We start from the raw sequence: 461,373 nt of genomic DNA on the forward strand, positions 1-461,373 counted from the left end.
GTTAATGCGTCCATTGAAGTCCCTGACGAACGTCAACGCTAAATTCCAACGCGGTATGGCAGCATGCCAAACGCTGTTTGCGATTTTGGATCTTGAACAGGAAAAAGATACCGGTAAGCTGGAAGTTAAACGTGCTAAGGGTGATGTCGAGTTTCGTGATGTGACCTTCAGCTACAACAATAAAGGCGCCCCTGCGCTGAAAAACGTGAGCTTTAAAATTCCTGCGAATAAAACCGTGGCCTTAGTGGGGCGCTCAGGTTCCGGCAAATCAACGATTGCGAATCTGTTGACGCGTTTTTATGACATCCAAGAGGGCGAGATCCTGCTGGATGGGCATGACCTACGTGAATATACGCTGAGTTCTCTACGTAATCAGGTAGGTTTGGTCTCGCAAAATGTTCATCTCTTCAACGATACTATTGCGAACAACATCGCCTATGCGCGTAATGAAGTTTATACCCGTGAACAAATTGAAGAAGCGGCTCGCATGGCCTATGCGATGGACTTCATTGAGAAAATGGACAACGGTTTAGACACTGTCATTGGCGAAAACGGCGTATTGCTGTCTGGTGGACAGCGTCAGCGTATCGCTATTGCTCGTGCGTTGCTGCGCGATAGTCCGGTTCTTATTTTGGATGAAGCGACATCAGCGCTAGATACCGAGTCTGAACGTGCGATTCAGTCCGCGCTAGATGAATTACAGAAAAACCGTACTTCGTTGGTTATTGCTCACCGTTTATCAACTATCGAAAAAGCCGATGAAATTATCGTGGTTGAGGATGGCTACATTGCCGAGCGTGGCGATCATGCAACGCTATTGGCGAAGAATGGCGCGTATGCTCAGCTGCATAGGTTGCAATTCGGGCAATGATTGAGCGCATCTGGTCTGGGCAATCGCCTTTATACCTGCTCCTGTTACCGCTCTCTTGGCTGTATGGCCTAGTGAGCGGTATTCGCCAATTTTTTTATCGCATGGGTTGGTTAAAAAGCTGGAAAGCACCTTGCCCTGTGATTGTGGTCGGTAACTTAACTGCGGGTGGCAATGGTAAAACACCCGTGGTTATTTGGCTGGTTGAACAATTACAGACTCGTGGTTTTCGCGTGGGCGTCGTGTCGCGTGGCTATGGTGGGCGCTCGGATCATTACCCTCTATTATTGAATAGTGAAACGTCAACGGCGCAAGCGGGAGACGAGCCCGTTCTCATTTATCAACGAACGGGGGCTTCAGTTGCCGTTGCGCCTAAGCGTAGTGATGCCGTAAAAGCCTTGCTTCAGCATTCGGCAGTAGATGTCATCATCACCGATGACGGACTACAGCATTATGCGCTGGCACGTGATGTTGAACTGGTTGTCGTGGATGGCGTTCGTCGATTTGGCAATGGCTGGTGGTTACCTGCTGGCCCAATGCGGGAGCGAGCAGGGCGTTTACGTCGTGTTGATGCCGTTATCACTAACGGTGGAGAGGCCACGACGGGTGAAATACCCATGATGCTAGTTGGACGTATTTTAGTGAATATACATACTGGTGAACGCTGTGCTGCCGATAGTTTAGCTCCGGCTGTTGCAATGGCGGGAATAGGGCATCCTCCCCGCTTTTTTGCCACTCTGAGCCAATTGGGTACGCAAGTCGTCAACGCAGTCGCATTTGCCGATCACCAAGAATATGATCTGAAGACATTAAGTGCGTTGACACCGAAAGGACAGCCGCTGTTAATGACTGAAAAAGACGCGGTAAAATGCCGCAAATTTGCTCAGCCTAATTGGTGGTATCTGCCCGTTAATGCAGAAATCCCAGCTGAACAAGGGAATGAATTGTTAGCAAAAATTACGAATTTGATTAAAACTAATCGTTATTTTTCAAATGCTAATAAATAAATCTGCTGCTTTTATCTTCGGATGCATATAGTTTTACGTTTAAATACTTCCGTAGCGTCATTTTTTTTAAAAGAAAGGCTTGCTCATCAATCACCTTTATGAGTAAATGACTGCGGCCTGTGATATAGACCTATTTATGCACGACATGAGATAAAGCAGTTCCTCCTTAAGACGTTATCTTCCGATTCCGCTTGTTAGACGAACCACCTTCTTAGTGCCATCCATAAGTAATCTTTCTGAGCTCGGCCCCTACGCCTTAGGGCAAATTTTTTAAGTGATATCAGTTATAAAGGTAATACAAATGACTAAGAAGACCGGTCAGGTAAAATGGTTTAACGAAAGCAAAGGCTTCGGTTTCATCGAACAGCACGACGGCGGTAAAGATGTATTCGTACATTTCTCTGCTATCGCTAGCGAAGGTTTCAAAACTCTGGCCGAAGGCCAGCGTGTAGAATACACCATTCAGGACAGCCCGCGCGGGCCGGCTGCTGCGAATGTTGTTGCTCTGTAAGATTACAGAGAACTTGTTTTGATACTGAACTGATCGTTATCGCAGTAAGCTAGCCCCAAGGGTGTTAGCACGCTCTGCGGAGTCAGTAACAAGACCAGAAAGCCCGCCACTGGCGGGCTTTTGTTTTTAATAATCCGCTCGAAGAGGTTCTTAACGATAACTTGAATATGAGCTACACATCCTAATCTGAACTAGAATTTAGAGGGATGTAAATATAAGGTAAAAAAATATGACACTGAAAATGGGTCTCGTAAAATGGTACAGCCAGTCTGAAGGCTTCGGTATTATCTCTCCACTGGATGGTGGAAATGATATCTACGTTAATCGTTCAGGCATTGCTAATTCACGCAAAAAATTACTGACAGAAGGTCAGCGCGTTGAATTCTCAACTTACCTAGGTAGTCGCGGTCTCACCGCAGAAGACGTCATCGCCTACTGATGGCATCGTATCAGCCAGCGTTATTCCCTACGCATCTTCACGCTGGCTGAACTGTTTTCCCTTCCTTGCTGCAACTCGATAAGCTTTGCGTATAATCATCTTTCCGGCTTTCTCATCATGAGGTTCGTCTGGCTACGATGGCTGAAATATCCCTACCTTTAAGTGCGCTTAGAAACCTGCATCTTCATGCTCAAGGTTTAGATAAACCGCGCAGAAGAAAAGCAACGCCTCTTGATGCGATCGCGTGCATACGTCAAATGAGTTTGCTACAAATTGATACGATCAACGTTGTCGCTCGTAGTCCCTATCTGGTGTTGTTTTCGCGTCTGGGTTTGTATTCCGAGCAGTGGCTGAATGAGGCTTTACGCAACGGAGATATCTTTGAATATTGGGCGCATGAGGCATGCTTTATCCCAAAAGAGGATTATCGGCTAGTTCGCCCGCAGATGATGTCACCGGAAAATTTGGGATGGAAATATTCCCCAGAGTGGCATTTGAAGCACCAAGATGACATTAGCGAGCTTCTGGCACAGATCCGCCATAACGGACCTGTTAAAGCCACCGATTTTAGCGCGAAGAATAAAAAAACCAGTGGGTGGTGGGAGTGGAAACCCGAGAAACGGCATCTGGAAACGTTGTTTTCCTGTGGTCAACTGATGGTGAAAGAGCGAATTAATTTCCACCGCGTTTACGACTTGCCTGAACGCGTTATGCCAGAGTGGAATGATGATGTACACGGTATTAGCCCTGCGCTTGCTCAGCAACAAATGATAGCCAATAGCGCACGCAGCTTAGGTGCATTTAAAGCGCAATGGCTAGCCGATTATTATCGACTGAAGAAAATTGATATTAAAGAGACGATAAATAATCTGTTGGACAGCCAAGAGATAATCGCAGTGCGTGAACTGGAAACCCAAGAGCACTACTACATTCATCACAGCCTGGCGCATTTATTAGCAAAAGCACAAAACAACGAAATAAAGGCGACGCATACCACGTTGCTTTCTCCTTTTGATCCTGTTGTTTGGGATCGAAGGCGTGCATCTGAATTATTTGGTTTTGATTACCGCTTAGAATGTTATACCCCTGAAGCTAAAAGAACCTTTGGCTATTTTTCGCTACCGATACTTCAGCGTGGCGCTTTAGTTGGCCGGATCGATGCCAAAATGCATCGTAAAGAAAAGGTGCTGGAGCTTAAATCACTCCATCAAGAAAAAGGGGTACGGTTTACGGAGAAAAAGAGGGCGGAGCTGAAAGCTGCTATTACTCTTTTTGCGACTTGGCAGCAGGCGACCGAAGTTAAAATCCAGCATCAGCCAGATGATTGGCGCCATTATTGGGGGGATGGCTGGTTGTTGGATAGTGTATTAAGGCAGGCCTAAATACCAAAAAGGGCAATGGTTGTTTCCATTGCCCTTTAGCCAATCAGTTACTGTAATTGGCGAACATCGCGATGATTTTATGCAGCAGTTTCATATGTATCTTACTTTCTAGTTTTTGTAGGAAATTGTGATGTGTATCACGTTTGATAATTTACTCCTCTGCAAAACCAACTGCAACATGTTTTGTTTAAGTGTGTTTGATGTTAATAAAAAGAAAAATCGGCACTAGGCCGATTTTTAATGTGGCAAATCAAGACGATCTTTAGCTTTTCAGCGCGGCATGAATCGACTGAATGATTGGTTGATAACCCGTGCAGCGGCAAATGTTGCCTTCAAGCGCATCCATGAGTTGCTCATCGCTGGGACTGGGGGGCTTAGCCAGCAATGCCGATGTGCTAACAAGAACGCCTGGCGTACAGAAGCCACACTGCACGCCGCCATGCTCAATAAATGCATTTTGAAGCTTTTGAGTCATAGGATCGTCACGTAATCCTTCGAGCGTGGTAATGTCAGCACCGTCGCATTGCTCAGCTAAAACTAAACAGGAGCAAACGGCGTTTCCATCCATGATAACGGTACAAGCGCCGCACTCACCAACGGCACATCCTTCCTTTGTTGCCGTTAAGCTCAGTTTATCTCGCACGAAATCGAGCAGGCGCATTTGCCCTGTTACCTGCGCATCAATCAGCTTGCCGTTTACCTTCACTTTGATATTGCTCATCATCAACTCCTTATGCCAGCTCTGATTGATAGAGAGAATCGGTGGCTTCCACCATCATGTCGCGGAACATATTAATAAACACGGGTTGTTTGTAGGCGGCTGACCAGCGCTTGCCGATAGCGGCATAAATCAGCTTTTCTAACAGCTGGCTGGCGAGATCGATTGTTTCCTGTGTGAGTCGGTGGCCTAGTAAACAGCGTTCGATATCGAGAAGCCGCTGTGGTTTGCTAAACAACGCTCCATCGACTAAACGGCAATAGTTCACTATGCCATCTGCGTCACAAGCAATTAGGCAGGTTAGGCTCTGACGAGTGATGTTCAGCGCATTTCTACGCCCCAACTGATGATAGAAAGCGTGTGGCCTTGGGTTTAGCGGTGGTGGCAATATGACCTTAGTCATCAGCTCATTAGGCTTACGCTGTGTTTTATATCCTGACTGTAGGAACTCGCACAGCGGCATGCGTCGTGCGCCATCAAGCGACTGCAGCTCAATTTGGGCATCATAGATAATTGAAGGAGGCAATGAATCACCACAGGGGGCGGCGTTAACCATATTGCCGCCGATAGTGGCGCGGTTACGAATTTGGTTTGAACCAACCGTTTTGCATGCTTGTGCGAGCAGGGGATAGCGTTCTCGAATCAATTCGTGCTCGACGATACGGTTAAATGTCACCGCCGCACCAATGACGACAGCGCCGTTATCTTCGGTAATCTGCGTCAATTCAGGTATGCGCGATATATCAATAAGATTCATGGCCTTGGTCTGTAAACGTCCTTGAACGATAACATCGGTGCCGCCAGCAATAATGCTAACGTCATCTTGAGCAAGCAACGCTAAGGCCTCCGGCAGCGTTTTGGCTCGTGTAACTGTGACATCAGTTAAACGCAAAACCTGTTTTTTGTTATCGGTTTCAACCATTAACTCACTTTGTCGAGCAGGTTTTTTGAGGTTATAACCTAAAATAACCTGCTCAAGGGTCAGCGGCAGTTTGTTGAAGCGAGCGTTCAAGGCAAAGCTAAGGGCGTTGTTAATGGCCGCTGCGGCTAATTCAGTGGCGGGTTCTCCGATGCCTTTAGCGCCGAGAGGGCCTGCTTGATCGGGGTTTTCTACGCCGATAATAGTAATTTCAGGGATATCTTTAATGGTTGGCAGTAGATAGGTATCAAAGTTTTCTGACTTAACCTGTCCGTTTTCAATGTTGAAATCTTCAAGTAACGCATAACCAAACCCTTGCGCTATTCCGCCGCTGACCTGCCCATTGAAACCCACCGGATTAATAATATGACCCACATCGTGTGCAGCCGTGACGTGGAGAAGATCCGTTTTCCCTGTGCTGGTGTTGACGCGCACCTCGGCAATTTGGCAGCCATAAACCCAAGTGAAATAAGGGCTACCGGTTCCTTTTTCCTCGTCCCAGTGAATCGGCGGTGGTACAAACCAACCATATTCGGTCAGACTCACGCTAGCCCATTTGGTTTTGTTCACGGCTGTTTTGAAATCTATCGTTTGTGATGGGTTATTTTTGTTGCTGATAAACCCGTTTGCCCACAGCGTATTATCTAATTCTTTCGTGCCCAGCGCGTCACCTACAACGCCTAAAATGCGTTGCTTAATTTTAACCGCAGCGTCAAGGATCGCGCCGCCGCCGACGAGCGTTCCACGTGTTGCGGCGGTAGAACCGCCGTCACCAATCACGGAGGTGGGTGGTTCGCTAAACATGATTTCAGACAGTGGAATGCCAAAAGCCTCTGCGGCGATGAGCGACATGGTGGTCTGTAGCCCTTGGCCATTCTCAGATACGGAAGTCGCGATGTTTACGCTGCCGTCTTCGTTCACCTGCACCAGTGCGGTTGAAGTATCGACACCTTCGGCACCAATAGAGCATCCTCGGTAGCTGAGGGCCAGTCCAATACCATAGCGATAAACGCCACCTTGTTGATTGAGTTGAGCATAATGCTGGCGCTTGCTATCAAACTCAGCTGAGGTAACCGCTTTACTTAAAACCTCAAGGGCGGATACGGTATGCTTGTCAAAAACTTGTCCAGTAATCGACGCATCACCTTGTTTTAACGCGTTAATTTGGCGGATATCGACGGGGGATATCTTTAAATACTCGGCGATTTCGTCCATTAATGATTCGTTGGCATATACCACCTGTGGTGAGCCAAAACCTCTCATGGCAGAGGTATAGCTGTTGTTGGTGTATACGCCGGTTACATCGATACGAATATTAGGGATGCGATAAGGCCCAGCAGCCTGAACCGAGCTTCTCCAGGTGACGAAAGGTGTTGAAGCTGCATACCCTCCGCTGTCGGCGAGGATATCGACCTTCATGGCTAAGATCTGGCCCGAATCATCCAGCCCGACCTTATATTTCATTTTATAGGGATGGCGCTTGCAGCTTTCTAAAATTGAGTGCTCGCGGGTATAACAAAATTTAACCGGTCTGCCCGTCAGCGTTGTTAGTAGCGCAGAGCGGCAGGCAAGATGATCGATAATATCGTCTTTACCACCAAACGAGCCGCCCATCACCGCGCGCTTAATATTGATATGTCCTTGTGGGCAACCCATAAATCTTGCGACAAAGCTGCGTACACGATGTGGATTTTGGATTGAACCGGAGATAATCAAATGGCGTTCGGTGGGATCGAGCCAAGTGAGCACCACTTCAGGCTCAATGTAAGCATGTTCCTGAAAACCAACTTCATATTCGCGTTCAAGAATATGTGCACTGGCGGAGAATCCTGCATCGATATCGCCTTTAATCGTGTGGTGATGCGCCGCGATGTTATTCCCTCTTTCCGGATGAATAAGCCGCGCATCGGGTTCTAGTGCATGCTCAACGTCGGTAATGGGCGCGTAAGGCGTATAAGAAATATGAATTTTGTCTGCTGCCAGACAGGCGGCTTCGTAGGTTTCTGCGGCGATAACCGCAATTACGTCACCGTGAAAAACGACTTCATCTTTAATAATAGGGAGGTAGTCTTTCACCATGATGCCAACGACGGGTTCGCCGGGGATATCTTGATATGTTGCGATCTTGACGACGCCTGGAATCGCTAATGCTTCACTAAGATCGAGTTTATCAATTTTGCCTGCGGCAATATCGGCATAGCGGCACACGCCATACAACATTCCGGGTAGGGTAATGTCATTGCCGTAGACGGCTGTTCCAGTGACTTTTGCCAGTCCATCAACGCGACGGATTGATGATGAGGTGCTTGGCGCACTCATGGGTATCTCCTTACGTATTACGTAACGCTATTACGAACCAGATTGTTATGGCTGGTCATCAGAGTTAGCAGTGATTAAAAGTAATGAAAAGTGGCGAGTTTGAGGGGGGGAATACTCGACGCTATCCATGGCTGATTGAATTAGATTCAACACTTGTGCCACAACGGAAAAACGGACCATCGGTGCGCCTAATATGTGATTTGTCTCGCATAACAGCGGGATGGTTGCGGTGAGTTGGTATGGTTTTTGAACAGTTTAGATTTCTGTGTTTCTAGAGGGGAAACGGCCCAAACCCAAACAAACGTCATAATGAGATGTTGGGTTATCAATCTGATAGATAGAGCGGCTCATTAAACGGTTTTTGGCCGTATGGTCATACAAGCCGTGATAATTTTGCTGTTGCGGGTTATCCTTACATCATGCTTTTTCGCTGATACAAGAACTCGTTTAGGAACAATCATGGATCATCGTTTACTCGAAATTATTGCTTGCCCTGTCTGCAATGGAAAACTCTACTTCAATAAAGAAAATCAGGAATTAGTGTGCAAAGCGGACCGCCTAGGTTATCCGTTGCGTGACGGTATTCCAGTATTACTCGAGAATGAAGCCCGCCAACTTCCAGTGGATGAGAAATAATCTGATGAGTTTTATTGCTATTATTCCTGCTCGCTACTCTTCAACACGCCTACCGGGCAAGCCTTTAGCCGATATTGGCGGCAAGCCGATGGTTGTGCATGTTATGGAAAGAGCGCTGGAGTCTGGCGCTGCACGCGTCATTGTGGCTACCGATCATGAAGATGTTAAGCAAGCTGTAGAAGCGGCGGGTGGTGAAGTTTGCATGACGCGAGCCGATCATCATTCTGGCACCGAGCGTTTGGCTGAAGTGATTGAAAAATGTGGCTTTGCAGATGATGAGATTATCGTCAACATTCAAGGCGATGAGCCGTTGATCCCGCCAGCCATTATCTGTCAGGTGGCGCAGAATTTGGCCGGTAGCGAAGCGGGTATGGCCACGTTGGCGGTACCGATTACGACTAGCGAAGAGGCGTTTAATCCAAATGCGGTAAAAGTCGTTTGTGATAAAAATGGCTATGCGCTCTACTTCTCACGCGCGACAATTCCTTGGGATCGCGATCGCTTTGCGGTATCACGTGATGAAATTGGCAACGTTTTCCTGCGCCACATTGGTATTTACGCTTATCGTGCTGGTTTTATTCGCCGCTATGTTACTTGGGCACCTAGCGATCTTGAGCAGATTGAAATGCTCGAGCAGCTGCGAGTGCTTTGGTACGGTGAAAAAATTCATGTGGATGTTGCGCAAACCGCGCCAAGCCCTGGTGTTGACACCATTGAAGATTTGGAAACCGTTCGTGCTATTTTTGCGGCGGCTCAATAAGCTGATTTATCACCAATCGTTTATGTTTAAATTAAGAGCGTGCAAGTGCACGCTCTTTTGATCTAGTCGAATACAATACCTTGATAAATCCGCCATGATAACTTTCTATCTGGTGAAAAAAGGTACCGCGCAATGCAGCAAAACCTGTATCACAACATGGATCATTTAAAAGCCGAACTTAGCGTTGTTCTTGGTGAGTCAATTGGCCGCTTAGAACAGATCAGTGAACAGCCGTATGCCAGCCTTTTTGCCCTCTATAATCAGCAGGGCACGCCTTTACCTTTGGTAGCAAAAACTTTTTTATGCCAAGGAATTGCCCAACAGGAAGCTTACAAACTGTCGATGCTTGCACGGCAGGGCGATATCCGCTTACCGACGGTTTATGGCGTTCTCACAACCCATCAGTCCCCATTCAAAGAAGTATTATTAATTGAACGATTGCGCGGTGTTTCTGTTGAAGCGCCGACACGAACGCCGCAGCGCTGGTCGTGCTTAAAAGACCAAATTGCAGAAGGGCTCCTCTCTTGGCATCGCATTGATAGCCACGGTTGTGTGGGTAACGTTGACAGCGTACAGGAAAATCGCTGGCCAGCTTGGTACGCACAGCGCTTGGAGGTCATCTGGGCCACGCTTGGCAATATGCCAACGTCTGATTTAAGCATTGAAGCTCGCCGTATTTTGTTTCGAAGTAAAGAACAATTGCCTGAGCTGTTTGCGGGCTTTGACGATAGCTGCGTGCTGGTTCATGGCAACTTAACGCTAAGAAGCATGTTAAAAGATCCCAAAAGCGATCAGCTACTTGCCATGCTGAATCCAGGAATGATGCTCTGGGCTCCGCGTGAGTATGATCTATTCCGTTTGAGCGAAGATGGTATGGCTACCGAATTGCTTCACTCCTATTTGCAGAAAGCCCCCGTGAGCGAGGATTTTATGGTACGCCGCTGGCTATATGTTCTGTGGGAGTCAATTGGGCGCTATTTACATACTGGCGTGGTAGATCGTCCGGTTGTTGAACGCGCAGCTCAGCAACTGCTCCCTTGGTTGGGTTAACTGTGAGCTGTATTTGAGCATGAAAACCAGCAAGCCATATTAGGTTGCTGGTTAATTATCAATCACTATGAGAGGTGATAATCTGATAATGATACAAACTGCTACCACTTTGATATTTTGGTGTTCCAATAAACGCCCTGTTTCATTCCTCGATGATGCTTTCGCCCGCTAATTTCGCTGAAATATAACGTCTTATTAAGTATCAAATGTGATACCGCCCGCAATTATTTCGTTTATCTCCCTATTTAGCCTCCAATAAATAAAAGTTCGCATGCTCTGTGCATAGTTGGCATGTGCGCAAATAACTGATGTGTTCTATCAACTCTAAAACTATTTGCGCTGACGAAAACGCTGTACATCCGTAAATAGGGGAGCAAGTGCTCTCGAATCGTAGCTGGTTAACCTACCATTTAGCCGAGCCGTAAGGAGTGATGTGTCCATGAGCGTCATAAATCCGCATCTAAAAATAGAACACAGTAAAAGTATACCGTTAGACGATGCCGTCGAGCGCAGGCTACCGATTGCACAGCTGTTCACGCTAGGTTTACAGCATGTTCTCGTGATGTACGCTGGTGCCGTTGCCGTGCCTTTGGTTATCGGCGGTAGCTTAGGTTTACCCAAAGACCAAATCGCTTTTTTAATTAGCTCAGATCTTTTCTGTTGTGGCGTAGTGACGCTGTTGCAGTGTTTGGGGATTGGTCGTTTCGCCGGTATCCGTCTTCCCGTTATTATGTCTGTCACATTTGCTGCGGTAACGCCAATGCTGGCGATTGGTGCTGATCCTAATATCGGGCTGACGGGGATATTCGGTGCCACAATAGCGTCTGGTATTATTGCAACATTACTCGTTCCCATCATCGGGCGGCTTATGCCGCTGTTTCCTACGGTAGTCACCGGCGTGGTGATTACCTCTATCGGCATTAGCATTATGCAGGTGGGTATTGACTGGGCCGCGGGGGGAAAAGGGAATCCTGATTACGGTAGTCCAATATATATTGGGACCTCGCTCTTAGTGTTGGTTTTTATTCTGCTAGTGACTCGTTTTGCCAAAGGTTTCCTATGTAATATTTCCGTACTGCTCGGCATTCTTTTTGGTTTTGCCATTGCTTTCTCTATGGGGAAAGTGAATTTTTCTGGATTAGATAACGCCGCTTGGTTTGCTCCTATAAAGCCGTTTGCATTTGGCATGCCTACGTTTGAACCCGTCAGTATTCTTACGCTCACTATTATCATGCTGATCACCTTTATTGAGTCGATGGGGATGTTTCTCGCCCTTGGCGATATTGTAGGAAGGCCAACTAAGCAAGCGGATATAATTCGTGGTTTACGGGTTGATGGAATTGGTACCGTTATTGGTGGGTTGTTTAATAGTTTTCCACATACTTCTTTTTCACAAAACGTGGGTTTGGTCAGCGTAACCGGTATTTCCAGCCGTTGGGTTTGTGTTATGTCGGGCGGGATTTTAATTCTGTTTGGTTTGATCCCTAAAATGGCACTTATCGTTGCTTCTATTCCACAGTTTGTGTTGGGAGGTGCCGGTATTGTGATGTTTGGAATGGTTCTAGCAACGGGGATCCGTATCCTTTCACGCGCTAACTACAGCACTAATCGCTACAACCTTTACATCGTCGCCATCAGTATTGGTATTGGCATGATACCCACGGTGTCACATGATTTTTTTAGCCAGTTGCCAGCAGCAATTCAGCCGTTGCTTCATAGCGGTATTTTATTAGCTACCGTGTGTGCGGTAAGTCTTAATCTCTATTTCAATGGTTATCATCCCGATAAAGAGTTAGAAAACGATAACGGTGAAAATGAAATTGTAGAGGAAGTCGCCAAATAAACAGCTGAATCAATAAATTTAACGGGGATGTAGATCGTGGAGAGGGGCCATTTTCTACATGCCATCAAATGAAATATCTAAATAATACTCGCAGATAGAGGGAGTTATTGTGAAAGCGATTAATCACATAGAAAATTATTTACAGGAGAGTCAAACCTCCCCTCAAAAAAAAACAGATGTCGATCCTGTGGATGAAATATTGCCGCTTGGACAAATGTTAGTTTACGGTTTTCAGCACGTATTGGTGATGTATGCCGGTGCCATTGCCGTTCCTTTAATTATTGGTAAAGCCGTTGGGTTTACGCCTGAGCAAATTATATTTTTAATCAGTACCGATCTCTTTATCTGTGGCTGCGGTACGATCCTATAATCAATAGGTTTATTTAATATCATTGGTAGCAAACTCCCGATAGTGCAGGGATGCACTTTTGCTGCGCTTATTCCAATGACGCTTATTGGCCAGCAGTATGGGATCGGTGGTATTTCCGGCGCAGTTATTGCCGCCGGGATATTTACTCTATTGTGTGCTCCCTTCGTGTGTAAGCTTGTTCGCTTTTTCCCTAAAGCCGTTATGGGCACAATAGTGACGCTTATTGGCCTGTCCATTCTACCGGTGGCAGGAGGATGGATCGGTGGTGGCGATTTGGACGCCGTGAGTTTTGGCAGCTACGGCTCGCTGTTGATGGCCTTATTTACGCTGGGCATCGTGATGCTAATTTACACCTTCGGTAAGGGGATGCTGAAGAATGTGGCCGTGTTGGTGGGAATCATCATTGGTACGTTGGGATATTACTTCATGGGAAAACTCGATCTTTCCCAAGTGGCATCGACCAGTTGGATGACCTTTCCTTATCCGATGCGTTTTGCAGTTCCTGAGTTTCATCTTTTCCCTGCGGTGTTGATGTGTATGGTGATGGTGGTTGTGATGGTAGAAACCATGTCATCGATGATGGCGATGGGGGAAATCGTTGACCGTCCCGCCGACCAAAAAACATTGAAGCGCGGTCTTTATGCCTGCGGTTCAGCAACCCTGTTTGGCGGTTTTTTTAATATGTTCCCCTATGCGGCCTTTGCCCAAAACGTTGGGCTCGTCAGCATGACCGGTGTCCGTAGCCGTTTCATTGTTGGTGTGGCTGGCTGCATTCTTATCACCCTTGGTCTGTTCCCTAAACTCGCGGCTTTTGTTGTCGCTGTGCCGAAACCAGTGCTTGGCGGTGCGGGGATCGTCATGTTTGGCATGGTTGCTGTTTCAGGGATTCGAACGCTAGGACAGGTTGATTATCGCAATAACAATAATGGGATGGTTGTCGCGTTAACGCTCGGTCTTGGCATGTTGCCGGTGATGGTGCCGCAGTTATTTCAACAAATGCCACAGGCCGCAGAGATGTTCTTACACAGCGGGATTACCATTGGTACCGTTGTGGCAATAGGCGCTAATTTGATCCTGAATGGCCGCGATAGACAAGCAAAAATCCCTGGGTGCAAAGAGTGCGAGCTGCAAGAGGTCAATGAAAACAGTACGGCGGCTCGAGAGGTCTTTAGCACGACGCGCGAATATATCGCTATGCGGAGGAAGAGACAAAATGCACAAAAGAACGCTGCTCTTTAAGAACGCGGAATTACTCGTCACGATGGATGACGAACGACGAGAAATTAGAGGTGGCTGCCTGCTGGTGGAGGGAAATCGTATCGTTGCCGTTGGTGGTGACGAGCTTTGTGCTGCACCAGCAGATGAAGAAATAGACCTGCGTGGGCATATCGTTATTCCAGGACTGATCAACACACATCATCATATGTTTCAGTCTTTAACGCGCGTGATACCCGATGCGCAGGACGGTGAGCTTTTTGATTGGCTCAATAATCTCTATCCCATTTGGGCTGGACTTACCCCAGAGATGATCCGAGTTTCGACTCAAACTGCGATGGCAGAACTGATGCTTTCGGGATGTACCACTTCCAGTGATCATCTCTACGTTTATCCAAACGGTTGTCGTTTAGACGACAGTATTGATGGCGCTCGCGAAATAGGTATGCGTTTCCATGCTTGCCGAGGAAGTATGAGCGTAGGGCGCAGCAAGGGGGGGTTACCCCCCGATGAGTTGGTCGAAAATGAGCAGGCTATTTTAGAAGATTCATTGCGCTTAATTCATAGCTATCACGATGCTCAGCGCTATAGCATGCTGCGTATTGCGTTGGCGCCTTGCTCGCCTTTTTCCGTTAGCCGCGAATTGATGGTGAAAACCGCGCAGATGGCGCGTGAATATGGTGTGTCACTTCATACCCATCTAGCAGAAAATGACAGCGATGTGAGTTACAGCCAGACGCATTTTGGCATGACGCCAGCGCAGTACGCCGAAGATTTAGGATGGGTCGGAACCGATGTTTGGCATGCACACTGCGTCAAACTGGATCGCTCAGGAATTTCGTTGTTTGCTAGAACCGGCACCGGTGTGGCGCATTGCCCATGTTCAAATATGAGGTTGGCGTCAGGTATAGCGCCGATCCGCACAATGCTTGATGAAGGTGTCTCTGTTGGCCTTGGCGTAGATGGTTCAGCATCTAACGATGCAGGAAACATGATTGCAGAAACGCGGCAGGCGCTGCTATTGCAGCGGGTTGGCTTCGGCCCTGATGCGATGACTGCAAGACAGGCTTTAGAGATGGCGACGCGCGGTGGAGCGAAAGTACTCAACCGCGACGATATTGGCTATTTAGCCACGGGTATGGCGGCCGATTTTGTTGCGTTTGATCTCAATACTTTGAATCTTGCGGGGGCTAAACACGATCCGCTGGCGGCGTTAGTTTTCTGTACACCAGGGAACGTGGCTTTCAGCGTGATTAATGGGCAAGTTGTCATCCGTGAAGGGGCATTGCAGACCATTGACCTACCTTCGGTCGTGCAACATCACAATCGTTTAGCATGCTTATTAGTGAATAGGCATCGGCTGTAATTGATATCACCTTCAGCGGCGTCTTTGTCTAAGCCAAGCATGGCAAAGACAATAGACGCCAACGGGGATAAGTAAAAGAGCAACTGCCGCTGTGATCAGCGCCATCACGGTGTTTAGCCCTGTCGTCCATCCGAGGACAAATCCCACAGCGCTGATAGCATTAAGCGGATTGAAGCTGACCGGCATATTTTCAGCTTTAGAAAGCAAGTCGAGTAAAACCACCTGCATTTCAAATACGATAATCGCCGTAAAAAGGCTGATCAGTCGGAGTCTCATTTTTCACCTTTTGTCGTGATGATTGCCTGCCACCAACTCCCCAACGTCTCATACCAGGCCCGTTCGCTATGGCCAAGATAAAGCGATGAAGGTAACCAGCGTTCCCAAGGATTTAACGGTGACGAAATAGCTAATTGATTGGCTGGAACCGGGATCGGATTAAGCCCCTCGGCCTTAAAGAAGCGTAGTGCACGAGCCAAATGGTTTGCCGATGTGACCAGCAATATTTTCTGCTTGTCGGTAATCTTTGCCACCTCTTTAGCCTCTTGCTGCGTATCGCGCGGTTTATCAAGCACAATAATTTTATCAGCAGGAACGCCTAAACTTTCGGCTACGTTGGCGGCAACGCGCGCGCTGCTCACCGGATTGCCAATGGCCGCAGCACCGGTGAAAATAATTTTGGCATTGGGATTCATTTCAAGCTGGCGGATCCCTTCGGTGACGCGCGGCAAACTGTTGCTGATCAGGTTCGAACTGGGTGCCCAATCAGAGTTAAAAGTATAACCCCCGCCGAGTACCACGATGTAATCTGCGTTGCTAGTTTGGTTTAATGTAGGATAACCGTTTTCAAGCGGAGCCAATAATCTATCGGCGACGGGTTGCAGACTTAGCAGCAAGATCCCAAGCCAACCGAGTGAAATACAGATTTTTCCTAGTCGAGACCAGCGCGTCCAGCAGATAAAAATCAGGCCTACCGCGACGATCAGCAGCAACAGTGGCAGGGGCAAAAGTAGCCCGCCGATAAACTTTTTTAGCGTAAACAGCATGAATCAGGTGCCTTTCTGAATGAAAAAACGACATCTAGATAGAATATGTGGCCGATAAGATTCATTCTAAGCCAGCCTGTGTCAAAATAGCAGGTTTAAAGCGTCCCTCACGGGGAGATTTTTCTGGTGGTGCGCTGTGCAAATATTCAGGAGCCGACATATTCATGAGTCGAGGTACGCAAGATCGTAATTTTGACAATATCGCTGAAAAATTTGCGCGCAACATTTACGGTACGACCAAAGGAAAAATCCGTCAGGCAGTGTTATGGCAGGATCTGGAACAGTTGCTCAAGCAGCTCCCGCAAAGATCCTTACACATTCTTGATGCAGGTGGTGGGCTTGGGCAGGTATCCTGTGAGCTTGCCGCACGCGGTCATCAGATCACGCTGTGTGACATCTCGGGTGAGATGCTAAAGCGGGCGCAGGCCTATGCTGAAGAAAAAGGTGTGATCCAACACATGCGTTTTGTGCAAAGTCCTGCGCAAGAGATGCATCAGCATTTAGAACAGCCGGTTGATCTGATATTGTTCCATGCGGTTTTGGAATGGGTCGCTGAACCTCAAGAAACGCTAGCATCTCTGATGAAGTGTTTAACGCCAGGCGGCGCTTTGTCGTTAATGTTCTATAACTACAATGGTCTATTAATGCGAAACGTGATCATTGGCAATACGGCATACGTCAATCAAGGGATGCAAAAACGCAAGACACGTACGTTGTCACCCGACCACCCGTTGGATCCACAAAAGGTGTACGGCTGGCTTGAAGACATTGGGCTGACAATTTCCGGTAAAACGGGCGTGCGGGTATTCCATGATTACCTACGAGACAAGACGCAACAAATTGAGGCTTTTGATGATCTATTAGCGCTGGAGCAGCGTTATTGTCGTCAGGAGCCTTTTGTGAGTTTGGGGCGCTACATCCATGTGATGGCGCACAAACCCGACACGAAGGACCAACTATGAGTGATTTCTCCCAGACTGTACCGGAGCTGGTTGCCTGGGCGCGGAAAAATGACTTTTCAATTTCACTTCCAACCGAACGTTTGGCGTTCATTTTGGCTATTGCCACTTTGAACAGCGAACGATTAGACGGTGAGATGAGTGAAGGTGAACTGATCGATGCATTCCGACACGTCAGCAAAGCTTTTGAACAAACACATGAAACGGTAGCCATCCGTGCCAACAATGCGATTAACGATCTCGTTAAGCAGCGCCTGCTCAACCGCTTTACCAGCGAGTTAGCCGACGGAAACGCGATCTATCGTTTAACGCCGTTAGGCATTGGTATTACGGATTACTATATTCGTCAGCGGGAGTTCTCAACGCTGCGCCTGTCTATGCAGCTGTCAATCGTGGCGCAAGAGTTACGCAGCGCAGCCGAAGCGGCAGAAGAGGGCGGTGATGAGTATCATTGGCATCGTAATGTGTTTGCCCCGCTGAAATACTCTGTTGCTGAGATCTTCGACAGTATTGACTTAACCCAGCGCATTATGGATGAGCAGCAGCAGGGCGTTAAAGCAGATATCGCGGCGCTGCTGAATAAAGATTGGCGTGCTGCCATCTCAAGCTGTGAAGTCTTGCTCTCGGAAACCTCGGGCACCTTGCGTGAATTGCAAGATACGCTGGAAGCGGCGGGTGATAAGCTGCAGGCAAACCTGCTGCGTATCCAAGATGCCAACCTGAATAATCCTGATTTGGCGTTTGTTGATAAACTGGTGTTTGATCTGCAAAACAAGCTAGACCGCATCATCAGTTGGGGCCAGTTGACCATCGATCTGTGGATTGGCTATGACAGACACGTGCATAAATTTATCCGCACCGCGATTGATATGGATAAAAACCGTGTCTTTGCCCAGCGCTTACGCCAGTCAGTTCAGAACTACTTTGATAACCCGTGGGCTCTGACCATCGCCAATGCCGATCGTCTGTTCGACATGCGTGATGAAGAGCTGGCCTTGCTGAACGAAGAGGTCACCGGCGAACTACCTCCGGATATGGAGTACGAAGAGTTCTCTGAGATCCGTGAACAGCTGGCAGCAATGATTGAACAAGAGCTGAAGATTTATCAAAAAGAACAGCGTCCATTGGATTTAGGCGCGGTTTTGCGCGAATACCTAACCCAGTATCCGCGCCAACGTCATTTCGATTTGGCAAGAATTTTGGTCGACCAAGCGGTTCGCTTAGGTGTGGCTGAAGCTGATTTCACCGGATTACCTGCTCAATGGCAGGCAATCAATGATTACGGAGCCAAGGTACAGGCCCATGTCATCGACAAATACTGAAAATATGATGCCAGCTAAACTGGCGCTAGCGGTGTTTAACCCGCTATTCCCTGCACTGGATAGCCAACTGCGATCCGGCCGTCACATCGGCATTGATGAGCTAGATAACCATGCTTTCCTGATGGATTTTCAGGACGAGCTTGAATTATTTTATAGCCGTTACAACGTTGAGTTAATCCGCGCCCCTGAAGGTTTCTTCTACCTCAGGCCGCGTTCGACCACGTTGATCCCGCGTTCGGTGCTGTCTGAACTGGATATGATGGTCGGAAAAATCCTGTGTTATCTCTACCTTAGCCCTGAGCGTTTGGCGCATGAAGGCATTTTCAGCCAGCAGGAACTCTATGACGAGTTACTGTCTTTGGCCGATGAAAACAAGCTGCTGAAATACGTTAACCAGCGTTCAACGGGCTCGGATCTCGACCGCCAAAAACTGCAAGAGAAAGTGCGTACCTCATTAAATCGTCTACGCCGTTTAGGCATGGTCTATTTCATGGGGAATGACAGCACGAAATTCCGCATCACCGAAGCAGTGTTCCGCTTTGGTGCAGATGTGCGTAGCGGTGATGATCCACGTGAATCCCAGTTGAGAATGATCCGTGACGGTGAAGCCATGCCGTTAGAAAACACGTTATCACTGAATGATGAAAACGAAGAAAACGAATCCAGTGCAGACGGTAGCGCGGACAACGCGGAGGATGAACAGGAATGATTGAACGCGGAAAGTTTCGCTCGCTGACATTGGTTAACTGGAACGGTTTCTTTGCCCGAACTTTTGATCTGGATGAATTGGTGACAACGCTGTCCGGCGGTAACGGTGCAGGTAAATCCACCACCATGGCGGCGTTTGTCACGGCGCTGATCCCAGACTTAACGCTGCTGCATTTTCGTAATACCACGGAAGCCGGTGCGACTTCAGGGTCACGCGACAAAGGCTTGCACGGAAAGTTACGCGCTGGTGTCTGTTATGCCACCCTCGATGTGGTTAACTCACGCCATCAGCGTGTGTTAGTCGGTGTCCGCCTACAGCAGGTTGCTGGGCGCGATCGAAAAGTGGATATCAAGCCGTTCACCATTCAAGGCTTGCCAACCTCATTCCAGCCAACGGAAATCCTAACGCAAACCGTGGGTGAGCGTCAGGCTCGTGTGCTGCCGTTAAACGAACTGAAAGAGCGCGTAGAAGCTATTGAAGGCGTGCAGTTCAAACAGTTTAACTCGATTACCGACTATCACTCCTTGATGTTTGATTTAGGTGTGATCCCGCGCCGTTTACGCTCGGCATCAGATCGCAGCAAGTTTTATCGCCTGATTGAAGCGTCGCTTTACGGCGGTATTTCCAGCGCGATTACCCGCTCCCTGCGTGACTATTTGCTGCCAGAAAATAGCGGCGTACGTAAAGCTTTCCAAGATATGGAAGCGGCTTTACGTGAAAACCGCATGACGCTGGAAGCGATTCGCGTTACGCAGTCTGACCGTGATTTGTTCAAACATCTGATCACCGAAGCAACGTCTTATGTTTCTGCTGACTATATGCGCCATGCCAATGAACGACGCATACACCTCGATCAGGCACTGTTACTGCGCCGTGAATTGCTGGGTGGCCGTAAACAGCTGTTGGCGGAACAGTATCGTCATGTGGAAATGTCGCGTGAGTTAGCCGAGCAAAGCGGGTCTGAATCCGATCTCGAGACCGATTATCAGGCGGCAAGCGATCATTTAAATCTGGTGCAAACCGCAATGCGCCAGCAGGAAAAGATCGAGCGCTATCAGAGCGATCTGGAAGAGCTGACCTACCGCTTAGAAGAACAGAATGAAGTGGTGGCTGAGGCGAGCGATCTGCATGCAGATTATGAAGCCCGTTCAGAAGCCGCGGAAGCTGAAGTTGACGAACTAAAAAGCCAGTTGGCTGATTATCAGCAAGCCTTGGACGTTCAGCAAACCCGCGCAATTCAATACCAGCAGGCGCTACAGGCGCTAGAACGTGCGCGTCAAGTGTGTCAGTTGCCCGACCTCAATGCGGATAACAGCGAAGAGTGGCTAGAAACGTTCAGCGCGCGCGAGCAGGAAGCGACTGAAATCCTGATGCAGCTTGAGCAGAAAATGAATGTGGCCAGCGCCGCGCATTCACAGTTTGAAAATGCTTATCAGCTGGTGGTTAAGCTGGTGGGCGAAGTTAGCCGGAGTGAAGCATGGCAGGCGGGGCGTGATTTATTACGTGACTGGTCTTCACTTCAGCATCAGTCGGAGCGCGTGCAGCCGTTACGCATGCGTTTGGCCGAATTGGAGCAGCGTTTGCGTTCGCAACAAGATGCCGAGCGTCTGTTGCAAGACTTCTGCAAACGCACTGGCCAGCAGTATCAGCCAGAAGAACTGGATGATGCGCAGCGTGAGATGGAAGAGCGCATTGAAACGCTGACGATTGATGTGGCTGAAGCCAGCGAGCGCCGTATGGTGCTGCGCCAAGAGCTTGAGCAAATCACGGCGAAAGCGAAAGATTTGACGACGAAGGCTCCTGTGTGGCTTGCCGCGCAGGAAGCGCTGAGTCAACTGAGTGAACAATGCGGCGAAGAGCTGTCAGACAGTCGTCAAGTCACTGAGCAGATGCAGCAATTGCTGGAGCGTGAACGTGAATCGACCGTTGAACGCGACGAAGTTGCTCATCAAAAACGTGAAATCGAAAGCCAAATCGAGCGTTTAAGCCAGCCAAGCGGTGCCGAAGATGGGCGCCTAATCGCTTTGGCCGAACGTTTTGGCGGCGTGTTGCTGTCTGAAATCTACGATGACGTCACCATCGACGATGCGCCGTATTTCTCGGCGTTATATGGCCCAGCACGACACGCGATTGTTGTTCCCGATCTTTCCTTGGTGCGCGAGCATCTGGCGGGATTAGAAGACTGTCCAGAAGATCTCTATCTGATCGAAGGGGATCCGCAGTCGTTTGATGACAGCGTATTTGCCGCCGACGAACTGGAACGCGCCGTGGTGGTGAAAACTGCCGATCGTCAATGGCGCTACTCTCGTTTCCCTGAGGTGCCGCTGTTTGGTCGTGCCGCGCGTGAAAGCCGCTTAGAAACGCTGTATGCACAGCGCGATGAGCTGGCTGAGCGTTATGCGAACCTGTCATTTGATGTGCAGAAGACTCAGCGCTTACATCAAGCGTTCAGCCGCTTCATTGGCAATCACTTAGCGGTGGCGTTTGAGCAGGACCCAGAAGCTGAATTACGTCAAATCAACAGCCGTCGTACTGAGATTGAACGAGAGTTCAATAATCAGGACAACGTGACGCAACAGCAGCGCCAGCAGCTGTCGCAGGCTAAAGAGAGCGTCGCGCTGTTGCATAAGCTCACGCCGCATATCGGTTTACTGGCTGATGAAACCCTTCAAGATCGTGTCGAAGAGATCCGTGAAGAGCTCGAAGAGGCGCAGGAAGCTGCGCGCTATCTGCAACAGCACGGCACCAATCTGGCTAAGTTGGAACCGATGCTTTCTGTATTGCAAAGCGATCCAGAACAGCATGAGCAGCTACGTCAGGATTATCAGCAGGCTCAGCAGAATCAGCGTACGGCCAAGCAACAGGCGTTCGCGCTAACGGAAGTGGTGCAGCGTCGTGCGCACTTCAGCTATAGCGATTCTGCCGGAATGCTAACTGAAAACTCTGACCTCAACGACAAACTGCGTCAGCGTTTAGAGCATGCTGAAGCCGATCGCAGCCGGACGCGTGAACAGCTTCGCCAGCAACAGGCACAGCTAGCCCAGTATCATCAGGTTTTAGCTTCGCTGAAAAGCTCGTTTGAAGCTAAACGTGACATGCTCAAAGAGCTGTCGCAAGAGCTGCAAGATATCGGTGTTCAGGCCGATCCTAATGCGGAAGAGCGTGCACGTATCCGTCGCGACGAGTTGCATACCGCACTGAGCAACAACCGTGCGCGTCGCAATCAGCTCGAAAAACAGATCATGTTCTGTGAATCTGAAATGGATAATCTGCAAAAACGCCTACGTAAGGTTGAGCGCGATTACCACCAGATTCGCGAACAAGTCACCACCGCGAAAGCGGGCTGGTGTGCGGTGATGCGTTTGGTGAAAGACAACGGCGTTGAACGTCGCTTGCATCGTCGTGAGCTTGCCTATATGGATGCGGACGAATTGCGCTCTATGTCGGATAAGGCATTAGGCGCGTTACGACTGGCCGTGGCGGACAACGAACATCTGCGCGATGTGCTGCGTTTGTCAGAAGATCCTAAACGCCCAGAACGTAAAATCCAGTTCTACATTGCCGTTTACCAGCATCTGCGTGAGCGTATTCGTCAGGATATTATCCGCAGCGACGATCCTGTCGATGCCATCGAACAGATGGAGATTGAGCTGGCTCGTTTGACCGAAGAACTGACATCGCGCGAACAAAAACTGGCAATCAGTTCGAAGAGCGTGGCGAACATTATTCGCAAAACCATTCAGCGCGAACAAAATCGTATTCGTATGCTCAACCAAGGCCTACAGACGGTGGCCTTCGGGCAGGTGAATAGCGTGCGTTTGAATGTTAACGTGCGTGAAGCGCATTCAACGTTGTTGACGGTATTGTCAGAGCAGCAGGAGCAGCATCAGGATCTGTTTAACAGCAACCGACTGACGTTCTCTGAGGCGCTAGCAAAACTGTATCAGCGTCTTAATCCACAGATCGATATGGGACAGCGTACGCCGCAAACCATCGGTGAAGAATTGCTGGATTATCGTAATTACCTTGAAATGGAAGTAGAGGTTAACCGTGGTTCAGATGGTTGGCTGCGTGCTGAAAGTGGGGCGCTGTCAACGGGCGAAGCTATCGGTACCGGTATGTCCATTCTGGTCATGGTGGTTCAGAGTTGGGAAGAAGAGTCTCGCCGCCTGCGTGGTAAAGATATTTCGCCTTGCCGACTGCTATTCCTTGATGAAGCTGCGCGTCTGGATGCGAAATCTATCGCGACGTTGTTCGAGCTGTGTGAACGTCTGGAAATGCAGCTAATTATTGCGGCACCAGAAAACATCAGCCCAGAAAAAGGCACTACCTATAAACTGGTGCGTAAAGTGTTCAATAACACTGAACATGTGCATGTTGTGGGGTTGAGGGGCTTTGCTCCTGAGAAAAGTCCTATAGAATCAGTGGCTCAAGAAGAATCTGAGACATAATTTCTTGTAAATTCCGCATACTGAAATCATTATTAACGCAAACGGCCTTCAAATAAGGCCGTTTTTTTTGGCAGAATATAGCCAGTGACGTATCATCATATAATTAACGTGCAATGTCTGGGTTGTTGACGCACCAACCGACAGTGAAACGGCAAAATGTCATTTCTATTTGTATAATTAAGCTAAGGCTCCGAAATTCGGTGTCTATGAGCTAACTAGGGAGCAAGGGATGGTGCTGAATAACAGATTCCGTCTAAGCCATATGGTTGTCGGTGGTTCAATAGCAATGAGTGCATTGGCGCTGAGCGTAATGCCAGCCTATGCAGACGTAGCTAAACAACCCGTGGTTTCAGTGGCGACCATGAGTGTACCTCAATCGCGTTCGGCGCTGTTGTCGCAGCTTCCACGGGGCGTTTCACTGCGTTATTTGAACCAACTTTCTTCGCTCTACGCTGCGAATCACATGCAGCCAATGTGGCAGGATCGTACGGCGGTTCAACAATTTCAACAGCAGCTGGCTGAAGTTGCACTCTCTGGCGTTCAGCCTCAGTTCACCCAATGGGTTCAGGCGCTAACTAATCCCGATGTCAGTGGCATGGCGCGTGATGCCGTCTTATCTGATGCGATGCTGGGCTACCTGCAATTTGTCTCCGGCGTGACCGCAACCAAAGGTAGTTGGCTATACAGCTCGGTGCCTTATGCAATGGCAGAGCCGCCGACAACGCTGGTAAACAACTGGCAGTTGTCGATCCGTGATGGTCGTTTGAATACCTTCGTTAAATCGCTAGAGCCTGCACATCCTCAGTACGCCGCGATGCATAAAGCGTTAAAAAATCTGTTAGCGGATGCGCGCCCTTGGCCTGTGGTGAGTGACGGGCCGAGTTTGAAACCGGGCGACCTGAGCGCGGATATGCCTGCGCTGCGTGAAGTGTTACAGCGTACTGGAATGTTGGAAGGCGATGCTAGCGTGAAGCCAACGCCGGTGCCTGACGCACAGCCGCTGCAATCTCCTGCGAGTCAGGATCCTAATGCGGTGATCAGCCCATCAACCACCGCAGTGACTGATTTGACTAAGCAACAACCATCACCAGAGGCTGAGCCAGCCAAAGCAGCATCCGTTTCGGTGATCGATAACCGCTATACGCCTGAGCTCGTAGAAGCCGTGAAGCGCTTCCAGCAGTGGCAGGGGTTAGCCAGCGACGGGGTGATTGGCAAGCGTACGCGTGAGTGGCTGAACGTATCACCGCAAACGCGTGCTACTTTGCTGGCGTTGAATATACAACGTTTGCGTATTTTGCCGGGGGAAGTGAATACCGGCATCATGGTCAATATTCCTAACTACTCGTTGATTTATTACCAGAACGGCGCAGAAGTACTTTCATCGCGAGTCATTGTAGGGCGCCCAACGCGTAAAACGCCGCTGATGAATAGCGAACTGAATAACGTGGTGGTTAATCCTCCGTGGAACGTGCCAACAACGCTCATTCGTGAAGATATCATCCCTAAAGCTATGCACGATCCCGGCTATTTCGATCGTCACGGTTATCGCCTTTTTTCTGGATGGAGTAGCGATGCAGAAGTGGTTAATCCTTATATGATTGACTGGGCGTCGGTGTCGCCGCGTAATTTCCCGTATCGAATTCAGCAAGCGCCAGGGGCGAATAATTCGCTAGGTCGCTATAAATTTAATATGCCAAGCCAAGATGCTATTTATCTGCATGACACGCCAAACCACGGATTATTTGAAAAAGATATTCGCGCGCTGAGTTCAGGTTGTGTCCGCGTTAATAAAGCTTCGACGCTGGCAAACATGCTTCTTCAAGATGCGGGTTGGAATGACGCGCGAGTTTCGTCTGCTCTGAAAGAGGGGAATACGAAATATGTGCCGATACGTCACCGCATTCCTGTTCGCCTCTATTATCTGACAGCATGGGTTTCGGAAGATGGTAAGCCGCAGTTCCGCACAGATATTTACAATTATGATGACACTGTACGTTCAGGGGCAAAAATCGCCGCGCAAGCCGAGCGGCTTTTTCAACTCTAGCAAGCAGTTAGCAAAACCATAGTTTTTGTAATGTTGTAAATGATAGCCATAAAAATCTGTGATAACCCGCCAACCTTGGCGGGTAGCGGGTTGACTCGATCTTCCATGGCGGTTATGGTGCCTGACGGTGCGCTTTGGTGCGTGATTTTCAGACATTTTGCCGAGTACAACTTATCTCATGGATCCAATTAATATTCATCGTCGCAAGTGGTTGGCTTTAGGTGGCGCTGCTATGGGAATGGCAATGCTACCAGGGCAAGCGTTAGCAACGCTTTCTACACCACGTCCTCGTATTTTATTACTCAATAATTTAAATACCGGTGAACAACTTAAGGCTGAGTTCTTCGACGGTAAAAACTATATTCAGGAAGAATTAGTTCGCCTGAATCATTTGTTCCGCGACTATCGTGCGAATAAAGTAAAAAGTATTGACCCTCGCTTATTCGATCAAATTTTTCGTTTGCAGGCGATGATTGGCACGCGTAAACCGATTCAGCTTATTTCCGGCTATCGTTCTCCACGTACCAATAATGAATTACGCGAGCGTGGCAGCGGCGTGGCGAAACACAGTTACCATACGCTTGGTCAGGCGATGGATTTCCATATTGAAGGTGTTCAGCTAGCCAATATTCGTAAAGCCGCATTGAAAATGCGAGCGGGTGGCGTTGGATATTATCCGCGCAGTAATTTCGTACATATTGATACCGGCCCCGTTAGAAATTGGTAATGGCGCTTTAAGACGGTATTATTAGGTAGTCAAAGAGATCCTAAACGTCGGCCTTTGCCGGCGTTTTTTATATTGGGGCAAACATGAAATATAAAATCATTCCCGTTACTGCATTCCAGCAGAATTGCACTGTTTTATGGTGCGAGCAGACGCTTCAGGCCGCGATCGTCGATCCGGGCGGTGAGGCAGCAAAAATTCAGCGGGAAGTTGAAGCGCTGGGTTTAACGGTGACTCAAATTCTGCTGACCCACGGGCATTTAGACCACGTGGGAGCTGCTGGCAATTTGGCGAAAAGCCTAAATGTGCCAATCTATGGCCCGCAGGAAGAAGACCAGTTTTGGCTGGAGGGGCTGCCTGCTCAGAGCAAAATGTTTGGCCTCAGTGATTGTGAACCCTTGGTGCCTACCCGTTGGTTAAATGACGGTGATACCTTGCAGGTGGGTAATGAGACGTTGCAGGTTTTCCATTGCCCTGGTCATACGCCGGGTCATGTGATTTTCTTTAATGAGAAATCACGCTTGGCGCAGGTTGGCGATGTGTTATTCAGCGGTGGTGTCGGGCGTAGTGATTTTCCCCGTGGCGACCATCAGGCATTGATTAACTCAATTAAAACTAAGCTGTGGCCACTGGGCAATGATGTTGCGTTTATTCCAGGTCACGGACCCATGTCGACTTTTGGCCAAGAGCGCCAGACTAATCCGTTTGTTCGCGATGAGCCTGCGGTTTGGTAGCGTCGTTGTAAATGTTATTTGCAGCATAAAAAAGGAGCCTTTCGGCTCCTTTTGTCGTTTCAATATGCGTGTTTATTTCAATACGGCGACAATGGCTTCACACAGCGGTGCCATATTGTCAGGCGTCATTCCTGCTACGTTGACGCGGCCAGAGTTTACGGCATAAACGCCAAATTCATCACGCAGGCGGATCACCTGATCTTTGGTGAGTCCACTGAATGAGAACATGCCGTTCTGCTTAATGATGAAGCTGAAGTCTTGCTCAGCGCCTTTTTCCTGCAGGGTGTTAACGAACAACTGACGCATACGTTGAATGCGTTGACGCATGTCAGTGAGTTCTTGTTCCCAAATAGTACGCAGGGCTTCATTACCCAGAATAGTAGCTACCACAGAACCACCGTGCGCTGGTGGGTTTGAGTAGTTAGCGCGGATGGTCGCTTTAATCTGGCTGAATGCTTTATCGGCGGTTTCACTGTCAGCGGCAACTAATGTGCAAGCACCAACACGCTCGTTGTAGAGGCCGAAGTTTTTAGAATATGAGCTCGCAACCAGCAATTCGTCATGCTTGGCTGCGAAAATGCGCAGACCCTGAGCATCTTCTTCTAAACCGTTGGCGAAACCTTGGTAGGCGAAGTCAAACAGCGGTAACCAACCTTTGGCAACAGACATTTCTGCCAGCGCTTCCCATTGTTCTGGCGTTGGGTCAATACCGGTTGGGTTATGGCAGCAACCGTGGAATAGAACCACATCACCGGCTTCTGCTTGCTCTAAGCTGTTCTGGAGGGCTGCAAAGTCTAACTGATGATTTGCGGCATCGTAGTAATCATATTCGCGTACTTCAAGCCCTGCGGCGTTAAATACGCTTTTATGGTTAGGCCAGCTGGGGTTGCTCACCCATACGCGCTTAGCTGAAGTTTTATTGGCAATAAAATCGGCTGCCACACGCAGAGCACCAGTCCCACCTGGGGTTTGAGCCGCATGAGCACGTTTGTCCTGAATGATTGGGCTTTCTTTACCAAACAGTAATTCCAGCGTGCAGGTAGCGAAAGCAGGAATACCATCGATGCTCAGATAGTTTTTCGTGGTTTCGTTTTCCAGCAGATACTGCTCAGCTTTTTTAACGCTGGTCAGAACCGGTGTTTTACCTGTTTCATCTTTATAGACGCCAATACCTAAATTGATTTTGTTAGTACGGGCATCGGCACGGAATAAATCGGCAAGACCTAAAATCGGATCCGCTGGTGCGGCTGGGATATTTTCAAACATGTAAGAGCTTCCATGTGTGGGATTGAGCCAGAGAACCCTCAGGTTACCGCTACGCCGCGAGCTTGCCAACCGTTTGCCACAAAAAGAATACAAAGTTGTTACCTGAATGCTTCAATGCCGATAAAAGCACCAAAAATAAGAAGAAAACCCGAAAATCAGGCAGAAAATAGGGGGGTAGAATACGGTCAAAAAACGGGGAAGGGTAAATTATCAGTGATGGATAGAGTCAAATCCTAGACAACAAAAAGCAGAGCCGAAGCTCTGCCTTTGATTCTCTTCTGCTACAACCGCGAGGTTGCCATCAGATTAGAACTGGTATACCAGACCAACTGCTACGATATCGTCAGTTGCGATGGCGTTAGCTTTGGTGAATTCGTTGTCATCCAGCAGGTTGATTTTGTAATCAACGTAGGTAGACATGTTTTTGTTGAAGTAGTAAGTCGCGCCGACATCAACGTATTTAACCAGATCCTGGTCGCCACCGTTGAAGGTTGCGCCATTTGCAGCGTATTGACCCAGATCTTTACCTTTTGACTGCAGGTAAGCAACGGATGGACGCAGACCGAAGTCGAACTGGTACTGTGCAACAACTTCGAAGTTCTGAGTTTTGTTAGCAACACCGGTAGAACCGAATGGAGTCATGTTGCGAGTTTCTGCATACATAGCTGCCAGGTATACGTTGTTAGCGTCGTATTTCAGACCAGCGGTCCATGCATCAGCTTTGTCACCACCAGCGACGTTGCTGCCAGCCTGACGGCCCAGAGCGGTTTGCTGATTAGTACGGTCAGATGAAGAGTACGCTGCACCAGCGCTGATGCCCATACCGAAATCGTAAGAGGTAGACAGACCGTAGCCGTCACCGTTCTGCTGCTGGTAGCCACGGCCGTTGTTGCTTTCGGTCGCGCTGCCGTTTTTGCCCTGGTACTGAGCGGCGATGTTCAGGCCGTCAACCAGACCGAAGAAGTTGTTGTTACGATAAGTCGCAACGCCGTTGGTACGGCCAGTCATGAAGTTGTCGGTGTTGGTGTAAGAGTCACCACCGAATTCTGGCAGCATATCGGTCCATGCTTCAACGTCGTAGATTACGCCGTAGTTACGACCGTAGTCGATAGAACCTGCATCACCGAATTTCAGGCCCGCAAAGCCCAGACGGGTTGCGTTTTTAGAAGAGCCGTTGCTTTCGGTGTTGTTTACTTTGATGTTGTATTCCCACTGACCGTAACCAGCCAGTTGGTCAGAGATCTGAGTTTCGCCTTTGAAGCCGAAACGAGCGTAAGACTGGTCGCCGTCTGAACCTTTGTCGTCAGAGAAGTAGTGCAGACCGTCAACTTTACCGTACAGATCCAGCTTGTTACCGTCTTTGTTATAGACTTCAGCTGCGTTTGCTGCACCGGCTGCTAACAGCGCTGGGATCACTACTGCAAGAATATTGCGTTTCATCATTGTTACCCTCTAAAGGAGTTATTTTTTTTTTGACACCTGCCACTGCCTAATTTAATTCTGCGCGGAACTATTTCATCACTTACGGAACTAAAAGAGAAAGTATGGTGTCTTCCTGTGTCTGCATCGCAGTGTTCCATTCACTAGAGCGATAATCTACATCGAAAATGATACAAAACTATAATTCGAGTAACAAAACGCAAGAATGTGTTTCAGAATGTAAAAGTTTGGGAACTTTGTGACAGGGGTCTAAGTTTAAAAAAGAGAGGGGCCAGCATTGCTGGCCCCTTTTTTGTGATCAAAACGTTGAAATGTTGTTTTATTACTTAATTAGAAGGTTGCGTTTCTTGGGGTGCGTGGGAACGGGATCACGTCACGAACGTTTTGAACGCCGGTCACATAGGCGATTAAACGTTCAAATCCAAGGCCAAAACCAGAGTGAGGCACGGTGCCATAACGACGAAGATCGCGATACCACCAATAATCTTCTTTATTTAGGCCCATTTCTTCTAAACGTGCATCCAGAACGTCTAAACGCTCTTCACGCTGAGAACCACCGATGATCTCACCAATGCCTGGTGCCAACACATCCATTGCAGCAACGGTTTTGCCATCTTCGTTCATACGCATATAGAACGCTTTGATGTCTTTTGGATAGTTTTTCACCACCACCGGCGCTTTAAAGTGCTGTTCAGCCAAATAACGCTCATGCTCCGAAGACAGGTCAACACCCCAGTAGACTGGGTTTTCGAAGGTTTTGCCACATTTAAGCAGAATATCAACTGCGTCGGTGTAATCCACCTGAGCAAAGTCGGAGGTGACAAAACGCTTCAGGCGATCGATGGCGTCTTTGTCTACGCGCTGAGCGAAGAATTCCATGTCATCGGCACGCTCATCAAGTACGGCTTGGAAGACGTATTTCAACATTCCTTCGGCAACGCCTGCGATATCGTCGAGATCCGCAAAGGCAACTTCAGGCTCAACCATCCAGAATTCAGCCAAATGGCGGCTGGTGTTGGAGTTTTCTGCACGGAACGTTGGACCAAAGGTATACACCTTAGACAGCGCACAGGCGTAGGTCTCGCCGTTTAGCTGGCCGGATACGGTCAGAAACGCTTCACGACCAAAGAAGTCTTCACCGAAATCGACTTTGCCTTCGTCAGTACGCGGCAGGTTTTCCATATCCAACGTGGAAACGCGGAACATTTCGCCAGCGCCTTCGGTATCAGACGCGGTAATCAGTGGGGTAGAAACCCAGAAATAACCGTTTTCGTGGAAGTAACGGTGAATAGCCTGCGCCAGCGTATGACGAACGCGAGCAACCGCACCAATAAGGTTGGTGCGTGGGCGTAAGTGAGCAACTTCGCGCAGATATTCGATGCTGTGGCGCTTTGCCGCCATTGGATATGTGTCTGGATCTTCAACCCAACCCACCACTTTCACTTCCGTGGCTTGAATCTCGAAACTCTGGCCTTCACCCGGTGATGCAACCACTTTACCGGTGACTTCCAGTGAACAACCCGTTGTCAGGCGTAAAACATCACTTTCATAATTCGGCAGAGAATTATTAACGACGGCCTGTAACGGATTAAAGCAGGAGCCGTCATAAACGGCGAGGAAGGAGATACCAGCTTTAGAATCTCTCCGGGTACGTACCCAACCGCGCACGGTGACTTCAGTGTCTACCGCGGCACGACCTTGCAGTACGTCGACTACAGGCACTACGCTCATAGATTTCTCTCTTTTATTGATCTTGGATGATAAATAACCTACAGCCCAGATAATACGGGCATGTTGCTATGTTACTTGTCATGCAAACAGACACAAGAAGAAATCGCAGCCAAATCGCAAGAACTTGATGAGATATTGGGGGATTGAATGAAAAAAAGAAGAATAATCGATTTTATCAGTCAAAATTGGCGTTTTTTAGGCAAAAAAAAGAGGGCGTTGCATACGCCCTCATAATATTGATTACGTTAACGAGTAAGCTAAGTAATTAACTGGCTTTTTTTACCAGCGGTAAATCAAAGGCTTTGCGCAACGCTTTAACGAAAGCTTTGTCGTGGCAAATAGTTTTGCCTGGACTATCAGACAGCTTGGCGACGGGCTTGCCGTTGCACTCTACTAACTTAATCACAATATTTAGCGGTTTAACCTCGGGAATATCACAGGTTAAACGTGTGCCGATACCGAAACCAAGATTGATGCGGTTATGAAAATGACGATAGAGCTCCAAGGCTTTTTCAAGATCGAGATTATCGGAGAACACCAACGTTTTTGTCATCGGATCAATACCCAGCTTCTGGTAATGCGCGATGGCTTTCTCGCCCCATTCAACCGGTTCACCGGAGTCATGACGCAACCCTTGGTAGCGATTCGCAAACTGTGGGCCAAAATCGCGTAGGAAAGCATCCATCGTGATGCAGTCGGTGAGAGCAATACCGAGTTGATCTGGATATTCATCTAACCACGCTTGCAGGGCTGCTCGCTGGCTGTTCGCTAATACCGGGCAAATCTGCTGGTGGGCTTGGAACCATTCATGAGCCTGAGTTCCCATCGGTGCAAGATTCAGCAACTGGGCAAACTTATAGTTGCTGGTTCCAACTAAATGTGGGAAATCCGTTTTCAACGTTTCAATAATGGCTCGTTGGACGTCGTGTGAGAAACGGCGGCGTGTGCCGAAATCCATCAGCTTAAAGCCAGAAAGATCGATATCTGCGCTCAGCTGTTTAAAGGAATCGAGTTTTTTACGCAGCTGTGCCACGGCCATTTCTGCCGTTGCCAGAGGTGAACGATCGCGATGTACCACTTCACTGATAACAGCGAGCAGCGGCACTTCCCACATGATCACTTCACGCCAAGGGCCAGTGATGCGGATATTGAGATGGCCGCCTTCGTCACGGATATCGACCTGTTGCGGGTTAAAGCGAAAATCGCGCAACCAGTCCAGATAATCTTTTTTGAAGAAAGGTAAGGTGCTGAGATAGTTATATTCTTCATCTGTCAGCGCAAGATTGCCCATTAGAGCAACCTGCTGAATAATTTCGTTGGCATAACTGCCCAGTAACTCGTCGCCACGGCAACGGAATTCAGCCGCTACGGAGAGATTGCGGTAACGATGATACACGGCCTGCTGCATATGCAACTTATAGGCGTCAGTATCCAATAATGAAGTTAATATCGGGGAAGCATGTTGAGTCATGGCGCGTTACTGCATCCTCGTCAGGGATATTCCACGTTCGGGATAGTCGGCAAAGTCGGAGGAGTATACCTAGTTTATCCCGAGATTGAAGCCTCATAACACCATATGGCATGTGATAGGTCGAGGATTAAACGTGCCATTTGCAGTAGCACCGATTAAGTTGCTGTGCAATTGTACAATATTCATACCTTGATCTTAGTCGCGTTTCCTGAACAAATATCACCCATTTTTATCGTTAGCATCAAAGCTAATGAATCCATTTGGTGAATAAAAACTCACTTGGTTTTTTCCACGTTTCTTAGAGTAATAGAGTGCTTCATCGGCTTGCTTTATAGAGTGGTTAATATTTTGATAGTCATCAAGACGGGCTAATCCACAGCTAATAGTAAAGCCAACGCTAGGCTTATTTGGGATGGCAATACTCAGCATTTCGGTACGATGACGCACGACATCAATAATTCTCATCGATTGCTGCATATTTTCATATTTAATTAAGATAGCGAATTCTTCTCCGCCGTAGCGGCAATAAACCGTACTTTTTGGCAGCGATTGTTCCAGCATTTGGCTAAAGGCGATAAGTGCCAAATCGCCAACGTCATGACCATAACGATCATTCAATCTTTTAAAATTATCGATATCAATAAGACAGAACGCGAGAGGATAGTCATCTTCGGTGATCTGACTGCACTGATTGAAGAATTTGCGGCGATTATAAATATTGGTCAACGGATCGGTTGAAGAGGCTTCGAGTAGCTCATTGATAAGTTCCTGCTTTTCAGTTTCTAGCAGGCGCTTTTCTATTTGATTCTGACGTAGCTGATTGATCGCGTCGGATATTGCCGATAGCTCTCCAGTCATGATCGAATTATCTGGAGATATGTCGAGATCGCCCTGAGATAACTTCATGATGTTTTTATTGGTGAGCGTCAGCCACAGGCTTATTTTGGATGAAAAAACCAAAATCGGCATAACGATGAATAGAGCAAGTAGCCAGCATAATGAAATCATGCCGTAAAGTTGTACTCGGCTAACGCTTATTTTCTTTTCTAATTCATGTAACTCAAGGTCATAGCTGTTATTCACAAAGATAGCAGAGGCTTTATCAATACCGATGATATAGCGATAGAAACCATCGAACGCATTAGATGAACGGCTTTGCATTACGCTAGTGAGATCTGCGGTGAGATGCTGCATGCTCTCTTTGCTGAGTTTGCTTAATAACTCATCAATATTTGCTGAGGGCTGCGCTTCATCCGGCGCCGTAGCAATAATAAAATCGACCCGCGAGCGCAGTGAGTCCAGTACACCAATCAATTCTATCGAGCGTAGATAAGACTGATTACGTTTCACTTCATCCGTTTTGATATCGACTAACTGGTCGATAAGCTCGGTTGCGGTGAGTGTTAATCGATTATTCAAGCGAACGCTTTCAATAAATTTATACGAATGCGTATCAGATAGAGTGGTGTTATAGACGTACAAAAAATAAAGCTTATTGAGCTCGGTTATATAATAGGAGCTCTTCAAATCAAGCTGTGCCTGCATCAAATGACCGGCAGCGGATAATTCCTGATTATCATTGGCGGTCAGCCGATAGACGAAGAATTTTGCTCGATTAAACATCTCATGGGTTTGTTTTTCTAATTCTGTTGCGGATTTGTCTGAAGGAGGTAAAACCAGCGCATCGGCATGCAATCTGACCTGTTTTTCTGCATCAAGGATTTCACTTTGTGTAATTGCATCGCTCATGAAGCTGATGCGCTTTAATCGATGAACTAAAAGTGCAGATTGAAAAACTTCAGTTAGGTCGCGTAGCCGTTTAACTTTATAGAGGTTTTGCTGGTTTTGTGCGAAATCGACATGTGCTTTATGCAATGAGCTATAGATAAAAATACCAAAAAAGAACACCAACGCCGTGGTGAAAATGTAGATAAGGTTTTTTAGCTTCATGCACGCTGTTTTCTGTTTTAGAACTTCGAGGAGCTCATTGAATGTCTCACTGGCCGCTAAGGCGGGCGTAATGAACAAGAAACTTTAAACGGTAACTCTGATCATTATGTCAGAATATCGCTACTCAGAGTAAGTATTTAGGACTGAGAATAATCTTGCTCCATTATACCCAATGTTTAGCTAGCCTTTATTGCTTACGGTCTAAAAGTGGCACGACGCTTGGTTTCTCGTGGGGCGCTTCTGATAACACTTGCGTGAATAACAGGCAAACGCACCGGAGTTTCTAGGCAGAGCTTCGATTTTTTGATCGGTGTGATACAGTTTAGTTAATGGTTGGTTAGGGTGCTGATTTTTAGTCAGTGGCTACCCAGCAATGACGCGGTCTACCGCGATACCGTCATCTGAAATTATTTGGGTATATCATCGGCGAAGCCTACAAGGGTATTTATGACACAACAACCACAAGCCAAGTATCGTCACGACTATCAAGCGCCAGATTATACGATCACCGATCTGGCTCTGGATTTTGATTTGGACGCAGAGGTAACCACGGTTACCGCAGTCAGCCAAGTTAAACGTCAGGGTGCCGCCCAGGCGCCTCTTATTCTCAACGGTGAAGATCTCACCCTAAAAAGTGTCAGCGTGAATGATGCTCCTTGGGAGCATTACCGCGAATCAGAGAATCAGCTCATTCTTGAAAATCTGCCAGAAACATTCACGTTGACGATTGTGAATGAAATTCATCCGGCCAAAAACAGCGCATTGGAAGGTCTTTATCTTTCTGGCGATGCGCTGTGCACCCAGTGCGAAGCCGAAGGTTTCCGCCATATCACCTATTATCTGGATCGCCCAGATGTTCTGGCTCGCTTCCGCACGCGTATCGTGGCGGATAAAGCACGCTATCCGTTCCTGCTGTCTAACGGTAATCGCATCGCGCAAGGTGAGTTGCAGGATGGGCGCCACTGGGTGCAATGGGAAGACCCATTCCCAAAACCAAGCTACTTGTTTGCTCTGGTTGCCGGTGATTTTGACGTTCTGCGCGACAGCTTTACTACACAAAGCGGCCGTGACGTTGCATTAGAGCTCTACGTTGACCGTGGTAATTTAGATCGTGCTGGCTGGGCGATGACATCGCTAAAAAATGCAATGAAGTGGGACGAAACCCGCTTTGGCCTTGAGTACGATCTCGACATCTATATGGTTGTTGCCGTCGACTTCTTTAATATGGGCGCGATGGAAAACAAAGGCCTGAACATTTTCAACTCCAAGTATGTTCTGGCTAAAGCGGAAACCGCGACTGACAAAGATTATCTGGGCATTGAAGCGGTTATTGGACATGAATATTTCCATAACTGGACCGGTAACCGCGTCACCTGTCGTGATTGGTTCCAACTAAGTTTGAAAGAAGGTTTAACCGTTTTCCGCGATCAAGAATTCAGCTCGGATTTAGGTTCACGTGCGGTAAACCGCATTGATAACGTTCGCGTAATGCGCGGTGCGCAGTTTGCAGAAGATGCCAGCCCAATGGCGCATCCGATTCGTCCTGATAAAGTCATCGAGATGAATAACTTCTATACGTTAACCGTATATGAAAAAGGCTCTGAAGTTATTCGTATGATGCATACGCTGTTAGGTGAAGAAAACTTCCAGAAAGGCATGAAGCTCTATTTTGAACGTCATGATGGAAGTGCGGCGACCTGTGATGATTTTGTGCAGGCGATGGAAGATGCTTCCGGCGTTGATCTGACATTGTTCCGCCGTTGGTACAGCCAAGCGGGCACACCAGAGCTTAGCGTGCGCGATGAGTATGATGCCGAGCATCAACAATATCGTCTCTACGTCACGCAGCAAACCCCACCGACTTCCGAACAAGCCGATAAGCTACCGTTGCATATTCCGCTGGATATCGAGCTTTACGATCCGCAGGGTAATGTGATCCCGTTGATGATTGACGGTGAGTCGGTGAGTAACGTGCTTAATGTGACGGAGTCAGAGCAAAGCTTTGCCTTTGATAACGTTCCGCATAAGCCTATTCCTTCTTTATTACGTGAGTTCTCGGCGCCGGTAAAATTAGAGTATCCGTATAGCGATCAGCAGCTAAGTTTCTTGATGCAGCATGCGCGCAATGACTTCTCGCGTTGGGATGCGGCTCAAATGCTGTTGGCAAAATATGTGCGCCTCAACGTTGCGAAATTCCAGCAGAATCAGCCTTTGTCGCTGCCAATGCATGTTGTTGATGCGTTCCGCGCGGTGCTATTGGATGAAACTTTGGATCCTGCACTGGCGGCACAAATTCTGACGCTACCATCTGAAAATGAAATGGCCGAGCTGTTTCGCATCATCGATCCTGAAGCGATCGGAGCGGTGCATGCGGCAATCACACGTCTACTGGCTAAAGAAATGGCGGACGAATGGCTGGCGGTTTACAACAATAACCGCACGCCTGAATATCGCATTGACCATGCTGATATTGCCAAACGTTCGCTGCGTAACGTCTGCCTGCGCTATTTAGCCTTTGGCGAAGATGTGGTGTTGGCCGACGAATTAGTGGTACGTCAGTATGAAAATGCGAACAACATGACCGATTCGTTAGCTGCACTGTCGGCTGCCGTTGGCGCAGAGCTGCCGTGCCGCGACCGCCTGATGGCTGAATTTGACGAACGCTGGCATCAAGATGGTTTGGTGATGGACAAGTGGTTTATGCTGCAAGCGACCAGTCCGTCAGCGTTAGTTTTGGACAATGTGAAAGCGCTGCTTAAACACCGTTCATTTACGCTGAGCAACCCAAACCGCATTCGCTCGCTGGTGGGAGCATTTGCACAGGCTAATCCGTCAGCCTTCCACGCGGCAGACGGTTCGGGCTATGCGTTCTTAACCGAGATCTTAAAAGATCTGAATACCCGCAACCCACAGGTTGCGGCACGCATGATCGAACCACTGATCCGTTTGAAACGCTATGACGAAGGCCGTCAGGCTCTGATGCGTAAATCGTTGGAAGAGCTGAAAGGATTGGAAAATCTGTCTGGCGATTTATTTGAGAAAATCACCAAAGCGCTCAATGCATAACGATTGATTTAAAGCACTAAACTGGAGCCCCGCAGCATGTATCGCGGGGCTTTTTTTATTCATGGCTGGTCACGTGTTCTTTTGCCGTTAGAGATAGTCCTCTACGCTGTATGGCGGCATAAAATGTGGTCAGTGACTCTTCTAGGCGTTCTGCCAGACCCGCATCGAGCGTAGCTTCCCGCGAGGCGTAATCAATTTGTATGTCGGTTGCAAAAACACCGTGTAGTACTTCTTGAGCTTTTAACGCGCTCAGTACGGGCTTGAGTGCATAGTCCAAGGCTAAAAAGTGATTGGACGATCCTGCGGTCGCAAGCGGAAGCACCACTTTGTGCTCAAGCGCACGTTCGGGAAGCAGATCTAGAATACTTTTCAATGCGCCAGAATAAGCCGCCTTATAAACCGGCGTGGCGACCAGCAGGCCGTCTGCTCGGCTCAACGCATAGTTCAACGCCAGTATTTGTGGGCTATTAAAATTGGCAAATAAGAGATCTTCGGCCACGAAATCTTGCAGGCTAAAATGCACGATTTCTACGTTATAACGAGCAAGCCAGCGGTGAGCAACTGCGAGTAGGGCGGAAGAGCGTGATGGCTGTTTTGGGCTGCCAGCCAGAGAAACAATAACCATAGAAGGCTCCAGATAAGCGTAAATGGAATGTTAAATTTAAATTCCATTTCACCCTAGCAGGCAAAATAAGTTATTAAAAATTTCTTTTTATTCTTTTAAGTTCAAAAATTTTATATAGGAAATCGGATATCTTGCCGCTATCACAAAACGTAAACGTCACTAAATGCCTATAAATGAGTGGGTAAGGGTAATCGTTTGCGCTGAATGCGTTCTTTTTGTCTTTAATCAATTCCAATCTGTTGAAAGATACCGGATAATACCGCCCCGACTTGCCACCGGATATAACAATTAATAAAAACAATAAGTTGTGATTTCGTGGTGTGCTATTGGGGTGCTGATGTCTCCAAAAAGCACCCCTGAATATCCAATAATAGCCGCCTTATCCCCTCACTTTACTTGGCACTTTTTCAATTCTTGGCGTGCTATATCTCGCCGATGGTCGATGAATTCAGCCAAATCCTGTAAGTGAATCATTCGAGGGGATTTATTTGAATCAGCCAAACGGAAGGTTGGTATTGGTAAGGAACCTTCGTTTGCTCTGACCGCGGCTGTTTCTGGTTTCATCCCAAGGTATTTATCAGCTATGATGGAAAGCGGGATTGAGGCTGTTTCATATTCCGCCATTAGTAAAAAGATTGTATTCACGTTTTATTCTCCACATGGCTAGCTTTTACATCCACGATCACTCCAGCTAATTCTAGGCTTCTATACACATCACGCTCATAGCGCCTATGCTGGAAAACCCCATCAAACCAATAGTTACTGTCGTTAACACTTGGAATGCACAGCGGGCTATTTCCGCCATCAATCACTGTAATGCTTCGTGATGTTCTATCGCGAATTGCTATAGCACCTTTCTTCTTTAATGCCTTGAGATGCAAGGTGGCGGAGTTTGGGGATTTGAACCCCATAGCCTCCGAAATCTCGCTAACCGTTGGTGATATACCATTTCGCTGAATGTAACTTGTTATAACGTTTAGCACGGCACGTTGTTGCTTGGTGAGTTCCTGCATTAACTCCTCCTATATGCCTATGCAACCTTAACTACGGCGGTAAAATAGTTTTTAGCGATCGCCATCTGCTCGGCATCATTCATCGCGTCATGAAGCGCGTTGTGCTTAATCATCTGGAAGTATGGCTGGTGGTCAGGAACATAACCTTTTTTGCCACCAGTGAGCGCATCGATGTACGTCCGAACGTCGCGCTTGCCGTTGTACTTCCACGGGCATTCCATGTGGCACGCGCGGTATGCGCTTTCTAGAATCGAGCCATCAAAGTCGGTACCGCGAAAGTAAATCGTGGCGCCAGTATGTTGAGCAATCCAACTATTCAGATTAAGCAGCTGGTCAGCTAACGATTCACGATCGCCGGATAATGCTTCCTGCGCATCCTGCTTCTGATTTCTCCACCAATGCTGTGTATCTTTTGAGACAGAGCGCCCAAGCATCAGCTGGTCGTTAGCATCAAGCAGGCAGTAGAACGCATTAGCTGAATAGTCAGAAAGCTCAGGCTCACGGCTTACAGCCAGAATAGATTCGCGAGTACCTTCCAGATTGGCAACATCAAAAGCAAAAGCGCCGATAGATAGGATGAGAGCAGAAGGGCGCACATCCATAGTTTCGGTATCGATCACGATAGTGTTAATCATATTATTCACCCTCACAATTTATGCAGCTCGTATCGTCACCCGCATCGCATTGGTCACATTTCTCCATCCCGCAATGTGGGCAGTCTTTTGTATAGGTTGGCGCTTCGTTGCCACAGCTCGAACATTCTTCTATTTCTGGTGCTTGAAGGGTTGGGTTATCCATTGTTTTGCTCCTGTGCTGGGGCTACGGAAATCAGATAATCGCCAAAATCAGTGATATAGCTAATTCGACCTGAACGCTGTAGCGCTCCGATTTGTTCAAGCCGCTGCACCTGTTCTTTTTCCAGATCGTGACCGCCTGATTCTGGATCGTCACAGCACTCAACAAAGCGGTGTAACGCTGCAATGTCTGCGTCAGTAACAAACGAACGCCACTGTTCCGCTATTACAGGTTGTGCGGGTGCTTCATCGCTAAGCAATGGAGGTAAGTCAGGAACAGTCACGCCAAACAATGCAGCTAGGGCGCAATAATTTTGTTCGGAGTGATAGCGGCCTTTACAACGAACAAGCTTCTCAGCTGCTTTCCTGAGCGCCAATAACTCCTCTGCCACGCTGACAGGCAACATCACGCAGCCGTTCCCGACTTCGATACAGTTTTTGATTCTTTTTTCTAAACGTTCAGTTGTTAATTCAGACATTGTTCAGATCTCCCACAACCTCAATCAGAATGTCATTTGCTAAATCGAGGCTGATCACATCATTTTCTGTATATGGAGATAGCGGCTCTTTAGCTGGCTGAAAGTGCAATACTGTATGGTTCCCGTAATAGTTGATGTACCGCAGCCGATAGCACTTACCAAAAACACAAACAACATCATTAGGCTTTGCTTCAATAGCGAGCTTTTTAACTTTGTTGTTGGTCAGCTGGTGGACCTCACGCAATACATCAAACTGTGTAATGGCTTCACGTAATATTGCCGCTGCTTCTGGATATTGATCATTAATAAGCTTCACGCCTGCATGCGCTTGCTTAATTAACGTCTTTGGGGGTAATTCATTTAATCTCATGGTCATTTCTCCACACATTAAAATAACGTTTTTGTTTGGTTCGGCTTTTTCGTTTTCTTTACTGATGCAGGTTTGTCCTCAGCCAACCCATAACGATTAGCCCATACTCTTGCATGCTTTAAACAGTCATCGAACATCTGGCCTTTACGTGATGCTTGGGACATGCGGCGGTATAGATCTACGCCTTGGTTTGCCCCCCCCCACAGCGAGAGATTCGGAGAACCCCTCCTGCAGTAGTGTTTTCTTTATGTTGTCCTGAATGAATTTTTCCAACTAATGAGGATCACCTCTTAAAGCGCTGGAATAACCAGCGCAAATATCAGAGTTATTTTTCTGCCTTGTATTCAAGAACTGAAACCAGACCTAAAACCACTGTCCGCATAAAGAAAAGTTTGACGCCAGCCTCTTGGCGCCAGCGGTACGGAAGATCGTCTTCATTTTGGTAGTTAATATCTGAGAGAAGGTTGATCGCTTTAAAATGAAACTTTTCAGTTAACTGGAAGCTAATCCCATCCATATCGAGGCGAACTTTCTCAACAATAAAACCGGCATCTAACTTATCGATAATTTCTTGCTGCATATCGTCGATTTCAGATCCGGAATATTTAATGATTTCTTTTTGATCACCCAAGCGACCAAGCTGGATAAAATCAGAGAAGCGAAATCCTTCGAATGGCTCAAGGCCAGATGTTAGATAGGTTCTGAGTCGGGTTGTGAGGCCATGTTTGACGTCACTAACATTGATGGTCTCGGTCTTAACTGAACCGCATGCTTTAACCAGTAGACTAACAACGATGTCAGATAGTGGCTTACTACCGGTGGCAACAATTAAAAGCTTGTTGGCCTCATCGTAATAAGCAAAGAGATAGGTAGTTTTAACAAATGCAGTTTTGCATAATTCCACAATCACGTTGTTCTTGATAATGGCCTTGTCTTTTCGTTTTAACTTGCATTCAGAGTTCAACTCGATCGCTGCAACGCGAGTCTCAACTTCTTTGTTTACTACTGAGGATGGAATGATTTTCTCGTCACGACGAACGGTGATTGTGTACCCGCCAGTAATTGGGGTAACGAGTTCGCCAGTGATGGTATTTACAGCGAAGCCTGAACGAGCGAATTCTGTTTCCGATATATCAGAGAACATGCACTCCTTCATGTGGCCTTCCAGTAGGTCAGCATTTGGTAGTGTTGCTTTGAATACGATGGCGTTTTTAATCTGAGCCAGTTTCATACGATTATTTCTCCACACGTTTTTTAGATATGAGTTTCCCCGGTGCGAATTAATGAAAATTCACACAAACAGATAGGATCTCTAATAATTCTCCACACAAATGAGCTGTGGTAGCCGGACTTGAACCAGCGCGTACCCGCTACGCTATGAACGCTTGCGACGCTCTACCAACTGAGCTACACCACAACGTAAAGAGCACTAAATGATGCTTCTAACAGCTATCGGTTTGGGAATGACACCTATTGGCTCTGAATCCTTAATCACAGATAGTGCTCTTTACGTTGTATGCTCGTCTTGCGTCATGCTGTGTTGATAAAACTAATTTAAGACAACTTAAATTTAACGTCAAGCTTAATGTGAAGATAACTTAATTTATTTGTTTGCCGTGTCCTAAATTGTCCATAGTGGTAGAGTCAGCAAAACAGGAGGATATATGAACAAGAACGCGATCGGCTACAACGACCTATGCGAAGCTGTGGGTAAGGCAACGCTGAATTTGGTGTCTTACAAGCAAGAGGTGACTAAGGAGTACATCATTTCGATGTTGGAATCTTTCGCTCAGATTGAGTATGACGAGAAGAGAAGGGCGACGTACATAATGGCAGCGGAGGTGATGAAGGAGTGAGGGCAATAAAAACCCCGCTCGGCGGCGGGGTTAGAAAATGTACTTTGCAAATCCTAAGATGGCCATTGCTATGCCAAGAGTCCAAATTATTTGCTTATTTGTGGCTGATGCTATCGCTGCTATCATTTCACTTGAACTGGGTTTTTTTGATATATTTGAATCGATATCAACTACTTTCTGCAGAATAACAGCAACATCTCTACTCAGATTTGAGGTTTCAGTCTGCATTTTTTTCAGGTCAGACTTAATATCAGCAACATCCGTTTTGATGTGAGAAACTTCAGCCTCGAGAACTGCTAGACGTTTTTCCAATCCTCCCCCCCCATTATTGGTAGTTTTCCCTCCACTAGAAGTATAAGAATCTTCTATAACTTGGAAAACATCAAAAGATGTAAGTTCAGGATGGGATATTATCACTGGTCCACTACTGGTCATATACCCAAAAAAAGGTTTTCCAACACTATTATCAGCCGGATAGGCCATAATTAGTTACCTTCAAACTGTTTTTTTAGGGATAAATAGAAAGCCTCAGCCTGTTTATATGTCATTGTTATTGATGCTACTTTCTTCTTTTCATAGTCCTGCTTGCTGATTTCTCCACGAATGTCTACATAGGGGACTGGTTCATTTACTATGAACATAAAATTGGCCATTCTATCGGTATCATTTATGCGGAAAATGGTACAACCTGCAACTTCAGCGTAGGCATTAATATAGTCTTTAGTTGGTTGTATTTCTTTGAAGTTATTTTTGTCTGCTATATTCATATAGTTACCATTTTTCCTTATAGTTTTTTCAGCAAGGTTTAATTTCCAACCACCTAGAACGTATCCTCAGCCCATTGGGCTAAACCAGTATCACGGAAGGTTGGCTATCTTAGCGTCAACGACAACTCCAACAATTCTGCAGTTACCATTAATCGGTATCATGCTGTACTGCGGATTAAGTGGTTTCAGATATCTATGTCCAGCATCAACGACGTACTTTTTAAACGTCGCTTCATTCTCACTCTCAAGTTTGGCAACTACTAACTTTCCGCTTACAGCTTCCACTTCTGGATCGACTAGTATCACTGTTCCTTCTGGTATACTCAGCCCAGAAGGCGCAGTCATAGAATCGCCTTTAACTTCAAGCCAAAACGACCCTTCTGAACAATCAACGGTTGTTTCATACCAGCGATCTATTCCACTTCGGTGATACGGCTCAATGGCTTCACACCACATCCCCGCACTTACCCAACTAATAAGCGGATAGTCTCCCTTTGGCCTATTTGGTCCCAAATACTCGATGTTGTCATTTGTATTAGTGTCGCCTCGAATAATGAATTGGGGCGAGCACTTCAAAGCCGTTGCCAGTGAAAGAAGGTTATCACCAGTAGGCTCCGTCTCATCTCTCTCCCATTGTGAAATGGCGACGTTAGACACTCCGACAGAAGACGAGAGTTTCATTTGAGATAACTTCAGCTCTTTCCGGCGCGCACGAATGCGATCGCCAATAGTTTCATTTTTCATAGTTAAGACATCTTAAATGTTATTGACTTAAGATTCCTTTAGATTAATATTTAAGAGTTCTTTAATTTCGAGGCAGGTCTATGTACAAACAAACCGTTATTGACTACTTCGGAACCCAGCGAGCTGTAGCAAAAGCCCTAGGTATTAGCGATGCGGCAGTATCTCAGTGGAAAGATATTATCCCTGAAAAAGACGCCTATCGATTGGAAATCGTTACTGCTGGTGCCCTGAAGTATGACGATGCTGCTTACCGTGAAGCAACTCGAGCAACAACACCGTTCTTTAACAGTTCTATCAGTACCAGAAGTCTTACTGTGGGACGGCTACGTCTAGAAAATGAAACCCACGGCGGAGTTTCTAAGACTGAGCTACGTCCAGATATTTGCCCTAAATCTAAAGGGTATTGAGAGCGATTAAAACCACAAAAGAGAGACCAGCACTGTGGACAACAAGAATTTTCCAGCCCCGGCAGATATGACAGCAGCAATGCACAAGCTGATCACATCGACACCGGGTGGGTATGAAGCGATGGCGCAACAGCTATCACACGATGGGACCCATAACGCGCTAAGTAATCGCGTTCGCCAGATTGGTGGGCAAATGGTGCCGTTCGGCATGGTCATTCAAATGGAGGCTTTTTCCGGTCGCACGGATATTACCGAAGCTATGTGTAAGCGTGCTGGTGGTGTGTTCGTGAAACTGCCTGATGTGGATCAGGTCGGGAATGAAGAGTTGCTGCACAAGTTTAACGACCTGCTGGCGGCTCTGGGTGATTTTAGCCGAGCTCATAACGAGTTCACCCATGATGGCGTGCTTGACCGAGAAGAAAGCAAACGCCTACGTGCTAAAGGTTATCGAGCACAGTCTTTGATAGCCGAGATTTGGGTGATTTCAGAAATGCTGTGGGGAGAGGGTGACGCCAAGAGTATGCAGCTCTTGGCGTCGGGTGCGACTAAATCAGTGTGTGGAGAAATAACCGCGTGAGCAATTTAACAATAAATTCTCATCTTCCGCAACTGCGCTGTAAGCCGGTAAGAAATGCTTTGCCGCCAGCTCCGTTACGGTATGAACGAAGAATAGCAAAACGATGGGTGCCGTGTAACCACAGCAGAGCCACGGCAATTGTGGGTGTAATAAAAAGACGCTGGGGGCTCTATGACAAATCTTAATGTAACTGGCATGGCGCCATATCAAAACCATCAGGTTATGAACTCAGCGCAGCCAATGATGAGCAGCCGTGAAATCGCAGAGTTAGTTAAAAGCAAACACGGTGATGTTAAACGTTCAGCCGAACGCCTAGTGGGTGCGGGTATTTTAACCGCGCCGTTGGCGCAGTTCGATTTTGAGCATAACGGGAATACGTACCAGGAGTATCGGTTTAACAAGCGAGACTCGTTGATATTGGTTGCCCGTTTGTCTCCGTTGTTCACTGCGGCTGTCGTTGACCGTTGGCAAGAGCTGGAAAATAGCACTCCAGCACTTCCTCAATCATTACCAGAAGCATTGCGCCTTGCTGCTGATATGGCAGAACAGAAAGCCGCGCTCGAGTACAAGGTTCAGCAGGATGCGCCAAAGGTGGCGTTTGTCGATCATTTCGTTGATGCCGCTGGTGCTAAGAGCCTACGTGAAAGCGCCAAGATTCTACGCATGGCTGAAAAGTCGATGATAGAGGCGCTATTGCGTGACAAGGTTCTGTTTCGTCAGTCTCGCAACTTATTGCCATCCTCAATCCACCAGCGAAACGGCTTATTCTGCGTGAAAACCGGCACATCTGAATTTGGTCATGCTTTCACTCAAACCCGCGTAACGCCGCTGGGCCTGCAATGGCTTGCTGATCGTTACGCCTCTGAGCTGATGGTGGACTGATATGAGCCGTATATTTGATGTTGTTCAGTCTCTATCTGGTCAGAAAAACTCCATCGTAATACCTCGGCCTTACGTCAGGTTTTTTGCTGGCGATCAGCAGGCACTCGTCCTAGGCGCTTTGTTGAACCAGATCGTATTTTGGTCTGGCGTCGATTCTTCATGCGAAGGTGGATGGTTCTATAAGAGCCACAAAGAGATGGGGGAAGACTTAGAAACCCTGAGTGAGGATCAGGTAGGTCGCTTGGTTAAGAAGCTTTGCACCAAATATCTACCCGGAATTATTGAGACTAAAAACCAAAAGGTTAATGGCACTCCTACAGCCCATTATCGTATTGATGGAGATGCCCTAATCGCTAAGATTTTCCCGCCAGAGCTGGATTCCGCGAAAGTGCGGAATGGAAAACGCGAAAGTGCGGAATCAAATCCGCGGAATCGCGGAATGGAAACTGCGGAAGTGCAGAATGGAAACCGCGAAAGTGCGGAATCTTTTCTTTATACAGATCAAGACATACAGATCATAAAACCCTCTTCTTGTCCGGACGCTACGCTACCGGACGAAAGCCTCGGTGAGAATTTATCGGAGGCTGATTTCATCTCACGCCATCCCCAAGCGGTTGTTTGCAGTGCGAGAAAACGTCAGTGGGGTGGTAAGGACGATCTCATTTGCGCCGAATTCATCTGGTCGAAAATTATAGCGATGTACGAACAGGCTGCGGAAACCTGCGACGAGGTTGCCAAGCCGAAAGAACCAAACTGGGCAGCGTGGGCGAACGAGATACGCCTGATGGTGGCTCAGGATGGTCGGACGTACAAACAAATCTGTTCGCTGTTCAAACGCGCAAACCAAGATGGTTTCTGGGGTAAGAACATACTCAGTCCATCGAAATTACGTGAAAAATGGGATGAGTTATCACTGAAACTCAGCGCACCTATTGGGACACAATCTAGACCATCAAGCTACGTCAATATGGACTTTTCTAAGCAGGATTATTCATCGATCCCCAAAGGCTTTAGAGGGGGCGCTGCATCATGAGACACCCAAGTTACCGCGAGATACATGGCGTCGATGTTTTATCGCTGATCGCGACTATTCAGCAGGTTCGCCGCTGGTGGCACTTACGCAAATGGCGCTCGCATTGGGGTAACGATCAATACCTGCGCAAGGTTGCCGAAAAGCGCCAATGGATTGAAGTGCTGCGTGTTTTCAATTTCGAACGTAATTACAAGTTTATCAAGCTGATGGTTAAGGCTGATCAGCAGAGGGGGATTCTGTGAGCAAATCAGTGGTAGCACCAACGCCAGAACTATTACGCCAGCAGGCCTCGGAAATGCTCAAGCGTGCAGAGCAGCTCGAAAAGAACGGCGCAACCCGTGATGCAATCAAAAAGGCACTGGTACCGGCTTTACGCGATGTGATGCAGGCCAAGCATAGCGTTCAAAAATCAATGGATTCCTTGCTCGATGCAGTGGCCGACATGGAACAGAAGATCGGCAAGCTGGAAACCGTGGTCATGGAGGTGCTGTCGTGACATATCAACTTCTGGTTGGTCGCTGTGAAGATGCTTTGAAATCTTTACCTGATAATTCTGTTGATTCGATAGTTACCGATCCTCCGTATGGTTTAAGTTTCATGGGCCACAAGTGGGACTATCAAGTACCAACGGTAGAGCAGTGGATCGAATGCCTGCGTGTACTCAAACCGGGGGGACACCTTCTTGCTTTTGGTGGAGCGCGTACATATCACCGGCTAGTTGTGAATATTGAAGATGCTGGCTTTGAGATTCGCGACCAGATTATGTGGGTATATGGCAGTGGGTTCCCTAAATCAAAAAACCTTACCGGGGAGAACGAAGGCAAGGGAACAGCTTTGAAGCCAGCGCACGAGCCGATTGTAATGGCCCGTAAATCATTATCTGGCACCGTGCAGGCTACAGTGGAATCTTTTGGTACTGGTGCGCTGAATATTGACCTTTGCCGAGTTCCCACCGATGAGAACTTATCTGGCGGTGTTGGTGGACTCCTTTCCCATATGCGTGATGGAAAACATCCTGATGCAAATGATTGGCAATCTGATGAGGTAGGCCGTTGGCCTGCAAATCTCATTCATGATGGTAGTGCTGATGTTGTGTCTACCTTTCCAGACGCGAAAGGTCAGCAAGGGAGAGCTAAGAACGATGGTTTGGATAGTGGCAATAAGGTATTTAGCCCACTTAAAAATGTGACATCCAACCCTGAGCCACGCGTTGAAGTTGATACATCTGCAGCACGTTTCTTCTATTGCGCAAAAGTCAGCAAATCAGAGCGGGATGAGGGTATGGAACGATTTATTCCCGTATCAGCATCAGAAATGACTGGTGGGCGTAAAGAGGGTAGCGCTGGTTTGAACGATCCGCGTGCAGGAGCTGGCCGTACTAGTGGTGCTCGAAATAATCATTCAACGGTTAAGCCTGTAGCACTCATGCGGTATTTGTGCCGATTGGTGACACCAGCAGGCGGGAAGATACTCGATCCCTTTATGGGAAGCGGTAGCACTGGTAAAGCGGCGATCCTTGAGGGCTTTGGTTTTGTTGGTGTAGAGCTAGACCCTGATCACTTAACTACGGCAGCGGCTCGCATAGCTCATTCATACAAAGAAGTTACTCTGGAATTAGGCAAGGGCGAGATTGCGCCCTTGAAGGAAAAACAATCAGTAACAGCAAAAATAGGCAATGTTAAGGCTGGTTTGCTATGACCATGCGCATGATCCTCACAGCATTCCCGCAAACTGACGCTGGCATAGTTTTGCTTAAGCCGGGCCAGTTGACGCACAAGTTCCGCAAAGACCAGCGCATCATGATCACTGATGTGCCTAAAGAGTTTGATAAGTTGCCAGCGGGCGAAGTCCCTGCCGAAAATCAGATATTAGCCGCAGATCCGCGCCTATCTGCTTTTTGGGCTAATGATCGCGTTTATCGAGCAGTTGGTGGACTGGATAGTTTGCTCACATGGCTGGATAGGAAGGATGAATGCCAGTGGCATGCGGATTGGCACCATAAAGAGCTAGTCACAACACCCTATGAGGGCGGCGCGGTTCGGTTGTGCTGGAGTTGTGACAATCGTACACGCACGCACTTCACAGAAGCCATGATGTCGATTGCTATGCAGAACAGGATTGAGTGCTTACTTGAAGCCATTCGTATCAAACTGGATCTGAGTGAAGGGCGAGAGATTTCATTTGCTGAGGTGTGCTGGTGGGCGACGCTAAACGGTGTAGCAGACCTTCTTCCTGCGTACGCTATTACTGGGATGGAACTCTCCACCATCGGAGGCACAACGAAAGAGGCGGATATTAACCCGTGGGAGCCAGATCCATTCTCTATTGTTGCCGAGCTTGTGGAGCAGGTAAAACCCGTTATCAAGCTTTCGGGTGATGAAGCGCCACCAGCGAGCTTTATGTTGAAACCTAAGTTACAGCGGTGGGAGTGTGAGAAATACACGCGGTGGGTAAAAACGCAAAAGTGCTGCGGTTGCAGTAAACCAGCTGACGATCCGCATCATGTGATTAATCACGGCTTGGGCGGGATGGGAACTAAAGCCCACGACTTGTTTGTGTTGCCGTTATGCAGACGGTGCCATGACAAGTTGCACAAGGACGTTGCGGCGTGGGAGCAGGAACACGGGGATCAGCGATTCCTATTGATTGAATTTTTAAATTACGCGCTGGGTGTTGGCGCAATTTTCAAAGCGTAACGTGTGGGGAGCGCTGAGTAATGAGAACTTGTAACTTAGAATATGTTCGTGAGCGCTTAAATCTGGCGCTGGCGGATTATGGAAGCAGAACAAAAGGGCAGCTTGATGCGTTTCAGGGGGCTGCGTTAATCAATACAACACGATACAAGCGTAGGCCAGCGGTCGAGGTTGGTGGTCAGTATCGGCAATCTGACCCTGTAGCATGTTCAGAGACACGCGGTGGCAAGAGGCCAAAGCCACCGATCGAGGAAATAACATTCTGCCTCAGCTCTTGGCGCCGAGCTGTATTTGAGTTGGAAGGCCACCAGCGTGCATGGGTTTATTACTGTTATGCGCATAATCTTGAATACGATTATCAAGTTCAGATCACCACCCATGTTTGGGAGGAGTATAAAAAAACCTTAGCAGGTAAACGGATCACTAAAAAAGTGACGGCACGTATAGCGAGGCTTGTATGGCTGGCAGTACAGCAACATGCACATAGCTGTGGTGGAGTTCTAGGCAAGAATTATTCCGCGACTGAGTTGGCTAAGCTAATGGGCATTGAGTTGAATAATTGGTCAACTAATTATGCTATCCACTGGCGAGGCATATTGATGGTTTGCCATAGCCTTGATAATACTTCTCTACATGACACGATCGAGACAAGATCAGCTAACAAGCCTAACTTTAATGACGTGATGCTTGCAAAAATGAATAAATTGAGCGATATTTAACGTTAATTTGGTATGTTACCAGAATTACATATAAACCCGCCTAGTGCGGGTTTATATGTGTCTTTTTCAAGAATGAGTTGCTGTTGGCATTTATAGAGCTAACAAAGTTGTATTATAAAAAATTAATGCTAATTCTGACTGATGGTGGTGGGAAAAATGAAGTTATTTGTTTCTTGCTTGGGAGCAGGTGCACTATGTGCTCTATTGCTTTTGTCAGGATGCGCCAACAAGGTTAACTCGCAAGTTACCACTCCTACTAAAGGCCCGGAGCTTAATAAAGCTATTAGAGATTATGCTAGTGATATTCAATCTGCAATTGAATGGCATTTTGAAACACAACCTAGCTTCAAAGGGAAAATATGCGATTTACGCATCAAGCTTGCGCATGATGGTCGTTTGCTTGGAGTTATCGCGGAAGGTGGTGATCCTGAGTTATGTGCCAAAGCTATTGAGGCGGTGAAGCTAGCAAAATTCCCTAAGCCACCGAGTAATGAGGTCTATCAGGTTTTCAAAAATACGCCAATTAATATAAGACCTGATTGAATCAGACGATAAATAACCTAAACGATTCAATCACAGTCTACCTTCGGGTGGCCTCTTTCATATGCAATACCAAGCCTCGCCATTGTGCGGGGCTTTGTCATTCCGGAGGGTGAGAAAATAAAGCACTAACGCGGTTAACCCGCGCTCTCTATATGCCGCAGTCATGGTGTGGCCCCGAGTCGCCAATGAGTGAGCCAGAAGCAGGTCGAACTGCACTCACGCTGGAAGGGTTAATTAGCAAGAAGTATTAACGTTAACTAATGTCTGAAAAATCTGAAAAATCTGAAAAATCTGAAAAATCTGAAAAATCTGAAATAGCGGCCCCATATTGTATAGGTTGCAATTATAAGATACGGTTTTAAATGTCGTGGCGGCGGGTTGTTTTGTGAGAGAAGTGATCTTAGTTAGTCGCCACGGCATTCAGTACATCACTCAGCGAAGAAGGGATAACCCGGAGCGTTTGATGTACTGCACAATCGCATGAGCCATCTCTTTGTAGCATCGAATACAGGTGCGTGTCTTTCAACTTAGAGGGATGGCTCAGTCGATTGTGGTGTTTGCACTACTGTGAAGGTAATGGCTGGCGGGATTAGTTCACGAGCTCCTAGAAAAACCACCCGGCATCAGGTTGACCAGCACCTAAGTGATGCCACCGGGATAAGTACCGGACATCACAATTCTTTATAGCTTGCTACTGTTGAAGAGCTGACACGCTAGACGTTCGGAGATAAGCGCCGAAGCATCAAGCCATAAATCATATATAGAGGCTACCTTCGGGTGGCCTTTTTCTTATCTAGCGCTCAGCCAACAACCATCCACACACTAAACACTTTCTATCTGAGAGTGGTTACGGCTGGGCGCTATTCCACTAATTAACCCTACCGCGCTGGTGGATGGGGGGAGAACATGAAAATGCACAAAAGCCCCGAGCTCTGGGCCATGTTAATGACATGGATTGCAGAGCACCGCAGCGAGGGAAGTTACGCATTCATTGCGGGTCTAATGGCTATTCTGCGGGGGATATATAACGGAGAGTCTCCGATGTGGCGACGGATTCTGGATGCCGCTATGTGCGCACTGGTGGCATTCTTTATTAAAGATCTACTCATGTTGATGAGTTTTGATCAGAAGTGGGCATATATCGGCAGTGTCTTTATTGGCTTCTTGGGTATTGATTACTTCAGCTCGGTTCTACGTCGTGTTGTCGGCAGTAAGACTGGTGTCCCTCCTCAACAGTAAGGCAATTCAATGGATCTCGAACAGTTTCAACAGGCGGCTGATATTAGCGCCGGATTAGCTGCGCGCTGGTTTCCGCCCATCGATGCAGCAATGAAAGAATTTGGTATTACGGCGGCAACCGATCAGGCGATGTTTATTGCTCAGGTAGGGCATGAGTCTGGCGGTTTCCGGCAGGTTGTTGAATCACTGAATTACACATCGGGTGCTTTGGTTGCTGTATTTGGTAAGCGTATTACTCAGCAACAGGCCAATGCTCTCGGACGAACGACAGCGCAATCTGCTCGACAAGATGCGATCGCCAATTTGGTCTACTCGAATCGCTTAGGTAATAAAGCTTCCGGCGATGGTTGGAAGTATCGAGGCCGCGGCCTTATCCAGATTACCGGACTTGATAACTATCGCGCATGCGGCGCCGCGTTAAAGCTCGATTTAGTGACCAAGCCTGAACTTCTGGAGCTAGACCTTCAAGCAGCGCGTTCAGCTGCATGGTTCTACACATCAAAAGGCTGTATGGCCTACGGTGCTGATGTTTACCGAGTGACGCAGATTATCAATGGCGGGTTGAACGGTATTGATGATCGAAAGGTACGTTACAACAAGGCACGGGCGGCGATGTTGGTATGAATATCAATTTCAGTTGGCGAATGATGGCAATAGGTCTGTTGCTGGTGGCGTTGGTCGCCGCCGGGAGAATAGCTAACCATTACCGCGATAAATACCACCAGGCAGATAAAGATCGCACCGCGGCCGAGCTGTTAGTCGCTGAGCGGCAATCCGCAATTACTAGAATGCAGACCCGCCAGCGCGATATTGCTGAACTGGATGCTATGTACACGAAGGAGTTAGCAGATGCAAAAGCTAAAAATGATGCTCTGCAGCGCAAGCTTGATAATGGTGGCAGGGTGCTCGTCAAAGGGAAGTGTCCAGTGTCAGCCGCAACTAAAACCACCAGCGCCTCCAGCGTGGGCGATGATGTCACCCTCGAACTCACTTCAACTTCTGGACGAAACGTTCTCGGTATACGATCAGGAATCATTAGCGACCAAACCTCATTAAGAGCCTTGCAGAATTACATTCGAGACCAATGCTTGAGATAGGCGGGTAAATATTTTGATGTTTCGAGCAAAGGCTGAATGAGCTCCATACTTTCCAAAATATTATCAATTAATTCTATGTGTTCTCTTCCGTAGTTAAAGCAAAGAATTAACAGTTTTATTACTTGCATAAATATTTTAAGAAAATGAAGGGTGTTCAGGATTTGTTCAAAAGCTGATTTGTTTTGTGATGACATTAATTACCTCCGACTTTTTGTAATGTTCTATAGTCAGTGGTAATTAATAAGCATCTGTTTTTAATGGTTTTATTCTGTTTGTTGAGTTACTGGCCTCGGCACTTGCTGGGGCTTTTTGCATCTACATTTCATCGCGCACCGCAGCGCAAATAACCACATCGAACCCAACCTTTTGAAATGAGCCTTTGAGGGAGTCAGTTAGTGCTGGCGAGCCTCGATGGACTGATTTCCTATGCGGCAAAGGTTCATCTCAAAGTAAGGCAAACGCTATGAACAATTTACAGGTCATCCCTGATTTTGAATTTCGTCAGCTAGTATCGGCGGCTGAAGGTGAGCCAGTGACTGACACATTCCAGATCGCAAAGGCATTTGGAAAAAGACACCAGCACGTTATTCGCGCGCTGGAAAACCTTCACTGCTCGGCTGATTTCACGAGGGCCCACTTTTGGGTTGTCGAGAAAATCAATGAGTTAGGGATATTTGATAAGAAGCAAAAGTATTACCGCATGGACTTCAGTGGCTTCGTTATGTTGGTCATGGGGTTTAATGGAGCAAAGGCTGATTCGGTTAAAGAGGCATATATCAATGCCTTCAACTGGATGACTAATGAACTGAGAAAATACAGCGAAAGCTATGAGGCAGAACGCAACGCCGTAATGCTCGAATACATGAAAGAGAAAGATGTAGCCAGCATGTCTGGGCGATTACTGAACCGTTGGGGGCGAGTAAAAAAGCCATCATTGCTGGCAAAGATTGAGCGTATTAACCAAATGGGGCAAATAAATATTCCCGGTCTGCACCATAAGCAATAGCAATGCTATAGAGACTGACAGCGCTTATGGCGCAGGACAAGTTTGTGAGCACATCTATTTCAAAATGATTAATCAGTAAAATATAACTGCTGGTATTCGATGTGCATCTACGAAAATGCTAAATTATCCCCAATGTTTATTTTAGAGGGGCTGACATGGAAAGAGGAGTGGTTTTTAGTGCTTGTGAACTACTTAAAACCGAAGATGGAACTGGTTTTAGTACAGGCCAATGGATAAGCCAATTAGAGCTAAATTATCTTTCTCTTTATTGGGATAAACTAGTTTCCCCAACTAATAATTTTTTCCATGCTGGTCTTAAAGACGAAGATGAACTGATTAGATGCGGTTTGTTAACTCGTCCTTTATATCAACTGCAAGGTACAATCCATAGTGGTGAAATGGCTGATATATATGCGGAAACTCATGCTAAGACTATTGACATACTCCGCAACACAGAAGGCTCGACTGACTGGAGAATGCATTTTTTAAATGAGCAAGTAAATCTAAAGCCTGAGTTTGCCAAATCAACTGAGGTTGTACGTTTTGAGTTAGCTAACTTATTGCCAGTACCAGCAGAGAATGTCCATCTTCACGAAATTCTTGAGTTTAAAGAGAGAAGAAAGCCAGAGTTAATCGCACTCCATGAATATCTCGATGAACTTTACAATGAAGTTATGAGGTCAGGAGACGTCAACCTTCAGAGAGCAAAAGCGCTTTCAAATCTAAAGCAAGCGATATTTGATATTGAGCGCTTAAACAAAGAAGGGTGGAGAAGTCCAATTAAATTCAGTATCTCTACTTCTTTCGAGTTTAATTTGGCTCAGGTTTTAGGTGTAGCTTCTACAGGCCTCCCCCATCCTTACGACGTTATGGGGGGGTTAGTTAGTGTGGCGTATATCTTAGGTGGATGTATAAAAATTAAACCGCAGTTTCAAAGCGTGCTAGCTAAGGGAAATGACAAGCTAGCATACATTTGCAAAGGAAAAATTGAAGGCCTATTTGAGTAACATTAATTGACTACATTGCTAACTAAGCCACTAGTATCTGCTGGTGGCTTTTTTATTGGAGCTTATATGCCAGCACTAATCCCACGTGCATGCCGTAAGCATGGCTGTCGTAATACCACCACTGACCGCAGCGGCTATTGCGAGGAACACCGTAATACAGGATGGGAGAACCATCAGCAGGGCAAGAGTCGCCACGAACGTGGCTACGGTAGCAAGTGGACCCTCATTCGTAAGCGCATTCTTAATCGTGATAAGCACCTTTGCCAAGCCTGCTTACGTGAAGGGCGAGCCATTCCCGCGACCACGGTTGACCATATCAAACCTAAAAGCCATGGCGGTACCGACGATGATGCCAACCTTGAGGGATTGTGTTGGCCTTGCCATCGAACCAAGACAGCAACGGAGCGAATGAAATGACGCAAGACGAGCAAACAGTATTGATGGCTAAAGGGCTGATAGCTTCATTACCCGAAGATAAGCAGCAGGCTGCCCAACAATGCATTGAAACGATTAGAAGTCTTCTAGAGGCACATCCAGATGGCGAGGCACTCCTTGCGTTGACGTTGGTCGCTGCTGAGATTCAATGCGCCTCATGAATGATAATGATTGTCGTTTGATTGTATTTATCATTGCATATTGAATGATTTCACATTAAACGATATTTGTTCTCATTTCAGTAGGGGAGGGGGGGATCAAATCTCTACCCCTCTCAGCCTAAAGGACCGCCGCTTTACCTCTTTCCGGATCGCCGCAGGTTAGAAAACTTTTTTTGGGGTCCCCCAACCGATGATTAATAGGAGTTTTCGATTATGTCAGGACCACCGAAAACCCCGACCCATCTACGTTTGGTGAAGGGTAACCCATCAAAACGCGCTATAAACAAAAACGAACCCAAACCCCCCTCAGGGGTACCCCCAATTCCGAAGCATTTTGATAAGCGTGGGAAGTATTGGTTTAAGCGGATGGGGGAGGAGTTGGACGCCGTTGGCGTGATGTCCACCTTAGATGCTAAAGCCCTAGAGTTGCTCGTTGAAGCGTATACCGAATATCGCCACCACTGCGAAGTGCTAGATGAGGAGGGATATACCTATCAAACGGGCTCAGCTACGGGGGAAAAGATCGTGAAAGCCCATCCAGCTGCAGCGATGAAAGCAGACGCATGGAAACGTATCCGCGCAATGCTATCTGAGTTTGGTATGACGCCTGCGAGTCGATCTAAAGTCGAAATAAAAGCACCAGCAGGCGAAGACCCGTTCGCCGAATTCTTAAAAGCGAGAGACTAAATGGCAAAGGTGGCTGATGGTATTCGCTACGCTGAAAAAGTCGTGGCGGGGGAAATCATTGCTTGTGATCTGGTTAAGCTAGCTTGCCAGCGTTTTCTAGATGACCTCAAAAAAGGTGAGAAGCGCGGTGTATTCTTTAGTGAGCCTCGCGCTCAACATATTCTTAATTTTTATAAATTCGTCCCCCACGTGAAGGGTAACCTAGCCGGAAAACCTATCGAACTGATGGATTGGCATGTTTTCATTCTCATCAATATTTTTGGGTTTGTGATCCCGCTAGTGGATGAAAATACCGGAGAGGTGGTGCTACGCAATGATGGCAGTGGCCGTCCTGTGATGGTGCGACGTTTCCGAACGGCCTATAACGAGGTGGCGCGTAAAAACGCTAAATCAACACTCTCCTCGGGAGTCGGTCTTTATATGACAGGCGCGGATGGGGAAGGAGGGGCTGAGGTTTACTCTGCTGCCACGACTCGCGATCAGGCGCGTATCGTTTTTGACGATGCAAAAAGCATGGTCAAGCAAGCAAAACCCACGCTGGGGCGTTTATTTGAATTTAATAAGCTGGCTATCTTTCAGGAGCAAACCTCATCGCGTTTTCTCCCCCTATCCAGTGAGGCAAATAACCTTGATGGGCTGAACATCCATTGCGCGGTGGTGGATGAGCTGCATGCACATAAAACCCGTGATGTATGGGACGTTTTGGAGACGGCGACCGGCGCACGTTTGCAGTCTTTACTCTTTGCCATAACGACGGCGGGTTTCAATAAAGAAGGGATCTGCTACGAGCAGCGCGACTATGCCATCAAGGTGCTGCGTGGGCAGGTGGATGACGATACCTTTTTTGCCATTATTTTTACGCTGGATGCGGATGATGATCCCTTTGATGAGACGGTATGGCAAAAGGCCAATCCCGGCTTGGGCATTTGTAAGCGTTGGGATGATTTGCGTCGTCTTGCTAAAAAAGCCAAAGAACAGGTATCAGCGCGTATTAACTTCTACACCAAGCATTTAAATATCTGGGTGACCGCTGAGTCTGCGTGGATGGACATGCTGAAATGGGATAAATGTGAATATCTTGCCCCTCAGCATGAATTAAAAACCTATCCGATGTGGGTGGGCGTTGACCTCTCCAACAAAATTGATATTTGCGCGGCAGTCAAAGTGTGGCAGGCCAACAATGGTCATGTGCATGCTGATTTCAAATTCTGGTTACCTGAAGGCCGCTTAGAGCGATGTTCGCGTCAACAGGCTGAGCTTTATCGTAAATGGGCTGATATGGATAAACTCATTTTGACAGACGGTGATGTTATCGATCATGGGCAAATTAAAGAAGAGCTGCAAATGTGGGTAACGGGCGAGAGCCTAAAAGAGATTGGTTTTGATCCATGGAGCGCGACGCAGTTTAGTCTGGCATTAGCGGAAGAAGGGTTACCGCTGGTGGAGGTGCCGCAGACGGTGCGCAATTTTTCTGAGGCGATGAAGGAGCTCGAAGCCTTAGTTTATGGGGGGCGTTTCCATCACAGCAGCCATCCCGTAATGAACTGGATGATGTCGAACGTCACCGTAAAACCGGATAAAAATGACAATATCTTCCCCAATAAATCGACGCCGGAGGCCAAAATTGATGGTCCCGCCGCGCTGTTTACTGCCATGAGTCGATTACTGGTCAACGGTGGTGAAGTGGGTGATAGCCTTTCCACACACATCGAGACCTACGGCCTTCGTTCCCTCTAACGGTTTAACCATTATGTCTTTACCACATTTTTTTACCGCCTTGTCGATCTTGGTGGGGCTCGCTGGCGCGCTTTTTTTGACGTATGGCGTGTGGCGAATATATCCACCTGCAGGATTTATTGTGGCTGGCCTATTGTGTTTAGTCTGGTCTTTCTTGGTGTCTCGGATGTTGGGTACCCAGACGGGGAACCCCGATAAGGAGGGGTGATGTTCTTTCCGGGTATGTTCCACAAGTCGGGTGATAAGGCGATGACGCCACAGGCGCTCAGTGAGCTTGTTGGTATTTCCTATAACACCTACGCAGGGAAAAGAGTGAGCCCCAAATTGGCCATGCAGCTTACCGCGGTATTTGGGTGCGTTCGCGTGTTAGCCGAATCGGTGGGCATGTTGCCTTGCTCTCTGTATGAACAATTAGATCGTGGAAGCAAAAAGGCTATTAAAGAACGGCTTTATAAGCTGCTTTCGGTCAAACCTAACGGCTATATGACCCCGCAAGAGTTTTGGGAATTGCTCATCGCCTGTTTATGTCTTCGCGGTAACTTCTTTGCCTACAAAGTCATGGCGCTAGGGGAGGTTGTCGAGTTACTCCCGCTCGATCCCGGTAGCGTAGTCGCCAAACTAAACAGCCAGTGGGAGCCGGTCTATCAGGTGACGTTTCCCGATGGTTCAAGCGATACCTTGAGCCAGAAAGAGATCTGGCATGTGCGTATCTTCACGCTCGATGGCCTCAATGGGTTAAGCCCGATTGCCTATGCTCGTCAGGCGATCGGGTTGGGAATGGCAACGGAAGAGCATGGTTCACGCCTTTTCAGTAATGGAGCGGTCACCAGTGGGGTACTGGAAACCGATCAGACGCTATCGGATGAGGCTTTTAATCGCTTAAAAACCGATTTTGAAGACAGGCATCAAGGGCTGTCGAACGCTCACAAGCCGATGATTTTGGAAATGGGACTGAAATGGAACCAAATCAGTCTCTCGGCTGAAGATGCTCAGTTTTTAGAAACCCGTAAATTTCAGCTCGAGGAGATTTGCCGCATTTTCCGCGTGCCGATGCATTTAGTGCAAAACACCGATCGAGCGACATTCAACAATATTGAGAACCTTGGGATCGGCTTTATCAATTACTCGCTTGTTCCCTACCTCACACGTATTGAACAGCGAATTAACCTTGGATTAGTGAAGGCCAGTAAACAAGGGCAGCTATACGCCAAATTTAACGTTGGGGCGTTGTTACGCGGTGACATGAAATCTCGTTTTGAAGCCTATGCCACCGCTATCAACTGGGGAATGTACTCCCCTAATGATTGCCTTGAATTAGAAGATCGTAATCCGCGCCCGGGCGGTGATGTGTACCTCACCCCGATGAATATGACCACGAAGCCGACCGATAGCGCAAAACCTAAACCACAGGAAGAACCCAATGACGATGATCAAACAACGTCTTGATGTGCCACTGAAACTCAAGTCAGTCAACGACAGCGGTGAGTTTGAGGGCTACGGCTCGGTGTTCGGCGTCAAAGATTGTTTCGATGACATCGTGGTACCGGGCGCCTTTACTAAATCGCTCAGCCTTTGGCGCGAAAAAGGCAGCTTGCCGGCAATGCTCTGGCAGCACGATATGCAAGAGCCCATCGGGATTTATACCGAGATGAAAGAGGATGAGGTGGGGCTCTTTGTTCGGGGGCGATTGCTCATCGATGATGACCCTCTCGCCAAGCGCGCACATGCCCACATGAAGGCCGGTTCTTTAACCGGCCTTTCTATTGGCTACGCGCTGAAAGATTACGAATACGACCGAACCAAAGAAGCTTTCTTGCTTAAAGAGATCGACCTTTGGGAGGTCAGTCCGGTGACGTTCCCTGCCAATGATGAGGCGCGTGTGAGCGATGTGAAATCCGCATTTGCGCGTGGGGAAACGCCATCACCCAAGAGTATTGAGCGAGTCCTGCGAGACGTAGGACTTTCCAAAAGCCAAGCCAAGGCATTCATGGCGGATGGCTACAGCGCACTTTCACAGCGAGACGCTGGCGACCTGAGCGCGGCATTAAATGCACTGAAATCTATCAATTTTAATCAGGAGTAACACCATGGCTGTAGATATTAAAGACATTGAACAGGTCGCGAACGAGCTGAAAGGTAACTTTGACGAATTCCGCCAGAAAAATGATAAGCGTCTTGACGCTATCGAACAGGAAAAGGGCAAGCTGTCAGAAACTGTGGAGACGCTTAACGGCAAACTGACGGCGCTCGATGCGTTGAAATCGGCGCTTGAGGATGAGCTGGCGGCGGTAAAACGTCCCGGTGGTGGCAGCGGCTCGAAAGCCGCGACTGAACATAAAACAGCGTTTGGCCAGTTTCTGCGTAAGGGCAAAGAAGATGGGCTCGCCGATCTGGAACGTAAAGCGATGCAGACCACCACCGATCCTGATGGGGGCTATGCGGTACCGGAAGAACTGGATCGCAATATCATCAGCGCGCTGAAAGATGAAGTGGTGATGCGTGCCGAATGTAACGTGATCACCATGGGGACCCCAAACTATAAAAAGTTGGTGAATCAAGGTGGGACAAATAGCGGCTGGGTAGGGGAAACCGATGCGCGCCCTGAAACTAACACCTCGAAGTTGGCAATTATTGAGCCTGTTTGGGGTGAGATTTACGCCAACCCGATGGCTACGCAAACCATGCTCGATGATGCGTACTTTGACGTGGAGAATTTTATTACCACGGAGCTCACGCAGGAGTTTGCTGAGCAAGAAGAGATTGCTTTCACCAACGGCGACGGTAGTAAAAAACCCAAGGGCTTACTGACCTACGGCAGTACGGAGGAAGCGGATAAGGATCGTGCTTGGGGCAAGCTGCAGCATTTGTTGGCGGCTAAACCGACGGCCATCACCGCAGATGAAATTATCAAGCTGGTGTATACGCTGCGTAAGCCGTACCGCAACGGCGCACGCTTTATGATGAATAACAGCACGTTGTTTACTGTGCGTACCCTGAAAGATTCACAGGGTAACTACCTGTGGCAGCCGGGCTTGCAGTTGGGCCAGCCGTCTTCGTTGCTGAGTTATGGCATTGCGGAGAACGAGCAGTTTCCTGATATCGGTGGGGATGCCACACCGATTGGCTTTGGTAACTTTAAGCGCTGTTTCACCATTCTGGATCGCATTGGTGTTCGTATGTTGCGTGATCCGTACACCAAAAAGCCGTTTGTCGGTTTTTACACCACAAAACGTGTGGGCTCGATGATGGTGGACAGCCATGCGGTGAAACTCCTCAAACTGGCGGCAGCACCTGCCTCTAAATAATCCCGTGGCGGCGTTATGCCGCCTTTCTTGAGGTGCTTATGACGCCAGAATTAGAGGAACTACGCCAACAGTGCCGTATTGATGATAAGAGCGAAGACGCACTGTTAACGCTCTATGCACAGGCGGCGAAGGCTGCTGCTGAAACCTTCTTAAACCGCACGCTGGTGGAGAAAGCGCAGGATGTTTCGGGCGATGCGCTGCTATTGACGACCGATATCAAGCTGGCATTGATGATGATGGTGGGACATTGGTATGCCAACCGTGAAGCGGTCAGCCCAGAGCAATTAATGCCGGTGCCGTTCTCCTATCGTGCGCTGCTCGAGCCTTACCGGTTTAAACCATTATGAAGCCACTCTCGGCTGGCGAGCTGAATAAACGCATTACATTGAGACGGATTGAGCAACGGCGCGGCCCGCTCGGGGAGCCGCTGCCGGATGAGCCGGTAGAAGTAGCAAAGACATGGGCAAAGGTTGAGCCGATTTCTGATCGCAAGATCCGCACCTCCGAACAGCAGCAGGTTGTCCAGACCTACCAATTTACGCTGCGACCGCGCGAGGATGTTGCGCAGGACTGGCAGGTTGTTTTTGGGCAACAGTTCTTCACGGTGCGCTCAACCGATCGTACCCATGCCGATCGGCTCATCATTACGGCGGAGGCGGATATTCGTCATGATAGAACAGGCCATTAAAACCGAACTGGAAGCGCTCACCGGTCTGCCGGTTTATCCCTTATTACTACCCGCAGATGTGGTGGAGGGGATCACCTACCAATGCGTTTCCGATCCACCACTTGAAACAGGGCTTGTGCGGACTTCGGTTGTGCGTGCGCGTTTTCAGATACGCATCATTATTCTTAATGATTACACGCGGTTGAAAACGTTAGATCGGCAGATTTGGGGCAAGTGGCAGACGATACGCCACGGCTTTATTGCCGATTTTCCCGTTCAGTATGTTGAGCGCGGAAACCTACGAGAAACACCGAACCCACAAACCAGTAACCAGCAACTCTATGATCTCTTACGGGAGTATTTCATTACGTATGTTGAGGTTTCCCCATGATCACTATCGAGGTGAAAGGACTGCAGGAGCTTGAGCGGCAATTATTGGCCATGGGGGATAAGGCCGTAAAAGTGATGCGTAACGCGGGGCGCGAAGCATTGGCTCCGGTGCTGGAAGATATGAAAGCGCACGCTGGATTCGACGACGCCAGCGCCGGTGAGCACATGCGCGATACCATCAAAATCCGCAGTACCAGCCGTATGAATGATGATAAGTACCTTACGGTGATTACGCTGAGAGTAGGCCCCAGCAAAAAGCACCACATGAAAGCGCTGGCGCAAGAGTTCGGCACCATCAAACAGGTGGCAGCGCCGTTTATCCGTCCTGCCATGGATTACAACAAATCCCGCATTCTTCGCGTTCTCGCCGTCGAGTTACGCGCCGGTATTGAACAAAACCAATAGCACTCGCTATACCAACTAAATGAAGAGAGAAAACGATGGCTGATGATAAAAAAACTTCGCCAGAATACGCCATGCTGCCTGCGGGGACCGTGGTGAAATGGGGCGCGGTAGGCGCTGAGGTTGCCGCGTTAAAACCGCTGATTAACTGTAAGGCGTTGGGGGCAACGGGTCAGACGGGTAGTTTTGTGGATTGCACCACGCTGATTGATACCAGCAAACAGTTTATTTCTGATTTACCGGAGGGGCCTGAGAAATCGCTGGGCTTTGTTGACGATCCTGATAACGAGGATTTTGCTGATTTCTTAAATGCCGCTGAAGCACGCCAAACGGTGCAGTTCTATATTGAGCTACCGAACCGCCGAACGGCCACAATGCTGCTGGCGTTATCTGGTTGGCAGATGAATGAAATCACCGCTCCGGCAAGTGAGGTTATCCAGATCACCGTACAGGGGAAACAAAACAACCTGAAGTGGGGTGTTGTCCCAAAGCCGTGATCAACGTATCGGTTCAACCTACTGGCGCAACACTGGCGGTAGGCGATGCGTTGGATTTATCAGTTACCGCCTCGGCAAGCAACGGGGCGCCGCTGTCTTATCAGTGGTTTAAAGACGGCAAAGCGATACCAGCCGCAAATACGAATACGCTGACTAAAGCGTCCGTCACGGCGAATGATGCGGGAACCTATCACGTTGTGATTTCCTCTGCGGCATTAGCGCCGGTCACCAGCTCGGACGCGGTTATCGCGATTTCTTAATCTCTTATGCGGCCTTCGGGCCGTTTTTTATATCAAGGACATGCTATGAAAAACCTGAAAACGGCGTTGCTCACCCCTTCAGCCAATATTCTTGCCTGCCAGCTGTTTGGCGCAAACGTCTCTATTCGCCAACTGACATTGGGCGAGCTTTATGACTACGAGGCAAAGCTCAAGACACTACAAGATAAAGAGGATGCGCACGCAACCAGCCTGCTCGGTGCTGAGTTAGTGTTAAGCGCCATTGTTGATGAGACGGGGGTAGCTATTCCCGCTGAACAGTTGCCGACCGCCGATGAGCTACTGCGTGCTCACGCAAATACCGCGCTGCTCGATGCCAGCCTATTAGTCCAGCGCCACAGTTATGGCACGCTGGAGGAAGCGCAAAAAAACTAACCGACTCCCCTCTGCTTCGGCTGATATTCACATTAGCCGATCGTTGGGGGGAGCCAGACCCGAGAAAAATTGCCGCGTTGCCTGCCAGCATTTTGCAACATTGGCGTGCGTTCTTTGCACTTGACGACCCTGCCCCGCCAGAAAACCCACACACCGATACCGATCCCCCTTTACCTGCGTTACTGAAAAGTGACGTTGAGGCGCAGTGTGCGGATGTCATGAGGAAATTAAATCTATGAGTGATGTTGCCAGTTTAGCGGTCGCGCTCCACCTCAACTCGGCAGGATTTAAGTCGCAGATTGTGGACGCATACCGCAGCGCAGAAACCGCGTCGAAAAGTTTCACCGCCAAGGCGCAGCAAGAGTCGGCTAAAACCAGCGTAGTATTGGCACAAACCGGCGCGCAGGCGCGTAATACCGGCGTTCAAATTCGCTCATTATCTGATGCGCTGAGTCAATCAGGCGGCGGATTTGAGCAGATCCGTACTATCGTGAGCAGTTTTGCATCGGGGAGCAACGTTGCTGCAGGTACGCTCGCCAATGCCTTGATCCCGAGCATTGAGCGAACGCTCACCGGGTTCGATAAGCTGTCTGTTAGCTGGGATTCTCAGCGTGAACTGGCGCGGGTCTCCGCGCAGGCCAGCGCCGAGGCTGCCAGCAAGCAGATTGAAAACGCACAAGCGGCGCGAACGCAAGCGCAAGCGCAGATGGCCACGGCGAAACGGAGTCGCGAAAGTGCGCAGGCATCCCGCGAGCAGGCGCAGGAGTTAGCGCGGTTTTATGCCGCTCAGACACAGGTTAACCAGCAATACGGCCTTGCGGTTAGCTATCAGGATGAGTACGTCAAAATCAATCGGCAGGTCAGAGAGGCGGATCTTGCCGAGGCGAAGGCCAAACAACAAATGGCTACGGCGTCGAAGGCGGTCTTGGCAGCCGATGTCAGTGAGGCCGCGGGGAAAACGCAACTTCTGAGTTCGCTCAATCAGATAAGTGTGGCTAACCAGAAAGTCTCGTTTTCTGCGCGCGCGGCGGCGGTCAGTACCGGATTAATGCGTAGCGCAATGAGCTTGCTCGGTGGCCCTGTTGGGCTGGGGATTATGGTCGCAGTGTCGGCGGCCACCGCTCTGTATACCGCGTATCAACGCACTGAAGCTGAGACGCAGTCATTTAATAATGCCTTATTGAAGAGTGGTAACACGGCAGGATTGACCATTAACCAACTACGCCTGTTAACCGATCGTTTAGGGGGAACGCAAGGCGCAGTTAAAGCGGTATCGGCGGCAGTGAGTGCGGGATTTGCGGGGGACATGCTCGATCAGGTTGCGACGCTGGGAACGCGCTTAGAGGAAATGGGCGCCAGTTCAGACGAATTAGTGAATCGGCTGACAAGCCTGCGTAATGACCCTCTTAAAGCCATGTCAGACTTGACCGATCAGGGTGTTATTTTCAATAGCACCTTAATTGAGCAAATCGCTACGTTAAGCCGCCAAGGTAAAGAAACCGAAGCTAGCGGACTCTTACAAAAAGCGGTTCTTGAAGACGCTAACCAAAAGGTCAAAGCGCAAGAAAATGATGTAGGCGCGCTCGAGGGCGCATGGAAGTCCCTGAAAACCAGCGTATCAGGTGCATTTAGCATCATCAGTCAGGCTCGATTAGCGACCGCTCAGGCACAAGCCGCTGCTGCCGGTGTAAAAATAGATGTGTCGGATAAACCTGCTCAGGAAGCAAAAAAACAGGCAGAAGAGCGGCAAGCACAGGCACAGAAAGCGCAGGCTGATGCACGAGCACAACTCAAAACTGAGAATGAAATTTCAGCTGCAATCAAGGCGGGCGCTAATCCCCGTAAAGAACAGGCACGACTTACCACAGAAGTCACCGCTCGTTATAAAGCGGGGAAATTGACGGCTGATGAATATCAGCAAGCGTTACGTGGGATTAACAAACAGTATGGTGTGAAACCCAAAGCGTTTAGTGAAAACGAGGGAGCAAAACGCCTCCAACAACTCCAAGAACAAGCTGCTGTATTACGCAGCCAGCAGTCAGAAGCCGACAAGCTCACGGATTCTGAGCGCAAGCTGGTGGCCTTTAAGCAAGAGATTGCAAGCTATCAAGGCAAGCAATTGACTGCTGGCCAGAAAAGTGTGCTAGCGATGAAAGATCAACTCAGCGCACAACTGCAAGAAAACGTCTCGCTGGAAAAAGCCAACCAGCAGCGCCAACTTGCCGTGAAGTTGCAGGAACAAACTCGGGACGCCGTTAAGCAAACGGCTTCGCTCCAGCTTGAGCAATCCAACAAATTGGCAGAAATGAGTTTATCTCAGCCTGCCTATGAACAGATGCTCGAGGAGCAAAAGATCCGTGAGGATTTTACCCAGCGCCGCGTGCAGCTAGAGCAGGAAGTGACAGATAAAAACTCAGCCCTTTACACCCAGCAGACAGCATTTTTAGCCAGTGAGCAGCAAAAGCAGCTCGAGATTGTCCGTAGCAGTGCAGATGAACGCGCTAAAGCGGAGGGCAGCTATTCGTTGGGATTCCGCAAAGGGGTATCCGATTGGGTAACGACCTCCAAAAATGCGTATGCGCAGATGCGTGATTTGGCTGTCAGTAGTTTTGATGCCATGGCTGATGGTGTCGCGACCTTTGCCACGACGGGGAAGTTTAATTTCAGCAGCTTCGCCACGTCGGTTATCGCTGACCTCATCAAAATTCAGACCCGCATGGCGGCATCCAGCCTGCTTTCATCCCTGTTTGGTATTGGTATGAGTGCCGCAGGTGCAGCAGCCGGTGGCGCGGCGAGCGGCTCCGGTGGTGCCACGGGCGATATGGGAATGGGGACTGGCTGGCAAAACTATGTTCCCAATGCTAGGGGGGGCGTATATGCGTCGCCGTCACTGAGTGCCTTTAGTGGGCAAATTGTCGATCGTCCGACTACGTTTGCTTTTGCAAAAGGGGCGGGGCTGATGGGGGAGGCGGGGCCGGAAGCCATTATGCCGCTCAAGCGTGGCGCTGATGGTTCGCTCGGTGTTCGCATGGTTGGGGCAAATCAGCAGGCAGTGAGTGCCGCGCCGCAGGTCACTATCCACATCGATAGCTCAGGGAATACGGCGACCCAAGCCTCTGTGGGCTATGAGCAGTTTGGTGCCGATATTGGTCGTTATGTCGATCAGCGATACCGCACGTTGCGCGATCGGGACCTGCGGCCGGGTGGAACCATTCAACGAGCGATAAAGGGGCGCTGATGGCTATCGAAACATTTCAGTGGAGCCCACGCACCAACGCGGCAGCGGATGCAACTTTCCGAATACGTAAAGCGCAGTTCGGGGACGGGTACGCACAGGTGGCGGGGGATGGGATTAATTTTCGCGCCCAGAATTGGGATCTTAATTTTGTGGGAAGTGAGGCTTATATCACGGCGATCGCGGCGTTCCTCGATCGGCATGCCGGTAGAACCTCTTTCCAATGGAAGCCGCCGTTATCTCCCTTGGGGCTTTACCGCTGTGAGCAGTACAAGCCGAACGCGCTCGGCGGCGGCAACTACTCGCTTTCCGCCACTTTCATACAGGCATTTCATCCATGATTAACGCAGATATTCAGAAATTAGAGCCGGGCGATAAAGTCCGGCTGTTTGAGGTTGATGGTTCGGCCTTTGGTGCCGATGTGTTGCGGTTTCACAGTTGTACGCTTCCCTACACAGAAAAAGAGCTCATCGCAGCCGGTGGTGATGAAAACAAGCTGCCCGCGAAATCTATCTGGTGGCAGGGGAATGAGTATGGCCCATGGGCGGTGCAGGTTGAGGGGCTGGAAATGTCCACGGATGGACAGGCCGCGCAGCCGACGCTGAGCGTGTCCAATATTGATGGGCTTATCACGGCGTTATGTCTGCGCTTTGATGATATGGCACAGGCTAAAGTGACGATCCATGACACGATGGTTCACTACCTCGATGCTGAGAATTTCCCCGAAGGCAATCCTACCGCCGATCCCGAGCAGGAAAAAAAGCAGGTTTACTATATTGACCGTAAGTCGCTCGAAAACGATGAAACCGTTGAGTTTGAGCTGGCGAGCCCTGCTGATTTACGTGGCCTGCAAATACCGACGCGCCAGATCCATTCGTTGTGTACATGGTGCTCACGCGGTTGGTACCGAACGGGTAAAGGGTGTGATTACGCGGGGACGCGCTACTTTGATGAGAATGGGCAGCCGGTTGATGATCCGAGTCAGGATAAGTGCGGTGGGTTACTCAGCGATTGTCAAAAGCGCTTTGGTGAAAACAACCCGGTGCCGTTTGGCGGTTTTCCGGGTGCAGCACTGATAAGGCAATAGTATGAGAGAGAAAACGATACAGGCTATTGTGGCCCATGCCGCAGAGGTTTATCCGGCTGAATGCTGCGGCGTGGTGGCGCAAAAATCACGTGTGGAACGCTACTTCCCCTGCCGTAATATCGCGGAAAATCCCACGGAACAGTTTCATTTATCTCCGGAGGATTATATTGCAGCAGAAGAATGGGGAACCGTAACGGGGATTGTTCACAGTCATCCTGATGCCACCACGCAGCCGAGTGAGCTGGATAAGGCGCAGTGTGATGCGATGGCAATACCGTGGCATATCGTGAGTTATCCGGAGGGCGACTTGCGCACCGTGATACCGCGTGGGGAATTGCCGCTGGTGGGGCGCGCTTTTGTGCTGGGGCATACCGATTGCTGGGGGCTGGTTATGAGTTACTTCCGGCAAACGCATGGCATTGTGCTTAATGATTACCGCGTTGATTATCCGTGGTGGGAGTCAGGCCGTGAAAATCTCTATCTGGATAATTGGTACGAATGCGGTTTTCGTGAGTTTAGCGGCCAACCCCAATCTGGCGATATGGTGATAATGCAAGTCTCCGCGCCGGTCGCGAATCATGCCGGTATTCTGCTAGATGATGGGATGCTATTGCATCATATGTACAACATGTTGAGTCAGCGTGTTCCCTACGGGGGATACTGGAAAGATCGAACTGTGAAGATAGTCAGGCTTTCCGAGCTTTAAAGTCGTAAAGCATAAGAGTTGGGGTATCGAACGTACAGATAGTACCCATTGTGAATGGATAACAAAATGGTAATATTATTAAGAAAATATAATTATTTTGGATAGGGATATGATGAAATCAATAGTTGCCGGTGTGATATCAGTTGCTCTCTTAACTGGATGTGGACCAAAAGACCTGTCTCCAGAGCAAATCAAGCAAGTAGAGGCTCTTAAAGTTGAGATGTCAAAGACAGATGTTGAAATATCCTCAGCCATAGATCTCGACGAACAATATTCTGGTGGTTTAATAAAATCTCTAGTTAGAGCTAGGCTAGAGGTGCTGAAAACAAATAAAGCTTTGCTAGAACAAAGAGTCAACGCTATAGAGTCTGGTGCAAAAATAAAGATTGATGTCAGTGGGTTTAAGCCTGATATGGAATTAGCCTCTTCGTTGGAAAAGGAAATTAATACGTTAAAAGGTCAAATTCTCGAGGCGAAAAGTGATGCGGAAAAATATGCAGGCGGGCTTGTTCTTTCTATGAAACTAGCTGCGATTGCAACTCAAGAACAGACATTGGCAGTGCTTGAACAGCGTTATCTTTTTGCTAAATATGGGTTACCAGAAGTAGGAATATCTCCAGTCGTCAATCGGACCCCACCGACTGATGAAATTAAACCGACTCATCAAGAGGAAAAGAAATCCATACTTCCAGCCCTAAGCGGCCCATTTGGTTTACAAGAGGGGTTAACAAAAAAGAACATTGAAGACATGATAGGTCGCTCTATTGAGCCTGTTGAAGGAAATATTAATCTCTATATAACTAGCTCACTTCCTAAAGAAAATAGCGACTTTACATCCTATGGATTACTCATATCGCCTACGGCAGGACTTTGTCAAATTAGAGCCATAGGAAAAAATATAGATACCGACAGTTATGGTCTTAAACTTCAATCAACATTTGACGATTTAAAAAAATCTCTCGATTCTTTATATGGTAATGGTGAAGAAACAGATATTTTGTTATCTGGATCAATTTGGAAAAACCCAAATGATTGGATGATGGGACTCATCAAACAGGAAAGGTTCTTATCTGCAAAGTGGAACAGCGATCATGATGCCATGAAGAAAAATAGCCTTAGCACTATATGGCTAGAGGCAAGAGCCCAGACTGAATCTTCAGGTTATATTCTTCTTCAATATGTGTTTAATAATGATAATACCTGCCAATCTGAAATAGATGGAGAAAGAAAAAATTCTCTTTAATTGATAATAATTACTTTCTTATCACATAGCATAATATAAAGGCCAGCTACTTAGCTGGCTTTTATATTGGAGGGTTCAATGTTTGTTGATGTTAAAATACGTAAATTAATATTCCATGGATGTTTAATTAATGAATTTGGGCGTGACTTTAAATATCGAGCACATAGTGCTACAAAGATGATCAGCGCAGCAAAAAATCTGTTACCCAATTTTGAGCATTATATGCTGGCAGCGCATAAGCGTGGGTTAACCTTTGCGGTGTTTGTTGGAAAAAGAAATATCAAAGAGGATGAACTAGAACTAACTAAAGGTACAGATGACATACATCTTGTGCCTGTAATTATAGGGAGTAAGCGCGCAGGACTCTTTCAAACAATTCTTGGTGTAGCGCTAATAGGTGCTGCAACATTTTTTAGTGGCGGAACACTGGCTGGCGCTTTTGCAAGCACGGGGGTGTGGGGCGGTGCTTTGGCTCTAACAGGCGCATCTATGGCGCTCGGCGGTGTAGTCCAAATGCTATCCCCCCAACAAGCTGGTATTCGAATGCGGCAAGATCCGGACAACAAACCCAGCTATGCATTTGGGGGGCCTGTTAACAGTACCGCTCAGGGCAATCCGGTTGCCATCGGTTATGGTGAACGGGAGATCGGCGGTGCAGTTATTTCCGCTGGGATATATACCGAAGACCAGCAATAAACAGATTAACTAAAGGCCGACTTGGCGGCCTATGGAGGCAATATGAATTTATTTGATATCATCGAACAGCTTCCTCTACGGGAAGGTGGGGCTACTCCCTTCAGTAAGAGCCTTGTTCAGCCTTTTGATGGCTTTGAAAATGCTTTCAAACGTGGTATTGAGCGCACTCCAGGTCTCAGAATCTCCATTCCCATATGTATTGAAAACCAGTCTAATTCGGTAACCCTCTCTCTGGTCAGCCGGGAGACTAATGAAATCTGTAGGCGCAATCTGAATATCAATGAAGCTATTGAGGAAGTCGGGCCTTTCTACTTGCAAATAAAACGATGACATTCTCATGATCCAAGTTATCACATCTTTATTGCAGTTGAGTGGATGGTCGCGCAGAAAAAATTCAACTCGACCATCAATTTTATGGGTGTATTTAAATAGTGAGTCAACATTGTTTATAACGCCCTCCCTCATTGCACAGTCATTTGTTTCGAAGGCCGATGCTGAACCATTTATCCATTTGATAAATTCATAAAATGTTTGTACGGCCTTTTGACTTTCATGAGGTTTAAAGTCTTCTAGAACCTCAGTTATCAGTTCAGGATTCTTGATAAAATTTGAATAAAACCCTGCTCTTTCTTCATAAGATGTTTTCTTCCACGGATGAGAGCGCCTGTCATTTTCAGATTCTCTCAATGGGTCAAAGTTTATAAGCATCACAATTCCCTTTCAGAAGTCAATAACTCTCCCCGGTTTGCTTATCTGAACATGCCAATACTCGACCGGGCTGAGCAACCACCTTACCCAAGACAGAGTGTTAATTGAATCCTGATATCTAAACAGTAGCCGTGCCTAGCGGTTTTTTATGGGTGAAATATGATAAACGAGATTAAAGGCCATAAAGGTGGCGGTGGTAGTGGGCATACGCCTGTTGAATCACCCGATAGCATCCAGTCGATGGCCATTGCCAAAATATTGCTCGCGCTGGGTGAGGGAGAATGGGCTGGTGGCCTTGATGGTACCAATATTTTCCTAGATGGAACGCCGCTCACTAATGAGGACGGTAGCTCGAATTTCGAGGGGGTAAGCTGGGAGTTTCGCCCCGGCACCCAATCGCAGGAATATATCAAAGGTGTCCCTGCTGTTGAGAATGAAATCACCATCGGTACCGAACTTAAAAGTTCAGCTCCGTGGGTGCGTGCGGTTAACAATACCCAGCTATCGGCAGTGCGTTTGCGGTTCGGCTGGCCTGCATTACAGCAGCAAAAAGATAATGGTGATGTGAACGGCTATAAAATTGAATACGCTATCGATGTAGCCACGGACGGTGGCGCATATCGTGAGGTGCTTAAATCTGCCGTTGATGGCAAAACGACAACGCTTTATGAGCGCAGCCACCGTATTGACTTACCCACAGCGACAACCGGCTGGCAGTTGCGTGTTCGCCGTCTCACCGCCAACGCTAATAGCGGTCGTATTGCCGACACGATGAATGTTGAGGCTTACACTGAAGTTATCGATGCCAAATTACGCTATCCAAACACAGCGCTGCTCTATGTGGAATTTAACGCCAAGCAGTTTCAAAACATCCCTAAAGTGACATGCCGACCAAAGATGATGATCGTCAGAGTGCCGGATAATTATGATCCGGTCACGCGGCAATATTCTGGTGTCTGGACGGGCGGGTTCAAGTGGGCATGGACTGATAACCCTGCATGGGTGTTCTATGACATCCTGATCTCTGATCGTTACGGTTTAGGCCAACGTATTGACTCCACGCAGGTGGATGAATCGGAGCTTTATCGTATCGCGCAGTATTGTGATCAACTGGTGCCCGATGGTCGTGGCGGTGGAGGAATGGAGCCGCGCTTTAAGTGTGATGTGTACATTCAGTCGCGTGAAGATGCGTGGACCGTTCTGACGGACTTTGCCGCGATATTCCGCGGTATGACCTGTTACGGGCAAAATCAGATTGTGACACTGGCAGATATGCCGCGAGACTTGGATTACACCTACACGCGAGCCAATGTTATCAATGGGAAGTTTGCCTACTCAGCATCGAGCGAACGCACACGGTACACCACCGCCATGGTGGGATGGTCAGACCCAGCCAATCATTATGCCGATGCTGTCGAGTCGGTGTTCGAAAATGCATTAGTACGCCGCTACGGGGTGAACCAGACGGAGATCACTGCCATCGGTTGTACGCGTCAAAGCGAAGCTAATCGCCGTGGCCGCTGGGCATTATTGAGTAATAGCCAAGATCGAACGGTTGAGTTTTCCGTAGGACTCGATGGTTTAATCCCGTTTCCGGGGCATATTATTGGCGTTGCCGATCAGATGCTCTCAGGGCGCGTTATGGGAGGCCGCATTAGCAGCGTTGAAGGACGAAATGTTCGCCTCGACCGCGAGCCAGATATTAAGAGCGGCGACCGTCTGATCGTTAATTTACCTTCTGGTATCAGTCAGGCCAGAACGGTGCAGTCGTTAAATGGTCGCCTTGTTACGGTGACAACGAGCTATAGTGAAACTCCGCAGGCCGAATCAGTATGGGCAGTTGATGCTGATGAACTCGCTGTGCAGCTCTACCGCGTTGTGAGTGTGGCAGACAACAACAACAACACCTACACCATCGTTGGGGCTTACCATGACCCGGACAAGTATTCGCGGATTGATACCGGCGCACGTATAGACGATCGCCCCATTTCTGTTATTCCACCGGGTGTTCAGGTTGCGCCAGAAAATGTTCTTATTACCAGCTACTCAAGCATCAATCAGGGAATAGCCGTTACCACGATGCGCGCAACGTGGAACGCGGTGAAGAATGCGATCGCTTATGAGGCTGAGTGGCGAAAAGATAACGGTAACTGGGTATCAGTCCCGCGCACGTCGGCACTGGGTTTCGAGGTTCCCGGTATTTACGCAGGTCGTTATTTTGTGCGCGTTCGTGCTATCAACGCCAGTGATATTTCATCGCTATGGGCTAGCTCGTTAGAAACTGAACTTAAGGGTAAAGAAGGGAAGCCACCGCAGCCGGTTGGTTTCAAAACTGATCCGCTAGTTTTTGGCATACAGCTTTCGTGGAATTTTCCTGAAGGAGCGGAAGATACGCTTAAAACTGAGATTCAGTACAACGATAAAAACGCTGAAGACGGAGCCATGCTTCTATCTGATATTCCGTATCCTCAGCGCAGCTATCAGCAGATGGGCCTGAAAGCAGGACAGTCTTTCTTCTATCGCGCTCGATTGGTTGATAAGACGGGGAATCAGGGGGACTGGATTGATTGGGTTCTTGGTGAGTCAAGCACCGATGTTGAATGGATCGCAGATGAAGTTAAAAAAGGCATTGAGGAGTCCGATGTATTCAAAGAGATCGACAAAAACCTAGTCGATTCGAATGCTCAGCTTCAATCCGCAGCCGATGCTGCAATACAGAATGCGCTGGCAAATGATGCCGATGTGCGCCGCTGGATGGTGCAGAACGGCGACCGTAAAGCGGAAATAATCGAAACCCAGCAACTTGTCGCGGATGAAACAGAGGCAAGAGCAACGGCAGTTACTCAGTTAAAAACGCAGACGGATAAAACCAGCTCAGATTTAACAGAGTTCCGCGAAACCGTAGCAAAAGATAATGAAGCTACAGCGCAAAAGATTACCCAACTTAATTCTAAAACTGATACCACTAATAGCAATATCACTGCCTTAGAAAAAACCGTTGCGGATAGTGATAAAGTCTTATCGGAAAAAATAACCGGCTTAACATCGACGGTCGGAGAAAACACGGCTGCTATTCAAGTTCGCGGCCAAACTATCTTTAAAAAAGATGGAACGGGTAGTTCCGTTTACAGCATGGGTGCCGGTATCACGTATAAAGGGAAGTATTATGCAGCCGGTTTGTCTGTCGGGGCTGAGGTTAACGCCGCTGGAGCAGTGAGCACACGTATTTTAGCCAGTGCTGATCAATTCGCTGTGTTAAATCCGGCTACTAACGGCTATACGTTGCCGTTTTTTGTTCAAGGTTCGCAAACCTTCATTGTTTCCGCGCTCATCCAAGATGCATCTATTACTAACGCCAAAATCGGTAGCTATATTCAGTCAAACAATTATGTTGCGGGCAAGGCTGGCTGGCGCATCGATAAGAATGGCGTGTTAGAAATGAACTCGGCGTTACCGGGCGGTGGTCGCTCCGTGTTTGATTCTAATGGTATTGGTGTATATGACCCAAATGGCGTTAGACGTTTTGCAGCGGGGTATAAACCTTAATGGGAAGTTATGGTGTTTTTGTTTACAACGAAAAAGGGATTGAAACGAGCGCCATCGATGGGCGCTCTTTTTTTCTCGATAGCATTATGATCACTAGTGCAAATAGAAATGGGAGCAAAAGCTATCCAAGCGTAGATTTGAATGTATATAGCTTAACTTATGCCGTGTCAGGCTCCGGTGGTGCGATAGGCGCATATATTCATCCCAAAATAAGCGGAAATACAATTTCATGGACAAGCATTGCTTCCGATGCTTCTTCATCGGGGTATATCTTTATTTGCTTGGTGGAGAAATAGTTTATGCCATTTTACGTTGAACTGAAAAATGATAAGGGCAGGACAATATACGATACAACTCTGCGCAATTTTTCGCTGATTTCTCGCCAACGTGTCATTGTGCCTCCGGCAGGGCAAAGCCCGTTAATCATTAACATTCCAAATCCCCAAACTACGATCCCTTTTGTTCGAATCGAGGGCGGATATGAAGCGAATGTGGCTTTGCTAGCCTCTGTTTCTGGCTCTCAGGTAGGGCTCATACTTGCGCCGCCGCCGTCAGGTGCTGCTGTCAGTAAACCCGCGATTGTATACCTGATGGGGGTTGGGACTACCGGCATTGCGCCAGAGTATGGGGCAGTCATTAGAAATGAGGCTGGCGCCGTTGAGTGGTCATCGCTGGATAACCCTCTATTTATTCGAACCGTCGCCATTACAGATGCCCATGCAACGCCAAATACTAGTATTGTGGCAGGCCGTTCGATAGCCGTTTGCCCATCAATCACCGGAACGATAAAGCGTAACGGTGGTAATGCGTTTAGCGTGATTACCGGTTTTTCTGATGGCTTGCGTGCGCAGGCTTTTGGAAACTTCGGTGGCTCCGGTGCGTGGTCTTGGGATACATCGCTTACACCCCGGCTCGATTATCAGGTTTATATCGAAACAGCTTACATGGATTAAATCTTAATAACCCGCCTAGTGCGGGTTTTTTATTGGAGCAAATATTATGTCTTTATACGCGACAGGCACGATCACGGGCGCATTGAATGCAACCACTATTACCGGCACCGGCACAAAATGGAGCGATGCGAAGATCGGCATTACGAATGGCTCCGTGCTGTTTGTATCGTCTAATGCAGGGGTTGATGGCGTCTATCAGGTTAAGCGTGTCATTAGCGATACGTCGATAGAGCTGGTCCAGCCAATCTATAAAGCGTTTACTAATTCCAAGTATTCGATCCTGGTGGCAGAGTCGGCAAGTACAGCGGCATGGTCTAATCAACTCGCGGCGACGCTTGGATACTATCAAGCGCAAATGGACGGCTGGCAGCAAATTATGACCGGAACGGGCGATATTGCACTTACTGCGCCGGATGGCACTAAAGTAACGATCAAAAGTTTTACTAAGCTATCAAATGATTTAGATAAAAAAGCCAATGCAGGTGATAACAGCGATATTACAAGCATCTCCGGGCTAAAAACTGCACTCAGCATTGAGCAGGGAGGGACTGGCGAGAAAACTCCAGGTATGAAGTTGTTAGGTGGCCTAGGGCTGAAAAGTAATTCAAGGTTTCTAACGACGACTGGTTCATATATCCCCGGCGAGTTCGTTCCTCAAGCGGTTTATGACAGTCGCTCTATCGTCGGGTACGCAAATATACATAACTGGCCGTTGGGCATCAGCGCAGGTGTTCAGAGTGGGGCGAACGGCACCGATCAGTCGGGAGTCATTTCTCTATTAACAGTGAGAGGGTGGCCTGATGACTCGGGTATATCCGCATCATGTCAGTGGTTCATGGGAGCTACAAAAGCAGGTTATAGATATCCAGGATACAATTCGGTTGATGCGGCATGGTACTTGAGAACTGAGTATTTATGGTGCACTAGGACAACAACAGTTGATTCAAATGGGTTCATTAAAAAAGCATCGCCTGTTATTAAAATCTTCAGTGATGGGAAGTTTGAAACAAATAATGAATCAGAAGGTGCGCAGGTGACCCGCGAGGGTGTTGGTGTTTATCGCATAAGCAATATTCTCGGCCCGCACTCAGATAAAGCATGGGGCGGTATCGATGGTGGTTTTGAAATCCCAAAAGACCGCAATGGCCAGCGCTTAATTTGGTTGGATTATGAGGTTGAAGCCGACGGTTCTATTATTGTTAAAACCTATCACCGTACATACCCGGATGCGCCTGAATTTGCCAGAAACATCAAGGATGGATATGAGGAAAGCGATCCTATTGATATACCGTCTGACCAATTCCTTTCCGTTCGCGTAGAAATGCCACAGGATTCGATCTGGAATCAAGCTCAAAAAGCAGCGCAAGAAGAAATGGCACGAGAAGAAATTGCAGAAGAGTAATTAGGTTTGCGCCGGTCCGTATGCAAGACTCCGGCGCAGTGACAATACCAGTGGATCGCTAATGCGTTTAAGTGATTCAAATGGATATTGTCAGGCGCGGATTGTACGGATTAAACCTGAGATAGCAATGAGAATCAATCGGATATTTTATTGAGTGTAGATACGGGATTTTCCCGTATCTACCTTAGAAAAGCAGCCTTAAATATCGGTAAGTTCAACTTCTTCCTCGGCGGTACTTTCTACAATCTCCTCACCAATATCACTAGTGACAGGGAGTGGTTTCGCAAGAACCAGATCTCTGATTTTTTGCTCGATCTCTTGCGCTACCTCAGAATTCTCCGCTAAATACTTCATCGCATTAGCTCTACCTTGCCCAATCTTCCCGCCGTTATACTCATACCACGCACCAGCTTTACCAATAAGTTTAAGCTTTACGCCAAGCTCAACGAGCTCGCCTTCATGTGATATTCCTTGCCCATAAAGGATCTGGAATTCAGCTTGACGGAAGGGCGGCGAAACTTTGTTTTTGACCACTTTAACGCGGGTTTCATTGCCAAGAACTTCATCACCATCTTTAATCGCACCAATACGTCGAATATCAAGACGAACGGAAGAATAGAATTTTAGCGCATTGCCACCAGTCGTCGTTTCTGGACTTCCGAACATTACACCAATTTTCATACGAATTTGGTTAATGAAGACTACCAAGCAATTGGCATTTTTGATGTTACCCGTCATTTTACGAAGAGCTTGAGACATAAGGCGAGCCTGTAGGCCAACATGAGAGTCCCCCATCTCGCCTTCGATCTCTGCTTTAGGTGTCAATGCAGCAACTGAATCGACAATAATCACGTTCACAGCACCAGAGCGGACTAAGGCATCACAGATTTCCAATGCTTGTTCGCCGGTATCTGGCTGAGAAATGAGCAGCTCATTTGTGTTTACGCCAAGTTTTTGTGCATAAATTGGATCGAGGGCATGTTCAGCATCGATAAATGCGCACATCTTCCCTGCTTTTTGCGCCGCAGCGATAACAGACAGAGTAAGCGTGGTTTTTCCTGATGACTCAGGTCCAAAGATTTCAACAACACGGCCCATAGGCAAGCCACCAATACCAAGAGCGGCGTCTAGAGTGATTGAGCCAGTAGAGATAGCTTCGATATCAAGAGTTTTATTATCACCCAGACGCATTATCGAACCTTTGCCAAATGCTTTTTCAATTTGACCAATTGCAGCGGCTAGAGCTTTAGCTTTGTCATCTTTGTTTGTGATCTGGGCTACGTCACTAGTGGATTTTTTCTTTACATCTGCCATGTTATCGCCTCTCGCTAAGCACTGTTGATTTACACAGTATATGTGTATTCATACAGTATTGTCGAGAGGGATTATTTTTTATTAAAGCTGTTTTCTTTGCAGAGCATCAAATTTTTCATGGAGTGATTTAGGGTATAGCTCAGTATATACCTGCCACAAAACGTTTAGAGTTCGATGCCCAGTCACTTGTGCTACTTCCTCGATGCTAAATCCCGCTTCAAATAGGCGGCTTGCACCTTCTCTACGTAAGTCGTGATAGCGCAGATCTTCAATGCCCAACTCGTTTCGAACGTCCCTATAGACCAGCGTAATCCCCTTGGGAGGATAAGGGAAAATTCTGTCATCACTTTTTGGTTGCCGCTGAACAATTTCCCATGCTTCACCAAGTAAAGGTACCATCATGTGGTTACCTTCTTTTTTACGTGGATCTTTACGGTCACGAACCAGTACCGCCTTCTGTTCTTCGCTAATATCATCCCAGCGAATTGCACAAACTTCCCCAACGCGCATACATGACAGAATTGAAAACATAAAGATATCGTCGTACGGAATACCCTTATAGGATCTTTTGGCGCGGTCGCGCATTCCATCGTAGAGCCTATCGAACTCTTCAGCTGACGGCCTACGACTACGACGTTTAGATTGTCCAGTTACTCCCATGCTCGAAAGAGCTGATCTAGCAACGCTCAAACTATCTAGGTTCACGTCGATATCAAAGAGAGGTTTTGCAGCAGATAAAACAGAGCCCATATAGGCTAGGTCATGAGAAACAGTGGCAGGTGATGCGCCAGAAGCTGATCTGAAGCGGCAGTGCTCAATAAATGTATTTGAAACGATGGAGGATAGAGGTACGTTGGAGATCGCAAACTTTTGCAGTCTAGTGAGAACATCCAATTTATCTCGCCCGACTTTTTGCTTTATGTTGGGGTGCTCTAAGTAATCACGGATTAAATCACCAATTGTTTTAGAGGACCGGGCATCAGGTATGCCATTGGTTTCAATTTCCTGAACCATGCGAGCGCCCCAGCTTTTTGCCTGAGCTTGACGCGCAAACGTTTTACTTTCTCGGAAAAGATATTTACCATTTTGCCGAACACCAACAGTACAGCGATAACGTGGTGTTCCATCGGCTCGCTCTCTTTTCTCAATACTAAAGTACGCCATTTGAAAACCTTGGGGTGCAGTGTGGGGTGCTGAGAGTAAAAAAATATACTAAAACGTCGAAAAATGTACAGAAATAATGAAATTGAAATGATGGATAAACCTGCTAACACGCTGAATTAATACGATAATATGATTTATTGTGAAGAATACAGCTCAGACTTGCCACCGGGACTCAGGAGATACCATGCTTTACCCCTTCGTTAGAAAGGCACTTTTCCAGCTCGATCCAGAGCGCGCGCACGAATTCACATTTAAGCAGCTTCGCCGTATTACGGGCACTCCGCTGGAGTTTCTGGTTCGTCAGTCAGTGGCTTCTAAGCCGGTAACATGCATGGGATTATCTTTCAAAAATCCGCTTGGCCTTGCCGCAGGTTTAGACAAAGATGGCGAATGTATTGATGCGCTAGGCGCAATGGGATTTGGTTTCATCGAAGTTGGCACCGTAACGCCTCGCGCTCAATCGGGTAATGACAAGCCTCGTTTATTCCGTCTTGTTGAAGCTGAAGGCCTAATTAACCGCATGGGATTTAATAACCATGGGGTCGATAATCTGGTCGAGAACGTCAAAAAATCTCATTTTGGCGGCGTGTTAGGGATCAATATTGGCAAGAATAAAGATACGCCGGTTGAGCAGGGTAAAGACGATTATTTAATCTGCATGGAAAAGGTTTACTCCTATGCGGGTTACATTGCGATAAATATCTCCTCACCAAATACGCCGGGTTTAAGAACCTTGCAATATGGTGAAGCATTAGACGATCTATTAACCGCGATAAAAGCAAAACAGATCGAGCTACAACAAAAACACCATAAATATGTTCCTATTGCGGTGAAGATCGCGCCGGATCTTTCTCATGAGGAATTGATTCAGGTCGCCGATAGTTTAGTTCGCCATAATATAGATGGGGTTATTGCAACGAATACCACATTAGATCGCAAATTAGTTAACGGATTTAATTACTGCGATCAGATGGGCGGGCTTAGCGGGCGTCCTTTACAGCTGCACAGCACAGAGATTGTTCGTCAGCTCTCTAAAGAGTTGCAGGGGCGCTTACCGATTATTGGTGTTGGCGGGATCGACTCCGTTATTGCAGCCAGAGAAAAAATAGATGCCGGTGCTTCATTGGTTCAAATCTATTCAGGTTTTATCTTTAAAGGACCTGGTCTGATTAAAGATATCGTTAACTACATCTAATTATTTACCTGCCTATTTGCCCCGGGGGTTTATTTCTTCTTCGGGGTAGTCTATATTTCAACCGTTCTGCCAATTAATTGTCCAAATGAATCACGCTAATTTAATCAACGCATGATTTGGTCGTATTAATGACACGGGCAACAGTCGAATCACGATCCTGATGGTCGATGCAGAAGAGGGATGTTATGAATATAAAACCGGGCGATAACTGGCGCTGGTATTTTGATGAGGAACACGATCGTTTGATGTTGGATTTAGCCAACGGAATGATTTTTCGATCCCGCTTTGCGGCTAAAATGCTAACGCCAGATGCTTTCGAAGACTGCTCATTTTGCGTTGATGATGCAGCGCTCTATTACCAGTTTGAAGAACGAAGCCGTCAGACGGGATTAAAAAAAGAACAACGTGCAGAATTAATACTAAATGCACTAGTTGCGCAGCGTTTTTTGAAACCGCTGATGCCAAAAAGTTGGCATTTTGCCCCACAGTCTTGTTCAGTAAGCCCGGCAATAGGCGAAGTGGTTGCCGTGCAGGTTTCCAATACTGCTGAGCAGGCGCGTTTGCTGGTGGTTGAGTCTGGAGATAGTGCCAGTTTATGTCTTTTAGCCCAGCCTTATTTGCAACTGGCGGGTAAAGCGATGCAGCTTGGCGACGCGATTAAGGTTATGCACGACAGATTAATTGCCGTACAGCCATCCGCTGATGCTGAAGATATTTTAGCCTACGCTGTTTAATATATGCGGGCAGTAAATATCCCGCATATTTCTACTATTAGAACGATAGCTATTATAGCGTGATGACGACTAGGCTAATTTGATATCGCTTTTAGGAATGCAGCTACAGCTAAGAATGAGACCATTCTCGCCTACGGCGCTTTTCTTCAACGGCGTAACTTCCCCTTCGTTTAGCGTTAATTTGCAAGAACCGCATAATCCAGCCCGACAAGAATAGGGAATTCGGATGCCTTGAGCTTCCAGCTGTTCTAACAGTATCTGCTGGTTATTGCCGGTAAATACCTGTCCTTGATATTCAATTTTGACGCTTTTTTTCCCTGAATCGGGTAGTGATAGAGATTCGTTTGTTTCTCCAGCCGAATATAGGCGAGGGGGGCGAATGCTGAGTATTTCAACGCTATCCCCTTGGCGAATAACCCCACCGTTGCGCGCGATCATATTCATACCGAAATCCACATCGCCATTGTCTGCGGTGCGGAATGACTGCAAGGTTTTTAACGGTTCACCTGCGGGGTGTTTACGCCCACGGTCGGTGCTCACGGTGGTCAGAATACAGCGGCTGCATGGTTTGACTAAATCAAAAATAATTTCGCCAATGCGGATAACCTGCCAGCTATCTTCGTCAAAAGCCTGAGCGCCGCTAACAACAATATTCGGTCTAAACTGTTCAATGCGAATGGCACTTGGGCTGCGCTGCTGTAAATTCTGAAACGAAGCTTCATTAATTAATAAAAAAGGGTAGCCGTCGGCAAACGTCAGCGGAATTTCTGGATGACGTTTTACGCGCCGAGTGAGTTCATCGCCTAGCCAACGAAGCTGTACGTCACGCTTAAAATAACGGCTAAGCCATACGTTTATCTGAGCAGGCGCAACCAGCGCGGTAAAATGATTCCCCCAAACCTCTGTGGGTTGCTGCTCATTAATAAAGTCGTGCCATAACACCATAATACTTTCACCGTCGGGCGCGGTGAGAGCAATACCGTTCGGTAATAAAGACGGTGTGAATGTCACCATTTGTGGATTTTGGCGAGCGGTAATAAAGGTGCCGTCAGTTTCAGTTATCATTAACGCACGATCGAATGCTAAACCACTTGGCAAAACCTGAGCCTGTGAAAGCTGTAAGCCACGCATGGATTTTATCGGATGAACATACAGCTTTGATAACGTGATCATTTCAGCATTTCCTCGTTCCGTCGTTTTAAAAGAATTTCAGCCGATCACTTTATGATACCTATGTCATATTGAACAGATAGCGCGACGTTTTCTTTTATGGGTACAGAGCTATCAGTCGGTGTAGAAGCGGAGGGGGAAGAGATGCAGTGCCGATCAAGAGATCTGCGACCGGCACTTAACGGTGAGTATTCACGCGCAAGATAGGATTAGTTCATCCCTAAGCGAACAAGCTCGGTTGGAACGTAACGATCGCTTAGATTATCGATATCTACGCATTTTGAACGACGGATTTGCGCTGAGGGTAGGTTGTCACCGTGAATCGCCGTAATTACACCAATCTCACCGGTACCACTCACCATTACGCGGCTGCCAACTTTAATAGCGTTGCGGTTACGATCGTATGTCATCACGCTTTCTTGGCTCATCTTCAGCTCCTCCTTCATCGTATATCTTCGGTAGGTCATGAATTCGGTGCGAGATTTTAAAATCGTTGTTTTGCAAAAAAAATGATTTTGATCAAATTTTTTATCACATCTATATCTATGAAATTGTTAACTATAATTTTTATCACGTAGCTATTGTGAGCATTTTTGTTAGCAAGTGAAAGTTTGAAAATTACACATTAGTCATTGCGTAAAAACAGGCTAAAAAGCGGGGCTGGCAAAAAGTTAAAATGAAGGATGGTGGTTTTTCATAGAAAAGTATCAAATGTAGGGTCCTACAGGTTAAAATAGCTAATTAACTTACTGATATTCATTTGTCAGAACCTAGCAAACGGTGTGACTTGCTGTGTAGTTATAATGCATGGAGTTGCATACTCATTTGATTATTAAGCTTTTTCTGGCTTTTAGTCTCCGTAAATTCTCTTTAGTGATAGTGAAAACATGAAATCTCTGTTTGCCAGCACCGCGCGCGGTCTAGAAGAACTGTTAAAAAATGAACTCGAAGCCCTCGGTGCGCACTCCTGTCAAATTGTTCAAGGCGGTGTGCATTTCCAAGGGGATGATCGTTTGCTCTATCAGAGCCTGCTCTGGAGCCGTTTAGCTTCGCGCATTTTGATGCCGCTGAATGAGTTTAAAGTCTATAGCGATCTGGATCTGTACTTAGGTGTACAGGCAATCGACTGGACTTCTATTTTTGGCGTCGATAAGACCTTTGCCGTGCATTTCACCGGCACCAACGAAGAAATTCGCAATAGCCAATATGGCGCGTTGAAAGTCAAAGATGCGATTGTGGATAGCTTCACGCGCAAAATTGATGCGCGTCCAACCGTCGCTAAACAAACGCCAGATATTCGTATTAACGTTTTCCTACAGCGCGAAACGGCCAGCGTGGCGTTGGATCTCAGCGGAGAAGGCCTGCATCAGCGCGGCTACCGCGACCTCACTGGCGCTGCACCGCTTAAAGAAACGTTGGCTTCTGCCATTGTGCTGCGTTCTGGTTGGAAAGTCGGCACGCCGATGGTCGACCCAATGTGCGGTTCCGGTACTTTGTTGATTGAAGCCGCGATGATGGCTTCCGATCACGCGCCGGGTCTGACCCGTCAGCACTGGGGCTTCACTGCGTGGAATGGTCATAATCCTGAATTGTGGCGTGAGCTGATGGCGGAAGCACAGGTGCGTGCGCGCCGTGGCCTGCAAGAACAGGAAGGTCAGTCACGTTTCTTCGGTTCAGATAACGATCGCCGCGTGATTGAAATGGCGCGTGCTAACGCCCGTCGTGCTGGCGTTTCCGAACTGATTACGTTCAACGTGGCTGACGTCAGCAACCTGAAAAACCCGCTGCCAGAAGGCCCAACAGGAACCGTTCTGAGCAACCCGCCATACGGTGAACGCCTAGAAAGCGAACCTGCCCTGATTGCGCTGCACAATGCGTTAGGCCGTATTATGAAAGGCGCATTTGGCGGTTGGCAGCTCTCTTTATTCAGTGCATCTCCTGAACTGCTGAGCTGTTTACAGCTGCGTGCTGAGCGTCAATTTAAGGCGAAAAACGGCCCGCTGGACTGTGTGCAGAAAAACTATCAGCTTGCAGAGAACCCGCTGGGTGCGCCAGCCGGCCAAATTGCTGAAGATTATGCGAACCGTCTGCGTAAAAATCTGAAGAAACTTGATAAGTGGGCGAAGCAAGAAGGCATTGAATGCTACCGTGTTTATGATGCCGATCTGCCAGAATACAACGTTGCCGTCGATCGCTATGCCGACAAAGTAGTGGTGCAGGAATATGCGCCGCCGAAAACCGTTGATGCGCAAAAAGCACGTCAGCGTCTGTTTGACGTGATTAACGCGACACAGTCGGTGATGAACCTGCCGTCTAACAGCTTGATCTTGAAAACCCGTGAACGCCAGAAAGGCAAAAGTCAGTATGAAAAACTGGCACAAAAAGAAGAGTTCATGCCGGTTAAAGAGTACAACGCTGAGCTGTGGGTTAACTTGACTGACTATTTAGACACGGGTCTGTTCCTTGACCATCGCATTGCCCGCCGCATGTTGGGCGAAATGTGTAACGGTAAGGACTTCCTGAACCTATTTGCTTATACCGGAACGGCTAGCGTTCATGCAGGGTTAGGCGGCGCGCGTTCAACCACCACGGTGGATATGTCACGCACCTATCTCGAGTGGGCAGAGAAAAACCTGCGTGCCAACGGGCTAACAGGACGTCAGCACCGTTTGGTTCAGGCTGACTGTTTGTCTTATTTGCATAACAGCGATGAACAATACGATGTGATCTTTATTGATCCACCGACGTTCTCGAATTCAAAACGTATGGAAGCCACGTTTGATGTGCAGCGCGATCATATTGATATTATGCGCAACCTTAAGCGTATGCTGCGTCGCCGTGGCACCATTATGTTCTCCAACAACAAGCGTGGATTTAAAATGGATCTTGAAGCGCTCGGTGCATTAGGTCTGGAAGCGAAAGAAATTACCGCTCAGACGTTGTCTCAGGACTTTGCCCGCAACCGTCAGATCCATAACTGCTGGCTGATCCGTCATGCTGGCGAGGAAAAGTAAGATATGTCGTTAATTAGTCTTTCCGGTGCATGGATTTCATTTAGTGATGCACCGTTGCTCGATAACACCGAATTACACATCGAGCCAAATGAACGTGTTTGCCTGGTAGGCCGTAATGGCGCAGGCAAATCAACCTTGCTGAAAGTACTGGGCAAAGAGTTACCGCTGGATGATGGACGTATCATCTATGAGCAAGATTTAGTGGTCTCTCGTTTACAGCAAGATCCGCCGCGTAATATCGGTGGGACGGTTTTTGATTTTGTCTCAGAAGGCGTTGCCGAGCAGGCTCAGCACCTTAAGGCTTATCATGATTTGCTGAAAAAGGTCGAATCCGATCCTAGCGAACAGAACCTGAACAAGCTTTCTGCGCTACAGGAAATCTTGGATCATCAAGGCTTATGGCGTATTGATAGCCGCATCAGCGACGTGCTGACCAAGCTGGGCTTGAACGCTGATACCGACCTGTCTGCGCTGTCGGGTGGCTGGCTGCGTAAAGCTGCTTTGGCTCGTGCGCTGGTATGCGAGCCTGATGTGCTGTTGCTGGATGAACCGACGAACCACTTGGATATCGAAACCATCACGTGGCTGGAAGATTTCCTGAAGGAATTCACCGGCAGCATCGTATTTATTTCCCATGACCGTTCATTTATTCGCAGCATGGCGACCCGTATCGTCGATCTGGATCGCGGAAAGCTGGTCTCTTGGCCAGGCAACTATGACGCTTATTTAATTGCGAAAGAAGAAGCGCTGCGCGTTGAAGAAATGCAAAACGCAGAGTTTGATCGCAAATTAGCGCAGGAAGAAGTCTGGATCCGTCAAGGGATCAAAGCACGTCGTACCCGCAACGAAGGCCGTGTTCGCGCGTTAAAAGCGATGCGTAACGAACATGCTGAGCGCCGTAGTGTGCAAGGTAATGCCAAGATGCAGGTTGAAGAATCGTTGCGCTCCGGCAAAATTGTCTTTGAGATGGAGAATGTTAATTACAGCGTGGCCGGCAAAACGCTGGTTCGTGATTTCAGCGTTCAGGTCAACCGTGGCGATAAGATCGCGCTGGTTGGGCCAAACGGCTGTGGTAAAACTACGCTGCTGAAACTGATGCTGGGTCAATTGCCGCCAGATAGCGGAAAAGTGCGCTGCGGGACGAAGCTGGAAATTGCTTATTTTGATCAGCATCGTGCAGAGTTAGATCCGGATAAAACCGTGATGGATAACCTGGCTGAAGGTAAGCAAGAAGTTATGGTTAATGGTCGCCCACGCCATGTTTTAGGGTATTTGCAGGACTTCCTGTTCCACCCTAAACGTGCAATGACGCCGGTACGCGCCTTGTCAGGCGGTGAGCGAAACCGTCTGTTGCTGGCGAAGCTGTTCCTGAAACCAAGTAATTTATTGATTCTCGATGAACCAACCAACGATTTGGATATCGAAACATTGGAATTGTTGGAAGAGCTGGTTGATGGTTATCAAGGCACGGTTATGCTGGTTAGCCACGATCGTCAATTCGTAGATAACTCTGTGACTGATTGTTGGATCTTTGAGGGCAACGGCGTTATCAACAGCTACGTGGGTGGTTATTACGACGCGCACAAGCAAAAAGCCGATATGCGTTCTTTTAGCCAACAGTCTGCGTCTAAACCTCAGACGAGTGCGAGCGCACCTAAAACTGAAGCGAAAAAGCGCAGCAATAAGATGAGCTATAATTTGCTACGTGAATTAGAGCAGCTTCCCGCACGCCTTGAAGAGCTGGAAACTGAGCTGACGGCTATGCAGGAAAAAGTGGCTAAACCTGATTTCTTCAATCAATCCCATGAAGAAACTCAGAACATTCTGCAAAAGATGGCGGAAGTCGAGCAGCAGCTTGAAACGGCGTTTGAGCGTTGGGAAGAGCTAGAAGCAATGAAGAATGCTTAATCGATCTGCCTAAGACGGAATAAAGCCTGACTAACGCAGAGTGATGTGTTGTGTCAGGCTTTTTTATGCATTTTATGTAGCAACCAAATAGTGGGAAAAAATCATGTGTTCTGAACATCATCTGGATTCAGAAAACAAAATATTATGCCCGCAATGTGACATGCTGGTGGAGCTGCCAGTATTGCCAGAGGGCTCTAAAAGTAGCTGTCCTCGTTGTCATACCACCTTGATGGTGAAGTGGCGAGAGCCGCGTCGTCAGCCCGTGCTGTACGCCATTTGTGCACTGTTTATGCTGGTGCTGGCTAACTTATTTCCCTTTGTTAACATGTCCGTTGCCGGGATCCGTAATGCCATCACTCTGATTCAGATCCCGCAGGTGCTGGTTTCAGAAGACTATGCCAGTATGGCATCGTTGTTTATGATTTTTGTACAGCTGATACCTGCGTTTTGTATGGTTTCGATTATTCTGCTTAATTTGCGAATACCGATGCCGACAGAACTCAAGGTTATGATGGCAAAGATCCTCTTTAAATGCCGCTCGTGGTGCATGGTTGAAATCTTCTTAGCGGGGGTTCTGGTTAGCTTTGTGAAGCTGATGGCCTATGGTGATGTCGGTGTGGGTACCAGTTTCCTGCCTTATTGTCTATTTTGCGTTCTGCAGGTGCGCGTATTCCAAGTGATCGATAAACGACTTCTGTGGAGTGATATTGCGCCCGCACCGCAGCATCCGGAAAATTTACGTGTTGGCCTAACCGGGCTTCAGCAAGGGTTACGCTCTTGTTCTTGTTGTTCGGCTATTTTACCCGCCGATCAGTTGTCGTGCCCTCGCTGCCATAGCAAAGGTCACGTACGTCGCCGTAATAGCTTGCAATGGACGATGTCCTTACTCATCACGGCAATTATGCTGTATATCCCCGCAAACGTTCTGCCGATTATGGTGACGCAGGCGCTGGGTACCAAACTGACTTCAACGATTATGGCTGGGGTTATTTTGCTATGGGGCGAAGGCTCTTATCCGGTCGCCATGGTTATTTTTATCGCCAGTATTATGGTTCCCACGCTGAAAATATTAGCGATAGGGTGGCTATGCTGGGATGCCAAATATGCCACTCGCGGTGACAGCGAGCGTATGCATTTTGTTTATGAAATTGTGGAATTTGTGGGGCGCTGGTCAATGATTGACGTATTTGTTATCGCGGTGCTTTCTGCGTTGGTAAATATGGGCCAATTGATGAGTATTTACCCTGATATTGGAGCGTTACTTTTTGCGATGGTGGTCATTATTACCATGATCTCAGCGATGACATTTGATCCTAGATTGCTCTGGGATCGGGAACGTGGCTTAACGTACAAGGAGCCTCAAAGTGAATGAGCAAGAAACTGGCGTAGCTAAGGTTGAAAAAATCAAACGCTGGTCCCCTGTCTGGATTGTCCCTATCGTCACGGCACTGATCGGCGCATGGGTGATTTTTTATCATTTTAGCCACCAAGGACCGGAAGTGACGTTGATTACCTCTAGTGCAGAAGGCCTAGAAGGTGGAAAAACGGCGATCAAAAGTCGTAGCGTTGACGTGGGTATGGTTGAAACCGTCACGCTAAATGAGGATTTGACGCAGGTTATCGTAAAAGCACGCTTGAACTCAGGAATGGAAAAGCTCCTGCGTAAAGACAGCGTGTTCTGGGTAGTAAAACCACAAATAGGCCGAGAAGGTATTTCAGGGCTCGGAACGTTGCTTTCTGGGGCTTACATTGAGCTGCAACCGGGTTCAAATAAAGAGACTCGAGATGAGTACAATTTGCTTGATCAGCCGCCGTTAGCCCCACCGGATGCGAAAGGCATCCGCGTAACGTTAAACAGCGAGCAGGCTGGACAGCTTAGCCCAGGCGATCCGGTCTTATTCCGTGGCCTACGCGTGGGCTCTGTTGAGACCAGCCAGTTTGATCCAAAAAACCGCCAGATTCACTATCAGATCTTTATCTCTGCGCCGTATGACACCTTGGTGACGGACAATGTTCGCTTCTGGATCGACAGCGGCGTTGCATTCGATATGTCGGCTCAGGGAATGCGTGTGGAGATGGGCTCATTAACTACGCTGTTTAGCGGTGGTGTGAGCTTTGATGTACCACAAGGCTGGTCAGTCGGTAAGCCTGCGGCAAATCAGTCTCAGTTTGCATTGTTTGATAACCAGCGAAGTATTCAGGAATCACTATATACAGAACATAAAAGTGTGCTGATGTTCTTTAGTGACTCTATTCGTGGTTTGCAGGCCGGTGCTCCGGTTGAATTCCGCGGCATTCGCTTAGGTACTGTGGCTGAAGCGCCTTACTTTGTCACTGGTCTAAGCCAGAAGTTGGACTCTGATTATCAGATTCCGGTCTTGGTTAATATCGAGCCGGGACGTATTCAGCAAAAACTGGGTGATAACTTTAACGTCGAGCAACATCTATTCTCCGGCGTCGGTGAAGGTTTACGCGCATCACTGAAATCTGCCAACTTGCTAACTGGCTCGCTGTATATTGATTTGGACTTCTATCCACAGGCTAAGCCGTGGAAAGGGCCGCGTAAAATTGATGGTTGGCCGGTCGTTCCTACGGTGAGCGGTGGCTTAGCGCAGCTGCAACAGAAACTGACCGCGACACTCGATAAAATCAACTCGTTGCCTATCGAGCCAATGATTAATGAAGCGACTAATACCTTGAAAGCCAGCCAGAAAACGATGGCAGAAACGCAGAAAACGTTGGATGCGTTGAATAAATTGGTTTCAAGTAAAGAGGCGCAAGCATTACCAGGCGATATGCAGAAAACGCTGACTGAGTTGAATCGCAGTGTGAAAGGCTTCCAGCCAGGCTCTCCAGCCTATAACAATATGGTTGGTGACATGCAGCGCTTGGATCAGGTGTTACGTGAGCTACAGCCAGTATTACGTACGCTTAATGAGAAGAGCAATTCACTGGTATTTGAAGCGCCAGCTGGCAAAGATCCGCAGCCTAAGAGGACAAAATAATGAAAATCTGGATGCTGGGAGCGGCTGCTTTGCTGCTGAGTGCATGTAGTGGCCAACCACAGAAAAGTTACTATCAACTGCCGGTTCCCGTGGCGAGCACCGCGGTGGTGCAAGGGCCTGTCAATAGCGATACGCATCAGCTATGGCTTGAGCGTGTGAGCGTGGCAGATTTTCTGAGCGCCCTCGGCGTGGTTTATCAAACTAATGATGTGCAGTTTGTCACCGCTGGGAACAATCTTTGGGCAAGCCCGTTGGAGCAACAGCTTCAGCAAACGATGGTCGCGAATCTGAGTGTGGCAATGCCAGGCTGGATTGTTTCATCTCAGCCGCTAGGCAACGCTCAGGATACGCTGAATATCAGCGTGACAGGCTTCCATGGCCGCTATGATGGCAAGGCAGTTATCAGCGGTGAATGGATATTAACGCGTAATGGTCAACTGACTAAGCGAGCGTTCAACTTAGTGCTTCCTGTGCAGCAGGATGGCTATGATGCGCTGGTTAAGACGCTCGCGGAAGGCTGGCAACAGGAAGCGCAGCAGATCGCGCGTCAGGTTCAGTAATACGCTAGACTAACATTGTCTAAATAAACCCCGACCAGAGTAAGAATCGCTGGCCGGGGTTTTCTTTATGTAGAACAGATGATTGTCAGATATCGCATTAAATACTGTTAAATGACGACGTCTTGTTGCTCACATTTGTGACACTGGTATGAATTTTGCGCATTGACCCTCAGGCTAAAAGCGGCTATTGATTATGTGTGATGGTGAAAAAGTCATCACTGTTTTCTTTCCAGCAGAACTGAAAATGAGGGAAACGAGGCATGAAGAGACAAAAACGCGACCGCCTAGAACGGGCTCAATCACGTGGGTATCAGGCTGGTATTATCGGGCGCTCAAAGGAGTTTTGCCCATATCAATCGGTAGATGCAAGGTCACATTGGTTGGGAGGCTGGCGGCAGGCCATGGAAGACAGGTCGGTAATGGCCTGATGGTCATCGCTTTCAATTCGGATTAGCAATAAAAACCTCTGCGAGCGCAGGGGTTTTTATTCAGCAAATTAACTGACTTATGAATATATACGAAATTTATTTAAATTTTATATGTATAAATAAATTCCTTATATTTTTAATCCTAAGTTAAATTAGGCTTTATTTTTTATAACCTATCAGATAATGTATTATTGAATGAATTATTATAGGATTGTGAATTCATTCCATGGACGAATAATTTGGTTTTGTCATATTTTAAATTGTTATTAATTTAATGAATGGTATGACGCCAAAAATGGAGCTTGCTATTTGGAGTTATTGGGATGTTTGAACATCAGGATAGTTTAAAATCATTAAGGAAATTTGACCTAAATTTATTAACGGTTTTCGAGGCTGTTTATTTTTATAAAAGCGTGAGTAAAGCGGCTGATATTTTAGGTATGACATCTCCAGCGGTAAGTCAGAGCATTCAAAGACTCAGACAGTATTTCCCAGATCCTCTGTTTATAAGAGATGGAAAGGGGATATCAGCAACGGTTTTTGCTGATAGCATGCATGAAAACATAAAGGGAAGCTTAAACGGCATTATTGATATTTTTGCTGATAAGGGAGATAGTATCCGAAATCTGGTGATTTGGAGTGACCCTCATCTGGCTCAATTATTGATACCAGATGTCTGTAGTCACCTTATGTCATCAGCGAAGATTAAGTGCCGAATTGCTCATAATTTGTTACCTGAAGATCCTATCGAAGTAGAGCATGCGCTGCTATACCATAAAGCAGACATTATTTTTGATATTGTTCCAATCTATAACTCGGCTATTGAATCCGAGCTGATTTATAGTGAGGAAATTGTAATGGTTTGTGGTAAAAATCACCCGAGAATGAGTGGTGAAGTGGCAACTGACTGCATAAGGGATGAGCGTTACACAACAATTACTAAAAATAGAAAAAAAATTAATGAGTTTAGAACAAAAATAGATACGCTTTTAGGGAGTAAAAGAACGGTGTCTTTTGCATCACCATCTTTAATTACAGCTCTAGCCGTGATTGAAAAAACGAATGACGTCGGATTTTTCCCTGAGTCAATGTATGAGAAATTTAAAGATATATATAATCTTAAGCGTCTAGATTGCGAGGTTGATCTAGGGACTTATGAAATCTATATGTCTTATAGTAAAAAGGCACAGCAAGATAAGGCGTTATTAGATCTCATTAATAAAGTTAAAGAAGTTCTGATTACGAATAATACCGTCGTTCATCGTTAGATAACGGAATGTCGGTTGTTTAGAAAAGAAAAAGCGCAGCAAGAAGAAGCTGCGCTTTTTTATTCGTAAATGGCAATAGCCACAGACCCTAATGCATTAGAATGCGCTGGTATCTTTGAATAAGCCCACTTTCAGATCAGATGCGTTATAAATCACCTGACCATCAACTAATACTTCACCATCAGCCATACCCATGATTAAACGACGGTTGATGACGCGTTTAAAATGAATACGGTAGGTGACTTTTTTTGCAGTAGGTAGAACTTGTCCGGTGAATTTCACTTCACCAACGCCCAGTGCGCGCCCTTTGCCTTCGCCGCCTAACCAGCCAAGGTAGAAGCCGACCAGCTGCCACATAGCATCTAAGCCTAAACATCCTGGCATCACGGGATCGCCAACGAAATGGCAACCAAAGAACCATAGGTCAGGATTGATATCCAGCTCAGCTTCTACATAGCCTTTGTTGTAGTTACCGCCGTCTTCGGTCATTTTCACGACACGATCCATCATTAGCATGTTGCCTGACGGCAGTGGTGGTCCACCAGCACCGAACAGTTCACCGCGTCCAGACGCTTCAAGGTCTTCTTTAGTATAAGATTCGCGTTTATCTACCATAATTCTTGTAAGCCTTATTTTAATGAAGGGTGCATGTTAGCTAACACGTGTACGCTGAACAAGTCCGATCAGCCATGGTTGAACCAGTTTAGCCAGCGTAATGGCCAAGGCAACTGACGTTTATCCATTGGACTGATAGCCGCAATTCGATCTTGAATTGCTCCGATAAGGCTAGGCCCAGTCTCACTACGGTATACTACGCCGGTCAGAATTGGCAGTGCATCTTCCGCATTTTCCACGGCCCAAAGGTGGAACGTTCCAGCTTTAACCGCGTCGATAACTTCTGTACTTAGGCATAAATGACGAGCGTTGGTTGCCGGGATAATCACGCCCTGAGAGCCCGTTAAGCCACGACGCTGGCAGGCTTCAAAGAAGCCTTCAATCTTCTCGTTAACGCCGCCAATAGGCTGTACATGTCCAAATTGGTCTACAGAGCCGGTGACTGCGATCTGTTGATTGATTGGTGCAAGAGAAAGCGCGCTGACCAGTGCACATAGCTCAGCCAGTGAAGCGCTGTCGCCATCAACTTCACCATAAGATTGCTCAAAAACAATTGAGGCAGAGAAGGGAAGTTGCTGTTCTAAATCTAATTCAGAGATCAGGAAGGCTTGCATAATCATCATGCCCTTGGCATGCAGATTACCGCCCAATTCCGCTTTGCGTTCGACGTCAGTAAATTCGCCGTCGCCCAGATGTACAGCGCAGGTAATACGTGACGGCTCGCCAAACATCAGCGGGTGTCCAGGATACTCTAATACCGACAGGCCGTTGATTTGACCAATGACCTCACCTTCGGTTTCTATCAGAATTTGGCCTAGCTCAATTTCATCATGCATACGTTCGGCAAGATAGCCCTCACGCCAGCGGCGAGAGGCGAGCGTTTCATTGAGAGCTTGGGCATCAATAACCTCATTGCTATGCAGCGCTGCTTCACGCAGCGTGCGTGCGATGAGCGTTGGGCTTAGTGGCAACGTACCTTGGTCGCCAATAGCTCTGATGGCCGTATGGACGAGGATTGGCCATGCATCCTCTGCAATCGGTGGAAGCTGGTATTCATTAGCAATGGTTGTCACCAGTGAGCACCAACGCTGCATGTCCTCGGTATCGACCAATGACATGTCAGCTTCAAACTCACCATAAATTGAGTTGAAGCATAAATCAGGTTCCATATCCTGAAAATCAGCTAATCCTTCACGATCGCTAACCAGAATGACCTTTAAATCGATCGGCATATCCGGAATGTGAACCGGCAGCGGTTTATTATCATCCGGTGAGAACCATTTGAATTTTCTGCCAAGCACAATTTGTTTCAATCGCAGCCAAAGAAGCGGCTGTGCAAGCATCGTACGCAACGACAGGATTAACACACCGCCGTTTGCTTTGTGGACCATGCCGGGTTCAAGGGTGATTTTTCCATTGGACTGACGAACAGTGCCAAACAATTGCTCACCTTCATACCAGTCGGCAAAAAGTGACGTTGTGGTTGCTGCAAAATTCGCCTGAGGATTATCAGCCGGCATGATGCTGACGTGCATACCATCGATGTGATATTGGCTGCCTCGCAAGGTGAGCTCCGGTAATAACTCTCCGGTCGCACGATGCAGGATTGCCAAATACTCATAGGTCTCCTCTGCCTTCAAGATCATAAAAGGTGAAGGTGATTGCGGATGACAGAAATGGGCCAAGCTGTTTTCCAAGCGAGGCTGATATTCTGAGAACGTCAGCGCAGGCTGTTGTGCCGCCGCAGAGAAAACAGACTGATAAGGTGTCGTATCGGGCAGTAGCGATTGCCAGTCGAGTCGATAATTGCTCAAAGTCGTCAATTTTATTGTCAGTAGGAAAACCGCAATTATACAAGATTCCACCGCCCTGCACAGGAAACAACGGCAGAAGAGTCAAAAGGAAGTGATTTCGATACCGAGCTGGATAAAAAACAATCAATAATAAAACATGAAATATCTGCAAAACTGAAAAAAGTTGTTATTCTTATGGGAAGTTACCGTGTCACTGGCAGATATCTCAATGAAATACCAACAGCTTGAAAATCTGGAAAGTGGGTGGAAGTGGAAATACTTGGTGAAGAAACACCGAGAAGGCGAAGCGATCACCCGTTATCTAGAAACGAGTATGGCCCAGCAGGCTGTTGATCAGCTGCTAAAGCTTGAGAGTGAGCCTGTTAATGTTCACGAGTGGATCAGGGAGCACATGAATCCCGATCTGCAAAACAAGATGAAACAAACCATTCGTGCACGGCGAAAGCGGCATTTCAACGCTGAGCACATGCATACGCGTAAGAAATCGATCGATTTAGAGTATTTGGTTTGGCAACGTTTGGCCGGGCTTGCTCATCGGCGCGGGAATACGCTATCTGAAACTATCGTGCAGCTGATTGAAGATGCTGAACGCAAAGAACAGTATGCAAACCAGATGTCTTCATTGAAGAAAGATTTACAGTCATTTTTAGGGAAGCCCTCGGAATAACAGCGTGGTTACCCCAAGCACTGCCTTCAATGAACGCTAAGTACAATGACCGCTAAGTACAATGTATAAAAAAAGCCTCGCAATGCGAGGCTTTTTGATTAAAGGACCAACGAGTTAACTTAAGCCTGTGGCTGAGTAACTACGTCTTTGATGCCTTTAACTTCGATTTCTACGCGACGGTCTGGAGCCAGGCAGTCGATCAGAGCTGCGCGAGCTTTAACGTTGTCACAGGTAGAACCAGTAACTGGGTCAGCTTTGCCCATGCCACGTGCAGAGATTTTGTCTGCAGGGATACCTTTAGATACCAGGTAATCTACAACGCTCTGTGCGCGCTGTTCAGACAGTTTCTGGTTGTATTGTTCAGAACCGATACGGTCGGTGTAACCCAGAACAACAACAGAACCGTCTTTAGGATCCAAGTTGCTCAGCTGAGAATACATCTGATCCAGAGCCTGCTGGCCTTGTGGTTTCAGAGTTGCTTTGTTGAAGTTGAACAGAACGTCAGACTTCAAAGTGAAACGCTTGGTTTCAACAACTGGAGCTGGAGCTGGTGCTGGAGCAACAACTGGAGCAGCTTCATCCTGACCGAAACGGTAGGTAACACCTACGCTCAGCAGGGTGTTGTCTGGACGTGCAGCAGTTTCGTTAGCATCGCCAATGTTGCTTACGAACTGATAGTCAAGACGGGTAGCCCAGTCTTTGTTCAGTGCGTATTCAACACCGATTGCAGCCAGTGGAGAAACACCGGTGTCGTGGCTGTCGATGTAACGGCCGCGAGTTTCAGAGTTTGCAGAACCGTCAGCGCGCCATACCATACCACCCAGACGAGTATAGATGTCCAGATCGTCAGCAATTGGGTAGCTCAGTTTAGCAGCCAGCTGAACGCCTTGAGATTTGAAAGCACCGTTGTTGTTGCCACGGTATTCCATACGACCTAACCAGTCGTAGCCCATTTCAAAGCCCAGGTATGGGTTTGCTTGGTAACCGAAGAACGCACCGCCGCCTAACTGGTCAGGACGAACGTTGGTGCTACCGAAATGGTTGATGCTGTTGTCGTAGTAGTGGGACCAGCCCAGTTTACCACCAACATACCAAGTATCATCTTTAGGTGCTGCTTGCGCTACGGTAGCGAAACCAGCGAGTGCCACTGCTAATGCGATAGCTGTCTTTTTCATTTTGCGCCTCGTTATCATCCAAATAGGCCAAAGAGCTAGATTGCTACAATTAGCCCTTGGTTAAAATCCTTTGCTAGGTTTTCGCTCGATTAAATACTGTGCCAATTTTCTCGGCGTTATAGAGCAACCTTCGCGATAACAAGTCTACAACGAGATTAGAAACTTACAAGTACGATGTGATATAGCTCAACAAAAAAACCATTAATGTGTACACTTCGTTTAACGTTTTGTTCAAAAAATAAACGTCGTTTTTTTCACAAAAAAGAGCAGTAATGCAGGCGCAATGCGGGTTTCTGCTATAAAATTAAATAATTAGCAGTGAAAAAATAGTGCTAATAAGATTTCTCTTAAATTTACTTAATGAAACAATTTGGACTGAATTTTTAGCAAATTTCGTTGTCCTTGGTCTGGTTCCGAGTTCAGATCGGGTTGCATAACCAGTCCAAAACACTCTCCCTCCTGCGCCGCTTTTCTTAATCTTGCGCGTTCATTTTGAGTTAACGGCGGCAGCCAGCCCAATACAACACTATAGTTACCGCTACGTAGTGCGCACTCCATCGCATAAATAGAATCTACAGGCTCAATCTGATTGAGCTGCATAACCTTACTTGCGGGCAAACCTGAATCAGCCAGCCATTGTTTACTCAGTCTATGTTGCGGATTCAACCAGAGTAACCAGCGAGACTGCTTACCGAGCTGACGCAGTAACGGAAGCAAAAGGAGAGACAACATAGGCTGATGTTCGCTATAGACCAATTCACTGATGACGCCAGCATAGGCATTCCCTTGCTCTTCAGTTTCATGATGCGCTGACGGGCTTAAAAATGATGAGCGTTCGGTGTAGTGATGCAGTGACTGTGTGCGCATGATATGTTCTCGCTGTGTGTACTGTATGAATGTACAGTACATGGGTGATCGGCAGAGATCAACCTATTTTTTACAATGCTCTTCGCAAATCTGCGATGAAAACGAGCTAAAGCTAACTTTCAGTTTGGATGCTTTTCGGTAATTCGTTATGTTCTTAATTCACTGTTATTACTCAATAAAGTAACTATTAGTATTGTGAATGCATATCAAGGGAGTTACATATGAAAGGATTGTTAACTGAAAGAGCTGCCGTTGCGTGTGACGTTTTTTCTTCGCTCGGTGCGGTGACTTTGCGCTCGCAGTTTGGAGGTTTTGGTGTATGGCTAGACAAAACCATGTTTGGCGTTGTCTCCGATGGGGAGCTATACCTACGAGCGCATGATGAGCTGAAATCTCGTTTTCTGACTTATGGTATGAAAGCGTTCATTTATACTAAACGAGGAATACCGGTACGTTTAAGTTATTACCGCGTTGAGCATAGCATGTGGGATGCCCCTGCCTTTTTGCAGCACCTCGCGAATGCCTCGCTGGAACAGGCAGTGATGCTTAAAAGATCATTGCGGGCGGCAGAAAGTACAGGCCTGAGATCGCTGCCCAATATCAACAATATGATGGAGCGACTCTTGGGGAAAATAGGTATTACGAGTCCCGAGCAGCTGATTAGCATAGGGGAAACAGAAGCATTTGTCCGACTTAAAAAAATGAATGCCAATCTGCACAACCGCTTGCTTTTCGATTTAGCGGGGGCAGTCAGGAAATGCCATGAAGCGGCGCTCTCATATCAGGTTCGGGCCACACTGGATGAATGGTTGAAACAAAATACCTATCGGTGGCAGAAAAAATAGTGTGGTTTACACGCTAACGGGGAGCCAAAATAAGGCTCCCATCAGCGTAGTGCTACTTAGTACTAAATTGAGAGGTTAGGGCAAGTTTAGGCTGGAATAAGCTCACGCTTGAGCTGCATCAGTTCCGGCAGCACGCCCATCATTAGACTTATCTGCTGCACAACTAACTGTTCGGCATTATCAGACGGAGATGCGTACGCTTCCAGACGCTGCTTAAGACCCTGTATAGCCACTTCGGTACGTTCAGCAATGCTATCGTCATAGTTCAGAGCATCGTCCATATAACACGCGGCATCATCCAGCATGCTCAGCACTTCGCCGTTATCCAATTTTTCCCGATGCGCACCTAATGCTGAGATATAGCTAAGCAGCGTATGGTTTAGACACAGCAGACGGAAAGCAGACTCTTGCGTCTGAGCATCATTTTTTGGTTCTGCTGACATGTTTGAAATCACAGATGCCAGCTCCGCATCGCAGTTATGAGCGTCACGTCGCGCGATTCGATAATCCAAACCGTTGGATTTGCCCTGATGGTATTGCACCAGAATGGCGTCGAGATAGCGACAATCGGCGTTAAGCGTCTTTTGTACCACCGCAGGCAATGCGCGAAATTTCCAGTCAGGCCAGATAAACGTGACCGCTGCCCATGCAATAGCGCATCCCACCAGCGTGTCGAAAACTCTTGGCCCCGCGACTTCAAAGCCTTCGCCTAAAAGGTTAAAGCACAATAATACCAACAGCGTGATGAACATGGTGGCATGCGCGTATTGCACGTTACGAAATGCAAAGAACAGCACCCCGCTTATCACGATCAGCAACATTTGGCCGTCGAGTGATGGCACAAAATAGAGGATCGGTAATCCCAACAACACCCCAGCCAGTGTACCAATAATACGCAGCGCCAATCTTCGCTTGGTGGCGTTGTAGTTAGGCTGACAAACGAACAAGCTCGTAAGCAGGATCCAATAGCCGTGATTTAAACCGGTAAATTGAATAAATGCGTAGCCCACGCCTAAGACTATCGACATGCGGACTGCGTGGCGGAAGAGGGCGGATTGCGGAGTGAGATGCCGGCTGATCCGAAGTTTCATGTCATTCCAACCGCTGATGCGATCGTCAGACAGGGTATTTTCCTCTTCACGTTCGGCAGCCAGAGACTGTTCAGATTCAATATTAGCTAGCTGAGCATCTATCGCTTTGAGATTCAGCAGCAGATTAAACAGAGACTTCACTAAAATATGCTGATGGCCGTGCTGCGTAGCAATGCGTTGCAGCGTTGCTTCTAAATGGGTAAAGACTCGTTCAAAGCGTAAATCATGCTGGTATTTCTGCTGAAGCAGGATGGATTGCGATAACTGCGAACAGGCGCGCGCTTGTAGCATCAAGAGGCGCTGGAAGCGGAATAAAACGTCACTATAGCGAAACATCTCGCTCAGTTGCTGGTATTGAAAATGCGAAGAGCTGGCACGTTCGTGAATATCTTGTGCGACAAAATAATAATGCAGGGTACGGCGTGTACCGCGCTGGCCTCGGTCGCCTTTTAAACGCGTGAGCAAAGACGCTTTCGTCTGATTCAGCGTGGTAACCAAATTACTGTTAGCCATCGCCACGTCAATCAGCGGTTGATTAAAATTCCCTTCCTGATCGGGATCGAACAAATTGGATTTTGCATCGAGATAAACGGCTAACTGACCATAGCTACGCGCTAAAGCTTCTTGCAACGGTCGAATAGGGAAAATCAAATGACCCAGCAGCGTCAAGACGTTGTACCACACCGCACCAACCACCAAGAGCAACGGCTGTTGATACCAAATGTGATACATCGAGGTACCTAGCATGGTGTAAATAGCGATCAATAGTGCGCCGAATGCGATAGTTGCATAGCGTTGCCCTAACGCACCCAGCAAAATAAACCCGATGGTGGACGCCATCAAACCGATGGCAAAGAACCACGGATAAGGGAATAGAATTTCAATCGAAGCGGATGCAATGAAAAAGCAGGTTAGGGTAATGGCTAAATTACGCAGTCGCCCAACCAGACGGTCATCAAGATCGGCTAGGGCTGCAGCTACCACGCCGAGGGTTAGCGGAATCGTTAACCGCGGCTCACCGATGAACCACGGCAGGCCAGCCGCTCCCGCGAGCGCAATAAAAATACGAAAGTTATAAAGCAGGGCGCTGCTGTACGCATAGCGCCTTAAACCTGGTGCAAAAGAGAGCACGTTGTGACCCTTTATTTAAAACGACGACTCGCATTGGCGATACGCATCTGCTGCGCAACTTCAACGGGTACGACACGGCGACCCACTGGCCATAATGCAATAGCAGCAATTTTAAAGTTGGCAATGCCAACTGGAATGCCAATGATAGTGACGCACTGCACGATCCCCGCGGCAATATGTGATAAGCACAGCCACCAGCCGAAGAGAATAAACCAGACAATATTCAGCAAGGTTCCACCGGTAGAAAGCAGCGCGTTTTTACGGTCTGGATATAAGTCATCCACATGAACAGCTTCATTACCAAACGGCAGCAGAGAAAGCTTGGTTATTTCCCAGCATGAGCGCGTTAATGGCAGCGTGAATATTAAAATAACGCTGACTGCGGTCGCTAATAGCCATCCCAAAGTCGTGAAAAAACCACCCAGAACAAAATTAAGAATATTAAGTACAGTTCTCATAGATCTTTACCTAAATAACAACATTAACAATATGCATTTTACCGCGCAGTTTACCCTGTTTTGACTTTCTCTGATATTCATCTGCTATATCCACAGCGTAAAAGAGGGAAAATTCATAAAGATAAGCGCCATAACGCAGGTTCTAGGTATGTTGCAGGAACACAGGTAAACTATAGTGATACTGAAGAACGAAAATACAGTGGCGAAACAATGGAACTGAGAGCAACCAAAATGGGCCAACATCTGGCTCAGCATCCTTATAACCGTGTCAGACTGTTGAATGCGGGCGTTGAGGTGAGCGGCGATCGCCATGAGTACCTTATTCCGTTTAACCAATTGGTCGCCATTCATTGCAAACGAGGCATTGTGTGGGGCGAATTAGAGTTTGAACTCCCTGAAGCCAAAGTGGTGCGTTTGCACGGCACCGACTGGCAAGAGACGCAGCGCTTTTATCACCACCTACAGCAAAGCTGGCAGGCGTGGAGCGATGAAATGGCGCAAATCAGCGCCGACGTACTTTCTGCACAGGTCACCGAATTAGAACAGCTTAATCAGCAAGATCGTTGGCTCAAGCGCAGCGAACTCACAGATATTTGCACCATGATTAAAGGCTGTTTCGCAGCCATTCCTTTGCCGCAGCAGCGCCTTGAAGAGTTTGATAGCTGTCGAGAACGCTATCGCTATTGTCTTAAGTGGCTGAACTACGGTCTAAAAATGGTTGATGAACGCAATCAGCAATGGACCACGCGCATGCTGTCAGAGCACGCCGAGTTCTTCGAACAGGTAGAAAGCCAGCCGTTAAATTCTTCTCAAGCACAGGCCGTGGTGAACGGTGAAAACGGCGTTCTGGTGCTGGCCGGTGCCGGTAGCGGTAAAACATCCGTGCTGGTGGCGCGCGCAGGTTGGCTATTGCTGCGTAAAGAAGCCACGCCAGAGCAGATCCTGCTGCTTGCATTTGGGCGTAAGGCCGCAGAGGAGATGAACGATCGTATTAAAGAGCGTTTGCATACGGCAGATATTCAGGCCAAAACCTTCCATGCTTTAGCGCTGCAAATTATCAATCACACCGGCAAGAAAACGATCAATATCAGTAAGCTCGAAGGTGATGCTCAGGCTCGGCAAAAGCTGTTGGTGAAAACCTGGCAGCAAGAGTGTGCAGCGAAAAAAGCGCAGGCGAAGGGCTGGCGCCAATGGTTAACCGAAGATCTGGATTGGCAGGTTGATGAGGAAAACTACTGGCAAGACAAAAAGCTCGCGATGCGCTTAGCCCCCAAACTGGAACGTTGGGTAGGGCTAATGCGTGAGCATGGCGGTTCGCAGGCCCAGATGATTGAAGATGCGCCGGAAGAGATTCGTGATTTATTTCAAAAGCGCATTCGCCTGATGGCTCCGTTGCTCAAAGCTTGGAAAACGGCACTAAAAGATGAAGGCGCAGTAGATTTCCCTGGGCTGATACAGCAGGCGATCGCCGTATTGGATAAAGGGCGGTTTATTAGTCCGTGGAAGCACATTCTGGTCGATGAGTTTCAGGATATCTCACCGCAGCGAGCAAGGCTGCTTGAAGCGCTACGTAAGCAAAACTCACGCACGAACCTGTTTGCTGTCGGAGATGATTGGCAGGCGATCTATCGTTTCAGCGGCGCAGAACTGACGCTCACCACCGCGTTTACTCAGCATTTTGGTGACAGCGATCGGCGCGAGCTTGATACCACGTATCGCTTTAACCGCCGTATCGGCGAAATAGCCAACGGCTTTATCCAGCAAAATCCTCATCAACTACGCAAATCGTTAAATAGTTTGTCTGAAGGGCCGAAGAAAGCGGTGACGATTCTGCCGCAGGAGCGTCTGGAAGATTTGCTAAACAAGCTCAGCGGCTACGTAAAACCTGAAGAGCGCATCCTGATTCTGGCGCGTTACCGCTACCTTAAACCGGATGTTTTAGATAAAGCCGCCACGCGTTGGCCTAAACTCAACATTGAATTCACGACTATTCACGCCAGCAAAGGACAGCAGGCTGACTATGTGATTATTTTAGGCTTACAAGAGGGGAAAGATGGCTTCCCTGCGACAACGGGCGAATCCGTCATTGAACAGGTTCTGTTGCCACAGAGCGAAGACTTCCCAGACGCTGAGGAACGCAGGCTGCTTTATGTCGCGCTAACGCGAGCACGCCATCAAGTGTGGCTGATGCAGGATGTCGATAAGCCGTCGGTGTTTGTTGACCAGCTCAAACGGCTGGGCGCAGCGGTACAGCGCAAACCATAAAAAATGGGGACTTAAGTCCCCATTTTTGTCTCTTTTTTCCAGATTTACTTCAAACGCTCGGCTAAGTAGCGCTGATAATCGGGGATCGCGATCTCGACTTCGTCTTTAAACATCGGAGAGCTAATCAGGAAATCGGCCGTAGAACGGTTATTCGCGACGGGAATATTCCAAACCGTCGCCAAGCGCAGCAATGCTTTGACGTCGGGATCGTGTGGAACCGCATTAAGAGGATCCCAGAAGAATATCAGCATGTCGATTTTCCCTTCCGATATCAGAGAACCCACCTGCTGATCGCCACCCATTGGGCCACTCAGCATGCTGTTGACGGGAATGCCGGTCGCGCGTTGGATAAGATTACCCGTGGTGCCGGTAGCAGATAGCTGATGTTGTGCCAGCTGGTCGCGGTTTGCTTGCACCCAGCTCAGCAGCGCTTGTTTGCAGTGGTCGTGGGCAACAAGCGCGATATGTTTTTTCTTAGCAATAGTGCGGGTGGTGAGTTCCATGTCTAGACCTTTAGCCAATCATATGAATTCACACACAATACAATAAGCTCGCTCACCATAATCAGACTAGACGCAAAAAATGAAGCTGCCTGATGATTAATTCATCATTTTTGTGTTTTTTTAACCAGCGCAGGCAGAGCGGCTGAGGCATCGGAGAGGTTATAGCGCTGCATAGCCTGTTCATAGTTTGCTAATAGCGGCTGGCTGATGTGCAAAACATCGGATTTATATTCCACCGGATTACCACGGTTATTCAATAAATCGAAGCTGAGGCTTTTCTCAAACGCGCGAACGTCATGTTCGTTAAGCAGCTTGGGAATTTTAATGCTGATTGAGGTGTAGTCACGAACGTCAAATACCACCACTAAAGGTACCGAGGTGAACATCCGTTGGTGCTGTCCCGCTGGGGGAACCATTTTCTCCACGCGGAACAATATTTGATGAACACCGCCGTTCAGTTCCAGACTATCGGCGCTTTTAAATAGGGCACTCGGCAGCGGCTGACCATCAACGGCCAGAAGTTCGACTTCTGAGCTAAACTTTAAGGTAGTAGCAAAAACGGACTGGCTGAGCAAAAATAGCAACGCACCTGTCTGTAAAACGCGATATCTCATGAAACCCTCAACTATAGACTGTGCGAAGGACATTGTTCAGTAGCCAGCATGGTGTGTCAAAGTATTTTGTTATTCATACTTACTTACATGTTAGCCGATGAATATCAAATATACCCACAACCACGACTCACTTAGGCTAAGCAAAGTGATAAGAATGACTCGTTTCGCCCACTCTTTGTATTTGCCACTTATGGAGCCAGCATGACCGAACAACAGATTAAATCTATTCTGCAACAGGTAAAGCACATCGCGTTAGTCGGTGCGAGCGATAAGCCACATCGCGCAAGTTATGAAGTCATGGCGTATCTGTTAGAACAAGGCTATCAGGTTACGCCCGTCAGTCCCAAATTGGCAGGGCAAAACCTGCTAGGCCAAAAAGTGTATGCCACCTTAGCTGAAATACCACACCCAATTGATATGGTTGACGTATTTCGGAATTCAGACGCAGCCTATGGCGTGGCGGAGGAGGCGATTGCTATAAACGCTAAAGTGCTGTGGCTACAGCTTGGGGTTATCAACGAACAGGCTGAACAGCTGGCGACAGAGGCCGGATTACAGGTTGTGATGGATCGCTGCCCTAAAATTGATATTCCGCGCTTAGGGTTAGAAAAGGCGTAAGGCAAAAACAAAAAAGCCCAGAACACTGGGCTTTTTAAAGAAAAGAATTCAGAACGTTAGTTTCTCAGCCGTGGTGCCTGCAACTGGTGGCGGATTGATTCGGCCAAATCATCCATAGAAGGCTGTTCAGGATGGGCATCGCTGTTTTCACCATCAAGCTGCGCTTCAGCCAAATAGGTATGCACCGCTTCACCATCATCATTCTCCATCACAACGTGATACCACGGCATATGACGCAAATGTTCATTTGCGGCTAGCTCGTCGGCGTCGGGTGCGACTTCGAGTGAATATTCAGGGTCAATATCTACCACCACGCCCAATGAGCCTAACAGTTTGTGGCGTACCTGCTGTCCGATGCCAAATTTGCTGGTAATCATAATGACCTCCTGAGAAACCGTTGCTCTTTCCCCTGTCATTGCGGGTCGCACCAACAGGGTTTACCTATAAATATGTGGGCGGAGACGAACGTTTCAACCTTATCCATGGTATTTGCCGCTGCCTGAAACCGTTCATGGCAGCGACAATCGCTTTTGATTAACCGACTACACGACAAGCAAAGCCTTTCAGATACAGACCTTCAGGGTAAGACGCGATAACCGGATGGTCGGCCGCCTGACGATACTGCTCTATAAATTGTACATCACGTCCAGCATCTATGGCGGCGTCGGCTAAAATTTTCTGGAACAATTCGATTGGCATGAGCCCTGAACACGAGAAGCTCAGCAAGATGCCGCCGCTGTTCAGCAAGTTCATTGCCAACATATTGATATCTTTATAGCCACGGCACGCGCCCGCCAGCTGACTTTTGTTTTCTACAAACTTCGGCGGGTCCATGATGATAAGGTCAAATTTGCGGCCTTCATCGCGGTATTTGCGCAGCAGTTGGAAAACGTCGTCGCGGACGAATTCAGCTTTGCTCAAATCTAGCTGGTTGAGCTCGACGTTTTGGCGTGCCACATCTAATGCCGCCTGAGAGGTGTCTACGCTGATCACGTGCTCACAGCCGCCCATCAGTGCGGATACTGCAAACGCACCGGTGTAAGAGAAACAGTTCAGCACTTTGGCTTTGGCTGAGAAACGGCGCGCGGCGAGTCGGCTGTCGCGCTGATCGAGATAAAAGCCGGTTTTATGGCCTTCTTTGATATCAACCAAAATCTGCATGCCGTGCTCACGGATAGGCAGTAAGGCTGGTGGTTCATCGCCCAGCACTAAACCTTGCGCCAGCGGTAAACCTTCTTTTTTACGCACCGCAACGTCTGAACGATCGTAAATAGAGCACTCTGGGTAGCAATGCTGCAGCGCGGCTAACAGATTAGCACGCTGGTATTCAGCGCCTGCCGAAAGTAATTGCAGGACGATGAAGTTTTGGAATCGGTCAATGGTAATGCCCGGCATACCATCAGACTCACCGGCGATCAGGCGATAACCCGTTAAATCATCACGCTCGGCCAGCCAGGTACGCCAGTGCTGAGCGGTTTGCAGACGATTGATGAAAAAGTCACGATCCACGGCTTCCTGCTGATCAAAGGTCCAAACACGCGCACGGATTTGAGACTGAGGCGAAAAAGCGGCGCGGGCCAGCCATTTTCCCTGAAAATCGCAAACGTCGATGGTTTCACCTGAAGCAGCATTACCCTCAACGCGGGTCACTGCACCGGAGAATACCCATGGATGGCGGCGGAGTAAGGACTTTTCGCGTCCTTTGGCAAGAAATAAACGTGCGGTCATGTTAGTTTTCTATGATCTATGATGAATCAGACAAATAAGGTGCGACATTGTCCGGTTATGGGACAAGAAAAGCAAATACCCAAATCATTCGGAGCTTAGGGAGGCAATATGTCAAAAGTCAGTATGGCGGCGTATGTTGCAGGCAGCGTGCAGGGCGTGGGTTTCCGCTATAACACGCAGCGTCAGGCGCGCTCGCTCAATCTCACTGGTTATGCCTACAACATGGATGATGGTCGAGTAGAGGTGGTGGCAGAAGGCGATGCTGACGCGGTAGAGCAACTGATTGAGTGGATAAAGCAGGGCGGTCCACGCGGTGCCCGAGTCGATCAGGTACTCACAGAACCGCGTTCGCTACAGAATTTCAGCCAGTTTAAAATCAAATACTGATTAAATGCATTTCACCGGTTTTGGCAAACCCGCAAGCTTAGTGGCTTGTTTGGCGGGGCCTTTAGGAAATAGGCGATATAAATAGCGGCTATTTCCTTTCTCCTCGCCATATTTCTGTGTCATGGCTTTTACCAGCATGCGAATGGCCGGAGACGTATTGAACTCCATATAGAACTCACGCACAAAACGCACCACTTCCCAGTGGGCTTCGCTTAACTCAATACCTTCTTCCGTCGCCAGCAAAGGCACCAGCTCTTCGCTCCAATCGCTACTGTTCAGTAAGTAACCCTGCGCATCCGTCTCAATCTGGCGGCCAGCAAATTCTAACATTGGGAATGTATCTCTTATCGACAAATCAGCGGCTATTGTAACTCAAGGAGCGGCAGCGCGGCAAAATGAGCAACAAGGGAGGGGGAAGTACCGTTTAAACGTACCGTCCAGAAACAAGAAAGCCCCGCTTTTGGCGGGGCACATTTTATTGGGTAAAACCGTGCTACATATTCAGCTGGGCTGAATTAGTTACTGCGTGCGAAACCCAAAATGCTCAACAGGCTGATGAACAGGTTATACAGGGACACATACAGGCCAACGGTGGCGCGGATGTAGTTGGTTTCGCCGCCATGAATAATGTTGCTGGTTTCCCACAGGATGGCACCCGTAGAGAACAGAATAAACAGCGCACTAATCGCCAGCGACAGCGCAGGGATCTGTAAGAACAGGTTGGCAATCACGGCAACCAGCAAAATAACAAAGCCTGCCATCATCATTCCGGACAGGAATGACATATCTTTGCGCGTAGTCAGCACGTAGGCCGAGCAGCAGAAGAACACCGCCGCCGTACCGCCCAGCGCCAGCATAATCAGATCGCCCGCACCGCTTGCGATAAAGGAACTTAAAATCGGGCCAAGGGTATACCCCATGAATCCGGTCAGCGCGAACACCGCCAAAATACCGGCAGGGCGATCGGCCAAACGGTAGGTTAAGAACATCAGGCCATAGAAACCAACCAGCATCAACAGCAGACCCGGAGCAGGCAACATCAGCACCGTGCTAGCCGTGGCGGTTAATGCGGAGAACGCCAGCGTCAGTGCCAGCAGAAAATAAGTATTGCGCAACACTTTATGCGTGCTCAGCAGAGAGTCGCGCGAAGATGAGCTGGAAACAACAATACGGTCCATAGAATTTTTCTCTTGTGTAATGAATCGATCGGAAAATTATTGATCTAGAGCAAAATAATAGAGAGGAGAGCGCATACACGAAAGGCGTTTTACCCTTCTTTACTTTGATTACCGAGGGAAACTATCTAAAAGAAAGGCGAGATAACGTTGATGTTTTCATCAGTGCGCTGAAAAATAAAACAAACAAACCAATAATTGGTGATTTTATCAGCATTCGAACATTCTCGTGCTTTACAAGAAATTCCTGTGCCGTTATAGTTCGTCCCGTTGCGGAGGAGTGGCTGAGTGGTTTAAGGCAGCGGTCTTGAAAACCGTCGAGTGTAACAGCTCCTAGAGTTCGAATCTCTACTCCTCCGCCAAAATTCGAAGGCCACGCTTTTAAGCGTGGCCTTTTTGCATTCGCAGTTTTGGCAAACCGCCGAGTATGCCGCTGCCGCCAGTTTTTCCTTCTGCCCACTGTCAAATCAGGACGTTTGTAGGCTATGCATGCCGAGCTCTTCTGAAAATAGCAGATTGAGAACTACACTCCATTGCTATGTGCTCTTTTAATTTGGTTATTTAATTTAGATTGTATTTAAAACCAATACGGATCTGGTATTCATTTTTTGTGTCGTTACCATCCTGATATTGATCTAAATAACCGAGTTCGAAGAAAGGATAAAATCGCGGAGTGGCATGGAAATTAAATATGAAATTATGTTGTAGTGTGTGGCTTTTACCGTTTGCATAATTAAATTTATCGCTGTGCACCTTACTATAATAGGTAGGGTTATATTGAACGTAAAAATCAGGCGTGAAATATTTAGTGATATATAAATCTACGCGATGATCTGATGAGTCATCTTGGTCGCCATTCAGCGTCTGGGAATCATGATTTTGATGATTATAACGGTAACGCAGAACGGTCGTGAATGTCGAGTCGAAGTGATAACCAACTCCTATATAAGGGTCGATACGTGAGCCTGCCGATTCCCAGTGAAATACGGTGCCGGGTTCAAGATAAAACTGACTGCGACCCAGTGGAAAGGGTTTATTCAGTTCAACTTCTTGATAGCTGTCTTTCCATTGATCCATGTGTTTTCCTAGGTCAGCGTCTGTTTCAAAACTCCAGTACATATTCTTCAGTATGCTGTCCGATTCCTGAACTACCCCGGTGAGCATCAACCGCTGAAGAAAACCTTTGCTAGCGGTACGATATTGTGTACGAGGTGCAAAATAGACCGTTGTGAAGGGCGTATATTTTGCTGGTTGGGTTAGGGTTGCCGCTGTTGTATCGGCATAATTATATGTTGATACGCAACATAGTGAAGCCGATAGAATAATCACATTATTACTGAGTTTCATTTTTTGTTCCTTCCATAAGACACAAAGAAATTCACTCCCTGTCGAAATGGCAGGGAGATATAAACGTTACTTTTTTATATTGAGATTAAATTACCAGTATGATTTCCATTTTTTAATAATACGGGTGATGCTCTCCATAAAGAAATAATCCCCCCAAGAACAACATTCATCCACGCCAATATTTCCGTTAAAGTGATAAACAGAATGTTTTAGTAATCCGGAACCGGAAATATGTTCTTGGTTAAAATAGCCATCAATCATATTTCCAACCATACGCAAGGCTATGGTTTCGTAGCTTTCACGTTCCGGATGAGAAAGCGGCAGATGTGTCACCATTTCCAGTAGCCCACAGGCGGTGATAGCAGTGGAAGAGCTATCCCGACAGTTTGTGGGATCGGTCAGTGCCAAATCCCAGTAACACACCAAGTCATCTGGCAGGCGGTTAATAAAATAATTGGCCAGTTTCTGGCTGAGTATCAGTAACGCTTCATTGTCGGTATAGCGATAATTAAGCAGAAAACCATATATCCCCCACGCCTGACCACGTGCCCAGCATGAATCATCGGCATAGCCTTGATGCGTATTACCGTAGCGGGGTTCTCCGGTCTGCACATCCATATAGTATGTATGCCAAGTCGAACTGTCTGGGCGCACAATATAGCGACTGGCCTGCGTAATATGGCTGGTGGCGGCCTGCGCGTAACGTGCGTCTCCGGTGATCTTACTCGCCTGGTACAATAGCGGCAGATTCATATTGCAGTCGATAATCATCCGGCCTTGTTGTTCCGGATTATTCAGTTCGCCCCACGCCTGAATAATTCCGCAGCGGGGGTGATAACGCTCCATCAGTGCATCGGCTGCCAGCAGGGCGATATAACGAGCCCGCGCATTATTAGTGAGTGTACTGGCACTCAGGCACGACAGACTATACAGAAAACCGAGATCATGATGGTTTGTGTGGTCTCGATGAATGATGCGCTCGCCAAAAGACTGAACGTGTTTTTCGGCCAAAGCTCGGTATTTTTCATCACCGCTCCATTCCCACGCCAGCCAGAGTTGTCCGCTCCAGAAACTGGTGGTCCATTCGACATTATCGATAATCGGGTAGCGACCATTTCGACAGGCGGCATCTGGGAATCGCAACTGCCAACAGTCCATATTACGGTCAATAGCCTGTAAAATATCTGGCATGACCTGCTTAATTTTCCCCAGAATGGAATCACGTTCTCCAGGTACCAGCTTTACGGGGGAAATAGCTTCTTTATGAATTTTCTGCAACATAGTGTTCTCGTGTCTTAATTTAATGCCTGAGCCGTGCGGGAGGCGGATGCGACTTTCTTATGGCTGTAGCAGTCAGAAAGCGTGAAGATTGATACAATCGTAAACAGCAAAGCGACAGTGCCCATGATGAGATAGGTATGTTCAAAACCGATGGCCTCGTAGGCATAACCCGCAGGTGGGGCAACCACGATGGAACCAACATAAATCATGGCCTGATAGCCAAGCAGATACATGGTTGCGTTAATGCGTTTGTCGAAATGCTCGGCGATATACTTGAACACTGAGACCAGAATTAGAGCAATCTCAATGCCGTAGAGGGGCTTTACCAGACAGATAATGACCGGGTCGGTTGTCAGACCTGAGATGATAAGACGTAGGCTGATAATCAGACCTGTGAGTAACATCCCTTGTTTGGCTCCGATGCGGTTTATTAGCGCAGGAACCAGCATCATGCCGAAGAACTCTGCGCTCGACTGCGCAGTGCTCATGTAGCCAAACATGGCGTGACCTTGTTCTTTTGTAGCGAAGAACGTCACGAAATAGCGCGAGAATTGCTGTTCAGCAATAAACATCATCCAGGCGACGCCTGCTATATAAAGCGCGAACATCCAGAACTTTCTGTTACCGAGCAAATGGAATACATCTGCAATAACAATTTTCTGTTTTGACAGAACGTTATTTTCTTCCAACCCGAAGTGATCAACTTTCAACGACAGCAAGACTAGCAGCATACAGAGGGCAGTGACGCTACTTATGGCGAAGTTAATGACTGGGGAAATGTTATAAACATAACCGGAAAACGACGCGGCAACAGCCCATCCCAGCGCTGCCCACATCCTGATGCGGCCAAATTCCATGTTATACAGGCGACTGAACCGATCCACGTATGATTCTTCTGCTGCAACCCCGGCATACCAGCCAAGACTAAAAAATAATGCACCAACCATCATGCCTGTTAAAAAATGGCTTTGTAGTAAGGGTAAATAACACCAGAGGTAAAATGGAGCCATCAAGGCGGATATAAGACAGACAAAATAGAGCAAGTGCTTTTTCATCCCGGTTTTATCCATTATGTAGCCATAGACCGGTTTAATCAGAACGGCAAACACGCCGTTAACGGCAAATACGGTACCGATATCAATAGCACTCAGGCCTGCTTTATCACCGAGCCAGATAGCATACATACCGAAACCGGCTGACCAAGTGAAAGTAAATAAAAAAACAAACAGGCTGAGTTTTATATACGCTGAGCGCGTTGATTGTTGGGATTCAGACATAATGTTCTCCACGAAATTCATGGTAATGAATTGTTATGTAAGGGAAATGATTCTGCCGCAAAGAGACAGTGACTGTTGTTGATGATCGAAAGCAATACCTTCCGGCACGGCAATCTGAGCCTCTAGGCAAGCGGATACTGCGCAGGCAAGCCAGTGGGTTCCTGCGGGCAATTCGCCATAAAGGCAGGGGATCAAGGCGGGAGGAGCAAATAAAATATTGCTGTTGGGCGGTGTAGCCACAGTCTGTGAAGTGCGGTGGCGAAGCAAATCACCCATGTAACTGCAGCCAGAATCTGTATGAAGGATGAGTGAATGTTTCTGAGTATCTGAATGCTTGAGATGGTGCTGGTTTACTGAAAATCCACCTTCCGCCGTAGCCAGAAACCGAGGAGTGGAAACTCGATGAATACGGATATGCCCCCACTGGAACGGCAGCAGCCAAGTAACGACTTCTACATCCGACCAGGGAAACCATTCACAGCGCTGCCACTCGTTGCTCATTACCACGTTTCGACTTTCGCGTCGGCCATGAAAATACCCATCTCCGGTACTGAGCATCAGCATTGAGTCGCAGGCGACATGATTCAGGCCATAGCCTCCCCGTTCAAGGGTGAAACCGAAATGGCTGGAATAGGCAAATTTGCTGTATTTAGGTCCGAAATTAACAAAGTCATTTCTGTCGAATTGGCCTGACATCAACATCCAAGCATGCTTCTGGTCTGAGTCATGAATGACGAACTGACCCGCTTCAGGAATGGCATGTACGGGCTCAAGTGGCGGTAGCGGTTCACACTCAGCCTGCCAGAAGGATGATTTTTCATCCAGAGCCAGTATTAACAGCGTTTTCAGCGCCCAATATGGCGAGCCTGGGCTGTTATAATCCTCAGCCATAATCAGGTTTGGATAGCTATAACCCACAGAGAAAAGACCGCTCTGGTCGATAAATGGCTGCTGTGTCCACCAGTCGAGATGGCGAAGCACCAGTCCTTTGACAATACCGGGTGTGAGCACATCCAGCTCGGTATAAGCTACGGCACTCCAGAATGCCCCCTGAATAAAGCGGTAAGTCAGGCTGCGTCCAAATGGGATGGCATCTCCGTCAGCGCTGAACCAGTAAATGTAATCCTGAGCAAAACGTCTGGCACGCTGCCGGTAGCGCATGCATCGCATTGGATCCACATCTTGCATCACATGGCTGTACAGCAGGCCGTAGAAATGGAAGGCACTGGAGATGTAATAGTCGCGCGGTTTATCTTCCCCGTCGGAGTACCACCCATTTCCCAAATAAAAAGGTTCAATGGCATCCAGATGATGTTCAATGACTTTCATATCGTAATCCTGACCCACACATTTGAGCCCAGTCTGAATAAGCACTGGGAAAAAATGCCAGTTATTGTCAGGAATACGGATCTCTGCGCTCTGGCGTAACCACGTGGCCAAATAGCCTTGTTCCGCTGGGGTTAAAGATGACCATAGAGGAGACTCAGGTAGTATCAGACCTAGTCCATAAACGGCCATTTCCACACAGCGCTGATCGTTGTCGGTGAGTGTTCCCCAGTATTCTGTATGCTCAGGATTGGTTCCGTTACGGATCCCTGTCAGAAATTGCTGCCACAGCGGCGTTTCAACGCCGCCGCTGACCAGCGGAAATAGGCCCCACAATAAACGAGAAAACCCTTCTATTTCTGCAATATCTTCTGGGTACTGAGCCGCTGTTTCCCCCATTTTGATGCGAGTGCATCCTAGAGAAAATTGTCGTGAGGCATCTGAGATCCAGCGCAACGCCGACTGACAATAATTCTGCTTGCTGTGCAACATTTTCACGCTCCATTTTTTGGACTGGAATGGCGCACAGTAAAAAACTAAAACAGGGTTTTAATTGTGATTGCTGTCTGGTTTTTAAACAGATAAGAGGAAAAAAATTAAGTTTTTCTGGTAAAAGGTCATTAAATTTCATGATATTGACAGAAATATAATTTTATTAACGTAAGGTCGAATATGGCAAAGGACAGATTGGAAGGGGAGGGATATGCGGATTATTTGGAGCGTATTGCTCTGAATGAAAATGCCATCTATTTTCACCGAATGCAGGAAGATGTACCGGCAAACTATTATCACTGGCATCAGTGCGTGGAAATTCTGAGTGTTTCCAAAGGGGTAGGGATTGTACTGGTGGATCACCGGCAATATACCATTCGGCCTGGACGGCTATTTATTTTTCCACCGGGAAAATTGCACAAGGTGTTTGTGGAGCAAAGCGTTCGTAATTGTTATCACCGTACAACTCTTCATTTTAATGCACTGACGGCAGTACATTATCTGCGTGATTTCCCGCGACAACAGGCGCTACTGCGTCAATTGTGTGAGCGGGGAGAACATGCACGAGTGTTTGATATCAGCGATATACAGGATTTTATGGAGCTGTTGCTGGTACGTTTTGAAAAACAGATGGCAGGCGGTTTGTTTTCGGTCAGCGACAGCGTATTTCTAATTATGCAACTCCTAAGTCTGCTGCCGCAGGCCGAAACCGAATCTGGGCAAAAAACATTTTCCACGCAGCTGATTCGTTGGATTGATGAACACTACGATGAAAGCTGTTCACTTGATGAACTGGCTACAGTTGCGGGGTGCTCGCCGGGCCATACCTGTCGCCGTTTTCATGACGAAACGGGAGGGACGCTTCAGGAATATTTGGCCATGCGGCGTTTGCGTCAGGCCTGCGAGCTTCTAATCCATACGAAACTTAGTGTTCGGGAAATCGCTGAAAAGGTAGGATTCTCAGGGTATGCTTGGTTTATCACTCGTTTTCGTAAGCATATCGGAAAGTCTCCATTGCAATATAGAAAGGCTTACCGGCAATAGCTTTATATTACAGCCATACTGTTGAAAACCTCATCGTATGTAGCCCATGAGGAACTGAGTGACTCAAGCCATCAGTTGTGTTTTGCAATCCGATTCGAAGGCCACGCTTTTAAGCGTGGCCTTTTTGCTTTTCAAAATTGCGTCCGATCAACTTAAGGTAAATCCCCCGACCTTTACCGTCGCATGACAACGCAAAGAGTGCGAAAGCGTGACTTTATTCACGCTTTTGAGCACGTAATGTGAGAGCGGTAATGCCATTACCGTTGCAGTAAAGGTTAGAGCAATATGCGAGTGGATCTGGAAGCGAAAAGCATCAAGTGGGCCGAAAGGCAGATTGTGATGGAGACGGGGGGATGTACACGCTCCGTTGCCAAAGCGGCGCTGGAAAGCTGCAACCACCACTGCAAAACCGCCGTGCTGACGGTGATGACCGGTCTGGATGCCTAGCATGCGCGTGAATTACTGGAGCAGAATAATGGATTTATTCGCATGGCGTTGCAGGAAGCACCATAATATTCATTCAATAAACATTAGAGTTCACTTATATATTATAAATCAACTGATTATACGGTGGTTTTTTTATTTTTAACTTCCAATCTGTATTATTTTATTTTCGATGTATTTTAACAATTAAGCGCAATTAACTATTTTATTAATTTATTTGCATTCACCAATATCTGATATTCTTTCGAAAATTTTTAGTTTTAGGCTCTGCATATTCCATTATAAGAGTATGTTGTTTTTATGCTATTAAGTTTAAGGATGAACGATATGGAATTTAAAAAGACACTACTGGCTACATTAATATTTGCCGCACTTATGGAACCAGCGTCAGCGGCATTAATACGTGATGATATAGATGTTCAGGTTTATCGTGACTTTGGTGAAAATAGAGGGGTTTTCAAACCGGGCGCAATTAATATCCCCGTTTATAAAAGTGATGGTACTTTGAGCGGAACGATAAATGTGATGCCCGACTTTTCCTCCAGCATTGACGGAGGATATGCAACATTAGTGGATGCTCAGGCTACCGCGACGGCAACGCATGTTAGCTACAACAGCACTGCGTCTTTTGGAAAGCGTTATCAGCAATTAGACGCCACGTTGTTTAGCGGAGCGGAAAATGCCAGCAGCTATACCCTGATGAATGAAGTCACCCAGCGTGCCTATGAAGTCGCCGACCCTGGTGGCGCATCTAACGGGGGAGACTATAAGATCACGCGTGAACGAACTATTGTAACAGATGCCGCGCCTGCAGAACTCTTTACCGATACCAGTCAGTTTAAGACAGGGCTTGTTGTTGCTCGCACAGGGGGGGGGACTTTTTCTATTGCGACGGCTCCTGGAAAGACTAAGAACATATGTACTCCATGGGGCTGGAGTTATGCTGGTATGTGCCCGGCCGCGGGGGGAATGAACGTTCTCACCAAGGCATATCTTTACCAAACGGTACCTGGAGGGGAATATTCATTAGCTTTTATTCTCGCTCAAGATCCAAAAACGGCTATTGATGTAGGTTCATTATCTGGCGATAGCGGCAGTGGTGTGTGGGGATGGGATACCGTTTCCGGGAGTTGGAAATTTATAGGCGTTGATTCAGCAGGGAGTTCGGCAGGATATAATAAAAAAACGCTCGTTGCATCGGCTCCTGAATGGACACAAGATGTCCTTAATAGTTTCAATGATCCGGCAATAAACACCCTCAACGCCTCAGATATTATCTATATCGGCGCTCAGGACAAACTCTCCGGGGAAGGGACTTTCACTCTTAACGGTGACAGCATCCTTTATCACGGTATCCGTACCGACATTGCCGTCGGCGCGCGGACGAATAACGATTTTATGAGTAATAAGAATCTGATCTTTGGCGGGGCGGGCGGTATCCTTCAGTTGACGGCGCCGAATCTCGACATGGGGGCAGGTTCCATCACCTTTAATTCCAATTATATTCTCTCTGATGGCGGCGACAGCAGCCGGCGCATGAACACCGCTGGCTACATTATTAACCAGGGTGCGACGGTGCTCAGCAACCTGACCGGTAGTGCGGGAGATATCTGGCGTAAAATTGGTCTCGGCACGCTGGTGATCGGCGGCAGCGGGGTCAACCATTCTGACCTGTATGTCGGTGATGGGCTGACTATCCTGCAACGTGAAGGCGGTCACGCGGCCGATGCAATACATATCAGCAGCGGCAGGGCGACCGTACGTTTAGGCGGTGCCAATCAGCTTGACGGTACTCAGGTAGGCTTCGGTACCCGGGGTGGGATTTTGGATCTCTACGGTCAGTCACTGAGCTGGAACGATATTATCCACATGGATAACGGTGCGACCATTGCGGCAACAAAAGCCAATGCGATATCGACTTTCACCTTTACCGGCAGCGGCCCAAAAACCTATCTGGGTAATTTCTTTGACGGCGGGGAACTTGATAAAGGTCTGCTGCATCTTGTTTATGCACCAGGGACATCTGGCTCCTCCTGGACGCTGAAAGGCAATATTAATACCCGTGGTGGAATGGATATCCTTGACGGAAGTTTGGCTATTCAGGGTGCGTTCATGTTGCATGCTGGCGGCTATATCGATCCCACTCAATATGAAACCGCTTCCTTTGACCTCGGCGACAGTCTGGTCAATTTAACGGATAGCCAGTTTACCGTGGGCCGAGATGCCATGGCGCGGGGCCACTTCGTGCTGGACAATAGCTCATCCCTGGTGATGACATCCGGTGGGGAATTGAGCAGCAGCGAACAGGGCGTAACGGAAGGGGCCTATCTCGACGGTAGCGTGAATCTTTCAGGGAGTGATTCAGTTATCAAGGTGACTCCGGAAGAGGCATTCCGTGTACAAATTAATGCGGCGCTCAGTGGAGCGGGTTATATCCTTAAGGAAGGTCTGGGGACGCTGTATCTGACCGGCGTCAATACTCTGACCGGCAACAATATGATCTCCGCCGGGCGGGTGATTGCTGGCTCACTGGCCAGCATCGGGACGCAATCGGGGGGCTGGACGATTGATGAGGCGGGCGTGCTGGATGTGGGGAATAACGCTGCAAGCCTGACCAGTTTGCTGGATAAAATTTCGGGCACCTCCCGTGGTGTATTAGCCATGACCGGAGCCATTGCCTCCCCCGATCAAATGTCGCTGCTGAGAGATGATCTGTACATGGGCAGCAGCGGCACGCTGGATCTGGGGGTGACCGGACAAAACCTGACGTACGGTGCCCAGGATCTTTACCTGGGCGGTGGTGGCGGTGAAGTTAACATTAACGGCTACCTCCCGGCGGGCGGTTCTTCACTGTATCTGGGTAATGGAAAGAGTGATGGGACCGTTCATATTACCAGTATGAATGAAAACTGGGTCGGGAATGTCGATCTCCGATCGGGTATTCGCCTGATCACTGACTACCAAAACTCGCTGGGGAATGGTCGTCTCAACGTGAATTATGGTGCTACGGCCGGATTTAACGTCGCAAAAAATATTACCGAACAATCGGCGGGCATGCTGAATATCAAATCGTCAGACAGTTTCGGCTATGATTTGAGCACCTTCCAGCAGCTGGCGATTGGGACTCTTACCGGTGAGACGTTGACGTTGGATAAGATGCTAAAACCGACGCAGACGGGCTACTACTTCTCGGGCGGGGGCGATCTGCTGGTCAACAGCGCGCTGCTGAGTGGTAACTCTCTTACGGTGGATGCACAAGACAACGACGGCGGAACCGTCACGTTAAACACTGCGAACGATTTGCACAGCAAGGTAACAGTACGCGGTTATAACCGTGACAACTCGGTTTCACGCAAAAGTGATATGACGCTGAAATTCGGGGTGGATAATGCCATCGATGAAAACTCACACGTGGTGCTGGAAGACGGCGGTGTTATCGACCTGAATGGCCACAGCGCGGTGCTGAATATGGATTCAGGCACACTGAATTCAAAAATCACCTCTTCCGACACGACGCACGCGTCGACGCTGAACCTGCAAGAAGATGCGGATTTAGCGTTAAACAGCCTCATTTCCGGGGCGGATATGCATCTGGTGAAATCAGGCGCTGGCTCCCTCACGCTAGGTGGCGCGAACACTTTTACCGGGGATGTCCTGCTCTCGGAGGGCGAAACCCTCGCCGGGAGCAATCAGGCGTTTGGTGTAGCGGCAAATATCGTGACGGTCGCCAAAAACGCCATGCTCGATCTGAATGGTTACAGTGTCTCGAATATGATTAATCTCTCTTCCGACTCTCTGATCAACAGTGGAAAAGGGGCAATAACCCTCGGTGGGATCAGCCTGAGTGCCGACAGCACGGCCACCTTTAGCGGCAGATCTGACGCGACAACGATAAACCGGTATCAGCTCAACGGGCACCAGTTGACCGTAAATAATGTAAATACCAGTTTTGCGACCAATTCCCTTGATGATGGTGACATTATCTTCAATAACAGTACCCTTAGCTGGGGCGGAAGCAATAACAGCCTGTTAAATGGCAGCGGTTCATTGACGTTGGGGAATAACACGTCACTTGAATTGCGTGATGTAAAGCAAGATGCTGCACCGGATAAAACGATTGTTCTTAACGGTGGCACCATTAACTCAGGCTCAAATGGTGGCAATGGCGGCGGGAGTGGCGCCACCTTGCGTAGCGATCTCCGGGTCGATTCCGGCGGCGGTACATTGTTTGGCAACAACTGGTATTGGGACATCAATTTAGGTGTTTACGGTGCAATATCGGGCAGCGGAAAGCTGAATATTTCGGGTAAGGAGGGCGTATCCTTTTTTGGCGATACCTCTGCCTTTACCGGCGATCTGGTGATGAAAACCAACGGCCTTCTCTATCTTTCGCCGCTTAATGACACGGTGCTTGCAGCAAACATTACGCAAGACGGGAATGGCAAAGTGTATAAAACCGGTGACAAAAACCTGACGCTCACCGGTGACAATCATCTCTACACCAACGAATTTGCTGTACAGGGCGGTACGCTGACGCTGGGGAGCACCACGGCGGCGACAGGCGGGGATATCCGCATGACCGCCGGTACGCTCAAACTCGACAGTGACAATAATATCAGCCTGAGCAACCTGGCGGCGGGCAGCACCGTCGATCTGCACGGTCACAGCGGTACGCTGAATATCAAAGCCAACGCGGCGGGATCCACGATCACGTCATCTGACGCAGACAACGAGTCGGCGTTGAATTTGCTCGTTGATACTGCGATGTCGCTCAACAGCACCATCACCGGCCAGAACATCCATCTCAACAAACAGGGAACGGGCACTCTGACGCTGGCGGCGGCTAATACCTTCAGCGGTGATACGCTGCTGTCTGGGGGGAACACCCTTCTCGGCAATAGTCAGGCGCTGGGTAATACCACGAATGACGTGACGCTGGCGAACACCGCGACGCTCGATCAGAACGGTTTTGATCTGGCGTATGACGTGATCTTTGATGGCGGGACGCTGACGACCGGCAGCCAAAACGCGGATCAGCGGATCGACGGCGGGCTGGATGTTAAATCGCAGGGGACATTGCTGGGTCAAACGTCCGGCATGAACGTCTACGGGGCCGTGTCCGGCAGCGGCACGCTGAATATTGCGGGTATCAATGGCGCTTCGTTCTTCGGTGATACCTCCGACTTTGACGGTTTGCTGTCGGTGAAAGACGGCAGTCAACTGGTGTTTGATTCAGCCCAGGACACGACGTTAGCCGCTAATCTGGCGAGCGAAGGCAACAGTAAAGTTATCAAGCAGGGTGACAGTGCGCTTACCCTGAGCGGTAACAACCATCTCTGGAGCAGCCTGCTGGAGCTGGATCAGGGCGATCTGATTATCAGTAAGGCACAAGCCACTCCGGCGGGGGAAATTGCTCTCAACGGCGGGCGGCTTGTGTTTGACGTCGAGGAGGATATGACGCCGGACACGCTGTTTAGCGGAACGGCGGGGCAGATGGTGAAAAGCGGCAACGGCAAACTGACCCTCAACGAAGACAACACCTTCAACCAGCAAACGCTGGTGGATGAGGGGATCCTGGAAATCGGCGATGCGTCGCATGAGTCGGCTTCGCTGGCGGGCGACGTGCAGGTGAATTCGGGCGGCATGCTTCAGGGCTATGGTTCCCTGGGCGGTGATCTGGTTAACAACGGCACAGTTCGCCCGGCCGGAGCGGGCAGAAGTTTACGAGTATCGGGCAATTACACCCAGTCAGCCGATGGGCTGATGCTGGTTGATATTGACCCGCAGGAAGGGGCCTCGTTGCTGGATATCAGTGGTCACGCCATGCTCGCGGGCGGAATGAAGACAATTTATGCGCCGGGAACCTACACGCCACAGTCCTATGCTGTCCTGAATGCGCAGGGGGGCATCGAGGGGCAATTCGCCTCGTTAAGCGGTAATATTGAGGGGCTAGACCAGCAACTGAGCTACAGTGAAAACAAAGTGACGCTCAATACTGCTGCTGTGAAGGTAGACCCGGTAGATCCTGTAGACCCGGTAAATCCGGTAGACCCAGTAAATCCGGTAGACCCGGTAAATCCGGTAGACCCAGTAAATCCGGTAGACCCAGTAAATCCGGTAGACCCAGTAAATCCGGTAGACCCGATAAATCCGGTAGACCCGGTAAATCCGGTAGACCCGGTAAATCCGGTAGACCCAGTAAATCCGGTAGACCCGGTAAATCCGGTAAATCCGGTAGATCCAGTAAATCCGGTAAATCCGGTAGACCCAGTAAATCCGGTAGACCCGGTAAATCCGGTAGACCCGGTAAATCCGGTAGACCCAGTAAATCCGGTAGACCCAGTAAATCCGGTAAATCCGGTAGACCCGGTAAATCCGGTAGACCCGGTAAATCCAGTAAATCCGGTAGATCCAGTAAATCCGGTAGACCCGGTAAATCCAGTAAATCCGGTAGATCCAGTAAATCCGGTAGACCCGGTAAATCCGGTAGATCCGGTAAATCCGGTAGACCCAGTAAATCCGGTCGATCCGGTTAACCCGCCGCCAGCCCCGACGTTCAAGGTGACCCCAAGCAACCTGCGAGCCTATGACATGCAACTGCTGTCCCTCGGGATGCAAAAACCGACGCAGTGGAGTATGGACCAGGTTGACTGGTCGAAGACAGCGAATGGCAAATCCGTTTGTGACCTGTCTGAATCCTGCTATCACGACGATGCCATGTGGGTCATGCCGCACATGAGCAATGGCAGTATCAGCAGTGGAAATGGCAATGCCAAAGTTGACGGCATGTCGATTGGCGGGTACACGGAAATGGGCAACACGCGCATGGGTATTGCTGTTGATTATTCCGACTTTGACCTGACGGACGATGGCTCGTCATCCAGTGCAAATCGCTATGCGGTAAACCTTTTTGCTTCGCAAAAAATGAACAGCGCCGTGCTGACCGGCTCCCTGGGCTATACCCACTCGACAACGAATGTCACTCGTCAGGTTGAAAGCGATGGTATTCAATTGGGTGATGGGAAAAGTAACATTACCGGCAATGCCATATCCGGTGGGTTAAGCGCTAACTGGGCAGTGCAGATGGGTGAAACCACCCTGGTGCCGCAAATCGGCGTGGACACTCTGAACGTCTTCTACTCGGGCTTCAATGAACATCTGTCGACAGACAATGAAATGTTTGGCTCCGTTATCAATAAAATGAAAGTGCACGGCGACTCCGACAGGTACGACAGCGTACAGCCAAACGTTGGGGTGAAAATTGCCCACGGTTTGACCTTCGGCAACACTGAAGTGACTCCGGCGCTGAGAGTGACTTACCGCCACGAGCTGATGAATAACAACAACGGCACAGTGGCGAGTAATGACGGAACGCTGTTCTCGGTGAAGAGTGACACCCTCGGACGTGACATCGTTGAGTATGAGGCGGGTGTGGATGTGAAATTCACCCCGCGTCTGAGCGCATCCATCAGTTATACGGGTAGCAATCAGCAAGGGTATCAGTCTCAGGAGGGGATGATCCGCGTTAAATATAATTTCTGATAGTCTGACATAACGTGCAGGGCTGCCATGCGAATGGCGGCCCTTTTTGCTTTGGTGTTTTGCCAACCCCAAATGCGCTATCTCACGAGGGAAAGCCCCTTAGCGAAACACATTCGCCTGTGTGGCATGGGCGATGTACTCAATGGCTTCCTGCGCACGCACGCTGTTTCCTTCTTTATCCAGCGGCGGTGAATAGACCGCAACCGCATATTTCCCCGGCACAACGGCAAAAATTCCGCCGCCTACGCCACTTTTAGCAGGGATCCCCACGTTATACAGCCATTGGCCTGAACCGTCGTATAGCCCCGCAATTGCCATTTCAGCCAGAATCTTTGGCACGTTCTCTTCAGCGATCAGACGTTTACCGCTATAAGGTGATTGACCATGATTGGCAAGCGTCGCGCCCATCTTCGCTAAGTCGAGGGTGGAGGCGTCCACCGAGCACTGGCGGGTATAAAGATCCACGGCTTCGCGCGGATTGCTATACAGCCGACCGTACGACTGCATCAGCAAGGCGAGCGCCTGATTATGCTGATTGGTTTCTGATTCAGACTGATAAACCTCTTGGTTAACGTGCAGTTGGTTATCAGCAAAGGCATTCAGATTACCGATAATCTGTTGCCATTTAGCATCAGGGTTCTTGGCGTTAAGCAAACTCACCGAGCTGATAGCACCCGCATTCACCAGCGGATTCTGAGGACGCTCTGGGCGCAGCTCAACGGCTAAGCCTGAATTAAAGGGAAGCCCAGTGGCATTCGCACCCAGCTTATTCAGCGTCTGTTTTTGCCCTTGTTGCTCCATCACCAGCGCCAGAGTAAATACTTTGGTGAGAGATTCGAGTGGAAAAAGTGCGTCTTTATTGCCTGCGGAAAATATCTGCCCATCAACGGTGGCGATAACGATAGCGTAATTATCAGGGCTATATTTCGCTAAGGCGGGAATGTAATCCGCCACATCGCCACGTTTATCATTTTTAAATTGCGTGTAGGCATCCTGCACTAGGGTTGAATAGTCCGTGTTCGGGGCAGTTTTTGCATAGGTATTTCCCATCAAACACACGATGATAAAAAAAGCGGAGATAACTTTCGTTTTCATAACGGTTTCCTAGCGTGAGGCGGTAAGGCAGGAAAAGGGAAACATGCACAGCGGCATGCCTCCCGAGGGATAAAAAATGATGACAAACGAAATATTATTTGGCTTCTGCTTCAATGATGAATTGCTCTGAAGGTTCGTTATCATCCACCATGCTATCTAGGCACCTCGCTGTTCCTCGGCAGCCTTCACCGTAATGCTCACCTTCCCAACGGCCAACCAGCGCAGCACCAACGGCGTTACTCATCACGTTAGTGGCTGAGCGACCCATATCAAGGAAAGGATCGACGCCCATCAGCAGAATCAAGCCTGCTTCAGGAATATTAAACTGGCTTAGCGTGGCGGCAATAACCACCAACGAGGCTCTTGGAACACCCGCCATGCCTTTGGATGTCAGCATTAAAATCAGCAGCATGGTAATTTGTTCACCCATCCCAAGATGAATATTGCAGGCTTGGGCAATAAAGATAACGGCAAACGAGCAGTAGGCCATCGAGCCAACTAGGTTAAATGAATACCCAATAGGCAAGACGAAGCTGGCAATTTTGTTGCTGACGCCAAATTTTTCTAGCGCTTCTAACGTACCTGGGAAGGCCGCTTCTGAACTTGATGTCGTGAATGCGAGTAGGGCTGGTTCAGAAATACCTTTAATCAGTCGCAGGGTACAGCGACCAATCAGCAACACTGAACAACCAATCAGAATCACCCACAGGCCTGCCAGCGTGAAGTAAAACTCGCCCATGAAGATCCCAGCGCTCACCAACACGCCAAGACCACGCTCAGAGATCATCGCGGAAATGGCGGCGAATACGGTTAGAGGTGCGAAAAGCATCACGTAGCCAGTAAGTTTCAGCATCAGATGAGCTAACGAATCCAACACGGAGACGATCGGCTTCGCTTTATCGCCAATGGCGGAAAGGCTGATCCCCATAAAGATAGAGAACACCACGATCTGCAGAATTTCATTGCGCGCCATGGCGTCAACGATACTGGTTGGGATTGCGTGAGCAATGAACACTTTCGCCGAGAACGGTACTGGCTCAATGCCATCAACGGCACCCGCGCCCGCTGCGACAAAGTTGATACCATCGCCAGGTCTCAACAGATTCACCACGACCAGACCCAGTAAAATGGAAATGAATGCAGCGCAGATAAACAAAAACAGGGTCTTAGAAAAAACACGTCCTAAGGTTTTGGCATCGCCCATTTTCGCGATCCCGACCACCAGCGTTGAAATGATTAACGGTGCAATAATCATTTTGATTAAACGCAGGAAAATATCAGTGAAAATAGAGATCTCGGAGGCGTAAGACTTGGCGAATTCTTGGCTACAGAATTCGTTTATTAAAAAACCAGCAATAACACCTATTATCAGACCCAATATGATCATTGTGGTTAGGTTTTTCGATTTCATAATGATTCCATTTATAAGTAGGGTAGTATCATTTCTCTAACGTTATTTAATAACGGAGCTGATGTTGTGCTTCATTGAATGAAATTTTTACCCACGGCATATTTGTGTATTAAATATTTCCTCTTTATTGCCAAGTCATGGTGCAAAGTTGTGTCGTAAAGTTATGGTGCTAAAAATGCCGTAAAGAAAAACAGTAGTTTCAGGTTAGAACGGTGCAAAGCGCAGCGAACGACGGAGCGCTTCGCACCGTGTGTTTCATTTTGATATTTAAAAGCTAAACAGCGAATTCGAGTTTTAACAGCGGTGCGTGCTGCTGAGCACCATACACATCGGTATCGCCAACGGAGCCAGACACTATGCCGCGAGGCATCACCACCTTAACGGCGTTCGCAGGGTCGAACCACACAATGCGGTGAACTGATTTTGGATCTATTTTATAAATCTGAGCAATCAGCTCTTTTTTAAATTGCCCTGATTCTTTGATGCGGGAATATATTTTTTTATCCTTAAATAAAATATCCAGCACTAATTCATAAGGACCCGCATTTTTAGACCTGACCACATGAGCCAAGTCTAGGATTGATTTTTTCATGCGATCGCTCCTTCAGGCGTCACGTTTTCTAAACGGAACTTAAATTTAATCTCAGGGGTATATTCCATTAAATGATAAATGGAAAATTCATACACTACGCCGCCTTTAATATCCGACGGAGAGAATGGGAATGCTAAATTACCCGCTGTCGCAATCCGGCCGGTATAGCCATAATGCAACAGGGTAGAGCGGGCAAGAGAACAAATACTATCGGCCATCGCCTGAGTCGGCGCGACGACGTCGAGTAAAATCCCCAATTCATAAGAGGTGGTATTTGGCTCGGGCTCCATCTTACCCATAACGCCATTTTTGCCATAAAGCTGGAAATTCAGCTTCACGGCATCAGGCGCGATACTGAGGTTCTTCTCTACGCTCTGACGCACTTCCACCAAGATATCGTCAATGTTGGCAATCATGATCGGATCGCGGGTTCCCGCAATACTGAGCGTGCGATAGCCCACTGGGCGAGCGCCTTCCAGTTTCACGGTGTAAGGCGTTTCTTCGTGCACCGAACCGGTTACGCGGACTTGGCCATTTCCGGCATCCTTAAACTGACAGGCCTTCAGGTTCAATACCCCACCAGGCCCCGGCAAGAAATAAGGGTCAGATTTCTCATAGAGCGTATGCGCTGCCGCAGACGTCTCAGTAAACTGACGCTTTTTATTGAACGCTTTCAGGGTGAAACCGCTTTCGTCCAGAATGCCCATCGCGCAATCCGAGCCTGATCCCGGCGTGGCCGCAATCGCCGCACACTCCAGTATTTTGCCGCAGTGCAGTGCCAAACCTTCGTCGAATCCCTGCATGATAGGCAGCGCTGCAAAGCAGGCGGGATCGTAGGCTCGGCCACCTAACACCACCTGAGCACCTGCCGCCAGCGCTTCTTGGAACGGCTCGATACCCATTTGCGCCACAATATAGGTGGTTGCATCGATGGCTTCGTGGGTCAGTTCAGGAACAAAATCCAGCGCGGTAATTTTTCCCGCATCCAGCGCGGCGTGAACGACCGCTTTATCCACGTCGGCAGGGATCACCGCCATGGTAAACTCAAGCGCTTCTTCTTTGGCAATCTCAAGAATGATTTGGCGACACCACTCCAGATGAGGTTCAGCACCGGAACCCCCAGCGGTGCCAATCACCACCGGAATATTGTGCTGAACACCGGCGGTGATCATATAACGCAAATCACGCTTGACCCCTGCGCGGTCGGTGAAGGCTTTGCCTGCGCCGAGATAATGTGGACCCGGATCGGAAGAACCCGCGTCAACGGCGATCAAATCGGGAGATTCCTCCATCGCCAACATAAAGCTTTCTTCTGGGAACCCGTATCCCAGAATGGCGGTTGGCGACAAGATCTTAAACGTTTTAGACATGTTAGTTCGCCTTTGCATTCAACTGAGCGAGAGTACGAGACATCTCGTTAAATACGATATTCATCCCTTCATCAAAGCCCATACCCGGCTTGATCAGCATACGCATTGGGCGTGAAGCGATGGCAACGTGCACGCAGGTGCGGGCGCTAACGTCGGTTTCGTTACAGGTACCGCCCTGATACGCTTCCATACCTTTTTTATTACAGTAAAGAACGGCGTCAACGATGTTATGGATACTGCCCAGATCCGGAGTTTTAATCTGAACCATATGGCAGCTGCCTGCATCGGTAAAATCGATGATGTCTTGATAGGTATTGCACCATTCGTCAGCGACGATTTTGACCTTCGAACCCAGTTTTTTGAGGTGGTGGGTGATCTCGGTTAACAGACGGATCTGATCGGGTTTATTGCCCGCGTCAACCGGACCTTCAATGTACAGCTCCAGATCGCCCGCTTGCTCTTGCAGGCTGGCGATATACTCCGCGCAGCGGATCGGATCTTTATCGAAAATCAGACCGATGGTGCCGTAAACGTCAATATGCAGATTCGGTTTATAGTTAGGATCGACGCGCAGATCGGCAATGCGTTTTGCCAGCCAACTCACATACTCACGCAGTTTCTCACCGTTGCGGCCCAGCTTTTCATCGACGTTGTTAATCAAGCCGTGCGGCAGCACGTCAACGCCTTTCACTATCATTTTGTCGACGGCGATATAGCGATCGTCGCCGCTTTGACCAAACAGAGGAATAGATTCAGCGATAACTGGCAGGTGCCATTCGTCACAGACCACTTCGGCTTTTAAACGGCCGGTAGCTAACGCGGTTGCGTCCAGCAACGCCTGTGACAGACCATAGCGGATCGCCGTATGCAGCTGTTTGCCTTCAATGGTCACTTCGTCGAAGAAACGGGCGTTAAGCAAAAACTCATCCACGCTGCGGCCTTCAAGCAACGGCTTAATGTGTTTTTCCAAGAAAGGAACAAAATTTGCCGCCACAAACAGCGGATCGCGACCGCCTGCGCCAGAGTATTGAACCGCCGCACAGTCACCCACGGCCACTGCGCCGTTTTCTAAAATTAATTGGATAGAAACGCATTCACCGGCCTGACGGATCGAGGTAAACCCTGGTGTGACCGGCTTCCCTTTATAGATAAACCCATCTAACTGAGCGCCATTTTTAATCGCTTGCTGATCGTCAAAATAGAAGGATGAATTGCCAGCGGTGAAGAGTGCGTGTTTGATTTTCATTATGGTCTTCCTATTAATTTGCTATGGGATACAGCGTTAATATCATCAATGATCATTTGGAAAGAGGGCTCACGGCCTTCTTCCTTGGCGCGTTCGGCAACAAAATCGTGGTGCAGCGTCAGGACATCTTTAGGCAGCGGCACAGAGCCTGGATCGAATACGCGGATCGCGCCGTTGTTGTCGCGGATCGGCAGCATTTTTCCTGAGTTACAGGTCGCTGGCGCAAACGGTACATCCAGCACACCGGCTTCAAAAGCGCGTACCGTGCCGATTGCGATGTCGCCGTTACCCAATTCCAGCACTTTGTTCATTACGGCACGCACTTCACGCTTGATAAGCTCCACTTCGCGATCGACTTCTAGGCACGGTGGGAATTTCTGATCGCGAACCATATTCAGCATCTGATTAGAGGCGCGCAGCCCTTGACCGTTGGCCTCCGCGGTTGGAATGCCATAGGCCTCATGCGGGCTCTTAGTAATCACCTTGGTTGCGCCAGCCATTCCGGCAACCGCTGCACCCCAAGAGATAACGGCGAATGCGCGGGACTCATCTTCAGGGAAACCGCCCATCCACTGATGGAAAACGGTGCTCAGTTCATAGTTCTCATAGCCATTGGCACGGAAATATTCATGAGACAGATCGCGCAGCGACTTAATGGCGGCAATGTCTTGCACGATGTTGCCGACCTGACCGTACCCGACCGTAATAGAGCGAACGCCTTGCTCCAGCGCGAGCAGCCCTTCAATGATGGCCACCGCATGGGAAACAAACGGCGGGATCAGCGTGCCGGTTAATGGGCCGAACGGTTCGCGGTTGATTCGAATGCCGTGCTCTTCATACACGCCGATCAAACGGTCGCAGTATTGCCAATCACGGATGGATTTTTCGAGCGTCACGCGTTTCGCATAGGGAATGTTGTAGGAGATACCGCCACCTTCGTAGCTGGTAAACCCGCTGGCCATCGCGATCTCGGCTAACAGACGAGCGTCGGGCGTGCCGTGACGGATCTGAAGTGGCTTGTCTAGCGACTCTGTAATGCCACGGCAGGCTTTTACGCCGTGGTTGACGACCGGCAGGCCGTTAAGCTTCGAGGTTCCTGCTTCAATGGATTTCTGAATGCCGATGGCGGCTTCTTCATAACGATTCAGACGGGTATAGGCATCAATGGTGGTTGGCAGCAGATCGCAATCTTTTTGCAGCGTTTTAAGCAGCGCAATATGCTCTTCAATTAACGCCACCCCCGCACGTGGCTGGCTGAGCGTGATTCCTTGGTTGTCGGCTTCAAACAGTGCCTTGGCGAAGTTTTTTGATTCAGGGATCGTTTGCTGATATTTGACGCAGTCCTCAAATTTTTCAACATCCTTGCCGGTATGCCAAGTTTGTAAAACACTGGCACGCTCGGTCATAAAATCGTCTAACGTAATTTTTTTGTTTCGAAGTTCCATCATGACTCCAATTTTTACTTGTTCAAAATTTGAACGCTAGTCTGGGCGGCAGCTTTAGGAAAGCGACGAGCGACATTGGCGAGTAGCGGAAGTAAACCCTGTGTATCTCGGTAATATTCAAACTGACTTGGCAGCAGCACTTGTTTGCCGTCATCGTCCAGATCGCGATATTTCAACCAGTGGTGAATATCGAAATCATGAGCGCGTGAGAGCCAGCCGCCGGTGCCGATCACTTTTTTAATCGGATTGAGATCTCGGCCCACTTGGAGGTCGACATTTCCGGCGCAGGTACAAACCTGTACTTTTTTGCCTGCGTGGCGTTCAGCGGCGTAACCCACACAGATCCCCGCCAGCAGTTGATCAAAGACGCGCTCTTCATCGGTGCGCGGCAGATAGCCGGGATGCGCCACCAGATGCTTTAGGTAGTGATGAAAGGCCGCAATTTTGCTTTCTTGATGAGAAAAATAATGCGTAATCAGCGGCGCTCCGGTTTCACCCGCCGTGATGGCCGATACTCGCATCCCCAGATCGCCCTCTACCGTGCGTTTAACGATAGGTTCAGGCAGCCCATGCATCACGGTGTCCGGTGCCAGACTGTTCTGGTTGGCTGAATAAATATCAGTCGTGGCGCCGCCCATATCGATCAGCATGAAGGTTTCCCATCCCACGACATGGCGACGGATCTGCTCCACGAGTTCGAAAACGGAGTAGGGGGTAGGCAGCGGCTCTTCGCCAGTCTGCTCCACAATGACGTCTAAGCCTTTTCCCTTAACGATTTTATGCAGGAAAATATCGCAAATAGCGCTGCGCGCACCCAATGGACTTGGGTTATCCAGACTCGGCAAAACGTTATCGACGATGGTTAAATCTTTATCGCCGAGCAGATCCTGAACCTCATCTTGCAGGTCGCGATTACCCGCATAAATAATGGCGCAGTCGAGATTAGATTTGGCCAACAGCTTGGCGTTGGCTAAACCATGTGCACAGTCACCGCCGTCGGTGCCTCCGGTAAACAGCAAAATATCGGGTGGTGTAGCTTCTAAAGCACGCAGATCTGCTTTGTTCAGGTTATAAGCAAAATGCTGCGAAACCTTTGCTCCGGCAGAATGCGCCGTGACCTTCGCCGATTCTAACGTGATGCTGGGCACCAGACCGATGGCGGCAACGGCCAGCCCGCCTTTTGCCGACGAGGAGTAATCAAGCTTGATTTTTCCCGATGCCAAAAGAGGACGTGCATCGTCAACGTTGAGGATTCTATTCAGAACGGTAAAAAATCCTTCAGCCAGATGGTGCGGTGTCGTTGGGGATAATGCGCAGTTTTTGACTTCAATATGGTCATTATCTCCCACCTCGAACACTGCTCCTTTTGTCCATGTGGAGCCGATATCGATAGAGACGTTGATCATTGCACGCCCTCTGCCACGCGTTCGTTTTGCATAACGGGTTCAATGTCTTTTCTCATCAGCGAGCAAACCAGCTCCAGATCCGTATCCGGTGCAAAGACGCGATTAAACCCCATGCCTTTAAATTTGGTCTCGATGTCACAAAAGTCATGTTTACCGATAACCAGATTACCGCCCACGTAGAGCAAGATATCGCCGATACCGCGCTCGATGCAGTTTTCCCGCATGCCAATACAGTCCACTTCACCGTGCCCATAAATAGAGGAAACGACGATAGCCTGTGCGCCGGTTTCAATAGCCGCGTCAATATACTCATCCTGGCTAACCATCACGCCGAGATTAATAACGTTAAAATCGTGCATGGTGAATACGCGATCTAATACTTTGTTACCAACAGCATGGCAATCAGCACCGATGACGCCAATAACAATTGTTGGATTTTGCATGTTAATAAGCCCTCTATTTAGATAACGGTCCATATTTAGCTTGATGACTGGAAAGTTAATTTCATGATCAAAATCATGGTTAAAACTGGCCAGAAGTTATTTTTGTGACATGCTGCATATAAAGTGTTGGCAATAGCGCGACGATAAAAATTCAAAAAACATCGCTGAATATTTGTTCATATCAATGTGCTTTTTACACTAATCAAACACAATTGATATCTCGTCAGGAGTTCTTGAAAAATAGATGTTTTATTATTTACAAATGATTGTTAATTTAAAAATCGTTAAAAAACATATTGTTGAACGTAGTTTTATTTTGGTAAAAATAAAAGCTTTCTACAAGTTGAATAAATTAATCTCTAATTTGTGATCTACTTAGTGTTTATTGATTTGTGACCTTGGTCATATTTATTCGTTATTTTTATTTTTTAAAAAAAAGAAGCAATGCTGCCAACATAAAAATAAAACTCACGCTGGCGATTAAATGCAATTATTGTGTGCCATATAGAACGAAATATAACGAAAATTTAAATACCCTCTAAACAGGGTGTTTTATCTTAAAAGTATATGAGATACGTTAATTAACTATTTAGAACTCGTCACTAATGCACGCCACCGACAACGGTTTTAACAACATGAATTCTCGGATAGCTGTGAGTTATTTTTCGCTCCTGCAAGGCGCTGACTATTTTGTCGATATCATGTTTACGTCGATCGCAGAGTAAGCCAACGACGCTTCCGCTGTGGGCCACATTCAAACCATAAATCCCCCAATGTTCGACCAGATCGCGCAGCTGGTTAAATTCGGGTTTAGGCAACAAAGCCTCACTGGCAATCGCGCTAAGCGTAGTTGCTTCTCCCAGTCGATAATAACAGCGGCGATGGTTTGCAAGGTGAAATTGAATTAGGGCATTTTCTAAATTCTGGGCCTGATTAAGTAGCAGCGACTGGCGATCTCTACGGTGAAACTCTTCGGTGATGATGCGCTGCGGACTTTCTAACAGCACAATATCCAGCGTAGGCAGCCACGGAAAATGCTGCTGGGTTTGCGCCGTCTGATGGTCAAAAAGCGTAAGGTTTTTAAAGATGGTGCTGTCCGTGGGTTCGATGGCGACGCAAAGTATGGCCAGCTGTTCGGCGCTTAGCGAACGGTTAAGCAATCGCGCGGTAGCCACTGCCGTGGCGGCAATATCGGCGGTACTACTGGCTAAGCCTTTGGCGACCGGAATAGTTGAATCAAACTCAATGCGCATACTTTCTGCAAGCCTTGGGGATTCACCAAAATAGGACAACACCTGCTGAAGCATTTGCCGCATTCGTGGACGCTCTTGTGGGCTCGGTTCCCCTTCATTGACGTAAACGGTGCTATACCAGTTGATAGGGCAGGAGATGAGCTTTTCCCCTCCATTCATCCATCCTTGTAGCAGTTCACCACAAGAAGCTGGACAGGATGCTTCAGCCATAAATCACACCTTGATTGTTAACCGTCTGCCCACTGGGCTAAACAGATTTTTTGCTAGTTTCGCTGCTTTTCATCGGCTATATCGCCTGCAGCAACACTTCTTGGCTGATATCAATCTGGCTGGAAGCAAATGACAGTATTTCGCTGAGATTAACTACATGGCCAATAACCAGAAGCGCAGGCGCATGCAGATTTTTACGCTGAATTTCATCCTTGAGCGTGGTTAAGGTGCCTTTTGCCATCTGCTGTTTTTGCTGGCTGGCATACATAACGGCCGCCGCAGGCGTATCGGGTGATTTACCGGCCTCGATCAACAGTTGGCAAATTTCCTCTTGTCGGGTCATACCCATGAGGACAATCAGCGTGCCTTCCAGCTGTGCCAGCACCTGCCAATTTTGCGGTTCGTTGCCTTGGCACATATGTCCTGTCACTACGTGAAAACTGGAGGCGTAATCACGATGGGTGACAGGAATGCCTGCACAGGCCAGCCCACCAATAGCGGAACTAATCCCCGGAATAATCTCGAAAGGAATACCGCACAGCGCCAGACTTTCTGCTTCCTCGCCGCCGCGCCCAAATACATAGGGGTCACCCCCTTTTAGGCGAACGACGTTTTTTCCCATTAAGGCATGATCAATGAGGATTTGGTTGATGTTCTCTTGAGGAACTGGGTGATTATTCGGTTTTTTACCAACGTTAATAATTTGGCAATTCGGTGAGGCTTGCGCAATCAGATCAAGATTAACCAAACGATCGTGGACAATAACTTGAGCCTCACGAATAGCGATTAAACCTTTAACCGTAATGAGTGATGCATCTCCTGGCCCGGCTCCAACTAGTAAAACTTTTCCTTTCCTCATTAGACAAACCTTTATGGCTGAAAATTATGGCTGAAAAAAGTGAGCGCTATTTATGTAAGTGTAAAATAAATTTTATTATATAAATTCTCATTGGGGTTTCTGATGCGGTGCTATTATTAATGACTCGAAAAAATATATGTTTGACGCCGCTCCCAATATTTAATCATTTTACGGAATGATCTCTTTATATTATTTGACGTTCTTATGTTTTGTTTATATGTCGTTGAAGTTTGTGGTTTTTTTTATTTATGGTTTATTTAATTTTTAGCTTTTTATGTGCAAAGTAAACGCTTTACATATTTACTTTTGAGATCTGCAATGTCCTTGGCTATGTTTTTGTTTTATAAATTTGATTTTTTGTGTTGAATAATGAACTTTATTTATTAATAAGAAGCAGGTCACAAAAAAAACGAATTGCTATGTTTACCGATATGAAAGTGTGTATTTTAATTATCGAGCTTGCTAGTTGCGAAAATGTAAATAAATTCTGTCACTCAATAACTGCTTTTCAATAAATAGCGCTGTAATTTTTACGAGCGTGTGTAATTTATTTTTAAATTTATAGATTTTTTCATCTTTATTTGTATAGAAAATGCAACAAATGCTCTTCCGTAAAATAATAGTAAAGTCAGTCGATATTAACCGACGGACATAGAATTTATAAATTTAGCACGCATAAACCTCACGAGGTAAGTCATGCAAAAACGATCAGGAAATGATCGCGGCACTGCGGCACTGGGAGGAAAAGAGAAATGAGCCTTTCGCTGATGGTTCAAGGCACCGCCTCCGACGTAGGAAAAAGTGTTTTAGTCGCCGGATTTTGCCGTATTTTTATGCAGGATGGTTATCGCTGTAAGCCTTTCAAATCACAGAATATGGCGTTGAACTCAGGGATCACCGCGCAGGGCGATGAAATGGGGCGAGCACAGATTTTTCAGGCGCAGGCGGCGGGAGTTGCTCCCGATGTGCGTATGAATCCGGTGCTGCTTAAGCCAACGAGCGATCGCAAAGCGCAGGTTATTGTGATGGGAAAAGTGGCCTGCCATATGGATGCCGTGGAATATCACCATTATAAACCCCAGCTACAGCAGCAGATTAAAACCGTCTATCAACAGCTGGCGAGCGAATCGGACATCATGGTGCTGGAAGGTGCAGGCAGCCCGGCAGAAATTAATCTGCGCGATCGAGATATCGTGAATATGGGCATGGCCGAGGCCGCTGGTGCACCGGTATTGCTGGTGGCTGATATCGACCGCGGCGGGGTATTTGCTTCTATCTATGGCACCTTAGCGTTGCTCAAACCTGAGGAAAGGGCGCGTGTCATTGGCGTCATCATCAATAAATTTCGCGGTAATATCGCGCTGTTGCGCCCTGGACTCAAGCAAATTGAAACGCTGACTCAGGTTCCCGTTCTCGGCGTTTTGCCTTGGCTATCGCTGGATCTGGAGGATGAAGACGGCGTTGCGCTGCAGGTCGGAAAATACTCCTCCGCCAAAGAAGCCGATCTGGACGTGGTGGTGATTCAGTTTCCGCATATCGCCAACTTCACCGATTTTAATCCGCTCTCGGTGCAGCCGGATGTACGTCTGCGCTACGCCGTCGATCCACAGGAAATCATGGGCGCGGATCTGATTATTTTGCCGGGCAGTAAAAATACGCTCGGCGATCTGAGCTGGTTAAGATCGCGCAGGCTGGATCGCGCGATTAAAAAAGCCCACGGTTCAGGTACCGCAGTCATGGGGATCTGCGGTGGTTATCAAATGCTGGGTAATCAGATCTTCGATGAAGTGGAATCAGGCCTAAGCCATATGTGCGGATTAGGCTTGCTGGATGTGGATACCTGTTTTGAACCGAGTAAAAAAACCGCGCAGGTGGCGGGCGTTTCAAGCTCACACCTCAACGGCCTGCTGGCTCAGTGCTGCGATCAACCTCTGACGGGTTATGAGATCCATATGGGAGTTTCAACGCTGGGTGAAAATGCCCGCCCGTTTGCCCATATGCAGGTTAAGAATGGTCAGGCGGAAACGTGGCTCGACGGGGCGCTAAACCATGATGGCAGCGTAGCGGGCAGCTATTTGCATGGCCTATTTGATCAAAATCAGTTCACCCGATCATTGCTCAATCAGCTGCGGCAGAAAAAAGGCCTAGCACCGCTAGACGGTGAAAACTTCGATTACACGCGCCACAAAGAGACGCAGTTTGACGCGCTGGCATCCAACATGCGCGTGCATTTGGATATCGATCGTATCTACGCTTTGATGCGCCAGCATCAGGAACCACAACATTGAGGCGGGCTCGCGGGAGCAATATCCAATGACGCTGACGATGTTCTGGGCCACGGTGCAATTTATTACCCGCTTGCCGGTGCCAAGCCGCTGGGCCGAGGGGGCCGATTTTCAGCAATACGGGCGCGGCGTTCCTGCATTTCCCATCGTGGGGCTGATGGTGGGGATGCTGGCCGCTGGGGTTTCGCTGGCTATTAGCCAGTCAGGCGGGGGCATTTTTATTGGCGCGTTGGGCTACGTATTTGCGCTGACGTTGCTGACCGGCGGTTTTCATTTGGATGGATTAGCCGATACCTGCGATGGCATTTTCTCTGCCCGCCAGCGCGAGCGAATGCTGGAAATTATGCGGGACAGCCGCCTTGGCACCTACGGTGGTTTAGCGCTGATTTTCTGTGTGATAACCAAAACGCTGGCGGTGGTATCGCTTTCCCAGCTATCCCCGTGGGTATTATTCGGCTTTTTGAGCTGTGCCTGCGTGGCGGGGAGAACCGCGATGGTGCTGGTGATGTATGGGCAGCGCTATGCCCGCCAAGGCGACGGAATGGGCAACATCTATATCGGCAAAATATCACGTTTGCAGGCAGCAACCACGTTAGTCATCGGCTGTTTGCTGGTGGGAATACTGGGCGGTCGTCAGGCGCTGGCGGCGTTGGCTATCACATTCGTCGCTATTTACGCGCTGGCGGGTTACTTCCGGCATCACCTCGGCGGGCAAACCGGAGACACGCTGGGCGCGGCAGAAGAGATGGGCGAGCTGATTTTCCTTTTATCGCTACTTTGGGTATAGCACCACCTTAATGAGAAAAAGCATGAACACATTAGACTCTATTATTCAAAGGATCCGCCCCTTAGATCGGGAAAAAATGGCGCAGGCTGCGAGATATGTGGATGCGTTAGCCAAACCACCGGGAAGCCTCGGGCGCTTGGAACAGCTTGCGATTCAGCTGTCTGGCATGTCGGGGATTGCGGATTTAGCCAATCTGAACAAAGAAATTATCGTGATGTGTGCCGATCACGGCGTGTTTGATGAAGGGGTTGCCGTCACGCCTAAAAACGTCACGGCGATCCAGGCTCGAAACATGCAAAAAGGGCTCACCGGAGTATGCGCGCTGGCCAAAAACAGTAATACGCGCGTGCTGCCCGTTGATATTGGAATTGATGCAAACCCTATCGCCGACCTACGTTCGCTGAAGCTGGCGCGCGGCTGTGGAAACATCGCTCGTGGGCCAGCGATGAGCTATCAGCAGGCACAACAACTGTTGATTTCCAGCGCCAATCTAGTGCAAGAGCGCGTGGAGCAGGGGATTTCCATTTTTGGCGTTGGCGAGTTGGGTATTGCGAATACTACGCCAGCGTCGGCCATGATCAGCGTGCTGACCGACACCGATCCTCATGACGTCGTCGGTATCGGCGCGAACCTTCCTTTGGCGCGAGTGGCACATAAAGAAAGCGTTGTGCGGCGTGCCATCGAGGTTAATCAACCGAATGCAAATGATGCCGTTGACGTGCTGGCCAAAGTCGGTGGTTTTGATCTTGTTGGTATGACCGGCGCGATCCTCGGTGCCGCAGCCGTCGGAGTGCCAGTCGTGCTGGATGGCTTTCTCTCCTATGCGTCGGCGCTTGCCGCGTACCGTCTGGCGCCACAGGTGCGAGATTACTGCATTCCCTCTCATTTTTCGGCTGAAAAAGGGGCGGGGGTAGCGCTTTCGCATCTCGACCTTGTTCCGTATTTATATCTGGATCTGCGTTTGGGTGAAGGCAGCGGCGCCGCGATGGCGATGTCGGTGATTAGCGCGGCCTGCGCCATGTATTGCGATATGGGGCAGCAAACGAGCAGTGGTTTTAGTTTACCGCCGTCGCCGTTACGTAACTGATTTTTTAATTATGAATTAATGGGTGTATCAACATGCGCTGTAAAATTCCTAAGACCGATCTATTAGTGACGTTTGAAGCCGTGGCTCAATATGAAAGCTACACGCGTGCGGCGGAGAAATTAGCGTTAACGCAGAGTGCGGTATTTCGTCAAATAACCGCATTAGAAGAATTTCTCAACGTGTCTTTATTCCATCACGTGCGCAAGCGAATTTTTCTTAACGACGCCGGTCGTTATTATCTCGATCTCGTCAGAGATACGCTAGAGCAGATGGAGCGCGATACGCAAAGTATTATGTCCTATCAATCTACGCAACAGATTTTGGAATTAGCGGTCACGCCAACGTTTAGCACACATTGGCTTATTCCTAACCTGAGTGACTTTCATGAAAATAATCCTGAGATAGTGCTTAATTTAATTGCGCTAACCACACCCGCTGATTTTTTAAATCTGCGCTATGACGCCGTGATTATGCGCGAAGACTTCTGTAGCCCTTGGGCTGAGAATGAACATTTATTTGAAGAAGAGTTAGTTCCGGTGTGTAGCCGAATGCTGTGGCGCGACGATAAAGAGGTGATGCGCGCGGACCAGTTACTGGATGAATTCACGTTGTTACATCAGACTACACGGCTAGATTCATGGCACGATTGGTTTGCGTTATCCGGCGTGAGCAGCCCGCAGGTGCGCATGGGGCCACGCTTTGATCTGCTCTCTATGCTGATTTCCGCCGTGCGTTCCAATTTGGGCGTTGCGCTGCTGCCGCGCTTTGCAATTCATAAAGATCTTGAAAATGGCGATATGGTGATCCCGTGTGATTTACCTATGAGCACCGGTAACCACTTTATTTTAACCTATAAAGAAGGAAAGCGAGGGTTGCGTAGTTTGCAGAAGTTTAGCCATTGGGTGCATGAAAAATCGAATGACGAGGAATTAAAAAGAACAGGTATTCACAGTTAAGCATCATATGTTGAAAATTGAACAATTGATTTTTAAGTTAATAAAATAATAATTGGAATTGTTTTTATATTTTCAATTTTTAAATAATCTATCTTTTTGTTACGCCTCATGGCTAGCAAGATCCTCTTGCTACTATTTTTTCAATTTATTGAGTAAAAATAATGCATAAAAATGATTTTTTTTACCAAGAGATATTTCCTCTATCTGAAGATAAAACCGAGTATTACCTCCTTACCGATAAATACGTTTCTACTTTTACTATTGCTGGCAAGGAAGTGCTTAAAATAGAGCCTGAGGCGTTAACGCTGGTTTCCCAACAGGCGTTTCATGATGCGTCATTTTTCTTGCGTCCTGCGCATCAGCAGCAGGTAGCAGCCATTTTGCACGATCCACAGGCCAGTGAAAACGACAAATATGTGGCTTTACAGCTCCTGCGCAATTCTGAAATCTCAGCGAAGGGCATCTTGCCCAACTGCCAAGACACGGGCACATCAACGATTGTGGCCAAGAAGGGCCAGTATGTTTGGACCGATACTGACGACGTAGAAGCGCTATCACGCGGCATTTTTAATACCTTCCGCCAAGACAATTTGCGCTATTCACAAAATGCGGCGTTAGATATGTACAACGAAGTGAATACTGCGACCAACCTGCCCGGACAAATTGATATTTTTGCTACCACCGGCGCGCAGTATTCATTTTTGTTCGTGAATAAAGGCGGCGGCTCAGCCAACAAAGCCGCGCTGTATCAGGAAACCAAAGCGATTCTTGAGCCGGAAAAACTTAAAGCGTTTCTGATCGACAAAATGAAAAGTTTAGGCACGGCAGCCTGCCCGCCGTATCACATTGCCTTCGTGGTTGGAGGCTTATCGGCGGAACAAACCTTAAAAACCGCTAAGTTGGCCTCAACCAAATATTTCGATGCGCTGCCGGTGAGCGGCAATGAGTACGGTCAGGCATTTCGCGATACGCATTTAGAACAGAGCCTACTCGAGGCTTCACGTGAGTTTGGCTTAGGAGCGCAGTTTGGCGGCAAATATTTTGCGCACGATGTGCGGGTTATTCGCCTGCCGCGCCACGGTGGATCGTGTCCGATTGGCATGGCTATTTCGTGCTCGTCAGATCGCAATATCAAAGCCAAAATCAACAAGCAGGGGATCTGGCTGGAGAAATTAGAACGCCATCCTGAACGCTACATTCCACAGGCGATGCGCCAGCATCAAGAAGGGCAGGTCGTCGATATTGATCTTAACCGCCCGATGGTGGAGATCTTGCAAGAACTTTCGCGCTATCCGGTTTCGACGCGCGTGTCGCTCAACGGGCCGTTGATTGTGGCGCGTGACATTGTCCATGCCAAGCTTAAAGAACGCCTAGAGCAGGGCGAGTCGTTGCCACAATATATGAAAGATCATCCCGTGTATTATGCGGGACCCGCCAAAAAACCAGACGAATATGTTTCAGGCTCGATGGGGCCGACCACCGGTGGGCGCATGGATAGCTACGTTGAGCTGTTTCAATCCCACGGCGGAAGTTTAGTGATGCTCGCCAAAGGCAACCGTAGCCAGCAGGTAACTGACGCTTGCGCACAGCATGGGGGCTTTTATCTGGGCAGTATCGGCGGTTCGGCGGCCATACTGGCGCAGGAATATATTGAAAGCCTCGAGTGTCTTGAATATCCCGAACTGGGCATGGAAGCAGTATGGAAAATGAATGTCAAAAACTTCCCTGCGTTTATTTTAGTCGATGATAAAGGCCATTCATTTTTCGACCAAATTCAGATGAAGGCATGCGCAGGCTGTCAAAAATAGCCATAGGAGCATTGTCATGAGTGAAGAACGCTATCAACAGCGCCAACAGCAGCTCAAAGAGCGCGTAGAACAACGCGTTGCGGCAGCCACGAAACGCTGCGGGATCGTGATTGTATTTACCGGCAATGGCAAAGGTAAAACCTCTGCGGCTTTTGGTACGGCGGCACGGGCAATCGGTCACGGTATGAAGGTCGGCGTGGTGCAATTCATCAAAGGGGAGTGGGAGAGCGGCGAGCGCAATCTCCTCGAACGCGCTGGGGCTGAATTTCATATTATGGCCACCGGTTTTACCTGGGATACTCAAGATAAGCTGTCGGATACGCGGGCTGCGGTGACGGCGTGGGAACAGGGCAAGCGTATGCTGGCAGACCCTTCCTATGGGCTAGTTATCTTAGATGAACTGACCTATATGCTGACCTATGGCTATTTGGCGCTCGATGAGGTATTAACCGCGCTCGAAAATCGACCTGCTCAGCAAAATGTGGTGATCACGGGAAGAGCCTGTCACCGAGATATTATCGCGTTGGCAGATACGGTGAGTGAACTACGGCCGGTTAAACACGCCTTTGATAACGGCATTCAGGCACAGGCAGGCATTGATTGGTAATACGCATCGAAACGTAATAAAGCTTGCTTGCTACGTAACAAAGGCCATGCCGTGCTGTGTGGCCTTTTTCTCGCCAAAAAACAAATGATGAAATTTTCCCCGTTTTGCCTAAACAGTGACTATAGTCAATGTATGACACGGCAATAAAGCAAGTCATTGGTTTCCTATCACACTTTAAGACGGCTTGGCTTAGGCTTTGTTTATAGTTTTGTCCATCTCTAAGAACTTTCTAAATAGTATTAAATTTCGTTTTTTCTGGATGAAAAAAATAAATCCCTAACGGTTAGTGTTGTTAATGTTAAGCGATATATGCATGCAATTTATAAGGTTATTGATTTTCTAATTAAAAATCAATGATATGAGTTTTTATGATTGAAAGTAAAGATAGATTATGACGATCAATTGAGCGTTTTTGATTGGCTGTGATTGGTGTTGACGATCAATAGATCAGATTTGATCGAAATTGATTATCGAAATACCCATTGATAGAATGAGTGAATATTCTATCTTGTAAATGCGGTGTTGAGTGAATGCTTCGCTGAAGCACCCTGCTTGGGGGACATCATGGATGACATATTCTTATTCAGTCGCTCGCACATCATGCAGTTGGCTATTGCGAGCATCACAGGATGCCGTTCAGCAACACCTCGAACCAGCCCAAACTTCAAGTTTCAAAACCCCATACAAACTGCCGTAGCGGTGCTGATCATTCGGCCTAAGCTACTGGTGGTTGATACGGTGCTAACGTGCGCCGCTGATATCCAGTATTTATTGCAACGTCTGGCCGAAGAGAGCTATCGCAGCCGTATCGTTCTGATCGTTGACAATAAAAACACTCAAATGGCACGCCGCTACCCGCTAGATTTCCCTGAACTCAACATCGCGTGCATCGGTGACCTGCAAGCGCTCTCTGACACTATTCAGAGCACCTCGCAAGGGTATTTGGTGAATACGCTGTCCTCGCAAATTTATCTTGGCCTGCAAAAGCATATCTCCAATAAATTTGCGGCGTTATTGATGGACTGGGATGCTGCGTGCTCGCAGGCGAAGCGCAAGGGTAACGACTACAAAAATATTTTAAACAGACGCTCTTATCTCAAGAAGAAACTGGGACTCAAGAACAAAACTGAGATTGATCTTCTAATTGGTATGCTAAAACAGCCAAATCGTACCAACGACGCCACTTCTCCCCTGCGTCAGAGCGTTTAGACAGTCGCCACCGCGCCCCCGTATAACGCACCCGTACAAATTACAACCACCTGAGATATCAGCCTCGCCTACCGCGGGGCTATTTTTATGCCTCAACGCTTATTTTGCCTGTTTTTTGATCTGTATTTTATCCCGCGACTTGATGCATTTTATTTACTTTAAAGCTAAATGTGCCAAACCCAATGATAAAACCACCGCATGGACCTGAATATAGTGAAAGGTTATATAAATGACTTATCGGAAATTCATGTAATTAATATATACGTCAGCCATAAGTTGAGAATCATCGCGTGAGAAAAACATCTTGGATTATCTGTGATGAACGCAAGAAAACTCCTATTTTTAAACGTATCGTAAATGGATGATGATTATTTATTTGAATTCAACTCGTGGCGATAAATCATCCGGTTTATATGGACATATTGGTTATCTTTATCGGGTTAATGCAAGGTTATTAACGTCTTTTGTGCTATTGAGTTGATGCGATTCATTGAGTTTTTATATTTTAATAGCAAAGTTCCTAGTGTTGTCCGATAGTCATTTATTTGCTCATTCCATAGAGGAAATATCTTATTTTTGAATTCTAATAAATGACTAGGATTAAGCCCGCACTGAGGTGCCTTAAACCCTTGCGGTACAAGGGGTATTGGTTTTTATCGTAAGAAATATCTTACATTTCAATTAGATGATCTATGTCACAAAACGATCTTTTCGTTACATCCTGTAACAGTTAAACGTTTCTTAATAGAAGTAAAAACTTCTTAAACTCAGTCACGAGTATTTTGCTTACTCACCTTTCCTTATTAATTAAATATGTACTAGAAATGCTAAATATCGCCAATCGATGAACGTTTTGACTACGCCGTTTATTCGCAATTAATCCACCTGTTCACGGTGACTTAATTTAAGGCAGGGAATGTTTGTCACGACTGGCAGTTATCCTTAATTTTCAGTTGTAAGGGACAGTAAATGGCTTCATCAAGTTTCCAAAATGAAGTACCCAAGGCTCGCGTCAATATCAAATTGGATTTACATACCGGTGGAGCACAGAAGAAAGTTGAACTGCCGCTGAAATTACTGGTAATGGGCGACTACAGCAACGGTAAAGAACAACGTCCACTTTCCGAACGCAGCAAAATCGATATTAATAAAAATAACTTCAATAGCGTATTGGGTGAATTCCAGCCAAGTATAAAAATGGCAGTGCCAGATACCTTGGCCGGTGATGGTACGGATACTGCGGTATCTCTGACTTTCAACGATATGAAAGATTTCGAACCTGAACAGGTAGCTCGCCAGATCCCTCAGCTACGTGCTCTGCTCGCCATGCGTAACCTACTACGCGATCTCAAATCAAACCTGCTCGACAACGCAACGTTCCGCCGTGAACTCGAAAATATTCTCAAAGACGACGCTTTGAGCGATGAACTGCGCGCGGAATTGGCGGCATTAGCGCCACAAGACTGTTAATCACCGGGTTGGATAAGAGAAGGAAATGCTGATGTCTGTACAGGAAAAAAATGCGCAGGGTAATGCTACCGCTGTGCTTGAAAATGAAGCGCCTATCATGCAGGGCGTTTATGCATCGCTGTTTGAAAAAATTAATCTCAGCCCAGTTTCATCGCTGACCGGCATTGAAATCTTCCAAAATAACGAAGGACTGGCAGAAACCTCCGCCGACGAGCGTGTTACCGCCGCCGTGAGCGTGTTTTTGGATCTGCTGAAGCAGTCGGCGCAAAAAGTCGAAAAACTGGATAAAACCTTGCTAGATGGCCACATTGCCGCATTGGATGCTCAGATTAGCAGCCAGTTAGATGCCGTGATGCACCATCCTGATTTCCAGCGCGTGGAATCCACGTGGCGCGGCGTTAAGTCACTGATTGACCAAACTGATTTCCGCCAAAACGTCCGCATTGAGCTGCTGGACGTGAGCAAAGATCATCTGGCTCAGGATTTTGAAGACGCGCCAGAAATTGCCCAAAGCGGCCTGTATTCCCATACCTACATTCAAGAATACGACACCCCAGGCGGTGAGCCTATTGCAGCCACTATTTCCAACTATGAGTTTGGCCGTGGCCCGCAGGATATCGCTTTGCTGCGCAATATCTCCAAAGTGGCTGCTGCCGCGCATATGCCGTTCATTGGTTCTGTTGGGCCAGCGTTCTTTGGCAAAGACACTATGGAAGAAGTGGCTGCTATCAAAGATATCGGCAACTACTTTGACCGTGCAGAGTACCTGAAGTGGAAATCTTTCCGTGAGAGCGACGATGCACGCTACATCGGTTTAACCATGCCGCGCGTATTAGGCCGCTTGCCATATGGTCCAGACACCATCCCAGTGCGTAGTTTTAACTACGTGGAAGAGGTGAAGGGGCCAGATCACGAGAAATACCTGTGGACCAACGCCTCGTTTGCGTTCGCCGCCAACATGGTGAAAAGCTTCATCAACAACGGTTGGTGTGTGCAAATTCGTGGCCCACAGGCTGGTGGTGCCGTTACCGATCTGCCGATCCATCTCTACGATTTGGGCACCGGTAACCAGGTGAAAATCCCGTCTGAAGTGATGATCCCTGAAACCCGCGAGTTTGAATTCGCTAACTTGGGCTTCATCCCGCTGTCGTACTACAAAAACCGCGACTACGCGTGCTTCTTCTCGGCGAACTCCACCCAGAAACCGGCGCTGTATGAAACCCACGACGCCACGGCGAACAGCCGCATCAACGCCCGTCTGCCGTACATCTTCTTGTTATCGCGTATTGCGCATTATCTGAAACTGATCCAGCGCGAAAATATCGGCACCACCAAAGACCGCCGTTTGCTGGAGCTGGAGCTAAATAACTGGATCCGTGGGCTGGTCACAGAAATGACCGATCCGGCTGATGACTTACAGGCGTCACATCCGCTGCGCGATGCCAAAGTGACCGTTGAAGACATCGAAGATAACCCTGGTTTCTTCCGCGTGAAGCTGTTTGCGGTTCCGCATTTCCAAGTTGAAGGAATGGATGTGAACCTGTCTCTGGTTTCGCAGATGCCGAAAGCCAAAGCCTAATCGGAACCGAGCGCAAAGATGAAAATTGACCGTCCGTTATGGGCTGCTGGGACATTGTTGTCTCCGCAGCAGTTCCAACAGCAGGCGCGCTGGGAGGCATACACCAATGAGTGTATTGCTCATCTGGCGCTGGTTCACCCTTGGGGGATCTTAGCTGCTGAGTTTGACAAGGACGCATTACGGCTGGGCAAACTGAAAGCGGATCGCATTAGCGTCCGCTTTCAGGACGGTACGTTGCTCGACAGTGAGCGGGCAGATCTGTTGCCACCTGCGCTGGATTTAGCGCAGGTGTTACCTGCCGATGCACAAAGCGCCACGCTGTTGCTGGCGCTGCCGTTGGAACATGCCAATGGCGGTAACTGCCTACCGATGGATGCCAAAGCCGATCGTCCCATTCGCTATCGTCAGGATTGGGCATCAGTGCAGGACATTTTTGGTAACGATACCGAGTCCATGGCGGTGGCGCGTTATGCGCTTACGCTGCGTCTAGACGGTGATGAAAACGGTGATTACCTAACGTGTCCCGCCGTGCGCTTAGTGCGCGACGTGCAGGGTGTTTGGGGCGTCGATCCGCAGTTCGTTCCGCCGTTGCTTCAGTTCGGTGCGCACGCCGCGCTGGTCAGCTATTTGGATCGTTTATTGACCCAGTTGCATGCCAAACGCACGCGCCTGATGGGGATGCGTCGTGAAAGCAACCAGCGGATGGCCGATTTTGCCGTTGCCGATGTGTCGCTGTTTTGGCTGCTGAATGCGCTGAACAGCTATCAACCGGTGCTGAATGATTTCCTCACCCATCCCGCGTTGCATCCCGAGCTGGTTTATCGCGAATTGGTGAAGCTGGCCGGTGCGTTGCTCACTTTTTCGTTAGAGCACGATATGGATGCCATTCCAGCTTATGACCACGCGCGTTTAAGCTCGGTATTTCCGCCGTTGTTCAGCCTGATTAGCACATTGTTAGAAGCCAGTTTGCCGTCACGCGTGATCGCCCTCGAACTGGAAAAGGTTCGTCCAAACCAGTGGCAGGCCGCATTAAACGACGCTCGCCTGCGCGAAGAGGCGGATTTCTATCTTTCGGTTCGCTCTGCGTTACCGGCTCATCTGCTGCAAACCCAGTTCCCACTGTTGTGCAAAGTGGGCGCGCCGGATGACGTCAATAATTTGATCAACGTTGCCCTCAACGGTGTTCCGCTGATTCCACTCAGCCATGTCCCTGCCGCCATTCCGCTACGTCTGGAAAATCAGTATTTCGCTTTGGATCTCAAACATCCAACGGCGACGGCGATGTTGGCCTCTGGCGTGTGTGCGTTTTACGTTCCGGGAACCTTATCGGATGTGCAACTTGAACTGTATGCGGTGCTGAGAGCATGAGTAAAAAGAGTGTGATTGATATCGACGATCTGCTGCAAGACACGTGGCTGCTGGTGGTCCAACTGCGTCAAGGGGTTCCGGTCGAGCATGGCCAAACCCTTTGGCAGCACTGCACGAAAAATATCGAACGTACTGAACAGACTTTGAAAGAAGCGGGCATGCATCAGAGTGCTATCGATCATATTCGTTACGCCCAGTGTGCTTTGCTGGATGAAACGGTGTTAGGGCGTCCCCAAGACGATGGCTACTCTGCCTGGCACGCGATGCCGTTGCAGGCCCACTTCTTTCAAACCTTACAGGCCGGTGAGCTGCTTTATCAACGCATGCGCGAAGTGCTGCGTGAGCCCGCGCCAAACATGGCCGTGCTGACCTGTTTTCACCGTGTGCTGATGCTGGGATTTCGCGGCGTCTATGGCGAAAACGATACGCCGGAGCGCCAACAGCTGGTGGCTGAACTTAGCCAGCGCGTAGCGCCGTTGGACGTTGATCAAAGCGCACCGCTGCTGGTGAACGCCGCGGCTTCGCGGCGTTATCGCTGGCTGCATTCGCGTTGGGTTCATGTTGTTGCTGCGGTAGTGATTCTGGCCGGTGTTTGGTGGGGCTTTCACAGCTATCTCACGACGCTGGTTACCACGCTGCTACCCGCCAAGCCATAAAGGGACGATGACATGAGTACCACCTACAAGCGCGCCCTATGGGCATGGGGCGGATTGCTCACGCTGTTACTGTGTCTGGTTTGGTTGCCGCTGACGCTGTTGGGGCAAATTATCGCCATCGTGGTGGTCTTGCTGGTGGTGGTTATCGGTTGGCGGCGCGCAGGGCGTGTGAATGCCCATGTGATGGAGGCCACCGCTGATTTACCGCCTGAGCATTTCCGTCATCCGGTGGTGGTGGTGTGCGGCGACGGCGTTGATGCGCTGTTTGGCCTCGCCAACGTAAGAGAAACGCCGCAGGGCTGTTATCTGCGCTTACCGCCAGAGCTTCGCTTGGTGGATTTTGTTGATTCTATGCTGGCGCAGCGCGCCGGTTGGAGTGAGCAAATCAGCATCTTGCGGGTGATTAACCCACAGCAGCAAAGCGATGCCGCCGTGCTCGCGGGGCAAATGCGTGAGTTCTGTTATCAGGTATCACGCGTCAGCAAGCTGTGTGGCCGAGACACGCCGGTGCTGTTCACCAGCTATTTGGCGATCGCCAACACGCATCAGCCCGATGAACTGTGGTTTGAGTGGCTGGCAGGGCAGGCGGAAAGCAGCATTGGCATTGGCCGTTCGGCCCCGCGCGCGCTGGCTGACTGGCTTGCGGCGAATCGTAGCGATGAAGGTGACGCGCTGCGCGCTGAACGCTTCCAGTGTGCGGTCACGGTCAAAAGCTGGCGTGAATGGATGGCTGAATTTGTGTTGCCGCACTGTCAGCGTCAGGAACATTCGGCTCCGGCCTGTCGACCGGTGGCGATTGCGCTATCGCCGGTCGCGGCGCTGCCAGCATCGGCGGGTAATCACTCGCTGTGGCAGCAGTGGTTGGCAAGTAAAACCACGCTCGGCGATGGCGCGAAGGGCGAAATGACCCACGCTGAATCGAGCGCTGTGCTGGCTTTCCCCGATCGCTTACTCCGCCTGTTGCCTCAGCAGTCGGGGTTTACTCCGCTGCGCCGGACGCAGGCATGGGGCATTGGGCTATTTACGCTGGCAGCGATTGCGGCCTTAGGCAGCTCCGCGTGGCATAACCGCCAGCTTTTGCGGCAGGTAAGTGACGATATCCAGCGCTACAACGCGATTCGCATGACCGACTACGTAGCGAAAAAACACGCGGTTGACGTGCTGAACCAAGACGAAGTGCTGTTGGATAACAACTATCGGCAGGGCGTCCCGCTGCGCATGGGATTAGGGTTGTATCCGGGTGAGCGCTTGCGCCAGCCGTTATTGGCGACGATTGCGACCTATCTGCCACCGCCGCCGGAAAAGGTACAGGAAAAAGCCAAGGTGGTGATCCCCAAAGCGGTGCGCTTAGACAGCCTGTCGCTGTTTGATACCAACAGCGCGAAGCTAAAAGCGGGTTCCACCAAGGTGTTGGTCAGTGCGCTAGTCGACATCAAAGCGCAGCCGGGCTGGCTGATTGTAATCGCCGGACATACCGATTCCACCGGCAATCCGCAGCGCAATGTCACGCTCTCCCAAGCACGCGCCGAAGCGGTACGCGATTGGATGCGCAGCATGGGGGATATTCCGATGACCTGTTTCGCGGTGCAGGGCTATGGCGCAAGCCAGCCCATCGCCAGCAATGAAACCGACGTTGGCCGAGCGGCCAATCGACGGGTAGATATTCGTCTGGTGCCAGAGGCGGGAGCCTGCAAGCTGCCCGCCAAGGCATCAGATTTTTAACCAGCCGCCAGTGTGGCGGCTTACAACAGCGTACTTATCAGTACCCCAAGTGCCGATAAGTACCTCCCCAGTAACAAGGAGTTTTACATGGCAATTCCAGCATATCTGTGGCTGAAAGACGACGGCGGCGCAGACATTAAAGGTTCAGTAGACGTACAAAAACGTGAAGGCAGCATCGAAATGGTCGCGCTGGAACACTCTCTGTACATCCCTACCGACAACAACACCGGCAAACTGACCGGTACTCGTATCCATACTCCTCTGGTATTCACCAAAGAAGTGGACGCATCTAGCCCTTATCTCTACAAAGCCGTGACTTCTGGCCAGACCCTGAAGTCTGCCGAAATCAAATGGTACAAGATCGATGACGCGGGTCAAGAAGTGGAATACTTCAACACCAAGCTCGAAAACGTCAAAGTCGTGAAAGTCGCGCCAAAAATGTGGGATATCAAAGACCCATCGAAAGAAAAACACAACCATCTGGAAGAGATTGAGTTCCGTTACGAGAAGATCACTTGGACCTTCAAAGACGGCAACATCATTCATTCTGACTCTTGGAATGAGCGCGCTTCAGCGTAATACCTCAGGCAGGCGAGAAATCGTCTGCCTTTTCGTTTTTCTGCTCAGCGCCAAAACAGCTTCGTTCGGACGCTGAGCACAACAACGAACGGATTTAAAACAATTTAATTTGATGACCTTATGGGCCTTGGCTTCCAAGTATGGAAAACGGCTATGGGCGGTAGCGTGCCTAATAAGGCAATGGGCATAAACGGGAGAGAGAATGTAATGGGAAATAATTCAGCAAGCTTACTGCGTCGGTTAAATCCATATTGTGCTCAGGCGCTTGCCGCCGCCGCCACCTTATGCCAAACCCGCGCCCATGCGGAAATCACGGTAGAACACTGGCTGCTCAAGCTGTTAGAGCAGGGAGAAGGTGACATTACGGTGATCGCTCGCCGCTACGAATGGGACATGGACGGCCTATGGCAGGGGTTGCTGAATCATTTAGAAAGTCTTCCGCATACCATTCAGGGAAAACCTCAGCTCTCCGACAAGCTCCAACAGCTGATCAAAAATGCGTGGCTAGATGCATCGTTGCAGGAAAACACCGACGCCGTGCGTTCCTCTCATCTGCTCGCCGCGCTGATTAATAAGCCTAATTTACTGGCGACGGACGCCGTTTGGCCGCTGCTGAGTATCAGCACCACGCAGCTTTCCCGTTTGCTACCGCTGTTAGATGCCCAGTCGGAAGAACGCCCTGAGCTGCAAACTGGGTTGCAACACCCGCAACATCATTCTGAACATTATCCTGAACGGCAGCCGACGCCGAATGCCGAATCGGCCTCGGGTCAACCCAACGCCAGCGGCGTTTCGCCGATGCAGGAAGCGCATTTGGCGGTGCTCAATAAGTTCACCCTCGACGTCACCGAAAAAGCGCGTTCGGGCGGTATCGACCCGGTATTTGGGCGCGATATGGAAATTCGCCAGATGGTCGATATTCTTTCCCGCCGCCGCAAAAATAACCCGATTCTGGTGGGCGAACCCGGCGTGGGTAAAACCGCGCTGGTGGAAGGCTTAGCGCTACGTATTGCCGAAGGCAATGTGCCAGACAGTTTAAAAACCGTAAGCGTACGCACGTTGGATCTCGGTCTGCTACAAGCGGGCGCAGGCGTGAAAGGTGAATTCGAACAACGGCTGAAAAACGTCATTGAAGCGGTACAGCAAGCGCCCGAACCGGTGCTGTTGTTCATTGACGAAGCGCACACCATTATCGGCGCGGGCAATCAGGCCGGTGGCGCAGATGCCGCTAACCTGCTGAAACCGGCGCTGGCTCGCGGTGAACTGCGCACCATTGCGGCCACCACGTGGTCTGAATACAAACAGTATTTCGAACGCGACGCCGCGCTAGAACGCCGTTTCCAGATGGTCAAAGTGGACGAGCCCGACGATGAGATGGCGTGCCTGATGCTGCGTGGTTTGAAAGAGCGGTACGCCACCCATCACGGCGTGCATATTCAAGACGCGGCGGTGAAAGCGGCGGTCACGCTGTCGCGCCGTTATATCACCGGACGACAACTGCCGGACAAAGGCGTCGACTTACTGGATACCGCCAGCGCCCGCGTGCGTATGAGCTTGGATACCGTGCCTGAACAGCTCACCCAGATTAACGCCCAATTAGCGTCGCTGGAGATGGAAAAACTGGCTATCGAGCAAGACTTAGTGCTCAGCAGCGGCGCCGACAGTGAACGACTTGGCACGATTGAAAAACTGAGCGACGAATTGCTCAGCCAACAGGCACAGCTCGACGCCCAATATCAGCAAGAGCGCGAGCTTACCCAAACGCTGTTGGAGGTGCGTCAAGACCTCAGCCGCCAGTCCGAACGCGCCGCTATTCAACAGCAGCTGAGCGAGATTCAGGGCAATCAGCCGCTGCTTTCTCTCGACGTTGACGTGCGCACCGTGGCGAACGTGATCGCCGACTGGACGGGCGTGCCGTTGGGTAGCTTGTTGAAAGATGAACAAACCAGCCTGTTACAGCTGGAAGATCAGCTGGGCGAACGCGTCATTGGCCAACCGGCCGCACTAGGCGCGCTGGCGCAGCGGTTACGCGCCGCAAAAACCGGTTTAACCTCGGAGAACGGCCCGCTCGGCGTATTCCTGCTGGTTGGCCCGAGCGGCGTGGGTAAAACCGAGAGCGCATTGGCGCTGGCCGATGACCTGTTCGGCGGCGAAAAATCGCTGATCACGATTAATATGTCCGAGTATCAAGAGGCGCACACCGTTTCCCAGCTTAAGGGCTCACCTCCGGGCTACGTGGGTTATGGTCAGGGCGGGATTTTGACCGAAGCGGTGCGCAAGCGACCATACAGCGTGGTGCTGCTCGACGAGGTTGAGAAGGCGCATCGCGACGTTTTAAACCTGTTCTATCAGGTATTCGACCGTGGCTTTATGCGCGACGGCGAAGGGCGCGAGATCGACTTCCGCAACACCGTGATTTTAATGACCGCCAACTTGGGCAGCGATGAGCTGATGGCGCTGTTAGAACAACAGCCAGAGGCATCAGACGGCATGCTGCAAGAGCTGCTGCGCCCGATCCTGCGCGATCATTTCCAACCGGCCTTACTGGCCCGTTTCCAGACTTTGATTTATCGCCCGCTAGACGCCGTGGCGCTCCGCCGCATTGTGGCCATCAAATTAGGACAGGTGGCAAAACGTCTTCAGCGTCATTACGGACTGACTTGCCACATCGAAGAAAGCCTGATGGACACGCTGGTCGAGGCCTGCCTGCTGCCGGATACCGGCGCGCGCAACATCGACAGCCTGCTTAACCAGCAGATCTTACCGGTGCTTTCTCAGCAGCTATTACAGCGTTTAGCGCAGCAGCGAAAACCGAACAGCCTGACATTGGGTTACAACGACGAAGACGGCATTACGCTGGATTTTGGTGACGAAGAGAGCGGTGACGAAAAAAACGCTGAATCAGACGGCGAGATAACCGCCGAAGCGAGGGTGACATGTTAAATACTGCGGCTCAACTGATGTTCGACCACAGCCACCATGTGCTGAAGGTCTGGGACAACACGGCTCCGCTGGACGTGTTGGCGTTCACTGGCGAAGAGCATCTTAGCCAGCCTTATCACTACACCATTGAATTCACCAGCTCGGCCAAAGACATCCAGCCCGCGCAGATGCTGATGCAGGACGCCACGTTCACCCTGAACGCCACACCGAATGCGCTGGCCTCTTTAGGTGCCGCGTTGTCGATGACGCCGCCGGTTATGCAGGCGCTGCGCACGGTGCACGGGGTGATCCAGCGCTTCAAGCGCCTGTCTACTTCACGCGATGAAAGCCGCTATGAAGTCACCTTGGTTCCGCGCTTGGCGCTGCTGGCGAAAAGCCATCAGCACGCGATTTACCAAAACCTCTCGGTGCCGGAGATCGTGGAAAAGATCCTGCGCGATCGCCACGGTTTCAAAGGGCAAGATTTTCTGTTCACGCTGGCGCACACCTATCCAAAACGTGAACTGGTGATGCAGTACGGCGAAAACGATCTGCAATTTATCAGCCGCCTGCTGGCAGAAATTGGTATCTGGTTCCGCTTTACCGCTGACCCTAAACTCAATATCGACGTCGTGGAATTCTATGACGATCAACAGCATTACCAATTTGGCACCAGCCTGCCGCTGCGTAATCCGTCGGGCATGAATGACGTCGGCGTTGAATCGGTGTGGGGCTTAACCAGCGCTCATCAGGTGGTCGAAAACCGCGTCACCACCCGAGACTACAACTATCGCCAAGCCCAATCGTGGATGGACGGCGACGTTGACGTCACCCGTGGTGACAAAACCACCTACGGTGAAGCCTATCACTACGCGGATAATTATCTGGCGGCGGGCGACAAAAACAGCCCACAGTCTGAGTCAGAGAGCGGTGCGTTCTATGCGCGCCTGCGTCATGAACGCTATCTGAATCAACAAACCCTGCTGCACGGTTTCACCACCTCGGCGGCGTTGTCGCCGGGGCAAGAACTCAAAGTGGATGGCGATGCGCCCGAGGCGTTCCGCCAAGGTGCGGTGATCGTGGCTATCAGCAGCAAAGCGCGCCGCGACCAAAGCTACGAAGTTGAATTCACCGCCATCCCGTATTCTGAAAACGTCTGTTTCCGCCCAGAACCTAGCGCCAAGCCGGTGATGGCGGGCACCATTCCGGCTCGCGTCACCAGCACCGTGGTGAATGACACCTACAGCCACATCGATAAAGATGGCCGCTACCGCGTGTCGTTTGATTTTGACCGCGACGAATGGCAGGCCGGATGCGAAAGTCTATGGGTACGCCAAGCGCGCCCGTATGCCGGTGACACCTATGGCCTTCACGCACCGCTGCTGGCGGGCACCGAAGTGGCGATTGCGTTCGAAGAGGGCAACCCCGACCGACCGTACATCGCCTACGCGCTGCACGACTCCAAACACGGCGACCACGTCACGCTGCAAAACTACAAACGCAACGTGCTACGCACCCCCGCCAACAACAAACTGCGCCTCGACGACGAACGTGGCAAAGAGCACATCAAACTCAGCACCGAATACGGCGGCAAAACCCAGCTCAACCTCGGCCATTTGGTCGACAGCCAAAAACAGCAACGCGGCGAAGGCTTCGAACTACGCACCGACGACTGGGGCGCGATAAGGGCGGGCAAGGGGATTCATCTCACGACCGACCCCCAGCCTCAGGCGCAGAAAAAGCAGCTCGATCTGGATGCCACCATTAAGCAGCTAAAGCAGGCGCTGGACGTCGCTGAAACCCTCAAGCGCACCGCCGAGTTTTCTCAGGCCTCGCCTATCGATAATTTGGCACAGCAACAGCTAGCTCAGGCGATCTCGGGCGAAACCAAAGCAGGTATTTCAATGTATGGCGATGAGGGTATCGCTATCGTTACGCCGCGTTCGGCTCAGGTTTCGGCGGCAGACAACGTGGTTGTCACTGCGCAGGAAAACGTGGGTATTAGCGCTATTCAGTCCCTATCGATGAGCGTGGGCAAAATGATCTCGCTGTTCGCGCATAAGTTAGGCATCAAGATTATTGCAGCCGAAGGGAAGGTTCAGGTGCAGGCGCAGAACGGTGAGATGGAGATGACATCGACCAACAATTTACAGATCACCAGCACGCAGGGAAAAGTGGTGATTAACGCACAGCAGGAGCTGCTACTGACCTGCGGCGGTGCCGGTATTCGCATCAAAGATGGCGTAATAGAAGAGATTGCGCCGAATAAGATCTTACAAAAGTCACCGATTCTCTCTTACATGGGCGGCGATAGTGTGAAAGCGACGATGCCAAGTTTCCCGAAAGGCGAGTTTGTACGTCAGGTGCGGTTGCACGTGGCGGGAAATCCGCAGCAGGCGCTAGGCAACAGAAAATTCCGTTTAACTTTTCCCGATGGGTCGATGCAGGAAGGGATAACCGATGCCAATGGCCAATCTGAATTATTGCAGATGAGCGCGTTGGATAACGTTCAGATCGCCGTATTACCGGAGCAGCATAATGACTAAACCAGCAAACAATACCCATCATAATGAATCGAGTCAGGTAAAGTTTAGCGGCGTGCCAACCGACAGCGGTGAAATGGTGAATGTGCAATGTGCCGTACAACCGCCCATGCCGTGTATGACGATTGTGATCCATGGCGTTAATGACAATGGATTAGCCTACCGAAATATTGATAACGGTATCTGCAAAGGGCTGAATACTCGCTTAGGCCGCACCGATTTAACCCCGCACCAGTGGGGCGTAGAAGCGTCTGATACCGATGATAAAATCAATCTGGCAGCAGAAAGCTGCGCAATTCAATCCCCAGGGCGTTCGCCCATTATTCCTTTTTATTGGGGCTATCGGCCGGTTGATTACGATAAATATCACGCCGATCAAGTGGAATATAAGCAAGCGCTTCACGAAAAGGGCGATCAGGCTGATTTGCCCTATGATGCCTATGTGCGCCCCGATGCCGCCAATCAGCCAGATAAAAGCATCGGCGAGCGAGATAACTACGATAACCCGCTGAAGAAAAGTAAAATCAAAGGCGGCGGCCCATTCCCTAACGCCACGAACAATATTCCAGATATGTATGGGCCAGGGAGCAAAAGCCTAGGTAACTGGGTAGGGATGATGCAAACCCAATTCGGGGATGATTACAGCAGCTTTATCCATGAAAACCCGCACCGAATTTACTACGTACATGCGGCGCAGCGGTTGGCTGACTTGATTCTTCAGATTAGACGCCATGATCTATATAAGGACGACACGATTAATATTATTGCCCACAGTCAGGGCACCATCATTACTATGCTGGCGCAGTTTATGGTAGCTGAACAGGGAAAAAAACCTGCAGATTGCATAATTTTAAATAACTCGCCCTACGGCGTGGAAGACACCTTCGTTGAACGCTTGCAAAGAGAAAGAGGCTGGGGCAGCGTTCAGGGAATACAAAGTAAACAGGGCCGCGAGCAAACGCTGATTAACTTTGTTCAATTAATGGAAGAGGAAAAAGGGCGCGTATACAGTGAACAAGAGCTGATCGAAAAAGGCGTATTAGTACTTAAAGAGGGGAAAAGCCCTTGGCAAAGCTATAGCTATCCACAAGATAACTTCGGGCATGTTTACAACTATTTCTGCCCTTATGACAACGTGGTGTCATTGAGCAACGTACAGGGCTTTGGTTGGCAGGGGATAGACGATACGCTGCTGGGCAGACTCGGTGACAACTTCTTCCAACGGGTGTTTTCTAAAGACTATGTGGCGGGCGATGAGCCGAAAAGCTTTGATCTGAAGTCTGATATAACCATCCGTAATACAAACACAATTTCGCCGACCGGTTTCAGCGTACCTCCCTCCATGGGGCACACGGCGTCGATACCTATTGTGAATGTTAACTTTGGTCATCGCGTTCGCACTGTTAATGCGCCCAAAGTTCCCGAGCCTGTACGCTTTGAGTTGGAAGACCTTATTCCCATGGGGAAAGAGGGCGAGCGGATGTCCATCCAAGAGTATATGAAAAATGGCCCTTACGTGCAGGGGCTCTACCCTTGTCCGCCGACCTTGATTAACGCCAGCAATCTTTCACGAAATTTGACACCGGATGAACTACAGCAGCTTTCCGCACAGCATCCAGAGGTGGAATTTGCTTCTGCCCGTTATCTAATCGACATGTATAGCGGAAGGAAAACCGTTCTAGCATTGCGATATAACACCGAGGCTGAAGCGCGCGCGGCGCTGGATACAAAGCCAAAAAATAAGCAACAAGAGTATCTGACCGAAAGCAAGCAGCACTCGGCGATTATGAATAACCCACAGGTGCCGGAAAAAATTATGGCCTATGACTTAGCGGTTGGAATGTGCGCCTGTTTTGCGGATAAAGATTTTTGGCATAAATTGCTTTATCGAGCTGATTGGAAAAATCGTCAGAGTGAAAATCTTGATGCGGTTAATTATTATCAGACGGGGTTTTTGCCTGAACTTATAAAGCCAGCGATGAATAAACCATATAAATTTATGCCTAAGGGAGTCGTTAACGATTATCTGGCGGTGGTGTATCAGCCGGGATACCATTCCCAATACACAACCAAAAATCAAGGTTTGCAGTGGCCAATGCCAGATCCCGATCTCTCAAAACCCAAAGTATAAGGAACACTAGGCTATGGAAAGTATTTTGGCTTCATTGTATTTATGGCTGGTTCCGCTGTGGAGCGCGTTGGTACTGTTTATTATCGGCGGCATGATGCTGTGGAAAGGAAACAGATGGCGTTACTGGGGGGCTCTTTCGCTGTTATTAGGCGCGATAGCGTTAATACCGTTGCCGATATTTACCGCACAAAAAACGGTGCCGACGGGGGAAAAACCGCAGCAGGTGATTTACCGTTTCGACGATCACCGTTATCTGGTGTTAATCGGTTATAACTGTGAGGGAGCACTGTGGTTTGTTGATAATAAAAAAAATATTAAAACGGAGATAATTGACAGTTTCTTCCGGCTTTCTTCTTTCAAATATATACACCCATCAACACAGTATATTGCTGTTCCATTTAGAGATCTTTCCGCTATTTTGGTTTCTAAGGACGGTGGGCGCTCTTTTATCCTAAATCAAATGGCCCACTTTACTCCAGGGGGGGGGGTAAATCACAGCGATAGACCTGTACGTGAAGACGTCGTATCATTTACAGTTGTCGACGATCGTGGCTATTTTTTAACGAAGCAAGGTTATATATACCTCAGTTCGGCTCCATTTGGGGAATATTGGGGACGTAATTACACGTCAATACAGGCATTGGATGGCTGGTCAACCGAAGGCCACGAAGATAATTATCGTAATTTCCCACGCAGCATTCCAGAGGTGAAAAACTATACCGGCTGGGATCATATGAAGTGCAATTGGAATGAAGCCCCACCGATTAAACCAAACCCAATGTATCAATTTCAGCAGGCGGTGCTGAAATGGGAAAGTTACACCTTGGGCGCACCGATCTATTTTGGTTTGAAAGCCTTTATGCGTGAGCAAGGTTAATGATGCAGAGCGAAATCGCGGCATTTTATCTATGGCTGGTCCCGCTGTGGAGCGCATTAATACTGTTTATTGTTGGCGGCGTGATGCTGTGGAAAGGAAAACGTTGGCGTAACTGGGGGGCCCTTCCGCTGTTATTAGGCGCGGTAGCGTTAATACCGCTGCCGATATTTACCGCACAAAAATCGGTGCCGACGGGGGAAAACCGCAGCAGGTGATTTACCGTTTCGATGATCACCGTTATCTGGTGTTAATCGGTTATAACTGTGAGGGCGCACTGTGGTTTGTTGATAATAAAAAAAATATTAAAACGGAGATAATTGACAGCTTCTTCCGGCTTTCTTCTTTCAAATATATACACCCTTCAACACAGTATATTGCTGTTCCATTTAGAGATCTTTCCGCTATTTTGGTTTCTAAGGACGGTGGGCGCTCTTTTATCCTTAATCAAATGGCTCATTTTAGCCCGGGGGGGGGGGCTATAAAGTACAGCGGTAGACCAAAGAAAGAAGACTTCGTGTCATTTACAGTAGTGGACGATCGTGGCTACTTTATGACTAAACAAGGGGATTTATATTTAAGCTCAGCGCCGTTTGGTGAACGCTGGGGCTTAGACTATACCTCCTTAAATTCCTTGATCTATCGCTGGAAGATTTTTGCCGATTGGGATAATTTCCAGAACCCACCTCATCAGGTGCCAGAGGTGAAAAACTACACCGGCTGGGATCATATGAAGTGCAATTGGGATGAAGCCCCACCGATTAAACCAAACCCAATGTATCAATTTCAGCAGGCGGTGCTGAAATGGGAAAATTATACCTTGGGCGCACCAATCTATTTTGGTTTGAAAGCCTTTATGCGTGAGCAAGGTTAATGATGCAGAGCGAAATCGCGGCATTTTATCTATGGCTGGTTCCGCTGTGGAGCGCGTTGGTACTGTTTATTATCGGCGGCGTGATGCTGTGGAAAGGAAAACGTTGGCGTTACTGGGGGGCTCTTCCGCTGTTATTAGGCGCGATAGCGTTAATACCGCTGCCGATCTTTACCGCACAAAAAACGGTGCCGACGGGGGAAAAACCGCAGCAGGTGATTTATCGTTTCGACGACCACCGTTATCTGGTGTTAATCGGTTATAACTGTGAGGGAGCTCTGTGGTTTGTTGATAATAAAAAAAATATTAAAACGGAGATAATTGACAGCTTCTTCCGGCTTTCCTCTTTCAAATATATACACCCTTCAACACAGTATATTGCTGTGCCATTTAGAGATCTTTCCGCTATTTTGGTTTCTAAGGACGGTGGGCGCTCATTTATCCTTAATCAAATGGCTCGCTTTAGCCCTGGAGGGGGGGCAATAAAATACAGCGATAAACCAAAGAAAGAAGACTTCGTGTCATTTACGGTAGTGGACGATCGAGGCTACTTTATGACTAAACAAGGGGATTTATATTTAAGCTCAGCGCCTTTTGGTGAACGCTGGGGCTTAGACTATACCTCCTTAAATTCCTTGATCTATCGCTGGAAGATTTTTGCCGATTGGGATAATTTCCAGAACCCGCCTCATCAGGTGCCAGAGGTGAAAAACTACACCGGCTGGGATCATATGAAGTGCAATTGGAATGAAGCCCCACCGATTAAACCGAACCCAATGTATCAATTTCAGCAGGCGGTGCTGAAATGGGAAAGCTATACCTTGGGCGCACCGATCTATTTTGGTTTGAAAGCTTAATTCAAAGATTAAATTTTATTATTATAAAAATAATAACTGTATGTTTTCTCTTGTCGGGAATGCCGCAGATAGCGTTTAAATCCCTTAATAAATAGTTGTTGGCTATTTACTGTCTTAATCCAGTTTTCATTATTTAGAGTGTATTTTTCGTGACTTATTCTGCTGCTCTATCATTTACAAGGAGTGACTATGAAAGGTGTCATTAGATTAGGCGATAAGCATAGCCATGGTGGCTCAGTAATTACTGCATCAGGTGCCGATTTTGAGGGTAAACCGGTAATGCTGGCTGGGGATATGGTTAGCTGTTCTAAGCATGGCAATGTTTCTGTGCCGGCAGGTGTGGCGTCATGGACAATGATGGGCAAAGAGGTTGTTGTCGACGGATGCAAAGCCTCTTGTGGATGTGTTTTATATACATCTCTTTCCAATGCAGGAGTTGCATAAGTGAACTGGGTATTTCCAAAATATATCCAAGAAGAAAAACCGCGTAATTACTCTTGGTGGGTCTATGTTCTCATGGTATGTCTACCGCTTCTTGTAGGAATAATCACGGCGGTATTATATAAAGTTAATGTGCCAGAAATAACGACCGCGCAATTCTTGATTATAGCGCTAGCACTTCCGCTATTAATATCGCTGGCGATGATCTGTTTCTGCATGAATATGATGCATTTTAAGCATGCCGAATATCTTATGAGAGATAATTTTTTTCGTCAGAAAGAGTATCAATGGAAATGCTCAACGCGAGAATCAAGAGGGATTGTCGTTTATGCCATGTTATCACCCGCGACTGACTTGATGAGCGGAATTTTATCCAATGCGATATTGGAACCCATAAATGAAGATCACTGCTTCTCGTTAGATATTCAACCTTTTGACCCCTATCAGAGTTCGTACTTTGTTATGGTTTGCAAAGAACTCTTGAACAAAATCAATGATGACATTAAAACATCGCCACCAAATAAAATTATCATTAATGCTCAAGGTGTCGATGAGAATAAAATAAATCAATTTAAATTGCTCTGGAACGCTTTAGGCTTTGATGAAACTCCGCTATCTCATCTTGAAATTTTGTCTGAGCCAATAACCCGAGAGACGGTGTTTAGCAAAACGTCCTCGGCTCATGAGCGTACACTTTTCATTATTATGAATGTTACACAAAGCGATAGCGCGAATAATTTCAACAAAGAAAATGAATTTGCATTAGCCGTGATGTTTGATAATAGCCTCTCTAGCCGGCTACGTTTGTCAGTGCCGTTTTCTACGCCGATAGCAACGTTGCGAGAGAATATTGAGTATTATATTCGAAGCGGTGTATTCAATAAAAATAACGTCGATACGATCTGGATACAGAACCTTGAACAAGCGCTAAAAACGGAGTTGTTATCGATTTTATCCATCGAAGAATCAACAAAAGTTAACGATATTTCTTTGTATACGGGTAAACCTAATGAGCTCATTCCATGGCTAGGTTTTATTATGGGCTGCGAGGCTTTGCGGAGTGGAAGGAAAGGACAGCTTTTGATTAGCAACGGTCACGGCATTTTAGACTTTTCAATAATTAATAATCAGCGTGAGAAAATGGAAGGATATAAAGAGAGAGTATTCACGCCGCTATCTTGGTTTAACTTTATTGGGCTAGGCGCCGTATTTTCCGCAGCTATCCTCGCGTGTAGCGATAAAATCGATGTGCTAGGCAATCCTATCCTTATCACATTGATGACAATCTGTTTAATATTGGGGCTTTTTGCTCTGCCAACAAGAAGTTATCTCTATAGAAAAATACTGCAACAGCGGTGGTTAAGGGAAAAGAAAGTCCATGAAAAACGCTAACATGATGAAGTATTTCGTTGTGCTTTCATTAGCCGTAGCCGCACTCCTGTTTATTTGGTTTTACCAAGGTGAACTTGGATTCATATCCAGCGTGGAACAAAAATGGTATTGCACCTTCGGGATCATTATCGTTGCCTCGCTCGGCCTAATTTTAATGAGGAACAGTGAAGGGATAGCGGAACTATTTCAAACATCTCAACGAACTCCGACGGATGACGATGCACCTGATGATGTATTGGCCAGCGGCCTGTTATCCCATTTAAAGACCCGCCACGGCCTCCTATGGCGCAATAAAATTCGCATCCTGCTAGTTGTTGGGGAAAACGCGGCGGCGGAAGCTATTGCGCCGGGGTTAACTACCCAGCAATGGCTGGAGGGGCAGGGCACATTATTGCTGTGGGGCGGTGGTGTACAGGCGGAGCCGGATGAGGCGTGGCTGTTGGGGCTGCGTAAGCTGCGCCGTCGCCGTCCGTTGGATGGTGTGGTGTGGGTGATGAATGAGCAGCAGAGCGCGCAGGCCGGCGTTATCGATCAGGGCTGTCGTCAGTTGCAAAAACGTGGGCAGATTTTAAAGCAGCAGGCACCGGTTTATCTGTGGCAGGTGTGTGACAGCGCGTGGCAGCAGGATGATCGTATTACCCAGCCGGTGGGCTGTTTGTTCCCCGAGAAAAACTCGCCGGAGAAATTGGCCGCCAGTTTGCAGAAGCTGATCGCGCCGCTGCGTCAGCGCGGTATGACGCAGGTGTTGTTGAAAAACAGCCATGACTTTTTATTACGTCTGGCAAATCGCTTAGAGCGTAAGGGCATCGCTCATTGGCAGCAGGCGTTAACGCCGATGCTGCGCGAATATGCGTCGGCGCTGTCGCTGCGTGGGCTGATGTTTAGTTTGCCGCTGGCGGCGAAATCTGGCGTTGCTCAGCATGGCTGGCTGCCGGATGCGGCGTGGCAGGGCGTGTTGAACGATCGCGCAGTGCGCGGTCGTCGGGTCGGATTCTCTTGGGAGCAGAGCGCTTATTATGCCGTGATGGCGCTGGCGCTGCTGTGGTTCGCGGGCAGTATCCTGTCGTTCTTCACCAATCGTTCACAGATTGCCACGGTGCGCGATCAGGTTGATTTGCTGAATAAATCCAATGCTAAACCGATGGAACAGCTGGTTGCGCTACAGCTGTTTGGTAATACGCTCGGTCAGCTACAGTATCGGGCTGCGCATACGGTGCCGTGGTATCAACAGTTTGGCTTAAGCCAAAATGACGCGCTAGAAAGCGCGCTGTGGCCGCATTACGACGCGGCGAGCCTGCGCTTGATCCGCGGGCAGGCCGCCGACGAGCTGCATCGTAACCTCAGTGAAATGGCCGCGCTGCCGCCCGATAGTCCTAAGCGCGCCAAGCTGGCACGTGCCGGATACGACAGCCTGAAAGCCTATTTGATGATGGCGAATCCAGACAAAGCCGACGCCGAATTTCTTACCCGAGTGCTGAGCGCCAATGAGCCAACGCGCACCGGCGTTGCCCCCGGTCTGTGGCAGGGAATGGCGCCAAGCCTGTGGACGTTCTATGCCGAAAATCTGCCCGCTCATCCTGAGTGGCGCATTAAGCCTGATACCGCACTGGTGGCGCAGGTTCGGCAGGTGTTGCTCAATCAGATTGGGCAGCGTAACGCCGAAGCCACGCTGTATCAGAATATGTTGCAGTCCGTCGCGCAAAACTACGCGGATATGGGGCTGGCGCAGATGGTGGGTGATACCGATGCGCAGTCGCTGTTTACCACTGAACAGGTGGTACCGGGGATGTTTACGCGTCAGGCGTGGGACGGTCAGGTGCAGAAAGCCATCGATGATGCGGTGTCGTCGCGTCGTGAAGAGATCGACTGGGTGCTGAGTGATAACAAACATCCCGCCTCGGCGGATGTCTCTCCTGACGCGCTCAAAGCGCGCCTCACCGAGCGTTACTTCACCGATTTTAGCGGTGCGTGGTTAGATTTCTTAAACAGCCTGCACTGGAAGAAAGCACAGAATTTATCTGATGTGACCGACCAACTTACCCTGATGAGCGATGTGCGCCAGTCGCCTCTGATCGCTTTGTTAAATACGTTGGCCTATCAGGGACAAACCGGACAGCGCGGCGAAGCGCTATCGGATTCGTTGATGAAATCGGCGCAAAACCTGCTGCATAAAGAGAAAACGCCGGTAATCGATCAGCGCGTCAGCGGGCCAACGGGGCCGCTGGATAGCACCTTCGGGCCGTTGCTCTCGCTGATGGGCAAGGGCACTACCACGAACGGCGTGATGAATGCCGATAGTTCGCTGAGCCTACAAACCTTTTTAACTCGTGTTACGCGGGTGCGGTTGAAGCTGCAACAGGTGGCGAACGCGTCCGATCCGCAACAGATGACGCAGCAAATGGCACAGACGGTGTTTCAAGGTAAAACGGTCGATCTGACGGAAACGCAGGATTACGGCAGCCTGATGGCGGCCAGTCTGGGCGAAGAGTGGAGCGGCTTTGGCCGTGAAATGTTTGTACAGCCGCTGACTCAGGCGTGGCAAACGGTGCTGCAACCTTCTGCCGCCAGCTTAAATACCCAGTGGCAAACCTCGATTGTGGCGAACTGGAACAGCGCTTTTGCTGGGCGCTATCCGTTTGCTAGCAGTGGCAACGACGCTTCGCTGCCGATGCTCGGTCAGTTTATTCGCGCTAATTCAGGGCGAATTGAACAGTTCCTTACGCGCCAGCTAGCGGGCGTACTGCACAAAGAGGGCAATACGTGGGTGCCGGATCAAATCAACAGTCAGGGGCTTCAGTTTAATCCTGAGTTCTTGCGGGCCATCAATCAGCTAAGCCAGCTGGCAGACGTGCTGTTCACCGACGGTAGCCAAGGCGTGCACTTTGAGCTGCGCGCTCAGCCTGCGCGCAACGTGGTAGAAACCAATCTGGCGATCGACGGCCAACGCCTGCGCTATTTCAACCAGATGGAAAGCTGGCAGAGCTTTAACTGGCCGGGTGCTACCTACCAGCCGGGCGTGATGCTGACGTGGACCAGCGTTAACGGCGGCGCTCGCCTGTTCGGCGACTATCAGGGCACTTGGGGGCTAATCCATTGGCTAGAAAAAGCCAAAGTCACCAAGCTGGACGAAAGCAGCTACCGCTTAGCGCTGGATACACCGGACGGCCTCACGCTGTCGTGGATCCTGCGCACCCAACTGGGCAGCGGCCCGCTAGCGCTGCTGAAACTGCGCGGGTTTAGCCTGCCGAGCAAAATTTTTGTGGTGAACGCGGGCGCGTCAGACGCGATGGTCAGTAATAACAGCGCGTTGGGGGATGAATAATGCTACAGGGATTAATCGCAGCCAGCATGAACGGGCGCGATGCTTTGGCATTGGCGGGCGAGCAGGTGGCGCTGTGGGACAAATGGCTGTTACCGATTAGCGCTGATGCGCAAGCGGGGGAAGATCCGGGCTACGACGATGATTTCCAGCGCATGCGTGAAGAGGTTAACCGCCTGTCGGGCGCTGATACCGATCTTATCTGTCAGTTAGCCGAAAAGCTGCTGACCACCGCGTGCAAAGACGTGCGCGTGGCAACCTATTACCTTTGGGCGCGCCTGCATCGCGATGGAGAAACCGGGCTTGCCGATGGCTTAACGCTGCTGGCGGGTGTGGTGTCTCGCTTTAGCGATACGGTGTTGCCGCTGCGTGCGCATAGCCGTAAGGTGGCGATGGAATGGCTGACCAGCAGCAAAGTGCTGGATAGCCTGTCGCGTTATCCCGAAGTGGTGAAAGCCGACGTGGAGCGCACGGTGGCCGCGTTGGCGCTGTTGGACAGCGCAATGCAGGTGTGGCCAGAGGAGGAGCGTCCTTCGCTCGGCGGACTTTATTCGGCGCTGGATGCACGTTTAGCGCAGGCGGGCGGTCTAGATGCGGTGGTGCCGCAGAACAGCGCGCCAGCGGGGCAAAAGGAAGAAGCCGGTTCAACAATGGGCTTACCCACGCTCAAGCAGATCCAATCAGGACGTGATTTGCTCGATCAGGCTCGGGAGCTGGCGCGTTACCTGCGCGATCAGCCGCAGGGCTGGCTGTCGAGCAGTCGGCTGATGAAAAGCCTGCGTTGGGATACGGTGCATCAGTTGCCGCCGCAGGATGCCTCGGGCAATACGCGCTTAACGCCGCCGCGGGCCGACAATCGCGCCCAGCTTAAACGCCTGTATATGCAACAAAGTTGGAATGAGTTGCTGGAACAGGTTGAGCGTATGTATGCCGAAGGCGTGAATCATTTTTGGCTCGATTTGCAGTGGTATGCCTGCCAAAGCCTGAGCAAACAAGGCCATCCTTATGACGCGTGGGCCGATATCGTAAAGCGCGATTTGGGCATGTTTTTAGAACGTTTGCCGGGGCTGGAAGAGATGACCTACAACGACGGCACGCCGTTTGCCGACGAGGTGACGCGCGACTGGATTGCTCAGCATGTGAGCGGCAATCAAGAGCAGTGGGCTGCGCCACCGGCGTCGACTCAGCCGCAGGGCGATGACGACGTGTTAGCGCTGGAAGGTGAAGCGCTGGCGCAGGCCGATAGCGATGGCGTTGAAGCCGCGCTGACGTGGCTAAGCACCCGCTCGGGCATTCATACCCCGCGCAATCGCTGGTTGTTGCGGTTGCTGATGGCGCGCATTGCCGAGCAGTACGGCAAAAATGAGATGGCGCTGCATCTGTTAACCGAACTGGATATCAATCCGTCCCAGCTGACGCTGGCGGAGTGGGAGCCTGCGCTAAGTTTCGAAGTAAAAGCTCGCCTGCTGAAACTGCTGCGCTTGAAATCGCAGCGTAACGATAGCGATAAAGCGGCGCTGGCGCGGCGTATGGAAACCTTGTTAGCCGGACTGGTGAACATCGATCCGGTGAGAGCCGCCGTGCTGTGTGGCTGATGCTGCCGCAGATTATTGCCTGATTTTAGTTTTACCTCCCCCGATTTTTTAACCTTTCTCATGAGAACACAATTCGCATGGATGACTTAACTCTGCGCTATTTTGAAGCAGAAATGCGCTATCTGCGTGAAGCAGGTAAAGAATTTGCCGAAGCGCATCCTGACCGCGCGGCCATGCTTAATCTGGATAAGGTGGGCGCACGCGATCCCTACGTGGAACGTCTGTTTGAAGGTTTTGCCTTCTTAATGGGGCGACTGCGTGAAAAGCTGGATGACGATCTGCCTGAGCTCACCGAAGGATTAGTGAGTCTGCTGTGGCCGCATTATTTGCGCACCATCCCGTCGCTTTCCATCGTGGAGCTTTCGCCGGACTGGTCGCAGATGAAACACAGCGAGCGCGTGGCTGGTGGTTTTGAAGTGATGTCTCAGCCGGTGGGACAGCAGAAAACTCGCTGTCGCTATAGCACCACGCAGGATCTCGATCTGCTGCCGTTGAATTTGTCTAAGGTGGGGTTGAGCACTGAGCCGGACGGTCGTTCAGTGATCCGTTTTCGCTTTGAATGCAGCGAGCTGGCCGACTGGGCGCAAATCGACCTTAGCCGCCTGCCGCTGTATTTGAACGCGGATAGTCCGGTGGCGAGCGCCCTGCATCAGGCGTTAACGCTGCAAACGCAGGCCATGTATCTGCGCTTACCAAAACGGCCTGACCGCCAGCGCATAGACGGTTATTTTTCGCCGTTGGGATTTGGCGAGCAGGACGGTCTGTGGCCGAAAGGGGAAAGCGCTTTTAGCGGCTATCAGCTGCTGTTGGAGTTTTTCACCTTCCGGCAGAAATTCATGTTTGTCGGTTTGAACGGGCTGGAGCAGCTTGAACTGCCCGCCGCACTGCCGTGGTTTGAAATTGAGGTGGTGCTGAGCGAGCTGTGGCCATACGACATGCCGTTTGACGCTGAAAATCTGCGTTTGCACTGTGTTCCCGTGATTAATCTTTTCCCGCTAGAGGCCGATCCGTTGCGCCTGTCGCCGTTGGAAACCGACTATCTACTGCGCCCGATGCGCTTGCAGGATGGGCATACCGAGATCTATTCGGTCGACAGCGTGGTCTCTTCGAAACATACCGGACACCAAACCTACGTGCCTTTCAGTAGCTTCCGGCACAAAGGCGGCATGATGCGTTACGACGCGCCGGAACGCTATTTCCATACGCGGGTGAAACGCGGTGCTTCTGGGCTGCACGATACGTGGCTGATCCTCGGCGGCGAAGCGTTCGACAGCGATAAGCTGTTGGCCGAAGAAAACTTGTCGCTGAGCCTGACCGGTACTAACGGCCAACTGCCGCGTAAGGCGCTGCAAAGCACGCTGTTGGATACCGTGGTGCAGTCGACACAAACCAAACTGTCGGTGCGAAATCTGTGCGCGCCAACCATGCCGTGCTATCCACCGACGCGCGACCGTTTTCACTGGCGAGTATTAAGCCACCTTGGTTCGAATTTCCTGCCGATGATGGATAACGCCGAAGTGTTGCGCGGTACGCTTTCGCTGTATGACTGGACGGGCGACGAGCTTAACCGCCGTCGCTTAGCGGCGATTGTTGATGTGAAACATCATCTTATCCAGCGCTTTGAGAAGGGCTTTTTGCTGCGCGGCGTGGACATTGAAGTCACGCTGGATAGCAACGGTTTTTCCGGCGAGGGGGATATCAGCCTGTTTGGTGAAATGCTTAGCCGCTTCTTTGCGCTGTATGCCGATATTCATCTGTTTAACCAGCTTACGTTGATACTGCAACCTTCAGGGAAATGTCTGCAATGGAAAGAGAATCACAGTCAGCGCATTCCGGGCTAATAGCGGCGCTGCAAGGGCGCATGTCGGAGGTTAATGTCTATCGCTTTTGCCAGTTGCTGGAGAGGGTGGCACCAGAAAGACCGGCGTTGGGAAGCACCGCCAGCCCGCATGACGATCCGGTGCGTTTTCGTCCTCACCCCGGCATGGGATTTCCTGTTAGTGAGCTGAAATCGCTGGAAAGTGATGAGTTTCACCCAGAGCGCCCACCGACGGTACGCACCACGTTTCTAGGGTTATACGGCGTTGATTCACCGCTGCCAACCTCATACCTCGACGATATTGCACAAAGGCGGGAAGGGCATGAGGCGCTGGAAGCGTTTCTGGATATTTTTAACCACCGTATCTTTACCCAGTTTTATCGTATTTGGCGTAAGTATTCCTATCCGGCCACCTTTCAAACCGGCGGAACGGATGAAACCTCGCAGTGCTTATTGGGGCTGATTGGTTTAGGGATCCCCGGCACCTCTTCGCATATTGCCACGCCGGTATCACGTTTTTTGGCGTTGCTGAGCGTGATGCGTTTACCCACGCGCACCGCCGAAGGGGTGATGGCGTTAGTGAGGTTGTTGGCACCGAACACCACGGCGGTGGTCACGCCGCACGATCGTCAGCAAATTGTGCTCAAACAGCCTGCCGGACTGGGGCAAACACAGCGGGTTAATTTGTCGCAACGTGCCGTATTGGGTGCGACGGGAACGGATGTGAATACCCAACTGTTGCTCACGCTGCACACCACCGATTTGACCGAGGCAAAAGGCTGGCTACCAGGTGGTCAACTGCATACCGATCTGATGGTTTTACTGCGCGTTTATCTGGGATGGCGCTGTAATGCGCGGCTAAAACTGGTGCTACCGACCGCCATGTTGCCGCCGCCGGTATTAGGTAAAACACCGGTTCAGCTCGGTTTAACCGGCTTGCTCGGCCTGCATGCCGCAGCTCCTGCGGCCTTAGCGTTACCCAAAGAGATCACGGTTAACTTGGGGCATTATCAAGGATTACAGCCGAATACGGCGAACAGAGAGGTTAAGCATGTCAATTTTCGCTTCTAAGCCCCGTACATTGCAGGCGACAGCGGTAGCGTTGTCCGCGCTGTTGCTGGCGGGCTGTGGCCTGACGCAAAGCGTGGCAGACGGCACGGCGTCGGTGACTAAATCGATATTTTATAAGCAGATCAAAACGCTGCATCTGGATTTTAGCGCCCGCGAGGCGCTTAACACCGACGCCAACGACATGAGCGCGCTGTCGGTGCCTACGCTGGTGCGGGTTTATCAACTGCGAGATAGCAAAGCGTTCGAACAGCTGGATTATCAGAGCCTGTTGGTGGACGGCGATGCAAGCCTGAAAGCGGATTTGCTCAGCGAGCGTGAAGTGGTGGTGAAACCCGGCACCGGTGCGTCGCTGAATATGCCGATGGAAAAAGAAGCCAAGTTTGTGGCGGTCGTTGGGCTTTTCCGTATGCCTGATATGCAGAAAAATAGCTGGCGGTTGGTCATCGACCGCGAAGATTTGCTGCCTGACGACCCTCGGATTATTGAACTGAGAAATAACGCGCTTAGCCTTAAACCGGTGAAGGACTAGACCATGACGTCTCAAAACCCTTCATTGTATGAAATGCTGACGCTGAACTTTGGCGGTGAGCTGGATTTGCAGCGGGTGAGCGAGCGCGAACAGGTGATTTTATCGGTGCTCGATAATATGCAACGCATCCTGAATAGCCGCGCGGGCACCTTGGCGCATCTGCCCGACTATGGTCTGCCAGATATGAGCCAAATCCTGCAAGGCATGCCGGGATCGGCGCATGGGCTGCTGTCGCTGTTGTCGGCGACGTTATTGAAGTATGAACCACGCCTTGAAAGCCTGTCGATTACGTTGCTCCCCCAAACGCGCAGCGGCCATCTGGAGTACACCCTTGAGGCTCAGCTCAAAGAACTGGGGCTAGTGCGCTTCGGCACGGAGTTTGCGCCTGAGGGAAAAGTGTTGGTACGCCATCTTAAACAGCAACAGTTTGTTTCCGCTTAGTTTTTCTTTCTTTTTACGGAGCTTCACCTACGCATGGCTTCTTTCTCCGAACAACATTTACGTACCGGCGGCGATCCGCGCACGCTGAGCGAATTTACCGCCCTGCGCGATGAGCTGAGTAAACTCACGCACCCCGCGCGTCCTGACGTCGATTGGCAAAAAGTGGAACAGCTGTGTTTGGGGCTCTTTCGCCAAAACGGGGTTGAGCTGCAAACTACCGCGTATTACACGCTGGCACGCGCGCATCGTGCCGGATTGGCGGGCATTGAAGAGGGGCTGGTGCTCGTCGATGGTTTGCTGACGCATCAGTGGCCGGTATTTTGGCCTGCGCAAACGCACGCGCGTATGGAAATTCTTGGCTGGCTTGCCACTCGCCTACAGCAGTTGCTGCGCGGCTATGTGTTTAAATACGGTGACTTGCCGATTATTTATCGCACCGAAACGCTGCTGGAGCATTTGGGCGAAGTGCTGGCGCGTCTGGAGCTCAAGCATCTGAGCCAGCTCGATGGTTTGTATCATCTAATGCATAACACCGCGCTTCGGCTGGAAAGTTTGGATGGCGATAATGCGATCCAGGGCGGTAGCACGCTGGCGGCTCGCCCGTCGATGTCGATAGCCGAGCCTGAAATGCAGGATGATTCACCGCTGGTGTATGTGGTTCAAGCCGAAGCAAAGCCGGTGATCATGCGGGTGGAAAACACCGCTACCGGCATTCAGAAAAGCCATTGGGCTGGTTTTGCAGCGGGATTAATTTGCATGGCGTTGGTGGGCAGCGCAGGGCTGTGGGGTTGGAATACGTGGCATCAGGAGCCTGTTCGCAATGTTCTGTTAGCCACGGTAGAACCGTTGCCGCAGCCGTTGTCGTCGGAGCAGATGAATACGCTGCGAACCGAGAAAGCGGACAAGCTGCCTTCGTTAGCTAATGAGATGGTGGCGGCTACGCAAAAGCAGTTGGAGACTATCAATGGATTACCCGCACTTTGGTCGCTGAACTACGCCTCTCAGCTGGTTAAGCAGGCGCAAACGCTGTGGCCGCAGACGCCAGCGGTCGATCAGCTGGCCGCCGGTTGGTTGCTCAATTTGAATGCGCAGGCAGCGGCCAGCGATACGTTGGGCGATTGGCATATGGCGCAAAGCCGTCTGCAACTGCTCGCCAATAAGCTCAATGGATTGGACGAGCAGCGCGGGAAATATATGACGGTTTCAGAGCTGAAATCGTCTATTTTTGCCATTCAACAGCCGCTGGTGAAATCACCGCCGCTGGAGGAACTGCTGCGACAACTGTCGGAACAGCAGAACGCCGGAAAAGTATCTCCGGCGCTGGTTCGGCAGATCGACAGCCGTTTTAAGCAGCTACAAAGTCGTTATATGCTGCTGATGATGGAATCGAGGTCGTTATAAGTTTAACTGGCTACGTCTTCAGATGTAGCCAGTGGTTTTACTCTTCTGCGAGCGCCGCTGGCGCTCTTTCAATTACCATCGTTTGGCTTTGACTCAGACTGATGCCCGCCGCTCTTAGCCTTTTCAAAATCTCATACAATAAATCACTCTTCGTACCGCTTACCACGCGAGGACTCGCCACATAGCCCGTGACGCTGAGCACAATACCGTTTGGCCCTAACTCCTTGAAACTCACCGACGGTGCAGGAGCGGGCTGTATGGCGACATGCTGGTGATAGGCGTCGAGCAGTAGAGCGCGTGTTTGCTCAGGATCGATATCCAATGGGAAGGTGAGCGCAATCGTCACCACGCCCTGCGCATTGCCCATGGTGGCATTGCGGACGTTTTGCGAAATGAGCTGGGAATTGGGCACAATCACGGTGGAACGATCGCTGAGCTGGATTTCAGTCGCACGGACGTTGATGCGGCGAATATCGCCCTCAACGCCGCTGATGCTGATTAAATCGCCAACTTTGACCGGACGCTCGGTCAGCAAAATCAAACCGGAGATAAAGTTTTTCACAATCTCTTGCAGACCAAAACCGATCCCAACCGAGAGGGCGCTGACGATCCATGCCAGCTTGTTCCACTCAATGCCTAGGGTGGAGAGCGTGAGTAAGATAATCAACACGTAGCCGACGTTGGTGAACAACGTGACCAACGAGGCACGCATGCCGCGATCCATCATGGTTTTTGGCAGGAAGTCGTTATCCAGCCAACGGCGAGCGGTACGCAGAATGTACCAGCCAATAACCAAACACAGCACGGCATTCAGGGCGTGCGCAGGAATAATGGTGAAGCCGCCTAACCCTTTACCGCGCCAGATTTCGATCACTTTTTGTAGCAGGGCGAGCGGGGTGGTTGAGCCATAGGTTCCGCTCAGCAGCGCGATAACCGCAAACAGCACCAACACAGTTTTGCCCACCGCGGCAAATAGCGTCGCGGCCAAAGAGAGATGCCGGTCGCTGAGGCTGAGCGTGCTTTTGAGTATTTTTCCTGAGTGATTGCTGGGCGTAAATACGCTTTCGCAGAGGTCGGTCATCAGGTGTATCAGTAGATATAAACAGGCTAAAACCAGCCATACCCAGATCAGCTCATAGGTGAGGAAACGCGCCAGCAGAATGTAGCCTGTGAGCAGAGAGATAATAATGGCAAACGAGGTGGCACTGATCGCCAGATGGATAAATCCAGCCAGCGCCGAGCGCGCGCTAACCTGATCGTTATTGGTGTTTCGCCCATGGCGCAGTCGGGTGACGCGCACCGCCATGAAAATCGCAATAAGCGCTACCAGCAGTGACAATAATCCGCTGCAAAAAACCGTGGCGGCGATGCTGGCACCGACCAGATTATTGAGCTGCTCAAGAATGCTGAAAATGAAAACGGCGGTGGCAATCAGCGTTGGGAAAGGCGCTAAGGCTTTGGCGGCGTTATCGGAGATGTTTGGCAGTCGCCAAGAAGGATGGCGATTGGAAAGTAATGCATTGCCCAGTCCGGCAATCAGGCTGGAGAACACGGTGAGCCGCCCCAGCGTTTGCGCAAATTCGACCAACATCGGCGAGGTGTCGGGCAGGCGAATGAAGAGATAGCACAGAAAATGGGCGCTAGTGCCGAGCATGACGGCGGTGAGCACGGTGGTGGTGAAGGCGAGAACGCTGCGGCGTAGGCGTCCTTCGGGTAGCCAACGTTGCATCATGGCGCTGACGGGTTTATCTAGCACGATATGGCTGAAGACACCAAAGGCTAGCGCGAGCAAGAGATAAAACACCGATCCGGCTTTCCAACCGGGTTGCCAGGCGTTGTCCCACGCGTCGCTGAGTTGTTGATTAAAATCGTTGAATTTATCCAGATCGTGATTCTGGGAATAGAGTACTGGCGACCAAAAACTTTGTCCCAGAATGGTGCCTGAGTTAAGGGCAATTTGAGATTTTAACGCTGAGCGGCGCAGGTTATTAATTTGGGTCGAGAGATTCGCCGCGTTGGTTTTTACCGCATTAATTTGCTCAATTTGTTTATCTAGCTGGGTTTTGGTGCGGTTCAGCGTAATTCTTTGCTGGGTAACTTCCGGAGTTTCATCGGCGGCTTTGGGGCCGAGTACGTCGAGCTGCGCCTGTATCTGCGCGATTTCTGGCGTGAGCGCGGCGGCCTTGGCATCGGCCTCCTCAGCCAGCTGTAGCGTCTCGCTGTTGAGCTGGCCGAGTAATTTTTCATGCTGGGCGTTGGCGACCTGCTGCTTGATGGTGTCGAGTTTTTTCTGCAACACGCCGCTATCGACTTGCGTACTCGCTGTGACCTGCTGCGTGCTGTTGCTTGCGGCATGGCTCATGAGCGGCGTTGCTAGCAACATAACTAACAGCGCGTAGGTTTTTAGCATTTTCAGCATGTAAAAGAGATCTCGGTTGAGCATTAATCGGCTAAATATTCGTTAATTATAGAAAAAAAGGTAGGCGTTTTGTGAATCATTTTGTGAACTTGGTTACATGCAGGAGAGGTGCGAGGAGAAATATGGGCAGCCAAGAGAAACCATGCCGCCCATATTGACTTATGACTTGCTCGATGTTCCGCTCGCTCGGTATCCACCGCCGAGTGATTTGGTAAGGTTGATATCGGCATCGATCCAACGGCCGTGCAGCTCGATCAGCTTGGATTGTTCCGCTAACAAAGGAAGCTTAGCTTTTGCCACGTTAACGCCGCTGATTAAACCTGCTTGGAAGCGCATTTGGGTGAGCGACCAGATTTTTTGATCGCCGTCCACCACTTCGGTTTGATGCGCGCTTTGATCCGAAATCGTCTGGATCTGGGTAATGCCTTTCGTGACTTCTGTGACGGCATTGACTACCGCTTTGTTGTAGCTGGCGATATTCAAGTTGCTGTTGCTTTGTACAATGCTGAGATTGGCGTTAAGGCGTCCACCATCAAAAATAGGTAGCGTTAAGCCCAATATGCCGCCCATTTGCTGCGCGGAGCCACGGAACAGATCGCTAAGGTGCAGCGCATCGTTCTGCAAGAATCCCATTAGGTTGATTTCCGGATAGAACGCGGCTTTGGCGGCATCAACTTGGCTCAATGACGCGTCGATATACCAGTGTGCGGCTTGCAAATCGGGGCGGCGGGCCAGCAATTCATAGCTGAGATTTTGCGGTAGGGTGCTAATGACGTCGGGTAACGGTACCGTTTTGAGCGCAGGTAACGGCGTTTTCAGCCCGATAAGCGCCTGTAAGTTCGCCCGTAACAAGAGCAGATTGCCACGCGATGCGTCGATTTGCTCATCGATTTTGGTGAATTGCGTTTCCGTTTCAGTTTGTTCGAGCGAAGAGATAATGCCTTCGTTGTAAAGTTTGCGATCCGTGTCGGCAATGATCGCCTCTTGAGCTTTGACCTCAATCAGGATGTCCTGCAATGCCTTAACGGTTTGAATATCCCAATAGATTTGGGTTACGGCGGAGGAAACCAGCAGTTCACTTTCAGCCAGTTCCGCCTGTCGTGCTTTGTAAACGCCGAGCGCTGATTCTACCTGCGCGCGGTTTTTTCCCCATAAATCCAGATCGTAGCTGGCCTGCAAACCGAAAGTGCCGTTGGTATACCATGGCCCCGTCGTTCCTGCGGCGGGATCGTCAAGCGCAAACGGCCCCATCACACCTTCAGCCGACATTTTTTGGCGCTCCACGTCGGCACCGAAATTCACGATAGGTAAATCATCGGCGCGCGCCCGATCGGTTTGCGCTTTAGCAATTTCAACGCGTTGGCGAACCACGGCAAGGCTAGGCGAATCGGCAAGTGCTTGCTCAACCAGTTGGTTGAGCTGAGGGTTGTGATAATTTTGCCACCAGTGGTTTCCCGGCCATGCGCGGAGTGCGCCTGCGGGGGCATCGTTGATGTGTATTTGGCTAAGATCGGTTTGCGGTAGCGGTGTTTTGTCTGAATGGATCATCGCACAGCCGCCGATCGCGAAAGATAACGCGATAAGTAAACTGGAGCGTAATAGTTTTTTGTTAGGAATAATAGAATGATTTTTTTTATTTGTTTTATTCATGTGTTTACTTGAATTGATAATAATGGATGATGATTTCATTACCCATATTGAAATGGAGTCATTAGTCAGTGAACACTAAAGGCTTTTCTTATTTTTGTTTTATGCAGTTGTGCGGATATTGGTTATTTTCTCTAAAAACTAAATGTAGTTTTTATAATTAATTTGAATTAATAATTCATATGATTTTTTTCATATTCATTATGAATGGCTGTTTCTTTTATTTAATGAGTTAACTCCATTGTTAATACATTTATAACGTTGGTAGAACATCACGCCATCAGGCATTTAAAATGCGTTTTCTTTGAATATTTTTGGTTGTGTGCTGATTTTTCATCCATGCTTAGAGTTCGGCCTTTTTTAGGGATGACTCACGATGACAAAAACCACACTGTTTCAGTTCTTTCACTGGTATTACCCCGACGGCGGGAAATTGTGGCCAGAAGTGGCTGATAAGGCGGAGTATCTCTCGACGCTGGGAATAAGCCACGTTTGGCTTCCTCCCGCGTACAAAGGAGCCAGCGGCGGCTACTCTGTGGGGTATGACTCTTACGATCTCTTCGATCTCGGGGAGTTCGACCAGAAAGGGAGCGTGCCAACCAAATACGGTGATAGAGCGGGATTAGAACATGCGGCGCAGTGTTTGCAATCGCATGGGCTACAGGTGCTGTTTGACGCGGTGCTAAACCACAAATTGGGTGCGGATGAGAAAGAGCGTGTGCATGTGCGCCGCGTTGAAGAGCACGACCGCAATGATATCGACGATAGCGCTTTTGAAGCATTAGCTTACACCCGCTTCGTGTTTCCGGGACGGCAGGGGAAATACTCTGAGTTTGTTTGGGATTATCGCTGCTTTAGCGGCGTTGATTACATTGAAGAACCGAATGAAAACGGCATTTTTAAAATCATGAATGATTTCGGCGAAGATGGCTGGAACGACGATGTTGATAAAGAAAATGGTAATTATGATTATCTGATGGGCGCCGATATTGAATTTCGTAATGAGGCGGTTAATGAGGAATTAAAATTCTGGGGGCGTTGGTTATTGGATTCCGTGCCCTGCGATGGATTTCGCTTGGATGCGGTGAAGCATATTCCCGCATGGTTTTATTCCCAATGGCTAGATCATCTGCGTGAGCATTCTGGCCGTGAGTTGTTTACCGTGGCGGAATATTGGTCGCCGGAGGTTTCAGCGTTACAGAACTATCTGCATGAAACAGAAAACAAACTGATGCTGTTTGATTCCGTGCTGCATACCAAATTTCATCATGCGTCTAAATCGGGCAGTGATTACGATCTTTCGACGCTGTTTGCTGACACGTTGGTAGCAAGTGCCCCTGAGAATACGGTCACGCTGGTGGCGAACCATGATACTCAGCCGTTGCAGTCGCTGGAAGCGCCGGTGGAACCGTGGTTTAAACCATTGGCTTACGCGTTAATCCTGCTGCGCGAACAGGGCGTGCCCTGCGTTTTCTATCCCGATCTGTTTGGTGCGACCTATACCGATAAAGGTGATGACGGCCAAGACTATGAAATCATCATGCCCGTTATTCCTGAGCTTGAAAAATTGATTGAGGCTCGTCAGCGTTTTGCCAACGGTGCACAGCATGATTATTTTGATGCACCACAGTGTGTGGCCTTTGTGCGTGATGGTACCGAGGAAGCATCGGGCTGCGTGGTGATCATGACCAACGGTGATGTGGCGTCTAAGCACGTACAGCTGGCAGAAGGTTTGGCTGGGCGGCGGTTCTATGATTTCCTCGGTAATCATAGCGATGTAGTGACCACTGGCGATGATGCCAGCGCTGAGTTCCCCGTGTCGGCGGGGAGCGTCAGCGTTTGGGTTCTAGAACAGTAAACGAAAGCCTTAAAAAGCGACGTCGACGACCAGCGTATCGTTGTAAACGCCTGCGGGTGGCGTGTTCTGGGTGGGAAATATTTTAGCCGTATAGCTATAGGTTTTCGTCATGGTGTCAGGGCTGGTGGTGGTGGCAGCAGTGCTGCTCCAGCGCTGGCTGCCGACCGATCCCCAGCGGTTATTGCTGGTTGACTGATAGATATCGTAGCTGAGTAGATTTGCTGCGCCATTAAGCATGTTGCGTACGCCACCGCTGGCATTTTGCCCATCACTGATCCCCACGGTATAGGTTGCGCTCTTGGTGCAAACCAAGGTGATAGTCCCAGATTGAGTGCTAAAGCTACCTGCCACTGGCGCACTGCCGAAGTTGATATCGGGCGCGGTAATGGTGGCGCAGTCGTTTGTCACATTTAGGGTTACTGGAATGACTAAGGTGTCGCTACCGGTGTCGTTATTCAGGCAAAGTACCAACGCTCCGGCGGTACAAATATCCCAAGTGACGGTGAGCGTGATACTCGTTGCATAGGAACCCGCGGCCACGGATTGGGCAACAGTGCTCAGTGTGAAGGGTAATGAGTACTGTTTATTAGTTAATAACCCCAAGAACGTTGAGCTAGGAATAGATTGCGTACCGTTGACGCTAATCTCGGTGGCTGATGTGCAAATTGGGGTAATACACATCAATCTGAGTGGGATTGTATCCGTCGTGCTGCTGGTTAGGATCGCGCGGGAGCCGCTGGTTGTCGTAGCACTGGTATAAGCGACGACGATGGAGCCTGGGGCCGCAATGGCGAGCACGATAGGGCAGCTTATTTGATATTGAATGTTTGAGACTGGGGTGTGGAGCTCACGACGACAGAGCTGACAGTGCCATAGTTGACGATGATGGGTTTCGTCAGCGTGCAGTCGTGGGTGGTCGCGGCGCTGGCTGAAAATGAGAGAAATCCCCCTCCGAGCAGAATAATAATGACGGCAATAATAGCTCTCATCTTAGTTGTTCTCCGCAGTAGCACTCAGTTGGCAGATAAAGGGACCATAGGTGCTTAACTTTTGTGAATGATTTTCAGGCAGGCTGAAATTGACGATGCAGTTTTGCCCATTGGGCGTGCGTACGTGCAGCGTGTTTTGATGTTCTAAATTTTCCAAATAGGCCAATCCGTCCCAGCCGACGTAGGCATCCGCTTTTCCCTGCTGCGATACGGTGCTCGACAGAGGGATAGCGGCTCCGGTTTGATCGTGCAAGATCACGCTGGCAGCACGGCGTTCGCGCACTGGGAAATGCACCACATAACCACTGTTGCGGCGCACAGAAATACGTTGTTCCGTGGTATCGGCGTAAATATCAGCAGGCAAACTTAGGGTATCAATGCTGAATTTAGACGGATAAAACGAGGAGACACCCGGCACCAGCATGTATCCTTGACGGTTTGTGGTGCCTTTGGGTTGGTTTTCAAAATTAACCCCAATATTGGGGTAGCCATCGGTACTGACGATCACAAAGGAATCGTTGATCTGATTAGCCGTCAGCAGCGTGTTGTCCATATAAACCAACGCTCCCATCATTTCTCCCCACTGGGTATAACGGTCAGATGGGCCGTAAACGCCGCCTTGTAGCTGAATATGCTCATTACGCCAGCCGAGCGTGGCCTGCTGATAGTTACTTTGTTGTGACTGATTGGCGTAGGCCAGATTCCACTTAAACCCGCCGTCGCTTGGCATTGCGTGGTCATAGTTGACGGTTTGTTGATTCTCGCCTGTAGCACTGCGCTGGGTTGTCACACTGACGTTATCGAACGCGTTGAACGGAATTTGAATCGATAGCGCTAATGCCCAATCTTGCTGCGAAGGATCGCGGCTGGCTGACACGTAAACGGTGCTGTTGCCCCACAGGCTTTTATTCCACGACAGGTTGAGCAGTCGGGTACGATCACCCGCGAAGCTTTGGATATCGAAATAGGCCAGACCAAAGCTGCCGAGTTGGTCTAGCGAAACTGCCGCCGAGTATTGGTCGCTACTTTTGCTTAGTGAATAAGAGGACTGGTTGGAATTGCTCTGTGGTACGTCGTACAGCGCGAGGTTACCAAAATTTTTATCGCGGCGGCTGTGCTGGGTGCCAACGTTGAAACGCGAATTGCTGTATTGATATCCCCAGTCATATTGATTTCCGCCTTTGCCATACAGGGTGCTGGTGGTTACCGAGGTATTGAGTACGCCAAAATAACCCAGTTTAATCACAGTACCGAGCCCGCCGAGTGCTAACTCTGGTGCGCCTTCGGCGTGAGATTCCAGCGTGAGGTAATCGTTGATTCCGTAACGATAGGAACCGCTGGCGGCAGCGCTTCCATAGGAGAAATCTTTTTCGCCGTAATCACGGCGTATTGCGCCAAGCGATAGTGTTGCGTCTGAAAGTCCGGGCTTCAGTAAGGTACTGGCGACATAAAAAGGCTGGGTGGTGGAGACGCGACGTCCCAGCGCATCGGTGGTGACTAAAACTGCCTCTCCCGCGCCGTTGACATACGGCAGGTTGGTGAGGGTGAACGGACCCGGCTCAAGGTTCGTGCTGGCCGATTGGTAGCCGTTAATAAAGAGGTCGGCGGTGGTCGGCACTGCCGTTTGTCCATTAAAGGCGGGAAGCGGATAGGTAATGATGTCGGGGCGTACGGAGAAATCGCGACCGACTGTAACGCCGCCTAAACGCACACTGTCACTCCAACTAAGTGCACCGGTGATTAAATCTCCCACTTGCCAACTGAAAGCGTGCGCTTCGTTCACGCCGCTTAGCGTAGTGTCGTAACGCCGAAACCCATCGTTGTTGTCGCCGCTGTTACCGCCAAAGCTTTTGCGCAATATGCCGGTGCTAGAGAGCGTTGCCTCAGGAGTGAAAATACGAAATTCGTTCCACGCTGACGAAAGGGTGGATTCGCCCTGAGTATGGCTGGTGTATACGTCATAGTTAAATAGCGCACCGCGACCGGCAACGGCTTGGGTTTGTTGGTTTGGGGTACCGGTGAATATCGATTGATTAGGCAGCCAGCTCGTCGGAATGTCGAGCAGTAGGCGCTGGCCTTCGCTGTCATAGTGCGTTTCGATTTCTGTATCAGCGGTTAAATCTGTTTCTGGCGAGGAAAACTTATCCGCAGGCAAACCAAGACCAATGAGCTCCGACGATTGGATGTAAAAATGACCGTTGCGTTGGATGACTGGAATGAGTTTGCCAGTATCGAAACGGTTAATGACCAAGGCTAAACGAAAATGTTGATCCTGATTGACAATATTTGCGGTGGGAGGCGGTGGCAGCTCACTGTTGCCCGGTTCGCCAAGTGCGATACCGGGCAAACTTAATGTGACCATAAGCTGCACAGCGTGGCTGCGCCAAATCCTGATGGCTTTCACGGCGGTATCTTAACGGGCTGGGGCGACTATTGCGCTGGGCCTGACTGCCAGATCTTGCTGTCGCTATTCACTTCAGCTTTTAGCGTTTCGCCATGAGTCACACCTGTTGGTAATGCCCAAGTCCGATAGGATCCGGCGAGAACGTAACCTAATAGCCCATCGGCTATCGTTCTGCCGTTAATCGATACTTTGCTCAGGCGTGCATGAACGTTACCACGGTTGGTGACCTCAATGGCTGGATGGCCATTATTAGTGGTCATTTTCCAACTAAGTTGGCTTTGGCTAAGATGCACCGGTTCTGCCGCATTGCGCTGGAAATTAACGCCGTCGCCATAAACAAATAAAGGCAGCGAATAGCGCATTAAAAGTGACACGCCGGCCTGAGACCCCGCGGAATGTTCTGCTGCTGGAACTTCATCTATCAAAATACGGAACGCTTGTTCTTGCCCAGCAGGCGTAGGGGATTGGCGGATTAGCCTGATTAATTGTTTTTTTCCTGCCCCGATATTCACAATGGGAGGGCTTGCAACAACGTCTTGTTGGCTCCGATAATTTTCTTCTCCAGCAACCTGTTTCCAGCCAAGAACTCTAATTTGCATCGTTGCGGCTGTAGAGCCTTTATTTTCTAGCCATAGCTCAGTGGCATTATCGTTGGCACCTAAGGCGGGATCGATCGGCCAGATCAGCATATTTGTGGCAGCGTTGGCATTTATTGTCGCGACGGCGCCTAATAACGTGCTACCTAGAATAATGCAAAGATGACGTGTGGAGCGATGCAGGTTGCTCATTATTATCTCCTTGATTTACCAAGTGAGCGTCACCGTTAATGTATCGGTGTAGCTCCCTGAAGGGCTAAAGCCGTTAAGTTGTAATACGCCGTAAATCGGCAAAATAATGTTGTTATTAGAGCTGGAAATATTGAGCGGAACGTTTTGGTTCACGATGATTTCATTGGTATGCGCCGCATCGGTATAAATACGATAGGGTAGTTGCAGGCTATTTCCGCTTTGCATCACATTGCGCACCGTTGTGAAATTAGAGCCCCCATTAATCGCCATATTTAGCGTTACGCCGGGAGTGCATGCCAGCGTTAGCGAGGTATTTTGGACAAAAGTACCGTTAACACCGCCGGTACCCGTGCCGGGATAGGTACCGAAACTCAGGGTTCCAAACAGGCTTCCTGTGCCTAGAACAGCGCATCCTGCCACGATGGTTGCCTGCGCTTTGAACTGCGCGGTGATGATGGCGTTGGCGCTCCCCACAATGAGCCCCCACAGCAAAACCACCGCTAAAAGCGACTGAAGCGCTACCTTTAATGCGCACCACTCCCGCGTTTTCACGGTAAATTAATAAGTAATGGTAATGTTTAAAGTGTCGGCATAAGCACCTGCTAATACGTTAGTACTGTTCGCCACCCCAACGATTTTCCCCCAAAGTGCATAGCTGTTAGTGTTTCCACTCGTGCTTACTGCGGTTAATACTGCGCCGTTGGCTAACGCCGTGGTCATGGCTGATGTGCCATAAACGCTATAGGCGATACCTTGGGTGGTGGCGGTTGGGCTGATCAAATATCGCCCAGGAGTGCCTACGGTGCCATAGACCGTGGTAGGGGCTGCGTTAAGGCTGCTGGTGAGTGCGACGGTATAGCTGGCACCTGCCGTGCATTGCACGTTGAATGTATTGCCGCCGGTGCCTCCACCGGTAAATGTGGCAGACAACGTGTCAAAGGTAGCGACAGATGTTCCAAAGTTCAAAGAGCCGAAGTTAACACCTGTTTGAGCAGGTGAGCCGTTCACTAAACAACCGTTGGTAAGTGTTAACGTTACGGCAACGGTACCTGTTGTGGTAACTGCCATAGCCGGTGCTGAAAATAAGCCAGCGCTAGCTGCGATTGCGAAAATAAACCGTAGCTTCATCGTCCATCCCTCATGGTAAGTAGACAGCTAAACAGCAATTAATTTTCGACTGGTGAAATGCGCAAAGAAAGCAAAAACTTCAATAATTCTTATATTTCAGGCTTATATTACAAATGTAGCCTAAGTGATAAAAAATCACCACTACTATGTGACAAAACATAATTTGCTGTTATTCAGGGATAAATTGGCGGAAATGAGAAGTATTCTTATTTTATGCTGGTGAGTATCAAAAGCGGAAAAATAAGGAGTAAAGATTCGTTAACGAAAAAGGGAATAAAACTAGCCAGCGAGGATTTTTGTATTATCAATAAAAATTGATAATTTGCAGAAATATTTTCTGGGGAGTAGCATTGTTATACACATTAGTGGTCATGCCTGATGGGCAAACAGATTATGCAATCCTTTCATGCTTTTCTTAAAAACAAATCTCAATTTATGGCAGCGTTTTGGTCGATAATGATTATTATCTGCGAAACCTCCATTGCGCTATACATCATTCGAAATATTTGATTACCGCACAACCGCCATACGGCGCATGATGACAGTTGAGTTAAAACGATCTATAGATTAGTTTAAATTCACTGTCGTTGTTTTCTGCGCGGGGGAGGTTAGCGTGTTAACTCGAAAACTATTAGAGTCGCAAGACTATGCCAAAACCTACTCGGCCTTAGAAAACCTGTTCTGGACACCAGCACAGCTGGATGCGTCTTTGAATCAGGTGCTTGAGACCTGCCCTGAAGGGCAGGGGATTTGGGTTTTTGGCTATGGTTCACTGATTTGGAATCCGTTGCTTGAATTTACCGAAGTGCAGCCCGCATTCTTAAAAGGCTGGCAACGTGATTTCAATATTCGTCTACTCGCCGGGCGTGGTTCTGAATGTACTGCGGGACGTATGCTGGGGTTAAAGCCGGGAGGTGAGACGCGGGGGCTAGCATTTCGCTTATCGGATGAAAATGCGCGTAGCGAACTGCAGTTGCTTTGGACTCGTGAGATGCTCGCGGGAGTTTATACACCGCAGTGGTGTTCGCTGGCTCTTGAGGATGGCCGAGAGATTAAAGGCATTACCTTTATCACCGACCCTGAGCATCCGCTCTATGAGTCTTGTTCGGCGCTAAATACTGTGGCGACTCTGATCTCTCAGGCGACTGGTGTATTAGGCACCAACGCAGAGTATTTATTCTCTTTAGACTCTGCGCTAGAACAGCATCGTATGCCCGATCACAACATCACACAGCTGGCGCGCTGCGTGCGTCAAATTCAGCAAACAAAGTCACAGTGATCATCGATGTTTATTTTTTAATCGTTTCGTAAACTTAGGCGGACAGGAGATGCCCGCCTAGGGATTGTGTGATAATTGACGCATGCGTCACAGAAGAGAATAATCATTCCCGTTGGGTCGTTAGCTCAGTTGGTAGAGCAGTTGACTCTTAATCAATTGGTCGGCGGTTCGAACCCGCCACGACCCACCAACAAAACCTTTCAATATTAACAATCTAAATCATTTTCTTCGATAACCCTTATTAATTTTAATTCAGTGATGGCGACAAAGTGGCGACAGCGGTTTTGTGCCAGCGCTAACCCTATATTATCTGTATGACCAGATCGCAATCTACCAGCCTAGTTTCTTCGGGCAACAGTGCTACTATGCCTGAAGGCAGTGTGAGCTAGAGGGATTGTTATGATGATATTCAATGTATTTGGTCGTCTTATCGGTGTTAAAAGAAGTCAGACGGGATATTTGCTTTTTAATGTTTCAGGCGCGGAATATAAGTGTTCGCGAATATATGATGTGATTATTCCTGATTTCATTGCCGAAGATGAAATACCTCAATGGCTTGATGATATATATCATGAGGCAGCAACGATGGAACATCCTGATGTTTATCGGGTTGAATAGCAAAAATCCGCAATGAGCGGACTTTTGTTAGGTCTTATCTAGCTGTAGACCCTTTCTCCACTATCACATTATAGTGGCGACGATGAGCCAAAGCATGGCTGTTATATCTTTTGCGCAATATCCCAGATAAAGCCAAAGGGATCTTTCACGCGTGCTTTTAAATCACCCCAGAACATTTCAGTTGGCTTACTCAGCACACTGGCGCCAGCTTGTTTCATAGCTTCTACCAACGCCACTGTGTCATCAACGTACATATAGAAAATGAACGGTGTTGGGAAACCTGATGTTTGTGGGCTGCTTAAGTCAGAGTCCCAGCCTTCCTTATTTATCGTAAAGTTGGTTCCACGATAGCGAATGCGTGCGAATAACATTTCTCCATTATCGTCTTCCAGTTCTGCAATAGCCACCATCCCCATCGAATTGGTGTAGAAATCAACTGCAGAACTAACATTGGGAACGTTAAGCGCAGTGGTTAACCAAGTTAGCCCCATGCCTTCCCATGGATGGGTGCGATCTTCAACATTATTGAACCAGGTGAGTTTATCCATTTTTGTTTCCTTCAAAAATTAGTTGTTTAAATATTTATATGTATGAGTTCATATGTAGAAAAGTTATTTTCTGCAGTCGCTGCATTTTATCGGGAATTAAAAACAAATACTGTATATAAAAACATGTTAACGGTTAATTTATGTTGCTAGGTTTGTCTGATTTTTTTTAAAAGTTGTTATATGAATGCTTGTTAGAAAATAGAGATAAAATTTATATCAATTATTCAGATAATTAAGCTCAATAACTAAGTATAAGAATGCATCAATAGAAATCATCATCCTTTGTTCATAGAGTGTTTAGCCAAGTGTCTATATAGTGCGTTGGCGTTCAAATAAAGAGCTAACGCCGCAAAGTGCGAGTGCCGGAGATAAGCGCCGGAATTGAACGTAATTTATTGATGTTATGATCATGAGTGCAAGCAGTGAATCCATTAGCGCACTAATTACTAAGTGCGATAGCAATAATTGCTAATTATAACTCACGGTATTATGACATAGTGATTTTGCCCCGTTAAAGAGCTAACACCGCCGAGAGCGAGTGCCGGAGATAAGCGCCGGGATGGGGCATAAGTTCACAAAAGAGGCCACCGCAAGGTGGCCTTGTTATTTGTATCTTCTTCTATGTATTGTCATCACATCTCACAAATCTAAAATCGCCCTTTGCCGAAAGGCTCTTCTAGCTGAGATATCTTTTCATTGCTTCTGCTCGCGTACTGCATAACTGGTGGTGAACACGATAAGTGCGCCTGCAATTGGCGATAATAAGGTGGCTATTCCTGCAGTTAGTTCAGCCCCATCGGAGATATAAAATGCAGCAAAGTAAAGAGCAGCGGCAAGGATCACCATGCCTAAGCAACTGAATATCGCGTATATCCCGCCTCTGCGGGAATATGCAAATAAACTAACGGTAAGAATGGCGAGTGACAGAATGACAAATCCGTAGAGAGGCTCCATCGTCAAGCTCCTTTAGCTAAGTTTAATTAACATAATGGCTCCTAACTCGCATCAAAACATTAACCTTAGTCATAAGATACTTGATTTTATTGACGATAAAAAAACTAGCGAAGGTGATTATCCAACGCCATGAAATTTGTTCCACAACGTTACTAAGGCCCAAGCAGAGGCAACCCAGCAGAATACGGCGATTATGAGAGAGAATGAGAGGCGCAGATGTGCTATCAGAAAATAGAGTGACAGAAGGTAGATAAAGTAGGGAATGATGGCCCATATCCCAAAGATGATGGTTGAACGAAGTGCTTCAATAGAACGCTCTGTACCAACAATGTAGTGGGCGATCAGCGCAAAGGTAGGAAAAAGAGGGATCAAGCCAGCAATATAATAGTTTTTACTTCTAGCCAAAATAGCAATCAGCAAAACAACGAATGCACCTAGTAACGCTTTGAACAACAATCCCATTGTTAGTCACGCTCATACTTATATATTTAAGCAGTATCATTGCATAATAAAGCAAGGCGGAGAACTATTCAGGGACAAAACAGTACAAGATTTGGCTTACAGCAGGGTGCAAGCCAAATCTAAGCAGATTATTGACGGTAAGCGTGTTTAATCTGGCAAATAGCGTGCTTGAAAGACTCTGACTGAGAGGCATCTTCGAGCTGAGCCGCAAATTTTTCCATGTTAATAATCACTTTACCCGCATCGGCTTGGCCCATGGCTTTTAACATGAAGGTCAGAGTGGCTTTTAAGCACGCGACTTCATTGGCCAGAGTTTCGATAGTGGATTCGGTTGAGAAATCTACGTTGCTCATATTGTACCTTTAATGGAATGTTTTGCCCTTGATGAAGTTAAATGGATCAATGCATGGGAAGAGCTGCTCATCAAGGACGGATTTTTTTAAGCTGCAGAGTATACCACAGGTTAAAAACTTTGAGGATGCATGAGAGCGATCGCTTTTATCAAAGCGGGGTTTTAACTTTTACTCGCAGGGGAGAGTTAAATAGTTTCAAACGGTTAATGTTTGTTCGGCGTGGGTGAAATATATTCAAATTGTTATTGTTCTTAATAGTTTTCATTATTAAAACGATATTTTCTGTTAGGTCAAAGAGTATGTTTTAGCAAAAAAACTATTAACTTCACGACTTGTTTACGTTTAATTATACAAAGATGTTGTTAATGTTGAGTTATTATTAACTTATTGATTTTAATGGATATCAAAGAGCCGTGTTTTTGTATCTATTCACTGACTAAGCCGCTTTTTGTGCATGACTAGGGTTGAGAAATAGAACCTTGTATCTTTAGGAAGATAAAATCAGTATTAAGTGATTAAACTATTCATTCTTGCTTAAAAAAACAGTATTATCGAAGCTTACTGGCAATAAAAACATGTCATTAATTCCTTCTTTGGGGAGACTTTTCTTTGATCAGCGTTCTTCTTGTTGATGACCACGAACTGGTGCGCGCAGGGATTCGACGCATTCTTGAAGATATCAAAGGGATCAAAGTTGTTGGTGAAGCACAATGTGGCGAAGATGCTGTCAAATGGTGCCGCAGTAACAGCGCAGATATCGTATTAATGGACATGAATATGCCAGGCATTGGCGGACTTGAGGCAACGCGTAAAATATTGCGTTATAACCCTGACGTCAAAGTTATTATGCTGACTATTCATACGGAAAATCCGTTGCCGGCGAAGGTTATGCAGGCTGGCGCATTTGGATACTTAAGCAAAGGTGCCGCGCCGCAAGAGGTGGTGAACGCCATACGAGCCGTTCATTCTGGACAACGTTATATTGCGTCTGATATCGCACAGCAGATGGCGTTGAGCCAATTGACGCCGCAGACAGATTCGCCGTTTGGGTGCTTATCTGAACGCGAACTCCAAATTATGCTGATGCTCACTAAAGGCAGCAAAGTGACGGAGATTTCTGAACAGCTCAATTTGAGCCCGAAAACGGTAAATAGCTACCGCTATCGTATGTTTAGCAAACTCAATATTAACGGTGATGTCGAGTTGACTCATTTAGCAATTCGCCATGGATTGTGCAATGCAGAGAACCTGTTAAACAGTGACTGAACGTTTTGATTCTGTAGAGTTTCTAAAAACGGTGACCAACCAGCCCGGCGTCTATCGTATGTATGACGCCACTGAGACGGTTATCTATGTCGGTAAGGCCAAAGATCTCAAAAAACGTCTATCGAGCTATTTTCGCCAAAACGTGGGAAGTCGCAAGACGGAAACGTTAGTTAAAAATATCGCCCAGATAGATGTTACCGTGACCCATACGGAAACAGAGGCTTTGCTGCTTGAACACAATTATATAAAGCTCTATCAGCCGCGCTATAACGTATTGTTGCGCGATGATAAATCCTATCCCCTTATTTTCCTCAGCGCTGACAATCATCCTCGGTTATCCATTCACCGTGGAGCAAAGCATGCGAAAGGGGAGTATTTCGGCCCGTTCCCGAACTCCTATGCTGTGCGTGAAACTCTCGCACTTTTGCAGAAGCTTTTTCCTATTCGACAGTGCGAAAATAGCGTTTATCGCAACCGTTCACGTCCTTGCCTGCAATACCAAATTGGTCGTTGCCTTGGCCCATGCGTTAAAGGTTTGGTGAGCGATGAGGAATATGAGCAGCAGGTAAATTACGTTCGCTTATTTTTGTCTGGCAAAGATAGCCAAGTGCTCGATTCACTCGTCGTTCGAATGGAAGAGGCGAGTAAAGCGCTTAAGTTTGAAGAAGCAGCGCGGATCCGGGATCAAATTCAAGCCGTAAGACGCGTTACTGAGAAACAGTTTGTTTCTGGCAACAGTGATGATCTTGATGTTATTGGCGTTGCGTTTGACTCAGGTATGGCATGTGTACACGTACTCTTTATCCGACAGGGTAAAATATTAGGCAGCCGTAGTTATTTCCCTAAAGTGCCTAGTGGGACTGAACTGAGCGAAGTCGTGCAAACCTTCGTGGGGCAGTTTTATTTGCAAGGTAGCCAAATACGTACGCTACCGGGTGAGATTTTGCTTGATTTCACGCTGCCTGAAAAAGATATTTTGTCTGACTCTATTTCAGAACTCGCTGGTCGTAAGGTGAATATTCAAACACGACCACGAGGCGATCGCGCTCGCTACCTAAAATTAGCGAAAACAAATGCGCAGACGGCATTGATCACTAAACTTTCTCAACAGTCGACTATTCATCAGCGGCTAACGGAGCTCGAGAAAGTGCTGCATCTGTCTGACATTCGCCGTATGGAGTGTTTTGATATCAGCCATACCATGGGTGAAGAAACCGTTGCATCATGTGTGGTTTTCGATCAGCACGGGCCGGTGCGTTCTGAGTATCGACGCTACAATATTACCGGTATTACGCCGGGTGATGACTATGCGGCGATGAATCAGGTGTTGCGCAGACGCTATGGCAAGGCACTTGAAGAAGATAAAATTCCAGACGTTATCTTTATCGACGGCGGTAAAGGTCAGTTAGGGCAGGCGAAAAATGTTTTTGCCGAACTTGATGTGCCTTGGGATAAAAATCGTCCTTTATTGCTGGGTATCGCGAAGGGCAGCGATCGTAAAGCAGGTCTCGAAACGCTGTTTTTACAACCGGAGGGCGAGGGTTTCTCATTGCCGCCCGATTCTCCGGCACTGCACCTGATACAGCATATTCGTGATGATTCTCACAATCATGCGATTACAGGCCATCGTAAGAAACGTGCAAAAGTGCGCAATACCAGCTCTCTCGAAACTATAGAAGGTGTTGGGCCAAAACGTCGTCAAACGCTTTTGAAGTACATGGGTGGTCTACAGCCTTTGATGAATGCAAGCGTGGAAGAAATTGCAAAAGTGCCAGGTATTTCACAGGCTTTGGCAGAAAAGATCCACAATGCATTGAAACACTAGGGGCATTGTAGCAACATACAAATAATATCCACATATGGAAGATAGTTACCTCACGCTATGCGATTAAATATACCGACCTTACTCACTCTGTTTCGCGTTGTCCTGATCCCATTTTTTGTTGTGGCGTTTTACCTTCCGTTTACCTGGGCTTCATTTGCCTGCGCATTGATTTTTGTGTTTGCTGCGGTAACGGATTGGTTTGACGGTTTCCTCGCCCGCCGGTGGAAGCAGACAACGCGCTTTGGTGCATTCCTTGATCCGGTTGCTGATAAAGTGATGGTGGCAACGGCGTTGGTGCTGGTATGCGAGCATTATCACGTCTGGTGGATCACTTTGCCTGCCGCAACGATGATCGCGCGCGAAATCATTATTTCGGCGCTACGTGAGTGGATGGCTGAAATTGGCAAACGCAGCAGCGTTGCAGTTTCTTGGATCGGCAAGGTAAAAACCTCTGCACAAATGCTGGCCTTAGTGGGGCTGTTATGGCGTCCTGATACCTATGTGATCATTGCGGGTGTCATCGCGTTGTACATTGCGGCAGTACTGACATTCTGGTCAATGTTCCAATATTTGAACGCTGCACGGAATGATTTGCTCGAACCGTGATCGAAATGCGTTAAAAATCAGCAAACAGTCGTTGTGAGATAAAAATGATGTTGACGCGGTTCGTGAGATAAGTAGAATGCATCGCATCAGACGGCAACGACGAAAAGCCAGAAGATACAAGCAGCTAAGTTAGTGAGGTTTACTAGCTAAAATGCTAAGCGGGAATAGCTCAGTTGGTAGAGCACGACCTTGCCAAGGTCGGGGTCGCGAGTTCGAGTCTCGTTTCCCGCTCCAAATTTAAAAGCTGGCACGAAAGTGCGGGTTTAGTTAGAAAGCTAAAGATTTTGGCGCGTTAGCAAAGCGGTTATGTAGCGGATTGCAAATCCGTCTAGTCCGGTTCGACTCCGGAACGCGCCTCCAAATTTCCTTAGCCCGGGTGGTGGAATCGGTAGACACAAGGGATTTAAAATCCCTCGGCTGTAAGGCTGTACGAGTTCAAGTCTCGTCCCGGGTACCAAGGAAATTTACTAGAATAATCAAAGCAATAAAGCAGTGTCGTGGCCGCCGAGAGGCGGTTTTTTTGTGTTTAAAATCCGCCTTTCACCATTGTTTCGCCATTGGCTTTCGCCATTAACTGCCGTTACTTCTGCCCACCAACGACCGGAACGACTGCTATTTTTCTGTCATAGCGTGCAGTTTGCGTCGCATTTTTATGACCTGAAATCGCCTGCTTATCACTTAACGTTCCCTCCAGATCTGAAATCCCTTTTGTCTTCAAATCATGGAAGGTGAAGTTAAAGTCTAATTCTGAATATTTCACTGCCGCTGCTTTCTTTGCCTTCATCCAATGTGCATTGAAGCTATCCCGGGTATAACGTGAACCAGATTGCTGGTGGAGCACAAAAATACTCACCATGCCTGAGGATAGAGGCAATTTGCCTGCTAGATCGATTGCAGCTCTTAAGCGGTCGGTCCATGCCTTGATTTGTGATACGGCTGTCTTGCTCTGCTGGATTAGAATTCCTCGGTCTATGAGTTGGCCTTTCTTCATTTCTAATATGTCACCTTGCCGTGCACAGCATAGATAAGCTAACTCCATCGCAACCTTGACAATATCTGGAGCCACGCAATAAAGCGCTGCATACTCTTCATCAGTTATGTATCTAGTTCGCGCCTGCTCTTTAAAACGTTCATGGCGTTAGCCAAGCAGCATAGTTGCTCAGATGGCCATGTTGGGAAGCTGCTACAAAAAGATGAAGGTATTGGTGAAGATTTGCTGATGGCATTGGATGTTCGCAAGAAATGGACCGTTAGGTGCGAAATGATAGAGAACCAAAAAGGTTTTTTAATAGCTTTACGTACGTAAAAACGCTGATATTCTGATAAGAGTGGTCAGTTCGTAACACAGCTTACAAAATCAAACTTCGCTTAGGCGGGTTTTTTGATTAATGGAACTTCGGAACGGTTTATTATAGCCAATATCAGAATGAATTTGACAGGGTGTCTGCCAAAGTTCGTAACTAAATTTCTAATGGTTTGAATATATCCTCGATTAAATAATTCCTATTGATGATTCACTATAAAGAATTAAGAGTCTTATTATGGTGGGCCATCGCTTTCAACATAGATAGTTTAAGGCCACCACAAGTGATTTCAAGTTAATCGTGTATTTAAACGGTTTGTGCATATACGCCGTAATGCTCTATTAGCTAGTGGAATTCTATTTTCTAGAATTTTAGTAGCGGAACGACAGCACTTCTTGTGATTCAAAAGGCATAAACCAAAGACAGTAAAGGTAAGCAACGTAAAGCAAATAAGTAATAAAACAGTGATTTTAACTATAAAAAACTTCATTTTAGGTTGAATTATCCTGATATGTTATATTGTATCATATCAATGATATGAGAATAATCCCATCATGTATAGCTTTTACTGCTCTACTTTTTATAATTGTTACAAATCTAGTGTTACAGCAGCATTTTGTAACAAGAATAAAATGATCTCACTATGCATTGTTTAGGAGTTAGTATTTTTTCCATTAGAATCACATAAGTAACGATAAGTTATAGTTCTTGTTTGAAAGTGTTTAGTTTTTAAGTTGTATAATGGGATTCTAAAATTTTCCAGAATACGTTATAGATGAGAAAGATTATCCCAATTATTTTGATGCTAGTAATTTTTTTCTCTGGCATCAGCATGTGGTTTGTTATGCTTGCTCAAATGCCTAATTCACCTATCCAAATTTATTACAATAGCTCGAAGAGTAAGTTACTAAAAAGAGACTATGTTGGCTTACATCAAATAAGAAGAATAATAAGACATGTACAAGAAATAACTTAGATGTGATATTCTTGTGAATAATGTATCTAAATTTCCTAACGTTTTTTCATAATAATATATGTTTATTATCGTTATTCATTTCTGAGTATGAGCTTCCTTATGGAAGCTCTGGTCATGTATTGCTTTCAAATCTCAATCTAAAATTTGATTATCATCACGTGGTATGACAGTCAAACCAATTGTTGGAAGTGATCGCCCAGTTAAATGGGGTTCAATAACGATATTCCAAATTCCTTCATAGGGTACTTCGATTATTGCAGGAAAGTAGGAAAAAAAACCGCCATGGTAATTTGGCCAACTATCCTGGCTAAAGCGATCGTAGTACTTATCATTGATTAGCAGAACCTTAGCTGGTTCTGAACAGACAACTTTCACGTAGCTATTCGAGGTTAGATATAGTTGTTTATGCTTCATCCAATGGGACTCCATGTCCAAAAAAAATCCACTGCTCCGATTTGATGCAGTGGAAGACCTATCAATTAAAGTCTCAAGTTAAGGGAAACTAAGCGACACAAGGTCATATACCTATAAATAGGTATTTCCGTTTGTGCAACACTTAAAATATCAAATTTATTGGACTATTAATCTGCGTCATTAATGGATGTTGAATATTTGTAAAGTATTGTATTTAATTACAATATACTTTCTAAATATCATTGCTACTGCTTAGTTCATTGTCTTTATGCTGAATGTTCAAAGCTGCTTGCACTAACAAAAGAGTTGAGGTTTTTTCATAGATTAGTATTATTTAACAATTAAGTTGTAGTGGCTTTCTGAGTTGGTTTCTTCGTTGCTTGCTCTATCATCAGATTTCAGCATATTACTCAGCGATGAAGGGATAAGCTAGAGCGGGTTGTATGCTGTCCAATCGCATGATCATCTCCATGTAGCATCGGTAACAGGTGGGTATCTTTCAACAACTGGAGATAGCTAAGCTGAATGGGGCTCTCGGGTTAACCGTAATATCTAGGTGGTAGATTTAGCCACCCAGTAGCATTGTAAGCGAAATACATAATAGAAGATTTTTCTTAAAATTAACCTTACTTAACTAAAGTATATGCTTTGTTAATCTTTTCGATGTTAAATAATCATTACAAGGATTAACAGAGGATTTAGTATGTCAATTAAACTTCTTGAGACAACACCAAAACAAAATCGTCATTATTTTATAGCCTTAGCCATAGGGGTTATAACGGGGATCATTTCGGCATTTGTTAAGTCTGGAACGGAGGATATTCTTCCTCCTCGAACCCCCGATCGTATTGCTCCTCCTGTACAGATGCTGACTGATATGGGCATTGATTGGCACTCACTTGTTTATAGTTATTCTGATCAACTGGTGTATTGGGGTGGGAATTTTGTACATATTGTTTTTTCTATTGCCGCGACTGTTTTTTATTGCGTAGTTGCCGAAATATTTCCTAGAATTACGATGCTTCAGGGTATTGTTTTTGGTATTCTTTTTGCTGTTATCTGTCACGGGATTATGCTTCCAATACTTGGGCTATCACCAGCGGTTATTCATCTGCCTGCAGACGAAATCATATCAGAGGTCCTAGGAACCTGCTTATGGATATGGTCTGTTGAATTACTACGCATTGCGCTTAGAGAAAAAATGGTAAAAATCTAAGCCTAAGATTTAAACTTAGATAAGTAGTTTAGCTGGCCACAATCCTATGTGGCCTTTTTCGTATATAGCGGCCACTAAATAGACATCCATATAATGAGGTTTTCTATTTGAGGTAAGTTACAGATGCACACTCTTGATTATCTTTTCAATAGGCGCTGGAGTCGTTTTTGCTTCCACTGAATGATCCAATTTCGCAGTAAAAAAACGCGAATCCCCTTAACCACAATGAATGCCAACCATATGCCTACAGGCCATATAAACCAGAATGTGTTATGTGGAGTGACGAGATTTATAACGACTAACACACCGCAGACGATCAGCGCAGAAACAAGTGAACGGAAAAATTTTTGCTCTTCCTCAACTCGCTCTCTAGCAGCATTGATTTTATCATCTGCAGCTTGGCTCGTTTCAGTCAACGGCTGAGATTCGTTTGCTAGCTCAGAAATATTAATTTCAAAAGCTGCCGCGAGGGCACTGAGTGTCTCTAAGCTTGCATTATCTCCATTTTCTAATCTCTGAATGGTTCTAACGCTTAATGCGCAGATTTCCGCTAACTGTTCTTGAGACCATCCGCGAGCAAGACGGAACCTTTTAATGCTGTTAGTCATTTTAGCCACCATGATTGTTTTAAACACATATCTAGTTTGACCAATCTTGTTCTTTTTAACACGACTTTGGCCTGACACTCACCTGACAATAACCCGACAGCGCAGATTTAACGATTGGCTTTGTTGTTTGATCCTACCCACGTAATGTGGACACAGCTCTAAGCGAGGTTCTGGTTTTCAAATTGTTCCGGGCTGGGACCGCCACACGCGCTATGGCTGTAAGCACACTCGATATAACTAAACACCGTCGTCCGCATTATTTCCCAGCTGGCAAAGCGTTCTCCGTGGATACATTCCACTTTCAGCGAATGAAAGAAGCTTTCCACATAGGCATTATCATTACAGCAACCTTTCGCGCTCATACTTTCCCGCAGATTGTGCCGTTTCAGCAGAGCCTAGTAATCCATTGTCCGCCACGGTCCGTGTGAACAATGACATTTTCCAGTCGTTTTCGCCTGCCTGCTTCGCCAGTTGCCGTTTGAGGCGGGCAATCTCAACAGACATATCCTGCTCACGTTCGGAAGAGGAATGTGCATTTTTCAGCTTGCTGCGCCAGGTATAAAGCTGTGATTCATAAAGACAGAGTTCACGGGCAATACGTTCCGCGAGTTTCATGGCTTACTGGCGGAATTCAGGTGTGTGTTGCTTACGGGGCTTTTTGCTGGTTGATACTGGTTTTGTCATGAGTAACCTCTTACTTGAGAGTTTACTCACTTAGTCGCGTGTCCACTATTCGCGGGTAGGATCAATTTTAGGCACCTGTCGGTATATGTATAAGCCGTGTTAATGATGATACGTTCGTCGCCAGAGAAATGGCGGTTATACAGCGATGATAAAACTCACCGAGCGGAAGTAACACGATGCAGAAATAGTTGGAAGGGGCACAGCAGTAGATTAAGGTGCTGTGCCACTAATGTTAGCTCTTGCCGTTTCTTACTGAGCCTTTTTATTCGGCATCATCCTCAAGAGCGTGTTGTCTTTTTGTATGTAGTGGTGAAATAACGCCGCAGCGGCATGAAATGCTATTAAGAAATAGCCAGCATTGGCGAGTATTTCATGGATATCTTTTATTGTTGTTTTTACTCCGCCATCAGCTGTCACAAAAGGCGAAATGGTAAAACCTAGCAAGCTCCATGATTTGCCACCATAGGCCATTAAAGCAATGCCGAGCATGGGTAAAGCAAGGAAGATTGCATAGAGCGCAATATGCATGAGCTTAGCTGTGTACATTTGCCAACGTGGTGGTTGTGGAACAATATTCGGATCTTTGTATTTATGCTTCAGCCCCAAACGAAAGAACATAAGTAGCCATACGAACACACCTGCGTTGTAATGAGTTGCTCTCATAGCAAGATAGGCATTTGAATCCTTGGGGAACCAGCCACGCAGCTCCATAGCGGCATAAGTAACAGCAATTAAGACTAGTGTGAGCCAGTGGAGTCGTATTTGTAGCTTAGAGAATTTTGTCATTGTCATACCCTTTGAAGCTAAGAGTATAAAGTTTACAAGTTAAAACTTAACAATTCCTTAATAAGGTTGTGGTTATAGTTATGAGGTGTTGGCAGACGACTATCCAAATCACTTAGATCTACTGGGATTGATGAGGTACTACAGTAAATTAGCTTCCTCACAATTAGAAATACCCGCAAATGACACTCGAGACATCGTCAAACACGTATTGTCATGTTTAGATAAGATTTGGCAGACGGCTAATCGGTATCAAAAGGCGGGATCATGCTTGGGGAATTTTGCGATAAGGGCGTGTCACAGCTTAATCTGTATGATGTGTTGGGGCCAAAGCCAAAGAGTGAGGCGCTGATGAAGGTTCTCGATGAGATAAACAATAAGGGTAGGGGCAAGATTTTGTTTACAGGGCAAGGGATCATGAAGGACTGGCAAATGAAGCGAAACATGCTTTCGCCAGCGTACACCGCGCGGTTTTCAGAGTTGCCAATAGCGTTTGCTAATTAAGTGCCTAGTCCTGTATCAGAATACAGAAAGGTATCAGTCTGCTAAAAGCGAGAAGCGGACATTACTAACAGCATTCTGTATGAATAACGGGGAGCAGATCATTCCTGTCCTCACGACGACGCCTATCTATCATGCAGTCGTTCTTTGGATCAAGACTCGTTCTGAAATGGTGTTTTTATGTATGTGCTGAATTCTGGGGCATAGAGTAAAACTTTCAAATTGCCAGAAACAGAAATGAGCGATTAAGTTGTCAAGTAATACCGGATATTTCAGCGATTCATCAGGAAATCATCGACCAGACTGCTGTACATTCTCATCGGACGATTTAACTATTCCTCAGGATCGCAGTTACTGCAATGACCTTCCATCCGGAATGCACCACATTTACAAGGCTCCATAGGAACAAAACCATCCATCTTGCTGTATTCACATTTATACCAGAGACAGACACCGGCCCTTTGTTCCGGTAAATAAATTACGGATGGGGCACTACATTCCGGACATTCCTGAAAATCCCAAGTTTGCAGATTATTCAGGCTGAAACCACAACAGATACAGTGAGTCCGTGTCGGAAAGCTTTCACCTTGGTAAAGGATAAAATGTGAAAAACTCTCACAAACGGGACAAAGTGCAAGGGTGTATTCCTGGTTAACAGTTATATCAAGGAATTGTTGCTCAAGAGCGATGATGTCTTGACGTAAATCAGAGTTCCATGAATTTTCGGTCTCATCTGACTGAATTATGACGAATGCGGGACGAAAAATTTGTTGGTACAGTTCACTCAGTTGCATTGCCAGTTCTTGCGGACGAACCTCAAGGGCAAAATGCTGAAGGTTATTACGCAACTGACCCACCGTTTTCATCATTTGTAACGCAGATTCAGAAAATTCGGCTGGGTAATATGTCTTTAACCGCTTACAAAGCTGGCTGACGTTGACAGATTTACACTGGTGTAATTCTGACTCAGTTGGATGCGCCGGATCCACACATTTTTCCTGAAGCGATGCTGGATTAAAAATCGCTCCAGACCCATTGCGCGAAACTACGGCCTTCAACAATAGCTCAGCGGCCTGAAAAAGGTTAAGCAGGCACTGTTTGTAGTCACGTCGATCATGACCTTCTAGCGCTTTGTTAAAGTAGTCCAGCCCGGTTTCCACCGAATCCAACGCATTTTCTAGTAAGTTAAAACGGACCATATCAAAGCCCCCCGAATAGGCATCGTCGTTATGCCAGCGCTTCCGCCAGTTACACAGATAGTGATTGTGCCCATGAATATTGGGAGCCTATTTTAGCATGTTTAACTTTAGTAGTACTGACACAACATTCATGGAGCGTACTGATTGACTTTTGAGGGCGTGTATTTACAAGCTCACTCCAATGCTGTATAGTTCATAAAGAGTGAATTTAGCTAGTGCATCCATAGGTTCAATTCCTATGCCTACAATTCTCATCACAGCTCTCCCAATAGTCGCATTTACCCGTTACCTCAACGTGTTACTTAACGATTACGTCAGTAAGGAGAAGCCTATGAGTAAATTATTCCGCCATGTAGTACTATATGTATCTTGTTTCATTGAAACTTTTTGGGCTGGGGTGATAAGTGTAGCAGCGGGTCTGATGACAGGCGGTGTCCAAATTATTTTGGCACTAGCTAAATCTTCTCAATTTTTGTTTTTTTATTCAAAGCACTTACACCCATAAATATTATTTAAATCAATAAACTAAGTCACTCCACGCATATTTTCCTTATCATGGTCTTTCGTGTTTTTTGTACTCAACATGATCGTTTCCCCTTTCTTTAATACACAGTGTGATTAGCTACGTCTTCTGCTGGAACGAAGTGGATGGGTTAATTGAGCTTAATGTCAGCTATACGCGATGAGCGGAAATTGACATATCTGTTAAAGTGAATGGTTCATTTTGCAGGGATACTTACACTGTTATCCCCCTGTCAAAATGACATAGCTAAGAATAAGAGTTCTTCTTCAAGAACAACAAAAAGAGATCATTCCGGCATGCCGGAAACGCAGCGTGAAATGATGACGGATAAGACGCTGGCGAATACCATGGCAGCGGCAAAGGCCATAGCCGCCAATCAGAAAGGTAGAAAAGCCGCGAGGAAGGAAAGCCACCAGCAAAATGAAGCCATCGAGCGCCTGGCGCGTAAATACGCGTACCTTAAACGGCGCAGAGATGCAGATTTACCCGCAACTAGCGACTTCAGCAATGAACTGCATACAGGCCGAGTAAGTGATGCGCTGGATGCCGTATTGAAAAGACAGCCAGAAAAGCGGTATTGGGTTCCAGAGGGTTTTAGAGGTTAAAGCGGTCACAAATCTAGCTAATTTGTAACCATCTTTGAACGCTTATGATATTGTTAAATAAAACCAAAACTACTACGGCATGATTTACCGATGAAACAAGAACTTGAAACCATACTGCCTGAGTTTGGTGAGGCAATTCGCCCTCACGTTTATAGTTACGTAACAGCAAGCAAAAATGCCAATGCCAAGCACGTCCTGTTTATGGCTGGTTCGCCTGCTGCGGGTAAAACCGAGCTCTTAAATCGTCTATTAGAACAACATGGCATCACAAACATTGTTCGAATTGATGCTGATGATTTTCGCTGGTGGTTCCCCTACTACAATGAAGAGAACTCTGTGGACTATCAGAAGCCTGCTTCCAGAATGGTCGATTTCATCTACAAAAAAGCGCTGTCTGAAGGCTATCCCATTGTTATGGACTCTACTTTCTCCAGTATTGGTATTGCGGAGAGGAACTTTGATCTGGCCCTGAAGGCTGGTTATCAGTTGGCACTGAATTATGTCTATTTTGATCCGGCTTACGCGTGGGTTTTTGCCCAAGCCCGCTCGCGTAAGGTTCCGTTAGAGGTCCTTAAAGCGAACTTTTTCAAGAGCAGAGAGACCATTGAACATATGCTCGCGAAATATGCAGGCCAATTTACACTCAATGTTTATCATCGGCGGGAAGATCCTGAAAATGATGGGCAGTTCGTGGTCGACTATACTCCTAACGTGACCCTTGCAACCTGGGCTACCTCCCATAGCTGCCCATATTCAGACGTTAGCGATCTAGCGCATTTAGGTGTATAATAAGTGTCCGATTTAAGGAGTGCATATGTCTGTTAAAACTGAAGCCATTAAACCAGCTGCTGAAATTTCGTTGTTCGATGCATTCGGACCTAACGTGAGCGAGCAGGTACAAGCTACCAACCGGAAGGCCGCTGAGCTTTCTATGGCTGATATGGCTCAGGTAATGGACGTGACATTATCGTCTAGGAAGAAACTGGAAGTAACAGCTGAGAGCGAAGATATTCTCGATTTGCCTCAATGGCTAGAAGTCAATGCACAGAAATCTGGAGTTTCTTTTGGCATGAAAGCATACACTTCTGTTGAAGTTTACAAGATGCATGTTCCAGACTTTCGCCAGATCCTTCCTGTAGGTGCAAATATGTTGCATACCTATTCACCAATCGGCAGAATGGGCCTGCAAGGAATTCATGATTTAATTGGTGCTGTTTCATCTAAACTTCATCACTTGCAAGGTGTCGGAGTTGATGAGAGCACGTTTAAAATACTTGTCCGCTATGAAGATGCGAAAACGGGTGCTCCCCGCAATGATATAGTTGAAGCTGAGTCGACCATTAGCCCAAGTCCTTTAACTGGGATCAAGGTCCGTGTGAAAAAACTTCGCAGAAAAGATCATGAAATGGCGATGCATGCACTAATTGCCAAAAAATAGTAAGACCTTAACAAAACCTCGCTCGATTGCGGGGTTTTTGCTTTCTAGCGTTCTAAAAGTCAATCACTCCACCTCACCGGCGCGGATCATCTCTAAAACCGATTTAGTTTTCGGCATAGTGCCCTTCGTCGTCTCTTTCTGCGTACATGAAACAACATCTGCGGCCCGTAGCGGATCACCATCAGTGACTGGTTAAAGTCTTCTTTTCGTTTATCTTAGCAAGCTGGTGCTGCGTGTAGGTCCCGCCCATTTCGGCATACTGTCGAAAATCGATGAGATGGCCGGTCGTAGTTGGGGTCAGTTTGGATATCGAAAATTATTGTACGTTAAAGTTATTTTTGTACGTCTGAGCTATGGTAAAGCTTGACCACTTTGACAGGCAGCTATGAGCGAGAAGCGGACATTTAGTTGACTGACTTAATCAGGATAAACAATCGTTATCTTAGGCACTTTCATCAAACCTGAAATCATGACTATCTCCTGATCAGGGAAATCGACAGCAGTCCGCTCAGCCACTCAAGTGGCTATTTTTTGCGTGATGCATTCAGAAAAACTCGGTCAGTAATCTCTAGGTGAGTAAAATCAAATTCTTTTAACTCAGGTAACGTGGCTATGTCAGATTTTTCTTTCTTGTAGGTTCGAACCATCAAATTTAAAGGAAGAGGCTTTAGCGGGATTTCTTCGTAATAACGGGAAGGAATGATCCCTAACTCGTTGTTTTTACGATAGTGATTAGTGTCTTAATATTACGAAATTCAAAGCTATCTATATGATAAAAATATGAAAAAGGTATGATTTAAAATCCGCCTTGTCTAACATCACTCCTAATATATTTTTATTGTGCTGCCGCACAATGATAAAAATGACACTAGATCTTTGATACCACCAAATAACACCATCAGCTTTCATGACATGTATCAATCCACAATATTACCGGTGCGTTACGCTAGCGGCTGCAAGCAATATTGTTCATGTGATTCATTGAGTTGGAGGTAGCGTGTTTATTGTTTCTTTATCGTACGTAAAACCCCTTGTCGACGTGGAAGCGTGTCTGAACGAACATCGACAGTTTTTAGATGCCTGTTATTCGAAAGGGTATTTTATTGCATCAGGGCCGAAAGAGCCAAGAACGGGCGGAGTGATTCTGGCAAAGGGAATGACTCGAACTGAGTTAGAAACTCTGATCGAGGAGGATCCTTTTCATCGCGCAGGGGTTGCGCAGTATGAGATAACCGAGTTTATACCAGTCAAATACGCGCAGGGATTTGAGCGTTATATCTGATCATCAAGAGAGCTTTCCTACAATGAAGGCTCAATTTATTTGATCTGGCGTTATTTGATATAGGAATCCAGTACTTTTAACACAACGTCAAGATCTTCTTCGCGCTGTCCCTCGTTGTCCTGATGCACAATATGTTCAGTCAAGTGGCCTTTAATCACCTCGCGCATCAATCCATTCACCGCACCTCGAATAGCAGCAATCTGCTGTAATACGGCTGAGCATTCATGGGGTTCGTCGAGCATTTTATTGAGCGCTGCAACTTGCCCTTGAAGCTTGCTGGTTCTAGCTTTCAGCTTTTTTTTATCTCTAATCGTATGTGACACAGCAGCACCTTCATAACGTTCTGAAGTGCTCAATATAGCACTTCATTTATACTGGGGGGTAGTATTTGATACTGGGGGGGAGTATGCTTTTTTGCACCCGTAATAGTAAGAATTATTATCATGAACGATTTTACGTCACTGTTTCAGCAAGGTAATGCGTGGTTTTTTATCCCTAGCGCGATCCTTTTGGGGGCGTTACACGGATTAGAGCCTGGCCACTCAAAAACGATGATGGCTGCATTTATTATTGCCATTAAAGGTACGGTTCGGCAGGCTGTTATGCTCGGGCTCGCGGCAACGCTCTCTCATACCACTATTGTTTGGTTGATCGCATTTGGTGGGATGTATGTGAGCCAGAAGTTTACCGCGCAGTCTGTTGAACCTTGGCTTCAGTTGATATCAGCCATTATCATTCTATCCACCGCCGTTTGGATGTTTTGGCGAACGTGGAAAGGTGAAAAAAATTGGTTGGCAAATACAGAGTCTGGCGATCATCATGACCACGACCACGACCACGACCACGACCACGACCACGACCACGACCACGACCACGACCATCAATTTGATGGTTTGCTGCAAGGAAGCAAAGAGTACCAAGATGCTCACGCCTTGGCCCATGCCAATGATATCAAAAAGCGGTTTGCAAATAGCTCGGTGACTAATGGGCAAATTCTGCTATTTGGTCTGACGGGCGGGCTAATTCCATGTCCTGCGGCTATTACCGTACTTCTTATCTGTATCCAACTGAAAGCACTGACGCTGGGCGCCACGATGGTCGTCTGTTTCAGTATTGGCCTTGCACTGACATTAGTTGCCGTTGGTGTCGGCGCTGCAGTGGGCGTGAAACAAGTACAAAAGCGGTGGCATGGATTTAACTCGCTCGCACAAAAGGCGCCTTATTTATCGAGTGCTCTTATTGGCTTAGTTGGCGTGTATATGGCGATACATGGTTGGGTGGGGATCTTAAAATAACCCCCAGATATGCCACGCTGAAGATTGCCTCAAGTCTATTATTCTGATTAAGCCCTGATGAAAGTTAGGGCTATTTGCTGTAGGAAATATGCTCGTTGATATATCTCTGTCGTTCTCTGTTACAGGGGATAAGTTATTGTGCTGTATTAAAAAACCAATAACTGTGGAAAATTCCTAAATTTACTTTATTGATATTTTATAGTAGTTTGCAGCTAGATATATAGCGGGTAATCGAAACACTGCTATGTGTAGCTCACATCTTTTCCTCCAAATTATTCATCCCTGTTTCAGCGGCTGCGAGTAGACACGTTGTGCAACCAGCAAAGGGTTGGTGGTAATCAGGGGGAGCGCTGCATTGTGCCCGCCATCTGGCGGTTTTTTTATACCTAAGATTTGCCGAATCTAAAAATTTTATCTGTTGAGTGAGCAAAACGCATAAGAACCGCCTATAGATCAACGATACGCCCACGTCACCTGCTCAGTTACGGCTCTGCACCACTTTGAAATCACTTTGGGGTTTTTAATGGATTGGATGGTTGATGCATTTACCACATATCTTTATGGCATAAAGATTATTGCGATAACCTTAGCAATACTGATGCTTATCAGCGGTGTTGATGATCTTTTTATCGACGTTGTTTACTGGTCCAGACGTATTTGGCGAAGCTTAACGACCTACAAAAAGCATAAGCATCTCAGCCACAAAGAACTCTATAAGCCTGACGAAAAACCGCTGGCGATCATGGTCCCCGCGTGGAACGAGACCGGCGTAATAGGCAATATGGCAGAGCTAGCCGCTACAACGCTGGATTATGAGAACTACCATATTTTTGTCGGCACCTATCCAAATGACCCTGACACCCAGCGCGATGTCGACGAAGTTTGCGCCCGTTTTCCCAATATTCATAAAGTTGTCTGTGCAAGGCCAGGCCCAACCAGCAAAGCCGACTGCCTGAACAACGTACTCGATGCAATCCTTCAGTTTGAGCAGAGTGCCAATTTTAAGTTTTCAGGATTTATTCTGCATGATGCTGAAGATGTTATTTCGCCGATGGAGCTAAGGTTGTTCAACTATCTGGTTGAACGCAAAGATTTGATTCAAATCCCTGTTTACCCCTTCGAACGCCCTTGGACCAGTTTTACTAGCCTGACCTATCTGGATGAATTTGCCGAACAGCACGGCAAAGATGTGCCTGTGCGTGAAGTTATCGCCGGGCAGGTGCCGAGCGCTGGCGTTGGAACCTGTTTTAGCCGTCGTGCGGTAATGGCGTTGTTAGCCGATGGTGATGGTATTGCTTTTGATGTGCAGAGTTTGACCGAGGACTATGACATCGGCTTTCGTTTAAAAGAGAAGGGGATGAAGGAGATTTTTGTTCGCTTCCCTGTTTTACCTGACGGGGTTAAGCCGCATTCGACGCCTTTCGGCCAGCGCGCCAGATCGGCAAATGTTATCTGCGTGCGTGAATATTTCCCCGACACATACTCAACGGCAGTCAGGCAAAAATCACGTTGGATTATCGGTATCGTTTTTCAAGGGTTCAAAACGCATCATTGGAGCAGCAGCCCGATGATGAATTACTTCCTGTGGCGCGATAGAAAAGGGGCAATTAATAACTTCCTCAGCTTCTTCGCCATGTTGGTGATGATTCAGCTGACCCTGCTGGCGCTTTATCAACGATTTTGGCCTGATGCGTGGCATTTTTTGTCGATTTTCACCGGCGATGTATGGCTGTACACCCTGCTGTGGATCAACTTTGGCCTGATGGTAAACCGCATGTTCCAACGCGTTGTTTTTGTGACGGTTTATTATGGGCTGCGTCAAGGCTTGATGTCGATTCTGCGGCTGTTCTGGGGCAACTTGATCAACTTCATGGCGAACTGGCGTGCATTAAGACAGGTCATTCAGCATGGCGATCCGCGCCGAGTGGCTTGGGATAAAACAACCCATGACTTCCCCAGCGTGGGGCAAAACCGTGCGTTGCGTCTGTTAGGTTCGATTCTAATTGAGCAGGGTGCTGTTACGCAGGAACAGCTTGAAGACGCGTTGGTCAACCGTATTCCCGGTTTAAAACTGGGTAATACGTTGGTACATCGCGGCATCATCACGCCAATGCAGTTGGCTCAAGCTTTAGCTGTCCAAAATGATGTTACGGCGGAGTCTATCGATGAGCGCAAAATTGATCCGGCCTTGATCGCAAAAGTGCCAGCCTCTGTGGCTTTGCACTATGCGGCGCTACCGATACGCGAAGAAAACGGGAAAATGATCTTCGCCAGCGAAAGTGCCATAGATCCTGTCTCGCTGGCGGCGCTGGCGCGCAAAGTCGGCAAGCGGGTCAGCTACGTTATTGCACCAAGTGGGCAGGTGGTGGTGGGGCTGCGCCATTGGTATGCCCGTCTGCGAGGCAAAGACTATTACGCCATGCTTGAAAGAGCGGTGGCTGAGAAGTGGCTAACTCAGGAACAGAGCGAGTCAATTTGGGCGAGCTTTGTTTCGCGCCAATTGTTGTTTGCGGAAATCTTGGCATCGCTAGGGAGCATTGATGGCGCTTCGCTTAAGGCACTGTTGCTTCGACACGAACGCAGCGTTTTGCCGCTTGGCGAGTTTTTAGTGACCGAAAATGTGGTGAGTCAAGAAACACTAAATCGCGCGCTCGAAATACAAAAAGAATTGCAGCCAACGCTGGCCTCGTTGCTGGCGCAGGCCGGATTAAGTCAGGAACAAATTCAGATGTTGGAGGCCGCATGATTAAGCGTTGTCACCTCAGCGTACTCATCGCCTCAGTTTTGATGAGTACGGTTGCTTTTGCGGCGGCAGAACCAGGGAGTTCAGAGGATCTTGGTATCAGCGATCGCCAATACTTTATGGTTTATCCGCATCTGGAGAAAGCGATGCGGGCGCTCAAAGAAGGGCGTGAAAGTGTGGCTATCAGCGAATTCGAACGGGCCCAGAAACAAGCGCCGGAAAGTGCGCGCTTAGCCCTTTATCTCTCTGAAGCTTACCGCCACTTTGGGCATGACGATCAGGCGAAAGCAGTATTAGACCGGCAGTTGAAAAGAACTCCAAGCAGTGCACCGGGGTATATCGAGTTAAAAGCGGCACTCGCGGCAGTTCCGGGAAAAACTTGGACAATCAATACGCTGGCTGATTTAAAACGTTATCAAGCTGATTGCGACAGCGCTCCCACTATCTACTGCCGCAGCGATGTTGGGCAGCACGCACTGCGTCTGGGTCAGCTTGATATCGCTAAAGCGCAGCTTAACGATGCTAAATTCAACGCCACGCCAGAAGGGCATACGCTGGCGGATGCCATTATGCAAAGGGCGATCTTCCTGAAAAAATGGGATGACGTGGACGACAGCTTCGAACGACTACGAACGCAAGGTAAGCTGACATACGAACAGTCAAATCAGTGGTTTGGCATTTTGCTGGCGCAGCATAGTGACGATAAATTAGTTGCATTGCAGGGGATCAATGTGATGAACGCTCCCTTGCAGCAGCTACATTATGCACAGTCACTGGCGTTGCGTAATGAAAATGCTCGCCTTAGTACCTATCTGCAAACGCGCACACCGCGTTTTGTACAGCAGGATCAAGAACGCGGCTGGCTCTATTTACTGGCGAAATACAGTCAGAATCCAAGTGAAGCATTAGCTAACTATCCCATTGATTTTGCTGAAAACAAAGCGTATATCGCACAAACGCTGATTCCCGACCGTATTGCTCAGCACGATCTTGCCGGAGCAAAACGTCTATTGGCTGGATATTCCCGCGATCAGCTGTTAGAACAGCGGTTGCAACTGAGCGAAGCGGAAAATGATACCGCGCAAATAGTGCAGCTTGCGCGACAGATGTATCAGCGATCGCCGCAGGATCTCACATTACTCGACCGACTTAGCTATCAACTGGTTAAGACCGGACAGAAGGCAGAAGCTAGCCGCTTGTTACTGGCGCGCTATCCATATCAAAACGCGGGCGCAACGGGACAAAACCTGACTAGCCGCTTGATGGTTCTGTTGAAAGAGGATCCTCGCTTGCTGACGGCAAAAGACATTGAACGATTGTCAGTTCCGTTGCCAACGCCACAGCAGCGTATGCAGCAAGCATCGGTATTCAACACTGAGGAACAGTGCCCGATTGTGCGTCGTTTGTTGGGGGATATGTCACCAGACTATGGCGCTACGGCATGGTATCAGTTAGCGAACTGCTATCGCACTGATTCGCCTGGACTTGCGCTGTTCGCGTATCAACAAGCCGATCGGCGTCAATCGAATACTTTCAGCAAGCGCTCGCTCGCCTACCAAGCCTATGCGGTTCAAGATTTCCAAGCCGCAACGCGCGCTTGGTCTGCGGTTCCGGTCGCTGATATGAGCGCTGAGGACACGATGGCGGCGGCAAATAGTGCGCTGGCAGCCCACGATATTCGTGCGTTAACGGGGTGGCTTAGCGAAGCGAAGAAGCATCAGCAAGATAAAACGGCGGAATATTGGTGGCTGCACTCTCATAGCCAAAATGATCCATCCGGCGCTCTGGCAGACTTGAATCGTTCCATTGAAATTAAACCGATGGCATCAGCGTTGGCCGACCGTGCGGCGCTGTATCGTCAGCAAAATCAGCTTAATCTGGCGTTGGCTGATTTGCATCAGGCTATCGCCATAGAGCCTGATAATACGGCTAACCATGCAGCGCTGGGTTATGCGTTATGGGATGCGGATCACATAGCGCTATCCCGCGATGAGCTGAAACTGGCTGAACAACATACGCCAGACGATCCCGCGTTGATTCAGCAACTGGCCTATGTGAATCAACGTTTGGATGACATCCCGCAGGCGCAAAGTTATACCGAACGCGTGGTGGACGATATCGACCGAGGCTATGCACCGCAGGGCCTAAGTGAGCAAGATGCTGAACGCCGGTTTAATTTCCGCCGCATGCATGAAGATACTGGTCGTCGCTGGACATTTAGCGTTGATACGTCGATGGGACTTTCTGGCAAAAATAGCATTCCAAACAGCAGCGTATTAGGCAGCTCGACCCAGCCGTATGCGGCGCGTAGAAGTTACGGGCAGATGGAGGCGGAATACCGCGTCGGGCGCAACCAAATTGTGGATGGTGATTTGCTGTCTGTTTACAGTCGCGTATTTGCCGGTAGCGGAAATGAGGGTAATTTCTTACCCACCAAGGCACCGATGATGGGGCTTGGGGTTAGATGGAAGCCGCTGCGCGAGCAGGTATTTTATTTAGCCGCGGAACAGCAAATTCCGCTGGATAGGCATGAAAGCGAAGCAGACATGCTGCTGCGTGCCAGCGCATCCTTCCTCAACGGGGGCAAGTACAGTGATGAATGGCACCCTAACGGCAACGGCTGGATAGCACAAAATCTCTATCTGGACGCAGCTCACTACGTGAAACAAGACAGTCAAAGCTACACCGCTGATTACCGGCTGAGCTGGCACCAAAAAATCCCTAATATCCCCAGTGCGCAAACGTTGGAGCCTTACGGGCATCTGCAATATAACGCCACTCAGAATGGTGCGTACTCTGATGCTAAGCTCGGCGGTATCGGCGTGCGTTGGAATATGTGGTCAGGCGAAAATCATTATGATGCCTACCCGCACAAAATCAGCGTTGGCATTGAATTCCAACATTTATTTAGTGGGAAGAACCAATTCGTGGAATCTAAAAATGGTGCCTTTGTGACCTTTGGAGGGCGCTGGTAATGACAATAATTTCTCGCTGGTGCGTCTTGTTACTCTTGATGATGGCACCTTGGGCTCACGCGATGAACGCCATGATTTACCAACCGCAGCTTAGAGATATGAGCGTAGACAAAGCCCAGTGGCAAACGCTGATGGATAAGTTACACGACGCGGGTTTTGATACGCTAGTGCTGCAGTGGAGTGAATATGGTAGCGCCTTTAGCCAAGGGGCAGAGCAGCAGTGGCTGATGGATCGCGCACGCATTGCACACGATCGTGGATTGCAAATCGTGGTGGGCCTGTATGCCGATCCTGAGTTTTTCACCCGTCAGAACCAACCCACGAAGGCATTAGGCAACTATCTAAACCGCCAGCGTACACAGGACGTTGCCGTTGCTCAGCGCTGGGTAGACAAGTTTGGTAGCCAAAACATTGCAGGATGGTATCTAACTCCTGAGCTAGACGATTTACGCTGGCGTGATGAAACAAGCCGCCAGATTGCCGTGAAATGGCTGACTGAAACAAAGCAGTCGTTGCTTGCTGTCTCTAATAAACCGGTCAGTATCAGTAGTTTCTTTGCCGGTAATATGACGCCAGACACCTATCGCGATACGGTGGCTGATTTTGCAGCGGCTGGGGTGAAAATCTGGGTTCAGGATGGGGCGGGAGTCGATAAGCTCAGCTTACGCGAACGTTCACTGTATCTCAATGCGACGGTGGGGTGTGATGAAACATCGCCAGCGGCGGGGGAAGTTTTTGAAATCTTCCGCCAAATTAAAGGTGATAAAGCCTTTCGTGCACAGCCCGCATCGACGCAAGAAATTAGCTCGGTGTTGCATCAAACTTCAGCTTGTGGGAAAGATAAGCTAATATTCTCGCTGCGCTATTTACCGGCGGCTGAGGGTATTTTGGCTTATTGAGTCAGTAGTTAGCGATGATGTGTTGGCACTTTGCAGATGATTTGCAGGGTGCCAGCATTTTGAAAAGAGTCAGGTGCTTTTTATATTGTGTCAGCGATAGCTGACCCCGCAGCAGTAAACCCCTTTCAACCTATTTTTCATTCTCTTTCACGAACGCGAAAATATTCACATCAGATTAGATGCCAAAATAATGATGTAGAGCGCCAGCATCACAAGAGTGGTTCCCGCAACAAGATAGCTATCTTGGCGTTGGCTGTTGGATTTTTTTGGGTTAGGCATATCGGGCCTCAAAAGATGAATGAGTCAGCTAAGTCTAGGTCAAACTGCTGTGGCAGGCAGATTGCTGGTATGACAGACGATAAGGCTATGAACCTTAGCATAAGTTTATTTTTCAACGCAATGTTGATTTTTCAACTTCTCGTTGATAATTTGAATCAGACACATCATCGGGCAACGATGTGATAAATTATGTATATCTCAGGCTGATATTTCGGCTTGTATCATTTCTGATTACTTTAGATGAGTGCGCACGCCGCGTGGTCGGTAAGGTTTTGCTCAGAGAACACCCAGACACGAAGCGGCTTATAACCTATGAATGTTAGACAAACTATTACACTTGGATTTATGACTTTTGCGCTCTTTGTTGGCGCGGGCAACATCATCTTTCCTCCCTTTATTGGCCTGCGAGCCGGTGAAAATTTTTGGTATGCCACCGGTGGATTTTTAATTACCGGCGTGGGTTTACCGGTGTTGGCATTAATTGCGATGGCACGTAACAACGGCTCATTGGTGGAATTGACTAGGCCTGCGGGCAAGCTGTTTGGCCTGCTTCTTTCACTGATCTGTTATATGGCGCTTGGCCCGCTGTTTGGCGCGCCGCGTACCGCCACAGTTTCTTACGAAATCGGCATTAATCCGCTGTTTTCAGGCCATGTGCCGCTCAGCGCATTTAGCCTATTGTTCTTTATTGCCGTGGTTCTTTGCTCGCTGAACCCGTTAAAGCTGATTGATATCGTGGGCAAGTTCCTCTCACCAATCAAAGTAGCTTCGCTCGGCGCTTTGGGGTTATATGCGTTCTGGCGCCCAGCAGGAAATGAGCTTTTCACGTTTCCTGAATATGTTGAAAACCCGCTCTCTAGCGGCATGATTAACGGCTATCTCACCATGGATACGCTGGCTGCACTGGTGTTTAGTATTATTATCGTGAATGCCATTAAGTCACATGGCGTTGATTCATCGCAGCGGATCACACGTTACATGGTGATCACGGGGTTGATTGCCGCGGTAGGGCTGACCTATGTTTACATCAGCCTGTTTTATTTAGGCGCCTACAGTTTGCCGCTGGCGCGTTCAGCCACTAACGGCGCTGATGTGTTACATGCTTTCATCGTGAATGGGTTTGGCTATCAAGGCAGCGTATTTTTGGCCTTTATCATTACCGTTGCCTGCTTGGTGACGGCGATTGGTTTAACCAGCGCCTGTGCTTCCTATTTCAGCCAGATAACGGGTAAATCCTACAAGATGTTTGTGGTGATTTTGGCTGCGGTTTCCATGCTGTTGTCTAATCTTGGGTTGACCGAAATTATTCACTTTTCGCTGCCAGCGTTAACATCGGTTTATCCGCCATTCATTGTGCTGGTGATCTATGGCGCACTGGCTAAACCGGGAGAGCATTCTGTCGCCCTGTGCATGCCTGCAACGCTGGTCGCGTTCATTATCGGGATTTTACAAAGCGTGGTTCCCGCCGAAGATCTGCCGTGGGTAGCCGGAAACCTACCGTTCTATAAAGAAGGCATGGCGTGGATTATTCCAACTATCATAGTCTTTATGCTAAGCGCGGTATGTTTGAAATATAAGAAGCCGGTACCGGTAGAGAATTAAGCAACAGCAACGATGACGGCAACATGATGTTGTGTTGCCGTTGTGCGGAGTCGTCAGTATTCAACGTATTTTTTTGAATGCGTGACGAATTTGCAGCATGTTGATTAGCACCAGTACCGCGGTAAAGACAAAGACCCAGCGGAAGCCCAGTACCGCTGAAACGCTGGAGCCAAGCATTGGGCCGATCACGTTGCCTAAGTACATGAACGATTGGTTATAGCCGAAAATTCGCCCCGTCACGCGATCGCTGGAGTACTTCAGCAATAAGGTTTGCACCGCTGGCATTAAGGCTCCATCGGCAAAGCCCAGCATAAAGCGCAGCATCCCAAGCTGTAGCGGCGATCTTACCCAAGCCATCATGGCGAAGAGCACCACCGTGAATCCCAGCGCAAAAATCAAAATACGACCGGTACCGATTCTGTCGCCCAACCCGCCTAATCGTGGTGCCGATATCAGCGCAGCAATGCCTGGCACGGCGGCGATCATCCCACTGACAAAGGCGATATTATTGGTATCCGCGGCGAGTTGGCGGATAAATAACGTTAGGATGGGACTGATCGAGGCGTTCGCTAATTGGATCATCAGCGTGGTAACAAACAGGGCGATGATAAGCGTTGGATAGGGCAGAGAGCGAAAAACCTCTTTCCCGCTGAGCTGATCTTCTTTACGCACCACCACACGGTGTTCTTTGATTAAGAACAGCGTAACGAAAAAGCTGACGAACATCATGGTCGCCGTGGAGAAGAATACCGTGCGTAGCCCCAGATGGTCGGCCATCAGACCACCTAATAGCGGGCCGGCAATCACCCCGCATATTTGCCCCGTCGATAGAGTACCTAACGCCCAACCGCTTTTTTCCCGAGGCACCTGAGAGGCGACCAGCGCCATGGCATTAGGAATATAGCCAGAAGTTAGCCCCATCAGCGCACGCAGTGCAAACAGCTGCCATACGTTGGTCGCTAAGCCTTGTAATGCAATCACCACGCCCATCCCCAATGAAGCACGCAGCAACATGAGTTTGCGCCCCTTGCGGTCGGCTAAACTTCCCCATAGCGGCGCAACGAGTGCTGAAACCATAAAGGTGGCGCTAAAGACCAAACCTGACCACAGGCTGAGTGATTCGTGATTGTGAACCCCAAGCTGTTCAACGTACAGCGGTAGGAATGGCAAGATTTGGCTCATCGCTAAGCCAGTAAAAAAGCAGCCAAACCACACCGAAATGAGGTTTATTTTCCAAGATTCCATGACGTCTCAATATGCGGGGAGAGGGCTAAACGAAAAGATTTGCGCTGTAATAATATCACTTGTAACGGCTTGCCGGTTACACAAAAAAAGTAAAAAGAAATGACGTTTTATTTTCAATTCATTGAATCAACGCGTTTTTATCACATTTACTAACACTTTCTCGCCGTGGATGAGGTTTTATTTACACCTTGAGTATCGCCTTGTGCCTAAACTAGAGCCGTACGTAGAATCAAATTTAGCGTGATAATTTATTCAAATGATAACGGGAGTTTGTATGCTGACATTGAATGCCGCTGAAACCGCGCTGGTGCTTATCGATCTGCAAGAGGGCATTTTACCTTTTGCTGGCGGCCCCCATTCAGCCAGCGACGTAGTGGCACGCTCGGCGCGTCTGGCGGAACGTTTTCGTGAACTGAATGCGCCGGTGATTTTGGTGCGTGTGGGTTGGAATGAGTCATTTGACGAAGCGCTTAAGCAGCCAGTTGATGCTCCGTCGCCAGCCCATGCGCTGCCAGAGAATTGGTGGAATTTCCCTGAAGCGCTGAATGCGCAGCCGGAAGACATTGAAGTGATCAAGCATCAATGGGGCGCATTTTACGGTACCGATCTGGATCTCCAGCTTCGCCGCCGGGGTATTCGTAATATTGTCTTGGCAGGGATTTCCACAAATATTGGCGTAGAATCTACCGCTAGAAGTGCGTGGGAGCATGGTTATGCTTTGGTTATAGCCGAAGATGCCTGTAGCGCTTTTGATGATATTCAGCACCAACACAGCTTTAAGTACATATTCCCGCGGATTTCGCGAGTATCTGATAGCGAAAAAATCATTGCAGCGATGAAGTCTTAATTCTATAACGGCTGCTATCGATAGGCCATTTTCACAGGCGAAATGCCTGTGGAAATATAAGCAGGGAATAGGGTGTGAAAGAGACAAAATTTACCGGTTTTACCCAGCAGGGATTAAACTTTTTACAACAGGTGCGTATTGAGAATAGCAAGGACTGGTTTGAAGAACACCGCCCGATCTACGATCAACATATTCTGACCCCGTTTCGCGCTTTAGTTGATGAACTTGCGAAACCCATGCTAAAGATCGATCCGCTGTTTGAAACGCGTCCGGCGATTGGCAAAACGCTATCTCGCATCCATCGCGATACCCGCTTTTCACATGACAAATCTCGCTACCGCAGCCGTATGTGGCTGACGTTTAAGCGCCATTCTAAAGAATGGACCGATGCACCGGTATTTTTCTTTGAAATAAGCCCCGATATGCTACGTTACGGTTTGGGCTATTACTCGGCGTCGAGGGGAACGATGGATCGTTTTCGTCATTTGGCACTGCGCCAACCTGAGGAATTTGCCGCAGCACGAGCCTGCTGTAAGGCGCCCTTTGAGCTGGTGGGTGATAGCTATAAGCGGCCTTTAATAAAAGACCAAGATCCTGAAATTGCTGATTGGTACAACCGTAAAACGTTTGCGGTGATGGCAACAGATTATCAAGTCGAGCAGCTATTCACCCCAGAACTGGCCACCATGCTGGTAAAAAAACTGACTAAGCTGGCGCCACTATATCATTTTTTGATGAAGGTCGAAGCACTAAAACAGGTACCACTCGAGGATCTCTAAGCGCAGGTTAAAGCTGTTCGCTCATTTGTGGCGTGAACTCGCCTTCGCTGATGGTTTTTGACTGATTGCGCCCCTGCTTTTTGGCCAGATAAAGCATTTTATCAGCAAGATTTATGGTGCCGCTGATGTCGAGGTTGGTTTGGCTGGGATCAACCAAGACTGCGCCAATGCTCATGCTGACGTAGTGATCCCCCTCAGGGTTTCCAACATGGGGGATCTTTAATTCCGCAATGGCTAAACGAATCCGTTCGCAAACCTGCGCTAATTGCTGTTTGTCCGTTGACGGAATAAACATAGCAAACTCTTCGCCACCCATGCGTGCCACCAGATTCCCATCACGATTGCCTGAAAGATCCAGTGCATGCCCAATTTTGGCCAAGCAACGATCGCCGGCTAAATGTCCGTAGTGATCGTTATATTTTTTGAATTTATCGACATCCAGCATGATTAGCCCAATATGCTGTCCGGAGGCTTTATTTTCTTCCCAAAGCGCGGGTGTGTTTTGTGCGAAATAACGGCGGTTATGTAACCCCGTAAGATCGTCGGTGATGGACTGACGATAATGACGGCGATTATTCTCATCAATGAGCTTGTAGTCGTCCATCATGCGCAGCAACACAATCATTAACATAGCCAGCTTTAATAGCATAATCATGATCTTCCACGTATACCAACCGACGGTATAGCGGGCCTGCCACGATAGGCTGAAGGCGTCATCCAGAACCAACAGGAACAATGTGAAAAGAAAACATTGTTCAATTAGCCCTTTGTTTTTTAATTTAAACCATAAAAAGGTCAGGCAGAGAAAATTCACCAAACCAGAGATATAAACTAACCCTGATCTAATCGTGAGTTCACAGTGATAGTGATTGCACGTCTCGGTGAGCAATGGAATAAACCGAGAGATTAATGGCCCAATAAACGAGGCGAGTAGACAGCCTAATAATACAAAGGCAACGGTGCGTCTAAGACTGAGTGATTGAGGCAATGAGATAAGAATCGCTGCGCAAATTGGAGCGCTAATTTCTAACAAAAACCATAACCAAATCGAGTTGCTGTCATAATTAAACGTAGCGCCCACGGCTAATGCCGTCGGATAATCCGCAATAATAAAGGCTGCTAATATTGCGGAAGCTAAATATGCGCCACCAATTGCGTAGGTTTGTCGGTTATTGAAAGCACGCGAGTGACTAAAGGCAATGGTGGTAATAATAATATCGCACAGCACACACACGGCCAAAAATACCGGCATAAAGTAAAAATTCACAGGCGCACTTTCACTGCGATAACTGCCCGCGAAAATAAACACCGCCAGAGTGAATAAAATGAGAAGCGGTGTATGAAGTCGCTTAGGGGCTAACTTCAAAAACATATTATTACTCCAATAACGCAATGTGTTTACAATATATCAATGCTTAATGACTTTATTTTAACATTATAGTTTTAAGTGAGCGTCTTGCTTCCTGTTTTGCATCCGCCCAATTTAGGTGGCGTTACCTTAAAGAAATAATTCATATAAAACAGAATGTTATTTTTTTTGGTAGGCAATATTTGCTGAGCGAAGTACGACACACCCTGCACTAGTTTAACTTATCTGAAGTGGTGTAAGAAATAATTCTCAATAGGAATTTTCTGGGTTAAATTTGGGGCGCTGTAAAAGTAGCGCTACATTTCGTGTTGTCTGAGTGACAGTAATATTGTTATGCAACTGAAATAATATAACTATTCGCTCTGGAAAATGGGGTGGGAATATCTCTATATAATGAGGAAATAGTGGGGGCGGTAAATAACTATAATAGGTAAGCGTTAGCGGAAAATAAGATGATATAAAAAAGCCCCACAGCACAGTTTGCAATGTAGGGCTGATTAAATCCGGATTGGCGAATTATTTATGCATGGTCGCCGGTGTCGCTTTAGGCGTAAAAGGATCGTTTCCCAAAGAGCTGTAAGGCACCTGCTTTAATGCAAAATTCATTACCGTTGGAGAAGGGCGCTTTTGGTTGGAAATAAACTGATATTTAGCCGCAATTTCTTGGCTTTTAATTCCGGTCCATTCAGAGAACAGCACTAAAAAGTCTTCTGCTGAGCGGCGTGCTTTTATCGCCCGACGACGCGTGTCATCAGAAGATAGCATCATTAACGGTACCTGATAGTTTTGTTGGTATTTATCATCGTGAGATAGGAACTCATTACTGGTGCCTTTCTCATGGAATGCTAAGCCATGATCGGAGAAATAAATCATCGAGAAGTTTTGTCCGCTACTTTTCAACTGGTTATACAGCTGGCTGAGAAAACTATCCGTTTGTGTAATGCTGTAGAGATAGCATGAGGTCTCTTTTGAATGAACAAAGGTCTCATAGCGGTCACCGGTACGATCGCAAGCCTTAGGATGTGAACCGATCAGGTGATATACCACCAGTTTTGGTCCTTCTGTGTCTGCCTGCAAAGCATCATCGGTAAAGCGCAGTAGATCGAAATCAGACGTGGCTTTACCGTCTTCAAAATCACCTTTCTTCAAGAAGCGTACATCGTCTGCGCGCTTGGCAACGCTAGCCACCACGGTGTCATAGCGCCCAATTTGCCCCTGATTAGAAAACCAATAGGTATGAAAGCCCGCAGATTTGGCCAACGTAATAATACTGTTTTGGTACTCAGGTTTTCCGTCACGAACTAGATTCAGCGTTTGGCCGAGTGATTTCTGCGTAGAAGGTGCCGCAGAAAGATAATCGTTGAAGAATACGCCCGGAACTTGGCTCTCGAACGGCGTATTGGCCCATTTACCGCCAAAACTGCCGTGGGCATCACGGCGGGCGCTTTCGCCAATGACGAGCACATAGACTTGGCGATTGGCTTTAACGCTGTCTACATGCCAAGTGGCTGGCACAGAAGATAGCTCTTTCATGCGGGCCATCTCGGCTTCAACTTCTTTCTTCCCGTGCGATACGTCTTCGACAAAACGCACCACCGGATAGCCGGTATCGCTTAATTTGAATTCGCCACCGGCTCGCAGGTTTGTCACTGGCGCTAACAGTAAAGCACCTACGAAAGCAAATAAGAACAAAGATTTAGCCATTGTCCAACGGCGTATTTGCACTGTCTTTCTGCGCAAAATAAAGATGCCGAGGATCAGGATAAAGACGGCGATCAAATAGTCCCAATAGGGAAAAATCTGCATCATCTCACCGGCTTCTTCTGGGTTAGTTGAGTAAAGCGAGAGGATCGAGTTGAAGTTTGGCGGGCCGAAAACGCGGCCAAACGGATAGTAAAATGCTGCGGTTAAGGTGCAGACAAACAGCACTGCTTTTTGCAGACGTGGTAAGTAGCTGCCGAGCAGTAAGAAGAAACAGCCGAGACCAACGGCGTAAATAGCGCTAAATTCGTAGCCTAAGCCCAGATTAATCAGCGCGGCGAGAACAAAATAGAGCAGGGTATAAGGGCTCAGTAGTTCACGAGCCTTATTTTTTGGCTCAAAAGGATTTGATGTAAAGTTCATTTTTATTATCTGAAAGGGTGCAGGGCACCAAAGTTAACCGCGGGATACATCTCCACTCGCATGTTGACGGTCACTGTCATCATTGTCTCTGGTGTGTCATGGGGGAGTTTCCATTTTACTTTTTGCGCTATGCCTAACGTCGAGACACAAAGCTGCAAGAAGATATGCCGAGCGAGCTCGAATAGCAACAGAAACTGCGGGTTCTTTGTGTGATTTAGGAGGCAAATTTTATAGTACAGCGAATTGCAGAAATTTTGTCGGGGTTTGCAGTGAAAAGTTTGAGTGCTCAGAGGGTTAACAGAACAAAAAACCACCCTCACCGGATGACACCAACGTGGTTGATATCATCCGGTATGAGTCGGGCTAAGCGCCTTTGTGAACGATGTTGGTGCTTTGTATATTATGTGTCAGCGTTTGGTTGTTTAAATTGATAGCCTGCTGTTCAGTTAAGGCATCGGGAGGAATATTCATGTGGCGCAATACGTCGCCCATAATTTGACCGAACACCGGACCCGCTACTGAACCGCCGAAGTGTTTGCCTGCATTAGGGTGGTTGACCATCACCACCAATGCAACGCGAGGATCGCTGGCGGGAGCGACGCCAGCCGTATAGTTGACGTAGCCGCCGTCGTATTTACCCGTATCGCCCATTTTCTCGGCGGTACCGGTTTTTATCGCAAGACGATAGCCCGGAACGGCGGCAGTTACGCCGCTACCGCCGGGTAGAGCATCACTTTCCATCATATGAACGACGGTGCGCACTGTTTTTTCATCCATGACCCGTGTCCCTAATACCGGCGGGGTGACTTTAGTAATAGATACCGGACGGAAAACGCCGAAAGAACCGATGGTGGCATATTCACGCGCCATCTGCAGCGGTGTGACGCGCAGGCCATAGCCAAAGGAGAAGGTTGCGCGTTCAATATCAGACCAGCGTTCGCGGTGTAACGGGAAATAGCCGCTGCTTTCGCCGCCGATGCCCAGACCGGTGGATACCCCTAAGCCGAAGCTATGATAGAGATTCACTAGTACGTCAGACGGCATCGCCAGCGCAATATGTGACACGCCGATGTCGCTCGATTTTTGCAAGATGCCGGTAATGGTTAAGCGTGACCAGTGACCCACGTCTTTAATCAAGTGCCCATTAACGGGATAAGGCGTTGTGTCGATAACCGAATCAGGACGGATCAAATGACGTTCTAAGCCCGCCATGACCACCAGAGGTTTTACCGTTGAACCTGGTTCAAAACTGTCAGAGATCGCCACGTTGCGCATATCTTTCTGCGGTACGCCCTGATAGTTATTCGGGTTGTAGGATGGATAGCTCGCCATGCCCAAAATTTCACCGGTGTTCACGTCCACCAGTACCGCTGCACCAGAATCGGCTTTATTGAGCAGCACGCCTTCGCGCAGATGGGAATAAAGCGCGTACTGCAAATAGCGGTCGATACTCAAGCTGAGCGTTGGAGCCTGCTGCGCAGGATCGTCCTCCATCAGGCTCACCACGTTGCCGTAGCGATCTTTACGGTACACGCGGTGCCCCGGTTTGCCTTGTAGCAGGTTATTGAATCCGCTTTCGATGCCATCCAGCCCCTGTTGATCCATTCCGACGATACCAATCAGGTTAGAGGCGGCGTCGCTCATCGGGTAATAACGGCTAGAATCTGCTGGGGTCGTAATGCCGTAGATGTGCAGTTTATTCACATATTCAGCAATATTTGATTCAACCTGACGGCCAAGATAGAGGAAATGCTTGTGGGCGTTTTCTAATATCTTCGCTTTAATGTCACTTTCTGGCATAGAAAGGGCTGTGCTGAGATAAGGCCATTGTGCACTGGTGAGGTTGGGATCGCGTTCAAGCACGTGAATAGGATCGGCAATAATATCATTTGATGCCACGCTAACGGCCAGCGGTTGGCCTTCACGGTCGGTTATCGTGCCACGCAGTGGCTGAGTAATAAGCGAGCGCAGCGAACGCTGGTCGGCTTCTTTTTCCAGTAGGGGATGGTTCATCAACTGCAGATAGCCCACTCTGCCAAGTAGAAGAACAAGAAAAACGACGATACCAAAACAGATGAGAACAAATCGTCCTTGAAAATAATTGCCACGTGAATTCGATGGGCTTTTTTTGCGCATAGTTCTGCCAGTAGAAAACAAAATATTAAAAGCGAGAAGCTGGAATGCGCTAACTATAAAAGAGACTGGATGGAAAGGCAGGAAAATGAAACATTTATTCGCACTTCAATTATCATTGAAATAAATGTAACAATTGAAAATATGATGCTTAAAAATACTCCATCTCTTATCGCATAGGCGCTCTAGGCCTGAACATGACGGTTTTCTGCGATACCACCAGACAATGAAAATGAGGATTAGTGAGAATTCTCTGGTGCATTGTACTGATAATGAACCATAGATACAGATTATTCTTTAATAGATGGATTATATTAAACAAATATTGATCTCTCTCAGAGGCAATCCTATTATCCGTCTCACTAAGAGAATGAGGTTAAATATGAACCAAAAATTAAAACAACTGAGCCGTGCGGCCCTGATTTTAGCCGGTGTTATGGGTATGAACGCAGCTCATGCAGATCTCATGGGCTCACTGAAAAGCGCAAGCGAACAGCTTTCGTCTAGCAGTGCGAATACTTCTACTGGCGCAAACAGCACATCGTTGCTGGGCGGCGCGTTGGGTTCATTGATGGGCGGGAACTCGCAGGCATTACAATCTACCAGCAGTGCAAACATTGGTGGCGTGCTGAGCTACTGCGTGCAGAACAACGTGCTGGCAGCGGGTAATCAAAAGATTGAATCTGTTAAAGATTCTCTGCTGAACAAATTGGGTACGCAAACTGAAAGCCAATCTTACCAGAATGGTTTGAACGGAATTTTGGATCTGCAGGGTAAAGATGATGTTGATCTGAACAACTTAGGTTCTCTGACGACCGACATGAAGGCGAAAATTAAAACCAAAGTGTGCGGCATGGTATTGGATCAGGCGAAAAAATTCGTTTAATCAGCGAAGACGACCGCCGTTGTTGAGGGAGTTGGCATACGTAGCCACTCCCTTTTTTATTTAAGCTGTTTACGGCAAAAATCACCAATCTCGGCAATCGCCAATCGAGACTCTTTCATGCGCGGCACCAGATATTGCCAAACATGCCACATCCCCTGCCAACGAGATAAATGCACGTCAGCACCGGCGCTTGCGGCTTTTTGGGCAAAACGTTCGGCATCGCTATACAGAATCTCTTCACTTCCCACCTGAATCAATAACGGCGGAAACGCAGCTAAATCACCGAATAGTGGAGACACGCCCGGATCGGTCAACGCAGCTGTACCACTGTACGCGTTTACACAGCGCTCAGCTTGATGGAGATGGTGTGCAAAAAAAGGATCGCGTGTGAGGCGTGTTTTTACTGACTCACCGCTCATCGAAAGATCGACCCAAGGGCTTAAAACGGCAACGCCTGCGGGAAGAGGAAGCGCTGAATCTGATTTTATCCGCAGAGTTAGTGCCAAGGCCAATCCGCCACCGGCGGAATCGCCCATCACAAAAATGCGTTTAGGATTATTTTTTGGTTGGGTCAACAACCAACGATAAACGGTTTCTGCATCATTGAGCGCGGCGGGATAAGGCGATTCGGGCGCTAAGCGATAATCGGCCAACAATAAAGGCATTTTGGCGGCATCTGCAATAAATGACGCCATCGATCTGTGGCTGGAACATGACCCCATGTGATAGGCGCCACCGTGCAAATAGAGAATCGCGGCATCCGAGTGAGCATTGGATGGAGTGAGCCATTCAGCATAAATGCCAGATGGCTCAACGCTTTCAAGGTGCGTCCCTGGAGCGAGAGGGAGTCGTTCTCCCAATTCATCCATTTGTTTGCGCATAGTAGCCACATCGTCTAGATCGGCCTGAGCAAAATGGCGCTTGATAGCATATTTAAACAGATGACTTTTAAAACTACGCATGTGAATTCCTTTTCTGTCTTGAGCATTTGGTGCTCGCCGAGAGTAAACGGCTCAAGACCTATCATGACGCCAAAGCAAAAAACAATCAGGCACGGATATCTTGATATTCTGGCGTGGTGTCAAACTCATGCTTGGCGAACGGGCACAGTGGAATAATTTTGCGATTTTCTTTACGCATTTTCTCAACCACTTTGGCGACTAATTGCTTACCAACGCCTTGGCCTTTCAAACTCTCATCTACGTCGGTGTGGTCGATAATGGCCAGATGTTCGCCTGTCGGCACAAAAACAACCTCAGCAATCAAGTTGCCTTGAGCATCATTCACATAAAAATTGTTGTTACCTTCAAGAATTTCCACCGTAAGCTCCCTATTTTTGACGATATTTCAGTGCGCCGCTGGGGCAGGTATTGATAACGCTCATCACGGTTTTGGCATCGACGTTATCAGGCATAATCCAAGGCTGACGGTTCAGTTTAAATAGGTTGCTATTTCCTCTGACGCAGTTGCCGGAATGTTGGCAAATGCTGAGATTAAAATAGACGTCAATTTCTGTGCCGTGATACAGGCGGTAACCCGCATCTTGTAAATCTTGATCCATGGGTGTTCTCCTACGACATTGCAGTGAGCAGACTGAGTCGATCTGCTTCTTTATAGTGTATAACCCGATCAAGATTAGCCAAAAATGACCCTCACGGCATTAATGTCTTTGCCTTGCTGGTGGATAAGTATCCAAACGAGGCAGAAATTAGGAATCGCCCTTAAAGCGGCACGATTAAAACATCCGTATGCGTTTTGTCGATAATGTGGGTTGCCGAGTTTAAAATGCGCTTTAGGAACCCTTCACAGTGATTACCACAAATCACTAAATCCACTGGGCTCTCGTTACAAGCATAAATCACGCCATCAGCCAACTCGCCGTTACAAATGATTGTGCGGCTAATCGGATAGTCTGCCTGTGAACGTAGCTGCTCTAAAAACAGATTGGCCTCTTCATGAATAAGCTCACGTAAGGAGCCCAGCATCGACCCCGCAAAACTGGAGCAAAGGTCGGCCTCATTGCACAAGGTTAGTAGTGTAATTTCACCCTGATAGGGGCGAACGATTGCGATGGCTTTTTCAACGAGTTTGATGCTGTCCGGTGCTTGAGCAACGGCAACGAGTACTCTCCTGTAGCTCATATCTGCCTCCATTCCCTATGACAATATAACCATGATAAAGAATAGACCACAGTCAAGCTGTGGGGAAAATCACAACCAGTTTTACCTCATCGGAAAATAGCACTTATGTCTAATCCAGCGACTGCGGATCATCGTGGGCGAGGAGGGCATAAAAAGGCGGATATAGGGAATGTATTGATGCGTGAGTTATGCATTACCACTAACTCTTTATGGTTATTCATGTTGGAGGGTATTGCCATAAAGAGTTAGGGATAACGTATTTGAAAACAAAAATAGATTATGCAATTACATATAAATATTGAGTCTATAGGTATTAATGAGGCGAAAATAGGCCGAATAAAACATAAATCGAAAGGTATTAAGTTGGTTTTAGTCTGCAATGAAACCGATTACACCGTGACGTATTTCACATTATTCACTGTTATTCTACATAGGGAAAAAGATAGCTTAAAATTATAAAATGATGTTTCGTTTTAATGCTGTAAATGGCAGTGAAAATCCATACTAGCAGCAACATAATTTACATGGGTTATTTATAGAAAACATACTTTCAACATGGATGTAGGGCTAAATATCTACAAAAGCTATATAAGTAGCGTTTTAAGCTTTTAATTTAAGATTTAATGATTTTTAACTCGAAATACCTGCTTTTTTTATGTGTTTTTTGTATGTGATGTGTTTGAGATTCAATCGCTTAGCGCCTCGATGAAGAGGTCGCAATCTTTGACGCATTAATGAACTATTAAATCATTCGTAATATTTATTTACTGATTTTATGTGATCTGTGTCACGTTTTTCTCAAATTAACCTGAGGCGCTCGTTGTATATATCTCTTAAACGGGGGTAGAGTTGCCACGAATCAGGAATATTCTTATTTGCTTGTAAAATTCCTAGATATTGTAAGTCTGAAAAATTGTACATCTAAGATACAACCTCCAAAGATATTACGGTTGAATTCCCCGCTTTTTAAGGGGGTGACCTCTGATAGGGTCAGGCTTTCATTTGAGTAGATAGTTATCAGGCGCCATTACTTTTTCGCTCCTCTAGAGCGTTACAGGTTAATGGTGCGTTTCATTATGTTGGCAAACAAATTTTACAGGGGGGAGTAATGAGTACCTCTGAAATACTCAAGCATATTTATGACATCAATTTGTCATATTTGTTATTAGCACAGCGTCTAATTCACGAAGAGAAGGCTTCAGCGATGTTCAGGCTGGGGATCAACAATGAAATGGCAGATTCATTGGCTCTCTTAACCCTGCCACAGATGGTTAAATTAGCTGAAACTAACCAGTTGGTTTGCCAGTTCCGTTTCAGCGACCATGAAACGATTCAAAAATTGACGCAAGAGTCTCGTGTTGACGATCTCCAGCAGATACATACTGGAATTATGCTTTCCAGCCATTTGCTGAAGCAGCTCTCGCCAACAGATGCCTGCCCCCCTCACAAAAGAGTCTGATAATGAGTGAAAAAAGCATTATTCAGGAAGCACGCGACATTCAGCTAGCGATGGAGCTTATCTCTCTGGGGGCCCGCCTTCAGATGTTAGAAAGTGAAACGCAATTGAGCCGCGGTCGCCTTATTCGGCTCTACAAAGAGCTGCGAGGCAGTCCTCCGCCGAAAGGCATGTTACCGTTTTCAACTGATTGGTTTATGACGTGGGAACAGAACATTCATTCTTCGATGTTCTATAACGTCTATGCCTTCATGATTAACAGTAAATTATGTCGTGGCGTGGAGGCAGTGATACGTGCCTACAAACTCTATCTTGAACAATGCCCTGTCATGCCGGGTGAACAGCCTGTTTTGGCGTTGACACGCGCTTGGACATTGGTTCGCTTTGTGGATAGCGGGATGCTGGAGTCTTCTCCATGCTCTTGCTGCGGTGGCTCATTTATTGCGCATGCGCATCAACCGCTCAGCACGTTTGTTTGCAGTTTGTGCCAACCACCGTCACGTGCGATAAAAAAACGTAAACTTTCTGACAATCTTGCCGATATGTTCCCACAATTGCTCAATGAGCAAGAGAAACGCGTGGTGTAACTTGATTGAGGCAATCAGTCTTATAGGTCGACGATCGGTGGGGTAGCAAGAAGGCTATTGTTTAGCTAAACCACCGGTTAACTTCCTTTCGAGCCGTCATCTGACGGCTTCTGAATTCTTCTTCTCCGTCCTTCTGGACAGCGCGTTACACCCAATTTCCATTCTAAGCATTAAGGAATTCGCGTGCTTATTCTATTGGGTTATGCCGTTGTAACTATCGCCGTGCTTGGCGGTTACATGATCGTTGGGGGGCATCTTGGTGCTCTGTATCAGCCCGCTGAGCTGCTCATCATTGCCGGTGCTGGTATTGGCGCATTTATCGTTGGCAACAACGGCAAAGCCATCAAAGCGACGTTGCGCACGCTGCCCAAGCTGGGGCGCGGTGCTAAATATAACAAAGCACTGTACATGGATGTCATGGGTTTGATGTACCTCTTACTGGCGAAAGCGCGCCAGCAAGGCATGCTCACACTCGAACGCGATATTGAAAACCCACAAGAAAGTGAACTTTTCTCTAATTATCCCCGAATTCTTGCCGATAAGATCCTCATCGAGTTCATCACGGACTACATGAGATTGATGGTAAGCGGCAACATGAATGCTTTTGAAATTGAAGCGCTGATGGACGAAGAGATTGAAACCTTCGAAAGCGAGGCTGAAGGTCCGGCAGACAGCTTGGCGATGGTCGGGGATTCGCTGCCGGCCTTTGGCATCGTGGCTGCGGTCATGGGCGTTGTTCATGCCTTAGCCTCAGCCGATCGTCCTGCCGCAGAGCTGGGCGCGCTGATTGCTCATGCGATGGTCGGTACGTTCTTGGGGATTCTGCTGGCGTATGGATTCGTTTCTCCGCTGGCGTCTTTGATGCGCCAAAATTGTGCCGAAACCGTCAAGATGATGCAGTGCGTGAAAACCACGTTGCTGTCGAGCCTGCATGGCTACGCGCCACAAATTGCGGTCGAATTCGGACGTAAAACGCTGTACTCCACCGAGCGCCCTTCGTTTATCGAACTTGAAGAGCATGTGCGTCAGGTGAAAGCGCCTGCGGTACAACAGTCGGCGGTGGAAGAGGAAGTATGAAAAATGGCAACCGCCCGATAATTCTGGTTAAAAAACGGAAGTCCTCCCATAAGGGGGGGCATCATGGCGGCTCATGGAAAATTGCCTATGCCGATTTTATGACGGCAATGATGGCGTTCTTTTTGGTGATGTGGCTGCTGGCCATCGCCAGCCCGCAAGAACTGACCAAGATTGCTGAGTACTTTCGAACGCCGTTAGCCGTTGCGTTAACTCACGGCGACCGTTCAAGCGCCAGCACCAGCCCAATTCCTGGCGGTGGTGACGACATGATGCAAAAAGAGGGCGAGGTTGCGAAATCCATGCCGGACCCAGCCACCAAAGCAGACAGCGAACGGCTTAAAAAACTGCGCAAACAGATCGATCAGCTCATCCTGACCGATCCAAGACTAAAAGCATTACAGCCGCATTTGCTGATTAACATGATGGACGAAGGTTTACGTATTCAGATTATTGATAGCCAGAATCGCCCGATGTTTGAAAACGGCAGTGCCAAAGTTGAGCCCTATATGCGCGATATTTTGCATGCCATTGCGCCGATTCTGAATGATGTGCCGAACAAAATTAGCTTGTCGGGACACACGGATGACTTGCCTTACGCCAGCGGCGAACGAGGCTACAGCAACTGGGAGCTATCTGCCGATCGCGCCAACGCATCGCGCCGCGAGCTGATCGCCGGTGGACTTGCCGAAGGAAAAATTCTGCGCGTGGTCGGCATGGCCGACACCATGAGTTTGAAATCCCAATCGAGTGACGCTGCGATAAACCGTCGTATCAGTATTTTAGTGTTAAACAAAAGCGCCCAGCACAACATTGAACATGAGAATTCAGAAAGTCAGGAGATGGATTTTTCTAATCCTGCGGCAATGAAGCAGTGGAGCGTAGGAGGCGCGGTAAACCTTGCGCCACAGGCGTCGCCGGTGCAAGCCAGTCCATTAGCACCGATGAATGACCACATTATTACAACAACACCGACCGAAAAGAGGTGACCTGTGAGCATGGATATTACTGCGTTTTATCAAACATTTTTTGATGAAGCCGACGAACTGCTGGCAGATATGGAACAGCACCTGTTGGAGCTGGATCCTGAAGAGCCAGATATTGAACAACTTAATGCGATTTTCCGTGCCGCGCACTCCATCAAAGGGGGCGCGGGGACGTTTGGTTTCAACATATTGCAAGAAACCACCCATTTGCTGGAAAACTTACTCGATGGTGCACGTCGTCATGAAATGCGACTGAGCACTGATATCATCAACCTGTTTCTGGAAACCAAAGATATTATGCAGGACCAGCTCGATGCCTATAAATCCACTCAGGATCCCGATCACGCTAGTTTTGAGTATATCTGTCAGGCATTAAGGCAACTGGCGTTAGAAGCTCAAGAAACCAATGAGCCCGAGGCCGCCGACGCCCAACATCTCAAAGTGGTCGCGCAAGAGAGTGCAACTATCGCAGGCAACAATAACGAAACCGGCGAAATGGCGGTGCCAGAAGGGTGTATTTCTCTTTCCCTATGCGGGCTGAATTCGCAAGAAGTACCGCTGATGCTGGAAGAACTGGGCAATTTAGGCACTATCCGCCAACACGCTGAAACCGAGCACGGATTAGACGCTATTCTGGAAACCACAGCCAGCGAAGACGATATTGCCGCCGTTCTCTGCTTTGTGTTGGAACCTGAGCAAATTTCGTTTAATCACGGTGCGACAGCGCCGGCTGAAAATACAGCTGTTCCCGCTCAGCCTGTATCACCAGCCGCAGCACCAGAATTAAAACTGGTTCCTGAGCAGGCCGCCCCGCGGCAGACCGAAGCACCAAAACGCCCAGCCAAAGCGGCTGAAAGTACCAGTATTCGCGTTGCCGTGGAGAAAGTCGATCAGCTGATTAACATGGTTGGCGAGCTGGTAATTACCCAGTCTATGCTCGCGCAGCGTTCAGACATGCTCGATCCGGTAGAGCACGGCGATTTGCTCAACAGCCTTGGTCAGCTAGAGCGCAATGCGCGCGACCTGCAAGAGTCGGTGATGTCGATTCGTATGATGCCGATGGAGTACGTATTCAGCCGCTTCCCACGGCAGGTACGCGATCTAGCCAGCAAGCTAAACAAGCAGGTAGAAATTACCTTGCTCGGAAGCTCAACCGAATTAGATAAGAGCCTGATTGAACGCATTATCGATCCGTTAACGCACTTGGTACGCAACAGTCTCGATCACGGCATTGAAACACCAGAAGTTCGTGTCGCTGCGGGAAAAAGCGCGGTAGGAAATCTGACGCTTTCTGCGGAACATCAGGGCGGCAATATCTACATCGAAGTCCGTGATGACGGTGCAGGGCTCAACCGTGAGCGTATTTTGGCGAAGGCGCGTTCTCAGGGAATGGCGGTAAGCGACAGCATGACCGACGACGAAGTTGGATTGCTGATTTTCGCGCCGGGCTTCTCCACCGCAGAACAGGTCACCGATGTGTCTGGACGCGGCGTGGGTATGGACGTTGTGAAGCGAAATATTCAGGAGATGGGCGGCCACGTAGAAATTCAATCGCAGGGTGGGAAGGGCACCACGATCCGCATCGTGTTGCCGTTAACGCTGGCAATTCTCGACGGCATGTCCGTTAAAGTGAATAACGAAGTCTTCATTCTGCCATTAAATGCGGTGATGGAATCCCTTCAGCCTCGTGAAGAAGATCTCTATCCGTTAGCGGGCGGAGAGCGCGTGCTGCAAGTGCGCGGCGAATACTTACCGCTGGTTGAACTGTACAGCGTGTTTGAAGTGCAAGGGGCTAAAACCGATGCCATGCAGGGCATTGTGGTCATTTTGCAAAGTGCGGGACGTCGCTATGCGTTGCTGGTTGATCAGCTCGTTGGGCAGCACCAAGTGGTAGTGAAAAATCTGGAAACCAACTATCGAAAAGTACCAGGGATTTCTGCCGCCACGATCCTCGGCGATGGCAGCGTCGCGTTGATTGTGGACGTCGCCGCGTTGCAGAACATCAACCGTGAAAAACGCGTCGCGGTATCTGCGGCATAGCGTGAACGTTTTATTTTAGCCAGCAGGTGACTGCTGGCTCTTATACCCAAGTAATTTGTGCATAAAGGTGAACTAACATGACAGGACTGGCTTCTGTAACCAAACTGGCGGGAGAAACTGTAGGGCAGGAGTTTCTGGTTTTCACTCTCGGCGATGAAGAGTACGGCATCGATATTTTAAAAGTACAAGAGATCCGTGGCTATGATCAGGTCACGCGTATTGCTAATACGCCTGCGTTTATCAAAGGTGTCACCAATCTACGCGGCGTCATTGTGCCGATCATCGATCTGCGTGTGAAGTTCTTACAAGAAAACGTGACCTACAACGATAATACCGTAGTGATCGTGCTCAACTTTAGCCAGCGCGTGGTTGGGATCGTGGTGGATGGTGTATCTGACGTGCTGTCGTTAACCACCGATCAGATCCGTCCTGCCCCTGAATTTGCCGTCACGTTATCCACCGAATACCTTACTGGTTTAGGTTCACTGGGCGAGCGTATGCTGATTTTGGTTGATATTGAAAAGCTGTTAAGCAGCGAAGAAATGGCGCTGGTGGAAAGTGTTACGGTGTAACTTTGATATTGCCCCATTGAAATGACCCCACCCCAACCCTCCCCTTCGCAGGGGAGGGAGCCGAACTTAGCTCTATTTTATCATCAGCGCTCGGTGTGCCCCTCCCCCTGAGAAGGGGGAGGCTGGGAGGGGGTAGCAAAAACGCCGCAACAAAAACTCCGAATAAAAAATACTTTCCCCATAAAGTTTTTCTCAGCTACGCCGATATCCCTTCTATCCGACGTACCGAGAATGAGAAACCATGTTAAACCGTATAAAAGTTGTCACCAGTTTGCTGTTGGTGCTGGGGTTGTTTGGTATTTTGCAAATGACATCCGGAGGATTGTTCTTTAACGCCCTGAAAAACGACAAGGAAAATTTCACTGTTTTACAAACCATCCGACAGCAGCAGTCTACGCTGAACGGAAGTTGGGTAGCCTTGCTGCAAACACGAAACACGCTAAACCGTGCTGGCATTCGCTACATGATGGATGTTAACAAAACGGGCAGCGGTGCGACGGTCGATGATTTACTGCAAATTGCCAAAAGTACGCTACAACAGGCGGAAGGGCGCTGGGCCGAATATGAAGCGCTGCCTATCGATCCACGTCAAAGCCAAGATGCGACAGCCGAATTAAAACGTCACTACGATATCCTGCACGGTGCGCTGTCTGAGCTTATTCAGCTGTTGTCTACTGGCAAAATCAATGAGTTCTTTGACCAGCCGACTCAGGGTTATCAAGATGGCTTTGAGAAAAGCTACGTCACCTATTTGACTCAAAACGATCGTCTGTATCAGGAAGCCGTTGATGATAACAACAGCTCTTACAGCATGGCGATGTGGATCTTAGTCGGTGTTCTGGCCTTGGTCGCCGCCGCGATTATTCTGGTTTGGTTTGGTATCCGCAGAACGCTGATCGTGCCGTTGAATCGCTTAATTGGCAGTATCAAGCATATCGCCAACGGCGATCTGGCGCGCAGCATTGATGTTAACGGCACCAATGAAATGGGGCAGCTAGCCGCAAGCCTTAAACATATGCAGGGTGAGTTGGTGCGTACCGTGGGTAACGTGCGCCAAGGTGCTAACGCCATTTATAGCGGGGCGAGTGAAATCTCAGCCGGCAATAACGATCTCTCTTCACGTACCGAACAGCAGGCCGCATCGTTGGAAGAAACCGCTGCCAGCATGGAACAGCTAACGGCAACGGTAAAACAAAACGCCGAAAATGCGCGTCAGGCTAGCCATCTTGCATTGAGTGCCTCTGAAACCGCACAGCGCGGCGGTAAAGTCGTGGCTAACGTGGTGCAAACCATGCACGAAATTGCGGGCAGTTCGCAAAAAATTGCTGACATCACCAGCGTGATCGACGGTATCGCTTTCCAAACCAATATTCTGGCGCTGAATGCGGCCGTTGAAGCTGCGCGTGCCGGTGAACAAGGACGTGGTTTTGCAGTTGTAGCCGGAGAGGTACGAAACCTAGCCCAGCGCAGTGCTCAGGCTGCTAAAGAGATCAAAGGTCTGATTGAAGATTCCGTTAATCGCGTGGATATCGGTTCAACCTTAGTGGAAAGCGCGGGTGAAACCATGGGCGATATCGTCAGTGCGGTGACGCGCGTCACCGACATTATGGGGGAAATTGCCTCTGCGTCGGATGAGCAAAGCCGTGGGATCGATCAGGTCGGTCAGGCGGTGTCTGAAATGGACCGTGTTACCCAGCAAAACGCCGCGTTGGTTGAAGAATCGGCCTCTGCTGCGGCTGCCTTGGAAGAGCAGGCTAGCATGTTAACGCAGGCTGTATCTGTATTCCGTATCCAACAAGACTTCAAAGAAGACATTGGCGAAAGTCGTAGCGTCAAACCGGTTATTTCCACGCCTGCACCGCGTATCGCGGCTGCGGAGACTGGGGACAATTGGGAAACGTTTTAAGTTTTCGCTATGACGATCTAAACAGCAACACGGTGGCGAAGATCACCCTCTGTGTGGCAGCCAAAACTGCCTCACAGAAAAGCTGAAATGTATTTATGTGCTTTATGTTTAAGCGAGCTGCACCTTGAAATTATGAGTATGTCTTCCGCGCATTGGCGTTGTCGCTGGCAACACGGCGCCAATGGCGTTGGAAATCATTAAACGTGACAGTGCCGGGAACCCTACAAACGAACCGGCCCAAAAGGAAAGCATCGTGTTTAACCGAATCCGAGTATCAACCAGTCTATTCCTGCTGCTGATGGTGTTTTGTCTGCTGCAATTAGGATCTACCGGCTTGTCATTTATGTCGATTCGTTCCGATAACAACAACTTTTCTAACGTTCAGATCGTTAACGATCAGCGAGAAGCGCTGAATCAGTCATGGGTTGCTTTGCTACAGGCACGTAACACGCTTAACCGTGCTGGCACTAGGGCTGCGTTGAAAGTCCCACAGGAAAAAGTCAACGAGCTGATGGCGGGCACGCGATCATCGCTGCAAAAAGCGGATCTCTATTTTAATCAGTTCTTAGCCATACCGCGCGTAACCAAAGAAGGTATTGAGCTGACCGAAACCACCAAAGTGAGCTACGAGAATCTCCGTACCACGCTACGCGAGCTCATTGCGTTATTAGAGAAAGGCGATCTGCAAGGCTTCATGGATCAGCCTACGCAGAAAGTCCAAGACCTGTTTGAAGTTCAGACACAGGCCTACACCCAGCACGTAGATGATGTGCTGGCAAAATCGGCAACGGAAAATAAAAACTCCTACACCCTCTCAATGCTGATGGTGGTGGGGGCCGTAGCAATGCTGATTATCGTGATTTTATGCTCGCTGTATTGGCTGCGCAAAATGCTGATTGGTCCGCTGAATACCATGCGGGCGCATTTTGATCGTATTGCCGAAGGCGATCTTTCAGCCGAAATTCACGTTTTTGGCCGTAATGAACTGAGCCAGCTGTTTGGCAGCCTGCAAAAAATGCAGCAGTCGCTGGCCAAGACGGTACTAACCGTCCGCCAAGGTTCCGACGCGATTTATAACGGTCTGCAAGAGATTGCATCGGGTAACAACGATCTCTCTTCGCGTACCGAACAGCAGGCCGCTTCGCTGGAAGAAACCGCGGCCAGCATGGAACAGTTGACCGCAACGGTAAAACAGAACGCCGATAACGCACGTCAGGCAGCACGCTTGGCTAAAGAAGCCTCGGGAACGGCAACGTCCGGCGGCGAAATTGTGGGTAACGTCGTTCGCACCATGCACGAGATTGCTACCAGCTCACAGAAAATTGGCGATATCACCAGCGTGATCGACGGCATTGCTTTCCAAACCAACATTCTGGCACTGAATGCGGCGGTTGAGGCGGCACGTGCTGGTGAACAAGGTCGTGGTTTTGCCGTGGTCGCCGGAGAGGTTCGTAATTTGGCGCAACGCAGCGCGCAGGCAGCAAAAGAAATTAAAGGGCTGATTGACGATTCAGTCAGCCGTGTGAAGCAGGGATCGGCGCTGGTTGAAAACGCCGGTAACACCATGGATGAAGTGGTGCGTTCGGTGGCTCGCGTCACCGACATTATGGGGGAAATCTCCTCTGCTTCCGATGAACAGAGCCGAGGCATAGAACAAGTTGCCCTGGCGGTAACGCAAATGGATCAGGTGACGCAGCAGAACGCGGCACTGGTCGAAGAGGCTGCATCAGCGACGCAGGCGGTTGAAGAACAAGCAAATGCTCTAACCCGCTCTGTTGCCGCGTTCCATCTGGTATCAGCACCTGCTGCTCGAGTTGTCGATGATCCTATTGCCAACTCAGAGCAGTCGCTGCCCAAGGACAAAGATGTATGGCAACCGATTTAGCACCGGCTAAACGGTAGTTAATCGCGGGGGGAGGCTCTCTGCCCGCGTATTGCAAATTGGGTGAGTGATGGCGAATTTATTTACACAGTCAGGAAACGATGATGCTCAGGTACCTGCATTGATGATGCAGAGAGTGCCTCTGGCAGACGCCCATTTTCGTCGCATCAGCCAACTTATTTACCAACACGCAGGGATCGTGTTGGCCGATCATAAGCGGGAGATGGTTTATAACCGACTAGTGCGGCGTTTACGTGCACTGAATCTGAATGATTTTGGCGCGTATTTGGCGTTATTAGAAAGCAGCCAGAGCCACGGAGAGTGGCAAACGTTTATTAATTCATTAACCACGAATTTAACCGCTTTTTTTCGCGAAGCGCACCACTTCCCGATTTTAGCGGAGCATGCGCGTAAGCGGCCACACAACTACTGTGTGTGGAGTACGGCGGCATCTTCGGGAGAAGAGCCTTATTCGATCGCGATGACCCTTGCGGAAGCGTTAGGCACTACGCCAGTGGGGCCGCAGGTCTGGGCGAGCGATATCGATACACAGGTGTTAGAGAAAGCGGTGCGCGGCGTTTATCGACAAGAAGAAACCAAGCATCTTACGCCTTCGCAGCTGCAACGCTTTTTTCTGCGCGGCACAGGGCCTCAGGAAGGCTTTGTCCGTGTCAGGCCAGAGCTTGCCCAGCGGGTACAGTTTCAAATGCTGAATCTGCTGGCTCCTCAGTGGGATCTGCCGGGGCCGTTTGACGCCATATTTTGTCGCAACGTAATGATTTATTTCGATAAAGAAACTCAGGCGCGCATTCTCAATCGCTTTATCAAACTATTGAAACCCGGCGGGTTGTTGTTTGCGGGGCATTCGGAAAACTTTAGCCATATCAGCCAAGAGTTTTATTTGCGCGGACAAACCGTGTATGGGCTGTCCAAGGAGAGTCGATGAGTAAAATTCGGGTGTTGTGCGTTGATGATTCAGCGCTAATGCGTCAATTGATGACCGAGATTATTAATAGCCATCCTGATATGGAAATGGTCGCGGTGGCGCAAGATCCGCTGGTGGCACGCGATCTGATCAAAAAATTTAATCCGCAGGTGCTTACGCTAGACGTTGAAATGCCGCGCATGGACGGCATCGATTTTCTTGAAAAGCTGATGCGTTTACGTCCGATGCCGGTGGTGATGGTGTCGTCGTTAACGGGTAAAGGCTCAGAAATTACGCTTAGGGCGCTGGAGCTTGGCGCGGTGGATTTCGTCACCAAACCTCAGCTTGGGATCCGCGAAGGCATGCTGGCCTACAGCGAAATGATTGCCGATAAAGTGCGTGCGGCGGCGAAAGCGCGTCTGCCTGCGCGCGGCACGATGCCGGTAAAACCGGTGACGCTCAGCCATACTCCGTTGCTCAGCAGTGAAAAACTGATTGCGATTGGTGCATCAACGGGCGGAACCGAGGCGATTCGCCATGTGCTACAGCCGCTGCCGTCGTCAAGCCCCGCGCTGCTGATTACCCAGCATATGCCGCCGGGGTTTACGCGTTCGTTTGCCGAGCGCCTGAACAAACTGTGCCAGATCACCGTCAAGGAAGCCGAAGAGGGCGAACGCGTATTGCCAGGGCATGCCTACATTGCGCCGGGGGATATGCATCTGGAGCTGGCGCGCAGCGGCGCCAACTATATTGTGCGCCTGCATCAGGGGCCTGCGGTTAACCGTCATCGGCCTTCGGTTGATGTGCTGTTTGACTCGGTGGCGCGCTATGCAGGACGCAACGCGGTGGGCGTGATTTTAACCGGTATGGGTAACGATGGGGCTGCGGGAATGCTCAAAATGCATCAGGCAGGAGCCTATACCATCGCACAAAATGAAGCCAGTTGTGTGGTGTTTGGCATGCCGCGAGAGGCCATTTTAACGGGCGGCGTCGATGAAGTGGTCGATCTGCAACAAGTCAGTCAGCGAATGCTGACGCAAATTAGCGCCGGACAGGCGCTGCGTATTTAACGTTCCCTGCTGAGGGGGACTTTTGAGGAGTCAGTATGGCGGATAAGAATCTGCGTTTTTTGGTTGTCGATGATTTTGCCACAATGCGCCGCATCGTAAGAAACCTGCTTAAAGAGCTGGGTTTTAACAATGTAGAAGAAGCGGAAGATGGCGCCGATGCGTTAACCAAGCTGCGCACAGGGGCGTTTGATTTTGTGGTTTCCGATTGGAACATGCCCAACATGGATGGTCTGCAACTGTTGCAGGCGATTCGCGCCGACGGCAGTCTGGGAACATTACCGGTATTGATGGTGACCGCGGAAGCGAAAAAAGAAAACATTATTGCAGCAGCGCAGGCAGGTGCCAGCGGCTACGTCGTTAAACCGTTTACGGCAGCAACGCTAGAAGAAAAGCTGAATAAGATTTTTGAAAAGTTGGGGATCTAAGGAGTCACAATGAACGAACATCCTATGCCTGCAACTGATGCGGCGACGGCCAACGATATAATTGCTCGAATTGGGCAATTAACTCGCATGTTACGCGACAGCCTAAAAGAACTTGGGCTGGATCAGGCTATTGCACAGGCGGCAGAAGCGATTCCAGATGCCCGCGATCGTTTAGATTATGTGGTGCAGATGACGGCTCAGGCCGCAGAGCGTGCTTTAAACTGCGTTGAAGCGGCTCAGCCACGTCAAACGACGTTAGAAAAAGGGGCGACAGATTTAAAAGTGCGTTGGGATGAGTGGTTTGAAAATCCTATCGAGTTTTCTGATGCGCGCGTTTTGGTTTCTGACACCCGCAGCTATTTGGCTGCGGTGCCAGAACACACGGCGTTCACGCATGCTCAGTTGCTTGAAATTATGATGGCACAGGATTTCCAAGACCTTACTGGTCAGGTTATCAAGCGCATGATGGGCGTGGTGCAAGAAATCGAAAAAGAACTGTTGGCGGTGTTGGTCGAAAACATTCCAGATGTGACGGCAAAACCAAAACGTGACAACGATGGTCTGCTTAATGGCCCGCAGATGAACCAAAATGGCCCAGGTATAGTGGCGAATCAGGAGCAGGTGGATGATTTGCTGGGAAGTTTAGGCTTCTAATCACCTAAGGCTGGCATAGCACTGATGTGTTTGCGACGTTCTGAAGGTATCTAATCAAGGCGGGAAAATGTGTCCCGCCTTGATGCTTTTTACTCTGCGGGAATGCCCAGAATCGCGATAATCTCGCCGCGATTGCTGACCAAATCGGCCAGCGTGAAGTCTTCCATCGCCGTTAAAAATGCTTCCATGCCGACTTTTAGCGCGGCCTGTAGCTTGCAGATTTTTATCAGTTTGCAGCCGGGTGAATTGCAGTCAATGCCGCTGAGATTGCTCTCTAACGCACGGATCACCTGACCGATATTGATCTCTGCTGCTGGCTTGCCCAGTTCTATGCCGCCGCCTTTGCCGCGTACCGCATGGATGTAGCCTAACCCCACTAATTGCGCCACCACTTTGACCATATGATTACGTGAGATATCGTAATGGGTGGCAATTTCGCCCACGCTAGTGCGCTGACCGTAGGGCATTGAGGCCAGATACATCAGAGCGCGTAAGCCAAAATCGGTATAGGTGGTTAATTTCATGAAGCCGCGTAAAAGAAAGAATATTAGCCATGTTTATAACATAATTATGGCGCTTTTGGCTGGCTGTCAGAGAATTAATAGTAAAGTTAAATCTTTATTAACAATAAGTGGTGAAAATATTAACATTGTCATTATACTGTCATTATTAAGCAGTATATTTTCATGAGGCGACGGAAGTATTCACATCAACGCAGGTTATTGAACCAGCAGGTTTGTGAGGAGCGCGGATGAAACAGTCCTTACCTGGGCTAGCACGATGTCAAATCAGTATCATTCAACGGGTTGTCTCTGACAGCCAAAAAGTCGACGCAGCAAAATGGGCGTCACGGCTTTCTTCCCCGAAAAATTTATCCATTCCTCTATCTTCATTTTATCGGTTACGACTGCGCGCCGCAGGGATTGGCTTCGCGCGTGGGTTCGTATTCAGCACGTCTCTATCCTATGAGGAGGTTCTCAGATAAGCGAGTGACAGTTCGTTCATGAAACGTGGAATGACGATTGAAACCAACTGTAAGGTGCCAAAATGGGAAAACAGAAAGCTGTTATCAGAGCGCGTCGTGAGGCTAAACGTGTAGTCAAACGTGATGGTCGTAGTCAACGTCAGCGCGAGGAAGATCAGGCTGCCTCTCTAGTTCAGATGGGCGGTATTGAAACCATTGGCATGGCGCGGGAAAAACGTGATAACGCGCCAGTCACGGCCAGAACGGAAGCACAGGTCGCTTATCTGTCTGCAATTGAATCCAAACAGTTAATCTTCGCAACAGGCGAAGCAGGCTGCGGGAAAACCTTCATCAGCGCAGCGAAAGCGGCCGAAGCGCTGATCCATAAAGAAGTCGACCGTATTATCGTTACGCGCCCCGTATTACAGGCCGATGAAGATCTCGGTTTCTTACCTGGGGATGTGTCCGAGAAATTTGCACCGTATTTCCGCCCGGTCTATGACGTTCTGGTTCGACGTTTAGGGGCTTCATTCCTGCAATATTGCTTACGTCCTGAAATCGGCAAGGTGGAAATTGCACCTTTCGCTTATATGCGTGGCCGCACCTTTGAAAACGCCTTTGTGATCCTCGATGAGGCGCAAAACGTCACGGCTAGCCAAATGAAAATGTTCCTCACCCGTCTGGGGGAAAACGTCACCGTGGTGGTTAACGGCGACATTACCCAATGTGATTTGCCTCGCGGAGTGAAATCCGGCCTCGAAGATGCGCTGCAACGCTTCACCGAGGATGGGATGGTCAGTATTATCCGCTTCGACAGCCAAGACTGCGTTCGCTCGGCGCTTTGCCAGCGCACCTTAAACGCATACCAATAAGCTTTTCCCATCCAATTTTGCTCTCAGGGCCACCTTCGGGTGGCCTTGCTTATTTAATCGCCTAGACATAACACTTCTATGACGTATTTATGACAATCCAGCGTGGAGACTTTATGCTGTTGGTATCTCGATTAATTTAGTGAGAAGTTGGTATGACGACCCCGGTTTTTCTGGCAGTGCTGTGTGCCGCATTGCTGCATGCAAGCTGGAATACCCTTGTTAAAATCGGTGAGGAACGCTTTGTTGGCGTGGCGCTGATTGCGATTTTCTCCGGGGCGGTTTCGCTGTGCGGCTTAGCGTGGGTCGGCTTACCAAACCTCTCATCGTTGCCGTGGCTGTTACTCTCTCTGGTGCTGCACACTGGCTATTGTCTGTTTCTCAGTCGCGCCTATGGACAAGGGGATCTCGGCCAAATTTACCCGCTAGCGCGCGGCAGTGCGCCGCTGTTGGCGATGATGCTCAGCGCGCTTTTTTTGCGTGAATATCCACCTCTGCTAGGCGTTATCGGTGCGCTGGTATTGGTTTCAGGCGTGCTGCTAATGGCGCTACGCGGTGGTGGGCGCAGAAAATTGAATGGTAAAGCCGTGCGCTATGCCTTAATCACCGCCATGTTTACCGCAGGCTATACGCTGTCAGATGGCGCCGGAGCCCGCGCCGCCGAAGCACCGCTCACCTACACGCTGTGGCTGTTTACGCTCAACGGGATCATTATGCTGCCGCTGTTATGGCTGCATCAGCGAGGGAAAACCTGGGGGCAGATTAAGCGCAACTGGCGGGTGGGTTTAGCGGGGGGAACGATGTCGCTGCTGGCCTACGGTATTGTGATTTGGGCGTTGACTCAGGCACCGATTGGCGTTGTTGCCGCGCTGCGTGAAAGTAGCGTGCTATTCGCCATGATATTTTCGGTGTGGTTGTTGAAAGAGCCGATGGGGAAAGCAAGGATTGCCGCCAGTTTGGTGATTGTGACGGGGGTTATGCTGTCGAGGTTGGGATAAGCGTGCAGGGTGAAATTGGCTAGTCATAAAAAAACGGCGCGAGAATGGCGCCGTTTTTTCAGTTTGAATCGGTTACAAGAATATCGTCATCAGGTACGCGGCAAACAGAGCCAAGTGAGCGGCACCGTTCAGAACGTTAGTACGCCCTGTACTAAATGAAACCTGACACAGCATCAATGCGGCAACCATCACCACTACCTGTGGTGCATCCAGCGCAAAGATCAGCGGCTGGCCGGTCAAGGTAGCAATAATCGTGACCGCAGGCACCGTCAGTGAGATGGTGGCTAGCACGGAACCGAAGAACAGGTTCATGGCGCGCTGCACCTGATTGGCCAATACGGCTTTCAATGCCCCCAATCCTTCTGGCGACAAAATCAGCAGAGCAACCAAGAAACCGGTGAACTGCTGCGGCGCATTCAGCGTGCTGAGCAGGCTTTCAAGCGGATTCGCATTGAATTTGGTGACCGCAATAACGGAAATCAAATGCACCACTAACCAACCGGCGTGCCATGCGCTGCTATGAGCCGAAGGTTTACCGTGATGCGGATCGTTCGGATCATCGCCGTCATCTTCATGCTCGTAAACAAACAGACTTTGGTGCGTTTTGGTTTGGATCAGCAAGAACACGCCGTACATCGCGGCGGAAATGGCTGCCACCATAAGCGCTTGACCCGTGGTGAAGTTGCCACCAGGGAAGGTCATTGGTAACACTAAAACGATGATCGCCAGCGGGATCAGCGTGATTAAATACTGTTTGATACCGGCCAGATTGACAAACTGGGTGGCAAATTTACGTCCACCGAGCAGCAATGAAAAACCAACCAAACCACCGGTGACGATCATCACGATGGAGTAAAGCGTATCGCGCATCAGCGCCGGAGCAGCATCACCGGTGGCCATCAACGCAGAAATCAGACTCACTTCCAGAATAACCACGGACAGGCTCAGAATTAATGAGCCGTACGGTTCACCTAAACGGTGTGCCAGCACGTCAGCATGACGCACTACGCTAAACGCACTGCTCAATATAGCGATCAGTGCGAGGATATTAATGCCAGCGACGGCGGGTAAACTCTGAGTATTGCCCCACAGAGTCAGGACAACTAAGGCGATAACAGGTAGAGCTAACGAGTACTCGCTATGCCGTGTTTTCACGCGGCATGCTTCAGTTTCTGACTTCATTATGATTATTCTCCGTGTAACGATGCGCAGGCGGTCAATCGCAAAATCCAATCAATAGTTCGATAAAACTATATATAGCCTATCAAAAAAATGTGTTTTATCGATTAGTTTTTACCTAGCTTTACTTATTTTATGAATTTTTATCACGGTCTGCTCAATTAAATCATGCTAGTTCGCGATACGTTTAACCTCACGAGAAATGCTGAGAATACATTCATTAGTTTTCTGAAACCAAAGGGAATGACTTTTTTGCGGTATCATTAGAGGGATATACGTGAGAGGAACCTAAATATGACGGATGCAGGCCAGTGGATTTCAGATTACGGCTATGTTGCGGTGGTGCTTGGCAGCATTATTGAGGGTGAAACAATTGCTTTTCTGGCAGGCGCAGCGGCTCACAAACATCTACTGTCCTATCCTTTAGTTTTGTTGATGACTTTCTTGGGGGCAACGGCGGGGGATTTTACGCTGTATCTGGTGGGGCGACGGTTTGGTCGTCAGATCTTGGCGCGTTTTAAGCGACAGCAGAAAAAGATCCAACGTTTCCAACAGCGAGTGCGAGAGCACGAGACGCTGTTAATCCTAGGGATGCGTTTTGCCTACGGTTTCCGCACCATTGGCCCGATTATCATCGGATCTTCGGGCGTTAAGCTACGCAAGTTTGTGCTGCTGAATATTATTGGTGCGGCGATTTGGGCATTTATTATTGTCACGCTCGGCTATGCCGCCAGCGAGGTGCTGTTCCGTCTGTTTGCCCATGAGCATCAACGACGTATCGCTTTTGTGGTGCTGATGGTCGCGTTGCTGGTGGGATTAATCGGTGTGAAGTGGTATCGCTCAAAACAGTCTGACAAGGATGCGTAAAATACAAAGGGCATCGCGCCCTTTGTATCCGGTTTCATGGCGCTTATTTAAAGCCCGCGGCGGCATCTAAAGATTAGCCATAAAAAATAGGGGCCACCCAGCAGGCTGGTGAGTAATCCCACCGGCATTTCTGCGGGCTGAACCACGGTTCGAGCCAAGGTGTCTGCCAGCAACAACAAACAGGCACCGCATAGCGCAGAGCAGGGGATTAACCAGCGATGGTCTGAGCCGATTGTCATGCGTACCAGATGCGGCACCACTAATCCGACAAATCCAATCACACCGCTGATGGCGACAGATGCGCCCACCAATAATGAACTCAGCACCAACAGCATTTGGCGTTTACGTTTTACATTGACGCCAAGATAGTGTGCCTCTTCATCACCCAGCTGTAGCAGGTTTAACGTTCCCGCATTACGCCAGGTGAAAAATATCGCCGGAAGTGCCAACGAAGCGGATACCAGAAGCGTGGGCCATTGTGCCTGTCCCAAGCTGCCCATCATCCACAGCGTTAACTGGCGTAGCTGCTGATCGTCACCGACATAGCTTAGTATCCCAATCGCAGCGCCGCACAGCGCGTTAATCGCGATACCGGCCAGTAGCAGATGCAGCATGCCACCGTGGCTGGAGCGACCGCTGAGGAAAAAGATGAATGTGCAGATAAGCAGGCTGCCCAGCACGGCAAACAGCATGTGTTCGTACATTAAAAACAGCGCAGGCAGGGAGACAGGAAAAACGATAGCCATACCGACCATCAATGCCGAGCCGCTGCTCACGCCTAACAAACCCGGATCGGCCATCGGGTTACGAAATAAACCCTGCATGATCACGCCTGATGTTGCCAGCGCGGCACCCACCAACACGGCCAGCAAAACGCGTGGCATACGCACGTTGAGCCAAATATCGAGATAATAGTCCTGTAGCTCACGGTTCCACAGCACTGAAAACGGCATGCTGATCGCGCCGAGATTTGCGGCACACAGCACCAAGGCCAGCAGGATAAAAGTCAGTCCCCAGAACATCTGGGGAGATGAGAGTGAGCTATTCATCACTCAGGATCTCCATCGCATCGATAAGTCACTGCGCCAATGCGACGCAGTGATATTGAGCTATTCCGTTATGATTGACGGCAACCATGTTTAAATTGCGTCTGCTTTAAGGCGTAACGCTAAGGCGCGGAAAGCTTCGACCTGTGACGTGAGCAGTTTTCGGTGTTCGTCGCGGCCCAAGAAAATTTTAAACATGGCACTGCCTTGCTGGTTCAAGAACAGAATAGAGGCGGTGTCCATACCCATAAACTGACGTTCGATCAGCGCAATGTGGTGGCAGTTTTCGGCTTTAATATGTCCGGTAAGGCCCTTTTTTCCGCGCAGATTAAAGTAACCATGGCGGTGAAAACCGGTAGGTAATTCTCCGGTGAACTCCAAAATAACATCGGCGGTATGTGCCAACGTGGTTACGCTGCCCCATTCCACCACGCTATCCCACACCGCATCGAACTTATCGCCAGATACTAAGGTGTGCTCCGGCAAATGCTGGATCACCTCAAGCAGCGTGGTATTGAATTTTTCAGCGATGGCCTCCAGCGTGCCATCAGGACGGGTTTGCATGAAAGCATGCAGTTCAGAATGCGTCATTGTTGTTACTCCTTGTTATAAGTGCTTGTCGTATCAATGAAAAAACTAAGCAGGATTGGGATAAAGCTGCTGCTGGAGGAATTCAACCGCATCAACGATGCGTGGCCCCATTCCCAAAATAAGCGACTGATCGATTTCAACGATGCGCTGATTTTTCCATGCGGCGGTGCGGGTGACACCGGCGACGTTGCCCAGCTGCTTTTTACCGTCGGCGGAAGCCAAGCTTTGCGTGGTGACCACGATCACGTCGGGATTCGCCGCGATAATCGCTTCGCCGCTGTAGGTTTTATATTCCGCGTGGCTCGCGATATTTTGCCCACCGGCCAACGACAAAATAGTGCCCGCCACGCTTTCGGTTCCGGCAATTTGCGGCACGCCGCCGCCCGGTGATAGCAAGAACATCACGCGCACGGGCTTAGCGATTTGCTGGTTTTTTTGGGCGGCAGCGGCGAGCCGTTGCTGGAGGCTAGCGACTAACTCATCGCCCTGTGCTGTTTTATTCACGCTGGTCGCCAAGGTATGAATATTTCTGTACATCCGTTCCACGGTGGCAGGCGTGCGCGGCAGCGTCAGCACCTTCACTTTTTGTTGCGCTAATTGGTTAAGCACCAGCTTGGGTTCGGCGTCTTGCCACGTAATAAAGGTGGTCGGCGCCAGCGACAAAATACCTTCGGCGCTCAGCTGTTTCCAATAACCAATGTGCGGAAGCGCTTTAGTTTCAGGCGGATAGGACGTGGTTTCATCTACGCCAACCAGCGTGTCACCCGCGCCAAGCGCATAGAGAAGTTCTACCAACGAGCCGCCAGCGACCACTAAGCGCTCTTGAGCCATCGCGCCGCTGGTGAGCAGCAGCGCCAGTGCGGCGATAATCAATTTTTTCATCATCAGAATTTCCAAGCAAAACCAACGGCCGCATTAATGCCCGCCGCAGGAATAGATTCATGCGCGGTTTGATAGCGTTTGTTGGTGAGGTTATTGAGCTCAACGTTGACCTGATACTGATCGTCGGCACCAAATTCACTGTTAAACGCCAGGTTTAGCGTTGCCCAACCGGCGTGGTTTTCCGTTTCGCTACCGGTGCTGTCCGTGGCTTTGGAGGCTGCGCGAATATAAAGATCGGAGGTCAGGTTCATCGCATTAAACAACATCGTGTTTTTCACCCCAAAACGTCCAGTGACGCTGGGATCGCCGGTATCCCATGTTTTCATGGTTGGGCTGATGAACTGACGGCGCATAATGTTGCCGCTGACATACGGTGAAATCATCCAGCCGTTATATTCGGCGGAGAGTTCCATCCCGTAGGTTTTGGCGCGGTCGACGTTATCGTAGTAGTAATAATCGGTACGTGATGAGTTGCTGTTGCCGTTACAGATTTTCTGCCCTGAGCAGGCAATAGAGGCGATATAGTCTTTGGCTTCGGAGTAGTAAATCGCGCCGTCGATGTACCACATGTTGCCGTTATAGCGCGCCCCAAACTCGAAGTTATTGGAGTGCTCGGCATCCAGATCCGGATTGCCATAGGTTACGCCGCCACCTGCGGATGTTTGCATAAACTGCTGAGTCAGGGTTGGGAATACATAACCCTGAGCGAATGCCAAACGAAGTTCGGTATTGGCGATACCGGAATAACGTAGGCTGGTGGCGGTCACAAACGCGCTATCGCTGACGGACTGTGAACCGAGCGTGGTGGTGGTCGTGCCTTGAGAAGAGTGAGAAACCGTTTCGTCACCGTTCAATAGCTGAGATTTCAACCAATATTGGCGTGCGCCGAGCGTCCATTTCCAGTTATCGGCAAACTGCCACTCATTTTGCCCAAAGGCTGACCAGTTAGTTTGCTCCGAGCGGTTGTGCGCCAGCGTATCTTTGGTGTAATTCACGGCGGCAGGGAAGCCGTGTGAGCTACTGGACTGCGTACTGCCGTTGGAGGTTTGTTTGACACGGTCTTCTTGATATTGAGCGCCGATCACCAGATTGTTGTTAGCGGGCAGCTCGAAGTTAGATTGCAGGGTGAGCCCGCGCGTATTTTGTGTGTCTTCAGACTGCGTTTGGTTAGCCACGCGCAGATCGCCGATCATCGGGCTACCGGTAGGCGTGACAACCGTAACCTTATTCTCGAATTTACGCTCAAGCTTTTGGCTGTAAGCGTCGAGGTGAATATTCTTTAAATATTCTCCGTCTACCGCGTAGTCATAAAACAACCCAATCTTTTCGCGTTCCAGCTTTGGTATTTTAACGCTGAATTCCTGATAAGCCGGATCGTCATAATAGGTCTGGGTAGAGAGCTTGTAGCGGTCTAGCGAAAGGCCAAACTTATGCTTATCCAGCGTGTAGCCGAGCCATAAGCCTTGGCTATTATTGTTGAAGCCAGTATGCGGCAAACGGCCATCTGGCGTGTCTCTATCACCGTGATCGGCATAGCTGCCGTTCAGCCGATAATCTAAATTACCGATGCTGCCCCATGCGCTGGCAGACTCACGCCAGCCGTTGGTGGCGGTATCATAAACCGCTTTGACCGAACCGCTGACCGGCTTATCGCCGCCTTTGCGGGTGATGAAGTTGATCACGCCCCCAATAGCCTGAGAACCATAAAGCACCGAGTAGGGGCCTTTGACCACTTCAATGCGCTCGAGCGAAGATTCATCAATTAAAATACCGGGGCCAAAATCCTGCCCTGCGCGTTGGTAGGTGACTTCCTGACCATCGATCAGCAACAGCACGCGTGAAGATCCTTCACCGCGAATGCGTACCTGTTTACGGCCAGCTAAACCGTTATCGGTGATTTCAACGCCGGGAATATCTTGTAATTCATCGGCGAGCGATAAACGGGTGGAGCGCTCAAGCTGCTCGCTGTCGATAACTTGAATTGTTGCAGGGCTGTCCCACAGGGTTGTTTCGCTACGGCTGGTGGTGGTGACATAAATAGGATCTTCGTCAACGCTGCTGCCGGACTGCTGGGGCGCCGATGCCGCGCTAACCTGTTGTGAAACAAACAGAGATAAAGCTGAAAGTAAAAAGCACGTATTCCTTGTACTGAACATAGTCTTTAACCTTAAAGCGAACAATAATGATTATCATTTGGCTTTATAGTTAAACTTGCATCTGACGTCTACAAATAAAGGTGTAAATCAAATGCATAATTGATTTAGGTCAAAAAAGAGAGGGGGGATATTTTCGTGGCGAGAGTTTTTAGTTCTGAAACTTGGTATTTAAAACGAGTAAAAATACAGTAAGTACTTTCAATATAGATTTAATACGAGGTTTATGTTTTCCAAGCCTATCAGTATGAAAGTGATTAGGACAACAATAGCGCGGGTCGAGCACCCACGCGCTTCATCGTTTAAGGTTTTTTAGGACGATACTTTTCCGGCAGTTCAGGTACAGGGCGTTTGTCGTCAATCAGATGACGCACGGTAAGAATAGGGTGCCGCCACAGCATTCTCGGACCGGACCAACGCATAATCTGCTTCATTTCTTCACGCTTGGCGGGTTGATAGCAGTGTACAGGACATTGCTTACAGGCCGGTTTTTCAGTGCCAAACACACAGCGGTCGAGGCGTTTGACCGCATAGGCATATAAGTTGGCGTAGTGCTCGTCGTCATGCTGAGCATCGGGACAGCGGCGCTGATAAAGCGAGATCATTTTTCTGATCGTCAGCTTTTCTCTTTGAATTCGGCTATCTGCCATCGCTAAATCTCCCTGCATCATCGCAACATAATATTCATCTATAATACATGTATTGATAAGCCTGATTCTATACCTCTTAACGCTGATGACTAAATGATGGGAGCGGCGAAATAGAGCGCACCTGAAACGATACCGATAAATAGGCACGCCCACACGGCGGCTGAAAATGCGGTGACGCAGTAAACTCGCGTGCGGCTAAATGTCATCATTCCCGCGGCCATAGGCACCATATAGCGCAATACGGCCACAAAACGCGACGTGAACAAAACCAGTAGACCGCCTTTATGCTGTAGCTTTTCGCTGATGTGCTGCAATTTACTGTTATGACGAGAGAAAAAGCGTGGGAAAAGCATTTTCTGGTTAATCAGTTGACCAAAATGAAACGTCAGCACCGAGCCTAAGGTCGCTCCCAGCGTGATCGCGAGCCAAACCAGCGTGATGGAAAGCGACGGCTGGCTGATGGCGATCACCGCCAGCAACATCAATGATGCCGGCGGCAGGATTGAGGAGATCATCACGGTTGATTTACCGAGTGCGATAGCAAATAACAGGGCAAAAATCTGCACTGGATGATCGGCAATCTGTGACAAAAAGGTCTCTAACCACGCCATGATAATCTCCAAAGCAGCGGCATTATTGAGTGCGCTTTAGCGTAACGGCGCTCAATAACAGCAAAAGGGAGGCGGAAATCAAAACGGAAACAAACGCCTGATCAAACGCCATGTGGGCAAGGTGAGTCAGGGTCTGCGCCTGCTCAATATCCATGTTTCCCGCCAGCTTCAACGTTTCGTCGATACTGTCGTAGGCTTCGATATTCTCCTCAAACTCAGCGGGCAGTATCAGGCTGTTGCTATAGATGGCCGTCATCATTCCACCCAATAGGGTAATGCCAAGTACGCTGCCTAATTCATACGCCATGTCTTCAATTGAGGCGGCCATCCCCGATTTTTCATTCGGCGCGTTGAACATAATAGCGGTTGAAGAAGCGGTAAATGCACCGCCGATACCGTAGCCAATCGCAATCAAATAGCCGAAGATCTCGATAATGCTTTCCTGATATCGCAGGGCTAAACCAATGATGCCGAGTCCGGTTATTAGCAGACTTCCCAGTACGATCTTCTGCTCGCCATATTTTGGCAGCAAAAGGCCAGAAAAAGGCCCCGCCAGCGCTGAGGCGAGTGGGATCGGCAGGATGTATAACGCCGCCTGTAACGGTGACAATCCAACCACCAACTGGAGGCGTTGACTGAGTACCAATTCAACGCCGACCATCGCCAGCATGGCGACCAACGCAATACAAACACCGCTGAAAAACATTCGATTGCTAAATAGCGAAAAATCAATCATGGGCGACTCAGACCTGCGTTGGCGTTTATAAAATAGAACTAAAAATACGATGCCAATCAGGGCGGATAGCAGCATTATCGACCATGACGCATCCGGTTTACTGAGTTCTTTAAGCGCGTAGATCGATGCAACCAGTCCTACCATGATCTGAATGGAGCCGAGATAGTCGCAAGGACGATTACTGGTACTGCCGCATTTGGGAATTCGCCGAATCGCCAGTGGAAATACCAGCAAAACCACCGGTACGTTAATCAGGAAAACGGAACCCCACCAGAAATATTCCAGCAAGGCACCGCCAATGACAGGGCCGATAGCCGCGCCGCCGGAGGCGACAGCAGACCAAATACCAATGGCCAACACGCGCTCTTTAGGATCGGTAAACGTATGGCGAATAATCGAAAGCGTAGGCGGCATCATCATGGCTGCGCCCACGGCCAAAAATACGCGTGAGGCGATGAGCAGCGGAGCACTCGGTGAGAATGCGGCGCACAGCGAGGCGGCGGCAAAAACTGGAAGACCATAGATAAATAATTTTTTGTGGCCGATGCGATCGCTTAGCATGCCCGTGGCAGGCAATAGCCCAGCCACAACTAACGGATAGGCATTAATAATCCACAGTTTTTCTGAAGCATTTGCGTTCAGTGACAGCGTTAGTTTAGGTAGCGCGGTGTACAGTACCGTCATATCAACAACGATTAAAAACAACGCACTGGATACGAGTGTGAGTGTTAGCCAGCGATAGTGTACGTTCATCATCTTGTCTCTAAAATTTGTGGCGCCGCAGGTGGCGACAATCATTCTGTTAACAAAGTTTATGAATGATAATGTATAGTTTCAATCCATACGTACGTATTTAAAACGAGGGTGCTTAAATGGGACGTCAACGCAGTATCGATAGAGAAAAAGTGCTGGATGCAGCGGAAGAGATCATTGCGAACCATGGCGCTGCGGCATTGACTATCGACTCTGTGGCGCGTGCGATGGGGATCTCAAAAGGCGGCGTACAATACTGTTTTGGCAACAAAGACGCGCTGATTGATGCCATGTTCGAACGCTGGGGAAATGCCTACGATCGGGTGTTTGATCTCGTGGCTACGCAGGATGACTCACCGACTCATCGCGTTGCGGCACATGTGGTTGCCACGCATAAATACGATCAGGCTTCCAGCGCTAAAGCCGCGGGGTTACTGGTCAATCTGCTACAGACCAAAGAGCATCTGGAAAATACGCGCAGCTGGTACCGTGAACGCATTGCAAATTTAGACCTCGATTCAGAGCAAGGAAAACAGGCCAGAATCGCGTTTTTAGCGACCGAGGGCGCATTTATGCTGCGTTATTTTGGTTTAATGGATATAGATCAAACCGAGTGGGAGTCTATATTTCAAGACATTGAAACGATTATTTTACCCACAGATAAAAATACAGATAAAGAGACCAATAAATAACATGATGCGGACGTTATTAGATGGTGATAGATGCTCAAGAAATGATAGGTGAATAACTAAAAAGAAGTAATCACTAGCGAAGGTTTGTTTAAGTTAAATAGATTTCGTTTAACTTGAATGCATTTTTCTAAATATTCAATAAACCAAAATCGGATTATGAAAACGGGTTTATTTTTGCAGTGTAGGATTTCCGTGTTTTATGACGATCTCGTTATGGCGAGGCTCCTATACAAACATAAGTTACCGCCCTGATGGTATCGAGAGAGACCACACAGGGAAATACAGGCATCCATCGAATCAAGGTGTTGCCAAGGTAACTTTCAGTAAAATCAAGATATTGCTGAATACGTTGTATAGTGCTAAACCCAAGACGTAGGGATCTATTTTCCTATCTTAGTCTTGTTCGCCCCTATGAGGTTTTAATTCTATAGGGAATCAAACTATGTCTTACCACGTAAAAAATGCGATCCATAATCATAATGATGAGTTTGAAGATGATGCTATTGCTCAATATATGAGTACCGACTTCATCATGCTATCTCATATTCTTAGCGTACAAGAAGCACGTAAGGTCTTCCTCTCTCAACTTAAAAGCAACGATATACCGGCACAAGTTTTCGTGGTTGCCGGTGAGCAATTATGCGGGGTATTACCCGTTAAGAAATTGCTTCAGGAAACAAATGATACCCAAGATATTCGAAATTTAATGGAACATCACTTTTTCCATGTAAGCCCCGCAGATGAAAGAACCGAAGTTATTTCCCGTATTTCCAAGGAGGATGTCGATATTGTTCCCGTCGTTGCGGGCGGTAAATTAGTAGGATGCCTTACCGAAAGAGAAATTGCGCATTTATTAGAAGATGAAGTGACTGAGGATGCGCAGCGTCAGGGTGCCAGTTTGCCATTGGAAAAACCGTATCTAGAAACCAGCCCAATAACACTGTGGAAGAAGCGTTCAGTGTGGTTGTTACTGCTGTTTGTCGCTGAAGCTTACACCAGCAGCGTGATCCAACATTTTGAAGAGGCGCTGGAATCTGCCATTGCGCTGGCTTTCTTTATTCCGTTGCTTATTGGCACGGGGGGAAACAGTGGTACACAGATAACTTCAACCTTGGTGCGTTCGATGGCGCTAGGTGAGGTACGGTTACGCGATCTGGGCAAAATTATCCGTAAAGAGATGACGACGTCGTTGATGATCGCGGCGACCTTAGGGCTTGCGGGGTGTGTTCGCGCATGGATGATGGGGATCGGCCCCGAAATTACGCTGATTGTTAGTTTAACGCTGGTCTGTATTACGCTGTGGAGCGCCGTAGTTTCCTCCGTTATCCCGATGGTATTGAAGCGCGTGGGCATTGACCCAGCGGTAGTATCTGCACCGTTTATTGCCACGTTTATCGATGGAACCGGCTTGATTATTTATTTCAAAATTGCGCAGTACACCTTGGGAATCAATTAAAGGCGAACCCGCTGTAGATTAAACGAAGTTCGAAAGAGAGTGACGGTTACAAATATCCCTTCCCGTAGGGGAAGGGATATTCATTAGGTTATGCAGGCGAGATTAGGAACAGAATGAACCGAATCTACCGACCGGGCACGGTAGCATATTGATATGAACCGAGTCGGGATGCAGGTTATACATGCCGCCCCAAAAAGGATCGATCAGCCAGCCTGCACCTAATGTGGTTAAGTTACCGAATATATACCAGGCATTAGGGCGCGTTTTGAGCGGCATGATAACAGGCTGGAAGTCAGCTCTGGAAAAAGTGATCTGATAGTTCAGCCATCCCAAATAAGTGCCATCAGATTTCGGCAGCGTAACCGTTGAGGGCGTGGTTCCGGTGGCGGCAATTCGTCCGTAATTATCAGAAATAACGAACAGAGCCTGAGACGGTGAGCTGTCTACATAAACAGTTTGAGCTTCATCAGCAACGATGGCGGCACATCCCGTCAGTGATAATACGGAGCCTAAGGCGAGAGCGGATAATTTTTTCATGTCAGGGCTTATTATCAAGTGGGTACTGAACTAAGAGCGACACATTACGTGGCAAACTTTAAATGTTCAGGCCTCAGGTTTTACCCGACATAATCAAATGGCGTGAATGATTGGAATATTGAATGAAGGCAGGCAGCTCAATGGCCGCCTGCCATTAATCCCTTATCGACCGACGCGCGCCATCAATGAAGCAGGGTAGCGATCGCCCACGATTTTCACGGTTTCGAGAGCGTTGGCGATTTTACGCAAATCTTCAGCGTTCAGCACCAGATCGGCTGCGCCCAAGTTTTCTGTTAAACGATGAAGTTTGGTGGTGCCAGGAATTGGCACAATCCACGGTTTCTGCGCTAACAGCCACGCCAGTGCGATTTGTGCTGGTGTGACATTTTTCTCTGCGGCTAACGCAGCAAGCAGAGACACGAGTTTTTCGTTGGCTTCTATGGCTTCGGTGGCAAAACGCGGCACTTTACTTCTAAAATCGTCAGCTCCAAAGGTGGTTTGTGCGTTTATTGCGCCAGTCAAGAAACCTTTGCCCAGAGGGCTAAAGGGAACAAAACCAATGCCCAATTCCTCTAACAACGGCATGATTTCTTGCTCAGGCTCACGCCACCACATGGAGTATTCACTTTGTAGCGCCGTAACGGGCTGAACGGCGTGTGCGCGGCGAATAGTTTGAACCCCGGCTTCAGATAATCCAAAGTGCTTAACTTTACCTTCTGCAATCAAATCCTTCACGGTTCCAGCCACATCTTCAATAGGCACTTCGGGATCAACGCGATGCTGATATAGCAGATCGATGACGTCTGTTTTCAACCGGCTCAGAGAGCCTTCAACGGCGGCACGAATATGCTCAGGACGACTGTTTAAAATTTGCTGCTTATTATCATCACCGAAGGTAAAACCAAATTTCGTGGCAATAACCACGCGGTCACGGAAAGGCGCAAGTGCTTCGCCAAGCAGCGATTCATTTAAATAAGGGCCGTAGACTTCAGCGGTGTCAAAAAAGGTCACACCTTGTTCAACGGCGGTGCGGATCAGTTCTATCGCTTGTTTGGTGTCGGTGGCAGGGCCATAACCGAAGCTCAGCCCCATGCAGCCCAGACCCAGTGCTGACACTTCTAGCCCAGACTTACCGAGAATACGTTTTTGCATTTTAATAGCCTTATTATTGAGGTCATTATTTTATTGAGGTAATTGTTGCTGACAAATGAGCGGGATTACACGTCAAGTTTGCGCTGGGTGAGCCACTCCACCATCGCCGGATCGCGATGAGAAAAAAAGGCGCTGGTCGCGGTGTCTAACGCGGCGATCTGCGTCATGTCCGCATCAGAAAGTGCAAAATCGAGAATATTGATATTTTCTTCCATTCGCGCTTTGCGAACGGATTTCGCCAACGACACAATGCCTCGCTGATATAGCCAACGCAGTACCACCTGTCCGACGGTTTTGCCATACTGGTTGGCGATAGCCGTCAGCGCCGGATGTTGAAACAGACCATTTTTGCCCTCGGCAAAAGGTGCCCAAGCCTCTGGCTGAATATGGCGGCTGTTCATCCATGGCACGGCGTGAAGCTGTTGGTTAAAGGGATTGACCTCTACCTGATTTACCGCTGGCACAACACGGTTAAACGCCATCAGATCGGCAAGTCTATCAGGGTGAAAATTACTTACGCCAATGGCACGAATTTTCCCCGCCAGCTGCAACTCCTCCATCGCCCGCCACGCACCGTGCACGTCGCCATATGGCTGATGAATTAAATAAAGGTCAACATAATCAAGTTGCAGGCGATTGAGCGAACGCTCGAACTGCGCTTTTGCACCTTCATAATTCGTGTCTTGTAGCCAAAGTTTGGTGGTCACGAAAAGCTCATCGCGAGCAATCCCGCTTTGTCGCAGGGCATTCCCCACCTGAGTTTCGTTTTGATAAGAGGCCGCGGTATCGATGAGACGATAGCCCGTTTCGATAGCGTCAATCACCGCACGTTCGCATTCGGCTGCGTCCGTCATCTGAAAGACGCCAAAGCCGAGTAAAGGCATTTCGATACCGTTGTTGAGTGTGACCGTTTGCATGATGCAGTCCTCCGTTTGTTGCGATGGAGGAAGCATAACGCAAACAGGTTTATTCGATTAGATACCTAAATCCGCTAACCTTTATGAGTTTAATTCATTAATTGAAGGTGATGTGATTGATGTAATACGGATCAGGATAACAGCCTGTTGTTAGGGGGCTTTATTCATAATATCTGCAAGCAAGGGAGTGAAATAGGAAACCCATTTGCTTTATCTCCTCAAAGATATATATCCAGAGCAGCGATGCTCAATAAGAGAAAACTGTACGTACAGCTCGGTGGTTGATTTATACCCTTATTAAGATTGCTACATTTATCAATGAGCCTTTATTTCGTGAGTTTAAAAACGTGTAGAAACCCTATGGGTAAATAGAAATGTGAATGCAATTTTAAATTAAGGTAAAAATGGAGTAGCATGTGTTCACTGAATATATCTTAGAAATGTAAAATTATTATTATGCCTGCACTAAATAAGACTATTGTTTCTCTAACCGCGGTCGCGCTGTTTGTCAGCACGGCTACCTGGGCGAAAGATGATGCGACGCAAAAGACCGATTTTCTCCTGATCGGCGGCGGCATCATGAGTGCTTCACTGGGCACTTGGCTGCAAGAGCTACAGCCTGAATGGAAACAGGTGATGGTTGAGAAACTCGACGGCGTTGCGCTTGAATCTTCTAACGGCTGGAATAATGCCGGAACGGGTCACTCAGCTAATATGGAGCTGAACTACACGCCGGAGCGCGCAGATGGCACCATTGATGTCAGCAAGGCGTTGGATATAAACGAACAGTTTATGATTTCTCGCCAATTCTGGTCGGCTCAGGTTAAGCGCGGTATTTTGAAAGATCCTCACGCTTTTATTAATTCTACGCCGCATATGAGTTTCGTTTGGGGTGATAAAAACGTTAATTATCTGCAAAAGCGTTACGATGCCTTACAGCAAACCACGCTATTCCAAGGCATGAAATTCTCGACCGATCACGCACAGATCCAGCAATGGGCACCGCTAGTGATGAACGGCCGCGATGCCAACCAAAAAGTGGCTGCGACTTGGACTCCGGTGGGAACCGATGTTAACTACGGTGAAATCACTCGCCAACTGATCGGCAGCCTAAAGAAAAACAGTAACTTCTCTCTGCAAACCTCGGCAGAAGTGACCGAATTCAAGCGCAATGAGGACAATTCATGGCATGTCACGATCAAGGATATCAACAACGGCAGTGAACATGCGATTGACGCTAAATATGTATTTATCGGTGCGGGCGGTGGTGCACTAAAACTGCTGCAAAAGACGAGGATTTCTGAAGCGGAAAACTATGCCGGTTTCCCTGTCGGGGGCTCTTTCTTGATGACGGAAAATCCTGAGATTACCAAGCAGCATTTAGAAAAAGTGTATGGTCAGGCATCAGTCGGCGCACCGCCGATGTCAGTACCGCATTTAGATGCTCGCTTTATTGATGGTAAACGCGTGGTGTTGTTTGGGCCATTTGCGACGTTCTCGACTAAATTCCTGAAAAATGGCTCTATCTTTGACCTGCTGAGCACCACCACAACCAGCAACTTTATTCCAATGACGGATGTCGGCTTGGATAATTTTGATCTGGTGAAATACCTCATTAGTCAGGTCATGCTGAGTGATGATGATCGCTTTGCTTCGCTGAAAGAGTACTACCCACTGGCGCAAAAAGCCGATTGGAAACTCATTCAAGCAGGTCAGCGTGTACAGATCATCAAAAAAGATCCTGAGAAAGGCGGCGTACTGAAACTGGGTACAGAAGTGGTCGTCGATAAACAAAGAACGATCTCTGCGTTATTGGGCGCTTCACCTGGTGCCTCGACTGCCGCACCAATCACGTTGAATGTGATTAAGCAAATGTTCCCAGAACAGTTCAATTCCCCAGAGTGGCAGAGCAAAATTCGCGATATCGTACCTAGCTATGGTCAGAAGTTAAACGGTAACGCGGCGCTAACGCAGAAAACATGGGATGACACCGCGGCAGCGTTGCAATTAACGAAACCACCGGTGATTCAAATGAACGATCATGGCCACATGGCGATAGAGGCGGAAGAAAAACGCCAAGATTCGCCACAGCACGATATGGCGCTGTAAATCGAGATGCCCCCGGTGCTAGCCGGGGGCGTTTATCTGCAAAAAATCTTACTCTATTCCTTTCCAAACCTCATCGAATTCAAATACGTTTTTGTGTGGGGTTTCCCCTCACTATCCGCCTCGGTACATTCCTGAACTCGTCATAAAGTGGTCTTACAAACAAGACCATGACCGAAACTAAGGGAACACCATGACGAAAATTAAAACCGGTATTTGCCTGCTGGCACTATGTTTGGGAGCTGCGCTACAGGTGAATGCTGCGCCAGCGGCTAACGACTGCCATAGCTTGAAACTCGCGGTCTGCCCTGCACCGACAGACACACAGCTCCCCGATGTTAAAAACATGCTGACGTGGGATCAACAACAGCGGGTCGTCGGATTTCGTAACGACTACCGCTCCTATGAAGGTGACGTTTTCAAAGCCGGAAAAGCGATGCCCATACCGCGTGCGGCTCAGGATTTATCCGGTGTCACTTATCAATATCACGGCGTGAACATTGCGCTGAAAGATTACCTCAAGCGCAACAGCGTTACGGGCATGATGGTGATTAAAGATGGCAAAATAGTGTGGGATTATTACGGTCAGGGGAATACGCCGACCACGCTGTGGACATCGCGCTCGGTGGGGAAATCCGTGGTATCAACGCTGGTGGGAGTAGCGCTGAAAGAAGGAAAAATCACCTCGTTAGACGATGAGGTGGTTAAATACAATCCTGATGTACGCGGTACGGCGTGGGAACATGTTACGATCCGCCAGCTGTTACAGCACACTTCGGGCGTTACCTGGGGCGAGGATTACACCAATCCTAAATCTGACTTTGCGCAACTCACCCAGTGTGAAGCCAACAGTGACACTTACCATTGCGTCAATAAATTGGTGAAAGATCCACAGCGGAAAGCTTACGCCAAACCGGGACAGGCATGGTCATACTCGTCTGGTGGGGCATGGCTGCTGGGCGATACGCTAGAAAAGGCGACCGGAAAATCGCTGGCACAGAATCTTCAGGAAAAAATATGGCAACCCAACGGCATGATTAATGACGGTGTTTGGCATAGTTATCAAGTGGGCAAGCATGATGTTGGCGCACATGGATTCAACGCCACGCTGGAAGATTGGGGTAAATTTGGCCTGTTTATCATGAACGACGGCGTTCTGCCTGACGGAACTAAAATGTTACCCGATCATTGGGTTGCGGATGCACGAGCATGGAACCGAGCAGAGAAATCGGTGACCGCAGCTCATCCTGATGGCAGCTACGGTTACGAGTGGTGGAATAATAGCGTACCAGCGAATGCCGTTAACGTGGGGCCGAAACATGGGTTGGAAAGCCAAGATACCCTGTGGGCCTTGGGCATTTTTGGTCAGATGATCGTTGTGAATCAAAAAGAGAAGCTGGTTATCGTGCAGTGGTCTACATGGCCACAGGCGGAACCGTCCTTCAGTGCACAGCCACTTGAGGCTTCGCTGATGTTTAATGCTATCGCGAATCATTTAGCCAAATAGTCAAACACATGTTTAGATGTTTAAACCACGCCTCGGCGTGGTTTTTTTATACTTATAACCCTTTGTATTTGAGCCGTGGGAGTGGGCTAGAGACGCGGAGTAAGGGCTTCAGAACGTCGCTAAACCTCGCAGGCAGATATCAATAACTCTCAGTAAATAATTATAAATCTCGCAAAGTTCAGTATTTTCTTATTAATAAGTTTTTTCTAAGCGTATAGGTTATGCCTGATGGTAAAACAATCCCTCTGAAATTAATAACTCTATTTAAATTCCTAAGAAATATTATTATTTATAATGGTTATATTTTTTATCAACATGAGGTTATTTATGGTTATTTTAAAACAGTACTAATGATTAATCTTTCTTTTGTATTTCTCGCGATCTGACATCCTTTAAAAAAAGGCGTAACGGTATAATATCCGCTATATTATTCTTAATTTTTATGAATGAGATCAAATGAGGTATATAGGGTTTATTCGATTATTTCTCTCTTGTATAATTCAATCTTAAATAGGCTATTCGATAAGATAGATGAGGATAATGAGATTCTATTTTTAACTGCGAAGGCTAATAATAGTGAAGATTGAAGTCACACTGGAGCTTACGGCTAATGAATGATGTAAGTAAGGATGACACGATATTCATCCTTGGGGATGGCATTCGGTTTGAGCCTGAAAAGCGCTGTCTGATTAACGACTTTGGAACAGTGATTAACCTGCCAGAAAATAGCTATCGATTCTTACTTCTTTTATTAGAAGGGGAGACCGATAAACAAAATATTATCAATCAGGTATGGCATGAGCAGCGCGGTTCAGTGAGTGACAGTAGCTACTATGGCCAAATCTATATGTTGAGAAAGTCATTTGATCAGATTGGACTTTCAAGCGCATTTATAAAAACGATACCCAGAAAAGGGGTCAAGTATATGGGGAATGTGCTGCGTGAGAAAAAATATCTACCCGATAGTGGCCAAGAGGATAAAGTGCCAGCACTCTCTTTGGCGACAACGGTTGGAATGAGTGAAGCGCTAGCATCTCCCTTAGAGACCATGGGATATGCTCACCACAAGGAGCCATCGAATAACGGAAAAGAGTGGTATCACTCACGTCGCTGGAATGTATTTATCTCGATATTATCGTTGCTAGCGGTGTGCTGGATATCAACACTTGTTGTGGTAGTCATTCTATTTTTTGCTAAATAATTCTCAGCGTTGTTTATCAATCATAAATTATAAAAACAAATATGACCTCAATAAGGACTCCTGAGGCGCAATAGCTTCTAATGGCTCCGTCGTTACCTATGGGGCATCGGCAACAACAAGATGGTTATTAACACGCCACCGAAATGGCGGATTTAAATTTACAAGGAATATAGATGAACACTTTTTTAACTAAATGTTATGTGGCTGCTCATGTTCGTTTTCATGAGTTTGGTAAAGATCAACGCGGTGTGACTGCGATTGAATATGCATTAATCGGTGTCGCTATGGCGACTCTGTTAGCATTTATTCTTGGTGATCAGAACTCCGGCTTCTTGGGCGCATTGAAAGAAACGTTTGATAAAATTGCTGAAGCAATCAAAAGCGTTACTATCAGCAAGACTACGCCGTAACGGAATACACTACCGTAACGCGATAACAATAAGTTAGAACGTATTTATTGTAAGGCTCTCTGTTTAGCAGCAAGAACATCATGGATGATTTTCTTGCTGCATTTTGTTGTGCATTTTTCTAATAACCGAAGTGGAATAGGTGTGGAAATAGACATGGTGTGGTTAATCAAAGCTAATTTTATTGTCACCTGCATGATTTTGATTTTTATTATGTGGCAGGACATTTTTTTTAGAAGGATCACACACACGAGTCTTGTATTACTCGCCATATCGCTATTGTCATTGATTCTTTTACAATCACATCTGCCAAATATTTTGTTTGGTCTTATCGCCTTAGTGGGAGGATTTACCCTTTTTGTTGCCCGCCTATGGGGTGGCGGTGATGCCAAGCTAGTAACCGTATTAGCGCTCTCTTTTCAAAGCAACGCATTTTATGATTTCTTGTTTTTAACTGCGTTTATTGGCGGCATTGTCGCTATCGGCGGTCTTATTTTTTTTCGTAATAATTTACTAAGTCACGGCGTGCCATACGGTGTCGCTATCTCTTTGGCATTTATCCTTATTTACCCCGTGGCGTCTTTTTATTATTAATCCTGCTTAGGACATCTTAATGAACCATCGCATGCTTTTTTTTCTTTCAATAATCGTTATTGCAGTCGGCATCGCCGGCATTTTTGTGCAAAAGAAAACGCCAGAGGTTACTGAGGTAAAGCCTGTGCCTCAAGCAAGCCATACCATCATGGTTGCGGAAGCGATAAGGGAACTAAAACCTTATGACATCTTAAATCGTGATGATTACAAAATAACGTCGATTGAGATCTCCAAAGAAAGCAAAGATCGCCGTGATATTTCCTCATTAGATAACGGAGATCTTCAGGGATACTTAATTAGGCATAATATTTCAAAAGGCAGCATTATTTTACCTGAAATGGTGGAATCACCAACGAGTCCAACCTTCTCAGCTCATTCACTGAGAAGCAATGAGACGCCATACAGCTATAAAATTAAACCGGAGGATGAATATCTACTTTCCTCTCTTTCCATTGGGGATGAAGTTTCACTCTACATCCGATTAGTTGAGGTGGATAAAAGTAAAAAAAATAATGTCGGTCTGGTAACGGAAGGCAGTAATAGCCCTGACAAAAATATGAAGCGCTATGCGATTAGTCGCGTAATGGGGCCTATCTCTATCGTAGATATTAAAAAGGCGCCTAAAGCAGTGACTAAGAGTTATAGCGGTGATGATTCGGTGGGAACGGTGGTATTGAGATTAGACGCGCAGCAGTTGGCCGAACTCAAAGTCGTAGAAAAAGCTGGTGAAATCTTATTATTCCCGTTCGATCAGTATGAGGACGAGAACAACCAAAAAATAAGAATGGATGAAGTATTGCCCCAATTTAATTCCGTTAAAGAGTTGAGAGGTGGAGAGTGAGTTTTTGTTTAGCGAAGCAGCAAGGTCAGCGTCAAAAAATAGGGCGAGTCCGAGCCAATATCGGTGCGTTATGGCTACTGGGTATGACGGGATTATTTCTCTCTTATTATGTGCATGCTCAAGAAGTCTACATGGAAGCCGGAGAGTCACAGGTTATTCAGGTTGATGGAAATATTGACACTATTTTTATCTCTGCTCCCAAAGTAGCCGACTATGAAATTATTGGCGAGCGTGGCGTCATGGTTTATGCCAAAAGCGACGGCCAAACCGATCTCATTGCTTTTGACAAAAATGGTGACCAGCTCATTAAAACTACGTTGGTGGTTGATCCCGTTTTAAGCGCGGTGCAAAAAAAGGTGGGGCAGTTGGTGCCGGATAGCCAAATTTCGATTCAGAAAGTGGGTAAAACCTACATTCTTAGCGGAACCGTGCCCACAGAAGAAGACCGCGACCGTGTTTATCAAATTGTGGGTGAAGGCGTGGGCGCTAAACGCACGGCGAATAAAAAAGATGTGCCAAGCATGAGCGGTGGCAGCGGTGGCGGAGGTGAAAGCAACAATGCCTGGCTTGATGAGGTGGTGTATCAGGAAGTGATCAACAAGTTGAAGCTGCCGATCACAAATCAGGTCAACGTAAAGCTTTCGGTCGTTGAGGTGACCAAGACATTCAGCGACAACGTGGGCATTGATTGGGGAACCATCAGCGGCACCGGCGGCAATATTACGCCCGGCACGTTTCGCTTTGTGAAATTCAACGCCGACACGCTGAGCTCTCTGGTGCATGCCATCAGCAACGACTCGGTGGCTCGCGTGCTGGCTGAGCCGAATCTTTCCGTATTGTCGGGTGAGTCCGCTGAGTTTCTGGTCGGAGGCGAAGTACCGGTGGTCACCAGCTCTGCCAATGGTTCCAATGTCCAATACAAGGATTTTGGTATCAAGCTGAACGTGGGCGCTAAAGTCAGCAGCAGCAAGCGCATCCGTGTAACGCTGGGGGAAGAGGTTAGCAACGTGGATAGCACCTACAGCACCAACGCCGGTGACTCGTTTCCTGCATTCCAAACGCGTCGTGCAAAAACCACCGTTGAGCTTGCCGACGGAGAAAGTTTCCTACTCGGCGGCCTTATTAGCAACAACGAGCGCGAAGATTTATCTCGCTTACCATTTATTGGGGATGTGCCGATTCTCGGGGCGCTGTTTAGAAATGCCAAAACCGAGCGTACGCGCGGCGAGCTGGTGGTGGTAGCCACTGTTAATCTCGTTAAACCCGTCACCATGCGCGATATCGTTTTGCCTGATTTTCAACGTACCTCAACGCTGGCTCGTTTTATGAATTTCGAGGGGATTAGCAATCTACGCGATCGAAAACTGGCTGAAGGATTTGTGGAGCAGGGAGGATTTATTAAATGAGGATCTCACATCTATTTCATGGCGTGCTTTTATTCATGACGCTGGCATCGTTTTCCGGTTGGGCTAGCCAATTAGAAAAGCACGGCTCACCACAAATAACCGAACAGATCATCGCACTGACTGCAAGCGATCAAATTTCTAAAGAAATTGCGATTGGGAAAATTTTTAATCAGGCCAGCGGTGGGTTTAACGGCTATATCCGCCTTGAATGGTTTGATGATGATTTTTCGGCTACGGCTAAGCAGGTGAGGCAAGACCTGATTGCCAAAGGCATCACGCCTGAGAGGATCACTTTATCCTATCAGGGCGGCGGCTATCGCACTCAAGAAACCTCGGGGATTCAGGTGCATATTCAAAAAATCATTCTGCGTTTACCCGAGTGTCGGTATATGACACAGAATTATAAGTTTGATCTTTATGACGATACGGGATGTGCCATTAACAACAATCTCGCTTCCTCATTGGTTAGCCCATACAAATATTATTTCTGAGGAAGAGCAAAAATGCTGTTATTCCCACAAAAGGACGATGCTAAATCAGCGCAAAATGAGAAGGCATTTTATGTTTTATCCTCGCGCAAGGTCATTAATGAAGAACTAAGCCAATTACTACGATTAGCCGGTTTTAATCAGGTCACCAGCGTCCTGCAAGATTTAGATTCGAGCCATAATCTTGCTATTTCTGAAAAAGACTATGGCATCGTTATTGATATAGGCCGCCAAGAATATATCGATAATATTGTGCCCGCTATTTTAGCCATGGTGCCACGAGGCGTATGGTGCTGCGTAGTCGGTGACAGCGATTCAATCATGCTGGCACAAGCCTTCTTGCGTGATGGCATCCAATATTTCAATTTGAACTCTCAGCGTGAGCTTTTTGTTCAGTCGGCTATTTCGAGCACCAATCTGAAATCAACGCGCTGGGCGGTAAGCATTAGTATATTGGGCTGTAAAGGTGGGGTTGGAAATAGCTCTATTGCCTACCAGACCATCAGCAATATTGTGCAGGCCAAAGAAATGCCGTCGCTCTTTGTTCAGGGCGCGACCGGTTCGCGCGACCTTGATTTGCTTACCGGCAAAAAAATGGTGCAAGAAATTGTGGCTGGACAAAAGAATCTTGATCTTATGAGCAGCAGTAGCTCGCTCTATCCCGATCTCTCGTTAGATGGCTTCCAAAAATATAACTTTGTGCTGTTTGAAGAGGCTATTAATACCGCCAACAAAGAGACGCTACGCCAGTTGGTTGAAAGCTCATCCTGTTTGGTTTTAGTTATGGATCGCTCAATGGCGTCAGTGCGGGTTGCGCGCGGCATGATTGAAGTGGTTGAGTCGCTTAATCGCTCTCAGCTCGCACCGCGTAGGCTATTTATATGCCTCAACGACAGCCGCCCATTCAGTATGAATATGCTGAGTATTGAAGATCTGCAATCGCTATTAGGGCGACCGTTGGATGTGGTATTTCCCTATAACAAACAAAAAGACGGTATCACGCGTTTCGTTGGGCTAAATCGAAAAATTGCGCCTATCGACCAGCTCACTCGCTTAATTCTCGGCGGGGCACCTATCCATAAGGGATCGCTCATCAATCGCTTGATGAAGAATGGGCGTTTGAAAAAAAATCAGGTGGCGTAAATGGATATCAGCGTTGAAATTCAAGAAGCACTACGCGATGGCGTATTACAAAATATCGAAATTAACACGATTGAAGCATTAGTTGACGACCGTATTCAGCTATTAGCTGAAATGAATCGTGTATTAGAACGCGTGGCTGAACAGCAAAATATCTATTTAAATTCCCAAAACCAAAATAGTTTTGCTGAAATGATGGCGGATGAAATCTTAGGGTACGGCCCATTAAGACCTTTGCTTGAAGATGAAACCGTCAGTGATATTTTGGTTAATGGGCCGGAGAATATTTATATTGAGCGAGCCGGTAAGTTGGAGCTCACAAAATGCCGTTTTATTAATAATAATCAATTAACAGATATCGCCAAGCGTCTGGTGCAAAAAGTGGGCCGCCGTCTTGATGAAGGACGGCCGCTGGTGGATGCCAGGTTACATGACGGTAGCCGTTTAAACGTCGCGATCCCGCCCATTGCGTTAGATGGAACTTCTATCTCCATCCGTAAGTTTGGTAAAAGCAATATTGAACTGTCAGACCTTATCCGCATGAATGCGATGAGCGGACAGATGGCTAATTTCCTGATCATTGCGGCGCGGTGTCGGGTCAATATTATCATTTCTGGCGGGACGGGCTCGGGGAAAACTACGCTGCTCAATGCACTGTCAAAGTATATCGATCCCAGCGAACGCATTATTACTATGGAAGATGCGGCAGAGCTACGCATGATGCAACCGCATGTTTTAAGAATGGAAACGCGCTTGGCGGGTGTGGAAAACACCGGCCAAATTACCATGCGAGCATTACTGATTAACTCACTCCGAATGCGTCCTGACCGCATTATTGTTGGGGAGTGCCGTGGCGAAGAATCGTTTGAAATGCTTCAGGCCATGAATACCGGGCATGATGGGTCTATGTCAACGCTACATGCGAATAATCCTCGAGACGCAATTTCGCGTTTGGAAAATATGGTGATGATGGCAGGAATGAATATTCCTATGGAGTCAATTCGTCGAAATATTGTCTCGGCCATTAACATCGTTATTCAAGTATCGAGATTAAATGATGGTAGCCGAAAAGTAATGAACATTAGTGAGGTTATGGGGATTGAAGGCGATCGCGTAATTCTGCAGGATATTTTTACTTTTCAAAGCCAATCTGACCGTGATGAAAATGGAAAAATTAAAGGCGAGTTTATCAATCATGGCCTGTTAATGCGTTCAACGGTGATGCGCAATGCGGTGATGTTCAACGTGAGTGATGACCTAAAGCATATATTTGGTATGGAGTGAGAAATGTCGTTTCTGATTCTATTTATAGGTTTGGCAGTCTTTAGCCTTAATTTTTATAACTGGCGAAAGCTGACCAAGATAGCTTCTAAAAGTACGTTTAATCCCAGACAGTCTCTGGTCTTTGGCTATATCAAAAATACGTGGCAAGAGTGGAAACTCTATGCGCTGGGAGATTACAGCCTGAAAGGCATGAAGGGCGGCATCATTGCTGTTTCGCTGCTGTTGGTATTGCTGTTTTTGAATGCTAATTGGCTACAGTTTGACGTGGCCTTTTTTCTACCCGTGGCGTTAATCGTGATGTTTATTGCACAGCTGCGAATTGGACGCAGCCTGCATCGACGCTATTTCGAAGATCGTTTTCCTGAAGTGCTATCGGTGGTGAATGCGGCGGTATCAGCGGGAAATAGTATTCATCAGGCGCTGCACCGTTGTGGTGAAGGCATTGATGGCGACTTAGGCGCAACGTTTCATCGTATCGATCGGCGTTTAAATCTTGGAGAAGAACCCGAGCGTGTTTTTAATGATGCGTGGCAAAACTATCGCTATCGGGAGTTTTATTTCTTCGTGGTGGTGATGCTGGTAAGCCTGCAACACGGTGGGCAACTACGCACCTTAATTGGCCGATTATCTCGGATCGTGAATAACAGTAAAAATATGGCGCGGCGTAAATCAGCCATGACCTCAGAGGCCAGAACGTCGGCCAAAATAGTGGCATCTATTCCGTTGCTATTTTTCTGTGGCATGAAGTATTTCAGCCCGCAAAACTTTGATTTCGTGGTTCACGATCCCGTTGGTCGCCTGATCCTTTATTACGTCATTGCCAGTGAAGCCATTGGCATGATCATTATCTGGATCTTATTAAGAAGGGCGCTCTGATGACGATGCTTTATTTAACGATGTTACTTCTCGGTATTTTGCTGGTGCTGATGGCTATACGCCAGCAGCAGCACTGGAAGAAACAGCGAGACATCATTGAGCCAAAAAAAGAGGGCAAACAGCAGAATCAGTTTTCCACTATCGACTATCGTGCATTGATTATTAGTAACAGCCCTTGGCTGACATTTCTCAATGAATTAGAGAAAAGCCTTCCCCTCAAAGCGCGTATTTGTGGCGCAATTGGCGGCGTATTGCTGGTTCTTACGGTTATCGGTGTGCTTTCTATCAGCATGAAAGCCTTAGCCATGATTATGTTGTTCGTATTCATGATTGTTTTAGTGCTACCGGCCATGATGCTGAATCCGGCGATTAATACGCGTATCAAGCTAATGATGGATGCGCTGCCCTATTTTGTTGATTTGATCGCCGTTTGTGTTCAAGCAGGGATGACGGTGGAGAGTTCGGTGAAATTTATTGCCGAACGCTCGGATGATTTGGACAAAAATTTGGCTGATTTAATGTCGCATCTCGTCAGGCGAGCCGAGGTGAGCGGTTTAGAGGAGGGACTCATGGATCTTTACCGCTCAATGGACATGACTGAGATGCGTATGTTTTGTGCCACGTTGCAACAAAGTGTCCATTACGGAACCTCGTTGTATGAAAACCTGATGGAACTCTCTAAAGACATTCGTGATATGCAGCTGCTGAGCTCGGAAGAAAAAATAGGCAAGCTGTCAGCCAAGATGAGCGTACCTCTTATTCTTTTTATTATGTTCCCGATTACTATTTTAATTGCCGCACCAGGTATTCTAAGGATTATGCAAAATGCACATTTCTAAAAAAATCACGATGGGACTTCTGTGTGTCGCCTTATTAAGTGGATGTGTGCAACGAGCACCGACTTCTACCCGTGATATGAATTATCAAGAGGATATTTTACTTAAGGCAAAAAACTATAACGGCCTGATTAATCTTTATCGCAGTTCGCTGAAGAAAAAAGAAGATCCTGCCGCACGTCTAAAACTCGCCCGTTATTACTACCAGTCTGGCGATTACAAATCGTCGATCTATTTTATGCAGCCGCTATTTAAAACGCCGGACTTAAATGTTTATACCTTACAGGCTCAGAATATGATCGCCTTAGGCGATTACCCTCAGGCTATTCGCGTGACCGAAAAGATGTTACAGCGTGAGCCGCAGAGTGCAGAAGCTTATAACCTCAAAGGAATCGCACTGGCACAGTCAGGAAAGCTAACGGAAGGCCTCGCCGCTATTGAGAAATCACGTAGCTTATTCATTGCGGATGATGTTGCTATCAACAATATGGCGATGGTGGCCATATTAGACCGCCGTTATCAGGATGCGGTGAGTTTGCTGCTGCCACAGTATTTACGCGGACGTAAGCAGTCTCAACTTCTGCATAATCTGGTTTTATCTTTGGTTAAGGTCGGCGATCGTCGTTATGCCAGAGATATTATTCAAAATGAGAGCTTATCAGAAAAAGGCGATGAATTAATTGATGCGTTGGCCATGATTAATCCCGCAGAAAAAGGATTAGGATAATGAAACGATGTAGACATTTTGTCAGAGATAATAAAGGCGTTGCCTCCATTGAGTTTTCTTTAACGGTCATATTGTTTATTGCCTTAGTGCTGTTTGTCGCCGAGATTGCGAGAATGGCCTATATCTCTTCCGTCATTGATTTGGCGGTTTCCGAAGCTGCGAAAGAATCTAAGAATGCATCAGCCTCCGATAACGGCGGCTATGACAGCCGCTTTCAGGCGCGGATCACACAACAAGGTGGCGCGATATGGGGATTTCTGACACGCCCCGATGCTGTGACCATGGATATTACCTATGCTGACTCTATTACCGATATGATTAATACCGGTGGGAGTACAGGAAATTCTCGTTACAAGCCATTAGCACGTTATCACTTGGAATATAAATATACGCCAATGTTTTTCCCATTCCCCGGATTTTGGGTCAATAACTTATTAAATAGGGAGGTGATCTTTGTTCAAGAATATGAACGTTCCAAATTTATGGACTGATAAACGCGCTGCGGTTTCCGTCGAATTTGTTCTGATTTCCATTGCGCTGATCTTTTTTATTTTCTTTCTCACCGATCTGGTTGTCCGTCAGGCAACGGTCGGAAAATTAGACCGCGTATCGTATTCGGTTGCCGGTATTTTACGTGAAAGGATCCAACTGTTTGACGCGAGAGAAACGCTGAATCAGCAGGATGTGGATTCAGCCGCTGATTTGGCCAAGAAAATACTCACGGATATGAATAGCACCATCGATCTTTCTCAAATGAGTTTGCACGTTGAGGAGATGCATTTTGAAGATCCAATTCGTCTGGGTGATGATAGAAAGCAGATCAAACTGTATAAATCGTGGGACAGCGGCAGTGCTGGGCAATGTTTGCCACCGCAGCCGCTCAACCAACTTCAGCAGCTCACACCGCGCGGCAGTTATGGACGCTGGGTACCGCTGTATCAGGTGACCGTATGTTTGCCGACCTTCAGCTGGTTCACGCGGTTAACGTCGACGGAAGAAACACCGATGATGTCTTCATTCGCCATCGTGATGCTGCGATAAATGAAGCGATACGGACTTTTATTTAGCTTGCTGCTGCTATTTCTTCCTGTTCACGCGGCAAAAAATCAGGCAGTTATTTTTATTGATTCATCCAAGGTAAATCAGCAGGCGTTAATTGGTGAAATAAACCAAATGCTTTTTTACAGCCCAACGCTGAGAGCCAAAATTAGTATTAATGTTTTTGATATAAACCCTGATGGGCCCGAGTTTATCGGTGAGATTAAATATATCCATGACCGAACTGGACGTGCTGTCGCGCAATATCGTCCGGGGCCGCTGCCTTTTTTAATTTGCCAAACGGGAAAGAAAGCCAGCAGTCGTGGAACCTTGAATACTAAGGAGCAACTATGTTTGTGTACCAACCATTGTTAGCCAGTATCCGACGTTTTAAACAGGATCGCAGTGGGGCATTTGCGATTAGTTTTGTCATGATGTCTGGCTTTTTACTTAGCATGGCGGCTTTTGGGCTGGAAGGATCGCGCTATATTACCGAACGTGCGCGTCTTTCCGACGCGATGGAGCAAGCTGCTCTGGCATTAACCGCAGAGGATAACGGCGACGGCGCGCAGCGAAATTATGATCTGTCGAGTGACTATTTTCGCGCCTATATGCGTCATGACGTTGACGTGTTTAAACCCAAGGTCATTGTGAAAAGTGGTATTTCACCCAATAACCAAAATCTGTCCTACGTAGAATATCGCGTCAGCGGGCAGACGTTGCAGGACTCTTGGTTTTCCTCTGGTTTTTTTCCTAGCTTTGACGATCAGGTCGTGATCGGCGACAACGGCGCTGCGCGTAAATTTCGTTCAAACATGGACGTGATTTTTGTCACTGACTTTTCAGGTTCAATGAATGAGGGATTTGGCGGCAGCACAAAGCTGACTGAGCTCAAACGAATTGTACTGAAACTCTCCGATGAACTCTTTTCCTACAATATTGACAATAAAGTGGGATTTGTTCCTTTTGGTTGGGGCGGCAAAGAGGGCGCAAACTGTGATTTTCCTTTTGTCAGTAATGGCCCAGTGCCATCAGATGTCCTTTCCGGGGGTAATTACAAAGCGTTAGAACGCTATGTGAATATTGCGGGCAGCGTCGCAGCCATTCCGAACCCAGTGCATGATATTCAAATCCCGCTTTCGGCCGTGAATGCCAGTACCTGTCTTCAGCAGAGCTCTTCGTGGAAAGTACCGCTGACCAGTAATCCAAGTGAAATAAACCAGATTAATAATATGACGGCCTTAGGTGGTACCTTGGTCAGCTCTGGTGTTCTGCTCGGGGTGCCTTATTTAGCCTCAGGGACAGCCTCAAGAAAAGTTATGGTGATTGTTTCTGATGGGACGGATGACCCCGGAGATATCTCTATTACACCAAACCTTATTCAAGCAGGTATGTGCGATAAAATCCGCCAGGTACTCAGTACGGATGAATCAGTGGGAAAAATTTCATTTATTGGGATTGCTTATTCTCCTACCGTAGATTGGAAAAGCTGCGTAGGTGATAAAAACTTCTATCTGCCTCAAACGATTAGCGAGCTGGAAGATGACCTGCGGCGCGCCGTATTTGAAGAGGTGGGGCATAATATTCTTAAAGATAATTAAATTTCATCTTAATTCATAGGTCTTACTTTTATCGCTTTAATTACTGCTAAAGCTTTGTGAGGAAAAGTGAGGTTTTTTTCAAGAATTAAACTGAGCTATTTCGTAAGCTTGCTTTCGTAATATAACGACGCCGATATGCGAAAAAAGTAAACGTGCAATAGGGACTATTGCATCGCAACGTTTAACTATTTATTTAACGATGCGTACTGCTTTTTTGTCAGCATTGTCGTCTGCCTATTACGCAATGAAACAGAATAGAACGGATAAATATTATTGCTGGAGAACTATTTATTTTCCTGCGTGATATTTCTCTATCTGTAAAAGATGCATTTTATATAACAAGGACTTAATTTTTAAATGAAAACCAAAACTATGTTGTCTGTATTGGCCGGTCTAGTGATGTCTGCTTCTGCAATGGCTTCTACGCCTGCCAGCTATGATACCAAGTTCAACGTTAGCGCCAACGTTCCTGATAGTGCAACTATCACCGATCCAGGTGGTCGTCCTATTACCGATATGGACGTAGAGCTGACGCCAGCGGCATCAGGCTACATGGAAGCACAAACCACAGCGTTGAAACTCTGGAACAACGACGTGACCAAGCTTGAAGTTGCTCTGACCATGGATGACAGCCAATCTGTTACCGGCGACGCGTTCACCCTGTATAGCACTCAGGGCGGCACGCTCAACGATATGACTTATAAAATCAGCAGCATCACTTCTGCCGGGAGCCAGGAGTTCGCTGCATCAGGTGATTCTAAAGACTTTACTCTGAATGCAAACGGTACTCATGGCGAACTGCCAGTGATGTTTAAATTTGTCTCAGATAAAACCTATGATTCATTGGGCCAAGGTCATTATACCGGCGTTGTCTACGCTAACGTAAATGCCAAGCCTTAATCCTCTTCATTAAATCAGGCCAGGGTCAGCATTATGCTGGCCCTGTTTAAAATATGATTAAAAATAACTGTGCCGCCGGAATTATTGCCGTGCTTTTGTTATGGAGTCAGGCAGCGTTTTCTGTACCCAATTCGCAGGTCGATTTGGATGTCTCTGCTGAGTCTATAGCAAGAATCGCCTTGTATTATGAAGATAAGCCACTGAGTGGTAAAGAGTTTGATTTCCCATTACCGATCAACGGTATTTCTCAAAAGTTTGAAAAAACGTCGAGTTTTTTTCACCTAGTGGGAAATGTGAAAAATGCTGAGATTGTATTTTTAGAGAAACAGTTTGTTCTTCCTCAGGTGTTTGGGGGCAATACGCATATTAATCTTGATGGCAGCTTTATTCATCAAGGAATAGAAACCGACGCCACTAAAAATCTACGCGTGCCTGTTTTAAAAGATATTAGTCAGGCCACTACGGCAAACGGCGTCAAAGTCAAATTTATTTCTGAATTGTTAGCCGGGAATTATACCAAGGGTAAATACGCAAATACCTTTACTTTAATTGTAATGCCTATTTTATAGATAGAGACAGAGAATAATGAATAATAAAATAACTGCCAGCATTGTTATTCTTGGTGTCGGTTTTGGCTGCGCATTAACTCCGCTGATGGCGTCTTCTATTCCGCTTCCCGCTGGCTTTGAAGACATTTTTAATGCCAAACAAAGCGGCGTACTTGATATTATTTATGCAGATTCATCCATTGGTTCTATTGGCGTGGAGTTCGACCAAAACGATGTTTTGTTGATGTCACCTCAGGTGATTGTTGATCAAATAACCGCCGTGGATATGCCCGCGCTCAGCGTGTCCGCCGCTGAGCTGCTCAAAAAACTTTCTGTTCCGTTACGCCGAGTGAATAAGCAAGGTTTTTCACAGGATGAAATTGTCGCAACGGTTAATGAATCGGATGCGTCAGTGCATCTGATATTTCCCGCCTCGTTGTTTAAAGCGGGCGATAAGGCCTATGACAAAACCTATATTCCACACCGCAGTCTTGCCGGCTTTGTTCATAGTCATAATCTGAACTATCTCTCTGATACCTATGGCGATAGTTTAAGTTTATCTTCCAACGATACCTTAAACCTTACCGGTAATAGCTATGTGAAAGGCGCCTGGAGTTATTCCAAAGAAATTGATTTTAATTTGGATGAATTAGCGCTGTATCTTGAGCATGAAAATACCCGTTTTAAAGCTGGGCGTCAGCGGTTAAGCGATAATTTGGTGTCCAGTACGCCTTCGGTCACCTACAGTTTTTTTAATCCCGTTAGCTTCGACGGTATTTCGCTGGGGTATATGACGGATAACTATTTAAACCCTGGTGACGGTGCGGCCTCGCCGGTGACCGTCTATTTGCCGCAGGCCGGTACGGTTGAGGTCTATCGCAACGGGCGTTTAATCGACCTACAGCAGTTTCCCGCCGGTTTGCAGCATTTAAAGACAGAAGGATGGCCATCCGGCGGTTATGACGTTTTGCTGGTTTCTAAGCTAGTGAACGGCAGCCGTGAAGAGAAAATACAGCCTTTTCTCAAACGTAATGGCTCGTTTCGGTCCGGCGATTTGGAGTATGTGGTTCAGCTCGGGCGCTATGACGATCATCAGGGGCAATTTTCGTCGAATCGCTACTCTTGCCGACATTGTGACAAAGACGACAACGATCCCAATCAAAACGGTAGTCCGAGCCACTTTGCCGGAGTATCTCTGGGATATACCACCAATTCTGTGATGTCTTTAGGCAGTGGATTCCTCCTTGATAACGAGGATGGTTATGCCAATGCTAGCCTAGATTTGCCGGTTAATAGCTGGTTTGCCGAACGTCTTTATGCCGATGGCGTTATGGGCGTGGATGGCAGCACGGGCTATCAGGTTGGGCTAATGAAAAACCTGTATGCCTTAAGCATGAACTTGAGCTATCGCGATAACCGATTTAAAGGTGATGAGCAGGATTATCACCGCTATGGTTTGGTTCCTGCTTACGATTTTGAATATCTCCAGTTTGGTGCGAATACCTTTCTACCTTGGAATATTGGTCTAGGTGTTAACTTCGGCTTGAATACGCTGTATCAAGACTACGGACGGCAAAATAAAACCGAATTTGAAAGCTGGGATGTGAATTTAAATCGCGACTTTACGCTGTCGGATTACCTTAATTTACGCGTCGATCTGGGCTATCACCGGGGTATTAATGAGCTGGTTAACCGTTACTCTCATAACAGCACCACGGAAGATAAAGTTTTTGCTCAGTTTACTCTCGGCATGCGTGAGCGCAGCTATAACCATTACCAGTCGCTTTATTTGCGCTCACGAATGAGCGATGAGGGCAGCAAACAAAATATCTACAGCGCCGATTATTCACTTAATTTAGACAACCCAGATTTCGATCGTGGGGGGAAATATACGGTCAACGCCAGCGTCAATCATGGGCCAAACAGCGAGAATAATAGCGGTGCAGGTATCGTTATGGATAACGATTATGGCTATACCTCGGTTGGCGTATCTAAATCATTTGGTAATAACAGCTATAGCCAACAATATCTTTCTCAACGCAGCGGGTTCGCTATTGGTGAGGGTGAGTTCGGATATGGCAAGGTCGACAATACCGCCGCGCTGATTGTAGATGCTAGCTCATTGCCTGAAGATCAATATTTTGAAGTGCGTAACCGGAGTAATGAGCCAGTTGTGGTTGAGGGCGGTAAAAAAACCACGCTCACGATTCAGCCATACCAAAAAATATCGCCAAAGGCTGAACAGGTTTATACCACCGACACTAACGCATTCTATAACCTTTCGACTCAATCATCTTCAACCTGGGCCATGCCGGGGCAGGTCTATCACGTCAAAGTGAACGCCACGAAAAATCAGACGGTCACCGGACGCTTATATCTCGACGGTGTGCCGTTAGCCAATGCTCGCGTGGTAGGTGGCAATGCCATGACCGATGCTGAAGGCTTATTTGTGGGTGACTTCACGTTAGATACCGACAGCCAGCTAGATAAGTTGAAGGTGAGTAAAGAGGGGCAAAATTATATGTGCCCGCTAAATAGTTCAAACGTCAAAATGACTCAAGGCATTATGCAAATACGTGAGGTTAATTGTGAAACTGAGTAAATTGGCAATTCTGCCAGTGGGTATGGCTATGCTAATGACTGCGGGACTGTCGCAGGCCATTGAAGTTTTTCCTATCGTGAAAGAAATTAAACAAGAAACGCCGCGTGATAATTTTATTACCGTTAAATCAATGTATCGCGCGGTGGATAGCGTAGACGTTAATAAGTCAGAAAATAAGAGCTACGAATTTGTTACGCTGGAGCTATTCCATATTACTAATCCAGGCGACACCAAGGAAAATAAGGTGAAAGAACTCGGTGCTCAGGATCCGACGTTAGTTTTTTCACCCACCAAACTGATTATTCCCTTTGGCGAAGAACGCAAAGTGAGAATTATGCCGCTGAAGCCGGTTGAACGTGAAACCGTATATCGTCTGCGTATTCGGCCAAGTTATCCAGAGCAAGAAATGGATAAAGGCAAGGTGCGCTTCGCCATCGGCTATGACGTTTTGCTGCGTTATTTACCCGAAGGTAAGCGAAATCAGGGGCTGGCAGTGACCTGTAGCAGTAATCAGTGGACGTTGACGGCAACCGGTAACGTGCGTAGCGAAATGCGTGATTTAGTAATCGATGGGCGTAAGGACAAAACCATATTCAATGTGTACCCAGAGCATTCGCGTACGTTGGCGGTGCACAACAACTTGGCATTTAACATGGATGGCAAACTTTATACTTATGAAAAGTGCCAGCTTAAGGAGTAATTCATGAAATCTCCGGTGTTATTTGCTGCGTTGCTGCTACAGGTAAGCAGCGTGATGGCGGGTGCTTGGGTGATTCAGCCCCAGCCGAATGGCGCTATTCGTATGCTCCATGAGGGGATCAGCGATGCGAGCGGAGCAGATACGCTCACGATGCGTCAGCCTGCGAATAAATCGCTGACTTTACTGGTTTCTCCCGCAGGCGGCGGACGCTGCGAGGGAGGCGATCTAGTGCTCGGTTCGCTCCGTTTCCCATTGCAGCTTTTTATGCAGGAACGTGCCGTCGTATGTGGCGATCTGGTGCAGTTTTCAGCTCAGCCGAATGAAACGCGGGTAGGGGTGCGGGCAGTAAATCGCAGCGTTAAAGGGGAGCGCTCATTCAGCGAGTTTGGTGCGTTTCCACGCGTTCAGGTAGGTAACGTTAGCTTTAACGTTGAGGGCGATAGCAGTGGTGAAAATTACCCTATCTATCTGGATCTCACCGCATTACAAACCGACGCGGTCACGATTCAGGCCTCTTTTGATAAGCCAGCACTATCGATGGGGTTAGTGGGCGAACTCAACGACGCGACGGCTAATGCACGCTTAAAGATAGCGAAAACGTTGCAGTCGGGCGATGAAGCATTGCCTTATCTTCTGACGTTCGAGTCTACCCAGCAGCATGATAATCACTACCAGCTGCGAGCGTCGAAAGGAGCCCTGTCGATCCCGTATCGAATAAGTATTGACGGCAAAGAGATAGCGCCTGGTTTTCAATATCGAGGAACGATCCCAAGCGGCACAGCAACGGTGGATTGGGTGGATATCCAATTTGCCCTGAGCGGTAAATCGACCCGTGGATTGGCCGCGGGAACACGGCTGATCGACACATTGACGGCTGTTATTACGCCAAATAGTTAAAGGAAAAGCGACATGAAATATTATTTAGCGCTCAGCCTCGCGGCAATGTCATTGATGACGGTAAGTAGCTCACAGGCTGCGATCTCGGTGAGAACCAGCATCGATGTACAGGCTGAAATTAGCACCAGCGTGCGGGTTTATGTGGCCGGAAACGATGTCACCAATGGTTCGATTAGTCTGAAGCTCAACGATAAAAATGGCTATATGTACGGTGTTACGCCCGCCTTTAATTTTGTGGGAAATGCCAGCGCGGTCTCTCTTTCATTGAATACGCCTGCGGGGAATCTGCTGATGGGGGATAACGGCGATACCATGCAGATAAATCCTGCGTGGATCCGCGTGAATGGCGGGGAGGTTTCAGCGTCATATCCGCTGAATAATCAGGTTGTTTATCCTACGGTTCAGGATATTCCCGATCCTTCTCAGGGTGTAAAAGTGCAGTTTACCTCGGCTAAACGCAGTGAAACTTATCCACTCGGCACCTACAGCGGAACGTACGAAGTTATTGTGACGCCATCCGTGTAATCCTATTAGGGCATTTAAGCGTGATTAAATGCCCCTAATACCGGTAGTTAGATATTTATTATTGAATAGTAAAAGCGATAATACTCATTCGATCAAGGAGTTGATTGGAGGTGGATATTGCTTTTATTTTATCGGGGCTTAATGAGTGATAAACATCTTTTTTGATGATAAGAATGAATATTATAAATTTGGGCTGTTAGGGCTATTGCATGAGATTATAGAGCTCCATACCGATCAAAAAACACATCTCTTGGGATTACGGCAAAACTTATCGCGGGCGGATATTATTATTCGCGCTTATCCCGCAGGAGCAGAAACTTTATGTCACCCAGAGCTGATAGAACGTAAACCAGGGAGCTTATTGGTCGGAATTTATGAAGGGGATATACAGACGTTAAACTCATCATTAATGCCGTACTGCTTTGATAATGCAATTTTTATTCATCGAACAGAGCCGATAAAACGCTTGGTGAACCGAATTCTGTTTGCATGGATGCGTGCAAAAGTGAAAATTGATGGAAAAGCGGGCTGTCGGAAAGGGTGCCGTGACTGCAAATCGGTGGAGCTTTCGCTGCAAGAAATAAAGATCATTAGCTATATCTCTCATGGCTTCACTATTGCACGTATTGCGAATATTTTAGGGCTCAGCGTTAAAACTGTAAGTGCGCATAAACGCCGTGTAATGCGGAAGTTTAATATTAAAAACAACGTAGAATTAATTACGCTATGCAAAGTGACGCTGCAAATAACCAATCAGTCTAAAGTGTGTTTTATTCCTTAGTGCTCAGATAATGATATTAGGTCCCTTCCCCTAATTGGGGGAAGGGTTCCAGTTGATTATAATTATTGACACTCCACCAGTTCGTTTTGTTTCGCCAGACGCGTGAAGGTATCTAGCGGACAATATCCTTCCGCGGTTTGATCGTCACATCCCGGTATTTTTAGCGCAACGCTGCCCGCGGGCTTATCCAGAGTGAGTGGGGTTTGATTACGCAACTGTGCCAGCGTTTGATACATCATCTGCACGCTCACGTATTTTTTCCCTGCATTATCTGACCAACGTTCAAAAACTAAGGCACCGCCTGGAGGGGTGTTATCCGGCTGGCCGGGTAGCGTCCACGACATACCGAGCATGCCTGCGATATTGGCGATATTGGTATCATGCCCCGCAAGAAACAGGATCTTATTATCCGCTGATAACTCGGGCAAATCGCGCGCGCTAGTCTGTGAGTTGATTGCGCTGACGATGGTTTGCAATAGCGGTGTGCCGTTATGTTTGGCGACGTAAGACGTGCGCGACATCAAATCAAATTGCGCATTGTGTAGCGACAGCAAGGTGATCCAGTCTTGCTCCGAATGGATTTTTCCCCAAGCGGCATTTGGCATGCCCTGCGCATGTTCAAGCAGGAAAATTTCGGCCAGCGTTGATGACAAACCTACGGCCCCATCAAGTGCCACTTTATTGCCATCGTCTTTGATGGAGAGTTTGCTTGGCATAGCTTGTGCGAAATCGCAGGTTTGGTCTGCGCTATGTTGCTGGCAGTACGTTGACTTTGGAAAGTTCAGCACGCTGCTCATCAGCGCCAGTGCAGGGCGGTAGTGCTGGTTTAGCTGAGCGATGGGCATACCGGCCTGTTGCTCGACGGCCTGCTGTACCTGCGTTTTCTCCATGGTACAGACACCGGCTTTCACCGGATGAAATAGCGGATCGGCCTGCTTAAGGTCTTGCTGATGATGAATACTCAGATGGCACTCAGGTGCGAGCCCCGCCAAAAACGCCTCGCCTGTTTTCCGAGTGCGCTGATCGACGTCTGCCCAAACATAGACATCATTCGCCGTTGGGCAACGATCTTTAGACAAGATCCCCAACTGCTGAAACTTCTGCCGATAGAATCCACCCATCAGGCTCACCAAGTGCTCGCCCCTCGGTGTGATATACCCCAGATTGACCGGCCACTCAGGCCATGCATTAGGCGTAACGTCACGCATGGTTTGCGTCATTTTGGTCGGTGCTCGAACGCCATGGCGGCTAAGAATAACGACCTTTTCAAGCTGATATCCGGAAGGTTCGGTTTCGCTGGCGTAGCTTGCCGTGGTTAGCATGCTGGCAGCGATGAAAGCCAGAGGCATACGCTTTAGCAACCGAGTCGGACTGTGTGCAAACAGAGAAATTGTCATTTATCGCCTCTTGATTTTCGAATTGTCATATCCGTGATTGCGGCGTGAAAACACGTATGTAGGAAGCCGATTCTGAGCATAGGCCGCATGCGAATCACTATACGCCAGAAGCGAAAGCGGGCGGAGTGTCTGCGCCAATTTTACGCGTGACGGTGAGGGAATATTTAACTCTGCATCAAAATCCTCTGGCTAAAAACTCTCCGGCTGTGACCCACTTCAACCTTTCTGTTTGTGTGCCGATTTTTGTTATTCCCTTTTCTTTATTGCTGCGAGGATGACCTCAGATGAGTGGGCGCTGCCGTTAGGTTAGTCACCATAAGATGATTTCAATCACTTTATAGGGCTGAACGTAACCGTTGTAGCAGCGGGGATTGAGCTGAAAAACAGGGGACACAATGGAAAAGGAACGGATTATTCAAGAGTTTGTTCCCGGTAAGCAGGTGACTCTGGCTCATATCATCGCGCATCCCGGTGAGGATTTAGCCAAAAAGATAGGCGTTCCCGGTGCAGAAGCCATCGGCATTATGACGTTAACGCCGGGGGAAACCGCGATGATTGCCGGTGATTTGGCAACCAAAGCGGCGAACGTGCAAATCGGGTTTCTCGACCGCTTTACCGGTGCGTTAGTGGTTTATGGTTCGGTCGGTGCGGTGGAAGAGTCACTACAACAAACGGTCACGGGGCTGGGCAATTTGCTCAACTATGCCGTGTGTTCGTTAACGCGGAGCTAACGATGACGCGCGCTATTTTTGTGGGCGCGGTCGGCGCCGGGAAAACAACCTTATTTAATGCGCTACAGGGTGATTACTCGCTGGCCAGAAAAACGCAGGCCATTGAGTTTAATAACGAGGGCGATATTGATACCCCCGGAGAATATTTTAGTCACCCACGTCTCTATCACGCGTTAATCAATACGTTAGTTGAGTGCGAATTGCTGATTTATGTTCACGCGGCCAACGATCCTGAATGTCGTATTCCAACAGGATTACTGGATATTTATCCGCGCTTACAGCGCATTGCCGTGATCAGCAAAGCCGATTTGCCCGACGCAGATGTGGCAGGCGTAAAACAGATGCTGGCAGAGGCCGGATTCAAGCCTCCGATGTTCGTGGTGAACAGCCACTCGAGCGACAGCCTAGACGAATTTAAGGCATTTTTGACCGCCCAATACGGTCAGGACAAAAGGGTTAAGTGATGAAAAAACTGATCACGGCGAATGACATTCGCACCGCGCAGGTTCAAGGCCAAAAGAGCATCAACATCGTTTTAGCCGACTACATCGTGACGCCAGAGGCGCGCGTGGTTGCCGAGCAGCTTGGGGTTGAAATCATCGAGCAATTAACGGCGGCACCGTCAACGCCCACATCTGCTGCAAACACGGTCACGGATGTTCAAACTGCTGTGCCGCAAGAGGGCAGCTCGGTCGCAGAGCGCCAGCGTATTCGTGAACACATCTTAGCCCAGTTGCCAGAGGGCAGCGTGACAGAAACACTGCTCGCGCAGCTTATCGAAAAGGTACAGCAAGAACAGCGCGCGCAGAAGCAGCCAGCGGCTGCATCAAATAGCAGCGCCCAGCCGAGCTTTCGCTCAGTGACGGGTAAAGGTGGGGTCAAGGTCGTGGATGGATCTTCCGTAACCTTTGGCCGCTTTGACGGGGCGAAAGAGCATCAGGTCGGGCTGACGGATCTGATCACCGCGCAGGACGGCAGCAGTATGGCCGCGGGATTCATGCAGTGGGAAAACGGTTTTTTCCCTTGGACGCTGAACTACGACGAAGTTGACATGATTTTGGAAGGTGAACTGCATATCCGTCACCAAGGTGAAACGCTGGTAGGCAAAGCGGGCGACGTGATGTTTATCCCGCGCGGTTCGAGCATCGAATTTGGTACCACCAGCTATGTGCGTTTTCTTTACGTGGCTTGGCCCGCTAATTGGCAGGAATGCTAAGAGCCTACTGGGATAGGCCCTAAGCAGGGGGACGATTATGACAACTTTTATCACTGAAGACTGGTTACGAGCCAATCATACCCTGAGCGAAGGGAGCGAAATTCGTTTGCCATCAGATAGTCGCATGACGCCATCGGCGCGTGAGCTGATAGAAGGGCGTCGTCTGTTGGTGAAATTTCAGGACGAGCAAGGGCGCTTATTTGTTGCTGCGTCGCTGGATGAAGATAAAGCGCTGCCCGACTTACAGCCGGTGCATGGGCTGACCAGCCAAGATCGCGCGGCGGCGGCAAGCTGTGAACTTTGCCATCAGGCCGTTGTGGATAAGCCCGATACGCTGACTCACCTTAATGCACAGGTCATGGTCGCTAAAAACGATCCACGTTTGGCGTTTCGTGCTCGCTTGGATGCCAGCATCGCTACCGCCGTCTGGCTGCAAAGTGAACTGAGCGCGATGGCGTCGGCAGCCCACTGGCTGGCTGATATTCGCTCGCTGCTGGGCAACATTATGCGGGCTGATGCCTTGGATATTCCGTTGGCGGTTCAGGAGATTGCCGGGCTGACGGCAGATGAGCTGCATCGCTTATCACACCAGCCGCTGAAATTCCTCGGGCACGATCATATTGTTCCCGACGTAAATCAAGGACGCGACGTTGCGCTGCTGAATTTGCTGCGCGCCTCGGTGCGAGAAACGGAGATCACGGCGGCCAAGGTGTTTATCGGTGCTGATTATCATGTGCAGAAAGCTGATTTGCTACAGGCGCTTAATCGCTTATCCAGCGCCGTATATGTGCTGATGATCCTGTGCGTGCGGCAAAATAGGCACCAAGGCGAATGGCCGAGTGCAGAACAGCTTAAACAATCGATCGCACGCGGAGGCACTCATGCTCATTGATCGCTGCCGCCGCCTAGCGCAGAACCATCCGCGGCGGGTGGTGTTCCCCGATGCCTTGGATAAGCGGGTGCTTGAGGCCGCGCACTATCTATTACATCACGGTTTAGCTCAGCCCATTTTGCTTGCCAACCCTTTTGCCCTGCGCCATTTCGCGCTGAGTCACCGTTTTACGTTGGACGGCATAACGGTGATTGATCCGCACAATGCCGATGATTGGCACAGCGAGTTTTGCCAGCGTCTAACGCAGCGTTTGGGTGAGAAAACGCCCGCTGACTGCGCAGAGAAAATGCGTCAGCCGCTGTGGTTTGCCGCGGCGATGGTGACCGGGGGCAAAGCTGATTTATGCATTGCCGGAAATCTCTCATCAACGGCGGCGGTATTGCGTGCAGGACTGCGGGTTATAGGACTTCAAGCGGGAACACAAACGCTGTCCTCGCTCTTTTTAATGCTGCCGCCTCAGGGCGATCACACGCTGGGATTTGCCGATTGCAGCGTGGTTCCTCAGCCCACGTCGGCGCAGTTGGCGGATATTGCCATCAGCAGCGCGGACACCTATCACGCCATTACGGGCGAAGAACCTCGCGTGGCGATGCTGTCATTTTCCACCCGCGGCAGCGCCAAACATCCGGCGGTGGCTTCAGTACAACAGGCGACGGAGTTGGTTCGTCAGCGCGTACCGGCCTTAACGGTGGACGGCGAAATTCAGTTTGATGCGGCGTTTGTGCCCGATGTTGCACGGCAAAAAGCGCCAGATAGCGTATTAGAAGGGCATGCCAATGTGATGGTATTCCCTTCGCTTGAGGCAGGAAATATCGGCTACAAAATTGCTCAGCGTCTGGGCGGGTATCGTGCTTTAGGACCGTTGATCCAAGGACTTAATGCACCTATGCATGATTTGTCTCGCGGATGTAGCGCGCGTGAAATTATTGAACTGGTGCTGGTGGCGCAAACGCAGTGCACGCCGCCAATTGCGCCAGTCACAGCGAATAAATCGGTAACGCAGCGCCAGCCAGAAATGGCGGCATCTGCAAATGAATTGATGTAGCCCACGCTGCTGCATCAAGTGAAAACGTGGTTATAAAACCGGTCCCAACGGGATCTCATTGAGAGGTATATATCATGGAAGCATTAGGATTGATTGAAACCAAGGGTCTGGTCGCACTGATCGAAGCATCGGATGCCATGGTCAAGGCTGCTCGCGTTAAATTGGTAGGCGTGAAGCAAATTGGCGGCGGTTTGGTGACCGCGATGGTGCGTGGCGATGTGGCAGCGTGTAAAGCGGCCACCGATGCGGGCGCTGCCGCGGCGCAGCGTATCGGCGAGCTGGTTTCTGTGCACGTTATTCCACGCCCGCATGGCGATCTGGAAGAAATTTTCCCTATCAAAATGTCTGGCGATAACCCGCTGGATTAATCGATGTTCGCGTGACGTCGTTATCTGACGTCACGCTATTTTAGCAACACATCATTTTTTGCTGCCTGCGGGCGGTGCGGGACGCTTTTACCCTGCGTTTACCCAAAACGTTTTTAACAGAGCTAAGGAGTTAAACGTGAAATTGGCCGTCGTGATAGGACAGATCGTATGTACCGTGCGGCATCCCGGGCTTGAGCACGACAAGCTGTTGCTGGTTGAGACCATCAACCGACAGGGGGAACCAAGCGGGGAGTGTAGCGTCGCCACCGACAGTATTGGTGCAGGCAACGGCGAATGGGTGCTGGTGGTGGGGGGAAGTTCCGCCCGCCGCGCACAGCACAGCGAGGCGTCACCGGTCGATCTCAGCGTCATTGGCATTGTAGATGAAGCCGTGATGGAGAGTCAGGTGATTTTCCATAAGTAATTTCCCAGCGTGGGTAATGCCGCTCGTTTAAGAGATCGAGATACACGGGTCTAGCACACCGCGGGGCGCTCCGGCAGCTAAAGCTGCTACGACCCCATCGGTGTACTCCCCCTAAAATCGAGCTTAGGTGGCAAGTATTCCTTACCGAGGGTGGCTTAAGTTCAGGCCGTCATAAAACGGGGCGAACAGTGAACATGGATCAGAAAGAAATCGAACAAGTGGTGAAGGCGGTACTCGCTGGAATAGCGTCATCTCCGGCGGTAACGGCTTCGGCACCTAAAACACCCGATACGCACGTGTACGGCGCAGGCATTTTCGCCTCGCTGGACGACGCGGTTTCAGCCGCCAAAACGGCCGTTGCGGGCCTCAAAACCGTAAGCATGCGCAAGATCGCGGTGGACGCTATTCGCCACGCGGCGGAAAAACATGCTCAGGTATTGGCCGAAATGGCCGTAACCGAAACGGGCATGGGACGCGTTGAAGATAAATTTGCTAAAAACGTGGCTCAGGCTCGCGGTACGCCGGGCGTGGAGTGCTTAGCGCCGCAGGTGCTGACCGGTGATAACGGTTTAACGCTGATTGAAAATGCGCCGTGGGGCGTGGTGGCATCCGTCACACCGTCTACCAATCCGGCAGCAACGGTGATCAATAACGCCATCAGCATGATCTCTGCGGGCAACAGCGTGGTTTTCGCACCGCATCCGGCGGCAAAAAAAGTCTCACAGAAAACTATCTCGCTATTAAATGAAGCGGTGGTGGCCGCAGGCGGTCCAGCCAACCTGATGGTGACCGTTGCCAATCCAGACATTGACACCGCGCAGCGCCTGTTTAAATACCCTGGCATCGGTTTGCTGGTGGTGACCGGCGGCGAAGCCGTGGTGGAGTCGGCGCGCAAGCATACCAACAAACGTTTGATCGCCGCAGGCGCGGGTAATCCACCGGTCGTCGTAGATGAAACGGCCGATATTCCTCGTGCGGCACGCGCTATCGTGCACGGTGCTTCTTTTGATAACAACATCATCTGCGCCGATGAAAAAGTGCTGATCGTCGTTGACAGTGTGGCTGACCAGCTTTTGGCTGAAATGAAGCTTCAACATGCGGTGTTACTCAGCTCAGCGCAGGTGGAACAGCTAATGCCTCTGCTGCTGAAAAATATCGATGAGCATGGTAAAGGAACGGTTTGTCGTGACTGGGTTGGCCGCGACGCTGCCAAAATTGCGGCCGCAATTGGGCTGGAAGTGGATGCCAAAACGCGTCTGCTGCTTGCCGAAACCTCGTCTTCGCATCCTTTTGCGGTAACAGAAATGATGATGCCAGTACTGCCTGTGATCCGCGTGGGCAACGTCGAACAGGCGATTGCGCTGGCGGTGAAATTGGAAGGTGGCTGCCACCACACGGCAGCGATGCATTCTCGTCACATTGAAAATCTCAACCAGATGGCCAATGCCATTGATACCAGCATTTTTGTCAAAAACGGGCCTTGTATTGCGGGGCTGGGTCTTGGCGGTGAAGGCTGGACGTCGATGACGATTACTACGCCAACCGGTGAAGGTGTGACTTCCGCCAGAACCTTTGTCCGTCTGCGCCGCTGCGTGCTGGTGGATACATTCCGCATCGTATAACGGAGGCGTCAATGACTCGAACCGCACAGGAATGGCTTCACCCGCGTTTGTTACGTGCCGCCGAACTGCAGCAAGGATCTGCCGCGCCCATTGAAACCGGCCAGCCACTTTGGTTAGGGATTGATTTGGGTACCTGCGACGTGGTGTCGATGGTGGTTGATGCGGACGCGGTTCCCGTCGCGGTGTGTCTGGACTGGGCGGATGTGGTGAGAGATGGCGTGGTATGGGACTTCTTTGGCGCCGTCAATATCGTGCGTCAGCACTTGAACACCTTAGAGGCGCAGTTTGGTCGGCGTTTTGAATGCGCGGCAACCTCATTTCCACCGGGTACCGATCCGCGTATTTCTATCAATGTGCTGGAAGCTGCGGGGCTCACCGTCACCAACGTGATGGATGAACCTACCGCCGTGGCGGACATGATGGGTTTAACCCGTGCGGCAGTGGTGGATATCGGTGGCGGAACCACCGGTATTGCCGTGGTGGCGCAGGGCAAGGTGGTTTACTCCGGTGATGAGGCTACCGGCGGCCATCACATTTCTCTCACGCTAGCGGGAAACCAACGCATTTCGTTAGAAGAGGCTGAGCAAATAAAACGCCAGCGCGGCGCGGAGATTTGGCCTGCGGTGCGTCCGGTTTACGAAAAAATGGCGGATATCGTCGAGCAACATCTGCAAGGGCACCGCGTGGATGAGCTCTGGCTCGCGGGTGGTTCTTGTATGCAGCCAGGGGTTAAGGCGCTATTTGAACAGCGCTTTCCGCAACACCAAATCCATCTGCCACCGCAGTCGATCTTTATGACGCCGCTGGCGATTGCCGCCTGCGGGATCAGCGAAGGGGAAGGGTGCCATGCATAACGCATCATTACAGGAAATGTCACCGGGCGATTTAGTTCAGTCCGCGCTTTATCAGGCCTTGGACATGATGAATGCGCGTCAGGTGCGTGAGTTTGCGGTACCGCCTTCCACTCTAATGGGACCGGGGGCGGTCAGCCGTTGCGGTCAATCTCTGGTGGATCGCGGCATTGAACGCGTTTTTCTGATGGTCGACGGCGGTTTGCATCAGGCTGGCATGACGCAGGTTTTGCTGCGCAGCCTCGAGCAAAGCGGCGTGGCCTATGAGATTTGGGCGTGTCCTCCGGGCGAACCTATCGATACCGATGTTAACGCTGCGGTGACGCAACTGCTACAGGTGCAGTGCGACGGCGTGATTGCGCTGGGCGGCGGCTCGGTGCTGGATGCGGCGAAGGCCACTGCGTTACAGGCGGCTAATCCAACGCTGAATTTTGCCGAGCTTACCCCGTCTTTACGTCTTAAGCGTCGTCTGCCGCTGATCGCCATTCCAACCACCGCCGGAACGGGCTCAGAGGCGACCAACGTTTCAGTCATTATCGCCATGCCTCAGCACCGTAAGCAGGTTTTGGTTCACTCGCTGCTCATTCCTGATATGGCCATTATTGATGCCTGTTTAACGCTGGGCGTGCCGTCGCACGTGACGGCCGCAACCGGTATTGATGCGCTGACTCACGCCATTGAGGCTTATGTTGCCACCAACGTGACGGGGCTGACCCGGGCGCTGGCACATCGCGCAATTACGCTGATTGGTCAGGCATTACCGCAGGCGGTTGGGCAGGGGCAAGATTTGGCGGCGCGCGAGTCGCTGATGATGGCGTCTTACATGGCGGGAATGGCGTTTTCGAATGCGGGTTTGGGTCTGTGTCATGCCTGTGCGCATCAGATTGGCGCGGCGTATGGCATTGCGCACGGCGCGGCGAACGCCATCATGCTGCCGCAGGTGATGGATTTTAATCGCTTGGTGTGCAAAAGAACGTTTGCCGAAATTGGTCATGCCCTAACGCGGGAAACCTGCGACGCGGCAGGCACTATTCGTGCAATTGCGCAGTTGATTGAAGATGTGGGATTGGGCGGCAATCTGGCGAGCTATGGCGGGCAGGAATCTGACTACGCCGAATTCGCCCGTGCAGCATTACAAGACGTGTGCATTCAAAGTAATCCACGCACCGTCACTGAGGCTCAAATTGTGGCGCTGTATCGGGGCTCGTGAGCTGACTTAAACAGGCTTTGAAGGAGAACAGGCTATGGGCATTAACGAAATTATCATGTACATCATGATGATCTTCATGCTGATTGCGGCAGTGGATCGCATATTTACCCAGTTTGGCGGCTCGGAGCAGATTTTAGGCAAAATTGGCCTTGGCTCGGTGGGAAAGAGTATTTCTGGCTCGGGCGGCCAATTCGAAGAAGGCTTTATGGCGATGGGCGCCTTGGGCTTGGCGATGGTGGGGATGACCGCGCTGGCACCGGTGCTGGCGTATTTGCTCGGGCCTATCATTATTCCTCTGTATGAAATGTTGGGGGCGAACCCTTCCATGTTTGCAGGCACTTTGCTGGCCTGTGATATGGGCGGCTTCTTCCTCGCCAAAGAGCTGGCGGGCGGAGACATTGCCGCATGGCTTTACTCCGGCTTGATTCTCGGTTCCATGATGGGGCCAACCATCGTGTTCTCTATCCCCGTGGCGTTGGGGATTATTGAAAAATCCGATCGTCGTTATTTGGCGCTAGGCGTGTTGGCGGGCATTGTCACCATCCCGATTGGCTGTATCGCGGGCGGCTTGGTGGCGATGTATTCCGGCGTGGAAGTGAACGGTCAGCCGGTGGTCTTCACGCTGAGCCTGATCCTGATGAACATGATCCCCGTACTTATCGTGGCGGCGCTGGTCGCGTTGGGATTGAAACTGATCCCCGAAAAAATGATCAACGGTTTCCAGATTTTCGCCAAAATCTTGGTGGCGATTATCACCGTGGGTTTGGCCGCCGCGGTAGCTAAGTTTGCCGTGGGCTGGACGATCATTCCTGGCCTAGACCCTATCTTTATGACCGAAGGCGATAAGCCCGGTCAGGTGATGCGCGCGATTGAAGTGATCGGCTCTATCTCCTGTGTGCTGCTCGGTGCCTATCCAATGGTATTGCTGTTAACCCGTTGGTTTGAAAAACCGTTAATGCGCGTTGGGGGCGTTTTGCGGATTAACAATATGGCCGCCGGTGGCATGGTTGCCACGCTGGCTAACAACATCCCGATGTTTGGCATGATGAAACAAATGGATGCGCGCGGCAAAGTGATCAACTGTGCGTTTGCGGTATCCGCCGCCTTTGCGCTGGGCGACCACCTCGGTTTTGCCGCAGCGAATATGCCTAGCATGATTTTCCCGATGATCGTCGGCAAGTTAGTCGGTGGGGTGACGGCTATCGGCGTTGCCATGATGCTGGTGCCGAAAGGGGAAGATGTCGCCGTTAACGCTGAGCAACCTGTGTCTGAGGAGGCCTAGCGTGAAAACTCTCGAACTGCTTAGCGTTGGTATTGATATTGGCACCACCACAACTCAGGTGATCTTCTCGCGCCTGTCGTTGGTGAACCGTGCGTCCATTTCTCAGGTGCCTCGCTATGAGTTCGTGAAGCGCGAGATTATCTGGCAAAGCCCGGTGTTGTTTACCCCGGTCGATTTTGCCGGTTTTCTGCGGGAAGAAGAGTTGCTGGCTCTGGTGCTCGCCCAGTATCAGGCCGCAGGCATTGCGCCCGAAACCATAGACTCCGGTGCCATTATTATCACCGGTGAAACGGCCAAAACCCGTAATGCACGCCCGGCGATTGTATCGCTTTCTCAGCGGCTGGGTGATTTTGTGGTGGCCACCGCGGGGCCGCATTTAGAGTCGATTATTGCCGGTTTTGGCTCGGGGGCGCAGGCCTTATCAGAGCAAAAAATGGCGCGGGTTTTAAACATTGATATCGGCGGTGGCACGGCAAACTACGCGCTGTTTGAAGCGGGGCGGGTAGTCAGCTCCGCCTGCTTAAACGTGGGGGGGCGGTTGATTGAAACCAGCACCGACGGTCGCGTACTGCGTGCCCATCCGGCGGGGCAATGGATCGCGGACTCTCTGTTTGGCGAAGGGGTTAACGTAACGAGCCTGACGCGAGCACAGCTTGAACAGGTTGCCGCCCGCATGGCGCAACTGTTGTTAGAAGTTTTCAATGGCGCACCTTCTCAGTTAGCGCAACGCTTACTGATGACCGATGCGCTCCCCGCCTGTGATTCGCTGTATGCCTTAACGCTTTCGGGCGGGGTGGGCGAGTGTTTTCGCACGGACGACAACAGCAATCCATTCCGGTTTGGCGATATCGGCCCGCTGCTGGCGCAGGCTATTCATCTCGATGCGGGATTTGCCGCGCTGCCGGTGCAGGTACCGAATCAAACCGTGCGTGCCACCGTCATTGGCGCTGGCGCACACACGCTTTCTCTTTCTGGCAGCACCATCTGGCTGGATGGCCTGTCTCTACCCATTCGCAATATTCCGGTTGTTCATCCTGACGCCAGTCATGCGACCTCGCTGGTAGAGGCGTGGTTGCAGGCGCTCACTCAAATGGATTTGCAGCCACAGCACGATCTCTATGCATTGGCGTTGCCTACCGAGCTGCCTGTGAACTACGCCTCGGTACAGCACTGTATCGACGCCTTGCAGGAATTCAGTACCCGCTTTTCGAATCCGCACCCGCTGTTGGTCGTTGCCTGTCAAGATTTTGGCAAGGCTTTGGGCATGCTGCTGCGGCCGATGATGGCACAACGTCAGCTGGCGGTGATCGATGAAGTGATCACACGAACCGGCGATTACATCGATATCGGCACACCGCTTTTTGGCGGCGCAGTGGTGCCGGTCACCGTCAAGTCACTGGCTTTTCCTTCTTAAGGGAATTTGTTTATGAAACTAAAAACACAGCTATTCGGTAAGTCGTATCAGTTCAAGGATGTGAAGCAGGTCTTGGCAAAAGCCAATGAACTGCGTTCGGGGGATGTGTTAGCTGGCGTGGTGGCGGAGAGTTCGCAAGAGCGCGTCGCGGCCAAGCAGGTGCTGTCAGAGATGACGATTGCGGATATCCGCATGAATCCGGTGATCCCGTATGAAGAAGACTGCGTTACGCGCATTATTCAAGATGACATCAATGAAACCGCTTATGCCCGAGTGAAAAACTGGAGCATCAGCGAGCTGCGCGAATACATTTTGGATGATGAAACCAGCGTGGATGATATCGCGTTTCTACGCAAAGGGATCAGCTCCGAAGTGGTGGCTGCGGTGGCTAAAATTTGCTCCAACGCTGATTTAATCTACGGTGCCAAAAAGATGCCGGTGATTAAGAAAGCCAATACCACCATCGGTATTCCCGGTACTTTTAGCGCGCGTTTGCAACCGAACGATACGCGCGACGATGTGCAGAGCATTGTGGCGCAGATTTATGAAGGGCTCTCATTTGGGCTGGGCGATGCGGTGATCGGGGTGAACCCCGTGACCGACGACGTCGATAACCTGAGCCGCGTGCTAGACACCATTTACGGCGTCATCGATAAGTTTTCTATTCCAACCCAAGGCTGCGTGCTGGCGCATGTAACGACGCAAATCGAAGCGATTAAGCGCGGTGCGCCGGGCGGTCTGATTTTCCAAAGTATCTGCGGCAGTGAAAAAGGGCTGAAAGAGTTTGGCGTTGAGCTGGCGATGCTCGATGAAGCGCGCGCAGTCGGCGCGGAATATAACCGGATTGCCGGTAGCAACTGTCTCTATTTCGAAACTGGGCAAGGCTCAGCGCTGTCGGCTGGCGCTAACTTTGGTGCCGATCAGGTCACCATGGAAGCGCGTAACTACGGTTTAGCGCATCACTACGATCCGTTCATTGTGAATACCGTAGTGGGCTTTATCGGGCCTGAGTATTTGTACAACGATCGCCAGATTATTCGTGCCGGTTTGGAAGACCACTTCATGGGCAAACTGAGCGGAATTTCTATGGGCTGCGACTGCTGCTACACCAACCATGCAGATGCCGATCAGAACCTGAACGAAAACCTGATGATCCTGCTGGCGACCGCCGGATGTAACTACATCATGGGGATGCCGTTGGGTGACGACATCATGCTCAACTACCAGACTACGGCATTCCACGACACGGCGACGGTGCGTCAGCTGTTGAACCTGCGTCCATCGCCGGAGTTTGAGCGTTGGCTCGAAACCATGGGGCTGATGGCGAATGGCCGTTTGACCGCCCGCGCCGGTGATCCGTCGCTCTTTTTCTGATTTCTGAGGTAAATCATCATGGATCAAAAACAAATAGAAGAGATTGTGCGCAGCGTGATGCCGCGTATGGCGCAGCCAGAAGCCAGCGCGCAATCGGCCGCCAGTGAGGTGATATCGGGCGCGGAGAGCGGCGAATGTTGTTCGGTCGATCTCGGTTCTGACGAGGCCAAACAGTGGATCGGCGTTAAAAACCCGCATCGCTTAGACGTGCTGCAAGAACTGCGGGCGAGCACCGCGGCGCGTGTGTGTACCGGTCGTGCGGGCCCTCGACCACGTACTCAGGCGCTGCTGCGTTTTCTGGCTGACCATTCACGCTCCAAAGATACGGTACTCAAAGAGGTGCCGCCGGAGTGGGTACAAAAGCATGGTTTGTTGGAAGTGCAGTCGGAGATCAGCGACAAAAATCTGTATCTCACCCGTCCCGATATGGGGCGACGCCTTAGCGCGAATGCCATTGAAACATTGAAAACCCAGTGCAAAGCCAATCCAGATGTTCAGGTAGTGATTTCTGACGGTTTATCGACCGATGCGATTACCGCTAACTATGACGAGATCCTTCCTCCGCTGCTGAAAGGATTAGAGCTGGCAGGGATGAACGTGGGTACGCCGTTCTTTGTGCGCTACGGGCGAGTGAAAATAGAAGATCAGATTGGCGAGTTACTGGGCGCAAAAGTGGTGATTTTGCTGGTGGGGGAACGTCCTGGCTTGGGGCAGTCAGAAAGCCTGTCCTGCTATGCGGTCTATTCACCACGCATGGCTACCACGGTAGAAGCCGATCGTACCTGCATTTCAAATATCCATCGTGGCGGCACACCTCCGGTTGAAGCTGCAGCGGTGATTGTGGATTTGGCCAAACGGATGCTGGAGCAGAAAGCCTCTGGTATTTCGATGACGCGTTAAGGAGTAAGCACATGCCAGCATTAGATTTGATTAAACCGAGCGTCAAAGCAATGAGGGTGATTGCCGCGCTGCAGGAAGATTTCCGCCGTGAGCTGAAGCTGCCGTCGCATATCCGCAGCCTTGGCCTGATGACCGTGGACTCTGACGATGTGGCCTATATTGCCGCCGATGAAGCCACCAAACAGGCTCAGGTTGAAGTTGTTTATGGCCGTTCTTTGTACGCGGGTGCCGCGCACTCGCCGTCACCGTCTTCGGGTGAGGTGATTATTATGCTCGGCGGGCCAAACCCTGCCGAGGTGCGCGCTGGTTTAGATGCGATGTTTGCGATGATCGAACAAGGACCGGCGTTTCAGTGGGCCAGCGATGCCGAAGATACGGCGTTTCTGGCGCACGTGGTTTCGCGCACCGGTTCTTATCTGTCGGGTTCTTCCGGCATTCGGTTGGGCGATCCGTTGGCGTATTTGGTTGCACCGCCGCTAGAAGCCACCTTTGGCATTGATGCGGCGCTGAAAGCCGCCGATGTGCAACTGGTGACCTATGTTGCACCGCCGTCAGAAACCAACTATTCCGCCGCGTTTTTAAGCGGCAGTCAGGCGGCGTGTAAAGCGGCGTGTAATGCGTTTAGCGAAGCGGTATTGGAAATAGCACGCTGTCCTATTCAGCGCGCTTAACGGAGGATGGCCATGATCAACGCGCTAGGGTTACTGGAAGTTTCAGGTTTGGTGGCGGGCATTGACGCCGCTGACGCCATGCTGAAAGCGGCTCAGGTTCGGGTTCTCAATCATGAAGTGGTTGATCCGGGGCTGGTGACGCTGGTTATTGAAGGCGATCTGGCGGCTTGCCGTGCGGCATTGGATGCTGGCGCGGCGGCAGCCAGCCGAACCGGCATGGTGATTAGTCGCAAAGAGATTGGCCGTCCCGACCCTGATACTGAATGGTTAATTTTAGGGCTAAGAGGCTTAGCGCCAACATCATCCCCTGCGCCTGAAGCTGCACCAGCAGCGAAAATAGCGCCGCCAGTGCTGACTGAAACCGAGTCTTCTGACGATGAGAGTGTGTCTATAGAAGCCTGGCTTGCGGAGATCGCCAGCCATGCCCAAGGTATGACCGCGGGTGAAATGGCCGCTCGTTTTCAACTGAGCTTGAAGCAGACAAGACATACGCTAGAAGCGCTACTGCGGGAAGGCAAATTGCGTAAGCGAGGGAGTCGCTATCGTATAAAAGTGGCGAAGGAGGAGGGGCATGAATAACCCGAGCCAAATGCGCATGACGTTAATGCCCGAGGAGATCCGTGCTCGGGTGGCAGCGGCGGGTGTGGTGGGATCGGGCGGAGCTGGCTTTCCGACTCACGTTAAACTTCAGGCGCAGGCGGAGATTTATTTAGTTAACGCCGCGGAATGTGAGCCGCTGTTACAGGTCGATCAGCAACTGGTTGCTCAGTCGGCGGCACGTTTGCTGCGTGGTCTGCAATATGCCATGTGTGCCACGGGGGCCTCCGAGGGCATCGTGGCGATTAAACGTAAATATCACGCCGCCATCGAGGCGTTAACGCCGTTGCTGCCAACCGGAATCCGTTTGCATATCTTGCCGGATGTCTATCCAGCAGGTGATGAAGTGATCACTATTTGGCTGGCAACCGGACGACGCGTTCCGCCTGCGTCGCTGCCGCTGTCGGTTGGCGTGGTGGTCAACAATGTGCAAACGCTGCTGAACGTTGCCGCGGCGGTGGAAACACAAACGGCGGTGACTCAACGTACCTTAACCATCAACGGCGCGGTGGCCGAACCGATAACGCTCACGCTGCCGTTGGGAACGTCACTTCGCGAAGCGCTGGCGTTGGCCGGTGGTGTAACCGTTGCCAATCCTGCCTTTATCAACGGCGGCCCGATGATGGGGCGCTTGTTGGCATCGCTGGATGAGCCAATTACGAAAACCACCGGTGGATTGCTGGTTCTCCCGAACGATCATCTGTTGATAGAACGCCGAATGCGCAGTGAGCGGACGGTGCTCAATCAAGCGAAAACGGTATGTGAACAGTGTGGAATGTGCACCGAACTGTGTCCTCGCCATCTAATTGGTCATGAACTGCCGCCGCATTTGATTGTGCGTTCGGTGAGCTATGGGCATATCGCTTCGCTGTCGTCTGTAACGGCGGCGTTAACCTGCTCGGAGTGCGGCGTTTGTGAGGCGTGGTCATGTCCGGTAGAGATCTCCCCGATGCGAATTAATCAATTACTTAAGGCTGAGCTGCGTGCCAACGGCGTTCGCTATCAAGGTGAATTAGGCCCGGTTTCGCCGATGGCAGAATATCGGCTGTTGCCAGTGAAACGGCTGGTGGCGCGTTTGGGGCTGACGCCATTTATGCATAAAGCGCCGATGCAAGAGATAGCGTGGCAGCCTGAACGGGTTGAACTGATGCTTAATCAGCATATTGGCGCGCCAGCCTCACCTTGTGTCGAGCTGGGTCAGCGCGTTGCGCAAGGTGAGTGCATTGCGCAGATGCAGAATGGGGCATTGGGTGCAGCGCTGCACGCCAGTATTGCCGGCGTGGTTAGCCAAGTGGGTTCACGCAGTATCACGTTGGTGAGGGAGTAGCGAGAGATGGTATCGCAGAGCAGGACTATCACAGGGGTTAAAACCTATAACGCTATCGGGATGGTTGAGTTGTCGAGCATTGCTAAGGGGATGCAGGTGACGGACTTCATGCTGAAAAGTGCCAACGTCGGTTTGTTAATGGCCAAGACCGTTTGCCCCGGAAAATATGTGGTGATGGTGGGAGGGGATGTTGCTGCCGTGACGCAGGCGATAAATACCGGTGAACAGCAGGGCGGTACGTTGCTGGTGGACAGTTTTTTGCTGGCGAATGTACACCCTGACGTCTTGCCCGCGATCAGCGGCGTGACTGACATGCCCGACAAACAGGCGGTGGGCGTGGTGGAAACCTTCAGCGTGGCGGCCTGTATTGAAGCGGCTGATTGTGCAGTTAAAACCGCAAACATCACACTAATTCGTCTGCATATGGCGTACGGTATTGGCGGGAAATGTTATGTGGTGATGAGTGGCGATGTGGCTGACGTTACCACGGCCACGCAGTCGGCAAGTGAATCAGCAGGAGAAAAAGGCGCGCTGGTATACAGCATGGTGGTGCCTAACCCACATCCAGAATTCTGGCAGCAACTGATGAGTTAACGCGTGGTTGCCGTCGAGGAGCGCATATGAAAAAGAAGCCAGATCTTAATTTGCACCATCTTTTTTCTGGGGACATTGACCCTGTTAATTGTAAACCGCTGGTTGAGCGTGAAAATGTTCATCAGCGCGAGTCGCAAGATGTGTATGAACACGCCTGTACCATCACGGCATGGCAGCAACTTTATGATCAGCTCCGCCCCGGCAAGTTTAAAGGCGAGCTCACCGAAATCCTGTTCGATGGCGTGCAGATTTTCCGTGAGTACACCAATCTGACGCTGCGTCAATCTTGCATGGTATGGCCGAATGCGTTCTGGTTTGGCATCCCTGATGTGCGCGGTGAGCACGGTTTTATCGGCTCACAGCCGTTGGATTCACAAGAAATTGCGGTTCGCCCAGGCGGCAGAGAGTTTGAACTCAGCACGCCGGATGATTACACCATTCTCGGCGTGGTGGTTTCTTATGATGTGTTGTTTAGCCACGCGTCGTCGCTCATCGATCCAGATCGTCTATTGCAACTGCTCAACAACAACCCTGCGCTTGAAGTGAATGCGTATCAAAAAGAAGCGCTGTGGTATTTCATCCATCAGGCGCTCTCGCACGGCAGCGTTGACCCGCAATCGATGCAACGGGCAAACGTGCGCAAAGTGCTATGCCATAACCTGCTCACGGCGATGACTCATTTACTCGAAGACGCACAGCCTGTCTCAACCCGCCAAGTGTATAGCCGTATTAACTATCAGCACTTAGTGTCACAGGCGCGGGAATATTTACTGAGTCAAACGTCTGAACCCGTGACGGTGCTCGATTTATGCCGCGAACTACACGTTAGCCGCCGAACGCTACAAAACGCATTTCATCTGGTGCTGGGCATCGGGCCGAATGCGTGGCTAAAAGCACTGCGCCTGAATGCGGTACGCCGCGAACTGGTCAGCCCCTATTCCGAATGTCATACCGTGAAGGATGCTGCCATGCAGTGGGGGTTCTGGCATTTAAGCCAGTTTGCCACCGACTATCAACGCCTGTTTAACGAAAAACCTTCAGTTTCATTGGCGGCGCGTGGGGCGAGGTTTATATAGACGTTACAAATACAGAGAGGTGCGATTGTATTGACCTCTCTGTATTAAACCCTACCAACAATTCTCGCTATAACCTCAAAATAAATTGCCCATGTGATAGGCAAAAACCCAACTATCATTGGAGAAGAAGGCCAACTCAAAAACGAAAAATGTGAATGTGCAGCCCAACCTGCACCAGAAATTAAGGTAGCTACGGCTACTTTCTACTATTTGAACGCTCACGCCATTTAATTGATAAACGTTGGTACCAAGGTTCTGGAACTGGGTGAACAATACTACGTAGAGCACGGGCATAATCCATAACCAATCCCGGAGTCCAAGCCATTGAGAGCGCCCGTTTCCGCACCTGAGCCGCTATCCATAGCTCTGGCATAAATAGCGTTCGTAGGGTAGAGCCCCAATTTTTGCTTTGCTCAGAAAGTACACCTTCTAGCGACGCTTCTAATGCGTATGCAACGCTGCTTGAACAGTTGCGGTAAGTCAGGTTATAGGTCGTCGTCATCCGATAACCTTTCCAATAACGCAATAATGCCATCCCGTTGTATTGATTGAAATAAATCTTGCGATCTGACTCACACCAGTTTGCCGCTTCAGTGGCATAATCAGGCTGGAAAACACCCGGTACATTATTATCTTGAGTTGCTTTTAGAATATTCAGAAACTCAGAGGGCGATCGGTCAATATCTGATTCGGGATAGAGGCTGATATAGATATCCGGTGATAGTTCCAGCGCAGCATGACCGGTTGAAATCACGCCGTCAGTATCAACCGCAGCGATGTAGCGGTTAATCACTGGGCGGGGTATCGGCGATGTATTTGCTGTCCCGACAGGTGTCCAAATATGAACGGTAAGCGGTCCGATGAAATCAGCATTTGAACTGTCGCTAGTAAGAGAGACAGGGTGTTTCGTCAGGTCATTCTGAATATTGGAAGGTGCTAGCAGATCAAAAATTGAAACCCCTTCGCTTATTTGTCTCGCCCTGAGCGCCAAGCGCGCTGTATTGATACCGCTAATCAGCATGAGTGTGCCAAGAAAGATGGGAACGGTGGCCTTATAGTGCGTCGGATAAGGGCTAAACATGAAAAATGCAAATATTATCTGTGCGATACCACCGAGCATCGCATTTTTCCAGTGAGGGTATCTCACTACCCACGCTGAAGAAATAATAAACAGCCCTATCACGAAGAACGCAAAACCAAAAACGATAGCCAATAAAAGATTGCTGTAGGCTCTATTAAACAGAATGAGAATAGATACTGAACAAAAAATAGCTCCTTTGAAATAAAGGACAGCCTTTTGTGCTCCAACACCACTGGACGCAATACTTAAAGTGACTAAACTTTCGACAAACAATAATGTGCCGAATACGCGTAATGGAAAATAGGTTACGCCGTCTAGGCCATCGATGAAAATACTAACGCCAAGCACCCCCCACAAAATACCGACCAACATGAGGTATTTTGCTTTCGTCTGGACGAATTCGACGCCGAATAATAAAAGAACAATTTGGATCACAAGCTTTAGTCTCCGATATCTAGTAATCGTGGTCGCATTTAGAGGGCAAGGTGATAGCGGCTAGCCTGCCAGTTACCTACGATAATATCTTCACCGTCCAACACCATGTGCACACTGCCTTTATCGACTAAGGTGATCCATTGGTCGTTGAATGTTTGGATACGGAAAATCATGGAGCTATGTTTATCCTGCGAGCAAGCAAGCCAGTGGGAACGAAGCTTTTGTTTGTCACGTGGATGAACACGTTGTAATACTTCTTCCAGATTGTCTAACGCTCCATCTGTCATGTTGCCAAGCAGTATTGAGAGATCGTTTTCCCAAATAAATGAACCTGACGATGTATTAAGTCGATAGAACACACCATTACCGACAATACGTCCGGTTTCAGGATCATGGTTTCTGGTCGAGCGCCTCAAGACTCTAATGAACACAACCAATAACGTGGTGGCGGACAAATAGGTCAGGGCTAAAAATAATGATTCGGTATAGGTTAGGCTTTTCAGAAAGAAGGGGCCTTGGTGCTGGTCGGTAAAATAGATAACGATAGCGCCTAGCGTTAGCAGGGCAACAGAACCGCCAAGGTTTCCCCAGAAAACAGAAATTATCATTACTATCGCGATAGGCAGGCAAGCCAGACCAAAGTAGAGCGCAGTGGCATGCTTGGCGACCCAAGGTAATTCATGACCAAAGACAACCCCCGCCGTTGCACAAAGCAGTAGCCATAGTGCGAAGCCGATTGATTTTGATACACAGCTGCTTGCTGAAGAAGACTCATTCTTATTAATGAATCCCATGACTATCGGCGTTGCGAAGAATATTCCTGTGATGTCGGCGATAAATCCTTGTGAGAAGAGTTCAAGGAATGGCTGGTCGTGTACTAGAGCAAATCCGCCAACGACCACCAACGAATCCACTGCGCTGATAACAAGTGTCGCCACGATCCAAACAAGGATGATATGAAGATCGTCATTTAGGCGTGCAAAGCGACGCACAACCCAAGCGATGATGACGGTCGACGGAATCGACAAAAATGAATACAGCATCGAAACAGCAAATGTGACTGGGCTTCTCCAATCCTCATCTAACAAAACGTTAGCCAGTGTAAAAATGACGATTAGGCTTGGGTAATCTCTCCAGCGGGCACTTAGAAAAGCAGCAACTGCAACCCCTGCCGGAAACCAAATAATAGCAATTGATGAGTCTGGGTCATCGAATTTCAGCGACGTTAATCCGGCTAAATAGAAAATTAGCCCCCACATGAGGAGGATAGATAACTGCTGAAGCCACGTAGGAAAATACGCTTTCATTGCGGCTGAATTCCTCCTAGTTAGAGTATGTACTAAGCTATTTAAATATAGCGCTAACACGGCTGATACAATGGCCCCAATGCTAACAATCATTGACTGGAAAACAAAGCAACATGAGTCTTAGAGTCTATGAATTATGGGGCAGCTCTATGGTGGGGGCTGTTGCGCTGTGGTTGACACATAGATTCTTCAGACTTGTATAATGACCAGCACATTACAGTATGAAGAGAATCCTATGCCAAACACTTATATTATCCTTGCGATTTCCATTTGCGCTGAAACTCTGGCAACCACGATGATGAAAGCGTCTGAGGGCTTTAGCCGCTTGCTACCAAGCGCAATTGTGATCATCGGCTATGCAATTTCATTTTATGGTCTGTCTCAGGTTGTAAAAACGATGAATATCGGTATCGCTTATGCCATATGGGCTGGCATGGGAATCTTTTTAGTATCGATTATGTCGTTCTTCATTTATAAACAAAAACTCGATCTGCCGGCGATTGCTGGAATGGTGCTTATAGCGCTTGGGATTATGGTTATCCAATTGTTTTCAAAATCAGTAACGCACTAATCCTTACAATATATTGAGGGCACTAGCAGGCCCTACTTATTGTTTTTTCATGTTTATTTTAAATTGAATGATTCAGAACGACTGTTCTGAAAGCTGCTCAGAAGTTGACTCAAAAGATAGGAGGCAAACTATTTTTTCATCATATTACACTACAAATAACTACGTGTAGCATATCGTTAAGCTACTCGCCACAAACGTATATTCGGAAGGGGAGAAAGCTTAGTAAGGTCTGTAACAGCAGGGTGAATATATTGTCAGCATTCTGATAAAATCGATGCTGGCATAAGTGTGCAATTCAAATCCCATATAAATTCATATGATAATTAAAACGGTAGGCTAAACTTAAAATTAAAGGAAAAATTCCATCCTTTTTTTGCACTGTTTTTTTGAATCTTACACATTAGCAGTGAAATATTTTAGGCTTTACTGCATACCTAAGTGTATTTATACACAAAATTTTGAATAGTATACGAATCAGAATATTCGCAGCCTAAGAATATTTTCTCTTCATTTCTTATATCGTCTTCGTCAACTAAGTCATTATCATCAGCATTTGACATCTCCACAAATTGATTAGCTGTTAATTTTATTTTATGACTTAGTAGGAACAATCCGTCATAAGGCCATGTTTTTGTGGATGAAATGTCGATTTCGCTATGTGCTGGCGATACCAGTAATATAGATATAAATAACAAGAAAAATAGGTTAGTTGGCAATTTGATGATTTCCATATTTGATGTGAATTATATTTTATAAGTTAAAGACTAAAACCTAAATATTGATTAAATAGAAATTTAAAACTTACTTTATTGGTAGAGGGCCATTCGTGATTGTTTTATTATTAATTAATAAACTGTGTTATTAAATTATTGGAAATATTAACATCGTTTATAAAGTATTTAATGTTAGTCATCTTAAAATTCACCGACTTATTTATTTATAAATATTAACTAAATTTTATCCTAGAGAGGAAGCATCGTGACAGCAAAGATTAAACCATATAATGGAGCAGCTGCCGGTTGGGGGGCTGTCAGAGCGGTGGTGAGCTCAATTCGACATGAGATGGATGTTCAACATGGTCTAATTGCACTTTTTCACATGAATAAAGTCGACGGATTCGACTGTCCAGGATGTGCGTGGCCGGATCCAAAACATACATCATCTTTCGATGTGTGTGAAAATGGTGCTAAAGCTGTTTCCTGGGAGGCGACAGAAAAACGAGCGGATGCTGAATTTTTCAAAACCAATACCGTAAGTGAATTGCTGGGATGGGAACCTCGTGCACTCGAACAGACTGGCAGGCTTACAACGCCTCTTAAATATGAACCCTCTACTGATAAGTATTTACCCATCGAATGGGAAGTAGCTTTTGCTGAAATCGGTCAAAAACTTAAGTCTTTCAATGACCCTGATGTTGTAGAGTTTTATACCTCAGGGAGGACCTCCAATGAAGCCGCATTCCTGTATCAGCTCTTTGCAAGAATGTATGGCACAAATAATTTCCCAGACTGCTCAAACATGTGTCATGAGCCAACCAGTGTTGGACTCATGGAGAGTATTGGAGTAGGTAAGGGAACGGTAAAATTAGAGGACTTTGACCACTGCGACCTAGTTATTTGTATTGGCCATAATCCTGGAACAAACCATCCAAGAATGCTGACTTCTTTACGAGAAGTAGCGCTGAGAGGGGCGAAAATTATTGCAATAAATCCAATGCAAGAAGTCGGACTTACGAGCTTTATTGCCCCACAAAACCCTTATGAGATGCTAACCGACAAAGGTACCCATTTAGCTAGTGAGTATTACCATGTTCGCGTCGGAGGAGATATTGCTTTGATGAAGGGCGTAATGAGATGTCTAATCGAATTACATGAAAAGTCCTTATCTCAAGGTAAAGAAGGGATCTTAGACATTGAATTTGTCCAAAATCACACGAATGGATACAGGGAACTTCGTACAGATGTGCTTAATACAGCGTGGGAACATATCATTGAGAGCAGTGGCATCAGTCAAGAAGATATACACCACCTAGCCGCAAGCTATGCATCTGCAAAAAAAACCATAATTTGCTATGGCATGGGGATAACACAGCACGAACATGGAACCCAAAATGTGCAGCAATTAGTCAACTTACTTCTCTTAAAGGGAAATATAGGGAGAGAAGGGGCTGGTATCTGTCCTCTACGTGGTCATTCCAATGTTCAAGGTGATAGAACAGTAGGGATTACGGAAAAACCGAATAGCGAGTTACTCCATAATCTGAATAAACGATTCGGGTTCATACCGCCAAAAAAATTTGGGCATTCTGCCGTTGAAAGTATGAAAGCTATCTGCAGTGGAAAATCAAAGGCATTAATCTGTCTTGGTGGGAATTTTGCAGCAGCGATGCCAGACAGTACAACTACATATCCGATGTTTAAAGAATTAGAGCTAACGGTACACTTAGCAACGAAGCTAAATACCTCACATTTATTAGTCTCTAAAAACAGCTATGTCTTCCCTGTCTTAGGTAGAACAGAAAAAGATGTGCAAAATGGCAATTATCAGTTTGTTAGCGTTGAGGACTCAATGTCAGTAGTTCACTCCTCCTGTGGAGTCCTAACACCTGCGAGTGAAAATCTGAAATCAGAGTGTGAAATTATTGCGGGGTTAGCTAAAGCAACTTTAGGGCAGGAAAAGGTTAACTGGGATGAATTGAAGAGTAACTACGATTTAATTCGAGATCACATAGAAAAAGTGTTTCCCGATTTTAGTCATTATAATGAACGAGTGAGAAAACCAGGAGGCTTTACATTAACAAATTCTGCTTCTGAAAGGCGATGGCTCACAGCGTCAGGACGAGCTAATTTCGTGACTTTTACGAGTCTATTAGAAGATCCAAAAATCCCGAATAAAATAGAGATCACATTGGCAACCGTGCGCAGTCACGATCAATACAATACAACAATCTATGGGATGGATGATCGTTATCGTGGGGTATATGGACAAAGAGACGTATTGTTTATAAGCAAAGAAACAGCTCGCAGCATTTCTGTTAATGACGGTGAACGAGTGAACATAATTGCGCTGAATCCTGATGGGACTCGTAGTGATAGAAGGATGAATCAACTTAAAGTTGTCATTTATCAAATGGCAGATAAAACGGCGGTTACATATTTTCCAGAGTCTAATCACATGATTACCTTGGATCAGCATGATAAAAAAAGCGGCATCCCAGCCTATAAAAACATTCCAATAGAAATAGAGATTTGCAACTAGCCATCATGTTTAGTTTATATTTATACATTTATCAAGATTTAAGTGTAGGATATTTATCTTGAGTTGGATGTGATTTAAATTCAACGTTGCTTAAACGAAATAAAGTGGATTTAACTCTACAGAGTAAATACATCTATTTCAATTAACACTAGGTGTTCTAGTATTTATAAAGAATGAATCTTATAAATATTTAATTTATTCTATATAGGCTAATCAATAATGTGCAACCATAGTTTTAATGATACTAATGCCTGTTATCTTCTTCTTAGCTGTGACGCAGATTTTTCATTTAAATCTGAAGTTGGTTATGAGCTCATTGGCTCTAGCACGATGGTGTTAACCAATAGTGAGAATAGGAAGTATTTTCCATATCAGAATATACATGAAATAGCTATCAAGCAAAATTTACTGCATGAGTTGATAAGCTTTTTATCTGCGAAGCAGTTAAAGTTAGGAAATAGAAAAAAAGTCTCTGACTACTATTGTGCACATTTCGATGTGCATGATGTTTTTTTCAAAACGGTTGAGTTATCGCTATTACAAGCTCAGTCTGAACAAGAAGAATCTAAGTACGTAACCCATTTGTTAATGCTGTTATCCTACTTCTTTGAACAGTCTCAATTATTAAGTTATTTACTACGCGCAGTAAGGCATATTACATGCCTACAAGTAGAGGCAATTATTGAAAGTTGTCCCTCTAGAAACTGGAAACTCAATGATATAGCTAATGAACTATGCATGAGCGCTAGTGGATTAAAAAGAAGATTGCGAGAAGAGGGAACTTGCTATAAAAAAATATTAATTAAAAGCCGTTTGAAGTTAGCAAAGTTTTTACTAGAGTCAAAAAATATTTCGATACTTGATGTCGCTAGTAAATGTGGCTTTTCTAACGCATCTTATTTTATTGCAGTATTCAAGAAGCATTACTTAATAACACCATCTTGTTATTCCAAGGGCATATATTGTTGCGTGTAGCTACTGTAGTAGCTAGTGGATAAATTTCATGAATCCATCGTATGTGTTGTTCAATGAGGCTTTTTGTGAAACTGATGGCTTTGATGTTAGCAATGTCTGCGAGTTTTATTGTTGGGACGTTTATGTTAATAACCCTGATGATAAAGATGTGGGATCACATTATCATAATATAGTGTTGCTGTATTTTTGTTGTTGTCTTCGTTACCTAAATAGTATCATGCTTGGGAAATAAAATGAGTTTAAGTAAACTATCAAAAGATAAGGTAAACCTCACTAGAAATAAACTGATATTATCGGTTTTTATTGTTTTTTTTCTATGTGTATCTGTTTTTTCAGTCTACTGGTTTTTAGAACTAAGAGAGTTGCAGACAACTGATGATGCTTATGTATCAGGTAACAAGATATCAATATCTTCCCAGGTAGCATCTAGCGTCGTAAGTATAAATTATACTAATACAGACCTTGTTAAAAAGGGGGATGTACTTGTTCAGCTTGATAGTACGGATGCAACATTAGCTTATAATAAAGCCAAAAGCAATTTATCAGAAACAGTTCGAAAAGTTAGGCAACTATATATAAATAGCTCGCTTGATAGAGATAATATTGAGAAGGCAAGAATAGCATATGAACAATCATTGACTGATTTGAATCGGTACTCAAGGCTCACTGGTGTAGCCGCGGTGCCTCATGAAACTCTTCAGCATGCGAAAAATTTAGTCGCAAGTAATAAAATCAGTCTCAATATCGCTTTGCAAGAATACAAAAGCAACCAAGCTCTATTGCGTGATACAAATTTTGCCAATCAGCCATCGATTCAAACTGCCGCTGATGCTGTGCGCGAGGCTTGGCTAACACTCCAGCGAACAAAAATTAAAAGTCCAGTCACGGGCTATGTCGCACAACGTAATGTGAATGTTGGAGAAATTATTAGTGTAGGGCAGAGCCTGATGGCCATAGTTCCAATGGATCAGTTTTGGATAAATGCTAACTTTAAAGAAACTCAGTTAGGTCGTGTCAGAATTGGGCAAAAGGCAAGCTTTACGACTGATATATATGGAGATAGTGTTGTCTATACTGGATATGTAACGGGTATTAACATGGGGACAGGCTCAGCATTTTCATTACTTCCTGCTCAAAATGCTTCAGGGAATTGGATTAAAGTAGTTCAACGTGTTCCTGTTAAAATTATGGTTGATATTGACCAACTCGAAAATAATCCACTTAGGATTGGTTTGTCTACAAATGTGAAAATTAAAACAATTGGTGGTGAGGCGTCTTCACTTCCGAAAACGCAACGCGGCACACCAGTGTACAGCAGCAAGACGTTGGTTTTAGATACTGCCGATGTAGATCGGGAGATTGTCGAAATTATTAATACCAATTAAGATATTCTATGACGACTCAAACGAATAATATGTCTCCTCTCAAAGGTATGAATCTAGTTTTAGTGACTATTGCATTGTCGATGGCGACTTTTATGCAAATGCTCGATTCAACTATATCAAACGTAGCTATACCTACCATTTCAGGATTTCTTGGTTCATCAACAAATGAAGGTACTTGGGTTATTACTTCATTTGGTGTTGCTAACGCAATCTCCATTCCAATTACAGGACGACTGGCCCTACGATTTGGTGAATTAAAACTTTTTATTATATCGGTTTCATTATTTTCCTTAGCTTCTCTTTGTTGTGGTTTATCTAACAGCTTAGATGTGCTGATTTTTTTTAGAGTGATTCAGGGGTTAGTTGCAGGGCCATTAATTCCTTTATCTCAAAGCCTGCTATTGCGGAACTATGCACCAGAAAAAAGAAATATTGCACTTGCCTTGTGGTCTATGACGGTCATTATAGCTCCGATATTCGGTCCTATTTTAGGCGGGTATATTTGTGATAATTTCAGCTGGGGATGGATATTTTTGATAAATGTTCCCTTTGGTATTATTGTTGTTTTAACAACTACAGTTGTCTTGAGAGGTAGAGAGACAGATATTGTTCCTGTGAAGCTAAACTTGATTGGACTTAGCTTGCTGGTTCTAGGTGTGGGCTGCTTACAAATAATGCTAGATAAAGGCAACGACCTTGACTGGTTTAGTTCTAATCTGATAGTTTCGCTGTGTATTATATCGGTTCTCTCTATTATTCTTTTAATTATTTGGGAGGCAACGTCATCTAATCCGTTAATTGATCTAAGTTTATTTAAATCTCGCAATTTCTGCATTGGTGTTCTAGCCATAAGTTGTGCATATTTAATATATTCTGGGGCAATAGTCTTGATGCCACAATTATTGCAAGAGGTCTTTGGATACACGTCGGTATGGGCCGGATTGGCGTATTCGCCTATAGGTATTATTCCTCTTATAATTGCACCCATTATTGGCCATTATGGCAACAAAATAGATATGAGGATATTAGTAACATTCAGCTTTATCGTTTATTCGGGATGTTATTATTGGAGAGCTATAACTTTTAACACAGATATAGATTTTACAGCAATTATTGTACCTCAATTTATCCAAGGCTTTGCGGTTGCTTGCTTTTTCTTACCTCTTACGACAATCACGCTTTCTGGGCTTGCTCCCGATAAATTTGCAGCCGCAACGAGCATGAGTAACTTTTTTCGTACGCTAGCGGGTTCAATAGGTACGTCGATCACTATCACACTATGGAGTCGAGGAGGATCTTTTCATCATAGTAATTTATCTGAATCGATATCCACTTTTAGTGAGGAAAGCGTAGACCTAATAAAAAAACTTAGCTATGAAGGGTTGGATTTATCACAGTCGTTGCAATATATAAATACTCAGGTTACACAACAAAGTTTGTTAGTTTCTGCAAATGATATTTTTTATTACTCATCAGGCATTTTTCTAATGCTTACACTAATTGTTTGGTTTGCACGCCCTCCATTTAACACTAAACCTGCTACATGATATTACTTCATGGATACTAGGAGAAACGTTTCTCTTAGTATTCAAGTTTATTTATTGATTTTTGGTCACAACATCTAGATAGTAAAATAAGTGTGGGTTTACTTAAATACCTAGGCCTCCTTTCTCATCGTGTTAAGCACTGCTTTAGTGTTGCATGCTAGCACAGAATTTTCATAGACTATCCCAATAGTCGAATGCAACATTTCGTTAGCTGGTAGTCGAGATATTTAAATAATTATTGCAATATAATATACAAAGAATCTTTAGCAGTTTTTCGACAGGTTCGACATCTATTGATCGCTGATAGAAGTATATTGTGAGTTAAGCTCTTTGCAATGCTAGTGATTTATGGATAGGGACTATATTAAGCTTTCAATGCACTTATGACGATGGAGGGAATTTTACAGAGCCAAAAAATAAAGAGTAGGATGTTTTGAATAATACAGTGAGTCATTGAAAATGATAATTTCTAGCCTTAGTATTTAATCAAAGTAAATGATTAATATTGTAAGTCTGCTAGAGCAGGTGCCGACCTTTCAAATAGTAAGGTCGGTATCGAGGTGGTCCAAATAACCTTAAAGAGCTTTATTTAACTCGTAGAGATCTATGCTATCGGCTTCCTTATTATTTAAACTCTCTTTTTTTCTAAGAGTTGCTATCTCTTGAGATAACGAGTACATATCATTCTTGATTGAAGAGTAACTCTGAAATATAGCTATATTATCTTCGTTTGTATCTGACATTCTCTTTTTAATTTTATCTATTCCGTGGCTGATTTTCTTTAGTTTGAAGTAAAAAAATATCATTATAAATAAAGATATAATGATATAGGTAAATATTACTATCGGAATTAAGGTTATTGAGTTCATATTAATAGATTTTAAATTAAATTATTTTCCCAAATGGTAAATTATCGTAAGGAATGGCTTTGCTATAAGCATTACTATATATGCTACATAGCAAGGCGTGGTCCTATAGCTATTTTATCAACGAAATTATATATTCACTCTGTGTTAGGTAAATCCACATTGGTGCTGTAATAACAAACATGATCGTACTTACTGCTAGGGATGATGTGCCTGTTCTTACATAAGTATCATAACGACTAGCGATAATAATACCTGAGAATGCAGGCGGAAGAGCTGCAATTAATACAAGCATCTGCAGTTTTTCCGTTTGAATACCAAACATTATACCGGCGATAAGAATTATAGCGGGCGTGAGTATTAATCGATAGAAAGTGTTGAAGACGATTTCGCGATCAAATTCAAATTTATGAGCAGATAGTGTAAGACCGGCCGCAAACACGGCTACCCCGGCATTTGCCTTGGCGATTAGGTCAAATGTAGGATCTAAGATTGGTGGAAAATGTATGTCTAGCATAACAAGGCAAACTGCTAATACTGGGGCCCATACAACAGGTTCTTTAAGTGCAGAATATAATGCACTTAGTTTACTGGTGTCAGAGCTGTTAGCACTTGATTGAGGGCCTAGCAAAAAGAGGCCCAATGGTATAGTTATTGCGTTGACTATAATTGCAACGATGGCTACCACTAAACCTGTTGCCGTCCCTGTACCATAGATTGGTTCTAGCACAGCAAACCCTAGGAAACCAACTGTGGGTGATCCTGCAATTAGTGCGCAAACTGCTGACTCTGGCTTAGTTCTTTTAAATATGTATTTGCAACTAAAATAACTAAGCATGAAGAGTACAACTAGAACGACAGTACTTACTAGCGTTAATGTTGAGTCTTGAAATATTTCAGCTCTATTTGATTTAGTTATTGATACGAATAATGCTGCAGGCAAAGCATATGTAAGAACCATTTTATTAAATGCCTTGGCTTGAGTTTCTGTGAAAGAATTTTTCTTTCCAGAAATATAGCCTAGAGCCATAATAATAAATATAGGGACGAGATCAACCATAAAAATATGGAACATTTAGAACCTCTCGGTTTTATTATATGAATTTAAGTTTACAAAAATTCTTTGCGAATTTTTTCACCATGCTCGTTTAGGTTTGGTGCTGCTGGGCGTTTTTTTGGATCTGGATACCCGCTGAGTTTTATTGGGTTCCCTGGCATCTTAATGCCACCTGATTCAATAAGCATATTTCTATCAACAATCTGTGGTAACTCCATTGCCTCTTTAACTGTTAATAGTGGTGCTACCGGCACGCCAAAATTCCTAATAATTTCTACCCACTCATCACTTGCTTTAGTTTTAAGGGTGAATTCTAGCTCAACCTTCAGTTCAGCTTGGTTTGCAACTCTTAAAGCATTACAAGAGAATCGAGGGTCATCTGCAAGATCGGTTCTCCTAATTCCATTGCATAATTTTTCAAATAAAGAATCATTGCCGCAACATATAGATATATATTTATCATCCGTCATGTATATATCAAATGGAGACATCGAAGGATGTCTATTTCCTATTCTCTCAGGTGCTTTCCCAGTAGCAACATACGCCATAAGTCCGTGTTCAAGAAAGGCTATTGTTGAATCAAACATTGCTATGTCAACATGTGATCCCCTGCCATTTCTATCTCGGCCATATAATGCACTGGTGATTCCACAAAACATAAATACACCCGCGCATAAGTCTGAAATGGAGGTACCAACACGTGTCGGGGGAGAATCTGGAAATCCTGTTTCCATCATAATTCCACTCATTGCCTGTATAATAGTATCGTAGGCAGGTGAGTTTTTAAGTTCTCCGGTCTGTCCGAAACCAGAAGAGGACGCATAAATGATATTTGGGTTTATTTTTACAATATCTTGGTATGAAAAACCTAACTTTTCCATTGTCCCTGGGCGAAAATTTTCAGCTAATACATCTGCTTTTTTTACTAGGGCTGTGAATACCTCTCTATCACACTCATCTTTTAGATTTAATGCGATACTTTCTTTTCCTCTATTAACAAAACTGTAATATAAAGATTCGTTATCAATAAATGGACCATAACTTCTCGTATCATCCCCGTGTTCTGGGATTTCTACTTTAATGACTCTAGCGCCTAAGTCAGATAATAGCTGTGTTCCAAATGGGCCATTTAATACGTGTGTAAGATCTATAACCAATAGACCATCAAATGGCCCTTTGTCATTGTCAGTTTTAGTTGGCATTAAATCACCGATTATTTTACAGAATTTGTCTTCGGGTTTAAATTTTTAAGATGCCCACTTTCAACGCCAGCGGATGCATCAATAATACAGTTAATGAGAGTGGGGTGTTTATTGTTTAAGCTGTTTTTTAGGGCATTGACCAACTCATCAATTGACTTAGCACATACACCATACCCACCGAAAGCCTCCATCAATTTTTCATATTGAGAGCTCATTAGCAATGAAGTAGGAGCTGGGTCACTTGATGTGCCATTAATTTCATCACCTCGATATATGCCACCATTGTTAAATACAATAATGGTTACTGGAAGCTTATAGCGACATATAGTTTCTATTTCCATACCACTGAATCCGAATGCGCTGTCACCAACAATAGCCACAACTTGTTTGTTATCTGTAACCGCAGCTCCGATTGAGTAGCCCATTCCAATGCCCATTACTCCCCATGTACCACAATCTAATCGGCGGCGAGGGTGATACATATTAATGATATTCCTAGCATTATCGAGAGTGTTCGCTCCTTCGTTAACTAAATAAATATCTCTCCATTTTCCCAGCTCATTATTGATTGCACCGAGAGCATTGAAATAGTTCATAGGCTCGGTTATTTGCTCAATTTTTAAAGCCATTTTTGCTGCATTAATCTTTTTGTGTTCTTCTATAGCATCTATCCAGTCATTGTATTCATTCAAAGAGAGGGGATTAAGAGAAGATAATAGCTCTTTAATAACAGAGCACATATCTCCAACTAGCGGAGCTTCAATCGGTCTATTGCTATCAATCTCCATAGGCTCGATATCGACTTGTATAAAGCGCGTTTTACTTGACCAATGAGGGCCTTTTCCATGACCTAATAACCAATTTAATCTGGCTCCGAGCAGAATCACAACATCTGCATTTTCGAGAACAAATGATCGAGCAGTTGCTGCAGATAAAACATGATCATCTGGCAAAACTCCCTTGGCCATTGACATAGGTAAAAATGGGATCCCGGTCATTTCAATGAATTTTTTTATTTCATTTTCTGATTGAGAATATGCTGCACCTTTACCGAGAATAACTAAAGGCTTCTTCGCTTCGCTTAATACTTGTAATACCTTATCTACAGATTTCTTTGAAGGAAGCATATCTGGTGCAGGATCCACAACAACAAACACCGATTTGTCAGCATCTGTTTCTTTTAAAGCCGCTTCAAGAACACTGGCTGGAAGGTCTAAGTAGACGCCACCTGGACGACCGGATACTGCCGCGCGAATTGCACGAGCGATACCAATACCAATATCTTCTGGTTTGTTAACTCGATATGAGGCTTTAACAAATGGCTTTGCGATATTCATTTGATCTAGCTCTTCATAGTCGCCTTGCTGCAAATCTACGATTGAGCGATCACTTGAGCCGCTAATTTGAATCATCGGAAATGCATTTGTAGTGGCATTTGCGAGGGCGACTAGCCCATTTAGGAATCCAGGCGCTGATACAGTTAAACAAATCCCTGGTTTCTTTGTGATGTAGCCACTTATCGCGGCGGCATTTCCAGCATTTTGCTCATGCCGAAACCCGATATAGCGGATACCTTCGTTTTGTGCAATTCGGGCCAAGTCTGTAACTGGAATGCCTACAACGCCATAAATGTTTTCTACTCCATTGGCTTTAAGAGCCTTAACGACAATATGCATGCCATCGGTCATTGCGCTATTATTTTCCATAATACGTTATACCTTGATATTTATTAATGAGAGGTATGGCAACAAGCATGTTGTTGCCATATACATTTTTAAATGACTTTATTAATCTTTAATTCTGATACTTCTTTTTCTGTATAGCCAAGTTGATTCAAGATCTCTTCTGTATGTTCACCAAGCAATGGTGCAGCTTTAATTTCTGGACAGAATCCAGAGAATTTAATAGGGCTACCCACGGTTAGGAACTTACCACGTCCAGGTTGTTCCACTTCTACTACAGAAGCGCTCTCACGCAGAGACTTATCATATGCAATATCTTTCATACTCATCACAGGAGCACATGGAACGCCGTACTTTCTCAAAATCTCCACTGCTTCAAACTTATCTTTATCCGATAGCCATTTTTCAATATCAGAGAAAATATCAAAGATATGAGGCTGACGTGCTTTTGCAGTATTATATTTTGGATCATCAATCCATTCTTTTTTATTAAGAACGATGCACGTGTTTTCCCAATTTTGCTCTTGTATTGTGAAGTAAATGTATGCGTTCGGGTCCTCCTCCCATCCTTTACATTTTAATACCCATCCTGGTTGGCCACCGCCGCCAGCGTTACCTCCACGAGGTACGACATCTGTGAATACGCCATTTGGATACTGCGGATACTCTTCTAGATAGCCAATCTTTTCTAAACGTTGCTGATCTCGTAGTTTTACACGGCACAGATTTAGAACGCTATCTTGCATAGATACTGATACTTTCTGGCCGACGCCTGTTTTTTCACGGGCTAATAAAGCAGTAAGGAGCCCAATTAGTAAGTGCATTCCTGTGTTACTGTCACCCAAGGCAGCCGAACTTACTGTAGGCGGACCGTCCCAAAAGCCCGTTGTAGATAACGCACCACCAACAGCTTGAGCCACGTTCTCATAGCTCTTTAAGTCGTTATAGGGTGAGCATTCGTTAAATCCTTTAATTGAACCAAAAATAAGTCTTGGGTTTAATTCATGAATATGTTCCCAACTTAAACCCATATGGTCTAATGCGCCTGGATGAAAATTCTCAACAAGAATGTCTGCGTCTTTTATAAGTTTCTCCATGATAGACTCGCCCTCTGGAGTTTTAGTATTTAACTCTAGTGAACGTTTATTGCTATTTAGCATCGTGAAATATAAAGCATCTAGATCAGGAATATCTCGTAATTGTCGACGAGTGACGTCTCCGATACCTGGTCTTTCAATCTTAATTACATCTGCACCATACCATGCCAGCATCTGAGTACATGATGGGCCAGATTGTACGCCCGTAAAATCGAGAACTTTAATACCGCTTAAAGGCAATTCCATATAGAAACCTATATTTGTTGTGAGTGGATTTTTATTATTTAGTTATTCACTTAAACCTATCGACAACGGCCATATTGAAGTTTTTTGTGGTTTATAAAAACAATGTTTTTCGGTTACATCTTTTTTAAATAGTTTCATTGTGGTAATAATTATTTTCTAAATGCACAGTCAATGATATTTTTTTCAATATAAATAAATATGCTTTGTTTATTTGCTGTTGAATTGTTTTTTAGATGAAAGTATCAAATTTAATATCAATTTTGTAATTTATCATTCAGATGTTTAAAATATCACATCAACTTAACTCGTTTAAATTTCATTAAAGAAGTGATGTTTTTCTATTATCGGTTTACAATTTATTTAATTGACAGGCGTTACTCCGTCCTTTTCGTGAAAATGAACGAGGGAGTCACTATTTAGGATATAACTATATAGAATTGATCATGGTCACAAAACAAACGCGTATAGCCAAACCCTGATGGAAGAGGGTTCCTCATCAGCTGTTGTCGGCCACGCCATCGGCATAAGAATCTATCTACGCAGTAGGGGCGCATGTGTATTAGGCGAAAACTCAGAAACCTCAGAGCTAATCAATATAATGAAAGCCGGAAGCCGAATGGATCAGAGTGATTGTTCTGTAAAAGTCTAACATTGGAGTTTTGCTAAACGGTACAAAAAACCCTACGCGAGCACGTAGGGTGAGATAATATTTAGTGATGTAGCATATCGTCAACGACCTGTTGCGTTGTCAGCTGATAAGGGTAGTAAGTAGGCCAATTATTCATTTCTGTCAGTAGTGCTTCTTGAGAGGTATTGCCCATGAATATATGGAAATGACTCGATTTGCGCGGGGCAATAATATGATCGCTAAATTGCACATATTTAGGTGCTTGGCTGCCAATATCTTTACACTCAAATAGATAGCGCACTCCTTTCTTCCCTGATGTGTAGTTCAGAATTTTGTATCCGCTATAATCATACTTGCAGGAACTTTCCTTGTTCCCGCGCTGGAACGACATTACGCCATTTTCAATGCCGATAATATCCACATCGCTGGCGTATCCCTTACGATAATAGGATTTAATCTGCTCAAATGTTTGACTGGAGTCTTTTTTAGCTTTCATCTTGAACACTGGATCGAGCTCACCGCTTTGCAAGTATGGATAAACTGACTGCCATACACCGTCCCAATCCGCCAGTTCTCTGTCTTTAACATCCTTATCGCTGAAAACACCGAGGGCTGCCTGCTGCTCAACTTCGCTCATTGGCTTACCATGCGAATGATGTCCATGAGATTGTACATAGCCGCTAACTAAAAGCGCAGCCAGAGCCAATGAAAGCTTACCAATATAATTTGCCAAGATACTCTCTCCCTATGAGTTAAGATTTGCAATGATATATTATAACATATCATTACTCAATCCCGTTTCTATCGGATGTGACATCACTGGGCACAATCGCTCGCCTTCTGCAAACAGGCTGATGGCGGTATGGTGGGAGTGGTGGGGCTCTGAACGATTCACTCATAGATATCATTCTGATTCGGTGGGGCACATAAACTCAGCGGTTCCAGCGCTACCCTTAGCCAAATATTGAAATAGGCTATATTCGGCTCGAAGTAAAAATATGATGGATATTTAGTTGATGAACCAATGCATGAGGGTAGGCATAATTTGATGATGTACTTCTGAATATGTGGAAAATGTAAATGATGATTTTCTCAAGGGGCAGGGGGACTCTCCCCTTGAGAAGGGCGAGCATCATAGCTTCGATGATACTCACTGAATAGGACATTTTCCTAAAGAGAAATTCTACCTGTCATTAGCAGACCAATAACGATGGCATCCAACAAAAGTAGAAGTGCCAAATAGATAATTTCTTTATTCTGTAGAATAGGCTGATTTTTTCCTTTTTCTTTACGTGACCAAATAAATACAGGTAGCCCGCAAGTGAGGAGAATAGGCACCAGTGCAACATATTGAATTTGGCTGGCATATAGAATAAAGAGGCAGAATATAGCACCCAAAACACCGCTAGTAAGCGCTAATCCTCTGCCTTTCTTAGCATACTGATCATATTGGCGATTAAGGCAGATTTTTACCATATATAACGTTGTTGTAATGTAGGCGGGAACCACCATTAGGGCACTAATGTTATACATCGTATTCCATGCATCGTTTGAAAAATAAACGAGTAGCATCGCTGCTTGCATGACGAAACTGCTGACCCACAACGAAACATTTGCCGCCTGCTTTTTATTCGTCCGAGCGAAGGCCTGAGGGAATGTACCTTTCTGGCCTGCCACCATCGGGATCTCAGCGCAAAGCATCGTCCATGCTAACCAACCTGCTAATACGGAGATGATTAACCCGATGTTCATTAGCCATTCACCCCATGGCCCTACAACCTTAGCCAACACGCCCGCAGTTGAAGGATTGCTGACTTGAGCTAATTCCGCCTGAGGCATTACGCCAAAAGGCAAGACTGACATCAACATATAGATGATAAGAGCTATTATGAAACCTAGCAGAGTTGCTTTACCGACATCTTTCTTGTTTTTGGCTCGACCCGAAAGAACGACCGCGCCTTCAACACCAATAAAGGCCCACAATGTGACTGTCATTGGCGCAAGAATTTGCGACATCAGCGAAACGGATTCTGAATGATTATTCACCTTTTCAAAGATGTGTGGTGCAGTACCCCAAAAGTTTGTTAATAGCTGTGAATAATTTATTAAAAAGCCCAGCAACAGGACGAATAGCACTAGCGGGATGAGCTTAGCGATTGTGCCGATTGTATTTATAAAGCCTGCTACTTTTGTCCCTGAGAGAACAAGGAAGTTATAGCCCCAGATTAATACCGACCCACAAATGATAGAATTGAGGTTATTTCCGTCCGTAAATACACCAGGGAAAAATTGATTAAATGCATCCATCAGGATTACGGCAAAAGCGACGTTACCGAAGGCTGTCATCAGCCAGTAGCCCCAGGCAACATTAAACCCTATGAATGAGCCAAAACCTTCCTGTGCATACATATACACACCTGCCTGTAGGTCAGGGCGTAAGTCAGATAACAGACGAAATGAATTGGCTATAAAATAGATACCAATACCCGCAATGATCCACGCAATAAGGACGGGGCCTATTGCGGATGTTGCTGCTGTATTTTGAGGAAGGCTAAATACACCACCACCTAACATTGAGCCAACGACTATCGCGATTAGCGCAATGAGTCCGAGTTTATGCTCTCCGCTTTTACTTTCATTATCAGTTGCATTAGCTACCGACGTTGAGGATTGATTTGACATAAATAAGATCCTGACATGGTAATAGGAATCAACCCAACTCTATGAGAGTCAGGTTGTCGATATTAAAAACTCGCTATTGGCGGCCTTTTTTGATTGTTGAAGCAACCTGACGTTTAAAGCGAACATGCTCCGGCTTTTTCACCGGGTCACGTTCATCTTCAATTATTGCTCTCACCCAAAAGTCACCATTTTCATCGACATTGACGCCTTGTATTTCATGCTCAAAGCCAGGATAATGCTTATCAAATTCTTGCAGGGCACGCAGATAGCCCATGATCCCTTTATCACCATGAGGTAAACGTTCACCGGGCATTAATACAGGGATTCCCGGTGGGTATGGAACCAACATACTCGCCGCAATACGACCAGAAAAATCATCTAAACGGATATGTTCTGCCTTATAGCGGAGTACTTTTTGATAAGCAGCAGCAGGTGTCATGACCGGCTCTGGATCAGTATTCACGGCAGCACTAATATGGTTCATAAGATCCAACTCACGCATCTTTTCATGCATTTGCTGGCAGAGTTGCTTAAGCGTCATTGTGTCATAGTGTGGCGATTTACCCTTCAGTGATGGGATAGCGTCTACAGCCAAGGCGCCGGTGTCATAGAGTTTTTTAAAGGCCAGTAAACTTTCAATTAACGTTCCCCATTTGCCTTTCGTAATACCAACAGAAAACAGAATAAGGATCGTATAGTCACCAGTGCGCGCAATTTCAATCCGTCTATCATCTAGGAATTTTGTGATCAGATATCCAGGGATCCCTTGATCTTCATAACCGCCGTCGAGATTGATGCCGGGGCAGGTGATTGTGACTTTTACGGGATCAAGCATACTGTTCGTGTTGATTAGGTCATTATCCTGAAAACCGTGCCAACGCTCACCCGCTCGCAGCTCCCAGCAGTCAGCGCTTTGATTGAGTAACTCAAGAGGTGCCTGTTCAAAGCTGTATGTCGTATTCGTTGCCTTATCGTGAACCTCGGTCGGCTGCAAGACATCGAAGAACCATGAAGATTGACCTTCCTGCTCGTGGATCTGGCGCTTAACCGATACCACCGCTTTACGAAAAGCGATAGCTTCATCGATAGACTCTTGTACTAAAGAACGTCCCGATTCTCCCTGCATCATACTGACCGCAACATCAATAGAGGCAATAATTGGGTAGAATGGAGATGTCGTGCCATGCATCATGAACGAATCATTGAAGTCGTCATAATCTAGCGGCGCTCGACTACTTTTTTTCACATGGATCATTGATGCCATTGATAACGAAGGCAGCATCTTGTGTGTCGACTGTACAGAGAAAATGGTGGGGCGCTCAGGAGTATCCTCAGCATCCATAGCAAAACGATTTTTATACATGGGATGGAAACGCGCATATGCATACCATGCTTCGTCAAAATGAATGCGCGGGACGCTGGCGCCTAACTCTTTAACGACGTCATTAACGTTGTAGCAAAAACCATCATAGGTGCAGTTGGTGACAACGGCGTAGGTTGGCGATGAGCTAACAGCGTCAGAAGTGAGTGAGCTTTTAGCAATGAGCTCATCAATACTCTCTTTTTTTAAGCGCTGATTTGGGATCGGACCAATGAGGCCATAGGCGTTTCGTGTTGGCTTGAGATAGACGGGACGCGCTTGTGAAAGTGTCAGCCCATGATTTAACGACTTATGACAGTTACGATCCACTATCGCAATTTCATCTGCCGCTACGGCTCCTTGGGCAACGATTCTATTCGAGCCTGATGAACCTGATACGCCATAAAAGGTCCAATCAGCCCCGAAAAGCTCAGCGGCAATATCTTCCGATTTTTTGGATGGTCCTGCATGGATGAGATAGTCACCCATTTCTGCGGTAGCAACGCCGATATCAGCGCGCATCATATTTTCACCAAAGAAGTTGATAAACTCAGCGCCAACAGGGTGTTTTAGATAGGCCATGCCGCCCATGTGGCCAGGGCAATCCCAATAATAATCGCCATCCTCGGTAAAATTCTTTAATGTTTTAAAATAAGGTGGTAGCAAGTTCTCTGCACATCGATGTACAAGGGTATAAATTCGATTAGCAGTAAATGTTGCCGTTTCCGAGAATAAATAAATATATTCAGAGACTTCTTTGAGAAGAGCTAGAGGAGTCTGAGTCGTTATATCTTCTTCAGATAATAAGAATAATGGCGTCGACGCATTTCTTTGACGGAATGATTGAACAAATTTCTGACACTCTGCGCTCATGTCAGGATTGTTTGCGTCCCAGTAAATGCCGATGGCACTATATTTCTGACTTTCCTGGATAAGTCTTACAGCATCATTCAGGTTATTTGCAACAGAAGTTGAAAATCCTCTTGCAGCGATTGCTAGTTTGAGTTCTTCCAGTGACTGCAAGGCTGGACTATCTTTTTCTAGCCTCGGAGATGACACAAATAAAATATTATGATTAAACTTCATAGTTAAATTCCTTTAGTTTAAATATATAATGTCTAACAATATGAATGAGCGATACCACCTCTAACTGATTAGAGGTTTAGTCCTTTCTTGGAATGACGTGATTTATCTAAAACTTTATCGTATCATTTAAAAATAAAAATCCAGTAAACAGATCAAGAACGATTAGGGAAATGAGAAACTTCATCTCCTCTGGCTGGAATATATCCCTTTCACCACTATCCTTGATTCGTGCAAAAATAAACAATGGTAAACCCAGTGTTAATAAAATAGGGACCATGGCCAAGTATTTTACTTCACTGGCATAAACCATAAATAAACAAAATAAAATACCTATTAAAGAAGTAACTAATGCAGTTTTTCGGCCGTTTGGGGCGTATTTATTATATTCGCCACTCATGCATAATTTACATAGATAAGCCGTAGACATTAAATACGCAGGCAACACGGTTAGCGCTGAGATCGCCAGCATTGCTAGCCAAGCATTACTAGAAAAGTAAACCATTAACACAACAAGTTGCATTAAAATACTGCTTGCCCAAAGAGATACAGAGGCTGCTCCTTTATCATTTTTTCGTGCAAAACTTTTGGGGAACGTACCATTCTGGGCCGCCGCCATAGGGATCTCAGCACAAATCATTGTCCATGCTAACCAGCTGGATAATACTGAAATTAGTACGCCAATGTTGATAAGCATTTCTCCCCATTCGCCAACGACCACCTTCAAAATGCCGGCTGTCGACGGTGTTGGTATCACGCTGAGCTCTTTTTGAGTCATGACGCCGAAGGGTAAGATTGAAATCAAAATACATACGACAAGTGAAATAACAAAGCCAATGAACGTTGCTTTTCCGACATCCTTCTTATTTTTTGCTCTACCGGATAACGCCACTGCGCCTTCAACCCCAATAAAACACCACAGGGCTACATCAAGAGGTGATGTGATTTGTGAGAACACCGAGCCTAAGTGCTCTTGAGGCAAGGATGGATTATTTCCCCATATATTGCTTGTGATCTCGGTTACATTGAGAAGATAAACAAGAATAAATATAAATACGATTAGAGGTATTAATTTTGCTATGGTGCCTACAATGTCAATTTTTCCAGCGAGTTTTGTTCCTGATAATACTAAGAAGTTAAATCCCCAAACAAGAATAGAGACACCTATGACAGAAGTGATATTGTTCCCGCCACGAAAATCGCCAGGTATAAAATAGTTCAGCGTGTCCATGACCATAATGCCGAAGGCAACATTGCTGAATATGGTCATCAGCCAATAGCCCCAGGCGACAATAAATGCGCAAAAGGCACCAAAACCTTGCTGAGTATAAGTATAGATACCGGTTTGTAAGTCTGGTCTAATATTAGATAAAATTATAAACGTTCTAGAAATAAAAAACATACCAAAGCCACAGATTAACCAAGCAATAGCGACAGGCCCAACCTCGGAGTTCGCCGCCATATTTTGAGGTAATCCATCAACACCACTGCCAATCATCGAACTAACGACAATAGCGATAAGGGCCAATAAACCTAGTTTTTGGTTGTCATCTTTTCCTTTTATGCCTGTAGGCATAATCATGCTCCTCTCTTCGAAAATATTATTTGATATAGTTAGGCTGGTATTGAATGAATGGGAGCGTTGTATTTGATGAGTGGATTCTCCATGAGATATTTATTTTTGGCATATAGTCTATTACGGAAATAACGTAAAGTTGTTATAACTAAACCGTTTATAGTATGTTGAAAATAAAAAAATTGGCCTTTTTGACTAAAAGGAAAATTCTGCATGATACATACCTTTAGACGATTTCATTGATTAGCTAATACAATAGCCTCGCATCTTTAAACAAATGCATAACGTTAATTGATTTCAGTAATTCATAGACGAGAAGTAAACCAATTGACAACTATTCTGGTTTGGCAATTTTTTTACTTATAGAATGAAGAAAATAATTGAATTACAGGGCTGTATAGGGAGTTAAATTCTGGTGGGTAGGATTTTATTACATATGAAGATCATGCACTTATTTAGTTTGGATGGGGACTTATAAACTCGTGTGCGCTGTAAACCAGTAGAAATATCATACTAAAGCTAAATAGGCTCTGATTGCGGGGCTAGTACACTATATTATCATTTCAAAAATGATAAGCATTATAAGGAACTGCCTTAGAATAGTTCTTGTTTATGGGACCGCTCGGCGATTAAAAGCTTCATGTTTCAACAATGACTCTTAAACGCTATGACCTCATCGCCTATGAGACTCATTCCTACTAAGGGATTAGCATTGTGAAATATTAGAGACTTAGCTTCTTAACGACTTTCATATTGAAGACCGTTCTAACAAAGGGCTTTTAACATGGACTGTTCTTCTATGAGACTCACTATTTATGATATGCAGTGCACTCAAACGCCCAATTTCATAGTGAGGCAATTGAACCGTAGATAATGGAGGTAAGAACAGTTCACCAATGCCTACCATATTATCATACCCCAAGACACCTACATCCTCTGGAATGCGGATTCCACGACCAAGCAGCACCTGATAGACAAGAAAGGCTATTCGGTCATTACCACATACGACGGAATCAAAGGTCAATCTACCCTTAGGCATATTCGCCAGCACCATTGCGGGAATATCCTGATAATGCTCGTCACCAAATTCCATATAACAATGCACCAATGCATTTGGATCTATTCTTGCTTCATGAAAAGCGCGTTCTAAACCCTTTAAACGACGAATTGTCGCTGGATGATTGGCTGGAAGATGTAGGCATAGAGGACGGCGATATCCTCTCGCCAACAGTGACTTTATAGCGTCGTACTGTCCCTGCTCATCGTTTGGGATATAGCTTGCAATAGGTTCATGTAGACTTTCACAATTTGCTAATACGCAAGGCAAAGACAATAACTTATGAGGGACTGGTACCTGACGTAGTCCCATAGTGGTATAGATAATACCACTGGGTCTATGAGACAGAAGCAGGTCAACCATCGTTTCCGGGCTATCATCTGAGAACATATTTACGACGAAACTGTTCCAGCCATGTGCTCGCGCAGTTTCTTCAATTGATAAAGTGATATCAACGGAAAAGGGTGTTGTGACCGTATCTAGAGCTAAAACACCTATTGTGTCGGGAGTTGCACGGGCTCCGCGGATTTTTTTCGCAGATAGGTCGGGAACGTAATTTAAATGATTTATGGCTGTCTGAACGCGATTTAACGTCTCAGCTTTTAGTTTTTCAGGACTGTTAAGTGCTCGTGATACCGTCATTAATGATACGTTTGCCAGTTTTGCTACATCTTTTAGTGACGCCATAATTACCAGTCCTAATGATATGAATCCTAACCTAAGTTCTAATTGCATCAGGCTATACAACTCTGTTTCTGATGTAAAAGAATGCTTTTATTTAGTGCAGTCATCGATTTAAGAAGAGGGCGCCTAGCCTGTTTGTCGGACAGCGACTTCACGAAGATATCGTTTATACGTGAGCCAGTCTCTTCCATAGTTTTAGAGGCAAACCTATCCATCGGGCCAAAGCTCGCAGCCTGTTACATTTTACATCGTATCCCATCATTCGTGTTGAATTGCTGAGCCTTCAGAAGACCTGTCGAAAAATATGATCTCTCTCTCAATTATTTTATGTTAACGTTAACTTATGTGATTAACATCATAAACTGCAGCAAAATAGCGAGATGAACTCATTTTGTTAACGTTATCATTTCTTCATGCCCCCTATATGAGATTGCTATGATGAAGAAGCATCATTCTCGCAGTTACCCATTATTAAGTGCTTTGTTATTTTTCTTTTTTGTCAGTTGGTCATCTTCAAGCTCATTGCTTTCAATCTGGCTCCATCAGGAGGCCGGACTGAAAGCCACTGATACTGGTATCATTTTTGCTGTTTTGTCAGTTTCAGCATTATGCGCTCAGGTATGTTATGGCTTTATTCAGGACAGACTGGGATTACGCAAAAATCTGCTTTGGTATATTACCGCGCTATTAATTCTCTCTGGGCCTGCGTATTTGCTCTTTGGATACTTACTGAGCATCAATATTCTGTTAGGCAGCGTATTTGGCGGCTTATTTGTCGGTCTGACATTTAATGGGGGTATCGGCGTTTTAGAGTCCTATACCGAGCGTGTCGCTCGACAAAGTACCTTCGAGTTTGGCAAGGCGCGCATGTGGGGATCACTCGGTTGGGCTACCGCGACCTTTTTTGCGGGCTTACTCTTTAATATTAATCCGAATCTTAATTTTTTAGTGGCTTCCTGCTCAGGCCTAGTTTTCTTCTGCCTGCTTGCTCGTTTGAAAGTTAGCACTCCTGCAAGTTTGGAAAAAGTTGAAGTGGGGGCTGAAAGAGTGACATTGGAAGATGCATTAAGACTCCTGACACTCCCACGGTTTTGGGCTTTGGTATTTTTTGTGGTTGGGACCTGTATTTATAGTGTCTATGACCAGCAATTCCCCGTTTATTTTGCCTCACAATTTGCCACCCTGAGAGAAGGGAATGCAATGTTCGGCTATTTAAATTCGTTTCAGGTCTTTTTAGAAGCGGGCGGTATGTTCTGTGCACCTTGGTTAGTCAATCGCATTGGTGCCAAAAATGGTCTTATATTTGCTGGCATGGTAATGGCCTTACGTATGATCGGCTCTGGTCTGGTTGAAGGGCCTCTGCTGATTTCAATTACAAAGCTACTCCATGCCGTCGAGTTGCCAATTCTGTTGGTCTCTATATTTAAGTACAACAGCATTAACTTCGATAAGCGCCTTTCCTCAACGCTATACCTTGTAGGTTTCGCTTGTACAAGCTCCGTCATCGCTTCCGTTTTATCTCCTCTTGCTGGCTATAGCTATGAAAAATATGGCTTTGCGCAATCCTATTTACTGATGGGATTGATGGTGTTTAGCACCACGTTTATTTCAATATTTCTTTTGCGAAGCCATAAGTCCTCGACAGCAGGTGTGCTTTCGCGATCTTCTTCCCTTTGACTGAAAAAGAGTAATTTTTATGACATTACACATTGCCGATGCAGAACAGGTGCTGACAGAAAAAAGCGATCAGCTAAATACGCGCTGGTATCCCTATTATCATTTGGCAGCACGGGCTGGCTGGATGAATGATCCTAATGGACTTGTTTGGTTTGATGGATGGTTTCACGCATTTTATCAACATCATCCCTATTCAACTGAGTGGGGGCCGATGCATTGGGGGCATGCTCGCAGTCGGGACCTTATGCGCTGGGAGCACTTGCCTGTAGCACTAGCACCCGAAGGTCCAGAGGATAAGGATGGCTGTTTCTCTGGTTCTGCGGTTGTTAACGGCAATGAGCTAGCTCTTATATATACAGGACATAAGTTCCATGGGGATCCAAGTAGTGAAGATAATCTCTATCAGGTTCAGTGCATTGCTACTAGCCGTGATGGCGTCAACTTCACGCGTAAAGGACAGATATTAGATACGCCATCAGGACTGCATCACTTCCGAGATCCTAAGGTTTGGAAGGAAGGAGAGATGTGGTACATGGTCGTCGGTGCACGTGTTGAGGATACTGGGCAGGTGAGATTATATCGCTCAGAGGATCTCCATCATTGGCATGAGCAAGGAATACTTGCTGAAGCACCGCACGGCATGGGTTACATGTGGGAATGTCCTGACTTTTTCACCCTCGATGATAAACAGGTACTGATGTTCTCTCCTCAGGGGATGGCTGCTGAAGGTTATGCTAACCGTAATCTTTTCCAAAGCGGTTATATAGTGGGTCGATGGCAACCCGGTGAAAAATTCATCCAAGAAAGCAAGTTTCAAGAGCTCGATCACGGCCATGATTTCTACGCCCCGCAAAGCTTCCTCGCTCCAGATGGTCGGCGTATTGTTATCGGATGGATGGATATGTGGGAATCGCCTTTACCTGAACAGCAGGATGGATGGGCAGGTATGTTTACTTTGCCACGCGAGTTAGTCATCACGCCAAACAACCAACTACAAATGCGTCCTGTGCATGAAGTCGAAAGTCTTCGAGAGGAATGGTATAGCTGGCCAGTCAGCACATTAAAAAATAAACAATTATGTGTCATGCATAATTGTGAGGCCGCAGAAGTCATCGTTACTTGGGATACCTCGCTTAGCGAAGCTGAACAATATGGAATCGCACTTGATGATGGGATGAGATTATATATTGATAATCAAGCAAAACGTCTGATCCTTGAGCGGAATTATCCGCAGCATAACCTTTGTGGTCAACGTAGTATCCCTATGCCAACAGGTGATGAGTTAAATCTTCGCGTATTCTTCGATCGTTCATCCGTCGAGGTGTTTGTGAATGACGGTGAAGCTTGCCTAAGTAGCAGAATCTATCCACAACAGCGCCAGTTAAATGTTTTTGCATGGTCGGGAAACGCCGTTCTAAAAGAATGCGGCGCTTGGAATCTGAGATAAGTAAAAAATTTGATGTCGTCGTTTTCCACCGACGACATCAAACCTATTGCATAATATCCGCTTGGCAGGGACACATTCTATGATCGTGAAGAACGGATTGTTGTTATGTATCGGCGCATTTTCTAGCACTCTTTATGCCCAATCCCATTTGACCTTAGAGCAGCGTATTTCTCAATTAGAGGAAAGATTGATTGCAGCAGAAAAAAGAGCAGGCGTAGCAGAGGCGGAAATTAAAACATTAAAGAATAAGCCCGCTGAGAATAATAAAATCAATACAGATATCACTAACAATAAAAACACATCAGAATTTATTTTTAATCAAAAATCCAAGTTGAAATTTTATGGAGATGTTGAGTTTAATCTAGATAGTGCTAGTCGAACGGGTAGCTTAACTTCCCTAAAAACAAATGCGAATAAGAAATTAGCTCCCAGTGAAAGAGAGCGTTGGGATGTTAATGGCCGTATATTACTCGGCGTAGATGGCGTTCAGCATTCAAGTAATGGGAAGTACGCTGGATTTACGGTTCAGCCACTTGCCGATATGAATGGAAAAATGAATCTTGATGATGCTGCATTTTATTTTGGCAAGGAAAATGATTGGTTAATGAAAGTAGGGCGCTTTGAAGCCTATGATATGTTCCCACTTAATCAAGATACGTTTGTTGAATATTCAGGAAATACGGCCAATGACCTATACAGTGATGGCTATGGTTACATCTACATGATGAAAGAAGCGCGAGGGCGTAGCAACAGCGGTGGAAATCTACTAGTAAGTAAAACGATTGATAATTGGTACTTAGAACTAAACACATTAGTCGAAGATGGCAGCTCACTTTTTGTAGACCAGCGTTATCACGGAGAAAAATTAGATAATAAAAAGAATGTTGTGTATTTTCGTCCCGTAGTTTCTTGGCGTTCGGGCAATTATTCATTGGCTGCAGCAATGGAAACTAACGCGGTTAATAATGCGTATGGGTACACTGATAGTCAGGGGCATTGGCACGATACATCTGAAAGAACTGGCTATGGTTTGACTATGACATGGAACTCTTTGAGAACTGATCCTCAAGACGGAATGATAGTTAACTTAAATACCGCGATGATGGATGCTAAGGATGAGCAAGATTTCAGTGCTGGTATAAATGCACTCTGGCACCGTGTAGAGCTGGGGTATATATATGCGCATAACAAAATATCAAACTTTAACGCTGGCGGTGTTAATGGTGAATGCGGTAATGATTGCGCCATATTGGCACCTGGAAAATACGACATCCATACCATACATTCTTCGTGGCAGGTGCCGGATATTATGAATATGCCAAATTTTAATATTTATCTTGGTGCATACGCTTCATGGTTGAATTCATCTGCAGAAGAAGATTCGAGTAATCAGCCGCGCTACGGGGCTCGTCTACGTTTTAAATACTTGTTTTAAAGTATCGTTTATTTCGAGGAGTTATCATGAATATCTGGACACTGGGTGATGCGGTTGTTGACCTGCTACCTTTATCAAATATGCAATATCAGGCTTGTGCTGGTGGAGCACCGGTCAATGTGGCTGTGGGAGCAGCAAAGCTTGGCTGTCAAAGTGGATTTATTGGTCGGGTAGGTGAGGATTCATTTGGCAATTTTCTCAAAGAAAGTTTAGATGAATATGGTGTTAATACACATCATATGCAGTTCGATGATAAATTTAGAACCAGTACAGTTCTGGTTTCTTTAGCTACAAATGGAGAACGTGAATTTACCTTCTTAGTTAACCCTTCGGCAGATCAGTTTTTGACTTTAGATTCTCTGCCGCATTTTGAGCAGGATATCCTCCATTTTTGCTCATTAGCTTTGGTTTCAAAGGAATGTCGCAACACATTGGCCTCTGCAATTACCAAAGTTAAAGGCCAAGGCGGGCTTTTGAGTTTTGATGTCAACTTACGAGAGCAAATGTGGTCTGATCGCGAGCAAATGTTTACGATTATTCATCAGTTTGCATCTCAGGCTGATATTTTAAAACTATCGGAAGAAGAATGGTATTGGCTAGCCGGAACGCATGATTTCGCTAAAGCAATTGATGTGCTTCATTCAATTCCATCCAAGCTGAAGGTCGTGACATATGGCGCGCAGGGTTCGATGGTGTTATGGCAAAACCAAGTGATCCATTTTAATGGTTATGCTGTTAATAGTGTAGATACTACCGGTGCTGGAGATGCATTTATGGCTGGCCTTCTGGCGGGTATTGCGAAAAATAATTTGCCCGTTAATCTGCCAAACCTGTATCGAGTCATGGCTCAAGCCAGCGCATGTGGTGCTTTAGCTACTACGCAAAAAGGGGCATTAACTGCCTCCCCAGACTCAAGTGCGGTAGAGATATTTATTAGAGAAACATCTCCACTTGGATATGAGATTGCAGATGTTTAGGGACGATAATATGGAGTTAACCTTATTTAAGCTATAAGCACTATCGAATGTTTAAATTTGGTAAAGTAATAGGCTGGGCTTAATAAGCCAATTAAATTATTCAATTCTATAATTGATTTTAAACTATTGTTTGCATCGCTTGAAATAAATATGCCTGCAATTGTTCAATGCCTTTTACATTAAGAATCATTCGGGTGGCTGTTTTATCAAATTTGAAAATCTTAATCAATTTAACCAGAGGATCATTTTGAAAAGCCGATAAACGCTATCTGCATAGTATTCAGGTCAATGTGCTCTCAGTGATGCTCTTAACTTTAACTGTGCTGTCACAATAATATCAGAGCCTCTATGAAATAAAAAAATCCACGCTGATGCGTGGATTTTTTATGGGTCAGCAAGAAGGGGACTTTTAGACGTTAAACAAGAAGTTCATTACGTCGCCATCTTTAACGATGTAGTCTTTACCTTCTGAACGCATTTTGCCGGCTTCTTTCGCGCCTTGTTCACCCTTGTAGGTGATGAAGTCGTCGAACGCGATGGTTTGAGCGCGGATAAAGCCTTTTTCGAAGTCGGTGTGGATTTTACCGGCGGCCTGTGGTGCGGTAGCGCCAACAGGAATGGTCCATGCACGAACTTCCTTCACGCCAGCGGTGAAGTAGGTTTGCAGATTCAGCAGCTCGTAACCTGCGCGAATAACGCGGTTCAGACCTGGCTCTTCCAGACCAAGTTCAGCCATGAATTCGTCACGGTCGGCATCGTCGAGTTCAGCGATATCAGATTCAACTGCGGCACACACGGCAACTACCACAGAACCTTCTTTCGCCGCGATTTCACGCACGGTGTCTAAATACGGATTGTTTTCAAAACCGTCTTCGTTCACGTTAGCAATGTACATGGTTGGTTTCAGCGTCAGGAAGCTCAGGTAGCGGATAGCCGCCTTGTCTTCATCGGTTAAATCCAGCGCGCGCAGCATGCCTGCGTTTTCCAGCTGTGGCAGACATTTTTCCAGCGCAGCCAGTTCAGCTTTTGCGTCTTTATCGCCGCCTTTGGCTTTCTTCTGCACACGATGCATTGCACGTTCGCAGGTGTCTAAGTCAGACAGCGCCAGTTCAGTGTTGATAACGTCGATATCGTCAGCAGGATCAACTTTGTTGTTCACGTGAATGATGTTGTCGTTTTCGAAACAACGAACAACGTGGCCGATCGCTTCGGTTTCACGGATGTTGGTCAGGAACTGGTTGCCCAGGCCTTCACCCTTAGAGGCGCCTTTTACCAAACCTGCGATATCAACGAATTCCATGGTGGTTGGCAGGATGCGCTGTGGTTTTACAATCTCAGCTAGTTTGTCCAGACGCGGATCAGGCATAGGAACGACGCCGGTGTTCGGTTCAATGGTACAGAACGGGAAGTTCGCTGCTTCGATACCCGCTTTGGTCAGCGCATTGAACAGAGTGGATTTACCAACGTTTGGCAGGCCCACAATACCGCATTTGAATCCCATGTGTTATCACCTTAACTTATTGAATATCAACAACTAAAATTTAGCATGTTGAAGAAATTGGAAATTATTCGCCAATTATACACGCAAAGTATCTTTTTCTCGAATCATCCATCGGGAAAGGGCGCGCGTATATCATCAGCGTGGCGTAGATTTGAACCCGTTCATACGCGCCATTGCGCGATCGATGCCTTCTTTCAGTAGCACTTCGGTACAGCGCAGCGCTTCATCAATAGCGTCGTCAATCAGCGGTTGTTCGCTGGCTAGCGGCTTACCAAGCACAAAGCCGACAACCTTGCTTTTATCGCCTGGATGGCCAATACCGATGCGTAGACGGTAAAAGTTTGGGTTATTACCCAGTTTGCTCTGAATATCTTTTAGGCCGTTATGACCACCGTTTCCGCCGCCTAACTTTAATTTGGCAACGCCCGGTGGTAGGTCGAGCTCGTCGTGTGCAACCAGAATTTCATCAGGTTGAATACGGTAAAAGGTGGCTAGGGCGGCAACAGCCTTACCGCTTAAGTTCATAAACGTGGTTGGTACCAATAAACGCACGTCGCTGCCAGCGAGATTTAGGCGCGCGGTATAGCCGTAAAATTTGCTTTCTTCCTTCAGTGACTGGCCGTTGCGTTCAGCCAGCGCATCGACAAACCATGCCCCTGCGTTATGACGTGTTTGTGCGTATTCCGCTCCGGGATTGGCAAGGCCGACAATTAGTTTGATAGTCACGTTTTGTTCCACGTATCAGAGAAGAAATTCAGCCGCGCATTTTACCCCTATGCGGCGGGAATGCAAAAGCTTGGCTCAAAGGAGGGCGTTAAGTTAAAAAATAGTCATGAATTGGATAAATCATAAGCACACTATAGAATCAGTAGTGTTAAGGGTAATGTAAAATTAACGTAAAGAAAGATAAGCGAAAAAGCACAAATTGTGATGTATGGCGCAATAACCATACGCCATATGAGTCTATACTTTAAGCATAAGGAAAGATTGAACGCCGGAAGGCGTAACACATTAAGTGTTCTAACTTGAGGAGGTGATTTATGAAACGTAAAACTGCCATGAGGCTCGGTAACGTTTTTATGGGATTAGGCCTGATCACCATGGTTGGCGGCGTAGGTTACTCCGTTCTTGCCCAGCTGCCTCAGCTCAATTTACCTCAGTTTTTGTCACACGGCGCTGTTATGAGTATCTTCGTTGGGGCGCTGTTATGGTTGGCCGGTGCGCGTATCGGTGGTCATGAACGTGTTGCCGACCGTTACTGGTGGGTTCGCCACTTTGATAAACGCTGTAATCGTAATACTCGTCATTCTTAACCTTTCACAAACGGTTATTTTGAGTAATAAGATTGTGTTTAAGAAGTTGTTAGTGAATAACATTCAATGAATATTAGCCTAATAAAATAAAACGCCGCACTGCTTTCGCAACGCGGCGTTTTTTTGTCTGCGTCCTACCCAGTGCAAACAAAAAACGGCGGATTTCTCCGCCGTTTTGCTGCATGTTGAACGAGAACTTAGTGTTCGAACATCGCAGAGATAGATTCTTCATTGCTGATACGGCGGATAGCTTCAGCCAACATGCCAGACAGCGTCAGGGTGCGAACTTTCTTCAGCGCCTTGATTTCGTCAGACAGAGGGATGGTATCGCAGACGATGATTTCATCAATCACAGAGTTTTTGATGTTGTCGATCGCGTTGCCGGAGAAGATTGGGTGGGTTGCGTAAGCAAATACACGTTTAGCACCACGTTCTTTCAGTGCTTCAGCGGCTTTACATAGCGTACCACCGGTGTCGATCATGTCATCAACCAGCACGCAGTCACGGCCTGCAACGTCACCGATGATGTGCATCACCTGAGAAACGTTAGCGCGAGGGCGACGTTTGTCGATGATAGCCATGTCAGTATCGTTAAGCAGTTTAGCAATAGCACGGGCGCGAACAACACCACCGATATCTGGAGAAACCACAATTGGGTTTTCCAGATTCTGTTGCAGCATATCTTCCAGCAGGATCGGGCTACCGAATACGTTGTCTACCGGCACGTCGAAGAAGCCTTGAATCTGTTCAGCATGCAGGTCCACGGTAAGAACGCGGTCAACACCTACGCTTGACAGGAAGTCAGCCACGACTTTCGCCGTGATTGGCACACGCGCAGAACGCACACGGCGGTCCTGACGGGCATAGCCAAAGTAAGGGATAACTGCGGTAATGCGGCCGGCAGAAGCGCGGCGCAGCGCGTCAACCATAACAACCAGTTCCATTAGGTTATCGTTGGTTGGTGCACAGGTGGACTGGATGATGAAAATATCACCACCGCGTACATTTTCGTTGATTTGTACGCTCACTTCGCCGTCGCTAAAACGACCTACAGCGGCGTCACCAAGGCTGGTGTACAAACGGTTGGCAATACGTTGTGCTAGTTCCGGGGTAGCGTTACCAGCAAAAAGCTTCATATCAGGCACGAGAAGAACCTCAGGCTTGCGTCCAGAGAAGTTGGCAGTACAGACACGTTAAACAGGGGGTGGTGATAGCGTGCTGCAATACCCTACGGGTGTTTCAGAACTCAAATATTCAAAGCAGTAACAGCGAATGCACATCACTTTGAATATGTCTAAGTTCTCTTCATTTGCCAAACAAGACAAATGGCCGAGTCAAAACGTGGCTACTTGCGCTAAATTGTGCTCATAGTTCGCGCTATTGATGCGTTGCTGATACTTAAAACGCGTATCGAGCAGGGCGCATCAAACGTAAAAATCATTTTACGGACTCAATAAGCTCTGAGCGGACAAGGTGTAACGGTGAGGTATTAACGCCACGCGCAACAAAACCCTTGATCCACTCGGGGGCTCTGCTAAGCACCTGACGGGCAGAAGACTCGGTGTCAAATTCAGCAAACACACAAGCACCTGTGCCAGTCAGACGCGACGGCGCGTATTGTAACAGCCATGAAATGACCTGTTCAACCTCACGGAAACGTTTTCTTGCGGTAAGTTCGCAATCATTTGCGTACGGAATACGGAGAAGTTCCTGCAAAGACCGCACAGGAGTGTCTCTTTTCAGCTCCGGATCGCCGAAGATCGCCGGGGTAGGAATATTTACACCGGGGTGTGCAACAAGGTACCATTTTTCTTCAGGATGTGCGGGATGTAACAATTCACCAACACCTTCTGCAAAAGATGCAAAGCCATTAACAAAAATAGGTACATCCGCGCCGAGGGTTAAACCTAACTTTGCCAGCTCGCTGTCGCTGAGATTGGCTTGCCATAATGTATTGAGTGCTACTAGCACTGTTGCCGCATCGGACGAACCGCCACCAAGACCTCCCCCCATCGGAATGATCTTTTCTAGCGCGATATCCGCCCCGCAGTGTGAGAAACGCTCAGGCAAATTGTCGCGCAGCAGTTTTGCTGCCCGAATAATGAGGTTTTGCTCATTTGGCACGCCGTCGATGGGCGTGAGTAAATTGATCTGACCGTCATTACGCGGCGTGATGGTGAGTCGATCGCCATAATCCAAAAACTGAAACAGCGTCTGTAGATTATGGTAGCCGTCTGGACGACGGCCCGTGATGTATAAAAATAAGTTTAGCTTGGCGGGTGCAGGCCAAACGCGGGTGGTCGACATCATTTTTGCAGCGTCCAATTATCCATTTTGAGCTTGATACGCTGTTCACCCTGCGTAATTTCTAGCTGAGCGGGTAGAGACGGTTTGCTGTCGGCATCATATTTTAGGTAGTTCACTTTCCACGTGAGTCCATCTTTACTGTAGGTCAGGTCTTGCAAACGATACTGGCTATCAAGGGTGAACTCGGTTGCGTCACCCGGCAGGCCTAGCATCCATAGACGCAGGCTCTGTAGCGGAATTTGCATGCCGGTCAGTTTTTGGATCATTTCATCTGCGTTATCGCTGACATAGCGCTTGCCTTTATTGTCTGTCAATTGCACCACGCCCGGAATGACGTTTAATTCCATTTCAGTGCTGCCTAGCGGATTAGTCAGCAGCAGTCGATAGCGTTCTGGTGCCGTTTGTTGCCAGAAGAAGCGGGCATATACTTTTTGCTTATCGGAAAGATAGGCAAAAGCACCGCGAGTTTGATATTCAGCGATTTTCTGAACCTGAGACTCATGTTCGCGCCACTGTGGTGCGGTAGGGCTACCGGCAGGACCTTTGTGCTGCGTGGTGCTACAGGCGGCCAATAAAACACAGCTAAGCGGCAGTAATTTAAGTAATTTTAGTTTTTGCATCGGGTTGTCCGTTCAGATTCTCGAGGGTGGAGCGGAGAATGATCATTGCGGCTAACGCTAGCGGTCTTATCTAGCAGCGTCAATGCTTTCTGCGTGTGGTGTAACAAATATTAAGGGTAAAAGTCAGGGAAATTGATTCAATAAGATACATCCCGATTTCGTGTGGCTTTTATTGATCTCGCGCATCAAGTAGAATGCCCACATAAATAAACGAATATACCCGTCATACTTCAAGCTGCATGTGCGTTGGCTGCGTTCAATCACCCGAATCACTTACTTGATGTAAGCCTATCGGGATTCGTTCTCTCGCCGTCTGCCTGCAACGCGAATTATTTAGGGTATCTGAAGCGATACTATTCGACGATTTGTCATGAGCCTGCTTGCACTTGGAATCAATCACAAAACTGCACCGGTAGCACTCCGTGAGCGGGTGACGTTTTCACCTGAAACACTGAACCATGCTATTGAAAGCTTACGCCAGCAACCACTGGTGCAGGCTGGCGTTGTGCTGTCTACGTGTAACCGCACCGAGCTGTACCTCAGCATGGAGCAACCGGAAGATGTGCCACCGCAGGATCTGCATAAACAGATCGTTGATTGGCTGTGCGCTTACCACAAACTTTCCCCTGACGAAGTCAATAAGAGCCTCTATTGGTATCAAGATAACGATGCCGTGAACCATTTGATGCGTGTAGCCAGTGGATTGGACTCTTTGGTATTGGGCGAGCCGCAAATTTTAGGGCAGGTCAAAAAGGCCTATACGGAATCTCAACGTGAGCAGTCGATGTCTGCTGACCTTGAGCGTCTGTTCCAAAAAACGTTCTCGGTCGCCAAGCGTGTACGTACTGAAACAGATATCGGCGCCAGCGCCGTCTCAGTGGCTTTTGCCGCCTGTACGCTGGCGCGCCAGATCTTTGAATCGCTTTCTGAAGTCAATGTGCTGCTGGTTGGCGCGGGTGAAACCATCGAGCTGGTGGCACGTCATCTGCGTGAACATAAAGTGCGGCATATGATGATTGCTAACCGCACCCGCGAACGCGCTCAGGCGCTAGCGGATGAGGTTAACGCGGAAGTGATTACGTTACCCGAAATTGATGAGCGTTTGGCGCAGGCCGATATCATCATTAGTTCCACCGCAAGCCCGTTGCCGATCATCGGTAAAGGCATGGTTGAACGCGCGCTTAAAGCTCGCCGTAACCAGCCGATGCTGTTCGTTGATATCGCGGTTCCCCGTGATATTGAGCCGGAAGTCGGTAAATTAGCCAGCGCCTATTTATATAGCGTCGATGATTTGCATTCGATCATTCAAAGCAATCTTGCGCAGCGCAAAGCCGCAGCCGTTCAGGCTGAGCATATTGTGCAGCAGGAAAGTGCCAATTTTATGGCCTGGCTACGAGCCCAAGGTGCGGTGGAAACTATCCGAGATTATCGTTCACAGGCCGATCAAATGCGCGCCGAAGCGGAAGCAGAAGCGCTGGCCGCGATTGCACAGGGTGCCGATGTTGAAACCGTCATCCATAAATTGGCGCATCGGCTAACCAATCGACTGATTCACGCACCAACCAAATCCCTCCAGCAGGCCGCGAGTAACGGCGACATCGAAAAATTACAGGTGTTGCGTGACAGTCTCGGGCTGGACCAAAATTAGTTCCTCTTATTACATACAGGTAAATAGCCACGCATGAAGCCTTCTATCGTTGCCAAACTAGAAGCATTACAAGAGCGTCACGAAGAGGTGCAGGCGCACCTCGGAGATGCCGGAGTGATTGCCGACCAAGACCGTTTCCGCGCGCTGTCACGCGAGTACGCGCAGCTGACCGACGTCACTCGTTGTTTCCAGACCTGGCAACAGGTACAGGAGGATCTCGCCACGGCTGAGCTGATGCTAGACGATCCTGAAATGCGTGAAATGGCGCAGGAAGAAATTTCAGAAGCTAAAAATCAGATCGCTGACTTAGAACAACAGCTGCAAATTCTGCTGTTGCCGAAAGACCCAGATGATGAGCGCAGCTGCTATTTAGAGATTCGCGCAGGAACCGGCGGTGATGAAGCCGCATTGTTTGCTGGCGATATGTTCCGCATGTACAGCCGTTATGCTGAGGCGCGTCGCTGGAAAGTTGAAGTGATGAGTGCTAACGAAGGCGAACACGGCGGCTTCAAAGAAGTTATCGCCAAAGTGATCGGCGAGGGTGCCTATGGGCGCTTGAAGTTTGAATCTGGCGGTCATCGCGTGCAGCGCGTACCGGCAACGGAATCACAAGGCCGAATCCATACCTCTGCCTGTACCGTTGCGGTGATGCCTGAAATTCCAGAAGCTGAATTGCCGGATATCAACCCAGGCGATTTGCGTATTGATACCTTCCGCTCATCGGGCGCGGGTGGACAGCACGTTAACACCACGGACTCAGCGATTCGTATTACTCACTTACCAACCGGTATCGTGGTTGAATGTCAGGACGAACGTTCCCAGCATAAAAACAAAGCAAAAGCGTTGTCGGTGCTAGGGGCGCGTATTCGTGCGGCTGAAATGGCTAAGCGTCAGCAGGAAGAGGCATCAACGCGTCGTAACCTGTTAGGCAGCGGCGATCGTTCTGACCGTAACCGCACATATAACTTCCCGCAGGGCCGCGTGACCGACCACCGTATCAACCTGACAATTTATCGTCTGGATGAAGTGATGGAAGGGAAGCTGGATTCGTTGATCGAGCCTATCGTTCAAGAATACCAAGCCGATCAGTTGGCATCACTTTCTGAGCAAGACTAATGCGATTTGACCAGTGGCTAAAACAGGCGATTGAAAGGCTGTCTAACGGTGAAAGCCCTAAGCGTGACGCTGAGATCCTGCTTGGTTTTGTCACTGGCAAAACACGTAGCTATATTTTAGCGTTTGGCGAAACCGTGCTTTCGCCAGAGCAGGCGCAACAGCTAGAGCATCTGCTGGCGCGCCGCGAACGGGGTGAACCAGTGGCTTATCTGGTTGGAGAACGCGAGTTTTGGTCGCTTCCGCTAGAAGTGTCACCGGCGACGCTGATCCCTCGTCCAGATACCGAATGTTTGGTGGAAAAAGCGCTCTCGCTGTTGCCTGCAACGGCCTGTAGGGCGCTGGATTTAGGGACCGGAACTGGCGCTATTGCTTTGGCTCTCGCCAGTGAACGATCGGATAGTCAGTTTATCGGCGTGGATTATTCGGCGGATGCCGCGGCACTTGCATTGCGTAACGCAACACGTCTAAACCTCACTAATGCTTCATTTTTCACAGGAAGCTGGTTTGAGCCAGTCTCCGGGCAGAAGTTTGCGCTCATTGCGAGTAATCCTCCTTACATCGATGCAGCCGATCCGCATCTATCGCAGGGCGATGTTCGCTTTGAACCTGCCAGTGCGTTAGTGGCTCCTGAGCAGGGGCTGGCAGATTTACGCCATATTGTTGAATATGCGCCCGATCATCTCATCCATGAAGGGTGGTTGATTATGGAACATGGCTGGCAGCAGGGCGAAGCCGTACGCCAACTGCTTACGGCTCGCGGATTTGTGCAGGTCGCCACGCAAAAAGATTATGGTAACAATGACCGGATTTCTTTCGGCCAGTGGATAGCCAAATAGTGGAACACACGTCTTTATCGTGCCCAATGTCGTTGACTACAGAAAGAGGAAATAACGTATGGAAGCTTATATTGGGATAAAACATCTGCATTTGCTGACGGTGGCAATAAGCGTTGTGCTATTCATTCTGCGTTTCTTCTGGAAATGCCGTAATTCAGCTATGATAGAGCGCCGTTGGGTGAAGATTGCGCCACATGTGAACGATACCCTTTTATTTGTAACCGGTATCGCCTTGGTCTTTATTACTCGATTTTATCCATTTACCCCGCAGGGGACTTGGCTGACGGAAAAACTGGTCGGTGTTATTATTTACGTTGTGCTTGGCTATGTTGCTTTAGGCAAACGACCACGTAGCCAAAAAGTAAGATGTTTTGCTTTCGTGGCAGCACTCGTATGTTTGTACTTAATTATTAAACTGGCAATGACGAAAATGCCGTTGCTGATGGGGTATGTATGAGTTCCATAGCTGATTTTGAGTTTAACCGCTTCCCTCTGAGCGAAGGGGTTATTCTAGTTTCGCAAGCTATACGTCGTGATTTTCCTGCCGATACAGTGCGCGAAACATTGCAGCAGCTGACGGAGCAGGCGCTGGCGCATATCGATGCGGAATTAGATCAGGATCAGAAACTTGAGCAGCTAATCGATCTGTTCTTCAATGAGTGGGGATTTGGCGGCGTGGGCGGCGTATATCGTCTTTCTGACGCGCTCTGGCTGGATAAGGTGCTTAGCTCACGTCAGGGAACGCCAGTTTCTTTAGGCATTGTTTTCCTGCATATTGCGCACCAGCTTGATTTGCCTTTGCAGCCGGTCATTTTCCCAACTCAACTGATTATGCGAGCCGATTGGCTCGATGAAGAAATGTGGCTGGTTAATCCGCTCAACGGTGAGACGCTCAACGAGCATACGTTAGAAGTTTGGTTGAAGGGCAATCTTGGCTTAATGGCCAGCCTTGAAGATACCGACTTCGACGAAGCAGAAAACAGCATGGTGGTGCGCAAAATGTTGAGCACTCTCAAAGCAGCGTTGATGGAAGAAAAACAGATTGAATCTGCGCTGCGCGCCTGCGAGGCCTTGCTGGAATTTGACCCCGAAGATCCCTATGAGATTCGCGATCGCGGCTTGATTTATGCGCAGTTGGATTGTAATCATATTGCGGTTTCTGACCTCAGCTACTTTGTTGAGCAGTGTCCAGAAGACCCTGTATCCGAAGTGATTAAGGTTCAGATACACTCCATTGAGCAGAAAAATATTGTTCTGCACTGATTTATTTTCCCCCATGAGCGCCAACTGCGTTGATGGGGTTTAAATTCGTTATTTTTGCCTCCATTTATTGATTCTTATGCCGGACGTTTTGTTGTCGCAGTTGCAGTCGCGACTTCAGAGCCACAAGGTATACACGGTTACTTGAACATTAAGGCGCAAGCATGAAACAGAAAGTTGTCAGCATTGGTGATATCAAAGTCGCGAACGATTTACCGTTCGTTCTTTTCGGTGGCATGAACGTGCTGGAATCGCGTGATTTGGCGATGCGTATCTGTGAGCACTACGTTACCGTTACTCAAAAACTGGGTATCCCTTACGTCTTCAAAGCTTCTTTTGATAAAGCCAACCGTTCTTCCATTCACTCTTATCGTGGCCCAGGTCTAGAAGAGGGTATGCGCATCTTCCAAGATATCAAACAGGCTTTCGGCGTTAAAATTATCACTGACGTTCATACACCAGAACAGGCGCAGCCGGTTGCCGACGTGGTTGATGTGATCCAATTGCCAGCATTTTTGGCGCGCCAAACCGATCTGGTTGAAGCGATGGCAAAAACTGGAGCGGTGATCAACGTGAAAAAACCACAGTTCCTGAGCCCAGGCCAGATGGGGAACATCGTTGATAAGTTTGAAGAAGGCGGCAACGACAAAATCATTCTGTGCGATCGCGGTGCAAACTTCGGCTATGACAATTTGGTTGTCGATATGCTGGGCTTCGGCGTGATGAAAAATGCCTCTAAAGGTAGCCCGGTAATCTTCGACGTGACACACTCCCTGCAGTGCCGCGACCCGTTTGGTGCGGCATCTGGCGGACGTCGTGCGCAGGTAACCGAACTGGCTCGTTCAGGTATGGCGATTGGTTTGGCTGGCCTGTTTATCGAAGCTCATCCAGATCCAGCCAATGCTCGTTGCGATGGCCCATCTGCGCTGCCGCTTGATAAACTTGAGCCATTCTTGGTTCAGATGAAAGCGATTGACGATCTGGTGAAAAGCTTCCCAGAGCTAGATACATCTAACTAATCTTATTGAGATTTTAGTTAGGGTATAAAAAAGGCACGCGTGTAGCGTGCCTTTTTTGTCTCTAACAAACGCTGTACTAAGAAGCTGCGCTCTCGTTCAAATGCTTAACTGCATCTGGCAGGGTAGAGAAGAAGGCGAGTTTGCCTGAGATTGGCGCGATCCGAGCGCGAGCAAAGGTTTTCAGCGGTTGGAAAGGAATATCGGTGATAATCAACTGTTTCCCTTCTGGTAACGCCTCAACGAAGCGCTGGAATGCGTTCAACCCACCTGCATCAAGCACGGGAACCGCGTCCCACTGCATGACGATGGTATCGTAATCTTCACTTTGTACCAACAGCTCAGAAAAGATACGCTCGGCAGCCGCGAAGAATAGCGGCCCGCTAACGCGTAGCATCAGCGTTGACGTCTCGGCTGATTCACTCAGTACGCTTAAGCGCGTCATCCGTGCAATACGGCGCATAAACAGCAGCGATGCCAGCACAATCCCCACGGTGATAGCAATCACCATGTCGAATAGCACCGTCAATGACATACACATCAACATAACGATGATGTCGTCTTTGGGGGCGCGACGCAGCAGATAAACCACTTTATGCGCTTCGCTCATATTCCACGCCACCATCAACAGCAGTGAAGCCATTGCGGCCAGTGGCAGGAAGGAGAGCCACGGTGCGAGCACCAGCAGGGCGAGGATCACCAGCAACGAGTGAATAACGGCTGATATTGGTGAAGTTGCTCCCGCACGCACGTTAGCGGCTGAACGTGCAATCGCCGCCGTAGCGGTGATACCGCCAAAGAAAGGCGCAGCAATATTACCTAACCCTTGACCGATAAGCTCCCCATTAGAGTTGTGCTTTTTCCCGGTCATACCGTCAAGAACCACGGCGCACAGCAGAGATTCTATGGCACCCAACATCGCCATAGAGAAGGCCGCCGGCATCAACGCAGTCAGCGTGTTCCAGCTTAAATCAAGGGGCTGTCCATTTCCCGATGGCAGATTCCACGGCAACACAAACTGCGGCAGGATCGGCGGTATGCCTTGGCCTTGAGTACCATCGGCTAGCAGGTAGCTAAAGCGAGAGCCGATAGTGGCTACGTGGGTATCAAATAGCGCAAAAATACCCATGACAGCGGTGCCGGCCAGCAGTGCGGGTAAATGCCCCGGTAAACGCAGCCCTAAGCGAGGCCAGAGAATTAATACTGCCAGCGTGGTTGCGCCAATCAGCGTGTCGGCCCAGCTAATGGTGGGCAGCGCCTGCGCTAGCGCAGCGACCTTCATGAGATAGCTTTCTGGCACGTGTTCGAGGTGTAAACCGAAGAAATCCTTGATTTGCATGGTCCCAATGGTAATCGCAATACCAGAGGTAAAACCGAGAGTGACGGAAAGGGGAATATATTCAATCAGGCGGCCAAAACGAGCCAGTCCCATCAGCAGCAAAAACACCCCAGACATCAACGTCGCCAGTAACAGACCGGATAGACCAAACTGCTGTGACACCGGATAGAGAATCACAACGAAAGCCGCTGTTGGGCCTGAAACACTAAAACGTGAACCGCCGCTTAACGCGATCACGATACCTGCAACGGCTGAGGTATATAAACCGTACTGAGGCGGTACGCCGCTGCCGATGGCAAGGGCCATCGCCAAAGGAATAGCAATAATGCCGACGGTGATGCCGGCAATAATATCTTTAACAAAGCGCTGTGCGTTGTAAGGCTCACGCCAGCAGGCTTCTATTAGCGCGCTAAACGGCATCACGCCGTTAATTTTATGCGTTTTCATTATACGAATTGTTAGCTAGTGACCTAGCTCCCTAAGAGAGGTTCAACGACTACACCATTGGCATCTGGCCAAATGGACTCCCGCTGGTGACAAAATGGGCACAATTTTGGTACACCCCAAGCTTGCTTCATTGCGATAAATCCTATGATTCACACAAAAAAATCACTCAAGCGACGAATCGCTTTTTAGCCGGAAATAACGAATGAAACAGAATCTCAAAGAAGGGCACAATTTCTAACCACTGTTTTCATCAGACCTAGAACTAAGCGACTGAATCAACCACCATCGATGATAGTTTACACCCAGTTGGCAGAGGTTGCCTTGACTAAAGTCTATAACTCTCGCTCAAAGTCGAAAAAAATCTGGTTTATCAAGCTCAAAGAGTTAATCAAACTTGACGCCAAGATAGCGTACACTCTCTCTAAAAAGTGAGGGGGAAAGAATGAGTTATATTAGTAGTAATTAAGAGTGGAATAAAAATCCTATATTGACTCTTATGATAATATTTATTCTTATTAGAAGATAAATTCGCATGAATTCGACATTCGTTAAGTTATTTTTTCGCGTTTAAACATGACTTATCTACCAGCGTAACTATTTTTAGTTGATTATTACCACGCTTCTATTATCGACTATTAACCTTTAGATAAGTCTATACACAGCGTTATTAATAACGTGTTGCTAGGCCTAACTGTGAGTTTATCAATTGCCTTTTACTATTATTTTAAGCAATGGAGTTCGAGAGTGAACTATTCGTCATCAGCTAAGTTATTTGTTTTCATGGTTTTTTTGTTAATTGTACTAAGCGCATCCGCATTAACCTATCTGATGAATAATTAGCCAGCGTTTACGGGTGTTGGCATGTAAGCCTTCTTGAGATGAACAGCAGAGTACAATTTTTCAGTTAAATGACGCATGCTTATATTATAGATGAAGCGTTAATATATCGATGCGAATCCCTAATTGAGACACGGGTTATTAACGGCTAATTTGCAGAAAGTCGTTGTATCGGTAGTGGTATCGCTGGTGAATAACGTTATTTCTTTGTGATAGTTCCCGTTGTTTATTGCTAAGCCATTGCTCAATATTGATAGCATATTGCGTGACAGCAATGGCGAAGCGAGATGATGTCAATCTCTGCTTTTAGTCCGCATGACGGTTAACGAGCGGTTAACTTGAGAAAACGAGATATCACGGTTGTTACTATCTGGTGATCGTCGAGTTGCGGAGCACCAGAAACAGTGATGGTGCCTACACATCCGGTGTCTTTAATGATGAGCGGAAAGCAGCCGCCGTGCGCGGCATAGTCATTTAAACCTAAGCCATAGCGTTCTTCTAACGTGGAGTTGCGTTGCTGTAAGCGTAGGCCGATGGCATAAGAGCTTTTGTGAAAGCGATTGACCACATTGCGTTTTCTGCGGATCCATTCGGCGTTATCCGGCGATGTGCCACGCATCGCGTAATGAAACAGCGTGTGCCCAGCTAACTGAATATCGATACTGACGGCAACGCCGCGGCGCTCCGCTTCCGCTTTTAACTCAGAGCCAATTTCCCATGCGGTATCGGTATTAAATGAGGAAAACTGCAAGCTGGCTTCTTCTGCGGCAAGCAGGGCTAATTCGTCTTCAGTATTCATTGCGTGTTTTCCTTCATCTAAAAATGGCAGCATAACGTGTGGTATCGCACAGAGCTAGACCGGTTAGTTATAACTCAGTACGTTCAACGTTAATCCAGCAGCGGTGCTCATCAGAAATCTTATTCGCCAGATAGCAAAACGCCGTCTCTGCGGGCAGAAACGGCGTTTAAGAAAGAGTCTAAATTAGCGGGCGAGGGCGGTAACGGCGCTCACCAGTGGGCCACCCACGGTACGCTTTAAGGTCAGAATGGCGATACCTTTAACTAAAGAGACGGCGCTACGGCGGATGGTGCTATCGATGTAGTCTTTGTCTTTTTGCACAGACAACCAACCCATTCCCTCAATTTGAGCGAGCAGAGTGGCTGCTTTTACTTGCTTGGAGTCAAAACGAATCGCCACCGAGCCCGCGTAAAGGCGATGGGTGATCTCTTCAATTCCGTCTGTCGCTTGCAGTTGCTTGATCGCTTCTTTGATCTGCTTTGGATTGCGCTGAATAAAATCCGAACGTACACGAATGCGATTTTGAGTTTGGTGCAGGTAAGGTGACATGTGGACCTCATACATGATAACCGTAATGAGAATAATTTATATTAATGAAATCACTCTGTCTATCCCTTGCCGACTTTTTCCGCACTTTCCGATCGTATCAATTCTCACTTTCGGTCATTAATTGATGGACCGCAAACATAGCGCTAAAACCTTATTTTTAGTGTGAATACCTATAGCTTTATACGATAGATTAGCCCTAGACATCCAAAGTGCTTTGCACTTGAACACCAATGACGAACGGGATTTTTTCATGCAGTTAGAAGATTTAAGCGGGCTCATGACGCTACGTCGCTTTGTTGAGGTGGCTCACCATATTCCAGGGCGCATCCGTTTGCGCTTCACCAACCGCCTGATTTCAGGTCTGAGTAAGAACAAACTGTCTGCACTTGAAGAAATATGCCATCCAGAGGGCTATTTGCGTAGCTATTCATTGAACACTGCCACGGGAAGTCTGGTGCTGGAATACAGCGCCGCGCACATTTCACCCGCCACGCTCAATCAGCTTTTCGGCGATGACGATGCCCTCGCTCATCAGGCTCTTGAGCAGATTTACTCCACTCTTTCACATTCAGAAAGCAAATAAGGGATCACACTATGAGTAACGACAACAATAACCCAATGAATCAGGGTGCACCTTATTACCCACCGTTTGGCTACCCGTATTACCCGCCAATGCCTGAAATGCAACAACAGCCTGCTCAGCAGATGCCCCCACAGCCGCAACAGCCGCCGATGGGTTGGCCACAGCAGCCGGTTTGGTATCCGCACATGATGCCGGGATTCCCACCAATGGGTTACCCAATGCCGCAACAGCAGCCAATGATGCCACCGCAACAGGCGATGCCACATCCGCATCATCCACATCACCATCATCACGCTGCCGCACCGGGATTTGACTGGAGTTCACAGGCGCAGGGTATGGTTGAAGGCATGATGGGCGAACAAGCGGGTTTGCTGAAAAATATCATCAGCACCATTGGCGCTGATGATAAAGAATTCTGGAAAGGCGCGATGATCGGCGCGGCGGCCACGCTGCTGTTGACCAACGAAAGCGTACGCAACATGTTGATGCAAACCGTCGCTAACGCAGGCGATTTGCTGAAAACCGGCGGCGCAAAAGTGAAAGATGGTGTGATGAGCGGAGCAGAAACGATTAAAGAAACCGCAACCACCAGCAGCACGATTTTCCGCGACACGCTGAAAGCGGGTAAAGAAGGGTTCACTGAGTCCGTAGAACGTCATCGCCAGCCTGCGCCTGCTGCCGCTGCGATGGTCGAAGGGCAAGAGTCTGAAGGAAACCTGGATGAGCAACAATCGTGATGAATTAAGTTCCGTTAGCCGCGCGTTGATTGCTGGCGCCTTGGTGGGAACGACGACGTCCTGTATTGAACAGTGGCGTAGCTATCAAAACGGTGAGAAAAGCCTGAATCAAACGGCGGCAAAAGTGGTGAGCGATGCCACCAAAGCCGGGTTGGTTAGCGGTGCCGTGATGGCGGTTGCCAGCGCTACGGCAGGCCGCCCGCTTCTAACCATGTTGACCGTGATCAGTGCCGGTGCAGCCGGACTGTATCTGATGGGCGCAATGAAGAATAAGGAAAACGACAATGAATCAGCCTAACTATCCTTATGGTTATCCGTATTACTACTACAACAACAATGGGCAAGGCTACGTTAATCCACAGCAGATGCCTGAGCAGCCCGTTGCTCCTCAGCCTACGAACTATCGTCAGGCAAATGGGCGCACTCACTTGCTGACTGGCATGGTGGCAGGTGCCGCCATTGCGTATTTATTGACGAATCGTCAGGTTCAGCAGGGCATCACCACCACGGCGAGCAAAGCATGGGGAACCGTGCGAGGCGAAGTTGAGGAGCTTAAAGAGCGTCTGGCAGATTTACAGGCTGAGCTAGATTATTACCACAGTAAGGAACAGGACACCGAGTGAAAGCTATCTCTCCTGACATGATTGTTGTTGTACACCGTCTGCCAGGGCGTATACGCGTGCGCGTTCCTCAGCTACGCACCATGCCAGATTGTGCGGCATGGTTGAAGCGTCAGCTGCTTTCATTCCCCGGTGTGACGGGGACACGCCTGCGGCCTGAGGCACGTTCGGCTGTTATCACCTATGACGTGGCGGCGACCAGCGATGAACAGCTGTTAGCTAAGCTGCGCAGCCTTGATTGGGCGCAGCGTACCGAAGGCGAATACGAAACCGAATACTGTGGCGGTGATAACCTGCTTAACATCGGTGGGCTAGCGCTTTCTCAGCTCTTACCCAAAAAATGGGCGGCGCTGCCAACCTTATTGCTGACGTCATCGACGTTGAGCGAAGGGGCGCATCAGCTTGCCCAACGTAAGCTGAAAGTTGAAGTCTTAGACGCTCTGGCACTCGGATTGTCGATGGCGCGCGGCGATTATCGTACCGCGATGCTGACCCAATCGCTGCTGACGCTCGGCGAATATATGGAGCAAGAAACCAGTCGACATTCAGACGCGTTGCTGGCGAGCCTCATGCAGCCGCGTGAGCATCCTGTTTGGGTTGAACGTGATGGGCAGAGCGTTGAAATTCAATCAGAAGCCTTAGTGAACGGCGATGTGATGCTATTGGGGCCGGGTGATAATATTCCGGCCGATGGCACTGTGATTCGCGGCGTCGGGTTAATCAACCAAGCGTCGATGACCGGTGAGGGCGTTCCCGTTCGCCGTGAAGTCGGTGCGTGGATTTATGCCGGTACGCAGGTGCAAGATGGCAATATCGCCGTGCGTGCGGAGCGCGTGGGCGATGATTCTTCCACGGCCAATATCCGTCGCTTTATCACCGACTCGCTAAGCCAGCGCAGCGAGACGCAGAAGGTCACGCAGGAAATGGCCGATCGCCGCGTGGCGATCACCATGGGCGTGGGCGCTGCGGTATTTGCGATGACCCGTGACTGGCAACGTCTGGCTTCGGTATTCTTAGTCGATTACTCGTGTGCGTTAAAGCTCAGTACGCCAATCGCGTTCAAGTCGATCATGTATCGTGCGGCGCGCAACGGCCTGTTGTTGAAAGGCGGCCGTGCAATCGAGCAATTGGCCGCGGTCGATACCGTCGTCTTCGACAAAACCGGTACGCTCACCCATGGCGATATGCTGGTGACCGATGTGGTGAGCTTCGATCCTGAGCGCACGTGGGCTGAGCGGTTACTGGCCATTGCTGCTTCGGTTGAAGAGCACAGCAATCACCCATTGGCACGAGCGGTGGTAGCCGCGGCAGAGCATCACGAACTGCCGCACATTAACCACGGCGAAGTGGAATACGTGATTGCCCATGGCCTGTTGAGCGAGTTGGACGATCATCAAATGGTGATTGGTAGCCGTCACTTCCTCAGTTGTCACTATGATATCGATTTTGCTCCATATGCGGATGAAATTGCCGAGCTTGAACAACAAGGTCGTCATCTTCTGTTTATCGGTTTAGATAATCAGCTTGTGGGCATGATTGGTCTACAGGACAACGTGCGTGATGAGGCAGCTCAGGTGATTTCCCAACTGCGCGAGCATGGCATTAATAACGTTGTGTTGCTAACTGGCGATAAAGCGGAGAAAGCGGAGCAATTAGCCGCGGAGTTGGGCATTGATCGCTTCTATGCGCAGGCTACGCCAGAAAGTAAAGTTGAGGTTGTTCGTCAGTTACAAGAGCAGGGACACCGCGTCTTGTTCGTCGGCGACGGTATCAACGATGCTCCGGTGCTGACGCAGGCAAACGTGGGCTTAGCTATGAACCAGAGTACGGAGCTGGCTCAGCAGGCAGCAGACGCCGTGCTGTTGCAGGATCACCTGCACGGTATTGTGGCAGCGCGTGAGCTCTCTTTGGAAGCGATGAAGCTGGTCAACAGCAATATTCGTCTGACGGAGTGGGTGAACAGTTCCATTATGCTGGCTGCGGCGCTGGGCTGGTTAACGCCAACCGCCAGTGCGTTGCTGCATAACGGTACTACGCTGGGGGTGCTATTGCGCTCTTTGGCAGCCAAGAACGCCGGAAAGTAGGTGGCTAACGATTCTCGGCCTGCCGCAATAGTGTGAGGCCGAGAATCATACCCCAACTTAAATTTTGGATATAAAAAAGCCCCGAATTTTCATTCGGGGCTTTTTTATAGAATATGGCGGTGAGAGAGGGGTTCGAACCCTCGATACGCTTTCGCGTATACACACTTTCCAGGCGTGCTCCTTCAGCCACTCAGACACCTCACCGTTTTGTTGCCGTGCTATGCACTGCAACGGGGCGCTACTATAGGGATTCACCCCCTCAGGGTCAAGAATAATTTCAGCAAAAACGCGCGTCTGGCGAGGGAATAGCCAATCAGAGTGCTCTGACATCATCCTTGGCCGAGATGTACTACAGTTACCAGATGAAAGTTATCAAACAAAGTTTTCAAGCCAGTTCTCTCATAATCACAATTCTCTAATCAGCCAAAAGGAAAACGTTATGTCGATTGAAAAAGTTGTCTATCGTGCAAAAGCGAAAGCCACCGGCGGCCGAGATGGTCGTGCTACCTCATCTGACGGTGTGTTAGATGTGAAGTTGGGGGTACCAAAGGAAATGGGCGGCGCGGGTGGGGCGGTGACCAATCCTGAGCAACTCTTTGCCGCAGGATATTCGGCCTGTTTTCTCGGTGCGCTGAAATTTGTGGCCTCAAAAGAGAAGGTCAAAGTTCCCGCCGATGCACAGATTGAAGGCACCGTGGGGATAGGTGAAATTCCAGGAGGCTTTGGGATTGAGGTTCAATTGGATATCAGTTTGCCAGGTGTCGAACGCAGCGTGGCCGAAGATCTGGTGAAAAAAGCCCATCAGGTATGCCCATACTCCAACGCCACCCGCGGAAATATTGATGTGAAGCTGAACGTCCTTTAACTATTCAGTACGTCAGTACGAACGCATGAATGACAAAAAGCAAAAAGCCCTGAATTTTCATTCAGGGCTTTTTGTTAGAATATGGCGGTGAGAGAGGGGTTCGAACCCTCGATACGCTTTCGCGTATACACACTTTCCAGGCGTGCTCCTTCAGCCACTCAGACACCTCACCGTTTATCGCCACGTCGCCGTTGCGATGGGCGCTAATGTAGGGAAAACAGCGTGATGCGTCAACTTTATTTTTATCAAAACCAACTGTTTAGCTAAACAATCAGCAGATTGTTGTTTTCCTCAACGATAGCTGGCGTCTTTTACAACATTCCCTCAGTGTCCGTAGCGTTTTTGCCATTCAGCATCCAATGCCACTTGCCACGATGGATGAGGTTCTGCGATGGCGCTAAACAGCGGTTTCTGCTCGGTAAATAGCGCACGCTGAACCTGTGGTAAACGCTCAACGTCTAACACGCTAGGATCTCCCCATTGTTTGCTATCGGCCTTGCGCGCCTGTGCCTCCGGCGACATCAGGAAATTAATCACAACCTCCGCAGCGGGTTTAGCGCGTGCGTTGAAAGGGATCGCTAAGAAATGCACGTTGGTGAGTGCCCCCTGATTTAATGCGTAAGTTTGCGCATTGGGCGGCAGGCTACCGGCGGCAATGGCCGCTGGCGCAATACCAGGGTTAAACGTAATCGCCATATCAAGCTCATTATCGTTAAACATCTGGATCATCTGTGCATCGCTGGTGGGGAAGATTTTCCCTTGTCGCCATAGGAACGGATGCAGAGCGTCGAGATAAGCCCACAGCGGTGCCGTATCACGGGCAAACTTTTCTGGATCGACAGGTTTGTCTAGTGCAACGCCAGACGTTAATCCAATCAGCGCCGTTTTCAAGAAACTGGAACCGTGGAATTGAGGAGGGCGTGGATAGGTGATTCGCCCAGGATGAACTTTCGCATAATTAAGCAATGCGGAAAGATCGGCAGGAGGATTCGGTGTGGCTTTTACATCGTGGATAAAGACCAGTTGCCCGACGCCCCAAGGCGCTTCAAATCCGTCGGTTGGTACGGTGAAATCCTGCGTTACCGGTAGTTTTTTATCCACCCACTGCCAGTTGGGTAAAGCCTGTACGAATGGGCCATACAGTAACCCATTCTGTTTTAAAGCATTGAAATTTTCGCCGTTGACCCACACTAAATCAGCGCTACCATTTGCGGTATTACCCGCGGCTTTCTCTGCGCGAATGCGGTTGACCGTTTCGGCAATATCAGCCACTTTGACCTGTTTTAGCGTAATGCCGTAGCGGGTTTGTAGCTCACCTGTTGCCCAGTCGAGATAGCTATTCACCTGCGTGCTACCTCCCCAAGCGTTGAAATAAACCGTTTGACCTTTTGCCTGTTGCTGAGCTTGCGCCCATGCAGTAGTGGATCCAGTGGCATCAGCGTACACCGTAGGGGCAAGCAAACACAAACTGGTCAAAAGGGTAGGGAGTAGATTTCGCAGACGCATAATCAGCCTTATCAATAATGAAAACCAGATTGTAATGGCCTTTGTATATAAAAACATTAGCGCCAAGCCAGATACATGATGCTGGTGTAAGTTTTTAAAACCAGTAAACATGAATAGTTACGCCAATAAACTGGATAAATAATGACTAAACAGACGAAATAACAACATTAATTCTGGTGTTTTGGATATTTATCCCGCTAAATGAGAACGAGGCTTGAACAAAAGATAACGGAATAATAGCCAACAAGCCCGCCGAGTCTAGGCTCAGGTAACTCTCAGGAAGAGTGTGTACAACATCATTTAGCAAGGGGAAAGCGGTGAGCTCGACGACACCCATTCAACCATCTTCACACCGCAGCGCCATTCCGGCTGGCTCTGGTGCTCTATTCTTTATCCAAACCTTTTCAACGCTTGGTTTTGCCGTGCTTTATTCTACCTTGGTTCTTTATGCGACCAAGCGCTTAGGATTTAGCGAAAGCGATGCCAATGCCATGATGGGCGTATTTGGTGCGTTTAACTATGGTCTCCACCTGTTTGGTGGCTATCTCGGCGGCCGTTGTCTGAGCAACCGTAACCTCTTTATTTTAGGTATGGTATTGCAGGTGATCGGCTGTTACATGATTGCTGAGATGGGCGTATCTGGTCTGTATTGGGGATTGGCGATGTTCCTCACCGGCAGCGGATTAAACGTCACCTGCCTGAACATGATGCTGACTCAGCGCTTTGCGCCGGACGACGATCGCCGTGAGGGCGCATTCCTGTGGAACTATGCGGGCATGAACCTTGGCTTTTTTGCCGGTTTTGCCGTCGCCGGTTATTTCCAACTCAGTGAAAACTATCGTGCACTGTTCTTATTTGCCACTATCGGCAATGCGGTTGCCATTCTGGTGACGCTGTCGCGCTGGCAAATTTTGGCGGACATCAACACGCCGCTGAAGCAGGCATCGCGTAAATCGTTCTATTTGCGCATGCTTGCGGGCTTAGTGGTGTTGGTGGCATTGGTGCCGATTATTCGTGTGCTACTGACCCACGCCGATTTCAGCAGCTATTTTGTGGTGGTGCTCGGCATACTGATTTTCATCATGCTGTGCATTATGACGCTGCGTCATCGTGAAGCCGACGAACGCCGCCGCATGGTTGCCTATCTGATTTTAGCCGCGGGCTCTCTGGTGTTTTGGTCACTGTATCAGCTGGCACCTATGGGGCTGATGCTGTTCTCTGAACATAATATCGATCTGAATGTTTATGGGCTGCGCGTGGCACCTCAGTGGATTCAGAACATCAATACCGTCGTGATTGTCGTCGGCGGGCCGCTGATGGCGCTACTGTTTAAACGCCTGCGTGAACGTGGCTTAAACATTGATATACCTTTGCAATTTTGTGCCTCACTGTTTTGCATGGGATTAGGTATGCTGGTTCTGCCACTGGGGATCCAACTTGCAGGCGGTGATGGTTTAGTCGCATTCAAATGGATAGCGTTGAGCTATGTGCTGCAAAGCTTTGGTGAACTGATGATTTCTCCGATTGGTTACGCGATGATCGGCAAACTGGCACCGGCACGCCATCAAGGTTTGATGATGGGCTGCTGGATGATGGTAACCGGCGTGGCCTCCGTGCTGGCCGGATATGTTTCGGGGCTGATGCCGCAAAATAGCGGTAGTACGCCGTTGGAAACTAACCCAGGCTATAGCAGCGTATTCAATGCGCTAGGCTGGGGTTCTGTCGCTACGGGCGTAGTGTTGGTGTTGTTAATCCCGCTGCTGCGTCGATTAATTGCCCAACAGCGTCAGGCTAGCTAATACTGCAACGAGCGAACAATACGATTAAGACAGAAAAACTGGAGGCACGAAGTGGATATCATTTACTACCATCCGTTTTTTAATGCGCAGATTTGGCTGGATGGTATGCGGAAACGTTTACCGGAAGCGAATATTCGCCAGTGGCAGCCTGGGGATGATAAGCCCGCAGACTACGCGCTGGTTTGGCAACCGCCGTTTGAGATGCTGGCTAAGCGCCAAGATCTACGCGGTGTATTTGCGCTGGGCGCGGGCGTTGACGCGATTTTAGCTCAGGAAAGGGCAAATCCCGGAACATTGCCGAAAGGTGTTCCGCTGGTGCGTTTAGAAGACACAGGAATGGCTTTGCAGATGGAAGAGTATGCCGCTGCTGCTGCGCTGCGCTATTTCCGTCGCTTCGATGAGTATGACCTACAGCAGCGTCAGGGCGTATGGCAGTATCTGGCACCGCATGACGCCTCTCAGTTTGTGGTGGGTGTTTTGGGAGCGGGAGTTCTGGGCGGAAAAGTGGCGGAGCGGTTGGCTTCATTTGGCCTACAGGTTCGCTGCTGGAGCCGCACGGAAAAGCATTATAGCGACGTTCAGAGTTTCTTCGGTCAAGATCAGTTTGCGTCGTTCCTGCAAGGGACTCAGTTGCTGATAAACCTGCTACCGAATACGCCAGAAACCGTGGGTATTCTCGACCAGTCTCTGTTTGCGCAGCTCAATGCGGGTGCCTATATCATCAACTTGGCGCGCGGTGCGCACATGAAAGAGGATGATTTGCTGGCGGCGCTGGAATCTGGACAGGTTGCTGCGGCAACGCTCGACGTGTTCGCCAAAGAACCTTTGGCGACCGATCATCCTTTCTGGAAACACCCTCGCGTGACGATTACACCACACATCGCCGCTATCACGCTGCCAGAGGTCGCGATGGATTATGTCGCACAGAACATCTTGGCGATTGAGGCGGGGAAAACGCCGGAAGGTGTAGTAAACATGGATTTAGGTTATTGATGCTTTAGAAAATATTCATTGCTGTATGAATACGTTCTATTTGCTAACCTTATAGGGACACGCCTGCTGGTGCCAAAACCAGCGGGCCTTAGACAGGAGAAGCCATGTATCCCGTAGATTTGCATATGCACACCGTGGCAAGTACCCACGCCTACAGCACCCTTCATGACTATATCGCCCAAGCAAAAAAGTGTGGCATCAAACTTTTCGCCATTACCGATCACGGCCCTGACATGGCCGATGCGCCGCATTATTGGCATTTTATGAACATGCGTGTGTGGCCACGTATTGTGGATGGCGTGGCTATTTTACGCGGCATCGAATCCAATATTAAGAATACGCAGGGCGAAATTGACTGCACGGGGCGAATGTTAGACGAGATGGATCTGATTATTGCGGGATTTCACGAGCCGGTTTTTGCACCGCGCGACCGCGATAGCCATACTGAGGCCATGATCGCCACGATGGCCAATGGCGATGCAGACATTATTAGTCATCCGGGTAATCCGAAATTTCCAATCGATATTCGCGCGGTGGCTGAAGCAGCTGCGCGTTATAATGTGGCGCTAGAGCTGAATAACTCATCATTTACACATTCTCGAATTGGCAGTGAAGCAAACTGCCGCGCCATTGCGGAAGCGGTGCGTGATGCCGGCGGTTACCTGTCGCTAGGGTCAGATTCACATGTCGCATTTTCGCTGGGAAGTTTTGATCACTGTATCCGAATCATGAATGAGGTAAACTTCCCGCAGGATCGGGTGCTCAATGTAACGCCGCGCCGTCTGCTCGATTTTCTGGTTGAACGAGGGAAGAAAGCCATCCCCGAACTGGCTGATTGGTAATCAACTAGCGATTTGCTTGAAGTGACAATGTCACATTTTAAGCCGTTTTTGTAGGCCACATTTTCAGGCCATATATTTCAGGATTAAAGATGAACGATTTTTCTATCATCTGCCGTTTGCTGGGAAGCCTGTTTTCCCGTCAGCCGCAGGATGCTGTACTGACCCCTGTATTTGATCTGATGGCGCAAGGTAAACTGCAACAGTTTTGGCCAATTGAGCAAGACGGCCTACTGACCCGTTTGCAAACCGCCGCTAAAGATCGTGCCGCGTTAAGCGTTGATTATAACGCCATGTTTGGCGGTGCCGACGCGTCAGTCGATATTCATCGTAGCGATTATCAAGAGAATGCGACCGAGCAGGAAGTTCGCGATTTCTTAACCCAGCGTGGAATGCCTTTAGGCGACCAGCCTGCTGATGCCTTTGGGCAGTTGCTGCTGGCCGCATCATGGTTGGAAGATCAGTCGGCCGAAGACGAAGTTCAGGCGCAAATCGCGCTGTTTGATGAGTATTTACTGCCGTGGTGTGGGAAGTTCTTGGGCAAAGTCGAAGCGCATGCAACCACGGCGTTTTATCGCACGCTGGCTGAATTGACGCGTGAAGCACTTCAGGCTATGTGGGATGAACTTTCTGAAGGCGAAGACTCTGCCGAAGACGCAGAATAAATGCTTCAATCTGATAAATAAAAAGCCGGTGTTCATAATTGAACACCGGCTTTTTATTATGGGAGAGAGCATTAGTCAGTGAAAGGAATAATGATTTCGCCCGGTTTAACTTCGATACCTTTAGCCAGTTTTTTCGCCAAGGCTTCTTTTTCGCTCTTATTCGGATCTAACGTATAAACGGCTTTTTCGTTGAAATAGGTTTTCAACGATTGGTTCAAATACGGAACCACCGCTTTCATCACGCCAGACATTTTTTCAGGTTTGACCGTGTAATCGGTTAATTCCATATCCCGCAGGAAAATGGCACCTTGCTCGCTGTTATAAACCGGCTGAGCCTGTAGCGTGATTTGCAGATCGCTGGTTTGTGGGCCGAGAATGGAGCTGATATTGACTTTGGCATGACCCGTTAGGGTAACTTTATTGGGATCAGTACGCCCAATTTGGCTGTTTAGTTGGTCGACGGTAATGTCGGCGTCAACTAATCCAGAGATACCAATTTGTTTCTGGAAATTATTATACTTTTGCAGATATTGGTTCATATCCTGCTCAGTAATGGTGTATTGGGTCAGTTTATTACAGGCTGCTAATACCAGCCCCGCAGCAACGATCCCTGCTATATAAATCGCCTTCTTCATATCATCTGACCTCTAAATACAGAATAAATAAGTGTGCTAATTAACATGCTGATGTTATCGACCTGATTGTGTCATAGATCTGCCAGAGAAAAAAATAACGTATGTTTCATCCTGTTAATACACATTTATGACAGGACGAGAGGCCTCTTTTTTCATAGATATTAAGGCAAAGTGTGCGAATGAATTTAGAGGGAACGCCCTGCGTTCTGAATCAGATAATGACGAAAATTCAGAACGCAGTAAGTAAGATTAAGATGATGTGCTTTAGTTTCCGCCCAGCACGGCAGGAGCGATGCTGCGTTGATTGAACTGCCAGTACAGGAGAATCAGCGTGAGCACGCCGACCACGCCGAGTAAAAACCAGGGCAGTTCAGGCGTTCCGAGCGCTTGACCGGTGTCATACATCCAGCCGCCGCCGGTATAGCCAATAGCGCCACCCAGCGCTAAGCCTAAACGGCTAAAGCCCATATAGCTGCCGCGCGCACGCGGGTCAGCCAGCGAGGCACTTAACGTTTCACGTGCGGGTTCGGCAATAATGGAGCCAAAATAGAAGCAGCAAATTAAAATAAACAGCGTGCGAAGTTCCGTTGCGAGACCCACAGGGAACAGGCTGATGGTCATAATCAATAATCCAAACATCAGCCGTGTTTCGAGGCGGAAATGTTTTTCGCTCCAGCGAGCAATTGGGTAGAGCAGCGTTAGAGACAGCGTGGCTTCTATGGCGTACATCCATTTGACCGCCTTTGGCGTGCCGGCAATTTCGTTAACTATAATGGGCAGCATTAGCATCACCTGCACGGCAAGCATGTAGTAACCCGTCAGCGTCAGCACATAGAGCAGAAAACGGCGATCGCGAATGACGCGCATCATGCCTTCTTTGATCGGCGCACGAACTGTCGAAATTCGATAGGCGGGTAATAGCCACGCATTACAGGCCGCCGCTAGCACAAAAATGGCCGCACCCACCCAGCAGACATAGTGAAAGTCGTACTGAAGCAGCCAGCTACCGATCAGCGCGCCCACCACGGCACCGGCGCTGTCTTGCATCATCAACAATGAATAAAAGCGGCTACGCTCATGCGGGCGGGTCAGTTTAATCACCAGCGCGGTACGCGGCGGATCAAACAGCGTTCCACCCAGCGCAGAGAGCGCGCAGGAGAGCCACAGAATCCAAGGTTCGCTGGCAACCGCCATCGAGGCGAAACCCGCTGCACGCAACAACATGCCAATCACGATCATCGGTTTTGCACCAAAGCGGTCAGCGATGGCACCCCCAAAAATCCCTAATCCTTGCTGGACTAATTGTCGTAATCCCAGTGCCGCTCCCACGACCACCGCTGCCCAACCAAGTTGGTCGACGAAGCGAATTGAAATAAGAGGGAAAACGACAAAGAAACCGAGTACAACCAGTAAATTGTCTAACAATAAAAAGTACTTACCCAAGCTCCTAGCTTGCGACACCAGCGACATGTTTCACCATCAGCGAGAAAATAAAAAAGGAGGGATTGACTCGTTCATTTTCTACCCATTTTCAGCGTGGGTATAGGTTTGATTAATAATATTTTTCTGCAAATAGTCGACCTCATAATACTTTTCATTATGAGCAGTGAGAAATTAACCGTTAACTGGATTACAGAAATAGAAGAAAAAGGCCTTAACAGCAGCTAAGTGCGCAATATTGCTACAGCTAAGGTATTACCCGCCATACAAAGAGCGGTTATAGTGATAAGTAATAAAATGTTTGCATGTGGGGCTGGAGAATTGATGTTTGGCTATCACAATAGCGGGCCAAAAGTCCGTTTAACCACCGACCGTCTAGTGGTGCGTTTGGTTCATGACCGCGATGCCTATCGCTTGGCCGACTATTACGCAGAAAACCGCGAATTCCTAAAACCGTGGGAACCTGTACGCGATGAAAGTCATTGTTATCCTTCGGGCTGGCAGGCGCGATTAGGGCTTATCAATGAGCTGCAGAAACAGGGCAGCGCCTACTATTTTCTGTTGCTTGATCCCGATGAGAATGAAGTTCGAGGCGTGGCTAATTTTAGTAACGTGCTGCGCGGCTCTTTCCATGCCTGCTATCTCGGCTATTCACTCGGTGAGAAATGGCAGGGGCAAGGGTTGATGTATGAAGGTGCGCAAGCGGCAATTCGTTATATGTTTCGTCAGCAGCGGCTGCATCGAATTATGGCTAACTATATGCCGCATAACCAACGCAGTGGGGATTTGCTCAAACGTATGGGCTTTGAGAAAGAGGGCTATGCCAAAGATTATCTGCTGATTAACGGTAAATGGCAGGATCACGTTTTGACAGCGCTGGTTAATCGAGAATGGACTGCGCCGCGCTAACTGTTTGCGTTCACAAGGATCTAAGACCAATGAAAAACCCATTATCTGCACTGGAAGCTCGCGTGATTGGCTGCTTTCTTGAAAAACAGGTCACCACGCCCGATCAATATCCACTTTCGCTCAATGGCTTAACTACCGCCTGCAATCAGAAAACCAACCGTGAACCGGTGATGGATCTCAGCGAGTCAGACGTCCAGTCCACGTTGGATTTATTGATGAAGAAGCATCAGGTGCGCTCGTTAAGCATTCCGGGCAGTCGCGTGATGAAATATGAACACAGGTTCTGTAACTCAGAGTTCGGCAACCTGAAATTCTCAGATGCTGAAGTCGCGGTGGTGTGCTGCCTGTTACTTCGTGGGCCACAAACCCCCGGCGAGCTGCGCACGCGAACCAACCGTATGCATGAGTTTAGCGATGTAACGCAGGTTGAGCAGGTGTTGAATGAGTTAGCATCGCGTGAAGATGGCCCTTTTGTGGTTCGTCTAGAACGTGAAGCGGGTAAACGTGAAAGTCGCTATGCGCATCTCTTTAGCGGTGAGGTTGAAAACGTTGCGACCTCGCCTATTGAAAGTACCTACAGTGCGCCGGTTGATAGTGGATTAGCCGAGCGTGTCGAAGCGCTTGAAGCCGAAGTGGCAGAGTTAAAAGAGCGCGTACAAAGTTTGCTGGATCACCTTGCTGACTAAGAGAACAAGAATGACGAAATTACGTATTGGCGTTGTTGGCTTAGGTGGTATCGCGCAAAAAGCCTATTTGCCTATTTTGAGCCAGGCAGAGCGCTGGCAGCTGGTCGGTGGTTTTTCTCCCACGCTGGCTAAGGCGCAGGGGGTATGTGATAGCTACCGAATGACGGCATTTTCTCGGCTAGATGAACTGGCCGAACAGTGCGATGCGCTGTTTGTGCACAGCAGCACCAATACGCATTTCGACGTCGTGCGCGAGCTTTTGCAGCGCGGCAAACATGTTTATGTTGATAAACCGTTGGCGGAAACGCTCGATCAGGCCGAGCAGTTAATTGCGCTGGCTGAACAGAAAAATTGTCGTTTGATGGTAGGGTTTAATCGCCGGTTTGCGCCGCGCTACGTGCAGATTAAACAGCAGGCTAGCGACGTAGCCGCAATTCGCATGGATAAACATCGACATCAAAATATTGGCCCTAAAGATGTGCGTTTCACCTTGCTGGATGACTATCTGCACGTGGTGGATACCGCACTATGGATGAGCGGTAAAAACTTAACGTTAAAGTCGGGAACTTTGCATACCAACGACGTGGGGCAAATGATTTATGCCGAGCATCATTTTAGCGCAGGGCAGATTCAGGTCACTACCTCTATGCACCGCGCGGCGGGCTCGCAACGTGAAGTGATGCAAGTTGTCAGCGGCGGGGTGATTTATGATGCGCAGGATCTTAGGAGCTTGCATATCGAACGCGACACAGTTTTGAGTGAATTGCCAATATCTGGCTGGCAATCAACCTTGGAACAACGAGGATTTGTTGGCGCAGTAAATCATTTCATCGACTGCGTTGAGAACCAAACGGCGCCAATAACCTCAGGCGAGCAGGCGATTGCCGCTCAGCGAATTATTGAAGGCTTACTTTCACAGTAGGCATATTGGCACACATTTTGTCCCTATCATCTTGGTTTGTAACATCTCTAACTAGATCTTCCGTGTGAGATAAGTAGACTAGTGCTCCTAAATTGCCCTTGCTGCATTCAGCAAGGGTCGCAACCGTTGAAAAAACTAACTCATGAATTTATTAAAATCACTGGCGGCGGTCAGTTCGATGACCATGTTTTCGCGCGTGTTGGGATTTGCGCGAGATGCGCTTGTGGCGCGTATTTTTGGTGCGGGAATGGCGACGGATGCCTTTTTTGTCGCATTTAAACTGCCGAATTTGTTAAGGCGTATCTTTGCCGAAGGCGCATTTTCTCAGGCATTTGTGCCTATTTTAGCGGAATACAAAAGCCAGCAGGGTGAAGAGGCAACGCGGACTTTTGTTGCCTACGTCAGCGGTATGCTTACGCTGGTGCTGGCGGTGGTGACCGTGCTGGGTATGCTCGCTGCGCCGTGGGTGATTTATGTGACCGCGCCGGGCTTTGTCGATTCGCCGGATAAGTTTGCGCTGACTTCGTCGCTTTTGCGCATCACGTTCCCCTATATCTTACTGATCTCTTTGGCCTCTTTAGCGGGCGCAATACTGAATACGTGGAATCGATTCTCGGTGCCGGCTTTTGCTCCGACCTTTTTAAACGTCAGTATGATCGGCTTTTCTCTGTTTGCGGCTCCGTATTTCCATCCGCCGGTGATGGCACTGGCGTGGGCGGTCACCGTGGGTGGCGTATTGCAGTTGGCTTACCAACTGCCACACTTGAAAAAAATCGGGATGTTAGTCCTGCCGCGTTTGAACCTGCATGATGCTGGCGTTTGGCGCGTGATGAAGCTGATGGGACCCGCCATTATTGGTGTTTCCGTGAGCCAGATTTCACTGATCATCAACACCATCTTCGCGTCATTCTTGGTGTCGGGCTCGGTTTCTTGGATGTACTACGCTGACCGTTTAATGGAGTTTCCATCTGGTGTTTTGGGCGTGGCATTGGGCACGATTTTGCTGCCGTCATTAGCGAAAAGCGTATCTAGCGGACGGCATGAAGAGTATTCCCGGCTGATGGATTGGGGGCTGCGTCTGTGCTTTGTGTTGGCGCTGCCGAGCTCAATTGCCTTGGGGATTTTATCTAAACCGCTGATTGCGTCGTTGTTCCAATATGGTCAATTCACCGCATTTGATACCGAGATGACGCAGCGAGCGCTGATTGCCTATTCAGTGGGTTTGATGGGACTTATTCTGGTGAAAGTGTTGGCACCCGGGTTTTACTCCCGCCAGAACATTAAAACACCGGTGAAAATTGCTATCGCTACCCTGATTCTGACTCAGTTGATGAACTTGGCTTTTATTGGGCCATTGAAACACGCAGGGCTTTCTCTTTCTATTGGGCTTGCGGCCTGCCTCAACGCCAGTTTGTTGTATTGGCAATTGCGGAAGCAAAAAATGTATACCCCTCAGCCGGGCTGGATTCTCTTCTTGGTTAAGCTGGTGGTCGCGGTTGCTATCATGACCGTGGTGCTCATCGGCATGATGTGGTTTATGCCCGCGTGGGACTCAGGCAATATGCTGATGCGTTTATTACGCTTGATGGCGGTGGTGGTGGTGGGCGCGGGCTCCTATTTTGCAGCATTGGGGCTGCTTGGGTTCCGCGTACGAGACTTTACGCGCAACGTTGTGGTGTGATGATTTTTGTTAGGCAATAAAAAACCGGCCATGTAGGCCGGTTTTTTTATGTCAGAACAGTATGACGAAGAATAAACGAATTACATACGTTCTACGGTTTCGATACCCAGCGTATTTAAGCCAGTTTTCAGCGTTCTTGCCGTCAGCGCAGCTAATTTCAGGCGACTATTACGTTGCTCTTCGCTCTCAGCCGTCAGGATTGGGCACGCTTCGTAGAAGCTTGAGAACAGACCCGCTAAGTCATACAGGTAGGTACACATGACGTGCGGAGTGCCTTCACGAGCGACCTGAGTAATGGTTTCTTCAAACTGAATCAGGCGAGCAGCCAGCGCTTTTTCGCGATCTTCAGTCAGGACGATATCACCGGTCAGGGATTTTTCATCAATACCGGCGCGTTTGAAGACGGAAGACACACGCGTATACGCGTATTGCATATACGGCGCGGTGTTGCCTTCGAACGCCAGCATATTGTCCCAGTCGAAGATGTAATCCGTGGTGCGGCTTTTAGACAGATCCGCGTATTTCACGGCGCCAATACCAACAACGTCAACCAGCTTCGCCAACTCTTCGCTGCTTAAATCTGGATTTTTCTCTGCGATCAGTTTGCCCGCGCGTTCAACCGCTTCGTCCAGCAGATCAGACAGTTTAATGGTGCCGCCTGAACGGGTTTTGAATGGCTTACCGTCTTTGCCTAACATCATGCCGAACATGTGATGTTCGAGGCTGACAGAGTCTGGTACGTAGCCCGCTTTACGCACGATAGTCCATGCCTGCATCAAATGCTGGTGCTGACGGGAATCGATGTAGTAAAGCACGCGGTCTGCGCCCAGCGTTTCGTAACGGTATTTCGCACAGGCGATATCGGTGGTGGTATACAGGTAGCCGCCATCCTTTTTCTGGATGATAACGCCCATAGGTTCACCGTCTTTGTTTTTGTATTCGTCGAGGAATACAACGGTAGCGCCTTCGCTTTCTACCGCTAAGCCTTTGGCTTTCAAATCTGCAACGATGCCAGGCAGCATGCTGTTGTATAGGCTTTCACCCATGACGTCATCTTTGGTTAAGGTGACGTTCAGACGCTGATAGTTTTTCTGGTTTTGCGACATAGTGATGTCGACCAGTTTGCGCCACATTTCGCGGCAGTATTCGTCGCCGCCTTGCAGTTTAACTACATAGGCACGTGCGCGCTCAGCAAACGCGGCATCTTCGTCATAATGCTTTTTCGCTTCGCGATAGAAGGCTTCCAAATCGGAAAGGTCCATTTCATTCGCGTGCTCGTTCTGCATTTTTTCCAGATAGGCGATCAACATGCCGAACTGGGTACCCCAGTCGCCGACGTGGTTAGCGCGAATGACGTTGTGGCCGAGGAATTCTAAGGTACGAACGGATGCGTCACCGATGATGGTGGAGCGCAAATGACCAACGTGCATCTCTTTAGCGACGTTTGGTGCGGAGTAGTCAACCACGATAGTTTGTGGTTTCACCGGAGCAACGCCTAAACGTTCATCCGCCAGCGCAGCTTCGACCTGTTTTGCCAGCCATGCAGGATCTAAGAAGATATTAATAAAACCCGGACCCGCGATTTCAACTTTGTTCGCGATACCGTCTAGCTCAAGATGGGTCAGCACCTGCTCTGCCAGTTGTCGTGGAGCAATACCCAGAATCTTTGCCGCGCCCATGACGCCATTGGCCTGATAGTCGCCGAATTGCGCTTTCGCGGATTGACGGACAAGAGCTTCGCTGTTAGCAGGAGCGCCTGCAGCCACCAGAGCTTGGGTGACTTTATCTGAAAGAAGTGCCTGAATATTCACCGGGTTACCTTAAGTTTGTTACGCCAGTCGTGCGTGACGACGGCGTTTTATATGTGAGATCGTTAATCGAGGTGCATTCACACCAAAACAGCCGATAATTATATGTCAATTCGCGGCGTGAGTCAGCAAGCATGCGCTTATACAGCGAAGATAGCCGCCATAAATAGGACGTGGAAGTCTGTGAAAAGAGCAGGTAAAGTACGCAGCCTTGCGGATAGCGGAGAACCGAGAAAATGACATTTTTGGCAGAGATTGAAACACTGCGCGATTTAGATGCAGATTTGGATCGTTTTACCACGCTGCTACAGGGATTTGCTGATAAGCTTGAGCTCGATTTATCGGCATTCAGTGCGGACCATATCTCTTTGCGCTGTCACCAGAATGCCACGGCCGATCGTTGGCGAGCTGGGTTTGAACTCTGTGGTTCTTTGCTGTCGGAAAATATGATTAACGGGCGGCCTATTTGTTTATTCGATCTCAGCGAACCGCTTCGAGTCGGCCCGTGGCTGATTGACTGTGTGGAGCTGCCTTATCCGGGTGAGAAACGCTATCCGCACGAAGGCTGGGAGCATGTTGAATTGGTGATTGGCGGCGATCCGGCAACGTTGCATCCGCGCGCTCTAGAATTGTTGTCAGACTCGGCACTGCTGGCGCCGGGCATCAAGTTGAAATTCAGCAGTCCCAAAGGGGAACAAGAACGTTTGCCAAACCCGACGTTGGCTGTCACTGACGGTGAAGTGACGATAAAATTCCATCCTCACTCTATTCGTGAAATTGTAGCGAGCGAACAGCAGTAAGCTGCAGTTCAACGTAAAAAAGCGCCATTCCGTTGCGGGATATGGCGCTTTTTTTATGGGAAATTACAGCGCGTTGATGGCATTTTCCATGCGGTCGAGCGCTTTGTTCAGCAGGTCGCGATGGCAGCCAAAATTGATGCGCACAAATTTAGCATCACCGAAATCCGCACCCGGTGACAGACCGACGCCGGCCTGTTCGAAGAAGGCATGTGGATTATCAACCGGCAGTTCGGATGCATCGACCCACGCTAAATAGGTGGCGGCGAGATTAACCGTAGACAGGCCTTGCATGGCATTAATGCGCTTCACCAGCAGGTCGCGGTTGCCACGCAGATAATCAAGCTGTGCGTCAAGCCACGCCTGCCCATCACGGTAGGCGGCTTCAGCAGCAACGTAGGCCAAAATATCCACATTAGGAACTAGCCCTGCGCGTTCTGTGTTGAAACGGTCGCGGAGGTTTTTATTCGGGATAATGGCAATAGTCGCGCCGAGTCCGGCAATGTTATAGGTTTTTGATGGTGCCATTAGCGTGATGCTGCGCTGGGCTGCATCGTCGCTCAGAGAGGCGATCGGGATATGTTTTGCGCCTGGCTCTAGCAGCAGATCGCAATGAATTTCATCAGAACAAATAACGAGATCGTGACGCTGAGCAAAGGCGAGCTGAGCTTCAAGTTCTTCACGTGTATAAACCGTGCCGCCTGGGTTATGCGGGTTGCATAGCATCATTAATTTTTCATTGCCAGTGAGCCGTTGCTCAGCGCTGTCTAAATCCATGACCCAGCGTTGATCGCGTAGCTTCACCGGAATTGACAGCTGTTGACGATGGGCAAAGCGGGATGATTTAACAAACGGCGGATAGATTGGGAAGGGGGCCAGCGTGTGCTGCTGAGGATCGGTAAAGGCACGAACGCTTAGGTTCAAGCCGCAAACCATACCCGGTAAGAAGACTAGCCATTCAGGTTTTACATCCCACTGATATAAATTGCGCATGCGCCCAATAAATATACTCACCAATTCTTGTGATGGATCACCGTAGCCAAATACGCCCTCAGCAACGCGTTTTTGCAGTGCATCAATAACAGCCGGTGGGGAACGGAAATCGGTATCAGCGACCCACATCGGAATGATGTCTTTGTTCGCATATTTGTTCCATTTCTGGCTATCACTGTGACTTCTGTCGACCCATTCATCAAAATTGAATGTCATAGTATTCATCCTTTAGTAGGCTTAGTTCCTGCCCCAGTAGGCAATAGTAAAACAGACGGTAAAAACGTCATGGCGATGATTAATGTGCGTTTTTCTGCCGGTTTGCATGAGTGTTCTTAAGCGTATCAAGAGTTCGTTACTGGGAACGATACTTATCACGTTTTTTTGTCAGCCTACGCGAGAAGGTTCCACTTTCTCAAGTGTCATTACGTTGGAATGAAAAGTTTTCACGTAACGTAGTCTGTTTTGGCGGTTTTTTTTGGAGGTTTTTTCATTATGAAATTGGAAATTTGTTGCTTCGGGGTGGAATGTGCCCTGACGGCGGAGCGCGCAGGTGCAGACCGTATTGAGCTTTGTGCAAGCCAGTTAGACGGTGGTTTAACGCCAAGCTACGGGACCTTGAAACTGGCTCGTGATAAGGTTTCTATTCCCGTACATCCGATTATTCGTCCACGGGGCGGAGATTTTTGCTACAGCTATACTGAATTTGAAGTGATGAAAAATGACATGGCGATGATCCGCGATATGGGATTCCCCGGCGCTGTCATCGGCATGTTAGATGCTGAAGGGCATATTGATTTGCCAAGAATGCGTGAGCTGATGCAGCTAAGCGGCAATATGGCGATCACGTTCCATCGTGCTTTTGATATGTGCGTGAGCCCACTCGTTGCGTTGAGCCAGTTGACCGATTTAGGGATTGCGCGCATTCTGACATCGGGTCAGCAGCAAAGCGCAGAAGTTGGCTTACCGTTGCTTAAAGAGTTGCTGAATGAAACCCAAGGGCCGGTGATTATGGCGGGTGCTGGGGTGCGTTTAACTAACCTGCATAAATTCCAAGAGATTGGTTTGACTGAAGTACATAGTTCTGCGGGCCATATGGTGCCGTCAGAAATGCGCTACCGTAAAGCGGGAGTGACGATGTGCTCAGACAGTGAGTTTGATGAGTTTACGCATTATTGCGTCGATGGCGAAGTGGTCGAAGCAATGAAAACCGCGCTAAGTCTCGGTGAACCGTATCCACGTTCTGCATAACGCAGAGGTGTGTTGAGCAGTTCCAGTAGAAGTAGTACGAATTTTAGTGGATGTCTCACTAAACAGTATGGCCCCAACAATTGTTGTTGGGGCTTTTTTTCGTTTAATACTTAGGGTTTACGCGCCACGATGACCGCACGGATAGGGGCAGGATAGCCTTCTACGGTTTTCGTCTGGTCATTAGGGTCAAGGAACTCCGCCAATGATTCGCTGATCATCCAGTCGGTGCGGCGCTGCTCGTCCAGCGTAGTCACGCAAGAATCAACGATGCGAACATCAACAAAACCGCATTTTTCGAGCCATTTTACCAAGGCCTTTGCCGAAGGAATAAAATAGACGTTGCGCATTTGCGCGTAGCGGTCGCCGGGCACCAAGACCTGATTTTCATCGCCTTCGATGACCAATGTTTCAAGCACCAGTTCGCCATCTTTAACCAACTGGTTTTTTAACTGATAGAGGTGATCAAGTGGGGAACGACGATGGTAGAGCACGCCCATCGAGAACACGGTGTCAAAGGCAGCCAACTCCGGCAGTTGTTCAATGCCGAGTGGGAGTAAGTGTGCCCGTTGATCGCCGCCTAATAGTTTGCGCACAGCTTCAAACTGGCACAGGAAAAGCTGCATGGGATCGATGCCCACAGCAAAATGGGCACCGGCACCAATCATGCGCCACAGGTGATAGCCACTGCCGCAGCCCACATCAAGGATAGTCCGGCCTTCCAACGGGGAAATATGCGGCAAAACGCGTTCCCATTTCCAATCAGAGCGCCATTCGGTATTGATATGAATGCCGTACAAATAGAATGGGCCCTTACGCCACGGCATTAGCGCGCGCAGCATTTTTTCGATGCCTTCTTTTTGCCCTGGGCCGAGCTCAGGTTCCGCTTGAGCACTGACGCCGTGAAGTAAATCTAAAGTATGAGGTGTGATTTCGGGAAGGCGATCGACGGCGTTAAACCAATCTTTAAATTTTCCGTGCAGCGACTCGCGCTGCCACGCGGCCAGCTGTGCCGGTAACACTTCCAGCCAGTGGCTGAGCGGACTATTGGCAATACGCTGATAAAAATTACCAAACTCGATCATGCGACGACGTCTCCTTTCACGGCTAACAAGGAGCCGAAGTTAAAGCATTGGAACCAGATTTCTGCGTGCTCAAATCCGGCCTGATTCAGGCGATTTTTATGGGTTTCTACCGAGTCTGTCAGCATCACATTTTCTAGCATGCTGCGCTTCTGGCTGATTTCTAGTTCGCTATAGCCGTTGGCACGCTTGAAGTCGTGGTGCATGTTAAATAGCAGTTCGCCGAGCGTTTTATCTTCAAAATTAAACTTCTCGGAGAGGACCAATACACCACCCGGCAATAGTCCCTGATAGATTTTATTCAGCAGCGATTGGCGCTCTTCGGGAGCTAAAAATTGCAGCGTGAAATTGAGAACCACCATCGAGGCGTTTTCAATATGAATATTTTGAATATCGGCTTCGATAACGTCGACGGGGGTCTGGGCGCGGAATGCGTCTATATGGCGGCGGCAGCGCTCCACCATCGCAGGGGAGTTATCCACGGCGATAATCTGGCATCCTTCGGCGTGAATATTGCGTCGCATAGATAACGTCGCTGCGCCCAACGAACAGCCCAAGTCATACACGTTAGTATTTGGCTGTGCAAAACGTTCTGCCAACATCCCGATCATTGAGATGATGTTGGAATAACCCGGCACCGAGCGCTGGATCATATCGGGAAAAACTTCAGCGACGCGCTCGTCAAAAGTCCAATCGCCGAGCTTAGCAATCGGGGCCGAGAAAAGCGTATCGCGGTCAACGCCTTTCTTATCATCAAAAGTGTTATCAGAATGAGTATCGCGGTTTGACATAAACAGATGCATGCGGTTTCAACAAAGGGCGCACATTTTATCAGATAAACCCCTGCTAGGGCTATTCCCTTGCGAGGAAGAGGGTTGTGAGGGCGGCGATAGTGCATTGATAGCGTTAATAAGCGCGTTGACGAATGGATAAACTGGCAACAACCAGTTCGCTTAGCATGAACTTTGGCTTGATTGCAATAGGTCGGAAGTGATACAAAGCAGCCCGCAATGTAAATAAAATAATACGATGCGCCACGATTCAGCGTTCACACAGCGCGAATGACGCTATCGCACAGAGGATAAAATGGGCGATCTGCAACAAGAAGAAACCCTACAACGGGGATTAAAAAATAGACACATCCAACTGATTGCACTCGGAGGTGCGGTTGGTACGGGGCTATTTTTGGGTATTGCGCAAACCATTAAAATGGCAGGCCCGTCGGTGCTGCTGGGTTACGCTATTGGTGGCTTTATCGCATTTTTAATCATGCGCCAACTGGGTGAAATGGTGGTTGAAGAGCCAGTAGCAGGTTCATTTAGCCACTTTGCCTATAAGTACTGGGGAAGTTTTGCCGGTTTCTTAGCGGGCTGGAATTACTGGGTTATGTTCGTGCTGGTCGGAATGGCGGAACTAACTGCGGTGGGCATCTACATCCAATATTGGTGGCCGGATATTCCAACGTGGGTGTCGGCGGCTGGCTTCTTTGTGATCATCAATATCGTCAATTTGGTCAACGTTCGCGTATACGGTGAAACTGAGTTTTGGTTTGCGATCATCAAAGTCGGTGCAATTATTGGCATGATTGTCTTTGGTGCATGGATGTTAGCCTCCGGTTCTGGCGGCCCGCAGGCAAGCATCACTAACCTATGGACCCAAGGCGGCTTTTTACCGAATGGTTGGCATGGCTTAATCATGGCTATGGCGGTAATTATGTTCTCCTTTGGTGGTCTTGAGCTGGTAGGGATTACTGCCGCAGAGGCAAGCGAACCGCGCAAAAGCATTCCTAAAGCCACCAATCAGGTGGTCTACCGTATTCTGATTTTCTATATCGGCTCACTGACCGTCTTGCTGTCTCTCTATCCGTGGCAAAACGTTGTGCAGGGCGGAAGCCCGTTTGTCATGATTTTCCATGCGCTGGATAGCAACTGGGTAGCTACCGCGTTAAATATCGTGGTTCTTACCGCTGCGCTGTCTGTTTATAACAGCTGTGTGTATTCTAACAGCCGTATGCTGTTTGGATTAGCAAAGCAAGGTAATGCGCCAGCGGCATTGACGAAAGTGAACCGCCGTGGCGTACCGATTCTGTCAATTGGTCTTTCTGCCTTAACAACGTCAGCGGTAGTTTTGATTAACTATATTATGCCGGGTGAGGCTTTTGAACTGTTGATGGCGCTGGTGGTATCTACGCTGGTTATTAACTGGGTGATGATCTGTATGGCTCACCTCAAGTTCAAAGCGGTCAAAAATCAGCAGGGCGTAGCAACCGCGTTCAAAGCGCTTTGGTATCCGTATGGTAATTACTTATGTTTGGCTTTCTTGGGGCTAATTCTGGTGATCATGTATATGACACCGGGGATTCGGATTTCAGTGATCCTGCTTCCAATTTGGGTAGCTGTTCTGTGGATCGGATTCATGCTTTCTCGTAAGAAAAACAAAGCGTAACCTGCGAATCTCTGAGCAAAAGGCTATCTTCGGATGGCCTTTTTTGTTAAGTCATTTGGCTGAAAATAAAAAACCTCGCGGGTATGCGAGGTTTTTTATTTTGTGACTGCGGCTGGTTACCGCCGTGCACGTTAGTATTCTTCAACTACACAAATATAAGGCGGCAGAGCGAGCAAGTCAATTTATTGACGGTTACAACAAACTTAATAAATTTTACCATAAATACTGGTTGTATATACAGTGTCGTGGCATATAATCATTTCTGTTGGAATGAATAACGTGCTTTGAGCCGCAATCGGGCAACGAGTTTCAAGCCCTAGCCAATAGCGAGTGGTGTCGATTGGTGCCTTAACTCAAGGAAGCACGTTAGTATTTTTCAACAATCCGATGGCTGATAGGCAGCGGAAAGGCAAAGCCATCGTTAGTGCTCCTGACTAGGAGAGAGCGTATGAAATTTCTAGAACTTCTTACCGTTCTTGCAAAGTTCATGGTTGCTGCGTTGCAACTGCTTGAAACAGCATTGAGATTTATTAGCTGATTTGGGTCGCATCTAAGGAGGAGAGGGAACTCTCCTCCTTTAACAAAAATAGGTGACTGAGATGCCTTAATCTAAGGTAAACATCTGATCCCACGGCAGATAAAACAGATTAGCGATCACCATCAGTACTAGAGATATATAGGTCGCACTCATTCCCGAGCGACGCCAGCGAATTTCACGGTGACGTAAACCGTAGGAATGCATTAGCCGACCCGCGATCAGTAAAATTCCGCATACGTGGATCATCCAAATCAGTGAACCATTCATTTCCATCATCACCAGCAGTATCGCGGCAATAGGAATGTATTCAACGGCATTGCCATGTACGCGAATTGCGGTTTGTAGCTCATAAAAACCGCCGTCACCGTAGGCAACGCGATACTGCATACGCAGTTTAACAACGTTCAAAGATAGCTTGATCAACAACAGTGCGCCGAGCACGACATAAAGCGCGCTTACCATTTTTAGCTCCATTGCCCAATAATTTACCTACGAATGAATAATAGCGGGCCCAAAGAGCATTGTCCTTAGGAAATATCGTTGTAAGTAAAATAGTTAGCTCGTTAAAGCATCAGTCAGTTTGGGGTTGTGATGCAGGTATTGAAAATTCGCCGCCGATCAAAACATATCTGCTTGCAAAGGCCAATCGGGTTGAGGCGGTAAATTGCGGATGTATTTGGCAAGAAGTGGCCAAAGCGCTCGTGCCTGCTGTGGTGCATCGGTGCAGTCTGGTGTATGAATGAAAAGGTAGGGCGTATTGGTACTACTCCATTCCGCCAATTTATTTCCCCATTGATCCAACCAGCGACGATTGTCATCTAGCACATCGCCTCCGACAAAACGGATGAGCGGGTTTTCAGCCGTTAAAACAGCATGTACGGGAAGTTTTGGTTTCTTTTGCTGTGCATCACGAACTGCCGAAGTATGCGGTACGGCATGATGAACGGGTCTGCTATCTAACATCACGCGGTTTATTTTCCGCTCATAAAGCCCACGGTTAAGCGCACGCTCAGCATCGCCTTTAGCAAAGAAGCCGGGGTGACGAACTTCAACGCCGTAGGTGAACTCTGTTGGCAGTGAGTCTAAAAATTGCCATAGGCGGGGTAAAAATTGTGGCGAAAATGCAGCAGGAAGCTGTAACCAAAACTGCCCGATGCGCGAATGAACTGGAGAGAGGCTGTTAAAGAAATCCTGCAGATGGTCGTCACAATGGGTTAATGCGGCCTGATGGCTTATCGCGGATGGAAATTTGAAGCAAAATCGAAAATTATCCTGAGTCATATCGCGCCAGCGTCGTGATAGTTCCTGTTTGGGCAGCGCGTAAAACGTGGTGTTGCCTTCAACACAGTTGAAGTATTGGCTGTAATCCGCAAGATCGTTAAGCCCGATTTTATGCCAGGCTGCGTGTTGCCACTGTGGAAGGCCGATATATATCATGATGTCGATATCTCTCCAGAAGAAATGCTGTGGAAATATAACATAAAATGAATATTAGCGGGCTAGGCAAAAACGTAAATAGGCTTAATTATATAAGCCCATTTACAATGCGTGTATTATTTGAAGTCTACGACCATTTGCTCAGGTATCGATTGATTTGCCGTGGTGGCAACGCATTTAGCCACATAGTCGGTAAATCGAGGCGGCGCAGATATTCCAAGCCCGAGTAATTTTTCGTTAGAAAAACGAACATTAAGAATTGAGAACTCACCATAGAGGCGCATCGCTCGCAACATCAGTCGCTCGTTACATTGTCCAAATATACCTTTAAAGCTTTTTCTGGATTTAACTAATTCGATATATTCTACTTGTTCATAAGAGAGATTAACCGGTTTTGTTTCTGTTGCCTGGGCAATAGCACTGTCTATTTCACCGAAAGTGACACTGCCAGCTTCGCCCGCTGAAATATGAAATATTTTTTCATTCATATTCTCTTTTTGTAGGAGAAGAAGAAGGGCATCGGCACAGTAATCAACGGGAATAACATCAATCTTATCATCCATTGAACACATAAATTTGCCCAACATTAGCGCCATACGAAATACCCAGAATATGCTGGTGGACGGTTTACAGCCTTGCTCGCTGTGGCCAACAATAATGGAAGGCCTTGCAATCACTAACGGTAAATCAGGACACTCTGCCAGCATACGATTTTCGATAACAGACTTTGAATAGGTGTACTGAACCAGATGTTCGTTTTCGTCTTTTAACGTCAGGCTTTCGGTGACGACAGAGCCGGCCTCTGGCACACATGACATCGCAGTGCCAACATGAACGAATCGCTGGAGTTTCGCGTATTTAGACATGTGAGTGGCGAATTTTAATGTGCCTTCAACGTTTACTTTCCAAATGAGAGGGTTTTCGCCAAACGAAGCGATAGCTGCGCTATTAATAACGTGAGTTATATTGTTTAATCTTTCATCGTGAATAAAACCATCAGGGTCAGAAAGATCGCCGATGAGAATATTATCACTCGTTAATTTTTCTAATGTTTTTTCAGTGCAACCAAAATTAACCAGATTCTTTTTTATCCTAGCTAAAGCATTTTGCGAATTATCTGAGCGTACTAAAAGAAGAAGAGATACTGGCTTATCATCAAGCAATACTTTTGCGAGTACGGCACCGCCTAAAAAGCCCGTTGCCCCAGTAATAAGTAGATTCATTTTTTCATTTCCAATGCTAGATAAGATATTCGAGAGTATTTTATTCCTGAATGGTTAAACGATTAGTAAATGAAAAAAGGGAGTCATTGCTATTTAATCTGAGTTTTATTTATTTTAATTAATTTTTTGTACACTTTTCAGCATATAAAAATATAAATATTTTATTTGTATTCGTTACTTACAAAATAATGTCGCGTTTGTTGGTTTTTGACATATCTATTTAACCTTGGTTGAACTATCTATCGGATTGAATCGGTAGGTGCCCTCTGCGTCACGTGATTAAGATGCTCGCCTATTAGTGTGTCGATAAATTCGCTATTTTGATTTTTAGATCTATCGATGATGCATGCGGCTATGGGGTCTATGGATGCTATTCTATTTCAATGAAGTCATGCTGCTGGTCTTGTGGTGAGATCGCTTCGCGAATGAAAGTTTATTGTACTTATTTGATTCTTATCAAATCGTAGACCTCCATCATGGCGCAAAAATGGGAACTCGCTCATTATCAGTATGTAGAAATAGCCAGTAAAGCGGTGGCGGTGTAACAGAGTTTTAGCTCAAAGATAACGCGAACTAAGCCCGTTAAACGTAACGGGATGTGGCTACGGCTCGGTAGCGATATTCTGTAATTCGTTAATTTAAAAAGAAAATGCATTGTATCAATAAGTTAACAAACAGTGCTGCATCGAACGCAGAGAATATAAACTGTTTTGATAAGGTGGCGAGAATCCGCGCAAAGTGCGCGTCTGCTCTTATCGCAGCGGCGAATTTCCTTTATAATAGCCGCCTTTTTTCATCGAACATGTAATCTATCACTGCTATGCCGATCTACGAATACGCTTGTAGCGAATGCAATCATCAGTTAGAGAAATTGCAAAAAATGGCCGATGCGCCGTTGGTTGATTGTCCGGCGTGTGGCAGACCGACGCTGAAAAAACGCGTTTCTGCTGCGGGTTTCCAACTCAAGGGAACCGGATGGTATGCCACTGACTTCAAACCTAAGTCAGGAAAATCAGAGAATTAGCACGACTCGAGTTTAAAATTATAGGGCTGCACAGGCAGCACCCATCCGGGTATATGCTCGGATGTGGCATCGGTGAAGTACATAAGAAAGCCAAAGGATATCGTTATGCGTACTAATTATTGCGGGCAGTTGAATTTGTCCCATGAGGGTCAGGAAGTCACGCTTTGCGGTTGGGTACATCGCCGCCGCGATCTGGGTGGTTTAATCTTCATCGATCTGCGTGACCGTGAAGGCGTGGTACAGGTATTCTTCGATCCTGATCATAAAGAAGCGTTCCAGCAAGCTTCAGAGCTGCGTAACGAGTTCTGCGTGCAAATCACGGGTACCGTTCGTGCGCGTCCAGATAGCCAAAAAAACAAAGACATGTCCACCGGTGAAGTGGAAGTGTTTGGTCATGCTCTGACAATCATCAACCGTTCAGAACCACTGCCGTTAGACTTCAACCAGACTAACAGCGAAGAAAACCGCCTGAAGTATCGTTATCTTGACCTGCGTCGCCCTGAGATGGCACAGCGTCTGAAAACGCGTGCGCGCATTACTGCGTTTGTGCGTCGTTTCATGGATAACCACGGTTTCCTAGATATCGAAACCCCGATGCTGACCAAGGCAACGCCTGAAGGTGCTCGCGATTATCTGGTACCAAGCCGCGTGCATAAAGGTAAATTCTACGCGCTGCCACAGTCTCCACAGCTGTTTAAACAGCTGCTGATGATGTCTGGCTTTGACCGTTATTATCAGATCGTTAAGTGCTTCCGTGATGAAGACCTGCGCGCTGACCGCCAGCCTGAATTCACCCAGATCGATGTGGAAACTTCTTTCATGAGCGCAGAACAAGTGCGTGAAGTGATGGAAGAACTCGCTCGTTCTCTGTGGCAGGAAATCAAAGGCGTCGATCTGGGTAAATTCCCTGTTATGACGTTTGCTGAAGCGATGCGTCGTTATGGCTCCGACAAACCAGACCTGCGTAACCCGCTGGAGCTGGTTGACGTTGCTGATTTGGTGAAGGACGTTGATTTTAAAGTCTTCTCCGGCCCAGCTAACGATCCTAAAGGTCGCGTCATTGCGTTGCGTGTTCCGGGTGGTGCGCACCTGACGCGTAAAATCATTGATGAATACGGCCAGTTTGTCGGTATCTATGGCGCTAAAGGTTTGGCATGGATGAAGGTCAATGACCGTACCGCAGGAATGGAAGGGGTTCAAAGCCCAATTGCTAAGTTCCTGAATGCTGAAGTTTTAGAATCCATTCTGGAACGTACCGGCGCACAAAATGAAGATATTCTGTTCTTCGGCGCAGATACTAGCAAGATAGCCACCGATGCTATGGGCGCGCTGCGTCTGAAAGTGGGTCGTGAGCTGAAAATCACTAACGAAAACAGCTGGGCACCGCTGTGGGTTGTTGATTTCCCAATGTTCGAAGACGATGGTGAAGGCGGTTTAGCTGCGATGCACCATCCGTTTACCGCGCCTCGCGATATCTCTCCAGCTGAGCTGAAAGCACATCCAGTTGGCGCTATTGCTAACGCCTATGACATGGTCATGAACGGCTATGAAGTGGGCGGTGGTTCTGTGCGTATTCATAACGGTGAAATGCAGGAAACCGTATTCGGTATTCTGGGGATTACCGAGCAGGAACAACGCGACAAGTTTGGCTTCCTGCTGGACGCGCTGAAATATGGTACGCCTCCACATGCAGGTCTGGCATTTGGTCTGGATCGTCTGGTGATGTTGTTAACCGGTACCGATAATATCCGTGATGTTATCGCATTCCCTAAAACAACGGCTGCAGCTGACCCGCTGACCGATGCGCCAAGCTTTGCAAATCCTGCATCGTTGCAGGAACTCTCTATCTCTGTGGTTGCCAAAAAAGGCAGCGCAGACGACGCAGAGAAAGCCTAATGGCATATAAGCGTCCTGAGTCGATTCTGGTGGTCATTTATGCCCGCCAGAGTGGTCGGGTGCTGATGTTACAGCGGCGCGACGATCCTGATTTCTGGCAGTCGGTGACCGGCAGTTTAGAAGAGGGTGAATCTGCGCCGCACGCCGCACAGCGTGAAGTAAAGGAAGAAGTCGGTATTGATATTTCAGGTGAAAGCCTGTCATTGATGGATTGTCAGCACTGTGTGGAGTTTGAGTTATTTGCGCATTTGCGCCATCGCTATGCACCCGGTGTAACGCGCAATTTGGAGCACTGGTTCTGTTTGGCGCTGCCGTCAGAGAGAGAAATTCCGCTGACGGAACATCTGGCTTATCAATGGCTAGACGTTGAGCAGGCTGCCCAGCTCACCAAATCGTGGAGCAACCGGCAGGCGATTGAAGAACTCGTTCATTGATTAAGTGCCTGTGTGGCAAGCCGTGTTGAGCCAATAAGCTTGGCGGTTTGTCACTATTCATCCTAACAGGCGTAAAGTTTGTCATTTTTAAAGCCCTACGGCTTTTACCGGAGAAACATATGGCAGGTCATAGTAAGTGGGCCAACACGAAACACCGTAAAGCTGCGCAGGATTCTAAGCGCGGTAAAATCTTCACCAAAATTATTCGCGAGCTGGTTACCGCCGCGAAATTAGGTGGTGGTGATCCGGGTGCGAACCCACGTCTGCGCGCAGCAATTGATAAAGCGCTGTCTAACAACATGACCCGCGATACGTTGAACCGTGCAATCGCGCGTGGTGTGGGCGGTGATGATGATACCAATATGGAAACCATCATCTATGAAGGTTACGGTCCTGGCGGTTCTGCGATTATGGTGGAATGTCTGAGTGACAACCGTAACCGTACCGTGGCTGAAGTGCGTCATGCCTTCACTAAAACCGGCGGTAACTTAGGCACTGACGGTTCAGTTTCTTATCTGTTTGCCAAAAAAGGTGTGATTTCCTACGCACCGGGCCTAGATGAAGATACCGTGATGGATGCCGCGCTGGAAGCTGGTGCTGATGACGTTGTCACCTATGACGACGGCGCTATCGACGTGTTCACTCCGTGGGAAACCTTCGGTGAAGTGAAAGATGCGTTAGATGCTGCCGGTCTGGTTGCCGAATCTGCTGAAGTTTCTATGATCCCTTCTACTAAGGCAGAAATGGACGAAGAAACCGCACCAAAACTGATGCGCCTGATCGATATGCTGGAAGATTGTGATGATGTGCAGGAAGTTTATCACAACGGTGAGGTTTCCGACGAGGTTGCGGCTACTCTGGAATGAGTATCATCCTCGGGATTGACCCTGGTTCGCGGATCACAGGCTATGGCGTGATCCGCCAAGTGGGGCGAAAGCTCGAATATCTCGGCAGCGGGTGCATCCGCACCTCTGTCGATGATTTACCTACACGTCTCAAGCTGGTGTATGCCGGCGTCAGCGAAATTATTGCTCAGTTCCAGCCCGATATTTTTGCCATTGAACAGGTCTTTATGGCTAAAAATGCCGATTCAGCCTTAAAGCTGGGTCAGGCTCGCGGCGCTGCTATTGTGGCCGCAGTGAACGTTGATTTGCCGGTGTTTGAATATGCGGCGCGTCAAATCAAACAAACCGTGGTTGGAACGGGGGCTGCCGAGAAATCGCAGGTTCAGCATATGGTGCGTTCTCTGCTGAAGTTGTCGGCGAGTCCACAGGCAGATGCCGCCGATGCGCTGGCTGTGGCAATCACGCATTGTCATGTCAGCCAAAATGCGCTGAGAGCCAGCCCAACGCGCTTGAACTTAGCGCGCGGGCGTTTAAAGTAAATTAGGTATCGAACTCAATGGGCTGGATATTCATCCAGCCTTTTTTATGGTATAAGCTGTAAGCCATAATGAAAGAGTTAACATTTTAAGAGGAATTGCGCGTGATAGGTCGTCTCAGAGGTATTGTTCTGGAAAAACAGCCGCCGGAAGTGCTGCTGGAAGCCAACGGCGTAGGTTATGAAGTCCATATGCCGATGACCTGTTTTTATGAACTGCCTGATGTTGGTCAGGAAGCCATTATTTTCACCCATTTTGTGGTGCGTGAAGATGCGCAGTTGCTGTACGGATTTAATAACAAACAAGAGCGCGCATTGTTCCGCGAGCTGATTAAAGTCAATGGCGTTGGGCCAAAACTGGCGCTGGCCATTTTGTCCGGCATGTCAGCTCAGCAGTTTGTTACCGCCATCGAACGTGAAGAAGTTAGCACGCTGGTGAAATTACCCGGCGTGGGTAAGAAAACGGCGGAGCGTCTAGTGGTTGAAATGAAGGATCGCTTTAAAGGCTTAACCGGCGACCTGTTTAATAACCACAGTGAACTGCCAATGCCAGAAGCGAAGAAACCGGCCGCTGAAATTGATGCTGAAGGTGAAGCCGTTGCAGCGCTGATTGCGCTGGGCTATAAACCGCAAGAAGCGAGCCGGATGATCAGCAAAATTGCCAAACCAGATGCTGATAGCGAAACATTAATTCGTGATGCACTGCGCGCGGCGCTGTGATCGCCAGTGAGGTAAATGAAGGATGATTGAAGCTGACCGTCTGATTACTGCGGAAGTGCAAAGCGAAGAAGAAATTATCGATCGCGCTATCCGCCCCAAAAGCCTATCAGAATACATTGGGCAACCACAGGTGCGTGGTCAGATGGAGATTTTCATCAAAGCGGCCAAACTGCGCGGCGATGCGCTCGATCACCTGTTGATCTTCGGCCCTCCAGGGTTGGGGAAAACCACCTTGGCTAATATTGTCGCCAATGAGATGGGCGTGAATTTGCGCACAACTTCTGGCCCCGTGTTAGAAAAAGCGGGCGATTTAGCTGCTATGCTAACGAACCTCGAGCCACATGATGTTTTGTTTATCGATGAGATCCACCGTTTGTCTCCGGTGGTTGAGGAGATTTTGTATCCAGCGATGGAAGATTATCAGCTTGATATCATGATCGGCGAAGGGCCCGCGGCACGTTCCATTAAGATTGATCTACCTCCTTTCACGCTGGTGGGGGCAACGACGCGAGCCGGTTCGTTAACCTCTCCGTTACGCGACCGATTCGGTATTGTGCAGCGCTTGGAGTTTTATCAGGTTGCTGATTTGCAACACATCGTTGGCCGTAGCGCACAATGCCTTGGTTTATCTTTGACGGAAGAGGGCGCGCATGAAGTGGCGCGTCGCTCTCGCGGTACGCCGCGTATTGCTAACCGTTTATTACGCCGTGTAAGGGATTACGCCGAAGTTTGCGCCGATGGCAATATTAATGGTGACGTGGCAACGCAGGCGCTAAATATGCTGGACGTTGATGCTGAAGGCTTCGACTACATGGATAGAAAGCTGCTGCTGGCGGTCATTGATAAGTTCATGGGCGGGCCAGTAGGGCTCGATAACCTTGCGGCGGCCATTGGTGAAGAGCGTGAAACAATTGAGGACGTGTTGGAACCCTACCTCATTCAGCAGGGCTTCTTGCAGCGCACGCCGCGTGGTCGTATGGCGACCAATCATGCCTATAAACATTTTGGTCTGACCCGAGAAGAATAGCCCCTTTTAAAGCACAGTTTCTTGCGTCGAAAAAAAGCCCGAGCACATTAGATGTCTCGGGCTTTTTTATACCTGCAACGTTAACGTTCTACACGCTCTGTTTTTTACTCAGGCTGAGAATGAACATTGCGGTTGCGCACAGCACCACGGACGGCCCAGCAGGCGTATCGTAGAAGGCGGAAAATGTGAGCCCGCCAGTCACGGCTAAAATACCGATGATAACGGCAATGCCGGCCATTTGCTCTGGCGTGCGTGAGAAACGGCGCGCTGTGGCAGCAGGGATAATCAGCAGTGAGGTGATGATTAATGCGCCCACGAATTTCATTGCCAAGCCGATGGTTAGCGCGGTAACTAGCATTAATATCATCCGTACACGTTCGAGGTTAACGCCGTCTACGTGGGCAAGTTCTGGGCTGATTGTTACCGAAAGCAGCGGTCGCCATTGCCACCATAAGATACCCAGTACGACGGCGACACCAATGGCAATCATAAGAATATCGTCATAGGTGACGGAAAGTAGATCGCCGAATAAATACGCCATCAAATCTACGCGTACGTTTGACATTAAAGCGACAACTACCAAGCCCAGCGACAGTGCGCTGTGAGCCATGATACCGAGCAGGGTATCAACGCCGAGCGTCGGGCGTCGTTCCAGCCATACAAGGCCAATGGCCAGCAGCAGTGTCACGACGATAACGGCAAAGAAAGGGTTCACGTTCAACAGTAGGCCAAACGCAACGCCTAGCAGGGACGCGTGCGCTAGCGTATCGCCAAAATATGACATACGGCGCCACACGACAAACGATCCCAGTGGGCCAGCGGTTAACGCCAGCAATGCGCCTGCGATCCAGCCGGGGAGAAGTAACTCAATCATTGCGGCTGGCTCCCATTACTTTTCAACACAATTTTTCCCTGTAGATCGTGACGATGATTATGATGATGGCGATAAATCGCGAGTTGTTCCGCACCGCGGTTGCCAAACATCGCGATAAACTCAGGGTGCATCGACACCACTTCTGGCGTTCCTGAACAGCAAATATGTTGGTTTAAACACAATACTTCGTCCGTTTTTGCCATCACTAAATGTAAATCGTGCGACACCATCAGTACTGAGCAATTAAGTTCTTGTCTTAGCTGGTTGATTAAATCGTACAGCGCCAGTTGCCCGTTAACGTCAACGCCAGCGGTAGGTTCATCCAATACCAATAAATCAGGCTTATTGAGCAACGCGCGCGCCAGCAAAACCCGCTGGTTTTCGCCGCCAGAGAGTTTTTGCATCGGTTGATTGAGCAGATGAGCGGCATGTACACGCTTCAATGCAGGCAATACATCTTCTTTTTTTACACCGGGACGTAAGCGCATGAATCGGCTGACGGTCAACGGCAGCGTCGCATCGAGGTGCAGTTTTTGCGGCACATAGCCAATGGTGAGCTTTTCTGCGGTGGTAATCGTGCCTGAAGTGGGTTTTATCAACCCCAGCACGACGCGAACCAGCGTAGACTTTCCGGCACCATTAGGCCCCAGCAGCGTCAGAATGCGTCCGGGTTTGAGATCGAGAGATATGTGAGAAAGCACATTGCGAGCCCCGAAGCTCACCGTGATGTCTTTCAGCGATACCAAACTATTATTGTTTTGAACTGTATTTTGACTCGACATGTTTTTGCATATTGCAGAATGGATGAAATGTTATAATATAACGATCACCCAAATTGAAGAAGAGAATTTTGACATGATACACAAAAAAGCCTGGTTTAAGCGCACTATTATTGCTGCTGCACTGGTAACAAGCGCCGGGATCAGCTGCGCACAGGCTGCGGTATTAACCTCAATCCGTCCTTTAGGATTTATCGCTTCGGCAATTGCTGAAGGGGTCACAACAACGGAAGTTTTGCTTCCAGATGGGGCGTCACCGCATGATTATGCACTCAAGCCATCCGACATCAAACGTTTGCGTGAAGCTGACTTAGTAGTATGGGTAGGGCCAGAAATGGAGGCTTTCCTGACAAAACCGGTTCAACAGCTCGAAAATAACAAGAATCTGATGCTGACAGGGCTGCCAGCCGTTCACAGCCTGCTCATGGCCGGTGATGATGATGACGATCATGACCATAAAGCGCATGCAGCAGAAAGCAATGTAGAAAAATCCGAAAAATCTGCTACACATAATGTTACAAATGGCGCTGAGACTGGTTCAGAAGAGCATCATGATCACGATCATGGGCAATATAACCTGCATATTTGGCTCTCTCCAGCCATTGCAAAACAGATAGCGATAGCGATACACGACAAATTATTGTTACAAAGCCCACAAAACAAAGACAAACTGGATGTCAACCTACGTAAATTCGAGGAACAACTAGAGCAGACAGAAAAAAATGTTGGTATGATGCTGCGGCCTGTGCAAGGTAAAGGGTATTTTGTTTTTCATGATGCCTATGGTTACTTCGAGAAAACCTTTGGTTTGACTCCTTTAGGTCACTTCACGGTCAATCCCGAGATTCAGCCTGGCGCACAGCGTTTACATCAAATTCGAACACAGTTGGTTGAGCAGAAAGCCGTTTGCGTTTTCGCTGAGCCACAGTTCAGGCCAGCAGTAATCTCAGCGGTTGCGCAGGGGACAAAAGTCCGCCAGGGAACCTTAGATCCCTTGGGTAGCGCGATCGCACTGGGTGCTGATAGTTACATGAGGTTCTTAACTCAGCTATCACAACAGTATTCAAGCTGCCTGAACGGAGATTAAGAGGAATATCCGAGTGCAGCAGATAGCGCGATCTATCGCCCTAGCGTATAACAACTTGCCCCGACCACATCGGGTTATGCTAGGGTCACTGACCGTCATCACGTTGGCCGTCTCTATTTGGCGGCCATTCGTTTACCAACCGAATATCGATAGCGATAGCGCCTCTGCCAAAATTGTCCCGTTGGATAATAAACAGTTGCGAACGCTCGTTCCTGAAGCCAGTGAGCCACTGGACCAACCCGCCCCAGAAGATGAAGTTCCTACCGACGAATTAGACGACAAAGCCGATAACGATTCGGGTACCCATGATTACGTGGTTTCTACCGGTGATACGCTTGGCAGCATTTTGACCCAGTTTGGCATTGATATGTCAGAGGTGTCCGCACTTGCTAAGCAAAATCCCGCACTGCGTAACCTCAAAATTGGCCAAACGCTTTCATGGGTCGTGAATGACGCAGGCGAACTGCAACAGCTGACTTGGGAAGTGAATCGTCGCGAAACACGTACCTATAATCTGGTGAACGGTAACTTCAAAGAAGCCGTGGAGTCTCAGCAGGGTGAGTGGAAAAATAAAGTTGTCACGGGAACATTGAACGGAAGCTTCGTCAATAGCGCACGAGCCGCAGGCCTGAGCCGTTCAGAAGTGAATGCCGTGATCAAGGCGCTTCAGTGGCAGATGGATTTCCGTAAATTGCAGAAGGGCGATCAATTTTCCGTGCTGATGTCGCGTGAAGAGTTGAATGGCCGCAGTGAGCAGAGCCAACTACTGGGGGTAAGAATGCGCTCCGGTGGTAAAGATTATTACGCCGTGCGCGCAGATGATGGCAAATTCTACGATCGTCAGGGCAGCGGTTTAGCGAAAGGCTTTATGCGTTTCCCAACCACCAAACAATTCCGCGTATCCTCTAACTTTAATCCGCGCCGTGTGAATCCGGTAACAGGACGTGTTGCTCCACACAAAGGTGTAGATTTCGCGATGCCGGTGGGAACACCTGTATTAGCCGTTGGTGATGGTGAAGTGGTTATCGCTAAACGCAGCGGCGCGGCGGGCAACTACGTGGTTATCCGTCACGGTCGCCAATATACGACGCGCTTTATGCACCTGAAAAAAATTCTGGTTAAGCCGGGGCAAAAAGTAAAACGCGGCGACCGCATCGCGCTGTCGGGCAATACCGGACGTTCTACTGGGCCGCACCTGCATTATGAATTCTGGCTGAATAATCAGGCAGTGAATCCATTAACGGCGCAGCTTCCTCGCTCTGATGGACTGTCTGGCAAAGATCGCCGTGAGTACTTAGCTCAGGTTCGTCAGGTTGTTCCGCAACTCCAGCTAGATTAAGATTAGGAATCGTTTATAACAGCCGGCTATAACCGGCTGTTTTTCTTTGTGCTATTTATTTATGCGCAAATTTTTATCGGTTGTTCTATGTCCAAGACTTATATCAAGCCGTATTGAAACCACTTGGGTATATAATTAGCTGATATTTTATTAAAGAGCTTTTGTATGGAAAAAGAACAACGTTCAAATGTGGAGTTTATCCCGCAGTTTGAAAAAAGCTTCCTACTGCCTAAATACTGGGGTGCGTGGGTAGGCGTTGGTACGATGGTCGCGATGGCCTATTTGCCGGTGCGTCTGAGAGATCCGATCCTTGCTACCGTTGGGCGCTGGGCTGGAAAACTCGCAGGTGGAGCACGACGTCGTGCAAGAATTAACCTGTTGTACTGCTTTCCAGAATTAACCGAAGCTCAGCGTGAAGACATTATCGATCGAATGTTCGAACGCGCAGGGCAGTCTATGTTTTTAATGGCCGAACTGACGCTGCGCGACCCACAACGCGTGCTAAAACGCACTCGCTGGCATGGCATGGAGCATATCGAAGCCCTGCGTGAGAGCGGTAAGAATGCCATCTTTTTAGTGCCACACGGTTGGGCCGTTGATATCCCCGCGATGTTGCTAGCTGCACAGGGCCAGCCTATGGCCGCAATGTTCCATAATCAAAAGAATAAGATGGTGGACTGGCTGTGGAATACCTGTCGTCGGCGTTTTGGTGGGCGTATGCACGCGCGTGACGACGGCATTAAGCCTTTCATCAGCTCGGTGCGGCACGGTTACTGGGGCTATTATCTGCCAGACCAAGATCATGGTGCGGAACATAGCGAGTTTGTCGATTTCTTCGCTACGTATAAAGCTACGCTGCCTGCGATTGGGCGTTTGATGAAGCTTTGTCGTGCTCAGGTTATTCCGCTTTTCCCTGTGTATGACGGCAAAACAAGCACGTTGGATATCTATATCCGTCCACCGATGGATGATATTGCCGATATGAATGAGCACGATATGGCTCGCCGCATGAACGAAGAAGTTGAGTTACTGATGGGGCCGCATCCGGAGCAATATACGTGGATCCTGAAGCTGCTAAAAACCCGCAAGCCGGGAGAAATTGAGCCGTACAAGCGAAAAGACTTATAAGTTTCGCCTAAGTTTTATGAGTTGAACCCAAAAGAAAAGGGGCGCAATTGATTGCGCCCCTTCGTTATTTCTTTTATCGCGCTTTATTCAACGCGCAGGATTCGGCTGGTATTGGTGCTGCCGATGGTGCCCATCACATCACCTTGGGTCACGATAACGAGATCGCCCGAAACCAAGAAGCCCTTATCACGCAGCAGATTTGCTGCATGCTGAGCTGCCGCCACGCCGTCGCTGGTACTGTCGAAGTAAACGGGCGTTACCCCGCGATACAGCGCTGTCAGGTTCAAGGTGCGTTCGCGATGAGACATGGCAAAGATTGGCAAGCCAGAACTGATGCGAGACATCATCAGCGCCGTACGGCCTGATTCGGTCATGGCGATGATCGCGGTAACGCCCTTCAGGTGGTTAGCCGCGTACATGCTAGACATCGCAATCGCTTCTTCGATATTGTCGAACTGTACGTCTAAACGGTGCTTAGAAACGTTAATGCTAGGGATTTTTTCAGCACCCAAACATACGCGCGCCATGGCAGCAACTGTTTCAGCAGGGTATTGCCCCGCTGCCGTTTCTGCCGACAGCATGACCGCATCAGTACCGTCCAGCACGGCGTTAGCCACGTCCATGACCTCAGCGCGTGTAGGCATTGGGTTGGTGATCATCGACTCCATCATTTGGGTCGCAGTGATAACGGAGCGGTTTAATTTGCGTGCGCGGCGGATCAGCTGTTTTTGAATGCCTACCAGCTCTGGATCGCCAATTTCGACGCCCAAGTCGCCACGAGCAACCATCACGACGTCGGAGGCTAAGATGATGTCATCCATCGCTTCTTCACTGCATACCGCTTCGGCACGTTCAACTTTAGCCACGATCTTGGCATCACAACCAGCATCGCGTGCAAGGCGGCGCGCGTAGTTAATGTCTTCGCCGGTGCGAGGGAAAGAAACTGCCAGATAATCGACAGAAATTTTCGCCGCAGTAGCGATATCAGCGATGTCTTTTTCGGTTAAGGCTTCAGCAGACAGACCGCCGCCTAATTTGTTAATCCCTTTGTTATTGGAGAGAGGGCCACCGACGGTCACTTCGGTAAACACTTTGCTGCCTTTAACTTCGAGGACTTTGAGCTGCACGCGACCATCGTCGAGCAATAGAATGTCGCCGGGAACCACGTCTTCCGGCAGGCGTTTGTAGTCGATGCCGACTTTCTCTTTATCGCCTTCACCGGTGGTGAGATCGGCGTCGAGTAGGAATTTGTCGCCGATGTTAAGGAATACTTTGCCTTCTTTGAAGGTGGATACGCGGATTTTCGGACCCTGTAGGTCTCCGAGGATGGCAACATGTCGTCCTAGTTTTGCTGCAATTTCACGGACTTTATTGGCGCGAGCAAGATGATCTTCAGCTGTACCATGAGAGAAATTGAGACGTACGACGTTAGCACCAGCTGAAATAATCTTCTCTAGATTATTATCGCGGTCGGTTGCTGGGCCTAAGGTTGTTACGATCTTGGTTCTTCTGAGCCGTCTGGACATGTGTAACTCCGTTGACATGTGAAGCATTGGTGTTGGTGCCAATACAACGAACAGGCAGTTGATTACGCATCCACGTAACCCGATTATCTTAAGCTGGCGTCGCTGTTAACTCGTAGCAGCGACGTTCTTATGCTTAAAAATCACTGGGTAGATCAACTCATCAAGCCTGCTCGCATGAAACCGCAAAAGAAAGCATGCGGTTGATAAATACCCGTCTCTTCATTATCTAGCAGAAAATGACAGGTTGTTTTTATGTTTTGGTGCCTGATTGACGTAAAACGCGTACTTTATATCTTGGCCTAGCCGATCACCGATTTAATCAAAATGGTGGGGCAGCGCCAGTCCCTTATCAAAGCGCGATTCTTTCAGCGCTTCTTTGACTCGCTTCAAGTTATCTCTGAATTTTGCGCCTCTGCGCAAGGTAAAGCCAGTTGCCAGTGCATCGATCAGCGTCAATTGAGCAATTCTCGACACCATTGGCATGTAGACATCGGTGTCTTCTGGCACATCCAGAATTAAGGGTAGGGTAGCTTCCAGAGCAAGCGGCGTGTCGCGAGAGGTAATGGCAATCACGGTGGCGTCATTTTCGCGTGCTAAATGTGCCATTTCGACCAAACTTTTGGTACGGCCTGTGTGGGAGATAAGCACCACAACATCGCCTTCGTTCGAATTCATGCAGCTCATTCTTTGCATGACGATGTCATCAAAATAAACCACAGGAATGTTAAACCGAAAGAATTTATTCATGGCATCATGAGCAACGGCGGCGGATGCACCTAGACCAAAGAACGAGATTTTCTTGGCCTGAGTGAGCAGATCAACGGCGCGATTAACCGCGGCCATATCAAGGTTATTCTTGGCCATTTCAAGGCTAGCCATCGCAGATTCGAATATTTTGCTGGTATAAGCATCAACGCTGTCAGTCTCTTCTACGTTTCGATTGACATACGGCGTCCCATTAGCAAGGCTCTGTGCGAGATGAAGTTTAAAATCGGGGAAGCCTTTGGTTTCTAAACGACGACAAAAACGGTTTACCGTGGGTTCACTGACATCAGCCATTTTCGCCAGCGTCGCAATGCTCGAGTGAATTGCGGTCTGCGGTGCAGCCAAGATAACCTCGGCAACTTTGCGCTCGGATTTACTGAGTTGGTCCAGGTTGGCCTGAATTTTGTCCAGCGTATTCATATACACATTCACTCATGGATTGTATGCCCGTCATCTTTCAAATTGCAGGTGTGTTGGCTGCTCTCGTGCGCCCTAATCCCTTACTCCGGTAAGCTCATTGGGTGTTTTTCACTCGCCGCTTTCCTGCATTTTGACATCTATTGAGCAAAACGATTTCAAAGAAAGGAGAAATCTATGATTGTTTGATGAAAATATACTACGAGCCACAACAGCTTTGCAGCGAGATGATGCCGCTTCGTGGGCTTTTTTTACCAGAGTATGACGTGTGTCTAACTTTCGATATGGTAATATTGCTTCAGTTTTGACGGAAAATTACATAATGTATCTGTCATTACGCGGTCTGCGGCGGGGTCAACGAAAATTTCATACCATTTATGGTTGTTTTTTCGGCAAAAAAGCATGTTTACTGGCTATAGTCAAAAATAGTACATTAATTATGTAATAAAATTACAAGCATCCTGCAACGAGGAGATGAACATGGCGGTTACGTCAACAGCACAGGCCTGTGACCTGGTCATTTTCGGCGCCAAGGGCGATTTAGCCCGCCGTAAACTGCTGCCTTCCCTGTACCAATTAGAAAAAGCCGGTCATATCCATCCGGACACTCGTATCATCGGCGTAGGTCGCGCTGATTGGGATAAAGACGCCTACACTAAGGTCGTCCGTGAAGCTCTGGACACCTTCTTGAAGGAAAAGGTTGATGAAGAACTGTGGACGACGCTCAGCGCGCGTCTGGATTTCTGTAACCTTGACGTCAATGACACTCAGCACTTCAAAAATCTGGCAAAAATGCTGGATCAGAAGAAACGCGTCACCATCAACTACTTTGCGATGCCACCAAGTACTTTCGGCGCTATCTGCCAAGGTTTGGGTGCATCCGGTCTGAATAAAGATCCAAGCCGCATCGTGATGGAAAAGCCTCTCGGTACGGATTTGGAATCCTCACGCGCCATCAATAATCAGGTGGCTGAATTCTTCGACGAGTCACAGGTTTACCGTATTGACCACTATTTGGGCAAAGAAACGGTGCTTAACCTGCTGGCGCTGCGTTTTGCTAACTCCCTGTTTGCGAATAACTGGGACAACAGCATGATCGACAGCGTACAGATCACCGTCGCGGAAGAAGTGGGCATTGAAGGTCGCTGGGGCTACTTTGATAAAGCGGGCCAGATGCGCGACATGATTCAAAACCATCTGTTGCAAATTTTGACCATGATTGCCATGTCACCACCGGCGGATCTCTCTACTGACCGCATTCGTGATGAAAAGGTCAAAGTGCTGCGTTCACTACGTCGTATTAACCATACCAACGTGCGCGATACCACGGTGCGTGGCCAATACACCGCAGGCTTTGTGCAAGGCAAAAAAGTACCAGGATATTTGGAAGAAGAAGGGGCGAACAAAACCAGTAACACAGAAACTTTCGTCTCTATTCGTGTTGATATCGATAACTGGCGCTGGGCTGGCGTTCCGTTCTATCTACGTACCGGTAAACGTCTGCCATCAAAATGTTCTGAAGTGGTTATTTACTTTAAGAACCCGCCTCTCAACCTGTTCAGCGACTCTTACCAAGAGCTGCCGCAGAACAAACTGACGATCCGCTTACAGCCTGATGAAGGCGTACAGATTGACATCCTGAACAAGGTGCCTGGTCTGGAACATAAGCATCGTTTGCAAACCACTAAACTGGATCTGAGCTTCTCCGATACTTTCCATCAAGAGCATTTAGCCGATGCCTATGAGCGTTTGCTGTTGGAAACCATGCGTGGGATCCAAGCACTGTTCGTGCGTCGCGATGAAGTGGAAGAAGCCTGGAAGTGGGTCGACTCCATCATGGAAGCGTGGGCCGCTGATAATGAATCTCCTAAACCATACCAAGCCGGTACCTGGGGTCCTGTTGCCTCTGTTGCGATGATCAGTCGCGATGGCCGTGCATGGAATGAATTCGAATAACGTTACAACGTTATTTGATCGCAAAGCATCACGGAGGGCCTTCCCTCCGTGTGTTGAGATTCATACCCAGCATATTTGAAGTCGCACCGGTGTTGGCTGCACTCCAATTATTTTGGGTATAGGACAGTTTAGGAGTGGTTGAAATGGCACAGTTTAAAGAATTTCCGAGCGCACAGGCGCTCAACGAACAGTTTGCTGAGGAAATAGCCGCAGCTCTGAGCCACAGCATTAGCGCTCAGGGAGAAGCCAGTCTAGTCGTGTCGGGTGGTCGTACACCACTAGGACTGTTCGAGGCGTTAACTCAGCAAGCCATTGAGTGGAGCAAGGTCAGCATCACCTTAGCGGATGAGCGTTGGGTCGAGGCAAATGATGATTCCAGTAACGAAAAGCTGGTTCGAGAACATTTGCTGAAGGGCCACGCCGCAACCGCGAAGTTTGTTGGTTTGAAGAATAGTCATGCCACCCCGTTTGCCGGAGCCGCAGACACCGAACGTGCGTTGCAATCTATTGCTCGTCCGTTTGACGTTGTGATCCTCGGCATGGGTGATGATGGCCATACCGCTTCACTCTTCCCTGGGGCAGAGAATCTGTTCCCAGCTCTCGCGATGGATTCTGGCCGAGTCTGCATGGGGATGACCCCGCTGACCGCGCCACTCGATCGTATCACCCTAACACTTCCGGCTCTGCTCAATAGCCGCCATATCTACCTGCATGTGGTAGGTGGCAGCAAGCGTGATGTTTATCAGCGCGCAATTCAGGGTACGGATGTGAATGAGATGCCGATCCGCGCAGTGTTACATCAAACACAAACGCCGGTCGACGTCTACTGGACGGCATGAGGCAGCAATGAACCCAACAGTATCCCGAGTTACTCAACGCATTATTGAACGCTCCCGCGACAGCCGTGCGGCCTATCTGGCCAAAATCGAAAAAGCGCGCAGCAAGAAGGTACATCGTTCTCAGTTAGCCTGCGGCAACTTGGCACACGGTTTCGCCGCTTGTGGTCAGGATGATAAAGCGTCTCTGACCAGCATGATCAAGAGCAATATCGGTATCGTGACCTCGTATAACGATATGCTTTCGGCGCACCAACCCTATGAAACCTACCCAGAGCAGATCAAAGCTGCGCTGCATTCGGTTGGAGCAGTAGGGCAAGTGGCCGCTGGCGTACCTGCGATGTGCGATGGTGTAACTCAGGGACAGGACGGCATGGAGCTCTCATTAATGAGCCGCGAAGTGATTGCCATGTCCGCCGCTGTGGGTCTTTCGCACAATATGTTTGACGGCGCGCTGTATCTTGGCGTGTGCGACAAAATTGTGCCGGGTCTGTTTATGGCCGCGATGTCTTTCGGCCATTTACCGACCCTGTTCGTGCCAGCCGGTCCAATGCCGAGCGGTTTGCCTAACAAAGAAAAGGTTCGTGTTCGCCAACTGTACGCAGAAGGCAAGCTGGGCCGTGATGCGCTGCTTGAAGCTGAAGCAGCGTCTTACCATGCGCCAGGCACCTGTACTTTTTATGGTACGGCGAACTCCAACCAGATGGTGATTGAAGTGATGGGCCTGCATTTGCCGGGTTCATCTTTCGTTCAGCCAGATATGCCATTACGCGCCGCATTAACCGATGCGGCAGCGCGTCAGGTGACTCGCATGACGGAGACAAGCGGCAATTACATGCCTGTTGGCCGCATGGTTGACGAGAAAGTCATCGTGAACGGCATTATCGCTCTGCTAGCAACCGGTGGTTCTACCAACCACACCATGCATTTGGTGGCGATGGCGCGTGCTGCAGGCATTCATATCAATTGGGATGATTTCTCTGACCTGTCTGACGTGGTGCCATTGATGTGCCGCATCTATCCAAACGGTCCAGCAGATATCAACCATTTCCAAGCGGCAGGCGGCGTGCCTGTGCTGGTCAAAGAGCTGTTGAAAGGCGGCTTGCTGCATGAAGATGTTGAAACCGTTGCTGGCCACGGTTTAAGCCGTTATACCCAGGAGCCTTTCTTGGAAGAGGGCAAGCTGGTATATCGTCCAGGTCCTGAAAAATCCCACGACAGCAATGTCATTGCTAGCTTCGCATCACCGTTTGAATCCCACGGTGGTACAAAAGTGCTGACGGGTAACTTAGGCCGCGCCGTGATGAAAACCTCCGCCGTGCCTGCAGATAATCAAATCATTGAAGCCCCTGCGGTGGTATTCCATAGCCAGCACGACGTGGTTCCTGCGTTTGAAGCCGGTAAACTGGACAAAGACTGTGTGGTCGTGGTGCGTTATCAAGGCCCACGCGCTATCGGTATGCCTGAACTGCACAAGCTGATGCCACCATTGGGCGTTCTGATGGATCGCGGGCTGAAAGTGGCATTAGTCACCGATGGCCGTTTGTCTGGCGCTTCTGGCAAAGTCCCATCAGCCATCCATGTTACCCCTGAGGCTTATTCAGGTGGTCTGCTGGCGAAAGTCCGTGACGGCGATATGGTTCGCGTTAACGGCAAAACCGGCGAGCTCACTTTGCTGGTGGATGAGGCTGAATTGGCGAGTCGTGAACTGGTTCATCCTGATTTGTCTGAGCTGCACGATGGCTCAGGTCGTGAGATGTTTGCCGCGCTGCGTGAACAGCTCTCCGGTGCCGAAGAAGGCGCTAGCTGCATTAAATTCTATTAATTCTATGACGCGGGCTTAATGCGAGCTCGCGTTAATGATTCTTTTTGGCGTTGTGTACCTTAGATTATGCGTTCCGCATCAAGAAAGAGGGGTAGGGCAAGGTTTTCCTGTTTGAAAACAACAACGCCAGCCATAAACCATGCCGCAAGGCACCATGGAGATAATAAGCAGATGAAAAACTGGAAAGTAAGCGCCGAGTCAATCATGACAGCCGGCCCGGTTGTACCTGTAATCGTTATTAAAAAAATTGAGCAGGCTGTGCCTTTGGCTAAAGCGCTGGTTGCCGGTGGCGTTCGTGTGCTGGAAGTGACCCTGCGTACTGAGTGTGCGGTTGAGGCTATTCGCCTGATCGCCAAAGAAGTTCCAGAAGCTATCGTAGGCGCGGGTACCGTTACCAACGCTAAGCAGCTGGCTGACGTCACCGAAGCCGGTGCTCAGTTTGCTATCAGCCCTGGCCTAACCGCTGATCTGCTGAAAGCAGCAACTGCCGGTTCAATCCCACTGATCCCAGGTATTAGCACCGTTTCAGAACTGATGCTGGGTATGGATCACGGCTTGAAAGAATTCAAATTCTTCCCAGCTGAAGCCAACGGCGGCGTTAAAGCATTGCAGGCTATCGCAGGCCCATTCTCTCACGTCCGTTTCTGCCCAACCGGTGGTATCAACCCACAAAACTATCGTGACTATCTGGCACTGAAAAGCGTGCTGTGCATCGGTGGTTCTTGGTTGATCCCTAACGATGCGTTGAACAACGGCGACTACGCACGTATCACTGAACTGGCTAAAGAAGCGGTTGCAGGCGCGAAAGCGTAAAATATTTTGACCATTTTTTGTGAGCACAAAAAGCGTTGTTTTATGCACGCTGCATAATAGTTAAGCAAAGCTAACTCGTTGAGGCTCCACAGAAATCAAGCCATCCATTTAGGGTGGCTTTCTTTTTTAATTACCTAACTTGCTTATTTATATTCATTTTTCTGTGAAAACTTGCAAAAAGGCGGTTTGCTTAATAAAATTGCCTATGATACAAATAATGCAGTTAATTAAACCTGATGAGGACACTGAACAAACCGTATGGTAGGGAGTAGGTACGGGGGGAAGATGTAAACTATTATGAAAACTCACAATCGCTTGATGATTAAAACTTCTACATATCTCTTATTCATTTCTACAACGCTTTCTAGTGAACATCACTGGTGTAGCGAGCTTTAGCTTCTTTCTCCACTTACGGTAGCTGATAAAACCAGCGACTCAGCCAGATGTTGTCTGCGTTTATCCTAACCGAATAATTCTTACCGATCCGTATTTAACATCGGAACGCCAATAATGGTTTTCTGCAATATTATTTAGCCTTACTGCGCCTATTTACGAGCCTGATAGGGTTAAACATTAAAAAATAACGGGTCGAATAAAAAATAAAACTCTGTGGAGAGAAAAATGATTTATTGGATCTTTTTGGCATGTGCCATCGCGGCCGAAATTATCGGTACGCTATCAATGAAGTGGGCGAGTCTGAGCGGCGGCATGACGGGTAATATCGTTATGCTAGTTATGATCACCATCTCTTATATCTTACTTTCTTTTGCGGTGAAGCGTGTTGCCTTAGGCGTTGCTTATGCCCTGTGGGAAGGTATCGGTATTCTGTTTATTACCTTGTTCAGCGTACTGTGGTTTGACGAAAGTATGTCCCTGATGAAATTGATGGGCTTGGTTACGCTGATTGCGGGTATCGCGCTGGTTAAATCGGGTACGGTAAAAACTAAAAAACCATCTGCCAAAACAGGTGAACAGAAAAGCGCCGTAGCGATGAAGAACAAACCTGCGCAAACAAAAACTAACGTAGGAGGCAATCATGCAACAGCTTGAGTGGTTCCATATCGCGTGGTTAGCATTTGCTGTCGTATTAGAAATTTTAGCTAATATCTTCCTGAAATGGTCAGACGGTTTCCGCCGTATTTGGATGGGGTTGCTGTCGTTGGCCGCGGTGTTAGGTGCATTTAGCTCCTTGTCACAGGCGGTAAAAGGTATCGAACTGTCCGTAGCATATGCGCTGTGGGGCGGTTTTGGTATCGCGGCCACGGTGGCTGCCGGCTGGATACTGTTCGGTCAGCGTTTGAATAAAAAAGGTTGGGCGGGGTTAACCCTGCTGCTGGCTGGCATGATTATGATTAAGCTGGCGTAACGACAGATTAGCCATACAAAAAAGCCGCTCAATATGCTGAGCGGCTTTTTTTATGCGCGCATTAACGTGCCGCGATAATCTTGATTTCAACTTTGTATTTAGGGTTCATCAATTTGGCCTGAACGGTACAGCGCACTGGCGCTTTGCCTGCGGGCACCCAAGCATCCCACGCGGCGTTCATCGCCTGAAAATCGTCGCCATCAGCCAAGAAAATGGTGGCATCAAGAATGCGGGTTTTATCCGTGCCCAGCTGATTCAAGATCATATCAATAGCGGCTAAGGCGTTGGCGGTCTGTGACGTTGCATCATCGTCCAGATTTTCAGGAACGCTGGTGTAATAGATAGTGTCGTTGAAGACAGTGGCGTCAGACCAGCGCTTTTCTGGATTGATACGTTCGATAGACATTAGTAACTCCTTGTAGGTTCTACAACATGACAATCCGTTGAGTATATAGAAAACGGATGAAAAACACTGCTTTCAGTGGCAAGTATGTGGCATTCTCAAAGAGAGAGACAGGAACTGAAAAACATAAGGAGTCACAGATGACCGTATTATTGCAAATCGACTTTAAAATGCCGGGAGAAATGCTAGGTGACCGCTTGGCCGAAATGGCAACGCCGTTGGCGCAGAGCATCACGCAAGAGCCGGGTTTTATCTCAAAAATCTGGACTGAAAATGTAGATGCCGGTGAAGCCGGTGGTATTTACCTGTTCAGCGACAAAACGAGCGCAGAGCAATACGCAGCTATGCACATCAAACGTGTGGCACAGATGGGCGCGACCGATATTCGCAGCCGCATTTTTGATATTAACGTTCCTCTGACGCATATCACGCGTGGCAATCTTAAACCGGCAAGCTAAGTGATATTCGTATTGATGTGTCTATCAAGGCCGCCTTTGGGCGGCCTTAGTCATATAGAGGCTGCGTCAAAGTAGGTGGTTGTTACTGCCAACACTTGGCATAATCACGCCTTCACAAAAAGAAAGAGAGGCTGTGTGACAGACGATTTCGCGCCCGATGGCATCCTAACTAAAGCGATACGGGGTTTTAAACCGCGTGAAGCACAACAACATATGGCCGAAGCTGTCACCAAAGCGATTCAATTCAAAGAAGAGTTAGTGGTTGAAGCGGGAACCGGAACCGGGAAAACCTATGCTTATTTGGTTCCCGCCCTGCGTTCTGGCGCAAAGGTGATTATCTCTACCGGTTCTAAAGCGCTACAGGATCAGCTCTATGCCCGCGATTTGCCCACCGTTCGTGATGCGTTAAAGTTCACGGGAAAACTGGCTTTACTGAAAGGGCGTTCGAACTATTTGTGTCTTGAACGTTTAGAACAGCAATCAATGGTTGGCGGCGAACTGGCTTCCGATGCGTTATCCGATCTTATGCACCTGCGCGGATGGTCAATCCAAACGGAAGACGGTGACGTTAGTAACTGCCATGGCGTATCGGAAGACAGTACGATATGGCCGCTCGTCACCAGCACTAATGACAACTGTTTGGGCAGCGACTGTCCACAATACAAAGATTGTTTCGTCGTTAAAGCGCGTCGTCGGGCGATGGATGCTGACATCATCGTGGTTAACCATCATCTATTTTTAGCTGATCTGGTGGTAAAAGAAACTGGATTTGGCGAGCTTATCCCCGACGCTGATGTCATGATCTTCGATGAAGCCCATCAGCTACCTGATATCGCCAGCCAGTATTTCGGCCAGCAACTGACCAGCCGCCAACTGATGGATTTGGCCAAAGACATTACGATTGCCTACCGCACGGAAGTCCGCGACACCGCACAGCTGCAAAAATGTGCCGACAGATTAAGCCAGAGCGCCCAAGATTTTCGCTTGGCGTTGGGCGATCCCGGCTATCGCGGGAACTTACGCGAGGCTTTAGCATTGCCGGAAGTGCAGCGTGCGCTGGTGCTGCTTGATGATGCTTTAGAGCTCTGCTATGACGTAGTGAAAATGTCCCTCGGTCGTTCAGCGTTACTCGATGCCGCTTTTGAGCGAGCCACGCTGTATCGTAACCGCTTGAAGCGCCTGCGCGATGTGTCGATTCCGGGCTATAGCTATTGGTATGAATGCAACTCACGCCATTTTGTCATGGCGCTCACGCCGCTCACCGTGGCGGAAAAATTCAGTGAAGTCATGAAAGAGAAGCCAGGTTCCTGGATCTTCACCTCTGCAACGCTGGCGGTGAACGACGATGTTTCTCATTTCACGGCGCGGCTAGGTTTAAATAAAGCCAAAAGCTTATTACTACCGAGCCCGTTTGATTACGCCAACCAAGCGATGCTGTGTGTGCCTCGCTTTTTACCCACGCCGAATCAGCGCGGTGCGGCGCGACAACTGGCGCGAATGTTAAGGCCGGTGATTGAGGCTAACGAAGGGCGGTGCTTCTTCCTATGCACGTCACACGCCATGATGCGTGATTTAGCCGAAGAGTTTCGAGCGACTATGACGCTGCCAGTACTATTGCAAGGTGAAACCAGTAAGCCTCGTTTACTGGCCGAGTTCGTTGCTGCGGGAAACGCATTATTAGTTGCCACCAGCAGTTTCTGGGAAGGTGTGGACGTGCGCGGTGATACATTATCCTGCGTCATTATCGATAAGCTCCCGTTTACCTCACCGGACGATCCGTTGCTCAAAGCGCGAATCGAAGACTGCCGTATTCGCGGCGGAGATCCTTTTGCTGAAGTGCAATTGCCTGATGCGGTAATAACGCTCAAACAGGGGGTGGGGCGTTTAATTCGCGATACTAGCGATCGTGGCGTAGTGATTATTTGCGATAACCGCTTAGTCATGCGGCCCTATGGTGAAGTTTTTCTGAATAGCTTACCGCCTGCGCCGCGAACGCGAGATCTGAATAAGGTGATTACGTTCCTTAAAGCCGGTAGCCAACCCGCGGCCGATTAACATTTCTCAATGAGATGGAGCACCGTGAGGTGTTTCATCTCTGTTCCGCAGCGAGCTTTTTGCTCATCTCGATTTATTCAGCGCAGCAAACCCTTCAGAAGCATCAAAACACAGGCTGTGCTATGATCCGCATCCTGATTTTTCTTTATTCATTTACTGTCCCGCCCGAGGTTGGCATGTCCACGCGAATTTTAGCGATCGATACGGCAACAGAAGCCTGTTCTGTTGCACTCTGGAATAATGGCGAAAAACATGCGCTGTTTGAAATCTGTCCACGCGAGCATACGCAGCGTATTTTGCCCATGGTGCAGCAGGTGTTGGCTGAATCAGGCGTTACGCTGAATCAGCTGGACGCATTGGCTTTTGGCCGTGGTCCGGGCAGTTTTACCGGCGTGCGTATTGGTATCGGCATTGCTCAAGGGTTAGCGATGGGGGCTGAACTGCCGATGATTGGCGTTTCCACTCTGGCCACCATGGCGCAGGGCGCGTTTCGCGTAACCGGCGCCACTCAGGTATTAGCCGCTATTGATGCCCGCATGGGTGAAGTCTATTGGGGACAATACCAGCGACAAGATAATGGTGTGTGGGTAGGAGAGAGCACCGAAGCCGTGCTAACGCCCGATCGTGCACAGCAGAATATCATGGCGCTAAGCGGCGACTGGGCACACGTTGGAACCGGTTGGGGGACTTATCCTGATATGGCTTCTGATACCGCCATTCGCTTGATTGACGGTCAAATGTTGCTTCCACAGGCTGAAGATATGCTACCTCTTGCGCTGGCCGATTTTGCCTCAGGCAACGTCACCGCGGTAGAAAATGCACAGCCAACTTATTTACGTAATGAAGTGACATGGAAAAAACTACCGGGGCGTGAATAATTCAGGCAACTTCTGTCTAAACTAATAGTCATAAGAACAAGATAGTGAGTTTTTGGAGAATAAAATATGCCTGCAATGCAATGGGTTCGTCGGTTAGTCAGCGTGGCGATCGTTTGTAGCCCGCTGTTGTTGTCTGGGTGTGTCACGATCCCGGACTCAATCAAAGGCACGTCGGCCACGCCGCAGCAGAATTTCGTTGCGGTTCATAACGCGCCGGATTTGTATGTTGGGCAGGAATCACGCTTTGGCGGTACCGTGGTTAACGTGATTAACCAGAAAGACGCCACGATGTTAGAGATTGCGGTGATGCCATTGGACGACACCGCAAGGCCTATCCTGAACCAGCCTTCGGTTGGGCGTTTGATTGCCAAAAGTGCCACATTCTTGGATCCGGTTGATTTCAAAGGTCAGCTAGTGACGGTCGTTGGGCCGCTTACCGGCAGCGTCGACGGTAAAATAGGCAAGACGCCGTATACCTTTGTTACGATGGACGTGCAGGGCTATCAGCGCTGGCATGTCACTCAGGAAATCGTGATGCCGCCACAGCCGTTTGGACCGTGGGATTATGGTTATGGTGCCTACGGTCGCGGTGGCTTCTGGGGGCCCGGCTTTGGTCCCGGCTGGGGTTGGTATAACCCAGGCCCTGCCAGAGTGCAAAGCGTGGTAACAGAGAATTAATCTGCTCACGCGTTTAACCCTCTACTGATTAAAACAAAGCCCCGATTTCGGGGCTTTGTCATTTTAGGTGCTTGCTGATTAACGGCCTTTTTTCTTACGCCCGGGCTGGGTAAAGCGCTTGCGTGAAGCGGCATCTCCCGCACCTTTCGCGGCGTTTTTTGGCCCTTTAGCCGGGGCGCTTTTAGCTGCCGCGGGTTTTGCCTTCGGTTTCGCTTTCTTCGCTGGTTTGGCTTCAGAAGAAGAGTCTTCAATAGACTTGAACAGCTCGATAAGTTCATCGTCGGTTAAGTCTCGCCATTCGCCCAGTGGCAGGCCAGCAAGGCTGACATTCATGATCCGGGTACGTTCGAGCTTGGTAACCTCGAAGCCAAAATGTTCACACATCCGGCGAATTTGGCGGTTCAAGCCCTGAACTAAGGTGATACGAAACACAAAGGGCGCTTCTTTTTTCACTTTGCACTTCTTCGTTACCGTACCGAGAATCGGTACTCCCGCGCCCATGCCACGAATAAATTCATCGGTTACCGGTTTATTCACGGTGACCAGATACTCTTTTTCATGATCATTACCGGCGCGCAGAATTTTATTGACTAGATCGCCGTGGTTGGTGAGGAAGATGATGCCCTGTGAATCTTTGTCTAAGCGACCAATGGGAAAAACGCGGGTGCTGTGATTGACGTAATCCACGATATTATCTTTCTCACCGTTCTCCGTGGTGCTCACAATGCCAACGGGTTTGTTGAGCGCAATGAGAACAAGGTCGTCGGCGTCACGGGGTTCAATCAACTGGCCATTAACTTTCACGACGTCACCCGCGAAAACCTGATCGCCAATTCCGGCACGTTTACCGTTAATAAAAACATGCCCTTGTTCAATGTAGCGATCGGCGTCGCGTCGTGAGCAAATGCCACTTTCACTGATGTATTTGTTCAGACGAGTCGATGAGTTGGTCAGCATGGTTCCCTCCGATAAAAAGCGGAATATACATGAGTTGAGCTCCGATACGAACCGTGATTTATCACTTCTTGAAATAATGAGTGTTGCATTGATCACCGTCGCCATCTAGGTACGCAATTACAGCGGAGAAAATAAGCTAATTGGTGTTTTCTTGGACTAAAAAATTCGCTAATTTTACAAAAAGTTACTCTTTTTGGTATTATATCCACAGCGGCCATGAGGCCGCTTTTTGCTTTTATAGCGGCTAGCCGATCTCAATATATGCTGGGGAAGACCGGGGCGAGGCCATTTTAGTGATGCATATCGCAACCTGAAAATTGTTTACACATGAACTGGTACGCTGAGTTAAAATTTTGTTAAACATTAGATATTGTTCTGTTGTTTCTCATGGCTAACGGTTCGGGTGTGCGATGCAAACGATGCTTAAACAAGATAACAATAATTACGGGAGAACGACCTTGGAAAAGGTTTGGCTGAAACGATATCCGGCAGATGTCCCTGCGGAAATCGATCCTGATCAATACACCTCTCTGGTGGAGATGTTCGAGCAGTCGGTGGCGCGTTTTGCTGACCAGCCTGCGTTCATCAACATGGGGCAGGTGATGACCTTCCGTAAGCTTGAAGAGCGCAGCCGTGCATTTGCGGCCTATTTGCAAAATGAGCTAGGGCTGAAGAAGGGCGACCGCGTTGCGCTGATGATGCCTAATCTGCTGCAATATCCGATCGCGCTGTTTGGTGTGCTACGCGCCGGAATGGTTGTGGTTAACGTTAACCCGCTTTACACCCCGCGAGAATTAGAACATCAGCTGAATGACAGCGGTGCGAGCGCGATTGTGATCGTCTCTAACTTTGCGCATACGCTGGAGAAAGTCGTCTTTAATACGCAGGTGAAGCATGTCATTTTGACCCGTATGGGCGATCAGCTGTCGGCGGCAAAAGGGACGTTGGTAAACTTTGTGGTGAAGTATATTAAGCGGCTGGTGCCCAAATATAACTTGCCCGATGCGATTTCTTTCCGCTCGGCGTTACAACGTGGGCGGCGCCAACAGTACATCAAGCCAGATATCACCAATAATGACCTCGCATTTTTGCAATACACCGGCGGTACTACCGGCGTTGCGAAAGGCGCGATGCTAACGCATCGAAATATGCAGGCTAATCTGATCCAATCGCGTGCGGCATATGGCCCATTGCTGAATGAAGGCCATGAGTTGGTGGTGACGGCGCTGCCGCTTTACCACATTTTTGCTTTAACCGTGAACTGCCTGCTGTTTATTGAGATGGGTGGCTGCAATCTGATGATCACCAACCCACGCGATATTCCTGCCGTGGTGAAAGAGCTCAGCCGCTATCCATTTACGGCGTTAACGGGTGTGAATACGCTGTTTAATGCGTTGCTGAATAACGAAGATTTCCGTGAATTGGATTTCTCCACGTTACGCTTGTCTGTCGGCGGCGGGATGTCAGTTCAGCGTTCGGTAGCCGAAAAATGGGAAAAATTAACCGGACGCCATTTGCTGGAAGGATATGGATTAACGGAGTGCGCGCCATTGGTTTCTGGCAATCCGTACGACCTGAAGCACTATAGCGGCAGCATCGGCCTTCCGGTTCCTTCTACCGATGTGCGTTTGGTCGATGATAATGGCAATGAAGTCCCACACGGTGAAGCAGGGGAACTGCAGGTGAAAGGGCCACAGGTTATGCTTGGTTACTGGCAGCGTCCTGAGGCGACCGACGAAATTCTTAAAGACGGTTGGCTATCTACCGGCGATGTTGTCACCATTGATGACGAGGGCTTCTTACGCATTGTCGATCGCAAAAAAGATATGATATTAGTATCTGGTTTCAATGTTTATCCGAATGAAATCGAAGAAGTGGTCTCAATGCATGATAAAGTGCTTGAGTGCGCGGCAATCGGTGTTCCAAACGGGGCTTCAGGCGAGATGGTTAAAATCTGCGTTGTGAAGAAAGATCCCTCTCTGACTCGCGATGAGCTGATTGCACACTGTCGTAAGCATCTCACGGGCTATAAAGTTCCTAAGAAGGTGGAGTTTTACGATGAGTTGCCAAAGTCTAACGTAGGGAAAATCCTACGCAGAAAATTGCGTGAGGAGCAAGCGGCCTCGCAGGAAAGCGCCGTATAGCTTCTCATTATTCTGAGCCGATAAACGTTGACGCCGGTTGTTACCGGCGTCGTTGTTTGTACCGACTAACTCGGCTGGCGTTGTGATGATGCCAGAAATATGAAAATGAGAATGATGTTTTGAATTATCAGTTGATTACCACCAGTAGCGAACTTAAGCAGGTTTGCGAGCAAGCAAGCCGCCACACTTACATTGCGCTAGACACCGAATTTGTTCGTACCCGCACCTACTATCCTCAGTTAGGCCTAATTCAGCTTTTTGATGGCGAAACGCTGTCGCTGATCGACCCGTTGCCAATTACCGACTGGCAGCCCTTCGTTGAACTGCTGAAAAATCCCGACGTCACAAAGTTACTGCATGCGGGTAGCGAAGATCTGGAGGTTTTTATCCATGATTTTCAGACGCTGCCAACGCCAATGATCGATACGCAGATTTTAGCTGCCTTTACGGGTCGCCCGCTTTCCTGTGGGTTTGCCGCGATGGTGAATGAGTATTTACAGGTTGAATTAGACAAAAGCGAATCCCGCACTGACTGGTTAGCGCGTCCACTAACCGAGCGCCAATGTGAGTACGCTGCCGCTGATGTGTTCTATCTGTTGCCGCTTGCACATAAGCTTATTGCGGAAGTGGCTGAGGCTGGCTGGACGGATGCCGCAAATGACGAATGCTTGGCCCTGTGTCGTCGTCGCCAAGAAGTGGTGGATCCTGCATTAGCCTATCGTGATATTACTAACGCTTGGCAGCTGCGTACGCGTCAGCTAGCGTGTTTACAGAAACTGGCTGAGTGGCGCATCAATCAAGCTAGACAGCGTGACATGGCGGTTAATTTCGTGGTACGTGAAGAGAACCTGTGGCAGGTTGCGCGCTATCTACCGACCTCTCAAGGCGAACTAGGCGAGCTGGGGTTGAGTGGCCCTGAGATCCGTTTCCACGGTAAAACGCTGGTGGCTATGGTAGCTGAGTCTGCCAATATCCCTGAGTCTGAATGGCCACAGCCGGTTGAACGATTGGTTGATCACAGTGGCTATAAGCATGCATTTAAAGAGCTAAAAGCCGTAGTGCAAAACGCGGCCGAACGTAGCGGATTAACGGCGGAACTGATCGCTTCGCGTAGACAAATAAACGCACTGCTAAGCTGGCACTGGAAGCTGAAAGCAGAACAGCCAGATTTACTTGTAGGCTGGAGAGCGGATTTGCTTGGCGAGCAGGTTAGGGCCATTTTGGCTACCTTGTGATCGTCTTGGTAATCGAACAATATAAATAAAGACAGCTATTAGCTGTCTTTATTTTTTACGAACATATCAGAAAATGAATCAATAATATAAAAACAAAACTTATAGAAAGTAGTCTATGTGAATATTCTCAATATTCATTGGTGCATTAATTAATATTAGGAATAATCTTGATAATAGCTATTTTTGAGATAATTACTTATTAAAAGGTCTGTTTATATATACAGGCGTTCCCTTATATTTCTATAAGAGAACGTCAGAATGATAAAATCATTTAGCTGCTTCTTCTGCTTCTTCTGCTTCAGGCAAGGTCACATTAAGCTCTAATACCGAAATATCATCGCCTTTTTGTTCAAACTGTACCGTCAGCATTTCTGGATCTATCTGCACGTATTTGCAGATTACAGCCAAGATATCTCGTTTTAACTGGGGCAAATATTGTGGCTCACTATCACCGCGACGTCGCTCCGCAACAATAATTTGCAGCCGTTCCTTGGCTATATTGGCTGTCGGCTTTTTGCGCGACAGGAAGAAATCAAGTAATGCCATGTTTTATCCCCCGAACAGGCGTTTCAGGAAGCCTTTTTTCTCTTCTTCAACAAATCGGAATGCACGTTCTTCGCCCAGCAAGCGATCGACCATGTCTTGGTAAGCCTGACCGGCGTCTGACTCTTTATCCAGTATAACAGGTTCGCCTTGGTTTGATGCGCGCAGTACGGATGGGCTTTCTGGGATCACGCCAACCAACGGGATGCGCAGAATATCTAACACATCTTCCATGCTCAGCATGTCACCACGGCTCACGCGGCCTGGGTTGTAGCGAGTCAGCAGCAGATGCTCTTTGATTGGATCTTCGCCTTTTTCTGCACGGCGAGATTTTGACGCCAAAATGCCGAGGATGCGGTCAGAGTCACGTACAGACGACACTTCTGGGTTAGTGGTAATGATGGCTTCATCAGCGAAATACAGCGCCATTAGTGCGCCAGTTTCGATACCTGCTGGTGAATCACAGACGATAAAGTCAAAGTCCATCGTGCCGAGATCGTTTAAGACCTTCTCAACGCCTTCGTGCGTTAAGGCATCTTTGTCGCGAGTTTGTGAGGCCGGGAGAATGTAGAGGTTTTCTGTACGCTTATCTTTGATTAACGCCTGATTAAGAGTGGCATCACCTTGAATCACGTTAACAAAATCATACACCACACGACGCTCACAGCCCATGATCAGGTCTAGATTACGCAGACCGATATCAAAGTCGATAACAACGGTCTTTTTACCTTTTTGGGCCAAACCGGTAGCGATGGCTGCGCTAGATGTGGTTTTACCAACGCCCCCTTTACCGGATGTAACAACAATAATGCGTGCCATGTATATGGGTTCCTTGTCGAAGGGCCTAGAATAGAGGTTGTATAGTTAAGGCACTGTCACTCAAATTGAGTCTGGCAGCTTGCCCATAAAAAGCTTCAGGGATTTGATCGCTCAGCCAGTACTGACCGGCGATAGACACCAGTTCAGCGGCAAGGTGAGCACAAAAAATCTGACTGGATGTATCTCCGCTGGCTCCAGCAAGGGCGCGTCCGCGCATCATGCCGTAAATATGGATATTGCCATCGGCGATCACTTCGGCACCCGCGCTGACGCTGCTGGTGACAATCAAATCACAGTCTCGTGCATATATCTGCTGTCCAGACCGAACCGGCGTACTCACAATACGGGTTTTAACCGGTGCGGGTGGCTCGGGTAACGCGACGGGCGCACTTTTCTTAATACCTTTCCCTTCACTTAGCAAAGGCAAGCCTGCACGCGTTACAGCACGTTTAAGCCCTTCATCGGTGCAACCACTTACGCCAATGACATGCAGCCCAGCTTCGGTAATGGCCTGTTGTAATTTCTGCCAGCTTGCGCCTTCAGGGACGTTAGCAATATTAATAACAACAGGGGCATTTTTCAAAAAAGCGGGCGCTTGCTCGACTTTTTCGATTAATGCCTCACGTATTACCTCCGGTTGCGAATTATGCAAATGAACAACCGAAAGGGTAAAACTGCTGCCTTTTAGTTCTATTGGCGATTGTGACATCTATCCTGACTCAGTTTCAGCAACTTTAAATCCCCGGAATAACCACACAGGGGGTAATATTCCGATGTACATTAAGCATGTTATAGTCAGTGCTATATCTAGGCAAGTCGCCGTCTGAATTAATTAGAGTGAAAAAATGATTTGTACCATTTACAGAAGTTCAAAACGCGATCAGACCTATCTTTATGTCGAAAAAAGAGACGATTTCTCATCGGTGCCTGAAGAACTGATGAAAAGTTTTGGCCAACCACAATTAGCCATGGTGATCGATTTAGAGAGTAAAAAGAAACTGGGCTCAGCCGACATTGAAAAAGTCAAAAGCGCTTTAAAAGAGCAAGGGTATTATTTACAGCTGCCTCCTCCGCCCGAAAGTTTGCTAAAAATGCATTTCGAACAAACTAAAAAATCTTCGGATGAATGAATTGTGTGATGTTATTCACATAAACATAGAGCGCCGAGCTATCTCGGCGCAAATCCATTGAAGTGTTGATGATTGCGGCTGTAGTTTCATAACTAGTTTTATATAAGAAGGGCAGGAAGCTCAGATGCCGTTGGCGTCTCGATTCTCGCTTCAGATTATGTATGCCCCTTGGAATAACGTGGCGATAGCATCGCGTTGTGTATAACCACAGGAGAAGTCTATGTATCAACATCGTGATTGGCAGGGTGCTTTGCTAGAGCTTCCTGTCAGTAAAGTGGTTTGCGTTGGCAGTAACTACGGAGATCACATCAAAGAAATGGGCGGAACGCAGGCACCAGAGCCGGTCTTATTTATCAAACCGGAAACGGCGCTTTGTGATATTCGCCAGCCTGTTGCCATCCCGAAAGATTTTGGTTCTGTTCATCATGAGATTGAGCTGGCCATCCTGATTGGCACACCGCTGAAGCAGGCTAATGAAGATCGTGTGGCACGCGCTATTGCAGGTTACGGCGTCGCCTTAGATCTTACGCTGCGTGATATTCAGGCTGAATGCAAAAAAGCAGGACGTCCTTGGGAAAAGGCGAAAGCCTTCGATGGTTCTTGCCCCATTTCTGGATTTATCCCTGAATCTGAGTTTGGCGACCCGCAAAATGCTGAACTAAGCTTAAGCATCAATGGCGCTATTCGTCAGCAAGGTAGCACGCGTGACATGATTACGCCGATTCTGCCGCTGATAAGCTATATGAGCCGCTACTTTACTCTGCGTGCGGGCGACATTATTTTGACCGGAACCCCACAGGGCGTCGGACCTTTAGTCTCTGGCGATATGCTAACGTTATCCATCAATGGTAACTCATTGAGTACTCGCATTATCTAGCCAGTAGCGTCCTTACTAAGCACAGTTTTAGTAAGGACAAAACTTGCATCTCACCGCCAAAGCGTCTATATAGTGCAGCCCAACTGTAATTATCGGACACACAAGCATGACAACTCTCCCTTTCTGGCAAGAAAAAACATTAGCTGAAATGAGCAATGATGAATGGGAATCACTTTGTGATGGTTGTGGGCAGTGCTGCTTGCATAAGCTGCAAGACGAAGATACTGACGAAATCTACTTCACCAACGTTGCATGCAACCTACTCAACATCAAAACGTGCCAATGTCGTCATTATGAGCGTCGTTTTGAGTATGAAGAAGACTGTATCAAGCTAACGCGCGAAAACCTTGAAACCTTCGAATGGCTTCCTCCTACCTGCGCCTATCGGATGGTTCACGAAGGCAAAGACTTGCCAGAATGGCATCCCCTCAAAGTGGGCTCTAAGAAAGCGATGCACGCGGAGCGGATCTCAGTACGCTACATTGCCGTACGCGAGAGTGAAGTCAGCGATTGGGAAGATCACATTATGAATAAACCTTTCTGGGCAACCAATGGGTCTGATTCTTAAGGACTAATTCACGTCGTATGGGGTAAACACTGAGGTCTTACGTGTAATGTAAACCCCATTTGCAGGAATGTCCTTATTCACGAATGACATCGCCCCAACCTTAACGTTATCACCAATGGTTATTGGGCCAATCAGGCAACAGTTAGCGCCAATATCGACATTGTTTCCAATCTTAATGATTGAGTTTGGCGGCATATCTTGCACTGCACCGATCGTGGTATTTTGGCGAATAATAAAATTAGAGCCGATTCGAGCATGCTTGGATATAACAATTCCTGCGTGATGTGGCATGTGTAAGCCAGGTCCAATCACAGCGCCCAATTCAACATCTGCTGCATAGCGAGTCTTTAGCTTGTCGCAGATTCTTGATGCGATTTTTTGATGGCGCTTTGAACCGTGTTTGTCCATTTCGCTAGCGAGACGCCACCAAAACAGAAAATTACGGCGTCGGTTGGATTTATTGGTCAACAGTCTTCGCCAAGAAAATTTGTCTTTCCGTACAATCTCTATTCGCCAAAACTCTCGAAGATCTTTAGCATCCTTAGACAGTGCAAATATCAAGCAAGTGAGTAATTTAATGTGTCGTGTCCTGTGATGGTTTGCCGTATGTTTGGCGGATTTAAATTTTATGGTCATTATACATTCATTGAAATTACTAATGCGAGAGAGAATCCACGCTAATCTTGTGGTGACGAGCGCTAGCAGAGCGGGATCATATGCATAGGCCGATTGACTGCAATCAGCGGTCCACTCACGTGACTATAGACTTAGTGCATACGCGTATTGCTTATTCTGAGGGAAGAGTGCATCAGAGAATTACGGTGTTTATAACAATTAATGATTTATAAGTTTGTTAATTATTTTAATCGTTTGAATTTGATGTTTTCAATAATGACGCTATATTTTTGAGTAAATTTTAAGCTAAGATAAAATTAACCTAAATTATCCACACTCAAAATCTAAATTTAAAGAATGGATTTTTGAAAATATAAATGTTGATATAACTAGACCCGTTGTGTTGATTTTATGTAAACATAATAAAAAAGTAATCTCTTTCTAATTATCTTATGAAGCGGGTTTTAAGCCTGTTTTTTAAATTTTTGAAATATTAAATAAATGACTTAATAAGTTATCAAGTTTTTATTTGATTGATTATGCGTTATTTATTTTAATGTATGACATTTACAATAAAATAATAAATCAGTATTATCGCCAGCACTTTTTCCTTTGGGGTTATATAATTAAATGAATAAAAAATATGCTTTATTAATTTCTTCTTTGGTTTCTGTACTGGCGTTGACTGGTTGCCAATCAAATGCTGATAGCTACGCGGCCGATGTTTATGAAACCAGTAACTTGAATGGAAAACAGGAAACGAAAACCGTTAATCTGATTTCAATTTTGCCTGCGAAAATCTCTGTTGATAATACAGAAAATAAAAAAGCAGCCCAAACGTTTGGTGCCATTCTTGGTGCCGTAGCCGGTGGTGTAGCTGGGCATAATGTGGGTACTGGCTCAGCATTAGGTACCGGCGCTGGTGCTGTCGGCGGCGGTGCTGTCGGCGCGGCGGCTGGGTCTTTGGTGAAAGATAAAGTATTGGTTGAAGGCGTATCTTTGACTTACAAAGAAGGCACTAAAATCTATACATCGACTCAGGTTGGTAAGGCTTGTCAGTTCACTACAGGTTTAGCTGTGGTTATTTCTACTAAAGAAAATGAAACGCGTATTCAACCAAATACAACTTGCCCAGTTAAGAAATAAGGATTTTTTACGATGCGTAAAGTATTTTTTTATATTTTGACGTCGTTGCTGATTTCTCCTGCATTCGTTCATGCCGCCTCCTTACAGGATCAACTTTCAGCAGTTGCACAAGCTGAAAGTCAAGGCAAAGCGCAAGAAAGTCGAGAGGCCGATTTAAGGCAGGCTCAATATGAGCGTGAATTAAGAAATGAGCAATCTCGACGAGCTAAAGCTAATGCTTTGGCTGAAAAGAAGCGTCAGGAAAAAGCTGCAGTTAATGCTGCAGAAAGAAAACAGCGCTTGGAAGTAGCGAATGCTGATAAAAAGAGAGATCAGTCGTACGAAGATGAATTGAGGCAGCTAGAAATCCAGTCTAGAAAATTAGAATTGGAACGACAGGCTGCCCGTGCGAAGAGAGAAAATGATTTTATCGATCAGGATTTAAAATCTCAGGCGGCGAAAACTGACGTTATTCAATCTGAAGCAGATGTGAATCGCAATCTCTCTATTGGCGGTAAAGAGCTGATGCAGAGCGAAGGGAAGTCACGCGAGAAAAAAGCCAGTAGCTGGTTTAATTAATAATAGACTTTAAATATTATTAGTTGTGCGAGTCCTCCTGAAAGATAAAAAGCCTGATAGATTTCTTCGAGTTTTATTCGTTGATAATCTTCAGGCTTTTTTGCGTTAAATTTTCTTTAAATGATTAACTTAAAGATGCTGTAACCGCTCAACCGAGAGTATATGCAGGTCTTTCGCACTGGCGCTAAGGTATTGCGCCACGTCAATTAGCGCGGCCTCTAAAACCTCGCCATCCTCCTTACTCAATGTGGCTTGCCCGTTCATGATGAAATCATGCACTTCGTTGTTTGATCTGTAGATAACTTTGAATTGATGCATCATAGATTAGTTCTCTGAATGTTGGATGTCATAACTCAAGATTAGAGGGCTGAAGCCAGGGATTCAAGGATATGAAGATAAATAGACAGGCAACAGTGACTATTTAGCTGATTTACGCGGATTTGATTCCATTGGGGTATAAAAAAAGCACCGATTAAGGTGCTTTTTTTATTTCAAAGAGATCGTTAGCGGCCAAACAAATCGCGGCGTTTTGGCTTCACAAACTGCGCAATGAACACCAATGCGGCAACCAACAAGAACGCAGCAAAAATGCCGACTAACCATTGTGGCATCTCTAACGTCAGAAACTCCCACTGACGCACTGAACAGTCACCTGATGCCGAGAAAATGCCCGGAGCCCATTTGTCTAACGGTAACCACGAAGGGAAGGAGACAAAGAAATCACAGGTGACAAACGGCGATGGATGTAGCTGAATCATGGTGTGCTTCCACGCCAGCATCAAGCCCTCATAGGCGCTATAAATCCAGATTAGGATCGCAATCCAACGTAGCGGCGTTTTAGGCGCAATGGCGCCAACAATGCCTGCGCCCATAATGCCAAACAATGCACAGCGCTCATAAATGCATAATACGCAAGGCTTTAATAGCATGACATGCTGGAAATACAGCGCGACCAACTCAAATATTAACGCGGTGATGGCTAAAAGTGCCCAAGCTCCGCGACCACGAGAACAACCATTTAAAAATTGCAACATATCAGATCCATTCCATGCCACAGCTAGATGTGCGCAGTGTAAACGATATTGTCTTACCTGCCAGCTATTAGATTGAAAAACTAGTCATTGTTTAAGTATTAATGATGTTGCTAATTAACACTCGACAATACCTCATTGACCGGCGGTAAAGACAGCCAATGCCACTGGTAAAACAGCTGAGTCACCGGTTCTAATGTAAACTGGACGCAGGCTAACCCAACAAGTGTCATTACAACGGTATAAGGCAGAGCCATCCACACCATCCGTCCATATGATAAACGAATAAGCGGGGAGAGCGCTGACGTTAATAAGAACAAGAACGCGGCTTGACCGTTTGGCGTTGCCACCGATGGCAAATTCGTGCCGGTATTGATCGCAACGGCCAGCATCTCAAACTGTTTTAGTGAGATCGCGCCAGATTCCAATGCCGCTTTCGCCTCATGAATATACACCGTACCCACGAACACGTTGTCTGAAATAGACGAAAGTAGACCATTAAACAGATAAAAAAGCGTTAATTGATGTTCAGGTGAGGCCTGAAGCACAAAATGGATGACCGGTGAGAATAGCTGCTGGTCGATAATAACGGCGACGACCGCAAAAAATACGGTCAGCAGCGCGGTAAAAGGCAGTGACTCCTGAAAGGCCTTGCCGATGGCATGTTCATCGGTAACGCCGCAAAATGCCGTGGCTAATACGATAACACTCAGGCCAATCAAACCGACCTCGGCCAGATGGAACGCTAGCGCGGCGATCAGCCAGATACCAATTAATGCCTGAATAAACAGTTTTTGGCGTTCCTGACGGGTGCGCTTGCGCGTAGCGTTTTGATCGTATTCACGCAGAACTTGGCGAACACGCTTTGGCAAACGGGTGCCGTAGCCAAATACGTGAAAACGCTCAACCAGATAGCAGGTCAAGATCCCACAAATAAACACGGGTACGGTGACGGGAGCCATACGCAATAGAAAGGAAACAAAATCCCAGTCGGCGCTTTTAGCAATAATCAGATTTTGTGGCTCACCGACCATCGTCATGACGCCGCCGAGCGCGGTACCCACGCCTGCATGCATCATGAGGCTACGTAAGAAAGATCTAAACTGATTTAAGATCGCGCGTCGGCCCGCATTTTGAAGATGACTGTCATCATTAAGTGCCAATGATTCATCTATGCCTGAAGCGACTTTATGGTAGATGCCGTAGAACCCAACGGCGACGCTGATCACCACTGCGATAACCGTCAATGCATCAAGAAACGCAGATAGAAAGGCAGAAGCAATACAAAAAGCCAGCGAGAGTGCGATTTTTGAACGGATGTTAAGTAGTAGCTTGGTAAATACAAACAGCAGTAGCTGTTTCATGAAATAGATGCCCGCTACCATGAAAATAAGCAGCAGCACGACTTCGATATTAGCGGCCACCTCATGCTTAACTTTTTCAGCCGTGGTCATTCCTATGAGGACGGCTTCAAAAGCGAGTAGTCCGCCAGGAAGCAGGGGATAGCACTTTAGCGCCATGGCAAGGGTGAAGATGAACTCAGCAACCAGAAGCCACCCAGCCACAAACGGGCTGACAAAAAAGAATACCAGTGGATTCACCAGTAAAAAGATCAGAATGGCGATTTTGTACCAGTCTGGTGCGTTACCTAGAAAATTTTTGCTGAAAGCCTGAGAAAATGTGGTGTTCATAACAACTCTGCACCCAAAATTTGAACAAACAGATAGAATATTTTAATGCGAAGCTCAGACTATACTCTTTTTGTTCTGTGACGTAAAAGTAGACGGAAATAAAATAACTCCTTTAAAATCATTTTATTATTATGGTTTTTTATCTCGAAAATTTATCTCTGTACAGAATATGAACGTGAGCGAGGGGTTTTACCTGCGTGAATAACGCCGTTATACTGCGTTTATTGATCTAGCGAGGTATTCTGTATGAACGAAGATATTTTTGATTTTGACATTGACGCTCAGCTTGAGCAGGCTGAAAAGCGTGCGCAGGAAAAAGCCAATGAAGTCCCCGTTGAGCTGAATGATGAAGCCGACTGTGAAGGCTGTAAAATCTAGTAGCAGTGAACACAAAAAAACCGCCGTTTCGGCGGTTTTTTTATATGCACATCACAATAGCCTAATAGGCTTCTCTGATATCGCCAATCACGGTTTGTGTCACCGGCAATGCAATATTGAGATCGCCCATGGCGCTCATTGCTGGCAGGGAGATATTGAGATCGCCAACGTCAGGGGATTTTCCATCCTCTAAAGCGGAAGCTTCAACTGACTGTTGATAATGTGGTTCAGACTTAGGCTGAGGTTTCCGGAAAAAACGCGGCATACCGCTGCCGCCATAGACCGTCACCAGTAGGGCGGAAGTCGTCAACACACAGGATGCGCTAATCAAAATACCTGCAAGATCCATACTGTCCTCTGAACTCGATTGATAACGATTGTCATTTTAACTCTCATATCTATCAGCAATCCAGATCTAATTGAGTTTTATTCTTATTTGCTAATAAGGTGTTAATTGATGAAGGCGTCTTTTACATAGAAATGCAGGTGTGTAACATAATTACCGCAAAGAAATGAGGTTATTTTTGTGATGGGTGATCTATTGTTTCGCGCAATCCCGAGCATCAACGCTATATCAGCCATAGGCGATCTGGTATGATGAGCGCCATGTTATTAGTGGAATATCGTCGTTACGGAACGTCAACAATATGGTTATTAAGGCGCAGAGTCCAGCAGGGTTTGCAGAAGAGTATATCATTGAAAGCATTTGGAATAATCGCTTTGCACCTGGATCAATCTTACCGGCAGAGCGCGAGCTATCTGAGCTCATTGGTGTCACGCGCACCACGCTACGTGAGGTTCTACAGCGATTGGCTCGAGATGGTTGGTTAACTATTCAGCATGGTAAACCAACGAAAGTGAATAATTTCTGGGAAACCTCGGGTTTAAATATTCTGGAAACATTAGCTCGTCTCGATCACGATAGTGTTCCGCAGCTTATCGATAATCTGTTATCTGTGCGTACCAATATTGCCTCTATCTTTATTCGTACCGCGGTGCGTCAGCATCCAGATAAAGTGCAAGAGATCTTGGCTCAAGCAGAGACTGTGGACGATCACGCAGAAGCTTTCACGGATTTGGACTATGGAATTTTCCGTGGGCTCGCCTTTGCGTCTGGGAATCCTATCTATGGTTTGATCCTCAACGGTCTGAAAGGCTTGTATACCCGCGTTGGGCGCTATTACTTCTCAAATCCCGAAGCGCGCAAATTGGCGTTAACCTTTTATGCCAAGCTGAGCCAGCTGTGCCACGAGCAGAACTATGAGAAAGTTATGGAATACGTGCGCAACTATGGTAAAGACAGCGGCGCTATTTGGCATAGCATGCAAGGATCCATTCCAAGCGATTTGGCGGAAGGCCGTCGCTAGTTGATTGGGTCGCAAAGAGAATAAAACAAAGGGCGCATGATGCGCCCTTTTTGCGTTCTATGATAAGGAAACTGTCAAAGCTGATTGGGGCGAGCAGGGCAGCGCTCCAGCAGTTCGACATTACCATCTTCATTAAGCTGTTCTAAATACACATCGAATCCCCATAGACGATGCAGATGCTTTAACACTTCGCGGCGGCCTTTATCCAACGGAGCACGATTATGCGGCACATAACGCAGCGTTAATGAGCGGTCTCCACGCAAAGCGACATTCCATACCTGAATATTCGGTTCGTGGTTACTCAAATTATACTGCGCTGACAGTTGCTCACGGATGCGGCGATAGCCTTCCTCATTATGAATCGCATCGATTTCCAGATAGTTATTCCTGTCATCATCTAATACCGTGAAAAGCCTAAAATCACGCATCAGCTTCGGTGATAAGAACTGGCTGATAAAGCTCTCATCTTTAAAATCACGCATGGCGAAATGCAGCGTATCTAGCCAATCCGTACCGGCGATGGCAGGGAACCAATGACGATCCTCTTCGGTCGGGTTTTGGCAAATTCGTTTAATATCTTGGAACATGGCAAAGCCCAACGCATAGGGGTTAATGCCATTGTAATAAGGGCTGTTGTATGCGGGCTGGTACACCACGTTGGTGTGGCTGTGCAAAAATTCCAGCATAAAACGGTCACTGACCAGATTTTCATCATAGAGATGATTCAAAATTGTGTAGTGCCAGAAGGTGGCCCAACCCTCATTCATCACCTGAGTCTGTTTTTGCGGATAAAAATACTGGCTCACTTTACGCACGATGCGCACGATCTCTCTCTGCCAAGGCTCTAGCAACGGGGCGTTTTTCTCTAAGAAATAGAGAATATTTTCCTGCGGCTCGCTGGGAAAACGGGCGGCTTCAACCGCGTGCTCTTCGCGCTCGCGTCGCGGCAATGTTTTCCACAGCTCGTTAACTTGGCTTTGCAGATACTCTTCGCGTGATTTCTGGCGCGCAATTTCATCCTCCATGGATATTTTTTGCGGACGTTTATAGCGGTCGACGCCGTAGTTCATCAGCGCATGGCATGAGTCTAGTAGGCGCTCAACCTCATCAACGCCGTAGCGCTCTTCACATTGAGTAATGTAATGGCGAGCAAAGAGCAGATAATCCACAATCGAACTCGCATCTGTCCAACTACGAAAGAGATAGTTGTTCTTAAAAAATGAGTTATGCCCATAGCAGGCATGTGCCATCACCAGCGCCTGCATAGTGATGGTGTTTTCTTCCATCAAATAAGCGATGCAAGGATTCGAGTTGATGACAATTTCATACGCTAGGCCTTGCTGACCATGCTTATACAGTTGCTCGGTTTCGATAAACTTTTTACCGAAAGACCAATGGGTATAGTTGATAGGCATACCCACGCTGGAATAGGCGTCCATCATCTGTTCGGCGGTGATCACCTCAATCTGATGCGGATAGGTGTCCAGTCGGTAGTGTTTAGCAACCCGATCGATTTGATCTAGATAATCCTGTAGCAACGGAAATGTCCAATCAGGACCATCACTTAATGTGGTGGCTTCCCGTGCCTGCTTACGAGTTGAAATAGTCATTAGCGCATCTCCCGACGAAACATGATTGTCAGTGGACTTTTTGTCAGTGGATCTGTCAGACATGCAGACCCTGTAACAAGCGTAGCTCAAGGGAGAAAAAGCGAGATGTTTTGTCGTGCTACCAATCACTTAAAGTGACAAAAACGCATTATTAGAAAGGTTTTTTGCTGGCTGAAAACCGCTTAATTGGTGGTTTTTAACTCTGCAAATATCGCCTTAAGTCAGTATTAAATTTTACTCATCTCGCTGTTCCTAGTGACGAAGTGACGAGGTCAGTCGCCATGCAGTCGCTCAGTTAATTTTGTAGATAACGAAATGAAAATCGCCACTTTATGCTGCCATCTCGTTTTCAAATAGATGTATGTGGCCGTTTGATAGCCGCAAAACAAAAGAAGTCCCTGTGAGTCACATTTATACAACATAAAGTAAAGCTTAGCGTCCAGCAGGGCTATTTAGAATGTCATATGCTTAATACTAATGTTACAAATGTGTAAATTAAATAATGATGCAGGCTCATAAATTTCAATGGGTTAGCGATAGTCATCGCAATGCAGGAAAATGAGGTCCATTACCTGTGCTCTATGAATAATCGTGATTTCATTCACACTTGCGCCAAGAAATGTTGGATGGGTTTTTATATTTAGTTATTTTTATGTAACCAGAATATTGTGCTTTTAACCATCGGGATATGGAGTCGTCTATGCGTGTTATCGTGCTGGGTAGTGGAGTCGTCGGCGTAGCGAGCGCTTGGTATCTGGCGCAGGCTGGCCATGATGTTGTGGTGTTAGACCGTCAAGATGGCCCCGCGCTGGAAACCAGTGCGGCAAACGCAGGGCAAATCTCTCCGGGCTATGCGGCTCCTTGGGCTGCGCCAGGCGTTCCGTTGAAAGCAATCAAATGGATGTTCCAGCGCCATGCGCCGCTGGCGATCCGTTTGGACGGCACTAGCGATCAGCTGCGCTGGATGTGGCAAATGCTGCGTAACTGCGACAGCTCTCACTACGCGCTCAATAAATCTCGCATGGTGCGTTTGTCTGAGTACAGCCGTGATTGCCTAAAAGCATTAAGGGCGGAAACCAACATCCATTATGAAGGCCGCCAAAAAGGGACTCTGCAATTGTTCCGTACCGCGCAGCAATTTGAGAATGCGGCGCGTGATATTGAAGTGCTGAAGGAGGCTGGTGTTCCTTATCGTTTGATGGAAGCGAGTGAGTTAGGCTCGGTTGAACCGGCACTCGCGCAGGTTCAGCATAAACTCAGCGGTGGTTTGCAGCTACCCAATGATGAAACCGGCGACTGCCAGCTGTTTACTCAGCAATTGGCCGCCATGGCGCAGCGTGCAGGCGTAGAGTTCCGTTTTAATATATCAATTGATCGTTTGCTGAAAGAGGGCAACCAGATCACCGGCATTCAGTGTGGAAACGAGGTTATTACCGGTGACGCCTATGTGGTGGCATTAGGTTCTTATTCGACCGCTTTGTTACATGACATGTTGGCAATCCCGGTTTATCCGTTGAAAGGCTACTCGCTGACCATCCCTATCACCAACCCTGATGGCGCGCCGGTATCTACCGTACTCGATGAGACTTATAAGATTGCGATTACTCGTTTCGACCAGCGTATTCGTGTAGGGGGAATGGCGGAAATCGTTGGCTTTAATACTAACCTCTTGGATGCGCGCCGAAAGACGTTGGAAATGGTGGTTCGCGATCTTTATCCAAACGGTGGGAATATCGAGCAGGCTAAATTCTGGACGGGTCTACGCCCGATGACGCCAGACGGAACGCCAATGATCGGCAAAACGCCGATCAAAAATCTGTATTTAAACACCGGACATGGAACATTAGGCTGGACGATGGCCTGTGGTTCAGGGCAGCTGCTGGCTGATATTATTTCAGGTATCACTCCGGCTATCCCTTCGGAAGATCTTTCTGTTGCCCGCTATGACAAACGTTTTCATCAGCAAAGCGGCCGTAGCTTAAGCGATATTCATACCGCACATTAATAAAAAATAGCGCGTTTATGGGGGCTGTTTATGCGCTCATAAACGCTGCGGTTCACCTGCATCTTGCTTTAATCTCACAGGAGAGGGCTATGCCTCGCCCCATTCACGCTACGGTACATCTATCGGCGCTGACCCATAATTTGCGTCAGATACGCCAGCAAACTCGCGGTGCTAAGATTTGGTCAGTGGTTAAAGCCAACGCTTACGGTCATGGCCTCGGTCGAGTATGGCCTGCGTTAAAAGAAACGGATGGCTTTGCGTTGTTGGATATCGACGAAGCGATCCTGCTACGTAAGCAGGGCTGGGAAGGGCCAATACTGCTGCTGGAAGGCTTTTTCCATGCGCAGGATTTAGCGCTTATCGATCAATATCGACTGACTACGGTGATTCACTGTGAGCATCAGTTGCAGATGTTACAGCACGCACAGCTGAGCCAACCGCTCGATATCTATCTCAAAGTTAATTCGGGCATGCATCGACTTGGTTTCATGCCTGAGGATTTGATGGCGGCTTATCATTCTGCCCGTGCGTTACCTCATGTGGGGCAAGTTACTTTGATGACCCATTTTGCCAATGCTGATAATCATCTTGGCGTAGAGCCACAGCTCGCCGCGTTTAACGCCGCTTGCACCGATATATCAGCCCCACGCTGTTTAGCCAATTCGACAGCCGTGCTTTGGCATCCACATACCCATGCAGACTGGGTTAGGCCAGGCATTGTTTTATATGGCGCATCGCCAACCGGACGTTGGCAGGATATCGCCGATGCCAATCTACGGCCGGCCATGAGTTTAAACAGTGAAATTATTGCGATTCAAAATATGGCGACTGGCGATGCGATTGGATACGGTAGCCGTTATCAGGCTAATCAGCCGCAGAGAATCGGTATTGTGGCGTGTGGCTATGCCGATGGTTACCCAAGGCATGCGCCATCAGGAACGCCGGTGTGGGTAAATGGGACTCGTACTTCATTGTTGGGCGCGGTATCGATGGATATGCTCGCGGTAGATTTAAGCGAGCTACCCGATGCGCAAATTGGCACGCCCGTCGAGCTATGGGGACAAAATCTGCCGGTGGACGATGTTGCTCAGTCTGCGGGAACGATTAGCTATGAACTTCTCTGTGCCGTGGCACAGAGAGTTCCGGTGATCGTACGCTGATAGTACAAGAGCCGTAATCGAATTAGGCCTGATTAATCGACTTCACGCGGCCTTTGAGCTTGCTGCTCAGCAATCGGGCGGATAAGGCCAATAAGCCACCGAGTAACATGACAATCGCCAGTGCAGGCTTCGCTGACATCGGCAATGCAATGGCGATTAACGCAATACTCGAGCCGATCGCCATTTGTACAAAACCGACCAAGGCAGAAGCAATGCCCGCTTCGTCGGAATAAGGCTCCAGCGCATAGCTGGTGGCGGGCCCCATAATAAACGCTAATCCCGCACAGGCGCTGGCGACAGGTAACATATAACTTAGCCAGTGTTGGCTTGCCGCCTCGGGTAACAAGTGCATGCCAGCAAATAGGCCTACACAACCTAACCCCATCAGAATGGTGCCCAGCATCAGACAGAATGGGCGACCCGCGCGTTGAATCACTTTATTTGCCAACAGACTGACCAGCAAAATCCAGAAACCATTACCGCCAAAGATAAGTGAGAAAGTCAGCGGTGAAAGCTGACCTTCGGTCATCAAAACGGTGGGCGCAAAGGAGACATAGGTGATTGCCATTCCCATTGCGCCCGCATTCACTAAGGCAAAGCGCAAAAAACGACCGTTGCTGAGAATGCGTGCATATTGTTTTAGCGGTAAACCTGTGACCGGTTTGGTATCCGCAGGGCGAGTTTCGGGCAGCCAGATGGCCATAATGATGAAAATCACTACGGCATACAGCACCAAGAACCAGAACGGTGCGCGCCAGTTAAATAACTCCGCCAATATGCCGCCTAGCAGCGGGGCCAATGCCGGCACAATGTTGAGCGTTCCGTTGAGAAAGCCATAGGCTTTTGCCGCCTCGTTGCCGCTTAGGCGGTCGCGAACACCGCTGAAACACACTACGCCGGTACAGCAAACGGCACAGCCTTGAACCACGCGGGCAATAACGAAAATATCGGAAGAGGTGGAAAGCGCTGCCAAAATCGAGCCCACGATATAGAGCGCAATGCCCACCAGCGCGATAGGGCGACGACCAAATTTATCCACCAACGGGCCCGCAATTAGCTGACCTAGCCCCATCACTAATAAAAATAGGGAAATGGTGGATTGAATAACTTCGTTCTTAACCTGAAAATCAGCGGCAATAGCTGGAATAGTCGGCAGGAAAAGATCGATCCCCAAAGGACCAAACAGAACAAGCGTAAGCAGTAGCAGAATATAGTTTCGCATAATAATTTTTTTAATGGTGATTGGCAGTTAAGCAGGTGTTTCTCATCCGTATTTTCGGAAGCGTCCCGATATGTTTACTGATGATTTTCAAGCGCAGACGGTATCACACGTAGCGAACGGAAGATATCTGAGACATAGCGAGCCTGATGCCGAGCATCGTCCAATGGCAAATGCGGTACGCCTTCAAATGGCCGCGTTTTTTTGGGATCAAAACCAAGCGTGCGCGCCAGTGTGACCAAGGTGCGCACATCCTGCGTGCGCCAAAAATCCCACGGACAGGCCATCTCAAGCTGACTATAGGCATGTTCCAGAATCGAACAATCGAACTCTTTTCCATTGCCCCATACGTGGACTTTGTCCGTAGTGTTGATCTGAATAAAGCGGCTGAACTGTGTCAGTGTTTTCTTTAGCGTTTCGGTACCGGAAAAGGCCTCTTTACGTGCTGCATCAGACTGCTGCGCCCACCATGCGACCGTATCTGCGCTGATGGTGCGATGTAGTTGTGGTTTCTGTGGGCTGACCTGAGCGGTAAAACTTTCCCCCAGTTCACCCGTCATCGGGTCAAAAAATATGGCTGCTACGGAGAGGATCACCGCACTTGGCGTGGTATCCAACGTTTCAATATCTAGCATCAAATGGTGCATCGCGTAGCCTTTAACGACAAAAAGAGTGAAAAAAAGAGACAAAAATGCCCGCGGTTACGGGCATGGTCTGAAGGGGATGAGGCGCGTTACACGTTGGCGCGGAAGATGGTTTCTTCACCCCAGTACAGCTCATCTTTATCTGTTTTAGAGAATGCTAATGGCAAGACTTCGTCGCTGCCTTCTTCCCAAATTTTTTCAGCTAATACTTCATCATTCTTAGCTAATTCGAAAATTGCGTGTGCGATTTCGACAGATGTCTGACGTAGACGCGCCCAATCGGCGATGTGATGTGGATCTGACATAACAGTCTCCTTAAAAACGAACGAAGTAACCTGATCTAGTATGAACTTGTTTTCGCTATTGGGTTAGTTTTGAGTGCGCAAGTGCTATAATTTTAATCACTTACCGCGGAGCGTTAGCTCGAAAATCAACCGTAACGGCTTAATCTTCACCTTAGCGCAGGTGTCAGCGTCTAGCCACTGATATATACTCCAAAATTGTTCCATTGCGTCAATATGAGAAAAGAATGAAGACAGAACTATGGTCAAAATGGGTTTTGCTTGCGACCTGTGTGATGCTGCTCAGCGGCTGCGGGAGCATCATTAGCCGAACTGCGGGGAAAGGGCACGGATATCAATATTATCCAGGCGTACAGTGGGATCTCCGCGATAGCCCTTGGCGTTATGTTACTGCGTTAGACGTGCCATTTTCTTTAATCGCCGATACGTTTATGCTGCCGTTTGATGCTAAGCATGGCCCTTATAATTGAACATGGTTGAGCATAACTGACAGATCATTTCGTTTGTAAAAGTCGTTTGCGGCGCAGCAAGTTTTCATCGCCGATAAGTCGGTCGATTGCGCTTAATAGCAACGTTTTGCGTTCTAGGCTGGTTTCTTGATCGGCAGAGTGGGCTAACGAGTTAATTAATTTACCATAAACAATATCGCCTTCGCGCCCGACTAAATCACTGACGGCCTCGCCGATAATTTTAGAAACTTCATTGCGAAATAAATTTTGGGCGACATCATCAATTAATAAACTATTCATCAGTCATTTCCTATACACAGGCCAATCTACGTCAGGTATTGAGGATGCACTTGAACAGTGCAAAAAAGTAAAACCTCAAAAGTATAGCCTTGTTTTCAGCCTACCCACGGTAAAAGAGTTTGATGATAATTAGAAAAATGTTAGCAAACATTTTGATATTTTACACAATGATCTGAAGTATTAGTAACTCTTATCAATTCCGGCTCGAGGCATATTACCCCAGATTCTTGTAGGTATTTAATTAACCGGATTTTTTCTAAAGTTAAGCCCTGTTTTTTATAGGTCTACTTCATTGTCATCAAAAGTATTTTTTGTGCAATAAAACTTTCATCTTCATTCGGTAAAACATCTGCGCCTTCAGAAATAGGCAAAGCATAAAAAATACGTAATTGCAGATAACAATATTGATGGATGAGACAATGAAAAAAAGTGCGTTGGCAATGATGATGACATTGGCTGTTGCTTCTCTGGCAACATCTGTTTCGCAGGCAGCAGAAGTTTACAATAAAGATGGCAACAAGCTGGATATGTATGGTCGAGTGAAGGCTGAACATTACCTTTCTGACAATAATGCGGTAGATGGTGATCAATCCTACGTGCGCTTCGGATTCAAAGGCGTCACGCAGATTAACGATATGATGCAGGGCTTTGGTCAGTGGGAGTATCAAATTGCGGCCAACCGTGCGGAAAGTGATGGCGCGACAGGAACGAAAACACGTTTAGGTTTTGCAGGACTAAAATTTAGCGAGTTTGGTTCGTTCGACTATGGACGTAACTACGGCGCTTTGTATGACGTTGAAGCGTGGACGGATATGATCCCTGAGTTTGGTGGCGACAGCTATACCAAAGCCGATAACTTTATGACGGGGCGTAGCACCGGTCTCGCAACCTACCGAAATCGTGATTTCTTTGGTTTGGTTGATGGTTTGAATTTTGCGCTGCAGTATCAAGGCAAAAATGAAAACGATCGCGACATTACCAAGCAGAATGGCGATGGTTACTCTTTATCGACAACCTATGAAATCGTTGACGGTATTTCTATCGGCGGCGCATACGCTTCTTCAGATCGTACACGTGCGCAGCAGGCATCCGCATTTGGTCACGGCGATAAAGCCGATGCTTGGACCGGTGGCTTAAAATACGATGCTAATAACGTTTACTTGGCTGCTATGTATGCAGAAACACGCAATATGACCCCAATATCAGGGACGTCTGTGATTAATGGGGTTAATACCAGCGTGAAAGGGCTGGCTAATAAAACGCAAAACGTCGAAGTAATTGCCCAATATCAATTCGATTTTGGTCTGCGTCCGTCACTGGGATATATCCAATCCAAAGGTAAGGATATTGAGGGCGTGGGCGATGCTGATTTAGTGAAATATATTGATGTGGCAGCCACTTATTACTTCAATAAAAACATGTCGGCGTTTGTGGACTACAAAATAAACCAGCTAAACGACAACAACCCGTTGAATTTGAATACGGATGACGTGGTGGCGTTAGGGCTGGTTTATCAGTTCTAATAAATAGAACACCAAGGACTAACGTGTTCTTGGATTGAATAAACCCCGCGTACTGAAAGCCAGCACGCGGGGTTTGTTTTTAGTGATTAAGCGAGCTAATTTCAATCACGGATGGGGCAGAGTAGTAAATCTCTTCTTGGTCGGCATCGGCCTGCTTAACAAATTTCCAGCGAATATTGTGGAAAGGTGCCACGCTGCTACGGTGTGCGACGCTGATCAAGGTTGTGTCGGGCAGCATTTGGTTGATCAGCTGATAAACACGCTGTTCGGTTTCTTCATCCAGTGCGCTGGTGGCTTCATCCAGATACAGCACGTCGGGTTTTATCACTAATGCACGGGCAAATGACAAACGCTGTTGCTCACCAGGGGATAGCTGATGAGTCCAGTTAGCGCGAATGTCTAATGCCTGATGCAAATGATGTAAACGGCAGGCTTTTAAAACCTGCTGTAATTCTTCGTCACTATAACCGGCTGAGCTTTGCGGATAGCACAATGCATCACGCAGTGTACCAATAGGCAAATAACTGCGTTGAGGCAAAAACAGCACGGTGCGTTGGTCTGCCGGAGGTTGTGAAATCTCCCCGTGACCATAAGGCCAGACGCCTGCAATGGCTCGTAGCAACGTGGATTTCCCGCAGCCAGAAGGACCTGTGATTAAGATTTTATCTCCGCGGCGTGCGTGGAGATTGGCATGGCTGAATAGTTCGCGCCCTTGATGCAAGCTCAAGGTGAGATCGCGCGTAACTAATGAATCATCACGGTCGGCGCAGGTCGTGTGGGAAAGATTATTTGGATGCTGCTCAATTGCGGTTATGGCAGCGTTAAAACCCGCCAAACGGTTTACACAGGCTTTCCACGAGGCCAAATCGGTGAATGCACCAATGAACCAAGACAGGGCACCCTGTACCTGTCCAAATGCGGAAGCAACCTGCATCAACGTGCCGAGCTGAATGGCGTTGGAGAAATAGCGCGGTGACGCCACCAGAATAGGGAAAATATTGGCAAACTGGTCGTAAAAGGTAGAGGCCACATTCAGGCGCTTCGTTAGGCGCATAATCGACCACCAGTTGCCGCGAATGTTTTCAAACTGGCCGCTGAGCTGATTTTTTTCCTGTTGTTCACCGTGATACAGCGCAATGGGATCGGCATTGTCACGGATTCGAATCAAACCAAAACGAAAGTTTGCTTCGAAACGTTCTTGATCGAAACTTAATCCCACCAGCGGGCGCCCAATCCACCAAATTAAAATTGATCCCATACCAGCATAGAGCAGGGCGAACCACACCATATAACCTGGGATAACAAACTGGTGGTCGTTCAACATGAATGAGATGGATCCGCTGACCGTCCACAATATGGCGACAAACGAAAATAGCGTCACTAGGCTGGAAAGTAGGCCGAGGCTTAAAGAGAGCGTTCCGTTGGTGAGCGCGTTGAGGTCCTGCGAAATACGCTGATCGGGGTTATCAATGGTCTGTTGAATTTCCGTGTGGTAATAGGCCTGATGTGAAAGCCATTTACTCATGTATTTTTCGGTCATCCAACGACGCCAGAGCATCTGTAAGCCCTGAGTCAGATAGATACGATAAATAGCGATAACAATAAAAATGACCGCCAGATAGCTAAAGCGTATTAGCTGCGCTTTAAACACGTCGTAATTACGGTTTTGCAGCGCATCGTAGAAAACACGATTCCATTCGTTAAACAAAACATTGATATACACGCCAGCGAGCGTGAGGGCGATGATCGCGATAAGGCGAGTCCAGGCGCTGACTTTTTCTTCTGAAACCCAATAAGGTTTAATCAATTGCCACACTTCTGACCAGTGTGTTGTTCTGTGAAGAGGTTGCTGCATAAGACGGTATTCCTGATGCAATAGTGACAATAAAAGTAATAAACAAAGCGACAAAAAAACTGTTGTCTAGATTGTGACAGACAGCACAATCCTACAAATGTTCAGTTGTAAATGAAGGTGTCAGCACGAAGAGAATAAAAAACCGCCGGCGGACAGAGATCCCGCTGGCGGTTGAGGATGTTTGCTTAGTTTTTGTTAACTTGGGCCTGAAACAGTTCTCTAAACACCGGGTAGATATCATCAGGCTCACGGATATGCTGCATCGCAAAGTTCTCAAACCGTTGTTTGAGCCCTTCGTATTCACGCCATAGCGTCTGATGGGCACGGCGGGTAATTTCAATGTAGCTATAGTAGCGTACCTGTGGCAGGAGCTTATTGGCTAATAACTCAGAGCACAGTGGTGAGTCATCGGCCCAGTTATCGCCGTCGGAAGCCTGCGCGGCATAAACGTTCCACTCTGCCGAGTTGTAACGTTCACGCACAATTTCATCCATCAGCTTAAGCGCGCTAGACACAATGGTGCCGCCTGTTTCCTGCGAGTAGAAGAACTCCTGTTCATCAACTTCTTTGGCTTGTGTGTGGTGACGGATATACACCACGTCGACGTTTTTGTACGTTCTGCTCAAGAAGAGATAGAGCAGAATATAAAAACGTTTAGCCATATCCTTAGTGGCTTGATCCATTGAGCCTGAAACGTCCATCAAGCAGAACATCACCGCTTGGCTGGAAGGTTCAGGGCGGCGTTCATAGTTCTTGTAACGCAGATCGAAAGTGTCAATAAATGGAACTCTATCGATGCGTTGGCGCAGCTCCGCAATTTCTTTACGGATACGCTCTTCTTCCAGCAGCTGTGCCGGTTCGCTGTGGCGTAGCTCTTCAAGTACGTTTTCGAGCTCATGCAGTTCACGCCGTTTCCCCGCGGTCATTGCCGTACGGCGCGCCAGAGAGTTTTGCAGCGAACGAACCACGCTAATATTGGCGGGCACGCCGTTCGAGGTAAAACCCGAACGATGGGTTTTATACTCGGTCAGCTGTTTGTATTGGTTTTTGCGCAGGTTTGGCAGCGCTAAATCTTCGAACAAAAGATCGAGATATTCATCTTTCGATATCTGGAAGACAAATTCATCTTCACCTTCGCCGTCTTTACTGGCCTCACCTTGACCACTTCCGCCGCCCCCTCCGCCGCCTTGTGGGCGTTCGATGCGGTCGTTTTGCACAAAGTGATCGTTGCCCGGATGGACACGATGACGCTCGCCGCCGCGTCCCTGATGAAACATCGGTTCACTGATGTCTTCATTGGGAATCGAGACAGACTCACCGCTTTCGACGTCGGTCACCGAACGTTTATTAATGGCGTCGGCGATAGAATGCTTTATTTGCGACTTATAGCGGCGTAAAAAGCGCTGGCGGTTAACCATGCTTTTATTCTTGCCGTTTAGTCGCCGATCAATGAAATAGGCCATATTTCCCCCAAACGACGTTACCGTCTGAAATACGCCGTAAATTCCCGTATGCCAACTCGGGTAAACCGCGCCAACGACTGGGTCGACGCGGTTTTGGTTACGCGCATTATGATGATTTTCTAACTCGCAGATACCATTCGCACAGCAGACGAACCTGCTTGCGGGTATAGCCTTTTTCCATCATACGGTCGACAAAATCGTCGTGTTTTTTCTGTTCATCGGTCGAGGTTTTGGCATTAAACGAAATAACCGGCAGCAGTTCCTCGGTATTCGAGAACATTTTCTTCTCGATCACGGTGCGCAGTTTTTCGTAGCTCGTCCAGTTCGGGTTATGTCCGTTGTGATTAGCGCGGGCACGCAGCACGAAGTTAACGATTTCATTACGGAAATCTTTCGGGTTGCTAATGCCTGCCGGTTTTTCAATTTTCTCCAGTTCCGCATTTAAGGATTCGCGATCGAATAGCTGACCGGTTTCAGGATCGCGATATTCTTGATCCTGGATCCAGAAGTCGGCATACGTGACATAGCGGTCAAAGATATTTTGTCCGTACTCAGAATAAGATTCTAAGTAGGCGGTTTGGATTTCTTTGCCGATAAACTCCACGTATTTCGGGATCAGATAGCCTTTCAGATGCTCCAGATATTTTTCTGCAACGTCCTGAGGGAACTGTTCGCGCTCAACCTGCTGTTCCAACACATAGAACAGATGAACCGGGTTAGCCGCCACTTCGCTATGATCGAAGTTGAAAACGCGTGACAGAATTTTGAACGCGAAACGGGTCGATAGCCCGTTCATGCCTTCATCAACGCCAGCGTAATCGCGGTATTCCTGATAGGACTTGGCTTTCGGATCGGTATCTTTCAGGCTCTCGCCGTCGTATACCCGCATTTTTGAATAGATGCTGGAGTTTTCCGGCTCTTTAAGACGAGACAAAATAGAGAAGCGTGACAGCGTTTCCAGCGTACCCGGCGCGCACGGTGCGTGGTCCAGTTCGCTGTTGCGCAGCAGCTTGTCGTAGATTTTCATCTCTTCAGACACGCGCAGGCAATAAGGCACTTTGACGATGTAAACACGGTCAAGGAAGGCCTCATTATTTTTGTTATTACGGAACGTCACCCATTCCGACTCGTTGGAGTGCGCCAAAATGATGCCACTGAAAGGCAGGGCGGAAATCCCTTCGGTACCGTTATAGTTGCCTTCCTGCGTTGCGGTTAGCAACGGATGCAGCACTTTGATTGGCGCCTTAAACATTTCCACGAACTCCATCATCCCCTGGTTTGCACGGCACAGTGCGCCGGAGTAACCATAGGCATCAGGATCGTTTTGGGCATGATTTTCGAGTTTACGAATATCCACCTTACCCACCAGCGCAGAGATATCTTGGTTATTCTCGTCGCCCGGTTCGGTTTTAGCGATGGCAATCTGTTCAAGAATAGATGGCCATACTTTAACCACTTTGAACTTGGTAATGTCTCCACCAAAATCATGCAGGCGTTTGGCCGCCCACGGTGACATGATGGTGCCGAGATAGCGCGGAGGAATGCCGTATTCTTTATTCAGAATATTGGCATCTTCCTGTGGATTGAACAGGCAAAGCGGATGATCGTTAACCGGGCTACGTTCACCGTTGGCGCTGAGAACATAGATAGGCACGCGCTGCATCAATGCTTTTAGGCGTTCCGCCAGCGATGATTTACCACCGCCGACCGGCCCCAGCAGATACAGGATTTGTTTTTTCTCTTCCAGACCTTGCGCGGCGTGTTTGAGGTACGCCACGATTTGTTCGATGGCTTCTTCCATGCCATAGAATTCTTCAAAAGCAGGGTAGCGGGCTATGACCCGGTTCGAGAACAAACGCGACATGCGTGATTCAAGCGCGGTGTCGATCATGGCAGGCTCGCCGATAGCCATAAGCAGACGCTCAGCGGCGTTCGCGTAGGCGCTACGATCCTGACGGCAGATAGCAAGGAAATCCTGCAGTGTGAACTCTTCGTCCTTGGCAGCTTCATAACGCTGGCGATAGTGGTCAAATATGTTCATAGCGATGCCCGTCCTGATAAAATGGTTGGGAACAAAAAAAGTAACAGTCTTCATTTTGGGGGTTAAAATTTTGAAACTGTTACCATATTGTTATGAGCGGCTTTCATCAGTTGGTCAAGTTACCGGCAGGTAAGATTGGTATAAAATTTATCGGCATTATGAAAAGCATTTAGATATAAATGCTGAGGAAGAGTGGTGTAAAAGCGATAAATCTACCATTTGTGCTGAAAAGCATCTCACGCTGCCAATATTTTCGCCGAATTCACTACAACAAATATTTATTAAAGGCATTTGTACAACGACAGATGTTGAAGCTGAAGCGTAAAAAATAGTGATGTTTCGGCACAGCCTGTTTGACAGATGTAAAGATTCCGAAACTGCCTGAAAAATTGTAAAAAATCGACTTAAAACAAGTTTTTGGTCTACAATCAGCGCGTTGTTTATAGACTATTTAGTTAGGGACAAAACATAAACGTGAAAACTTTAAAATTAACTACGCTAGGGCTGCTCGTCTTGGCTGCTACAAGTGCCGCTCAGGCCGGAACGTGGTCTTTGGGGGCTTCTGCGTTAGTCAGCCCAGACCCTTATCGCGGTAATAACGATCGCGTATATCCTGTTCCAATCATTAACTATGAAGGCGATGACTTTTACTTCCGCAGCCTGACCGCTGGCTATTACCTGTGGAAGGATGAGCAGAACCAACTGAGCGTGATGGCTTTTTATAATCCATTGCACTTCAAGGCGAGCGATAGCGACGATCGCCACATGAAGCAGTTGAGCAACCGTCATTCCACCGTGATGGCCGGTGTTGCTTACACTCACAAGGAAGATTGGGGCTCCATTCGTACCTCTTTCGCCGGTGATATTTTGGATAACAGCAACGGCCTAATCGCCGATGCCGCTTATTTGTTCCCAATTACCGCCGGAGACTGGTCATTTACACCAGGCGCGGGTGTGACTTGGAACAGCTCTAACCAAAATGATTACTACTTTGGCGTGAGCGGCAGCGAATCAAACCGCAGTGGTTACAAACGCTATACCGCAAGCGACAGCTGGAATCCGTATGTTGAGTTAACGGCTCGCTACCAGATTAATAGCAGTTGGAATGCGTTCTTCACCGGGCGTTATATCCGCCTGAGCGATGAAGTGAAAGATAGTCCAATGATTGATAAGAGCTACACTGGCTTGCTGTGGACCGGTGTGACTTACACCTTCTAAGCATTGGCTGGGTTGTTGAAAATGAGGGACGCATAAGCGTCCCTTTTTTATACGCTTAAATTAGCGCTAAGCGGCAGCGAGATTAGCGCAGAGGGCGCGCACGCAGCGTGACGGAAAGTCGTGACGGGGTATTCGCGGAGGCTTTCATCGGGCTGGTGACATGCGCGGTTTCAACGCAAACCATGGTCTTATAGCCATCGTTTGGCATATCGGCCATGCTCACAGAAAGCTCAGACCACGGGTTCCATGCAACCACATCAGTATTGTTATGGTGATGCACCTCAATCACTCGCTGTAACGCTTTGTCCGTGATGACGCTAAATGGTTCAGGCTTGGTATAGATACGGTCTGTGCGCGTTGCAAAGGTCAAATTGCCTTGCTGTTCGCCGGTGCCTGGGTTGACTTTATCAATGTATGGCGAGCCCAAACCACTGACGTCAATCTGGGTGATGTCACCGATATTGAAATAGGTATGAAGTGCGGCGGTGTATTCGTATTCACCGTGAGACTCCAATTCCATTTCGCATACTTCGCCGAGCTTGAAGCGTGCAATCAGGCAGAAGTCATGCGGCCAATATTTTTTGCTTTCAGCGCTTTGTTCGAGGGTGAACGTTAAGATCACGCCGCTTTCATCTTCATCATGCGCGGTAAGTGTCCAAGGCAGATTACGGGCAAAACCATGCGCGGGCTGACCGGCAGGGCCAAACCAAGGCCAACAAATAGGAATTCCGCCGCGAATTGCCACGCCGTTTTTGAATGCGGTTTCGCTGCTCAACCACAGTACGGGTTTCTCACCAGAAGGCTGCCAAGTGAGTAAATGCGCGCCTTGCAGGGTGACAGCAGCGCGAACTTTGGGATGATTAACTACAACAACAGGAAGTTCGTCTATTTGGCGTTGAGAAATGTACGGGGTGATTTGTTCTTGAACGGGCAGGGTAAAGATCTTTTCAGACAAATTTTGTTGTGACATCAGATTGGCCTTCATATGCTAGGTGCAAAAAACCAAAAAAAAGGGCGACATAAATGTCGCCCTCTCATCAACTTCTCATCGCTAAATTATTTAGAGATGTGAGCGATCAGATCCAGAACTTTGTTTGAGTAGCCAGTTTCGTTATCGTACCAAGAAACCAGTTTCACAAAGTTGTCGTTCAGCGCGATACCAGCTTTAGCATCGAATACTGAAGTGCAAACTTCGCCGTTGAAGTCAGTAGAAACTACGTCATCTTCGGTGTAACCCAGTACGCCTTTCAGCTCGCCTTCAGACGCAGCTTTCATTGCAGCACAGATTTCTTTGTAAGTTGCTTTCTTCTCGATACGAGCAGTCAGGTCAACAACAGAAACGTTAGGGGTAGGAACGCGGAACGCCATACCAGTCAGTTTGCCGTTCAGTTCTGGGATTACTTTACCTACAGCTTTAGCAGCACCGGTAGATGAAGGAATGATGTTCTGGGATGCGCCGCGGCCGCCGCGCCAGTCTTTGTGAGACGGGCCATCAACGGTTTTCTGAGTTGCGGTAGTCGCATGAACGGTAGTCATCAGTGCTTCAACGATACCGAACTTGTCGTTCAGAACTTTAGCCAGTGGAGCCAGGCAGTTAGTGGTGCAAGATGCGTTAGAAACGATATCTTGGCCAGCATAAGTCTTATCGTTAACACCCATTACGAACATTGGGGTGTTGTCTTTAGAAGGACCAGTCAGAACGACTTTCTTAGCACCAGCAGCGATGTGCTTACGTGCAGTTTCGTCAGTCAGGAACAGACCAGTTGCTTCAGCAACAACGTCAACGTTGACTTCGTTCCATTTCAGGTTAGCCGGATCACGTTCTGCGGTAACACGGATTGTTTTGCCGTTAACGACCAAGTGGCCATCTTTAACTTCAACAGTGCCGTTGAAACGACCGTGAGTAGAGTCGTACTTCAGCATGTAAGCCATATACTCAGCGTCTAACAGGTCGTTGATTGCAACGATTTCGATGTCAGAACGTTCTTGAGCAGCACGGAAAACAATACGGCCGATACGGCCAAAACCGTTGATACCTACTTTGATAGTCATATATTCCACCAGCTATTGGTTAGTGAATAAAAGGTTGCTTGTAAAATTACAAAAACCTTATAAAGCGTCAAGCGGAATCGTGTCAATTATTGCTGTAAATCAAAGCGAAGCCTTGGCTGAGCACATATCACACGCTTCCATTTAACACTCTGTTTCGGATTATACATGGGGGCAGTCATCTGAGTCTCAAGCCATCTCGACTTTCATTTGTGATGCTCATCACAAAAATGAGGCTGCCGCCGATTCGCTAAACAGTTTAGACCAAAATTGGCTGAACCGTTGTTAACTGTTTGTTATAATTAATCGCCAAAAAAAGTGATCAATGATAATCAAAAACAACTCTTCGAGAACGCACAAATGGCTAAAGACGATTTCTCTGCACAACACCCGAATGACTTAACTGAGATGCAACGCTACGTTACACAACAGCGGGGTACTGAACCGCCTTTTAGCGGAAAACTGCTACACAATAAACAAGAAGGCATTTATCACTGCCTGTGTTGTAACAGTCCACTGTTCTACTCTAACAGCAAATACGATTCTGGCTGCGGCTGGCCTAGCTTCTACCAGCCCGTGAGTGCGGAGGCTATCCGCTACCTTGAAGACAATTCACACGGCATGCAGCGTACTGAAATTCGCTGCGCTCACTGTGATGCGCATCTTGGCCACGTTTTCCCTGATGGACCACAGCCTACCGGCGACCGCTATTGCGTGAACTCTGCATCGCTTAGCTTCACCGATGAAGACTCTGGTAAACAGACTCAGGGCTAACAATAAACTCTTTTCTATGTGCTTATTATAGCGCAGAAGAAACGATTCAGCAAAGTGCATCTTAAACGAGGTTTAAAATGGAACTAGACGATTTGCTGTCGGTGATGACGCCAGAAATTTATCAACGCTTGGCAACCGCGGTCGAACTCGGCAAATGGCCAGACGGCGTGAGTTTGACGCCAGAGCAAAAAGAAAACAGCCTGCAAATGGTGATGCTATGGCAGTCGCGCCATAACACCGATCCTCAGCACATGAGCATCAATACGCAGGGTCAAATTGAAATGAAAAGTAAGCAGGACTTTAAAAAAGGCTTCGAGCGCGATGCCATCATTCGTTTAAAGCCTGAAGCATAACGCTTTATTCAGGCAGCATTTTTCAGGTGGCAGGGTGTCGTGGCTTGAGAGCGGTAGGGCGGAAGCGTTGATTGCCATCCGTCCTATGCAAGAGAATAAAGGTTTAAAATCTAACATCGCTTAACGTCATCAACGTTGCGCCTAGCGTTTGCATCTGCTGGAGCGCAATTTTGCTGTCTTCAGGCTTGATATTGACGCCCCGGCAACCGTCGGTAATCACCACCACGCGATAACCCAGATGCAGCGCATCCATCACCGAGTATTTTACGCAATAATCCGTGGCTAGCCCCATCATGTAGAGCGTGTCGATTTGATGCCTTTGCAGCCAGCTATGCAACTCCGTTGAGGCTCTGCGGCCATTGTCAAAAAACGCGCTGTAGCTATCGATTGTGGCATCGGTGCCTTTGTGCACGATGTGATCGAAATAGGCGGCATTCAGCTGTGGATGAAACTCAGCGCCTTCTGAACCTTGAATACAGTGATCGGGCCACCAAATTTGTTCTAAGCCTGCCAGCTCGCCCATTTCACCGATTTTTCCCCCAGACTGGCTGGCAAAACTACCGTGATACGCGGGATGCCAATCTTGAGTCGCAATAACCGGCACGCTGTTTTGCTGTGCCTGTTTAATCGCATTCAAAGCGATAGGAATTACTCGATCGCCTTCGGAGACTGCCAGTGCGCCCTGCGGGCAAAAGTCATTCTGTAAATCGATAAGCAATAATGCGGCTGACATTGGCAGTTCCTTTTTTTAATTTTTCTCAGTCGGTGATGCTCAACTCTCCGCGAAGATCCTGTTTCATCAATTCGCGAATTTGCTCAGGGTTGAGATTTTGGCACAACAGATAGTGCAGTTTTGTTAGCGCCGCTTCAACCGTCATGTCGAAACCGCTGATTACGCCCGCATGCGCCAGCGCATTTCCCGTGGCGTAACCTTCCATATTCACGCGGCCTGAAATGCATTGGGTCAGGTTAACCACCACGATCCCACGATCGGAGGCTTCCTGCAATTCTGCCAGCAAATCGGCTTTTTGCGGAGCGTTGCCCACGCCGTAAGAACGCAAGATCAGTGCCTTGACCGGCTGGCGCAAGAAGTTACGCACCACATCGGCGGAAATTCCGGGGTAAATCGTCACCACGCCAATCGGCTGCGGTGTAATTTGATGCACCTTGAGCGGCGCATTATGCAACTGAGTCATCAGTGGCGCGATACGACGGATATTAATTCCGACCTCAAGCAACATCGGGTAGTTAGGTGACGCAAAAGCATCAAAACCGTCGGCGTGCGCTTTGGTGGTGCGGTTGCCGCGAAACAGCTTGTTGTTGAAGAACAGCGAAACTTCGTTAATCGGATAGTTGGCGGCTAGATACAACGCATTGAGCAAATTGATTTGCCCATCTGAGCGTAGCTCAGCCAGCGGGATCTGCGAGCCAGTAACGATAACCGGCTTCGCGAGATTTTCGAGCATAAACGACAGAGCAGAAGCGGTGAACGCCATGGTGTCGGTACCATGCAGGATCACGAAACCATCATATTTGTCGTAGTTGGCTTCAATGTCATTCGCAATATGTTGCCAATCTTCTGGCGTCATATCTGAGGAATCGATCAACGGCTCGTAGGCATGAAGCGTGAAGTCAGGCATTTCAGGACGATGGAACTCCGGCATCAAGGCCAATTGGCGCTGCAAGTGGCCCGAAACAGGAATGTAGCCATTCTCTGAACGCTGCATGCCGATGGTGCCGCCGGTGTAGGCTACGTAAATAGATTTCTTCTGCATGGCTTAGGATTCTGTGTGGCGAGATTTTCGCGGTGGATTAAGCGCAATGGCCTAGAGATGGAGTGGATTATAGGGCGAACGCCAAATAAAAAAAGCCCACCAAGCCGATAAACCAGAATTATGGCTTAATCAATTTGGTGGGCCCGCATTTTACTTTTCTGTTTTTACTTCTCTGTTTTTACTTCACATCACCGCAGCTCATGCATAGCGCATAGCGATTTTGTGGATCGTTCAAGGTGGCCATCCAGTCGGTTTTATCCTTCAGCAGCGCAGAAATACGCACCAAAGACTCTGGTAGCATGGCACGTACGGCGGAAGGTAACGCCGCTTGTACCGAACCGGTTAACTGACCTAACACCATCTGTCCAAAGCTTGGATCTTCAACAAACCAGTTCAGTTGGTAAGTTTTCAGCTTGGCAAGCTCTGCCGCTTTGGCGACGGCATCGTCGAAATCACCCAGTTGGTCAACTAAACCGTTCTTCTTCGCATCAGTACCCAACCACACGCGGCCCTGAGCGATAGCATCAACTTGTTCTGGGGTTTTGTTGCGCGCTTTGGCTACCAGCGTGATGAAGTTTTTATAGCCGTTCTCGATGTTGATTTGCATCATCTGCGAGAAAGCTTCAGGCAGCGCCTTGGTGACTGTGAGGTCTGCCAATGGTGATGTCGCCACGCCGTCGGTATGAACGCCAATGCTATCGAGCGTATTTTCGAAGGTGTTAATTACGCCGAAAATACCGATAGAACCGGTTAACGTGCTTGGGCTTGCGAAGATGTAGTTAGCCGGTGTGGAGATCCAGTAACCGCCAGAAGCGGCGAGGCCACCCATAGAGACGACAATTGGTTTACCTGCAGCGCGTGTAGCTGCCAGCTCAGAGCGAATGACCTCAGAGGCAGAAACGCTACCGCCAGGGCTGTTTACGCGTAGAACAATGGCTTTAATTTTAGGATTTAAACGAGCATCGCGGATCTGACTTGCGGTGGTATCGCCACCCACGTTACCCGGCGTTGCTTGGCCATCCATAATGGCACCATCGGCAAAGATAACGGCGATTTCACTTCCGCTTTTCTTCTCAGCCGGTGGGGTATAGTCATACATGCTGATGGCGCTGAAATCTTTAGTGGTTTTATTCCAGCCAAAGGCTTTGGTAAACAGATTTTCAACGTCTGAACGCGAAGCTAACCCATCAACCAGTTTATTATCGAGCGCATATTTGGCGGTATCGCCGCCCGCAGCCTGTAGGCCTTTCAATACAGCTTCTGCGCCAGGGAAGAGCTGTTCCGCTGTGATCTGACGGTTTGCAGCAACGGTTGCGACGTAGTTGTTCCACATACCGCTCAGCCACTCGTTATCCGCATCGCGTGCCGCGGGTGACATATCGTCGCGGATCATCGGCTCAACCGCAGATTTATATGTACCAACGCGGAAAATGTGCGTGCTGACCTTAAGCTTATCGAGCAAGGTTTTGTAGTAAAGGTTATTGGTCGCCATGCCGTGCAGATCGACCACGCCCTGCGGTGACAGATAGATTTTGTTGGCATAGCTCGCCAAATAGTACTGGGCTTGGCTATAGCTATCGGCAGTGGCAAAAATTGGTTTACCACTGTCACGGAACTCACGCAGCGCTTTACCCATATATTGCAGCGAAGGCTGATCCGCGCCCGCAAAATCATTAAGCGACAGCACCATACCGGTGATATTTGGGTCGGTCTTGGCCTGACGGATCATATCGACCACGTCAAACAGTGAGTTTTCCTGTAGACGATTGCTACTTGCACCCAGCAACTCTCTGCCTATCTGGCTAAATTTGTTGCTGATGGCAGGGTTATCGACTACAACGCCGGTCAGGTTAACCAGCAGGGCGCCTTTAACCGGTTCAACGGGTTTGGTTTGCATCTGGAAATAAATTCCCATACAAACCAAAATCAGTAGGATCAGGAATACGTTCAAAATAAACTCGCGGATAAAATTCAGTATCCGCCAAGTCCATCGAAATACACCTGAAATGCATCTCCACAAAAAGTGCATGTGCTCTCCATATTAAATTGTGTTGTCTTATGTTTTGCTTATAGCCGCATTTTTTTAAGAATATCAGTTTTTAAAAACATCAGCATTTTGCGATTCTCGCACTATGCCAGAGTTAGGGTTGTCGCGCCGTATTTTACTGTAACAAGCATAAATGGTTCTTATAGCTTTTGCTTTTCATATGGGTGAACGCTGAAAGCGCAGCTAATGATGCAAAAACGATAATGTCTAGGTTAACAAATCGTGATAATGTTGATAACAATTATCAATTAGAAAACAGCATAATTTCGGAGATCGTTATGGATGCGCTGGAAATATTATTACAACGCCGTTCGGCTTCACGTTTGACCGCACCGGCACCTACCGGTGATGCGTTAGAAGCCATTTACCAAGCGGGCTTACGTGCGCCAGACCACGGAACATTGCAGCCGTGGCGCTTTATCACCGTTGAAGGTGAAGGTCAGGAGCGTTTAAGCGCGTTATTACATGGCATAGCCGTGGAAGAACAATTAGATGAAAAGGGCATTGAGAAAGCGAAAAATGCGCCGTTCCGTGCGCCGTTGATTATTACCGTCGTGGCTCACTGTAATACGGAAACCAAGGTTCCACATTGGGAACAGGTGGCTTCAGCCTGTTGTGCCGTTATGGCCATGCAAATGGCGGCGCAGGCACAAGGATTTAACGGTATTTGGCGTACCGGAAAGTGGACGAGCGATGAGAAAGTTCGTGAGGCCTTTGGCTGCCGGGAGCAAGATGAGATCGTTGGATTCCTGTATCTCGGAACGCCACAGCTTAAGTCTCCGCGTGTCGCGCCACTCGACAGTAGCCAATTTGTCAGCGCCTTCTAAATGCTAGCCAGTTTCACTCTGCCGCGCAGCGAATGGCTCGCCGCAGAGTGAAAGTTATCTTGTCATACCCACCAAAAATCTTAAGCAGAAAACTATTTTGCTGGTTTACTGTGCAATCACGCGATTTATTCCACAGATCTTTCCGGTATTTCCTTCACTCCCTTACTAAGTTCGGCTTCAAGCGCTAACATAGCAGCCATAAATTAGATGGAAAGGAGTAGATATGACTGCGCCAGCCATTCGTTTGACTCAGTACAGCCATGGGGCGGGATGTGGATGTAAGATCTCCCCTAAAGTGTTAGAAACCATTCTGCACAGCGAACACGCTAAATTTGTTGACCCGAACCTGTTGGTCGGTAACGAAACGCGTGACGATGCCGCTGTTTATGACATCGGTAACGGGGTCGGGATCATCAGCACCACCGACTTCTTTATGCCGATCGTTGACGATCCCTTTGATTTTGGTCGTATAGCCGCCACCAACGCGATTAGTGATATCTATGCAATGGGCGGAAAACCGATTATGGCGATTGCGATTCTCGGTTGGCCGGTCGATAAGCTTGCACCAGAAATCGCCCAGCAGGTGATTGAAGGTGGGCGCTTTGTTTGCCAACAGGCGGGCATTTCACTGGCTGGTGGGCACTCGATTGATGCGCCGGAGCCGATTTTTGGCTTAGCCGTTACCGGCATGGTGAGTACCGATCGCGTGAAGAAAAACAGCGCTGCGCAGGCGGGCTGTAAACTCTATCTGACCAAACCGCTCGGTATCGGTGTGTTAACCACCGCTGAGAAGAAAAGCAAGCTGCGTCCAGAACATCAGGGCGTTGCCACTGAGACTATGTGCCAGCTCAATAAACCAGGTGCAGATTTTGCCGATATTGCGGGCGTCACGGCGATGACCGATGTGACCGGTTTTGGTCTGCTGGGTCATCTGAGTGAAATTTGCCAAGGCTCAGGTTTACAAGCCACTGTCTGGTTTGATCAAATACCGAAACTGCCTGATGTCGAAAGCTACATCAATGAAGGCTGCGTGCCGGGCGGTACAGGTCGTAACTTTGAAAGCTACGGCCATCTGGTGGGTGAAATGACGGATATGCAGCGCAAATTGTTGTGCGATCCACAAACCTCCGGTGGCTTATTGCTGGCTGTTTTACCCGAAGCTGAAGCTCAGATCCAAGATGTAGCCAATCGCTTTGGACTGACGCTAACGGCCATCGGTGAGCTCCATCCGCGCCAGCCAGAACAGCCTCTGATTGAGGTGCAGTAATGGTTTTGCCGTCTAATCCACGCGTTAACTCGCGAGCCAACGGCGTGGATTACCATCGTATTCTGGTTGATGATATCCCGTTAATTGATGTTCGTGCTCCCGTTGAGTTCGCTCAGGGGGCATTTCCCTGCGCGCAAAATCTGCCGCTTATGTTAGACAGCGAGCGCGAAGCCGTTGGTATCTGTTACAAGCAGCACGGTCAGGACGCCGCGATAAAGCTGGGTAATGAACTGGTTTATGGTGCGGTGCGCGATGCTCGTCTAGCTGCATGGCGCGAACAATGTGCTCGTCACCCCGAAGGCTATATTTATTGTTTTCGCGGTGGATTGCGTTCACACATTGTTCAGCAGTGGCTGCATGAAAGCGGGATGGACTATCCTCTTATTGAGGGCGGTTATAAAGCCTTGCGCACCTTTGCGATGAACGCCACCGAGCAAGCATCACTGCTGCCAATGGTACTTATTGGTGGCAATACTGGCAGTGGTAAGACCCGTATGCTGCGTGAGCTGGCGGCGGGTATCGATTTAGAAGGTGTTGCCCATCATCGTGGTTCATCGTTTGGCCGCACCTTGGTCAAACAAAGCAGTCAGATCGATTTTGAAAACCGTCTGGCTGTGGATTTACTCAAAAAACAAGATCAAGGCATACGTCACTGGTTCCTTGAAGATGAAGGGCGGATTATTGGCTCAAATCATCTGCCGATCTGTTTTTATGATCGAATGCAAAAAGCGCCGGTTGCGGTGGTGGACGATCCTTTCGAAACACGCATCGTCCGATTGCAGGAAGAGTACATTGATCTGATGCGCGTTGAGTTTGAACGTGTCTACGGCCGAGAATTAGGTTGGGATAATTACGTTGAATACCTGCATCACGGTTTGTTTGCGATCCGCAAACGCTTGGGCATGGAACGTTATACTAAACTTAAACTCTATCTAGAGCAGGCGCTTATTCAGCAGCGTGAAACGCGCATCAGCGATGGGCATCTCGCGTGGCTGGTGCCGTTGCTGCAAGAATATTATGACCCGATGTACCGCTATCAACTGGAAAAGAAAGCGGAGCGTATTGTCTTCCGAGGCAATTATTCGGAAGTTAAGGACTATTTATTGGCGACCAGCCAGACTTACGGTGACTGATGCGTCTGTTTATTGCGGAAAAACCAAGCCTGGCGCGCGCGATTGCCGACGTGCTGCCAAAACCTCACCGACGTGGTGACGGGTATATCTCTTGTGGTTCAGGTGACACTGTCACGTGGTGCATTGGCCATTTGCTTGAACAAGCGGAGCCAGATGCCTACGACACGCGCTACGCGCGCTGGAACTTAGCCGATCTGCCGATTGTGCCTGAGAAATGGCAGCTAAAGCCTAAACCCTCTGTTGCCAAACAGCTCAACGTGATTAAACGGTTGTTGGTTGACGCCCAGCAGGTTATCCATGCGGGTGACCCCGATCGTGAAGGGCAACTGCTGGTGGACGAGGTGTTAGATTACCTAGAGCTCGCGCCTGAAAAGCGTCAAACCGTGCAGCGCTGCCTGATTAATGACTTAAACCCACAGGCGGTAGAGCGTGCGGTTTCGCGGTTGCGTGATAACCGTGAGTTTATCCCGCTGTGCGTGTCGGCGCTGGCCCGTTCACGGGCGGATTGGCTATACGGCATCAATATGACCCGTGCGTATACCATTTTAGGCCGCAATGCGGGCTATAACGGCGTGCTGTCGGTGGGCCGTGTGCAGACGCCGGTATTAGGCTTGGTGGTGCGCCGTGACGAAGAGATTGAAAACTTCGTCAGCAAGGATTTCTATGAGGTTAAAGCTCATATCGTAACGCCTGCGGAAGAGCGTTTTACGGCGATGTGGATACCGAGTGAATCATGCGAACCTCATCAGGATGAAGAGGGGCGTTTGCTGAATAAGGCACTGGCTGAGCACGTTATCAAACGGATTGAAGGCCAGCCCGCCCTTGTCACCGGTTATAATGATAAACGGGAATCAGAAACTGCACCGTTGCCATTCTCGCTTTCGGCTTTGCAAATCGAGGCCGCTAAGCGTTTTAACCTAAGTGCTCAACAGGTGCTGGATCTTTGTCAGCGCCTGTATGAAACCCACAAACTGATTACCTATCCTCGTTCCGATAGCCGCTATTTGCCTGAAGAGCATTTTGCTGGACGTCATGCTGTGATGAACGCTATCGCTTCACATGTCCCAGATTTACAACAGGTTGCTGCTGTTGATCCCGACAGACGCAATCGTTGCTGGGATGATAAAAAGGTTGATGCTCACCATGCGATTATCCCGACCGCGCGTGCTGGCAATATCAATTTAAGCGACGATGAACGCAAAATTTATACCTTGGTGGCGCGTCAATATCTGATGCAGTTTTGTCCGGATGCTATGTACCGTAAATGTGTTATCGATTTAGATATTGCCAACGGTAAATTTGTTGCCAAAGCGCGTTTCCTCGCTGAAGCAGGCTGGCGAGCGTTGCTGGGTGCCAAAGAGCGAGATGATGAGGACGAAGGTTCTCCGCTGCCGGTGGTTGCTAAGGGAGATGAGCTGCTGTGTGAGAAAGGCGAGCTGATGGAACGTCAAACTCAGCCCCCGCGTCCATTCACCGATGCAACGTTATTATCGGCCATGACGGGTATTGCGCGTTTTGTGCAAGATAAAGAGCTAAAGAAAATCCTACGAGCAACCGATGGTTTAGGGACTGAAGCTACGCGTGCTGGAATTATAGAATTATTGTTCCGGCGTACATTTTTGTACAAAAAGGGTCGCTATATACATTCGTCAGAGGCGGGAAGAGCGCTGATCCACTGTTTGCCTGAAATTGCAGCAAGGCCGGATATGACCGCAGATTGGGAAGCCACGCTGACCCAAATCAGTGAAAAAAATCGACGCTATCAGGACTTTATGCAGCCGCTGGTGGGCACTCTGTATCAGCTTATCGATCAGGCGAGAAGCAATCGAAATCCTCAGGCGTTTCGCGGTTTACCTCCGGCGGCTGAAAAAAGCGCCAAGCGAAAATATAAGCCAAAAGCAAAGGAGAACAAGGCATGAAAAAGAGTGCGATAGGATTCTGGTTATTGCCGTTGGTATTGCTCAGCGCCACGACGATGGCAAATCGCAACAATGGTATTGATGTGGTTGTGCCAGTTTCTCCCGAAATCCTGAATAACACCGGTGGCTATAGTAATAACGACAGCAATGTGAACTGCCCACGTTGCTGTATTTATGATAACCGTAGCTATTCAGAAGGCGCGGTGGTGAAGGCTGAAGGGGTATTGTTGCAGTGCTCAGCGGATAAAAATGTATTGAGCACCAATAATCTCAAATGGGTTGTATTGAAAAAAGGTTAATGTACAACGTTAACAAGCCGTTGCAAAAAGCCCAAGGTTATTTAGATTCGGGCAATTGAAAGTAAAAAGGCCAGCGCTTAGCACGGGCCTTTTTACTTATTTACGCCTCATCATCTTGTTGCGATAACCGCGCTAGCTTCTGTTGATAGGCGTGTAGCAGGGGAATATCAGCCGGTGCCAAATCATAAGACTCGGCTTGCTGCGGAGTTACCCATACCAATGCTGCATGCTCGTTGGCGATGAATTCACCCTCAGTATGCTGCACACGCCAAGCATGTAGATGGATAGTTTTGTTCTCAAGCCTCAGCGTGCTGCTGGCGACATAATCCGCCACGCTGCATCTTACCGACAACTCTTCTGCCAGTTCACGGCACAGCGCTTCAGGCTGAGTTTCACCCATCTCAACCTTACCGCCGGGAAATTCCCACAAACCAGCCTGATCTTTATTCGCCCCTCGTTGGGCTAATAAGATTTTGCCTCGCGATTCAATAATGGCGGCAACGACATCGATCGTATTATGAGGTGCGGTCATTTCTATCACGCCAGCTTAAACTCAGCCCAAATTGGCGCATGATCGGAAGGCTTTTCCATTCCGCGAATTTCGTAATCGATACCGGTGTCGATGCATTTTTCAGCGAGCGGTTGGCTTGCCAAAACTAAATCTATGCGCAGACCACGGTTGTCATCAAAGCCTTTTGAGCGGTAGTCAAACCATGAGAACTGATCGTTACGCTCAGGGTTAGCTTGGCGATAGGTATCAATGAGTCCCCAATTTTTCAGGCGATCCATCCATTCGCGCTCTTCGGGTAAGAATGAACATTTCCCGGTGCGTAACCAACGCTTACGGTTTTCTTCGCCAATACCAATATCATCATCGGTTGGGCTAATGTTTACGTCACCCATCACGATCACTTGTCCCGCAGGGGTCTGTTCAGACTCAAGATAGTTCTGCAAATCTTGATAGAACTTAGTTTTTGCTGGGAATTTGACAGGGTGGTCACGGCTTTCGCCCTGAGGAAAATAACCGTTGATAACCGTGAGCACGCCGGTCGGCGTAGCAATATCGGCCATAATGATACGACGCTGCGCATCTTCTTCATCGGTTGGAAAGCCTTTGCGTACGGCCAGTGGTTTTTCCTTCGTCAGCAATGCAACGCCGTAATGTCCTTTCTGACCATGATAGAAAATGTGATATCCCAGATGCTCTAAATCAGCCAGCGGGAACATATCATCGTGAACTTTGGTTTCTTGCAGGCCAATCACATCAGGCTGATGTTTTGCGATGATGGCTTCAAGTTGATGTGGACGGGCACGCAGTCCATTGATATTAAAAGAGATAAATTTCATAAGTGCAGGCCATATTGAGGCGTTCTGGTTAACAAAGCGTTGTTAAACAACAGTTGTGAATGAATAGTAGCAGAAAGCCTACCAATTCAAAAATCACGCTCAGTCACTATGCCCAGCGGTTCAAATTATGGGGGTGATAGTGGTCGAATTCTTTTAGGATTACCGCCGGATCTTCTAAACAGACCAACGTATCGACATACTGCTGACGAACAAAGCCTTGCTGGGCGCTGTAGCGTAGAAATTCGATCAGCTTTTGGTAATAGCCTGCAACGTCCATGAGTGCGATAGGTTTATTGTGATAGCCGATTTGGCTCCACGTCCAGATTTCGAATAATTCTTCTAAGGTTCCGATCCCGCCGGGCAGGGCAATAAATCCATCCGATAGCTCGGCCATACGAGCCTTGCGAGTATGCATATCGGGAACAATATCTAAAGAGGTTAAGCCGTAGTGCGCGGTTTCCGCTTCCACTAAACGCTGTGGTATGACGCCATGCACTTCACCGCCCGCGTCAAGTACCGCATTGGCTAACACGCCCATGAGCCCTTTGCTGCCGCCGCCATAGATTAATTGACGGCCTTGCTGAGCAAGTGTACGGCCAAGCAATTTAGCTGCATCGGAATAGGCTGGATTAGTGCCTTCACTGGCGCCGCAAAAAACGCAGATGTTGTTACGCATGACATATCCTACTGCTGAAGAGAAAAGCAGTGGTATAGCGGATTGATGCTAGGAATTCAAGGAGATGATGGAGAACAGGAAATTATAGTGAAATGGGGAATATGCGATTTTTATATTTGTTTGGGATTGCAAAGCTAAGAAAGGATGGTGGTGGGGGAAGGATGACTCATCGCTGCGCTCTTCGCCCTGCGGGCCGTCGCAAGCGACGTTGTTTCGCTACGCTCAACTCGAACCTTAATCGAAGGTTCTCGACCTTCCCCGTGGGGAATATGCGATTTTTATATTTGTTTGGGATTGTGAAGCTAAGAAAGGATGGTGGTGGGGGAAGGATGACTCATCGCTGCGCTCTTCGCCCTGCGGGCCGTCGCAAGCGACGTTGTTTCGCTACGCTCAACTCGAACCTTAATCGAAGGTTCTCGACCTTCCCCGTGGGGAATATGCGATTTTTATATTTGTTTGGGATTGTGAAGCTAAGAAAGGATGGTGGTGGGGGAAGGATGACTCATCGCTGCGCTCTTCGCCCTGCGGGCCGTCGCAAGCGACGTTGTTTCGCTACGCTCAACTCGAACCTTAATCGAAGGTTCTCGACCTTCCCCGGGGGAATATGTGATTTTTATATTTGTTTGGGATTGTGAAGCTAAGAAAGGATGGTGGTGGGGGAAGGATTCGAACCTTCGAAGTCTGAGACGGCAGATTTACAGTCTGCTCCCTTTGGCCGCTCGGGAACCCCACCACGAAATTCGTGGTTACGAATTGTTGCCCGGTTTTCTCCGGAAAGCTGCGGCTAACAGCTTTTTTATCTCATCAGGAAGAAGAGATGGTGGTGGGGGAAGGATTCGAACCTTCGAAGTCTGAGACGGCAGATTTACAGTCTGCTCCCTTTGGCCGCTCGGGAACCCCACCAGATTTTTAATCGCTCCGTTATCACCGGAAGCGGGGCGCATAATAACAAATCGCGCCGCGCTGTAAAGCATTGGGAGGTAAAAAATATTTTGTTTGCCGTTTTTTTGCACTTAACGCCTTTTGTGTGAACAAAAAGCAGAGAAAAAGTCGTCAATCAGAATATAACTGTACGATTCCCATAAACAAATACTCGCTGTGCCAGCACGCGATACAGCGCTCGGCTGAGCACATTTTTTTCAACGTCGCGCCCCGCACGCATCATTTCATCGGCGGTATAAGTATGGTCGACGTTAATAACGTCTTGCATGATGATTGGGCCTTCATCCAGATCGTTATTAACGAAGTGCGCGGTTGCGCCAATAATCTTCACGCCGCGCTCATAGGCTTGGTGATAAGGGCGCGCGCCAATGAATGCGGGAAGGAAAGAGTGGTGAATATTAATAATCTGATTAGGGAAATGACTGATAAATTCAGGCGTTAATATTCGCATGTATTTCGCTAATACCACGTAGTCTGGCGTATGTTTTTTAATTTCAGCCACCATGGCTGCGTCATGTTCTTCGCGTGAGAGGCCTTCATGACTGACCAACGTGAAGGGAATATCGAAACGCTCAACCAGCGATTGCAACGTCGAGTGGTTGCCAATGACCGCCGCAATTTCAACGTCTAAGCCCCCAAAGGCGCTTTTCATCAGTAGGTCGCCAAGGCAATGTGCCTCTTTGGTGACAAGCACCACAATGCGTTGACGGCCTGATACCGTAAGCTCGCGCTCAGAACCTGAAGGGAGTGCGCCATCCAGATCGGCCAGTAGTGTCTCATCGTTGAAAATACCCTCCAGCTCGGTACGCATGAAAAAGCGACCGGTGAGATGGTCAACGAATTCATTATTCTGAATGATATTGAGCTGGTGTTTGTAGCAAATGTTGGTGATCTTGGCGATCAGCCCTTTCGCATCAGGGCAGATGGTGCGGAGAACTTTACGTTGAATAACGGGTTGTGACATGTGTTGGTTTCCTGTCTAGATATTTTTATTATTGCGGATGATCTTATTGACCACAGCATTTCTTATATTTTTTGCCAGAACCACAAGGGCAGGGATCGTTTCTGCCTACTTGCGGTTTGGTTCCATCCACATAATACCAACGTTGATCCAGACGAATAAAGCGCGAACATTCATGAATCGAATTATTTTGATTTTCGGCCTCAGAATGGTAGCGCGCGAAGAATTCAACAAAGCCTTCATCGCTGTTCTTACCGCTGGCAGTTTTAACAATTGTTAAGCCTAGCCACTCGGTATCCGCAAAACTTTCTTCAATCGCGGCGCGTTGCTTATCCATTCCACATTCTGGGTGCCAAGTTTCCACCAGATAATCGACGTTGCGCACCACATAGGCGGTATAGCGTGAGCGCATCAGTTGTTCAGGTTCAGCGGCTATACGCTGTCCGCTAATAATAGGTTCGCAGCATTGGGCAAACATATTACCGCTTTGGCATGGGCAAGGTGAGCGGCTATCAGGCGATGTGTGCGGGGCAGATATCATGGCAGTTGAACCTTATCGAAAGACGAATTGAGGCTATGGTATCGAATCCTTATCTCAGCCGCTACGAGGGCGTGACGCTGAGATAATATTCTGAATCATCAGCTAATAAATAATTGTAACGAATAGGCCTTTTAGTTAAATGTGCGTAATGGCGCGCAAAACGCGTCATTCCAGAAATATCTATGCAGCACAAGGCGGCATATTGAGCCAAAATAGAAGGAGCACTAGTGAAAGGAGGTTCTTAATGGCGCTGCCACTGGAAAGTAAGCGAGTAATGATCGTTGAAGACGATCCTGTCTTTCGCTGTGTACTTGCCGGATACCTCCAATCCCAAGGCGCTTTGATTCAGGAAGCAGCCAATGGAATAGAGGCCTTAAGTTTATTGGATGAGTTCACTCCAGACGCAATTCTTTGTGATCTTGCGATGCCAAAAATGGGCGGGATCGAGTTTATTAAACGATTCAGAGAACGGGGTTTCCAAACGCCGGTCGTCGTGATTTCTGCGACTGAAGAAATGGCTGACGTTGCAAATGCGATGCGTCTTGGCGTGCGTGATGTATTGCTCAAGCCCATAACCGACCTCAGGAGATTGCAGGAAACGCTTTTATCCTGCTTTTATCCCGATCTATTCGAATCTCCAGCCTTAGAGAAAGATGAGTTTATCCATGATTGGGAGCTATTGAGCCAAGATCCTGAATATGCTGCGCGTTTGCTTAAACAGTTACAGCCACCGGTTCAACAAACCATTTGTGGTTGTAAGGTAAATTATCGACAACTCACTTCGCTGAATAATTCAGGCTTGGTGTTAGATATCGCGCCGTTATCCAGTAATGATCTCGCATTCTATTGTTTAGATGTTTCGCGGGCGGGAGAGAATGGCATTTTGGCAGCACTAATGGTAAGGGCGATTTTTAACGGGTTACTGCAAGAACAGCTGGCTCACCAAGAGTTGCGCTTGCCCCAAATGTCTACCATCCTTAAACAGGTTAATCACCTGTTGCGTCAGGCAAATCTTGATGGGCAGTTTCCTTTGCTGGCTGGGTATTATCATGTCCAGCAACAGAATCTCATCCTTGTTTCTGCTGGTTTGCATGCCAAGATTCATGCAGGTGATAACCTGATTCAGCTTAATAGCGGTGTACCTTTAGGCACAATGGGCTCAATTCACATCAATCAGGTTAGTCAGCGGTGTAGCCATTGGCAGAGCCAAATCTGGGGCGCGGGTGGGCATCTACGTTTAATGCTGACGTCACCGCAACACTGATTTTTTTCAGTTTTATCTGCTTTTTAATTTAATCAGTTAATGAGTCGTTATTTATCTAAAAGGCCGGTTGCTTGTAATATCTTCAATCGGCCTGTAATTACTTTGAATTTAATGCGCACAAATTACTAACTGGTATACTCGCGCTGGAAATTAGCATTCATATCCGCCAAATAAAATGGATATGAACACGGAGCTAAACGATTAGAGAGGTTGTATGTCAACGTCAGTAAGAAAAATCAGAAAAGCTGTTATACCTGTCGCAGGGCTAGGAACACGTATGTTGCCAGCCACGAAAGCCATTCCGAAAGAAATGTTGCCGTTGGTGGATAAGCCACTGATTCAATATGTTGTGAATGAGTGTATTGCTGCAGGGATTAACGAGATTATTCTGGTTACACATTCTTCAAAAAACTCTATCGAAAACCATTTCGACACCAGTTTTGAATTAGAAGCAATGCTGGAAAAACGCGTTAAGCGTCAGCTTCTGGCTGAAGTGCAGTCTATTTGTCCTAAGCATGTCACCATCATGCAAGTTCGTCAGGGATTAGCGAAAGGCTTAGGCCATGCGATCCTGTGCGCACATCCACTGGTTGGTGATGAGCCATTTGCCGTTATCCTGCCTGATGTGATTTTGGATGAGTACACCTCCGACCTGAGCAAAGATAATTTGAGTGAGATGCTGTCTCGCTACGAAGCAACAGGCCATAGCCAGATTATGGTTGAGCCAGTACCGATGGAAGATGTTTCTAACTATGGCGTTGCAGATTGCAGCGGCGTTGAGCTGAAGGCGGGTGAGAGCACCCCGATGAAAGCGGTCGTTGAGAAGCCTGCACGCGATAAAGCACCTTCAAACTTGTCAATTGTAGGTCGCTATGTACTCTCTCCAGAGATCTGGCCACTGCTGTCTAAAACACCTCCTGGTGCTGGTGAAGAAATCCAATTAACAGATGCGATTGCTATGTTAATGAAGAAAGAAACCGTTGAAGCTTATCACCTGAAAGGTCTGAGCCATGACTGCGGGAATAAAATGGGTTACATGCAGGCATTCGTTGAATATGGCATGCGCCACGCATCGTTAGGCAAAGAATTCACCACGTGGTTGAAGTCATTAGATTTGAACGACTAAAAGCCGCTGTGTTTAAAAAAACTCTGTAAAGGATGCCTCGGCATCCTTTTTTTTATGCAAGTTATCTTAAAGATTCGCGTAAAGGTACGAGGAAGCTTAAATACTTGTCTAAGTAAATAATGACTAAATGTATGACCTCTTTGATTTAAATTCCATCTCCATCGCTTTGCAATACTCAATCTGCCTAAAGCAATGCCCTGAAAGGATCAAAAGATAAGTCTTTTTTAATAATGGCGTCTCGCCAAACGGGATTTCTCTTGAATTAAGGCTATACGGGAACAATCCCATACCTTGTTTGTGGTATATATTGGGGTGTAAATCAAAAAAATATTAACTTTGCTGAAGATTGGTTATATCAATATAACCATAGTTACTGTTGTTTATTACTCAGATGTTTACTATCAATTTAAGGTATTTTAAATGCATGGTTATCAGCTGTTCCTATGCCTATTGCAACGGTAGAAATTAATCTAGAACCCGTCCATTCCTGGAAATTCCACAGCGTGAAAGATAAGTCCTACAGAAGCGTAGGAGTGTCGTTGTACACTCACAGAAGAGGGTATGCCGCAGTGGCGTGGTTTTCTTCATCCATTATGCAAATGGGCACAGTATCTTGCCGTATGGACTCTCGTGACATGCTATTCAAAATGGGTTTTAAAAATCGAATTTATTTGCGTGCATAGAATCAATTGCTATACGTAAGGGTTTAGATGCATAAGCCCATTAGTAAAATATGGATAAAAAAATAGCCTCATAAGAGGCTATTTATACAGATTTAGTTGTAATGTTCAGAAGAAAATTACAGCAGGAAATCGTCCAGAGACTTACCTTGTTCTTCGATAGCTTGCTTAATCACAGCTGGAGTACGGCCTTGGCCAGTCCAGGTTTTAGTTTCGCCATTTTCGTCAACATACTGGTATTTAGCAGGACGCGCAGCGCGTTTTGCTTTACCTGCTACTTTACCAGCAGCCATGGTCTGCAGCAGTTCATTAGGATCGATACCGTCAGCAATCAGCATTTCGCGGTATTGCTGTAATTTACGAGTACGTTCTTCGATCTCAGCTTGTGCCTGACTATCTTCTTCACGACGTTCGTTTACAACAACTTCCAATTTCTCCAGCATTTCTTCCAGAGTTTCTAAAGTGCATTCTCTAGCCTGAGCACGAAGAGTACGGATGTTGTTCAGAATTTTTAATGCTTCGCTCATTGTCCTAATCTCAAATTATATTGGTGGGGGGCGTCTCGATTATAATAGAGTGCCAGTTTATTTAACGCAATAGTGAATTTTGTAAGATTAGCAAAATATTTCGTAATATAAGCAAATAATGCTTCTTTAAACACTATAACGAATATAGCTACTTGTTATTCAGATTACAACATGGAGTTCAAAGCAGCTAAAGCACCAAACCGAAGTCTATTAAAATATAATCGTATTGACGGCGTTGTTATGTTTCAAGGCGGATATTTTTTGTTGATTAAATCTACAGATCTTTAAGCGCTGTCACACTCCACATTGCTAATATAAGGCAAAAGCTGGTGAGAATTATCGGAAAAACTAGGGTGCTAAATCCCTTTATAGTAACAATCCCATCAATTAGCAAAATCAGAGTTTGGTGTGACATCATTTCTTAACAGAGTGTTGTGTCCCTCGCATTTTTAGACAAAATATTGTTTTATCAGATATTGATATAGATTCAGGCTTTAAGAATAACGCGATTGGCTAGGCATTTTTTTTCATAACTTTATGCCATCATCGGTGCGTTGGCTGTGATAAAATCCGGTCAGTTACGCGATTCTATATGGGGCTTAGAGCAGGTTGTGGCACAACTATATTTTTATTATTCAGCGATGAATGCGGGAAAATCAACGGCGTTACTTCAATCTTCCTATAACTATCAGGAACGAGGAATGCGTACGCTGGTGTTTACCGCAGAAATTGACAATCGTTTTGGTGTGGGAAAAGTGAGCTCACGTATTGGTCTGAGTTCACAGGCTCAACTTTATAATAGCGAAACACCTCTGTTCGATATGATTCGGCAGGAAAATGATGTTTTGCCGGTCAACTGCGTGTTAGTGGATGAGTGTCAATTCCTGACCAAAGATCAGGTTAATCAACTTTCTGATGTTGTGGATAACTTGGATATCCCGGTATTGTGCTACGGATTAAGAACTGATTTTCGCGGCGAGTTGTTTGGGGGAAGCCAATACCTATTAGCCTGGGCGGATAAATTGGTTGAGCTTAAAACGATTTGCCACTGCGGACGCAAAGCGAATATGGTGCTACGTCTAGACGAGCACGGTAAAGCATTAAAAGACGGCGAGCAGGTTGTGATTGGTGGCAATGAAAGCTACGTCTCAGTCTGCCGTAAGCACTATAAAGACGCGTTAGCGTGATACTTGTTGTTCGTTGCTGCTGAGCATCAGCAGAGTATAGATAATGAGGCACACGTCTTCTCAGGGCGTGTGTCGAAAGATAAACATATTCCCCAGTTTCCCCAGTTCAAGTTTGCGCATTGCATAATCGCATACATTCTATATACCCATCTGTTACCGATGCACTGACATTGATCTTTAACGTCTTCTATATTTCTTCCTCCTTAAATCATTAATCTGTAGCCAGACTTGTGATGATGGCCGAATATTGCCGCATGGAGTAGGGGATAGGATGTTTGGTTTCGTACTCGTTTATATGTCGTTCCTATCTTCTGAAGATAGAGAAGCATTGAGTGAATAGGGAGATACAATAGGCATAAAAAAACCCGCCAGCGGCGGGTTTTATATTTATATAAGGGAATCTAATTATTTCTTAGATTTTTTCTCAGCTTTAGCAGCAGGTGCTTTTACGGCTTCAACTTCGTGTGATTCGCTGAACTCACGACCGTAGAAAGTATCCATCAGAATTTGCTTCAGTTCTGAGATCAGTGGGTAGCGCGGGTTCGCACCGGTACACTGGTCATCGAACGCATCTTCAGACAGTTTGTCCACTTTAGCCAAGAAGTCTGCTTCTTGAACGCCAGCTTCACGGATAGATGCTGGAATGCCCAGATCTGCCTTGATGCTATCCAACCATGCTAACAGTTTTTCAATCTTCGCAGCAGTACGGTCGCCCGGTGCGCTCAGACCTAAATGGTCTGCAATTTCAGCATAACGACGACGAGCCTGAGGGCGGTCATACTGGCTGAAAGCAGTCTGTTTAGTTGGGTTATCGTTCGCGTTATAGCGGATAACGTTAGAAATCAACAGGGCGTTTGCTAAGCCGTGTGGGATATGGAACTCAGAACCCAGTTTGTGGGCCATGGAGTGACATACACCCAAGAAGGCGTTGGCAAATGCGATACCAGCGATAGTTGCCGCGTTGTGAACACGTTCACGAGCAACAGGGTTTTTCGCCCCTTCGTGGTAGCTTGCTGGCAGGTTTTCTTTCAGCAGTTTCAGCGCTTGCAGAGCCTGACCGTCAGAGTATTCGTTAGCCAGAACAGAAACGTAAGCTTCTAAAGCATGGGTCACGGCATCCAAACCACCGAACGCACACAGTGATTTAGGCATATTCATGACTAAGTTAGCATCAACGATCGCCATGTCTGGTGTTAATGCATAGTCAGCCAGTGGATATTTCTGGCCAGTTGCATCATCGGTTACCACAGCAAACGGAGTGACTTCTGAACCGGTACCTGAAGTGGTGGTGACGGCGATCATTTTCGCTTTCACGCCCATTTTAGGGAATTTGTAGATACGCTTACGGATATCCATGAAGCGCAGAGCCAGTTCTTCAAAGTGAGTTTCAGGATGTTCGTACATCACCCACATGATTTTAGCTGCGTCCATTGGTGAACCACCACCCAGCGCGATAATCACGTCTGGTTTGAAGGAGTTCATCAGCTCTGCACCTTTACGTACGATGCTCAGCGTTGGGTCAGCTTCAACTTCGAAGAAGACTTCAGTTTCGATCCCGTGGCCTTTCAGGACTTTGGTGATCTGATCGGCGTAACCGTTGTTGAACAGGAAGCGGTCAGTCACGATGAAGGCACGTTTTGCACCATCAGAGGCTACTTCATCCAGCGCGATTGGCAGAGAGCCACGGCGGAAGTAGATAGATTTCGGAAGTTTATGCCACAACATGTTTTCTGCTCGCTTCGCCACGGTTTTTTTGTTCATCAGGTGTTTAGGCCCGACGTTTTCAGAGATGGAGTTACCACCCCAAGAACCACAACCCAGAGTCAAAGATGGAGCAAGTTTGAAGTTATACAGGTCACCGATACCACCCTGAGAAGCAGGGGTGTTGATCAGGATACGTGCAGTCTTCATTTTTTCGCCGAAGTAGTTCACACGCTCAGGTTGGTTATCCTGATCGGTATACAGGCAAGAGGTATGGCCGATACCACCCATCTCAACCAGTTTCTCAGCTTTAGTGACAGCTTCTTCAAAGTTTTTAGCGCGGTACATTGCCAGCGTTGGAGACAGTTTTTCATGAGCGAATGGTTCAGACTCATCAACAACTTTCACTTCACCAATCAGGATTTTGGTGGTTGCTGGAACAGTGATGCCGGCCATTTTTGCAATTTCAGTGGCTGGCTGGCCTACGATAGCCGCATTCAGGCCACCGTTTTTCAGGATGATATCCTGAACGGCTTTCAATTCTTTACCTTGCAGCATATAGCCGCCGTGAGTCGCAAAACGCTCACGCACTGCGTCATACACGGAGTCAACTACGATAACGGACTGTTCTGAAGCACAGATCACGCCGTTGTCGAAGGTTTTAGACATCAGGATAGAAGCAACAACACGTTTGATGTCGGCAGTTTCGTCAACAACAACCGGTGTGTTACCAGCACCAACGCCGATAGCAGGTTTACCTGAGCTATACGCTGCTTTAACCATGCCTGGGCCACCGGTGGCCAGAATCAGGTTAATGTCTGGGTGATGCATCAGTTGGTTAGACAGTTCAACGCTAGGCTGATCGATCCAGCCGATGATGTCTTTTGGTGCGCCAGCTGCGATAGCAGCCTGCAAAACGATATCCGCGGCTTTGTTCGTGGCGTTTTTGGCACGGGGATGCGGAGAGAAGATGATGCCGTTACGGGTTTTCAGGCTGATTAACGCCTTGAAGATGGCCGTAGAGGTTGGGTTAGTGGTCGGTACGATACCGCAGATGATACCGATAGGTTCAGCGATAGTGATAGTACCGAAAGTGTCGTCCTGAGACAGGATGCCACAGGTTTTTTCATCTTTGTAGGCGTTATAGATATATTCGGATGCAAAGTGGTTTTTAATCACTTTGTCTTCCACGATACCCATACCTGATTCCTCAACGGCTAATTTAGCCAATGGGATACGGGCATCAGCAGCAGCCAGAGCGGCGGCGCGGAAGATTTTATCTACTTGTTCTTGAGTGTAATTGGCAAACTCACGCTGGGCTTTTTTAACACGTGCTACTAACGCATCTAGTTCAGCGATATTGGTTACAGCCATAATGCTCTCCTGATAATGTTAAACTTTTTTAGTCAATGAGCCGCACAAGCAACAAGTATAGACAGATAAATGTGCTCTCTTTCAGAAACTTCACTTACTGAAAAGTTCCCGTTGGCTGATTTGCTAAAACAGCTTAGCTAGCAGTGGAGAAGTAAAGCCTGTGTTAAACATGAACGGTTTGGCTTTCTGCTAATCAGTGGGCCAGACGATAATAGCAGGCCTTTACTGTGACTCTGAGCTTACCCATTCTTAGGTAGTTGTTTTGTGATTTAGCTCACAAAAATGTCAAGCTGACACCTTTCAGCAGTGCGGTATTGAGAGCTTTTATCATTAACAACTAAAAGCGCCGTATTTTGCAGCGAAGTATCGATAAAATAAAACATTTTTGCAACAATGAGCCTCTTTTTGCGCTTCCCGTTAAATGCAGTAAGAAATTCGTACATTGAGCATAGATCGGGGCCATTATTTCCATTACATTACGCCGCAAGAACGTATCACTCTATCGTGATTTGCTAACATTGTTCACCACGCTGATTTGCTCGTGACAATGTTAAGAATGACAGTCGCGTTAATAACATGGTTTTGGAGAGCATGGTGAGCCAGTCTTTGCTGGATTTATCTGGTTACATTAAGTTTTTTGTTGGTCTCTTCGCATTGGTCAATCCGGTGGGTATTCTGCCGGTGTTTATCAGTATGACGAGCTATCAGGCGGTTGCAGCGCGCAACAAAACCAACCTGACGGCTAACACGTCGGTTGCCATCATTTTGATCTCTTCTTTATTGCTGGGTGATTCAATACTGATGTTCTTTGGCATCTCGATTGATTCCTTCCGTATTGCGGGTGGGATCTTGGTGGTGACGATTGCGATGTCGATGATTAGCGGGAAGCTGGGCGAGGATAAGCAGAACAAACAAGAAAAATCAGAAACTGCAATCCGAGAAAACGTGGGCGTTGTGCCGCTGGCATTGCCATTAATGGCAGGTCCCGGCGCCATCAGCTCAACGATAGTGTGGAGCTCTCGCTATCATGGCTGGCAAAACCTGCTCGGTTTTTCTCTGGCTATTATTCTGTTTGCGTTTTGTTGTTGGCTACTGTTTAGGGCCGCACCGCTGCTGGTTCGCCTGTTAGGTCAAACGGGTATTAACGTCATCACGCGAATTATGGGTCTGCTATTAATGGCGTTAGGCATTGAATTTATTGTTACGGGATTACGATCGATTTTCCCCGGCCTGTTATAACTCTTCAAACATTGCGACCTGATGAAACCGCTGTCGGCAATGCCGATGGCGGTTTTTTTAACTGGGCCACCTATTTGCCTTGATCGCTCACTATTCCTCATTTCAGCGATAAACCTGCGCTATTTCAATAAGTTTGTTTTACTTACGTGATGATTTATTGACGTAATAAGCACAAATTTTGTTCAGAAAATCACATCATAACATTCTGTTGAAACCCGTTATTAGTGGGCTTATCGAACGCTCATAAGATCATCAATGGTTGAATCTGCTTACATTTGTTAATTTAACGATGTATTACTTCATGACTTTCCTTAAGACTGAATGATTCGCTTTATAACATAGCTTCAAGAAAAGATATTATGTTATATCAGCGAGTTATCATTGATCTTTCCCCTCCCTCAGTGCAGTCTGTCAGAACGTCATCGTTTCAATAAAGAGAATTGCGTAACATTTCTATAAAAATAATTAGCAGTGATTTTAACCATCTGTTAGCTTCTGGGCATAATCACTACGCTTAGCGTTGATGAGAAAACTTTGTGCTGAAGTATTAATAGAAAAGTTTCGCTGAATATTTTGACGTCTGATCTGAGTCAAAGAGTGTTGTCAGTAAAAGTTCTAGATCTGAAAGGATAATGACGTTTTAAAACCACCTATCGTATCGACAACTTCGTTCCTTGTCGGTGCGGCCATAAAGCTAACAAAAGTTGGCATGTCCTCATGGACATCTTATTAAAGGGGAGTGGGTATACAATGAGCAAACACATCAAAAAGAATTTACTGGCCGTAAGCGTTATGGCGGCGTTGGGCATGTTTAGCATTGCGCAAGTGCAGGCGGCGGATGTTCCTGCCGGTGTAAAACTGGCCGATAAGCAGGAGCTGGTTAAAAATAACGGCTCTGAAGTTCAGTCATTAGATCCACATAAAATCGAAGGCGTGCCTGAAAACAACGTCACTAATGACTTGATGGAAGGTTTAACCCAGCATGATCCGCAGGGTAAAACGATCCCTGGCACGGCGGTGAGTTGGGATAATAAAGATTTTAAAGTATGGACTTTCCATATTCGCCCAGATGCTAAATGGTCAAATGGCCAGCCTGTTACCGCAGAAGATTTTGTGTATAGCTGGCAGCGTATTGTTGATCCTAAAACCGCATCGCCTTATGCCAGTTATCTGCAATACGCTCACGTTGAAAACGTAGATGACATTATTTCGGGCAAAAAAGATAAATCAACGCTAGGCGTGAAAGCGCTTGATGATAAAACTTTCCAAATTACGTTAACCGAGCCCGTACCGTATTTAGCGGAAATGACGTCGCATTACGCGATGAAACCGGTCAACAAAGCCGTGGTGGAGAAATTTGGCGACAAATGGACGCTGCCAGAAAACTATGTCAGCAACGGCGCTTATAAATTAAAAGATTGGGTTGTTAACGAACGTATTGTTTTAGAGCGTAACCCTGAATATTGGGACAATGCAAAAACCATAATTAATAAAGTCACGTTCCTGCCTATTGCTTCAGAAGTCACCGACGTTAACCGCTATCGTACCGGCGAAATTGATGTCACCTATAATAATATGCCGATCGAACTATTCCAGAAGTTGAAAAAAGAGATCCCACAGGAAGTTAAAGCCGATCCGTATTTATGTACTTACTACTATGAAATAAATAACCAGAAGCCACCGTTTAACGATGAGCGTGTGCGTGAGGCGCTCAAGTTAGGGATGGATCGCGATATCATCGTCAATAAAGTCAAAAATCAAGGCGACCTGCCAGCTTACAGTTTCACTCCTCCCTATACCGATGGCGCTAAGTTAACACCGCCAGAGTGGTTTGGTTGGTCACAGGCAAAACGTAATGAAGAAGCCAAAAAGCTGCTCGCCGCTGCGGGCTATGGCCCAGATAAGCCACTGACGTTTAACCTGTTGTACAACACTTCCGATCTGCACAAAAAATTGGCGATTGCCGCAGCGTCCATCTGGAAGAAAAATCTGGGCGTGAACGTGAAACTGGAAAACCAAGAGTGGAAAACCTTCTTGGATACTCGCCATCAGGGCACTTACGATGTTTCGCGCGCGGGCTGGTGTGCTGATTACAACGAGCCAAGTTCATTCCTGAACATGATGCTGTCTGACAGCAGCAGTAACACCCCGCACTATAAGAGCGCGGCCTTTGATAAAATCATGGCTGGCGCACTGCAAACCAGCAGCAAAGAGGCGCGAGCCGCCGTTTATCAACAGGCTGAACAGCAGCTTGATAAAGATTCTGCCATTGTCCCTGTCTATTACTACGTCAATGCGCGTCTGGTGAAACCCTATGTAGGCGGTTATACCGGTAAAGATCCGCAAGATAACGTATACGATAAAAACTTGTACATTATTCAGCACTAATATATCTAAACTTATCAACGCCGTAGCAAATAAGGCTGCGGTGTTGATAATTGATATAGAAGTAGCAGCGGTGGGATAACCTCGCCGTTTTTCAAAAATATAATCAGCCATAAGGCTGAAGTGCAGGGCTAGGGCAATGTTAAAATTTATCTTTCGGCGCTTGCTTGAGGCGATACCGACGCTATTTATCCTGATCACCATCTCATTTTTCATGATGCGCTTAGCGCCGGGTAGCCCATTTACCGGTGAACGCGCTTTGCCGCCAGAAGTTTTGGCTAATATCGAAGCGAAATATCACCTTAACGATCCTATCTGGAAACAATACGGACATTATTTAGTCCAATTAGGCCACGGTGATTTTGGCCCTTCGTTTAAATATAAAGATTATTCGGTTAATGATTTAGTGAGCGCGTCGTTTCCTGTTTCGGCCAAATTAGGTTTTGCCGCATTTTTATTAGCGGTGGTTTTTGGCGTGACGGCGGGCGTGCTGGCTGCGCTCAAACAAAATAGCAAATGGGATTATGCGGTTATGGGGGTGGCCATGACCGGTATTGTCATACCCAGTTTCGTGGTTGCGCCGTTATTGGTGTTAATTTTTGCCATTCAGCTGAAATGGCTACCGGGAGGCGGATGGAACGGTGGGGCGCTCAAATTTATGATTTTGCCGATGGTGGCACTCTCATTGGCTTATATTGCCAGCATCGCGCGTATTACCCGCGGCTCAATGATTGAAGTTCTACATTCCAACTTTATTCGTACCGCACGGGCGAAAGGCTTACCGATGCGTCGCATTATTTTGCGCCATGCATTGAAGCCTGCGCTGTTGCCGGTGCTCTCTTATTTGGGCCCAGCCTTTGTCGGCATTATTACGGGCTCGATGGTTATTGAAACTATTTATGGATTGCCGGGCATTGGCCAGCTGTTTGTTAACGGTGCGCTGAACCGTGACTATTCCCTGGTGCTGAGCCTAACCATTCTGGTTGGCGCACTGACCATTCTGTTTAACGCGATTGTCGATGTGCTTTATGCCGTCATCGATCCGAAAATCCGTTACTGATTCGGGAGATCGCAGATGTTACTGAATAAAAAAAATGCGCAGGTGGTCGAAAACTTCGGTGAACAGCTGGAAGTGGAAGGGCGTAGCCTGTGGCAGGATGCGCGCCGCCGTTTCGTTCATAACCGCGCCGCGTTGGCGAGCCTGTTTGTCCTTAGCTTGATCGCGCTATTTGTGATTTTTGCCCCTATGCTGTCGCAGTTTGCTTATGACGATACCGATTGGGGAATGATGTCATCGGCGCCAGATATGGAGTCAGGGCATTATTTTGGCACCGACTCTTCCGGGCGTGATTTGCTAGTGCGGGTAGCGATTGGTGGCCGTATTTCGTTAATGGTAGGAATTGCGGCGGCGCTGGTTGCCGTGGTCGTTGGCACCTTGTATGGCGCGATGGCCGGTTACGTGGGTGGCAAAACCGACTCGGTGATGATGCGCCTGCTTGAGATCCTCAACTCCTTCCCATTCATGTTCTTCGTGATTTTGCTGGTGACCTTCTTTGGGCAAAACATCCTGCTGATCTTTGTGGCGATCGGCATGGTGTCGTGGTTGGACATGGCGCGTATCGTG

General features: G+C 48.0%; 416 protein-coding genes, 10 tRNA genes, 3 other RNA genes, 5 pseudogenes and 1 riboswitch (2 of these 435 only partly in view). Of the genes and pseudogenes, 274 read left to right on the forward strand and 160 right to left on the reverse strand.

Features of this window, described 5'->3' with window-relative positions:
- The 5 genes from msbA to U0008_RS07815 form a co-directional block, all read left to right on the forward strand.
- Positions 1 to 871, forward strand: partial view of a lipid A ABC transporter ATP-binding protein/permease MsbA gene (gene msbA / locus U0008_RS07795; RefSeq protein ID WP_043492344.1) — the 3' end only. The gene continues 878 nt to the left of window position 1, outside the view; the window shows 871 of its 1,749 coding nt (coding positions 879–1,749); its start codon lies off the left edge, out of view; it ends in the stop codon at positions 869 to 871.
- On the forward strand, positions 868 to 1,875 hold the full coding sequence (gene lpxK / locus U0008_RS07800) for a tetraacyldisaccharide 4'-kinase (protein ID WP_043492346.1): 1,008 nt from the start codon (positions 868 to 870) through the stop codon (positions 1,873 to 1,875). The genes msbA and lpxK overlap by 4 nt, the downstream gene beginning before the upstream one ends.
- 301 nt (positions 1,876 to 2,176) lie before the next feature.
- Complete coding sequence (gene cspE, locus U0008_RS07805) at positions 2,177 to 2,386, forward strand: transcription antiterminator/RNA stability regulator CspE (RefSeq protein WP_004095733.1); 210 nt, start codon at positions 2,177 to 2,179, stop codon at positions 2,384 to 2,386.
- Between the two features lie 229 nt (positions 2,387 to 2,615).
- The gene (locus U0008_RS07810) at positions 2,616 to 2,825 is read left to right on the forward strand and encodes a cold-shock protein (protein WP_004095731.1); all 210 of its coding nucleotides are present in this window, start codon (positions 2,616 to 2,618) and stop codon (positions 2,823 to 2,825) included.
- Positions 2,826 to 2,962: 137 nt separating this feature from the next.
- Positions 2,963 to 4,207, forward strand: a complete 1,245-nt coding sequence (locus tag U0008_RS07815) for a winged helix-turn-helix domain-containing protein (protein ID WP_121626094.1) — start codon at positions 2,963 to 2,965, stop codon at positions 4,205 to 4,207.
- A gap of 262 nt (positions 4,208 to 4,469) precedes the next feature.
- Here U0008_RS07815 and U0008_RS07820 read toward each other — a convergent pair whose 3' ends face one another.
- Both U0008_RS07820 and U0008_RS07825 read right to left on the reverse strand, forming a co-directional pair.
- Positions 4,470 to 4,928, reverse strand: a complete 459-nt coding sequence (locus U0008_RS07820; protein ID WP_043492349.1) for a (2Fe-2S)-binding protein — start codon at positions 4,926 to 4,928, stop codon at positions 4,470 to 4,472.
- A gap of 10 nt (positions 4,929 to 4,938) precedes the next feature.
- Positions 4,939 to 8,163 (reverse strand): molybdopterin cofactor-binding domain-containing protein, encoded by a 3,225-nt coding sequence (locus tag U0008_RS07825; RefSeq protein WP_043492350.1) that lies wholly within the window; start codon positions 8,161 to 8,163, stop codon positions 4,939 to 4,941.
- 459 nt (positions 8,164 to 8,622) lie between these two features.
- On the opposite strand from U0008_RS07825, the gene U0008_RS07830 reads away from it, so the two are divergent.
- From U0008_RS07830 to U0008_RS07855, 6 genes and pseudogenes are all read left to right on the forward strand, one after another.
- Positions 8,623 to 8,799 (forward strand): Trm112 family protein, encoded by a 177-nt coding sequence (locus U0008_RS07830; RefSeq protein ID WP_071842620.1) that lies wholly within the window; start codon positions 8,623 to 8,625, stop codon positions 8,797 to 8,799.
- A gap of 4 nt (positions 8,800 to 8,803) precedes the next feature.
- Entirely contained in the window at positions 8,804 to 9,559 is a 756-nt protein-coding gene (gene kdsB, locus U0008_RS07835; protein WP_043492353.1) for a 3-deoxy-manno-octulosonate cytidylyltransferase, read from the forward strand.
- 156 nt (positions 9,560 to 9,715) lie between these two features.
- Entirely contained in the window at positions 9,716 to 10,609 is an 894-nt protein-coding gene (locus U0008_RS07840; protein WP_043492491.1) for a YcbJ family phosphotransferase, read from the forward strand.
- 439 nt (positions 10,610 to 11,048) lie between these two features.
- Positions 11,049 to 12,452, forward strand: a complete 1,404-nt coding sequence (locus U0008_RS07845) for a nucleobase:cation symporter-2 family protein (protein ID WP_051874103.1) — start codon at positions 11,049 to 11,051, stop codon at positions 12,450 to 12,452.
- Between the two features lie 127 nt (positions 12,453 to 12,579).
- A pseudogene (locus U0008_RS07850) lies at positions 12,580 to 14,061 on the forward strand (uracil-xanthine permease family protein).
- Entirely contained in the window at positions 14,036 to 15,403 is a 1,368-nt protein-coding gene (locus U0008_RS07855) for an 8-oxoguanine deaminase (RefSeq protein WP_043492355.1), read from the forward strand. The pseudogene U0008_RS07850 and the gene U0008_RS07855 overlap by 26 nt, the downstream one beginning before the upstream one ends.
- 12 nt (positions 15,404 to 15,415) lie before the next feature.
- Here the strand turns inward: U0008_RS07855 and U0008_RS07860 are convergent, their stop codons facing one another.
- Together U0008_RS07860 and elyC are read right to left on the reverse strand one after the other, a co-directional pair.
- Entirely contained in the window at positions 15,416 to 15,679 is a 264-nt protein-coding gene (locus U0008_RS07860) for a hypothetical protein (protein WP_025800980.1), read from the reverse strand.
- A complete protein-coding gene (gene elyC, locus U0008_RS07865) occupies positions 15,676 to 16,446 on the reverse strand; it encodes an envelope biogenesis factor ElyC (protein ID WP_043492358.1) in 771 nt (256 codons plus the stop codon). Before elyC ends, U0008_RS07860 begins: the two co-directional genes overlap by 4 nt.
- Positions 16,447 to 16,610: 164 nt before the next feature.
- On the opposite strand from elyC, the gene cmoM reads away from it, so the two are divergent.
- The 7 genes from cmoM (at position 16,611) to U0008_RS07900 (ending at position 27,389) form a co-directional block, all read left to right on the forward strand.
- Entirely contained in the window at positions 16,611 to 17,408 is a 798-nt protein-coding gene (cmoM, locus tag U0008_RS07870; protein WP_043492361.1) for a tRNA uridine 5-oxyacetic acid(34) methyltransferase CmoM, read from the forward strand.
- Entirely contained in the window at positions 17,405 to 18,727 is a 1,323-nt protein-coding gene (gene mukF / locus U0008_RS07875) for a chromosome partition protein MukF (RefSeq protein ID WP_025800983.1), read from the forward strand. The genes cmoM and mukF overlap by 4 nt, the downstream gene beginning before the upstream one ends.
- Positions 18,708 to 19,436, forward strand: coding sequence for a chromosome partition protein MukE (mukE, locus tag U0008_RS07880; RefSeq protein ID WP_025800984.1), 729 nt, complete (start codon positions 18,708 to 18,710; stop codon positions 19,434 to 19,436). The genes mukF and mukE overlap by 20 nt, the downstream gene beginning before the upstream one ends.
- Positions 19,433 to 23,887, forward strand: coding sequence for a chromosome partition protein MukB (gene mukB, locus U0008_RS07885; RefSeq protein WP_043492365.1), 4,455 nt, complete (start codon positions 19,433 to 19,435; stop codon positions 23,885 to 23,887). Before mukE ends, mukB begins: the two co-directional genes overlap by 4 nt.
- A 229-nt stretch (positions 23,888 to 24,116) precedes the next feature.
- Positions 24,117 to 25,931, forward strand: coding sequence for a L,D-transpeptidase (gene ldtD, locus U0008_RS07890; protein WP_072008158.1), 1,815 nt, complete (start codon positions 24,117 to 24,119; stop codon positions 25,929 to 25,931).
- A 178-nt stretch (positions 25,932 to 26,109) separates the two neighbouring features.
- The gene (locus tag U0008_RS07895; protein ID WP_025800987.1) at positions 26,110 to 26,658 is read left to right on the forward strand and encodes a peptidoglycan L,D-endopeptidase MepK; all 549 of its coding nucleotides are present in this window, start codon (positions 26,110 to 26,112) and stop codon (positions 26,656 to 26,658) included.
- An 83-nt stretch (positions 26,659 to 26,741) separates the two neighbouring features.
- On the forward strand, positions 26,742 to 27,389 hold the full coding sequence (locus U0008_RS07900) for an MBL fold metallo-hydrolase (RefSeq protein WP_043492368.1): 648 nt from the start codon (positions 26,742 to 26,744) through the stop codon (positions 27,387 to 27,389).
- 72 nt (positions 27,390 to 27,461) lie between these two features.
- Here the strand turns inward: U0008_RS07900 and U0008_RS07905 are convergent, their stop codons facing one another.
- The 5 genes from U0008_RS07905 to U0008_RS07925 form a co-directional block, all read right to left on the reverse strand.
- Positions 27,462 to 28,655, reverse strand: a complete 1,194-nt coding sequence (locus U0008_RS07905) for an amino acid aminotransferase (RefSeq protein WP_025800989.1) — start codon at positions 28,653 to 28,655, stop codon at positions 27,462 to 27,464.
- Positions 28,656 to 28,961: 306 nt separating this feature from the next.
- Complete coding sequence (gene ompC / locus U0008_RS07910; RefSeq protein ID WP_043492375.1) at positions 28,962 to 30,098, reverse strand: porin OmpC; 1,137 nt, start codon at positions 30,096 to 30,098, stop codon at positions 28,962 to 28,964.
- Positions 30,099 to 30,425: 327 nt separating this feature from the next.
- The gene (gene asnS, locus U0008_RS07915) at positions 30,426 to 31,826 is read right to left on the reverse strand and encodes an asparagine--tRNA ligase (RefSeq protein ID WP_025800991.1); all 1,401 of its coding nucleotides are present in this window, start codon (positions 31,824 to 31,826) and stop codon (positions 30,426 to 30,428) included.
- 265 nt (positions 31,827 to 32,091) lie between these two features.
- Positions 32,092 to 33,297, reverse strand: coding sequence for a nicotinate phosphoribosyltransferase (gene pncB, locus U0008_RS07920; RefSeq protein ID WP_043492377.1), 1,206 nt, complete (start codon positions 33,295 to 33,297; stop codon positions 32,092 to 32,094).
- A 219-nt stretch (positions 33,298 to 33,516) separates the two neighbouring features.
- Positions 33,517 to 35,247, reverse strand: a complete 1,731-nt coding sequence (locus U0008_RS07925; RefSeq protein WP_043492380.1) for a GGDEF domain-containing protein — start codon at positions 35,245 to 35,247, stop codon at positions 33,517 to 33,519.
- 447 nt (positions 35,248 to 35,694) lie between these two features.
- Here U0008_RS07925 and pepN point away from each other — a divergent pair, with 447 nt between their 5' ends.
- Positions 35,695 to 38,313 carry an aminopeptidase N gene (pepN, locus tag U0008_RS07930; RefSeq protein WP_043492382.1) on the forward strand — a complete coding sequence of 873 codons (2,619 nt, stop codon included), beginning with the start codon at positions 35,695 to 35,697 and terminating at the stop codon, positions 38,311 to 38,313.
- Positions 38,314 to 38,368: 55 nt separating this feature from the next.
- Here the strand turns inward: pepN and ssuE are convergent, their stop codons facing one another.
- The 8 genes and pseudogenes from ssuE to U0008_RS07970 form a co-directional block, all read right to left on the reverse strand.
- On the reverse strand, positions 38,369 to 38,938 hold the full coding sequence (gene ssuE / locus U0008_RS07935) for an NADPH-dependent FMN reductase (RefSeq protein ID WP_043492385.1): 570 nt from the start codon (positions 38,936 to 38,938) through the stop codon (positions 38,369 to 38,371).
- A gap of 387 nt (positions 38,939 to 39,325) precedes the next feature.
- Positions 39,326 to 39,583: a pyocin activator PrtN family protein gene (locus U0008_RS07940; RefSeq protein ID WP_043492389.1), complete on the reverse strand. Its 258-nt coding sequence runs from the start codon at positions 39,581 to 39,583 to the stop codon at positions 39,326 to 39,328.
- Positions 39,580 to 39,951 (reverse strand): LexA family protein, encoded by a 372-nt coding sequence (locus U0008_RS07945; RefSeq protein WP_051874104.1) that lies wholly within the window; start codon positions 39,949 to 39,951, stop codon positions 39,580 to 39,582. The genes U0008_RS07940 and U0008_RS07945 overlap by 4 nt, the downstream gene beginning before the upstream one ends.
- A 17-nt stretch (positions 39,952 to 39,968) precedes the next feature.
- Entirely contained in the window at positions 39,969 to 40,586 is a 618-nt protein-coding gene (locus U0008_RS07950) for a 3'-5' exonuclease (protein ID WP_043492393.1), read from the reverse strand.
- Positions 40,587 to 41,002: 416 nt separating this feature from the next.
- Positions 41,003 to 41,131: pseudogene (locus tag U0008_RS07955) on the reverse strand (ead/Ea22-like family protein); the annotation flags it as partial.
- Positions 41,132 to 41,216: 85 nt separating this feature from the next.
- Complete coding sequence (locus U0008_RS07960; RefSeq protein WP_051874105.1) at positions 41,217 to 41,594, reverse strand: hypothetical protein; 378 nt, start codon at positions 41,592 to 41,594, stop codon at positions 41,217 to 41,219.
- Positions 41,595 to 41,919: 325 nt separating this feature from the next.
- The gene (rdgC, locus tag U0008_RS07965; RefSeq protein ID WP_043492401.1) at positions 41,920 to 42,825 is read right to left on the reverse strand and encodes a recombination-associated protein RdgC; all 906 of its coding nucleotides are present in this window, start codon (positions 42,823 to 42,825) and stop codon (positions 41,920 to 41,922) included.
- 105 nt (positions 42,826 to 42,930) lie between these two features.
- Positions 42,931 to 43,011, reverse strand: a tRNA-Met gene (locus tag U0008_RS07970).
- 247 nt (positions 43,012 to 43,258) lie between these two features.
- Between U0008_RS07970 and U0008_RS07975 the strand changes: the two genes are divergently transcribed.
- Positions 43,259 to 43,450 carry a hypothetical protein gene (locus tag U0008_RS07975; RefSeq protein ID WP_043492405.1) on the forward strand — a complete coding sequence of 64 codons (192 nt, stop codon included), beginning with the start codon at positions 43,259 to 43,261 and terminating at the stop codon, positions 43,448 to 43,450.
- A 30-nt stretch (positions 43,451 to 43,480) separates the two neighbouring features.
- Here the strand turns inward: U0008_RS07975 and U0008_RS07980 are convergent, their stop codons facing one another.
- The 3 genes from U0008_RS07980 to U0008_RS07990 all read right to left on the reverse strand — a co-directional run bounded on the left by U0008_RS07980 (position 43,481) and on the right by U0008_RS07990 (position 44,961).
- Positions 43,481 to 43,933: a hypothetical protein gene (locus U0008_RS07980; RefSeq protein WP_248298849.1), complete on the reverse strand. Its 453-nt coding sequence runs from the start codon at positions 43,931 to 43,933 to the stop codon at positions 43,481 to 43,483.
- Between the two features lie 2 nt (positions 43,934 to 43,935).
- Positions 43,936 to 44,217: a hypothetical protein gene (locus tag U0008_RS07985; protein WP_043492408.1), complete on the reverse strand. Its 282-nt coding sequence runs from the start codon at positions 44,215 to 44,217 to the stop codon at positions 43,936 to 43,938.
- Between the two features lie 90 nt (positions 44,218 to 44,307).
- Positions 44,308 to 44,961, reverse strand: a complete 654-nt coding sequence (locus U0008_RS07990) for a LexA family protein (RefSeq protein WP_043492413.1) — start codon at positions 44,959 to 44,961, stop codon at positions 44,308 to 44,310.
- Positions 44,962 to 45,041: 80 nt separating this feature from the next.
- Between U0008_RS07990 and U0008_RS22535 the strand changes: the two genes are divergently transcribed.
- The 36 genes from U0008_RS22535 (at position 45,042) to U0008_RS08170 (ending at position 72,065) form a co-directional block, all read left to right on the forward strand.
- Positions 45,042 to 45,368: a Cro/CI family transcriptional regulator gene (locus U0008_RS22535; protein ID WP_080723929.1), complete on the forward strand. Its 327-nt coding sequence runs from the start codon at positions 45,042 to 45,044 to the stop codon at positions 45,366 to 45,368.
- Between the two features lie 79 nt (positions 45,369 to 45,447).
- Positions 45,448 to 45,945, forward strand: a complete 498-nt coding sequence (locus U0008_RS08000) for a YmfL family putative regulatory protein (protein ID WP_412101728.1) — start codon at positions 45,448 to 45,450, stop codon at positions 45,943 to 45,945.
- A 195-nt stretch (positions 45,946 to 46,140) separates the two neighbouring features.
- Entirely contained in the window at positions 46,141 to 46,827 is a 687-nt protein-coding gene (locus U0008_RS08005) for a phage antirepressor KilAC domain-containing protein (protein ID WP_051874106.1), read from the forward strand.
- A gap of 1 nt (position 46,828) precedes the next feature.
- A complete protein-coding gene (locus U0008_RS08010; RefSeq protein WP_051874107.1) occupies positions 46,829 to 47,860 on the forward strand; it encodes a phage replication protein O in 1,032 nt (343 codons plus the stop codon).
- Positions 47,857 to 48,102: a hypothetical protein gene (locus U0008_RS08015; RefSeq protein WP_043492419.1), complete on the forward strand. Its 246-nt coding sequence runs from the start codon at positions 47,857 to 47,859 to the stop codon at positions 48,100 to 48,102. The genes U0008_RS08010 and U0008_RS08015 overlap by 4 nt, the downstream gene beginning before the upstream one ends.
- A 53-nt stretch (positions 48,103 to 48,155) precedes the next feature.
- Positions 48,156 to 48,356 (forward strand): hypothetical protein, encoded by a 201-nt coding sequence (locus U0008_RS08020; RefSeq protein WP_051874111.1) that lies wholly within the window; start codon positions 48,156 to 48,158, stop codon positions 48,354 to 48,356.
- On the forward strand, positions 48,353 to 49,558 hold the full coding sequence (locus U0008_RS08025; RefSeq protein WP_072008159.1) for a DNA-methyltransferase: 1,206 nt from the start codon (positions 48,353 to 48,355) through the stop codon (positions 49,556 to 49,558). The genes U0008_RS08020 and U0008_RS08025 overlap by 4 nt, the downstream gene beginning before the upstream one ends.
- The gene (locus U0008_RS08030; protein WP_226930167.1) at positions 49,555 to 50,556 is read left to right on the forward strand and encodes a DUF968 domain-containing protein; all 1,002 of its coding nucleotides are present in this window, start codon (positions 49,555 to 49,557) and stop codon (positions 50,554 to 50,556) included. Before U0008_RS08025 ends, U0008_RS08030 begins: the two co-directional genes overlap by 4 nt.
- Before the next feature lie 20 nt (positions 50,557 to 50,576).
- The gene (locus tag U0008_RS08035; RefSeq protein ID WP_043492426.1) at positions 50,577 to 51,272 is read left to right on the forward strand and encodes a bacteriophage antitermination protein Q; all 696 of its coding nucleotides are present in this window, start codon (positions 50,577 to 50,579) and stop codon (positions 51,270 to 51,272) included.
- 156 nt (positions 51,273 to 51,428) lie between these two features.
- The gene (gene tolA, locus U0008_RS08040) at positions 51,429 to 51,815 is read left to right on the forward strand and encodes a cell envelope integrity protein TolA (protein WP_043492429.1); all 387 of its coding nucleotides are present in this window, start codon (positions 51,429 to 51,431) and stop codon (positions 51,813 to 51,815) included.
- 906 nt (positions 51,816 to 52,721) lie between these two features.
- Positions 52,722 to 53,054, forward strand: coding sequence for a phage holin, lambda family (locus tag U0008_RS08045; RefSeq protein ID WP_043492432.1), 333 nt, complete (start codon positions 52,722 to 52,724; stop codon positions 53,052 to 53,054).
- Between the two features lie 9 nt (positions 53,055 to 53,063).
- Positions 53,064 to 53,678: a glycoside hydrolase family 19 protein gene (locus U0008_RS08050; protein WP_043492435.1), complete on the forward strand. Its 615-nt coding sequence runs from the start codon at positions 53,064 to 53,066 to the stop codon at positions 53,676 to 53,678.
- 2 nt (positions 53,679 to 53,680) lie between these two features.
- Positions 53,681 to 54,151: a lysis protein gene (locus U0008_RS08055; RefSeq protein ID WP_404813186.1), complete on the forward strand. Its 471-nt coding sequence runs from the start codon at positions 53,681 to 53,683 to the stop codon at positions 54,149 to 54,151.
- Positions 54,152 to 54,614: 463 nt separating this feature from the next.
- Positions 54,615 to 55,157: a Rha family transcriptional regulator gene (locus tag U0008_RS08060; RefSeq protein ID WP_043492441.1), complete on the forward strand. Its 543-nt coding sequence runs from the start codon at positions 54,615 to 54,617 to the stop codon at positions 55,155 to 55,157.
- A 155-nt stretch (positions 55,158 to 55,312) separates the two neighbouring features.
- The gene (locus U0008_RS08065; RefSeq protein WP_043492443.1) at positions 55,313 to 56,164 is read left to right on the forward strand and encodes a DUF6236 family protein; all 852 of its coding nucleotides are present in this window, start codon (positions 55,313 to 55,315) and stop codon (positions 56,162 to 56,164) included.
- A 66-nt stretch (positions 56,165 to 56,230) separates the two neighbouring features.
- The gene (locus tag U0008_RS08070; RefSeq protein ID WP_043492445.1) at positions 56,231 to 56,581 is read left to right on the forward strand and encodes an HNH endonuclease; all 351 of its coding nucleotides are present in this window, start codon (positions 56,231 to 56,233) and stop codon (positions 56,579 to 56,581) included.
- On the forward strand, positions 56,578 to 56,760 hold the full coding sequence (locus U0008_RS08075; RefSeq protein WP_025797681.1) for a hypothetical protein: 183 nt from the start codon (positions 56,578 to 56,580) through the stop codon (positions 56,758 to 56,760). The genes U0008_RS08070 and U0008_RS08075 overlap by 4 nt, the downstream gene beginning before the upstream one ends.
- Positions 56,761 to 56,973: 213 nt before the next feature.
- Positions 56,974 to 57,447 (forward strand): phage terminase small subunit P27 family, encoded by a 474-nt coding sequence (locus U0008_RS08080; RefSeq protein WP_043492447.1) that lies wholly within the window; start codon positions 56,974 to 56,976, stop codon positions 57,445 to 57,447.
- Positions 57,448 to 59,184: a terminase large subunit gene (locus U0008_RS08085; RefSeq protein ID WP_043492451.1), complete on the forward strand. Its 1,737-nt coding sequence runs from the start codon at positions 57,448 to 57,450 to the stop codon at positions 59,182 to 59,184.
- A 13-nt stretch (positions 59,185 to 59,197) separates the two neighbouring features.
- Positions 59,198 to 59,392 carry a hypothetical protein gene (locus U0008_RS08090; RefSeq protein ID WP_004847789.1) on the forward strand — a complete coding sequence of 65 codons (195 nt, stop codon included), beginning with the start codon at positions 59,198 to 59,200 and terminating at the stop codon, positions 59,390 to 59,392.
- Entirely contained in the window at positions 59,392 to 60,630 is a 1,239-nt protein-coding gene (locus U0008_RS08095) for a phage portal protein (RefSeq protein WP_043492454.1), read from the forward strand. Before U0008_RS08090 ends, U0008_RS08095 begins: the two co-directional genes overlap by 1 nt.
- Complete coding sequence (locus U0008_RS08100) at positions 60,605 to 61,267, forward strand: HK97 family phage prohead protease (RefSeq protein WP_025797691.1); 663 nt, start codon at positions 60,605 to 60,607, stop codon at positions 61,265 to 61,267. The genes U0008_RS08095 and U0008_RS08100 overlap by 26 nt, the downstream gene beginning before the upstream one ends.
- A gap of 4 nt (positions 61,268 to 61,271) precedes the next feature.
- Positions 61,272 to 62,489 carry a phage major capsid protein gene (locus U0008_RS08105; RefSeq protein ID WP_043492458.1) on the forward strand — a complete coding sequence of 406 codons (1,218 nt, stop codon included), beginning with the start codon at positions 61,272 to 61,274 and terminating at the stop codon, positions 62,487 to 62,489.
- 38 nt (positions 62,490 to 62,527) lie between these two features.
- On the forward strand, positions 62,528 to 62,836 hold the full coding sequence (locus tag U0008_RS08110; RefSeq protein WP_025797695.1) for a head-tail connector protein: 309 nt from the start codon (positions 62,528 to 62,530) through the stop codon (positions 62,834 to 62,836).
- Positions 62,833 to 63,177, forward strand: coding sequence for a phage head closure protein (locus U0008_RS08115; protein WP_004092330.1), 345 nt, complete (start codon positions 62,833 to 62,835; stop codon positions 63,175 to 63,177). Before U0008_RS08110 ends, U0008_RS08115 begins: the two co-directional genes overlap by 4 nt.
- Positions 63,158 to 63,547 (forward strand): hypothetical protein, encoded by a 390-nt coding sequence (locus tag U0008_RS08120; RefSeq protein WP_043492462.1) that lies wholly within the window; start codon positions 63,158 to 63,160, stop codon positions 63,545 to 63,547. Before U0008_RS08115 ends, U0008_RS08120 begins: the two co-directional genes overlap by 20 nt.
- A complete protein-coding gene (locus U0008_RS08125; protein WP_004092483.1) occupies positions 63,544 to 63,951 on the forward strand; it encodes an HK97-gp10 family putative phage morphogenesis protein in 408 nt (135 codons plus the stop codon). The genes U0008_RS08120 and U0008_RS08125 overlap by 4 nt, the downstream gene beginning before the upstream one ends.
- Positions 63,952 to 63,986: 35 nt before the next feature.
- Complete coding sequence (locus tag U0008_RS08130; protein WP_004092486.1) at positions 63,987 to 64,445, forward strand: hypothetical protein; 459 nt, start codon at positions 63,987 to 63,989, stop codon at positions 64,443 to 64,445.
- On the forward strand, positions 64,442 to 64,705 hold the full coding sequence (locus U0008_RS08135; RefSeq protein WP_211137101.1) for an immunoglobulin domain-containing protein: 264 nt from the start codon (positions 64,442 to 64,444) through the stop codon (positions 64,703 to 64,705). Before U0008_RS08130 ends, U0008_RS08135 begins: the two co-directional genes overlap by 4 nt.
- A gap of 45 nt (positions 64,706 to 64,750) precedes the next feature.
- A complete protein-coding gene (locus U0008_RS08140; protein WP_043492467.1) occupies positions 64,751 to 65,098 on the forward strand; it encodes a hypothetical protein in 348 nt (115 codons plus the stop codon).
- Positions 65,099 to 65,333: 235 nt separating this feature from the next.
- Positions 65,334 to 68,336 carry a phage tail tape measure protein gene (locus U0008_RS08145; protein WP_051874108.1) on the forward strand — a complete coding sequence of 1,001 codons (3,003 nt, stop codon included), beginning with the start codon at positions 65,334 to 65,336 and terminating at the stop codon, positions 68,334 to 68,336.
- Entirely contained in the window at positions 68,336 to 68,674 is a 339-nt protein-coding gene (locus U0008_RS08150; protein WP_043492470.1) for a phage tail protein, read from the forward strand. Before U0008_RS08145 ends, U0008_RS08150 begins: the two co-directional genes overlap by 1 nt.
- Positions 68,671 to 69,420 (forward strand): phage minor tail protein L, encoded by a 750-nt coding sequence (locus U0008_RS08155; protein ID WP_043492472.1) that lies wholly within the window; start codon positions 68,671 to 68,673, stop codon positions 69,418 to 69,420. The genes U0008_RS08150 and U0008_RS08155 overlap by 4 nt, the downstream gene beginning before the upstream one ends.
- 1 nt (position 69,421) lies before the next feature.
- Positions 69,422 to 70,126: a C40 family peptidase gene (locus U0008_RS08160; RefSeq protein WP_043492474.1), complete on the forward strand. Its 705-nt coding sequence runs from the start codon at positions 69,422 to 69,424 to the stop codon at positions 70,124 to 70,126.
- Positions 70,127 to 70,235: 109 nt separating this feature from the next.
- Positions 70,236 to 71,369 (forward strand): hypothetical protein, encoded by a 1,134-nt coding sequence (locus U0008_RS08165; protein ID WP_043492476.1) that lies wholly within the window; start codon positions 70,236 to 70,238, stop codon positions 71,367 to 71,369.
- Between the two features lie 78 nt (positions 71,370 to 71,447).
- Entirely contained in the window at positions 71,448 to 72,065 is a 618-nt protein-coding gene (locus U0008_RS08170; protein ID WP_051874109.1) for a tail assembly protein, read from the forward strand.
- A 75-nt stretch (positions 72,066 to 72,140) separates the two neighbouring features.
- On the opposite strand, the gene U0008_RS08175 is transcribed toward U0008_RS08170, so the two are convergent.
- Positions 72,141 to 72,773: a hypothetical protein gene (locus U0008_RS08175; RefSeq protein ID WP_004092181.1), complete on the reverse strand. Its 633-nt coding sequence runs from the start codon at positions 72,771 to 72,773 to the stop codon at positions 72,141 to 72,143.
- A 159-nt stretch (positions 72,774 to 72,932) separates the two neighbouring features.
- On the opposite strand from U0008_RS08175, the gene U0008_RS08180 reads away from it, so the two are divergent.
- The 4 genes from U0008_RS08180 to U0008_RS08195 are packed head-to-tail and all read left to right on the forward strand — an operon-like array spanning position 72,933 to position 78,674.
- Positions 72,933 to 76,319 carry a TipJ family phage tail tip protein gene (locus U0008_RS08180; RefSeq protein ID WP_327058443.1) on the forward strand — a complete coding sequence of 1,129 codons (3,387 nt, stop codon included), beginning with the start codon at positions 72,933 to 72,935 and terminating at the stop codon, positions 76,317 to 76,319.
- The gene (locus U0008_RS08185) at positions 76,319 to 76,615 is read left to right on the forward strand and encodes a hypothetical protein (RefSeq protein WP_043495705.1); all 297 of its coding nucleotides are present in this window, start codon (positions 76,319 to 76,321) and stop codon (positions 76,613 to 76,615) included. The genes U0008_RS08180 and U0008_RS08185 overlap by 1 nt, the downstream gene beginning before the upstream one ends.
- A 3-nt stretch (positions 76,616 to 76,618) precedes the next feature.
- Complete coding sequence (locus U0008_RS08190) at positions 76,619 to 77,272, forward strand: hypothetical protein (protein ID WP_043495707.1); 654 nt, start codon at positions 76,619 to 76,621, stop codon at positions 77,270 to 77,272.
- Between the two features lie 46 nt (positions 77,273 to 77,318).
- The gene (locus U0008_RS08195; RefSeq protein ID WP_151200905.1) at positions 77,319 to 78,674 is read left to right on the forward strand and encodes a phage tail fiber protein; all 1,356 of its coding nucleotides are present in this window, start codon (positions 77,319 to 77,321) and stop codon (positions 78,672 to 78,674) included.
- 198 nt (positions 78,675 to 78,872) lie between these two features.
- Here U0008_RS08195 and recA read toward each other — a convergent pair whose 3' ends face one another.
- Positions 78,873 to 79,988 (reverse strand): recombinase RecA, encoded by a 1,116-nt coding sequence (gene recA, locus U0008_RS08200; RefSeq protein WP_051874112.1) that lies wholly within the window; start codon positions 79,986 to 79,988, stop codon positions 78,873 to 78,875.
- 81 nt (positions 79,989 to 80,069) lie between these two features.
- The gene (locus U0008_RS08205) at positions 80,070 to 81,152 is read right to left on the reverse strand and encodes a tyrosine-type recombinase/integrase (protein WP_043492545.1); all 1,083 of its coding nucleotides are present in this window, start codon (positions 81,150 to 81,152) and stop codon (positions 80,070 to 80,072) included.
- A 184-nt stretch (positions 81,153 to 81,336) separates the two neighbouring features.
- Here U0008_RS08205 and pyrD point away from each other — a divergent pair, with 184 nt between their 5' ends.
- Complete coding sequence (gene pyrD, locus U0008_RS08210) at positions 81,337 to 82,347, forward strand: quinone-dependent dihydroorotate dehydrogenase (RefSeq protein WP_040045924.1); 1,011 nt, start codon at positions 81,337 to 81,339, stop codon at positions 82,345 to 82,347.
- Positions 82,348 to 82,532: 185 nt separating this feature from the next.
- A complete protein-coding gene (locus tag U0008_RS08215) occupies positions 82,533 to 83,081 on the forward strand; it encodes a cell division protein ZapC (protein ID WP_025800997.1) in 549 nt (182 codons plus the stop codon).
- 69 nt (positions 83,082 to 83,150) lie between these two features.
- Here the strand turns inward: U0008_RS08215 and U0008_RS08220 are convergent, their stop codons facing one another.
- Together U0008_RS08220 and ydfZ are read right to left on the reverse strand one after the other, a co-directional pair.
- On the reverse strand, positions 83,151 to 84,254 hold the full coding sequence (locus U0008_RS08220) for a YcbX family protein (RefSeq protein WP_043492547.1): 1,104 nt from the start codon (positions 84,252 to 84,254) through the stop codon (positions 83,151 to 83,153).
- Between the two features lie 206 nt (positions 84,255 to 84,460).
- Entirely contained in the window at positions 84,461 to 84,664 is a 204-nt protein-coding gene (ydfZ, locus tag U0008_RS08225) for a putative selenium delivery protein YdfZ (RefSeq protein WP_025800999.1), read from the reverse strand.
- A gap of 474 nt (positions 84,665 to 85,138) precedes the next feature.
- Here ydfZ and rlmKL point away from each other — a divergent pair, with 474 nt between their 5' ends.
- The 7 genes from rlmKL to U0008_RS08260 all read left to right on the forward strand — a co-directional run bounded on the left by rlmKL (position 85,139) and on the right by U0008_RS08260 (position 94,434).
- Complete coding sequence (gene rlmKL, locus U0008_RS08230) at positions 85,139 to 87,265, forward strand: bifunctional 23S rRNA (guanine(2069)-N(7))-methyltransferase RlmK/23S rRNA (guanine(2445)-N(2))-methyltransferase RlmL (RefSeq protein WP_043492553.1); 2,127 nt, start codon at positions 85,139 to 85,141, stop codon at positions 87,263 to 87,265.
- A 3-nt stretch (positions 87,266 to 87,268) separates the two neighbouring features.
- On the forward strand, positions 87,269 to 89,173 hold the full coding sequence (locus tag U0008_RS08235; protein WP_043492555.1) for an ABC transporter ATP-binding protein: 1,905 nt from the start codon (positions 87,269 to 87,271) through the stop codon (positions 89,171 to 89,173).
- Positions 89,174 to 89,276: 103 nt separating this feature from the next.
- On the forward strand, positions 89,277 to 90,545 hold the full coding sequence (pqiA, locus tag U0008_RS08240; RefSeq protein WP_043492558.1) for a membrane integrity-associated transporter subunit PqiA: 1,269 nt from the start codon (positions 89,277 to 89,279) through the stop codon (positions 90,543 to 90,545).
- Positions 90,538 to 92,178, forward strand: a complete 1,641-nt coding sequence (gene pqiB / locus U0008_RS08245; RefSeq protein WP_040045929.1) for an intermembrane transport protein PqiB — start codon at positions 90,538 to 90,540, stop codon at positions 92,176 to 92,178. The genes pqiA and pqiB overlap by 8 nt, the downstream gene beginning before the upstream one ends.
- Positions 92,178 to 92,738, forward strand: coding sequence for a membrane integrity-associated transporter subunit PqiC (pqiC, locus tag U0008_RS08250; protein WP_043492561.1), 561 nt, complete (start codon positions 92,178 to 92,180; stop codon positions 92,736 to 92,738). Before pqiB ends, pqiC begins: the two co-directional genes overlap by 1 nt.
- Before the next feature lie 260 nt (positions 92,739 to 92,998).
- Entirely contained in the window at positions 92,999 to 93,166 is a 168-nt protein-coding gene (gene rmf / locus U0008_RS08255) for a ribosome modulation factor (protein ID WP_004095659.1), read from the forward strand.
- 323 nt (positions 93,167 to 93,489) lie between these two features.
- Positions 93,490 to 94,434, forward strand: coding sequence for a LysR family transcriptional regulator (locus U0008_RS08260; RefSeq protein WP_043492564.1), 945 nt, complete (start codon positions 93,490 to 93,492; stop codon positions 94,432 to 94,434).
- A gap of 96 nt (positions 94,435 to 94,530) precedes the next feature.
- Here U0008_RS08260 and fabA read toward each other — a convergent pair whose 3' ends face one another.
- A complete protein-coding gene (gene fabA, locus U0008_RS08265) occupies positions 94,531 to 95,049 on the reverse strand; it encodes a bifunctional 3-hydroxydecanoyl-ACP dehydratase/trans-2-decenoyl-ACP isomerase (protein WP_025801007.1) in 519 nt (172 codons plus the stop codon).
- 68 nt (positions 95,050 to 95,117) lie between these two features.
- Positions 95,118 to 96,863, reverse strand: coding sequence for an AAA family ATPase (locus tag U0008_RS08270; RefSeq protein ID WP_172863863.1), 1,746 nt, complete (start codon positions 96,861 to 96,863; stop codon positions 95,118 to 95,120).
- A 208-nt stretch (positions 96,864 to 97,071) separates the two neighbouring features.
- Between U0008_RS08270 and matP the strand changes: the two genes are divergently transcribed.
- A complete protein-coding gene (matP, locus tag U0008_RS08275; RefSeq protein ID WP_025801009.1) occupies positions 97,072 to 97,530 on the forward strand; it encodes a macrodomain Ter protein MatP in 459 nt (152 codons plus the stop codon).
- Between the two features lie 119 nt (positions 97,531 to 97,649).
- On the opposite strand, the gene ompA is transcribed toward matP, so the two are convergent.
- Both ompA and sulA read right to left on the reverse strand, forming a co-directional pair.
- The gene (gene ompA / locus U0008_RS08280) at positions 97,650 to 98,705 is read right to left on the reverse strand and encodes a porin OmpA (protein WP_025801010.1); all 1,056 of its coding nucleotides are present in this window, start codon (positions 98,703 to 98,705) and stop codon (positions 97,650 to 97,652) included.
- A 357-nt stretch (positions 98,706 to 99,062) separates the two neighbouring features.
- A complete protein-coding gene (sulA, locus tag U0008_RS08285) occupies positions 99,063 to 99,572 on the reverse strand; it encodes an SOS-induced cell division inhibitor SulA (protein WP_025801011.1) in 510 nt (169 codons plus the stop codon).
- A gap of 221 nt (positions 99,573 to 99,793) precedes the next feature.
- On the opposite strand from sulA, the gene U0008_RS08290 reads away from it, so the two are divergent.
- Positions 99,794 to 100,417, forward strand: a complete 624-nt coding sequence (locus U0008_RS08290) for a TfoX/Sxy family protein (RefSeq protein ID WP_043492567.1) — start codon at positions 99,794 to 99,796, stop codon at positions 100,415 to 100,417.
- Between the two features lie 86 nt (positions 100,418 to 100,503).
- On the opposite strand, the gene yccS is transcribed toward U0008_RS08290, so the two are convergent.
- Both yccS and U0008_RS08300 read right to left on the reverse strand, forming a co-directional pair.
- Positions 100,504 to 102,639, reverse strand: a complete 2,136-nt coding sequence (gene yccS, locus U0008_RS08295; RefSeq protein WP_043492569.1) for a YccS family putative transporter — start codon at positions 102,637 to 102,639, stop codon at positions 100,504 to 100,506.
- Positions 102,640 to 102,650: 11 nt separating this feature from the next.
- The gene (locus tag U0008_RS08300) at positions 102,651 to 103,097 is read right to left on the reverse strand and encodes a YccF domain-containing protein (RefSeq protein WP_025801014.1); all 447 of its coding nucleotides are present in this window, start codon (positions 103,095 to 103,097) and stop codon (positions 102,651 to 102,653) included.
- Between the two features lie 210 nt (positions 103,098 to 103,307).
- Here U0008_RS08300 and helD point away from each other — a divergent pair, with 210 nt between their 5' ends.
- Positions 103,308 to 105,362, forward strand: a complete 2,055-nt coding sequence (gene helD / locus U0008_RS08305; RefSeq protein ID WP_043492571.1) for a DNA helicase IV — start codon at positions 103,308 to 103,310, stop codon at positions 105,360 to 105,362.
- 44 nt (positions 105,363 to 105,406) lie between these two features.
- On the opposite strand, the gene U0008_RS08310 is transcribed toward helD, so the two are convergent.
- Both U0008_RS08310 and U0008_RS08315 read right to left on the reverse strand, forming a co-directional pair.
- Positions 105,407 to 105,865 (reverse strand): methylglyoxal synthase, encoded by a 459-nt coding sequence (locus U0008_RS08310; RefSeq protein ID WP_043492573.1) that lies wholly within the window; start codon positions 105,863 to 105,865, stop codon positions 105,407 to 105,409.
- A gap of 104 nt (positions 105,866 to 105,969) precedes the next feature.
- Positions 105,970 to 106,479: a YccT family protein gene (locus tag U0008_RS08315; protein ID WP_040045936.1), complete on the reverse strand. Its 510-nt coding sequence runs from the start codon at positions 106,477 to 106,479 to the stop codon at positions 105,970 to 105,972.
- 201 nt (positions 106,480 to 106,680) lie between these two features.
- On the opposite strand from U0008_RS08315, the gene U0008_RS08320 reads away from it, so the two are divergent.
- Positions 106,681 to 107,097, forward strand: coding sequence for a CoA-binding protein (locus tag U0008_RS08320; RefSeq protein WP_025801018.1), 417 nt, complete (start codon positions 106,681 to 106,683; stop codon positions 107,095 to 107,097).
- A gap of 56 nt (positions 107,098 to 107,153) precedes the next feature.
- Here U0008_RS08320 and hspQ read toward each other — a convergent pair whose 3' ends face one another.
- A complete protein-coding gene (gene hspQ, locus U0008_RS08325; RefSeq protein WP_025801019.1) occupies positions 107,154 to 107,474 on the reverse strand; it encodes a heat shock protein HspQ in 321 nt (106 codons plus the stop codon).
- 157 nt (positions 107,475 to 107,631) lie between these two features.
- Positions 107,632 to 108,825 (reverse strand): 23S rRNA (cytosine(1962)-C(5))-methyltransferase RlmI, encoded by a 1,194-nt coding sequence (gene rlmI, locus U0008_RS08330; protein WP_043492575.1) that lies wholly within the window; start codon positions 108,823 to 108,825, stop codon positions 107,632 to 107,634.
- A 108-nt stretch (positions 108,826 to 108,933) separates the two neighbouring features.
- Between rlmI and yccX the strand changes: the two genes are divergently transcribed.
- Positions 108,934 to 109,212 carry an acylphosphatase gene (gene yccX, locus U0008_RS08335; RefSeq protein WP_043492578.1) on the forward strand — a complete coding sequence of 93 codons (279 nt, stop codon included), beginning with the start codon at positions 108,934 to 108,936 and terminating at the stop codon, positions 109,210 to 109,212.
- On the opposite strand, the gene tusE is transcribed toward yccX, so the two are convergent.
- Together tusE and yccA are read right to left on the reverse strand one after the other, a co-directional pair.
- On the reverse strand, positions 109,213 to 109,542 hold the full coding sequence (gene tusE / locus U0008_RS08340; RefSeq protein ID WP_025801022.1) for a sulfurtransferase TusE: 330 nt from the start codon (positions 109,540 to 109,542) through the stop codon (positions 109,213 to 109,215).
- A gap of 185 nt (positions 109,543 to 109,727) precedes the next feature.
- Positions 109,728 to 110,390, reverse strand: a complete 663-nt coding sequence (gene yccA / locus U0008_RS08345; RefSeq protein WP_008813056.1) for an FtsH protease modulator YccA — start codon at positions 110,388 to 110,390, stop codon at positions 109,728 to 109,730.
- 271 nt (positions 110,391 to 110,661) lie between these two features.
- On the opposite strand from yccA, the gene U0008_RS08350 reads away from it, so the two are divergent.
- Positions 110,662 to 110,749, forward strand: a tRNA-Ser gene (locus tag U0008_RS08350).
- A gap of 199 nt (positions 110,750 to 110,948) precedes the next feature.
- On the opposite strand, the gene U0008_RS08355 is transcribed toward U0008_RS08350, so the two are convergent.
- The 4 genes from U0008_RS08355 to U0008_RS08370 form a co-directional block, all read right to left on the reverse strand.
- Positions 110,949 to 111,734: an oligogalacturonate-specific porin KdgM family protein gene (locus tag U0008_RS08355; RefSeq protein ID WP_025801023.1), complete on the reverse strand. Its 786-nt coding sequence runs from the start codon at positions 111,732 to 111,734 to the stop codon at positions 110,949 to 110,951.
- 90 nt (positions 111,735 to 111,824) lie between these two features.
- On the reverse strand, positions 111,825 to 113,015 hold the full coding sequence (locus U0008_RS08360) for a glycoside hydrolase family 88 protein (RefSeq protein ID WP_025801024.1): 1,191 nt from the start codon (positions 113,013 to 113,015) through the stop codon (positions 111,825 to 111,827).
- A 14-nt stretch (positions 113,016 to 113,029) separates the two neighbouring features.
- Positions 113,030 to 114,292: an oligosaccharide MFS transporter gene (locus tag U0008_RS08365; RefSeq protein ID WP_025801025.1), complete on the reverse strand. Its 1,263-nt coding sequence runs from the start codon at positions 114,290 to 114,292 to the stop codon at positions 113,030 to 113,032.
- 33 nt (positions 114,293 to 114,325) lie between these two features.
- Entirely contained in the window at positions 114,326 to 116,110 is a 1,785-nt protein-coding gene (locus U0008_RS08370; RefSeq protein ID WP_025801026.1) for a DUF2264 domain-containing protein, read from the reverse strand.
- Between the two features lie 180 nt (positions 116,111 to 116,290).
- On the opposite strand from U0008_RS08370, the gene U0008_RS08375 reads away from it, so the two are divergent.
- From U0008_RS08375 to U0008_RS08385, 3 genes and pseudogenes are all read left to right on the forward strand, one after another.
- On the forward strand, positions 116,291 to 117,154 hold the full coding sequence (locus U0008_RS08375) for an AraC family transcriptional regulator (RefSeq protein WP_025801027.1): 864 nt from the start codon (positions 116,291 to 116,293) through the stop codon (positions 117,152 to 117,154).
- 279 nt (positions 117,155 to 117,433) lie between these two features.
- Positions 117,434 to 117,667, forward strand: a pseudogene (locus U0008_RS08380) (N-acetylmuramic acid 6-phosphate etherase); the annotation flags it as partial.
- Positions 117,668 to 117,925: 258 nt separating this feature from the next.
- Positions 117,926 to 125,140, forward strand: a complete 7,215-nt coding sequence (locus U0008_RS08385; protein WP_327058444.1) for a S6 family peptidase — start codon at positions 117,926 to 117,928, stop codon at positions 125,138 to 125,140.
- A gap of 99 nt (positions 125,141 to 125,239) precedes the next feature.
- Here the strand turns inward: U0008_RS08385 and glsA are convergent, their stop codons facing one another.
- The 10 genes from glsA to cobA form a co-directional block, all read right to left on the reverse strand.
- Positions 125,240 to 126,235, reverse strand: coding sequence for a glutaminase A (gene glsA, locus U0008_RS08390; RefSeq protein WP_043492603.1), 996 nt, complete (start codon positions 126,233 to 126,235; stop codon positions 125,240 to 125,242).
- A 94-nt stretch (positions 126,236 to 126,329) separates the two neighbouring features.
- The gene (locus tag U0008_RS08395; protein ID WP_040045941.1) at positions 126,330 to 127,646 is read right to left on the reverse strand and encodes a dicarboxylate/amino acid:cation symporter; all 1,317 of its coding nucleotides are present in this window, start codon (positions 127,644 to 127,646) and stop codon (positions 126,330 to 126,332) included.
- A gap of 274 nt (positions 127,647 to 127,920) precedes the next feature.
- Complete coding sequence (locus tag U0008_RS08400) at positions 127,921 to 128,238, reverse strand: DUF4387 domain-containing protein (RefSeq protein ID WP_043492607.1); 318 nt, start codon at positions 128,236 to 128,238, stop codon at positions 127,921 to 127,923.
- Complete coding sequence (locus U0008_RS08405) at positions 128,235 to 129,608, reverse strand: acyclic terpene utilization AtuA family protein (protein ID WP_025802701.1); 1,374 nt, start codon at positions 129,606 to 129,608, stop codon at positions 128,235 to 128,237. The genes U0008_RS08400 and U0008_RS08405 overlap by 4 nt, the downstream gene beginning before the upstream one ends.
- 1 nt (position 129,609) lies before the next feature.
- The gene (locus tag U0008_RS08410; RefSeq protein ID WP_025802703.1) at positions 129,610 to 130,854 is read right to left on the reverse strand and encodes a methylaspartate ammonia-lyase; all 1,245 of its coding nucleotides are present in this window, start codon (positions 130,852 to 130,854) and stop codon (positions 129,610 to 129,612) included.
- Complete coding sequence (locus U0008_RS08415; RefSeq protein WP_025802707.1) at positions 130,854 to 132,299, reverse strand: methylaspartate mutase subunit E; 1,446 nt, start codon at positions 132,297 to 132,299, stop codon at positions 130,854 to 130,856. Before U0008_RS08415 ends, U0008_RS08410 begins: the two co-directional genes overlap by 1 nt.
- A gap of 14 nt (positions 132,300 to 132,313) precedes the next feature.
- Positions 132,314 to 133,705, reverse strand: coding sequence for a methylaspartate mutase accessory protein GlmL (gene glmL, locus U0008_RS08420; protein ID WP_043492610.1), 1,392 nt, complete (start codon positions 133,703 to 133,705; stop codon positions 132,314 to 132,316).
- A complete protein-coding gene (gene glmS / locus U0008_RS08425) occupies positions 133,702 to 134,148 on the reverse strand; it encodes a methylaspartate mutase subunit S (RefSeq protein WP_025802711.1) in 447 nt (148 codons plus the stop codon). Before glmS ends, glmL begins: the two co-directional genes overlap by 4 nt.
- 602 nt (positions 134,149 to 134,750) lie before the next feature.
- Entirely contained in the window at positions 134,751 to 135,611 is an 861-nt protein-coding gene (locus U0008_RS08430) for a GHMP family kinase ATP-binding protein (RefSeq protein ID WP_043492615.1), read from the reverse strand.
- 76 nt (positions 135,612 to 135,687) lie between these two features.
- The gene (gene cobA / locus U0008_RS08435; protein WP_043492618.1) at positions 135,688 to 136,470 is read right to left on the reverse strand and encodes a uroporphyrinogen-III C-methyltransferase; all 783 of its coding nucleotides are present in this window, start codon (positions 136,468 to 136,470) and stop codon (positions 135,688 to 135,690) included.
- 752 nt (positions 136,471 to 137,222) lie between these two features.
- Here cobA and U0008_RS08440 point away from each other — a divergent pair.
- From U0008_RS08440 to U0008_RS08580, 29 genes are all read left to right on the forward strand, one after another.
- Positions 137,223 to 138,758, forward strand: a complete 1,536-nt coding sequence (locus tag U0008_RS08440) for a cobyric acid synthase (protein WP_043492620.1) — start codon at positions 137,223 to 137,225, stop codon at positions 138,756 to 138,758.
- Between the two features lie 25 nt (positions 138,759 to 138,783).
- Positions 138,784 to 139,542 (forward strand): adenosylcobinamide-GDP ribazoletransferase, encoded by a 759-nt coding sequence (gene cobS / locus U0008_RS08445; protein ID WP_121626043.1) that lies wholly within the window; start codon positions 138,784 to 138,786, stop codon positions 139,540 to 139,542.
- 22 nt (positions 139,543 to 139,564) lie between these two features.
- Entirely contained in the window at positions 139,565 to 140,629 is a 1,065-nt protein-coding gene (gene cobT, locus U0008_RS08450) for a nicotinate-nucleotide--dimethylbenzimidazole phosphoribosyltransferase (RefSeq protein ID WP_043492635.1), read from the forward strand.
- A gap of 32 nt (positions 140,630 to 140,661) precedes the next feature.
- A complete protein-coding gene (locus U0008_RS08455) occupies positions 140,662 to 141,585 on the forward strand; it encodes a LysR family transcriptional regulator (protein ID WP_025802722.1) in 924 nt (307 codons plus the stop codon).
- Positions 141,586 to 141,746: 161 nt separating this feature from the next.
- On the forward strand, positions 141,747 to 143,393 hold the full coding sequence (locus U0008_RS08460; RefSeq protein WP_043492639.1) for a fumarate hydratase: 1,647 nt from the start codon (positions 141,747 to 141,749) through the stop codon (positions 143,391 to 143,393).
- 16 nt (positions 143,394 to 143,409) lie between these two features.
- Entirely contained in the window at positions 143,410 to 144,000 is a 591-nt protein-coding gene (cobO, locus tag U0008_RS08465) for a cob(I)yrinic acid a,c-diamide adenosyltransferase (RefSeq protein ID WP_043492641.1), read from the forward strand.
- A 564-nt stretch (positions 144,001 to 144,564) separates the two neighbouring features.
- Positions 144,565 to 145,209, forward strand: a complete 645-nt coding sequence (locus U0008_RS08470) for a hypothetical protein (protein ID WP_043492645.1) — start codon at positions 144,565 to 144,567, stop codon at positions 145,207 to 145,209.
- A gap of 969 nt (positions 145,210 to 146,178) precedes the next feature.
- Positions 146,179 to 146,679 carry a type VI secretion system contractile sheath small subunit gene (gene tssB / locus U0008_RS08475; protein WP_025802730.1) on the forward strand — a complete coding sequence of 167 codons (501 nt, stop codon included), beginning with the start codon at positions 146,179 to 146,181 and terminating at the stop codon, positions 146,677 to 146,679.
- A gap of 25 nt (positions 146,680 to 146,704) precedes the next feature.
- Positions 146,705 to 148,258 (forward strand): type VI secretion system contractile sheath large subunit, encoded by a 1,554-nt coding sequence (tssC, locus tag U0008_RS08480; RefSeq protein WP_038502127.1) that lies wholly within the window; start codon positions 146,705 to 146,707, stop codon positions 148,256 to 148,258.
- An 18-nt stretch (positions 148,259 to 148,276) separates the two neighbouring features.
- Positions 148,277 to 149,626 carry a type VI secretion system baseplate subunit TssK gene (gene tssK / locus U0008_RS08485; RefSeq protein ID WP_043492648.1) on the forward strand — a complete coding sequence of 450 codons (1,350 nt, stop codon included), beginning with the start codon at positions 148,277 to 148,279 and terminating at the stop codon, positions 149,624 to 149,626.
- Positions 149,623 to 150,282, forward strand: a complete 660-nt coding sequence (tssL, locus tag U0008_RS08490; RefSeq protein ID WP_040045958.1) for a type VI secretion system protein TssL, short form — start codon at positions 149,623 to 149,625, stop codon at positions 150,280 to 150,282. The genes tssK and tssL overlap by 4 nt, the downstream gene beginning before the upstream one ends.
- A 12-nt stretch (positions 150,283 to 150,294) precedes the next feature.
- Positions 150,295 to 152,004, forward strand: a complete 1,710-nt coding sequence (locus U0008_RS08495; protein WP_043492650.1) for an OmpA family protein — start codon at positions 150,295 to 150,297, stop codon at positions 152,002 to 152,004.
- Between the two features lie 87 nt (positions 152,005 to 152,091).
- Complete coding sequence (locus U0008_RS08500; RefSeq protein WP_025802740.1) at positions 152,092 to 152,583, forward strand: Hcp family type VI secretion system effector; 492 nt, start codon at positions 152,092 to 152,094, stop codon at positions 152,581 to 152,583.
- A gap of 207 nt (positions 152,584 to 152,790) precedes the next feature.
- Positions 152,791 to 155,526, forward strand: coding sequence for a type VI secretion system ATPase TssH (gene tssH, locus U0008_RS08505; RefSeq protein WP_043492653.1), 2,736 nt, complete (start codon positions 152,791 to 152,793; stop codon positions 155,524 to 155,526).
- Complete coding sequence (locus tag U0008_RS08510) at positions 155,520 to 158,051, forward strand: type VI secretion system Vgr family protein (protein WP_043492655.1); 2,532 nt, start codon at positions 155,520 to 155,522, stop codon at positions 158,049 to 158,051. The genes tssH and U0008_RS08510 overlap by 7 nt, the downstream gene beginning before the upstream one ends.
- Positions 158,044 to 160,179 carry a T6SS effector phospholipase Tle3 domain-containing protein gene (locus U0008_RS08515; RefSeq protein WP_043492659.1) on the forward strand — a complete coding sequence of 712 codons (2,136 nt, stop codon included), beginning with the start codon at positions 158,044 to 158,046 and terminating at the stop codon, positions 160,177 to 160,179. The genes U0008_RS08510 and U0008_RS08515 overlap by 8 nt, the downstream gene beginning before the upstream one ends.
- A gap of 13 nt (positions 160,180 to 160,192) precedes the next feature.
- On the forward strand, positions 160,193 to 161,056 hold the full coding sequence (locus U0008_RS08520; protein ID WP_051874113.1) for a T6SS immunity protein Tli3 family protein: 864 nt from the start codon (positions 160,193 to 160,195) through the stop codon (positions 161,054 to 161,056).
- A complete protein-coding gene (locus U0008_RS08525; RefSeq protein WP_043492661.1) occupies positions 161,056 to 161,271 on the forward strand; it encodes a hypothetical protein in 216 nt (71 codons plus the stop codon). The genes U0008_RS08520 and U0008_RS08525 overlap by 1 nt, the downstream gene beginning before the upstream one ends.
- Entirely contained in the window at positions 161,268 to 161,927 is a 660-nt protein-coding gene (locus U0008_RS08530) for a T6SS immunity protein Tli3 family protein (RefSeq protein WP_051874114.1), read from the forward strand. Before U0008_RS08525 ends, U0008_RS08530 begins: the two co-directional genes overlap by 4 nt.
- Positions 161,927 to 162,781: a T6SS immunity protein Tli3 family protein gene (locus tag U0008_RS08535; protein WP_051874115.1), complete on the forward strand. Its 855-nt coding sequence runs from the start codon at positions 161,927 to 161,929 to the stop codon at positions 162,779 to 162,781. The genes U0008_RS08530 and U0008_RS08535 overlap by 1 nt, the downstream gene beginning before the upstream one ends.
- 189 nt (positions 162,782 to 162,970) lie before the next feature.
- Complete coding sequence (locus U0008_RS08540) at positions 162,971 to 163,225, forward strand: PAAR domain-containing protein (RefSeq protein ID WP_025801644.1); 255 nt, start codon at positions 162,971 to 162,973, stop codon at positions 163,223 to 163,225.
- Positions 163,226 to 164,614, forward strand: coding sequence for a KPHS_23130 family T6SS system protein (locus tag U0008_RS08545; RefSeq protein WP_043492665.1), 1,389 nt, complete (start codon positions 163,226 to 163,228; stop codon positions 164,612 to 164,614).
- Positions 164,601 to 167,936 carry an ImcF-related family protein gene (locus tag U0008_RS08550; RefSeq protein ID WP_226930246.1) on the forward strand — a complete coding sequence of 1,112 codons (3,336 nt, stop codon included), beginning with the start codon at positions 164,601 to 164,603 and terminating at the stop codon, positions 167,934 to 167,936. The genes U0008_RS08545 and U0008_RS08550 overlap by 14 nt, the downstream gene beginning before the upstream one ends.
- A complete protein-coding gene (gene tssA / locus U0008_RS08555) occupies positions 167,936 to 169,528 on the forward strand; it encodes a type VI secretion system protein TssA (RefSeq protein WP_043492669.1) in 1,593 nt (530 codons plus the stop codon). Before U0008_RS08550 ends, tssA begins: the two co-directional genes overlap by 1 nt.
- A gap of 77 nt (positions 169,529 to 169,605) precedes the next feature.
- Positions 169,606 to 171,369, forward strand: coding sequence for a type VI secretion system baseplate subunit TssF (tssF, locus tag U0008_RS08560; protein WP_043492671.1), 1,764 nt, complete (start codon positions 169,606 to 169,608; stop codon positions 171,367 to 171,369).
- The gene (tssG, locus tag U0008_RS08565; RefSeq protein ID WP_043492675.1) at positions 171,333 to 172,418 is read left to right on the forward strand and encodes a type VI secretion system baseplate subunit TssG; all 1,086 of its coding nucleotides are present in this window, start codon (positions 171,333 to 171,335) and stop codon (positions 172,416 to 172,418) included. Before tssF ends, tssG begins: the two co-directional genes overlap by 37 nt.
- Complete coding sequence (gene tssJ / locus U0008_RS08570; protein WP_043492678.1) at positions 172,399 to 172,947, forward strand: type VI secretion system lipoprotein TssJ; 549 nt, start codon at positions 172,399 to 172,401, stop codon at positions 172,945 to 172,947. Before tssG ends, tssJ begins: the two co-directional genes overlap by 20 nt.
- A 3-nt stretch (positions 172,948 to 172,950) precedes the next feature.
- Complete coding sequence (gene tssE / locus U0008_RS08575; RefSeq protein WP_043492680.1) at positions 172,951 to 173,388, forward strand: type VI secretion system baseplate subunit TssE; 438 nt, start codon at positions 172,951 to 172,953, stop codon at positions 173,386 to 173,388.
- A gap of 33 nt (positions 173,389 to 173,421) precedes the next feature.
- The gene (locus U0008_RS08580; RefSeq protein WP_043492685.1) at positions 173,422 to 174,789 is read left to right on the forward strand and encodes a VasL domain-containing protein; all 1,368 of its coding nucleotides are present in this window, start codon (positions 173,422 to 173,424) and stop codon (positions 174,787 to 174,789) included.
- A 37-nt stretch (positions 174,790 to 174,826) separates the two neighbouring features.
- On the opposite strand, the gene U0008_RS08585 is transcribed toward U0008_RS08580, so the two are convergent.
- Both U0008_RS08585 and U0008_RS08590 read right to left on the reverse strand, forming a co-directional pair.
- Positions 174,827 to 177,208, reverse strand: a complete 2,382-nt coding sequence (locus U0008_RS08585) for a DUF3772 domain-containing protein (protein WP_043492689.1) — start codon at positions 177,206 to 177,208, stop codon at positions 174,827 to 174,829.
- 159 nt (positions 177,209 to 177,367) lie between these two features.
- Entirely contained in the window at positions 177,368 to 178,858 is a 1,491-nt protein-coding gene (locus U0008_RS08590) for an efflux transporter outer membrane subunit (RefSeq protein WP_051874116.1), read from the reverse strand.
- A 373-nt stretch (positions 178,859 to 179,231) separates the two neighbouring features.
- Between U0008_RS08590 and amyA the strand changes: the two genes are divergently transcribed.
- Positions 179,232 to 180,713 (forward strand): alpha-amylase, encoded by a 1,482-nt coding sequence (gene amyA / locus U0008_RS08595; RefSeq protein ID WP_043492691.1) that lies wholly within the window; start codon positions 179,232 to 179,234, stop codon positions 180,711 to 180,713.
- A gap of 9 nt (positions 180,714 to 180,722) precedes the next feature.
- On the opposite strand, the gene U0008_RS08600 is transcribed toward amyA, so the two are convergent.
- From U0008_RS08600 to U0008_RS08620, 5 genes are all read right to left on the reverse strand, one after another.
- Entirely contained in the window at positions 180,723 to 181,511 is a 789-nt protein-coding gene (locus U0008_RS08600; protein ID WP_227660072.1) for a Csu type fimbrial protein, read from the reverse strand.
- A gap of 192 nt (positions 181,512 to 181,703) precedes the next feature.
- A complete protein-coding gene (locus U0008_RS08605) occupies positions 181,704 to 184,064 on the reverse strand; it encodes a fimbria/pilus outer membrane usher protein (RefSeq protein ID WP_043492796.1) in 2,361 nt (786 codons plus the stop codon).
- Between the two features lie 68 nt (positions 184,065 to 184,132).
- Positions 184,133 to 184,894 carry a fimbrial biogenesis chaperone gene (locus U0008_RS08610; protein ID WP_051874119.1) on the reverse strand — a complete coding sequence of 254 codons (762 nt, stop codon included), beginning with the start codon at positions 184,892 to 184,894 and terminating at the stop codon, positions 184,133 to 184,135.
- A 15-nt stretch (positions 184,895 to 184,909) separates the two neighbouring features.
- Positions 184,910 to 185,392, reverse strand: a complete 483-nt coding sequence (locus tag U0008_RS08615) for a Csu type fimbrial protein (RefSeq protein WP_043492692.1) — start codon at positions 185,390 to 185,392, stop codon at positions 184,910 to 184,912.
- A 60-nt stretch (positions 185,393 to 185,452) separates the two neighbouring features.
- Complete coding sequence (locus tag U0008_RS08620) at positions 185,453 to 186,022, reverse strand: spore coat protein U domain-containing protein (protein ID WP_025801660.1); 570 nt, start codon at positions 186,020 to 186,022, stop codon at positions 185,453 to 185,455.
- 613 nt (positions 186,023 to 186,635) lie between these two features.
- Here U0008_RS08620 and U0008_RS08625 point away from each other — a divergent pair.
- From U0008_RS08625 to U0008_RS08635, 3 genes are all read left to right on the forward strand, one after another.
- Complete coding sequence (locus U0008_RS08625) at positions 186,636 to 187,301, forward strand: gamma-glutamylcyclotransferase (protein WP_043492696.1); 666 nt, start codon at positions 186,636 to 186,638, stop codon at positions 187,299 to 187,301.
- A 114-nt stretch (positions 187,302 to 187,415) separates the two neighbouring features.
- Positions 187,416 to 187,491 (forward strand) — tRNA-Lys (locus tag U0008_RS08630).
- A 209-nt stretch (positions 187,492 to 187,700) separates the two neighbouring features.
- Entirely contained in the window at positions 187,701 to 187,919 is a 219-nt protein-coding gene (locus U0008_RS08635; protein ID WP_043492699.1) for a DUF7661 family protein, read from the forward strand.
- Between the two features lie 101 nt (positions 187,920 to 188,020).
- Here U0008_RS08635 and U0008_RS08640 read toward each other — a convergent pair whose 3' ends face one another.
- The 4 genes from U0008_RS08640 to U0008_RS08655 all read right to left on the reverse strand — a co-directional run bounded on the left by U0008_RS08640 (position 188,021) and on the right by U0008_RS08655 (position 190,236).
- Positions 188,021 to 188,467: a VOC family protein gene (locus U0008_RS08640; RefSeq protein ID WP_043492703.1), complete on the reverse strand. Its 447-nt coding sequence runs from the start codon at positions 188,465 to 188,467 to the stop codon at positions 188,021 to 188,023.
- A 693-nt stretch (positions 188,468 to 189,160) separates the two neighbouring features.
- Positions 189,161 to 189,421: a DUF2545 family protein gene (locus U0008_RS08645; protein WP_025801664.1), complete on the reverse strand. Its 261-nt coding sequence runs from the start codon at positions 189,419 to 189,421 to the stop codon at positions 189,161 to 189,163.
- A gap of 117 nt (positions 189,422 to 189,538) precedes the next feature.
- Positions 189,539 to 189,883, reverse strand: a complete 345-nt coding sequence (locus U0008_RS08650) for a GlpM family protein (RefSeq protein ID WP_025801665.1) — start codon at positions 189,881 to 189,883, stop codon at positions 189,539 to 189,541.
- Between the two features lie 128 nt (positions 189,884 to 190,011).
- On the reverse strand, positions 190,012 to 190,236 hold the full coding sequence (locus tag U0008_RS08655; RefSeq protein ID WP_004094789.1) for a DUF2594 family protein: 225 nt from the start codon (positions 190,234 to 190,236) through the stop codon (positions 190,012 to 190,014).
- A gap of 609 nt (positions 190,237 to 190,845) precedes the next feature.
- On the opposite strand from U0008_RS08655, the gene uvrY reads away from it, so the two are divergent.
- From uvrY to U0008_RS08685, 6 genes are all read left to right on the forward strand, one after another.
- On the forward strand, positions 190,846 to 191,502 hold the full coding sequence (gene uvrY / locus U0008_RS08660; protein ID WP_025801666.1) for a UvrY/SirA/GacA family response regulator transcription factor: 657 nt from the start codon (positions 190,846 to 190,848) through the stop codon (positions 191,500 to 191,502).
- On the forward strand, positions 191,495 to 193,327 hold the full coding sequence (gene uvrC / locus U0008_RS08665) for an excinuclease ABC subunit UvrC (protein WP_043492707.1): 1,833 nt from the start codon (positions 191,495 to 191,497) through the stop codon (positions 193,325 to 193,327). Before uvrY ends, uvrC begins: the two co-directional genes overlap by 8 nt.
- A 57-nt stretch (positions 193,328 to 193,384) precedes the next feature.
- Positions 193,385 to 193,933, forward strand: a complete 549-nt coding sequence (gene pgsA / locus U0008_RS08670) for a CDP-diacylglycerol--glycerol-3-phosphate 3-phosphatidyltransferase (protein ID WP_025801668.1) — start codon at positions 193,385 to 193,387, stop codon at positions 193,931 to 193,933.
- Between the two features lie 158 nt (positions 193,934 to 194,091).
- Positions 194,092 to 194,167, forward strand: a tRNA-Gly gene (locus U0008_RS08675).
- A 52-nt stretch (positions 194,168 to 194,219) separates the two neighbouring features.
- A tRNA-Cys gene (locus tag U0008_RS08680) sits at positions 194,220 to 194,293 on the forward strand.
- Positions 194,294 to 194,303: 10 nt separating this feature from the next.
- Positions 194,304 to 194,390 (forward strand) — tRNA-Leu (locus U0008_RS08685).
- Between the two features lie 123 nt (positions 194,391 to 194,513).
- On the opposite strand, the pseudogene U0008_RS08690 reads toward U0008_RS08685, so the two are convergent.
- Positions 194,514 to 195,065, reverse strand: a pseudogene (locus U0008_RS08690) (tyrosine-type recombinase/integrase); the annotation flags it as partial.
- Positions 195,066 to 196,345: 1,280 nt separating this feature from the next.
- On the reverse strand, positions 196,346 to 196,627 hold the full coding sequence (locus U0008_RS08700) for a DUF1883 domain-containing protein (protein ID WP_025801669.1): 282 nt from the start codon (positions 196,625 to 196,627) through the stop codon (positions 196,346 to 196,348).
- Positions 196,628 to 197,330: 703 nt separating this feature from the next.
- On the opposite strand from U0008_RS08700, the gene U0008_RS08705 reads away from it, so the two are divergent.
- Positions 197,331 to 197,843 carry a YagU family protein gene (locus U0008_RS08705; protein WP_043492712.1) on the forward strand — a complete coding sequence of 171 codons (513 nt, stop codon included), beginning with the start codon at positions 197,331 to 197,333 and terminating at the stop codon, positions 197,841 to 197,843.
- Between the two features lie 137 nt (positions 197,844 to 197,980).
- Here U0008_RS08705 and U0008_RS08710 read toward each other — a convergent pair whose 3' ends face one another.
- From U0008_RS08710 to U0008_RS08720, 3 genes and pseudogenes are all read right to left on the reverse strand, one after another.
- Entirely contained in the window at positions 197,981 to 198,451 is a 471-nt protein-coding gene (locus tag U0008_RS08710; RefSeq protein ID WP_043492716.1) for a helix-turn-helix domain-containing protein, read from the reverse strand.
- A 158-nt stretch (positions 198,452 to 198,609) separates the two neighbouring features.
- A pseudogene (locus U0008_RS08715) lies at positions 198,610 to 199,135 on the reverse strand (transposase).
- Positions 199,136 to 199,384: 249 nt separating this feature from the next.
- Positions 199,385 to 199,921 (reverse strand): cytochrome b, encoded by a 537-nt coding sequence (locus tag U0008_RS08720; protein ID WP_025801672.1) that lies wholly within the window; start codon positions 199,919 to 199,921, stop codon positions 199,385 to 199,387.
- Positions 199,922 to 200,051: 130 nt separating this feature from the next.
- On the opposite strand from U0008_RS08720, the gene U0008_RS08725 reads away from it, so the two are divergent.
- Together U0008_RS08725 and U0008_RS08730 are read left to right on the forward strand one after the other, a co-directional pair.
- On the forward strand, positions 200,052 to 200,270 hold the full coding sequence (locus U0008_RS08725) for a DinB/UmuC family translesion DNA polymerase (protein WP_327058446.1): 219 nt from the start codon (positions 200,052 to 200,054) through the stop codon (positions 200,268 to 200,270).
- Positions 200,186 to 200,422, forward strand: a complete 237-nt coding sequence (locus U0008_RS08730) for a DUF4113 domain-containing protein (protein ID WP_043492719.1) — start codon at positions 200,186 to 200,188, stop codon at positions 200,420 to 200,422. The genes U0008_RS08725 and U0008_RS08730 overlap by 85 nt, the downstream gene beginning before the upstream one ends.
- Before the next feature lie 329 nt (positions 200,423 to 200,751).
- Here the strand turns inward: U0008_RS08730 and U0008_RS08735 are convergent, their stop codons facing one another.
- A complete protein-coding gene (locus U0008_RS08735; protein ID WP_043492722.1) occupies positions 200,752 to 201,618 on the reverse strand; it encodes a hypothetical protein in 867 nt (288 codons plus the stop codon).
- Between the two features lie 331 nt (positions 201,619 to 201,949).
- Here U0008_RS08735 and U0008_RS08740 point away from each other — a divergent pair, with 331 nt between their 5' ends.
- From U0008_RS08740 to U0008_RS08760, 5 genes are all read left to right on the forward strand, one after another.
- A complete protein-coding gene (locus tag U0008_RS08740) occupies positions 201,950 to 202,123 on the forward strand; it encodes a hypothetical protein (RefSeq protein WP_226929936.1) in 174 nt (57 codons plus the stop codon).
- Between the two features lie 314 nt (positions 202,124 to 202,437).
- A complete protein-coding gene (locus tag U0008_RS08745) occupies positions 202,438 to 202,746 on the forward strand; it encodes a hypothetical protein (RefSeq protein WP_226929939.1) in 309 nt (102 codons plus the stop codon).
- Between the two features lie 90 nt (positions 202,747 to 202,836).
- On the forward strand, positions 202,837 to 203,535 hold the full coding sequence (locus tag U0008_RS08750) for a zeta toxin family protein (RefSeq protein WP_043492728.1): 699 nt from the start codon (positions 202,837 to 202,839) through the stop codon (positions 203,533 to 203,535).
- A 25-nt stretch (positions 203,536 to 203,560) separates the two neighbouring features.
- Positions 203,561 to 204,184, forward strand: a complete 624-nt coding sequence (locus U0008_RS08755) for a hypothetical protein (protein ID WP_043492731.1) — start codon at positions 203,561 to 203,563, stop codon at positions 204,182 to 204,184.
- A gap of 997 nt (positions 204,185 to 205,181) precedes the next feature.
- Positions 205,182 to 205,466 carry a YciI family protein gene (locus U0008_RS08760; protein ID WP_043492736.1) on the forward strand — a complete coding sequence of 95 codons (285 nt, stop codon included), beginning with the start codon at positions 205,182 to 205,184 and terminating at the stop codon, positions 205,464 to 205,466.
- 50 nt (positions 205,467 to 205,516) lie between these two features.
- On the opposite strand, the gene rcnR is transcribed toward U0008_RS08760, so the two are convergent.
- Positions 205,517 to 205,789, reverse strand: coding sequence for a Ni(II)/Co(II)-binding transcriptional repressor RcnR (gene rcnR / locus U0008_RS08765; protein ID WP_025801674.1), 273 nt, complete (start codon positions 205,787 to 205,789; stop codon positions 205,517 to 205,519).
- 120 nt (positions 205,790 to 205,909) lie between these two features.
- Here rcnR and U0008_RS08770 point away from each other — a divergent pair, with 120 nt between their 5' ends.
- The 5 genes from U0008_RS08770 (at position 205,910) to brnQ (ending at position 215,259) form a co-directional block, all read left to right on the forward strand.
- Positions 205,910 to 206,761 (forward strand): nickel/cobalt efflux protein RcnA, encoded by an 852-nt coding sequence (locus U0008_RS08770; RefSeq protein ID WP_043492739.1) that lies wholly within the window; start codon positions 205,910 to 205,912, stop codon positions 206,759 to 206,761.
- A gap of 523 nt (positions 206,762 to 207,284) precedes the next feature.
- Positions 207,285 to 209,507, forward strand: a complete 2,223-nt coding sequence (gene nfrB, locus U0008_RS08775; protein ID WP_043492741.1) for a cyclic di-3',5'-guanylate-activated glycosyltransferase NfrB — start codon at positions 207,285 to 207,287, stop codon at positions 209,505 to 209,507.
- Positions 209,504 to 212,479 carry an NfrA family protein gene (locus tag U0008_RS08780; protein ID WP_043492745.1) on the forward strand — a complete coding sequence of 992 codons (2,976 nt, stop codon included), beginning with the start codon at positions 209,504 to 209,506 and terminating at the stop codon, positions 212,477 to 212,479. The genes nfrB and U0008_RS08780 overlap by 4 nt, the downstream gene beginning before the upstream one ends.
- Entirely contained in the window at positions 212,479 to 213,378 is a 900-nt protein-coding gene (locus U0008_RS08785; protein WP_043492747.1) for a DUF4434 domain-containing protein, read from the forward strand. The genes U0008_RS08780 and U0008_RS08785 overlap by 1 nt, the downstream gene beginning before the upstream one ends.
- 591 nt (positions 213,379 to 213,969) lie before the next feature.
- The gene (gene brnQ, locus U0008_RS08790) at positions 213,970 to 215,259 is read left to right on the forward strand and encodes a branched-chain amino acid transport system II carrier protein (protein ID WP_043492750.1); all 1,290 of its coding nucleotides are present in this window, start codon (positions 213,970 to 213,972) and stop codon (positions 215,257 to 215,259) included.
- A 60-nt stretch (positions 215,260 to 215,319) separates the two neighbouring features.
- Here the strand turns inward: brnQ and U0008_RS08795 are convergent, their stop codons facing one another.
- Complete coding sequence (locus U0008_RS08795) at positions 215,320 to 216,504, reverse strand: multidrug efflux MFS transporter (protein WP_043492754.1); 1,185 nt, start codon at positions 216,502 to 216,504, stop codon at positions 215,320 to 215,322.
- Between the two features lie 274 nt (positions 216,505 to 216,778).
- Between U0008_RS08795 and U0008_RS08800 the strand changes: the two genes are divergently transcribed.
- The gene (locus tag U0008_RS08800) at positions 216,779 to 217,351 is read left to right on the forward strand and encodes a hydrolase (protein WP_043492756.1); all 573 of its coding nucleotides are present in this window, start codon (positions 216,779 to 216,781) and stop codon (positions 217,349 to 217,351) included.
- Between the two features lie 74 nt (positions 217,352 to 217,425).
- Positions 217,426 to 218,130 (forward strand): DUF2461 domain-containing protein, encoded by a 705-nt coding sequence (locus U0008_RS08805; protein ID WP_043492759.1) that lies wholly within the window; start codon positions 217,426 to 217,428, stop codon positions 218,128 to 218,130.
- A gap of 7 nt (positions 218,131 to 218,137) precedes the next feature.
- On the opposite strand, the gene U0008_RS08810 is transcribed toward U0008_RS08805, so the two are convergent.
- From U0008_RS08810 to ftsI, 3 genes are all read right to left on the reverse strand, one after another.
- Positions 218,138 to 219,502 (reverse strand): GGDEF domain-containing protein, encoded by a 1,365-nt coding sequence (locus U0008_RS08810; RefSeq protein WP_051874123.1) that lies wholly within the window; start codon positions 219,500 to 219,502, stop codon positions 218,138 to 218,140.
- Between the two features lie 513 nt (positions 219,503 to 220,015).
- Positions 220,016 to 221,623, reverse strand: a complete 1,608-nt coding sequence (locus U0008_RS08815; RefSeq protein WP_043492762.1) for a phosphoethanolamine transferase — start codon at positions 221,621 to 221,623, stop codon at positions 220,016 to 220,018.
- Between the two features lie 363 nt (positions 221,624 to 221,986).
- Positions 221,987 to 223,759, reverse strand: coding sequence for a penicillin-binding transpeptidase domain-containing protein (ftsI, locus tag U0008_RS08820; RefSeq protein ID WP_043492765.1), 1,773 nt, complete (start codon positions 223,757 to 223,759; stop codon positions 221,987 to 221,989).
- A gap of 379 nt (positions 223,760 to 224,138) precedes the next feature.
- Between ftsI and U0008_RS08825 the strand changes: the two genes are divergently transcribed.
- Complete coding sequence (locus tag U0008_RS08825) at positions 224,139 to 224,642, forward strand: DUF2501 domain-containing protein (protein WP_072008163.1); 504 nt, start codon at positions 224,139 to 224,141, stop codon at positions 224,640 to 224,642.
- A gap of 56 nt (positions 224,643 to 224,698) precedes the next feature.
- Here U0008_RS08825 and U0008_RS08830 read toward each other — a convergent pair whose 3' ends face one another.
- The 4 genes from U0008_RS08830 to U0008_RS08845 all read right to left on the reverse strand — a co-directional run bounded on the left by U0008_RS08830 (position 224,699) and on the right by U0008_RS08845 (position 226,783).
- On the reverse strand, positions 224,699 to 225,604 hold the full coding sequence (locus U0008_RS08830) for an alpha/beta hydrolase (protein WP_043492768.1): 906 nt from the start codon (positions 225,602 to 225,604) through the stop codon (positions 224,699 to 224,701).
- A gap of 85 nt (positions 225,605 to 225,689) precedes the next feature.
- Positions 225,690 to 225,962 carry a GNAT family N-acetyltransferase gene (locus tag U0008_RS08835; RefSeq protein WP_025801688.1) on the reverse strand — a complete coding sequence of 91 codons (273 nt, stop codon included), beginning with the start codon at positions 225,960 to 225,962 and terminating at the stop codon, positions 225,690 to 225,692.
- Positions 225,963 to 225,972: 10 nt separating this feature from the next.
- Positions 225,973 to 226,203, reverse strand: a complete 231-nt coding sequence (locus U0008_RS08840) for a (4Fe-4S)-binding protein (RefSeq protein ID WP_043492770.1) — start codon at positions 226,201 to 226,203, stop codon at positions 225,973 to 225,975.
- 160 nt (positions 226,204 to 226,363) lie between these two features.
- Positions 226,364 to 226,783 carry a universal stress protein gene (locus tag U0008_RS08845; protein ID WP_043492773.1) on the reverse strand — a complete coding sequence of 140 codons (420 nt, stop codon included), beginning with the start codon at positions 226,781 to 226,783 and terminating at the stop codon, positions 226,364 to 226,366.
- A gap of 1,108 nt (positions 226,784 to 227,891) precedes the next feature.
- Here U0008_RS08845 and flhD point away from each other — a divergent pair.
- From flhD to cheZ, 12 genes are all read left to right on the forward strand, one after another.
- Complete coding sequence (flhD, locus tag U0008_RS08850) at positions 227,892 to 228,242, forward strand: flagellar transcriptional regulator FlhD (RefSeq protein ID WP_025801692.1); 351 nt, start codon at positions 227,892 to 227,894, stop codon at positions 228,240 to 228,242.
- Positions 228,243 to 228,244: 2 nt separating this feature from the next.
- On the forward strand, positions 228,245 to 228,826 hold the full coding sequence (gene flhC, locus U0008_RS08855) for a flagellar transcriptional regulator FlhC (protein ID WP_025801693.1): 582 nt from the start codon (positions 228,245 to 228,247) through the stop codon (positions 228,824 to 228,826).
- A gap of 183 nt (positions 228,827 to 229,009) precedes the next feature.
- On the forward strand, positions 229,010 to 229,903 hold the full coding sequence (motA, locus tag U0008_RS08860; protein WP_025801694.1) for a flagellar motor stator protein MotA: 894 nt from the start codon (positions 229,010 to 229,012) through the stop codon (positions 229,901 to 229,903).
- Complete coding sequence (gene motB / locus U0008_RS08865; protein ID WP_025801695.1) at positions 229,900 to 230,889, forward strand: flagellar motor protein MotB; 990 nt, start codon at positions 229,900 to 229,902, stop codon at positions 230,887 to 230,889. Before motA ends, motB begins: the two co-directional genes overlap by 4 nt.
- 9 nt (positions 230,890 to 230,898) lie before the next feature.
- Positions 230,899 to 232,926, forward strand: coding sequence for a chemotaxis protein CheA (cheA, locus tag U0008_RS08870; RefSeq protein WP_043492776.1), 2,028 nt, complete (start codon positions 230,899 to 230,901; stop codon positions 232,924 to 232,926).
- 77 nt (positions 232,927 to 233,003) lie between these two features.
- Positions 233,004 to 233,498, forward strand: a complete 495-nt coding sequence (cheW, locus tag U0008_RS08875; RefSeq protein ID WP_040046929.1) for a chemotaxis protein CheW — start codon at positions 233,004 to 233,006, stop codon at positions 233,496 to 233,498.
- Between the two features lie 241 nt (positions 233,499 to 233,739).
- Positions 233,740 to 235,404 carry a methyl-accepting chemotaxis protein gene (gene tsr / locus U0008_RS08880; RefSeq protein WP_043492823.1) on the forward strand — a complete coding sequence of 555 codons (1,665 nt, stop codon included), beginning with the start codon at positions 233,740 to 233,742 and terminating at the stop codon, positions 235,402 to 235,404.
- A gap of 253 nt (positions 235,405 to 235,657) precedes the next feature.
- A complete protein-coding gene (locus U0008_RS08885; RefSeq protein WP_040046956.1) occupies positions 235,658 to 237,289 on the forward strand; it encodes a methyl-accepting chemotaxis protein in 1,632 nt (543 codons plus the stop codon).
- A gap of 67 nt (positions 237,290 to 237,356) precedes the next feature.
- The gene (gene cheR / locus U0008_RS08890; protein WP_025801700.1) at positions 237,357 to 238,232 is read left to right on the forward strand and encodes a protein-glutamate O-methyltransferase CheR; all 876 of its coding nucleotides are present in this window, start codon (positions 237,357 to 237,359) and stop codon (positions 238,230 to 238,232) included.
- Complete coding sequence (locus U0008_RS08895) at positions 238,229 to 239,281, forward strand: protein-glutamate methylesterase/protein-glutamine glutaminase (RefSeq protein ID WP_025801701.1); 1,053 nt, start codon at positions 238,229 to 238,231, stop codon at positions 239,279 to 239,281. The genes cheR and U0008_RS08895 overlap by 4 nt, the downstream gene beginning before the upstream one ends.
- 35 nt (positions 239,282 to 239,316) lie before the next feature.
- A complete protein-coding gene (cheY, locus tag U0008_RS08900; RefSeq protein ID WP_025801702.1) occupies positions 239,317 to 239,706 on the forward strand; it encodes a chemotaxis response regulator CheY in 390 nt (129 codons plus the stop codon).
- 9 nt (positions 239,707 to 239,715) lie between these two features.
- Positions 239,716 to 240,360, forward strand: a complete 645-nt coding sequence (cheZ, locus tag U0008_RS08905; protein ID WP_043492826.1) for a protein phosphatase CheZ — start codon at positions 239,716 to 239,718, stop codon at positions 240,358 to 240,360.
- A gap of 89 nt (positions 240,361 to 240,449) precedes the next feature.
- On the opposite strand, the gene U0008_RS08910 is transcribed toward cheZ, so the two are convergent.
- Positions 240,450 to 240,884, reverse strand: a complete 435-nt coding sequence (locus U0008_RS08910; protein WP_025801704.1) for an Rrf2 family transcriptional regulator — start codon at positions 240,882 to 240,884, stop codon at positions 240,450 to 240,452.
- Positions 240,885 to 241,407: 523 nt separating this feature from the next.
- Between U0008_RS08910 and phoH the strand changes: the two genes are divergently transcribed.
- Both phoH and U0008_RS08920 read left to right on the forward strand, forming a co-directional pair.
- Complete coding sequence (gene phoH, locus U0008_RS08915) at positions 241,408 to 242,196, forward strand: phosphate starvation-inducible protein PhoH (protein ID WP_025801705.1); 789 nt, start codon at positions 241,408 to 241,410, stop codon at positions 242,194 to 242,196.
- Positions 242,197 to 242,348: 152 nt separating this feature from the next.
- Positions 242,349 to 243,191: a DMT family transporter gene (locus U0008_RS08920; protein WP_043492829.1), complete on the forward strand. Its 843-nt coding sequence runs from the start codon at positions 242,349 to 242,351 to the stop codon at positions 243,189 to 243,191.
- 72 nt (positions 243,192 to 243,263) lie between these two features.
- Here U0008_RS08920 and chaA read toward each other — a convergent pair whose 3' ends face one another.
- A complete protein-coding gene (gene chaA, locus U0008_RS08925; protein ID WP_043492831.1) occupies positions 243,264 to 244,373 on the reverse strand; it encodes a sodium-potassium/proton antiporter ChaA in 1,110 nt (369 codons plus the stop codon).
- A 291-nt stretch (positions 244,374 to 244,664) separates the two neighbouring features.
- Between chaA and U0008_RS08930 the strand changes: the two genes are divergently transcribed.
- A complete protein-coding gene (locus U0008_RS08930; protein ID WP_043492832.1) occupies positions 244,665 to 245,237 on the forward strand; it encodes a DedA family protein in 573 nt (190 codons plus the stop codon).
- A 47-nt stretch (positions 245,238 to 245,284) separates the two neighbouring features.
- Here U0008_RS08930 and U0008_RS08935 read toward each other — a convergent pair whose 3' ends face one another.
- From U0008_RS08935 to U0008_RS08965, 7 genes are all read right to left on the reverse strand, one after another.
- Positions 245,285 to 246,286 carry a FecCD family ABC transporter permease gene (locus U0008_RS08935; RefSeq protein WP_226929944.1) on the reverse strand — a complete coding sequence of 334 codons (1,002 nt, stop codon included), beginning with the start codon at positions 246,284 to 246,286 and terminating at the stop codon, positions 245,285 to 245,287.
- A gap of 90 nt (positions 246,287 to 246,376) precedes the next feature.
- Complete coding sequence (gene hutX / locus U0008_RS08940; protein ID WP_043492834.1) at positions 246,377 to 246,874, reverse strand: heme utilization cystosolic carrier protein HutX; 498 nt, start codon at positions 246,872 to 246,874, stop codon at positions 246,377 to 246,379.
- A gap of 45 nt (positions 246,875 to 246,919) precedes the next feature.
- The gene (locus U0008_RS08945; protein ID WP_043492973.1) at positions 246,920 to 247,756 is read right to left on the reverse strand and encodes a heme/hemin ABC transporter substrate-binding protein; all 837 of its coding nucleotides are present in this window, start codon (positions 247,754 to 247,756) and stop codon (positions 246,920 to 246,922) included.
- Between the two features lie 2 nt (positions 247,757 to 247,758).
- Positions 247,759 to 249,912 (reverse strand): TonB-dependent receptor plug domain-containing protein, encoded by a 2,154-nt coding sequence (locus U0008_RS08950; RefSeq protein ID WP_043492837.1) that lies wholly within the window; start codon positions 249,910 to 249,912, stop codon positions 247,759 to 247,761.
- A gap of 299 nt (positions 249,913 to 250,211) precedes the next feature.
- Complete coding sequence (locus U0008_RS08955; RefSeq protein ID WP_043492839.1) at positions 250,212 to 250,559, reverse strand: nitrous oxide-stimulated promoter family protein; 348 nt, start codon at positions 250,557 to 250,559, stop codon at positions 250,212 to 250,214.
- A gap of 89 nt (positions 250,560 to 250,648) precedes the next feature.
- Entirely contained in the window at positions 250,649 to 251,170 is a 522-nt protein-coding gene (locus U0008_RS08960; protein ID WP_043492841.1) for a DedA family protein, read from the reverse strand.
- A gap of 22 nt (positions 251,171 to 251,192) precedes the next feature.
- Positions 251,193 to 252,659: an MFS transporter gene (locus U0008_RS08965; RefSeq protein ID WP_043492974.1), complete on the reverse strand. Its 1,467-nt coding sequence runs from the start codon at positions 252,657 to 252,659 to the stop codon at positions 251,193 to 251,195.
- A 119-nt stretch (positions 252,660 to 252,778) separates the two neighbouring features.
- Between U0008_RS08965 and U0008_RS08970 the strand changes: the two genes are divergently transcribed.
- On the forward strand, positions 252,779 to 253,351 hold the full coding sequence (locus U0008_RS08970) for a TetR/AcrR family transcriptional regulator (protein WP_043492844.1): 573 nt from the start codon (positions 252,779 to 252,781) through the stop codon (positions 253,349 to 253,351).
- 200 nt (positions 253,352 to 253,551) lie between these two features.
- Positions 253,552 to 253,736: riboswitch (M-box (ykoK) riboswitch) on the forward strand.
- Between the two features lie 57 nt (positions 253,737 to 253,793).
- On the forward strand, positions 253,794 to 254,807 hold the full coding sequence (locus U0008_RS08975) for a magnesium transporter (protein WP_025801717.1): 1,014 nt from the start codon (positions 253,794 to 253,796) through the stop codon (positions 254,805 to 254,807).
- A 102-nt stretch (positions 254,808 to 254,909) separates the two neighbouring features.
- Here U0008_RS08975 and U0008_RS08980 read toward each other — a convergent pair whose 3' ends face one another.
- The 3 genes from U0008_RS08980 to U0008_RS08990 form a co-directional block, all read right to left on the reverse strand.
- Positions 254,910 to 255,344, reverse strand: a complete 435-nt coding sequence (locus tag U0008_RS08980; protein ID WP_043492848.1) for a putative periplasmic lipoprotein — start codon at positions 255,342 to 255,344, stop codon at positions 254,910 to 254,912.
- Positions 255,345 to 255,506: 162 nt separating this feature from the next.
- A complete protein-coding gene (locus U0008_RS08985) occupies positions 255,507 to 256,496 on the reverse strand; it encodes an aldo/keto reductase (protein ID WP_043492850.1) in 990 nt (329 codons plus the stop codon).
- 65 nt (positions 256,497 to 256,561) lie between these two features.
- Positions 256,562 to 257,413, reverse strand: a complete 852-nt coding sequence (locus U0008_RS08990; protein WP_025801720.1) for an aldo/keto reductase — start codon at positions 257,411 to 257,413, stop codon at positions 256,562 to 256,564.
- A 456-nt stretch (positions 257,414 to 257,869) separates the two neighbouring features.
- On the opposite strand from U0008_RS08990, the gene mqo reads away from it, so the two are divergent.
- The 24 genes from mqo to U0008_RS09110 all read left to right on the forward strand — a co-directional run bounded on the left by mqo (position 257,870) and on the right by U0008_RS09110 (position 280,418).
- Complete coding sequence (mqo, locus tag U0008_RS08995; RefSeq protein ID WP_043492852.1) at positions 257,870 to 259,522, forward strand: malate dehydrogenase (quinone); 1,653 nt, start codon at positions 257,870 to 257,872, stop codon at positions 259,520 to 259,522.
- Positions 259,523 to 259,712: 190 nt separating this feature from the next.
- Positions 259,713 to 261,026 carry a serine hydrolase domain-containing protein gene (locus tag U0008_RS09000; RefSeq protein ID WP_043492855.1) on the forward strand — a complete coding sequence of 438 codons (1,314 nt, stop codon included), beginning with the start codon at positions 259,713 to 259,715 and terminating at the stop codon, positions 261,024 to 261,026.
- A 610-nt stretch (positions 261,027 to 261,636) separates the two neighbouring features.
- Positions 261,637 to 262,227, forward strand: coding sequence for a winged helix-turn-helix domain-containing protein (locus U0008_RS09005; protein ID WP_025801723.1), 591 nt, complete (start codon positions 261,637 to 261,639; stop codon positions 262,225 to 262,227).
- Positions 262,228 to 262,400: 173 nt separating this feature from the next.
- Positions 262,401 to 262,637: a Flp family type IVb pilin gene (locus U0008_RS09010; RefSeq protein ID WP_025801724.1), complete on the forward strand. Its 237-nt coding sequence runs from the start codon at positions 262,401 to 262,403 to the stop codon at positions 262,635 to 262,637.
- An 84-nt stretch (positions 262,638 to 262,721) separates the two neighbouring features.
- A complete protein-coding gene (locus U0008_RS09015) occupies positions 262,722 to 263,228 on the forward strand; it encodes an A24 family peptidase (RefSeq protein WP_226929952.1) in 507 nt (168 codons plus the stop codon).
- A gap of 19 nt (positions 263,229 to 263,247) precedes the next feature.
- Positions 263,248 to 264,069 (forward strand): pilus assembly protein CpaB, encoded by an 822-nt coding sequence (locus U0008_RS09020; protein ID WP_111329373.1) that lies wholly within the window; start codon positions 263,248 to 263,250, stop codon positions 264,067 to 264,069.
- 83 nt (positions 264,070 to 264,152) lie between these two features.
- The gene (locus U0008_RS09025) at positions 264,153 to 265,475 is read left to right on the forward strand and encodes a type II and III secretion system protein family protein (RefSeq protein WP_369828318.1); all 1,323 of its coding nucleotides are present in this window, start codon (positions 264,153 to 264,155) and stop codon (positions 265,473 to 265,475) included.
- The gene (locus U0008_RS09030; protein WP_043492862.1) at positions 265,472 to 265,966 is read left to right on the forward strand and encodes a hypothetical protein; all 495 of its coding nucleotides are present in this window, start codon (positions 265,472 to 265,474) and stop codon (positions 265,964 to 265,966) included. Before U0008_RS09025 ends, U0008_RS09030 begins: the two co-directional genes overlap by 4 nt.
- A 12-nt stretch (positions 265,967 to 265,978) precedes the next feature.
- Positions 265,979 to 267,106, forward strand: a complete 1,128-nt coding sequence (locus U0008_RS09035) for a tight adherance operon protein (protein ID WP_043492864.1) — start codon at positions 265,979 to 265,981, stop codon at positions 267,104 to 267,106.
- A complete protein-coding gene (locus U0008_RS09040; protein WP_025801730.1) occupies positions 267,107 to 268,387 on the forward strand; it encodes a TadA family conjugal transfer-associated ATPase in 1,281 nt (426 codons plus the stop codon).
- Between the two features lie 3 nt (positions 268,388 to 268,390).
- The gene (locus tag U0008_RS09045; RefSeq protein ID WP_043492866.1) at positions 268,391 to 269,263 is read left to right on the forward strand and encodes a type II secretion system F family protein; all 873 of its coding nucleotides are present in this window, start codon (positions 268,391 to 268,393) and stop codon (positions 269,261 to 269,263) included.
- Positions 269,263 to 270,102 (forward strand): type II secretion system F family protein, encoded by an 840-nt coding sequence (locus U0008_RS09050; protein WP_040046903.1) that lies wholly within the window; start codon positions 269,263 to 269,265, stop codon positions 270,100 to 270,102. Before U0008_RS09045 ends, U0008_RS09050 begins: the two co-directional genes overlap by 1 nt.
- Positions 270,089 to 270,826: a tetratricopeptide repeat protein gene (locus tag U0008_RS09055; protein ID WP_043492868.1), complete on the forward strand. Its 738-nt coding sequence runs from the start codon at positions 270,089 to 270,091 to the stop codon at positions 270,824 to 270,826. Before U0008_RS09050 ends, U0008_RS09055 begins: the two co-directional genes overlap by 14 nt.
- Positions 270,826 to 271,317, forward strand: coding sequence for a TadE/TadG family type IV pilus assembly protein (locus U0008_RS09060; protein WP_038502153.1), 492 nt, complete (start codon positions 270,826 to 270,828; stop codon positions 271,315 to 271,317). Before U0008_RS09055 ends, U0008_RS09060 begins: the two co-directional genes overlap by 1 nt.
- Positions 271,280 to 271,867 carry a tight adherence pilus pseudopilin TadF gene (gene tadF / locus U0008_RS09065; RefSeq protein ID WP_043492871.1) on the forward strand — a complete coding sequence of 196 codons (588 nt, stop codon included), beginning with the start codon at positions 271,280 to 271,282 and terminating at the stop codon, positions 271,865 to 271,867. Before U0008_RS09060 ends, tadF begins: the two co-directional genes overlap by 38 nt.
- Positions 271,868 to 271,894: 27 nt before the next feature.
- Positions 271,895 to 272,239 carry a hypothetical protein gene (locus U0008_RS09070; protein WP_226929953.1) on the forward strand — a complete coding sequence of 115 codons (345 nt, stop codon included), beginning with the start codon at positions 271,895 to 271,897 and terminating at the stop codon, positions 272,237 to 272,239.
- On the forward strand, positions 272,215 to 273,465 hold the full coding sequence (locus U0008_RS09075) for a TadE/TadG family type IV pilus assembly protein (protein WP_043492877.1): 1,251 nt from the start codon (positions 272,215 to 272,217) through the stop codon (positions 273,463 to 273,465). Before U0008_RS09070 ends, U0008_RS09075 begins: the two co-directional genes overlap by 25 nt.
- 357 nt (positions 273,466 to 273,822) lie before the next feature.
- Complete coding sequence (locus tag U0008_RS09080) at positions 273,823 to 274,365, forward strand: hypothetical protein (protein WP_025801741.1); 543 nt, start codon at positions 273,823 to 273,825, stop codon at positions 274,363 to 274,365.
- Positions 274,366 to 274,418: 53 nt separating this feature from the next.
- Complete coding sequence (locus U0008_RS09085; RefSeq protein ID WP_043492881.1) at positions 274,419 to 274,934, forward strand: hypothetical protein; 516 nt, start codon at positions 274,419 to 274,421, stop codon at positions 274,932 to 274,934.
- Positions 274,935 to 274,950: 16 nt separating this feature from the next.
- Positions 274,951 to 277,515: a TcfC E-set like domain-containing protein gene (locus U0008_RS09090; RefSeq protein WP_043492886.1), complete on the forward strand. Its 2,565-nt coding sequence runs from the start codon at positions 274,951 to 274,953 to the stop codon at positions 277,513 to 277,515.
- Positions 277,502 to 278,215, forward strand: coding sequence for a hypothetical protein (locus U0008_RS09095; protein ID WP_043492888.1), 714 nt, complete (start codon positions 277,502 to 277,504; stop codon positions 278,213 to 278,215). Before U0008_RS09090 ends, U0008_RS09095 begins: the two co-directional genes overlap by 14 nt.
- 3 nt (positions 278,216 to 278,218) lie before the next feature.
- Entirely contained in the window at positions 278,219 to 279,112 is an 894-nt protein-coding gene (locus tag U0008_RS09100) for a hypothetical protein (RefSeq protein ID WP_043492890.1), read from the forward strand.
- Positions 279,113 to 279,124: 12 nt separating this feature from the next.
- Entirely contained in the window at positions 279,125 to 279,637 is a 513-nt protein-coding gene (locus U0008_RS09105) for a hypothetical protein (RefSeq protein WP_025801751.1), read from the forward strand.
- Positions 279,638 to 279,782: 145 nt separating this feature from the next.
- Entirely contained in the window at positions 279,783 to 280,418 is a 636-nt protein-coding gene (locus tag U0008_RS09110) for a helix-turn-helix transcriptional regulator (protein ID WP_043492895.1), read from the forward strand.
- A 62-nt stretch (positions 280,419 to 280,480) separates the two neighbouring features.
- On the opposite strand, the gene U0008_RS09115 is transcribed toward U0008_RS09110, so the two are convergent.
- A complete protein-coding gene (locus U0008_RS09115) occupies positions 280,481 to 281,815 on the reverse strand; it encodes an AppA family phytase/histidine-type acid phosphatase (RefSeq protein ID WP_043492898.1) in 1,335 nt (444 codons plus the stop codon).
- A 395-nt stretch (positions 281,816 to 282,210) separates the two neighbouring features.
- On the opposite strand from U0008_RS09115, the gene eutS reads away from it, so the two are divergent.
- From eutS to eutR, 19 genes are all read left to right on the forward strand, one after another.
- Positions 282,211 to 282,546, forward strand: coding sequence for an ethanolamine utilization microcompartment protein EutS (eutS, locus tag U0008_RS09120; RefSeq protein WP_025801761.1), 336 nt, complete (start codon positions 282,211 to 282,213; stop codon positions 282,544 to 282,546).
- Positions 282,547 to 282,548: 2 nt separating this feature from the next.
- Positions 282,549 to 283,010: a EutP/PduV family microcompartment system protein gene (gene eutP / locus U0008_RS09125; protein ID WP_046449964.1), complete on the forward strand. Its 462-nt coding sequence runs from the start codon at positions 282,549 to 282,551 to the stop codon at positions 283,008 to 283,010.
- Positions 283,010 to 283,762, forward strand: coding sequence for an ethanolamine utilization acetate kinase EutQ (eutQ, locus tag U0008_RS09130; RefSeq protein ID WP_043492900.1), 753 nt, complete (start codon positions 283,010 to 283,012; stop codon positions 283,760 to 283,762). Before eutP ends, eutQ begins: the two co-directional genes overlap by 1 nt.
- A 37-nt stretch (positions 283,763 to 283,799) precedes the next feature.
- Complete coding sequence (gene eutT, locus U0008_RS09135) at positions 283,800 to 284,654, forward strand: ethanolamine utilization cob(I)yrinic acid a,c-diamide adenosyltransferase EutT (protein WP_043492903.1); 855 nt, start codon at positions 283,800 to 283,802, stop codon at positions 284,652 to 284,654.
- A complete protein-coding gene (pta, locus tag U0008_RS09140) occupies positions 284,644 to 285,699 on the forward strand; it encodes a phosphate acetyltransferase (protein ID WP_051874126.1) in 1,056 nt (351 codons plus the stop codon). Before eutT ends, pta begins: the two co-directional genes overlap by 11 nt.
- 74 nt (positions 285,700 to 285,773) lie before the next feature.
- Positions 285,774 to 286,067 carry an ethanolamine utilization microcompartment protein EutM gene (eutM, locus tag U0008_RS09145; RefSeq protein ID WP_005189879.1) on the forward strand — a complete coding sequence of 98 codons (294 nt, stop codon included), beginning with the start codon at positions 285,774 to 285,776 and terminating at the stop codon, positions 286,065 to 286,067.
- Between the two features lie 136 nt (positions 286,068 to 286,203).
- The gene (gene eutN, locus U0008_RS09150; RefSeq protein ID WP_025801770.1) at positions 286,204 to 286,491 is read left to right on the forward strand and encodes an ethanolamine utilization microcompartment protein EutN; all 288 of its coding nucleotides are present in this window, start codon (positions 286,204 to 286,206) and stop codon (positions 286,489 to 286,491) included.
- A gap of 194 nt (positions 286,492 to 286,685) precedes the next feature.
- Positions 286,686 to 288,113 (forward strand): aldehyde dehydrogenase family protein, encoded by a 1,428-nt coding sequence (locus tag U0008_RS09155; RefSeq protein WP_043492906.1) that lies wholly within the window; start codon positions 286,686 to 286,688, stop codon positions 288,111 to 288,113.
- Positions 288,114 to 288,124: 11 nt separating this feature from the next.
- Complete coding sequence (gene eutJ, locus U0008_RS09160) at positions 288,125 to 288,967, forward strand: ethanolamine utilization protein EutJ (protein ID WP_043492910.1); 843 nt, start codon at positions 288,125 to 288,127, stop codon at positions 288,965 to 288,967.
- A 16-nt stretch (positions 288,968 to 288,983) separates the two neighbouring features.
- A complete protein-coding gene (locus U0008_RS09165) occupies positions 288,984 to 290,174 on the forward strand; it encodes an iron-containing alcohol dehydrogenase (protein ID WP_043492977.1) in 1,191 nt (396 codons plus the stop codon).
- A 34-nt stretch (positions 290,175 to 290,208) separates the two neighbouring features.
- On the forward strand, positions 290,209 to 291,456 hold the full coding sequence (eutH, locus tag U0008_RS09170) for an ethanolamine utilization protein EutH (protein ID WP_025801779.1): 1,248 nt from the start codon (positions 290,209 to 290,211) through the stop codon (positions 291,454 to 291,456).
- 1 nt (position 291,457) lies between these two features.
- Complete coding sequence (eutA, locus tag U0008_RS09175; protein ID WP_043492912.1) at positions 291,458 to 292,870, forward strand: ethanolamine ammonia-lyase reactivating factor EutA; 1,413 nt, start codon at positions 291,458 to 291,460, stop codon at positions 292,868 to 292,870.
- Between the two features lie 12 nt (positions 292,871 to 292,882).
- Complete coding sequence (locus U0008_RS09180; RefSeq protein ID WP_025801782.1) at positions 292,883 to 294,244, forward strand: ethanolamine ammonia-lyase subunit EutB; 1,362 nt, start codon at positions 292,883 to 292,885, stop codon at positions 294,242 to 294,244.
- An 18-nt stretch (positions 294,245 to 294,262) separates the two neighbouring features.
- Positions 294,263 to 295,144 carry an ethanolamine ammonia-lyase subunit EutC gene (eutC, locus tag U0008_RS09185; protein ID WP_327058445.1) on the forward strand — a complete coding sequence of 294 codons (882 nt, stop codon included), beginning with the start codon at positions 294,263 to 294,265 and terminating at the stop codon, positions 295,142 to 295,144.
- Positions 295,145 to 295,155: 11 nt separating this feature from the next.
- On the forward strand, positions 295,156 to 295,815 hold the full coding sequence (eutL, locus tag U0008_RS09190) for an ethanolamine utilization microcompartment protein EutL (RefSeq protein WP_025801786.1): 660 nt from the start codon (positions 295,156 to 295,158) through the stop codon (positions 295,813 to 295,815).
- 12 nt (positions 295,816 to 295,827) lie between these two features.
- Positions 295,828 to 296,394 carry a BMC domain-containing protein gene (locus U0008_RS09195; RefSeq protein ID WP_043492917.1) on the forward strand — a complete coding sequence of 189 codons (567 nt, stop codon included), beginning with the start codon at positions 295,828 to 295,830 and terminating at the stop codon, positions 296,392 to 296,394.
- Positions 296,387 to 297,739, forward strand: a complete 1,353-nt coding sequence (locus U0008_RS09200; RefSeq protein ID WP_051874127.1) for a 4Fe-4S dicluster domain-containing protein — start codon at positions 296,387 to 296,389, stop codon at positions 297,737 to 297,739. Before U0008_RS09195 ends, U0008_RS09200 begins: the two co-directional genes overlap by 8 nt.
- 6 nt (positions 297,740 to 297,745) lie before the next feature.
- Entirely contained in the window at positions 297,746 to 298,333 is a 588-nt protein-coding gene (locus U0008_RS09205) for a BMC domain-containing protein (protein ID WP_046449955.1), read from the forward strand.
- Between the two features lie 26 nt (positions 298,334 to 298,359).
- Positions 298,360 to 299,409 (forward strand): HTH-type transcriptional regulator EutR, encoded by a 1,050-nt coding sequence (gene eutR, locus U0008_RS09210; RefSeq protein ID WP_043492920.1) that lies wholly within the window; start codon positions 298,360 to 298,362, stop codon positions 299,407 to 299,409.
- Between the two features lie 196 nt (positions 299,410 to 299,605).
- Here the strand turns inward: eutR and U0008_RS09215 are convergent, their stop codons facing one another.
- Both U0008_RS09215 and U0008_RS09220 read right to left on the reverse strand, forming a co-directional pair.
- Positions 299,606 to 300,925 carry an HdeD family acid-resistance protein gene (locus U0008_RS09215; protein ID WP_043492921.1) on the reverse strand — a complete coding sequence of 440 codons (1,320 nt, stop codon included), beginning with the start codon at positions 300,923 to 300,925 and terminating at the stop codon, positions 299,606 to 299,608.
- Positions 300,926 to 300,963: 38 nt separating this feature from the next.
- A complete protein-coding gene (locus U0008_RS09220; protein WP_043492922.1) occupies positions 300,964 to 302,232 on the reverse strand; it encodes an MASE1 domain-containing protein in 1,269 nt (422 codons plus the stop codon).
- Between the two features lie 235 nt (positions 302,233 to 302,467).
- Between U0008_RS09220 and U0008_RS09225 the strand changes: the two genes are divergently transcribed.
- The 5 genes from U0008_RS09225 to U0008_RS09245 all read left to right on the forward strand — a co-directional run bounded on the left by U0008_RS09225 (position 302,468) and on the right by U0008_RS09245 (position 309,968).
- Entirely contained in the window at positions 302,468 to 302,803 is a 336-nt protein-coding gene (locus U0008_RS09225) for a DMT family transporter (RefSeq protein WP_025801799.1), read from the forward strand.
- Positions 302,804 to 303,781: 978 nt separating this feature from the next.
- Positions 303,782 to 306,061 (forward strand): FdhF/YdeP family oxidoreductase, encoded by a 2,280-nt coding sequence (locus U0008_RS09230; RefSeq protein ID WP_043492925.1) that lies wholly within the window; start codon positions 303,782 to 303,784, stop codon positions 306,059 to 306,061.
- Between the two features lie 219 nt (positions 306,062 to 306,280).
- Entirely contained in the window at positions 306,281 to 307,036 is a 756-nt protein-coding gene (locus U0008_RS09235) for a helix-turn-helix domain-containing protein (RefSeq protein ID WP_051874128.1), read from the forward strand.
- Between the two features lie 233 nt (positions 307,037 to 307,269).
- The gene (locus U0008_RS09240; RefSeq protein ID WP_043492929.1) at positions 307,270 to 308,421 is read left to right on the forward strand and encodes an EmrA/EmrK family multidrug efflux transporter periplasmic adaptor subunit; all 1,152 of its coding nucleotides are present in this window, start codon (positions 307,270 to 307,272) and stop codon (positions 308,419 to 308,421) included.
- Positions 308,422 to 308,429: 8 nt separating this feature from the next.
- A complete protein-coding gene (locus U0008_RS09245; protein WP_043492930.1) occupies positions 308,430 to 309,968 on the forward strand; it encodes a DHA2 family efflux MFS transporter permease subunit in 1,539 nt (512 codons plus the stop codon).
- Between the two features lie 978 nt (positions 309,969 to 310,946).
- On the opposite strand, the gene yfdV is transcribed toward U0008_RS09245, so the two are convergent.
- From yfdV to U0008_RS09290, 9 genes are all read right to left on the reverse strand, one after another.
- Positions 310,947 to 311,909, reverse strand: coding sequence for a transporter YfdV (gene yfdV / locus U0008_RS09250; protein WP_043492932.1), 963 nt, complete (start codon positions 311,907 to 311,909; stop codon positions 310,947 to 310,949).
- 35 nt (positions 311,910 to 311,944) lie between these two features.
- The gene (yfdE, locus tag U0008_RS09255) at positions 311,945 to 313,093 is read right to left on the reverse strand and encodes a CoA:oxalate CoA-transferase (protein ID WP_043492935.1); all 1,149 of its coding nucleotides are present in this window, start codon (positions 313,091 to 313,093) and stop codon (positions 311,945 to 311,947) included.
- 11 nt (positions 313,094 to 313,104) lie between these two features.
- Entirely contained in the window at positions 313,105 to 314,799 is a 1,695-nt protein-coding gene (oxc, locus tag U0008_RS09260) for an oxalyl-CoA decarboxylase (protein WP_043492947.1), read from the reverse strand.
- 68 nt (positions 314,800 to 314,867) lie between these two features.
- Complete coding sequence (frc, locus tag U0008_RS09265; protein WP_043492949.1) at positions 314,868 to 316,118, reverse strand: formyl-CoA transferase; 1,251 nt, start codon at positions 316,116 to 316,118, stop codon at positions 314,868 to 314,870.
- Positions 316,119 to 316,828: 710 nt separating this feature from the next.
- Positions 316,829 to 317,479 (reverse strand): metal-binding protein ZinT, encoded by a 651-nt coding sequence (gene zinT, locus U0008_RS09270; RefSeq protein WP_043492950.1) that lies wholly within the window; start codon positions 317,477 to 317,479, stop codon positions 316,829 to 316,831.
- Positions 317,480 to 317,916: 437 nt separating this feature from the next.
- Complete coding sequence (locus tag U0008_RS09275) at positions 317,917 to 319,428, reverse strand: basic amino acid/polyamine antiporter (protein ID WP_072008166.1); 1,512 nt, start codon at positions 319,426 to 319,428, stop codon at positions 317,917 to 317,919.
- Positions 319,429 to 319,501: 73 nt separating this feature from the next.
- The gene (locus U0008_RS09280) at positions 319,502 to 321,874 is read right to left on the reverse strand and encodes an Orn/Lys/Arg family decarboxylase (RefSeq protein ID WP_121626044.1); all 2,373 of its coding nucleotides are present in this window, start codon (positions 321,872 to 321,874) and stop codon (positions 319,502 to 319,504) included.
- A 106-nt stretch (positions 321,875 to 321,980) separates the two neighbouring features.
- Positions 321,981 to 323,447, reverse strand: a complete 1,467-nt coding sequence (locus U0008_RS09285) for a basic amino acid/polyamine antiporter (RefSeq protein ID WP_043492951.1) — start codon at positions 323,445 to 323,447, stop codon at positions 321,981 to 321,983.
- 748 nt (positions 323,448 to 324,195) lie between these two features.
- Positions 324,196 to 325,191, reverse strand: coding sequence for a LacI family DNA-binding transcriptional regulator (locus U0008_RS09290; RefSeq protein ID WP_043492981.1), 996 nt, complete (start codon positions 325,189 to 325,191; stop codon positions 324,196 to 324,198).
- A 432-nt stretch (positions 325,192 to 325,623) separates the two neighbouring features.
- Between U0008_RS09290 and U0008_RS09295 the strand changes: the two genes are divergently transcribed.
- From U0008_RS09295 to U0008_RS09310, 4 genes are all read left to right on the forward strand, one after another.
- A complete protein-coding gene (locus tag U0008_RS09295) occupies positions 325,624 to 326,865 on the forward strand; it encodes an MFS transporter (protein ID WP_043492954.1) in 1,242 nt (413 codons plus the stop codon).
- 19 nt (positions 326,866 to 326,884) lie between these two features.
- On the forward strand, positions 326,885 to 328,312 hold the full coding sequence (locus U0008_RS09300; protein ID WP_043492955.1) for a glycoside hydrolase family 32 protein: 1,428 nt from the start codon (positions 326,885 to 326,887) through the stop codon (positions 328,310 to 328,312).
- A 79-nt stretch (positions 328,313 to 328,391) separates the two neighbouring features.
- Positions 328,392 to 329,747, forward strand: a complete 1,356-nt coding sequence (locus tag U0008_RS09305; protein WP_043492957.1) for a carbohydrate porin — start codon at positions 328,392 to 328,394, stop codon at positions 329,745 to 329,747.
- A gap of 26 nt (positions 329,748 to 329,773) precedes the next feature.
- Positions 329,774 to 330,724 carry a PfkB family carbohydrate kinase gene (locus U0008_RS09310; protein WP_043492958.1) on the forward strand — a complete coding sequence of 317 codons (951 nt, stop codon included), beginning with the start codon at positions 329,774 to 329,776 and terminating at the stop codon, positions 330,722 to 330,724.
- Between the two features lie 409 nt (positions 330,725 to 331,133).
- On the opposite strand, the gene ychF is transcribed toward U0008_RS09310, so the two are convergent.
- Entirely contained in the window at positions 331,134 to 332,225 is a 1,092-nt protein-coding gene (gene ychF / locus U0008_RS09315) for a redox-regulated ATPase YchF (protein WP_043492959.1), read from the reverse strand.
- A gap of 135 nt (positions 332,226 to 332,360) precedes the next feature.
- On the reverse strand, positions 332,361 to 332,951 hold the full coding sequence (pth, locus tag U0008_RS09320) for an aminoacyl-tRNA hydrolase (protein ID WP_043492982.1): 591 nt from the start codon (positions 332,949 to 332,951) through the stop codon (positions 332,361 to 332,363).
- Positions 332,952 to 333,265: 314 nt separating this feature from the next.
- Here pth and ychH point away from each other — a divergent pair, with 314 nt between their 5' ends.
- The gene (gene ychH / locus U0008_RS09325) at positions 333,266 to 333,538 is read left to right on the forward strand and encodes a stress-induced protein YchH (RefSeq protein ID WP_025801841.1); all 273 of its coding nucleotides are present in this window, start codon (positions 333,266 to 333,268) and stop codon (positions 333,536 to 333,538) included.
- A 197-nt stretch (positions 333,539 to 333,735) separates the two neighbouring features.
- On the opposite strand, the gene prs is transcribed toward ychH, so the two are convergent.
- The 3 genes from prs to lolB form a co-directional block, all read right to left on the reverse strand.
- A complete protein-coding gene (gene prs, locus U0008_RS09330) occupies positions 333,736 to 334,683 on the reverse strand; it encodes a ribose-phosphate diphosphokinase (RefSeq protein WP_008813270.1) in 948 nt (315 codons plus the stop codon).
- A 292-nt stretch (positions 334,684 to 334,975) separates the two neighbouring features.
- Positions 334,976 to 335,848: a 4-(cytidine 5'-diphospho)-2-C-methyl-D-erythritol kinase gene (gene ispE / locus U0008_RS09335; RefSeq protein WP_043492961.1), complete on the reverse strand. Its 873-nt coding sequence runs from the start codon at positions 335,846 to 335,848 to the stop codon at positions 334,976 to 334,978.
- The gene (lolB, locus tag U0008_RS09340; protein ID WP_040045140.1) at positions 335,845 to 336,465 is read right to left on the reverse strand and encodes a lipoprotein insertase outer membrane protein LolB; all 621 of its coding nucleotides are present in this window, start codon (positions 336,463 to 336,465) and stop codon (positions 335,845 to 335,847) included. The genes ispE and lolB overlap by 4 nt, the downstream gene beginning before the upstream one ends.
- Positions 336,466 to 336,835: 370 nt before the next feature.
- Here lolB and hemA point away from each other — a divergent pair, with 370 nt between their 5' ends.
- The 6 genes from hemA (at position 336,836) to kdsA (ending at position 342,344) form a co-directional block, all read left to right on the forward strand.
- Complete coding sequence (gene hemA, locus U0008_RS09345; RefSeq protein ID WP_025801847.1) at positions 336,836 to 338,113, forward strand: glutamyl-tRNA reductase; 1,278 nt, start codon at positions 336,836 to 336,838, stop codon at positions 338,111 to 338,113.
- Between the two features lie 33 nt (positions 338,114 to 338,146).
- The gene (prfA, locus tag U0008_RS09350) at positions 338,147 to 339,229 is read left to right on the forward strand and encodes a peptide chain release factor 1 (protein ID WP_025801849.1); all 1,083 of its coding nucleotides are present in this window, start codon (positions 338,147 to 338,149) and stop codon (positions 339,227 to 339,229) included.
- Positions 339,229 to 340,065, forward strand: a complete 837-nt coding sequence (prmC, locus tag U0008_RS09355; protein WP_043492963.1) for a peptide chain release factor N(5)-glutamine methyltransferase — start codon at positions 339,229 to 339,231, stop codon at positions 340,063 to 340,065. The genes prfA and prmC overlap by 1 nt, the downstream gene beginning before the upstream one ends.
- A gap of 58 nt (positions 340,066 to 340,123) precedes the next feature.
- A complete protein-coding gene (locus U0008_RS09360) occupies positions 340,124 to 340,522 on the forward strand; it encodes a SirB2 family protein (RefSeq protein ID WP_043492964.1) in 399 nt (132 codons plus the stop codon).
- Positions 340,519 to 341,328 carry an invasion regulator SirB1 gene (gene sirB1, locus U0008_RS09365; RefSeq protein ID WP_025801854.1) on the forward strand — a complete coding sequence of 270 codons (810 nt, stop codon included), beginning with the start codon at positions 340,519 to 340,521 and terminating at the stop codon, positions 341,326 to 341,328. Before U0008_RS09360 ends, sirB1 begins: the two co-directional genes overlap by 4 nt.
- 161 nt (positions 341,329 to 341,489) lie before the next feature.
- The gene (gene kdsA, locus U0008_RS09370) at positions 341,490 to 342,344 is read left to right on the forward strand and encodes a 3-deoxy-8-phosphooctulonate synthase (protein ID WP_004090343.1); all 855 of its coding nucleotides are present in this window, start codon (positions 341,490 to 341,492) and stop codon (positions 342,342 to 342,344) included.
- Positions 342,345 to 342,420: 76 nt separating this feature from the next.
- Here the strand turns inward: kdsA and dauA are convergent, their stop codons facing one another.
- From dauA to U0008_RS09385, 3 genes are all read right to left on the reverse strand, one after another.
- Positions 342,421 to 344,127 carry a C4-dicarboxylic acid transporter DauA gene (gene dauA, locus U0008_RS09375; protein WP_043492965.1) on the reverse strand — a complete coding sequence of 569 codons (1,707 nt, stop codon included), beginning with the start codon at positions 344,125 to 344,127 and terminating at the stop codon, positions 342,421 to 342,423.
- A gap of 1,159 nt (positions 344,128 to 345,286) precedes the next feature.
- The gene (locus U0008_RS09380; protein WP_025801859.1) at positions 345,287 to 345,763 is read right to left on the reverse strand and encodes a heme-degrading domain-containing protein; all 477 of its coding nucleotides are present in this window, start codon (positions 345,761 to 345,763) and stop codon (positions 345,287 to 345,289) included.
- Between the two features lie 183 nt (positions 345,764 to 345,946).
- Positions 345,947 to 346,312 carry an HMA2 domain-containing protein gene (locus tag U0008_RS09385; RefSeq protein ID WP_043492966.1) on the reverse strand — a complete coding sequence of 122 codons (366 nt, stop codon included), beginning with the start codon at positions 346,310 to 346,312 and terminating at the stop codon, positions 345,947 to 345,949.
- Positions 346,313 to 346,562: 250 nt separating this feature from the next.
- Between U0008_RS09385 and U0008_RS09390 the strand changes: the two genes are divergently transcribed.
- The 5 genes from U0008_RS09390 to U0008_RS09410 are packed head-to-tail and all read left to right on the forward strand — an operon-like array spanning position 346,563 to position 350,336.
- Positions 346,563 to 346,895 carry an HMA2 domain-containing protein gene (locus U0008_RS09390; RefSeq protein ID WP_025801863.1) on the forward strand — a complete coding sequence of 111 codons (333 nt, stop codon included), beginning with the start codon at positions 346,563 to 346,565 and terminating at the stop codon, positions 346,893 to 346,895.
- A gap of 11 nt (positions 346,896 to 346,906) precedes the next feature.
- The gene (locus U0008_RS09395) at positions 346,907 to 347,632 is read left to right on the forward strand and encodes a YtxH domain-containing protein (protein WP_025801865.1); all 726 of its coding nucleotides are present in this window, start codon (positions 346,907 to 346,909) and stop codon (positions 347,630 to 347,632) included.
- Positions 347,616 to 347,930 carry a magnetosome protein MamC family protein gene (locus tag U0008_RS09400; protein ID WP_043492968.1) on the forward strand — a complete coding sequence of 105 codons (315 nt, stop codon included), beginning with the start codon at positions 347,616 to 347,618 and terminating at the stop codon, positions 347,928 to 347,930. Before U0008_RS09395 ends, U0008_RS09400 begins: the two co-directional genes overlap by 17 nt.
- On the forward strand, positions 347,917 to 348,255 hold the full coding sequence (locus U0008_RS09405; protein ID WP_043492970.1) for a YtxH domain-containing protein: 339 nt from the start codon (positions 347,917 to 347,919) through the stop codon (positions 348,253 to 348,255). Before U0008_RS09400 ends, U0008_RS09405 begins: the two co-directional genes overlap by 14 nt.
- Complete coding sequence (locus U0008_RS09410; RefSeq protein ID WP_227660094.1) at positions 348,252 to 350,336, forward strand: heavy metal translocating P-type ATPase; 2,085 nt, start codon at positions 348,252 to 348,254, stop codon at positions 350,334 to 350,336. The genes U0008_RS09405 and U0008_RS09410 overlap by 4 nt, the downstream gene beginning before the upstream one ends.
- 114 nt (positions 350,337 to 350,450) lie before the next feature.
- On the opposite strand, the gene U0008_RS09415 is transcribed toward U0008_RS09410, so the two are convergent.
- Positions 350,451 to 350,540 (reverse strand) — tRNA-Ser (locus U0008_RS09415).
- 235 nt (positions 350,541 to 350,775) lie between these two features.
- Between U0008_RS09415 and U0008_RS09420 the strand changes: the two genes are divergently transcribed.
- A complete protein-coding gene (locus U0008_RS09420; protein WP_043495486.1) occupies positions 350,776 to 351,201 on the forward strand; it encodes an organic hydroperoxide resistance protein in 426 nt (141 codons plus the stop codon).
- An 82-nt stretch (positions 351,202 to 351,283) separates the two neighbouring features.
- Here U0008_RS09420 and U0008_RS09425 read toward each other — a convergent pair.
- Positions 351,284 to 351,373, reverse strand: a tRNA-Ser gene (locus tag U0008_RS09425).
- 152 nt (positions 351,374 to 351,525) lie between these two features.
- Complete coding sequence (locus U0008_RS09430; RefSeq protein ID WP_043492997.1) at positions 351,526 to 352,707, reverse strand: ABC transporter substrate-binding protein; 1,182 nt, start codon at positions 352,705 to 352,707, stop codon at positions 351,526 to 351,528.
- 317 nt (positions 352,708 to 353,024) lie between these two features.
- On the opposite strand from U0008_RS09430, the gene U0008_RS09435 reads away from it, so the two are divergent.
- From U0008_RS09435 to U0008_RS09450, 4 genes are all read left to right on the forward strand, one after another.
- Positions 353,025 to 354,506 (forward strand): peptide MFS transporter, encoded by a 1,482-nt coding sequence (locus U0008_RS09435; protein WP_043492991.1) that lies wholly within the window; start codon positions 353,025 to 353,027, stop codon positions 354,504 to 354,506.
- Positions 354,507 to 354,557: 51 nt separating this feature from the next.
- Positions 354,558 to 355,499, forward strand: coding sequence for a glyoxylate/hydroxypyruvate reductase GhrA (gene ghrA / locus U0008_RS09440; RefSeq protein WP_043492992.1), 942 nt, complete (start codon positions 354,558 to 354,560; stop codon positions 355,497 to 355,499).
- A gap of 104 nt (positions 355,500 to 355,603) precedes the next feature.
- Entirely contained in the window at positions 355,604 to 356,341 is a 738-nt protein-coding gene (locus U0008_RS09445) for a phosphatase (RefSeq protein ID WP_043492994.1), read from the forward strand.
- Between the two features lie 89 nt (positions 356,342 to 356,430).
- On the forward strand, positions 356,431 to 357,003 hold the full coding sequence (locus tag U0008_RS09450) for a TorD/DmsD family molecular chaperone (protein WP_043492996.1): 573 nt from the start codon (positions 356,431 to 356,433) through the stop codon (positions 357,001 to 357,003).
- A 71-nt stretch (positions 357,004 to 357,074) separates the two neighbouring features.
- Here U0008_RS09450 and U0008_RS09455 read toward each other — a convergent pair whose 3' ends face one another.
- Positions 357,075 to 357,638 (reverse strand): lipoprotein, encoded by a 564-nt coding sequence (locus U0008_RS09455; RefSeq protein WP_025801885.1) that lies wholly within the window; start codon positions 357,636 to 357,638, stop codon positions 357,075 to 357,077.
- 264 nt (positions 357,639 to 357,902) lie between these two features.
- Positions 357,903 to 359,108, reverse strand: a complete 1,206-nt coding sequence (mdtH, locus tag U0008_RS09460; protein ID WP_043493001.1) for a multidrug efflux MFS transporter MdtH — start codon at positions 359,106 to 359,108, stop codon at positions 357,903 to 357,905.
- Between the two features lie 294 nt (positions 359,109 to 359,402).
- Between mdtH and rimJ the strand changes: the two genes are divergently transcribed.
- The 4 genes from rimJ to murJ all read left to right on the forward strand — a co-directional run bounded on the left by rimJ (position 359,403) and on the right by murJ (position 363,276).
- Positions 359,403 to 359,987 (forward strand): ribosomal protein S5-alanine N-acetyltransferase, encoded by a 585-nt coding sequence (rimJ, locus tag U0008_RS09465; RefSeq protein WP_040045123.1) that lies wholly within the window; start codon positions 359,403 to 359,405, stop codon positions 359,985 to 359,987.
- 29 nt (positions 359,988 to 360,016) lie between these two features.
- Positions 360,017 to 360,673, forward strand: coding sequence for a DUF480 domain-containing protein (locus U0008_RS09470; protein ID WP_043493002.1), 657 nt, complete (start codon positions 360,017 to 360,019; stop codon positions 360,671 to 360,673).
- 10 nt (positions 360,674 to 360,683) lie between these two features.
- Entirely contained in the window at positions 360,684 to 361,595 is a 912-nt protein-coding gene (locus U0008_RS09475; RefSeq protein WP_043493004.1) for a Gfo/Idh/MocA family protein, read from the forward strand.
- A gap of 142 nt (positions 361,596 to 361,737) precedes the next feature.
- Positions 361,738 to 363,276: a murein biosynthesis integral membrane protein MurJ gene (murJ, locus tag U0008_RS09480; protein ID WP_043493007.1), complete on the forward strand. Its 1,539-nt coding sequence runs from the start codon at positions 361,738 to 361,740 to the stop codon at positions 363,274 to 363,276.
- An 80-nt stretch (positions 363,277 to 363,356) separates the two neighbouring features.
- Here the strand turns inward: murJ and argS are convergent, their stop codons facing one another.
- Positions 363,357 to 365,087, reverse strand: coding sequence for an arginine--tRNA ligase (gene argS, locus U0008_RS09485; protein WP_043493008.1), 1,731 nt, complete (start codon positions 365,085 to 365,087; stop codon positions 363,357 to 363,359).
- 233 nt (positions 365,088 to 365,320) lie between these two features.
- Here argS and U0008_RS09490 point away from each other — a divergent pair, with 233 nt between their 5' ends.
- Positions 365,321 to 365,884 (forward strand): VOC family protein, encoded by a 564-nt coding sequence (locus U0008_RS09490; RefSeq protein WP_043493010.1) that lies wholly within the window; start codon positions 365,321 to 365,323, stop codon positions 365,882 to 365,884.
- Positions 365,885 to 365,947: 63 nt separating this feature from the next.
- On the opposite strand, the gene U0008_RS09495 is transcribed toward U0008_RS09490, so the two are convergent.
- Positions 365,948 to 367,090, reverse strand: coding sequence for a MalY/PatB family protein (locus U0008_RS09495; protein WP_043493011.1), 1,143 nt, complete (start codon positions 367,088 to 367,090; stop codon positions 365,948 to 365,950).
- A gap of 273 nt (positions 367,091 to 367,363) precedes the next feature.
- On the opposite strand from U0008_RS09495, the gene cutC reads away from it, so the two are divergent.
- Positions 367,364 to 368,122 (forward strand): copper homeostasis protein CutC, encoded by a 759-nt coding sequence (gene cutC / locus U0008_RS09500; RefSeq protein ID WP_025801903.1) that lies wholly within the window; start codon positions 367,364 to 367,366, stop codon positions 368,120 to 368,122.
- Between the two features lie 110 nt (positions 368,123 to 368,232).
- On the opposite strand, the gene cmoB is transcribed toward cutC, so the two are convergent.
- The gene (gene cmoB, locus U0008_RS09505) at positions 368,233 to 369,204 is read right to left on the reverse strand and encodes a tRNA 5-methoxyuridine(34)/uridine 5-oxyacetic acid(34) synthase CmoB (RefSeq protein WP_043493012.1); all 972 of its coding nucleotides are present in this window, start codon (positions 369,202 to 369,204) and stop codon (positions 368,233 to 368,235) included.
- Positions 369,201 to 369,992: a carboxy-S-adenosyl-L-methionine synthase CmoA gene (gene cmoA / locus U0008_RS09510; protein ID WP_043493328.1), complete on the reverse strand. Its 792-nt coding sequence runs from the start codon at positions 369,990 to 369,992 to the stop codon at positions 369,201 to 369,203. Before cmoA ends, cmoB begins: the two co-directional genes overlap by 4 nt.
- 295 nt (positions 369,993 to 370,287) lie before the next feature.
- Here cmoA and U0008_RS09515 point away from each other — a divergent pair, with 295 nt between their 5' ends.
- Complete coding sequence (locus U0008_RS09515) at positions 370,288 to 371,646, forward strand: amino acid permease (protein WP_043493014.1); 1,359 nt, start codon at positions 370,288 to 370,290, stop codon at positions 371,644 to 371,646.
- A 604-nt stretch (positions 371,647 to 372,250) separates the two neighbouring features.
- Here U0008_RS09515 and U0008_RS09520 read toward each other — a convergent pair.
- From U0008_RS09520 to U0008_RS09530, 3 genes are all read right to left on the reverse strand, one after another.
- Positions 372,251 to 372,646 (reverse strand): MAPEG family protein, encoded by a 396-nt coding sequence (locus tag U0008_RS09520; protein WP_025801912.1) that lies wholly within the window; start codon positions 372,644 to 372,646, stop codon positions 372,251 to 372,253.
- Between the two features lie 156 nt (positions 372,647 to 372,802).
- Positions 372,803 to 373,621, reverse strand: a complete 819-nt coding sequence (locus U0008_RS09525; RefSeq protein WP_043493015.1) for a DUF72 domain-containing protein — start codon at positions 373,619 to 373,621, stop codon at positions 372,803 to 372,805.
- Positions 373,622 to 373,737: 116 nt separating this feature from the next.
- Positions 373,738 to 374,844: an SDR family oxidoreductase gene (locus U0008_RS09530; protein ID WP_043493016.1), complete on the reverse strand. Its 1,107-nt coding sequence runs from the start codon at positions 374,842 to 374,844 to the stop codon at positions 373,738 to 373,740.
- A gap of 820 nt (positions 374,845 to 375,664) precedes the next feature.
- Between U0008_RS09530 and U0008_RS09535 the strand changes: the two genes are divergently transcribed.
- The 7 genes from U0008_RS09535 (at position 375,665) to ruvB (ending at position 381,325) form a co-directional block, all read left to right on the forward strand.
- Positions 375,665 to 375,868 (forward strand): FmdB family zinc ribbon protein, encoded by a 204-nt coding sequence (locus U0008_RS09535; RefSeq protein ID WP_040045114.1) that lies wholly within the window; start codon positions 375,665 to 375,667, stop codon positions 375,866 to 375,868.
- Positions 375,869 to 375,973: 105 nt separating this feature from the next.
- The gene (aspS, locus tag U0008_RS09540) at positions 375,974 to 377,764 is read left to right on the forward strand and encodes an aspartate--tRNA ligase (RefSeq protein ID WP_043493017.1); all 1,791 of its coding nucleotides are present in this window, start codon (positions 375,974 to 375,976) and stop codon (positions 377,762 to 377,764) included.
- Positions 377,764 to 378,198: a dihydroneopterin triphosphate diphosphatase gene (gene nudB, locus U0008_RS09545; protein WP_025801922.1), complete on the forward strand. Its 435-nt coding sequence runs from the start codon at positions 377,764 to 377,766 to the stop codon at positions 378,196 to 378,198. Before aspS ends, nudB begins: the two co-directional genes overlap by 1 nt.
- Before the next feature lie 119 nt (positions 378,199 to 378,317).
- Positions 378,318 to 379,064 (forward strand): YebC/PmpR family DNA-binding transcriptional regulator, encoded by a 747-nt coding sequence (locus tag U0008_RS09550; protein WP_025801924.1) that lies wholly within the window; start codon positions 378,318 to 378,320, stop codon positions 379,062 to 379,064.
- Positions 379,061 to 379,582, forward strand: coding sequence for a crossover junction endodeoxyribonuclease RuvC (gene ruvC, locus U0008_RS09555; protein WP_025801926.1), 522 nt, complete (start codon positions 379,061 to 379,063; stop codon positions 379,580 to 379,582). Before U0008_RS09550 ends, ruvC begins: the two co-directional genes overlap by 4 nt.
- 101 nt (positions 379,583 to 379,683) lie before the next feature.
- Positions 379,684 to 380,298, forward strand: coding sequence for a Holliday junction branch migration protein RuvA (ruvA, locus tag U0008_RS09560; RefSeq protein WP_025801928.1), 615 nt, complete (start codon positions 379,684 to 379,686; stop codon positions 380,296 to 380,298).
- Positions 380,299 to 380,320: 22 nt separating this feature from the next.
- Positions 380,321 to 381,325 (forward strand): Holliday junction branch migration DNA helicase RuvB, encoded by a 1,005-nt coding sequence (gene ruvB / locus U0008_RS09565; protein ID WP_043493019.1) that lies wholly within the window; start codon positions 380,321 to 380,323, stop codon positions 381,323 to 381,325.
- Positions 381,326 to 381,413: 88 nt separating this feature from the next.
- Here the strand turns inward: ruvB and znuB are convergent, their stop codons facing one another.
- Positions 381,414 to 382,199 carry a zinc ABC transporter permease subunit ZnuB gene (gene znuB / locus U0008_RS09570; protein WP_043493020.1) on the reverse strand — a complete coding sequence of 262 codons (786 nt, stop codon included), beginning with the start codon at positions 382,197 to 382,199 and terminating at the stop codon, positions 381,414 to 381,416.
- Positions 382,196 to 382,981, reverse strand: a complete 786-nt coding sequence (gene znuC / locus U0008_RS09575; protein WP_025801934.1) for a zinc ABC transporter ATP-binding protein ZnuC — start codon at positions 382,979 to 382,981, stop codon at positions 382,196 to 382,198. The genes znuB and znuC overlap by 4 nt, the downstream gene beginning before the upstream one ends.
- A gap of 73 nt (positions 382,982 to 383,054) precedes the next feature.
- Here znuC and znuA point away from each other — a divergent pair, with 73 nt between their 5' ends.
- The 3 genes from znuA (at position 383,055) to lpxM (ending at position 386,532) form a co-directional block, all read left to right on the forward strand.
- Positions 383,055 to 384,065: a zinc ABC transporter substrate-binding protein ZnuA gene (gene znuA, locus U0008_RS09580; protein WP_043493330.1), complete on the forward strand. Its 1,011-nt coding sequence runs from the start codon at positions 383,055 to 383,057 to the stop codon at positions 384,063 to 384,065.
- Between the two features lie 13 nt (positions 384,066 to 384,078).
- Entirely contained in the window at positions 384,079 to 385,404 is a 1,326-nt protein-coding gene (mepM, locus tag U0008_RS09585) for a murein DD-endopeptidase MepM (RefSeq protein ID WP_043493021.1), read from the forward strand.
- Positions 385,405 to 385,569: 165 nt separating this feature from the next.
- A complete protein-coding gene (lpxM, locus tag U0008_RS09590) occupies positions 385,570 to 386,532 on the forward strand; it encodes a lauroyl-Kdo(2)-lipid IV(A) myristoyltransferase (RefSeq protein WP_043493022.1) in 963 nt (320 codons plus the stop codon).
- Positions 386,533 to 386,615: 83 nt separating this feature from the next.
- On the opposite strand, the gene pyk is transcribed toward lpxM, so the two are convergent.
- Both pyk and U0008_RS09600 read right to left on the reverse strand, forming a co-directional pair.
- A complete protein-coding gene (gene pyk / locus U0008_RS09595; RefSeq protein ID WP_025801942.1) occupies positions 386,616 to 388,058 on the reverse strand; it encodes a pyruvate kinase in 1,443 nt (480 codons plus the stop codon).
- 315 nt (positions 388,059 to 388,373) lie between these two features.
- Positions 388,374 to 389,243 carry a MurR/RpiR family transcriptional regulator gene (locus tag U0008_RS09600; RefSeq protein WP_025801944.1) on the reverse strand — a complete coding sequence of 290 codons (870 nt, stop codon included), beginning with the start codon at positions 389,241 to 389,243 and terminating at the stop codon, positions 388,374 to 388,376.
- Positions 389,244 to 389,720: 477 nt separating this feature from the next.
- On the opposite strand from U0008_RS09600, the gene zwf reads away from it, so the two are divergent.
- From zwf to mdtI, 6 genes are all read left to right on the forward strand, one after another.
- Positions 389,721 to 391,196, forward strand: a complete 1,476-nt coding sequence (gene zwf, locus U0008_RS09605; RefSeq protein ID WP_043493024.1) for a glucose-6-phosphate dehydrogenase — start codon at positions 389,721 to 389,723, stop codon at positions 391,194 to 391,196.
- A 143-nt stretch (positions 391,197 to 391,339) separates the two neighbouring features.
- Positions 391,340 to 392,035, forward strand: a complete 696-nt coding sequence (gene pgl, locus U0008_RS09610) for a 6-phosphogluconolactonase (RefSeq protein ID WP_043493025.1) — start codon at positions 391,340 to 391,342, stop codon at positions 392,033 to 392,035.
- A gap of 7 nt (positions 392,036 to 392,042) precedes the next feature.
- Positions 392,043 to 393,857: a phosphogluconate dehydratase gene (gene edd, locus U0008_RS09615; RefSeq protein WP_025801950.1), complete on the forward strand. Its 1,815-nt coding sequence runs from the start codon at positions 392,043 to 392,045 to the stop codon at positions 393,855 to 393,857.
- Positions 393,858 to 394,028: 171 nt separating this feature from the next.
- On the forward strand, positions 394,029 to 394,670 hold the full coding sequence (locus U0008_RS09620; RefSeq protein WP_043493027.1) for a bifunctional 4-hydroxy-2-oxoglutarate aldolase/2-dehydro-3-deoxy-phosphogluconate aldolase: 642 nt from the start codon (positions 394,029 to 394,031) through the stop codon (positions 394,668 to 394,670).
- Between the two features lie 621 nt (positions 394,671 to 395,291).
- On the forward strand, positions 395,292 to 395,720 hold the full coding sequence (mdtJ, locus tag U0008_RS09625) for a multidrug/spermidine efflux SMR transporter subunit MdtJ (RefSeq protein ID WP_043493029.1): 429 nt from the start codon (positions 395,292 to 395,294) through the stop codon (positions 395,718 to 395,720).
- Positions 395,707 to 396,036 carry a multidrug/spermidine efflux SMR transporter subunit MdtI gene (mdtI, locus tag U0008_RS09630; protein WP_025801956.1) on the forward strand — a complete coding sequence of 110 codons (330 nt, stop codon included), beginning with the start codon at positions 395,707 to 395,709 and terminating at the stop codon, positions 396,034 to 396,036. The genes mdtJ and mdtI overlap by 14 nt, the downstream gene beginning before the upstream one ends.
- 61 nt (positions 396,037 to 396,097) lie before the next feature.
- On the opposite strand, the gene U0008_RS09635 is transcribed toward mdtI, so the two are convergent.
- A complete protein-coding gene (locus U0008_RS09635) occupies positions 396,098 to 396,442 on the reverse strand; it encodes a RidA family protein (RefSeq protein WP_025801958.1) in 345 nt (114 codons plus the stop codon).
- A 137-nt stretch (positions 396,443 to 396,579) separates the two neighbouring features.
- Here U0008_RS09635 and U0008_RS09640 point away from each other — a divergent pair, with 137 nt between their 5' ends.
- From U0008_RS09640 to U0008_RS09655, 4 genes are all read left to right on the forward strand, one after another.
- On the forward strand, positions 396,580 to 396,897 hold the full coding sequence (locus tag U0008_RS09640; protein ID WP_025801959.1) for a monooxygenase: 318 nt from the start codon (positions 396,580 to 396,582) through the stop codon (positions 396,895 to 396,897).
- 135 nt (positions 396,898 to 397,032) lie between these two features.
- Positions 397,033 to 398,952 carry a DNA repair helicase YoaA gene (locus tag U0008_RS09645; protein ID WP_025801961.1) on the forward strand — a complete coding sequence of 640 codons (1,920 nt, stop codon included), beginning with the start codon at positions 397,033 to 397,035 and terminating at the stop codon, positions 398,950 to 398,952.
- Between the two features lie 176 nt (positions 398,953 to 399,128).
- Complete coding sequence (tsaB, locus tag U0008_RS09650) at positions 399,129 to 399,830, forward strand: tRNA (adenosine(37)-N6)-threonylcarbamoyltransferase complex dimerization subunit type 1 TsaB (RefSeq protein ID WP_043493332.1); 702 nt, start codon at positions 399,129 to 399,131, stop codon at positions 399,828 to 399,830.
- Positions 399,831 to 399,896: 66 nt separating this feature from the next.
- The gene (locus U0008_RS09655; protein ID WP_043493031.1) at positions 399,897 to 400,508 is read left to right on the forward strand and encodes a Slp family lipoprotein; all 612 of its coding nucleotides are present in this window, start codon (positions 399,897 to 399,899) and stop codon (positions 400,506 to 400,508) included.
- Positions 400,509 to 400,586: 78 nt separating this feature from the next.
- Here the strand turns inward: U0008_RS09655 and rluF are convergent, their stop codons facing one another.
- Positions 400,587 to 401,465: a 23S rRNA pseudouridine(2604) synthase RluF gene (gene rluF, locus U0008_RS09660; RefSeq protein ID WP_043493033.1), complete on the reverse strand. Its 879-nt coding sequence runs from the start codon at positions 401,463 to 401,465 to the stop codon at positions 400,587 to 400,589.
- A 458-nt stretch (positions 401,466 to 401,923) separates the two neighbouring features.
- Here rluF and fadD point away from each other — a divergent pair, with 458 nt between their 5' ends.
- Both fadD and rnd read left to right on the forward strand, forming a co-directional pair.
- On the forward strand, positions 401,924 to 403,609 hold the full coding sequence (fadD, locus tag U0008_RS09665; protein ID WP_025801968.1) for a long-chain-fatty-acid--CoA ligase FadD: 1,686 nt from the start codon (positions 401,924 to 401,926) through the stop codon (positions 403,607 to 403,609).
- A 119-nt stretch (positions 403,610 to 403,728) separates the two neighbouring features.
- The gene (rnd, locus tag U0008_RS09670; RefSeq protein WP_043493034.1) at positions 403,729 to 404,844 is read left to right on the forward strand and encodes a ribonuclease D; all 1,116 of its coding nucleotides are present in this window, start codon (positions 403,729 to 403,731) and stop codon (positions 404,842 to 404,844) included.
- A 267-nt stretch (positions 404,845 to 405,111) separates the two neighbouring features.
- On the opposite strand, the gene minE is transcribed toward rnd, so the two are convergent.
- Genes minE through minC form a run of 3 tightly spaced genes read right to left on the reverse strand, consistent with a single transcriptional unit; the run spans position 405,112 to position 406,915 of the window.
- Positions 405,112 to 405,390 (reverse strand): cell division topological specificity factor MinE, encoded by a 279-nt coding sequence (minE, locus tag U0008_RS09675; protein ID WP_043493036.1) that lies wholly within the window; start codon positions 405,388 to 405,390, stop codon positions 405,112 to 405,114.
- A gap of 3 nt (positions 405,391 to 405,393) precedes the next feature.
- Positions 405,394 to 406,206 (reverse strand): septum site-determining protein MinD, encoded by an 813-nt coding sequence (gene minD, locus U0008_RS09680; protein WP_025801973.1) that lies wholly within the window; start codon positions 406,204 to 406,206, stop codon positions 405,394 to 405,396.
- A 25-nt stretch (positions 406,207 to 406,231) separates the two neighbouring features.
- Positions 406,232 to 406,915, reverse strand: a complete 684-nt coding sequence (gene minC / locus U0008_RS09685; RefSeq protein WP_025801975.1) for a septum site-determining protein MinC — start codon at positions 406,913 to 406,915, stop codon at positions 406,232 to 406,234.
- A gap of 136 nt (positions 406,916 to 407,051) precedes the next feature.
- Here minC and U0008_RS09690 point away from each other — a divergent pair, with 136 nt between their 5' ends.
- The 3 genes from U0008_RS09690 (at position 407,052) to U0008_RS09700 (ending at position 408,781) form a co-directional block, all read left to right on the forward strand.
- Positions 407,052 to 407,336, forward strand: coding sequence for a YcgL domain-containing protein (locus tag U0008_RS09690; RefSeq protein WP_025801977.1), 285 nt, complete (start codon positions 407,052 to 407,054; stop codon positions 407,334 to 407,336).
- Between the two features lie 220 nt (positions 407,337 to 407,556).
- Positions 407,557 to 408,213: a fumarylacetoacetate hydrolase family protein gene (locus U0008_RS09695; RefSeq protein ID WP_043493038.1), complete on the forward strand. Its 657-nt coding sequence runs from the start codon at positions 407,557 to 407,559 to the stop codon at positions 408,211 to 408,213.
- A gap of 106 nt (positions 408,214 to 408,319) precedes the next feature.
- Complete coding sequence (locus U0008_RS09700) at positions 408,320 to 408,781, forward strand: cysteine cluster protein YcgN (RefSeq protein WP_025801981.1); 462 nt, start codon at positions 408,320 to 408,322, stop codon at positions 408,779 to 408,781.
- Between the two features lie 3 nt (positions 408,782 to 408,784).
- Here U0008_RS09700 and U0008_RS09705 read toward each other — a convergent pair whose 3' ends face one another.
- A complete protein-coding gene (locus U0008_RS09705) occupies positions 408,785 to 409,417 on the reverse strand; it encodes a serine acetyltransferase (RefSeq protein WP_080723940.1) in 633 nt (210 codons plus the stop codon).
- A gap of 609 nt (positions 409,418 to 410,026) precedes the next feature.
- Here U0008_RS09705 and U0008_RS09710 point away from each other — a divergent pair.
- Positions 410,027 to 410,542 carry an outer membrane lipoprotein gene (locus U0008_RS09710; RefSeq protein WP_040045101.1) on the forward strand — a complete coding sequence of 172 codons (516 nt, stop codon included), beginning with the start codon at positions 410,027 to 410,029 and terminating at the stop codon, positions 410,540 to 410,542.
- Positions 410,543 to 410,554: 12 nt separating this feature from the next.
- Entirely contained in the window at positions 410,555 to 411,100 is a 546-nt protein-coding gene (locus U0008_RS09715; protein ID WP_043493040.1) for a DUF5384 family protein, read from the forward strand.
- A gap of 129 nt (positions 411,101 to 411,229) precedes the next feature.
- Here U0008_RS09715 and U0008_RS09720 read toward each other — a convergent pair whose 3' ends face one another.
- The 3 genes from U0008_RS09720 to nhaB all read right to left on the reverse strand — a co-directional run bounded on the left by U0008_RS09720 (position 411,230) and on the right by nhaB (position 413,822).
- Positions 411,230 to 411,421 (reverse strand): hypothetical protein, encoded by a 192-nt coding sequence (locus U0008_RS09720; RefSeq protein ID WP_025801989.1) that lies wholly within the window; start codon positions 411,419 to 411,421, stop codon positions 411,230 to 411,232.
- A gap of 182 nt (positions 411,422 to 411,603) precedes the next feature.
- Entirely contained in the window at positions 411,604 to 412,134 is a 531-nt protein-coding gene (gene dsbB, locus U0008_RS09725; RefSeq protein WP_025801991.1) for a disulfide bond formation protein DsbB, read from the reverse strand.
- A 110-nt stretch (positions 412,135 to 412,244) separates the two neighbouring features.
- On the reverse strand, positions 412,245 to 413,822 hold the full coding sequence (gene nhaB, locus U0008_RS09730) for a sodium/proton antiporter NhaB (RefSeq protein ID WP_025801993.1): 1,578 nt from the start codon (positions 413,820 to 413,822) through the stop codon (positions 412,245 to 412,247).
- Positions 413,823 to 414,068: 246 nt separating this feature from the next.
- On the opposite strand from nhaB, the gene U0008_RS09735 reads away from it, so the two are divergent.
- Positions 414,069 to 414,200 carry a hypothetical protein gene (locus U0008_RS09735; protein WP_004090179.1) on the forward strand — a complete coding sequence of 44 codons (132 nt, stop codon included), beginning with the start codon at positions 414,069 to 414,071 and terminating at the stop codon, positions 414,198 to 414,200.
- Between the two features lie 61 nt (positions 414,201 to 414,261).
- Here the strand turns inward: U0008_RS09735 and U0008_RS09740 are convergent, their stop codons facing one another.
- Positions 414,262 to 414,549, reverse strand: a complete 288-nt coding sequence (locus U0008_RS09740) for a hypothetical protein (protein WP_025801995.1) — start codon at positions 414,547 to 414,549, stop codon at positions 414,262 to 414,264.
- 298 nt (positions 414,550 to 414,847) lie between these two features.
- Here U0008_RS09740 and fadR point away from each other — a divergent pair, with 298 nt between their 5' ends.
- The gene (gene fadR, locus U0008_RS09745; protein WP_025801997.1) at positions 414,848 to 415,567 is read left to right on the forward strand and encodes a fatty acid metabolism transcriptional regulator FadR; all 720 of its coding nucleotides are present in this window, start codon (positions 414,848 to 414,850) and stop codon (positions 415,565 to 415,567) included.
- A 74-nt stretch (positions 415,568 to 415,641) separates the two neighbouring features.
- Here fadR and U0008_RS09750 read toward each other — a convergent pair whose 3' ends face one another.
- Entirely contained in the window at positions 415,642 to 417,177 is a 1,536-nt protein-coding gene (locus U0008_RS09750; protein WP_043493042.1) for a SpoVR family protein, read from the reverse strand.
- A gap of 700 nt (positions 417,178 to 417,877) precedes the next feature.
- On the opposite strand from U0008_RS09750, the gene U0008_RS09755 reads away from it, so the two are divergent.
- Positions 417,878 to 419,182: a D-amino acid dehydrogenase gene (locus U0008_RS09755; RefSeq protein WP_043493044.1), complete on the forward strand. Its 1,305-nt coding sequence runs from the start codon at positions 417,878 to 417,880 to the stop codon at positions 419,180 to 419,182.
- Positions 419,183 to 419,271: 89 nt separating this feature from the next.
- Positions 419,272 to 420,342 carry a catabolic alanine racemase DadX gene (gene dadX / locus U0008_RS09760; protein WP_043493045.1) on the forward strand — a complete coding sequence of 357 codons (1,071 nt, stop codon included), beginning with the start codon at positions 419,272 to 419,274 and terminating at the stop codon, positions 420,340 to 420,342.
- A gap of 22 nt (positions 420,343 to 420,364) precedes the next feature.
- On the opposite strand, the gene U0008_RS09765 is transcribed toward dadX, so the two are convergent.
- From U0008_RS09765 to U0008_RS09775, 3 genes are all read right to left on the reverse strand, one after another.
- The gene (locus U0008_RS09765; RefSeq protein WP_043493047.1) at positions 420,365 to 421,564 is read right to left on the reverse strand and encodes a multidrug effflux MFS transporter; all 1,200 of its coding nucleotides are present in this window, start codon (positions 421,562 to 421,564) and stop codon (positions 420,365 to 420,367) included.
- A gap of 74 nt (positions 421,565 to 421,638) precedes the next feature.
- Positions 421,639 to 422,208: a 3'-5' exonuclease gene (locus tag U0008_RS09770; protein WP_043493049.1), complete on the reverse strand. Its 570-nt coding sequence runs from the start codon at positions 422,206 to 422,208 to the stop codon at positions 421,639 to 421,641.
- Between the two features lie 86 nt (positions 422,209 to 422,294).
- A complete protein-coding gene (locus U0008_RS09775; protein ID WP_025802010.1) occupies positions 422,295 to 422,510 on the reverse strand; it encodes a YccJ family protein in 216 nt (71 codons plus the stop codon).
- Positions 422,511 to 422,734: 224 nt separating this feature from the next.
- Between U0008_RS09775 and U0008_RS09780 the strand changes: the two genes are divergently transcribed.
- Positions 422,735 to 422,977 (forward strand): YceK/YidQ family lipoprotein, encoded by a 243-nt coding sequence (locus U0008_RS09780; protein ID WP_043493050.1) that lies wholly within the window; start codon positions 422,735 to 422,737, stop codon positions 422,975 to 422,977.
- Between the two features lie 24 nt (positions 422,978 to 423,001).
- Here the strand turns inward: U0008_RS09780 and U0008_RS09785 are convergent, their stop codons facing one another.
- The gene (locus tag U0008_RS09785) at positions 423,002 to 423,256 is read right to left on the reverse strand and encodes a hypothetical protein (protein ID WP_040045089.1); all 255 of its coding nucleotides are present in this window, start codon (positions 423,254 to 423,256) and stop codon (positions 423,002 to 423,004) included.
- A 419-nt stretch (positions 423,257 to 423,675) separates the two neighbouring features.
- Here U0008_RS09785 and ompC (U0008_RS09790) point away from each other — a divergent pair, with 419 nt between their 5' ends.
- Entirely contained in the window at positions 423,676 to 424,779 is a 1,104-nt protein-coding gene (gene ompC, locus U0008_RS09790; protein WP_025802016.1) for a porin OmpC, read from the forward strand.
- A 79-nt stretch (positions 424,780 to 424,858) separates the two neighbouring features.
- On the opposite strand, the gene U0008_RS09795 is transcribed toward ompC (U0008_RS09790), so the two are convergent.
- The 3 genes from U0008_RS09795 to U0008_RS09805 all read right to left on the reverse strand — a co-directional run bounded on the left by U0008_RS09795 (position 424,859) and on the right by U0008_RS09805 (position 430,138).
- Positions 424,859 to 426,634 carry an ABC transporter ATP-binding protein/permease gene (locus tag U0008_RS09795; protein WP_043493051.1) on the reverse strand — a complete coding sequence of 592 codons (1,776 nt, stop codon included), beginning with the start codon at positions 426,632 to 426,634 and terminating at the stop codon, positions 424,859 to 424,861.
- Positions 426,635 to 426,819: 185 nt separating this feature from the next.
- Positions 426,820 to 428,097 carry a YeaH/YhbH family protein gene (locus tag U0008_RS09800; RefSeq protein WP_040045087.1) on the reverse strand — a complete coding sequence of 426 codons (1,278 nt, stop codon included), beginning with the start codon at positions 428,095 to 428,097 and terminating at the stop codon, positions 426,820 to 426,822.
- 106 nt (positions 428,098 to 428,203) lie between these two features.
- Entirely contained in the window at positions 428,204 to 430,138 is a 1,935-nt protein-coding gene (locus U0008_RS09805) for a PrkA family serine protein kinase (RefSeq protein ID WP_025802022.1), read from the reverse strand.
- A gap of 474 nt (positions 430,139 to 430,612) precedes the next feature.
- On the opposite strand from U0008_RS09805, the gene U0008_RS09810 reads away from it, so the two are divergent.
- On the forward strand, positions 430,613 to 431,356 hold the full coding sequence (locus U0008_RS09810) for a MipA/OmpV family protein (RefSeq protein WP_025802023.1): 744 nt from the start codon (positions 430,613 to 430,615) through the stop codon (positions 431,354 to 431,356).
- Between the two features lie 82 nt (positions 431,357 to 431,438).
- On the opposite strand, the gene U0008_RS09815 is transcribed toward U0008_RS09810, so the two are convergent.
- Positions 431,439 to 432,311, reverse strand: a complete 873-nt coding sequence (locus tag U0008_RS09815; protein ID WP_043493338.1) for a D-hexose-6-phosphate mutarotase — start codon at positions 432,309 to 432,311, stop codon at positions 431,439 to 431,441.
- Positions 432,312 to 432,412: 101 nt separating this feature from the next.
- Positions 432,413 to 433,408: a glyceraldehyde-3-phosphate dehydrogenase gene (gapA, locus tag U0008_RS09820; protein WP_038502170.1), complete on the reverse strand. Its 996-nt coding sequence runs from the start codon at positions 433,406 to 433,408 to the stop codon at positions 432,413 to 432,415.
- Positions 433,409 to 433,765: 357 nt separating this feature from the next.
- Here gapA and msrB point away from each other — a divergent pair, with 357 nt between their 5' ends.
- Together msrB and U0008_RS09830 are read left to right on the forward strand one after the other, a co-directional pair.
- Entirely contained in the window at positions 433,766 to 434,179 is a 414-nt protein-coding gene (msrB, locus tag U0008_RS09825) for a peptide-methionine (R)-S-oxide reductase MsrB (protein ID WP_025802027.1), read from the forward strand.
- 77 nt (positions 434,180 to 434,256) lie between these two features.
- A complete protein-coding gene (locus U0008_RS09830; protein ID WP_025802029.1) occupies positions 434,257 to 434,532 on the forward strand; it encodes a YeaC family protein in 276 nt (91 codons plus the stop codon).
- 103 nt (positions 434,533 to 434,635) lie between these two features.
- Here the strand turns inward: U0008_RS09830 and pncA are convergent, their stop codons facing one another.
- The 3 genes from pncA to sppA all read right to left on the reverse strand — a co-directional run bounded on the left by pncA (position 434,636) and on the right by sppA (position 438,336).
- On the reverse strand, positions 434,636 to 435,265 hold the full coding sequence (pncA, locus tag U0008_RS09835) for a bifunctional nicotinamidase/pyrazinamidase (protein WP_043493053.1): 630 nt from the start codon (positions 435,263 to 435,265) through the stop codon (positions 434,636 to 434,638).
- A gap of 25 nt (positions 435,266 to 435,290) precedes the next feature.
- On the reverse strand, positions 435,291 to 436,307 hold the full coding sequence (gene ansA / locus U0008_RS09840) for an asparaginase (protein WP_025802033.1): 1,017 nt from the start codon (positions 436,305 to 436,307) through the stop codon (positions 435,291 to 435,293).
- Positions 436,308 to 436,485: 178 nt separating this feature from the next.
- Complete coding sequence (sppA, locus tag U0008_RS09845; RefSeq protein WP_043493055.1) at positions 436,486 to 438,336, reverse strand: signal peptide peptidase SppA; 1,851 nt, start codon at positions 438,334 to 438,336, stop codon at positions 436,486 to 436,488.
- Positions 438,337 to 438,632: 296 nt separating this feature from the next.
- Between sppA and U0008_RS09850 the strand changes: the two genes are divergently transcribed.
- The 5 genes from U0008_RS09850 (at position 438,633) to U0008_RS09870 (ending at position 443,799) form a co-directional block, all read left to right on the forward strand.
- On the forward strand, positions 438,633 to 439,181 hold the full coding sequence (locus U0008_RS09850; RefSeq protein ID WP_043493056.1) for an NAD(P)H nitroreductase: 549 nt from the start codon (positions 438,633 to 438,635) through the stop codon (positions 439,179 to 439,181).
- Positions 439,182 to 439,404: 223 nt separating this feature from the next.
- Positions 439,405 to 440,448, forward strand: coding sequence for a selenide, water dikinase SelD (gene selD, locus U0008_RS09855; protein WP_043493057.1), 1,044 nt, complete (start codon positions 439,405 to 439,407; stop codon positions 440,446 to 440,448).
- On the forward strand, positions 440,448 to 441,581 hold the full coding sequence (mnmH, locus tag U0008_RS09860) for a tRNA 2-selenouridine(34) synthase MnmH (protein WP_043493059.1): 1,134 nt from the start codon (positions 440,448 to 440,450) through the stop codon (positions 441,579 to 441,581). Before selD ends, mnmH begins: the two co-directional genes overlap by 1 nt.
- Positions 441,581 to 443,500, forward strand: a complete 1,920-nt coding sequence (locus U0008_RS09865) for a DNA topoisomerase III (RefSeq protein ID WP_025802043.1) — start codon at positions 441,581 to 441,583, stop codon at positions 443,498 to 443,500. Before mnmH ends, U0008_RS09865 begins: the two co-directional genes overlap by 1 nt.
- The gene (locus tag U0008_RS09870; protein ID WP_025802045.1) at positions 443,497 to 443,799 is read left to right on the forward strand and encodes a DUF1496 domain-containing protein; all 303 of its coding nucleotides are present in this window, start codon (positions 443,497 to 443,499) and stop codon (positions 443,797 to 443,799) included. Before U0008_RS09865 ends, U0008_RS09870 begins: the two co-directional genes overlap by 4 nt.
- A gap of 100 nt (positions 443,800 to 443,899) precedes the next feature.
- On the opposite strand, the gene U0008_RS09875 is transcribed toward U0008_RS09870, so the two are convergent.
- The 10 genes from U0008_RS09875 to U0008_RS09920 form a co-directional block, all read right to left on the reverse strand.
- Complete coding sequence (locus U0008_RS09875) at positions 443,900 to 444,331, reverse strand: pyrimidine (deoxy)nucleoside triphosphate diphosphatase (RefSeq protein ID WP_038502171.1); 432 nt, start codon at positions 444,329 to 444,331, stop codon at positions 443,900 to 443,902.
- A gap of 5 nt (positions 444,332 to 444,336) precedes the next feature.
- A complete protein-coding gene (gene xthA, locus U0008_RS09880) occupies positions 444,337 to 445,146 on the reverse strand; it encodes an exodeoxyribonuclease III (RefSeq protein WP_043493060.1) in 810 nt (269 codons plus the stop codon).
- Positions 445,147 to 445,252: 106 nt separating this feature from the next.
- The gene (locus U0008_RS09885) at positions 445,253 to 445,822 is read right to left on the reverse strand and encodes an LOG family protein (RefSeq protein WP_043493061.1); all 570 of its coding nucleotides are present in this window, start codon (positions 445,820 to 445,822) and stop codon (positions 445,253 to 445,255) included.
- A gap of 145 nt (positions 445,823 to 445,967) precedes the next feature.
- Positions 445,968 to 446,095, reverse strand: a non-coding RNA gene (locus tag U0008_RS09890) — RtT sRNA.
- A 40-nt stretch (positions 446,096 to 446,135) separates the two neighbouring features.
- Positions 446,136 to 446,263, reverse strand: a non-coding RNA gene (locus tag U0008_RS09895) — RtT sRNA.
- Between the two features lie 40 nt (positions 446,264 to 446,303).
- Positions 446,304 to 446,431, reverse strand: a non-coding RNA gene (locus U0008_RS09900) — RtT sRNA.
- Between the two features lie 39 nt (positions 446,432 to 446,470).
- Positions 446,471 to 446,555, reverse strand: a tRNA-Tyr gene (locus U0008_RS09905).
- Between the two features lie 85 nt (positions 446,556 to 446,640).
- Positions 446,641 to 446,725, reverse strand: a tRNA-Tyr gene (locus U0008_RS09910).
- Positions 446,726 to 446,879: 154 nt separating this feature from the next.
- Positions 446,880 to 447,728: a formyltetrahydrofolate deformylase gene (gene purU, locus U0008_RS09915; RefSeq protein ID WP_025801178.1), complete on the reverse strand. Its 849-nt coding sequence runs from the start codon at positions 447,726 to 447,728 to the stop codon at positions 446,880 to 446,882.
- 43 nt (positions 447,729 to 447,771) lie between these two features.
- Positions 447,772 to 448,266 carry a YchJ family protein gene (locus tag U0008_RS09920; protein ID WP_051874132.1) on the reverse strand — a complete coding sequence of 165 codons (495 nt, stop codon included), beginning with the start codon at positions 448,264 to 448,266 and terminating at the stop codon, positions 447,772 to 447,774.
- Positions 448,267 to 448,510: 244 nt separating this feature from the next.
- Between U0008_RS09920 and rssB the strand changes: the two genes are divergently transcribed.
- Positions 448,511 to 449,530 (forward strand): two-component system response regulator RssB, encoded by a 1,020-nt coding sequence (gene rssB, locus U0008_RS09925; RefSeq protein ID WP_025801180.1) that lies wholly within the window; start codon positions 448,511 to 448,513, stop codon positions 449,528 to 449,530.
- A gap of 214 nt (positions 449,531 to 449,744) precedes the next feature.
- Positions 449,745 to 450,656, forward strand: coding sequence for a UTP--glucose-1-phosphate uridylyltransferase GalU (galU, locus tag U0008_RS09930; protein WP_025801181.1), 912 nt, complete (start codon positions 449,745 to 449,747; stop codon positions 450,654 to 450,656).
- A 799-nt stretch (positions 450,657 to 451,455) separates the two neighbouring features.
- On the opposite strand, the gene hns is transcribed toward galU, so the two are convergent.
- Positions 451,456 to 451,863, reverse strand: coding sequence for a histone-like nucleoid-structuring protein H-NS (gene hns, locus U0008_RS09935; protein ID WP_025801182.1), 408 nt, complete (start codon positions 451,861 to 451,863; stop codon positions 451,456 to 451,458).
- A 611-nt stretch (positions 451,864 to 452,474) separates the two neighbouring features.
- Between hns and U0008_RS09940 the strand changes: the two genes are divergently transcribed.
- Positions 452,475 to 453,050, forward strand: a complete 576-nt coding sequence (locus tag U0008_RS09940) for a thymidine kinase (RefSeq protein WP_038502798.1) — start codon at positions 452,475 to 452,477, stop codon at positions 453,048 to 453,050.
- A 405-nt stretch (positions 453,051 to 453,455) separates the two neighbouring features.
- On the opposite strand, the gene adhE is transcribed toward U0008_RS09940, so the two are convergent.
- A complete protein-coding gene (gene adhE, locus U0008_RS09945) occupies positions 453,456 to 456,125 on the reverse strand; it encodes a bifunctional acetaldehyde-CoA/alcohol dehydrogenase (RefSeq protein ID WP_025801183.1) in 2,670 nt (889 codons plus the stop codon).
- 594 nt (positions 456,126 to 456,719) lie between these two features.
- Between adhE and U0008_RS09950 the strand changes: the two genes are divergently transcribed.
- The 4 genes from U0008_RS09950 to oppC form a co-directional block, all read left to right on the forward strand.
- Complete coding sequence (locus U0008_RS09950) at positions 456,720 to 457,364, forward strand: YchE family NAAT transporter (protein WP_025801184.1); 645 nt, start codon at positions 456,720 to 456,722, stop codon at positions 457,362 to 457,364.
- 750 nt (positions 457,365 to 458,114) lie between these two features.
- Complete coding sequence (gene oppA, locus U0008_RS09955) at positions 458,115 to 459,752, forward strand: oligopeptide ABC transporter substrate-binding protein OppA (protein WP_043493062.1); 1,638 nt, start codon at positions 458,115 to 458,117, stop codon at positions 459,750 to 459,752.
- Positions 459,753 to 459,888: 136 nt separating this feature from the next.
- Positions 459,889 to 460,809 (forward strand): oligopeptide ABC transporter permease OppB, encoded by a 921-nt coding sequence (gene oppB, locus U0008_RS09960; protein ID WP_025801186.1) that lies wholly within the window; start codon positions 459,889 to 459,891, stop codon positions 460,807 to 460,809.
- A gap of 15 nt (positions 460,810 to 460,824) precedes the next feature.
- Positions 460,825 to 461,373: the 5' portion of an oligopeptide ABC transporter permease OppC gene (gene oppC, locus U0008_RS09965; protein WP_025801187.1), read on the forward strand. The gene runs 360 nt beyond the window's last position; 549 of the gene's 909 nt are visible here — the first part of the coding sequence; it begins with the start codon at positions 460,825 to 460,827; its stop codon lies off the right edge, out of view.

The organism is Hafnia alvei (assembly GCF_034424155.1).
Taxonomy (GTDB): Bacteria; Pseudomonadota; Gammaproteobacteria; order Enterobacterales; family Enterobacteriaceae; genus Hafnia; species Hafnia alvei.

Excerpts from the sequence above, each read along its gene's own strand:
- mdtI (WP_025801956.1), top strand. The coding sequence starts at position 395,707 with ATGCAACAGCTTGAGTGGTTCCATATCGCGTGGTTAGCATTTGCTGTC.
- U0008_RS08385 (WP_327058444.1), top strand. The coding sequence starts at position 117,926 with ATGGAATTTAAAAAGACACTACTGGCTACATTAATATTTGCCGCACTT.
- U0008_RS08620 (WP_025801660.1), bottom strand. The coding sequence starts at position 186,022 with ATGAAGCTACGGTTTATTTTCGCAATCGCAGCTAGCGCTGGCTTATTT.
- U0008_RS08550 (WP_226930246.1), top strand. The coding sequence starts at position 164,601 with ATGAAAAACGCTAACATGATGAAGTATTTCGTTGTGCTTTCATTAGCC.
- tssA (WP_043492669.1), top strand. The coding sequence starts at position 167,936 with ATGCTACAGGGATTAATCGCAGCCAGCATGAACGGGCGCGATGCTTTG.
- U0008_RS09775 (WP_025802010.1), bottom strand. The coding sequence starts at position 422,510 with ATGTCAGATCCACATCACATCGCCGATTGGGCGCGTCTACGTCAGACA.
- U0008_RS09850 (WP_043493056.1), top strand. The coding sequence starts at position 438,633 with ATGGATGCGCTGGAAATATTATTACAACGCCGTTCGGCTTCACGTTTG.
- U0008_RS09755 (WP_043493044.1), top strand. The coding sequence starts at position 417,878 with ATGCGTGTTATCGTGCTGGGTAGTGGAGTCGTCGGCGTAGCGAGCGCT.
- U0008_RS08415 (WP_025802707.1), bottom strand. The coding sequence starts at position 132,299 with ATGGAACTTCGAAACAAAAAAATTACGTTAGACGATTTTATGACCGAG.
- tssH (WP_043492653.1), top strand. The coding sequence starts at position 152,791 with ATGGGAAATAATTCAGCAAGCTTACTGCGTCGGTTAAATCCATATTGT.
- U0008_RS09100 (WP_043492890.1), top strand. The coding sequence starts at position 278,219 with ATGAAATCTCCGGTGTTATTTGCTGCGTTGCTGCTACAGGTAAGCAGC.
- hutX (WP_043492834.1), bottom strand. The coding sequence starts at position 246,874 with ATGACGCATTCTGAACTGCATGCTTTCATGCAAACCCGTCCTGATGGC.
- U0008_RS09035 (WP_043492864.1), top strand. The coding sequence starts at position 265,979 with ATGCTGTTATTCCCACAAAAGGACGATGCTAAATCAGCGCAAAATGAG.
- mqo (WP_043492852.1), top strand. The coding sequence starts at position 257,870 with ATGCCTGCACTAAATAAGACTATTGTTTCTCTAACCGCGGTCGCGCTG.
- U0008_RS09025 (WP_369828318.1), top strand. The coding sequence starts at position 264,153 with ATGACGGGATTATTTCTCTCTTATTATGTGCATGCTCAAGAAGTCTAC.
- U0008_RS08145 (WP_051874108.1), top strand. The coding sequence starts at position 65,334 with ATGAGTGATGTTGCCAGTTTAGCGGTCGCGCTCCACCTCAACTCGGCA.
- matP (WP_025801009.1), top strand. The coding sequence starts at position 97,072 with ATGAAATACCAACAGCTTGAAAATCTGGAAAGTGGGTGGAAGTGGAAA.
- U0008_RS08740 (WP_226929936.1), top strand. The coding sequence starts at position 201,950 with ATGAGTAAATTATTCCGCCATGTAGTACTATATGTATCTTGTTTCATT.
- rimJ (WP_040045123.1), top strand. The coding sequence starts at position 359,403 with ATGTTTGGCTATCACAATAGCGGGCCAAAAGTCCGTTTAACCACCGAC.
- U0008_RS07990 (WP_043492413.1), bottom strand. The coding sequence starts at position 44,961 with ATGAAAAATGAAACTATTGGCGATCGCATTCGTGCGCGCCGGAAAGAG.
- eutS (WP_025801761.1), top strand. The coding sequence starts at position 282,211 with ATGGAAAAGGAACGGATTATTCAAGAGTTTGTTCCCGGTAAGCAGGTG.
- U0008_RS08645 (WP_025801664.1), bottom strand. The coding sequence starts at position 189,421 with ATGGAGCCTCTCTACGGATTTGTCATTCTGTCACTCGCCATTCTTACC.
- U0008_RS08070 (WP_043492445.1), top strand. The coding sequence starts at position 56,231 with ATGCCAGCACTAATCCCACGTGCATGCCGTAAGCATGGCTGTCGTAAT.
- U0008_RS08000 (WP_412101728.1), top strand. The coding sequence starts at position 45,448 with ATGCACAAGCTGATCACATCGACACCGGGTGGGTATGAAGCGATGGCG.
- cheA (WP_043492776.1), top strand. The coding sequence starts at position 230,899 with ATGGATATTACTGCGTTTTATCAAACATTTTTTGATGAAGCCGACGAA.
- ldtD (WP_072008158.1), top strand. The coding sequence starts at position 24,117 with ATGGTGCTGAATAACAGATTCCGTCTAAGCCATATGGTTGTCGGTGGT.
- tusE (WP_025801022.1), bottom strand. The coding sequence starts at position 109,542 with ATGTTAGAATTTGCTGGCCGCCAGATTGAGACGGATGCGCAGGGTTAC.
- U0008_RS07825 (WP_043492350.1), bottom strand. The coding sequence starts at position 8,163 with ATGAGTGCGCCAAGCACCTCATCATCAATCCGTCGCGTTGATGGACTG.
- U0008_RS09765 (WP_043493047.1), bottom strand. The coding sequence starts at position 421,564 with ATGCGAAACTATATTCTGCTACTGCTTACGCTTGTTCTGTTTGGTCCT.
- U0008_RS09635 (WP_025801958.1), bottom strand. The coding sequence starts at position 396,442 with ATGTCTATCGAACGTATCAATCCAGAAAAGCGCTGGTCTGACGCCACT.
- U0008_RS09620 (WP_043493027.1), top strand. The coding sequence starts at position 394,029 with ATGAAAAACTGGAAAGTAAGCGCCGAGTCAATCATGACAGCCGGCCCG.
- U0008_RS08895 (WP_025801701.1), top strand. The coding sequence starts at position 238,229 with ATGAGTAAAATTCGGGTGTTGTGCGTTGATGATTCAGCGCTAATGCGT.
- U0008_RS09805 (WP_025802022.1), bottom strand. The coding sequence starts at position 430,138 with ATGAACATATTTGACCACTATCGCCAGCGTTATGAAGCTGCCAAGGAC.
- mnmH (WP_043493059.1), top strand. The coding sequence starts at position 440,448 with ATGGTTTTGCCGTCTAATCCACGCGTTAACTCGCGAGCCAACGGCGTG.
- U0008_RS08845 (WP_043492773.1), bottom strand. The coding sequence starts at position 226,783 with ATGAGCTACAGGAGAGTACTCGTTGCCGTTGCTCAAGCACCGGACAGC.
- U0008_RS08455 (WP_025802722.1), top strand. The coding sequence starts at position 140,662 with ATGCGCTGTAAAATTCCTAAGACCGATCTATTAGTGACGTTTGAAGCC.
- U0008_RS09105 (WP_025801751.1), top strand. The coding sequence starts at position 279,125 with ATGAAATATTATTTAGCGCTCAGCCTCGCGGCAATGTCATTGATGACG.
- U0008_RS07975 (WP_043492405.1), top strand. The coding sequence starts at position 43,259 with ATGAACAAGAACGCGATCGGCTACAACGACCTATGCGAAGCTGTGGGT.
- eutP (WP_046449964.1), top strand. The coding sequence starts at position 282,549 with ATGACGCGCGCTATTTTTGTGGGCGCGGTCGGCGCCGGGAAAACAACC.
- U0008_RS09275 (WP_072008166.1), bottom strand. The coding sequence starts at position 319,428 with ATGTCAAATCAATCCTCAACGTCGGTAGCTAATGCAACTGATAATGAA.
- pyk (WP_025801942.1), bottom strand. The coding sequence starts at position 388,058 with ATGTCCAGACGGCTCAGAAGAACCAAGATCGTAACAACCTTAGGCCCA.
- U0008_RS08975 (WP_025801717.1), top strand. The coding sequence starts at position 253,794 with ATGTCTTACCACGTAAAAAATGCGATCCATAATCATAATGATGAGTTT.
- U0008_RS07845 (WP_051874103.1), top strand. The coding sequence starts at position 11,049 with ATGAGCGTCATAAATCCGCATCTAAAAATAGAACACAGTAAAAGTATA.
- tssL (WP_040045958.1), top strand. The coding sequence starts at position 149,623 with ATGAGTAAAAAGAGTGTGATTGATATCGACGATCTGCTGCAAGACACG.
- U0008_RS09420 (WP_043495486.1), top strand. The coding sequence starts at position 350,776 with ATGTCGATTGAAAAAGTTGTCTATCGTGCAAAAGCGAAAGCCACCGGC.
- U0008_RS09155 (WP_043492906.1), top strand. The coding sequence starts at position 286,686 with ATGGATCAGAAAGAAATCGAACAAGTGGTGAAGGCGGTACTCGCTGGA.
- U0008_RS09385 (WP_043492966.1), bottom strand. The coding sequence starts at position 346,312 with ATGTCACCTTACCTGCACCAAACTCAAAATCGCATTCGTGTACGTTCG.
- prfA (WP_025801849.1), top strand. The coding sequence starts at position 338,147 with ATGAAGCCTTCTATCGTTGCCAAACTAGAAGCATTACAAGAGCGTCAC.
- U0008_RS08580 (WP_043492685.1), top strand. The coding sequence starts at position 173,422 with ATGGCTTCTTTCTCCGAACAACATTTACGTACCGGCGGCGATCCGCGC.
- cheR (WP_025801700.1), top strand. The coding sequence starts at position 237,357 with ATGGCGAATTTATTTACACAGTCAGGAAACGATGATGCTCAGGTACCT.
- purU (WP_025801178.1), bottom strand. The coding sequence starts at position 447,728 with ATGTCACAACCCGTTATTCAACGTAAAGTTCTCCGCACCATCTGCCCT.
- znuA (WP_043493330.1), top strand. The coding sequence starts at position 383,055 with ATGATACACAAAAAAGCCTGGTTTAAGCGCACTATTATTGCTGCTGCA.
- rssB (WP_025801180.1), top strand. The coding sequence starts at position 448,511 with ATGGCGCTGCCACTGGAAAGTAAGCGAGTAATGATCGTTGAAGACGAT.
- U0008_RS08470 (WP_043492645.1), top strand. The coding sequence starts at position 144,565 with ATGGATGACATATTCTTATTCAGTCGCTCGCACATCATGCAGTTGGCT.
- U0008_RS08795 (WP_043492754.1), bottom strand. The coding sequence starts at position 216,504 with ATGGAATCTTGGAAAATAAACCTCATTTCGGTGTGGTTTGGCTGCTTT.
- ompC (WP_043492375.1), bottom strand. The coding sequence starts at position 30,098 with ATGATGAAACGCAATATTCTTGCAGTAGTGATCCCAGCGCTGTTAGCA.
- ychH (WP_025801841.1), top strand. The coding sequence starts at position 333,266 with ATGAAACGTAAAACTGCCATGAGGCTCGGTAACGTTTTTATGGGATTA.
- U0008_RS09245 (WP_043492930.1), top strand. The coding sequence starts at position 308,430 with ATGACGACTCAAACGAATAATATGTCTCCTCTCAAAGGTATGAATCTA.
- U0008_RS08060 (WP_043492441.1), top strand. The coding sequence starts at position 54,615 with ATGAACAATTTACAGGTCATCCCTGATTTTGAATTTCGTCAGCTAGTA.
- U0008_RS09220 (WP_043492922.1), bottom strand. The coding sequence starts at position 302,232 with ATGAAAGCGTATTTTCCTACGTGGCTTCAGCAGTTATCTATCCTCCTC.
- U0008_RS09515 (WP_043493014.1), top strand. The coding sequence starts at position 370,288 with ATGGGCGATCTGCAACAAGAAGAAACCCTACAACGGGGATTAAAAAAT.
- mukF (WP_025800983.1), top strand. The coding sequence starts at position 17,405 with ATGAGTGATTTCTCCCAGACTGTACCGGAGCTGGTTGCCTGGGCGCGG.
- U0008_RS07810 (WP_004095731.1), top strand. The coding sequence starts at position 2,616 with ATGACACTGAAAATGGGTCTCGTAAAATGGTACAGCCAGTCTGAAGGC.
- U0008_RS08160 (WP_043492474.1), top strand. The coding sequence starts at position 69,422 with ATGAGAGAGAAAACGATACAGGCTATTGTGGCCCATGCCGCAGAGGTT.
- U0008_RS07895 (WP_025800987.1), top strand. The coding sequence starts at position 26,110 with ATGGATCCAATTAATATTCATCGTCGCAAGTGGTTGGCTTTAGGTGGC.
- U0008_RS08320 (WP_025801018.1), top strand. The coding sequence starts at position 106,681 with ATGACCGAACAACAGATTAAATCTATTCTGCAACAGGTAAAGCACATC.
- U0008_RS09535 (WP_040045114.1), top strand. The coding sequence starts at position 375,665 with ATGCCGATCTACGAATACGCTTGTAGCGAATGCAATCATCAGTTAGAG.
- mdtH (WP_043493001.1), bottom strand. The coding sequence starts at position 359,108 with ATGTCGCTGGTGTCGCAAGCTAGGAGCTTGGGTAAGTACTTTTTATTG.
- cheY (WP_025801702.1), top strand. The coding sequence starts at position 239,317 with ATGGCGGATAAGAATCTGCGTTTTTTGGTTGTCGATGATTTTGCCACA.
- kdsB (WP_043492353.1), top strand. The coding sequence starts at position 8,804 with ATGAGTTTTATTGCTATTATTCCTGCTCGCTACTCTTCAACACGCCTA.
- U0008_RS08355 (WP_025801023.1), bottom strand. The coding sequence starts at position 111,734 with ATGAAACTCAGTAATAATGTGATTATTCTATCGGCTTCACTATGTTGC.
- U0008_RS09750 (WP_043493042.1), bottom strand. The coding sequence starts at position 417,177 with ATGACTATTTCAACTCGTAAGCAGGCACGGGAAGCCACCACATTAAGT.
- U0008_RS09400 (WP_043492968.1), top strand. The coding sequence starts at position 347,616 with ATGAGCAACAATCGTGATGAATTAAGTTCCGTTAGCCGCGCGTTGATT.
- brnQ (WP_043492750.1), top strand. The coding sequence starts at position 213,970 with ATGAATGTTAGACAAACTATTACACTTGGATTTATGACTTTTGCGCTC.
- U0008_RS09885 (WP_043493061.1), bottom strand. The coding sequence starts at position 445,822 with ATGCGTAACAACATCTGCGTTTTTTGCGGCGCCAGTGAAGGCACTAAT.
- U0008_RS08935 (WP_226929944.1), bottom strand. The coding sequence starts at position 246,286 with ATGAATAGCTCACTCTCATCTCCCCAGATGTTCTGGGGACTGACTTTT.
- amyA (WP_043492691.1), top strand. The coding sequence starts at position 179,232 with ATGACAAAAACCACACTGTTTCAGTTCTTTCACTGGTATTACCCCGAC.
- flhC (WP_025801693.1), top strand. The coding sequence starts at position 228,245 with ATGAGTGAAAAAAGCATTATTCAGGAAGCACGCGACATTCAGCTAGCG.
- U0008_RS09470 (WP_043493002.1), top strand. The coding sequence starts at position 360,017 with ATGAAAAACCCATTATCTGCACTGGAAGCTCGCGTGATTGGCTGCTTT.
- oppA (WP_043493062.1), top strand. The coding sequence starts at position 458,115 with ATGAGCAAACACATCAAAAAGAATTTACTGGCCGTAAGCGTTATGGCG.
- U0008_RS08185 (WP_043495705.1), top strand. The coding sequence starts at position 76,319 with ATGGGAAGTTATGGTGTTTTTGTTTACAACGAAAAAGGGATTGAAACG.
- dadX (WP_043493045.1), top strand. The coding sequence starts at position 419,272 with ATGCCTCGCCCCATTCACGCTACGGTACATCTATCGGCGCTGACCCAT.
- eutC (WP_327058445.1), top strand. The coding sequence starts at position 294,263 with ATGGATCAAAAACAAATAGAAGAGATTGTGCGCAGCGTGATGCCGCGT.
- U0008_RS09060 (WP_038502153.1), top strand. The coding sequence starts at position 270,826 with ATGAAACGATGTAGACATTTTGTCAGAGATAATAAAGGCGTTGCCTCC.
- U0008_RS09305 (WP_043492957.1), top strand. The coding sequence starts at position 328,392 with ATGATCGTGAAGAACGGATTGTTGTTATGTATCGGCGCATTTTCTAGC.
- pepN (WP_043492382.1), top strand. The coding sequence starts at position 35,695 with ATGACACAACAACCACAAGCCAAGTATCGTCACGACTATCAAGCGCCA.
- U0008_RS09735 (WP_004090179.1), top strand. The coding sequence starts at position 414,069 with ATGAACGAAGATATTTTTGATTTTGACATTGACGCTCAGCTTGAGCAG.
- pgl (WP_043493025.1), top strand. The coding sequence starts at position 391,340 with ATGGCACAGTTTAAAGAATTTCCGAGCGCACAGGCGCTCAACGAACAG.
- U0008_RS08290 (WP_043492567.1), top strand. The coding sequence starts at position 99,794 with ATGAAAGGATTGTTAACTGAAAGAGCTGCCGTTGCGTGTGACGTTTTT.
- rlmKL (WP_043492553.1), top strand. The coding sequence starts at position 85,139 with ATGAAATCTCTGTTTGCCAGCACCGCGCGCGGTCTAGAAGAACTGTTA.
- U0008_RS08085 (WP_043492451.1), top strand. The coding sequence starts at position 57,448 with ATGGCAAAGGTGGCTGATGGTATTCGCTACGCTGAAAAAGTCGTGGCG.
- cheW (WP_040046929.1), top strand. The coding sequence starts at position 233,004 with ATGACAGGACTGGCTTCTGTAACCAAACTGGCGGGAGAAACTGTAGGG.
- U0008_RS08535 (WP_051874115.1), top strand. The coding sequence starts at position 161,927 with ATGATGCAGAGCGAAATCGCGGCATTTTATCTATGGCTGGTTCCGCTG.
- U0008_RS09525 (WP_043493015.1), bottom strand. The coding sequence starts at position 373,621 with ATGATATATATCGGCCTTCCACAGTGGCAACACGCAGCCTGGCATAAA.
- U0008_RS09715 (WP_043493040.1), top strand. The coding sequence starts at position 410,555 with ATGCGTAAAGTATTTTTTTATATTTTGACGTCGTTGCTGATTTCTCCT.
- U0008_RS08960 (WP_043492841.1), bottom strand. The coding sequence starts at position 251,170 with ATGGCGTGGTTAGAGACCTTTTTGTCACAGATTGCCGATCATCCAGTG.
- U0008_RS09380 (WP_025801859.1), bottom strand. The coding sequence starts at position 345,763 with ATGAATACTGAAGACGAATTAGCCCTGCTTGCCGCAGAAGAAGCCAGC.
- U0008_RS08020 (WP_051874111.1), top strand. The coding sequence starts at position 48,156 with ATGCTCAAGCGTGCAGAGCAGCTCGAAAAGAACGGCGCAACCCGTGAT.
- U0008_RS09550 (WP_025801924.1), top strand. The coding sequence starts at position 378,318 with ATGGCAGGTCATAGTAAGTGGGCCAACACGAAACACCGTAAAGCTGCG.
- U0008_RS07945 (WP_051874104.1), bottom strand. The coding sequence starts at position 39,951 with ATGCAGGAACTCACCAAGCAACAACGTGCCGTGCTAAACGTTATAACA.
- U0008_RS08755 (WP_043492731.1), top strand. The coding sequence starts at position 203,561 with ATGTCTGTTAAAACTGAAGCCATTAAACCAGCTGCTGAAATTTCGTTG.
- U0008_RS08195 (WP_151200905.1), top strand. The coding sequence starts at position 77,319 with ATGTCTTTATACGCGACAGGCACGATCACGGGCGCATTGAATGCAACC.
- U0008_RS07830 (WP_071842620.1), top strand. The coding sequence starts at position 8,623 with ATGGATCATCGTTTACTCGAAATTATTGCTTGCCCTGTCTGCAATGGA.
- U0008_RS09075 (WP_043492877.1), top strand. The coding sequence starts at position 272,215 with ATGTTTGTGTACCAACCATTGTTAGCCAGTATCCGACGTTTTAAACAG.
- U0008_RS08035 (WP_043492426.1), top strand. The coding sequence starts at position 50,577 with ATGAGAACTTGTAACTTAGAATATGTTCGTGAGCGCTTAAATCTGGCG.
- cobT (WP_043492635.1), top strand. The coding sequence starts at position 139,565 with ATGAACACATTAGACTCTATTATTCAAAGGATCCGCCCCTTAGATCGG.
- helD (WP_043492571.1), top strand. The coding sequence starts at position 103,308 with ATGGAACTGAGAGCAACCAAAATGGGCCAACATCTGGCTCAGCATCCT.
- U0008_RS08525 (WP_043492661.1), top strand. The coding sequence starts at position 161,056 with ATGATGCAGAGCGAAATCGCGGCATTTTATCTATGGCTGGTCCCGCTG.
- U0008_RS08190 (WP_043495707.1), top strand. The coding sequence starts at position 76,619 with ATGCCATTTTACGTTGAACTGAAAAATGATAAGGGCAGGACAATATAC.
- U0008_RS08235 (WP_043492555.1), top strand. The coding sequence starts at position 87,269 with ATGTCGTTAATTAGTCTTTCCGGTGCATGGATTTCATTTAGTGATGCA.
- tssC (WP_038502127.1), top strand. The coding sequence starts at position 146,705 with ATGCTGATGTCTGTACAGGAAAAAAATGCGCAGGGTAATGCTACCGCT.
- rluF (WP_043493033.1), bottom strand. The coding sequence starts at position 401,465 with ATGCTGACCAACTCATCGACTCGTCTGAACAAATACATCAGTGAAAGT.
- cheZ (WP_043492826.1), top strand. The coding sequence starts at position 239,716 with ATGAACGAACATCCTATGCCTGCAACTGATGCGGCGACGGCCAACGAT.
- U0008_RS08430 (WP_043492615.1), bottom strand. The coding sequence starts at position 135,611 with ATGGCTGAAGCATCCTGTCCAGCTTCTTGTGGTGAACTGCTACAAGGA.
- hemA (WP_025801847.1), top strand. The coding sequence starts at position 336,836 with ATGAGCCTGCTTGCACTTGGAATCAATCACAAAACTGCACCGGTAGCA.
- adhE (WP_025801183.1), bottom strand. The coding sequence starts at position 456,125 with ATGGCTGTAACCAATATCGCTGAACTAGATGCGTTAGTAGCACGTGTT.
- mukE (WP_025800984.1), top strand. The coding sequence starts at position 18,708 with ATGTCATCGACAAATACTGAAAATATGATGCCAGCTAAACTGGCGCTA.
- U0008_RS08215 (WP_025800997.1), top strand. The coding sequence starts at position 82,533 with ATGAATATAAAACCGGGCGATAACTGGCGCTGGTATTTTGATGAGGAA.
- fadR (WP_025801997.1), top strand. The coding sequence starts at position 414,848 with ATGGTTATTAAGGCGCAGAGTCCAGCAGGGTTTGCAGAAGAGTATATC.
- U0008_RS08650 (WP_025801665.1), bottom strand. The coding sequence starts at position 189,883 with ATGGGATTGTTGTTCAAAGCGTTACTAGGTGCATTCGTTGTTTTGCTG.
- hns (WP_025801182.1), bottom strand. The coding sequence starts at position 451,863 with ATGAGCGAAGCATTAAAAATTCTGAACAACATCCGTACTCTTCGTGCT.
- tssG (WP_043492675.1), top strand. The coding sequence starts at position 171,333 with ATGGAAAGAGAATCACAGTCAGCGCATTCCGGGCTAATAGCGGCGCTG.
- oxc (WP_043492947.1), bottom strand. The coding sequence starts at position 314,799 with ATGGAAAATAATAGCGCAATGACCGATGGCATGCATATTGTCGTTAAG.
- U0008_RS08095 (WP_043492454.1), top strand. The coding sequence starts at position 59,392 with ATGTTCTTTCCGGGTATGTTCCACAAGTCGGGTGATAAGGCGATGACG.
- U0008_RS08635 (WP_043492699.1), top strand. The coding sequence starts at position 187,701 with ATGATGATATTCAATGTATTTGGTCGTCTTATCGGTGTTAAAAGAAGT.
- U0008_RS08605 (WP_043492796.1), bottom strand. The coding sequence starts at position 184,064 with ATGGTCACATTAAGTTTGCCCGGTATCGCACTTGGCGAACCGGGCAAC.
- U0008_RS09520 (WP_025801912.1), bottom strand. The coding sequence starts at position 372,646 with ATGGTAAGCGCGCTTTATGTCGTGCTCGGCGCACTGTTGTTGATCAAG.
- U0008_RS09015 (WP_226929952.1), top strand. The coding sequence starts at position 262,722 with ATGATTTTCTTGCTGCATTTTGTTGTGCATTTTTCTAATAACCGAAGT.
- pyrD (WP_040045924.1), top strand. The coding sequence starts at position 81,337 with ATGCTTTACCCCTTCGTTAGAAAGGCACTTTTCCAGCTCGATCCAGAG.
- minE (WP_043493036.1), bottom strand. The coding sequence starts at position 405,390 with ATGGCATTACTTGATTTCTTCCTGTCGCGCAAAAAGCCGACAGCCAAT.
- U0008_RS07960 (WP_051874105.1), bottom strand. The coding sequence starts at position 41,594 with ATGAGATTAAATGAATTACCCCCAAAGACGTTAATTAAGCAAGCGCAT.
- galU (WP_025801181.1), top strand. The coding sequence starts at position 449,745 with ATGTCAACGTCAGTAAGAAAAATCAGAAAAGCTGTTATACCTGTCGCA.
- U0008_RS09080 (WP_025801741.1), top strand. The coding sequence starts at position 273,823 with ATGAAAACCAAAACTATGTTGTCTGTATTGGCCGGTCTAGTGATGTCT.
- ruvB (WP_043493019.1), top strand. The coding sequence starts at position 380,321 with ATGATTGAAGCTGACCGTCTGATTACTGCGGAAGTGCAAAGCGAAGAA.
- tssE (WP_043492680.1), top strand. The coding sequence starts at position 172,951 with ATGACGTCTCAAAACCCTTCATTGTATGAAATGCTGACGCTGAACTTT.
- U0008_RS08005 (WP_051874106.1), top strand. The coding sequence starts at position 46,141 with ATGGCGCCATATCAAAACCATCAGGTTATGAACTCAGCGCAGCCAATG.
- aspS (WP_043493017.1), top strand. The coding sequence starts at position 375,974 with ATGCGTACTAATTATTGCGGGCAGTTGAATTTGTCCCATGAGGGTCAG.
- gapA (WP_038502170.1), bottom strand. The coding sequence starts at position 433,408 with ATGACTATCAAAGTAGGTATCAACGGTTTTGGCCGTATCGGCCGTATT.
- asnS (WP_025800991.1), bottom strand. The coding sequence starts at position 31,826 with ATGAGCGTAGTGCCTGTAGTCGACGTACTGCAAGGTCGTGCCGCGGTA.
- sulA (WP_025801011.1), bottom strand. The coding sequence starts at position 99,572 with ATGCGCACACAGTCACTGCATCACTACACCGAACGCTCATCATTTTTA.
- U0008_RS08410 (WP_025802703.1), bottom strand. The coding sequence starts at position 130,854 with ATGAAAATCAAACACGCACTCTTCACCGCTGGCAATTCATCCTTCTAT.
- mukB (WP_043492365.1), top strand. The coding sequence starts at position 19,433 with ATGATTGAACGCGGAAAGTTTCGCTCGCTGACATTGGTTAACTGGAAC.
- U0008_RS08015 (WP_043492419.1), top strand. The coding sequence starts at position 47,857 with ATGAGACACCCAAGTTACCGCGAGATACATGGCGTCGATGTTTTATCG.
- U0008_RS08125 (WP_004092483.1), top strand. The coding sequence starts at position 63,544 with ATGATCACTATCGAGGTGAAAGGACTGCAGGAGCTTGAGCGGCAATTA.
- U0008_RS08315 (WP_040045936.1), bottom strand. The coding sequence starts at position 106,479 with ATGAGATATCGCGTTTTACAGACAGGTGCGTTGCTATTTTTGCTCAGC.
- U0008_RS08610 (WP_051874119.1), bottom strand. The coding sequence starts at position 184,894 with ATGAGCAACCTGCATCGCTCCACACGTCATCTTTGCATTATTCTAGGT.
- znuB (WP_043493020.1), bottom strand. The coding sequence starts at position 382,199 with ATGATTGAGTTACTTCTCCCCGGCTGGATCGCAGGCGCATTGCTGGCG.
- zwf (WP_043493024.1), top strand. The coding sequence starts at position 389,721 with ATGGCGGTTACGTCAACAGCACAGGCCTGTGACCTGGTCATTTTCGGC.
- U0008_RS07950 (WP_043492393.1), bottom strand. The coding sequence starts at position 40,586 with ATGATTAACACTATCGTGATCGATACCGAAACTATGGATGTGCGCCCT.
- U0008_RS09795 (WP_043493051.1), bottom strand. The coding sequence starts at position 426,634 with ATGCAGCAACCTCTTCACAGAACAACACACTGGTCAGAAGTGTGGCAA.
- cobO (WP_043492641.1), top strand. The coding sequence starts at position 143,410 with ATGAGTGAAGAACGCTATCAACAGCGCCAACAGCAGCTCAAAGAGCGC.
- U0008_RS08510 (WP_043492655.1), top strand. The coding sequence starts at position 155,520 with ATGTTAAATACTGCGGCTCAACTGATGTTCGACCACAGCCACCATGTG.
- U0008_RS08115 (WP_004092330.1), top strand. The coding sequence starts at position 62,833 with ATGAAGCCACTCTCGGCTGGCGAGCTGAATAAACGCATTACATTGAGA.
- U0008_RS09295 (WP_043492954.1), top strand. The coding sequence starts at position 325,624 with ATGATGAAGAAGCATCATTCTCGCAGTTACCCATTATTAAGTGCTTTG.
- U0008_RS08405 (WP_025802701.1), bottom strand. The coding sequence starts at position 129,608 with ATGTCTAAAACGTTTAAGATCTTGTCGCCAACCGCCATTCTGGGATAC.
- U0008_RS09090 (WP_043492886.1), top strand. The coding sequence starts at position 274,951 with ATGAATAATAAAATAACTGCCAGCATTGTTATTCTTGGTGTCGGTTTT.
- U0008_RS09695 (WP_043493038.1), top strand. The coding sequence starts at position 407,557 with ATGTATCAACATCGTGATTGGCAGGGTGCTTTGCTAGAGCTTCCTGTC.
- U0008_RS08310 (WP_043492573.1), bottom strand. The coding sequence starts at position 105,865 with ATGGAACTCACCACCCGCACTATTGCTAAGAAAAAACATATCGCGCTT.
- U0008_RS09200 (WP_051874127.1), top strand. The coding sequence starts at position 296,387 with ATGAATAACCCGAGCCAAATGCGCATGACGTTAATGCCCGAGGAGATC.
- tsr (WP_043492823.1), top strand. The coding sequence starts at position 233,740 with ATGTTAAACCGTATAAAAGTTGTCACCAGTTTGCTGTTGGTGCTGGGG.
- tolA (WP_043492429.1), top strand. The coding sequence starts at position 51,429 with ATGAAGTTATTTGTTTCTTGCTTGGGAGCAGGTGCACTATGTGCTCTA.
- U0008_RS09195 (WP_043492917.1), top strand. The coding sequence starts at position 295,828 with ATGATCAACGCGCTAGGGTTACTGGAAGTTTCAGGTTTGGTGGCGGGC.
- prmC (WP_043492963.1), top strand. The coding sequence starts at position 339,229 with ATGCGATTTGACCAGTGGCTAAAACAGGCGATTGAAAGGCTGTCTAAC.
- U0008_RS08365 (WP_025801025.1), bottom strand. The coding sequence starts at position 114,292 with ATGTCTGAATCCCAACAATCAACGCGCTCAGCGTATATAAAACTCAGC.
- U0008_RS08720 (WP_025801672.1), bottom strand. The coding sequence starts at position 199,921 with ATGACAAAATTCTCTAAGCTACAAATACGACTCCACTGGCTCACACTA.
- eutH (WP_025801779.1), top strand. The coding sequence starts at position 290,209 with ATGGGCATTAACGAAATTATCATGTACATCATGATGATCTTCATGCTG.
- U0008_RS08825 (WP_072008163.1), top strand. The coding sequence starts at position 224,139 with ATGAACCAAAAATTAAAACAACTGAGCCGTGCGGCCCTGATTTTAGCC.
- U0008_RS09240 (WP_043492929.1), top strand. The coding sequence starts at position 307,270 with ATGAGTTTAAGTAAACTATCAAAAGATAAGGTAAACCTCACTAGAAAT.
- U0008_RS09740 (WP_025801995.1), bottom strand. The coding sequence starts at position 414,549 with ATGGATCTTGCAGGTATTTTGATTAGCGCATCCTGTGTGTTGACGACT.
- U0008_RS08515 (WP_043492659.1), top strand. The coding sequence starts at position 158,044 with ATGACTAAACCAGCAAACAATACCCATCATAATGAATCGAGTCAGGTA.
- dsbB (WP_025801991.1), bottom strand. The coding sequence starts at position 412,134 with ATGTTGCAATTTTTAAATGGTTGTTCTCGTGGTCGCGGAGCTTGGGCA.
- U0008_RS09655 (WP_043493031.1), top strand. The coding sequence starts at position 399,897 with ATGCCTGCAATGCAATGGGTTCGTCGGTTAGTCAGCGTGGCGATCGTT.
- U0008_RS08770 (WP_043492739.1), top strand. The coding sequence starts at position 205,910 with ATGAACGATTTTACGTCACTGTTTCAGCAAGGTAATGCGTGGTTTTTT.
- U0008_RS09085 (WP_043492881.1), top strand. The coding sequence starts at position 274,419 with ATGATTAAAAATAACTGTGCCGCCGGAATTATTGCCGTGCTTTTGTTA.
- U0008_RS08920 (WP_043492829.1), top strand. The coding sequence starts at position 242,349 with ATGACGACCCCGGTTTTTCTGGCAGTGCTGTGTGCCGCATTGCTGCAT.
- U0008_RS07980 (WP_248298849.1), bottom strand. The coding sequence starts at position 43,933 with ATGGCCTATCCGGCTGATAATAGTGTTGGAAAACCTTTTTTTGGGTAT.
- U0008_RS08395 (WP_040045941.1), bottom strand. The coding sequence starts at position 127,646 with ATGAAATCGAAAAACCTAACCACAATGATCATATTGGGTCTGATAATA.
- U0008_RS08840 (WP_043492770.1), bottom strand. The coding sequence starts at position 226,203 with ATGGATCAAGATTTACAAGATGCGGGTTACCGCCTGTATCACGGCACA.
- rdgC (WP_043492401.1), bottom strand. The coding sequence starts at position 42,825 with ATGAAACTGGCTCAGATTAAAAACGCCATCGTATTCAAAGCAACACTA.
- U0008_RS08170 (WP_051874109.1), top strand. The coding sequence starts at position 71,448 with ATGTTTGTTGATGTTAAAATACGTAAATTAATATTCCATGGATGTTTA.
- U0008_RS07985 (WP_043492408.1), bottom strand. The coding sequence starts at position 44,217 with ATGAATATAGCAGACAAAAATAACTTCAAAGAAATACAACCAACTAAA.
- U0008_RS08985 (WP_043492850.1), bottom strand. The coding sequence starts at position 256,496 with ATGCAAAAACGTATTCTCGGTAAGTCTGGGCTAGAAGTGTCAGCACTG.
- U0008_RS09020 (WP_111329373.1), top strand. The coding sequence starts at position 263,248 with ATGAACCATCGCATGCTTTTTTTTCTTTCAATAATCGTTATTGCAGTC.
- U0008_RS22535 (WP_080723929.1), top strand. The coding sequence starts at position 45,042 with ATGTACAAACAAACCGTTATTGACTACTTCGGAACCCAGCGAGCTGTA.
- U0008_RS09690 (WP_025801977.1), top strand. The coding sequence starts at position 407,052 with ATGATTTGTACCATTTACAGAAGTTCAAAACGCGATCAGACCTATCTT.
- U0008_RS09205 (WP_046449955.1), top strand. The coding sequence starts at position 297,746 with ATGGTATCGCAGAGCAGGACTATCACAGGGGTTAAAACCTATAACGCT.
- lpxK (WP_043492346.1), top strand. The coding sequence starts at position 868 with ATGATTGAGCGCATCTGGTCTGGGCAATCGCCTTTATACCTGCTCCTG.
- U0008_RS08030 (WP_226930167.1), top strand. The coding sequence starts at position 49,555 with ATGACCATGCGCATGATCCTCACAGCATTCCCGCAAACTGACGCTGGC.
- U0008_RS08655 (WP_004094789.1), bottom strand. The coding sequence starts at position 190,236 with ATGAGCAACGTAGATTTCTCAACCGAATCCACTATCGAAACTCTGGCC.
- pqiA (WP_043492558.1), top strand. The coding sequence starts at position 89,277 with ATGTGTTCTGAACATCATCTGGATTCAGAAAACAAAATATTATGCCCG.
- U0008_RS09490 (WP_043493010.1), top strand. The coding sequence starts at position 365,321 with ATGACATTTTTGGCAGAGATTGAAACACTGCGCGATTTAGATGCAGAT.
- U0008_RS09830 (WP_025802029.1), top strand. The coding sequence starts at position 434,257 with ATGGAACTAGACGATTTGCTGTCGGTGATGACGCCAGAAATTTATCAA.
- U0008_RS08830 (WP_043492768.1), bottom strand. The coding sequence starts at position 225,604 with ATGCGTAGTTTTAAAAGTCATCTGTTTAAATATGCTATCAAGCGCCAT.
- U0008_RS08910 (WP_025801704.1), bottom strand. The coding sequence starts at position 240,884 with ATGAAATTAACCACCTATACCGATTTTGGCTTACGCGCTCTGATGTAT.
- U0008_RS08375 (WP_025801027.1), top strand. The coding sequence starts at position 116,291 with ATGGCAAAGGACAGATTGGAAGGGGAGGGATATGCGGATTATTTGGAG.
- tssB (WP_025802730.1), top strand. The coding sequence starts at position 146,179 with ATGGCTTCATCAAGTTTCCAAAATGAAGTACCCAAGGCTCGCGTCAAT.
- eutQ (WP_043492900.1), top strand. The coding sequence starts at position 283,010 with ATGAAAAAACTGATCACGGCGAATGACATTCGCACCGCGCAGGTTCAA.
- yccX (WP_043492578.1), top strand. The coding sequence starts at position 108,934 with ATGTCAAAAGTCAGTATGGCGGCGTATGTTGCAGGCAGCGTGCAGGGC.
- edd (WP_025801950.1), top strand. The coding sequence starts at position 392,043 with ATGAACCCAACAGTATCCCGAGTTACTCAACGCATTATTGAACGCTCC.
- ssuE (WP_043492385.1), bottom strand. The coding sequence starts at position 38,938 with ATGGTTATTGTTTCTCTGGCTGGCAGCCCAAAACAGCCATCACGCTCT.
- elyC (WP_043492358.1), bottom strand. The coding sequence starts at position 16,446 with ATGCTGTTTACGCTAAAAAAGTTTATCGGCGGGCTACTTTTGCCCCTG.
- U0008_RS09165 (WP_043492977.1), top strand. The coding sequence starts at position 288,984 with ATGTCACCGGGCGATTTAGTTCAGTCCGCGCTTTATCAGGCCTTGGAC.
- ompC (WP_025802016.1), top strand. The coding sequence starts at position 423,676 with ATGAAAAAAAGTGCGTTGGCAATGATGATGACATTGGCTGTTGCTTCT.
- U0008_RS07900 (WP_043492368.1), top strand. The coding sequence starts at position 26,742 with ATGAAATATAAAATCATTCCCGTTACTGCATTCCAGCAGAATTGCACT.
- U0008_RS09300 (WP_043492955.1), top strand. The coding sequence starts at position 326,885 with ATGACATTACACATTGCCGATGCAGAACAGGTGCTGACAGAAAAAAGC.
- cmoM (WP_043492361.1), top strand. The coding sequence starts at position 16,611 with ATGAGTCGAGGTACGCAAGATCGTAATTTTGACAATATCGCTGAAAAA.
- U0008_RS07820 (WP_043492349.1), bottom strand. The coding sequence starts at position 4,928 with ATGAGCAATATCAAAGTGAAGGTAAACGGCAAGCTGATTGATGCGCAG.
- U0008_RS08725 (WP_327058446.1), top strand. The coding sequence starts at position 200,052 with ATGAGGTACTACAGTAAATTAGCTTCCTCACAATTAGAAATACCCGCA.
- U0008_RS08745 (WP_226929939.1), top strand. The coding sequence starts at position 202,438 with ATGCCGGAAACGCAGCGTGAAATGATGACGGATAAGACGCTGGCGAAT.
- U0008_RS09870 (WP_025802045.1), top strand. The coding sequence starts at position 443,497 with ATGAAAAAGAGTGCGATAGGATTCTGGTTATTGCCGTTGGTATTGCTC.
- tssF (WP_043492671.1), top strand. The coding sequence starts at position 169,606 with ATGGATGACTTAACTCTGCGCTATTTTGAAGCAGAAATGCGCTATCTG.
- yfdE (WP_043492935.1), bottom strand. The coding sequence starts at position 313,093 with ATGCCAACTAAAACTGACAATGACAAAGGGCCATTTGATGGTCTATTG.
- U0008_RS08155 (WP_043492472.1), top strand. The coding sequence starts at position 68,671 with ATGATTAACGCAGATATTCAGAAATTAGAGCCGGGCGATAAAGTCCGG.
- U0008_RS08965 (WP_043492974.1), bottom strand. The coding sequence starts at position 252,659 with ATGAACGTACACTATCGCTGGCTAACACTCACACTCGTATCCAGTGCG.
- fabA (WP_025801007.1), bottom strand. The coding sequence starts at position 95,049 with ATGGTAGATAAACGCGAATCTTATACTAAAGAAGACCTTGAAGCGTCT.
- yccA (WP_008813056.1), bottom strand. The coding sequence starts at position 110,390 with ATGGACCGTATTGTTGTTTCCAGCTCATCTTCGCGCGACTCTCTGCTG.
- tssK (WP_043492648.1), top strand. The coding sequence starts at position 148,277 with ATGAAAATTGACCGTCCGTTATGGGCTGCTGGGACATTGTTGTCTCCG.
- U0008_RS08065 (WP_043492443.1), top strand. The coding sequence starts at position 55,313 with ATGGAAAGAGGAGTGGTTTTTAGTGCTTGTGAACTACTTAAAACCGAA.
- pta (WP_051874126.1), top strand. The coding sequence starts at position 284,644 with ATGCTCATTGATCGCTGCCGCCGCCTAGCGCAGAACCATCCGCGGCGG.
- U0008_RS09705 (WP_080723940.1), bottom strand. The coding sequence starts at position 409,417 with ATGACCATAAAATTTAAATCCGCCAAACATACGGCAAACCATCACAGG.
- nudB (WP_025801922.1), top strand. The coding sequence starts at position 377,764 with ATGGCATATAAGCGTCCTGAGTCGATTCTGGTGGTCATTTATGCCCGC.
- U0008_RS08700 (WP_025801669.1), bottom strand. The coding sequence starts at position 196,627 with ATGAAGCATAAACAACTATATCTAACCTCGAATAGCTACGTGAAAGTT.
- minC (WP_025801975.1), bottom strand. The coding sequence starts at position 406,915 with ATGTCACAATCGCCAATAGAACTAAAAGGCAGCAGTTTTACCCTTTCG.
- minD (WP_025801973.1), bottom strand. The coding sequence starts at position 406,206 with ATGGCACGCATTATTGTTGTTACATCCGGTAAAGGGGGCGTTGGTAAA.
- U0008_RS08080 (WP_043492447.1), top strand. The coding sequence starts at position 56,974 with ATGTCAGGACCACCGAAAACCCCGACCCATCTACGTTTGGTGAAGGGT.
- eutL (WP_025801786.1), top strand. The coding sequence starts at position 295,156 with ATGCCAGCATTAGATTTGATTAAACCGAGCGTCAAAGCAATGAGGGTG.
- pncA (WP_043493053.1), bottom strand. The coding sequence starts at position 435,265 with ATGTCAGCCGCATTATTGCTTATCGATTTACAGAATGACTTTTGCCCG.
- U0008_RS09285 (WP_043492951.1), bottom strand. The coding sequence starts at position 323,447 with ATGCCTACAGGCATAAAAGGAAAAGATGACAACCAAAAACTAGGTTTA.
- ftsI (WP_043492765.1), bottom strand. The coding sequence starts at position 223,759 with ATGCGCAAAAAAAGCCCATCGAATTCACGTGGCAATTATTTTCAAGGA.
- U0008_RS07905 (WP_025800989.1), bottom strand. The coding sequence starts at position 28,655 with ATGTTTGAAAATATCCCAGCCGCACCAGCGGATCCGATTTTAGGTCTT.
- frc (WP_043492949.1), bottom strand. The coding sequence starts at position 316,118 with ATGGAATTGCCTTTAAGCGGTATTAAAGTTCTCGATTTTACGGGCGTA.
- U0008_RS08050 (WP_043492435.1), top strand. The coding sequence starts at position 53,064 with ATGGATCTCGAACAGTTTCAACAGGCGGCTGATATTAGCGCCGGATTA.
- yfdV (WP_043492932.1), bottom strand. The coding sequence starts at position 311,909 with ATGTTCCATATTTTTATGGTTGATCTCGTCCCTATATTTATTATTATG.
- ompA (WP_025801010.1), bottom strand. The coding sequence starts at position 98,705 with ATGAAAAAGACAGCTATCGCATTAGCAGTGGCACTCGCTGGTTTCGCT.
- U0008_RS07840 (WP_043492491.1), top strand. The coding sequence starts at position 9,716 with ATGGATCATTTAAAAGCCGAACTTAGCGTTGTTCTTGGTGAGTCAATT.
- glsA (WP_043492603.1), bottom strand. The coding sequence starts at position 126,235 with ATGAAAACGAAAGTTATCTCCGCTTTTTTTATCATCGTGTGTTTGATG.
- U0008_RS08130 (WP_004092486.1), top strand. The coding sequence starts at position 63,987 with ATGGCTGATGATAAAAAAACTTCGCCAGAATACGCCATGCTGCCTGCG.
- U0008_RS09030 (WP_043492862.1), top strand. The coding sequence starts at position 265,472 with ATGAGGATCTCACATCTATTTCATGGCGTGCTTTTATTCATGACGCTG.
- cmoB (WP_043493012.1), bottom strand. The coding sequence starts at position 369,204 with ATGATCGAGTTTGGTAATTTTTATCAGCGTATTGCCAATAGTCCGCTC.
- U0008_RS08010 (WP_051874107.1), top strand. The coding sequence starts at position 46,829 with ATGAGCCGTATATTTGATGTTGTTCAGTCTCTATCTGGTCAGAAAAAC.
- U0008_RS09640 (WP_025801959.1), top strand. The coding sequence starts at position 396,580 with ATGACCGTATTATTGCAAATCGACTTTAAAATGCCGGGAGAAATGCTA.
- murJ (WP_043493007.1), top strand. The coding sequence starts at position 361,738 with ATGAATTTATTAAAATCACTGGCGGCGGTCAGTTCGATGACCATGTTT.
- U0008_RS09875 (WP_038502171.1), bottom strand. The coding sequence starts at position 444,331 with ATGACCGCACCTCATAATACGATCGATGTCGTTGCCGCCATTATTGAA.
- selD (WP_043493057.1), top strand. The coding sequence starts at position 439,405 with ATGACTGCGCCAGCCATTCGTTTGACTCAGTACAGCCATGGGGCGGGA.
- U0008_RS08175 (WP_004092181.1), bottom strand. The coding sequence starts at position 72,773 with ATGCTTATAAACTTTGACCCATTGAGAGAATCTGAAAATGACAGGCGC.
- U0008_RS08810 (WP_051874123.1), bottom strand. The coding sequence starts at position 219,502 with ATGTTTTTGAAGTTAGCCCCTAAGCGACTTCATACACCGCTTCTCATT.
- U0008_RS09115 (WP_043492898.1), bottom strand. The coding sequence starts at position 281,815 with ATGACAATTTCTCTGTTTGCACACAGTCCGACTCGGTTGCTAAAGCGT.
- U0008_RS08370 (WP_025801026.1), bottom strand. The coding sequence starts at position 116,110 with ATGTTGCACAGCAAGCAGAATTATTGTCAGTCGGCGTTGCGCTGGATC.
- U0008_RS08105 (WP_043492458.1), top strand. The coding sequence starts at position 61,272 with ATGGCTGTAGATATTAAAGACATTGAACAGGTCGCGAACGAGCTGAAA.
- lolB (WP_040045140.1), bottom strand. The coding sequence starts at position 336,465 with ATGCAAAAACTAAAATTACTTAAATTACTGCCGCTTAGCTGTGTTTTA.
- znuC (WP_025801934.1), bottom strand. The coding sequence starts at position 382,981 with ATGTCGAGTCAAAATACAGTTCAAAACAATAATAGTTTGGTATCGCTG.
- U0008_RS09710 (WP_040045101.1), top strand. The coding sequence starts at position 410,027 with ATGAATAAAAAATATGCTTTATTAATTTCTTCTTTGGTTTCTGTACTG.
- U0008_RS09180 (WP_025801782.1), top strand. The coding sequence starts at position 292,883 with ATGAAACTAAAAACACAGCTATTCGGTAAGTCGTATCAGTTCAAGGAT.
- U0008_RS09045 (WP_043492866.1), top strand. The coding sequence starts at position 268,391 with ATGTCGTTTCTGATTCTATTTATAGGTTTGGCAGTCTTTAGCCTTAAT.
- U0008_RS09310 (WP_043492958.1), top strand. The coding sequence starts at position 329,774 with ATGAATATCTGGACACTGGGTGATGCGGTTGTTGACCTGCTACCTTTA.
- ychF (WP_043492959.1), bottom strand. The coding sequence starts at position 332,225 with ATGGGATTCAAATGCGGTATTGTGGGCCTGCCAAACGTTGGTAAATCC.
- U0008_RS08710 (WP_043492716.1), bottom strand. The coding sequence starts at position 198,451 with ATGACTAACAGCATTAAAAGGTTCCGTCTTGCTCGCGGATGGTCTCAA.
- U0008_RS08495 (WP_043492650.1), top strand. The coding sequence starts at position 150,295 with ATGAGTACCACCTACAAGCGCGCCCTATGGGCATGGGGCGGATTGCTC.
- U0008_RS09290 (WP_043492981.1), bottom strand. The coding sequence starts at position 325,191 with ATGGCGTCACTAAAAGATGTAGCAAAACTGGCAAACGTATCATTAATG.
- U0008_RS09495 (WP_043493011.1), bottom strand. The coding sequence starts at position 367,090 with ATGACATTCAATTTTGATGAATGGGTCGACAGAAGTCACAGTGATAGC.
- glmS (WP_025802711.1), bottom strand. The coding sequence starts at position 134,148 with ATGCAAAATCCAACAATTGTTATTGGCGTCATCGGTGCTGATTGCCAT.
- cobA (WP_043492618.1), bottom strand. The coding sequence starts at position 136,470 with ATGAGGAAAGGAAAAGTTTTACTAGTTGGAGCCGGGCCAGGAGATGCA.
- U0008_RS09395 (WP_025801865.1), top strand. The coding sequence starts at position 346,907 with ATGAGTAACGACAACAATAACCCAATGAATCAGGGTGCACCTTATTAC.
- ruvC (WP_025801926.1), top strand. The coding sequence starts at position 379,061 with ATGAGTATCATCCTCGGGATTGACCCTGGTTCGCGGATCACAGGCTAT.
- U0008_RS08140 (WP_043492467.1), top strand. The coding sequence starts at position 64,751 with ATGAAAAACCTGAAAACGGCGTTGCTCACCCCTTCAGCCAATATTCTT.
- U0008_RS08360 (WP_025801024.1), bottom strand. The coding sequence starts at position 113,015 with ATGTTGCAGAAAATTCATAAAGAAGCTATTTCCCCCGTAAAGCTGGTA.
- ispE (WP_043492961.1), bottom strand. The coding sequence starts at position 335,848 with ATGATGTCGACCACCCGCGTTTGGCCTGCACCCGCCAAGCTAAACTTA.
- tsaB (WP_043493332.1), top strand. The coding sequence starts at position 399,129 with ATGTCCACGCGAATTTTAGCGATCGATACGGCAACAGAAGCCTGTTCT.
- U0008_RS09530 (WP_043493016.1), bottom strand. The coding sequence starts at position 374,844 with ATGAATCTACTTATTACTGGGGCAACGGGCTTTTTAGGCGGTGCCGTA.
- U0008_RS08730 (WP_043492719.1), top strand. The coding sequence starts at position 200,186 with ATGCTTGGGGAATTTTGCGATAAGGGCGTGTCACAGCTTAATCTGTAT.
- U0008_RS09780 (WP_043493050.1), top strand. The coding sequence starts at position 422,735 with ATGAAGACAGAACTATGGTCAAAATGGGTTTTGCTTGCGACCTGTGTG.
- recA (WP_051874112.1), bottom strand. The coding sequence starts at position 79,988 with ATGGCAGATGTAAAGAAAAAATCCACTAGTGACGTAGCCCAGATCACA.
- U0008_RS08640 (WP_043492703.1), bottom strand. The coding sequence starts at position 188,467 with ATGGATAAACTCACCTGGTTCAATAATGTTGAAGATCGCACCCATCCA.
- U0008_RS08930 (WP_043492832.1), top strand. The coding sequence starts at position 244,665 with ATGACGGATGCAGGCCAGTGGATTTCAGATTACGGCTATGTTGCGGTG.
- U0008_RS08100 (WP_025797691.1), top strand. The coding sequence starts at position 60,605 with ATGACGATGATCAAACAACGTCTTGATGTGCCACTGAAACTCAAGTCA.
- U0008_RS09055 (WP_043492868.1), top strand. The coding sequence starts at position 270,089 with ATGCACATTTCTAAAAAAATCACGATGGGACTTCTGTGTGTCGCCTTA.
- U0008_RS09450 (WP_043492996.1), top strand. The coding sequence starts at position 356,431 with ATGAACGATTTTTCTATCATCTGCCGTTTGCTGGGAAGCCTGTTTTCC.
- U0008_RS08540 (WP_025801644.1), top strand. The coding sequence starts at position 162,971 with ATGAAAGGTGTCATTAGATTAGGCGATAAGCATAGCCATGGTGGCTCA.
- flhD (WP_025801692.1), top strand. The coding sequence starts at position 227,892 with ATGAGTACCTCTGAAATACTCAAGCATATTTATGACATCAATTTGTCA.
- rmf (WP_004095659.1), top strand. The coding sequence starts at position 92,999 with ATGAAGAGACAAAAACGCGACCGCCTAGAACGGGCTCAATCACGTGGG.
- pncB (WP_043492377.1), bottom strand. The coding sequence starts at position 33,297 with ATGACTCAACATGCTTCCCCGATATTAACTTCATTATTGGATACTGAC.
- motB (WP_025801695.1), top strand. The coding sequence starts at position 229,900 with ATGAAAAATGGCAACCGCCCGATAATTCTGGTTAAAAAACGGAAGTCC.
- U0008_RS09405 (WP_043492970.1), top strand. The coding sequence starts at position 347,917 with ATGAATCAGCCTAACTATCCTTATGGTTATCCGTATTACTACTACAAC.
- U0008_RS08150 (WP_043492470.1), top strand. The coding sequence starts at position 68,336 with ATGGCTATCGAAACATTTCAGTGGAGCCCACGCACCAACGCGGCAGCG.
- cobS (WP_121626043.1), top strand. The coding sequence starts at position 138,784 with ATGACGCTGACGATGTTCTGGGCCACGGTGCAATTTATTACCCGCTTG.
- U0008_RS08950 (WP_043492837.1), bottom strand. The coding sequence starts at position 249,912 with ATGTTCAGTACAAGGAATACGTGCTTTTTACTTTCAGCTTTATCTCTG.
- lpxM (WP_043493022.1), top strand. The coding sequence starts at position 385,570 with ATGGAAAAAGAACAACGTTCAAATGTGGAGTTTATCCCGCAGTTTGAA.
- msrB (WP_025802027.1), top strand. The coding sequence starts at position 433,766 with ATGGCTAAAGACGATTTCTCTGCACAACACCCGAATGACTTAACTGAG.
- U0008_RS09455 (WP_025801885.1), bottom strand. The coding sequence starts at position 357,638 with ATGAAGAAGGCGATTTATATAGCAGGGATCGTTGCTGCGGGGCTGGTA.
- U0008_RS08785 (WP_043492747.1), top strand. The coding sequence starts at position 212,479 with ATGACAATAATTTCTCGCTGGTGCGTCTTGTTACTCTTGATGATGGCA.
- U0008_RS08990 (WP_025801720.1), bottom strand. The coding sequence starts at position 257,413 with ATGCAAACGGTCACACTCAACAACGGTATCGAAATGCCTTTACTCGGC.
- nfrB (WP_043492741.1), top strand. The coding sequence starts at position 207,285 with ATGGATTGGATGGTTGATGCATTTACCACATATCTTTATGGCATAAAG.
- ansA (WP_025802033.1), bottom strand. The coding sequence starts at position 436,307 with ATGCAGAAGAAATCTATTTACGTAGCCTACACCGGCGGCACCATCGGC.
- U0008_RS08045 (WP_043492432.1), top strand. The coding sequence starts at position 52,722 with ATGAAAATGCACAAAAGCCCCGAGCTCTGGGCCATGTTAATGACATGG.
- U0008_RS08110 (WP_025797695.1), top strand. The coding sequence starts at position 62,528 with ATGACGCCAGAATTAGAGGAACTACGCCAACAGTGCCGTATTGATGAT.
- U0008_RS08260 (WP_043492564.1), top strand. The coding sequence starts at position 93,490 with ATGTTTGAACATCAGGATAGTTTAAAATCATTAAGGAAATTTGACCTA.
- eutM (WP_005189879.1), top strand. The coding sequence starts at position 285,774 with ATGGAAGCATTAGGATTGATTGAAACCAAGGGTCTGGTCGCACTGATC.
- oppB (WP_025801186.1), top strand. The coding sequence starts at position 459,889 with ATGTTAAAATTTATCTTTCGGCGCTTGCTTGAGGCGATACCGACGCTA.
- U0008_RS08980 (WP_043492848.1), bottom strand. The coding sequence starts at position 255,344 with ATGAAAAAATTATCCGCTCTCGCCTTAGGCTCCGTATTATCACTGACG.
- U0008_RS08780 (WP_043492745.1), top strand. The coding sequence starts at position 209,504 with ATGATTAAGCGTTGTCACCTCAGCGTACTCATCGCCTCAGTTTTGATG.
- pgsA (WP_025801668.1), top strand. The coding sequence starts at position 193,385 with ATGCGATTAAATATACCGACCTTACTCACTCTGTTTCGCGTTGTCCTG.
- U0008_RS09390 (WP_025801863.1), top strand. The coding sequence starts at position 346,563 with ATGCAGTTAGAAGATTTAAGCGGGCTCATGACGCTACGTCGCTTTGTT.
- U0008_RS09050 (WP_040046903.1), top strand. The coding sequence starts at position 269,263 with ATGACGATGCTTTATTTAACGATGTTACTTCTCGGTATTTTGCTGGTG.
- mdtJ (WP_043493029.1), top strand. The coding sequence starts at position 395,292 with ATGATTTATTGGATCTTTTTGGCATGTGCCATCGCGGCCGAAATTATC.
- U0008_RS08300 (WP_025801014.1), bottom strand. The coding sequence starts at position 103,097 with ATGAGAACTGTACTTAATATTCTTAATTTTGTTCTGGGTGGTTTTTTC.
- U0008_RS09920 (WP_051874132.1), bottom strand. The coding sequence starts at position 448,266 with ATGATATCTGCCCCGCACACATCGCCTGATAGCCGCTCACCTTGCCCA.
- U0008_RS09800 (WP_040045087.1), bottom strand. The coding sequence starts at position 428,097 with ATGGCCTATTTCATTGATCGGCGACTAAACGGCAAGAATAAAAGCATG.
- sppA (WP_043493055.1), bottom strand. The coding sequence starts at position 438,336 with ATGCACTTTTTGTGGAGATGCATTTCAGGTGTATTTCGATGGACTTGG.
- U0008_RS09720 (WP_025801989.1), bottom strand. The coding sequence starts at position 411,421 with ATGATGCATCAATTCAAAGTTATCTACAGATCAAACAACGAAGTGCAT.
- U0008_RS08735 (WP_043492722.1), bottom strand. The coding sequence starts at position 201,618 with ATGGTCCGTTTTAACTTACTAGAAAATGCGTTGGATTCGGTGGAAACC.
- U0008_RS09430 (WP_043492997.1), bottom strand. The coding sequence starts at position 352,707 with ATGCGTCTGCGAAATCTACTCCCTACCCTTTTGACCAGTTTGTGTTTG.
- hspQ (WP_025801019.1), bottom strand. The coding sequence starts at position 107,474 with ATGATTACCAGCAAATTTGGCATCGGACAGCAGGTACGCCACAAACTG.
- U0008_RS08955 (WP_043492839.1), bottom strand. The coding sequence starts at position 250,559 with ATGGCAGATAGCCGAATTCAAAGAGAAAAGCTGACGATCAGAAAAATG.
- U0008_RS09010 (WP_025801724.1), top strand. The coding sequence starts at position 262,401 with ATGAACACTTTTTTAACTAAATGTTATGTGGCTGCTCATGTTCGTTTT.
- U0008_RS08205 (WP_043492545.1), bottom strand. The coding sequence starts at position 81,152 with ATGGCGTACTTTAGTATTGAGAAAAGAGAGCGAGCCGATGGAACACCA.
- U0008_RS08165 (WP_043492476.1), top strand. The coding sequence starts at position 70,236 with ATGATGAAATCAATAGTTGCCGGTGTGATATCAGTTGCTCTCTTAACT.
- cmoA (WP_043493328.1), bottom strand. The coding sequence starts at position 369,992 with ATGTCAAACCGCGATACTCATTCTGATAACACTTTTGATGATAAGAAA.
- U0008_RS08075 (WP_025797681.1), top strand. The coding sequence starts at position 56,578 with ATGACGCAAGACGAGCAAACAGTATTGATGGCTAAAGGGCTGATAGCT.
- eutR (WP_043492920.1), top strand. The coding sequence starts at position 298,360 with ATGAAAAAGAAGCCAGATCTTAATTTGCACCATCTTTTTTCTGGGGAC.
- eutJ (WP_043492910.1), top strand. The coding sequence starts at position 288,125 with ATGACTCGAACCGCACAGGAATGGCTTCACCCGCGTTTGTTACGTGCC.
- U0008_RS07860 (WP_025800980.1), bottom strand. The coding sequence starts at position 15,679 with ATGAGACTCCGACTGATCAGCCTTTTTACGGCGATTATCGTATTTGAA.
- U0008_RS08400 (WP_043492607.1), bottom strand. The coding sequence starts at position 128,238 with ATGAAAAAATCAATCCTAGACTTGGCTCATGTGGTCAGGTCTAAAAAT.
- U0008_RS08815 (WP_043492762.1), bottom strand. The coding sequence starts at position 221,623 with ATGAACTTTACATCAAATCCTTTTGAGCCAAAAAATAAGGCTCGTGAA.
- U0008_RS09770 (WP_043493049.1), bottom strand. The coding sequence starts at position 422,208 with ATGCACCATTTGATGCTAGATATTGAAACGTTGGATACCACGCCAAGT.
- U0008_RS08970 (WP_043492844.1), top strand. The coding sequence starts at position 252,779 with ATGGGACGTCAACGCAGTATCGATAGAGAAAAAGTGCTGGATGCAGCG.
- chaA (WP_043492831.1), bottom strand. The coding sequence starts at position 244,373 with ATGAAGTCAGAAACTGAAGCATGCCGCGTGAAAACACGGCATAGCGAG.
- U0008_RS08500 (WP_025802740.1), top strand. The coding sequence starts at position 152,092 with ATGGCAATTCCAGCATATCTGTGGCTGAAAGACGACGGCGGCGCAGAC.
- U0008_RS09600 (WP_025801944.1), bottom strand. The coding sequence starts at position 389,243 with ATGAATACGCTGGACAAAATTCAGGCCAACCTGGACCAACTCAGTAAA.
- U0008_RS08705 (WP_043492712.1), top strand. The coding sequence starts at position 197,331 with ATGTCAATTAAACTTCTTGAGACAACACCAAAACAAAATCGTCATTAT.
- U0008_RS09865 (WP_025802043.1), top strand. The coding sequence starts at position 441,581 with ATGCGTCTGTTTATTGCGGAAAAACCAAGCCTGGCGCGCGCGATTGCC.
- U0008_RS09700 (WP_025801981.1), top strand. The coding sequence starts at position 408,320 with ATGACAACTCTCCCTTTCTGGCAAGAAAAAACATTAGCTGAAATGAGC.
- U0008_RS09445 (WP_043492994.1), top strand. The coding sequence starts at position 355,604 with ATGTATCCCGTAGATTTGCATATGCACACCGTGGCAAGTACCCACGCC.
- kdsA (WP_004090343.1), top strand. The coding sequence starts at position 341,490 with ATGAAACAGAAAGTTGTCAGCATTGGTGATATCAAAGTCGCGAACGAT.
- U0008_RS09040 (WP_025801730.1), top strand. The coding sequence starts at position 267,107 with ATGGATATCAGCGTTGAAATTCAAGAAGCACTACGCGATGGCGTATTA.
- U0008_RS08585 (WP_043492689.1), bottom strand. The coding sequence starts at position 177,208 with ATGCTGAAAATGCTAAAAACCTACGCGCTGTTAGTTATGTTGCTAGCA.
- U0008_RS08460 (WP_043492639.1), top strand. The coding sequence starts at position 141,747 with ATGCATAAAAATGATTTTTTTTACCAAGAGATATTTCCTCTATCTGAA.
- U0008_RS08520 (WP_051874113.1), top strand. The coding sequence starts at position 160,193 with ATGGAAAGTATTTTGGCTTCATTGTATTTATGGCTGGTTCCGCTGTGG.
- U0008_RS09235 (WP_051874128.1), top strand. The coding sequence starts at position 306,281 with ATGTGCAACCATAGTTTTAATGATACTAATGCCTGTTATCTTCTTCTT.
- U0008_RS08220 (WP_043492547.1), bottom strand. The coding sequence starts at position 84,254 with ATGATCACGTTATCAAAGCTGTATGTTCATCCGATAAAATCCATGCGT.
- xthA (WP_043493060.1), bottom strand. The coding sequence starts at position 445,146 with ATGAAATTTATCTCTTTTAATATCAATGGACTGCGTGCCCGTCCACAT.
- phoH (WP_025801705.1), top strand. The coding sequence starts at position 241,408 with ATGGGAAAACAGAAAGCTGTTATCAGAGCGCGTCGTGAGGCTAAACGT.
- rlmI (WP_043492575.1), bottom strand. The coding sequence starts at position 108,825 with ATGACCGCACGTTTATTTCTTGCCAAAGGACGCGAAAAGTCCTTACTC.
- sirB1 (WP_025801854.1), top strand. The coding sequence starts at position 340,519 with ATGAGTTCCATAGCTGATTTTGAGTTTAACCGCTTCCCTCTGAGCGAA.
- U0008_RS08180 (WP_327058443.1), top strand. The coding sequence starts at position 72,933 with ATGATAAACGAGATTAAAGGCCATAAAGGTGGCGGTGGTAGTGGGCAT.
- U0008_RS08945 (WP_043492973.1), bottom strand. The coding sequence starts at position 247,756 with ATGAAAAAATTGATTATCGCCGCACTGGCGCTGCTGCTCACCAGCGGC.
- nhaB (WP_025801993.1), bottom strand. The coding sequence starts at position 413,822 with ATGAACACCACATTTTCTCAGGCTTTCAGCAAAAATTTTCTAGGTAAC.
- U0008_RS08440 (WP_043492620.1), top strand. The coding sequence starts at position 137,223 with ATGAGCCTTTCGCTGATGGTTCAAGGCACCGCCTCCGACGTAGGAAAA.
- U0008_RS07925 (WP_043492380.1), bottom strand. The coding sequence starts at position 35,247 with ATGAAGCTAAAAAACCTTATCTACATTTTCACCACGGCGTTGGTGTTC.
- U0008_RS08120 (WP_043492462.1), top strand. The coding sequence starts at position 63,158 with ATGATAGAACAGGCCATTAAAACCGAACTGGAAGCGCTCACCGGTCTG.
- glmL (WP_043492610.1), bottom strand. The coding sequence starts at position 133,705 with ATGATCAACGTCTCTATCGATATCGGCTCCACATGGACAAAAGGAGCA.
- U0008_RS09005 (WP_025801723.1), top strand. The coding sequence starts at position 261,637 with ATGAATGATGTAAGTAAGGATGACACGATATTCATCCTTGGGGATGGC.
- pqiC (WP_043492561.1), top strand. The coding sequence starts at position 92,178 with ATGAAAATCTGGATGCTGGGAGCGGCTGCTTTGCTGCTGAGTGCATGT.
- U0008_RS07815 (WP_121626094.1), top strand. The coding sequence starts at position 2,963 with ATGGCTGAAATATCCCTACCTTTAAGTGCGCTTAGAAACCTGCATCTT.
- tssJ (WP_043492678.1), top strand. The coding sequence starts at position 172,399 with ATGTCAATTTTCGCTTCTAAGCCCCGTACATTGCAGGCGACAGCGGTA.
- U0008_RS09280 (WP_121626044.1), bottom strand. The coding sequence starts at position 321,874 with ATGAAGTTTAATCATAATATTTTATTTGTGTCATCTCCGAGGCTAGAA.
- U0008_RS09475 (WP_043493004.1), top strand. The coding sequence starts at position 360,684 with ATGACGAAATTACGTATTGGCGTTGTTGGCTTAGGTGGTATCGCGCAA.
- dauA (WP_043492965.1), bottom strand. The coding sequence starts at position 344,127 with ATGAAAACGCATAAAATTAACGGCGTGATGCCGTTTAGCGCGCTAATA.
- cspE (WP_004095733.1), top strand. The coding sequence starts at position 2,177 with ATGACTAAGAAGACCGGTCAGGTAAAATGGTTTAACGAAAGCAAAGGC.
- U0008_RS08090 (WP_004847789.1), top strand. The coding sequence starts at position 59,198 with ATGTCTTTACCACATTTTTTTACCGCCTTGTCGATCTTGGTGGGGCTC.
- U0008_RS09000 (WP_043492855.1), top strand. The coding sequence starts at position 259,713 with ATGACGAAAATTAAAACCGGTATTTGCCTGCTGGCACTATGTTTGGGA.
- U0008_RS08590 (WP_051874116.1), bottom strand. The coding sequence starts at position 178,858 with ATGAATAAAACAAATAAAAAAAATCATTCTATTATTCCTAACAAAAAA.
- U0008_RS09225 (WP_025801799.1), top strand. The coding sequence starts at position 302,468 with ATGCCAAACACTTATATTATCCTTGCGATTTCCATTTGCGCTGAAACT.
- U0008_RS09785 (WP_040045089.1), bottom strand. The coding sequence starts at position 423,256 with ATGAATAGTTTATTAATTGATGATGTCGCCCAAAATTTATTTCGCAAT.
- U0008_RS07855 (WP_043492355.1), top strand. The coding sequence starts at position 14,036 with ATGCACAAAAGAACGCTGCTCTTTAAGAACGCGGAATTACTCGTCACG.
- U0008_RS08800 (WP_043492756.1), top strand. The coding sequence starts at position 216,779 with ATGCTGACATTGAATGCCGCTGAAACCGCGCTGGTGCTTATCGATCTG.
- U0008_RS08750 (WP_043492728.1), top strand. The coding sequence starts at position 202,837 with ATGAAACAAGAACTTGAAACCATACTGCCTGAGTTTGGTGAGGCAATT.
- eutT (WP_043492903.1), top strand. The coding sequence starts at position 283,800 with ATGACAACTTTTATCACTGAAGACTGGTTACGAGCCAATCATACCCTG.
- U0008_RS09360 (WP_043492964.1), top strand. The coding sequence starts at position 340,124 with ATGGAAGCTTATATTGGGATAAAACATCTGCATTTGCTGACGGTGGCA.